The sequence below is a fragment of the Pantoea jilinensis genome (genome assembly GCF_019104105.1).
Lineage (GTDB): Bacteria > Pseudomonadota > Gammaproteobacteria > Enterobacterales > Enterobacteriaceae > Pantoea > Pantoea eucalypti.
In genome coordinates, this window is record NZ_CP077746.1 from 1,092,807 (window position 1) to 1,554,179 (window position 461,373).

At 54.7% G+C, this 461,373-nt stretch carries 386 protein-coding genes, 10 tRNA genes, 1 pseudogene, 2 riboswitches and 1 other annotated feature (2 of these 400 running past the window's edge); of the genes and pseudogenes, 234 read left to right on the plus strand and 163 right to left on the minus strand.

Annotated features, from left to right (window positions below; genetic code table 11):
• Together pstA and pstB are read left to right on the plus strand one after the other, a co-directional pair.
• Nucleotides 1-1,121 carry the 3' portion of an ABC transporter permease family protein gene (gene pstA / locus KTJ90_RS05160; protein ID WP_499025984.1) on the plus strand. 514 nt of this gene lie to the left of the window's left edge, so 1,121 of the gene's 1,635 nt are visible here — the last part of the coding sequence; the start codon falls outside the window, past its left edge; its stop codon occupies nt 1,119-1,121.
• A 12-nt stretch (nt 1,122-1,133) separates the two neighbouring features.
• A complete protein-coding gene (pstB, locus tag KTJ90_RS05165) occupies nt 1,134-1,901 on the plus strand; it encodes a phosphate ABC transporter ATP-binding protein PstB (protein WP_003848740.1) in 768 nt (255 codons plus the stop codon).
• A 280-nt stretch (nt 1,902-2,181) separates the two neighbouring features.
• Here the strand turns inward: pstB and purN are convergent, their stop codons facing one another.
• Both purN and purM read right to left on the minus strand, forming a co-directional pair.
• On the minus strand, nt 2,182-2,820 hold the full coding sequence (purN, locus tag KTJ90_RS05170; protein WP_140033153.1) for a phosphoribosylglycinamide formyltransferase: 639 nt from the start codon (nt 2,818-2,820) through the stop codon (nt 2,182-2,184).
• Entirely contained in the window at nt 2,817-3,857 is a 1,041-nt protein-coding gene (gene purM, locus KTJ90_RS05175) for a phosphoribosylformylglycinamidine cyclo-ligase (RefSeq protein ID WP_003848745.1), read from the minus strand. Before purM ends, purN begins: the two co-directional genes overlap by 4 nt.
• A gap of 228 nt (nt 3,858-4,085) precedes the next feature.
• On the opposite strand from purM, the gene upp reads away from it, so the two are divergent.
• The 3 genes from upp to hda all read left to right on the plus strand — a co-directional run bounded on the left by upp (nt 4,086) and on the right by hda (nt 6,943).
• Nucleotides 4,086-4,712, plus strand: coding sequence for a uracil phosphoribosyltransferase (upp, locus tag KTJ90_RS05180; RefSeq protein WP_003848753.1), 627 nt, complete (start codon nt 4,086-4,088; stop codon nt 4,710-4,712).
• A 137-nt stretch (nt 4,713-4,849) separates the two neighbouring features.
• Nucleotides 4,850-6,133, plus strand: coding sequence for a uracil permease (gene uraA / locus KTJ90_RS05185; protein WP_105098922.1), 1,284 nt, complete (start codon nt 4,850-4,852; stop codon nt 6,131-6,133).
• 102 nt (nt 6,134-6,235) lie between these two features.
• Nucleotides 6,236-6,943 carry a DnaA inactivator Hda gene (gene hda / locus KTJ90_RS05190; RefSeq protein ID WP_033743385.1) on the plus strand — a complete coding sequence of 236 codons (708 nt, stop codon included), beginning with the start codon at nt 6,236-6,238 and terminating at the stop codon, nt 6,941-6,943.
• Here the strand turns inward: hda and arsC are convergent.
• Together arsC and bepA are read right to left on the minus strand one after the other, a co-directional pair.
• On the minus strand, nt 6,940-7,281 hold the full coding sequence (gene arsC, locus KTJ90_RS05195; protein ID WP_499025986.1) for an arsenate reductase family protein: 342 nt from the start codon (nt 7,279-7,281) through the stop codon (nt 6,940-6,942). The two genes, hda and arsC, sit on opposite strands and share 4 nt — an antisense overlap.
• 50 nt (nt 7,282-7,331) lie before the next feature.
• Nucleotides 7,332-8,795, minus strand: a complete 1,464-nt coding sequence (gene bepA, locus KTJ90_RS05200; RefSeq protein ID WP_003848757.1) for a beta-barrel assembly-enhancing protease — start codon at nt 8,793-8,795, stop codon at nt 7,332-7,334.
• A gap of 753 nt (nt 8,796-9,548) precedes the next feature.
• On the opposite strand from bepA, the gene KTJ90_RS05205 reads away from it, so the two are divergent.
• From KTJ90_RS05205 to KTJ90_RS05245, 9 genes are all read left to right on the plus strand, one after another.
• Nucleotides 9,549-10,154: a DsrE family protein gene (locus KTJ90_RS05205; protein ID WP_187512845.1), complete on the plus strand. Its 606-nt coding sequence runs from the start codon at nt 9,549-9,551 to the stop codon at nt 10,152-10,154.
• Between the two features lie 30 nt (nt 10,155-10,184).
• Nucleotides 10,185-10,793 carry a DsrE family protein gene (locus KTJ90_RS05210; protein WP_003848763.1) on the plus strand — a complete coding sequence of 203 codons (609 nt, stop codon included), beginning with the start codon at nt 10,185-10,187 and terminating at the stop codon, nt 10,791-10,793.
• Between the two features lie 125 nt (nt 10,794-10,918).
• Nucleotides 10,919-11,941, plus strand: coding sequence for a LacI family DNA-binding transcriptional regulator (locus KTJ90_RS05215; protein WP_499025987.1), 1,023 nt, complete (start codon nt 10,919-10,921; stop codon nt 11,939-11,941).
• Complete coding sequence (locus tag KTJ90_RS05220; protein WP_039659559.1) at nt 11,925-12,947, plus strand: ABC transporter substrate-binding protein; 1,023 nt, start codon at nt 11,925-11,927, stop codon at nt 12,945-12,947. Before KTJ90_RS05215 ends, KTJ90_RS05220 begins: the two co-directional genes overlap by 17 nt.
• The gene (locus KTJ90_RS05225) at nt 12,947-13,822 is read left to right on the plus strand and encodes an ABC transporter permease (protein WP_154926889.1); all 876 of its coding nucleotides are present in this window, start codon (nt 12,947-12,949) and stop codon (nt 13,820-13,822) included. Before KTJ90_RS05220 ends, KTJ90_RS05225 begins: the two co-directional genes overlap by 1 nt.
• The gene (locus KTJ90_RS05230; protein ID WP_499025988.1) at nt 13,819-14,634 is read left to right on the plus strand and encodes an ABC transporter permease; all 816 of its coding nucleotides are present in this window, start codon (nt 13,819-13,821) and stop codon (nt 14,632-14,634) included. Before KTJ90_RS05225 ends, KTJ90_RS05230 begins: the two co-directional genes overlap by 4 nt.
• On the plus strand, nt 14,631-15,614 hold the full coding sequence (locus KTJ90_RS05235; RefSeq protein WP_485525634.1) for an ABC transporter ATP-binding protein: 984 nt from the start codon (nt 14,631-14,633) through the stop codon (nt 15,612-15,614). Before KTJ90_RS05230 ends, KTJ90_RS05235 begins: the two co-directional genes overlap by 4 nt.
• Before the next feature lie 10 nt (nt 15,615-15,624).
• Entirely contained in the window at nt 15,625-16,455 is an 831-nt protein-coding gene (locus KTJ90_RS05240) for a phosphodiesterase (protein WP_003848775.1), read from the plus strand.
• Nucleotides 16,456-16,615: 160 nt separating this feature from the next.
• Entirely contained in the window at nt 16,616-18,181 is a 1,566-nt protein-coding gene (locus tag KTJ90_RS05245) for a sensor domain-containing diguanylate cyclase (protein WP_008926546.1), read from the plus strand.
• A 93-nt stretch (nt 18,182-18,274) separates the two neighbouring features.
• On the opposite strand, the gene bcp is transcribed toward KTJ90_RS05245, so the two are convergent.
• Nucleotides 18,275-18,742 carry a thioredoxin-dependent thiol peroxidase gene (bcp, locus tag KTJ90_RS05250; RefSeq protein ID WP_003848783.1) on the minus strand — a complete coding sequence of 156 codons (468 nt, stop codon included), beginning with the start codon at nt 18,740-18,742 and terminating at the stop codon, nt 18,275-18,277.
• 155 nt (nt 18,743-18,897) lie between these two features.
• Nucleotides 18,898-19,479 carry a glycine cleavage system transcriptional repressor gene (locus KTJ90_RS05255; RefSeq protein WP_003848785.1) on the minus strand — a complete coding sequence of 194 codons (582 nt, stop codon included), beginning with the start codon at nt 19,477-19,479 and terminating at the stop codon, nt 18,898-18,900.
• A gap of 143 nt (nt 19,480-19,622) precedes the next feature.
• Between KTJ90_RS05255 and dapA the strand changes: the two genes are divergently transcribed.
• The 6 genes from dapA to ypfH all read left to right on the plus strand — a co-directional run bounded on the left by dapA (nt 19,623) and on the right by ypfH (nt 26,143).
• The gene (gene dapA / locus KTJ90_RS05260) at nt 19,623-20,501 is read left to right on the plus strand and encodes a 4-hydroxy-tetrahydrodipicolinate synthase (protein WP_003848787.1); all 879 of its coding nucleotides are present in this window, start codon (nt 19,623-19,625) and stop codon (nt 20,499-20,501) included.
• Nucleotides 20,502-20,515: 14 nt separating this feature from the next.
• Nucleotides 20,516-21,547, plus strand: coding sequence for an outer membrane protein assembly factor BamC (bamC, locus tag KTJ90_RS05265; RefSeq protein ID WP_003848789.1), 1,032 nt, complete (start codon nt 20,516-20,518; stop codon nt 21,545-21,547).
• A 145-nt stretch (nt 21,548-21,692) separates the two neighbouring features.
• Nucleotides 21,693-22,406, plus strand: a complete 714-nt coding sequence (gene purC / locus KTJ90_RS05270; protein ID WP_003848791.1) for a phosphoribosylaminoimidazolesuccinocarboxamide synthase — start codon at nt 21,693-21,695, stop codon at nt 22,404-22,406.
• Between the two features lie 140 nt (nt 22,407-22,546).
• Nucleotides 22,547-23,416, plus strand: a complete 870-nt coding sequence (gene ypfJ, locus KTJ90_RS05275) for a KPN_02809 family neutral zinc metallopeptidase (protein WP_110411154.1) — start codon at nt 22,547-22,549, stop codon at nt 23,414-23,416.
• Entirely contained in the window at nt 23,413-25,365 is a 1,953-nt protein-coding gene (locus KTJ90_RS05280; protein WP_499025989.1) for a tRNA(Met) cytidine acetyltransferase TmcA, read from the plus strand. The genes ypfJ and KTJ90_RS05280 overlap by 4 nt, the downstream gene beginning before the upstream one ends.
• A 97-nt stretch (nt 25,366-25,462) precedes the next feature.
• Nucleotides 25,463-26,143: an esterase gene (ypfH, locus tag KTJ90_RS05285; protein WP_003848796.1), complete on the plus strand. Its 681-nt coding sequence runs from the start codon at nt 25,463-25,465 to the stop codon at nt 26,141-26,143.
• A gap of 31 nt (nt 26,144-26,174) precedes the next feature.
• On the opposite strand, the gene KTJ90_RS05290 is transcribed toward ypfH, so the two are convergent.
• The 3 genes from KTJ90_RS05290 to KTJ90_RS05300 are packed head-to-tail and all read right to left on the minus strand — an operon-like array spanning nt 26,175 to nt 27,883.
• Complete coding sequence (locus tag KTJ90_RS05290) at nt 26,175-26,363, minus strand: YpfN family protein (RefSeq protein ID WP_003848800.1); 189 nt, start codon at nt 26,361-26,363, stop codon at nt 26,175-26,177.
• 22 nt (nt 26,364-26,385) lie between these two features.
• Nucleotides 26,386-27,513, minus strand: coding sequence for a succinyl-diaminopimelate desuccinylase (dapE, locus tag KTJ90_RS05295; protein WP_003848801.1), 1,128 nt, complete (start codon nt 27,511-27,513; stop codon nt 26,386-26,388).
• Between the two features lies 1 nt (nt 27,514).
• On the minus strand, nt 27,515-27,883 hold the full coding sequence (locus KTJ90_RS05300; RefSeq protein WP_008926544.1) for an ArsC family reductase: 369 nt from the start codon (nt 27,881-27,883) through the stop codon (nt 27,515-27,517).
• A gap of 428 nt (nt 27,884-28,311) precedes the next feature.
• On the opposite strand from KTJ90_RS05300, the gene KTJ90_RS05305 reads away from it, so the two are divergent.
• Nucleotides 28,312-28,359, plus strand: a complete 48-nt coding sequence (locus tag KTJ90_RS05305; protein ID WP_488262409.1) for a hypothetical protein — start codon at nt 28,312-28,314, stop codon at nt 28,357-28,359.
• 105 nt (nt 28,360-28,464) lie between these two features.
• Here the strand turns inward: KTJ90_RS05305 and acrD are convergent, their stop codons facing one another.
• The 3 genes from acrD to narQ form a co-directional block, all read right to left on the minus strand.
• The gene (acrD, locus tag KTJ90_RS05310) at nt 28,465-31,581 is read right to left on the minus strand and encodes a multidrug efflux RND transporter permease AcrD (RefSeq protein ID WP_008926543.1); all 3,117 of its coding nucleotides are present in this window, start codon (nt 31,579-31,581) and stop codon (nt 28,465-28,467) included.
• A gap of 166 nt (nt 31,582-31,747) precedes the next feature.
• Nucleotides 31,748-32,377: a response regulator gene (locus KTJ90_RS05315; RefSeq protein WP_008926542.1), complete on the minus strand. Its 630-nt coding sequence runs from the start codon at nt 32,375-32,377 to the stop codon at nt 31,748-31,750.
• Nucleotides 32,378-32,505: 128 nt separating this feature from the next.
• Nucleotides 32,506-34,194, minus strand: coding sequence for a nitrate/nitrite two-component system sensor histidine kinase NarQ (gene narQ, locus KTJ90_RS05320; protein ID WP_154926885.1), 1,689 nt, complete (start codon nt 34,192-34,194; stop codon nt 32,506-32,508).
• 257 nt (nt 34,195-34,451) lie between these two features.
• Here narQ and KTJ90_RS05325 point away from each other — a divergent pair, with 257 nt between their 5' ends.
• The 4 genes from KTJ90_RS05325 (at nt 34,452) to KTJ90_RS05340 (ending at nt 38,487) form a co-directional block, all read left to right on the plus strand.
• A complete protein-coding gene (locus KTJ90_RS05325; protein ID WP_008926540.1) occupies nt 34,452-34,724 on the plus strand; it encodes a YdgH/BhsA/McbA family protein in 273 nt (90 codons plus the stop codon).
• Nucleotides 34,725-35,004: 280 nt separating this feature from the next.
• Entirely contained in the window at nt 35,005-36,501 is a 1,497-nt protein-coding gene (gene ansP / locus KTJ90_RS05330; protein WP_008926539.1) for an L-asparagine permease, read from the plus strand.
• A 144-nt stretch (nt 36,502-36,645) separates the two neighbouring features.
• Nucleotides 36,646-37,224, plus strand: a complete 579-nt coding sequence (gene nudK, locus KTJ90_RS05335) for a GDP-mannose pyrophosphatase NudK (protein ID WP_003848817.1) — start codon at nt 36,646-36,648, stop codon at nt 37,222-37,224.
• A 189-nt stretch (nt 37,225-37,413) separates the two neighbouring features.
• Nucleotides 37,414-38,487 carry a DUF1176 domain-containing protein gene (locus KTJ90_RS05340; RefSeq protein WP_337026983.1) on the plus strand — a complete coding sequence of 358 codons (1,074 nt, stop codon included), beginning with the start codon at nt 37,414-37,416 and terminating at the stop codon, nt 38,485-38,487.
• Here KTJ90_RS05340 and ampH read toward each other — a convergent pair.
• From ampH to amiA, 5 genes are all read right to left on the minus strand, one after another.
• Nucleotides 38,484-39,647, minus strand: a complete 1,164-nt coding sequence (gene ampH / locus KTJ90_RS05345; protein ID WP_003848822.1) for a D-alanyl-D-alanine-carboxypeptidase/endopeptidase AmpH — start codon at nt 39,645-39,647, stop codon at nt 38,484-38,486. The genes KTJ90_RS05340 and ampH overlap by 4 nt on opposite strands.
• Nucleotides 39,648-39,906: 259 nt before the next feature.
• Nucleotides 39,907-41,907 carry a transketolase gene (gene tkt, locus KTJ90_RS05350; RefSeq protein WP_008926536.1) on the minus strand — a complete coding sequence of 667 codons (2,001 nt, stop codon included), beginning with the start codon at nt 41,905-41,907 and terminating at the stop codon, nt 39,907-39,909.
• A 57-nt stretch (nt 41,908-41,964) separates the two neighbouring features.
• Nucleotides 41,965-42,915, minus strand: coding sequence for a transaldolase (gene tal / locus KTJ90_RS05355; RefSeq protein WP_003848827.1), 951 nt, complete (start codon nt 42,913-42,915; stop codon nt 41,965-41,967).
• A gap of 346 nt (nt 42,916-43,261) precedes the next feature.
• Nucleotides 43,262-44,176: an oxygen-dependent coproporphyrinogen oxidase gene (gene hemF, locus KTJ90_RS05360; protein WP_312545759.1), complete on the minus strand. Its 915-nt coding sequence runs from the start codon at nt 44,174-44,176 to the stop codon at nt 43,262-43,264.
• 100 nt (nt 44,177-44,276) lie between these two features.
• Nucleotides 44,277-45,122 carry an N-acetylmuramoyl-L-alanine amidase AmiA gene (gene amiA, locus KTJ90_RS05365; protein ID WP_105098930.1) on the minus strand — a complete coding sequence of 282 codons (846 nt, stop codon included), beginning with the start codon at nt 45,120-45,122 and terminating at the stop codon, nt 44,277-44,279.
• A gap of 207 nt (nt 45,123-45,329) precedes the next feature.
• On the opposite strand from amiA, the gene KTJ90_RS05370 reads away from it, so the two are divergent.
• The 10 genes from KTJ90_RS05370 (at nt 45,330) to KTJ90_RS05415 (ending at nt 54,105) form a co-directional block, all read left to right on the plus strand.
• A complete protein-coding gene (locus tag KTJ90_RS05370; protein ID WP_003848834.1) occupies nt 45,330-45,755 on the plus strand; it encodes a GNAT family acetyltransferase in 426 nt (141 codons plus the stop codon).
• Complete coding sequence (locus KTJ90_RS05375; RefSeq protein WP_003848836.1) at nt 45,745-46,212, plus strand: DUF2919 family protein; 468 nt, start codon at nt 45,745-45,747, stop codon at nt 46,210-46,212. Before KTJ90_RS05370 ends, KTJ90_RS05375 begins: the two co-directional genes overlap by 11 nt.
• Nucleotides 46,213-46,277: 65 nt before the next feature.
• On the plus strand, nt 46,278-46,895 hold the full coding sequence (locus KTJ90_RS05380; protein ID WP_039659582.1) for an RpoE-regulated lipoprotein: 618 nt from the start codon (nt 46,278-46,280) through the stop codon (nt 46,893-46,895).
• 268 nt (nt 46,896-47,163) lie between these two features.
• Nucleotides 47,164-48,165: a sulfate ABC transporter substrate-binding protein gene (locus tag KTJ90_RS05385; RefSeq protein WP_499026459.1), complete on the plus strand. Its 1,002-nt coding sequence runs from the start codon at nt 47,164-47,166 to the stop codon at nt 48,163-48,165.
• The gene (gene cysT / locus KTJ90_RS05390; RefSeq protein WP_003848842.1) at nt 48,165-48,998 is read left to right on the plus strand and encodes a sulfate/thiosulfate ABC transporter permease CysT; all 834 of its coding nucleotides are present in this window, start codon (nt 48,165-48,167) and stop codon (nt 48,996-48,998) included. The genes KTJ90_RS05385 and cysT overlap by 1 nt, the downstream gene beginning before the upstream one ends.
• Complete coding sequence (gene cysW / locus KTJ90_RS05395; RefSeq protein WP_008926532.1) at nt 48,998-49,873, plus strand: sulfate/thiosulfate ABC transporter permease CysW; 876 nt, start codon at nt 48,998-49,000, stop codon at nt 49,871-49,873. Before cysT ends, cysW begins: the two co-directional genes overlap by 1 nt.
• Nucleotides 49,863-50,951: a sulfate/thiosulfate ABC transporter ATP-binding protein CysA gene (cysA, locus tag KTJ90_RS05400; RefSeq protein WP_003848847.1), complete on the plus strand. Its 1,089-nt coding sequence runs from the start codon at nt 49,863-49,865 to the stop codon at nt 50,949-50,951. Before cysW ends, cysA begins: the two co-directional genes overlap by 11 nt.
• 81 nt (nt 50,952-51,032) lie before the next feature.
• The gene (cysM, locus tag KTJ90_RS05405; protein ID WP_003848848.1) at nt 51,033-51,917 is read left to right on the plus strand and encodes a cysteine synthase CysM; all 885 of its coding nucleotides are present in this window, start codon (nt 51,033-51,035) and stop codon (nt 51,915-51,917) included.
• 170 nt (nt 51,918-52,087) lie between these two features.
• Nucleotides 52,088-52,768 carry a response regulator transcription factor gene (locus KTJ90_RS05410; protein ID WP_003848852.1) on the plus strand — a complete coding sequence of 227 codons (681 nt, stop codon included), beginning with the start codon at nt 52,088-52,090 and terminating at the stop codon, nt 52,766-52,768.
• Nucleotides 52,765-54,105: an ATP-binding protein gene (locus tag KTJ90_RS05415; RefSeq protein ID WP_003848854.1), complete on the plus strand. Its 1,341-nt coding sequence runs from the start codon at nt 52,765-52,767 to the stop codon at nt 54,103-54,105. The genes KTJ90_RS05410 and KTJ90_RS05415 overlap by 4 nt, the downstream gene beginning before the upstream one ends.
• Before the next feature lie 61 nt (nt 54,106-54,166).
• Here the strand turns inward: KTJ90_RS05415 and crr are convergent, their stop codons facing one another.
• The 3 genes from crr to ptsH form a co-directional block, all read right to left on the minus strand.
• Entirely contained in the window at nt 54,167-54,667 is a 501-nt protein-coding gene (crr, locus tag KTJ90_RS05420; RefSeq protein ID WP_008926530.1) for a PTS glucose transporter subunit IIA, read from the minus strand.
• A gap of 42 nt (nt 54,668-54,709) precedes the next feature.
• Nucleotides 54,710-56,437 carry a phosphoenolpyruvate-protein phosphotransferase PtsI gene (gene ptsI / locus KTJ90_RS05425; protein ID WP_003848857.1) on the minus strand — a complete coding sequence of 576 codons (1,728 nt, stop codon included), beginning with the start codon at nt 56,435-56,437 and terminating at the stop codon, nt 54,710-54,712.
• A gap of 161 nt (nt 56,438-56,598) precedes the next feature.
• Nucleotides 56,599-56,856: an HPr family phosphocarrier protein gene (ptsH, locus tag KTJ90_RS05430; RefSeq protein ID WP_499025990.1), complete on the minus strand. Its 258-nt coding sequence runs from the start codon at nt 56,854-56,856 to the stop codon at nt 56,599-56,601.
• A gap of 95 nt (nt 56,857-56,951) precedes the next feature.
• Here ptsH and KTJ90_RS05435 point away from each other — a divergent pair, with 95 nt between their 5' ends.
• Entirely contained in the window at nt 56,952-57,266 is a 315-nt protein-coding gene (locus KTJ90_RS05435) for a hypothetical protein (RefSeq protein WP_153574537.1), read from the plus strand.
• Here the strand turns inward: KTJ90_RS05435 and cysK are convergent.
• Both cysK and cysZ read right to left on the minus strand, forming a co-directional pair.
• Complete coding sequence (cysK, locus tag KTJ90_RS05440) at nt 57,244-58,212, minus strand: cysteine synthase A (protein WP_003848872.1); 969 nt, start codon at nt 58,210-58,212, stop codon at nt 57,244-57,246. The genes KTJ90_RS05435 and cysK overlap by 23 nt on opposite strands.
• A 141-nt stretch (nt 58,213-58,353) precedes the next feature.
• A complete protein-coding gene (gene cysZ / locus KTJ90_RS05445; RefSeq protein ID WP_039659590.1) occupies nt 58,354-59,121 on the minus strand; it encodes a sulfate transporter CysZ in 768 nt (255 codons plus the stop codon).
• Between the two features lie 218 nt (nt 59,122-59,339).
• On the opposite strand from cysZ, the gene zipA reads away from it, so the two are divergent.
• From zipA to KTJ90_RS05460, 3 genes are all read left to right on the plus strand, one after another.
• The gene (gene zipA, locus KTJ90_RS05450; protein ID WP_008926527.1) at nt 59,340-60,344 is read left to right on the plus strand and encodes a cell division protein ZipA; all 1,005 of its coding nucleotides are present in this window, start codon (nt 59,340-59,342) and stop codon (nt 60,342-60,344) included.
• 75 nt (nt 60,345-60,419) lie between these two features.
• Entirely contained in the window at nt 60,420-62,438 is a 2,019-nt protein-coding gene (gene ligA / locus KTJ90_RS05455) for an NAD-dependent DNA ligase LigA (RefSeq protein WP_003848876.1), read from the plus strand.
• A 1-nt stretch (nt 62,439) separates the two neighbouring features.
• On the plus strand, nt 62,440-62,658 hold the full coding sequence (locus KTJ90_RS05460) for a DUF3820 family protein (protein WP_003848878.1): 219 nt from the start codon (nt 62,440-62,442) through the stop codon (nt 62,656-62,658).
• 27 nt (nt 62,659-62,685) lie between these two features.
• Here KTJ90_RS05460 and KTJ90_RS05465 read toward each other — a convergent pair whose 3' ends face one another.
• The gene (locus tag KTJ90_RS05465) at nt 62,686-63,702 is read right to left on the minus strand and encodes a bile acid:sodium symporter family protein (RefSeq protein WP_003848880.1); all 1,017 of its coding nucleotides are present in this window, start codon (nt 63,700-63,702) and stop codon (nt 62,686-62,688) included.
• A gap of 95 nt (nt 63,703-63,797) precedes the next feature.
• Between KTJ90_RS05465 and KTJ90_RS05470 the strand changes: the two genes are divergently transcribed.
• The gene (locus tag KTJ90_RS05470; RefSeq protein ID WP_003848882.1) at nt 63,798-64,718 is read left to right on the plus strand and encodes a LysR family transcriptional regulator; all 921 of its coding nucleotides are present in this window, start codon (nt 63,798-63,800) and stop codon (nt 64,716-64,718) included.
• On the opposite strand, the gene KTJ90_RS05475 is transcribed toward KTJ90_RS05470, so the two are convergent.
• The 5 genes from KTJ90_RS05475 to KTJ90_RS05495 form a co-directional block, all read right to left on the minus strand.
• Nucleotides 64,715-65,053: a FlxA-like family protein gene (locus KTJ90_RS05475; protein ID WP_499026462.1), complete on the minus strand. Its 339-nt coding sequence runs from the start codon at nt 65,051-65,053 to the stop codon at nt 64,715-64,717. The two genes, KTJ90_RS05470 and KTJ90_RS05475, sit on opposite strands and share 4 nt — an antisense overlap.
• 543 nt (nt 65,054-65,596) lie before the next feature.
• Nucleotides 65,597-65,672 (minus strand) — tRNA-Lys (locus KTJ90_RS05480).
• A gap of 4 nt (nt 65,673-65,676) precedes the next feature.
• Nucleotides 65,677-65,752: transfer RNA gene (locus tag KTJ90_RS05485), tRNA-Val, on the minus strand.
• Nucleotides 65,753-65,788: 36 nt separating this feature from the next.
• Nucleotides 65,789-65,864, minus strand: a tRNA-Val gene (locus KTJ90_RS05490).
• 41 nt (nt 65,865-65,905) lie between these two features.
• Nucleotides 65,906-65,981: transfer RNA gene (locus KTJ90_RS05495), tRNA-Val, on the minus strand.
• A 271-nt stretch (nt 65,982-66,252) separates the two neighbouring features.
• On the opposite strand from KTJ90_RS05495, the gene gltX reads away from it, so the two are divergent.
• Complete coding sequence (gene gltX / locus KTJ90_RS05500; protein WP_039659597.1) at nt 66,253-67,668, plus strand: glutamate--tRNA ligase; 1,416 nt, start codon at nt 66,253-66,255, stop codon at nt 67,666-67,668.
• A 35-nt stretch (nt 67,669-67,703) separates the two neighbouring features.
• Here gltX and KTJ90_RS05505 read toward each other — a convergent pair whose 3' ends face one another.
• Nucleotides 67,704-68,057 (minus strand): YfeC-like transcriptional regulator, encoded by a 354-nt coding sequence (locus KTJ90_RS05505; RefSeq protein ID WP_003848889.1) that lies wholly within the window; start codon nt 68,055-68,057, stop codon nt 67,704-67,706.
• Nucleotides 68,058-68,168: 111 nt separating this feature from the next.
• Nucleotides 68,169-68,957: a formate/nitrite transporter family protein gene (locus KTJ90_RS05510; RefSeq protein WP_003848892.1), complete on the minus strand. Its 789-nt coding sequence runs from the start codon at nt 68,955-68,957 to the stop codon at nt 68,169-68,171.
• Between the two features lie 360 nt (nt 68,958-69,317).
• On the opposite strand from KTJ90_RS05510, the gene KTJ90_RS05515 reads away from it, so the two are divergent.
• Together KTJ90_RS05515 and KTJ90_RS05520 are read left to right on the plus strand one after the other, a co-directional pair.
• Nucleotides 69,318-69,393 (plus strand) — tRNA-Ala (locus KTJ90_RS05515).
• A gap of 44 nt (nt 69,394-69,437) precedes the next feature.
• Nucleotides 69,438-69,513: transfer RNA gene (locus KTJ90_RS05520), tRNA-Ala, on the plus strand.
• A gap of 314 nt (nt 69,514-69,827) precedes the next feature.
• On the opposite strand, the gene KTJ90_RS05525 is transcribed toward KTJ90_RS05520, so the two are convergent.
• Nucleotides 69,828-71,018, minus strand: a complete 1,191-nt coding sequence (locus tag KTJ90_RS05525; RefSeq protein ID WP_003848895.1) for a NupC/NupG family nucleoside CNT transporter — start codon at nt 71,016-71,018, stop codon at nt 69,828-69,830.
• Nucleotides 71,019-71,387: 369 nt separating this feature from the next.
• On the opposite strand from KTJ90_RS05525, the gene KTJ90_RS05530 reads away from it, so the two are divergent.
• Nucleotides 71,388-72,629 carry a divalent metal cation transporter gene (locus KTJ90_RS05530; RefSeq protein ID WP_499025993.1) on the plus strand — a complete coding sequence of 414 codons (1,242 nt, stop codon included), beginning with the start codon at nt 71,388-71,390 and terminating at the stop codon, nt 72,627-72,629.
• 46 nt (nt 72,630-72,675) lie between these two features.
• Here the strand turns inward: KTJ90_RS05530 and KTJ90_RS05535 are convergent, their stop codons facing one another.
• Nucleotides 72,676-73,095 (minus strand): DUF2502 domain-containing protein, encoded by a 420-nt coding sequence (locus tag KTJ90_RS05535; RefSeq protein WP_499025994.1) that lies wholly within the window; start codon nt 73,093-73,095, stop codon nt 72,676-72,678.
• Nucleotides 73,096-73,267: 172 nt separating this feature from the next.
• Nucleotides 73,268-74,257 (minus strand): L-glyceraldehyde 3-phosphate reductase, encoded by a 990-nt coding sequence (gene mgrA / locus KTJ90_RS05540; protein WP_078804642.1) that lies wholly within the window; start codon nt 74,255-74,257, stop codon nt 73,268-73,270.
• A 219-nt stretch (nt 74,258-74,476) separates the two neighbouring features.
• On the opposite strand from mgrA, the gene ipdC reads away from it, so the two are divergent.
• Both ipdC and glk read left to right on the plus strand, forming a co-directional pair.
• Nucleotides 74,477-76,129 (plus strand): indolepyruvate decarboxylase, encoded by a 1,653-nt coding sequence (ipdC, locus tag KTJ90_RS05545; protein ID WP_499025995.1) that lies wholly within the window; start codon nt 74,477-74,479, stop codon nt 76,127-76,129.
• A 160-nt stretch (nt 76,130-76,289) separates the two neighbouring features.
• Nucleotides 76,290-77,255, plus strand: coding sequence for a glucokinase (gene glk, locus KTJ90_RS05550; RefSeq protein WP_003848907.1), 966 nt, complete (start codon nt 76,290-76,292; stop codon nt 77,253-77,255).
• A 166-nt stretch (nt 77,256-77,421) separates the two neighbouring features.
• Here the strand turns inward: glk and KTJ90_RS05555 are convergent, their stop codons facing one another.
• Together KTJ90_RS05555 and KTJ90_RS05560 are read right to left on the minus strand one after the other, a co-directional pair.
• Nucleotides 77,422-78,150 carry a LytR/AlgR family response regulator transcription factor gene (locus KTJ90_RS05555; RefSeq protein WP_003848909.1) on the minus strand — a complete coding sequence of 243 codons (729 nt, stop codon included), beginning with the start codon at nt 78,148-78,150 and terminating at the stop codon, nt 77,422-77,424.
• The gene (locus KTJ90_RS05560; RefSeq protein WP_499026464.1) at nt 78,147-79,817 is read right to left on the minus strand and encodes a LytS/YhcK type 5TM receptor domain-containing protein; all 1,671 of its coding nucleotides are present in this window, start codon (nt 79,815-79,817) and stop codon (nt 78,147-78,149) included. Before KTJ90_RS05560 ends, KTJ90_RS05555 begins: the two co-directional genes overlap by 4 nt.
• 269 nt (nt 79,818-80,086) lie before the next feature.
• Here KTJ90_RS05560 and KTJ90_RS05565 point away from each other — a divergent pair, with 269 nt between their 5' ends.
• Together KTJ90_RS05565 and alaC are read left to right on the plus strand one after the other, a co-directional pair.
• Complete coding sequence (locus KTJ90_RS05565; RefSeq protein ID WP_003848913.1) at nt 80,087-80,611, plus strand: GNAT family N-acetyltransferase; 525 nt, start codon at nt 80,087-80,089, stop codon at nt 80,609-80,611.
• A 117-nt stretch (nt 80,612-80,728) separates the two neighbouring features.
• Nucleotides 80,729-81,961: an alanine transaminase gene (alaC, locus tag KTJ90_RS05570; RefSeq protein ID WP_078804639.1), complete on the plus strand. Its 1,233-nt coding sequence runs from the start codon at nt 80,729-80,731 to the stop codon at nt 81,959-81,961.
• 51 nt (nt 81,962-82,012) lie between these two features.
• On the opposite strand, the gene ypdK is transcribed toward alaC, so the two are convergent.
• From ypdK to KTJ90_RS05585, 3 genes are all read right to left on the minus strand, one after another.
• A complete protein-coding gene (gene ypdK, locus KTJ90_RS05575) occupies nt 82,013-82,087 on the minus strand; it encodes a membrane protein YpdK (protein ID WP_099257831.1) in 75 nt (24 codons plus the stop codon).
• A gap of 203 nt (nt 82,088-82,290) precedes the next feature.
• A complete protein-coding gene (locus tag KTJ90_RS05580) occupies nt 82,291-83,319 on the minus strand; it encodes an HlyD family secretion protein (RefSeq protein WP_499025996.1) in 1,029 nt (342 codons plus the stop codon).
• Nucleotides 83,320-83,321: 2 nt separating this feature from the next.
• Nucleotides 83,322-84,920, minus strand: a complete 1,599-nt coding sequence (locus KTJ90_RS05585) for an efflux MFS transporter permease (protein WP_499025997.1) — start codon at nt 84,918-84,920, stop codon at nt 83,322-83,324.
• A 149-nt stretch (nt 84,921-85,069) separates the two neighbouring features.
• Here KTJ90_RS05585 and KTJ90_RS05590 point away from each other — a divergent pair, with 149 nt between their 5' ends.
• The 4 genes from KTJ90_RS05590 (at nt 85,070) to KTJ90_RS05605 (ending at nt 87,687) form a co-directional block, all read left to right on the plus strand.
• Nucleotides 85,070-85,849 carry an IclR family transcriptional regulator gene (locus KTJ90_RS05590; RefSeq protein ID WP_003848922.1) on the plus strand — a complete coding sequence of 260 codons (780 nt, stop codon included), beginning with the start codon at nt 85,070-85,072 and terminating at the stop codon, nt 85,847-85,849.
• Between the two features lie 13 nt (nt 85,850-85,862).
• A complete protein-coding gene (locus KTJ90_RS05595; RefSeq protein WP_476158827.1) occupies nt 85,863-86,315 on the plus strand; it encodes a universal stress protein in 453 nt (150 codons plus the stop codon).
• A gap of 9 nt (nt 86,316-86,324) precedes the next feature.
• The gene (locus KTJ90_RS05600) at nt 86,325-87,131 is read left to right on the plus strand and encodes a hypothetical protein (RefSeq protein WP_003848926.1); all 807 of its coding nucleotides are present in this window, start codon (nt 86,325-86,327) and stop codon (nt 87,129-87,131) included.
• A 274-nt stretch (nt 87,132-87,405) separates the two neighbouring features.
• Nucleotides 87,406-87,687, plus strand: a complete 282-nt coding sequence (locus KTJ90_RS05605) for a lipoprotein (RefSeq protein ID WP_003848928.1) — start codon at nt 87,406-87,408, stop codon at nt 87,685-87,687.
• Nucleotides 87,688-87,762: 75 nt separating this feature from the next.
• Here KTJ90_RS05605 and KTJ90_RS05610 read toward each other — a convergent pair whose 3' ends face one another.
• Nucleotides 87,763-87,936: a hypothetical protein gene (locus KTJ90_RS05610; RefSeq protein WP_008926513.1), complete on the minus strand. Its 174-nt coding sequence runs from the start codon at nt 87,934-87,936 to the stop codon at nt 87,763-87,765.
• A 263-nt stretch (nt 87,937-88,199) separates the two neighbouring features.
• Between KTJ90_RS05610 and KTJ90_RS05615 the strand changes: the two genes are divergently transcribed.
• The gene (locus KTJ90_RS05615; RefSeq protein WP_499025999.1) at nt 88,200-89,075 is read left to right on the plus strand and encodes an SMP-30/gluconolactonase/LRE family protein; all 876 of its coding nucleotides are present in this window, start codon (nt 88,200-88,202) and stop codon (nt 89,073-89,075) included.
• Between the two features lie 48 nt (nt 89,076-89,123).
• On the opposite strand, the gene KTJ90_RS05620 is transcribed toward KTJ90_RS05615, so the two are convergent.
• Nucleotides 89,124-90,350, minus strand: coding sequence for an L-lactate MFS transporter (locus KTJ90_RS05620; protein WP_275768688.1), 1,227 nt, complete (start codon nt 90,348-90,350; stop codon nt 89,124-89,126).
• A gap of 291 nt (nt 90,351-90,641) precedes the next feature.
• Here KTJ90_RS05620 and KTJ90_RS05625 point away from each other — a divergent pair, with 291 nt between their 5' ends.
• A complete protein-coding gene (locus KTJ90_RS05625) occupies nt 90,642-90,875 on the plus strand; it encodes a hypothetical protein (RefSeq protein ID WP_003848934.1) in 234 nt (77 codons plus the stop codon).
• A gap of 36 nt (nt 90,876-90,911) precedes the next feature.
• Here the strand turns inward: KTJ90_RS05625 and KTJ90_RS05630 are convergent, their stop codons facing one another.
• Nucleotides 90,912-91,811, minus strand: a complete 900-nt coding sequence (locus tag KTJ90_RS05630; protein ID WP_499026000.1) for a DMT family transporter — start codon at nt 91,809-91,811, stop codon at nt 90,912-90,914.
• Between the two features lie 177 nt (nt 91,812-91,988).
• On the opposite strand from KTJ90_RS05630, the gene KTJ90_RS05635 reads away from it, so the two are divergent.
• Nucleotides 91,989-92,858, plus strand: coding sequence for a helix-turn-helix domain-containing protein (locus tag KTJ90_RS05635; RefSeq protein ID WP_499026001.1), 870 nt, complete (start codon nt 91,989-91,991; stop codon nt 92,856-92,858).
• A 304-nt stretch (nt 92,859-93,162) separates the two neighbouring features.
• On the opposite strand, the gene KTJ90_RS05640 is transcribed toward KTJ90_RS05635, so the two are convergent.
• Nucleotides 93,163-93,645, minus strand: a complete 483-nt coding sequence (locus KTJ90_RS05640) for an Hcp family type VI secretion system effector (protein WP_008926507.1) — start codon at nt 93,643-93,645, stop codon at nt 93,163-93,165.
• A gap of 82 nt (nt 93,646-93,727) precedes the next feature.
• Between KTJ90_RS05640 and KTJ90_RS05645 the strand changes: the two genes are divergently transcribed.
• Entirely contained in the window at nt 93,728-94,516 is a 789-nt protein-coding gene (locus KTJ90_RS05645) for a DUF4225 domain-containing protein (protein ID WP_499026002.1), read from the plus strand.
• A gap of 1 nt (nt 94,517) precedes the next feature.
• On the opposite strand, the gene KTJ90_RS05650 is transcribed toward KTJ90_RS05645, so the two are convergent.
• Entirely contained in the window at nt 94,518-94,865 is a 348-nt protein-coding gene (locus KTJ90_RS05650; protein WP_499026003.1) for a hypothetical protein, read from the minus strand.
• A 60-nt stretch (nt 94,866-94,925) separates the two neighbouring features.
• Here KTJ90_RS05650 and KTJ90_RS05655 point away from each other — a divergent pair, with 60 nt between their 5' ends.
• Nucleotides 94,926-95,741, plus strand: coding sequence for a serine protease (locus tag KTJ90_RS05655; RefSeq protein WP_499026004.1), 816 nt, complete (start codon nt 94,926-94,928; stop codon nt 95,739-95,741).
• A 748-nt stretch (nt 95,742-96,489) separates the two neighbouring features.
• On the opposite strand, the pseudogene KTJ90_RS05660 reads toward KTJ90_RS05655, so the two are convergent.
• From KTJ90_RS05660 to KTJ90_RS05670, 3 genes and pseudogenes are all read right to left on the minus strand, one after another.
• A pseudogene (locus KTJ90_RS05660) lies at nt 96,490-96,667 on the minus strand (Arm DNA-binding domain-containing protein); the annotation flags it as partial.
• Nucleotides 96,668-96,840: 173 nt separating this feature from the next.
• Nucleotides 96,841-96,912, minus strand: a tRNA-Arg gene (locus KTJ90_RS05665).
• Between the two features lie 239 nt (nt 96,913-97,151).
• On the minus strand, nt 97,152-98,087 hold the full coding sequence (locus tag KTJ90_RS05670) for a formate/nitrite transporter family protein (protein WP_039659709.1): 936 nt from the start codon (nt 98,085-98,087) through the stop codon (nt 97,152-97,154).
• Nucleotides 98,088-98,329: 242 nt separating this feature from the next.
• Between KTJ90_RS05670 and ccmA the strand changes: the two genes are divergently transcribed.
• The 10 genes from ccmA to mlaA all read left to right on the plus strand — a co-directional run bounded on the left by ccmA (nt 98,330) and on the right by mlaA (nt 106,210).
• A complete protein-coding gene (gene ccmA, locus KTJ90_RS05675; RefSeq protein ID WP_008926501.1) occupies nt 98,330-98,947 on the plus strand; it encodes a cytochrome c biogenesis heme-transporting ATPase CcmA in 618 nt (205 codons plus the stop codon).
• Entirely contained in the window at nt 98,947-99,606 is a 660-nt protein-coding gene (gene ccmB / locus KTJ90_RS05680) for a heme exporter protein CcmB (protein ID WP_003853097.1), read from the plus strand. The genes ccmA and ccmB overlap by 1 nt, the downstream gene beginning before the upstream one ends.
• A 67-nt stretch (nt 99,607-99,673) precedes the next feature.
• Complete coding sequence (locus tag KTJ90_RS05685; protein WP_008926499.1) at nt 99,674-100,414, plus strand: heme ABC transporter permease; 741 nt, start codon at nt 99,674-99,676, stop codon at nt 100,412-100,414.
• Nucleotides 100,411-100,644 carry a heme exporter protein CcmD gene (ccmD, locus tag KTJ90_RS05690; RefSeq protein WP_499026006.1) on the plus strand — a complete coding sequence of 78 codons (234 nt, stop codon included), beginning with the start codon at nt 100,411-100,413 and terminating at the stop codon, nt 100,642-100,644. Before KTJ90_RS05685 ends, ccmD begins: the two co-directional genes overlap by 4 nt.
• A complete protein-coding gene (gene ccmE / locus KTJ90_RS05695) occupies nt 100,641-101,126 on the plus strand; it encodes a cytochrome c maturation protein CcmE (RefSeq protein WP_008926498.1) in 486 nt (161 codons plus the stop codon). The genes ccmD and ccmE overlap by 4 nt, the downstream gene beginning before the upstream one ends.
• Nucleotides 101,123-103,081 carry a heme lyase CcmF/NrfE family subunit gene (locus tag KTJ90_RS05700; RefSeq protein ID WP_008926497.1) on the plus strand — a complete coding sequence of 653 codons (1,959 nt, stop codon included), beginning with the start codon at nt 101,123-101,125 and terminating at the stop codon, nt 103,079-103,081. The genes ccmE and KTJ90_RS05700 overlap by 4 nt, the downstream gene beginning before the upstream one ends.
• Nucleotides 103,078-103,635, plus strand: coding sequence for a DsbE family thiol:disulfide interchange protein (locus KTJ90_RS05705; RefSeq protein WP_003853089.1), 558 nt, complete (start codon nt 103,078-103,080; stop codon nt 103,633-103,635). Before KTJ90_RS05700 ends, KTJ90_RS05705 begins: the two co-directional genes overlap by 4 nt.
• Nucleotides 103,632-104,084, plus strand: coding sequence for a cytochrome c-type biogenesis protein (locus KTJ90_RS05710; RefSeq protein WP_003853088.1), 453 nt, complete (start codon nt 103,632-103,634; stop codon nt 104,082-104,084). Before KTJ90_RS05705 ends, KTJ90_RS05710 begins: the two co-directional genes overlap by 4 nt.
• Nucleotides 104,084-105,295 (plus strand): c-type cytochrome biogenesis protein CcmI, encoded by a 1,212-nt coding sequence (gene ccmI, locus KTJ90_RS05715; RefSeq protein ID WP_337026990.1) that lies wholly within the window; start codon nt 104,084-104,086, stop codon nt 105,293-105,295. The genes KTJ90_RS05710 and ccmI overlap by 1 nt, the downstream gene beginning before the upstream one ends.
• Nucleotides 105,296-105,445: 150 nt before the next feature.
• A complete protein-coding gene (mlaA, locus tag KTJ90_RS05720; RefSeq protein ID WP_003853085.1) occupies nt 105,446-106,210 on the plus strand; it encodes a phospholipid-binding lipoprotein MlaA in 765 nt (254 codons plus the stop codon).
• 317 nt (nt 106,211-106,527) lie between these two features.
• Here mlaA and fadL read toward each other — a convergent pair whose 3' ends face one another.
• Entirely contained in the window at nt 106,528-107,811 is a 1,284-nt protein-coding gene (gene fadL / locus KTJ90_RS05725) for a long-chain fatty acid transporter FadL (protein WP_008926495.1), read from the minus strand.
• A 358-nt stretch (nt 107,812-108,169) separates the two neighbouring features.
• Between fadL and KTJ90_RS05730 the strand changes: the two genes are divergently transcribed.
• The 4 genes from KTJ90_RS05730 to sixA all read left to right on the plus strand — a co-directional run bounded on the left by KTJ90_RS05730 (nt 108,170) and on the right by sixA (nt 112,738).
• Entirely contained in the window at nt 108,170-108,466 is a 297-nt protein-coding gene (locus KTJ90_RS05730; RefSeq protein WP_003854289.1) for a YfcZ/YiiS family protein, read from the plus strand.
• 158 nt (nt 108,467-108,624) lie between these two features.
• A complete protein-coding gene (gene fadI, locus KTJ90_RS05735; protein ID WP_499026009.1) occupies nt 108,625-109,935 on the plus strand; it encodes an acetyl-CoA C-acyltransferase FadI in 1,311 nt (436 codons plus the stop codon).
• Nucleotides 109,935-112,031, plus strand: a complete 2,097-nt coding sequence (gene fadJ, locus KTJ90_RS05740) for a fatty acid oxidation complex subunit alpha FadJ (protein WP_499026010.1) — start codon at nt 109,935-109,937, stop codon at nt 112,029-112,031. The genes fadI and fadJ overlap by 1 nt, the downstream gene beginning before the upstream one ends.
• A 224-nt stretch (nt 112,032-112,255) precedes the next feature.
• Entirely contained in the window at nt 112,256-112,738 is a 483-nt protein-coding gene (gene sixA / locus KTJ90_RS05745) for a phosphohistidine phosphatase SixA (protein WP_033763107.1), read from the plus strand.
• A gap of 29 nt (nt 112,739-112,767) precedes the next feature.
• On the opposite strand, the gene smrB is transcribed toward sixA, so the two are convergent.
• On the minus strand, nt 112,768-113,316 hold the full coding sequence (gene smrB, locus KTJ90_RS05750; protein ID WP_008926491.1) for an endonuclease SmrB: 549 nt from the start codon (nt 113,314-113,316) through the stop codon (nt 112,768-112,770).
• A gap of 159 nt (nt 113,317-113,475) precedes the next feature.
• Here smrB and prmB point away from each other — a divergent pair, with 159 nt between their 5' ends.
• Genes prmB through KTJ90_RS05780 form a run of 6 tightly spaced genes read left to right on the plus strand, consistent with a single transcriptional unit; the run spans nt 113,476 to nt 118,062 of the window.
• Complete coding sequence (prmB, locus tag KTJ90_RS05755) at nt 113,476-114,408, plus strand: 50S ribosomal protein L3 N(5)-glutamine methyltransferase (RefSeq protein WP_008926490.1); 933 nt, start codon at nt 113,476-113,478, stop codon at nt 114,406-114,408.
• 45 nt (nt 114,409-114,453) lie between these two features.
• The gene (gene aroC, locus KTJ90_RS05760) at nt 114,454-115,539 is read left to right on the plus strand and encodes a chorismate synthase (RefSeq protein WP_078804626.1); all 1,086 of its coding nucleotides are present in this window, start codon (nt 114,454-114,456) and stop codon (nt 115,537-115,539) included.
• Between the two features lie 4 nt (nt 115,540-115,543).
• Complete coding sequence (gene mepA / locus KTJ90_RS05765) at nt 115,544-116,368, plus strand: penicillin-insensitive murein endopeptidase (RefSeq protein WP_003854286.1); 825 nt, start codon at nt 115,544-115,546, stop codon at nt 116,366-116,368.
• A gap of 8 nt (nt 116,369-116,376) precedes the next feature.
• The gene (locus KTJ90_RS05770) at nt 116,377-117,180 is read left to right on the plus strand and encodes a sulfite exporter TauE/SafE family protein (RefSeq protein ID WP_003854285.1); all 804 of its coding nucleotides are present in this window, start codon (nt 116,377-116,379) and stop codon (nt 117,178-117,180) included.
• 19 nt (nt 117,181-117,199) lie between these two features.
• On the plus strand, nt 117,200-117,745 hold the full coding sequence (locus KTJ90_RS05775) for an elongation factor P hydroxylase (protein WP_003854284.1): 546 nt from the start codon (nt 117,200-117,202) through the stop codon (nt 117,743-117,745).
• Nucleotides 117,746-117,777: 32 nt separating this feature from the next.
• On the plus strand, nt 117,778-118,062 hold the full coding sequence (locus tag KTJ90_RS05780) for a YfcL family protein (RefSeq protein WP_003854283.1): 285 nt from the start codon (nt 117,778-117,780) through the stop codon (nt 118,060-118,062).
• A 36-nt stretch (nt 118,063-118,098) separates the two neighbouring features.
• Here the strand turns inward: KTJ90_RS05780 and mnmC are convergent, their stop codons facing one another.
• A complete protein-coding gene (mnmC, locus tag KTJ90_RS05785) occupies nt 118,099-120,105 on the minus strand; it encodes a bifunctional tRNA (5-methylaminomethyl-2-thiouridine)(34)-methyltransferase MnmD/FAD-dependent 5-carboxymethylaminomethyl-2-thiouridine(34) oxidoreductase MnmC (protein ID WP_499026011.1) in 2,007 nt (668 codons plus the stop codon).
• A 154-nt stretch (nt 120,106-120,259) separates the two neighbouring features.
• Between mnmC and fabB the strand changes: the two genes are divergently transcribed.
• On the plus strand, nt 120,260-121,480 hold the full coding sequence (fabB, locus tag KTJ90_RS05790; RefSeq protein WP_003854282.1) for a beta-ketoacyl-ACP synthase I: 1,221 nt from the start codon (nt 120,260-120,262) through the stop codon (nt 121,478-121,480).
• A 78-nt stretch (nt 121,481-121,558) separates the two neighbouring features.
• Here fabB and pdxR read toward each other — a convergent pair whose 3' ends face one another.
• Complete coding sequence (gene pdxR, locus KTJ90_RS05795) at nt 121,559-122,983, minus strand: aminotransferase-like domain-containing protein (RefSeq protein WP_499026012.1); 1,425 nt, start codon at nt 122,981-122,983, stop codon at nt 121,559-121,561.
• Nucleotides 122,984-123,070: 87 nt separating this feature from the next.
• Between pdxR and KTJ90_RS05800 the strand changes: the two genes are divergently transcribed.
• Nucleotides 123,071-123,514, plus strand: a complete 444-nt coding sequence (locus tag KTJ90_RS05800) for a rhodanese-like domain-containing protein (protein ID WP_003854280.1) — start codon at nt 123,071-123,073, stop codon at nt 123,512-123,514.
• 1 nt (nt 123,515) lies between these two features.
• Here KTJ90_RS05800 and flk read toward each other — a convergent pair whose 3' ends face one another.
• From flk to KTJ90_RS05820, 4 genes are all read right to left on the minus strand, one after another.
• Nucleotides 123,516-124,562, minus strand: a complete 1,047-nt coding sequence (gene flk, locus KTJ90_RS05805) for a flagella biosynthesis regulator Flk (RefSeq protein ID WP_003854279.1) — start codon at nt 124,560-124,562, stop codon at nt 123,516-123,518.
• 113 nt (nt 124,563-124,675) lie between these two features.
• A complete protein-coding gene (locus tag KTJ90_RS05810; RefSeq protein WP_003854278.1) occupies nt 124,676-126,181 on the minus strand; it encodes a tripartite tricarboxylate transporter permease in 1,506 nt (501 codons plus the stop codon).
• A 10-nt stretch (nt 126,182-126,191) separates the two neighbouring features.
• Nucleotides 126,192-126,623: a tripartite tricarboxylate transporter TctB family protein gene (locus KTJ90_RS05815; protein WP_003854277.1), complete on the minus strand. Its 432-nt coding sequence runs from the start codon at nt 126,621-126,623 to the stop codon at nt 126,192-126,194.
• A gap of 12 nt (nt 126,624-126,635) precedes the next feature.
• The gene (locus KTJ90_RS05820) at nt 126,636-127,616 is read right to left on the minus strand and encodes a tripartite tricarboxylate transporter substrate binding protein (RefSeq protein ID WP_008926486.1); all 981 of its coding nucleotides are present in this window, start codon (nt 127,614-127,616) and stop codon (nt 126,636-126,638) included.
• Between the two features lie 120 nt (nt 127,617-127,736).
• On the opposite strand from KTJ90_RS05820, the gene tctD reads away from it, so the two are divergent.
• Together tctD and KTJ90_RS05830 are read left to right on the plus strand one after the other, a co-directional pair.
• Entirely contained in the window at nt 127,737-128,408 is a 672-nt protein-coding gene (gene tctD / locus KTJ90_RS05825) for a transcriptional regulator TctD (protein ID WP_039659724.1), read from the plus strand.
• Nucleotides 128,399-129,787, plus strand: coding sequence for a sensor histidine kinase (locus KTJ90_RS05830; protein ID WP_283543961.1), 1,389 nt, complete (start codon nt 128,399-128,401; stop codon nt 129,785-129,787). Before tctD ends, KTJ90_RS05830 begins: the two co-directional genes overlap by 10 nt.
• Here the strand turns inward: KTJ90_RS05830 and KTJ90_RS05835 are convergent.
• On the minus strand, nt 129,768-130,667 hold the full coding sequence (locus KTJ90_RS05835) for a DMT family transporter (RefSeq protein WP_499026014.1): 900 nt from the start codon (nt 130,665-130,667) through the stop codon (nt 129,768-129,770). The genes KTJ90_RS05830 and KTJ90_RS05835 overlap by 20 nt on opposite strands.
• A 372-nt stretch (nt 130,668-131,039) precedes the next feature.
• On the opposite strand from KTJ90_RS05835, the gene pdxB reads away from it, so the two are divergent.
• From pdxB to hisP, 14 genes are all read left to right on the plus strand, one after another.
• Nucleotides 131,040-132,173: a 4-phosphoerythronate dehydrogenase PdxB gene (gene pdxB / locus KTJ90_RS05840; protein ID WP_003854271.1), complete on the plus strand. Its 1,134-nt coding sequence runs from the start codon at nt 131,040-131,042 to the stop codon at nt 132,171-132,173.
• Between the two features lie 303 nt (nt 132,174-132,476).
• On the plus strand, nt 132,477-133,484 hold the full coding sequence (locus tag KTJ90_RS05845; RefSeq protein WP_499026015.1) for an aspartate-semialdehyde dehydrogenase family protein: 1,008 nt from the start codon (nt 132,477-132,479) through the stop codon (nt 133,482-133,484).
• Nucleotides 133,485-133,486: 2 nt separating this feature from the next.
• Nucleotides 133,487-134,290 (plus strand): tRNA pseudouridine(38-40) synthase TruA, encoded by an 804-nt coding sequence (gene truA / locus KTJ90_RS05850; RefSeq protein ID WP_003854269.1) that lies wholly within the window; start codon nt 133,487-133,489, stop codon nt 134,288-134,290.
• Nucleotides 134,291-134,318: 28 nt separating this feature from the next.
• On the plus strand, nt 134,319-134,981 hold the full coding sequence (locus KTJ90_RS05855; RefSeq protein ID WP_008926480.1) for a DedA family protein: 663 nt from the start codon (nt 134,319-134,321) through the stop codon (nt 134,979-134,981).
• Nucleotides 134,982-135,125: 144 nt separating this feature from the next.
• Nucleotides 135,126-136,040, plus strand: coding sequence for an acetyl-CoA carboxylase, carboxyltransferase subunit beta (gene accD, locus KTJ90_RS05860; protein ID WP_008926479.1), 915 nt, complete (start codon nt 135,126-135,128; stop codon nt 136,038-136,040).
• Nucleotides 136,041-136,134: 94 nt separating this feature from the next.
• Nucleotides 136,135-137,403, plus strand: coding sequence for a bifunctional folylpolyglutamate synthase/dihydrofolate synthase (gene folC, locus KTJ90_RS05865; RefSeq protein ID WP_499026017.1), 1,269 nt, complete (start codon nt 136,135-136,137; stop codon nt 137,401-137,403).
• Nucleotides 137,393-138,175 carry a cell division protein DedD gene (gene dedD, locus KTJ90_RS05870; protein WP_283543963.1) on the plus strand — a complete coding sequence of 261 codons (783 nt, stop codon included), beginning with the start codon at nt 137,393-137,395 and terminating at the stop codon, nt 138,173-138,175. The genes folC and dedD overlap by 11 nt, the downstream gene beginning before the upstream one ends.
• A gap of 263 nt (nt 138,176-138,438) precedes the next feature.
• Nucleotides 138,439-138,924 (plus strand): colicin V production protein, encoded by a 486-nt coding sequence (gene cvpA, locus KTJ90_RS05875; protein WP_003854265.1) that lies wholly within the window; start codon nt 138,439-138,441, stop codon nt 138,922-138,924.
• A 37-nt stretch (nt 138,925-138,961) separates the two neighbouring features.
• Entirely contained in the window at nt 138,962-140,479 is a 1,518-nt protein-coding gene (purF, locus tag KTJ90_RS05880; RefSeq protein ID WP_499026018.1) for an amidophosphoribosyltransferase, read from the plus strand.
• A 112-nt stretch (nt 140,480-140,591) separates the two neighbouring features.
• Nucleotides 140,592-141,161, plus strand: a complete 570-nt coding sequence (locus tag KTJ90_RS05885; protein ID WP_008926477.1) for a UbiX family flavin prenyltransferase — start codon at nt 140,592-140,594, stop codon at nt 141,159-141,161.
• A 259-nt stretch (nt 141,162-141,420) separates the two neighbouring features.
• Nucleotides 141,421-142,203: a lysine/arginine/ornithine ABC transporter substrate-binding protein ArgT gene (gene argT / locus KTJ90_RS05890; RefSeq protein ID WP_003854262.1), complete on the plus strand. Its 783-nt coding sequence runs from the start codon at nt 141,421-141,423 to the stop codon at nt 142,201-142,203.
• Nucleotides 142,204-142,382: 179 nt separating this feature from the next.
• On the plus strand, nt 142,383-143,072 hold the full coding sequence (locus KTJ90_RS05895; protein ID WP_003854260.1) for a histidine ABC transporter permease HisQ: 690 nt from the start codon (nt 142,383-142,385) through the stop codon (nt 143,070-143,072).
• Entirely contained in the window at nt 143,065-143,781 is a 717-nt protein-coding gene (locus KTJ90_RS05900) for an ABC transporter permease (protein WP_003854259.1), read from the plus strand. Before KTJ90_RS05895 ends, KTJ90_RS05900 begins: the two co-directional genes overlap by 8 nt.
• 8 nt (nt 143,782-143,789) lie before the next feature.
• On the plus strand, nt 143,790-144,563 hold the full coding sequence (hisP, locus tag KTJ90_RS05905) for a histidine ABC transporter ATP-binding protein HisP (RefSeq protein ID WP_003854258.1): 774 nt from the start codon (nt 143,790-143,792) through the stop codon (nt 144,561-144,563).
• A gap of 36 nt (nt 144,564-144,599) precedes the next feature.
• On the opposite strand, the gene KTJ90_RS05910 is transcribed toward hisP, so the two are convergent.
• Both KTJ90_RS05910 and KTJ90_RS05915 read right to left on the minus strand, forming a co-directional pair.
• Nucleotides 144,600-145,499, minus strand: coding sequence for an epimerase (locus tag KTJ90_RS05910; RefSeq protein ID WP_499026019.1), 900 nt, complete (start codon nt 145,497-145,499; stop codon nt 144,600-144,602).
• Complete coding sequence (locus tag KTJ90_RS05915; RefSeq protein WP_499026020.1) at nt 145,466-145,648, minus strand: hypothetical protein; 183 nt, start codon at nt 145,646-145,648, stop codon at nt 145,466-145,468. The genes KTJ90_RS05910 and KTJ90_RS05915 overlap by 34 nt, the downstream gene beginning before the upstream one ends.
• A 32-nt stretch (nt 145,649-145,680) precedes the next feature.
• Between KTJ90_RS05915 and yfcF the strand changes: the two genes are divergently transcribed.
• Both yfcF and yfcD read left to right on the plus strand, forming a co-directional pair.
• Nucleotides 145,681-146,322 carry a glutathione transferase gene (gene yfcF, locus KTJ90_RS05920; RefSeq protein ID WP_003854256.1) on the plus strand — a complete coding sequence of 214 codons (642 nt, stop codon included), beginning with the start codon at nt 145,681-145,683 and terminating at the stop codon, nt 146,320-146,322.
• A gap of 108 nt (nt 146,323-146,430) precedes the next feature.
• The gene (gene yfcD, locus KTJ90_RS05925; RefSeq protein ID WP_003854255.1) at nt 146,431-146,955 is read left to right on the plus strand and encodes an NUDIX hydrolase YfcD; all 525 of its coding nucleotides are present in this window, start codon (nt 146,431-146,433) and stop codon (nt 146,953-146,955) included.
• 110 nt (nt 146,956-147,065) lie between these two features.
• On the opposite strand, the gene pta is transcribed toward yfcD, so the two are convergent.
• The gene (gene pta / locus KTJ90_RS05930; protein ID WP_033743374.1) at nt 147,066-149,195 is read right to left on the minus strand and encodes a phosphate acetyltransferase; all 2,130 of its coding nucleotides are present in this window, start codon (nt 149,193-149,195) and stop codon (nt 147,066-147,068) included.
• A gap of 86 nt (nt 149,196-149,281) precedes the next feature.
• The gene (gene ackA / locus KTJ90_RS05935; RefSeq protein WP_039659730.1) at nt 149,282-150,484 is read right to left on the minus strand and encodes an acetate kinase; all 1,203 of its coding nucleotides are present in this window, start codon (nt 150,482-150,484) and stop codon (nt 149,282-149,284) included.
• 337 nt (nt 150,485-150,821) lie between these two features.
• Between ackA and yfbV the strand changes: the two genes are divergently transcribed.
• From yfbV to KTJ90_RS05950, 3 genes are all read left to right on the plus strand, one after another.
• Nucleotides 150,822-151,274, plus strand: a complete 453-nt coding sequence (gene yfbV / locus KTJ90_RS05940; RefSeq protein WP_008926473.1) for a terminus macrodomain insulation protein YfbV — start codon at nt 150,822-150,824, stop codon at nt 151,272-151,274.
• Between the two features lie 145 nt (nt 151,275-151,419).
• A complete protein-coding gene (locus tag KTJ90_RS05945) occupies nt 151,420-151,914 on the plus strand; it encodes a YfbU family protein (protein ID WP_003854251.1) in 495 nt (164 codons plus the stop codon).
• A gap of 13 nt (nt 151,915-151,927) precedes the next feature.
• The gene (locus KTJ90_RS05950) at nt 151,928-152,587 is read left to right on the plus strand and encodes a sugar phosphatase (protein ID WP_003854250.1); all 660 of its coding nucleotides are present in this window, start codon (nt 151,928-151,930) and stop codon (nt 152,585-152,587) included.
• Between the two features lie 29 nt (nt 152,588-152,616).
• Here KTJ90_RS05950 and yfbR read toward each other — a convergent pair whose 3' ends face one another.
• Complete coding sequence (gene yfbR, locus KTJ90_RS05955; protein ID WP_039659732.1) at nt 152,617-153,216, minus strand: 5'-deoxynucleotidase; 600 nt, start codon at nt 153,214-153,216, stop codon at nt 152,617-152,619.
• Between the two features lie 69 nt (nt 153,217-153,285).
• Nucleotides 153,286-154,503: a pyridoxal phosphate-dependent aminotransferase gene (locus tag KTJ90_RS05960; RefSeq protein ID WP_003854248.1), complete on the minus strand. Its 1,218-nt coding sequence runs from the start codon at nt 154,501-154,503 to the stop codon at nt 153,286-153,288.
• A 963-nt stretch (nt 154,504-155,466) separates the two neighbouring features.
• Here KTJ90_RS05960 and lrhA point away from each other — a divergent pair.
• The 15 genes from lrhA (at nt 155,467) to KTJ90_RS06035 (ending at nt 172,773) form a co-directional block, all read left to right on the plus strand.
• On the plus strand, nt 155,467-156,390 hold the full coding sequence (gene lrhA, locus KTJ90_RS05965; protein ID WP_003854247.1) for a transcriptional regulator LrhA: 924 nt from the start codon (nt 155,467-155,469) through the stop codon (nt 156,388-156,390).
• A 638-nt stretch (nt 156,391-157,028) separates the two neighbouring features.
• Complete coding sequence (locus KTJ90_RS05970; RefSeq protein WP_003854246.1) at nt 157,029-157,472, plus strand: NADH-quinone oxidoreductase subunit A; 444 nt, start codon at nt 157,029-157,031, stop codon at nt 157,470-157,472.
• A 15-nt stretch (nt 157,473-157,487) separates the two neighbouring features.
• Nucleotides 157,488-158,165, plus strand: a complete 678-nt coding sequence (locus tag KTJ90_RS05975) for a NuoB/complex I 20 kDa subunit family protein (protein ID WP_003854245.1) — start codon at nt 157,488-157,490, stop codon at nt 158,163-158,165.
• A gap of 113 nt (nt 158,166-158,278) precedes the next feature.
• The gene (nuoC, locus tag KTJ90_RS05980; RefSeq protein ID WP_008926471.1) at nt 158,279-160,078 is read left to right on the plus strand and encodes an NADH-quinone oxidoreductase subunit C/D; all 1,800 of its coding nucleotides are present in this window, start codon (nt 158,279-158,281) and stop codon (nt 160,076-160,078) included.
• Nucleotides 160,079-160,080: 2 nt separating this feature from the next.
• A complete protein-coding gene (nuoE, locus tag KTJ90_RS05985; RefSeq protein ID WP_003854243.1) occupies nt 160,081-160,596 on the plus strand; it encodes an NADH-quinone oxidoreductase subunit NuoE in 516 nt (171 codons plus the stop codon).
• A 2-nt stretch (nt 160,597-160,598) separates the two neighbouring features.
• Complete coding sequence (gene nuoF / locus KTJ90_RS05990; protein WP_175501446.1) at nt 160,599-161,939, plus strand: NADH-quinone oxidoreductase subunit NuoF; 1,341 nt, start codon at nt 160,599-160,601, stop codon at nt 161,937-161,939.
• A 110-nt stretch (nt 161,940-162,049) separates the two neighbouring features.
• Nucleotides 162,050-164,773, plus strand: a complete 2,724-nt coding sequence (nuoG, locus tag KTJ90_RS05995) for an NADH-quinone oxidoreductase subunit NuoG (protein WP_105098955.1) — start codon at nt 162,050-162,052, stop codon at nt 164,771-164,773.
• Nucleotides 164,770-165,747: an NADH-quinone oxidoreductase subunit NuoH gene (gene nuoH, locus KTJ90_RS06000; RefSeq protein ID WP_003854240.1), complete on the plus strand. Its 978-nt coding sequence runs from the start codon at nt 164,770-164,772 to the stop codon at nt 165,745-165,747. The genes nuoG and nuoH overlap by 4 nt, the downstream gene beginning before the upstream one ends.
• An 11-nt stretch (nt 165,748-165,758) precedes the next feature.
• Nucleotides 165,759-166,301, plus strand: a complete 543-nt coding sequence (nuoI, locus tag KTJ90_RS06005; RefSeq protein ID WP_003854239.1) for an NADH-quinone oxidoreductase subunit NuoI — start codon at nt 165,759-165,761, stop codon at nt 166,299-166,301.
• 10 nt (nt 166,302-166,311) lie between these two features.
• Nucleotides 166,312-166,863 carry an NADH-quinone oxidoreductase subunit J gene (gene nuoJ / locus KTJ90_RS06010; protein ID WP_003854237.1) on the plus strand — a complete coding sequence of 184 codons (552 nt, stop codon included), beginning with the start codon at nt 166,312-166,314 and terminating at the stop codon, nt 166,861-166,863.
• Nucleotides 166,860-167,162 (plus strand): NADH-quinone oxidoreductase subunit NuoK, encoded by a 303-nt coding sequence (gene nuoK / locus KTJ90_RS06015; protein WP_003854236.1) that lies wholly within the window; start codon nt 166,860-166,862, stop codon nt 167,160-167,162. The genes nuoJ and nuoK overlap by 4 nt, the downstream gene beginning before the upstream one ends.
• A complete protein-coding gene (gene nuoL, locus KTJ90_RS06020; RefSeq protein WP_078804612.1) occupies nt 167,159-168,994 on the plus strand; it encodes an NADH-quinone oxidoreductase subunit L in 1,836 nt (611 codons plus the stop codon). Before nuoK ends, nuoL begins: the two co-directional genes overlap by 4 nt.
• A 210-nt stretch (nt 168,995-169,204) precedes the next feature.
• Entirely contained in the window at nt 169,205-170,725 is a 1,521-nt protein-coding gene (gene nuoM, locus KTJ90_RS06025) for an NADH-quinone oxidoreductase subunit M (protein WP_003854232.1), read from the plus strand.
• Nucleotides 170,726-170,731: 6 nt separating this feature from the next.
• Nucleotides 170,732-172,189 (plus strand): NADH-quinone oxidoreductase subunit N, encoded by a 1,458-nt coding sequence (gene nuoN / locus KTJ90_RS06030; RefSeq protein WP_499026021.1) that lies wholly within the window; start codon nt 170,732-170,734, stop codon nt 172,187-172,189.
• A gap of 125 nt (nt 172,190-172,314) precedes the next feature.
• On the plus strand, nt 172,315-172,773 hold the full coding sequence (locus tag KTJ90_RS06035) for a GNAT family N-acetyltransferase (RefSeq protein ID WP_182629569.1): 459 nt from the start codon (nt 172,315-172,317) through the stop codon (nt 172,771-172,773).
• 32 nt (nt 172,774-172,805) lie between these two features.
• On the opposite strand, the gene KTJ90_RS06040 is transcribed toward KTJ90_RS06035, so the two are convergent.
• The gene (locus KTJ90_RS06040) at nt 172,806-174,464 is read right to left on the minus strand and encodes a glucan biosynthesis protein D (RefSeq protein ID WP_182629568.1); all 1,659 of its coding nucleotides are present in this window, start codon (nt 174,462-174,464) and stop codon (nt 172,806-172,808) included.
• Between the two features lie 335 nt (nt 174,465-174,799).
• On the opposite strand from KTJ90_RS06040, the gene elaB reads away from it, so the two are divergent.
• Both elaB and KTJ90_RS06050 read left to right on the plus strand, forming a co-directional pair.
• Complete coding sequence (gene elaB / locus KTJ90_RS06045; RefSeq protein WP_003854223.1) at nt 174,800-175,111, plus strand: stress response protein ElaB; 312 nt, start codon at nt 174,800-174,802, stop codon at nt 175,109-175,111.
• 245 nt (nt 175,112-175,356) lie between these two features.
• Nucleotides 175,357-176,553 (plus strand): nicotinamide mononucleotide deamidase-related protein YfaY, encoded by a 1,197-nt coding sequence (locus KTJ90_RS06050; RefSeq protein WP_008926467.1) that lies wholly within the window; start codon nt 175,357-175,359, stop codon nt 176,551-176,553.
• A 139-nt stretch (nt 176,554-176,692) separates the two neighbouring features.
• Here the strand turns inward: KTJ90_RS06050 and yfaE are convergent, their stop codons facing one another.
• The 4 genes from yfaE to ubiG all read right to left on the minus strand — a co-directional run bounded on the left by yfaE (nt 176,693) and on the right by ubiG (nt 181,675).
• A complete protein-coding gene (gene yfaE, locus KTJ90_RS06055; RefSeq protein WP_003854219.1) occupies nt 176,693-176,953 on the minus strand; it encodes a class I ribonucleotide reductase maintenance protein YfaE in 261 nt (86 codons plus the stop codon).
• A 2-nt stretch (nt 176,954-176,955) separates the two neighbouring features.
• Nucleotides 176,956-178,086, minus strand: coding sequence for a class Ia ribonucleoside-diphosphate reductase subunit beta (gene nrdB, locus KTJ90_RS06060; protein ID WP_003854217.1), 1,131 nt, complete (start codon nt 178,084-178,086; stop codon nt 176,956-176,958).
• Nucleotides 178,087-178,158: 72 nt separating this feature from the next.
• Nucleotides 178,159-180,444, minus strand: coding sequence for a class 1a ribonucleoside-diphosphate reductase subunit alpha (gene nrdA / locus KTJ90_RS06065; RefSeq protein WP_003854215.1), 2,286 nt, complete (start codon nt 180,442-180,444; stop codon nt 178,159-178,161).
• A 505-nt stretch (nt 180,445-180,949) separates the two neighbouring features.
• The gene (gene ubiG / locus KTJ90_RS06070; protein ID WP_003854209.1) at nt 180,950-181,675 is read right to left on the minus strand and encodes a bifunctional 2-polyprenyl-6-hydroxyphenol methylase/3-demethylubiquinol 3-O-methyltransferase UbiG; all 726 of its coding nucleotides are present in this window, start codon (nt 181,673-181,675) and stop codon (nt 180,950-180,952) included.
• A 177-nt stretch (nt 181,676-181,852) separates the two neighbouring features.
• Between ubiG and gyrA the strand changes: the two genes are divergently transcribed.
• Both gyrA and rcsC read left to right on the plus strand, forming a co-directional pair.
• Nucleotides 181,853-184,525: a DNA topoisomerase (ATP-hydrolyzing) subunit A gene (gyrA, locus tag KTJ90_RS06075; RefSeq protein WP_003854208.1), complete on the plus strand. Its 2,673-nt coding sequence runs from the start codon at nt 181,853-181,855 to the stop codon at nt 184,523-184,525.
• An 842-nt stretch (nt 184,526-185,367) separates the two neighbouring features.
• Nucleotides 185,368-188,220, plus strand: coding sequence for a two-component system sensor histidine kinase RcsC (gene rcsC, locus KTJ90_RS06080; protein ID WP_008926132.1), 2,853 nt, complete (start codon nt 185,368-185,370; stop codon nt 188,218-188,220).
• 52 nt (nt 188,221-188,272) lie between these two features.
• Here rcsC and rcsB read toward each other — a convergent pair whose 3' ends face one another.
• The 3 genes from rcsB to KTJ90_RS06095 are packed head-to-tail and all read right to left on the minus strand — an operon-like array spanning nt 188,273 to nt 192,756.
• Nucleotides 188,273-188,923: a response regulator transcription factor RcsB gene (gene rcsB, locus KTJ90_RS06085; RefSeq protein ID WP_003854204.1), complete on the minus strand. Its 651-nt coding sequence runs from the start codon at nt 188,921-188,923 to the stop codon at nt 188,273-188,275.
• 1 nt (nt 188,924) lies between these two features.
• On the minus strand, nt 188,925-191,582 hold the full coding sequence (rcsD, locus tag KTJ90_RS06090) for a phosphotransferase RcsD (RefSeq protein WP_283544034.1): 2,658 nt from the start codon (nt 191,580-191,582) through the stop codon (nt 188,925-188,927).
• A gap of 19 nt (nt 191,583-191,601) precedes the next feature.
• A complete protein-coding gene (locus KTJ90_RS06095; protein ID WP_003854200.1) occupies nt 191,602-192,756 on the minus strand; it encodes an MFS transporter in 1,155 nt (384 codons plus the stop codon).
• Between the two features lie 749 nt (nt 192,757-193,505).
• Between KTJ90_RS06095 and KTJ90_RS06100 the strand changes: the two genes are divergently transcribed.
• The 6 genes from KTJ90_RS06100 (at nt 193,506) to ompC (ending at nt 220,173) form a co-directional block, all read left to right on the plus strand.
• Nucleotides 193,506-211,199, plus strand: coding sequence for an Ig-like domain-containing protein (locus tag KTJ90_RS06100; RefSeq protein ID WP_499026022.1), 17,694 nt, complete (start codon nt 193,506-193,508; stop codon nt 211,197-211,199).
• A 341-nt stretch (nt 211,200-211,540) separates the two neighbouring features.
• The gene (locus tag KTJ90_RS06105) at nt 211,541-213,475 is read left to right on the plus strand and encodes an Ig-like domain-containing protein (RefSeq protein WP_499026023.1); all 1,935 of its coding nucleotides are present in this window, start codon (nt 211,541-211,543) and stop codon (nt 213,473-213,475) included.
• A gap of 303 nt (nt 213,476-213,778) precedes the next feature.
• Nucleotides 213,779-215,134, plus strand: coding sequence for a TolC family outer membrane protein (locus tag KTJ90_RS06110; RefSeq protein ID WP_003854194.1), 1,356 nt, complete (start codon nt 213,779-213,781; stop codon nt 215,132-215,134).
• 16 nt (nt 215,135-215,150) lie between these two features.
• Nucleotides 215,151-217,295: a type I secretion system permease/ATPase gene (locus KTJ90_RS06115; protein WP_003854193.1), complete on the plus strand. Its 2,145-nt coding sequence runs from the start codon at nt 215,151-215,153 to the stop codon at nt 217,293-217,295.
• Entirely contained in the window at nt 217,292-218,461 is a 1,170-nt protein-coding gene (locus KTJ90_RS06120; RefSeq protein ID WP_003854190.1) for a beta-barrel domain-containing protein, read from the plus strand. Before KTJ90_RS06115 ends, KTJ90_RS06120 begins: the two co-directional genes overlap by 4 nt.
• A gap of 599 nt (nt 218,462-219,060) precedes the next feature.
• Entirely contained in the window at nt 219,061-220,173 is a 1,113-nt protein-coding gene (gene ompC / locus KTJ90_RS06125; RefSeq protein WP_003854188.1) for a porin OmpC, read from the plus strand.
• 361 nt (nt 220,174-220,534) lie between these two features.
• Here the strand turns inward: ompC and KTJ90_RS06130 are convergent, their stop codons facing one another.
• Nucleotides 220,535-220,645: a hypothetical protein gene (locus KTJ90_RS06130; protein ID WP_008926126.1), complete on the minus strand. Its 111-nt coding sequence runs from the start codon at nt 220,643-220,645 to the stop codon at nt 220,535-220,537.
• Nucleotides 220,646-220,813: 168 nt separating this feature from the next.
• Between KTJ90_RS06130 and apbE the strand changes: the two genes are divergently transcribed.
• The 3 genes from apbE to KTJ90_RS06145 all read left to right on the plus strand — a co-directional run bounded on the left by apbE (nt 220,814) and on the right by KTJ90_RS06145 (nt 224,253).
• Entirely contained in the window at nt 220,814-221,863 is a 1,050-nt protein-coding gene (gene apbE, locus KTJ90_RS06135) for an FAD:protein FMN transferase ApbE (protein WP_003854184.1), read from the plus strand.
• Nucleotides 221,863-222,504 carry a DNA oxidative demethylase AlkB gene (alkB, locus tag KTJ90_RS06140; RefSeq protein WP_003854182.1) on the plus strand — a complete coding sequence of 214 codons (642 nt, stop codon included), beginning with the start codon at nt 221,863-221,865 and terminating at the stop codon, nt 222,502-222,504. The genes apbE and alkB overlap by 1 nt, the downstream gene beginning before the upstream one ends.
• A 96-nt stretch (nt 222,505-222,600) precedes the next feature.
• On the plus strand, nt 222,601-224,253 hold the full coding sequence (locus KTJ90_RS06145) for a multidrug ABC transporter permease/ATP-binding protein (protein WP_499026024.1): 1,653 nt from the start codon (nt 222,601-222,603) through the stop codon (nt 224,251-224,253).
• A gap of 229 nt (nt 224,254-224,482) precedes the next feature.
• Here the strand turns inward: KTJ90_RS06145 and KTJ90_RS06150 are convergent, their stop codons facing one another.
• The 6 genes from KTJ90_RS06150 to KTJ90_RS06175 all read right to left on the minus strand — a co-directional run bounded on the left by KTJ90_RS06150 (nt 224,483) and on the right by KTJ90_RS06175 (nt 229,994).
• Nucleotides 224,483-226,147 carry a carboxylesterase family protein gene (locus tag KTJ90_RS06150; protein ID WP_154926636.1) on the minus strand — a complete coding sequence of 555 codons (1,665 nt, stop codon included), beginning with the start codon at nt 226,145-226,147 and terminating at the stop codon, nt 224,483-224,485.
• Nucleotides 226,148-226,401: 254 nt separating this feature from the next.
• Nucleotides 226,402-227,118, minus strand: coding sequence for a 4'-phosphopantetheinyl transferase family protein (locus KTJ90_RS06155; protein ID WP_286864145.1), 717 nt, complete (start codon nt 227,116-227,118; stop codon nt 226,402-226,404).
• Nucleotides 227,119-227,186: 68 nt separating this feature from the next.
• The gene (locus KTJ90_RS06160) at nt 227,187-227,390 is read right to left on the minus strand and encodes a hypothetical protein (RefSeq protein WP_003854174.1); all 204 of its coding nucleotides are present in this window, start codon (nt 227,388-227,390) and stop codon (nt 227,187-227,189) included.
• Nucleotides 227,391-227,839: 449 nt separating this feature from the next.
• Nucleotides 227,840-227,916, minus strand: a tRNA-Pro gene (locus KTJ90_RS06165).
• Nucleotides 227,917-227,989: 73 nt separating this feature from the next.
• Nucleotides 227,990-229,744, minus strand: a complete 1,755-nt coding sequence (gene yejM / locus KTJ90_RS06170; RefSeq protein ID WP_003854173.1) for an LPS biosynthesis-modulating metalloenzyme YejM — start codon at nt 229,742-229,744, stop codon at nt 227,990-227,992.
• Nucleotides 229,745-229,766: 22 nt separating this feature from the next.
• Nucleotides 229,767-229,994, minus strand: a complete 228-nt coding sequence (locus tag KTJ90_RS06175; protein WP_010248348.1) for a YejL family protein — start codon at nt 229,992-229,994, stop codon at nt 229,767-229,769.
• Nucleotides 229,995-230,152: 158 nt separating this feature from the next.
• Here KTJ90_RS06175 and yejK point away from each other — a divergent pair, with 158 nt between their 5' ends.
• Nucleotides 230,153-231,157 (plus strand): nucleoid-associated protein YejK, encoded by a 1,005-nt coding sequence (yejK, locus tag KTJ90_RS06180; RefSeq protein WP_033743236.1) that lies wholly within the window; start codon nt 230,153-230,155, stop codon nt 231,155-231,157.
• Between the two features lie 120 nt (nt 231,158-231,277).
• Here yejK and rplY read toward each other — a convergent pair whose 3' ends face one another.
• Together rplY and radD are read right to left on the minus strand one after the other, a co-directional pair.
• Nucleotides 231,278-231,562 carry a 50S ribosomal protein L25 gene (gene rplY, locus KTJ90_RS06185; RefSeq protein ID WP_003854168.1) on the minus strand — a complete coding sequence of 95 codons (285 nt, stop codon included), beginning with the start codon at nt 231,560-231,562 and terminating at the stop codon, nt 231,278-231,280.
• 176 nt (nt 231,563-231,738) lie between these two features.
• The gene (gene radD / locus KTJ90_RS06190; RefSeq protein WP_008926122.1) at nt 231,739-233,493 is read right to left on the minus strand and encodes a DNA repair helicase RadD; all 1,755 of its coding nucleotides are present in this window, start codon (nt 233,491-233,493) and stop codon (nt 231,739-231,741) included.
• A 155-nt stretch (nt 233,494-233,648) separates the two neighbouring features.
• On the opposite strand from radD, the gene rsuA reads away from it, so the two are divergent.
• The 3 genes from rsuA to KTJ90_RS06205 all read left to right on the plus strand — a co-directional run bounded on the left by rsuA (nt 233,649) and on the right by KTJ90_RS06205 (nt 236,222).
• Complete coding sequence (rsuA, locus tag KTJ90_RS06195) at nt 233,649-234,368, plus strand: 16S rRNA pseudouridine(516) synthase RsuA (protein ID WP_003854163.1); 720 nt, start codon at nt 233,649-233,651, stop codon at nt 234,366-234,368.
• A 49-nt stretch (nt 234,369-234,417) separates the two neighbouring features.
• Nucleotides 234,418-235,614 (plus strand): Bcr/CflA family multidrug efflux MFS transporter, encoded by a 1,197-nt coding sequence (locus KTJ90_RS06200; protein WP_008926121.1) that lies wholly within the window; start codon nt 234,418-234,420, stop codon nt 235,612-235,614.
• Nucleotides 235,615-235,901: 287 nt separating this feature from the next.
• Nucleotides 235,902-236,222 carry a YejG family protein gene (locus KTJ90_RS06205; protein WP_003854157.1) on the plus strand — a complete coding sequence of 107 codons (321 nt, stop codon included), beginning with the start codon at nt 235,902-235,904 and terminating at the stop codon, nt 236,220-236,222.
• Here KTJ90_RS06205 and yejF read toward each other — a convergent pair.
• The 9 genes from yejF to yeiP all read right to left on the minus strand — a co-directional run bounded on the left by yejF (nt 236,209) and on the right by yeiP (nt 247,024).
• Nucleotides 236,209-237,813 carry a microcin C ABC transporter ATP-binding protein YejF gene (gene yejF, locus KTJ90_RS06210; protein ID WP_314508946.1) on the minus strand — a complete coding sequence of 535 codons (1,605 nt, stop codon included), beginning with the start codon at nt 237,811-237,813 and terminating at the stop codon, nt 236,209-236,211. The genes KTJ90_RS06205 and yejF overlap by 14 nt on opposite strands.
• Nucleotides 237,814-238,836, minus strand: coding sequence for an ABC transporter permease (locus tag KTJ90_RS06215; RefSeq protein WP_003854154.1), 1,023 nt, complete (start codon nt 238,834-238,836; stop codon nt 237,814-237,816).
• Nucleotides 238,833-239,927 (minus strand): microcin C ABC transporter permease YejB, encoded by a 1,095-nt coding sequence (locus tag KTJ90_RS06220; protein ID WP_499026025.1) that lies wholly within the window; start codon nt 239,925-239,927, stop codon nt 238,833-238,835. The genes KTJ90_RS06215 and KTJ90_RS06220 overlap by 4 nt, the downstream gene beginning before the upstream one ends.
• Before the next feature lie 11 nt (nt 239,928-239,938).
• On the minus strand, nt 239,939-241,747 hold the full coding sequence (locus KTJ90_RS06225) for an extracellular solute-binding protein (RefSeq protein WP_499026026.1): 1,809 nt from the start codon (nt 241,745-241,747) through the stop codon (nt 239,939-239,941).
• A gap of 44 nt (nt 241,748-241,791) precedes the next feature.
• Complete coding sequence (gene pdeN / locus KTJ90_RS06230) at nt 241,792-243,354, minus strand: cyclic di-3',5'-guanosine monophosphate phosphodiesterase PdeN (protein WP_008926117.1); 1,563 nt, start codon at nt 243,352-243,354, stop codon at nt 241,792-241,794.
• A gap of 216 nt (nt 243,355-243,570) precedes the next feature.
• Nucleotides 243,571-244,146, minus strand: coding sequence for a bifunctional murein DD-endopeptidase/murein LD-carboxypeptidase (mepS, locus tag KTJ90_RS06235; protein WP_071591717.1), 576 nt, complete (start codon nt 244,144-244,146; stop codon nt 243,571-243,573).
• 512 nt (nt 244,147-244,658) lie between these two features.
• Nucleotides 244,659-245,366 (minus strand): phosphatase PAP2 family protein, encoded by a 708-nt coding sequence (locus KTJ90_RS06240; protein WP_003854148.1) that lies wholly within the window; start codon nt 245,364-245,366, stop codon nt 244,659-244,661.
• Nucleotides 245,367-245,408: 42 nt separating this feature from the next.
• Nucleotides 245,409-246,377: a CobW family GTP-binding protein gene (locus KTJ90_RS06245; RefSeq protein WP_140033200.1), complete on the minus strand. Its 969-nt coding sequence runs from the start codon at nt 246,375-246,377 to the stop codon at nt 245,409-245,411.
• Nucleotides 246,378-246,451: 74 nt separating this feature from the next.
• Nucleotides 246,452-247,024 (minus strand): elongation factor P-like protein YeiP, encoded by a 573-nt coding sequence (yeiP, locus tag KTJ90_RS06250; RefSeq protein ID WP_003854146.1) that lies wholly within the window; start codon nt 247,022-247,024, stop codon nt 246,452-246,454.
• Between the two features lie 163 nt (nt 247,025-247,187).
• On the opposite strand from yeiP, the gene KTJ90_RS06255 reads away from it, so the two are divergent.
• The 4 genes from KTJ90_RS06255 to fruA all read left to right on the plus strand — a co-directional run bounded on the left by KTJ90_RS06255 (nt 247,188) and on the right by fruA (nt 251,509).
• Nucleotides 247,188-247,442: a YkgJ family cysteine cluster protein gene (locus tag KTJ90_RS06255; protein ID WP_003854141.1), complete on the plus strand. Its 255-nt coding sequence runs from the start codon at nt 247,188-247,190 to the stop codon at nt 247,440-247,442.
• A 272-nt stretch (nt 247,443-247,714) separates the two neighbouring features.
• Nucleotides 247,715-248,845, plus strand: coding sequence for a fused PTS fructose transporter subunit IIA/HPr protein (gene fruB, locus KTJ90_RS06260; RefSeq protein ID WP_105098969.1), 1,131 nt, complete (start codon nt 247,715-247,717; stop codon nt 248,843-248,845).
• A complete protein-coding gene (gene fruK, locus KTJ90_RS06265; RefSeq protein ID WP_003854138.1) occupies nt 248,842-249,780 on the plus strand; it encodes a 1-phosphofructokinase in 939 nt (312 codons plus the stop codon). Before fruB ends, fruK begins: the two co-directional genes overlap by 4 nt.
• Before the next feature lie 16 nt (nt 249,781-249,796).
• Complete coding sequence (gene fruA, locus KTJ90_RS06270) at nt 249,797-251,509, plus strand: PTS fructose transporter subunit IIBC (protein WP_140033203.1); 1,713 nt, start codon at nt 249,797-249,799, stop codon at nt 251,507-251,509.
• A gap of 165 nt (nt 251,510-251,674) precedes the next feature.
• On the opposite strand, the gene nfo is transcribed toward fruA, so the two are convergent.
• Both nfo and KTJ90_RS06280 read right to left on the minus strand, forming a co-directional pair.
• Nucleotides 251,675-252,520 carry a deoxyribonuclease IV gene (gene nfo / locus KTJ90_RS06275; protein WP_105098970.1) on the minus strand — a complete coding sequence of 282 codons (846 nt, stop codon included), beginning with the start codon at nt 252,518-252,520 and terminating at the stop codon, nt 251,675-251,677.
• 51 nt (nt 252,521-252,571) lie between these two features.
• A complete protein-coding gene (locus KTJ90_RS06280) occupies nt 252,572-253,627 on the minus strand; it encodes a YeiH family putative sulfate export transporter (protein ID WP_003854135.1) in 1,056 nt (351 codons plus the stop codon).
• Between the two features lie 106 nt (nt 253,628-253,733).
• On the opposite strand from KTJ90_RS06280, the gene KTJ90_RS06285 reads away from it, so the two are divergent.
• The 5 genes from KTJ90_RS06285 to KTJ90_RS06305 all read left to right on the plus strand — a co-directional run bounded on the left by KTJ90_RS06285 (nt 253,734) and on the right by KTJ90_RS06305 (nt 258,652).
• Nucleotides 253,734-254,108, plus strand: coding sequence for a YkvA family protein (locus tag KTJ90_RS06285; RefSeq protein WP_499026027.1), 375 nt, complete (start codon nt 253,734-253,736; stop codon nt 254,106-254,108).
• A 9-nt stretch (nt 254,109-254,117) separates the two neighbouring features.
• Nucleotides 254,118-254,984: a DNA-binding transcriptional regulator YeiE gene (gene yieE, locus KTJ90_RS06290; RefSeq protein ID WP_003854133.1), complete on the plus strand. Its 867-nt coding sequence runs from the start codon at nt 254,118-254,120 to the stop codon at nt 254,982-254,984.
• A 117-nt stretch (nt 254,985-255,101) separates the two neighbouring features.
• Entirely contained in the window at nt 255,102-256,568 is a 1,467-nt protein-coding gene (locus tag KTJ90_RS06295; protein ID WP_003854132.1) for an amino acid permease, read from the plus strand.
• Nucleotides 256,569-256,787: 219 nt separating this feature from the next.
• Nucleotides 256,788-257,864, plus strand: coding sequence for a FecCD family ABC transporter permease (locus tag KTJ90_RS06300; protein ID WP_078804593.1), 1,077 nt, complete (start codon nt 256,788-256,790; stop codon nt 257,862-257,864).
• Nucleotides 257,864-258,652: an ABC transporter ATP-binding protein gene (locus KTJ90_RS06305; protein ID WP_003854130.1), complete on the plus strand. Its 789-nt coding sequence runs from the start codon at nt 257,864-257,866 to the stop codon at nt 258,650-258,652. The genes KTJ90_RS06300 and KTJ90_RS06305 overlap by 1 nt, the downstream gene beginning before the upstream one ends.
• 143 nt (nt 258,653-258,795) lie before the next feature.
• On the opposite strand, the gene fghA is transcribed toward KTJ90_RS06305, so the two are convergent.
• The 3 genes from fghA to ptrR form a co-directional block, all read right to left on the minus strand.
• Nucleotides 258,796-259,638, minus strand: coding sequence for an alpha/beta hydrolase family protein (gene fghA, locus KTJ90_RS06310; RefSeq protein ID WP_499026028.1), 843 nt, complete (start codon nt 259,636-259,638; stop codon nt 258,796-258,798).
• A gap of 12 nt (nt 259,639-259,650) precedes the next feature.
• Nucleotides 259,651-260,775, minus strand: coding sequence for an S-(hydroxymethyl)glutathione dehydrogenase/class III alcohol dehydrogenase (locus KTJ90_RS06315; protein WP_003854127.1), 1,125 nt, complete (start codon nt 260,773-260,775; stop codon nt 259,651-259,653).
• Nucleotides 260,776-260,848: 73 nt separating this feature from the next.
• Nucleotides 260,849-261,760 carry a putrescine utilization regulator PtrR gene (gene ptrR / locus KTJ90_RS06320; RefSeq protein WP_003854125.1) on the minus strand — a complete coding sequence of 304 codons (912 nt, stop codon included), beginning with the start codon at nt 261,758-261,760 and terminating at the stop codon, nt 260,849-260,851.
• Between the two features lie 117 nt (nt 261,761-261,877).
• Here ptrR and KTJ90_RS06325 point away from each other — a divergent pair, with 117 nt between their 5' ends.
• From KTJ90_RS06325 to mglC, 7 genes are all read left to right on the plus strand, one after another.
• Nucleotides 261,878-263,005, plus strand: coding sequence for a YbfB/YjiJ family MFS transporter (locus KTJ90_RS06325; protein ID WP_008926108.1), 1,128 nt, complete (start codon nt 261,878-261,880; stop codon nt 263,003-263,005).
• 124 nt (nt 263,006-263,129) lie between these two features.
• Nucleotides 263,130-263,795 (plus strand): GTP cyclohydrolase I FolE, encoded by a 666-nt coding sequence (gene folE / locus KTJ90_RS06330; RefSeq protein WP_008926107.1) that lies wholly within the window; start codon nt 263,130-263,132, stop codon nt 263,793-263,795.
• 48 nt (nt 263,796-263,843) lie between these two features.
• Nucleotides 263,844-265,004, plus strand: coding sequence for a DUF418 family protein (yeiB, locus tag KTJ90_RS06335; protein ID WP_499026029.1), 1,161 nt, complete (start codon nt 263,844-263,846; stop codon nt 265,002-265,004).
• A 146-nt stretch (nt 265,005-265,150) separates the two neighbouring features.
• Nucleotides 265,151-266,191 (plus strand): HTH-type transcriptional regulator GalS, encoded by a 1,041-nt coding sequence (gene galS / locus KTJ90_RS06340; protein WP_182629555.1) that lies wholly within the window; start codon nt 265,151-265,153, stop codon nt 266,189-266,191.
• Between the two features lie 309 nt (nt 266,192-266,500).
• The gene (mglB, locus tag KTJ90_RS06345) at nt 266,501-267,496 is read left to right on the plus strand and encodes a galactose/glucose ABC transporter substrate-binding protein MglB (protein WP_003854116.1); all 996 of its coding nucleotides are present in this window, start codon (nt 266,501-266,503) and stop codon (nt 267,494-267,496) included.
• Between the two features lie 68 nt (nt 267,497-267,564).
• Nucleotides 267,565-269,085, plus strand: coding sequence for a galactose/methyl galactoside ABC transporter ATP-binding protein MglA (mglA, locus tag KTJ90_RS06350; protein ID WP_499026030.1), 1,521 nt, complete (start codon nt 267,565-267,567; stop codon nt 269,083-269,085).
• Nucleotides 269,086-269,104: 19 nt separating this feature from the next.
• A complete protein-coding gene (gene mglC, locus KTJ90_RS06355; RefSeq protein WP_003854114.1) occupies nt 269,105-270,115 on the plus strand; it encodes a galactose/methyl galactoside ABC transporter permease MglC in 1,011 nt (336 codons plus the stop codon).
• A gap of 538 nt (nt 270,116-270,653) precedes the next feature.
• Here the strand turns inward: mglC and sanA are convergent.
• From sanA to metG, 6 genes are all read right to left on the minus strand, one after another.
• Nucleotides 270,654-271,373, minus strand: a complete 720-nt coding sequence (gene sanA / locus KTJ90_RS06360) for an outer membrane permeability protein SanA (RefSeq protein WP_004571246.1) — start codon at nt 271,371-271,373, stop codon at nt 270,654-270,656.
• 135 nt (nt 271,374-271,508) lie between these two features.
• Nucleotides 271,509-273,206 carry an NAD-dependent malic enzyme gene (locus tag KTJ90_RS06365; protein WP_004571247.1) on the minus strand — a complete coding sequence of 566 codons (1,698 nt, stop codon included), beginning with the start codon at nt 273,204-273,206 and terminating at the stop codon, nt 271,509-271,511.
• A 269-nt stretch (nt 273,207-273,475) separates the two neighbouring features.
• Nucleotides 273,476-274,366, minus strand: coding sequence for a cytidine deaminase (gene cdd, locus KTJ90_RS06370; RefSeq protein WP_499026031.1), 891 nt, complete (start codon nt 274,364-274,366; stop codon nt 273,476-273,478).
• A gap of 120 nt (nt 274,367-274,486) precedes the next feature.
• Nucleotides 274,487-275,179 (minus strand): CidB/LrgB family autolysis modulator, encoded by a 693-nt coding sequence (locus KTJ90_RS06375; RefSeq protein ID WP_004571249.1) that lies wholly within the window; start codon nt 275,177-275,179, stop codon nt 274,487-274,489.
• Nucleotides 275,172-275,564 carry a CidA/LrgA family protein gene (locus tag KTJ90_RS06380; RefSeq protein WP_004571250.1) on the minus strand — a complete coding sequence of 131 codons (393 nt, stop codon included), beginning with the start codon at nt 275,562-275,564 and terminating at the stop codon, nt 275,172-275,174. Before KTJ90_RS06380 ends, KTJ90_RS06375 begins: the two co-directional genes overlap by 8 nt.
• A 229-nt stretch (nt 275,565-275,793) precedes the next feature.
• Nucleotides 275,794-277,827 (minus strand): methionine--tRNA ligase, encoded by a 2,034-nt coding sequence (gene metG / locus KTJ90_RS06385; protein WP_008926104.1) that lies wholly within the window; start codon nt 277,825-277,827, stop codon nt 275,794-275,796.
• A 176-nt stretch (nt 277,828-278,003) separates the two neighbouring features.
• Between metG and apbC the strand changes: the two genes are divergently transcribed.
• On the plus strand, nt 278,004-279,116 hold the full coding sequence (apbC, locus tag KTJ90_RS06390; RefSeq protein ID WP_154926631.1) for an iron-sulfur cluster carrier protein ApbC: 1,113 nt from the start codon (nt 278,004-278,006) through the stop codon (nt 279,114-279,116).
• On the opposite strand, the gene KTJ90_RS06395 is transcribed toward apbC, so the two are convergent.
• Nucleotides 279,113-279,568 carry a GNAT family N-acetyltransferase gene (locus KTJ90_RS06395; protein ID WP_004571254.1) on the minus strand — a complete coding sequence of 152 codons (456 nt, stop codon included), beginning with the start codon at nt 279,566-279,568 and terminating at the stop codon, nt 279,113-279,115. The two genes, apbC and KTJ90_RS06395, sit on opposite strands and share 4 nt — an antisense overlap.
• Nucleotides 279,569-279,815: 247 nt before the next feature.
• On the opposite strand from KTJ90_RS06395, the gene ahpC reads away from it, so the two are divergent.
• Complete coding sequence (gene ahpC / locus KTJ90_RS06400; protein WP_004571255.1) at nt 279,816-280,379, plus strand: alkyl hydroperoxide reductase subunit C; 564 nt, start codon at nt 279,816-279,818, stop codon at nt 280,377-280,379.
• A gap of 71 nt (nt 280,380-280,450) precedes the next feature.
• A complete protein-coding gene (gene ahpF, locus KTJ90_RS06405; protein WP_004571256.1) occupies nt 280,451-282,016 on the plus strand; it encodes an alkyl hydroperoxide reductase subunit F in 1,566 nt (521 codons plus the stop codon).
• 64 nt (nt 282,017-282,080) lie between these two features.
• Here ahpF and KTJ90_RS06410 read toward each other — a convergent pair whose 3' ends face one another.
• A complete protein-coding gene (locus KTJ90_RS06410; protein WP_078804587.1) occupies nt 282,081-283,040 on the minus strand; it encodes an AEC family transporter in 960 nt (319 codons plus the stop codon).
• 98 nt (nt 283,041-283,138) lie between these two features.
• Nucleotides 283,139-283,336, minus strand: a complete 198-nt coding sequence (locus tag KTJ90_RS06415; protein ID WP_004571258.1) for a hypothetical protein — start codon at nt 283,334-283,336, stop codon at nt 283,139-283,141.
• Between the two features lie 307 nt (nt 283,337-283,643).
• Nucleotides 283,644-283,744, plus strand: a riboswitch (TPP riboswitch).
• Nucleotides 283,745-283,810: 66 nt separating this feature from the next.
• On the opposite strand from KTJ90_RS06415, the gene KTJ90_RS06420 reads away from it, so the two are divergent.
• Entirely contained in the window at nt 283,811-285,076 is a 1,266-nt protein-coding gene (locus KTJ90_RS06420; RefSeq protein WP_499026032.1) for a site-specific integrase, read from the plus strand.
• A gap of 44 nt (nt 285,077-285,120) precedes the next feature.
• Entirely contained in the window at nt 285,121-285,954 is an 834-nt protein-coding gene (locus tag KTJ90_RS06425) for an AbiJ-NTD4 domain-containing protein (RefSeq protein WP_499026033.1), read from the plus strand.
• 585 nt (nt 285,955-286,539) lie between these two features.
• Here the strand turns inward: KTJ90_RS06425 and KTJ90_RS06430 are convergent.
• The gene (locus KTJ90_RS06430; RefSeq protein ID WP_499026034.1) at nt 286,540-287,079 is read right to left on the minus strand and encodes a recombinase family protein; all 540 of its coding nucleotides are present in this window, start codon (nt 287,077-287,079) and stop codon (nt 286,540-286,542) included.
• Nucleotides 287,080-287,255: 176 nt separating this feature from the next.
• Nucleotides 287,256-287,356, plus strand: a riboswitch (TPP riboswitch).
• Between the two features lie 34 nt (nt 287,357-287,390).
• Here KTJ90_RS06430 and thiM point away from each other — a divergent pair.
• Both thiM and thiD read left to right on the plus strand, forming a co-directional pair.
• Entirely contained in the window at nt 287,391-288,188 is a 798-nt protein-coding gene (gene thiM / locus KTJ90_RS06435) for a hydroxyethylthiazole kinase (protein ID WP_008926103.1), read from the plus strand.
• Nucleotides 288,175-288,975, plus strand: coding sequence for a bifunctional hydroxymethylpyrimidine kinase/phosphomethylpyrimidine kinase (thiD, locus tag KTJ90_RS06440; RefSeq protein ID WP_078804585.1), 801 nt, complete (start codon nt 288,175-288,177; stop codon nt 288,973-288,975). The genes thiM and thiD overlap by 14 nt, the downstream gene beginning before the upstream one ends.
• Before the next feature lie 51 nt (nt 288,976-289,026).
• Here thiD and KTJ90_RS06445 read toward each other — a convergent pair whose 3' ends face one another.
• The 13 genes from KTJ90_RS06445 to KTJ90_RS06505 form a co-directional block, all read right to left on the minus strand.
• Nucleotides 289,027-289,713, minus strand: a complete 687-nt coding sequence (locus KTJ90_RS06445) for a GntR family transcriptional regulator (RefSeq protein WP_004571261.1) — start codon at nt 289,711-289,713, stop codon at nt 289,027-289,029.
• Nucleotides 289,714-289,800: 87 nt separating this feature from the next.
• The gene (locus KTJ90_RS06450; RefSeq protein WP_140916253.1) at nt 289,801-291,261 is read right to left on the minus strand and encodes a mannitol dehydrogenase family protein; all 1,461 of its coding nucleotides are present in this window, start codon (nt 291,259-291,261) and stop codon (nt 289,801-289,803) included.
• Between the two features lie 67 nt (nt 291,262-291,328).
• A complete protein-coding gene (locus KTJ90_RS06455; RefSeq protein ID WP_140033220.1) occupies nt 291,329-292,612 on the minus strand; it encodes an MFS transporter in 1,284 nt (427 codons plus the stop codon).
• An 80-nt stretch (nt 292,613-292,692) separates the two neighbouring features.
• Nucleotides 292,693-293,703 carry a Zn-dependent oxidoreductase gene (locus tag KTJ90_RS06460; protein ID WP_499026035.1) on the minus strand — a complete coding sequence of 337 codons (1,011 nt, stop codon included), beginning with the start codon at nt 293,701-293,703 and terminating at the stop codon, nt 292,693-292,695.
• Between the two features lie 10 nt (nt 293,704-293,713).
• Entirely contained in the window at nt 293,714-294,928 is a 1,215-nt protein-coding gene (gene manD / locus KTJ90_RS06465; protein WP_499026036.1) for a D-galactonate dehydratase family protein, read from the minus strand.
• Nucleotides 294,929-295,134: 206 nt separating this feature from the next.
• Nucleotides 295,135-296,034 (minus strand): lipid kinase YegS, encoded by a 900-nt coding sequence (gene yegS, locus KTJ90_RS06470; protein ID WP_004571266.1) that lies wholly within the window; start codon nt 296,032-296,034, stop codon nt 295,135-295,137.
• A 222-nt stretch (nt 296,035-296,256) separates the two neighbouring features.
• Nucleotides 296,257-297,639, minus strand: a complete 1,383-nt coding sequence (gene trhP, locus KTJ90_RS06475; RefSeq protein WP_192377812.1) for a prephenate-dependent tRNA uridine(34) hydroxylase TrhP — start codon at nt 297,637-297,639, stop codon at nt 296,257-296,259.
• 120 nt (nt 297,640-297,759) lie between these two features.
• Nucleotides 297,760-298,467, minus strand: a complete 708-nt coding sequence (baeR, locus tag KTJ90_RS06480) for an envelope stress response regulator BaeR (RefSeq protein WP_004571268.1) — start codon at nt 298,465-298,467, stop codon at nt 297,760-297,762.
• 6 nt (nt 298,468-298,473) lie between these two features.
• On the minus strand, nt 298,474-299,862 hold the full coding sequence (gene baeS / locus KTJ90_RS06485; RefSeq protein ID WP_004571269.1) for an envelope stress sensor histidine kinase BaeS: 1,389 nt from the start codon (nt 299,860-299,862) through the stop codon (nt 298,474-298,476).
• The gene (locus KTJ90_RS06490; RefSeq protein WP_499026037.1) at nt 299,859-301,265 is read right to left on the minus strand and encodes an MFS transporter; all 1,407 of its coding nucleotides are present in this window, start codon (nt 301,263-301,265) and stop codon (nt 299,859-299,861) included. Before KTJ90_RS06490 ends, baeS begins: the two co-directional genes overlap by 4 nt.
• Before the next feature lie 54 nt (nt 301,266-301,319).
• Nucleotides 301,320-304,391 (minus strand): multidrug efflux RND transporter permease subunit MdtC, encoded by a 3,072-nt coding sequence (gene mdtC / locus KTJ90_RS06495; protein WP_004571271.1) that lies wholly within the window; start codon nt 304,389-304,391, stop codon nt 301,320-301,322.
• The gene (locus KTJ90_RS06500) at nt 304,388-307,510 is read right to left on the minus strand and encodes an MdtB/MuxB family multidrug efflux RND transporter permease subunit (RefSeq protein ID WP_457172882.1); all 3,123 of its coding nucleotides are present in this window, start codon (nt 307,508-307,510) and stop codon (nt 304,388-304,390) included. Before KTJ90_RS06500 ends, mdtC begins: the two co-directional genes overlap by 4 nt.
• On the minus strand, nt 307,510-308,748 hold the full coding sequence (locus tag KTJ90_RS06505) for an MdtA/MuxA family multidrug efflux RND transporter periplasmic adaptor subunit (RefSeq protein ID WP_312041224.1): 1,239 nt from the start codon (nt 308,746-308,748) through the stop codon (nt 307,510-307,512). The genes KTJ90_RS06500 and KTJ90_RS06505 overlap by 1 nt, the downstream gene beginning before the upstream one ends.
• Nucleotides 308,749-308,988: 240 nt before the next feature.
• Between KTJ90_RS06505 and KTJ90_RS06510 the strand changes: the two genes are divergently transcribed.
• Together KTJ90_RS06510 and KTJ90_RS06515 are read left to right on the plus strand one after the other, a co-directional pair.
• Nucleotides 308,989-309,948, plus strand: coding sequence for an aldo/keto reductase (locus tag KTJ90_RS06510; protein ID WP_004571274.1), 960 nt, complete (start codon nt 308,989-308,991; stop codon nt 309,946-309,948).
• Between the two features lie 206 nt (nt 309,949-310,154).
• Complete coding sequence (locus KTJ90_RS06515) at nt 310,155-311,495, plus strand: carbohydrate porin (protein WP_004571275.1); 1,341 nt, start codon at nt 310,155-310,157, stop codon at nt 311,493-311,495.
• A 372-nt stretch (nt 311,496-311,867) separates the two neighbouring features.
• On the opposite strand, the gene yegD is transcribed toward KTJ90_RS06515, so the two are convergent.
• From yegD to KTJ90_RS06530, 3 genes are all read right to left on the minus strand, one after another.
• A complete protein-coding gene (gene yegD / locus KTJ90_RS06520) occupies nt 311,868-313,220 on the minus strand; it encodes a molecular chaperone (protein ID WP_008926093.1) in 1,353 nt (450 codons plus the stop codon).
• A 75-nt stretch (nt 313,221-313,295) separates the two neighbouring features.
• A complete protein-coding gene (locus KTJ90_RS06525; protein WP_039659793.1) occupies nt 313,296-316,637 on the minus strand; it encodes a diguanylate cyclase in 3,342 nt (1,113 codons plus the stop codon).
• 163 nt (nt 316,638-316,800) lie between these two features.
• Complete coding sequence (locus KTJ90_RS06530) at nt 316,801-317,415, minus strand: phosphatase PAP2 family protein (protein ID WP_004571278.1); 615 nt, start codon at nt 317,413-317,415, stop codon at nt 316,801-316,803.
• Between the two features lie 283 nt (nt 317,416-317,698).
• On the opposite strand from KTJ90_RS06530, the gene udk reads away from it, so the two are divergent.
• From udk to asmA, 3 genes are all read left to right on the plus strand, one after another.
• Nucleotides 317,699-318,340, plus strand: a complete 642-nt coding sequence (udk, locus tag KTJ90_RS06535; protein ID WP_004571279.1) for a uridine kinase — start codon at nt 317,699-317,701, stop codon at nt 318,338-318,340.
• An 83-nt stretch (nt 318,341-318,423) separates the two neighbouring features.
• Nucleotides 318,424-319,005, plus strand: a complete 582-nt coding sequence (dcd, locus tag KTJ90_RS06540; RefSeq protein ID WP_004571280.1) for a dCTP deaminase — start codon at nt 318,424-318,426, stop codon at nt 319,003-319,005.
• Nucleotides 319,006-319,017: 12 nt separating this feature from the next.
• On the plus strand, nt 319,018-320,841 hold the full coding sequence (asmA, locus tag KTJ90_RS06545) for an outer membrane assembly protein AsmA (RefSeq protein WP_314509039.1): 1,824 nt from the start codon (nt 319,018-319,020) through the stop codon (nt 320,839-320,841).
• A 30-nt stretch (nt 320,842-320,871) separates the two neighbouring features.
• On the opposite strand, the gene KTJ90_RS06550 is transcribed toward asmA, so the two are convergent.
• Complete coding sequence (locus KTJ90_RS06550; RefSeq protein WP_110411252.1) at nt 320,872-322,443, minus strand: TerC family protein; 1,572 nt, start codon at nt 322,441-322,443, stop codon at nt 320,872-320,874.
• A 794-nt stretch (nt 322,444-323,237) separates the two neighbouring features.
• Between KTJ90_RS06550 and wbaP the strand changes: the two genes are divergently transcribed.
• The 29 genes from wbaP (at nt 323,238) to KTJ90_RS06695 (ending at nt 362,183) form a co-directional block, all read left to right on the plus strand.
• Nucleotides 323,238-324,671 carry an undecaprenyl-phosphate galactose phosphotransferase WbaP gene (wbaP, locus tag KTJ90_RS06555; RefSeq protein WP_004571283.1) on the plus strand — a complete coding sequence of 478 codons (1,434 nt, stop codon included), beginning with the start codon at nt 323,238-323,240 and terminating at the stop codon, nt 324,669-324,671.
• A 294-nt stretch (nt 324,672-324,965) separates the two neighbouring features.
• On the plus strand, nt 324,966-326,105 hold the full coding sequence (locus KTJ90_RS06560) for a polysaccharide export protein (protein ID WP_033762024.1): 1,140 nt from the start codon (nt 324,966-324,968) through the stop codon (nt 326,103-326,105).
• 9 nt (nt 326,106-326,114) lie between these two features.
• Nucleotides 326,115-326,549, plus strand: a complete 435-nt coding sequence (locus tag KTJ90_RS06565) for an arsenate reductase/protein-tyrosine-phosphatase family protein (RefSeq protein WP_008926086.1) — start codon at nt 326,115-326,117, stop codon at nt 326,547-326,549.
• A gap of 12 nt (nt 326,550-326,561) precedes the next feature.
• Complete coding sequence (wzc, locus tag KTJ90_RS06570) at nt 326,562-328,739, plus strand: tyrosine-protein kinase Wzc (protein WP_004571284.1); 2,178 nt, start codon at nt 326,562-326,564, stop codon at nt 328,737-328,739.
• A gap of 277 nt (nt 328,740-329,016) precedes the next feature.
• Nucleotides 329,017-330,153, plus strand: a complete 1,137-nt coding sequence (locus KTJ90_RS06575; protein ID WP_004571285.1) for an EpsG family protein — start codon at nt 329,017-329,019, stop codon at nt 330,151-330,153.
• 129 nt (nt 330,154-330,282) lie between these two features.
• The gene (locus KTJ90_RS06580; RefSeq protein ID WP_004571286.1) at nt 330,283-331,200 is read left to right on the plus strand and encodes a glycosyltransferase family 2 protein; all 918 of its coding nucleotides are present in this window, start codon (nt 330,283-330,285) and stop codon (nt 331,198-331,200) included.
• Between the two features lie 70 nt (nt 331,201-331,270).
• Nucleotides 331,271-332,023 (plus strand): glycosyltransferase family 2 protein, encoded by a 753-nt coding sequence (locus tag KTJ90_RS06585; RefSeq protein WP_039659802.1) that lies wholly within the window; start codon nt 331,271-331,273, stop codon nt 332,021-332,023.
• A gap of 46 nt (nt 332,024-332,069) precedes the next feature.
• On the plus strand, nt 332,070-333,104 hold the full coding sequence (locus KTJ90_RS06590; RefSeq protein WP_004571288.1) for a glycosyltransferase: 1,035 nt from the start codon (nt 332,070-332,072) through the stop codon (nt 333,102-333,104).
• 82 nt (nt 333,105-333,186) lie between these two features.
• Nucleotides 333,187-335,403, plus strand: a complete 2,217-nt coding sequence (locus KTJ90_RS06595) for a phage tailspike protein (RefSeq protein ID WP_499026038.1) — start codon at nt 333,187-333,189, stop codon at nt 335,401-335,403.
• 161 nt (nt 335,404-335,564) lie between these two features.
• Nucleotides 335,565-336,827, plus strand: a complete 1,263-nt coding sequence (wcaK, locus tag KTJ90_RS06600; protein WP_008926077.1) for a colanic acid biosynthesis pyruvyl transferase WcaK — start codon at nt 335,565-335,567, stop codon at nt 336,825-336,827.
• Nucleotides 336,828-336,831: 4 nt separating this feature from the next.
• Nucleotides 336,832-338,055 (plus strand): glycosyltransferase, encoded by a 1,224-nt coding sequence (locus KTJ90_RS06605; protein WP_004571291.1) that lies wholly within the window; start codon nt 336,832-336,834, stop codon nt 338,053-338,055.
• Nucleotides 338,052-339,392 (plus strand): lipopolysaccharide biosynthesis protein, encoded by a 1,341-nt coding sequence (locus KTJ90_RS06610; RefSeq protein ID WP_004571292.1) that lies wholly within the window; start codon nt 338,052-338,054, stop codon nt 339,390-339,392. The genes KTJ90_RS06605 and KTJ90_RS06610 overlap by 4 nt, the downstream gene beginning before the upstream one ends.
• A gap of 278 nt (nt 339,393-339,670) precedes the next feature.
• Nucleotides 339,671-340,573: a UTP--glucose-1-phosphate uridylyltransferase GalF gene (galF, locus tag KTJ90_RS06615; protein ID WP_004571293.1), complete on the plus strand. Its 903-nt coding sequence runs from the start codon at nt 339,671-339,673 to the stop codon at nt 340,571-340,573.
• A gap of 42 nt (nt 340,574-340,615) precedes the next feature.
• Nucleotides 340,616-341,629, plus strand: a complete 1,014-nt coding sequence (gene galE, locus KTJ90_RS06620) for a UDP-glucose 4-epimerase GalE (protein WP_275768988.1) — start codon at nt 340,616-340,618, stop codon at nt 341,627-341,629.
• A 567-nt stretch (nt 341,630-342,196) separates the two neighbouring features.
• Entirely contained in the window at nt 342,197-343,612 is a 1,416-nt protein-coding gene (locus KTJ90_RS06625; protein WP_312544542.1) for a mannose-1-phosphate guanylyltransferase/mannose-6-phosphate isomerase, read from the plus strand.
• A 14-nt stretch (nt 343,613-343,626) separates the two neighbouring features.
• A complete protein-coding gene (gene cpsG / locus KTJ90_RS06630) occupies nt 343,627-345,006 on the plus strand; it encodes a phosphomannomutase CpsG (protein WP_312544543.1) in 1,380 nt (459 codons plus the stop codon).
• Nucleotides 345,007-345,801: an ABC transporter permease gene (locus tag KTJ90_RS06635; protein ID WP_419721744.1), complete on the plus strand. Its 795-nt coding sequence runs from the start codon at nt 345,007-345,009 to the stop codon at nt 345,799-345,801.
• Complete coding sequence (locus KTJ90_RS06640) at nt 345,798-347,087, plus strand: ABC transporter ATP-binding protein (protein WP_499026039.1); 1,290 nt, start codon at nt 345,798-345,800, stop codon at nt 347,085-347,087. The genes KTJ90_RS06635 and KTJ90_RS06640 overlap by 4 nt, the downstream gene beginning before the upstream one ends.
• Nucleotides 347,084-348,589 carry a methyltransferase domain-containing protein gene (locus tag KTJ90_RS06645; protein WP_312544364.1) on the plus strand — a complete coding sequence of 502 codons (1,506 nt, stop codon included), beginning with the start codon at nt 347,084-347,086 and terminating at the stop codon, nt 348,587-348,589. Before KTJ90_RS06640 ends, KTJ90_RS06645 begins: the two co-directional genes overlap by 4 nt.
• An 80-nt stretch (nt 348,590-348,669) precedes the next feature.
• Nucleotides 348,670-351,645: a glycosyltransferase family protein gene (locus KTJ90_RS06650; protein WP_499026040.1), complete on the plus strand. Its 2,976-nt coding sequence runs from the start codon at nt 348,670-348,672 to the stop codon at nt 351,643-351,645.
• 2 nt (nt 351,646-351,647) lie between these two features.
• Nucleotides 351,648-352,544 (plus strand): NAD-dependent epimerase/dehydratase family protein, encoded by an 897-nt coding sequence (locus tag KTJ90_RS06655; protein ID WP_312544368.1) that lies wholly within the window; start codon nt 351,648-351,650, stop codon nt 352,542-352,544.
• Between the two features lie 15 nt (nt 352,545-352,559).
• A complete protein-coding gene (locus tag KTJ90_RS06660; protein ID WP_312544370.1) occupies nt 352,560-353,732 on the plus strand; it encodes an acyltransferase family protein in 1,173 nt (390 codons plus the stop codon).
• Between the two features lie 48 nt (nt 353,733-353,780).
• Nucleotides 353,781-354,815 carry a GDP-mannose 4,6-dehydratase gene (gmd, locus tag KTJ90_RS06665; RefSeq protein ID WP_312544371.1) on the plus strand — a complete coding sequence of 345 codons (1,035 nt, stop codon included), beginning with the start codon at nt 353,781-353,783 and terminating at the stop codon, nt 354,813-354,815.
• A gap of 40 nt (nt 354,816-354,855) precedes the next feature.
• Nucleotides 354,856-356,004, plus strand: coding sequence for a glycosyltransferase family 4 protein (locus KTJ90_RS06670; protein WP_499026041.1), 1,149 nt, complete (start codon nt 354,856-354,858; stop codon nt 356,002-356,004).
• Nucleotides 356,001-357,113 carry a glycosyltransferase family 4 protein gene (locus tag KTJ90_RS06675; protein ID WP_337027018.1) on the plus strand — a complete coding sequence of 371 codons (1,113 nt, stop codon included), beginning with the start codon at nt 356,001-356,003 and terminating at the stop codon, nt 357,111-357,113. Before KTJ90_RS06670 ends, KTJ90_RS06675 begins: the two co-directional genes overlap by 4 nt.
• Before the next feature lie 134 nt (nt 357,114-357,247).
• Nucleotides 357,248-358,657 carry an NADP(+)-dependent, decarboxylating phosphogluconate dehydrogenase gene (gene gnd, locus KTJ90_RS06680; RefSeq protein ID WP_499026042.1) on the plus strand — a complete coding sequence of 470 codons (1,410 nt, stop codon included), beginning with the start codon at nt 357,248-357,250 and terminating at the stop codon, nt 358,655-358,657.
• Between the two features lie 113 nt (nt 358,658-358,770).
• A complete protein-coding gene (locus KTJ90_RS06685; protein ID WP_476159972.1) occupies nt 358,771-359,700 on the plus strand; it encodes a glycosyltransferase family 2 protein in 930 nt (309 codons plus the stop codon).
• A 90-nt stretch (nt 359,701-359,790) separates the two neighbouring features.
• Entirely contained in the window at nt 359,791-360,225 is a 435-nt protein-coding gene (locus tag KTJ90_RS06690; protein ID WP_312545284.1) for a GtrA family protein, read from the plus strand.
• Between the two features lie 17 nt (nt 360,226-360,242).
• Nucleotides 360,243-362,183 (plus strand): hypothetical protein, encoded by a 1,941-nt coding sequence (locus KTJ90_RS06695; protein WP_499026043.1) that lies wholly within the window; start codon nt 360,243-360,245, stop codon nt 362,181-362,183.
• Between the two features lie 43 nt (nt 362,184-362,226).
• Here the strand turns inward: KTJ90_RS06695 and KTJ90_RS06700 are convergent, their stop codons facing one another.
• The 12 genes from KTJ90_RS06700 to hisL all read right to left on the minus strand — a co-directional run bounded on the left by KTJ90_RS06700 (nt 362,227) and on the right by hisL (nt 372,304).
• Complete coding sequence (locus KTJ90_RS06700; RefSeq protein ID WP_499026044.1) at nt 362,227-363,525, minus strand: succinylglutamate desuccinylase/aspartoacylase family protein; 1,299 nt, start codon at nt 363,523-363,525, stop codon at nt 362,227-362,229.
• A gap of 106 nt (nt 363,526-363,631) precedes the next feature.
• Nucleotides 363,632-364,423, minus strand: a complete 792-nt coding sequence (locus KTJ90_RS06705) for an ABC transporter substrate-binding protein (protein ID WP_499026045.1) — start codon at nt 364,421-364,423, stop codon at nt 363,632-363,634.
• Between the two features lie 66 nt (nt 364,424-364,489).
• Nucleotides 364,490-364,966 carry a YbaK/prolyl-tRNA synthetase associated domain-containing protein gene (locus KTJ90_RS06710; protein ID WP_004571308.1) on the minus strand — a complete coding sequence of 159 codons (477 nt, stop codon included), beginning with the start codon at nt 364,964-364,966 and terminating at the stop codon, nt 364,490-364,492.
• A 114-nt stretch (nt 364,967-365,080) separates the two neighbouring features.
• On the minus strand, nt 365,081-365,692 hold the full coding sequence (gene hisIE, locus KTJ90_RS06715) for a bifunctional phosphoribosyl-AMP cyclohydrolase/phosphoribosyl-ATP diphosphatase HisIE (protein WP_004571309.1): 612 nt from the start codon (nt 365,690-365,692) through the stop codon (nt 365,081-365,083).
• Nucleotides 365,686-366,462 carry an imidazole glycerol phosphate synthase subunit HisF gene (hisF, locus tag KTJ90_RS06720; RefSeq protein WP_004571310.1) on the minus strand — a complete coding sequence of 259 codons (777 nt, stop codon included), beginning with the start codon at nt 366,460-366,462 and terminating at the stop codon, nt 365,686-365,688. Before hisF ends, hisIE begins: the two co-directional genes overlap by 7 nt.
• Nucleotides 366,444-367,181 carry a 1-(5-phosphoribosyl)-5-[(5-phosphoribosylamino)methylideneamino]imidazole-4-carboxamide isomerase gene (gene hisA, locus KTJ90_RS06725; RefSeq protein ID WP_476158714.1) on the minus strand — a complete coding sequence of 246 codons (738 nt, stop codon included), beginning with the start codon at nt 367,179-367,181 and terminating at the stop codon, nt 366,444-366,446. The genes hisF and hisA overlap by 19 nt, the downstream gene beginning before the upstream one ends.
• Nucleotides 367,181-367,771 carry an imidazole glycerol phosphate synthase subunit HisH gene (gene hisH / locus KTJ90_RS06730; RefSeq protein WP_004571312.1) on the minus strand — a complete coding sequence of 197 codons (591 nt, stop codon included), beginning with the start codon at nt 367,769-367,771 and terminating at the stop codon, nt 367,181-367,183. The genes hisA and hisH overlap by 1 nt, the downstream gene beginning before the upstream one ends.
• Nucleotides 367,771-368,838: a bifunctional histidinol-phosphatase/imidazoleglycerol-phosphate dehydratase HisB gene (gene hisB, locus KTJ90_RS06735; RefSeq protein WP_078804558.1), complete on the minus strand. Its 1,068-nt coding sequence runs from the start codon at nt 368,836-368,838 to the stop codon at nt 367,771-367,773. Before hisB ends, hisH begins: the two co-directional genes overlap by 1 nt.
• Nucleotides 368,835-369,911 carry a histidinol-phosphate transaminase gene (hisC, locus tag KTJ90_RS06740; RefSeq protein ID WP_078804557.1) on the minus strand — a complete coding sequence of 359 codons (1,077 nt, stop codon included), beginning with the start codon at nt 369,909-369,911 and terminating at the stop codon, nt 368,835-368,837. The genes hisB and hisC overlap by 4 nt, the downstream gene beginning before the upstream one ends.
• Nucleotides 369,908-371,212: a histidinol dehydrogenase gene (gene hisD / locus KTJ90_RS06745; protein ID WP_499026046.1), complete on the minus strand. Its 1,305-nt coding sequence runs from the start codon at nt 371,210-371,212 to the stop codon at nt 369,908-369,910. The genes hisC and hisD overlap by 4 nt, the downstream gene beginning before the upstream one ends.
• 3 nt (nt 371,213-371,215) lie before the next feature.
• Nucleotides 371,216-372,115 carry an ATP phosphoribosyltransferase gene (gene hisG, locus KTJ90_RS06750; protein ID WP_004571317.1) on the minus strand — a complete coding sequence of 300 codons (900 nt, stop codon included), beginning with the start codon at nt 372,113-372,115 and terminating at the stop codon, nt 371,216-371,218.
• Between the two features lie 45 nt (nt 372,116-372,160).
• Nucleotides 372,161-372,281, minus strand: a sequence feature (His leader region).
• Nucleotides 372,257-372,304: a his operon leader peptide gene (gene hisL / locus KTJ90_RS06755; RefSeq protein ID WP_100396937.1), complete on the minus strand. Its 48-nt coding sequence runs from the start codon at nt 372,302-372,304 to the stop codon at nt 372,257-372,259. (Overlaps the previous feature by 25 nt.)
• Before the next feature lie 179 nt (nt 372,305-372,483).
• Between hisL and KTJ90_RS06760 the strand changes: the two genes are divergently transcribed.
• On the plus strand, nt 372,484-373,311 hold the full coding sequence (locus tag KTJ90_RS06760) for an SDR family oxidoreductase (RefSeq protein ID WP_438476890.1): 828 nt from the start codon (nt 372,484-372,486) through the stop codon (nt 373,309-373,311).
• Nucleotides 373,312-373,474: 163 nt separating this feature from the next.
• Here KTJ90_RS06760 and KTJ90_RS06765 read toward each other — a convergent pair whose 3' ends face one another.
• Genes KTJ90_RS06765 through puuD form a run of 3 tightly spaced genes read right to left on the minus strand, consistent with a single transcriptional unit; the run spans nt 373,475 to nt 376,089 of the window.
• A complete protein-coding gene (locus tag KTJ90_RS06765) occupies nt 373,475-374,752 on the minus strand; it encodes an NAD(P)/FAD-dependent oxidoreductase (RefSeq protein ID WP_499026047.1) in 1,278 nt (425 codons plus the stop codon).
• Nucleotides 374,753-374,771: 19 nt separating this feature from the next.
• Nucleotides 374,772-375,329, minus strand: coding sequence for an HTH-type transcriptional regulator PuuR (gene puuR / locus KTJ90_RS06770; protein WP_008926054.1), 558 nt, complete (start codon nt 375,327-375,329; stop codon nt 374,772-374,774).
• Entirely contained in the window at nt 375,322-376,089 is a 768-nt protein-coding gene (gene puuD, locus KTJ90_RS06775; protein WP_004571328.1) for a gamma-glutamyl-gamma-aminobutyrate hydrolase, read from the minus strand. Before puuD ends, puuR begins: the two co-directional genes overlap by 8 nt.
• Before the next feature lie 204 nt (nt 376,090-376,293).
• Between puuD and KTJ90_RS06780 the strand changes: the two genes are divergently transcribed.
• Nucleotides 376,294-377,709, plus strand: coding sequence for a glutamine synthetase family protein (locus KTJ90_RS06780; RefSeq protein ID WP_004571329.1), 1,416 nt, complete (start codon nt 376,294-376,296; stop codon nt 377,707-377,709).
• Between the two features lie 404 nt (nt 377,710-378,113).
• Nucleotides 378,114-379,472 carry an APC family permease gene (locus KTJ90_RS06785; RefSeq protein WP_008926051.1) on the plus strand — a complete coding sequence of 453 codons (1,359 nt, stop codon included), beginning with the start codon at nt 378,114-378,116 and terminating at the stop codon, nt 379,470-379,472.
• A gap of 49 nt (nt 379,473-379,521) precedes the next feature.
• On the opposite strand, the gene ygbI is transcribed toward KTJ90_RS06785, so the two are convergent.
• Nucleotides 379,522-380,283, minus strand: a complete 762-nt coding sequence (ygbI, locus tag KTJ90_RS06790; RefSeq protein WP_033762050.1) for a DNA-binding transcriptional repressor YgbI — start codon at nt 380,281-380,283, stop codon at nt 379,522-379,524.
• Between the two features lie 266 nt (nt 380,284-380,549).
• Here ygbI and ltnD point away from each other — a divergent pair, with 266 nt between their 5' ends.
• From ltnD to KTJ90_RS06815, 5 genes are all read left to right on the plus strand, one after another.
• The gene (ltnD, locus tag KTJ90_RS06795) at nt 380,550-381,455 is read left to right on the plus strand and encodes an L-threonate dehydrogenase (protein ID WP_039659849.1); all 906 of its coding nucleotides are present in this window, start codon (nt 380,550-380,552) and stop codon (nt 381,453-381,455) included.
• Entirely contained in the window at nt 381,455-382,717 is a 1,263-nt protein-coding gene (otnK, locus tag KTJ90_RS06800; RefSeq protein ID WP_499026048.1) for a four-carbon acid sugar kinase family protein, read from the plus strand. Before ltnD ends, otnK begins: the two co-directional genes overlap by 1 nt.
• Entirely contained in the window at nt 382,710-383,354 is a 645-nt protein-coding gene (gene otnC / locus KTJ90_RS06805) for a 3-oxo-tetronate 4-phosphate decarboxylase (RefSeq protein WP_008926047.1), read from the plus strand. The genes otnK and otnC overlap by 8 nt, the downstream gene beginning before the upstream one ends.
• Nucleotides 383,354-384,139 carry an HPr family phosphocarrier protein gene (locus KTJ90_RS06810; RefSeq protein WP_078804550.1) on the plus strand — a complete coding sequence of 262 codons (786 nt, stop codon included), beginning with the start codon at nt 383,354-383,356 and terminating at the stop codon, nt 384,137-384,139. Before otnC ends, KTJ90_RS06810 begins: the two co-directional genes overlap by 1 nt.
• Nucleotides 384,140-384,263: 124 nt before the next feature.
• Nucleotides 384,264-385,619 (plus strand): GntP family transporter, encoded by a 1,356-nt coding sequence (locus KTJ90_RS06815; protein WP_004571336.1) that lies wholly within the window; start codon nt 384,264-384,266, stop codon nt 385,617-385,619.
• Between the two features lie 60 nt (nt 385,620-385,679).
• Here KTJ90_RS06815 and sbcB read toward each other — a convergent pair whose 3' ends face one another.
• A complete protein-coding gene (sbcB, locus tag KTJ90_RS06820; RefSeq protein ID WP_499026049.1) occupies nt 385,680-387,107 on the minus strand; it encodes an exodeoxyribonuclease I in 1,428 nt (475 codons plus the stop codon).
• Between the two features lie 577 nt (nt 387,108-387,684).
• Between sbcB and dacD the strand changes: the two genes are divergently transcribed.
• The 3 genes from dacD to tmaR all read left to right on the plus strand — a co-directional run bounded on the left by dacD (nt 387,685) and on the right by tmaR (nt 390,646).
• Nucleotides 387,685-388,848 (plus strand): serine-type D-Ala-D-Ala carboxypeptidase DacD, encoded by a 1,164-nt coding sequence (gene dacD / locus KTJ90_RS06825; protein WP_181162198.1) that lies wholly within the window; start codon nt 387,685-387,687, stop codon nt 388,846-388,848.
• Between the two features lie 252 nt (nt 388,849-389,100).
• The gene (locus KTJ90_RS06830; protein ID WP_004571339.1) at nt 389,101-390,159 is read left to right on the plus strand and encodes an FUSC family protein; all 1,059 of its coding nucleotides are present in this window, start codon (nt 389,101-389,103) and stop codon (nt 390,157-390,159) included.
• Between the two features lie 160 nt (nt 390,160-390,319).
• On the plus strand, nt 390,320-390,646 hold the full coding sequence (gene tmaR, locus KTJ90_RS06835; RefSeq protein WP_004571340.1) for a PTS system regulator TmaR: 327 nt from the start codon (nt 390,320-390,322) through the stop codon (nt 390,644-390,646).
• A gap of 95 nt (nt 390,647-390,741) precedes the next feature.
• On the opposite strand, the gene KTJ90_RS06840 is transcribed toward tmaR, so the two are convergent.
• From KTJ90_RS06840 to KTJ90_RS06850, 3 genes are all read right to left on the minus strand, one after another.
• Nucleotides 390,742-391,803, minus strand: a complete 1,062-nt coding sequence (locus KTJ90_RS06840) for a LacI family DNA-binding transcriptional regulator (protein ID WP_140916226.1) — start codon at nt 391,801-391,803, stop codon at nt 390,742-390,744.
• Between the two features lie 127 nt (nt 391,804-391,930).
• The gene (locus tag KTJ90_RS06845) at nt 391,931-392,845 is read right to left on the minus strand and encodes a ketopantoate reductase family protein (protein WP_499026050.1); all 915 of its coding nucleotides are present in this window, start codon (nt 392,843-392,845) and stop codon (nt 391,931-391,933) included.
• Nucleotides 392,846-393,022: 177 nt separating this feature from the next.
• On the minus strand, nt 393,023-393,796 hold the full coding sequence (locus KTJ90_RS06850; protein WP_499026051.1) for a phosphate/phosphite/phosphonate ABC transporter substrate-binding protein: 774 nt from the start codon (nt 393,794-393,796) through the stop codon (nt 393,023-393,025).
• Nucleotides 393,797-394,090: 294 nt separating this feature from the next.
• On the opposite strand from KTJ90_RS06850, the gene KTJ90_RS06855 reads away from it, so the two are divergent.
• The 4 genes from KTJ90_RS06855 (at nt 394,091) to katG (ending at nt 402,166) form a co-directional block, all read left to right on the plus strand.
• Nucleotides 394,091-395,113: an LLM class flavin-dependent oxidoreductase gene (locus KTJ90_RS06855; protein WP_004571347.1), complete on the plus strand. Its 1,023-nt coding sequence runs from the start codon at nt 394,091-394,093 to the stop codon at nt 395,111-395,113.
• 455 nt (nt 395,114-395,568) lie between these two features.
• Nucleotides 395,569-396,666 carry an efflux RND transporter periplasmic adaptor subunit gene (locus KTJ90_RS06860; protein WP_499026052.1) on the plus strand — a complete coding sequence of 366 codons (1,098 nt, stop codon included), beginning with the start codon at nt 395,569-395,571 and terminating at the stop codon, nt 396,664-396,666.
• Nucleotides 396,663-399,758 carry an efflux RND transporter permease subunit gene (locus KTJ90_RS06865; protein WP_499026053.1) on the plus strand — a complete coding sequence of 1,032 codons (3,096 nt, stop codon included), beginning with the start codon at nt 396,663-396,665 and terminating at the stop codon, nt 399,756-399,758. Before KTJ90_RS06860 ends, KTJ90_RS06865 begins: the two co-directional genes overlap by 4 nt.
• A gap of 188 nt (nt 399,759-399,946) precedes the next feature.
• Complete coding sequence (gene katG / locus KTJ90_RS06870; RefSeq protein WP_004571350.1) at nt 399,947-402,166, plus strand: catalase/peroxidase HPI; 2,220 nt, start codon at nt 399,947-399,949, stop codon at nt 402,164-402,166.
• Nucleotides 402,167-402,314: 148 nt separating this feature from the next.
• Here the strand turns inward: katG and KTJ90_RS06875 are convergent, their stop codons facing one another.
• The 4 genes from KTJ90_RS06875 to KTJ90_RS06890 are packed head-to-tail and all read right to left on the minus strand — an operon-like array spanning nt 402,315 to nt 406,253.
• Nucleotides 402,315-403,046 carry a proteasome-type protease gene (locus KTJ90_RS06875; protein ID WP_105099003.1) on the minus strand — a complete coding sequence of 244 codons (732 nt, stop codon included), beginning with the start codon at nt 403,044-403,046 and terminating at the stop codon, nt 402,315-402,317.
• A gap of 26 nt (nt 403,047-403,072) precedes the next feature.
• Nucleotides 403,073-403,867: a transglutaminase family protein gene (locus tag KTJ90_RS06880; protein ID WP_004571352.1), complete on the minus strand. Its 795-nt coding sequence runs from the start codon at nt 403,865-403,867 to the stop codon at nt 403,073-403,075.
• On the minus strand, nt 403,867-404,808 hold the full coding sequence (locus tag KTJ90_RS06885; protein ID WP_499026054.1) for an alpha-E domain-containing protein: 942 nt from the start codon (nt 404,806-404,808) through the stop codon (nt 403,867-403,869). The genes KTJ90_RS06880 and KTJ90_RS06885 overlap by 1 nt, the downstream gene beginning before the upstream one ends.
• Entirely contained in the window at nt 404,802-406,253 is a 1,452-nt protein-coding gene (locus tag KTJ90_RS06890; RefSeq protein ID WP_499026472.1) for a circularly permuted type 2 ATP-grasp protein, read from the minus strand. The genes KTJ90_RS06885 and KTJ90_RS06890 overlap by 7 nt, the downstream gene beginning before the upstream one ends.
• A gap of 472 nt (nt 406,254-406,725) precedes the next feature.
• Between KTJ90_RS06890 and KTJ90_RS06895 the strand changes: the two genes are divergently transcribed.
• Entirely contained in the window at nt 406,726-407,199 is a 474-nt protein-coding gene (locus KTJ90_RS06895) for an NUDIX hydrolase (protein WP_033762056.1), read from the plus strand.
• Nucleotides 407,200-407,428: 229 nt separating this feature from the next.
• Here KTJ90_RS06895 and KTJ90_RS06900 read toward each other — a convergent pair.
• Nucleotides 407,429-407,504: transfer RNA gene (locus KTJ90_RS06900), tRNA-Asn, on the minus strand.
• A 332-nt stretch (nt 407,505-407,836) separates the two neighbouring features.
• Here KTJ90_RS06900 and KTJ90_RS06905 point away from each other — a divergent pair.
• Entirely contained in the window at nt 407,837-408,958 is a 1,122-nt protein-coding gene (locus KTJ90_RS06905) for a Gfo/Idh/MocA family protein (RefSeq protein ID WP_476158696.1), read from the plus strand.
• Between the two features lie 88 nt (nt 408,959-409,046).
• Here KTJ90_RS06905 and KTJ90_RS06910 read toward each other — a convergent pair whose 3' ends face one another.
• The 3 genes from KTJ90_RS06910 to KTJ90_RS06920 all read right to left on the minus strand — a co-directional run bounded on the left by KTJ90_RS06910 (nt 409,047) and on the right by KTJ90_RS06920 (nt 411,988).
• On the minus strand, nt 409,047-409,877 hold the full coding sequence (locus KTJ90_RS06910; RefSeq protein ID WP_499026055.1) for a glycosyltransferase family 8 protein: 831 nt from the start codon (nt 409,875-409,877) through the stop codon (nt 409,047-409,049).
• A 12-nt stretch (nt 409,878-409,889) separates the two neighbouring features.
• On the minus strand, nt 409,890-411,272 hold the full coding sequence (locus KTJ90_RS06915; RefSeq protein ID WP_438476901.1) for a D-arabinono-1,4-lactone oxidase: 1,383 nt from the start codon (nt 411,270-411,272) through the stop codon (nt 409,890-409,892).
• Nucleotides 411,273-411,355: 83 nt separating this feature from the next.
• Complete coding sequence (locus KTJ90_RS06920; protein ID WP_008926027.1) at nt 411,356-411,988, minus strand: TetR/AcrR family transcriptional regulator; 633 nt, start codon at nt 411,986-411,988, stop codon at nt 411,356-411,358.
• A 162-nt stretch (nt 411,989-412,150) separates the two neighbouring features.
• On the opposite strand from KTJ90_RS06920, the gene KTJ90_RS06925 reads away from it, so the two are divergent.
• The gene (locus tag KTJ90_RS06925) at nt 412,151-412,690 is read left to right on the plus strand and encodes a DUF2058 domain-containing protein (protein WP_078804538.1); all 540 of its coding nucleotides are present in this window, start codon (nt 412,151-412,153) and stop codon (nt 412,688-412,690) included.
• A gap of 16 nt (nt 412,691-412,706) precedes the next feature.
• Here the strand turns inward: KTJ90_RS06925 and KTJ90_RS06930 are convergent, their stop codons facing one another.
• Entirely contained in the window at nt 412,707-413,405 is a 699-nt protein-coding gene (locus KTJ90_RS06930; protein WP_033762058.1) for an RluA family pseudouridine synthase, read from the minus strand.
• 80 nt (nt 413,406-413,485) lie between these two features.
• A complete protein-coding gene (locus KTJ90_RS06935) occupies nt 413,486-413,620 on the minus strand; it encodes a hypothetical protein (protein WP_255348850.1) in 135 nt (44 codons plus the stop codon).
• A 200-nt stretch (nt 413,621-413,820) separates the two neighbouring features.
• Here KTJ90_RS06935 and KTJ90_RS06940 point away from each other — a divergent pair, with 200 nt between their 5' ends.
• Nucleotides 413,821-414,081, plus strand: a complete 261-nt coding sequence (locus tag KTJ90_RS06940; RefSeq protein ID WP_004571361.1) for a hypothetical protein — start codon at nt 413,821-413,823, stop codon at nt 414,079-414,081.
• A gap of 434 nt (nt 414,082-414,515) precedes the next feature.
• Here the strand turns inward: KTJ90_RS06940 and KTJ90_RS06945 are convergent, their stop codons facing one another.
• Nucleotides 414,516-416,426: a methyl-accepting chemotaxis protein gene (locus KTJ90_RS06945; protein WP_499026056.1), complete on the minus strand. Its 1,911-nt coding sequence runs from the start codon at nt 416,424-416,426 to the stop codon at nt 414,516-414,518.
• 443 nt (nt 416,427-416,869) lie between these two features.
• On the opposite strand from KTJ90_RS06945, the gene KTJ90_RS06950 reads away from it, so the two are divergent.
• The 3 genes from KTJ90_RS06950 to KTJ90_RS06960 all read left to right on the plus strand — a co-directional run bounded on the left by KTJ90_RS06950 (nt 416,870) and on the right by KTJ90_RS06960 (nt 418,935).
• A complete protein-coding gene (locus KTJ90_RS06950; RefSeq protein WP_499026057.1) occupies nt 416,870-417,142 on the plus strand; it encodes a hypothetical protein in 273 nt (90 codons plus the stop codon).
• Nucleotides 417,143-417,830: 688 nt separating this feature from the next.
• Entirely contained in the window at nt 417,831-418,241 is a 411-nt protein-coding gene (locus KTJ90_RS06955) for a fimbrial protein (protein ID WP_499026058.1), read from the plus strand.
• Between the two features lie 160 nt (nt 418,242-418,401).
• Nucleotides 418,402-418,935, plus strand: coding sequence for a fimbria/pilus periplasmic chaperone (locus KTJ90_RS06960; protein ID WP_499026059.1), 534 nt, complete (start codon nt 418,402-418,404; stop codon nt 418,933-418,935).
• Between the two features lie 75 nt (nt 418,936-419,010).
• On the opposite strand, the gene KTJ90_RS06965 is transcribed toward KTJ90_RS06960, so the two are convergent.
• From KTJ90_RS06965 to KTJ90_RS07000, 8 genes are read right to left on the minus strand one after another with little or no spacing between them, the layout of a single operon-like run.
• Nucleotides 419,011-420,414 carry an FAD-binding oxidoreductase gene (locus KTJ90_RS06965; protein WP_182629515.1) on the minus strand — a complete coding sequence of 468 codons (1,404 nt, stop codon included), beginning with the start codon at nt 420,412-420,414 and terminating at the stop codon, nt 419,011-419,013.
• A gap of 27 nt (nt 420,415-420,441) precedes the next feature.
• The gene (locus KTJ90_RS06970) at nt 420,442-421,257 is read right to left on the minus strand and encodes an ABC transporter permease (protein ID WP_004571365.1); all 816 of its coding nucleotides are present in this window, start codon (nt 421,255-421,257) and stop codon (nt 420,442-420,444) included.
• Nucleotides 421,258-421,261: 4 nt separating this feature from the next.
• Nucleotides 421,262-422,089 carry an ABC transporter ATP-binding protein gene (locus KTJ90_RS06975; protein ID WP_004571366.1) on the minus strand — a complete coding sequence of 276 codons (828 nt, stop codon included), beginning with the start codon at nt 422,087-422,089 and terminating at the stop codon, nt 421,262-421,264.
• Nucleotides 422,086-423,069, minus strand: a complete 984-nt coding sequence (locus KTJ90_RS06980; RefSeq protein WP_140033262.1) for an ABC transporter substrate-binding protein — start codon at nt 423,067-423,069, stop codon at nt 422,086-422,088. Before KTJ90_RS06980 ends, KTJ90_RS06975 begins: the two co-directional genes overlap by 4 nt.
• Before the next feature lie 13 nt (nt 423,070-423,082).
• Nucleotides 423,083-423,964 carry a creatininase family protein gene (locus tag KTJ90_RS06985; protein WP_004571368.1) on the minus strand — a complete coding sequence of 294 codons (882 nt, stop codon included), beginning with the start codon at nt 423,962-423,964 and terminating at the stop codon, nt 423,083-423,085.
• Nucleotides 423,965-423,993: 29 nt separating this feature from the next.
• Complete coding sequence (locus KTJ90_RS06990) at nt 423,994-424,455, minus strand: RidA family protein (protein WP_008926002.1); 462 nt, start codon at nt 424,453-424,455, stop codon at nt 423,994-423,996.
• Nucleotides 424,445-425,725 (minus strand): amidohydrolase family protein, encoded by a 1,281-nt coding sequence (locus KTJ90_RS06995; RefSeq protein ID WP_140033263.1) that lies wholly within the window; start codon nt 425,723-425,725, stop codon nt 424,445-424,447. Before KTJ90_RS06995 ends, KTJ90_RS06990 begins: the two co-directional genes overlap by 11 nt.
• Before the next feature lie 20 nt (nt 425,726-425,745).
• The gene (locus KTJ90_RS07000; RefSeq protein ID WP_105099010.1) at nt 425,746-426,720 is read right to left on the minus strand and encodes a PDR/VanB family oxidoreductase; all 975 of its coding nucleotides are present in this window, start codon (nt 426,718-426,720) and stop codon (nt 425,746-425,748) included.
• A gap of 211 nt (nt 426,721-426,931) precedes the next feature.
• Between KTJ90_RS07000 and KTJ90_RS07005 the strand changes: the two genes are divergently transcribed.
• The 4 genes from KTJ90_RS07005 (at nt 426,932) to KTJ90_RS07020 (ending at nt 431,561) form a co-directional block, all read left to right on the plus strand.
• Nucleotides 426,932-427,855 (plus strand): LysR family transcriptional regulator, encoded by a 924-nt coding sequence (locus KTJ90_RS07005; RefSeq protein ID WP_140033265.1) that lies wholly within the window; start codon nt 426,932-426,934, stop codon nt 427,853-427,855.
• A 263-nt stretch (nt 427,856-428,118) separates the two neighbouring features.
• Nucleotides 428,119-429,108 carry an ABC transporter substrate-binding protein gene (locus KTJ90_RS07010; protein ID WP_039659888.1) on the plus strand — a complete coding sequence of 330 codons (990 nt, stop codon included), beginning with the start codon at nt 428,119-428,121 and terminating at the stop codon, nt 429,106-429,108.
• 11 nt (nt 429,109-429,119) lie between these two features.
• Entirely contained in the window at nt 429,120-430,547 is a 1,428-nt protein-coding gene (locus KTJ90_RS07015; protein ID WP_337027035.1) for an amidohydrolase family protein, read from the plus strand.
• 27 nt (nt 430,548-430,574) lie between these two features.
• Entirely contained in the window at nt 430,575-431,561 is a 987-nt protein-coding gene (locus KTJ90_RS07020; RefSeq protein WP_004571376.1) for an isopenicillin N synthase family dioxygenase, read from the plus strand.
• 462 nt (nt 431,562-432,023) lie between these two features.
• Here KTJ90_RS07020 and KTJ90_RS07025 read toward each other — a convergent pair whose 3' ends face one another.
• The 4 genes from KTJ90_RS07025 to KTJ90_RS07040 form a co-directional block, all read right to left on the minus strand.
• On the minus strand, nt 432,024-432,578 hold the full coding sequence (locus tag KTJ90_RS07025; RefSeq protein WP_499026063.1) for a hypothetical protein: 555 nt from the start codon (nt 432,576-432,578) through the stop codon (nt 432,024-432,026).
• A 170-nt stretch (nt 432,579-432,748) separates the two neighbouring features.
• Nucleotides 432,749-433,201 carry an AfaD family invasin gene (afaD, locus tag KTJ90_RS07030; RefSeq protein WP_008925995.1) on the minus strand — a complete coding sequence of 151 codons (453 nt, stop codon included), beginning with the start codon at nt 433,199-433,201 and terminating at the stop codon, nt 432,749-432,751.
• Between the two features lie 55 nt (nt 433,202-433,256).
• Nucleotides 433,257-435,713 (minus strand): fimbria/pilus outer membrane usher protein, encoded by a 2,457-nt coding sequence (locus tag KTJ90_RS07035; protein ID WP_499026474.1) that lies wholly within the window; start codon nt 435,711-435,713, stop codon nt 433,257-433,259.
• A gap of 72 nt (nt 435,714-435,785) precedes the next feature.
• Nucleotides 435,786-436,571: a fimbria/pilus periplasmic chaperone gene (locus KTJ90_RS07040; protein ID WP_499026066.1), complete on the minus strand. Its 786-nt coding sequence runs from the start codon at nt 436,569-436,571 to the stop codon at nt 435,786-435,788.
• Nucleotides 436,572-437,417: 846 nt separating this feature from the next.
• Between KTJ90_RS07040 and KTJ90_RS07045 the strand changes: the two genes are divergently transcribed.
• Entirely contained in the window at nt 437,418-438,200 is a 783-nt protein-coding gene (locus tag KTJ90_RS07045; protein ID WP_008925992.1) for a winged helix-turn-helix domain-containing protein, read from the plus strand.
• 1 nt (nt 438,201) lies between these two features.
• Nucleotides 438,202-438,696 (plus strand): FidL-like protein, encoded by a 495-nt coding sequence (locus KTJ90_RS07050; RefSeq protein ID WP_499026069.1) that lies wholly within the window; start codon nt 438,202-438,204, stop codon nt 438,694-438,696.
• Between the two features lie 298 nt (nt 438,697-438,994).
• Here the strand turns inward: KTJ90_RS07050 and KTJ90_RS07055 are convergent.
• Nucleotides 438,995-439,070: transfer RNA gene (locus KTJ90_RS07055), tRNA-Asn, on the minus strand.
• A gap of 506 nt (nt 439,071-439,576) precedes the next feature.
• On the opposite strand from KTJ90_RS07055, the gene KTJ90_RS07060 reads away from it, so the two are divergent.
• The 17 genes from KTJ90_RS07060 to KTJ90_RS07140 all read left to right on the plus strand — a co-directional run.
• The gene (locus KTJ90_RS07060) at nt 439,577-440,500 is read left to right on the plus strand and encodes a sugar ABC transporter substrate-binding protein (protein WP_003852592.1); all 924 of its coding nucleotides are present in this window, start codon (nt 439,577-439,579) and stop codon (nt 440,498-440,500) included.
• A 32-nt stretch (nt 440,501-440,532) separates the two neighbouring features.
• A complete protein-coding gene (locus KTJ90_RS07065) occupies nt 440,533-442,017 on the plus strand; it encodes a sugar ABC transporter ATP-binding protein (RefSeq protein WP_003852594.1) in 1,485 nt (494 codons plus the stop codon).
• Between the two features lie 23 nt (nt 442,018-442,040).
• The gene (locus KTJ90_RS07070) at nt 442,041-443,066 is read left to right on the plus strand and encodes an ABC transporter permease (protein WP_181162214.1); all 1,026 of its coding nucleotides are present in this window, start codon (nt 442,041-442,043) and stop codon (nt 443,064-443,066) included.
• Nucleotides 443,067-443,518: 452 nt separating this feature from the next.
• On the plus strand, nt 443,519-444,436 hold the full coding sequence (gene nac / locus KTJ90_RS07075; protein WP_003852599.1) for a nitrogen assimilation transcriptional regulator NAC: 918 nt from the start codon (nt 443,519-443,521) through the stop codon (nt 444,434-444,436).
• A 1,261-nt stretch (nt 444,437-445,697) separates the two neighbouring features.
• The gene (gene cbl / locus KTJ90_RS07080) at nt 445,698-446,657 is read left to right on the plus strand and encodes an HTH-type transcriptional regulator Cbl (RefSeq protein WP_003853203.1); all 960 of its coding nucleotides are present in this window, start codon (nt 445,698-445,700) and stop codon (nt 446,655-446,657) included.
• A gap of 158 nt (nt 446,658-446,815) precedes the next feature.
• A complete protein-coding gene (locus KTJ90_RS07085) occupies nt 446,816-448,273 on the plus strand; it encodes an NAD-dependent succinate-semialdehyde dehydrogenase (RefSeq protein WP_499026073.1) in 1,458 nt (485 codons plus the stop codon).
• Nucleotides 448,274-448,719: 446 nt separating this feature from the next.
• Nucleotides 448,720-450,189 carry an aldehyde dehydrogenase family protein gene (locus KTJ90_RS07090; RefSeq protein ID WP_499026075.1) on the plus strand — a complete coding sequence of 490 codons (1,470 nt, stop codon included), beginning with the start codon at nt 448,720-448,722 and terminating at the stop codon, nt 450,187-450,189.
• A gap of 28 nt (nt 450,190-450,217) precedes the next feature.
• Nucleotides 450,218-450,886, plus strand: a complete 669-nt coding sequence (locus tag KTJ90_RS07095) for a haloacid dehalogenase type II (protein WP_003852370.1) — start codon at nt 450,218-450,220, stop codon at nt 450,884-450,886.
• A gap of 10 nt (nt 450,887-450,896) precedes the next feature.
• Nucleotides 450,897-452,174 carry an NAD(P)/FAD-dependent oxidoreductase gene (locus KTJ90_RS07100; RefSeq protein ID WP_499026078.1) on the plus strand — a complete coding sequence of 426 codons (1,278 nt, stop codon included), beginning with the start codon at nt 450,897-450,899 and terminating at the stop codon, nt 452,172-452,174.
• A gap of 82 nt (nt 452,175-452,256) precedes the next feature.
• Nucleotides 452,257-453,864, plus strand: a complete 1,608-nt coding sequence (locus KTJ90_RS07105) for an ABC transporter substrate-binding protein (protein WP_003852374.1) — start codon at nt 452,257-452,259, stop codon at nt 453,862-453,864.
• A gap of 40 nt (nt 453,865-453,904) precedes the next feature.
• Entirely contained in the window at nt 453,905-454,861 is a 957-nt protein-coding gene (locus KTJ90_RS07110) for an ABC transporter permease (protein ID WP_499026080.1), read from the plus strand.
• On the plus strand, nt 454,858-455,709 hold the full coding sequence (locus KTJ90_RS07115; protein ID WP_419138549.1) for an ABC transporter permease: 852 nt from the start codon (nt 454,858-454,860) through the stop codon (nt 455,707-455,709). The genes KTJ90_RS07110 and KTJ90_RS07115 overlap by 4 nt, the downstream gene beginning before the upstream one ends.
• Complete coding sequence (locus tag KTJ90_RS07120; protein ID WP_039659902.1) at nt 455,706-457,370, plus strand: ABC transporter ATP-binding protein; 1,665 nt, start codon at nt 455,706-455,708, stop codon at nt 457,368-457,370. Before KTJ90_RS07115 ends, KTJ90_RS07120 begins: the two co-directional genes overlap by 4 nt.
• A gap of 122 nt (nt 457,371-457,492) precedes the next feature.
• Entirely contained in the window at nt 457,493-458,824 is a 1,332-nt protein-coding gene (locus KTJ90_RS07125; protein WP_003852381.1) for an NAD(P)/FAD-dependent oxidoreductase, read from the plus strand.
• Nucleotides 458,825-458,835: 11 nt separating this feature from the next.
• Nucleotides 458,836-459,678, plus strand: a complete 843-nt coding sequence (locus KTJ90_RS07130; protein WP_003852382.1) for a GNAT family N-acetyltransferase — start codon at nt 458,836-458,838, stop codon at nt 459,676-459,678.
• Nucleotides 459,678-460,604 (plus strand): 2-hydroxyacid dehydrogenase, encoded by a 927-nt coding sequence (locus tag KTJ90_RS07135; RefSeq protein ID WP_499026083.1) that lies wholly within the window; start codon nt 459,678-459,680, stop codon nt 460,602-460,604. Before KTJ90_RS07130 ends, KTJ90_RS07135 begins: the two co-directional genes overlap by 1 nt.
• A gap of 1 nt (nt 460,605) precedes the next feature.
• Nucleotides 460,606-461,373: the 5' portion of a M20 aminoacylase family protein gene (locus tag KTJ90_RS07140; protein WP_110411293.1), read on the plus strand. It continues 366 nt past the right edge of the window; 768 of the gene's 1,134 nt are visible here — the first part of the coding sequence; the start codon lies at nt 460,606-460,608; the stop codon falls past the right edge of the window.

A 461,373-nucleotide genomic window follows, 5' to 3' on the forward strand; every position in this document is an offset into this window, starting at 1 on the left:
GGGTCGGGATGGCGCGCATCAACAGCCAGCGTGAGGAGCTTGATGAGCAGGCGGCCACAAACCGTGCTGCCGGCCACTTTGATCTGCAGGCCGAATCGGAATATCAGGCCAATCAGGCTGCCTTACAGCGCCGCTTCAATCAACTGAGTGAGACACTGGCTTCTCTGCAACTGCAGAGTCAGCGCGATGTGTTAGTTCTGCGGAATGTGCAGGGTACCGAGCATGCGATCCCGCTGACCGAAATCGTCGACAGCTGGAAACCTAATGCGATGACGCTGACCGGCAAAACCGGACATTTTTTGCATCAGCTATGGCGTTTCGTCAGTGACACACCCGCCGAGGGTGAAAGTGAATCCGGGGCGTTTCCGGCGATATTTGGCACTGTGCTGATGGTGTTGCTGATGTCGGTGGTGGTGATGCCGCTGGGCGTCATCGCCGCCATCTGGCTGCACGAATATGCCGGACGCAATGCGCTGACCAGGCTGGTGCGTATCGCAGTGGTTAATCTGGCGGGCGTCCCTTCAATCGTTTATGGCGTATTTGGTCTGGGCTTCTTTGTCTGGCTGGTGGGCGGCACCCTTGACCAGCTCTTCTTCGCCAGCGCGCTGCCGAATCCCACTTTTGGCACGCCGGGTTTGCTGTGGGCCTCACTGACGCTCGCCTTGCTGACGCTGCCGGTGGTGATTGTGGCGACTGAAGAAGGCTTATCCCGTATTCCCAACAGCCTGCGTCAGGGTTCGCTGGCGCTGGGCGCGACCCAGGCGGAAACGCTGTGGAACGTAGTGTTACCGATGGCGGTGCCGGCCATGTTGACCGGCCTGATTCTGGCGGTAGCGCGTGCTGCTGGTGAAACCGCACCGCTGATGCTGGTGGGGGTAGTAAAAATGGTACCGGAACTGCCGGTCGACGCAGTGTTTCCTTATCTGCATCTGGATCGCAAGTTTATGCATCTGGGCTTCCAGATTTACGATCTGGCGTTTCAGAGTCCGAATATTGAAGCTGACCGGCCGCTGGTGTTTGCCACCGCGCTATTGCTGGTGCTGATTATTCTGTCGCTTAATCTGCTGGCGATGGGCCTGCGCCACCGTCTGCGTGAACGCTATCGTCTTATGACTCAATAACAGGCTATGACTATGACGTCCGACACGGATATCGCGCTGACCGTTAACCATCTGTCGCTGTGGTATGGCGAGCGCCAGGCGCTGCAGGATATTTCTCTGCAGGTGCCGAAAAACAGGATTACTGCGCTGATTGGCCCCTCAGGCTGTGGCAAGTCGACGCTGCTGCGCTGCTTTAATCGTATGAACGACGTGATTGATCACTGCCGGGTAGAGGGCGACGTGCTGCTGGATTCACTGCCGATCCTGCAACCCGGACAGGATCTCTCTGCGCTGCGCCGTCGGGTCGGTATGGTGTTTCAGCGGCCCAATCCTTTTCCAAAGTCGATCTATGAAAATGTGGTCTATGGGCTGCGTTTACAGGGTGTGCGCGATCGGCGGGTATTGAACGAAGCCTGTGAACGGGCACTGCGCGCGGCGGCGCTGTGGAGTGAGGTCAAAGATCAGCTGTCACAGAATGCGCTGACGCTTTCGACCGGACAGCAGCAGCGGCTGGTGATTGCCCGTGCCATTGCGATTGAGCCGGAAGTGCTGCTGCTGGATGAGCCGACCTCCGCGCTGGATCCGATCTCCACGCTGGTGATTGAAGAGTTGATGACCACACTGAAGCAGCATTTCACGCTGGTGCTGGTGACGCACAACATGCAGCAGGCGTCGCGGGTGTCAGATTACACTGCGTTTATGCATCAGGGCGCGTTAGTGGAGTTTGATGAGACCGACCGGATTTTCACCGCGCCGAAACAGCGACGGACTGAAGATTATATTACGGGGCGTTACGGCTGAGGGAGAGGAAAAATGGGTATTCTGACTGACAACTCCTGAATTCAAAGCGATGGGAGCTTATGCCTGTAGTAAAGCATCGCTGACCAGGGACAAAAACGCCGGGGGCGTTTTTGAACAACGCAAAGCGTTGGTCTGGCAACGGACGCACCTCAGGGATGAGGTGCGTAATCGTCCGCGCTGAGCTGCCATGGATAGCATTTTTTGCGTCTTTACGGAGGGCATAGGCTCCCTGAATCTTTACTCTGCCAGTACTTCATAAGAAGCCCTGGCTTCCCATGCATCAGTCGTTAGCATAGCCCTGCGGCGGCAGCGGTTCACCATCCAGCCAGGCTTTGCCGTCTCGCATTTCCAGCCGACCCTCAACAAACCAGCTGATCACCAGCGGATAGATAGCGTGTTCCTGGTGCTGCACCCGCTCCGTAATCTCCGCTTCACTGTCGCCAGGAAAGACCGGCACTTTGGCCTGCAGGATCACCGGTCCGCCATCCAGTTCGTCCGTCACGAAATGCACGGAAGTGCCATGTTCGCTGTCGCCATTTTCCAGCGCCTGACGATGCGTATGCAGACCCGGATATTTCGGCAGCAGGGAAGGGTGGATATTCAGCAGGCGATTATGAAAATGCGCCACAAAAGCGCTGCTGAGAATGCGCATATAACCGGCCAGCACAATCAGGTCTGGACGGTAGGCATCGATTTCAGCGATGAGCTGACGATCAAAAGCTTCGCGGTCAGCGAAGTCACTGGCGGCAAGCGCATGGGCGGGAATGCCCGCCTCCTGCGCCCGCGTCAGGCCATAAGCGGCGGCACGGTTGCTGAACACGGCAGCGACGCTGCCGTGAATCTGCCCGCTTTCACAGGCGTCAAGGATGGACTGAAGGTTACTTCCGTTGCCGGAAATCAGTACAACCAGCTTTTTCATCCGTTAATAACCACACGCTCTTCAGCATCCGACGCTTTAATCACGCCGAGCTTCCAGGCTTTCTCGCCTGCGGCCTGCATCAGCGCAATCGCCTTGTCCGCCTCTGCCGGGCTCAGGGCAATGATCATGCCGACGCCGCAGTTAAAGGTGCGGTACATCTCGAAACGGCTGACGTTGCCCGCCTGCTGTAACCAGCTGAATACCGCCGGCCATTCCCAGCTCTTCTCGTCGATCACGGCCTGAGTATTGTCAGGCAGTACGCGCGGAATATTCTCCCAGAAGCCGCCGCCGGTCAGGTGCGCAATAGCGTGCACATCGACCTGCTCAATCAGGCTCAGGATATTTTTCACGTAGATGCGGGTCGGTTCCAGCAGATGATCAGCCAGCGGTTTGCCTTCCAGCTGTTCAGCCAGTGGATCCGTGTTGCTGACTTCCAGAATTTTGCGCACCAGCGAATAGCCGTTGGAGTGCGGGCCGCTTGATCCGAGGGCGATCAGTACGTCACCATCCTGCACCTTGCTGCCATCAATGATTTCTGACTTTTCCACCACGCCGACACAAAAACCCGCCACGTCGTAATCTTCGCCGTGATACATGCCTGGCATCTCAGCGGTTTCACCGCCGACCAGCGCACAACCCGACTGCAGACACCCTTCGGCGATGCCGGTGATCACCGCAGAGGCGGTTTCCACATCCAGTTTGCCGGTGGCGTAGTAGTCGAGGAAGAAGAGCGGCTCAGCGCCCTGTACCACCAGGTCGTTAACGCACATCGCGACCAGGTCAACACCAATGGCATCGTGGCGTTTGAGATCCATCGCCAGGCGCAGCTTGGTGCCGACGCCATCGGTGCCGGAGACCAGCACCGGTTCACGGTATTTTTGCGGCAGCGCGCAAAGCGCACCAAAACCGCCCAGTCCACCCATCACTTCCGGGCGACGCGTCTTTTTCACTACGCCTTTAATACGGTCAACCAGAGCGTTACCAGCATCAATATCAACACCGGCGTCTTTGTAACTGAGAGAGGTTTTGTCGGTCACTGCGAGGTCCCCACGCGAATTGCGGTTGGTGGTTAAAATAAAGCGCGGCAATTCTATCAGTGCAGGCAAACGTTTGCGAGTCCGGGATTGCGCATCGGGCGATTTTCATTAATCCTCTATTTGTTCCGGTAAAAGCCGCGGCTTTGCGCAAGAGCAGGTGGCGCAGGGCGCAAAAGGCGGTATAATCCCGCGATTTTTTTTAGCTCAACACATTCCGGGAGAACACCAATGAAGATCGTGGAAGTCAGACACCCGCTGGTCAAACATAAACTGGGCCTGATGCGTGAGCATGATATCAGCACAAAGCGTTTTCGCGAGCTGGCCTCTGAAGTGGGCAGCCTGCTGACCTACGAAGCGACCGCCGATCTGGAAACAGAGCGCGTCACCATTGAGGGCTGGAATGGCCCGGTAGAGATCGACCAGATCAAAGGCAAAAAAATCACGGTGGTCCCGATTCTGCGTGCCGGCCTGGGCATGATGGAAGGGGTGCTGGAGCACGTTCCCAGCGCCCGTATCAGCGTGGTGGGTGTTTACCGTGATGAAGAAACCCTGGAGCCAGTTCCCTACTTCCAGAAGCTGGTCTCTAACATTGAAGAGCGCCTGGCGCTGGTGGTTGACCCGATGCTGGCGACCGGCGGTTCCATGATCGCCACCGTCGATCTGCTGAAGAAAGCGGGCTGCACCAGCATCAAAGTGCTGGTTCTGGTTGCTGCACCAGAAGGGATTGCCGCGCTGGAGAAAGCGCATCCTGACGTCGAGCTTTATACCGCGTCAGTGGACCAGGGACTGAATGAAAAGGGTTACATCATTCCCGGGCTCGGCGATGCCGGGGACAAAATTTTCGGAACCAAATAAAACGCACAGCCGACCAGAGAGTCGGCTTTTTTTTGGCAAAAAACACCCCACGGATTCGGCCTGCCGCAAGGCGCACCGGCGTGCCTGCTGCTGTGCCTGAGGCCCGAATCGTCGGGGAAAAAATAAGGGGATAAATGATGACTCGTCGCGCCATTGGCGTCAGTGAACGACCGCCGTTACTGCAAACCATTCCACTCAGCCTGCAACACCTGTTTGCCATGTTTGGTGCCACGGTACTGGTACCCATTCTGTTTCACATCAACCCGGCGACAGTGCTGTTGTTTAACGGGGTCGGCACACTGATTTATCTCTTTATCTGTAAAGGCAAAATTCCCGCCTATCTGGGTTCGAGCTTTGCTTTTATCTCGCCGGTGCTGCTGTTATTGCCGCTGGGTTATGAGGTCGCACTGGGCGGGTTTATTCTCTGCGGCGTGCTGTTTTGCATCGTGGCGCTGATTGTCAAACGCGCCGGAACCGGCTGGCTTGATGTGATGTTCCCTCCGGCGGCGATGGGTGCAATTGTCGCTGTCATCGGTCTGGAGCTGGCGGGTGTGGCCGCGAATATGGCGGGCCTGCTGCCAGCTGAAGGCAGTGCGCCCGACAGTAAAACTGTGCTGATCTCGCTGGTCACGCTGGCGGTAACCGTATTCGGTTCGGTGCTGTTCCGTGGCTTCCTGGCGATCATCCCGATTCTGGTCGGGGTCGTGGCGGGTTATCTGCTTTCCGCGTTTATGGGCATCGTTGACTGGAGCGGCGTGGTCAAAGCGCCCTGGTTTGCACTGCCGACCTTTTATACGCCGCGCTTTGAGTGGGTGGCGATGCTGACGATTCTGCCTGCGGCGCTGGTGGTCATTGCCGAGCATATCGGTCATCTGGTAGTCACCGCCAATATCGTGAAGAAAGATCTGATTCGCGACCCCGGCCTGCATCGTTCGATGTTCGCCAACGGTTTATCGACCGTCATCTCCGGCTTCTTTGGTTCCACACCCAACACCACCTACGGTGAAAACATCGGTGTGATGGCGATTACCCGCGTCTACAGCACGTGGGTGATTGGCGGCGCGGCGATTCTGGCGATTCTGCTCTCCTGCGTTGGCAAACTGGCGGCGGTGATCCAGGCGATCCCGGTTCCGGTTATGGGCGGTGTGTCGCTGCTGCTGTATGGGGTCATTGGCGCCTCCGGTATCCGGGTGTTGATCGAATCCAAAGTCGATTACAACAAAGCGCAGAACCTGATCCTCACCTCGGTGATCCTGATCATCGGGGTCAGCGGGGCGAAAGTGCATATCGGCGCAGCGGAGCTGAAAGGCATGGCGCTGGCGACGATCGTCGGTGTCGGACTGGCGTTGATCTTCCGGGTTATCTCGCTGCTCAGACCTGAAGAAGTGGTGCTGGAGGCTGAAGAAACGCGCGAGCAGTGATCGCCGCGAGCCTGACAGGATCCGGGGCAGGGACGCCCCATTCATCTCTTTCTGAAAACTGTGTTAGACTTCCCCCGATTTTTTGCTTGTTCTCTTGCTGAGGTGCTTCTGAACACGCCGGCACAATTGTCATTGCCACTCTATTTACCTGACGATGAAACCTTCTCCAGCTTCTGGCCGGGGGAAAACCCGTCGCTGATTGCCGCCCTGAAAGGCGCGCTCAACCAACAACATGGCAGCTATCTCTACTTCTGGTCACGCGAAGGCGGTGGGCGGAGCCATTTGCTGCACGCCGCGTGTGCCGAAATGTCCGCGCGCAGTGAAGCCGTGGGCTATGTTCCGCTGGATAAACGCACCTGGTTTGTTCCGGACGTTCTGGAAGGGATGGAGCAGCTGTCACTGGTTTGTATCGATAACATCGAGTGCATTGCAGGCGAGCCGGAATGGGAAATGGCGATCTTCGATCTCTATAACCGCATTCTGGAAACCGGTAACACGCGTCTGTTTATCACCGGCGATCGTCCGCCACGCCAGCTTAATCTTCAGCTGCCCGATCTCGCCTCGCGGCTCGACTGGGGGCAAATCTATCGCCTGCAGCCGCTTTCTGATGAAGATAAATTACAGGCGTTGCAGTTGCGTGCCGGGTTACGCGGATTTGAGCTGCCGGAAGATGTGGGTCGCTTCCTGCTGAAGCGACTCGATCGTGAAATGCGTACGCTGTTTGATACGCTGGATCGTCTTGATCGCGCCTCGATCAGCGCCCAGCGCAAACTCACCATTCCCTTTGTTAAAGAGACGCTCGGCCTTTAAAGAATGTCGAGCACCGCATCTGGCGGGCGGCCAATCCGCGCCTTATCGCCATTGATCACTATCGGCCTTTCAATCAGCTCCGGATTCTCTACCAACGCATCCAGCAGCGCACTTTCACCTTTGTCGTCAAGCGCCAGCTCGCTGTAGATCGCCTCTTTAGTTCGCATTAACTCGCGTGCGCTCTGCATACCCAGTTTCTGTAACAGGATTTGCAGCGTCTCGCGGTCGGGCGGCGTCTGCAGATAGAGCACCACATCTGGCTCAATTCCGCGGGCAGTCAGCAGCGCCAGTGTCTCACGGCTCTTGCTGCAGCGCGGGTTGTGATAAATCGTCACCATCTCAGACTATCCTTTCTTCTCTGTTCGCGGCGTGCTGGCGGTGTGAGTGCTTAGCCTTTCTGATACTGCTTAAAGCGCTGTTGTAACTGTCGCAGCTGATCGATACGGGCATCGTAACGCGCCTGTTTCAGGCTGCCGAGCGGCACCTGTGCGCTGGCACTGCTCAGGGTGGTGATCGCCTGATCAAGCTGGCCATTCAGGGCCAGACTCTCTGCCCGCGCCGATAACTCTTCATCATTTAGTCCCTGCTGCGCCGAGGCCTGCGCCAGTAAATCCCAGCCGTTGGGATCATCTTTATTGGCCCAGGTGTAGCGGTTCAGAATACGGCTGGCATTGGCATACTGTTTCGCTTCAACGTAGGCATTGGCCAGATTGAGCTGCACCACCGGACTGTTTTTGGCACCGGTTGCGGCGGTGAGCAGGGCGATGGCCTGCTGTGGCTGATTCAGCCCGATATCAATGTCCGACATGATATCCAGGAACCAGACATTATTAGGCTGCTTCGCCAGCAACGGGGTGATAATCCGTTTCGCATCGGCGTAACTCTTCGCCTGCAGAAACTGAATGGCTTTGCCATATTGTGACGCCATCTGCTCACGGGAATTGCCGCTGGCGTACTGACTCAGCAGTTCATCGGTCAGCTGATTACGTCCGGTAGAGTACATCCCCAGCGAACGCACCTTTGCCATATAGAAATCTTCCGTGGATTGCACCACCACCGGCCGCATCTGATTAGCACGGTTGCGGGCATCCGCCAGACGACTGTCGGGCAGGGGATGCGTCAGCAGAATTTCAGGTGGCTTCGAAGAGAAGCGGCTCTGATCGGCCAGTTTTTGCAGAAAGTTCGGCATTGCCTGGGGATCGAAGCCAGCGCGCTGCAGCACCTGAATCCCGATGCGGTCTGCTTCCTGCTCATTGCCCTGCGTAAAGCTGATAATTCCCTGCTGCGTTCCCGCCAGAGTACCCGTCAGCGCGGCCATGCCCGCCTGCGGACTGGCCATCGCCAGCAGAATAGAGCCAAGCGCACCGACCCAGGTCAGTGGCGCGTTGCGCTTCTGATCTTCCATGGCACGCGCCAGATGGCGCTGGGTGACGTGCGAGATTTCATGTGCCATTACCGATGCCAGCTGGCTTTCATTGTCGGTAAAGCGGAACAGCGCTGAGTGCAGCACCACGTTGCCACCGAAAAAGGCAAAGGCGTTAAGTTCATCGTTCTGAATCAGAAAGAAGTGGAACGGCGTTTTCACCGAGTCGGCGTGAGAAACGAGTCGTTGCCCCAGCTGATTAATGTACTGATTGAGCAGCGGATCGTTGATTAGCGGCGCACTGGCGCGCAGCTGGCGCACATAGAAGTCGCCCATCTGCAATTCCTGATTAATTGATAGCGTCGAACCCGCCGTAGTACCAATATCGGGAAGTGAGTCACTGACATCGGCGTTAGCGGGTGTCAGAGTGGAGAAAATGAGCGTCGGAAGGAGCGCGGCGATCAGCGTTTTCTTTAACGAGTTCAACATGCCTGAATCCTGTAGAGAGGCCCTGAGAATGGACAGGTGCGCAGCGGGAATGTTCCGTTTTTCGCAGATAACGACGGTTCGTGACTATCTTAACCAGGGCCTCAAAAGAAAGAAATGTTGTTTTCTGGCAAATCGCCCGCCTGATTTGAGCAAGATCGCCGATTATGAAGAAAAAAATTGAATATCCTGCCAGTTTAAACGGCAGTTAAACGAAAAAAAACTGGCGGGGTATTGCCGGGGTCGTCAGCGGTTATATTATGGCGTTGTTGTTTATTTACATTGCGCTTCGTTGAATCAGAGCAGAATCTGCTGCCATACAACCGAAGCCAGTAAGCTTATTTTTATAAAGTTATGTAAATTCACTCAAAAAAACTGAACATGGCATGTGTTTTTCCAGGTCTACTCTGAAAAAATAGCGCACTCTGCGCCGCTAAATGCCTTTCAACCATTGATAAATCAAATCGTCTCTCCCGCCTTATTCCACGTGTTCCAGATTAGCCTGGTTGTTATTTTTATATAATGAATAGCATCGAAAAGGAAAAAGGAGAAATAGTCAGGTCCACTCCTGATAAGACTTTTTATTTCTCATCATGAAACTTTTCGATTAATTCCGTCTGTGAATAATTCCAATAGTTATCAGCGCTGCGTTGACCTGAATTTACAGAGGCAAGCATTACACCTGCGCTGTGGTATAGATAGCCGACCTGATTAAATTCTGAATCTGCCAGACATAATATGCCGGAGAGAAGGGTTATGCGTTCAGTTGTTTCATACGCGTTAATCGCCATTATTGGCGGCGTCGTTGGCGCGGCTGTCACACAGAGTGGCGATATTTACGACAAAGTGACACGCCATTTTGCAACCGAGCCACCGGAAGCACCCGGATTCTGGAGCACGCCGGCGATTGAAGGTTACGGAAAAATTCATTACGAGCCTGACGCCGCGTTTAAACCGGTGCCGGGCCTGAGTAACAAAATTGTTTTCCAGATTACCCGAAGCGACGGGGCGATGACCGCGCCCAATCTGGGGCTGGAACGCGTAGCCAGGGTGGTCAATCTCTATATCGCCTCGGGTATTCCGGCTGACCAACTGAAGTTTGTGGTGTCAGTCACCGGAGATGCGACGCCCGCCATGCTGGACAATGCCCATTTCAAACAATTTTATGGCATCGAAAATCCAAACCTGAAGCTGATTAATGAGCTGAATCAGGCGGGAGTGAAAGTCTCGGTCTGCGATCAGTCCGTGGCATTCCATCACTATCCCAATAACTGGATTGATAAATCCGTGGTACATGCCCTTTCCAGTCCAACCACCGTATCAACCCTGCAAAATCAGGGATACGCGTGGCTGGCAATGTAATTCATATTTAAATAATTGGGAGAAACGTAAATGCGTCCAGCAGCTTTAGTGGTGATGGCAGCCGTTGCCGGATTTATTGGGGGCAATGTTTTACAGTTGCCGGAATTATACGATAAGGTCAGCGGGAAAATGGCAGATAATAAATCTGAGCCTGCTGATTTCTGGAGTACGCCAGCAATCGAGGGCTACGGCAAAATACATTATGTCGACACGCCCGCATTTAAACCCGGCACGACAGCGGGCCTGAGTAATAAAATTGTTTTCCAGATTAACCGGAATGAAGGCGATATTCGTAAGCCGAATCTGGGTCTGGAGCGCGTAGCACGCGTCACCAACCTCTATTATGCGGCGGGTGTACCACTCGACCAGCTGAAATTTGTGGTGTCGATTAATGGTGATGCAGTGTCATCAGCGCTGAATAATGATCAGTTCAGCAAAGCTTATGGCGTCGATAACCCGAACCTGAAGCTGATCAGCGAGCTGAAAAAAGCGGGCGTTCAGGTCACTATCTGTGATCAGTCTGTCGCGTTTCATCAGCTTGATCGCAACTGGATTGACCCGATGGTCACTCATACCATCTCCAGCGGCACCACCGTTGCCACCCTGGAAAACAGCGGTTACGCCTTCCTGATGCTTTAACTCTCCAGCAGCGGCGTCACTGCCGCTGTCATCTGTCAGTCAACTTCCTGAGATACGCCTGTCATATAACGCCACTAGTTTAAACCGCAATGAGATCGATCTCATTGACGATAAACGAGGCAGACATGACCGATTTAATCAGCGTAGCCAGACTGGCAGGGGTTTCCCGCGCAACCGCTGCGCGCGCCTTCTCTGATCCTCATCTGCTTAAACCGGGTACGCTGCAAAAGGTGCTTGCCGCCTCAGAACAGATAGGTTTTCGGCCGAATCACATTGCCCGTCAGCTCCGTACCCGCCACTCCACCACGCTCGGTGTACTGCTGCCTTCTCTGCTCAATCCGGTTTTTGCCATGCAATTGCAGGCGATGGAGCAGCAGGCGCAGCAGGCAGGCTATGCGTTGCTGGTGGCGACCAGTGATTATCAGGCTGAGCGGGAAGCAGCCATTGTCGAACATATGCTGCACCAGCGTGTTGCCGGTCTGGTACTGACGGTGGCAGACGCCGACCGCAGTGCGCTGCTGCCCACACTGGCGGCAGCGAAGATGCCATTTGTACTGACCCACAGCGTGCCGCAACAGCACGCATGGCCTGCTTTGCACGTCGACAACCGCAAAGCGATGGCCGAAGCGACCACCCATCTCATCTCTCTGGGTCACCGTCACATCGCGATGGCCGCAGGCCCAATGCAGCAATCCGATCGCGCACGTCTTCGCTTTCTTGGCTACTGCCAGGCCATGCAGCAGGCCGGTCTGACACCGCAGGCGATGGTTGAGATGCCGAGCCATATCCACTCCGATTTCAAGCCGCTGCTGCCGCTGATGAATGCACCTTCGCCGCTGACAGCGGTGATTTGCAGTAACGATCTGCTGGCTATCAGCCTGCTGGGGGCAGCTGCACGTGCAGGTGTCAGCGTGCCGCATCAATTGTCAGTGATCGGTTTCGACGGCATTGCGCTGGGCGAACAGCTTTCACCGTCACTGGCGAGCGTGGTTCAGCCGATTGCGCTGATGGGTACGCTCGCCATTGATCTGCTTCTGAATCCAGGCAGTGAAACCCACCTGCTGCCCCATCATTTACGGCTCGGGGAGAGTATCGCCCCGGCATTTCATGGCTCTTCTTCAGGGAAACATCATGTCACTCACGTTTAATCTCAGATATATCGCCAGCGCGGCGCTGCTGGCCGGCTGCACGCTGACCAGTTCATGGGTCCAGGCGGCGGAAAATGCTATCTGCTACAACTGCCCGCCTGAGTGGGCCGACTGGGCCACGCAGCTTCAGGCGATTGAAAAAGCGACCGGGATTCATGTGCCACAGGACAATAAAAACTCGGGTCAGGCGCTGGCGCAGCTGGTGGCAGAGAAAAATAATCCGGTTGCCGACGTGGTCTATTACGGCGTCAGCTTCGGCATTCAGGCTGTCAGTGCTGACGTGGTCAGCGCGTATAAGCCGGCTCACTGGGATGAAATCCCGGCCGGTATGAAAGATCCGGCGGGCAAATGGGTAGCGCTGCACTCCGGTACCATGGGCTTTATGGTGAATGTTGATGCGCTGGGTGGCGCGCCGGTGCCGCGATCCTGGGATGATCTTCTGAAGCCGGAATATAAAGGCATGGTGGGTTATCTTGATCCGGCCAGTGCCTTTGTAGGCTATGCGGCCGCAGTCGCGGTGAATCAGGCCAAAGGCGGCAGCCTGCATGACTTCACTCCCGCCATCAACTGGTTCAAAGCGCTGCAGCGCAACCAGCCCATTGTGCCTAAGCAGACCGCCTATGCGCGGCTGATTTCAGGCGAAATCCCGATTCTGATCGACTATGACTTCAACGCCTATCGCGCCCGCTACAAAGATCACGCCAATGTCGAGTTTGTTATCCCGAGTGAGGGAACGGTGACGGTGCCGTACGTTATCAGCCTCGTGAAGAACGCGCCGCATCCGGCCAACGGTAAGAAAGTGATCGATTTCGTGCTGTCCGATGCGGGTCAGGCAATCTGGGCCAATGCCTGGCTGCGTCCGGTACGGGCTGGCGCGATGTCACCTGAGGCGAAAAAATATTTTCTGCCTGACAGTGATTATGCGCGCGCCCACACGGTCGATTATCAGCAGATGGCCGATGCACAGAAGGGCTTCTCCGCCCGCTATCTGAGTGAGATTCGCTGATGTCACTTTCAGACATTAATTCCTTAACCACGGGCGGGCCGCTTCGCCATCGGCTCCGCCCGCTGGGGGCAAACTGGCCGTGGATGCTGTTGCCTGCGCTGCTCTTCTTTGCTGCCTTCTGGCTGCTGCCGTTTGCCCGCCTGTTACAGATCGGCATGACGGAGGATCGCACCACGCACCACAGTGGCTACTGGACGGTAATCAGTCAGCCACAATATCTGCAAAGCCTGCTGAATACCGTCCTGCTCTCGGCGGCGGTGACCCTGGTCACGCTGCTGATTGCGGCGGTGGTGGGCTGCTTTCTGGCGCGGCAGCGCTTTCCCGGGCGAGGAACGCTGCTGGCGCTGCTGACCTTTCCGCTGGCTTTTCCGGGCGTGGTGGTGGGATTTCTGATGGTTATGCTGGCGGGGCGTCAGGGTGTGCTGGCGCAACTCAGTCTCAGCCTGTTTCATGAACGCTGGGTCTTCGCCTATTCACTCAGCGGCTTATTTGTTGGCTATCTCTACTTTTCGCTGCCGCGCGCCATCGTAACGCTGGTGGCGGCCAGTGAGAAACTGGATAGATCGCTGGAAGAGGCGGCCCGTTCACTGGGTGCCAGCCAGTGGCGCATCATCATAGACGTCATCATACCCGGACTGAAACCGGCGCTACTCTCCTGTGGCGCACTCTGTTTCGCCACCAGTATGGGCGCGTTTGGCACCGCCTTTACGCTGGGTACCGAACTCGCTGTGCTGCCGCTGACCATTTACGGTGAGTTCACCAATTACGCTAACTTTGCCACTGCGGCGGCACTCTCAGTCGTGATGGGCGCCGTGGCCTGGCTGGCGCTGATGCTGGCTAATGGCCTTGCACGCCGGAAGGAGCATGAATCATGAAACGACGGGGTCTCTTCTGGCTGCAGGTGGCGATCACCAGCCTCACCGCACTGTTTATAATCGTGCCGGTCATGCTCTCGATGCTGGCGGGCGTTACACAGAACTACTTCGCGGGCCTGCGCAGTGGCCTGACACTGAAGTGGGTGGAGCAGGTGTGGCAGATGTATGCCGACACCTTCTGGCTGTCACTGCTGATTGCGCTGAGCTGTCTGGCGGTGACGGTCATTGCTGGCATACCCGCCGCCTGGGGCTTACTGAAGTCACCGTCACGCTGGGCCTCGCGTATTGAGGAGTGTCTGATGCTGCCGGTGGCGTTGCCGGGCCTCGCCACCGCGCTGGGCATCATTCTGCTTTACGGTCAGTTCAGTGCGTTGCGCGACAGCTGGCTCTTTATCCTGATCGGCCATGTGCTTTTTACACTGCCCTTCATGATTCGCCCGGTGCTGTCGGTGATGCAGGCGATTGATCTTCCGCGCCTGGAAGAGGCCGCCGCCAGCCTGGGGGCGAGTTTCTGGCGTCGCTTTTTTACTGTGGTCGTTCCGAACTGCCGTAACGGCATTCTGGCGGGTGCATTTATGGTCATTACCCTGTCGGTGGGGGAGTTCAACATTACCTGGATGCTCCACACACCGCTGACCAAAACGCTGCCGGTGGGGCTGGCCGACAGCTACACCTCCATGCGGCTGGAAGTCGGGTCTGCCTACACACTGATCTTTATCATGATGATTTTACCGCTGCTGCTGTTGCTTAACGCCTGTAATCACTGGCTGGAAAGGCAAACGTCGCGGCAGCAGAGAGAGGAAACTGTATGAATGAGGCCATCAATGTGACGCTGCGCCACTGCTCGCGTCGCTTCAATCAGCAGGTCGCGCTGCATCCGATCGATCTGCGCGTGCATGCCGGAGAAACGCTGGTTCTGCTGGGACCGTCGGGCTGCGGCAAAACCACGCTACTGCGCATTATCAGTGGCCTGGAAAGCAGCGATCCGCCGGGCGAGATCTGGTTTGATCAACGTAACGTTACCGCGCTGCCGATTGAGAAACGCAATGTCGGCATGGTGTTCCAGAACTACGCGCTGTTCCCGACACTTAACGTGGCGCAGAACGTCGCCTATGGCCTGAAGGTGCAGGGCGTGCCGCGTGCCGAGCGAGAGGCGCGGGTTGCAGAGATGCTGGCGCTGGTTGATCTGACGCCTCTGGCACATCGCGCGATTGATAAGTTGTCCGGCGGGCAGAAACAGCGTGTGGCGCTGGCACGTGCGCTGGCCGCCCGGCCTAAAGTGCTGCTGTTTGATGAGCCGCTGGCGGCGCTTGATGCCAGGCTGCGCGACCGACTGCGTCTGGAGATCGGTGCGCTGCTTAAGCGGCTGGCGATCACCGCCGTTTACGTCACGCATGATCAGCAGGAGGCGATGGCGCTGGGCGATCGCATCGCAGTGATGGAGCAGGGCCGTCTGGTGCAGCTTGATACCCCGCAGGGCATTTATCAGCGTCCTGCCTCCCGCTTTGTGGCCGATTTTGTGGGTGCGATTAACTGCGTAGCGCACGACCCGGAAGGCCATCCTGTGCGTTTTTGCCGCCCGGAAGATGTTCTGCTGGCCGATGATACGCGCTATGCCCAGCGCGGCGTGGTGGTGGGCAGTATGTTTCTCGGCGCTTCACAGCGCTTACTGATTGATATCGGACTGGATAATCCCATTCAGGTCGATCGTCATGCGCGCGAAATCTGGCAGGCGGGGCAGCGTATCAGCTGGTCGCTGACCAGCCACGCCGCGCTGGAATTCAGTTGCTAAGGAGTCTGTTGTGTCTCTTCAACCCACATTGATTGCTCAAATCAGCGATCTGCATATCAAGGCCCATGGCCGCCTCTCATACAAACAGGTCGATACCCATGCGGCGTTACTGCAGGTTATCGATACCCTCAACTCGCTGCAGCCGCGACCTGATGCAGTGGTAATTACCGGCGATCTGGTCGATTTTGGCAGGCCGGATGAGTATCAGACTTTGCGGGAAGCCCTGCAGCGCCTGCAACCGCCGTTTTATCTCATGGCGGGCAATCACGACGACCGCGAGGCGCTGCGGGCTGCCTTCCCTGATCACGGCTATCTGCAATCCGGACCCACACTGAACTGGCAGCTGAGTGTGGGCGGCGTCAGGTTGATTGCCCTGGATTCCAGCGTACCGCAACAGCCGTGGGGTGAGGTAGATGAGGAACAGTTAGAATGGCTGGACCAGGCGCTGGGCATGTCCGCGGATCAGCCCACCCTGGTCATGCTGCACCATCCGCCTTTTGCCTGCGGCATTGCGCATATGGATCGGCAACGGTTACGCCATCCGCAGGCTCTTGAGGCGATCATTGCCCGTCATCCGCAGGTAGAACGGGTCTTGTGTGGACATCTGCATCGCAGCCTGCAGACCCGCTTTGCTGGCACGCTCGCCTGTGTCGCGCCGGGCGTATCGCATCAGGTCGCGCTGGATCTGCATCCGGAGGGGCCCGCGCACTTTATCCTGGAGCCGCCCGGCTATTTACTGCATTGCTGGCAACCCGGAGAGGGAATGGTCACACATCAGTGCGCGATTGGCCATTTTTCAGGACCCTGGCCATTTTACGATAGTCAGGGATTAATCGATTAGTGCCAGCTAAATCTGTATTAAGCGGGGTAAAATTTGTCTTAGTGCTGCTCAAAAATGCCGACACAGTGTAGACTTAAGCCCGGATATCAGGGCCTCTGGCACACTTAAAAAAATAATCAGGCATTCACGACATGACACTCATCTTCGGCGCGGCGACGCCATGCTAAAGCACATCCGGCCCAAGGCCGATTTGCGCAATCTGATCGCCCTGCTGGTGATTGTCAGCATTGTTATCACACTCGCGAACGCGCTCTACGCTACCTGGCGGGTTCAGCGCCAGGTGCTTATTGACACCACGCTTGAGGCTAACCGGGCGTATGCCGCCAAGCTCGCCTCAACCAGTGAAATTTTCTTCCAGCTGGCGCAGTCTCAACTTCATTACAGCGCCAATCAGCTCAGCCGTGACTTTACTAATCAGGGGCTGCTGAACAATGAAGTCAATCGACTGCGTGAGCAGACCACCAGTTTCAACTCCGTCGCGATCGTGGATGCGCAGGGCGTGATCAAAGCAATTTCCCCCGAGTCACTGACGTTACAGGGTATGCACCTCACCAGTGACGCCTCGCGAGAGGCGCTGACCCTGCGACAGCCGATCATCAGTAAACCCTCCCTTTCTGCCGCCAATAATCTGCTGGTTTTTGTCTCATGGCCTGTCTGGAGTCCCGAGGGTGACTACCTGGGCTACATCGGCGGCACGATCTACCTGAAGAAGAAAAGCATACTCAATGCGCTGCTGGGTGAGCAGTTCTATCGCGATGGCACAACGGTTTATGTGCTCGATAGCAACAATGAGGTGTTGTATCACCAGAATCGTCAACTGATTGGCAAAACGCTGCCTGCCATCGTCAATCCGCGTGATGACCAGACCAATGGCTCGCTGATGCTTGCCGGTCCGGGTAATGCCACACAGCTGGCGGGCTTTGCCGTGGTGCCGACGACCGGCTGGACAGTGGTAGCGTTGAAGCCGATTAACGTCACACTGGATCCGCTGTCCGGTCTGTTGATGAAAGTGCTGAAAAATTCTGTGCCGTTCGCGCTGCTGACTCTGCTGGTGGCCTTAGTCATGGCACGTCTGATTGCCCGGCCACTCTTCCAGCTGGCGCGCAAAGCCAGCCGGATGGATGCGCAGGGCGTATCAAAAGAAATTGGCGGCATCACCGCCTGGTATTTTGAGGCGGCCCAGGTAAAGCGCGCGCTGCTCACCGGTATTGGGCTGGTGCAGGATAAAATTGGTCGCCTTAACTCAGAAGCGCAGACCGATCCGCTGACTCAGGTACTCAATCGCCGGGGTCTGAATGCGGTGCTGGAGTACTATCGGACCCTGCGCCAGCCTTTTTCGGTGCTGGCACTGGATATCGATCATTTCAAAAACGTTAATGACAGCTGGGGCCACGACGTGGGCGACCGGGTCATTCAGCAGGTGGCAAGTACGCTGCGTGCCAGCGCCCGTCAGTCTGATGTGGTCTGTCGCAATGGCGGAGAGGAGTTTCTGATGCTATTGCCAGGAACGGCCCTGGATGAGGCGCAGATCATCGCAGAACGCGTACGGGTGGGCATTGCTGAAGCCTGGCTGACTGACGTGGGGCGCATTACCTTGTCTATTGGCGTGGCGGCCTGGAATGGTTCGCAGGATGCGGGACTGGAAAACAGCCTGAAACAGGCGGATGCGGCGCTCTATGAGGCGAAGAGTGCCGGACGTAACTGTGTGATCGTTGCCGACTCCTAGTCGGGTGAAACCGGATGTTTCATTACGGCAGGGTAAACGTGCGGGAAAAAGAGAAGCAGGGGCGCGGCGGTCAGACTAACGCGCCCCTTAACATCAGGCTGATTTGACGTAATCCAGCACCATGTCGTGGTGATTCGACGTCTTAAAGTTATCAAACACTTTTTCGATCTTGCCCTCGGCATCAACCAAAAAGCTGATGCGATGAATACCGTCATAGGTTTTCCCCATAAACGTTTTTTCACCCCAGACGCCAAACGCCTGGCAGACTTCATGATTTTCATCTGACAGCAGCGTAAAGTTCAGCAGCTCTTTTTCGACAAACTTTGACAGTTTTTCCGGTTTGTCGGTGCTGATACCCAGCACTTCCACGCCCGCTTTTTTCAACTCATCCATGTTGTCACGCAGACCGCACGCCTGCACGGTGCAGCCTGGTGTCATCGCTTTCGGGTAGAAGTACACCAGAACGCGCTGTCCCTGGAAGTCGGTCAGATTCACGTGTTCGCCGTCCTGGTCAGGCAGGCTAAATGCGGGTGCAGTATCTCCGGCTTTCAGTGGATTCATCACATCTCTCCATTTTCTTATTCAGGCTGTGGGTAATACACCATCCGGCCAGAAACGGCCAGCAGCAACATTACCATCAGGGGGTATTTCACCACATAGCCGAGCATTCAGGCGTCAGTAATGTGGAGAAATAACTCCGGTTTAAGGACCAAAGCTTAGCGTATCGCGCTGACAGGTTCGCTGCTGTCGGCGTCTGAGACACTGTAGAGACGTAGCGTTCCCTGGGCATTCAGCTCCTGGCACAGGGTATTAAAAGCCTGCTCAAACGACGTGCCACGGGTTCGCGTTGGACTGTGGGCCGTCATTTGAATATAGAGTGTCGGTGGCAATTCGTGTTGCGCAGGTGTGATTCGCGACACCAGTTCGGCCACGTTCATCTGATGCTTATCAATAAGATCGGTGAAACGCTCAATAATATGCGGCGAATCGGCCACTTCAACCTGGATGAATGCGGTGTCGGGCATCGGCGGACGAAGCCGGGCATTGGTTCGCTTCATGACGATCAGCAGCTCCAGCTCTGCGCCTTTCAGCGGCAATGTCGATTCAATCAGTGTGATTGCGTTCCAGCTGCCCGACAGCAGCATAATAAACGTGAACTCATCCCCGAGCATGGCAAGACGGCTATCTTCAATATTACAACCGCAGCTGCTGACGTGTCGGGTAATGGTGTTGACGATACCCGGACGGTCAACACCAAGCGCGGTGATCACCAGATGATGGGGCTGAGATTGCGGCAAAATGGCTTTTCCTCTGCTTTCGCTAATAACCATAAGGTAAACATAAAAAAAACTGCTGACAAGCGCGGGAATGGCGTGGCTTGCTTGCTTTTCCCTAAGTGTAAAACGTACCATGAAGCACTTGTTTGTCGAGGGGATCGCCAATGTTTACGGGAAGTATTGTTGCACTCGTTACGCCAATGGATGACAACGGTAATGTCTGCCGGTCGAGTCTGAAAAAACTGATTGATTATCATGTCGCCAGCGGCACCGCGGCGATCGTTTCCGTCGGCACCACAGGCGAATCAGCAACCCTGAGCCATGAAGAACATGGTGATGTGGTGATGCTGACCCTGGAACTGGCTGATGGCCGTATCCCGGTGATAGCCGGAACCGGTGCAAACGCCACCGCTGAAGGCATCTCTCTGACGAAGCGTTTTGAAAATTCCGGCGTGGTGGGTTGCCTCACCGTGACGCCTTATTACAATCGTCCGACACAGGAAGGGCTGTTCCAGCACTTCAAAGCGATTGCGAATAGCACCAGCCTGCCACAGATGCTGTATAACGTTCCCTCGCGCACCGGTTGCGACATGCTGCCGGAAACCGTTGCCCGCCTGGCCGAAATCAAAAATATTATCGGAATCAAAGAGGCAACCGGGAACTTATCGCGTGTTAGTCAGATCCAAGAGCTGGTAAATGAAGATTTCATTCTGGTGAGTGGCGATGACGCGACTGCGCTGGACTTTATGCAACTGGGCGGTAAAGGCGTCATTTCGGTGACCGCAAACGTCGCTGCACGCGAAATGGTTCAACTGTGTCAACTTGCACAGCAGGGCAATTTCGTTGAAGCACGCCGCCTGAATCAGCGTCTGATGCACCTGCACCAGACGCTTTTCTGTGAACCCAATCCTATCCCGGTGAAATGGGCTGCGAAACAGCTAGGATTAATCGCTAACGACACGCTGCGTCTGCCAATGACGCCACTGACTGCAGCTGGCCAGCCGAAAGTGGAGCAGGCGCTGGTGAAAGCGGGTTTGCGATAATTTAGGGAGTTTGAATGAATTACTCAGTAAAGCGGTCAACAGTAGCCACAGTGGTGGGGCTTTCTACCCTGATGCTGTTGTCGGCCTGTTCAAGTGATCAGCGTTATAAGCGCCAGGTCAGTGGTGACGAATCTTATCTTGAAGCCAGTCAGTTAAGTGAACTGAAAGCGCCGGCCGGCATGATCCTGCCGGTACAGCGTGGTGATTACGATGTACCGCGCACCAGCAGTCAGGCACCCACCGGCAAGCAGCTCGACATTCGTCCACCTGCCCAGCCGCTGGCGCTGATGAACGGCACCCGTGCGCAGTTCAGCAACAACACGGGCGCACTGATGATTGATAGTAGCCGTGGTTCAGTCTGGCCCCGCGTCGTGAGCGTCGTGCAGTCAAACAATTTCGCGATTGCTTCACGTAATGACGCCGGCCAGCAGCTGACGACCGACTGGGTACAGTGGAACCGTGCTGATGAAGATCAGCAGTATCGTGGTCGCTACCAGATCAGTGTGCAGTCGCAGAGCTATCAGCAGCAGCTCACCGTACGTCTGCTGGAGCTGCAGCAGGCGGGCAAAACCGTTACCTCACCTGTGCAGATTCAGCGCTATACCGCGCAGATGCTGAATGAAATCAGCACCGGTCTGGACAAGATTGATACCGCCAGTGAAAACGCGGCGGCAGGTCGGGTGAGTGGGGCTATTGATGTGCAGAGCGGCGCAGATGATACCGGCCTGCCAATGCTGATCCTGCGCACGCCATATAATGTGGCGTGGCAGCGTCTGCCTGAAGCGATGAAACGCGTTGGGATGGAGGTGACGGATACCACTCGCTCAACGGGTAGCATGAAAGTGACCTACAAGTCACTGAGCAGCAGCGACTGGGATTCCATTGGCGCAAAAGACCCGGAATTACCTGACGGTGATTACAAAGTGCAGGTCGGTGATTTGGACAACCGCACCAGTCTGCAATTTATCGACCCGAAAGGGCATGTGCTGACCCAGTCGCAGAACGATGCGCTGGTGGCCGTGTTCCAGGCGGCGCTGAACAAATAAAGTTGTCTCAGGCCGGAGATTCTCCGGCCTTTTTATTTTGTTTTTGGCATAATAGCGCGCGGCGAAGTAAACGATTGCGTCAAGGCAATCGCCGCAGCGGCACTGGCCGCTGAACACCCGTTATTTCAAGTCTGGAGTGAATAAGATGCAAAAGCGAGCTGAGTTGTATCGCGGTAAAGCGAAAACCGTATACAGCACCGATAATCCGGATCTGCTGATACTCGAATTCCGCAACGATACGTCAGCAGGTGATGGCGCCCGAATTGAGCAATTTGATCGCAAAGGAATGGTTAACAACAAGTTTAACCACTTCATCATGACCAAATTGCAGGAAGCGGGTATTCCAACCCAGATGGAAGCGCTGCTGTCTGATACCGAAGCGCTGGTGAAGAAGCTGGAGATGGTGCCGGTAGAGTGCGTGGTCCGTAACCGCGCCGCAGGTTCGCTGGTAAAACGTCTGGGCGTGGAAGAGGGCATTGTGCTCAACCCGCCGCTGTTTGATCTTTTCCTCAAAGATGATGAAAAGCATGACCCGATGGTCAACGAATCCTACTGCGAAACTTTTGGCTGGGTCAGCAAGCAGAACCTGGCGCGGATGCAGGAACTGACCTTTAAAGCCAACGAAGTGCTGAGCAAGCTGTTCGACGATGCGGGTCTGATTCTGGTTGATTTCAAACTTGAGTTTGGTCTGTTTAACGGTGAAGTCACGCTGGGCGATGAGTTTTCGCCAGATGGTGCACGCCTGTGGGACAAAGAGACCCTGGATAAAATGGATAAAGACCGTTTTCGCCAGAGCCTGGGTGGCGTAGTCGAAGCTTATGAAGCAGTGGCACAGCGGCTGGGTGTAAAACTCGACTGAGTCAGCCTGCAGTGCAGTAAGTAAGCAGAATAAAACGGAGAGCCCAGGCTCTCCGTTTTCATTTCAGCCTAAAGCTGGTGATTGCCCGGTCACGCAACTAAAATCATGCCATCTGAAAAAAATGACTGAGGGAAGAGAGCATGCGCTGGCAAGGGCGTCGCGAAAGCGACAATGTAGAGGACCGTCGCGATCAATCGTCCGGTTTAGGTGGCGGAGGCCGTCAGATTCGTCTGCCGCGCGGCAAAGGCGGTATCATCCTGTTGGTGGTGGTGGCTATTGCAGGTTATTACGGTTATGACCTTACCGCGCTGCTGACGGGTGGGGACGTTGCACCAACCAGCCAGCAGCAACAGCGCAGCGTCAGCACCAATGATGACGAGGCTGCAAAATTCACTAAGGTGATTCTTGCAACCACGGAAGATACCTGGGGCAAGCTGTTCAAACAGATGAACAAACAGTATGTTGCACCGAAGCTGGTGATGTATCGCGGGGCAACCCGAACCGGCTGCGGTACAGGCCAATCCGTGATGGGACCCTTCTACTGTCCAGCCGATCAGACTGTCTACATCGATCTCTCTTTCTATGACGAGATGAAAAACAAACTCGGCGCTGACGGCGACTTCGCCCAGGGCTACGTTGTCGCGCATGAAGTGGGCCACCATGTTCAGAAACTGCTGGGTATTGAGCCTAAAGTACGTGAAATGCAGCAGGGCGCGAGCCAGACGCAGGTCAATCAGCTCTCTGTGAAAATGGAATTGCAGGCAGACTGTTTTGCCGGTGTCTGGGGACACTATATGCAGCAAGAGAACATCCTTGAAGCAGGGGATTTGCAGGAAGCGCTGAACGCCGCGGAGGCGATTGGCGATGACCGTCTGCAGCAGAAGGGTCAGGGCCGCGTAGTGCCGGACAGCTTTACCCATGGCACCTCTGAGCAACGCTACACCTGGTTTAAGCGCGGATTTGATGGTGGCAATCCAGGACAGTGCAACACCTTCGCCAGTAACGGATGATCGCAACACAGTCTATGCAGCAGGCCGGTGTGCGTCGCCTGGCCGTGATCAGCGGCGAACCGGACTGGTGCCTGGAGCGTGCTGCAGAGTGGCATGAAGCGTTGCCAGGCGACTGGCTGGTGCTAAGCCCGGAGCCGCTCCTTTCTGCTTCCTCTGGTGAGTCACTTATACACAAACAGCCAGGTGCGGTTCGCACGCTGCTTGGCCGTGAATTTCGTCATGGGATATTCGATGCCCGCCAGGGCTTTCATGCCGAGGCTTTCGCTGCGCTGGCTGGCACGCTCACCGCCGGTAGCTGGCTGTTACTGTTGGTCCCGCCCTGGGAACGGTGGTCGCAGCAGCCTGACACCGACAGCCTGCGCTGGGCCGATGTCGCTCAGCCCATTCCAACACCCCGTTTTGTTCACCATCTGCAACAGCTGATCCTGGCGGATGACCAGGTACTGCTGGAGCGGCAGCATCAGCCATGCCGTTTTCCGGTGCAGCCTGACTGGCCAGAATGGCACTGTCAGGCCCCGCAACAGCAGCAGGCGATACTCGATCAACTGATGAGACTGCCATCGGGGATCGCGGTGCTGACCGCCGCCCGTGGACGGGGTAAATCGGCGCTGGCGGGGATGCTGGCCCGCCAGAATCGCCATTGTCTGGTCACGGCACCCGCGAAAGCTTCAACGGAGGTGCTGGCCACCTTTGCCGCTGAGCATTTTCACTTTATGGCGCCGGATGCACTGCTGGCGCTGGAGCCGCCGCCCGAGGCGGATTGGCTGATTGTGGATGAAGCGGCGGCGATACCGGCCCCGCTACTGCAGGCGCTGGTCAGCCGTTATCCCCGCGTGTTGCTCACCACCACCGTGCAGGGCTACGAAGGCAGCGGGCGCGGCTTTATCCTTAAGTTCTGCGCCGGGCTTACCGGGGTGCACTACTACACGCTGGACGAGCCGTTACGCTGGTCGCGTTGTGATCCGCTGGAGCAGTGGCTGAATCAGGCGCTGCTGTTTGACGATGCCAGCGCGACGGCACCCGATTCTCCGGCCACACCGCATCCTGTTGAACGTCACGATTTCAGCACGCTGGAAGCCGCCTATCGCCTGCTCACCAGCGCGCACTATCGCACGTCGCCACTTGATCTGCGCCGCCTGCTGGATGCGCCGGGTATGACGTTGTGGCGGGCGGGCGAGACACCTGCATTACAGGGTGCACTCTGGCTGGTGGAGGAGGGCGGTCTTGAGCCAGCACTGGCGCAGGCGGTCTGGGCGGGCACCCGGCGACCACGCGGGAATCTGGTGGCGCAATCTCTGGCTGCCCACGCCGGTCTTGCCGAAGCGGCAATCCTGCGCTCGCAACGAATCAGCCGTGTTGCCGTGGCAACGGAGAGCCGTCGCCGCGGAATCGGTCAGCAGCTTGTGGCCGCCGCGGCCCGTGCGGCTGCCGAACACGACTACCTCTCTGTCAGCTTCGGCTACACTGAATCACTCTGGGCGTTCTGGCGCGCCTGTGGTTTTACTCTGGTGCGAATAGGCAGCCAGCGCGAAGCCAGCAGCGGCTGCTATGCGGCAATGGCTATTCTGCCCTGTTCTGCTGCGGGCAGGGCATTAGCGCGCCGGGCGGCAGAACAGCTGGCGCGTGACTGGCCACTGTTGCGACAACATATCGCGCTGGACCTGCAGTTTGATCAGATCCCAGATAATGGATTAACAGCCCAGGATATGCATCTGGCCATCGGTTTTGCCTGGGCGCAGCGGCCCCTGGAGGCGAGCCTGCCGGTATTGCAGCGTCTGGCAGAAGCCAGTGTCGCGCCCGCCCCGTTATTGGCCGCAGTCGTTGCCGCCCCCGATGCGCTAAGCGAGCTTGCCCGGCAGGCAGGCGTGAGTGGCCGTAAAGCGCTGGTCGCGGTGTTACGTCAGCAGGCAGCAACAGCGCTCCAGAGCCTGGGCGTGACTGCGGACTGACTGCACCGGCCGTTGAAATAATTCGACCAGCTGGTTCAAATTATCCCCATATCATTTTTTGCTACGCGGCGTAGAGTGAACACAGGAGGTCAACAACATGACACTGAAATATGTAATCGTTCAACAGCCTGCTACCACAGCACAGCTGTTTCTGCTCTACCATGGCGTTGGCGATAACCCGGATTCAATGGGTGAGATTGGTCACTGGTTTGCGAAAACCTTTCCCGACGCGCTGGTGGTGTCCGTTGGCTCGCCTGGCGCGGTTCGTCAGTGGTTTGGCGAAACTGACCTGCACGATCAGACTATCCAGCAGCGGGTTGATGCGGCGATGCCGCAGTTTGTCGAGTCGGTGCGTCACTGGCAAAAAAAGAGCGGCGTGCGGGCGGAAGCGACAGCCTTAGTCGGTTTTTCGCAGGGCGGCAGTATGGTGCTGGAAGGCGTCAAAGCGAATCCTGATCTGGCGGGCCGCGCGGTGGTGTTCAATGGCCGGTTTATCACGCTGCCGGAGAAAGCCAGTACCCGCACCACGATTCATCTGATCCACGGTGATTATGATGAGCAGATCCCGTTGCACCATGCACAGGAGGCGGAGCAGCGGCTGACCGCCCGCGGGGGCGACGTTACTCTGGACATCGTTGACGATCTGGCGCATGCCATCGATCATCGCAGTATGGAACTGGCGCTGAATCATCTGCGTTATACGGTGCCAAAACGCTACTTTGATGAGGCGTTAAGCGGCGCAAAACCCGGTGACGATGACGTTATCGCGTTGATGTAAAAATGCCCCTGCAGAGCAGGGGCATTTTCGTTTACTTCTTCTTCGGCCAGTTATCGTCGTCATCCCATTTATCGTTGAAATCACGATGCGGCGGCAGGTCTGGTTTGTTATCCATAAACTTCTTGTGATCGATGCGTTTCAGATCTTTATAAACGTTCATCAGCACGCCAACCATCAGCAGGATCACCAGGATCCACCAGTAATCTTTAATAAATTCCATTTGCTGCTCCTTAACATCGCCATCAGGCGATCAGTTGTTCCATGATGCGTTGGTACATCCGGCTCAGCATCTGCAGATCTGAAGCTTTCACACACTCATTGATTTTATGAATGGTGGCATTTACCGGTCCCAGTTCAACCACCTGCGCCCCCATCCGGGCAATAAACCGGCCATCAGAGGTTCCACCCGTAGTCAGCAGCTGCGGCTTAATTTCATTATAGTGCGCGACAGCTTTTACGACGGCATCAACCAGCTTACCGCGCGTGGTCAGGAAGGGTTGACCCGAAAGTTTCCACTCAATGGTGTAACGCAGCTGGTGACGATCCAGCAATGCTTCGACGCGCTGACGAATCAGCTCATCAGTGAGTTCAGTGCTGAAGCGGAAGTTAAACTGCACAAACAGCTCGCCAGGAATCACGTTGTTGCTGCCGGTGCCCGCCTGGACATTGGCAATCTGCATGCTGGTTGCCGGGAAGAACTCATTCCCCTGATCCCACTCCGTGGCGACCAGCTCATTCAGTGCTGGCATTGCCCGGTGGACCGGATTATCCGCAAGGTGCGGATAGGCGACGTGGCCCTGCACACCATGCACCGTCAGGTTGGCAGTGATTGATCCACGACGGCCATTTTTCACCACGTCACCGACCACTTCCGTACTGGACGGCTCACCGACCAGGCAATAGTCGAGCCGTTCCCGGCGCGCCATCAGCCGTTCAACCACTTTAACCGTGCCGTTGGTCCCGCTGGCCTCCTCATCAGAGGTAATCATAAAGGCGAGTCGCCCTCTGTGATGGGGACGTGCTGCAACAAAACGTTCGGCAGCTACCACCATGGCGGCCAGTGAACCTTTCATGTCGGCCGCACCACGACCAAACAGCATGCCATCGCGTATGGTGGGCTCAAAAGGTGGGTTGATCCAGCGACTGGCATCGCCAGGCGGCACCACATCGGTGTGACCGGCAAACGCCAGTGTTTCACCTTCGCCACGGGTGGCCCAGAAATTCAGGGTGTCGTCGATGTTCATCGTTTCAATCTTAAAACCAATAGCTTCAAGACGGGCGATCAGCAGAGCCTGACATCCGGCATCATCGGGGCTGAGGGAAGGGCGACGAATAAGCTGCTGCGTCAGCTCAATGACCGGGCAAAACATATTATGACCTCTCCTGGATAGCATTCTGATAGGTGGCTTCGCTGAAACCGGCGAGCAAACTGCCATCCGGGGTGCGTAACAGCGGGCGCTTAATCATGGCGGGATGCGCCAGCATCAGCGCTTTGGCGCTGCTGGCATCGGTAACCCCTTCACGGTCGGTCTCTGGCAGTTTACGCCAGGTGGTGCCGCGGGTATTAAGCAGGGCTTCGTAGCCCAGCGCATCGATAAATTCCTGCAGCAGGACATCGCTCAGGCCATCGGCACGGTAATCGTGAAAGTGATACTCAACGCCTGCGTCTGTTAAAAAGCGCCGGGCTTTTTTTATGGTGTCGCAATTTTTAATCCCGAACATCACCCACTGCGTGCTCATTGCCCGATCCTTATTGTCCTGTGAGAAGTAAAAGCTGAAAAAAGCAGCCAAAGCGCGAGTTTACCATAGTGTGATCCGTTGCGGCAGTTGCCGGGGCGCGGGAATCTGACCCGCGATCGTGTCGTGAAAGCCACCGTTTATCCTCGGGTAACCGCTATCAATTTCTCAGGTAATCATTACCCTGCTTACCATTATTTTATTCGGAATTTCGCCATGCAGATAAAATAGTCTACCGCTGGGCTTAAAATAAATTATTTTCAATCGGGTTAAGGAGTTGCTGAAATGTGCGTCAGCTTCCAGAACCGGCAGAATTCATGTTTTTATCAGGCTTGCCGATAAATAAAACAGGTGTAACCGTATTCACCTGATTAAAAAAAGAGCGTAACATCGCCAGCACAATAAGAGAGGGCATCATGATTGACACTGAAATGGGAACCTGGAAAGAATTTATCGAAGCAATGTTACGCAACAAGTAACAGGCTGAGGTAAAGGCGGGGTAAACCTGCTGACTGGAATTCTTACCACACACAGAAATAAGGCGGCCACTGACATCAGTGGCCGCTTTTTATTTGCCTCAGTGATCAGTCGAGTGGCTTCTCTTTCAGCGGGAAGCGACGGCGAACCAGCACAAAGAACAGCGGCACAAAAAAGATCGCCAGCAGCGTGGCGGAGATCATTCCACCCATCACACCGGTTCCTACCGCGTGCTGACTGCCGGAGCCTGCGCCGCTGCTGATTGCCATCGGCAGCACGCCAAAGATAAAGGCCAGCGAGGTCATCAGAATCGGTCGCAGACGCTGACGCGATGCCTCCAGCGTGGACTCCACCAGTTCGCGTCCTTTACTGTTAATCTCATTAGCAAATTCCACAATCAGGATGGCGTTTTTGGCGGATAACCCGACGACTGTCAGCAGGCCCACCTGGAAGTAGACATCATTCTCCAGTCCGCGCAGCCAGGTCGCAATCAACGCGCCGACGACACCCAGTGGGACCACCAGCATCACCGAGAACGGAATTGACCAGCTTTCATACAGTGCGGCCAGGCAGAGGAATACAACCAGCAACGATATCGCATACAGCGCCGGTGCCTGTGAGCCAGAGAGGCGCTCCTGATAAGAAGCACCTGTCCACTGGAACCCGACGCCCAGCGGCAGGGCATTCACCAGCTTTTCCATCTCGTCCATTGCCGTGCCGCTGCTGACGCCATTAGCCGCTTCCCCGACAATCTCCAGTGAAGAATAACCGTTATAGCGTTCAAGACGGGGTGAGCCGGTCTCCCAGCGGCTGGTGGCAAACGCGGAGAAGGGGACCATTTTGCCGCTGCTGTTGCGCACATACCACTTATTGACGTCGTCCGGCAGCATGCGGAATTCGGCGGCGGCCTGTACATAGACCTTTTTCACCCGGCCGCGATCAAGAAAGTCGTTCACATAGGTTGAGCCCCAGGCCGTGGTCATCGTGTCGTTGATGGTATCCAGCGACACGCCCAGCGCCTGCGCTTTACGGGCATCGACATCGATCTGCAGCTGCGGACTGTCATCCAGTCCATTGTGCCGTACCCGGGACAGCGACTTATCGTTGCCTGCCATCTCCAGCAGTTTGTCGCGCATCGCCATCAGTTGGGTATGGCCGATACCGGCGTGATCCTGCAGTTCCATGTCAAAACCAGAGCTGCTGCCCATGCCGGTGATAGCAGGTGGACTGCTGGCAATCACCCGGCCCTCTTTAATCTTCTGAAACGCTTTGGTCGCGCGATCGATAATCGCAAACGAAGTCCGATCGGCGCCGGGCCGCGCTTCCCAGTCTTTCAGACGGACAAACAGACGTGCGACGTTCTGTCCATTGCCGCCCGGCCCGGCACCGATAGTGGAGAAAACCGACAGTACGTTGGCCTTCTCCTTGGTGAGATAATAATTTTCGACTTTGGCAACGACGCTGGCCGTTTGCTCAAGCGTCGCACCTGCCGGAAGCTGAACCTGAGTCAGGAATACGCCGCGATCTTCCAGCGGCAGAAACGACGTCGGCAGACGCAGAAACAGAAACGCCATCAGGCCAATAATCGCGACATAGACCAGCAGCCAGCGACCACCTGTGCGCAGGATGCCCGCAACGCCGCGTTCATAGCGGTCAGCGTTACGATTAAAGTGGCGATTGAACCAGCCGAAGAAGCCGCGACGCTCGTGCACCTCGCCCTGCGCAGCGGGTTTGAGCAGTGTGGCACAGAGCGCTGGCGTCAGGATCATCGCCACCAGCACTGACAGCACCATCGCCGAGACAATGGTGATAGAGAACTGACGATAAATGGCGCCAACGGTACCGCCGAAAAACGCCATTGGCACAAACACCGCAGAGAGCACCAGCGCAATACCCACCAGTGCACCCTGAATCTGTCCCATCGATTTTCGTGTGGCAGCACGCGGCGAAAGTCCCTCTTCATGCATGATGCGTTCAACGTTTTCCACCACCACAATGGCATCATCCACCAGTAGTCCTATCGCCAGCACCATGGCAAACATGGTCAGGGTATTGATGCTGAATCCAAAGGCATAAAGGACGCTAAAGGTGCCAAACAGCACTACCGGCACCGCAATGGTGGGAATTAAGGTGGCGCGGAAGTTCTGCATAAACAGATACATCACGCCAAATACCAGCACGATTGCTTCAAGCAGCGTCTTCACCACATCGGTAATTGATGCTTTGACGAACGGCGAGGTTTCATAGGCAATTTTTGCTTCCAGGCCGTGGGGGAAATAGTGCGAGAGTTCCTCTATACGCGCCCGTACCAGCTTATCAGTGTTCATCTCATTGGCACCGGACGCGAGCTTCACGCCCAGGCCTGACGCAGGCTGGCCGTTATAGCGGCTCAGATAATCATACTTCTCTGCGCCCAGCGCCACGGTGGCGACATCGCCCAGCGTCACCACAGAACCGTCGGGATTGTTTTTCAGGGTAATGGCCCGGAACTGCTCGGGGGTCTGCAGCATCGACTGGGCGTTGACCGTGGCGTTAAGTGCCTGTTTCTCCACCGACGGCAGGCCACCGACCTGACCCACAGCCACCTGGGTATTCTGCGACTGGATTGCATTGACGACATCGTCGGTGGTGAGCGCGTAAGCGATCAGTTTGTTGGGATCGAGCCAGATGCGCATCGCATATTGCGAGCCGTAAGCATCAACCTGGCCGACGCCATCAATACGGCTCAGCGGGTCCTGAATATTACTGGCGACATAGTCTGAAATATCCTGCTTATCCATACTGCCGTCGGTCGAGACGAAGGCCACCATCAGAATATTGCTGTCACCGGTTTTGTTGACCGTCACGCCCTGCGACTGCACCGCCTGCGGCAATTTGCGCAGGGCGGACTGCAACTGGTTCTGAACCTGCTGGCGGGCTTCGTCGGGATTGGTCCCGGCAGTAAAGGTGAGGGTGATTTGCGCCTGACCGGTGTTGCTGCTGTTCGAGGACATGTACATCAGATTATCGATGCCGGTCATGTTCTGCTCGATCACCTGAGTCACGGTGTTTTCCAGCGTCTCGGCGGATGCGCCGGGATAGTTAGCGGTGATACGCACATTAGGTGGAGCCAGATCGGGATACTGCTCAACAGGCAGCGAAATAATCGAAAGGGTGCCACACAGGCACAGCAGAATCGCCAGCACCCAGGCAAAAATGGGGCGGTCGATAAAGAAATTCGACATTAAATCGACACTCCTCAGGACTTATTATTATCGGTCAGGCCCACCGGCAACGGGCCACAGGCAGAAAGGTCGCAGGGTCTTTACACGATTCTCCGCCGCCTTTCACTTTACGTGCGGCAGCGAGGGAAATCGTGGAGAAATTGAGGAGAAAATGTAAATTCGTTGGCTATTTGCGGCTTTCAAGCCACATCACCGTGGCGGCAACGCGTGAACGGACATCCAGCTTACGCAGAAGGTTACGGATATGCACTTTCACTGTCTCTTCAGAGATATGCAGAATGGCAGCGATCTCTTTGTTTGACAGGCCACGCGCCACCTCCTGGAGCACGTCGCACTCGCGGTCAGTGAGAAGACGCAGAGGGTCGGCGCTGTGCTGACGGTTATCCAGATAGCTGGCGACGCCCTCACTAAAGACTTTCTCGCCCCGCGATGCCTGCAGAATATGTCCCAGCAGAATCTCTGGCTCGCTGTCCTTGAGCAGATAGCCGTCGGCACCGGCATCCACCATGGCAAAAATATCACTGCGGGCATCGGAGACGGTCAGCACCAGGATGCGCGAGCTGATACCTTCGTGGCGCAGCGCCTTTAGGGTATCCAGCCCGGACATGCCTTTCATATTGAGGTCGAGCAGAATGATGTCAGGTTCCTGACGGCGGGCTTCCGCCAGCGCTTCGGTGCCATTGTTAGCCTCGGCGATCACGTCCAGCCGGGGATCCAGTGCCAGCAGCTGACGAACGCCGCGGCGCATCAGAGGGTGATCATCCACAATCATCAATGTTAATGCGGGCTGTTGCATAATTTCTCCGTTTTATCGTTTCAGACTGCGGCGGGGCAACACGTATCGCGCACCGGTATGCCTGTGTTCAGCCTTTAATAGCCGGCTATCTGTAGCCAGTAGCGTGTTTTAATTATTTGAAGGATAAATTACGTTAGCTGCCGTGCCGGTTGCGGTGGAAAGCGCAGTTCAACCCGTGTCCCTTGATCCTGTGCATGAAGGGTCAGATTACCATTAAGGCGCTGGGCACGTTCAGCCATAATCGTCAGACCGTAATGGCCTGGAGGTTCGTCAGTACTGCCGATGCCCACGCCGTCATCCGTTATCGTAAGTAAGTGCTCACCCTGATTGCTGTGCTGATAGTCCACGTTGATCACCTGCGCACTCGCATGATGGATCGCATTCAGCAACGCCTCCCGGGCGATCTGCAAGACATGCACCTGCTGCTGTGCCTCCAGACTCTGCAGGCCGGTCTGATAGTTGAAATGTATCTCTGCGCCGCTCTTTTCCTGCAACGAGGCGATCATTGCCCGCATCGCCGCCACCAGATCTGCCTGCTCAATGGTCAGGCGGAAGGTGGTCAGCAGTTCGCGCAACTGACGGTAGGCATCAGCCAGCGCCTGATCGAAGTCAGCGATAATCGCATGGGCGGCACTGTCATCCTTGTCCACGGTGCGGCGTAACAGGGTCAGCTGAATACGTAAAAAGGAGAGTGACTGCGCCAGTGAGTCATGTAATTCCCGGGCAATCGTCGTTCGCTCTTCAATCAGCAGCATTTGTTGATACTGCTGCTGTGCCTGCCAGATCCAGATTGCGCGTCCCAGCATCGCCGCAAGACTGCGCATCAGCTCATCCGGTGGGGAAGCGCCACATGTCTGCCAGCGCAATTCGCCAATCTGCTGCTCATCCTGCTGTAATGGCTGACGTTGCCACTCACCAGCCGCCTTTTCGTCACCGGCGCGGAACTGAAACTGGTCGCTCTCGAGCCAGATTGCCGTCAGTTTTTCACGCGTCAGCACCGTGGTCAGCACCGCTTCAAACAACGCCGGATGCAGTGGGCTGGCGGTCAGCATTTGTGAGCTGTCATAGAGTAGCGACAGCGTGCGATTCGCCTGAGTTAAGTCTTCCGTCTTTGCGCGAACCGTACTCTCCAGCAACTGGTAATGCGAATGCAGGCGTGCCGCCATACCGCTAAAGGCATGCGACAGAACCCGCAGCTCATTTTGTTGCTCAACGTGCAACGGAGGAAAAGCAAAGTTGCCATTCTCGACGTAGCGGCTGGCCTTGACCAGCGCATTCAGTGGCCGCACGACATGCAGTCGGGTAAAGCGAATCGTCATGAGCGCCAGCGCCACAATCGCAATAACACCGACCAGGCTGCTGGCGGCCACCAGATGCATTTTTAATTCGGTATAGCGTTGCAGACCCAGAACAAAGCGATCAATTTCCCCGACGTAAATGGGCACCTGCTGCTGCAAGGCCACGCTATCACCCCGTTGCAACGCCTGTTGCAGGAGAGGCCAGGCGGCGCGCAGTCGCTGGTAGCGAACGCCCACTTCGCGTGGTACCCAGGGCCGATCAAGATTGTGCAGCACTGGCGCATCCAGCGTTTGCTGATAGCGCGCGAAATGTTGCGGCAGGTTTTGCGGCTGACGGCTGGCATCCCAGGCCATGCGATAGCTCTGCATGCGCAGTGAACCCGCCAGATTAATCGCCTCGGCGTCGCGCTGACTGCTGAGTAGCGTGACTAAGGCCAGACTGGTGGTGAGCAGCGACAGCAGGACAATGGCGCTGAGGGCCCGAGCGATGCTTTGTGTAACTGAACGTTTAACGATCACATGAATGGCCCTCTTCTGAGTGGGGGAATTATATGAGCGAAGTCACGCAACGCAAATGATCCCTTCCCTGTTTATCGCACAGGACATTACAGGTCGCACATAAAATGACCTCGACTGACACTTCCCAGGATGCGTTACGATTTTACGGTTAAAAAGGGAACAGGTTTACATCGTGCCGATGTTGCTTTTCATTGCAGCGCTAATAATTCACTCAGTCATTAGCAACGCAATCCCGATCACAGATCAAGGAGCATCCAATGAAAAAACTGAGTGCTGTACTGGCGGGTGCTTTACTGGCTACCGCCTCATTTGCCACCTTCGCCGCCGCGCCAGTCGATCGGTCACAGGCGCTGGGTATGCAGAGCATCGGCAGTGTGTCTGTTTCCGGCGTACGCGGTTCACTGGATGATGCGAATCGCCAGTTATCGCAAAAAGCGCAAGAGATGGGCGCCAGCCATTACCGTGTTATCGGTGTCGATAATCCAGGCGATTCCAGCTTGTGGAGCGGCACCGCAGAGATTTATCGCTAACCCAACCCTCCTGTTTCCATCCCTGTAGCTTTTACCGGCCTGAAAATGGCCGGTTTTTTTGTTTTTGTGCATCATGATGGATTCTTACAAATCAGCCTGTGCATCTGCCCGGTATATTTTGCTTCGTTCTTGCAGAACGGGTAGGATTCATCGCCGTAAATTCCCGCGTTGCCCGGCACTCACTCACGGGCAAAGGCACAGAGGAAAATCCCCCATTTTGCAGGACGTTACGTCCGCATTGGGGAGACGACGACTGATAGTCCGGACAAACAGGAATGCTATGAAATCCAAAAAGAAAACCCCAGGTGAGATGCGCGCTGCGAAACGGCGCTGGCTGAATTCTCACGATGCTGGCTACCAGAAAGCGATGGGTAACCGTCACGTTCAGATGATTGCGATCGGCGGTGCTATCGGCACCGGTTTGTTCCTGGGTGCAGGTGGCCGCTTGCAGGCTGCAGGCCCCGCGTTAGCCCTCATCTATCTGGTGTGTGGCATCTTCTCCTTCTTCATTCTGCGTGCGCTGGGCGAACTGGTGTTACACCGCCCGAGCAGTGGCAGCTTTGTCTCTTATGCCCGTGAATTCCTGGGTGAGAAAGCCTCCTACGTTGCAGGCTGGATGTATTTCGTCAACTGGGCGATGACCGGTATCGTCGATATCACCGCCGTTGCGCTTTACATGCACTACTGGGGCGCGTTTGGTGATGTGCCACAATGGGTCTTTGCACTGGGCGCGCTGGCAATTGTCGGCACCATGAACATGATTGGCGTTAAGTGGTTTGCCGAGATGGAGTTCTGGTTTGCGCTGGTGAAAGTGCTGGCGATTGTGATTTTCCTGGTGGTGGGTGTGGTGTTTCTTGGCACCGGCAAGCCGCTGGATGGCAACAGCACCGGTTTCCATCTGATTACTGATAACGGCGGCCTGTTCCCGCACGGCCTGCTGCCCGCGCTGGTGCTGATTCAGGGCGTCGTATTCGCCTTTGCCTCAATTGAGCTGGTCGGTACGGCGGCCGGTGAATGTAAAGACCCGCAAACCATGCTGCCGAAAGCGATCAATAGTGTGATCTGGCGTATTGGTCTGTTCTATGTCGGTTCGGTTGTGTTGCTGGTGCTGCTGCTGCCATGGAATGCCTATCAGGCGGGCCAGAGTCCATTCGTGACATTCTTCTCGAAACTTGGCGTGCCTTACGTTGGCAGCATCATGAACATCGTGGTCCTGAGCGCAGCGCTCTCCAGCCTGAACTCCGGCCTCTATTCAACCGGGCGTATTCTGCGTTCCATGTCGATGGGTGGCTCTGCACCGAAATTCATGTCAAAGATGAACGGTCAGCAGGTCCCTTATGCCGGTATTCTCGTCACCATTGCCGTTTATGTCATTGGTGTAGTGCTTAACTACTATGTGCCTTCTCAGGTATTCGAGATCGTCCTGAACGTTGCCTCACTGGGCATTATCTCCTCCTGGGCCTTTATCGTGGTCTGCCAGCTGCGTCTGCGCAAAGCGATCAAAGAAGGCAAAGCAGATGATGTCAGCTTCAAGCTGCCAGGTGCGCCGTTCACCTCATGGCTGACGCTGCTGTTCCTGTTCAGCGTGCTGGTGCTGATGGCGTTTGACTACCCGAACGGGACGTACACCATTGCCTCTATTCCGCTGATTGCAGTGCTGCTGGTGCTGGGATGGTTTGGTGTGCGTAAGCGTGTTAACGCTATCGCGCAGACCGAACAGGATCATCATGAGGATGAGCCTCAGTCAACCCGACTGGCTGACGATACGTCACGCTGATCAGGTCTGCATCAATCAGGGCCAGCCTTCGGGCTGGCTTTTTTTTGGCCGCTAATCGCCTATCTGGCAATGCGAATTAGGATAGTTTTCCGGCAAGCCTGGCCCTATGATGAATAACTCCCTTTATGCGGTAGCGGAGTCTCCATGTCGTTTAAGATCAACATCATCAAAAATAAGCTCCTGTCTGAAAACTGGTTTGTGCTGCGCAACTACACCTATGACATCACCGATCGCCGTGGCGAGGTTATCCGTCATAAACGCGAAGTCTACGATCGCGGAAACGGGGCGACCATCCTGCTCTATAATCGCGAAAAGAATAGCGTCGTCCTGACGCGCCAGTTCCGCATCGCGACGTACGTCAACGGCAACGACGGCGGCATGTTAATTGAAGCCTGCGCGGGCTTGCTGGACGACGACTCCCCGGAAGATTGCATCCGCAAAGAGGCGATTGAAGAGACCGGATATGCAGTCGGTGAGGTGGAGAAAATTTTTACCTGCTATATGTCGCCGGGCGGCGTCACGGAATTGGTCCACTTTTTTGCGGCAGAATACAACGAATCACTGCGCGACAACCCAGGCGGTGGCGTTGAGGATGAGTCAATTGATGTGCTGGAACTGAGCTTCCCTGATGCGCTGGCGATGGTGGCCGATGGCCGTATTCGCGACGGTAAAACCATTATGCTGCTACAGCATGCGCAGATTGCGGGATGGCTGAGGCCTTAGGAAACCCATCTGTCATACCTGTTGCCGCGCAGCAGCGCTGAACGTGGAAGGATGCAGCTTTATCCACCTTATGTACGCTTTTTAAGCACTTAACTGCGCTTTTTGCACAGGTTCACAGAATGCGAACCCTGCCAGGCCCGTTGATGCGCTATCCTCTCCATTCTGGTTATTCGGGGATCGATTTTCTTAATGTCGTATTGGATGAAATCGCTGTGGCTGTTGCCGTCTTTGTGGGTTGCCTGTGTTCAGGCGGAACCGTTGCAAAAGTCATTCAACGACTGGCAAATTACCTGCAACAATGTCGCCTTTTGCGTGGCGCGCAATATTCCAGGCGACAAAGGGTTGGTGATGACGATTTCGCGTCATGCGGGCGTCAACGATCGCCCCTTGCTGCGCATTGACTATGGCAGCGCCTACAGTGGTGCGCTGCCTGGCGGTCCGCTTCAGGATAACCTGCTGCTCGATCAGCGCCGCCTTAAGCCCGACCTCAAACACTGGACGGTAGAACCTCATCATCTCGCCACCAGCAATACCATCGCGATAGATGAGTTCCTTGATCTGGTGATGGAGGCGAAAACCCTGCAGCTCACCTTTGATCCCAATGCGCTGATCTCGTTGCGCGGCATGAAAGCTGCACTGTTGCTGATGGATGACACCCAGGGTCGGGTAAACAGCCTGAGCGCGTGGATCAAACGTGGCGACCGTGCCAGCTGGGACGTTCCGCCGGCGCCTGCGCTGCCGCCATTGCCGCCTGCTGTCGAGCCGCCCGCAGCACTGACGCGCGATGAGACCAGCGGACTCATTGATTACGGCACCTGGCGGGTAAATACCGATTCCTGTTCACTCGATCCGCTACGCCGGGAAGTCAGCGTGGCTCCCCTTACTGACCAGCGCGCACTGCTGCTGGTGAGTTGTGAAATGGGGGCTTATAACGTGATCGATCTGGCGTTTGAAGTGACGCGCAGCCAGCCTTACGTGGCGCGGGGTATCACCTTAACGTTGCCGTTTACACCGCCGGGTGCCAGCGATCGTCAGCTGGAGCTGATTAACGCCGAGTATGATGCGGCCAGCGGCCAGCTCTACACCTTTGGTAAAGGACGGGGACTGGGCGATTGTGGCAGTGCGACACGCTGGCAGTTTGATGGCACGCGTTTTGTGTTAGCGGAGTATGCAGAAGAGTCGACCTGTGACGCCTGGCACAGCAGTGATGACTGGCCAACCCTGTGGGTCAGCCAGTCTGACGGTAGCGTACAGCAGCGTTAAGGAATGGCCTGCACCATCATCGGTGAGCCCAGTTGGTTACCCACCAGTTCGGCCAGCATATTGTTCACGCCGTCGCTCATTGGCGTAAAGCGGGTCAGCGGCGAGCGCGTCACCACGACAAACACCCCAACGTTATGCTGCGGCACCATCGCCATATAGGTGATGAAACCGCCACCGCCGCCGGTTTTCTGAATAATGCCCGGGCGACCATTTTTTGGCCCCATATAGACCCAGCCCATACCCAGTGCATCCGCTTTACCTGGCACATCCATGCCTTCAACTTTGTGCAGCTGATCGCGACGGTAAATCAGGGTTTGCAGTCGATCGATCTGCGGCGTGCGATGGTTTACCGAAGAGTTAAGGAACTGCTGCATCCAGCGGCCCATATCATCCGGCGTGGAATAGACGCCGCCGCTGCCGATCGCCGCCAGCGTGTTATTACACGGGCTGGCACCTTTCTCCGCCACCATCAGGCGTCCGCACTGCTCAGGCGACGGCGTAAAGGTGGTGTCTTTCATGCCGAGCGGGCGGGTTATCAGCTGCTGAAACAGCGCCGGATAAGGTGTCCCGGCGGCGCGTGACAGCGCATCGCTCAACAGATCGTAGCCCAGGTTGGAGTAGGCGGCACTGCTGCCGGGTGCCGCTTTAAGGCTGGCGCGCGCCAGCCATGTCCAGCGCTCGCTTTTCGTCGGCCAGACAAACACCGGACGCTGCGCTTTGCCGCCCGGCTGTTCGCGCGGCAGTCCGCTGGTGTGGGTTGAGAGATTAATCAGGCGAATAGGCTGGCCGTTATACGTGGGCACGCGTGCACCTGGAGGCGCATATTTACTCAGGGGATCGTCAAGGCGAATCTGTCCGCGTTCAGCCATCTTCACCATCACTTCACTGGTCATCAGCTTACTCAGCGAGGCGATGCGAATCAGTGAATCTTTCTGTGGACGCACATTGTTGCCGGGACGGGTGTCACCGAAGCTGGCGAACACCCGCTGATTGCCATCTATCGCCACCAGCGCCATGCCGGTTGCACCGCTGCCATAAAAAATATGTTCCGCATAGCGATCAACAATCTGAGAAGCCAGCAGCGGATCGGGCGCGACCTGCGCCATGCTTTTTAAAGGAAGCAGTGAAACCATCAGGGCCAGTAAATAGGGTGTACGCATGTTCAACGGAAGTGGCTTCGCTATAGATATCGGAGAAAATCTGCCTTCACTCATCAGGATGCAGCAGGTCAGACCCGTTTTTATCCCGGCAGGAACAACAGCAGGAAAAGAGGGCCAGCCAGCGTACAGGCAGCATTGAATAGGACGGCTCTATAGTAATCAGTTTGCGCGGGGCGTGAAGAGGGGAATAGAGGTTTTTTTCTGTTTCAGTTTTTAAGATGAAATGGCCCTTCCCGGTGAGCCGGGAAGGGCGCAGGCATTAAACAGGCTTGAGTAATGCTTCAGCATGGCTGACGATATTCTCAACCGTGAAGCCAAACTCTGCGAACAGCTGGCTGGCAGGGGCGGACTCACCAAAGGTGGTCATCCCGACAATTGCACCATCCAGACCGACATACTTGAACCAGTAGTCAGCAATACCTGCTTCGACTGCCACACGCGCTTTCACGCCGCTCGGCAGAACAGATTCGCGGTAAGCGGCATCCTGCGCATCAAACAGGTCAGTTGAAGGCAGTGAAACCACCCGCACCTTGTGACCGCCCGTGGTGAGTTTTTCTGCTGCACCCAGCGTGATTTCAATCTCAGAACCGGTGGCGATCAGAATCACGTCTGGCGTGCCGTCGCAATCCTTCAGCACGTAGCCGCCGCGTTTGATATTTTCGATCTGCTCCGGGGTACGTTCCGGCTGCAGCAGGTTCTGACGGGAGAGGATCAGCGCGGTTGGACCGTGATGGCGCTCAATAGCCGCTTTCCACGCCACCGCCGTTTCCACCTGGTCACAAGGACGCCATACGCTCATGTTTGGCGTCAGACGCAGGCTGGCGATCTGCTCAACCGGCTGGTGCGTCGGGCCATCTTCGCCCAGACCGATGGAGTCATGAGTGTAGACCAGAATCTGACGCGCCTTCATTAACGCCGCCATACGCGCGGCGTTTCGCGCATATTCAACAAACATCAGGAAGGTGGCAGTGTAAGGAACGAAACCGCCGTGGTGCGCGATCCCGTTACCAATCGCCGTCATGCCAAATTCACGCACGCCGTAGTGAATGTAGTTACCGGCCGGATCCTCTTTGATCGATTTGGAGCCTGACCAGATAGTGAGGTTACTCGGTGCCAAATCGGCCGAGCCGCCAAGGAATTCCGGCAGCATTTTACCGTACGCTTCCAGCGAATTTTGTGACGCTTTGCGGCTGGCGATTTTCTGCGGATTAGCCTGCAGTTCCTGAATGAAACGGGCTGCTTCAGTTTCCCAGTTGGCCGGCATTTCGCCATTCATGCGGCGTTCATACTCTTTCGCCAGCTCAGGATAGGCTGCTTTGTAAGCGGCAAATTTCGCATCCCAGGCTTTTTCACGTTCAGCACCCGCCGCTTTGGCATCCCACTGCTGGTAGATTTCAGCCGGGATTTCAAACGCCGGGTAGTTCCAGCCCAGCTGCTTACGGGTCAGAGCAACTTCAGCCTCACCCAGCGCTGCGCCGTGCGACTCCTCTTTACCGGCTTTGTTCGGTGATCCGAAACCGATAATGGTGCGGCAGATAATCAGTGAAGGCTTATCGGTAACGCTCTGTGCTTCTTTAATGGCGTCACGAATAGCATCAGCGTCATGTCCGTCGATGTCGCCAATCACATGCCAGTTGTAGGACTCAAAGCGTTTGTGGGTGTCGTCGGTAAACCAGCCTTCGGTCTCACCATCGATTGAAATACCGTTATGGTCGTAGAAGCCAATCAGTTTACCCAGGCCCAGGGTGCCCGCCAGTGAACAGACTTCGTGCGAGATCCCTTCCATCAGACAGCCATCGCCCATAAACACATAGGTGTGGTGATCGACGATGTCATGGTCCGGACGGTTAAACTGCGCGGCCAGCGTGCGTTCTGCAATCGCCAGACCCACGGCATTAGCCAGTCCCTGACCCAGCGGGCCGGTGGTGGTTTCAACGCCTGGGGTATAGCCAATTTCCGGGTGACCTGGCGTTTTAGAGTGCAGCTGGCGGAAATTTTTCAACTCTTCAATTGGCAGGTCATAGCCGCTGAGGTGAAGCAGGCTATAAAGCAGCATGGAGCCGTGGCCGTTGGAGAGGATAAAGCGGTCGCGATCAAGCCAGGCGGGATTGGTCGGATTATGCTGGAGGAAGTCGCGCCACAACACTTCGGCGATATCGGCCATACCCATCGGCGCACCGGGGTGGCCTGAATTTGCCTTCTGGACGGCATCCATGCTCAGTGCACGGATCGCGTTTGCCAACTCTCTGCGTGAGGACATACAGTTCTCCCTTGTTATGCATCAGGGCGGGAATGTCCCGCCCGATTAAAATGAGGACTACAGGCGTGCGGCGAGCACATCTTCCAGTTTCTGCTGGTCAACCGCGAACTGGCGGATGCCGTCAGAGAGTTTCTCAACGGCCATCGGGTCCTGGTTATGTTCCCAGCGGAACTCCGCTTCGGAGAGCGGCGATGGCTGATGGAAGCCTTCTGTGGAGGGCTCCAGTTTGCGCTCCAGCGGCGCATCACTGTTCTGCATCTCTTCCAGCAGGTTAGGGGAGATCGTCAGGCGATCGCAGCCCGCCAGCGCGATAATCTGCTCCACTTTACGGAAGCTGGCACCCATGATGATGGTGCTGTAACGGTGCTTTTTGTAGTAATCGTAAATGCGACGCACAGACTTCACGCCGGGATCTTCATCCGCCACATAGGGTTCCATCGGCTTGCGTGAGTTGTACCAGTCGTAGATGCGGCCAACAAACGGGGAGATCAGGAACACGCCCGCTTCGGCACAGGCACGCGCCTGGGCAAAGGAGAAGAGCAGTGTCAGGTTGCACTTAATGCCGTTTTTCTCCAGCTCTTCTGCTGCACGGATACCTTCCCAGGTCGACGCCAGCTTAATCAGTACGCGAGAGCGGTCGATACCGTGCTCTTCATACATCCGAATCAGTTTTTCTGCTTTGGTGACACACATGCCACGATCGAAGGAGAGGCGCGCATCCACTTCGGTCGAAACACGGCCCGGTATGCTCTTCAGGATTTCCATACCGAGGTTGATCGCCACTTTGTCGCTGGCATTAATAATCTGGGTCTCTTTGCTGCCACCCTGTTTTTTGGCGTACTCAATCGCGTCATCCATCAGGTGTTTATACCCTTCGAGACCGGACGCTTTCAGAATGAGTGAGGGGTTGGTGGTAGCGTCTTCCGGATGGTAATTACGAATCGATTCGATATCACCACTGTCCGCCACCACGGTGGTGAACTGTTTTAGGGCTTCTAACTGATTCATCTCTAAACTCCTTGAAAAGAAAAATGAAAGCGAACAGGGAGCACCTCAGGCCTCGCAGCCGGTCTGTGGCATGTTCTGCTACCGGTAACGCGAACCCATAACATTGCAACAGAGACTTTCTGATGGAAATGCGGTTTCTCTGATTGTTGCGCTGCGAGGCGGTGCGAAGGAGCCGTCATGCGGTTTTTACCGTGGGATGCGCCATATTCCATCTGTAAGCATAGCAGTCACGCGGAATGACGCAGGCTGCACTGTAGCAATCCGTGCCCTGTAAAAAAGAATAAACCGATCAGGAGAGAGGTAAGCGCAGCGCGGGGGCAGGCTCGCGCTGCAGCGGCAGAAGAAATCAGACGGGCAGGTTCAGCCAGTTTTTCACCGGCAGGAAATCGCGATAGAGAGCCGCTTCAGGAGAGCCGGCCTCGGGCTGGTAATCATATTCCCAGCGCACCAGCGGTGGCATCGACATCAGGATCGATTCTGTGCGGCCACCGGTCTGCAGGCCAAACAGCGTGCCACGGTCCCACACCAGATTAAACTCCACATAGCGACCACGGCGGTAGAGCTGGAACTGGCGCTCACGATCGCCCCAAGGATGATCTTTACGGCGCGCCACAATGGGCCGATAAGCATCGATAAAGCCGCGGCCTACCGACTGCATAAAGCTGAAGCTCTGCTCAAAGTCGGGCGTATTGAGATCGTCAAAAAAGAGACCGCCAATGCCGCGCTGCTCATCACGATGCTTCAGATAAAAATAGTCGTCGCACCATTTTTTGTAGCGAGGATAAACATCTTCACCAAAAGGCTGACAAATGTTTGCTGCAGTCTGATGCCAGTGCAGCGCATCTTCTTCGAAGCCATAAAAGGGGGTCAGGTCAAAGCCGCCGCCAAACCACCAGACTGGATCGGCACCCGGTTTCTCGGCGATAAAGAAGCGCACGTTGGCGTGACTGGTGGGCACATAGGGATTCTTCGGGTGGATCACCAGAGAGACCCCCATCGCTTCAAAGCTACGACCCGCCAGCTCTGGCCGGTGCGCGGTCGCTGATGCTGGCATCTGATCGCCATGCACATGCGAAAAGTTGACGCCTGCCTGCTCAAACACCGCGCCATTGCGCAGGACGCGGCTCTGACCGCCGCCGCCGCCAGGACGCTGCCAGCTATCCTCGGCAAACTGTGCGCCGCCATCTTCAGCTGCCAGCTGGTTACAAATCTCATCCTGCAGTGCGAGCAGGAATGCTTTTACGCGTGAAATATCAGCCATCTTTTCGCTTATCGTTTGTCAAAGTCTGACGCGATTATACGCAAAACCGCGCCGCTTGCATGAGTACGGCGAGTGCCCGGACCTAAACCGGCTATCTGCATCAGGCGTTGCGGCGGTCAAACTCATCAAAGTAATTGACGATGCCGCTGGCAATTGCAGAGGCAATTTTCTGGCGAAACGCCGTCGTGCCGAGTAATTGCTCTTCGTGCGGATTGGTAATAAAGGAAGTCTCAACCAGCACCGAGGGGATCGACGGTGACTTGAGTACCGCAAAGGCCGCCTGCTCGGTGTGCTGGCTATGAAGATGATGCACCGGTCGGATCTGGTCCAGCACGTGCTTGCCCAGTGTCAGGCTGTTCTTAATGGTGTCAGTCTGCACCAGGTCGAACAGGATCTGCTGCAGATAGTGATCCTGCTGCTGCGCTTTCACGCCGCCCAGTTTGTCTGCATCGTTCTCGCGCTGTGACAGGTAACGCGCCATGGAGCTGCTGGCCCCACGATTAGAGAGCGCAAATACGGAGGCGCCACTGGCGTCGGGGCTGGTAAAGCCGTCGGCATGAATCGACATAAAGAGATCGGCGCCGTGCTGATGCGCGATCTCGACGCGCTGATAGAGCGGGATAAAATGGTCGCTGTCGCGGGTCAGGCGCACTTCAATGCGCGGATGGCTCTGGAGCTGGCGCTGCACGTTGCCAGCGATCTCCAGCACGATGTGTTTCTCTTCTGAACCCTCTTCGCCAACAGCACCGGAGTCGATGCCACCGTGGCCAGGATCGATCATGACGATGCGTTTGCCGTTTTTCGCTGGTGGAGCCGGGCGCGTATGAGGATTTGCTCCGGTCAGGGTTTTTTCTTTAGCCTGAACCGCACGCGGCGTTAAAATGGCTAGCGCCAGCCCGGAAAGCAGTAACTGACGACGATGAATCAAACGTTTAAGCAGGTGCATGTGGGGGTCCGGTAACAGGAATCTTGCCGGTGTTATAGCCTAAGCCTCTGCTGCCTGCGATCACAGAACCATTTCAGGGCATTACTTTGTATTGCAGGTCGCGAACAGGAAATTTGCGCTTTTTTATTTGTCCCTCGCCATGGAGGGTTGCGTGCAGCAGAGAATGCGTGATAATCAGCAAATTGTGCTTATTTGCAGGTAAAGAAGATGGAAATCCGCGCCTTCCGCCAGGAAGATTTTGAAGAAGTGATCACCTTATGGGAACGTTGCGATTTGTTACGGCCATGGAACGATCCGGAGCTGGATATCGAACGCAAAATGAATCACGACCCCGATCTCTTTCTGGTCGCTGAAGTGGGCGGTGTCGTCGTTGGCACGCTGATGGGCGGTTACGATGGTCACCGTGGCGCGGCGTATTACCTGGCGGTGCATCCTGACTATCAGGGACGCGGCTTCGCGAATGCGCTGATGAACCGTCTGGAGAAAAAGCTGATCGCGCGAGGCTGTCCGAAACTGCATCTGATGATCCGTGAAGAGAACGATCAGGTGGTGGCGTTTTATGAGAAGCTCGATTATGAGCCGGTTGATGCGCTGCTGTTTGGTAAGCGTCTGATTGAAGATCGTGAATACTAATCCGTTACCTGGCTATCAGCCGGACGAATACGACGCGAAAGGGCAGCTACGGCTGCCGTTTCTTTTTTGGCTAATCCTGTTGCTTCAGGCCCGAACCTGGCTGCTGCTGGCGATGGCTGGCGCGTCACGGCAACAGGGCAACGATCTGCTGGCGCTGTTCTATCCGGATCGTCAGGCGTTCTGGATTGGACTGGCACTGGGTTTACCCGCGCTGGCGGGCCTGCTGCTGACTGGCTATCGCACGCGCCTGCCGCGACTCTGGCAGCACTGGCGCAGCGTACTGGCGCTGTCGCTGTTGGTGAATCTCCTCTGGCAGGGCTGGCAGTTTGTGCAGGGTGATCTGCTCAGCTCACCGCTGCCCTTGTTGCTGACGCTGTTCGACCTGCTGGCGCTGATCTGGCTGCAGTTTAATCGCCGCTGCCGCGACTGCTTTCTGCCCGAGCACCATCTCAACTAAACTTTTTGTCGCTTTGCGACTCCAATCATTTCCGCCTTTCCGGCATCGTATTTACAGGAGTTCTCATGAAAGCTGTTCGTTCCACGCTACTGATCGCCGCCGTTGCACTGAGCGGCTGTGCCAGTTCGGGTTCCGGCGCTGACAGCAGCCAGCAGGCAAGCTGGTGGAATCCGCTGACGTATCACTGGTCTTCTGCGCTGCCATGGAACTGGTTTGGTTCCACGCTGACCGCGACTGAACAGGGCGTGGGTGGGTTAACCGCCTCGACCGCCATGAAAGAGGACGCGATCAGTGCCGGACTGAACGGTGACTATTCGCTGCGACAGGGCATGCGCAGCGAGAATGGTCAGGTGATTTCATTCTGGCAGGCGCTGAATGATGGCAAAGTTAAGCTGGTAATTTATGGAGAGTCGCAGGTCGATCGTATCGAGGTCATGGATAGCGCGATCGCCAGCAGCGACGGCAGCAAAGTGGGTGATGCCTTCAGTAATAAGTTCAGCAAAGCCTTCGACAACTGCACCTTAGCCAGCGGCCCCGACGCGCGTGACGTGGCGTGCCGTGCGCCAGGCAGTCAGCATCTGACTTATGTCTATCATGGCGACTGGCACGGGCCGGAAGGATTGATGCCTTCTGACGATACCCTGAAAAACTGGAAAATCAGCAAGATTGTCTGGCAGCGTTAAGCCTGCCTTATCAGCGCGCCGCCCCCCTGGCGGCCGCTGAACAGCTCAGAACCCCTGCCAGCCCACGCTGCACGCGGTTCCCTCTCCCCATCGGCTTTTGCTGATTTGTGCATAAACTCTGCCGCCGTCTTATGCTTTTTTCGACTTTGAAATCATTAAACGATATATAAAACCGTTACTGGTTTTCACTGAGTTATAAATAAACTGATGCATCAGCGGGTGAGATCCGCATCAAACTTTTTCAGGGTGCCAAATGACATTACAAGCGATGAAAAAAATCGTGAGCGGTATCGCGTTGTCGCTGAGCCTTGCTGGCGCAGCCAACGCCACTGAACTTCTTAATAGCTCTTACGATGTGTCGCGGGAGCTGTTTGTTGCCCTGAATGCTCCGTTTGTTAAACAGTGGGATGCCACACATCCAGGCGATCCGCTCACTATCAAGATGTCACATGCCGGTTCATCAAAACAGGCGCTGGCTATCCTGCAGGGACTGCGCGCGGATGTGGTGACCTACAATCAGGTGACGGATGTGCAGGTGCTGCACGATAAAGGCAACCTGATTGCCGCAGACTGGAAAAGCCGTCTGCCGAACAACAGCTCACCTTTCTACTCCACCATGGCGTTTCTGGTGCGCAAAGGAAATCCAAAGCAGATTCACGACTGGTCAGATCTGACCCGCAGCGATGTGAAGCTGATTTTCCCGAATCCGAAAACGTCCGGTAATGGCCGCTACACCTATCTGGCCGCCTGGGGCGCAGCGGACAAAGCCGATGGCGGCGATCAGGCCAAAACGCAGGCCTTTATGACGCAGTTCCTTAAAAACGTGGAAGTGTTTGATACCGGTGGTCGTGGCGCGACGACGACTTTTGCTGAGCGCGGTCTGGGCGACGTCCTGATTAGCTTTGAGTCGGAAGTGAATAACATCCGTAACCAGTACGGCAAAGATGAATATGAAGTCGTGGTGCCGAAAACCAATATTCTGGCGGAGTTTCCGGTGGCGTGGGTGGATAAGAACGTCGCCACCAACAAAACCGCAGATGCGGCCAGCGCATACCTGAACTATCTCTACACCCCAGAAGCGCAGAATATTATTACGCACTACTACTATCGCGTGAATAATCCACAGCTGATGGCAGCGCAGAAAGATCGCTTTCCGCAGACCAGCCTGTTCCGGGTGGAAGATGCCTTTGGCGGCTGGGACAAGGTAATGAAAACGCACTTTGTCAGCGGCGGTGAGCTCGATAAATTGTTAGCGGCGGGGCGCGGATAATGTTTGCAGCCAGCCATAAACGCGTATTGCCCGGCTTTGGTCTCAGCCTTGGCACCAGCCTGCTCTTTACCTGCCTGATTCTGCTGCTGCCGATCAGCGCGGTGATCATGCAGCTGTCGCAGATGACGCTGCAGCAGTACTGGGATGTGGTGACTAATCCGCAGCTGATTGCCGCCTATAAAGTGACGCTGCTCTCTGCCGGTGTTGCGTCACTATTTAATGCCGTGTTCGGCATGCTAATGGCGTGGATTCTGACCCGTTATCGCTTCCCGGGCCGTGCGTTGCTGGACGGTCTGATGGATCTGCCCTTTGCACTGCCTACCGCCGTAGCAGGTCTCACCCTGGCCGGACTCTTTTCGGTCAACGGCTGGTACGGACAGTGGTTCGCCCATTTCGACATCAAAATTTCCTACACATGGATTGGTATCGCCATTGCCATGGCCTTTACCAGCATTCCGTTTGTGGTACGAACCGTACAGCCGGTGCTTGAAGAGTTAGGCCCGGAATATGAAGAGGCCGCCGAAACCCTGGGTGCTACGCCGTGGCAGAGCTTCCGCCGCGTGGTGCTGCCAGAGGTGGCCCCTGCGCTGCTGGCCGGTACGGCACTCTCCTTTACGCGCAGCCTGGGTGAGTTTGGTGCGGTGATTTTCATTGCCGGTAACATCGCCTGGAAAACCGAAGTGACCTCCCTGATGATTTTTGTCCGGCTGCAGGAGTTCGACTATCCGGCGGCCAGCGCCATCGCCTCGGTGATCCTGACGGCTTCGCTGATTCTGTTATTCGCGATTAACACATTACAGAGCCGCTTTGGCCGTCGTCTGGGAGGTCACTAATGGCTGAGGTTTCACAACTTAATCACGCGGCGCGTCAGCCGGTGAACTGGGGTAAGTGGCTGCTGATTGGTACTGGCGTACTGATTTCTGTTCTGCTGCTGGTGGTGCCGATGGCCTCCATCTTCTGGGAGGCGCTGAATCAGGGCCTGATCGTGGCGCTCAGCAATCTGGCCGACCCGGACATGCTGCACGCTATCTGGCTGACTGTCATGGTGGCACTGATTACCGTTCCGGTTAACCTGGTATTCGGCACGCTGCTTGCCTGGCTGGTCACGCGCTTTACCTTTCCGGGACGTCAGCTGCTGCTGACCCTGTTCGATATTCCTTTTGCCGTGTCGCCGGTTGTCGCCGGTCTGATGTACCTGCTGTTCTGGGGCGTGAATGGTCCGGCAGGCGGCTGGCTGGATGCGCATAACATCCAGATTATGTTTGCCTGGCCGGGTATGGTGCTGGCGACGGTGTTTGTGACCTGTCCGTTTGTGGTCCGCGAACTGGTTCCGGTGATGCTGAGTCAGGGCAGTCATGAAGATGAAGCGGCGGTGTTGTTAGGCGCCTCTGGCTGGCAGATGTTCCGTCGTGTGACGCTGCCGAACATACGCTGGGCGCTGCTGTACGGCATCGTGCTGACCAACGCCCGTGCGATTGGTGAATTTGGTGCGGTCTCGGTGGTCTCGGGATCGATTCGCGGTGAGACCTATACGTTACCGCTTCAGGTTGAATTATTGCATCAGGACTACAACACCGTTGGCGCGTTCACCGCAGCCGCACTGTTAACCCTGATGGCAATTGTGACGCTGTTTCTGAAAAGCATTGTGCAGTGGCGTTTAGAGCAACAGCACAAACGCCTGCAACAGGAGGGAAATCATGAGCATTGAGATTAACAAGATCAACAAGTCCTTTGGTCGCACCTCGGTGCTGAACGATATCTCTCTGGATATTGCCTCGGGTGAAATGGTGGCGCTGCTTGGCCCATCAGGCTCGGGTAAAACCACGCTGCTGCGTATTATCGCCGGGCTGGAGCATCAGAACAGCGGTCAGATCCGTTTTCATGGCAACGATGTCAGCCGCCTGCATGCGCGCGACCGTCAGGTCGGTTTTGTGTTTCAGCACTATGCGCTGTTCCGTCATATGACAGTGTTCGACAACATCGCCTTTGGCCTGACTGTCCTGCCGCGTCGTGAACGTCCTTCAACGGCGGAGATCAAACAACGTGTCACCCGTTTGCTGGAGATGGTGCAGCTGGCCCATCTGGCGAATCGCTTCCCGGCACAGCTGTCGGGCGGCCAGAAACAGCGTGTGGCCCTGGCGCGTGCATTAGCGGTTGAACCACAGATTCTGCTGCTGGATGAACCCTTTGGCGCGCTGGATGCTCAGGTACGTAAAGAACTGCGCCGCTGGCTGCGTCAGCTGCATGAAGAGATTAAATTCACCAGTGTGTTTGTGACCCATGACCAGGAAGAGGCGATGGAAGTCGCCGATCGCGTGGTGGTGATGAGCCAGGGCAACATCGAACAGGTCGGCACGCCAGATGATGTGTGGCGCGATCCGGCAACCCGCTTTGTGCTGGAGTTCCTGGGTGAAGTGAATCGCTTTGATGGCGAAATTCAGGGATCGCAGTTCCACGTGGGCGCGCATCACTGGCCGCTGGGCTATACCTCGGCACATCAGGGCGCCGTGGAGCTGTTCCTGCGTCCGTGGGAAATCGACGTGTCGCGCCGCAGCAGCCTGGAAACCCCGTTGCCGGTGCAGGTGCTGGAAGTGAGCCCGCGTGGCCACTTCTGGCAGCTGGTGGTGCAGCCTGCTGGCTGGCAGAGCGAGCCGTTCTCGCTGGTGTTTGAAGGTGATCAGACGGCCCCGATTCGTGGCGAGCGTCTCTTCGTAGGCCTGCAGCAGGCGCGCCTCTATAAAGGTGACACACCGTTGCGCCCGGTTGCCTTTGCACAAAGCGCCTGATATTTTCTCATCAACAACGGGCGGGAGTGTGACTCCCGCCTTTTTTTCGCCTCTCGTTTGTAACAGGCCAGGAAGCAGACCGTGACGACTCTTGAAAATACCATCGGCAATACCCCGCTGATTAAGTTGCAGCGCCTGACGCCTGCCAACGGCAGTGAGGTCTGGCTCAAACTGGAAGGTAATAATCCGGCGGGTTCGGTAAAAGATCGCGCAGCCTGGTCGATGATCAATCAGGCAGAGCTGCGCGGTGACATTTCACCCGGCGATCAGCTGATTGAAGCTACCAGCGGCAATACCGGTATTGCACTGGCGATGATCGCAGCGATGAAAGGCTATCGTCTTCGCCTGCTGATGCCAGACAACATGAGTCAGGAGCGGCAGGATGCGATGCGTGCCTACGGCGCGGAGCTGATTCTGGTGCCGCGAGAGCAGGGCATGGAAGGCGCACGCGATCTGGCGCAGGCAATGGCCGCGCGTGGTGAAGGGCGGGTGCTGGATCAGTTCAATAATCCTGATAACCCGCTGGGCCATTATCAGACGACCGGGCCAGAGTTGTGGCAGCAGTCGAATCAGCGCATGACCCATTTTGTCTCCAGCATGGGCACGACCGGCACCATCACCGGCGTAGGGCGTTACCTGAAAGAGAACAACACGGGCGTGAAGGTGATCGGTTTACAGCCGAGTGAAGGCAGCAGCATTCCGGGCATTCGCCGCTGGCCACTGGCCTATCTGCCGGGCATCTACCGTCCCGATCTGGTGGATGATGTGATGGATATGGCGCAGAAAGAAGCGGAAGAAACGATGCGGGCGCTGGCACGCCGTGAAGGTATTTTTTGTGGCGTCAGTTCAGGCGGCGCGGTTGCGGGGGCGCTGCGCATTGCGCAGGCTAATCCGGGCAGCGTGGTGGTGGCGATCGCCTGCGATCGCGGCGATCGCTATCTCTCTACCGGACTCTATCATCAGTAATCTTTGCTGATGCGGGAACCCAGCCTGTGCGCAGCGTTTGCTGCCCACAGGCTTTTTTTTTAACAGTATTTCACGCGCCAGATAGACTGAATCTGTAAGGATCGCGTAAATCAGGCTGCACGAACGCCCGGTACAGGACAAAATAGCGCCAATTCTGTCGAGAGATAAACATGAAAATTTTGCTTGTTGATGATGACGTTGAATTAGGCACGATGCTAAGCCAGTACCTGATCGCCGAGGGGTTCGATGCGCAGCTGGTTCTGACCGGCAGCGCCGGCATTCAGGGCGCGCTATCAGGTGAGTTCACCGCCATGATTCTGGACATTATGCTGCCCGACATGAGCGGTATTGATGTACTGCGGCAGGTACGCCAGAACAGCCGGATTCCGGTGATTATGCTGACCGCCAAAGGCGATAACATTGATCGGGTGATCGGTCTGGAGATGGGTGCAGATGACTATATGCCAAAGCCCTGCTATCCCCGGGAACTGGTGGCCCGCCTGCGCGCCGTATTGCGTCGTTTCGAAGAGCAGGTTCCGCAACCTGATGCCAGAGAGCCGCTGCGCTGGGGCGAGCTGACGCTGAATCCGGCTACCCGCATGAGTGAATGGCAGGGGCGAGCCTTCGATCTGACGGCATCGGAATTTAACCTGCTGGATTTACTGCTGCGCGCCCCGGATCGGGTGGTGTCGAAAGATGAGCTCTCTGAGAAGGGGCTGGGTCGTCCGCGTGAAGCCTATGACCGCAGTGTCGATGTGCATATCAGCAATATCCGTCAGAAGCTCAGTGCATTAACTGCTGACAGCATCAACATTGAAACCGTTCGCAGCATCGGTTACCGCATTCGATGAAACAGAGTTACCGTGGACGCATGTTCTGGAAGATTTTTATCGGCTTCTGGATTGTTTTTGTCATCATGAGTCAGCTTATCTGGCTGGGTTTTACGCTCTCCGGTAAACGTCACGAACCGCCTGAAATTGTGGCTATCCGGCGCATTGTCGATCTGCAGATGACTTCTGCTGCATCGGTGCTGGCGCGCAGCGGGCCCGACGCGCTGAATGCGATGCTGTCGGACTGGGATAACAGCGATCGACAGTTTTTCCATGTGACGCAGCAGGCAAAATCGCCACAATCACAAAACAGCGGCAATCTGGATTATGTGGGGCGTCTTCCTGAAGAGGTGGTGCGCTGGGTTCAGGGTGCTGATGGCAAAGAGTATCAGCTGCGTTACGACCTGGATGGCATGCGCAAAGACAGCATGCATAATCTGATGCCACGCAAATTTCTGAATATTCCTGAGCCGATTTTCATCTTTGCCGGTTCGGTGGGATTGCTGTTCAGCCTGTTGCTGGCCTGGAATCTGACGCGGCCTATGCGTCAGCTGTGTGAGGGATTTTCCCGCGTCGCCGAGGGTGATTTACGTGTGCGGCTATTCCCGATCATGCGAAAGCGCCACGACGAGATCTCAAACGTTGCAGAAGCCTTTGATGCCATGGTCGAGCGGCTGGACACCCTGGTGCGCGCCCGTGAAGAGCTACTGCACGATATCTCGCATGAGCTTCGTTCACCGCTGGCACGACTTCAGCTGGCTACCGGACTGGCCAGACAGACGCCAGAGAGCGTAAACAGTTCGCTTGATCGCATTGATGAAGAGGCGCGTCGGCTGGACAAGATGATTGGCGAACTGCTGACGCTGTCGCGGGCCGAGCATGAAAGCATTCCGGATGAGCAATATTTTGACCTGACTGGTTTACTGGAGGCAGTCCTTACTGATGTCCGTTATGAAGCGCAGATTCCCGGTGTGCAGGTTGAGCTGCATGTCGATGCCGAGGCTGATTACACCGTGCGAGGCAATGCCGAGCTGATACGGCGCGGCGTAGAGAACGTGTTACGTAACGCGCTGCGTTTCTCTCTGCCAGGACAGCGGATTGAGGTGCATTTGCGCGCAGAAGCGCAGTGGCTGGCGATTCAGGTGTGCGATCAGGGGCCGGGTGTCGACGAGGATAAACTCTCCAGCATCTTTGACCCGTTTGTGCGGGTAAATTCGCCGCTGATGGGTAAAGGGTATGGTCTGGGTCTGGCTATCGTGCGCAAGGTCGTACTGGCGCATCATGGTGAGGTTGATGCCCGGAACCGGCCAGAAGGTGGACTTGAACTGACGCTGCGTCTGCCACACTGGCAGCCCTGAACAGGTGTATTGCAGAAACGATAACGGCACCCGCAGGTGCCGTTATGATATCAACGCATACTTACTTTCTGATGCGAATCACCGGCGTTTCGCCGACGGTGACCTGGCCAGACAGCTTAATCAATTCCTTGATTTCATCCATGTTGGAGATAACAACCGGTGTCAGGGTTGATTTCGCTTTCTCTTCCAGCAACGGCAGATCGAACTCGATAACCACATCGCCTTTTTTGACCTTCTGGCCTTCTTCAGCGATGCGTTTGAAGCCTTCACCTTTCAGTTCTACCGTATCGATACCGAAGTGGACAAACAGCTCAATGCCGTTGTCTGATTCGATCGAAAAAGCGTGATTGGTTTCAAAAATCTTACCGATAGTGCCATCAACAGGCGCAACCATTTTGTTGCCGCTGGGTTTGATAGCAATACCGTCGCCCACGATTTTCTCTGCAAACACCACATCTGGTACGTCTTCAATATTCACGATTTCGCCTGACAGAGGCGCTACGATGTCAATTGTCCCAGCGCTATCCGTTTTTTCGCCAAAAAGTTTAGAAAACAAACCCATGATCTTCTCCTAAGCAGTAATTTGGGGCCAGCATCATGCAGATTAGCAGAGCGTTTTTTCCTTAATAAACTTGTTTACCAGGTTCATCAGGTCTTCCGCTGTCGGTTGAGCCAGTGCCTGCTCTGCCAATGCCTTCGCATCTTCAAAATTAGTATTACGAATGATTTTCTTGATGCCAGGGATAGAAATGGCACTCATGCTGAACTCGTCCAGCCCCATTCCCAGTAACAGTAGTGTAGCACGTTCATCACCTGCCAGCTCACCACACATGCCGGTCCATTTACCTTCAGCGTGAGATGCATCAATGACTTGCTTGATTAAGTTAAGCACAGACGGCGTCATTGGGTTGTACAGGTGCGAGATCAAATCATTACCACGATCGACCGCCAGAGTATACTGCGTCAGATCGTTTGTCCCAATACTGAAGAAGTCGACTTCTTTCGCCAGATGATGCGCAATCACGGCTGAAGCCGGGGTTTCCACCATGATGCCGACTTCGATGCTTTCATCAAAGGCTTTACCTTCTTCGCGCAACTGCGCTTTCAGCAGTTCCAGTTCCGCTTTCAGACTGCGAACTTCTTCAACCGAAATGATCATCGGGAACATGATGCGCAGTTTACCGAAGGAGGAGGCGCGCAGGATAGCACGCAGCTGCGCATGCAGAATCTCTTTGCGATCCATAGCGATGCGGATAGCACGCCAGCCGAGGAACGGGTTCTCCTCTTTCGGCAGGTTCATGTAAGGCAGATCTTTGTCACCGCCGATGTCCATGGTACGAACGATAACGGCTTGTGAACCCATCGCTTCAGCAACGGCTTTGTACGCCTGGAACTGCTCTTCTTCGCTTGGCAGAGAGTCACGGTCCATGAACAGGAATTCGGTACGATAAAGACCAACGCCTTCAGCGCCATTGCGCTCAGCACCGGCGATATCGCGCACGGTACCGATGTTGGCGCAGACTTCAACCTGGTGACCATCCAGCGTGACGGCTGGCAGATCTTTCAGCTTGGCTAATTCGTGTTTTTCCGACAGATACTGATTCTGTACGGCTTTCAGCTCTTCCTGAATCGCCTCAGAAGGATTGACGTGAATCGCATTGTTAACGCCATCCAGGATCAGGAAATCGCCGTTTTTAACCGTGACGGTCACATTGCCGGTGCCGACAATGGCTGGGATCTCCAGCGAGCGCGCCATGATTGAAGTGTGTGAGGTACGGCCACCCAGATCGGTGATAAAGCCCAGCACCTTTTTCAGGTTCAGCTGTGCGGTTTCTGACGGCGTTAAATCTTTTGCCACCAGAATGGATTCGTCCGGAATAGCGCTCAGGTCAACAATGTGCAGACCGAGGATGTTTTGCAGCAGACGTTTACCGATGTCACGTACGTCAGCCGCACGCTCTTTCAGGTATTCGTCATCTAACTCTTCCAGAGCTTTCGCCTGGCCATCAATAACAGAGTAGGCAGCAGCATCGGCAGAAGCGTGATCTTTTTTAATCAGATCGATGATTTCCTGCTCCAGCTCTTCATCTTCCAGCAACATGATGTGGCCTTCGAAGATGGCTGCTTTCTCTTCACCGAGGGTTTCACCCGCTTTGACGCGAATCGCTTCCAGTTGTAATGCCGCTTTGCTACGGCCATCAAGGAAGCGTTGTACTTCCTGCTCAACCTGATCATCAGAAATTTTCTTGCGGTTGATGACGATCTCGTCTTCTTTCAGCAGCAGTGCTTTGCCGAAAGCGATACCTGGTGATGCTAAAATGCCTGAAATCATAACGCTACCTTTTAATCACGATGGCTGATGGGACTCTATGCGGTGCCATTGTCGCGGGACACGTACTCTACGAAAGCAATAACGCGGACAGGTTGTCCGCGATCAAGATGTTTGCACTCAATGGCGCAGAGGAGTCGATTGGCTGGAGAGCTGAGCGGAGATTACTCCAGTTCAGCCATCAGTTTGACCAGATGCTCAACTGCTATCTGCTCATCTTCGCCTTCTGCAGAAAGCGTCACAACCGTTCCCTGGGTTAAACCCAATGTCTGCAGCTTGAACAGGCTTTTCGCGCTTGCTGATTTACCGTTAGAGGTCACGGTAATTTCTGACTGGAAAGCTTTGGCTTCTTTTACGAATTGCGCAGCTGGGCGAGTATGCAGACCGTTTGGTGCAGTAATGGTAACTTCTTGCTGGAACATTCTATTTCCCCAACGTTATCAGGATGAGTGTTATGGATCTAAAGTCTAGCCTGGAGCCTTCACTTTAGCCTGTGTAGGTGCGCGGGTATAGCATCATGCTGACCAAAGACGCGCAGGCGTCAAATCTACATTCCGTTGCTTCTCAAAACCGATTCTACACGTCACCGGTTAATTATGCCGTGATTCGCCGTTTCACTGAATCCGTAAATCGATTCAGCTTGATCCACTTCAAAGGCGGATTAATTTCAGGCATCGAAATAATTGGCAGTCTGAATACCAGATCGGCGTCACTGAAATCAATCTGCCGGGTTATGAAAGTGAGATCTGCACCACAAAAAAGCACCCAGGCGGGTGCTTTTTTCTCCATTTTCAGACTATCTGCCGCTGCTACTGCAGCTCTTTTTCTGTGAAGAGATCGGCAAACAAAGCCGTACTCAGATAGCGTTCGCCGGAGGAGGGGAGAATGACCACAATATTTTTATTCGCGAAGGTTTCGTCTTCCTGCAGCTTCAGCGCGGCGGCGACGGCAGCACCGGATGAGATACCGGCCAGAATACCTTCCTCTTCCATAAGCTTACGCGCTGTGCTGATCGCTTCATCATTGGTGATCGCCACTACGCGGTCCACCAGATTCAGCTCAAGGTTGCCCGGAATAAAGCCTGCGCCGATACCCTGAATTTTGTGTGGACCAGGCTTGATCTCTTCACCCGCCAGCGCCTGAGCAATTACCGGTGAATCCGTTGGCTCAACGGCGACGGTTATCAGGTCTTTCTTGCCTTTGGTGTTTTTGATATAGCGGCTCACCCCGGTCAGCGTACCGCCGGTGCCGACACCTGCGATAAAGACATCCACTTCGCCATCCGTGTCTTCCCAGATTTCCGGGCCGGTGGTCTTCTCATGGATTTCCGGGTTAGCCGGATTGCTGAACTGCTGCAGCAGGACATATCGGTCCGGATCGCTGGCGACAATCTCTTCCGCTTTGCTGATGGCGCCTTTCATGCCTTTAGCACCTTCGGTCAGCACCAGCTTAGCCCCCAGCGCTTTCAGCAATTTACGACGTTCCACTGACATGGTTTCTGGCATCGTCAGGGTTAATTTGTAGCCGCGCGCTGCGGCAACATAGGCCAGCGCAATACCGGTGTTACCGCTGGTCGGTTCAACCAGTTCAACACCGGGCTTCAGAATACCGCGTTTTTCTGCGTCCCAAATCATATTGGCACCGATACGGCATTTTACGCTGAAGCTCGGGTTACGGGATTCAACTTTCGCAAGGATGCGGCCGTTACCGATGCGGTTCAGTCGAACCAATGGCGTATGACCAATTGTCAAAGAGTTGTCTTCATAGATCTTACTCATAGCCTGTCCTTAACTGTATGAATTATTGGGAACGCTATGAGCATACCTGTTCTGCCTGGGGGCGGAAGGAAAGAAATCGTATATCTATATTTCGCCCGGCAATAAGCCCTGCTAAAAAGAGCATAAGGCGTGCGGGTGTGACTAGCGCACCTCACTGCGGGCCAGTTGCGGCCGGTAACGGTCAACCCACATGGCGGTGGCACCACAAACGGCAACCGGCATAATCACCAGATTAAGAATCGGAATCATGGTGAACAGGCTGGTTAGCGCGCCAAACTGCATGTTGGCCGTTTTGTGCCGGCGCAGGGCGTTTCGCATTTGCTGAAAAGGCACTTTGTGGTTGTCGAACGGGTAGTCGCAATACTGAATGGATAACATCCAGGCACTGAACAGGAACCACAGCACGGGCGCCACCGTCTGACCAAATCCCGGAATAAAGTAGAGCAGCAACAGTCCCAGCGCGCGGGGCAGGTAATAGCCCAGTTTTTGCATCTCGCGCTTCATAATGCGCGGCACATCTTTAATCATTCCCGCCCAGCCACTGTCGGGCAGAGGCTTACCGGTCAGGCGGCCTTCGAGCTGTTCGGCCAGCAGGCCGCAGAATGGAGCAGCAATCAGGTTTGCCAGCGTTGAGAAGAAATAGCTGAACACCAGTACAATCGCAATCACCGACAATGGCCACAACAGATAACTCAGCCACTGCAGCCAGTCGGGAATATGGGCCATCAGGCGTGGAATCCAGTCGCCGAGGCGATAGAACAGCCAGACGAATGCGCCGCCCAGCATAATGATGTTGATCAGCAGTGGCATCACCACAAAGCGGCGAATGCCAGGCAGACGGACCAGTTTCCAGCCCTGGCTAAAGTAGTGCATGCCGTTAAAATTTGAGACGGAATTCTCAAGGGCCATAAAGCCAATTCTCCTGAAGGTGTTAAGGCGCGCTCACTATAACCTGGCTTTTTCTCCAGGCCAGGTGCCGTTTGGGTAAAAAAACAGCGAAAAAGCGTGGGTTGCCTATCTTATTTGTCAGAAAATACTGCACAGACTTGCACTTGTGTAGCAGGGCAAATACAGTTAGAGGATAAAGTTTGCCGCGGTGGCAAGGTATTGGAACAACAGAGAATACAATGATGCAGGATTTGCGTCTGATATTAATCGTTGTTGGCGCGATCGCCATTATAGCGCTCCTTCTTCACGGGCTGTGGACCAGCCGTAAAGAGCGTTCGTCAGTGTTCCGCGATCGCCCGCACAAACGTCTAAAACAACGTGATGACCATGATGAGCAGGACCTGATTGACGACGAAGATGACGGCGTCGGCGAGGTTCGTGTTCGTTCTGAGCGCAACGTCCATCAGGAACCGCGTTTCGATGAGATCCGCGAACCACAGCCAGAAGCGCCGCGTAAGCAAGCGCCCGCTGAGCCTGTGCGTCAGCCTGCGCCACGACCCGCACCGCAACCCGAACCTGACAGCGATCCGCTATTCACTACGGCACCTAAGCCTGCTCCACAGCCGCGCCCTGAACCGGTGCGTCAGCAGCCAGCGCAGACTTTCGTCGCGCCGCCTGTTCAGGCCGACCCGTTGCTGGATCTGGATCCGCTGGAGTCTGTGCAGCCTGCGCCGCAGTACCAGGCTGAACCTGAGCCACAACCGCAGCCTGAGGTGTCAGCGCCTCCTGCGCCTGAACAACCCGCGGCTAAAGCGCCAGCAGAAAAACCGAAAGAAGCCGTACTGGTGCTGCATGTTGCTGCCCATTCGGGCGGCGAACTGAACGGTGAAGCGTTGCTGCAGGGTATTCTGCAGGCGGGCTTCCAGTTTGGTGAAATGAATATTTTCCATCGTCATCTTAGTCCGGCAGGCAGTGGTCCGGTGCTGTTCAGTCTGGCTAACATGGTTAAGCCAGGTTCGTTCAATCCTGACATGATGACCGATTTCAGCACGCCTGGTATCTCCATCTTTATGATGGTGCCCTCTTATGGCGATGCGAATCAGAACTTCAAGCTGATGCTGCAGTCTGCACAGCGTATCGCTGATGATGTTGGTGGCGTGGTGCTGGACGATGAGCGTCGCATGATGACGCCACAGAAGCTGGAAACTTACAAAGCGCGTATCCGCGATGTGGTTGGCGTCTGACACCTGCGCTAAACGCTATCTGAATTGTTAAAACAAACCCCCGCCTGTCGGGGGTTTTTTATCTGATGGGGCTTTATGAAATCCGTCCAGGATCACATCACCGAACTGCGCACCACGCTGCGCCATCACGAATATCTCTACCACGTCATGGATGCGCCGGAAGTGCCGGATGCTGAATACGATCGCCTGATGCGTGAACTGCGTCAGCTGGAAGAGGAACATCCCGATCTCATTACACCGGATTCGCCCACCCAGCGTGTGGGTGCTGCGCCGCTGACGGTATTTGAGCAGGTTCGCCATGAAGTGCCGATGCTGTCGCTGGACAACGCGTTTGATGAAGCCACATTTATGGCTTTCAACAAGCGGGTACAGGATCGGCTGAAAAACAGTGAGGACATTACTTACTGCTGTGAACTCAAGCTCGATGGCGCTGCGGTCAGCCTGATGTATGAAAATGGCCTGCTGGTTCAGGCCGCGACGCGCGGTGACGGCACGACCGGTGAGAACATTACCGCCAACGTCCGGACCATTCGCGCTATCCCGCTGCGGCTGAAGGGCGACAACATCCCGGCCCGGCTGGAAGTGCGCGGCGAGGTGTTTATGACGCAGCGCGGCTTCGAGAAGCTTAATGAAGAAGCGCGTCGGACAGACGGCAAAGTTTTTGCTAACCCGCGTAATGCAGCAGCAGGTTCCCTGCGTCAGCTTGATCCACGCATTACCGCCAAACGTCCGCTGACGTTTTTCTGCTACGGTTTTGGCCTGCTGGAAGGCGGTGAGATGCCACACAGCCACATGGCGCGCCTGCAACAGTTTAAAGCCTGGGGCCTGCCGGTCAGCGACCGCATTAAGCGGGTGCATAATGCGGAGGAAGCCCTGGCGTTCTATCGGGAAATTGAGCAACAACGTCCGAACCTGGGTTTTGATATCGATGGTGTCGTAATCAAAGTCGATTCACAGGCGCTGCAGGAGCAGTTGGGCTTTGTGGCGCGAGCGCCGCGCTGGGCGATTGCTTTTAAGTTCCCGGCACAGGAACAGCTGACCTGGGTGCGCGACGTCGAATTTCAGGTTGGCCGCACAGGCGCTATCACGCCAGTAGCTCGCCTGGAGCCGGTGCAGGTCGCAGGCGTTATCGTCAGCAATGCCACACTGCATAATGCAGACGAAATCGAACGGCTGGGTTTACGCATCGGTGATCGAGTTGTGATTCGCCGCGCCGGCGATGTGATTCCGCAGGTCGTCAACGTGGTTATCGCGGAGCGACCTGAAGAGACGCGAGAGGTGGTATTTCCTGCCCATTGTCCGGTCTGCGGTTCTGAGGTTGAACGGGTTGAAGGCGAATCAGTCACGCGCTGCACCGGCGGCTTGATCTGCGGCGCACAGCGCAAAGAGGCACTGAAGCATTTTGTCTCACGTCGGGCGCTGGATGTGGATGGCATGGGCGATAAGATTATCGACCAGCTGGTGGAGAAAGAGTACGTGAGTACGCCAGCCGATCTGTTCCGTCTCACGGCGGGCAAGCTGACCGGACTGGATCGCATGGGGCCGAAATCAGCGCAAAACGTTGTAGATGCGCTGGAGAAAGCGAAGTCGACCACGCTGGCACGCTTCCTCTATGCGCTGGGCATTCGTGAAGTGGGTGAAGCTACCGCCGCTAATCTGGCTAACCATTTTGGTGAGCTGCAGAAGGTGATGGATGCCGATCTTGAGGCGCTCATTGCGGTACCGGATGTGGGCAAAGTTGTTGCCACACACGTTCGCAACTTCATGGAAGAGGAGAGCAACCGTGAAGTTATCCGTCAGCTGACCGAAGAGATCGGCATTCACTGGCCGCAGGTGGTGGTAGTGAAAGCCGAAGAGATCGACAGTCCGTTCGCGGGGAAAACGGTGGTGCTGACCGGCTCGCTGTCGCAGATGAACCGTGATGATGCCAAAGCGCAGCTCGTCGCGCTCGGCGCAAAAGTCAGCGGCAGCGTATCGAAGAAAACCGATCTGCTGATTGCCGGAGAAGCTGCCGGTTCCAAACTGGCGAAAGCACAGGAACTGGGCATAGAGGTGATTGATGAAGCGGAAATGATTCGCCTGCTGGGGGCCTGAGATGGATGAACACCAGCTGGTGGCGATAGCCAATACGCCGATGCCGTTTGGGAAATATAAAGGGCGGATGCTGATCGATCTGCCTGAACCTTATCTGCTGTGGTTTGCCCGCAGTGGCGACTTCCCGTCGGGGCTGTTGGGGGATTTGATGCAGTTGACTCTGACAATAAAAATTGAAGGTCTGGAGGGATTAGTTAAACCGCTCCAGACCCGCAAGTAACTGTGCCCGCGCAGGCGGGCACCTGTTCTACTTCTGTGACTCCATCACCGAATCTTTAACCTTCAGCGTCTGCTGTTGCTGTTTCTCATTGGTCTTCTTGTAACGGCCGGCAATAAACGAGCAGACCATCAGCTGAACCTGATGGAAAATCATCAGCGGCAGCACGATAATCCCCACGGTGCTGGCCGGGAACAGAATATTCGCCATGGGCACCCCGTTCGCCAGACTCTTCTTCGAGCCACAAAACAGCACCACAATCTCGTCGGCACGTTTAAAGCGGAACAGGCGCGAGGCCAGCAGGTTGATAATCAGCACGGCGGTCAGCAGGATGATTGAACCTGCCACAATCCACAGCAGCGTAGTCAAGCCAACGCGATGCCAGATGCCATTCACCACGGCTTCACTGAAGGCGGAATAAACGACCAGCAAAATCGAGGTCTGGTCAGTTTTGCCAATCAGGCTGCGATGTTTCTCAACCCAGCCACCGATCCAGCGACGAGAGAGGTGGCCCAGAATGAATGGCACCATGAGTTGCAGCATAATTTTACCGATCTGCTCCAGACCGTCGCTGGGCGCGCTGCTGTGAATATCCATCACCAGGTTCACCAGCAACGGCGAAATAAATACACCCAGCAGGCTTGATGCCGAGGCGCTGCACACCGCTGCTGCAACGTTACCGCCTGCCATAGAGGTAAACGCGATAGCGGACTGAACGGTGGCTGGCAGGATACAGAGGTAGATAAAGCCGGTATAAATTTCCGGACCGACATCAACCGGATGCCACCAGACCAGCAGCAGACCCAGCGCGGGAAACAACACAAAGGTGCTGAACATAATCCACAGATGCAGCTGCCAGTGGCTGCTGCCTGCGATGATTTTTTCACGCGAAAGTTTGGCACCGTGCATAAAGAATAACAGTGCTATCGCTGCCGTCGCGAGGTAGCTGAAGACATCGACGTAGATCCCTTTCGCTGGCAGGAACGACGCCAGCAGCACGGTGATGATGAGTTTGACCATCATCGGATCGAGTTTTAAAAAGCCCATTGTTAAAATCCGGTAAATTTTTCAATAGCGCGATTGTGCGTGAATTGGTTTTAGAAATAAAATTGATTTATTGAATTAATCTATGAGCATAATCGATGAATTATACCCTGCGTCAGCTTCGGACTTTTATTGCAGTGGCACACTACGGTGGTTTCAGTCAGGCGGGGCAGGCGATAGGTCTGAGTCAGTCGGCAGTCAGCCACAGTATTAAAGAGCTGGAAGCGGAAACCGGCGTCCGGCTGCTGGATCGCACCACGCGTGAGGTGATGCTGACCGAGGCAGGCAAGCAGCTGGCGTCACGGATGGAGCGCCTGCTGGAGGAGATTCATACGACGCTGCTGGATATCCGCAGTTTTGGGGAGCAGCGCAGTGGCACCGTCAGAGTGGCAGCCAGCCAGACCATCTCTGCGCATCTTATGCCGCAATGTCTGGCTGCCAGTCAGCAGCACTTTCCCGATATCAAAGTGATACTGCACGATCGCGCTCAGCAGTGGGTGCTGCAAAGTGTGCGTAACGCCGAGGTCGACTTCGGGATTGTGATTGGGCCGCTCAGCGACAGTGATTTTGATAGCATCGCGATTCTGGATGAGCCTTTCCTGCTGTTGTGCCGCGATGATGATCCGCTGGCGCAGGTGGAAAGGGCTGAATGGTCGATGCTGGATGGTCGCACCATGGTGCTGCAGGATTACGCGTCCGGCAGTCGGGTACTGATTGATGCGGCGATGCAGCAGCAGAACATCAGGGCGCAAGTGGTGCAGGAGATAGGCCATCCCGCTACGCTGTTTCCGATGGTAGAAGTGGGGATCGGCATCAGTATTCTGCCCGCACTGGCCTTACCGTTACCGGCCGATCGTGACCTTAGGGTGCGTCGTCTTTATCCGGAAATTAATCGCAGCCTGACGCTGATCAAACGTAAAAACCGCTCGCTGACGCCTGCTGCCGAAGCGATCTGGCAGGAAGTGCGCCAGCAGGCAGCGCTGCTGGCGCAACAACGCGAAGCCAGCCCCGCGTTTTAGATATAGACGTCCACTTTATTGGCGTCGGTAGGGCGGTTAATGCCGTCTGCTTTGTTCTCACTGACAGGCGTGCTGTCACTTTTTGGCTGATCCTGCTCCGCCTGCTTCTGCTCCAGCTGCGCAATCTGTGCCTGCAGCATGGTGAGCTGTGACTGATACATCTGCTGCATTTCAGCTTTCTGTTCGTCAGTCAGCTCTTTGTTGTCGGCCAGCTCTTTGACCTGGGTTAAGACATTCTGAATCTGTTTATTCAGGGCTGCGACCTGAGAGGCAACACTGCCGCCGCTGTCACCGCTACTTACCGCACTGCTTAAAATTCCGAAAATTGAGGACATCATTTTCTCCCTGTAAGTCGTCACATACGTTATCGGCACGCTGTGAAACGACTTTAGCGCGGAGATTGTTAAGGTTTGGAAAAGAAGGGAGCTTATCTACAAGCCAATGTCTAAACAGCAGAAACGAAAAAAGCGCCTTACAGGCCTTCAGATTGTCGACAAAGTCTGGACTGATGGCAGTGAGAGCGAGCCAGCGCAGGAAACAGGGTCAGTTCGGAAAGACGCTAAAACCGCCATCCATGGCTAGCTCGGCCCGCGCGATTACTTACCTCATCCCTGAGGTGCGCCCGTTGCCGGGCCAACGCTCTGCGTTGTTCAAAAACGCTCCCGGCGTTTTTGTCCATGGCGCGGGACGCTTTCCTCCTCTGACCCTGTTCCCTGCTAGTTGAGCTATTCATCGCTGCAAGATGCGCCCTGATTTGAGTTTGTCCGTAATCTGAATCGCCAGCGATTCAGTCGAACCTGCAGCAGGTTCTCATCCCGCACGGTCACGTCCGTGCCCCGGAAACGAAAAAAGCGCCCAAAAGGCGCTTTATTCTGAATTGGTGGGTCGTGCAGGATTCGAACCTGCGACCAATTGATTAAAAGTCAACTGCTCTACCAACTGAGCTAACGACCCGAAGTGGTGGGTGATGACGGGTTCGAACCGCCGACCCCCTCCTTGTAAGGGAGATGCTCTACCAACTGAGCTAATCACCCACTTCGTACTTCAGTACTGCTTTAACAGGTCAGATATGGTGGGTGATGACGGGTTCGAACCGCCGACCCCCTCCTTGTAAGGGAGATGCTCTACCAACTGAGCTAATCACCCATATCTTCATACCTGTTCACTGCGGGCCACGCTGTTAAGAGTGGTGGGTGATGACGGGTTCGAACCGCCGACCCCCTCCTTGTAAGGGAGATGCTCTACCAACTGAGCTAATCACCCCCGCTGTGTGGAGTCGCATTATAGGGATAGTTGATTTTGAGTCAACGCTTTTTAAAACATAAATGTGCGTTCGGTTTATTTTTAAACATCCTGTTGCGCTTTTAGCCAATGTGCTGGTTTTACTGGCAGAAAAGTCCCTTTTCCCGGGACGCAACCGGCGGGCATGCATTGAGGATTCACCGTCAGATGCTAGAATATGCCCACTGTTTTTCGCGTCTAACCTGTTTTTTGTCATCCAGACAAAGAACCCGCGCATCTAAGGCAATACTCAATGAAAATCAAAACACGCTTCGCGCCAAGCCCAACCGGCTATCTGCATGTCGGTGGCGCACGTACCGCACTTTACTCCTGGCTCTTTGCCCGTCACAACCAGGGCGAGTTCGTGCTGCGCATTGAAGATACCGATCTGGAGCGATCCACGCCGGAAGCTATCGAAGCCATCATGGATGGTATGAACTGGCTGAGCCTCGACTGGAATGAAGGCCCTTACTACCAGACTAAACGTTTTGATCGCTATAACGCGGTCATTGATGACATGCTGGAAGCCGGAACCGCTTATAAATGCTACTGCTCTAAAGAACGCCTGGAAGCGCTGCGCGAAGAACAGATGGCGAACAACGAAAAGCCGCGTTATGACGGCCGCTGCCGTGACAGCCATGAACATCATGCTGATGATGAGCCATGCGTGGTGCGTTTCCGCAATCCACAGGAAGGTTCGGTCATCTTTGACGATCAGATTCGTGGACCGATCGAGTTCAGTAACCAGGAACTGGATGATCTGATCATCCGCCGCACCGATGGGTCGCCAACCTATAACTTCTGCGTTGTTGTTGATGACTGGGATATGGGTATCACCCATGTTATTCGTGGTGAAGACCACATCAACAACACACCACGTCAGATCAACATCCTCAAAGCGATTGGCGCGCAGGTTCCGGTCTACGCTCACGTTTCCATGATTCTGGGCGATGATGGCAAAAAACTCTCCAAGCGTCATGGCGCAGTAGGGGTGATGCAGTATCGTGATGACGGCTACCTGCCGGAAGCGCTGCTCAACTACCTGGTTCGTCTGGGCTGGTCACATGGCGATCAGGAAATTTTCAGCGTGGCTGAAATGGCTGAGCTGTTTACGCTGGATGCCGTCAGTAAGTCTGCCAGTGCGTTCAACACTGAGAAACTGCAGTGGCTGAACCACCACTATATCAATACGCTGCCGCCAGAATATGTGGCGACACATCTGCAGTGGCATATTGAAGAGCAGAAAATTGATACCCGCACCGGACCGGAACTGGCGAAGCTGGTGGGTCTGCTGGGCGAGCGTTGCAAAACGCTGAAGGAAATGGCTGCATCCTGCCGCTACTTTTACGAAGACTTCGCAGAGTTCGATGCCGATGCGGCGAAGAAACATCTTCGTCCGGTCGCGCGTCAGCCGCTGGAAGTGGTGCGTGACAAGCTGGCCGCCATCACTGAATGGACGGCGGAAAACGTGCATCAGGCGATTCAGAGCACCGCAGATGAGCTGGAAGTGGGTATGGGTAAAGTCGGCATGCCGCTGCGTGTGGCCGTGACCGGTGCCGGTCAGTCACCGGGTCTGGATGTCACCGTGGAGGCGATTGGCCGCAGCCGCAGCGTGGCCCGTATTGAGCAGGCCCTGGCCTTTATCAGTGAGCGCGAAGCGCAGGCGTAATGAACACAGCCGGAGGCGCTACGCTTCCGGTTTTCTTACTCTTCACCAATTCCCAGTCGCTCCAGCACGCCTTTAATCCCTTCACGTAAGATTAATGCAGTGAGTTGATCCTGTTCATCCTGGCTCATTTGCTGGATGGAACTTAACAATAACGCAGGTAATGAATTCGTTACTGCGCCATAGGTGGCTGTGGGTTCATTAAGGTTGCGGGTGGATTGAATAAAACTTTTTACGCGTTCATCAATATGAATAAGACGTGCCTTGCCGCCCTGAACTCCGGGCTTTGGCGTGGTTGTCCAGTTCTCCCGCTTGATCCACTTATTCACCGTTTGCCGACTGTAACCCGTTTCTGCAGCCAGCTCTTCGGGGGTAAGCCATTCCTTTTTCACGACACTGTCCCTGTTAAATACATTAGCGGTACATATTACAGCAAAAAGTAACGGTGAAAAGTAACGTAGGCTGAAATTGCCTTTTGTCTGATGACAAAAGGCAAAACAGAATTACTGAGGATTACTGGCAGGTTCGGCAGCAGGACGGAATGCCAGGAAATAGGCCAGACCAACGAAGACGGCACCTCCTACGGCATTGCCCAGGAAGACGGCGACAAAGTTAGGGAAGTACTCTGCCCAGCTCATCTGACCGGCAAAAATAGCGGCCGGAATAATAAACATGTTAGCGACAACGTGCTGGAAGCCAATGGCAACAAACGCCATCACCGGGAACCACATGCCGAAGATTTTGCCAACCATATCTTTACTCGCAAATGCCAGCCACACCGCCAGACACACCAGCCAGTTACAGCCAATGCCTGAAATAAAGGAATGCAGGAAATCGGCATGAACTTTGGCAGAGGCGATAGCCACGGTCTTTTTCAGGTAGTCACCTTCGGTCATGCCCAGCATATGGCCAAAGAACCATGCAACAGCCACGCTGCCGATAAAGTTCGCCAGGGTCACCCAGAACCAGTTACGCGCTACGCTCATAAAGCTGATGCGGCGGGCGAACCAGGCCACGGGTAACGTCATCATATTGCCGGTCAGCAGCTCGCCACCCGCCAGCACGGTCATAATGATACCTACAGGGAAGACTGCGGCACCTAACAGGCCACCGAAAGAGCCCCATTCAGCGGGCAGGGAGTTAATGACGTGAAGATCTAACAGGAAGCCGGTCGCAATAAATGCACCCGCCATAAAGCCAAGAATCAGAAGGATGCTGACAGGCGCACGACTTTTAGCCACGCCAGACTGGATCGCCAGTTGTGCGATTTCTTTAGGTGTATGCAGCGACATAGTATCTCAATAGTTTTTTTATGATTAATGGGGACGATAACGCCTGGTGGACGCGTGGCCCGCGGGAGAGGGTCCCGGTGGCCACTAAATTAGCGGGCTAAGTTTTGCATGCGAAAAAGACGAAGACAAGAAAATTCCTATAACATATTTAACCGTGAATTAACCTGATGGCAGCGGGTATAACAGTTAAAAAACGGTACTGCGTGACCAGACATGATTTTTATCTGCAGCATGCTGCTGAAACTTCGCAGGTTGCCGCCTTTTTCAGCGATCAAACAGAGAATGTCATTTTGCCGTTGACACCCTGGAGGCGGTTTCATATTATGCCGTCCGTCGCTTAACGCGACAGTTTTTCGGTTCGGGGCTATAGCTCAGCTGGGAGAGCGCCTGCATGGCATGCAGGAGGTCAGCGGTTCGATCCCGCTTAGCTCCACCAAACTTTTTCCCAAAAGTTTGGCACTGAAAAACGATTCCAGATGTGGGGGTATAGCTCAGCTGGGAGAGCGCTTGCATGGCATGCAAGAGGTCAGCGGTTCGATCCCGCTTATCTCCACCATTTTCTGACAACGTCGATGTCATTGTTGTCAAAATCCTTTCTGATTTATCTTTCATTCGCCTTTCTGCGAATCTAACGCTATTGCTTTGCAAATCAGCTGCTGCGCACGGTTAACGCGTACATACCCGGCAAGCGCCGCCGCGTTCTGCCCGGATAACGCTGTGCTGCGCCTCGTGCGCGCTTTACATGCAGAATCTGAGTGTATTGTATAAGGGCAGACGTCGCCTGAAGAGGTATTCAGCGGGAAGAAAAGCAGGGATGGCGAAAAACGAAAAGGGCGAGACAGGCTCGCCCTTTGATGTTCAGCACTGCACTCAGAACGCCAGAACCAGACCGGCGATAGCGGCGGAGAGCACGCTGACCAGCGTAGAGCCGTACAGCAGCTTCAGGCCAAAGCGGGAAACCACGTTGCCCTGTTCTTCGTTCAGGCCTTTAATCGCACCGGCCACGATGCCGATGGAAGAGAAGTTGGCGAACGACACCAGGAACACGGAAAGAATACCTTCTGAAGTGGGTGACAACTGGCCTGCAATTTTCTGCAGATCCATCATGGCAACAAATTCATTCGATACCAGCTTGGTCGCCATAATACTGCCGACCTGCAACGCCTCACCCGACGGCACACCCATCACCCAGGCAAACGGATAGAAGACATAGCCAAGCACGCCCTGGAAGCTGATGCCGAAGATCAGATCAAACAGCGCATTCAGACCTGAAATCAGCGCGATAAAACCAATCAGCATCGCGGCAACGATAATCGCGACCTTAAAACCGGCCAGGATATATTCGCCCAGCATCTCGAAGAAGCTTTGACCTTTATGCAGATCCTGCAACTGCAGATCGTCTTCGTTCTCAACGCGGTAAGGGTTGATCAATGACAGCACGATAAAGGTGCTGAACATGTTGAGCACGAGTGCGGCGACCACATACTTTGGCTGCAGCATGGTCATATAGGCACCGACAATAGACATCGAAACGGTCGACATCGCCGTCGCGGCCATGGTGTACATGCGGCGCTGTGACATCTTGCCCAGGATATCTTTATAGGCAATGAAGTTTTCTGACTGTCCCAGTATCAGAGAACTCACGGCGTTGAAAGATTCCAGTTTTCCCATGCCATTGACTTTCGACAGCACAGTACCGATACCGCGAATAACCCACGGCAGGATACGGAAATGCTGCAGAATACCGATCAGCGCAGAGATAAAGACGATTGGACACAATACGTTGAGGAAGAAGAACGCCAGGCCTTTGTCATTCATGTTACCGAAGACAAAGTTTGTTCCCTGGGCCGCATACTTCAGCAGATGATCAAAGAAGCCGGCGAAGCCTTTGACGAAACCCAGTCCCGCTTCTGAGTTCAGGAAGAACCAGGCGAGCACAATTTCAATCACCAGTAGCTGTATAATGTAGCGAATGCGAATGCTTTTACGATCGTGACTCACCAGCAAGGAGAGTATCCCGACCACCACCAGTGCTAAAAGAAATTGCAAAATATGGGACATAGTTGCTCCAAATTTGAGGAGGGTTGTATTTTGTTGCGTATTCTATGTAACGCGTTACTTAAAAACGAGATCTGAACCACATTATAAGTATTCGCTATCGCTATATTTTCCAGAAAAGTTCCAGAGATCACGCCCTGTTTAAAAATCGTTCAACCCAGATAACCACATAATTATTGTCTGAATTTTACACAGAGCGTAAAGTGACACCGTTGCTCACATTTTTAGCACTCACTTCCTTTACTGTAATGTATAGCAATGGCTATACTTTATAGCAGCATCTATTACACCGATAACAATAAACGAATTTCACTTGCACATGCTAACCCCTAAGCTGCCGGGGCAGGCAAATGTTCAGACAGGGTACCGGATATGCTTGAGAGTCGTACCGCCGAGCGCGCTGCTCGCGGAGTCAGAAAAGTCAAACTCGCACTGCTGGGGCCCGCCTTTATCGCCGCTATTGGCTATATCGATCCGGGCAACTTTGCGACCAACATTCAGGCAGGCGCTGCTTACGGCTACAAATTGCTGTGGGTGGTGGTGTGGGCCAATATCATGGCCATGCTGATTCAGCTCATGTCTGCCAAGCTGGGTATCGCCACCGGCAAAAATCTTGCCGAACACATCCGCGATCGCTTTCCCCGGCCTGCCGTCTGGTTTTACTGGGTGCAGGCGGAAATTATCGCGATGGCCACCGATCTGGCGGAGTTTATCGGTGCCGCACTGGGGTTCAAACTGCTGCTCGGCATTTCATTGATGCAGGGCGCGGTGCTGACGGGCATCGCCACCTTCCTGATACTGATGTTACAGAGTCGCGGACAGAAGCCGCTGGAGCTGGTGATTGGTGGACTGCTGTTATTTGTGGCGGCGGCCTATATTGTCGAACTTTTCTTCTCCCAGCCCAATATTAAAGAGCTGGTGGTCGGCATGGCGCTGCCCGCGTTACCGACGTCGGATGCCGTGTTCCTGGCAGCAGGTGTGCTTGGGGCGACCATCATGCCGCATGTGATTTATCTGCACTCTGCGCTGACGCAGGGCAAAAGTGAGGACAGCAAAGGTCAGCGTTACTCCTCAACTAAACTGGATGTGGCGATTGCCATGACCATCGCCGGATTTGTAAACCTGGCGATGATGGCAACTGCGGCAGCGGCGTTTCATTTTAGTGGTCACAGCAAAATTGCAGAGCTCGATCAGGCCTATCTGACGCTGCAACCGCTGTTAGGTCAGGCTGCCGCAACGGTATTTGGTCTGAGCCTGGTGGCCGCGGGACTCTCCTCAACAGTGGTCGGTACGCTGGCGGGGCAGGTGGTAATGCAGGGCTTTATCCGTTTCCACATTCCACTTTGGGTGCGTCGAACTGTCACCATGTTGCCCTCGTTTATTGTCATCTGGGCAGGCTGGGACCCAACAAAGGTGCTGGTGATGAGTCAGGTGCTGCTGAGTTTCGGTATCGCGCTGGCGCTGATTCCGCTGCTCTCCTTTACCGGCAACCGCGAGCTGATGGGCGATGATATGGTGAACTCGCGTCTGATGCAGAACACCGGGCGACTGATCGTGCTGCTGGTGATTGCGCTCAATCTTTACCTGCTGGTGGGTGAAGCGCTGGGACTGTAAGGGTTTCTGGAAACAAAAAACGCCCGGCTATGCCGGGCGTTTTTTGTTAGTGACGATCGTGGCCATGCGGACCGGGTCCACCGGGTCCGTGGGGCCCAAAACCATGCGGGCCAGGACCTGGACCACGGCGGTCATGATGATCCCAGTCGCGATCGCGGCGATACTGATGATCCCAGCGGCGCTCGCGGTCGCGCTCCTGCCAGCGGCGTTCACGCTCCCACTGCTGCTGACGACGCCACTCTTCGTGTCGCCACCAGCGGCGTTCGTTGTAGGTATAGCGGTCATTCCACCAGCGGGGTTCACGCCAGCGACCGCCATCCCAGTAATTACCACGATTATCGCGATCGCCCAGATTCAGGGTGACGCCAGGGGCCAGAGAAATAGAGGCACTGGACGCCTCGGCTGTGTGATAGGCCAGCGGCGAAAACAGCGCCAGCAGGGCAGCAAAAATTAGAGCTCTTTTCATTATATTCTCCTCATCAACAGGCTGATGCTGTTGCGGCGCAGTGATTATGCCTGCGTATTACTGTTGTTACCGCATCATTGTGTCGGAAAATTGTGAGGAAATTGGGGAGAGAAGGGGGATTGAGATTATTCTGGTGAAAAAAAACGCCCGACCTGCGCCGGGCGGTGAATGCTTACATCAGAGCCGCGTCAATGGCCGCTAATTCGGTGTCGCTGAACTGACGAAGGGCGAGCATGGCCACCGCGTCATCAATCTGCGCCGTTTTACTGGCCCCAATCAGCACTGACGTGACGCGATCATCGCGCAATACCCACGCCAGCGCCATCTGCGCCAGTTTCTGCTCACGTTGCTGTGCGATGACATTCAGCCTGCGGACTTTTTCCATCTTCTCTTCGGTCAGCTGGCTTTCGCTCAGGAATTTGCTGCCGCTGGCCGCACGCGAATCTTCCGGAATGCCCTGCAGATAGCGATCGGTGAGCACACCGCCTGCCAGGGGAGAGAAAGCGATACAGCCAACGCCCGCATCGCCCAGCGTCTGAATCAATCCCTGCTCAGGGGTACGTTCAAACATCGAATAACGCGGCTGGTGAATCAGGCAGGGGGTGCCGAGATCGCGCAGGATAGCAATCGCCTGGGCAGCCCGTTCAGCCGGATAGTTAGAAAGAGCTACGTAAAGCGCTTTGCCCTGGCGTACCACATGATCGAGCGCGCGCATCGTCTCTTCCAGCGGGGTTTCCGGATCGGGACGGTGGTGATAGAAAATATCGACATATTCCAGCCCCATGCGTTTAAGGCTTTGATCCAGACTGGCAATCAGATATTTACGCGACCCCCAGTCTCCATAAGGCCCCTGCCACATGGTATAGCCCGCTTTGGTGGAGATTATCAGCTCATCACGATGGGCACGAAAATCTTCCCGCAGAATACGACCAAAATTCTCTTCCGCCGAGCCCGGAGGCGGGCCGTAGTTATTCGCTAAGTCGAAGTGGGTGATGCCGAGGTCAAATGCATGACGTAGCAACTCACGGCTGTTATCGACCCGCGTGCTGTCACCAAAGTTGTGCCAAAGTCCCAGCGAAACTGCAGGCAGTCTGATGCCGCTGCGGCCGCTGCGGCGATATTCCATCTGTTGATAGCGATCGGGATGGGGGAAAGAGGACATTTAGCGCTCCTGAGCAAAAACGGGAATATGTGCCAAAAGTCTATCAGTGTATACGGTTACACTTAGTGACAGCGCGCAGCAGTTCGCGATTTTACAGAATATTCCGCCAGCGTAACGTCGTCTTGCCAGGCATTGCGGCTGGTTAAAATAGCTACTCTCCTCGCTAATTTTATCCTCTGTCAGATACTTAACCCGACTCTTCCCTGAAAGGAACGCGCAATGTCCACATTCACTGTCGGAGATTACCTGCTGACCCGTCTGCAGGAGATTGGTATCAAGCATCTGTTTGGTGTGCCGGGCGACTACAACCTGCAATTCCTGGACCGCGTTATCGCCCATCCTGAAATCAGCTGGGTGGGCTGCGCTAATGAACTCAACGCAGCCTATGCGGCGGACGGTTATGCGCGCTGCAACGGCGCGGGGGCACTGTTAACGACGTTTGGTGTTGGCGAGCTCAGCGCGATTAATGGCACTGCGGGCAGTTATGCTGAGTATCTGCCGGTGATTCATATTGTGGGTGCGCCAGCCACGCAGGCGCAGTTGCAGGGTGACTGCGTGCATCACTCGCTGGGCGATGGTGATTTCCAGCATTTTATTCGCATGGCTGCCGAGGTCAGTGTGGCAACCGCACTGCTGACTGCCGACAATGCCACGGCTGAGATTGATCGGGTGATTATCAGTGCGCTGCAGGCCCGTCGTCCCGGCTATCTGTCGCTGGCAGTGGACGTGGCAGCCATGGCTGTACAGCCACCTGCACAGCCGCTGAACACCCATCAGCCCGCATCGGCTGACGCGCGTCGCGCTTTCAGGGCCGCGGCAGAACGTTTACTGGCACCGGCACAGCGTGTTTCACTGCTGGCAGATTTTCTGGCGCTGCGCTGGCAGCAGCAATCTGCGCTGGCCGCGCTGCGCGAACAGAGCGCGATTCCCTGCGCCAGTCTGCTGATGGGCAAAGGCGTACTGGATGAGCAGCAGCCAGGTTATGTCGGTACCTATGCCGGCGCGGCCAGTGCAGGGCAGGTGTGTGAACAGATTGAACAGGTGGATGCAGCAATTTGCGTCGGTGTCCGTTTTACCGACACCATTACGGCAGGTTTTACACAGCAGTTTGCCACCGAGCGACTGATCGATCTGCAGCCCTTCAGTGCCAGCGTGGGTAATGAACGTTTTGCGCCGTTGTCGATGGCGGATGCACTCAGTGAACTGCAACCGCTGTTTGAACGTTATGGTCAGCAGTGGCAGCCTGCCGCTGCAATCCCCGCCGCGCAGCCAGCAGAACTCACGGCGGTGATCAGTCAGCACGCCTTCTGGCAGGCCATGCAGGGATTTCTGCAACCCGGCGACCTGATTCTGGCCGAGCAGGGGACGGCGGCCTTTGGTACCGCCGCATTGCGACTGCCCTCGCGGGCACAGCTGGTGGTTCAGCCATTATGGGGATCAATCGGCTATACTCTTCCGGCAGCGTTTGGCGCGCAGACCGCTAACCCTGATCGACGGGTTATCCTGATCATCGGAGACGGTTCGGCGCAACTGACCATTCAGGAACTGAGTTCAATGTTGCGCGATGGGCAGCGACTGATAATCTTTTTGCTGAATAATGACGGCTATACCGTCGAACGGGCGATTCATGGCGCAACACAACGTTACAATGATATCGCCCCGTGGAACTGGACGGCTCTGCCACACGCCCTTAGCCTTCAGGGCCAGGCGCAGAGCTGGCGCATCAGTGAAACCGTGCAGTTAGACGAGGTGATGACGCGACTGGCCGCGCCTCAATGGCTGTCGCTGGTTGAGGTGGTGATGCAGAAAGAAGATTTGCCGCCACTGCTAAGAAAAGTCACTGCCTGCCTGAATCAACGCAACGGCGGCTAAGATTCAGATAGTTGCCGCTGTGCAGGCTGGACTAACGCGGTTAGGCTGTAGCACAACTGAGTAAGACGCTCACCAATCGCACCGGTGAGCGTTGTTGTTTTATGGGCAGAATTTTATAGTGTCCTCCAACTCTTAAGACCCCAAGCGGAGCAACAGAAGAATGACAACCTATGCCTTGGTCGGCGATGTCGGCGGTACTAACGCGCGCCTCGCCCTGTGTGAGGTGGAAAGCGGCAGCATCACCCAGGCCAAAACATTCTCAACATCAGAATACGACAGCCTCGAAGCCGTCATCCGCCACTATCTTGATGAACAACAGCAGGACGTTAAAGATGGCTGTATTGCTATCGCCTGCCCGATTACCGATGACTGGGTTGAAATGACCAACCATGACTGGGCGTTTTCTACGCGCAAGCTCAAAGAGAACATCGGTTTTGAACACCTGGAAATCATTAACGATTTTACTGCGGTATCCATGGCTATTCCGATGCTGACCGCCGAAAACGTAATTCAGTTTGGCGGCTCAGAGCCGGTCAAAGATAAACCTATCGCCATTTATGGTGCCGGTACCGGCTTAGGCGTCAGCCATCTGGTGCATGTGGACAAGCGCTGGGTGAGCCTGCCAGGTGAGGGTGGTCATGTCGATTTTGCGGCCAACAGCGAAGAAGAAGATCAGATCCTGGAAGTGCTGCGTGAAGAACTGGGCCATGTCTCAGCTGAACGTGTGTTGTCGGGTGCCGGTCTGGTTAATCTCTACCGTGCCATTGTGAAAGTTGACAACCGCGTGCCGGAAAATCTGAAGCCGAAAGATGTCAGTGAACGTGCGCTGGATGACAGCTGTACCGACTGCCGTCGCGCGCTCTCCATGTTCTGCGTCATTATGGGCCGTTTTGGCGGCAATCTGGCGCTGAACCTGGGCACTTTTGGTGGCGTCTACATTGCGGGAGGCATTGTGCCTCGCTTCCTGGAATTCTTTAAGGCGTCCGGTTTCCGTGCGGCTTTTGAAGATAAAGGACGCTTCCGCGACTATGTTGCCAGCATCCCGGTTTACATGATTACGCACGATCAGCCTGGCCTGCTGGGTGCGGGCGCGCATCTGCGTCAGACACTGGGCCGCGAAATCTGATTCTGCTTTACTCCGCGCGCACAGCCTTTGTGCGCGCGATCGCTTTCCCGATCTGGAGGCTTCAGCCGTTCAGGCCCGGGAAATCACCGCCTGGCTTCTCCTGCCTTTTCCTGCTGTTGTCCTGAAAGCCACTTCCCTGCCTGAATCGTTCCCTCACTCTCCTGCATTACAGACGCATCAGCTGTCTGAACTGCTTAACCTTACTGCGGCTGACCGGCACCTGAAATTCCAGATCGCGCAGCTTAAGCAGATAGGTGTTGTTAAACCACGGCTCGATTTCGCGGATCTTGCTCAGGCTGACGCAGTAAGAGCGGTGACAGCGGAAGAACTGCTGCTCTGGCAGGCGTGAACAGAACTCGGTGATATTCATCGACATGACGTAGGACTCGCGCCGGGTATAGACAAACGTCAGCTTTTCATGCGCCTCAACGTAGTAAATGTCATTCACGTCAGTGACGATAATGCGTTCATCTTTAATCAGGTTGACGGTCTGCGGCGCAGGTGTGGCACTAAGATGACTCACAGCCTGCTGCGCCTGTGCGGTGGCTTCCAGCTTGTTCAGCATGGTGACAATCCGCGACTCCTGATAGGGCTTGAGAATGTAGTCAAATGCCTCAAGCTCGAATGCTTCTACCGCATGCTCTTTCCACGCGGTAATAAAGACGATCAGCGGCTTGTGGGCAAACTGATGGATATTCTGTGCCAGCAACATGCCATCCAGCGAGGGGATATTAATGTCGAGGAAAATCACATCGACCCGATGCTGTTGCAGATACTTCAGTACATCAAGACCATCATCAAAACAGGCTTCAATTTCGATTTTGCTGTGATGCTGAATCATCCAGCTCAGCTCCTGTTGGGCCAGAAATTCATCCTCCACAATAATGGCTTTCATAACAGATTCTCCGCCAGGCGCTGGCCATTTTTACTCAGCGTAAAAGCGATCTCGGTGCCCGGTTGATGCCGCACGATGTTCAGTCCCTGACCTGACAGGAGTTTGACGCGATGGTGCACATTGAGCAGACCGATTTTATTGCCGGGCATCTCGTTGCGTGCCACCCGTTCCACGACTTCGTCACTGATGCCCTGACCGGTATCCCGCACGGAGATCCGCACCCGATCGCCCAGATCCCGGACGCTCAGCGTGACCACGCCTTTGCCTTTACAGGGCTGAATACCATGCACAATGGCGTTTTCTACCAGTGGCTGAATCAGCAGACTTGGCAGCAGAAAATGCAGATCTTCATCGACGTCATAAATCATCGTCAGTTTATCGCCGAATCGCGCCTGCTCAATGGCGATATAATCTTTCACCTGCCACAGCTCTTTACGGATGTCGATCAGCTCATCATCGTTCAGTTCCAGGTTGTAGCGCAGATAGCGTGAAAGGCTAATGACCAGCTGGCGGGCAGTATCGGGATTGAGCCGGATAGAAGAGGAAATAGCATTCAGCGCATTGAACAGGAAATGGGGATTTATTTTACTTTGCAGCGCGCGCAGTTCCGCTTTATTGGCCATCTCACGCAGTTGCTCGGCGCGCGACACTTCAAGTTGGGTTGAGATAATTTGTGACAGGCCAATCGCCATTTCCTTCAGCGAGCCGGTAATACGGTGTGCGCGGCGATAATAGATTTTCAGCGTGCCGGTGACTTTGCCTTTTTCCCACAGCGGGATGACGATCATTGAGTGGATATCTTTAGTACGGTGCGCTTCATCATTGTTCTTAATAATAATTTTACCGCTGTTGATCGCCTGCGCCGTCGTCGGGCTGATGCCATCATCACCATGTTTATAATTATGTTCGCCATAGCCGACGTAGGCCAGAATCTGCTTTTTATCCGTCATCGCCACCGCATCGGCTTTGATCTCTCTTCGGATAATGTCACAGATATTGCGCAGCGAGTCGCTGTTCACCTGACGAAATAGCGGCAACGTTTTGTTGGCGATCTCCAGTGCCAGCTTGGCCTGGCGGGCAGCAATAGCCTCTTTCTCTCCCTCAACACTTTGCACCAGCAACACAATGATGCCGATGCTGGACGCGCCGAGGATCATCGGCAGGGCAATCTCCGACACAATCGCCAGCCCGAGTGAGGCAGGGCGCGCCCACAGGACGATCAGCAACATCGTCAGGGCTTCACACAGCATGCCGCCGACGATACCGGCGCGCCAGCGATGCTCTTTCAGCACCCGGCGATTAATCCCGCCTGCGACGACACCGGCAATGATGCTGGTAATCAGGCAGGGCACGGAAGTGACGCCATGAATATCGATCAGAAAACGGTGAAGGCCCGCAATCACACCGGTGGCGATGCCAACCCAGGGACCAAACAGAATCCCCCCCGCCATCACGGCAATGACCCGCACATTCAGCAGCGAACCGTCGACATTGACGCCCGACCAGGTACTGAACAGCGCAAACAGGGAAAAGATGGCAGTGACCGCCACTTTTTCCGCGCGGGTGTGCTCATCTTTTTGCAGCAGCTGACGAAAAGGCCGGGTGCGCGTCAGGAAGAACAGGCAGATCAACATCAGGGCGGCGCGGTCAAAAACTGCCAGTAACATCGTGAAGTGGGAGGACACAGGCGACTCGTGAGCGATGGAAAGTGCCTCTATGATAAAAAATGTGATCGCGAACCGCTAGCACCCCGATCAATCCCGCCACAAGTTAATGTTTCAGATCAATTTTTACGGCAATCCCGTAAAAAGAGGAAAAGTTGAGTGGAATAAAGGGGAACAGTTTTTCATGCTGGTCGCTGTGAAGCCGTTTTGCTATGTTGCGCGATGACGCGCGCCAGTAACCGCTGGAAAACCGCGCCCATCGGGAGCCACAGATGCAACTTGTCACCGACAGATTAACCCTGAGTAAATTACAACCCGAAGACTGGCAACTGTTTCGTGCCGTCCATGAAGATCCCGACACCATGAAATGGGTAAGCGAAATCCCGGATGAAGCGGATATTCGACAGCGTTTCACACAGCGTCTGGCACCCTGGCAGCCGGGCAGTTTTCATATGCTCTGCCTGGTGGCAAGACGCCAGGACAGCGGTGAGCCCATTGGCCTGTTTGGCTGCAGCCCGGAATGGGAACCGTATCGTCAGGCGGAGGTGGGCTATATGCTGCTGCATCGCCACTGTGGTCAGGGCTATGGCAGCGAAGCGCTGGCGGCGCTGTGTCAGTTTCTGCTTGAAGCCGATTTTCACAAACTCAAGGCGATGGTGATTGAAGGGAACTGGGCGTCACGCCGTATTCTGGAGAAAAACGGTTTTCAGCTGGAGGGCACGCTGCGGGATAATTATCTGCTGGATGGCCACTGGGTGAACGATTGGCTGCTGGGACGGCTGAATCCGCAAAAATAAAAAAATTTTCCGCCACCCTCGACAAAATGATCCTCGCCACGTTATGTTCGTAACGGGTCACCGCAGTGACCCACGTCGCTCGGACGGTCCGGGCGCTTACGTAATCCAGAGGACATCATGGCTGATAACAGCACACCCCGTCGTTTCTCGCGTATTGAACGTTTACCCCCTTACGTTTTCAACATCACCGCTGAACTGAAGATGGCTGCGCGTCGGCGCGGCGAAGATATCATCGACTTTTCAATGGGCAACCCGGATGGTCCGACTCCGCCTCACATTGTCGAAAAATTATGCCAGGTGGCGCAGCGTGACGATACCCACGGTTATTCCACCTCGCGCGGCATACCGCGTCTGCGCAGAGCGATTTCGCGCTGGTACGCTGAGCGCTATCAGGTGGAGATCGATCCCGAATCTGAGGCAATTGTCACCATCGGCTCCAAAGAGGGGCTGGCGCATCTGATGCTGGCGACGCTGGATCATGGTGATACCGTACTGGTGCCCAATCCCAGCTATCCGATTCATATCTACGGTGCAGTGATTGCCGGAGCGCAGGTGCGTTCGGTGCCGCTGGTGGCGGGTGTCGACTTCTTCAATGAGCTGGAACGCGCTATCCGTGAAAGCTACCCCAAGCCAAAAATGATGATCCTTGGATTCCCATCCAACCCGACCGCACAGTGTGTGGAACTCGACTTTTTCGAGCGGGTGATTGCGCTGGCGAAGCAGTACAACGTGCTGGTCATCCACGATCTGGCTTATGCTGACATCGTTTACGATGGCTGGAAAGCGCCGTCGATTATGGAGGTGCCGGGCGCGCGTGATGTCGCCGTTGAATTCTTTACCCTGTCAAAAAGCTACAACATGGCAGGCTGGCGTATCGGTTTCATGGTGGGTAATAAAGAGCTGGTCGCCGCGCTGGCGCGTATCAAGAGTTACCATGACTACGGCACCTTTACGCCGCTACAGGTGGCAGCCATTGCCGCGCTGGAAGGGGATCAGCAGTGCGTGCGTGACATTGCTGAGCAGTATAAACGCCGCCGTGATGTGCTGGTCAAAGGCTTGCATGAAGCGGGCTGGATGGTGGATAACCCCAAAGCCTCGATGTACGTCTGGGCAAAAATTCCCGACCATTATGCACATCTGGGTTCGCTGGAATTTGCTAAACATATGCTGCAGGAGGCGAAAGTCTGTGTTTCCCCTGGTATCGGTTTTGGTGACTATGGCGACACGCACGTGCGATTTGCGCTGATTGAAAACAGCGATCGTATTCGTCAGGCAGTGCGGGGAATTAAGGCGATGTTTCGTGCCGATGGCGTATTGCCGGGCAGCATGAAAACAGAAGAAGAGAGCTGACAGCCAGCAGGGGCGACACGATGGTCGCCCCATGGCGGCACTGTCACGCCATTACTTCAGCAGCAGAACAAAGGTTCCGAACCAAAGTAACGCGAAAAAAGATATTCCCATCAAGGCATATTTCACAAAGCAACTCCTCTGAGCGGTTACGATGATGGCGATCCCAAACCAGTGCAACGCGAACAGATGTGGAAAAGAGATCGCCATTTCAGTAATGGTCTGCTCTCTTCCGGGTCGATCTGAATAACTCTCAGAACAGGATCAGGCGCTAATTTACGCGTAATCCCACCCAAATGAAATAGGCCCGTTCTGAGATATTGCTCACAATATTAGGGCGCCTCGATTTCAGGGATCGCCGACATGCCGACACGTAACTGAACCAGATGCGGTTGGTCGCCATCCAGCACAATTTTCACCGGCAGACGTTGAACGACTTTAGTGTAGTTGCCTGTGGCGTTATCGGGAGCGATCGCTGAAAAAGTTGCACCAGTGGCCGGTGCGATGCTGTCCACATGACCGGTAAAGGTCTCGCCTGGCAGGGCATCAACCCGGATTCGGACCCGCTGTCCTGGGCGCACATCGCTTAACTGCGTCTCAAGGTAGTTAGCCGTAATGTAGGTTTGCTGCAGGGGGACCACGGCCAGCAGACGGGTTCCGGCTGAAACGTATGCGCCTGTCCGCACCGCACGCTGACCCACCATGCCGTCAACAGGAGCCGTAATGCGCGTGTAGGAGAGATTCAGCCTGGCCTGATCGACGCTGGCTTTGGCTGCGGCAACATCTGCTTCTGCTGAACGCACCGCCGCCTGTAATACGCCCACCTGTTTTATTGCCGATGCCAGTGCAGCCTGACTCTGATGGACAGCTGCCAGCGCCGAGCGCTGATTTGAGCTGGCCTTTTGCTGATCGTCAGCGGCGACGGTGCCGCTTTTATAGAGGCGGTTATAGCGATCGGCGCTTTGACCCGCATACTGCGCAGAAGCCTGACTTGCCGCGACGCTGGCTTTCTGCTGATCAATCATCGACTGCTGCTGTTCCAGTTGAGCCTGGCTGCTCAGCAGTTTCGCCTGACTCACCTGCAGGTCAGCTTCAGCACTCTCCAGCGCCACCCGATAGTCACGGTCATCCAGCGTTGCCAGCAACTGGCCCGCTTTGACCTGCTGATTATCCTGCACCTCAACATGGCTTATGTAGCCCGAGACTTTCGGTGCTACCAGGGTGTAATCCGCATTAACGTAAGCGTCGTTGGTGCGGTGATCGTTGCTGGTCATCATTGACCAGACGACAAAGGCAATGGCCAGTAACACCAGCAGCAGCAGACTCAGCAGCAGGGTTCTTCTCATTTCAAAAGTACGCATATTCAGTTATTCCGGGAGGGGTTTTGAATCAAAGTTTGAGGCGGCCAGACCCGTTTTGGCAGGATGGCGGTAAGCAATAACAGGCAGGCGGCAAAGCCGGTCAGCATCAGCCAGCTATCGCTCAGACTCAGCACCGTGGCCTGATGCCGGACCAGCGTGGCGAATCCGCTGAGATTATCGCTGGCGCTGATGCTGCCATCCGGCAATAGCGGCAAACTGCGGCTGGCCTGGTCGGCTGTTGGCGCGGTCATCAGCCAGCTGCGGCTGGCGGCCTGATTAATCAGGACACTGGAATGAAATTGTTCACGATGGGAGAGAAATACCTCAACCAGCGTGGAGGCAGCGATGCTGGAGAAGCCGCGCACTGTGTTAAACATCGCCGAGGCAAACGGGCCTTCAGGTGGGGCCACAACGCTGGTGGCACTCATCAAAATCGGCAAAATGATCATCGGTTGTCCGAACGCCTGCAGGATTTGCAGCAGCCAGAAATTCTGTCGCGCCCAGTCACTGGTGATCTGCGAGCCCAGCAGACAGGCAGTCACCAGCAGGCCGACGCCCGCTGTCAGCATCCAGCGGCAATCAATCCAGCGGATATTGAGCAGTGCCGCAATCAGTGGCGCGATGAGCAATTGTGGCAGGCCTACGGTCAGTGCCAGCGGGGCAAACTCAAGGGGGCGAAAGCCGCTCACCTGAGCAAAGTAGGCCGAAGGCAGCGCGGAACCTGAAAGCCCCAGGATGAGCACGCAGGCCAGCCCCAGCAGGCCGTGCGCCAGGTTGGGCCGTCTGAGCATCTGTAATTTAAACAGCGGCAGCGGGTGAAACCACTCATTGATCAGGAAAACCAGCAGCAGCGGCAGCGCGGCGAGCAGCATACCGGCGATCAGTGGCGAGTTCAGCCAGTCAAGACGCTCCCCCTGGGTCAGCACCAGCACCAGCAGCGCGACAGCACTGCAACCGGTCACCATGCCGAACAGATCGATCTGCTGAAAACGTTCCGGACGCAGCGGGTCCTGCGGTATCCCCCAGCTAATCAGCACCATCGCAATCAGCATGCCAGGCACCACCTGCCAGAACACCATCATCCAGCTGACATGGTCGGTCCATATTGAGGCCAGCGACGCTGCCATATTGGGGCCAAACGTCGCGGTCAGCGCATAGCCTGCCAGGCCGAACAGCTTAAAAGGCGGCGGCAGAAAGCGCAGAGCCACAGTCATCAGCATCGGCGGCAGTGCGCCGCCAAACAGCCCCTGCAGCACGCGCAGGCTGATAAACAGCGTTGGATCCGGCACCAGCGGCAGCAGAATGCCGGTCAGCATAAATCCCGCCGACACGCCGAGCGTAAAACGCCGCAGCGACAGGGTGACGGCAAACCAGGGGGCAATCATCATCGCCGCAACTTCTGCCGCCTGATAGCCGGAGATGATCCAGCTACCCTGATCGAAACCGATGCCGGTTGCGGCACGGATATCAGCCAGCGCGATATCACTGACGCGGTCGTTCAGCCCGGAGGTCAGCGCAGCAATAAGCACGCCGATCAGGCCCAAGGCTAGTCGCAGTGTAAAAGGATGAGGAGCCGGCGGCGTGGCGGGCTTAGTGTTCATTACTGGCAATCTCGTTATTATGATGCAGTGTACTGCAATGTGGTACAGGGCGTAATATTACATCCCGGTATGCTGTATTGCAATGTGGTACAAGCTGTAAAAAGTGCGGCATTCGCGCTACAGTAAGGCAGCTCAAACAGGACGACGCTATGGCACATCAACCCTCCAGCCGCGAGGATGAAAAAACGGGCGGTATCCAGGTCATCGCCCGTGCGGCAAAAATTCTTAATGCGCTGGGCGAACAGCCGGGCGGCATGAGCCTTGGCGAGATCGCTCAGGCGGTGGAACTGCCCCGTTCAACGGTGCAGCGCATTGTCGCTGCGCTCGACAGCGCAGAGCTTGTGCGCAGCAGTGGGGCGGGCGGATTGCGTCTGGGACCTGCCCTGTTAAAACTGATCTCCAGCGTGCATACCGACGTGGTTGATCTGGTCAGTCCGCTACTGGAAAAACTCTCTTCGGATACTAATGAAACGGTCTCGCTGGCGCGCGCCAGCGGCAGCCAGCTGGCGATTATTCACCATGTCGTGGCGTCACGTGAACTTCGGGTTGTCCCGCATATGGGACTGAATCTGCCGCTCTACAGTACCTCCGGCGGACGGGCGTTGCTGGCACTGGAGTGTGAAAAAGATGTCCGGACGATTGTTGGCGATGCCTGGCAGGAGCTGACCGATCAGACGGTGAAAACATTGCCACAATTGCTACAACTTATCAGGGAAGTCCGCGAAACCGGTATCGCCGTGGATCGCGGTGAAACCCTGGAAGGGATCTCTACCATGGCGTTTGCGCTGGATACGCTGTTTGGTCGCTTTTCTGTCTCTTTACTGGTGCCCTCTGCACGTTTTCTGCGACATGAAGCGCGTTTTCGTGACGAGATGCTGAAGTGTAAAGAGGCGCTGGTGCGTGAAATCGGCAAAGTTGCCGCGATTTAAGGATAAGCATCTGATGAAAACCCTGCTGATGGCCATAGACCACTCTCCGGTTGCCGGGAAAGTGGTTGCCTTAACGATTGAAGAAGCGCTGGCACATCGCGCCGAAGTGGTGGTGCTGTGCTGCGTCGATCCTGCCTACTCCTCCTGTAATCAGCCGATGGAAATCGATGCGGGTGAAGACCCGGCCGATTTTGTGGCAGCACAGGATGAGCAAAATACGGCGGAAATGGTGGTGCGTCATGCACTGGCACCGTTACTGCGCGCTGGCATTAATGCGCGTGGCATGATCCTGGCGGGTGAGGCGGCAGATACCATTGTTGCCCAGTCACAACAGCTTAAGGCAAGCATGATTATCATGGGACGTCGCCACCTCTCTTCGTTTAACAGATTATTAAAAGGCTCGGTCAGCGCAGCGGTGATTGAGCGTGCTCACTGTCCTGTGCTAATCGATGTGCGTAAGGATTAACCCCGCAGCATGAATTCTCTGCTTTTTATTACGCTGGCTGCGTTTTCATTGCTGGCGTTGATCGTTATTGTGCTGATCAAAACGACCCGACTGCGTTTGTGGCAGGGGCTGCTCATTTTTCTGCTGCCCCTGATCATGGCTAATCTGCTCTGGTTCAGCTGGGTCGCGCCGCATCAGTTGCAGGCAAGCCAGCATGAGCAGGCAGTAAATCAACTGGCAAAGATGCCAGGCTATCGCGTGCTGCAAACGCAGGAACCCGCGCTCTGGTTATTGCTGACCCAGGAGCTGACCCGTCGAATCCGTGCAGGCGAGCCCGCTCTGCAGGCAACAGGTGAACTGCGTGGCTGGCTGATTGAGGTGGTCAACCAACGGCTGATGCGCGCAACGGATGCAGCGGTGGTTAACTATATCGGCGTCTCAGTAGAAGAGATGCGGGCGCTGAATCAAATCGATCCGGGTCTCTGCTTCCGTTTTCTCTATCCGCAGGTGAGTGGAGGAATTAATTTACAGACTACGCTACCGTCTTCGCTGAATCGCAAAGAAGCGGATGCCATGGAGCAGTTGCTGCTTAACAGCCCTCCGCCCGAAAAGCCCCTCGATAAGACGCAGGCGCAGGATGATCTGCAAAAGATCGTCGGACGCCTCTTTCTGAAATGGGGCGACAAACTGCAGCAGCTAAATATGCCAGCTGACACGGCAGTGGATCGCTCATCGCTGTGTGGCATGTCCATTGATCTCTACAGTGCCATTCTGGCATTACCTGACAAACGCGCCGCTAACCTGTTACGTAGAATGGTGGCAATGACGGGTCAGTAAGCGACCGCGGAATAGCGGGCAAAAAAAAGCCCGCTAAGCGCGGGCAGGGAAGAGAGAGGAACAGCTTTTTTATTTTTGGCATTTCCTGGTGTGGTGCAGTCTTCGTTTCGTCTTGTCTGAGTACATCCTGTCATTTCTGACACGATAGCGATAGCCGTTTAATCGTATTACATTAATCGGCAAAAGCTTCTCAATTTTTAATTTTCGCGCATAAATCCTATGGATGATCGACATGCTGCGTCATACACTGCGCGGCAACGTGAGGACAACAACTATGAAAAAACTAATTACCGGCGCAGTAGCGCTGATTTTGCTGAGTGGATGTACTGCCAGCAAACCCGGGGCATTCGAACGTGTTGATGAAGATCCGGATTCAAATACCGTTCAGTACCGTTTTGACCCGGCAAAGGTCAATCGTGACGCAATGGATATTGATCTGGCGAATTACTGCAGCAGTAAAGGATTTGATAAGGTCGAAGCGCTGCCTGCCGAGGAGAGTCATATTCCGGGACTGAAGAAAGCGTGGTTCCAGTGTAATTACGCATTGAAAAGCTAAATAAAACGGGCGGGATAAATATCCCGCCCTTAAAATGTAATGCTTTTATTTTATGCTGTGTGACATCTTTGCCCGTCAGTGGCGATAGTAACCGCCATGATACCCTTCGTGATAACCTCCATAGTAGCCTCCATGATATCCGCCGCCACCACCGCGATGCCAGCCATTGTCGTGTCGTGGGCTGATGATACAACCACTTAATAACGTCATCAGTGCAACGACAGAAGCGACTTTAATTAATCTCTTCATCGGAAGCTTCTCCTCTTTTCCAATGACTACGACACTACGCCGGAAAAGTGGAGTGAAGATGCAGGCTTTGTAGAGTTATTTAAGAAGATATGACGGAATATTTCAAAATGCTGAATTATGCAGCAGAGGGAATTAAAAACATCGGAATGAACTGAATAATAAATACTATCAAAGAGAATAGTCTCAAAATCAAGCGAAAATAATTCTCATTTGAAAGTTTTTACCACTACATTATTAGCATGTCAGTTCAATGGGAGAGAAACATGCCGCATGACGTTAAAAATATTCTGGCTTTACAGGCAGAGCTGGGCGAATGCCCGCTCTGGTCAGTGGAGGAGCAGATGCTCTACTGTGTTGATATCCTGGCACCGGCCATTCACCGTTTTAATCCAGTCAGCGGCGAGCTGCAAACCTTCCCTCAGGCGGAAGAGGTGGGATGTATTGGGCTGCGTGAGCAGGGCGGGATAATAGCGGCACTGCGCGGCGGTGTCTGGCTGCTGGATGCGCAGGGCAAGCCGGAGAAAAAGGTCGCAGAGAATCCCGGTATCGCTGCGCAAAGTCGCTTTAATGATGGCCGCGTTGATCCCTGGGGTAACTTCTGGTGCGGCAGCCTGTGGGAACCGCAGGACAAAAACGGCGGCCTGCTGTGCCGTGTGACGCCTGACCTGAAGCTGGAGGTGAAGGCGCGCGACATTAAAATTTCCAACGGGCTGGCATTTTCTCCTGACCGACGCTGGATGTATCACAGCGACACGCCAAATGAGGCGCTCTATCGCTATCCGCTGAATGAGCAGGGCGAACCGGGTGAGCGCACGCTGTTTCGCCGTTTCGACGCGAAGGGCGGGCTACCGGATGGCGCTGCTGTGGACAGTGAAGGATTTTACTGGTCTGCACAGTTTGATGGCGGACGCGTGGTTCGTATCGATCCGCAGACCAGCGAAATCGTCGATGAGATCCTGCTGCCGGTGAAGTGGCCAACCATGGTGGCCTTTGGCGGTGCCGATCTTAAAACGCTGTTCATTACCAGTTCACGTGAAGATCGCACGGAAGAGGAGCTGGCACGCTATCCGCAGTCCGGCGATATCTTTGCAGTAGACCTGGCGGTGGCGGGAATGGCAGAGCCGCGATTCCGCGGTTAAACGACTACGGGCCGCTTAATCGCGGCCCGTAGTCATTGTCAGTAAGCGTTAATGGCGTTGCAACACCGGTTCTGCTGTGACGGAACTCTGAGGTAAGCGGATAGTGAGTGACAGGAACAGCGAGATGACCAGCAGCGTCATAATCAGGCTGAAGGTGACGGTGAAACCACCAAACAGTGAGGCGACCAGTGAACCCAGCACGCTACCGATACCAAAGCCGAGATAGAGCAGACCGTAATTTTTAGTCAGGTTGTTGAGCCCGAAGAAGTCACTCACCAGCGATGGGAACACTGTGATAGTGCCGCCAAAGCTGAAGGCGACACAGGCGAGTGACAGGAAGAAGGTCATCTCATTCATCCGGGTAAACAGCAGCACGCTCATTCCGATCAGCGACACAATTTGTGCCAGTGAAATGACTCTGATGCGCATCATTTTGTCAGAGAGCACACCCAGTACCAGACGACCGCTCAGGTTGGCAATCGCGATCACTGTTACTGCGCTGGCAGCCGTCTGCGTGGAAAGATGCACCAGGCCTTCGCCGATATCCTTGGCAACGCCTATCACATAGAGGCCGCTCATACAGGCGGTCAGGAACATCAGCGCCAGCATCCAGTACTGCGGCAGACGTACCGACTGTGCCAGCGTGTAATCCCGCGTATGTGGCTGACCTTTAGTTGAGGTTCCGCTCTGCTGCAGTGGTGCTTCACGCATCAGCAGCGCACCGAGAATAATCATCGACATCGCCAGCACACCCCAGATCATGAAGGTCTGTTCCAGACCCACCGTCGCCAGCAGCGCGCCGCAAATAAATTTAAATCCCAGGCTGCCCAGACCGTATGCCCCAATCGCACAGGCAGAGATCATTCCTTTGCGCTCAGGGAACCACTTCACGCAGTTAGACAACGTCATCAGGTAACCTGCGCCATCGGCCAGACCGACCAGCAAGCCGGCACTGAAATAGAGCATCATCAGGTTATTTGCGTGAGCGGTGAGCCAGAAACCCAGTGCCATCAGTACACCTGCACCGATAGTGACGCGGCGTACACCAAAACGTTCCTGTAATTTACCGGCCAGCGAAGAGGCGATAGCCAGACCTAAACTCAGCAGGCCGAAAGAAAAAGCGACCTGACTGACGGGGGCATCCAGCTTCTGTGACAGCTGGCCATTAAACAAACTCCATGTGTAGACTGACCCCAGCGCGAACTGAGTGATGACCGTGCCGAACAATGTAAGCCAGCGGGAACGCTGGTAAGAAGCCTGTTGAGTCTGGTTCATGATTTTTCTCTCCCGTCCGGGAATCTGGAAACTGCGGTCAGAATAAAGCCGTGCTTCGCGTGCGTGTGTAATAAAGGCATGAATAGAACGGATCAGGGAATGAAATGCTCTTCAGAGGGTATGAACGGCATCGTCACAGGTGCAGCGACGGGGCGTAACGGGAAAAGTAACCAATACGGCATCATGATGTGTAAGCGTAATTAGCCGTAAGATAATGTTTCATTTCGCTGTTTCTGTGAGCGGGTTTCCAGATTATTTGCCAGACTTACAACTCACTTAACAGGAGGAAATATGAAAGACCGGACATATGAATCCAACAGCAGTGAGGATGACGTTTGCTGCATCATCGGTCAGGCGGTGATTGAACTCAGTACAGAACAGCAGCCTGTGACTAAATCGACCCTGGCATTGAAACTGCTGTCCATGGCTGATCGTGATAGTGACGATGAGCGTGTTCTGCTTTACTGGATTGCGCGTAAAGCGATTAATCAACCACAGAAACTTCTTCAGCAGCAGTCGGCGTAACGCCCATCCGGACGCGGGCCTTAGCCCGCCTCGATGTCAGATAATGACCCGGCGACGGCTTGCCGGCCAGCGGGCAAACATCACGACATTGCCCAGCAAAATCATGACAAGGCCAGGGATGGCGCTGGCATGCCATTCGTACCCTTCATATCGGGTGGAAAGTGCCAGTGCAACCAGCGGAAACAGGACTGTTGTATACGCAGCCCGACTGGCTCCGATGCGACCGACCAGCGTAAAGTAGGCCCCAAACCCTATCACCGACCCTACCAGAGCCAGATAAGTTAAGGCTCCCACCCACTGGGTATTCCATGCTGGCTGCAGCGAAATCCCCTGTGCCAGCGAGACAAGGGCCATCGCAACCGCACCGTATAACATGCCGTAACTGTTGGTTGTCAGTACGTCGCGTTTCAGACGCTGATGTCGCTGACTGATCATATTGCCGAAAGAAAATCCCAGGGTGCCCAGTGCACTCAATCCAATGCCCCATAACAATTCAGCCGAGGCCTGCGTGCTGCGCAGATCGTGCCAGAACAGGGCAACAATGCCTGCCATCCCCAGCACTACCGCCGGAATCAGACGTGCAGAGGGGCGCTGACGGAAGAATACCCAGCTATTAATGGCGTTATACATCACAGCCATTGAGAAAATCACTGACTCCAGCCCGCTGCTGATATAGCCGGACGCGTAATAGAAACAGACAAAGTTGAAGCCAAAGACACAACAGCCCTGCAGCATACAAAAGAGATGATCCTGCAGTGTCAGTCTGTGCAGCCGTTTTATCAGCCTAAGCAGCAATAGCATGACCAGTGAAGCCAGCAAAAACCGCCAGAACACCGCGACGACCACTGCGTTATCGCCCGCAGACTGTTGCGCGTAAATCGCGATCCAGGTCGTGCCCCAGATAAGTACGACAGAAAGATACAAAAACAGGTTCATGCCAGATTCTCCGATCTAAAGCGTTGATTCTGCATCTGCACTGCGTTCTGGTCTTGCAGGGCATTGCGCCGGATTTGCAAAATCTTGCGCATTTTTATCCTCCGTCCCAATGTGACCTGTTCTCTGTCCCTTACAATCCGTAAACTGACCTTCTGTTTTATCTGAACTGATACTTTGATGCGTACCTACCAGACCTTTGAAATGCTGCAACGTCACAAAGCGCAACTGCGTGACCATGTGCATCTTAATAGCGGCATTCAGCTGGCAGCCTGGTTCAACAGCGGCGATCGTGTGACTAATCTCAGCGATCATCACACGCTGAGCCTTTACGTGGCGGGTGGCTACGACACCTGGCATAAAACCCCACACGGCTGGCGTAATGGTGGCGCACCGGATCGCTTCTGTCTGATGCCGGCAGGCACGGAATCAACCTGGGATCTGCGAGCCGATCTCGCCTTTGTGCATCTCTATTGCAGCGAAAACCAGCTGCGGCAGCTGGCCGAACGGGTCTGGGACCGCAGCCCGGCGCAGTTAAATCTGCATGAAAAAATCTTTTCCATTGATGATCGCATTACCCAGCTTTATCGGCACTTTCTTCTGAGCAGTGACTGGCAACAGCCCGCGAGTCAGTTGATGCTGAGCAGTGCATCCACACTGCTTCTGACGCATCTATTGCAGCACTACAGCGAAGTCAGGTGGCAACTGCCACAGGTGCGTGGCGGACTGGCGCCGGCGGTATTACGACGTGTTCTGGAATTTATTGAAACCCATCTCGACCAGCCTTTAACTCTGGGGGTGCTGGCGCAGGAAGCGGCACTGAGTGAGTTTCACTTTGCCCGTATGTTCCGTCACACCACGGGCGAAGCGCCGCATCAGTTTGTGATGCGCCGTCGTATGGAGCGTGCACGAACGTTGCTTGAGCGACCTGACCTGACGCTGACCGATATTGCTTTTCAGTGTGGTTTTCACTCTTCAGCACACTTCAGTCATCGTTTTCGTCAGGTTTATGGCATGACGCCTTCGGCGTGCCGGCGGGGGAGTTGTTAAAATTCCTGAACTTGCCGCTATAGATACTGATATTAAGCCACACTAAATAACCAGCCCTGGATTACCATTTAGCCAGTCGGCAATGATTCTTCAGAGCATTAAAACTTTTTTGAATTCTGGCTTAACATATGAGTCTTAATTTTCATTAATGCTTCATGAATGTGTCAAGACTGTCTCATCGGATTAAGAGTTATACTTTGAGAAACATTTTTATTAGCAGATAAAATATGAAGGTGCCAATCTTGATGGACACCTTAAATAAAAAGCTTCGGAACGTGTTAAACCATCCAATGTTCTTGAGACATTACAGTTCTTTATTACCTTTAATATCCCACCCTGACTGAGTTTCAGCGCCTTTGCCGCCACTCGCTGACTGTTCCCAGTACTGTGTTCTGACTTTTGATGCCTGGAACTGATATGAGACTCCGATAAGGTCGCGATTTGTAGTGCCATTGAAAACCACATTAGTGATAAGGACGTCTTCAAGCGTAATGCGACAGTACTCAATCTGGCTCCCTCCGGCTTTACATACCGAAAGCTCAACTTTGGCGACATGTTTGCCGTTGGATACGTAGCGCATTATCGCTGGCGTAGCTTTGTCAATAAGTGCCTGAACCGACAGGTCCCGGTACTGAACTTTTCCTGCGCCACCACCGCCTCCAGCAGACATATTCCCTGGTTGGTTTGCACCCCAGGTGAAAGATTCAATAGCAATCCAGCCTTTATGGTTACTATCCAGTGATTCGCCTGTGATGCCATCGATTTTTAAGAAGATGTCTGTACTCATAGCTGGTCCTTTTGCTTTCCCTGTGTAAGGGAATCTGATTAAATAAACTTAACGATACGTATAATGACATAAAGGCACAGTCATGGACTACTGGAAACCAGACCGATTCAAGGATTACTTTCTGAATATGGCTAATGCTGAAGCTAATCAGCTGCTTAGTACGACAAATCACTTATCTTTGATTCACCTGTCTGAGGGTTACAACAGGATTCAGTTTCAGGACGAAGTGAAGATTTTCGTTAATGCTCAGATGGATACGATTCGAACAGGTGCCAGCGATGATGAATGCCAGCAATGCATTCAAAACCTTAAAGAAGAACATCGTAATCTCATGAGACAAGATCAGCTTCTTCGTACTGGTCAGGCGGCATTGCATGCTTCAGTAAAATTCGTTCAGCAAGGTGATATCTGGGGATATATTATCGATGGTGTGGGGGTAGTACTGAGTGGATTACAGGTGGTGGCTGGGTTTGGAGTTATGGCCGCTTCAGCTGCAACCGGAAATATAATAGGGGTTGGTTTTGGTGCGATGCTCACGCTTCATGGCGTGAATGGCGTTCAGGAAGGTGTAATGAATGTTATTACAGGAAAAAATGACGCCCAGGGATTCTTGAAAGATGGTTACATTGGAGCAGCCAGGTTCTTGGGTTTTGATCAAAAAACAGGTGAAATTGCCTACAGCAGTATGGATCTTGCTCTTTCGGCCTATGGCATGTTCAGGCTGATAAGAAAACCTCAAACATTTCGACTTTTTTACTACGTAAACTCCGACTTCGTTAGGGGTATCAAAGATATGAGCCGCTTTGAATTAGGAGTGGAAATATATAATGACTATTCGGCTCTGAAATCAATTTACGATAATAAAAAATAAATCACTTTCTTCTCGTGTACCGGAATGATTTGTAGCCTAACTTCATGGGTGTGAAAATGTAAAAAATAGGAGCTATGATTAGCATTGTGATTGAGTATGAGGTAACAGCGAGGCTATCCTTGTACATAAGCGTGTATATCCAGACTATAGCAAGAATGGCTACAAGGACCATTGAAGCAATAAAACGTATGCTAAGCTCTTTAAGTAAAGCCGGGTAAGTCGTTCCACTTTTTTCAGCTTGCATTCTTAAAGCCGCAATATCTTTCGCATTGAAACCGTTTTCAGCAAGTTTTTCTTCAATTTCAAAAATGTTCATATCATCACCAAATTGTAGATTTATATTGATCATAACTCACATTGCTAATAATTTACCAGAAAAAATTATATTTTCATTCAAAAGGAAATGAAAGTGTTAGAGGACTCAAAATTAATTTATCCGCATTTTTCAATTATACACTATTCCCCAACGTGGATTGATGAGAGCAGGACTACTGAATTAGCTTTGGAATGGCAGAGTTCACTAGTGTCTTTTTTTATAACTCAACCTCACCGTAAACAAGAGGCCTTTTTGATCGGAAGCGGTTTTATATATCTATTAGGTGACAATATACCTTGTATTGTTACTGCTTCCCATGTAATTAAAGAGATGCAAAAAAGTGAATTGTCGTTCATATCGATTGACGGAAATAAATTTAAGTTCGAGCATCTGGAAGTATTTTTTAATGATGAACAAGATTACGCTATTATTCCTATGTCTGAAGAAATCATGAAGGCTATACCAAATAGCGTTCTTTTTGATACTAAAGTTAATAACGATTTTTTTGAGAAAACATCTTCATTTGTGATCATGGGATATCCATCAAAAGTTAATAAGTTACATAAAATGCACCCTGAGAAAGGCTTGTCGCCTTTTAATATTAATTTTCACAACTTTTTTTATGAAAGAAAAACCGAAGATATTTATTTCCATTTTATTGCTGGCGGAAAAGAAAAAAACATCTGTTTTGAGGGTGCCAGTACTAATAAAACCGTTACTTCGCTTGCAGGTATGAGTGGAAGCGTGATTGCTCAGTTGATAATTAATAAATTGGACGGCGGAGTTTCTTTAAAAGCTATTGGTATATTCAAAGAACATCGACCTAAAAGAGGTAATTTTCTGGTAGGTTCTACCTTGATTGATTTTGCTGATAATCTTAATTCATACTTAAATGATGATGATGCTTAGATAGGGTTTGGGCAAATATAATTCTTATACCTTCTCGCACAGTTAAGGAGAGTTGCAAAAGCTCACTCATTAATTTGTGTAAATTAATAGTGAGTGTTATTCACCCCTCAAGCAATCCTGATAATGGTGTGAATGATTTGTTTTTTTGATATATTTTCTGGCGCTGCAATTGAATAAAATAGCTTTCCTTCGGGATTTTTCTAAGAATTTCTATTGTAGATTGATGCGTTAGGTTACGGTGACACTTTCCAGTTACCATCGTTTTTAATGAATTAAAATTCAGCTACAGTTTGCTTCTCGCCCATCATGGGTAGTTTTATATCAGTATCCACTTTGCAAAGGTATTTCCCTTTTTCCTCTGACTCCTTACAGGAAACCTTATCAGCTTGGTTTAGAGTCGTGAGCATGTCTTTGCTATTCTCACCGAATCGCTGTCTGGTTTGTGCGCTCAATGTTGTCCTGCATAGCTTTCTGGATTTCGGAAGAGGAGGGTTTGCTGTCGCAGCCGGTAAGCAAAACTGCTAAAGACAGGGCTGCAACTGTTGAAAATCTATTCATTTTTAATTCCTTATATGATTTTGGTGCTCATTATTTTGCTATGGATTTGTTGAGGATCTGGTCGAAAATTTCACACCACTGCTTTAACTGCATTTCCTTATCGCGGATCCCGCGTTCATGGGGATGTCCTCATGTGGCTTATGAAGACATTACTAACATCGCGGCGTGTTAATCAACGGGGAGCAGGTCAAACCTCAGGATAAACACCGAGAGCAAGAATCTTTTGTTTGCTGCCAAAGCGATACTGAAAACGCCAGTATTTGGAACCGTGTGGGGGTAATAAAAAGATGCATACCATTACCGTCTGTCATTTTGACAGGCTTCGCAGCAGCCTTTGAATTCCTTACCTTTAACTCAGTGAGTGGCATAGTAAAAAATCTCCGGCTGATGGTATCTGCATTATCGAACCAAACATACTAACAATTATACCAACATAACACTGTGGATTTTGTGAGCCTGCTGGAGACGCAGGTAGACTATAGAATTGAATTAACTTACTGAATGGAATGGATAAAGTTGACGTTAAGAGACAGGCAAAAAGTGTCCCCTGCAGGAATCGAACCTGCAACTAGCCCTTAGGAGGGGCTCGTTATATCCATTTAACTAAGAGGACAGCAGCGTGCAGTATAGCGAAACAGTCCTGAAAATTCACCAGGTTGCCGCGCGTTTGCTCATTCCGCCAGCAATCCCGGTTTTCTGCACTGAACGCGGTTAAACATGACGCGCGCAGATCGTTCAAGCTGAGAAGATTCTCCGCTTCAGCCTGACGGTTTGATCTCAATATCAAAGGTTCAGCCAGCATGCCTGAAAGGCAGACAAAACCGGTAAATCAGCCTTGTCTGCCCCTGCCATTTATTCCGCGTTTTCCTTCTCTTCACGCTGACGGCGTTTTTCCTGCTTCCGCTTCTCAGCTTTTGCTTTGGCCACGGCGGCTTCACTCATGTCATTGCGAATCTGCGCGTGGCTGATCAACGCAAAAATCAGGGTGCCGCCGGTGATGTTGCCGAGCAGCGTCGGCAGGGCAAACGGCCACAGGAATTCATGCCAGCTAATGCTGCCGTTAAACACCAGATAGAGCACTTCTACTGAGCCCACGACAATGTGCGCCAGGTCGCCCAGCGCAACCAGCCAGGTCATCATCACAATCACCAGCAGTTTCGCGCCGCCCGCAGAGGGGAACATCCAGACCATGGTGGCGATAATCCAGCCAGAAATGACTGCATTGGCAAACATCTCGCCTGGGGTGTTTTCCATGACCTTCATGCTGATGTCGGTAAACGCCTGGCGGGTGGCCTCGTCAAAAATCGGCATCTCATTGAAGGCCAGCGCACCCAGTGCTGTACCAATCAGGTTACCCAGCAACACAATGCCCCATAACCGTAACAGCAGGCCCGTGTTACCCCAGGTAGGTTTGTGCATCACCGGTAATACGGCGGTAACGGTATTTTCGGTAAACAGCTGCTGGCGCGCCATAATAACAATAACAAAACCAAAGGTATAACCCAGATTTTCCAGCAGGAAAGCGCCCGGTACGCCATCCAGATGCACCTTAAATATCCCCTTGGCCATCAGTGACGCGCCCATGGACAAGCCCGCAGCGATAGCTGACCAGAGCAGCGCCATCCCGTCCCGCTCCAGCTCCTTTTCTCCATCCTGGCGAATCTCTTCATGAATCGCAGCCGCGCGGGAGGGTAAAGCCTCCTCATCAACTTCGATGTCAGTGCCCTTGTCCTTCTCTTCGCTCTCTACGTCGTTAGGACCCTGCTCATTACCTGATGAAGGCTTCATATTTTCTCCTGGTGATAGTGCTGTAACGTTATAAGCGTAGCCGTTTTTTATTTGCCGGAAATGTAACGTCCGATGCGAATAAGCGTAACAACGTTTTTCGGAACTGCATTTTTATTCAGACTGCTGATGAAAACGCACGAATAATCCCTTACCAGCGAAACTGAGCGCTGGCTCACACTTCGGCCCACAGCAACATTGTGGTAATATCCCGGCCACTTTTAGCTGGTGCGACTCCCCCTTCAATGCTGGAAATCATTACACTCACTTGTGCATACGACGAACGGTCGCTGTTCCGGCGGCTCTCATTTCGCGTATCCGCAGGTGACATTGTGCAGATTGAAGGCCCCAATGGTGCCGGTAAAACCTCGTTGCTGCGCCTGCTGGCCGGGCTGAGCCGTCCTGAAGAGGGTGAAATACGCTGGCAGCAGCAGTCGATCCTGCGTCAGCGTGAAAGCTGGCATCAGGCGATGCTCTATCTGGGTCATCAGCCCGGCGTCAAAGGCGTGCTCACGCCACTGGAAAATCTGCGCTTTTACCATCCCGATTGCAGTAATGCGCAGATTTTTGCTGCGCTGGAAAGTGTCGATCTCACGGGCGACGAAGAGGTGCCCGTCAGCCGGTTGTCGGCAGGGCAGCAGCGTCGGGTAGCGCTGGCACGTCTGTGGCTCAGTCAGGCTCGCCTATGGATTCTTGACGAGCCGCTGACCGCCATCGACAAAGCGGGTATTGAAAAATTAATGGCGCAGTTCGCCCGGCATGCCGATAACGGCGGTGCAGTGATCCTGACCACCCATCAGGATTTGCCTGCAGAGGCAGCGCGGGTGCGTAAAATTCGCCTCGGCGATGTGGAGGCAGAGTGATGCTGTTTCGCCTCATCCAGCGTGAATTACGCATCGCCTTTCGTGGCGGCGCGGATGTCGTCAATCCACTCTGGTTTTTCCTGATCGTCATTACCCTGTTTCCTTTAGGTATCGGACCGGACCCGCAACAGCTGGCTCGCATTGCACCGGGCGTTGCCTGGGTTGCTGCGCTGCTGGCGTCGCTGCTGGCGCTGGAGCGTCTGTTCCGTGATGACTTCAGCGATGGCTCGCTGGAGCAACTGGTGTTGCTGCCGACGCCGCTGCCGGTAACGGTTATCGGCAAAGTGGTGGCGCACTGGCTGGTCACTGGCGTGCCACTGATTATCCTGTCGCCGCTGGCCGCGCTGCTGCTGTCACTGGATTTTAATGGCTGGCGGGCAATGGCCCTGACGCTGTTGCTGGGTACGCCAACCCTGAGTTTTCTCGGTGCGATTGGCGTGGGTCTGACGGTGGGTTTACGGCGCGGCGGCGTGCTGCTGAGCCTGCTGGTATTACCGCTGGCTATTCCGGTTTTAATCTTCGCCAGTGCGGCGATGGAGGCGGCCAGTCAGGGGTTGCCGATTGGCGGCTATCTGGCGATTCTTGGCGCTATGTTGGTGGGCAGTGCGACGCTCGCGCCGTTTGCTACGGCGGCGGCGCTACGCATCACGTTGCAATAGCCACTTTGCAATAACCGCGCGTACAAGACGCGGCAACACTCTTTTATCGTTAATGTGAGCATTTGATATGTGGAAAGCGTTACATCAGCTGGCCAGACCCGAACGGCTTTATCAGTTTTCGGGGCGACTGGTTCCGTGGTTCGCCATCGCCGGGCTGGCGGCGTTGCTGCTGGGCTGGGTCTGGGGATTTGGATACGCACCCGCTGACTATCAGCAGGGCGACAGCTTTCGCATCATGTACATTCATGTGCCCGCTGCGATGTGGTCGATGGGTGTTTATGCTTCAATGGCCATCGCCGCCTTTATCGGCCTTGTGTGGCAGATGAAAATGGCCGATCTGGTTTCCGCCGCCATGGCTCCGGTGGGTGCGGTTTTTACCTTTATTGCGCTGGTCACCGGCTCGGCATGGGGCAAGCCGATGTGGGGCACCTGGTGGATCTGGGATGCCCGCCTTACATCAGAGCTGGTACTGCTGTTCCTCTATATGGGTGTGATTGCGCTGTATCACGCTTTTGATGACCGCCGCACCGCAGGCCGGGCAGCGGGTATTTTGATTCTGGTCGGCGTGGTCAATCTGCCAATCATTCACTTCTCAGTGCAGTGGTGGAATACCCTGCATCAGGGCTCGTCGGGCATTCTCCAGCAGGCGATTGCGCCGGTCATGCGCACGCCGCTGCGCTGGGCAATCCTCGGCTATCTGCTGGTCTTTATTACGCTGACGCTGATGCGACTGCGTAACCTGATTCTGTTAACCGAACGTCATCGTCCCTGGGCGATTGATGTGGCGAAGCGGGGGGAGCAGGCATGACTCCAGCCTTTTCCTCCTGGCACGCCTTCTTTGCGATGGGCGGTTACGCTTTCTATGTCTGGCTGGCGGTGGCCTGCACGTTGCTTTCACTGATCGGCCTGACGCTGCATACCCTGTTACTGCGCCGCGGTTTGCTGGCGGAGATTCGCCAGCGTGACGCACGTGAACGTCGCATCCGGGCAGCAAAATCGAAAAAAGCCGCGGCTGAAGCGGCAGGAGAGAAGTTGTGAATATCCGTCGACGCAACCGCCTTTATGCGGCCCTGGCGATCCTGCTCGGTCTTGGCCTGGCCACCGCGCTGGTGATGTATGCGCTGCGCTCAAACATCGATCTCTTCTATACCCCAGGCGAAATCCTCTACGGCAAAGGGGAGGCGCACGAGAAGCCCGAAGCGGGACAGCGGCTGCGCGTCGGTGGCATGGTGATGCCCGGCAGCGTCCGGCGCGATCCGAAAACGCTGGCTGTGTCGTTCAAACTTTATGATGCGCGTGGTGTGGTCAGCGTCAGTTTTGAAGGGATCCTGCCGGACCTGTTCCGTGAAGGGCAGGGCGTTGTCGCGCAGGGCGTGCTGGCGGCGGGCAACCAGGTGATCGCCAAAGAGGTTCTGGCAAAACATGATGAGAAATATACGCCGCCGGAGATTGAAAACGCGATGAAGAGTGATCAAACCGGCCCGCAGTCGCGCTATCAGGTGGGAAATAAATCATCATGATGCCCGAAATCGGAACCTTTCTGCTCTGCCTGGCGCTGGGCCTCTCCCTGTTGCTGAGCAGCTATCCACTGTGGGGCGCGGTGCGCCAGGATGCCCGCCTGATGGCGATGGCGCGTCCGCTGGCCTCGGGTCTGTTTGTCTGTATCGCGGCGGCGTTTGCACTGCTGGTCTGGGCCTTTATCAGCAACGACTTTACCGTTGCCTATGTCGTCACCAACTCTAATAGCCTGCTGCCGGTTTACTATCGCATCGCCGCCACCTGGGGCGCACATGAAGGATCGCTGCTGTTGTGGGTGTTGCTGCTGAGCACCTGGACACTGGCGGTGGCGATATTCAGTCGCGGTATGCCGCAGGATGCTCTGGCACGCGTGCTGGCAGTGATGGGGATGATCAATCTTGGCTTCCTGCTGTTTATCCTGCTGACGTCGAATCCGTTTGGCCGCACGCTGCCGGACTTCCCGATAGACGGCCATGACCTGAATCCCATGCTGCAGGATATCGGCCTGATCTTCCATCCGCCGCTGCTCTATATGGGCTATGTCGGCTTTTCGGTGGCCTTTGCGTTTGCCATCGCCTCACTGATGGCTGGCCGGCTGGATACCGCCTGGGCGCGCTGGTCACGCCCGTGGACGACCGCGGCCTGGGTCTTTCTGACCATTGGCATTGTGCTGGGATCGGCGTGGGCCTATTACGAACTGGGCTGGGGCGGCTGGTGGTTCTGGGATCCGGTTGAAAATGCGTCGTTTATGCCGTGGCTGGCGGGCACCGCTCTGATGCACTCGCTGGCGGTCACTGAAAAGCGTGGCACCTTCAAAGCGTGGACTGTGCTGCTGGCGATTACGGCGTTTTCGCTGAGCCTGCTGGGGACGTTCCTGGTGCGATCCGGGGTGCTGGTGTCGGTGCATTCCTTCGCCTCCGATCCGGCGCGCGGGATGTTTATCCTCGCGTTTCTGGTGATTGTCATCGGCAGCTCGCTGCTGCTTTACGCCATTAAAGGCGGGCAGGTGCGTGGCCGGGTACAGAATGAAACCTGGTCGCGCGAATCATTTTTGCTGGGCAATAATGTGCTGCTGATTGCCGCAATGCTGGTGGTCCTGCTCGGCACGCTGTTGCCACTGGTACATAAGCAACTGGGGCTGGGCAGCATTTCGGTCGGCGAGCCGTTCTTCAACACCATGTTCAGCTGGCTGATGGCGCCGTTTGCGCTACTGATGGGAATCGGACCGCTGGTGCGCTGGCGTCGCGATGAACCGCAAAAGCTGGCAAAACGGCTGGCACTGGCGCTGATCGTGACCCTGGCCTGTTCCATGATCATTCCCTGGTGGTTGCAGGATCGCATTGAGGCGATGACCGTGGTTGGCCTGCTGATGTCGCTCTGGATTATTGTACTGACACTGCTGGAGCTGCACGAACGCGCCACCCATCGTCACCCGTTCTTTGCCGGATTACGTCATCTGTCACGCAGTCACTGGGGCATGGTGCTGGGCCATCTGGGCGTAGGGGTCACGGTGATTGGCATTGCATTCAGCACGCAGTACAGCGTGGAGCGCGATGTGCGGATGAAAGCAGGCGATAGTGTCGATATTCATCACTATCACTTTGTCTTCCGTGGTGTGCAGAATCTGCAGGGGCCGAACTACAGCGGCGGCATGGGTATTATTGATGTCACCCGCAACGGCAAACATGAAGCAACACTGCAGGCGGAAAAACGCTTTTACACCGCTGCCCGCACCATGATGACTGAAGCGGCGATCGATGGCGGTTTCAGCCGCGATCTCTATGCGGCGCTGGGCGAAGAGCTGGATGATGACAGCTGGGCCGTGCGCATTTACTACAAACCCTTTGTTCGCTGGATCTGGTTCGGTGGCGCACTGATGGCGCTGGGTGGCCTATTCTGCCTGTTCGATCCCCGCTACCGTTCGCGCAAAAAAGCGGAAACGGAGGCGCGGACATGAATAAGAAAATCCTGTTTATTCCCCTGATGCTGTTTCTGCTGCTGGCGGCGGCGCTGCTGTGGCAGCTGACCCGCAATGCCGAGGGTGACGATCCGACCCGACTCGAATCTGCGCTGATTGGCAAACCGGTGCCGCTGTTCCGGCTGGAAGCACTGGATCAGCCGGGCAAAATCTACGATCAGCATGTGCTGACGGATGGCAAGCCGATGTTGCTGAATGTCTGGGCGACCTGGTGTCCGACCTGCCGCGCGGAGCATCAGTATCTGAATACGCTGGCGGAGCAGGGCATTCGCGTGGTCGGACTGAACTACAAAGACGATCGACGCAAGGCCGTTAACTGGCTGAACACACTGGGCAATCCCTATGCGCTGAGTCTTTATGATGGCAACGGTATGCTGGGACTCGATCTCGGTGTCTATGGCGCGCCGGAAACCTTCCTGATCGACGGTAAAGGAATCATTCGTTATCGCCATGCGGGCGATCTGAATGCGCGTGTCTGGGAGCAGGAAGTGAAACCGTTGTGGATGAAATACAGCGCGGAGGCGGGATCATGAGAACGCTGTTACTGCTCTGCGGCTTGCTGTTCAGCATCAATCTCTGGGCGACCATCGACACGCTGCAATTTGACTCGGTAGCCCAGGAAGAGCAATACCGTGACCTGACTGCGTCGTTGCGTTGTCCGAAATGTCAGAACAACAGCATCGCCGACTCGAATGCCATGATTGCCGCCGACATGCGATTAAAGGTCTACGAGCTGATGAAGCAGGGCCAGAGTCGCCAGCAGATCATCGACTATATGGTGGCGCGTTACGGCAATTTCGTCAGCTATTCGCCACCGGTCACGCCCTCCACCCTGATTCTCTGGGCGGGCCCGGCGCTGTTTGCGCTACTGGGCGGCGCGGTGATCATCCTGCGCAGCCGTCAGCGTAAAACCCGCAGCGAGCTGGATGAAGATGAGCAACAGCGTCTTAATGCGCTACTGAAGTCAGACAGGAAGCCGTAATGAGTGCATTTTGGATCACCCTTTTTCTGTTACTGCTGGCAGCCTGCACGCTGTTTATGGCGGCGGGCTGGCGGCAACGTCAGGCCAGCACAGGCGATCGCGATCGTCTTAATCAGCGCTTCTACCATCAGCGCATAAATGAGCTGGCGCAGGATGAAGCGCAGGGCGTGGTCGCTGAACGTCCGCTGATGGAGCGGGAATTACAGCAGACACTACTGGCGGATATTCCGCCGTCACAGGCAATGCAATCACACACCAGCAGCCGCTGGATTTTGCTGCCAGGCCTGATTGTACTGATTGCGGTCTCGCTGGGCACTTATCTGAAAACCGGCGGCCTGGCACAATTCACTGGCTGGATGCAGGTGCAGCAGGCGTATCCTGAGCTGCGTGCCCGTCTGATGGACCCTGGCGCTAAACCGCTGAGCATGGAAGAGCTGGCGCGTTTAGAGCTCGGATTGCGTACCGCGTTGCAAACAGAACCGGATAATCTGGCCGACTGGACGATGCTGGGGCGGCTCGGCATGGTGCTGAATAATACAGAGATCGCCAGTCAGGCCTTTGAGCATGCTTTACAGCTGGCCCCCAACGATCTGGCGCTCAAACAGGATTATGCAGAGGTTCTGACGCGATCTTCTGACCCGCAGGATAACCGGCAGGCGTCACTGCTGCTGCAATCATTGCTGAAAGCCGATCCGCACAACCTGCGGACGCTGAGCCTGCTGGCGTTTAATGCTTACGGACAGCAGCAATACGATCAGGCTATCGACGCATGGCAGACGCTTTTAGCTCTGTTGCCTGCCGATGACAAGCGGCACGCGATGATCGCCCGCAGCATTGAAAAGGCCAGAAGTGAGGCAGGGCAGCAGAGTCGTCAGCTGGCGCTGACCGTGACGCTGACACCTGAGGCAGAAAAAATGTTACCGCCAGACGGAGTGTTGTATATTTCGGTTTCTGACGGGGATTCACCCGTGCCGGTGGCGGTTAAGCGGATGCCGCTGAGTCATTTCCCGCTGACGCTGACGCTGGATGACAGTAACGCCATGATGCCAGATCGCCTGCTTTCGGCGCAGCATCAGGTCGCAGTAAGGGTGCGCGTTTCACGCGATGGCAGCGCCAATCCGCAGCCGGGTGACTGGCTGGGGCTGAGCGCCGTAACGCCCTGGGATGGGCATCAGTCCATCGCGGTAGAGATCAATAAGCAGCTTCCCTGAACGTAAAAATTGATAATGTTAACAATGATGCGTGCCATTGCCTGCTGCCTCTGGCACAAAGTCAGCTATGCTCATCGGGTAAGCCGATTCGACTCCGGGCTGTGACCTGAACGATGGGTAGACCTTTTTCATCCGCACAGGGAGATTGGAATGAATTATCGCCTGACCAGCCTGGCTGTGGCCAGCGTCCTTCTGGTGGGTTGTGCCAGTTCAAAGCCCGCGAATAGCGATCCTGCCGGGCGCAGCGATCCATTCGAAGGCTTTAACCGCACGATGTTTAACTTTAACTACAATGTGCTGGATCCGTATGTGTTACGTCCGGTCGCTGTCGCCTGGCGCGATTATGTGCCGGTTCCGGCACGTACCGGCCTGAGCAATTTCCTTGGCAACCTGGAAGAACCTGCCAGCATGGTCAACGCCATCCTGGTGGGTGACGGGCGCGATGCGGGTATTCACTTTACCCGTTTCTTCCTGAACAGCGTTCTGGGCCTGGGCGGTTTCATTGACGTTGCCGGTAAAGCGAACCCGGAACTGGCGCGTGAAGAGCCGCACCGTTTCGGTACTACGCTGGGTCATTACGGCGTTGGCTATGGTCCTTACGTTGAACTGCCTGCCTATGGCAGCTTTACGGTTCGTCAGGATGGCGGCGACTACGTTGATACCCTCTATCCGATTCTTGGCTGGCTGACCTGGCCGATGTCGATCGGTAAATGGACGCTTGAAGGGATCGAGACCCGTGCGCAGCTGCTGGATTCCGATGCGATCCTGAAACAGCAGAGCGATCCTTACGCCTTTATTCGTAACGCTTACTTCCAGCGTCACGACTTCCTGGCGCGCGGTGGCAAGCTCAAGCCGGAAGACAACCCTAACGCAGCCGCGATTCAGGATGACCTGAAGGATATCGACGCGCAGTAAGTGCAGGATCCCCTGCCTGCGTGTCGCTGTGTTTTTCTGCAGAGCGCACAGCAGCTGAAGTGATGGGAGCATACGCCCGGAACAAAGCATCGCGGGCCATGGATAAAAACGCCGGGAGCGTTTTTAAACAACGCAAAGCGTTGGCCCGGCAGCGGGCGCATCTCAGGGATGAGGTGCGTAATCGCCCACGCTGAGCAGTCAGGTATGGCGGGTTTTGCGTCTTTGCAAAGGGCGCATGCTCCCTGAGCCAGCCAGCGACCCGCCGCCACAAAAAAGGGCGACTCACCAGAGTCGCCCTTTTTGATCGTGCTATTTCATCAGAACTTGTAGTTAAAGTTCGCGCCGTAAAGCCAGGCCTTACCTTCAGAGGTAAAGGTATAAGGACCTTCTTTCACCGTCACTTTCTGTCCGTGCATATAAGAGATGCCTAAATCAACAGAGGCATTATCGTTAAAGGCATAAGAGGTACCGGCACTTAGCCACAAACGATCCTGGTCCGGAATAGAGATAGAACGCTTATCTGCTGGCACCGGGCTGTCATCAAACGCAATACCGGTACGGAAAGTCCAGTTCTTGTCGTAGGAATAGGTCGTGCCCAGCGCAATGCGGTACGCATCGTGGAAGCTTTCATCTTTATAGAACAGCGTCTGGCCGTTTGAACCGGTCGCTTTCAGCTCCTGGAACTGACTCCAGCTGGTGTACGCCAGGCTGTAGTGAACCGCCCACTGCGGTGCCACTTTATGCCAGCCCGACACTTCCCACATTTCCGGCAGATTCAGGGTTAATGCGCCCGGAACGGTCGTGCCGTTGGTGCCATCAGGAACACCGGTCACGGTCGGATCATTAAACGCATTCAGCCGTGATGAGAGGTTGCTCTTGTAATCGCCATCGAAATCAATTTTAACTTCTGAACGGTAGGTAAAGCCGAAGCGGTTATTTTCATCCACTTCATACAGGACACCGGCATTCCAGCCGTAGCCCCACTTATCGCCTTTCAGATGGGCCACCTGGGTATCAGCCGGAATACCCAGCCTCGCGCCTGATTCACCTGCATAGCGTTCAATTTTGGCTTTGGCGTAAACCGCATCAAAACCCACACCCACACTAAAATGATCATTCAGACGATAGGCGGTGCTGAGATTGAAATTGCCGGTCATCAGGTCGGTTTTACCCCCGTAACCGCCTGCGGTGTAGCCATTATTAAACTCTGTGGCTAAGCCATAATTTGACGTTGCAGATGCGCCAATCCACCACTGATCGTTAATAGGCTGAACGTAATGAATATTGGGGATCCACTGATTCGGGGCAATATTATTGGCATCCAGGCTGCGTCCGCTGGGACTGCGACCACTGATGTTGACATCTGGCGCAATATAAACCGCACCGAGTGAAAATTCAGGACGATCCATTAATGCCATCGTCGCCGGGTTACGGCTGGCTGACGCCGCCGTATCGCCCATTGCCCCTTCGCCTGAATATGCGCGACCTAAACCAATCGTAGAGAATTCATTTAACTGAAATCCAGCTGCGTAAACGTGTGAAGAGACAAGCGCCACTGCAGCCGCCACGGCTGACTTTGCAAACAGGTTTTTATGGTTCATGACCACAACCTCATGTGAATTATTATTTAACGCTATAACGTCGCGTAACAAAGGACGGCGGATTGTAGGGACTGATGTAAAGCGCACATATCAGACCAGTGCGGAGAGTATAGGTCCGACCTGTGTGCATGTTGCAATATTGTTTTTCAAATATTTCAGAATTGATCGCTTAAAATTCGATCTGCTTAACAAAACAGCCCCAATTCTGCACAGCATACCGATTCCAGTTTGTTCTGGATCAATTTTTATTGTGATATTCGTCACTTAGGGCCATACGCGTGGCGCATTTTTGGGCAAGCAGGTAAAATTTCGGTCATAAAATCGCGCAAACCGCCAGAATGCTGGTCAGGAGAATGAAATGACTGATGCCATTAAAAAATGCAGTGCGACCGAAACCGCAGCCTGTTGCTGTGTTGATGTGGGCACAGTGATGGATAACACCGATTGCACTGCAAGCTGGTCAGAATGGTTTGCTCAGCGTGCCGATGCGGAAGCGAAATTAGCGCAACTTACCCAGCGCGCGCGTGAGGTTGAATCAGAACCCTGTGTGATTGAATCGCGCTTCAGCGAAGTAAATCAGGGCGTACAGCTCGATGTCGATTTCACCTTCAGCTGCCAGGCTGAAACCCTGATTTTTCAGCTCGGTTTGCGTTAAATCTCTAAGCGCCGCGTACATGCGGCGTTTTTCATTTTCGTGTTTCCCTTCGCACTTTTTCCTTTCCGATATTGGCGGCTCACCCGCTTGTGGTTAACACTGATCAGGTCAGACCTCTTCAGGCAATGATGCCACAGTCCCAGCCACAGGTGAGAATAATGAGCAAAGCGCAGCCGCTGCTGACGCGTGATGGTGAACGCATCGCAATAACCCATGGGTTACGCACCCCTTTCCTGCGCCAGGCGACCGGCTTTCATGGCATTCCCGCCATTGAACTGGGACGTATGGTGGTCAGCGAATTAATGGCGCGCAGTGAACTTCCCGCTGAAGTGATAGAGCAACTGGTCTTTGGCCAGGTCGTGCAGATGCCGGAAGCGCCGAACATTGCGCGGGAAATTGTTTTAAGCAGCGGGCTGAATGTACATACCGACGCTTACAGTGTCAGCCGTGCCTGCGCCACCAGTTTTCAGGCGGTAGCGAATGTGGCAGAAAGTCTGATGGCGGGCACCATCTCTGCGGGCATCGCGGGTGGGGCTGACTCCTCTTCAGTGCTGCCAATCGGTGTCAGTAAAACGCTGGCGCGTGCGCTGGTGGATCTCAATAAAGCCCGCAGCGCCGGGCAGAAACTGCAGATCCTGCGACGTCTGCGCCCACGCGATCTGCTGCCGGTGCCACCCGCAGTGGCGGAGTATTCCACCGGCCTGCGCATGGGCGACACAGCCGAACAGATGGCGAAGAGTCACGGCATTACCCGTGAAGCACAGGATGCGCTGGCACTGCGATCCCATCAGCATGCCGCCCGAGCCTGGCAATCCGGGGTACTGAATCAGGAAGTGATGGCCGCTTTTGTGCCGCCGTGGAAAACCGCTATCGATCAGGACAATAACGTCCGTATGAATGCCAAAGCGGAGGATTACGCCCGACTGCGTCCGGCATTTGATCGCCAGCACGGTAGTGTTACTGCGGCCAACAGTACGCCACTCACCGACGGCGCGGCCGCGGTGATTCTGATGCGCGAGGGCCGCGCCCGCGAGCTGGGTATCAGACCGCTGGGTTATCTGCGCAGCTACGCTTTTTCCGCTATCGGGGTGCAGCAGGATATGCTGCTGGGTCCGGCGTACGCTTCACCACTGGCCCTGGATCGCGCTGGCGTGACCCTGGCCGATCTGACGCTGATCGATATGCATGAAGCGTTTGCCGCCCAGACGCTGAGCAACCTGCAGATGTTTCGCGATGAGCGCTTTGCCCGTGAGGTACTGAATCGTCCGCATGCGCTGGGCGAAGTGAATGAAGAGCGCTTTAACGTGCTGGGCGGTTCAATCGCCTATGGTCATCCTTTCGCCGCCACGGGCGCGCGCATGATTACCCAGACGCTGAACGAATTACGCCGCCGGGGTGGCGGGTTAGGACTGGTCACTGCCTGTGCAGCAGGTGGTCTGGGTGCGGCAATGGTTCTGGAGGCCGAATAATGGAGCAGAATGCGTTTCATCTGAAGATGCGACTGGATCACGTCGGCATCATCACGATTGATGTCCCTGATGAGAAAATGAACACCCTGAAAGCGGAATTTGCCGGGCAGATCACCGCGATTATTGCGGAGGCGCGGCGCGATCCAAAGCTGGCTGGCCTGGTGCTGATTTCCGGCAAGCCGGATAACTTCATTGCGGGTGCGGACATCAGCATGATCGACCGCTGCAAGAGCGAACAGGAAGCTGAAGCGCTGGCAAAACAGGGCCAGGAAGTGATGGCTGCGCTCGACGCGCTGCCGTTCCCGGTGGTTGCAGCCATCCACGGTGCCTGCCTCGGCGGCGGACTGGAGCTGGCGCTGGCCTGCGATGCACGTATCTGCTCGCTGGATGATAAAACCCGGCTCGGATTACCGGAGGTACAGCTCGGCTTGCTGCCAGGCTCTGGCGGCACTCAGCGGCTGCCACGCTTAATCGGCGTGCAGCAGGCGCTGCCGCTGATTCTGACTGGCAAAACGCTGCGGGCTAAACAGGCACGTAAGCTGGGTGTGGTTGATGACGCGGTGCCGCAGGCGATTCTGCTGGAGACCGCCATCGCCCGTGTGAAAAAGGGCAAGGTCAGCGGACGAACGCTGCCGCTGCGCGACCGTCTGCTGCATGGCCCGATTGGCCGTCAGGCACTGTTTGCCCTGGCGAGCCGTCAGACAGCTGCCAAGACCCAGGGCAATTATCCGGCGGCAAATCGCATTATTGAGGTGGTGCGCATCGGGCTGGAACAGGGCAGCCGGGCAGGACATGATGCTGAAGCGCGTGCCTTTGGTGAACTGGCGATGACGCCAGAATCCGTTGCGCTGCGCGGCATCTTCTTCGCAACAACGGCCATGAAGAAAGAGCGGGGCGGAGACGCGGAGCCTGCCGCGGTGAAAAGCGTCGCTATTCTCGGCGGTGGCCTGATGGGCGGCGGCATCGCCAGCGTCACCGCCATCAACGCGGGCTTGCCGGTGCGCATCAAAGATATCAGCCTGGAAGGGGTAAACCATGCGCTGAAAACCAGCTGGGAGCTGCTGAGTAAAAAGGTTAAACGACGCCAGCTGACGCCGGCACAGCGTCAACAGCAGATGGCTCGTATCACGGGCGGCACCGATTATCAGGGCTTTTCACAGCGTGATGTGGTGATCGAAGCCGTATTCGAAGATTTAGCGCTGAAGCAGCAGATGGTGAGCGAAGTGGAAGCACACTGCCAGCCGCACACGCTGTTTGCCTCAAACACCTCTTCGTTGCCGATCGAAGAGATCGCCGCCAAAGCGCAGCGTCCGGAAAACGTCATCGGGCTGCACTATTTCAGTCCGGTCGAAAAAATGCCGCTGGTGGAGGTGATTCCCCATCTGAACACCTCAACCGCAACGCTGGTGACGATTGTGGCACTGGCACGCAGCCAGGGCAAAACCCCGATTGTGGTGGCGGACAAGCCGGGTTTCTATGTTAACCGCATCCTGACGCCTTATATAAATGAAGCGATGCGCTGCCTGCTGGAGGGCGAACCCATCGACCATATTGATCGGGCGCTGGTGAAGTTTGGTTTTCCGGTCGGCCCGATTCAGCTGCTGGATGAGGTGGGTATCGACGTCGGCAGTAAAATCAGTCCCATCCTGCATCAGGCCTATGGCGAACGCTTTGCCGCGCCGGCCGCGTTTGATGCGGTGTTGAAAGATGGCCGCAAGGGACGTAAAAACAGCAAAGGCTTTTATCGCTATGACCAGGCGCGCTGGCAGCGTAAAAAACCTGACGCCTCACTTTATACTTTGCTGAAGGTCACACCGAAAGCCAGGCAGAGTGAGGCACAGATTGCTGAACGCTGTGTCATGATGATGCTCAATGAGGCGGCCCGCTGTCTTGACGAGCAGGTGATCCGCTGCGCGCGCGATGGCGATATCGGTGCCGTGTTTGGCATCGGCTTTCCGCCATTTTTGGGTGGTCCGTTCCACTACATGGACAAACTGGGCGCGGCGGAAATGGTCAACAGATTAACCCGGCTTACGCAGCAACATGGGGAACGTTTTACACCCTGTGACGCGCTGATTGAGGCGGCTAAAAAATAGACGAAATTTTACATTTCTGCTGAAAATGGAATAACCAATCCGATTCAGCGGCTTAGAAAAACGCCGCCAGAGTGTGCGGCGCAGCATGATTCTGAGAAGTGCTTATTTAATAAACAACCGGTTGACTATACTGAAGCCATTAGGGTAAAACACAGCGTTCATTCGCAGAGTGAAGAGTCAGGCGCTACGCGTCGGGCGATGTCGACAAACAACAGCGGTGCTTTATGCAAGTTTTTATCATGCGTCACGGCGATGCGGCTCTGGAAGCAGCCAGTGATTCAGTCAGGCCATTGACCTTATGTGGCTGCAACGAATCACGTCAAATGGCCAACTGGCTTAACAGCCAGACGCCGGACATTGAGCGAGTAATGGTGAGTCCCTATTTACGCGCGCAGCAAACGCTCGCGACGGTGCGTGAAGCCTTTCCCCTGCCGGAAGGCCAGGACGTTCTGCCGGAGTTAACGCCGGGTGGCGATCCTGAGATGGTAGGGTGCTATCTGCAGGCGCTGGCGAATGAAGGCGTGAAATCGGCGCTGGTGATCTCACATTTACCGTTGGTAGGGTATTTAGTCTCTGAACTGTGCCCACAGGAAGCACCGCCCATGTTTGCCACTTCCGCCATTGCCTGCGTGGAGTTCGATCCCGCGGCAAGCGCAGGTAAATTGCTGTGGCAGGTCAGTCCCAAAAAACTGGCGAAAGCGATCTGACGTCTCTGGGCCGATCCCGTCGGCCCCTTTTATGGCAACTCAGGCGGTTGCCACTCCTCAATCTCAATCAATACCAGCAGCGCGGCGTCACCGCCAAACATCTTCGGCGCCTGATGAAAAGCCATCACCCACGGATGCTGGGCCAGCCACAGCGGCGTCTGCTGCTTCAGAATATGCTTCCCATGACCGGTCATGACGCTGGCGCAGAACAGATGTTCACGGCGGCAGGCGGCGATGAGTGCCCCCAGCTCCTGCTTGGCCTGCTGCTGCGTTAATCCGTGCAGATCAAGGAAAATTTCCGGCGTATAGTCACCGCGACGCAATTTTTTCAGCTCAAAGTGACTGACATCGGCGCGAACGTAACGGGTTGCCCCTTCCGTAGAAAGCAGCGGCTGAAACTCATCCGAAAAGTAGTGACTGTTGTCCGCCTGCTCTGAAAGCAGACGCTTTACCGGAATCTGGCGGGTTTTCACCGGCGCTTTATGGACAAAGGTGTCCTGTTTTAACTGACGTGTTCCGGTCATTAACTGGCGAAACAGCGCTTCATCATCCGGGCTTAGTGGTGTTTTTTTACTCATGGCAGGTCAGTCATATCAGAAAAGGCTGTCACACAGCAGAGCCGCTACCTTACCGTTAAGTGTCATTAAATGTCAGCTTTTTCACCTCGCTGCGCTGAATTCTCCCCGGCTTCATGGCACACTACTGGCCGATTTAGCAAAAGGCCTGCGGAGGGCTACGTGGACAAAATTTTCGTCGATGAGGCAGTGAACGAACTGCACACCATTCAGGACATGCTGCGCTGGGCGGTCAGCCGCTTTTCCGCTGCCGGAATCTGGTACGGACATGGTACAGACAATCCCTGGGACGAAGCCGTTCAACTGGTCCTGCCGTCACTCTGGCTACCGCTGGATATTCCGGAAGATATGCGCAACGCGCGTCTGACCGCCAGCGAACGTCTGCTGATCGTTGAGCGCGTTATCCGTCGCGTCAACGAGCGCATTCCGGTCGCCTATCTGACCAATAAAGCCTGGTTCTGCGGTCACGAATTCTTTGTGGATGAGCGCGTGCTGGTTCCACGTTCACCCATTGGCGAACTGATTGAGAACCGCTTTGCCGGTCTGGTCAGCACGCCGCCGCGTCATATTCTGGATATGTGTACCGGCAGCGGCTGCATCGCGATTGCCTGCGCCTATGCCTTCCCGGAAGCGGAAGTGGACGCCGTGGATATCTCCACCGGTGCGCTGGCCGTCGCCGAGCAGAACATTGAAGAGCATGGACTAATTCATCAGGTGACGCCAATTCGTGCTGACCTGTTCCGCGAACTGCCACAGCTAAAATACGATCTGATCGTCACGAATCCGCCGTATGTGGATGCGGAAGACATGGATGATCTGCCAAACGAATATCGTCACGAACCTGAGCTGGGTCTGGCGGCAGGCAGCGATGGCCTGAAGCTGGTGCGCCGTATTCTGGCGTGTGCACCTGACTATCTCAGCGAGCAGGGCGTTCTGGTCTGCGAAGTGGGCAACAGCATGGTGCACATGATCGAGCAGTATCCCGATGTGCCCTTTACCTGGCTGGAATTCGACAACGGCGGTGACGGCGTCTTTACGCTGACGCGCCAGCAGATTGTCGACGCACAACACCATTTCTCTTTTTATAAAGACTAAAAGTGGGGCGAAGTATCGCCCGCCAAACCCTGAGAAGGAAACAGCATGGCCGGAAACAGCATCGGGCAATTTTTTCGAGTAACCACTTTCGGCGAGTCCCACGGTCTTGCGCTGGGCTGCATTGTTGACGGCGTGCCGCCAGGCATCCCGCTGACCGAAGCCGATATTCAGCACGATCTCGATCGCCGTCGTCCTGGCACATCGCGCTATACCACGCAGCGCCGCGAGCCGGATCAGGTGAAAATTTTGTCCGGTGTGTTTGAAGGCGTGACGACCGGCACCTCAATTGGTCTGCTGATTGAGAACACCGATCAGCGCTCGCAGGATTACGGCGCGATCAAAGATCTGTTCCGTCCGGGCCATGCGGATTACACCTACGAGCAGAAATATGGTCAGCGCGACTACCGTGGCGGCGGCCGCTCGTCGGCGCGCGAAACCGCGATGCGTGTGGCGGCGGGTGCCATCGCCAAGAAATACCTGCAGATGAAACACGGTGTGGTGGTGCGCGGCTATCTGTCACAGATTGGTGATATCGCCTGCGAGCTGAAAGACTGGAGCATCGTAGAAGAGAACCCGTTCTTCTGCCCGGATGCTGACAAGCTGGAAGCGCTGGACGAACTGATGCGCGGCCTGAAAAAAGAGGGCGACTCCATTGGCGCCAAAGTCACTGTCATGGCTGAGAACGTGCCACCAGGCCTGGGCGAGCCGGTCTTCGACCGACTGGACGCCGATCTGGCGCACGCGCTGATGAGTATCAATGCCGTCAAAGGCGTCGAAATTGGCGACGGCTTTGCGGTGGTAAACCAGCGCGGCAGTCAGCATCGCGACGAGATCCGTCACGATGGTTTCCAGAGCAATCACGCGGGCGGCATTCTGGGCGGCATCAGCAGCGGTCAGATCATCAGCGCCAATGTGGCGATGAAACCGACTTCCAGCATCACCGTGCCGGGTAAAACCATTACCCGTGATGGCGAAGAAGTGGAGATGATCACCAAAGGTCGTCACGATCCCTGCGTGGGGATCCGTGCCGTGCCGATCGCGGAAGCGATGATGGCGATCGTGCTGATGGATCATCTGCTGCGCCAGCGGGCGCAGAACGGTGATGTTAACAGCTCCGTGCCGCGCTGGTGATGGCATGAAAGCGCTCCTGCTTACCCTGAGTGCGCTGCTGATCAGCGCCTCAAGCCTGGCGGCGACGCCGTGGCAAAATATTCAGCATCCAATCAGCGGCGCACCGCAATCTATTGGCGGCTTTGCCAATGGCTGTATTGTTGGTGCGCAGTCGCTGCCGCTGAATTCACCCAACTATCAGGTGATGCGGCAGGATCAGCGGCGTTATTTTGGTCATCCCGATCTGATTCAGTTTATTCAGCGGCTCAGCACCCAGGTGCATAACCTGCAACTGGGTAACGTGCTGATTGGCGACATGGGCATGGCAGCAGGCGGGCGCTTCAGCAGCGGTCACGCCAGTCATCAGACCGGACTGGATGTAGATATCTGGCTGCAGCTACCAAAAAGCCGCTGGAGCGCGCAGCAACTGCTGAAGCCGCAGCCGCTGGATCTGGTTGGGCCAGGCGATAAAAATGTCATTGCGCGCCACTGGCAGCCGGAAATCGACAGCCTGATTAAACTGGCGGCCAAAGATGATGATGTCACACGCATCTTCGTCAATCCGGCGATTAAAAAGCAGCTTTGTGCTGATGCCGGTAACGATCGTGACTGGCTGCGTAAAGTGCGTCCGTGGTTTGCTCATCGTGCCCATATGCATGTGCGGCTGCGCTGCCCGGCAGGCAGTATTGGCTGTGAAGATCAGCCTGCACCGCCGCCAGGCGATGGCTGTGGCGCAGAACTGCAGAGCTGGTTCCTGCCTAAGCAACCGGGTTCTGGTGCACCGGTGAAACGTGAGCCACCGCCGCTGCCGCCTGCCTGTCAGGCCCTGCTGGATAAACATTTACTGTAAGGGATTCCATGGATTGGTTTGTGGTCAGCCCGCTGCTGGTCGGGCTGCTGTTTTTAATCGCCATGCTGGCCGGTTTTATTGATTCAATCGCGGGTGGCGGGGGATTACTTACGGTACCTTCGTTGCTGGCGGCGGGCCTCTCTCCTGCCCAGGCGCTGGCGACCAATAAACTGCAATCGGTCGGCGGATCGTTTTCCGCCAGCCTCTACTTTGTCCGGCGCGGTGCAGTGAAGCTGAATGAGCAGTGGCTGAATATCGCCATGACGCTGATGGGGTCCGTGCTGGGTGCGATACTGATTCAGCGTCTGCAGGCGGATTTTCTGCGTCAGATGCTGCCGCTGTTTTTAATCGCCATCGGCCTGTGGTTCCTGCTGATGCCGCGCCTGGGGGAAGTGGATCAGGCGCGCCGCCTGCATGGCCTGGCTTATGCGCTGGTGGGCGGCGGAGCAGTGGGATTCTACGACGGATTTTTCGGACCGGGCGCAGGCTCCTTTTATGCACTGGCTTTCGTCACGCTCTGCGGCTACAACCTGGCCAAAGCGACCGCACACGCCAAGGTCCTTAACTTCACTTCAAACCTGGGCAGCCTGCTGTTCTTTATGTTCGGTGGCAAAGTGGTGTGGGGAACCGGCCTGGTTATGATGCTCGGCGCGTTCTGCGGCGCGCGTCTGGGCGCGCGGCTGGTGCTGAGCCGCGGACAGAAACTGATCCGCCCGATGGTGGTCATTGTCTCTGCCGTCATGAGCATTAAATTACTGTGGGACAGCCACGGCAGCGACGTTCTGGCCTGGCTGGCCACGCTGCATTCGTAACTTTTTAAGTGATACCGTCATGAACCCGACTCATCATTATGAACAGCTGATCACGCTGTTTGATCGCTGTTTCAGCGATGAATTTCAGACCCGTCTAATTAAAGGCGACGATGAACCGATCTATCTTCCTGCGGATGCAGAGTCGCCGTGGAACCGCGTGGTCTTTGCCCACGGCTTCTACGCCAGCGCTCTGCACGAGATCTCACACTGGTGCATCGCCGGTGAAGCCCGCCGCAAACTGGTCGATTTTGGCTACTGGTACTGCCCGGATGGCCGCGACGCGCTGACCCAGAGTCAGTTTGAAGCCGTGGAAGTTAAGCCGCAGGCGCTGGAGTGGATGTTTTGTACGGCGGCAGGCTTTCCCTTCAACGTGAGTTGTGACAATCTCGATGGAGATTGTGAGCCGGATCGCATTGCGTTTCAGCGTAAAGTCCATGCTCAGGTCATGAGCTATCTGACGTCGGGCATTCCCGACCGTCCCGCGCGTTTTATTACCGCCCTGGCGGAATTTTATGGCAGGCCGTCATTAACAGCGTCGCAGTTTCCCTGGCCGGACGATCTGTGATGCAGAAAGGCATTATAAATAGAGGAATTGAGATGATCGCAGAATTTGAAGCGCGTATTCTGGCCCTGATTGACGACATGGTCGAGCATGCCAGTGACGATGAGCTGTTCGCCAGCGGTTATCTGCGCGGGCATCTGACACTGGCCGTGGCCGAGGTGGAGCAACTGGGCGAACATACGCCAGAAGCGCTGCAGATTCAGGTCTCCCGCAGCCTGCAAAATGCCATTGCGGCGGGCGAGCTCTCGCCGCGCGATCAGGCATTAGTGGTGGGGATGTGGGACAACCTGTTTGTCCAGGCTCGTCAGCTCTCCGCCTGACCGTGCAGGGCGGCATGCCGCCCTTATCATCGCCAGCTAAACCGCTTTTCCCTTCAGTAATTTCCTTACCCAGTAACGATTCGGATTGAGGGCTGCCAGCGTACTGGCATCCAGCGGCTGTGGCTCGCCGGTCAGCTGGGCTGCCAGCACTTCGGCTGCCAGCGGTGCACTGCACAGGCCGCGCGACCCCAGCGCCCCAAACAGGTATAAGCCCGTAAACTCAGGTGCGTCAGCGATGTCATGACCTGCTGCAAGCTGGGTCGGTAAATCAGCATACTGCTTAAGCGTCGCATCATAATCCGGTACGCCGCCCACCATCGGCAGGTGGTCCCGCGTGGCACAACGCACGCCCATTCTTGCTTCACCGCCACTGACATCCACGTTTGTTGCCCAGCGGCTGTCAGGCAGGCAATGCAACAGGCGGCTGCGGTTCTCCTGCTGATCCTCTTCCCGGTAATCTGTGGCGGTTTCGCCACGGTGATAGCTGGCACCGATGCAGTGAGTACCAAACTGTGGGCTGACGGGCGTCAGATAGCCGTCGTAACAGAGCACGGTGTGGAGTGCATTAAGCCCCGACGTGGAGGGAACATGGCTTACCTGACCGGCCACCGGATAGGCTGGCAGCGGGGCGCTCTGCGCAAAGTCGGCTATCGCATGACCGTTTGCCAGCACCACCGTGGCATGACGGACCGCCGGATGATCGCTGAACGTCAGCGTCCAGTGATCGCCCTCGCGTGAAAGTTCGCTGACGCGATGCAGCCAGTGAATGCGTAATCCCTGGGTTTCGCCATGCGCCAGCATCGCGCTGGTCAGCTCAGCCGGTGAAAGCCAGCCGCCCTGCGGGTAGAAAATACCGCCACAGCCGTGGTCGACATTCGCCAGCGTCTCTGCCTCATCCACATTAACGCCACGGGCGATGGATTCAGGCAGGCCCATCGCCAGCATCTGATCGATCTTCTTACGGCTTTTCTCATCCCAGCCCAGTTGCAGCACACCGCTCCAGTGATGTTCATAGACGACAGTTAACTGATCGTAGAGCCGCCGGGCAAAACTGAATGCTGCCGGGAAAAAGGTGGCAAGCGCCGGGTCGTGCTGATTGAGCAGCGGATAGAGTGCTCCCTGACGATTGCCGGACGCACCCAGCGCCGGCGCCTCATCGGCGCAGTAAAGCGTCACCCGCCAGCCGCGACGCAGCAGCGCCAGCGCCAGCGTGGCACTGGCAACGCCGCCGCCAATGAGCGCAACATCATGTTGCGCCGCTGATTGACGATGATACCAGGGCTGCCCGGCAGGCAGCGCAGGTGCATCCTGTAAAGGTCCGCATAGCATTTCGCGCTTGGGACCAAATCCTTTGCGGCGGATGACGTCAAAGCCGGCCTCCTGCAGACCGCGCCGGACAATGCCTGCGGCGGTAAAGGTCGCGAATGTCCCCTGCGGACGCGCCAGTTTTGCCATCATGCTGAACAGTGCTGGCGTCCACATATCCGGGTTCTTCGACGGCGCGAAACCATCCAGGAACCAGGCATCCACCTGACGATTCAGGCTCTCATCCAGCTCTCCCATCAGCTGGTTAATATCGCCCAGCCACAGGTCGAGCGTGATGCGTCCGCCGTCAAACAGCAGTCGCTGGCAGCCGGGCAGGGCGGCGGGCCATTGCGCCTGCAGCGCCGCCGCCCACGGGGCCAGTTCAGGCCAGTGCTGCTGCGCCACAGCCAGGTCATCACGGGTTAACGGAAATTTCTCAAAGCTGATGAAATGCAGACGTTTTAAAGTGGCATCAGGCTGATCACGCTGAAACGCATCGAACGCCTGCCACAACGTCAGAAAATTGAGGCCGGTGCCAAAACCGCTTTCCGCCACGATCAGCAGATCCCGTGGATGCTCAGCAAAACGCTGGGGAAAACCGTTGCCGCCAAGGAAGACATAGCGTGTCTCTTCCAGACCATTGTCATTAGAGAAATAGACGTCGCCAAACGCTCGGGAAACAGGTGTACCCTGTTCATTCCAGTTTAGCTGCGCATGTTCGACCGGGGTTAATTTCACGGTAAAGGCTCATTTTTCAGGCAGTGGCGCGATTTTAGCGACCCACGTGACATGACGCAAATTTACAAAAGGAAATAGCTGATCGGACTTGTTCGGCGTACAAGTGTACGCTAGAGTGCATGCCAATTAAGAAGAAGTGGATGAGGAAGATTGAATGAAACGTGCTGTGATTACTGGCTTAGGGATCGTTTCCAGTATTGGTAATAACCAGCAGGAGGTGCTGTCATCTCTGCGTGAAGGACGCTCTGGCATCACCTTTTCTGAAGAGATGAAAGATTCCGGCATGCGTAGTCACGTCTGGGGTAACGTTAAACTGGATACCACCGGCCTCATCGATCGCAAAGTTGTGCGTTTTATGAGTGATGCGTCAATCTATGCTTATCTTTCCATGGAAGAAGCGATTAAAGATTCCGGCCTCACCACTGAAATGTATCAGAGCAACCCACGTGTGGGTCTGATTGCAGGCTCAGGCGGCGGTTCTCCTCGTTTCCAGGTATTTGGTGCTGATGCGATGCGTAGCCCACGTGGCCTGAAAGCGGTTGGCCCTTACGTGGTGACCAAAGCGATGGCTTCTGGCGTCTCTGCCTGCCTGGCCACGCCGTTCAAGATTCATGGCGTAAACTACTCAATCAGCTCCGCCTGTGCCACCTCGGCGCACTGTATCGGTAATGCTGTTGAGCAGATTCAGCTCGGCAAGCAGGATATCGTTTTTGCTGGCGGCGGCGAAGAGCTGTGCTGGGAAATGGCCTGTGAATTCGACGCGATGGGCGCGCTCTCTACCCGTTACAACGACACCCCGGAAAAAGCGTCACGTACCTATGACAACGAGCGCGACGGTTTTGTTATTGCAGGTGGCGGCGGCATGGTCGTTGTTGAAGAGCTGGAGCATGCGCTGGCTCGTGGTGCGCACATCTATGCCGAAATCGTCGGTTACGGTGCGACGTCAGACGGTGCAGACATGGTTGCGCCATCCGGCGAAGGCGCAGTACGCTGCATGAAGATGGCGATGCACGGTGTCGATACACCCATCGACTATCTGAACAGCCACGGAACCTCTACCCCGGTAGGTGATGTGAAAGAGCTGGGTGCGATTCGTGAAGTGTTTGGCGATAACACGCCATACATCTCTGCGACCAAAGCAATGACCGGCCACTCACTGGGTGCCGCTGGCGTGCAGGAAGCGATCTACTCGCTGCTGATGCTGGAGCATGGTTTTATCGCGCCAAGCATCAACATCACCTCGCTGGACGCGGCAGCAACCGGCATGAACATTGTGACTGAGCCAGTGGAAAAAGAGCTGACCACCGTGATGTCTAACAGCTTTGGTTTTGGCGGCACCAACGCCACATTGACCATGCGTAAATATCAGGCGTAATCAGTACTTTGAAGGGCCGGCTTGCCGGCCCTTTTTGTTTTTAAAGCCCATCTCCGTTACCTCATTCACCCCTCGGTATTAACCCTCCCGCTGCAGTAGCCGCAGCAACTTATCGCATCCTGCCACAATCTCGTCAGGCGTCAGCGCGGCAAAACCGAGCATCCAGCCTTGTTGAGATGCGTGTCCGGCATAAAGCGGACTCAGTCGCGGTAGCAGCAATCCCTGTTGTGTTGCCAGCGCGGTTAAGCGTGCTTCATCCTTTTGTACTGTTACCGTCAGCTGTAATCCACCGCCGCTGGCTATTGGCGTGATCCACGGCGAGAGCCGCTGCTCAATCTGCTCAAGCAACCGATCGCGACGGCTGTGATAGAGCTGACGCATCAGGCGCAGATGGCTGGCGAAATGTCCCTGTTGCAGAAAGGCGGCGGTGACAGCCTGCGGCAGCAGGGCGCTGTGCCCATCCAGCACGCTCCGTGCACGGCCTATGGGCGTAACCAGCGCCGGCGGCACGACCATCCAGGCCAGCCGCAGGGAAGGAAACAGCGACTTCGAAAAGGTGCCCAGCGTAATGACCCGCTGATGCCGGTCCAGACCCTGCAATGCAGGAATCGGACGTTCGTTGTAGTGAAACTCGCTGTCGTAATCGTCTTCTATCAGCCAGCTCTGGTTGCGCTGTGCCCAGTCCAGCCATGCCAGACGTCGCGGCAGGCTGAGCGTGACGCTGGTGGGATAGTGATGCGAGGGCGTCAGGTACATGAGCGTTGCACTGCCACTGGTGGGCAGGGCGCCTTCGGCATCAACAACAATCCCACGCACCTGTGCGCCTGCAGCCAGGAAGGCATTGCGGGCACCGGGATAGCCCGGCTCCTCCATCCACACCTCATCACCAGGATCGACCAGCATCATGCTCAGTAACTGCAGCGCCTGTTGGGAACTGGTCAGAATGATGACCTGCTCCGGCTGGCACGCGACGCCCCGGGAGAGTGTCAGATAATCAGCAAGTGCACTGCGTAACGGCAGATAGCCAAAGGGATCGCCATATCCCATTGCGGTGCTGCCCAGAGAACGTTGTACGCTGCTGCTCAGGCGTCGCCAGGTGTCGTGAGGAAACGCACGTAACTCCGGTGAACCGGATGCGAACGCGTGAGGAAAAGGGGGATCCTGACAGCCACCGGTTGCCAGCACCTGCTGGCCGCGCGCCGAAAAACGGGCGGGCTGATGCCGTGTCGGCAAAGATGAGGGTGTGCCGGGGATGATGATGGCGACAAAAGTACCGCGACCGGTTTCACGTCGCAGATAGCCTTCACTCTCCAGTTGTCCGTAGGCCGCTTCCACCGTCACGCGTGAAAGGTGCAGATCCAGCGCCAGCTGTCTGCTGGAGGGTAACTGCTGACCCGCACGCAGATGGTGCCGGTTAATCGCCAGCCGAAGGGTCGCGCAGAGACGTTCACGCACGCCGCCACTGGTCTGATGCTGGAAAAGTTGTAACAGCGGTGAAGGCATATCGGTCTTATCCCTGATGAAGAATGGGTATCAGTAAGCAGTCCACTTTGCCGTAAACTGCGAATTCATCACAACAGGAGAATCGCTATGTCATCAGTTTTACGCATTCCGGCCGCCACGCCGCAGCAAAGCCTCGACTATCTGCAGTCAAAACTCGCGTATTACACCGACGCGTGGGATCTGGCGGAAGACCTGGAGCAGCAGCGTCAGGCTATCGTGGTGATTGATGCGCGTGCGCCGGAGGCTTATCGCGCCGGGCACATCTGCGGCGCCATCAACTTTCCGCATCGCGGGATGGATGCCAGCACGACGGCCCGGCTTGATCGCCGCAAAGTGTATGTCACTTATTGTGACGGCATTGGCTGTAACGGCTCGACGAAAGCGGCCCTGAAGCTGGCATCGCTGGGCTTTCAGGTAAAGGAGTTAATTGGCGGGCTGGATTTCTGGAAACGTGATGGTCATCCGCTGACCTGGGGTGATGCGGCGGGTGAATGGCCCGTTACCGCGACCAAAGCATCCTGTGGCTGTTAGCTCAGAGTACCAGCCAGAGTAAAAGGGTGATGACGACCAGTGCAATAAAGAAACCCAACAGCGGACGCCCTGCCAGTGACTGAATCGGCGGCGGCAGCGAGGCGACAAAGGGTGACCAGATCGGCTGCGGTTTAATCTCGCTGGCAGCCAGCGGCTGTTCGTGCAGTTTTTCTGCCCGGTCTGCGCGACGGCTGAACAGAAAATTCAGCAAATCCTGAGTCTGCGTCACCGTGAGCACTGTCTGTGGCGTGGCCTGAAAACGCTGCTGGCTGTAATCCTCCAGCTGCTGCCGCTCCTGCTGATCAAGCGGCTGTTTCAGGGAGGCTTCCAGCAAGTGCAGCGTGGGGGCGCTGTGCTGACTCAGCGTCTGGCGCACCTGGAGATATTGGGTCAGCAGCGGGAAGTGACGTGACGGGATCGGATCGCCGCTGGTCAGGTTCACCAGCTTCAGCGCAGCCGTCCACAGCTTACCGGTAGATTCGCCGGTGGCAGCGGCAAGGCGCACCACCTGCTGATTCAGCGTATGGTGCTCAGCAGGCAGCAGCGTACGGTCGCTGACGCGAATCTGCTGCGGCTGGGGAATCGTCATCTGCCCGTTCTGCAGCATCGTCAGCACCTGGCGCAACTGATCCTGGCTCAGCGCGCTAAGCACTGTCTGGCCAAATTGCTGACGGATAAAATCGCTGACAGCCTGGCGGTTATTGCCCTTGGGCAGCAAGTCGGTGAGCTGGGTCATCAGCAGGCGGGTGGCATGTCCATTTTGCGTCTGTGTTAGGCGGTTATTAAGATACTGCTCCGCTGCCGGAAAATGACGCGACTGCAACTCCGCTTCACTCTTGACGCCCACTTCATGACGGAGCCCCGCCCAGAGTTCAGGCGCTTTAAGATTGCTGAGCGAAGAGATACGCACGATCAGGCGTTCTAACGTCGTGCGCTGCGCAGGCGAAAGAGGCTGTTCACCGGCCACGGAACCGTGACGCGTTACGCCGGTTTGCGGATTGACAGATGAACGATCGACCGGCACACCGGGGCCGCTAAGAGGTTGCATGGCGGATTCCTTGGAAAAACAGAACAGCGTGGGGTGCGCCGGAAAAAGAATAGGCCATGATAGCAAAAGCCCCCGGGAAATCCCACGGGGGCATGCGCGTTTCGGCAGGAGAATTACGCTTCGGTGCGCTTCAGTTGGTGACGACGCCAGCGTTTCCAGATTGGCGGCACCAGCAGAACCGCAATTGCCAGAACCAGCAGGATTTTACAGATCAGACTTTCCCACAGAATGACCATGTTGCCGTTGCTGATCGACAGGGCGCGACGGAGGTTCTGCTCCAGCATCTCACCCAGCACAAATCCCAGAATCAACGGCGACATCGGAAAATCCATTTTACGCAGGATATAACCAAAGATACCCAATCCCACCATCAGCAACAGGTCAAAGGTGGTGCTGTGCACCGCGTAGACGCCCACGGCAGAAATAGCGGCAATGGCTGGCACCAGAAACCACAATGGAATGGTTAGCATGCGGGCGAAGACGTTGATCATCGGGATATTCATGATCAACAGCATTACGTTGCCAATCAACAGGGCAGCAATCAAGCCCCAGACAATATCTGGCTGCTCAACAAACATCGCCGGTCCTGGTGTGATGTTGTAGAGCGTTAATGCGCCGACCATCACCGCTGTTGTCCCTGAGCCGGGAATACCCAGTGTCAGCATCGGAATAAAGGATCCACAGGCAGAAGCATTGTTTGCCGCTTCCGGTGCTGCCACACCACGAATATCGCCTTTACCGAACTGATCGCTGCCGCTGATCTTTTTCTCAGTCATGTAGGCAATAGCACTGGCGATGGTGGCGCCTGCGCCAGGTAACACACCCACAAAGAAACCGATAAACGAGGAGCGCAGCGTTGCGCCGGTTGCCATAGAGGCTTCTTTCATGTTGAACATCATGCGACCGCTGGCACGAACCGCTTTCTGCCCGGTACTGGTGGACTCCAGCATCAGCAGAATTTCGCTGACTGAGAACAGACCAATCACCACCACCACAAACTGAATGCCATCGGAAAGGTGAACGCTGTCAAAGGTAAAGCGGTACACGCCGGTATTGGCATCCACGCCCACCGTAGCCATGCTGAGCCCTATTAATGCCGCAAGGAACGACTTCAGGGGATTGTGACTCATCATGCTGCCAAGGCAGGCGATAGCGAACACCATCAGCGCAAAATATTCCGCCGGGCCAAATGCCAGCGACCAGCTGGCCAGCAGGGGCGCGAACAGAATAATGCCGATAATCGCGATGGTTGAACCGATGAATGAACTCACGGCTGAGATGGACAGGGCAACGCCTGCTTTGCCCTGTTGCGCCATCGGATAACCATCCAGCGCGGTCATAATCGCGCCAGCATCACCGGGCACGTTAAGCAGGATGGAGGAGATGCGTCCGCCATATTCACAGCCGATATAGACCGTTGCCAGCAGGATCAGCGCCGATTCCGCCGGTAAGTGCAGGGCAAAGGCCAGCGGCATCAGGATCGCCACGCCGTTGATCGGCCCCAGACCCGGCAGCAGGCCGACGATGGTACCGATAAAACAGCCAATCAGGGCAATCAGCAGGTTCTCTGGCGTCATGGCGACGGCAAAGCCCTGCATTAAAAAGGACCAGGTATCCATGATACTCTCCTTAACTCAGCCAGCTGCCGACCGGAAGGGTCACTTCCAGCAGACGGTCAAAGGCATAAAAAAGTGTGGAGCCCATTACCACGCCGGACAGTGCGGCTGCCCACCAGCGCGCACCAAACAGCAAGCCGATGCCAAACGTCAGCAGCGTTGTGCTGATGGCAAAGCCCAGCGTTTCAAACAGCCAGCCATAGAGCATCATCATTGCCGCCAGCGCCACCAGACGTTTCAGTGTGCTGTGGGCTGGCCAGTGAATGGTGTCCGGTTTACGAAACAGCATCAGCACGGCACAGATTGCCATCAGGCCAAGGATCGCCATCGGGAACGGTCGTGGTCCCACCGGTTCGTAGCTGTATTCACTCTGAATTTGCCAGGCTATTACCATGCCGCCGAGGCACAGGGCCAGCCAGAGGCCCGCAAAAATACGATCGCTCATGATTCGCTCCGCTTATTTGGCCAGACCAAATGATTTCGCCTTTTCACGATAATCCGCCACCTGCGTTTTCACGTAGCTATCAAGTTCCTGCCCGAACATGTTGAATTCAAACAGGCCACGCATATCGCGTTGTTTTTTAAACTCCGGGGTATCCACCATCTTTTTAAATGCCTGCTCCCACCACTGATAATCAGCATCGCTGACTTTTGGGCCGAGGTAGTAGCCACGAATGACGGGCCAGACGATGTTAAAACCCTGTTCTTTGGCAGTAGGGACCTCAGCCAGCTGGCCAGGAAGACGTTGATCGGACATCACCGCCAGTACCCGCATTTTGCCGCCCTGCAGATGTGGCACCATCTCACTCATGTCGCCGGAAACCACCTGAATATGATTACCGAGCAGCGCCGTTACCGGCTCACCACCGCCTTCAAAGGCGACATAGCGCATTTTGCGGGGATCGATGCCCGCTTCGCGCGCCAGCAACGCCGTTTTCATCCAGTCCTGACTGCCGATTGATGCGCCGGCACCGACCACCACTTTGGTCGGGTCTTCTTTCATTGCCGCCATCAGTTCGCCCAGGGTTTTCCATGGCGCGTCTTCGCGGACGGCGACCATACCGTAGTCCGTTCCCACGGCGGCCAGCCACTTCACATCGTCAACCGAATAGCGACCAAATTTGCCCTGTGACAGGTTCAGCAGCGATCCGCCAGAAAAGGCGACCACCGTGCCCGCTTCAGCCGGACGCTGGGCAATAATGGCGTTATAGGCCACCGCACCCACGCCGCCAGGCATATAGGTCACGCGCATCGGGGTTTCAATCTGTTTGGTTTCCTGCAGCGAGACCTGCAACAGCTTGCAGGTAAGATCAAACCCGCCGCCCGGTTTGGCTGGTGCAATACATTCGGTACGGCCAGGGCCGTCAGCGGCATTCGCAGCCGGTACCAGCAGAGCCAGCAGGGCAGAGGTAAGGGCGGTATGGATTATTTTTTTCATCGTGCGCTCCATTCATTCTTCCAGAGTGTGATTACAGCCGTAATATTGGCGTTACTGAATTGTTAAAACAGTTACCTTTCATTTACCTTTCACTGCCCGGATTTAATGACAGGATGTGATATGCGTCTCTTACTGGTAGAAGATACCGTTGAACTGGCACGCTGGCTGCAGAAGGCGCTGACGCAAAAGGGCTTCGCCGTTGACTGGGTTGCAGATGGGGTTGCCGCCGATCACGCGTTGCAATGTGAAGCCTATGCGCTGGTCGTGCTGGATGTTTCCCTGCCGCGTATTGATGGTCTGGAGGTGCTGACGCGGTTACGGCGGCGTGGACAGGGTGTGCCGGTATTGCTGTTAACGGCGCGCAGTGCACTGGATGACCGGGTGCGCGGCCTGAATCTGGGGGCGGATGATTATCTGACCAAGCCGTTTGAACTGGATGAACTGGAAGCGCGATTGCGCGCGCTGTTGCGGCGCAGTCAAAGCCAGGCCGCGCAAAGTCAGTCACTGGGGCAACTGGTGCTGGATGGTGAAGGCTATTTTCTGCTGGCTGAAAAGCCGCTGGCATTAACGCCGCGCGAATCCAGTATTCTTACTACCCTGATGCAGCGCCATGGCCGGCCCGTTTCCCGTCAGCATCTCTATGAACAGACCTTTACTCTGGCTGATGAGGCCAGTCCGGAGAGCATTGAGCTGTATGTGCATCGGGTGCGTAAAAAACTGGCGGGCAGTGATGTAGCGATTGTGACGCTGCGCGGACTCGGCTACAGCCTGGAAACCTTGCCGTGCGGCTGATTCACTCTCTGCGCGGCGAGCTGCTGGCGTGGCTGGGCCTGCCACTGCTGTTGCTGTGGGCCCTGTCAGTCTATACCCATTATCAGAGTGGGCTGGCGGCAGCCAACCAGGCCTATGACCGCTCGCTGCTGGCTTCGGCCCGAACCGTGGCAGAACGTCTGGTGGTACGACAGCAGCATCTGGAAGTCGATGTTCCCTGGGTGGTGCTCGACAGTTTTGAACGCAATATGAATGATCAGCTGTTTTATCAGGTCATTTCCCCGCAGGGAAAAACCCTCTCCGGTTACGACGATCTGCCGCCGATTCCGCCAGCCAGTGAAATGTCGATCGCTTATCCGGCGCTGGTGCACTTCTATGATGGTCGCTATCACCAGCATCGCATTCGCGTTGCGGCACTCTGGCAACCGGTCAGTGAGGCGGGTGTTGAAGGCATGGCACTGGTCCTGGTGGCTGAAACCATTAATTCTCGTCAGGAGTTCGCCAGCCGGTTGATGCGCACTGCGCTGATCAGTCAGAGCGGGCTGGTTCTGATGACGCTACTGCTGGCCAGTCTGATGCTGCGTCGGGTGCTGCGACCGCTACGTCGACTGTCACGCATTGTCCTGCAGCGGGATGGGGGAGAGTTAACGCCATTGCCGTCATTACCCTGGTCAGAGCTTCAGCCGCTGATCATCGCGTTTAACCGTTACCTGGAGCGCCTGCGCGGGCTGCTGGCGCGTCAGGATCGCTTCAGCGCCGACGCGGCTCACCAGCTTCGCACCCCGCTGACCATCCTCAAAACTCAGGTCAGCGTGGCACTCAACAGCGATCGTCCTGAGCAGTGGCAGGAGAGCCTGCTTGGGATGCGCCACACGCTGGATGAGACCATTTTACTTACCGACCGGCTGCTACAGCTGGCCCGCATTAAAGCGCGGCATGGTGAAGATAAGCCAATGGCACGTGTCGATCTGGCCGCCATTGTGCGTGAAGCCTGTTTTAGCCGTTATCCGGCGGCGCGAACCCGACAGCTTGACCTCGGTTATGAGGGTGAAGAGTGTCATAAGGTGGTGGGGGATGGTGTTCTGCTGGGCGAGCTGTGCGCCAACCTGCTGGATAACGCCATTAAATACACCCCGCACAATGGCGTGGTGACGGCGCGCGTGACACCTGGAAAACTGGAAATTGAGGATAGTGGTCCGGGCATTGAGGATGCCAGTCAGGCCAAAGCACTGCAGCCTTTTCAGCGGCTGGATAATGTCGGCATGCAGCCCGGTGCGGGTATTGGTCTTGCGCTGGTCCAGGATATCTGTGCCTGGCATGGTGCCACAATGCAGCTGGACCGCAGCCCGCAGCTTGGCGGGCTGCGGGTAACCGTCTTGTTTACCTCGGTGGCAGGCTGACCGCTTTACGCCGGATTAACGGCGTACGCAGTCGCTGCGCCAGGATGACACCGCCCAGCGTCAGACCGCCGCCAATCCAGTGGTAACTGTGCAGCTGTTCATGCAGGAATATCACCGCAATCACCGCGGTAAATACCGGAATCAGATTCATAAAGATGCTGGTGGTGCTGGCCCCCAGACGCTGCACGCCATGGATCCACAGGAACGGCGCAATGATCGACGCAAACAGACCGGCAAATGCCACCAGCGGCAGATTATGCCGGTTAAGCGCCACCTCAGGTGCCAGCAGAAAACCAGGCAACAGCAGCACGACACCAAATAAAATCTGCACATACAGGCTTTGCCAGATAGGCAGCGGCAGCGCCCAGCGCCGTGTCAACACGCCATAGAGTGCATAGGCGGCGGAAGCGGCCAGCATCAGCAGTTCGCCTTTGCCCAGGCCATGATTCAGCAGTTGCATCACATTGCCTTCACTGACCAGCCATACCAGACCGATGAATGAGATGATACTGCCGAGCAGGATACCGTGCGTCGGCGCAATGCGGAGGATCACGACGCTCAGCAGCACGGTGAGCAGCGGAATGAGTGCGCCAATAATGCCCATAAAGAGTGCGCTGACACTGTGTGCCGCGTAATACGCGAGGCTCTGATAGAGCACCATCCCGAGCAGTCCAAGCATAGCCAGCCGCCAGAGATGCGGCTTGATAGCCACACGCGCCCGCCACACGCCCGGCAGCACAAAGGGCGTCAGCACCAGTAGCGCCAGCAGCCAGCGATAGAAAGAGATCGCCGCGGGATCGATCGCACTGGCTGAGAGCTTGCTGACAATGGAGTTGATTGACCAGATTATTACCGCAAAGAGCGGATAGAGGAAAAACATGCTGACTCTCTATATGTATAATTAATGAGGCGCATTGTACGCGTGTCCGGATTTATTCAGATCATTAATATCGGAAAAATAAGTGATTGATGGGACAGAGTGATCCTGATAGTGACCAGTCACTCCCCGCGTCATAGGACATCGGGCGGGTCACGACAGCGGCTGCGTTTTCTGCGCGCCATCGTGCTGCCGGCGCAGGGGAACGTGTGCAGCGTCTCGCCCTTGCGCTGGAATACCGTTCCGCCCCGGCGCTGATTGTCATTTTCAGGCAGCAGGCGGAAATCACGCCCGATCGCTATCGCGCACGGTTAGGCTAACGCGTCGCTTTGTGCCAGAATCACTCCCCTCTATGCAACTGACAGGAAAGCCGTAGTGAAAATTCTGGTCGATGAAAATATGCCCTACGCCCGTGAGTTATTCAGTCGTACCGGCGATGTTGTCGCGGTGCCGGGACGTCCGCTGCCGGTGGCAGAACTGGCCGATGCCGATGGTCTGATGGTGCGCTCAGTCACCCAGGTGAATGAGTCACTGCTGGCAGGAAAGCCGGTAAAGTTTGTCGGAACCGCCACGGCGGGCACCGATCATATCGACGAGAACTGGCTGCAGCAGGCGGGCATTGCGTTCTCTGCCGCTCCGGGTTGTAACGCCATTGCCGTGGTGGAATATGTTTTCTCTGCGCTGCTGCTGCTGGCGGAGCGTGACGGCTTTGAGCTGCGTGACCGCACGGTCGGCATCGTCGGTGTCGGTAACGTTGGCGGGCGTCTGCAAAAGCGTCTGGAGGCCTGGGGCATCAAAACCCTGCTGTGCGATCCACCACGCGCCGATCGGGGTGACGAGGGCGATTTCCTGTCGCTGGACGCCGTCACCGCACAGGCTGATATTCTGACTTTCCACACCCCGCTGTTTAAAGACGGTCCCTATAAAAGCTGGCATCTGGCGGATGCGGCGCTGCTGATGGCGCTGAAGCCCAACACCATTCTGATCAATGCCTGTCGTGGTCCGGTGGTGGATAACAGCGCACTGCTGGAAGTGCTGAAAATGCGGCCGGATCTCAGCGTTGTACTGGATGTCTGGGAGCCGGAGCCGGATCTCTCACTGGCGTTACTGGATAAAGTTGATATCGCCACGCCGCACATCGCGGGCTACACCCTGGAAGGTAAAGCACGCGGCACCACGCAGGTATTTGAAGCCTGGTGCGATTTTATTGGTCAGCCGCAGCAGGTGCCGCTCAGCACTTTACTGCCGGTGCCGGAGTTCAGTGAAATCACCCTGAATGGCCCGCTGGATCAGCCAACGCTGAAACGCCTGGCGCATCTGGTGTATGATGTGCGCCGCGATGATGCCCCCCTGCGTAAAGTGGCGGCCAAACCGGGCGAATTTGATCGCCTGCGCAAGCAGTATCTGGAGCGCCGCGAATGGTCGTCGCTGCAGGTGAACTGTGATGACGCCACAACGGCTGAGAAGCTAAACCAGCTGGGCTTTAACGCAATCATCTCCCCGAAATAACGGGCGCTGCAGGTCAGTCGCCCCGGCGCGGTTTCCGCACTGAATCAGTCAGTGTACGGAAACGATGCGTACTGCTGGCATGGCTGCATGACGGTGGTTTCCGGGGGAGATACCCCATGGATTTCGGGTTGCATTGCGGCGGCAAGAGCACGAGTCCCGATGAGCTTACTCAGGTAAGTGATTCGGTTGAGTGAACGCAGCCAGCAAAGATGCAACGTGAAAGACGATGGGGATAAATCTGAATCCCTGGGCGGTGAATATCACCGCCTTCTGTTTTTATGTCATTGTCTGGAGTAAACCAACATGTCTGACGGCTGGAATATTGCGCTACTTGGCGCGACAGGCGCAGTAGGGAACGCTGTACTGGAACTGCTGGCGGAACGCCAGTTCCCGGTTGGTGAATTATATTTGCTGGCCAGCGAAAACAGCGCAGGCGAAATCAAGCGTTACGAGGGCCGCTCGGTGCGGGTCGACAATGCAGAGACATTCGACTGGTCACAGGCGCAGCTGGCCTTTTTCGTGGCAGGACGTGACGCTTCGGCGCGCTTTGCCGATGAAGCGGCTAACGCCGGTTGTCTGGTGATCGACAGCAGCGAGCTGTTTGCGCTGGAACCTGATGTGCCGCTGGTGGTGCCGGATGTGAACCCGCAGGTGCTGGCTGATTATCGTAATCGCAACATCATCAGCGTGGCAGATAATCTGGTGAGCCAGCTGCTGACCGCAATTAAACCGCTGGTGGATGCAGCCGGACTGAGCCGTTTACAGGTGACGAACCTGATCTCGGTCTCCAGTTACGGCAAAGTGGCGGTGGATGCGCTGGCCGGGGAAAGTGCCCGCTTGCTGAATGGTATTCCAGCCGATGAACACCATTTTGGTCGTCAGCTGGCGTTTAACCTGATGCCTCAACAGGCCGATGCAGAAGGCAGCGTGGAAAGTGAACGTCGCCTGATTGATCAGGTACGTAAGGTATTACAGGACGAAGGCTTACCGATTGCGGTCAGCAGCGTACAGGCACCGGTGTTCTACGGTAATGCGCAGATTGTGCATATCGAAAACCTGCGCCTGCTCTCTGCGGAAGAAGCGCGTGCCGAGCTGGCGCTGGCGTCAGATATTCGTCTGAGCGAAGAGGATGAAGTGCCAACGCCGGTTACGGATGCCTCAGGCAACGGCGAACTGAGCATCGGCGCGGTACGCAACGACTACGGTATTCCGGAGTTGCTGCAGTTCTGGTCAGTGGCGGACAATATTCGTTTTGGCGGCGCGCTGATGGCGGTGAAAACTGCCGAGAAACTGGTTCAGGAGTATCTGTAACCATGTCCGATGGTCAGACACAAAAACTGGCGCTCGGCATCGAGTATGACGGCAGTCGTTATTACGGCTGGCAACGTCAGAATGAAGTCCGCAGCGTGCAGGAGAAGGTAGAGCGCGCGCTGTCGAAGGTCGCGGATCACCCGGTCAGCATTTTTTGCGCGGGCCGCACCGATGCCGGCGTTCACGGAACGGGGCAGGTGGTCCATTTCGAGACGACATCGCAACGACCTGATGGTGCCTGGACGCTGGGCGTCAACGCTAATCTGCCGCCGGATATTGCGGTGCGCTGGGTGAAAGCGGTGCCGGATGAGTTTCATGCCCGCTTCAGCGCTACGGCCCGACGCTATCGCTACCTGATCTACAATCAGCGTCTGCGTCCGGCGGTGCTGTCGCAGGGCGTCACGCACTTCTACCATCCTCTGGATGCGGAGAAGATGCAGCGCGCCGGGCAATGTTTGTTAGGCGAAAATGATTTCACCTCATTTCGTGCCGTGCAGTGCCAGTCGCGTACCCCGTGGCGCAACGTGATTCATCTTAACGTAACGCGCCAGGGCCCTTACGTGATTGTGGATATCAAAGCCAACGCTTTTGTCCATCACATGGTGCGCAATATCGTGGGCAGCCTGATGGAGATAGGCTGCGGCAATAAGCCTGAGTCATGGATGGCCACGCTGCTGGCAGCGAAAGATCGGACACTGGCGGCAGCCACAGCCCGGGCAGAGGGATTGTATCTGGTGGCGGTGGACTACCCATCCCACTTTGCGTTACCACAACCGTCGATGGGACCGTTGTTCCTCGCGGATTAATTTACTTTCAGGACTTAAAGGGCGCGCTATGGAGTTTATCCATTTTCTGGTCGATTTTATTCTGCACATCGATGTGCATCTTGCTGAACTGGTTGCACAGTACGGTATCTGGATTTACGCTATTTTGTTCCTGATTTTGTTCTGCGAAACCGGACTGGTGGTCACGCCATTCCTGCCGGGTGATTCGCTGCTGTTTGTGGCTGGCGCACTGGCCGCGCTGCCAGGTAACGATCTCAATGTGCACATTATGGTGGCATTGTTAGTGGTAGCGGCGGTTCTGGGCGATGCGGTGAACTACACCATTGGCCGCCTGTTTGGCGAACGGTTGTTCAGTAACCCGAACTCGAAGATTTTCCGTCGCAGCCATCTGGATAAAACCCATGCGTTTTATGCCCGTCATGGCGGAAAAACCATTATCCTTGCGCGCTTTGTGCCCATCGTCCGGACATTCGCGCCGTTTGTTGCGGGTATGGGCCATATGTCCTATCGCCACTTCGCACTGTTCAACGTGACGGGTGCGCTGCTATGGGTGCTGCTGTTCTCCTACGCCGGCTACCTGTTTGGCGATCTGCCGGTGGTGCAGGAAAACCTGAAGCTGCTGATTGTCGGCATTATCCTGGTGTCGATTCTGCCGGGTGTGATTGAAGTCTGGCGTCATCGCCGTCAGGCTAAGCAGCAGAAGCTGCCATAAGGCTTCGCTCAGGGGTAAGACCAGATTTTTATCCACAGTCTGAACAGGTTGTGGTTTAATGAGCGACATTTACCGTCTGCTGAAGCGGTTTTCAGCAGTATCAAGACGACTGGACCAGGTCAGTTTTAAACAGAAAGGTCATCAATGAGCTGGATTGAACGCATTCTTAATAAAAGCACCGGAACGCCTGTGCGCAAAGCCAGTATCCCGGAAGGGGTCTGGACCAAGTGTGACAGCTGTGGTCAGGTTCTCTACCGCGCCGAGCTGGAGCGTAATCTTGAGGTCTGCCCGAAGTGTGACCATCACATGCGTATGCATGCCCGTGAGCGCCTCGGCAGTGTCCTCGATCAGGGCACTATGGTTGAGCTGGGCAGTGAACTTGAACCTAAAGATCTGCTCAAGTTCCGTGACTCCAAAAAGTATAAAGACCGTCTGGTAGCGGCCCAGAAAGACACCGGCGAGAAAGATGCGCTGGTTGTCATGAAAGGTCAGCTGCACAGCATGCCGGTTGTTGCGGCAGCCTTTGAATTTGCCTTTATGGGCGGTTCAATGGGTTCTGTGGTTGGTGCGCGCTTTGTGCGTGCGGTTGAGCAGGCGTTAGAAGATAACTGTCCGCTGATCTGCTTCTCCGCCAGTGGTGGTGCCCGTATGCAGGAAGCGCTGCAGTCGCTGATGCAGATGGCGAAAACCAGTGCGGCACTGGCCAAAATGCGCGAGCGCGGTCTGCCATATATTTCTGTGCTGACTGACCCGACGATGGGTGGCGTTTCGGCCAGTTTTGCGATGCTGGGTGACCTCAATATCGCGGAACCTAAAGCGCTGATCGGCTTTGCCGGTCCACGCGTGATCGAACAGACCGTGCGCGAAAAACTGCCGCCAGGCTTCCAGCGCAGTGAGTTCCTGATTGAGAAGGGCGCGATCGATATGATCATTCGTCGTCCGGAAATGCGTTACAAACTGGCAAGCCTGCTGGCAAAAATGATGAACCTGCCGGCACCGCTGCATGACGGTGAACAGTCCGCTCCTGCGACGACTGAATCGGAAAGCAACGAGGCCTGACAGGAGATAGAGAGGTGCGTCCAAAGCACCTCTTACCAATGCACCGTATACCGCAGCACCAGTCTGCCAGGTATAAATAAGCAAAACGGGACATATGGACAATCTTCACCTTCCTCAAGCCACGTCGCCTTTGGCCACGTGGCTTTATTATCTTGAGCACCTGCATACTCAGGCCATCGAACTGGGTCTGGACCGTATTCGTCAGGTAGCACTTCGTCTCGACCTGCTGAAACCCGCTCCCTTTGTCTTTACCGTAGCCGGCACTAATGGCAAAGGCACGACCTGTCGGACCCTGGAAACGCTGCTGATTGCCGCGGGCTACCGCGTTGGCGTCTACAGCTCGCCACATCTGGTGCGCTACACCGAGCGTGTTCGGGTCCAGGGAAAGGAGCTGAGTGAAGCGCAGCACTGCGCCAGCTTTGCGGAGATTGAAGCCGGACGTGCGGATATCTCCCTGACCTATTTCGAATTTGGCACGCTCTCTGCGCTCAATCTGTTCCGCCAGGCGCAGCTGGATGTGGTGATTCTCGAAGTCGGCCTCGGCGGACGGCTGGATGCCACCAACATCGTGGATGCCGATGTCGCCGTAGTCACCAGCATTGCACTGGATCATACTGACTGGCTTGGGCCGGATCGCGAAAGCATCGGGCGTGAGAAAGCGGGTGTGTTCCGGGCGGGGAAACCGGCAGTCGTCGGTGAACCCGATATGCCACACAGCATCGCGGTGGTCGCGCAGGAAAAAGGCGCTGAGCTGTTACAGCGCAACCGTGACTGGTCATGGCATGCACAGGCCGAAAGCTGGTCGCTGCATGATGCGCTGGGGGAGCTGAACGATCTGCCACTGCCCCAGGTGCCGTTACCTAACGCGGCGACCGCGCTGGTGGCGCTGCGTGTATCTGGACTTCAGGTCAGTGAGGCGCAAATTCGCGCCAGCCTGCCGCTGGCGATGCTGCCAGGGCGTTTTCAGACGATTAGTGAATCACCGCGCGTGATTCTGGATGTCGCCCATAATCCGCATGCAGCGTCGTATCTGGCGTCACAGCTGGCGACGCTGCCGAAACGCGGCAAAGTGCATGCCGTCGTGGGCATGCTGCATGATAAAGATATTGCCGGTACGCTGACGGCGCTGGCACCCATGGTCGATGCCTGGTACTGCGCACCGCTTGACGGTCCGCGCGGCGCCAGTGCTGAGCAACTGCTGGATTGCCTCTCGCAGGGCGAAGCCTTTAGCTCGGTTGAGCTCGCCTGGCAGCAGGCACGCCAGCGGGCAGCGCCGCAGGACACTGTGCTGGTCTGTGGTTCATTCCACACCGTTGCGCAGGTCATGGAATCGATTGAAACGGAGAAAGGACGTGGCAAGTAAGTTTCAAAACCGTTTAGTCGGCACCGTTATTCTGGTCGCCGTTGGCGTGATTGTGCTGCCAGGGCTGCTGGATGGTCAGAAAAAGCATTACAAAGAGGAGTTTGCCGCCATTCCGCTGGTGCCGAAACCTGACGATCAGCAGGACAGTGAAATGGTGCCACCGGTTACCCAGTCGCTGCCATCCCAGCCACCTGAAGGCGCGGGCAATGCGGTCAACAGCAGTAATGGTAATAGCAAAAGCAGCGTCACGGCAGAGCAGGGGCGTGCCGAGCCGGATGATGATACCGAACCGACTGTGGTTTCGCCGCCGCCGGTTCATCAGTCTGTGCCTGCACAGACGGTGACCAAACCGAAAGTGGCAGAGCAGCAGAAAACTAAAGTCACTGAGCAGCCTAAGCAGAAACCGGTCGAACAGCAGAAGCCTAAAGCGGTGGAGCAGACGAAGCCGAAGCCGGAAGAACCGCCTAAAGTGGTCGAACAGCCGAAGCAGGAAGCGGCGCCAAAAGCAGCAGAGACGACCGCACCGGCAGGGCAGGCTTATGTGGTGCAGTTAGGTGCGCTGAAAAACGCCAGCAAAGTGAATGAGATTGTCGCGCAGTTGCGGCTGTCGGGCTATCGCGCCTTTACTGTGCCTTCAACGCCCGTTCAGGGTCAGATTACCCGCATTTACGTCGGGCCGGATGCCTCGAAAGCCAAAATGCAGAGTGCCGTTGGCGAGCTGAAAAGCATCTCAGGGTTGGGCGGTGTTGTGAAACCGTACAGCGCCCGCTAAACCGGCGATTGGCGCTGCCGATAGCAGTAACAGGCAGCGTCTTTTTCCCGGCGTACAGCGTGCTCAGGTCGCGGTACGCCTGAAATAGTGAATATTTTCAACGGCCTTTCCGGCTGAGAATCACCCAGGCGATTGCGTTTTTTTTCATCGCCTTTTTTATGGATGCAGAAAAAGAAAACCGCTACGCAAACGTTTTCTTTTTCTGTTAGAATGCGCCCCGAACTGGATGCAGGGGTGCAATTGCACTGGCGCTGGAAGAGTTCATGATCTGGATTGATTACGTCATTATTGCGGTAGTTGGTTTTTCGGCTCTGGTCAGCCTCGTCCGTGGGTTTGTCCGGGAAGCCTTATCTCTTGTTACCTGGGGATGCGCGTTTTTTGTCGCCAGTCATTACTACGCCTACCTTGCAGTCTGGTTTACAGGTTTTGACGACGAACTGGTTCGTAACGGTATCGCCATCGGTGTGCTGTTTGTGGCTACCCTGATTGTAGGGGCCATTGTGAACTACGTTATCGGCACGCTGGTGGAGAAAACCGGCCTGTCGGGAACCGACCGGGTGTTGGGCGTCTGTTTCGGGGCGTTGCGTGGTGTGCTGATCGTAGCCGCTTTGCTGTTCTTCCTTGATACATTCACTGGCTTTTCTAAAAGTCCAGACTGGCAACAGTCTCAACTCATTCCCGAGTTCAGTTATATCATCAGGTGGTTTTTTGATTACCTGAAAAGCACGTCGAGTTTTTTACCCCGGTGATGTGACCGGGAGTGCGGCTAAATGAGGAAATGACAACATGTGCGGTATTGTCGGTATCACCGGTTTCATGCCGGTCAACCAGTCGATCTATGACGCGTTAACGGTGCTCCAGCACCGCGGGCAGGATGCCGCAGGCATTTGTACGATTGATGCGCTGAAATGTTTTCGCCTGCGAAAGGCAAATGGCCTGGTCAGCGACGTTTTCGAAGCACGCCACATGCAGCGTCTGCAGGGCAATATGGGGATTGGCCACGCGCGTTATCCCACTGCGGGAAGCTCCAGTGCCTCTGAAGCGCAGCCATTCTATGTAAACTCCCCATACGGCATCACCCTGGCGCATAACGGTAACCTGACCAACGCCCATGTGCTGCGCAAGCACCTGTTTGAAAAGGGCCGCCGTCACGTTAATACCACCTCAGATTCTGAAATCCTGCTGAATATCTTTGCGCAGGAGTTAGATCGTTTTCAAAATGATCCGCTGGAAGCCGACAACATTTTTGCCGCGGTGGCTGCCGTACATCAGCAGGTGCGTGGCGCCTACGCGGTTGTCTCGATGATTATCGGCCACGGCATGGTTGCTTTCCGTGACCCTAATGGCATCCGTCCGCTGGTGCTGGGCAAGCGCGTTATCGCTGATGGTCGCACCGAATATATGGTCGCCTCCGAGAGCGTCGCGCTGGATACGCTGGGCTTTGAGTTCATCCGTGACGTCGCACCGGGTGAAGCCGTCTATGTCACTGAAGCGGGCCAGCTCTCTACCCGCCAGTGTGCTGAAAACCCGAAAAGCAATCCGTGCCTGTTCGAATATGTCTATTTTGCCCGTCCGGACTCTTTCCTGGATAAAATCTCCGTCTACAGCGCCCGTGTCCGCATGGGCACCAAGCTGGGCGAGAAAATTGCCCGCGAGTGGGAAGATCTGGATATCGACGTGGTGATTCCTATTCCGGAAACCTCTACCGATATCGCGCTGGAAATTGCCCGTATTCTCGACAAGCCTTATCGTCAGGGCTTCGTGAAAAACCGTTACGTTGGCCGTACTTTTATCATGCCAGGCCAGCAGTTACGTCGCAGCGCGGTTCGCCGCAAGCTCAACGCTAACCGTGCCGAATTCCATGATAAAAATGTCCTGCTGGTGGATGACTCTATCGTGCGCGGCACCACCTCAGAGCAGATCATTGAGATGGCGCGTGAAGCCGGCGCCAGACGCGTTTATCTGGCGTCTGCTGCACCGGAAATTCGTTTCCCGAACGTCTACGGCATTGATATGCCGAGCGCCACGGAACTGATTGCGCATGGCCGCGAAGTGGAAGAGATTCGCCAGCTGATTAAAGCCGATGCGCTGATTTTCCAGGACCTGGACGATTTGATTGAAGCGGTGCGTGAAGAGAACCCGGACATCGCCCAGTTTGAATGCTCGGTGTTCAACGGTATCTACGTGACGAAAGATGTCGATCAGCAGTATCTGGAGTATCTGGAATCGCTGCGCAACGATGACGCCAAAGCGCTTCAACGCCAGAACGAAGTCGAAAACCTCGAGCTGCACAACGAGGGCTGATATGCTCAGCGGGTGGTCAACATAAAGCAGGGCGGGAGCAATCCCGCCCTGTTTGTTTTCAGAAACCTGCTGGCCGCGTATGATGGTGCATTGGCTGACATAAGGTTGGAATATGAAACGACTCATCATTGGCATCTCCGGCGCAAGCGGGGTGATCTATGGCGTGCGCATGCTGCAGGTGTTGCAGCAGGTGGAAGAAGTAGAAACGCATCTGGTCATGAGCCAGGCGGCGCGTCAGACGCTGGGGCTGGAGAGCGACTATTCGCTGCGTGACGTGCAGGCGCTGGCCGATGTGGTGCATGACGTGCGCGATATTGCAGCAAATATCTCGTCGGGGTCGTTTAAAACCCTGGGCATGGCGATTTTACCCTGCTCAATGAAAACGCTTTCAGGCATCGTCCACAGTTACACTGACTCCCTGCTGACCCGTGCGGCTGACGTCATATTAAAAGAGCAGCGTAAGCTGGTATTGTGCGTACGTGAAACGCCATTGCACGTTGGACACCTGCGCATGATGACCACCGCCGCCGAGCTGGGCGCCATAATAATGCCACCAGTGCCGGCTTTTTATCATCGGCCTGAAACCATCGATCAGCTGATTGACCAGACCGTCAACCGGGTTATTGATCAATTCGATATCGAATTACCTGAAGATCTTTTCGCGCGCTGGCAGGGTGCATAAAGTTCCGCTGGCGCACTTATTTAGTGCATAAGCGCGCCTCGGATCACTCTTCGTGCATTTGATGCACCAAAAGTTAACAACGTCGCTTTTTCTCTTTTACTTCACTGCTATATTCCCCCTACAAACACAGCGTTTTCGCCTGTCTGACATCACGCTAACTGCGTGGAAAACTTGCAGAACTGGCATGAAACATGCAAATTAATTTGCGCAAACACATCACAAACCACATAACAAAAAGCACTTCACTTGAGGGTAATCTATGAAAAAGCGTGTTCTGGCTCTTTCCCTGATGCTGGGCTTATCCAGTGCTGCCAGCGTATTCGCGGCAGTGCCGGGTTCAATCCGTATCGGCACAGATCCAACTTACCCACCGTTTGAGTCGAAAGACGCGCAAGGCAAGTTAGTGGGCTTCGATATCGACCTCGCTAACGAAATCTGTAAACGTATTCATACCCAATGCACCTACGTTGAAAGCGACTTCGATGCGCTGATCCCGTCGCTGAAAGCGAAAAAAATTGATGCCATCATCTCCTCACTTTCCATCACAGCAAAACGTCAGGAAGAGATCGCCTTCTCGGATAAGCTTTACGCTGCTAATGCGCGTTTAGTCGCACCGAAAGGATCGAAAATTCAACCGACCATTGAGTCGCTGAAAGGCAAAAATATCGGTCTGCTGCAGGGCACAACCCAGGAAACCTATGCCAATCAGAACTGGCGGCCTAAAGGGGTTAACGTCACCCCTTATGCTAATCAGGATCTGGTTTATCAGGATCTGAATGCTGGTCGTATTGATGCGGCCTTCCAGGATGAAGTGCAGGCCAGCGAAGGTTTTCTGAAGCAGCCAGTCGGTAAAAACTACGCGTTTGCCGGTCCGGCCGTCAAAGATGACAAGATCTTTGGCGTCGGCACCGGTATGGGACTGCGTAAAGATGACAGCGAACTGAAAGCCGCCATCGACAAAGCCTTTGCTGACATGCGTAAAGATGGCACCTACGACAAGATTGCGAAGAAATACTTCGATTTCAATGTGTACGGCGACTAACCATCCTGTCGCTTTACCTTCTGTTTCCGTTCTGCCGGGACTGAGCCGGTTTTGCCCGATGCACAAATCGACTCAGACCCGCAGATAACGGAAAGCGTCTTCAACGGAGAGGTAAAGCTAAACTGCCCGTCTCGCTTGCGGGCAGCGTTTCGTTTACACCCCACGACAGGACCCTTTCGATGCTGTATGGCTATTCTGATGTAATTCTTCGGGGCACGCTGGTGACGCTGGAGCTGGCACTCACCTCTGTCGTACTGGCCGTGCTGCTGGGCCTGATTGGCGCAGGCGCGAAACTGTCGCGCAGCCGGCCGCTGGCGATGATTTTTGAAGGGTACACCACGCTGATTCGTGGCGTGCCTGACCTCGTACTGATGCTGCTGATCTTCTACGGTCTGCAGATTGTCCTCAACCAGGTAACCGATGCGCTGGGCATGGCGCAGTTTGATATCGACCCGATGGTGGCCGGTATCATCACGCTCGGCTTTATCTATGGTGCTTACTTCACCGAAACCTTCCGGGGTGCTTTTATGGCTGTGCCTCAGGGACAGATAGAGGCGGCTACTGCATTTGGTTTTACCAGCGCGCAGGTGTTCCGCCGCATTCTGTTTCCGGCCATGATGCGCTATGCGTTGCCGGGTATCGGCAACAACTGGCAGGTGATTCTGAAAGCCACCGCGCTGGTCTCGCTGCTGGGGCTGGAAGATGTCGTGAAGGCAACGCAACTGGCGGGGAAAAGTACCTGGCAGCCGTTCTACTTCGCTATTGTAGCGGGTGTGATTTATCTGGTGTTCACCACGCTGTCGAATGGCGTGCTGTGGTGGCTGAACCGTCGCTATACGGTCGGTGTGAAGAGGGCGAGTTATGATTGAGATTATTCAGGAATACTGGAAATCGCTGCTCTGGACCGACGGTTATCGTTTTACCGGTGTGGCTATCACCCTTTGGCTGCTGATCCTTTCGGTGACCGTTGGTGGCTGTCTGGCCATACTGCTGGCGATCGCGCGGGTTTCGCCTAACCGGTTTATCAGTTTTCCGGTCTGGCTCTTTACCTACGTGTTTCGCGGCACGCCGCTCTATGTACAGCTGCTGGTGTTCTACTCCGGCATGTACACGCTGGAGATTGTGAAAGGCACTGAACTGCTGAACGCATTTTTCCGCAGTGGCCTGAACTGTACGTTACTCGCCTTCACCCTGAATACCTGTGCTTACACCACAGAGATCTTTGCCGGTGCCATTCGCTCGGTGCCCCACGGCGAGATTGAGGCGGCGCGGGCGTATGGCTTCTCCACCTTTAAACTCTATCGCTGCATTATCCTGCCCTCGGCGCTGCGGACGGCACTGCCGGCCTACAGTAACGAAGTGATTCTGATGCTGCACTCCACGGCGCTGGCTTTCACCGCCACGGTGCCGGATCTGCTGAAAATCGCGCGGGATATTAACTCGGCGACCTATCAGCCGTTTACCGCCTTTGGCATTGCGGCTGTGTTATACCTGATTATCTCTTACGTGTTGATCAGCCTGTTCCGCCTGGCGGAACGCCGCTGGCTGGCCCACGTGAAACCCTCTTCATCGCATTGAGTAGAACTATGGCTGACAATAAATTAAGCGTCACCGAATTGCATAAGCGTTACGGTGAACATGAAGTGCTGAAAGGGGTCTCGTTAACTGCTAAAGCGGGCGATGTGATCAGTATCATTGGATCGTCCGGTTCAGGGAAAAGTACCTTTTTACGCTGCATCAACTTCCTCGAAAAACCGAGTGAAGGCAGCATCATGGTGAACAACCAGCAGATCACCTTAGTCCGGGATAAAGATGGTCAGCTTAAAGTGGCTGACAAAGAGCAACTGCGCGCGTTGCGCACCAGCCTCACCATGGTGTTCCAGCACTTTAATCTCTGGAGTCACATGACAGTGCTGGAAAACGTGATGGAAGCGCCGATTCAGGTGCTGGGGCTGAGTAAAGCGGAAGCGCGTGAGCGCGCCATCCGCTATCTCGATAAAGTCGGCATTGATGCGCGGGCGCAGGCGAAGTATCCGGTGCATCTCTCGGGTGGTCAGCAGCAGCGTGTGTCGATTGCGCGCGCGCTGGCGATGGAGCCGGAAGTGTTGCTGTTTGATGAGCCGACGTCGGCGCTGGATCCTGAACTGGTGGGCGAAGTGCTGCGCATTATGCAGAAGCTGGCGGAGGAGGGTAAAACCATGGTGGTCGTCACGCATGAGATGGAATTTGCCCGTCACGTCTCCAGCCATGTGATTTTCCTGCACCAGGGCAAAATTGAAGAGCAGGGGCCGCCTGCTGAGGTGTTTGGCAACCCGAAAAGTCCACGTTTACAGCAATTCCTCAAGGGATCGCTGAAGTAAGCCTGAGCCCGCGCCTGGCCGGGCGCGGGCTTCTGGTTAATGCTTCACCACATCCTGCAACGCCTCCTGCAGATCGTACCAGCGGAAGCCAAAACCTGATGCCTCCAGCCGCTTTGGCAGCACATGTTGTCCTCCCAGCACCAGAACCGACGATTCGCCCATCATCAGCTTAATGGCGCTGGCAGGCGTACGCATAAAGGCCGGACGATGCATAACCCGACCCAGCGTGGCGGCAAACTGCTCATTACGCACCGCATAAGGTGCGACCATGTTGAACGGCCCTCGCAGATCATCATGGTCCAGCAGCCAGATAATGGCGTTGAGCATGTCATCAATATGGATCCACGGCATGTACTGTTTACCACTGCCGATTGGCCCGCCGATGCCGAGCTTAAACGGCAACTTCATTTTGCTGAGTGCGCCGCCCTCGGGCGCCAGTACCACGCCAGTTCGCAGCAGACAAACGCGGGTGCGTTCGCTTTCCGCCGTGAGCGCCAGCTGCTCCCAGCGGGCGCAGAGCTGATGCGTGAACTCATCCTGCCCCTGATCCTCTTCGGTCAGCACCAGATCGCTGGTATTGCCATAAAAGCCGGTTGCCGAACCTGAGATCAATACGGCGGGTGGCGTAGTGCTGGCGTTGATCAGTGAGGCGATCTGCTCGGTTATCTGCCAGCGACTTTCACAGAGCTGCTGCTTGTGTGGCTCCGTCCAGCGTTTGTCAGCGATCGGTTCGCCCGCCAGGTTAATCACCGCATCGATGTCATCCAGTGTCGACTGTTGCGCCAGTCCTGACCAGAGTGCGACGTTCTCGCCCAGTTTTTCACGCGCGCTGACCACGTCGCGCGTTACCACGCTGATCTGATGGCCCAACTGCTGCAGACGTGGAATCAGGTGACGGCCAATCAGTCCCGTGCCACCGGTAATAAGAATGTGCATGTTGCGGCTCCCTTGATGTTTTTGTTATTTGCACCTTTCAGCATAGAAGAGTGGAGCCACTCTATAGTGAGTCGCGTCGCGGTTTCTTCTTCTGAAGGAAGAGATCGGATCAGCTCAGCGTTGCCTTCGCAAAAAAAATCGGTAAACATGATGCAATCCTGACAGCCAATTGAGGTAACCGATGAATTATCCGCCCATCATCCTGTGGTCAGATTCATCATTTTTTAGTCCTTACGCCATGTCGGCCTACGTTGCCCTTAACGAAAAAGGGATTCCGTTCCACCTGAAACGCGTCGATTTGTCGCAGAATCAGCAATACGCAGCGGCATACCGTGAGTTGTCGCTGACCTGCCGGGTTCCGACCCTGCAGATTGATGACTTTCTGTTAAGCGAATCCTCGGCGATAACCGAATATCTTGAAGAGCGTTTTCCGGCACCCGAGTTTGAACGTCTCTATCCTCGCGACCGCGAAAAGCGCGCTCGCGCGCGAGAGATTCAGGCCTGGCTGCGCAGTGACTTCCTGTGGATTCGTCAGGAGCGTCCGACAGAGGTGCTGTTTGCCGGTGAACGCTTTGCGCCGCTGACCGCGTCAGCGCAGCAGGCGGTGGATAAACTCGTTACGGCTGTCGAACGTCTGCTGCCAGACGGACAGCAGAACCTGTTTGGCGAGTGGTCAATTGCAGATACCGATCTGGCGGTGATGCTTAACCGGCTGGTACTGCATGGCGATCCTCTGCCTGCACGCTTACAGCAATATGCTGAGTTTCAGTGGCAACGCGCCTCGGTACAGCTGTGGTTAGCAGAAAGTGGTAAAAATCGGTAACAGCCGGGGCTTGCTCATGCTGGCGTAAGTGATTACCTTACGCCACATAAAAATAACGACGTGGCAAACTGCGTACGCAACTGTACGCCAAACAGGAAAGGGTTACGGATGGTGGATCAAACTGCGGGTGACGGCATTGAGTGGGTCGATATCGTAAACGAAGAGAATGAAGTCGTTGCTCAGGCGACACGCGCGCAGATGCGTGCTCAGTGCCTGCGTCACCGCGCCACCTATATCGTGGTTCATGACGGTATGGGTAAGATTCTGGTACAGCGTCGCACCGAGATAAAAGATTTTATGCCGGGCAAACTGGACGCAACCGCGGGCGGCGTGGTGCAGAGCGGTGAAGATATGCTGGAATCTGCGCGACGTGAAGCGGAAGAGGAGTTAGGGATTGCCGCCGTGCCGTTTGCTGAGCATGGCAAATTCTACTTCGAAGATCAGCATTGCCGTGTCTGGGGCGGTCTGTTCAGTTGTGTGTCACATGGCCCTTTCGCCATGCAGGAATCGGAAGTCGATGAGATTATCTGGATGACGCCCGATGAGATCACCGCACGCTGTGATGAATTTACCGACGATTCGCTGAAAGCGCTCTCTCTGTGGATGAGCCGCAACGGTGATAACCGGGCCTGAAAACGGGCGCATTCATACCAGTGACCGACGCGCATTAACGTGGACTGCCCGGTTACCGGCGAAAAAAAAGGCATGCCTCGTGGCATGCCTTTTTCGTTGTTACCAGACGCTTAACCTTCAGCCTGCTGTGACTGAATAGCCGTCAGGGCGATGGTATAGACGATGTCGTCAACCAGCGCACCGCGCGACAGATCGTTGACCGGCTTACGCATACCCTGCAGCATCGGTCCGATTGAGATCAGATCGGCTGAACGCTGTACCGCTTTGTAGGTGGTGTTACCGGTGTTGAGATCCGGGAAGATAAACACGGTAGCGCGACCTGCAACCTGTGAATTTGGCGCTTTCGATTTCGCCACATCTTCCATGATCGCGGCGTCATACTGCAGCGGACCATCGATGACCAGATCAGGACGTTTCTCCTGCGCAATGCGCGTTGCTTCACGCACTTTCTCAACATCGCTACCTGCACCTGACGTGCCGGTAGAGTAGGAGATCATCGCCACACGCGGATCGATACCAAAGGCGCTGGCAGAATCCGCTGACTGGATAGCAATCTCAGCCAGCTGCTCAGCGGTGGGATCCGGGTTAATGGCGCAGTCACCGTAGACCAGCACCTGCTCCGGCAGCAGCATAAAGAACACGGATGAAACCAGCGAGCTGTTCGGCGCGGTTTTGATCAACTGCAGTGGCGGACGAATGGTGTTGGCGGTGGTGTGAACCGCGCCTGAAACCAGACCATCCACTTCACCGCTCTCCAGCATCATGGTGCCGAGAACCACGTTATCTTCCAGCTGCTCCTGAGCGACCACTTCGGTCATGCCTTTGCTCTTACGCAGCTCAACCAGACGTGGCACGTAGTTTTCACGTACCTGCTCCGGGTCAACAATTTCGACACCTTTGCCCAGTACGACACCCTGAGCCGCAGCGACACGCTGAATCTCATCCGGATTGCCTAACAGGACGCAGGTGGCGATACCGCGCTCAGCACAGATAGAGGCCGCTTTAACCGTACGCGGCTCATCACCCTCTGGCAGCACGACACGTTTACCCGCTTTACGCGCGAGCTCAGTCAGCTGGTAGCGGAAGGCTGGAGGTGACAGGCGACGGCTGCGCTCAGAGGTGGCGGTCAGTGACTCAATCCACTCGGCATTAATGTAGCTGGCCACATATTCCTGCACTTTCTCAATGCGCTGGGTATCGTCAGCAGGCACTTCAAGATTAAAGCTCTGCAGGCTCAGGGAGGTCTGCCAGGTGTTGGTTTTCACCATAAACACCGGCAGGCCGGTCTGGAAAGCCCGGTCGCAGAGACGGGCGATGCGATCGTCAATCTCATAGTTACCGGTCAGCAGAATTGCACCAATCTCAATGCCGTTCATCGCGGCCAGACAGGCGGCGACCAGCACATCAGGGCGGTCTGCGGAAGTCACCAGCAGTGAGCCAGGACGGAAATGCTCCAGCATGTGCGGGATACTGCGCGCACAGAAGGTGACGGATTTGACCCGGCGGGTCTGAATTTCACCTTCATTGATGATACGCGCATCCAGGTGGCGGCACATATCGATCGCGCGGGTAGCAATCAGATCAAAGCTCCACGGCACGCAGCCCAGCACCGGCAGCGGGCTGTCTGAGAACAGCTGCTTTGGATCGATGTTGGCGATGCTCGCTTTTGAGGAGTCATCAAAGATCTCTGACAGGTCAGGACGGGTACGCCCCTGATCATCCACCGGCGCGTTGAGTTTGTTGATAATTACGCCCGTGATATTTTTGTTCTTCTGACCGCCGAAGCTGCTTTGAGTCAGTTCAATGCGCTCTTTCAACTGTGCCGGCGAGTCATTGCCCAGCGCCATCACGAAGACGATTTCTGCGTTCAGGGTTTTGGCGATTTCGTAGTTCAGTGCGTTGGCAAACTGATGCTTACGGGTCGGCACAAGCCCTTCAACCAGAACCACTTCCGCATCCTGCGTGTTGGCATGGTAACGGGAGATGATCTCTTCCATCAGCACATCCTGCTGGTTCGATCCCAGCAGAGATTCCACACGTGACATCTGCAGCGGTTCAGCGGCAGGAATCGAGGAGTTCTTACGGATAATCGTGGTGGTTTGATCCGGCGTATCGCCGCCGCTACGCGGCTGAGCAATTGGCTTGAAGACGCTGAGACGGACGCCTTTGCGCTCCATGGCGCGAATAACGCCGAGGCTGACGCTGGTCAGGCCGACGCTGGTGCCGGTCGGAATGAGCATAATTGTACGTGACACGTTTGAACCTCTCAGTAATGGCAGGGTGTCAAAAACAACTCCGTCAGCCTGAGCTGACGGAGAGAAGTGTTTTACGCAGTCAGCCGCGCGGCGTCCTGGGCGATGACCAGTTCTTCGTTGGTCGGAATCACCAGCGCCGGGCGAGTGCCTTCTTTATTGATGTAACCAGATTTGCCGAAACGGGCGGCCAGGTTGCGATCGTGGTCAACTTCAAAGCCCAGCAGCGCCAGTTTTTTCAGTGAGAGTTCACGCACCATCGCGGCGTTTTCGCCGATCCCGCCGGTAAACACGACGGCGTCAAGACGGCCATCCATCAGCGCGGTGTAACTGCCGATATATTTCGCCAGACGATGACAGAAGACATCCATTGCACGCTTCGCATCTTCTTTGGTGCTGTAGTTATCTTCAACGTAGCGGCAGTCGCTGGTGACTTCGGTCAGACCTAACAGGCCAGACTCTTTAGTCAGCAGTTTATTGATGGCATCAACGCTCATACCCAGCGTATCGTGGAGGAAGAAGACTATCGCCGGGTCGATGTCGCCACTGCGCGTACCCATCACCAGGCCTTCCAGCGGGGTCAGACCCATTGAGGTGTCCACGCACTCGCCGTTGCGAATCGCAGAGACCGAACCGCCGTTGCCGAGGTGACAGGTGATGATGTTCAGTGACGCCAGTGGCTTGTTAAGCATTTTGGCCGCTTCGTGAGTCACGTAAAAGTGGCTGGTACCATGTGCGCCATAGCGACGAACGCCATGCTCTTTGTACAATTTGTACGGCAGCGCATAGAGATAGGACTCTTCCGGCATTGTCTGATGGAAAGCGGTGTCAAATACCGCGACATTCTTGTCTGACAGGTGAGGGAAATTTTTCATCGCTTCATCAATACCGATCAGATGAGCCGGATTGTGCAGCGGTGCGAAAGAGGAGGCGTCTTTGATGCCCTGGACGACTTCTTCAGTAATGATGACTGACTGCGTCAGTTTTTCGCCGCCATGAACGATACGATGGCCGATTGCAGCAATTTGTGCCGAAAGCTCAGGTTTTTGTGCCAGAATGGATTTAACGATAAAGTTCAGCGCTTCGCTGTGCGCTGCGCCAGCACCCAGAGGCGCTTCCTGTTTTTCGCCTTCCAGCTTCCATTTGATACGGGCTTCAGGAAGATGGAAACATTCCGCCAGGCCTGACAGGAACTCTTCACCGCTGGCAGGGTTAAGAATGGCAAACTTAAGGGAAGAGCTGCCACAGTTCAGAACCAGAACTAACTTACTCGACATGGAAGTACCTATTTTTTGAGAGTGGCTAAATTAAACGCAATCAGACTATCAGCGTAGCCCATGAAAGCTGGTAGATTAATGACAAACATCATGCGGTAGACAGAAATCTGCGATTCCGCAAAAAATTTCGGTAATCTTACGCGAAAATTTTAAGATTGCCTTGTCGAAACTTGGCTCAGGCCTCTTCCCAAAGGCGCATTCCGCTTCCGGAGAGGTGTTAAAACGGCGTCAGAATAGCTGGAGTCATCTTTAAAGACAAAAATAATTGAAGGTTGTTACGTAAAGTTGTGTCTTTATAACTATTTTTTAATCTTTGCAGTATTAGTTGAGGTGAGCCATGGCGAATGAATCTGGCAGTACCAATTGGTTTCGGATGTTTCAGCGCGGCCAACACTATATGAAGACCTGGCCTGCTGATAAGCGCCTGGCCCCCGTGTTCCCGGAAAACCGGGTTTCATCGGCAACGCGTTTTGCCATTCGTTTTATGCCACCTCTGGCGATTTTTACGCTGACCTGGCAGATTGCGATGGGCGGTCAGTTAGGCCCGGCCGTGGCGACTGCGCTGTTTGCCTGCAGCCTGCCGATGCAGGGACTGTGGTGGCTGGGCAAGCGTTCAGTGACGCCACTGCCGCCAACGCTGCTTAACTGGTTTCATGAGGTGCGTACCCGACTGGAAGAAGCCGGGCAGGCGATAGCACCGGTTGAAGGCAAGCCGACTTATCAGGCACTGGCCGATCTGCTTAAGCGGGCGTTTAAACAGCTCGACCGCACCTTCCTCGACGATCTCTAGGCAAACCCAGGCTGGCGGTAAAATAATTACCGCTAACCTGCGGCCAAATCAAAGAAAGGCGAGACGGCGGTTTCCGTGTCGTTAACGCTGTGCAATCATTTCTCCATTGTCGATTAACTGAGCGGTCTCAGACCGGGAGTCAATGATGGAAATGACCCATGCACAGCGTTTGATTCTCACTAACCAGTATAAAATCATGGCGATGCTTGAGCCTGAAAATGCTGAACGCTTCCGCCGTTACCAGACCATCATCGAACGCGGCTATGCGCTGCAGATGCGTGAGCTGGACAAAGAGTTTGGCGAACTCAGCGAAGCGATCTGCCGGACGGTGATCGATATTATGGAGATGCATCATGCCCTCCATGTTTCCTGGTCGAACCTCAAAGATAAAGGTCAGCTTGAAGCGCGCCGTCTCGCCTTTTTGGGCTTTGATGCGGCAACTGAAGCGCGGCTGCTGGGCTACGTCCGTTTTATGGTGAATACAGAAGGGCGGTATACCCACTTCGATTCCGGTACTCACGGTTTCAATGCCCAGACCCCAATGTGGGAAAAGTATCAACGCATGTTAGCTTTGTGGCAGACTTGTCCGCGCCAGTACCATCTAAGTGCAAATGAAATTGCACAAGTGATCAATGCCTGAAGAGGAGGAGCGCGTGACCTACAGAGGTTTTCTATTTGATTTAGACGGCACGCTGGTGGATTCGCTGCCAGCGGTTGAACGAGCCTGGAGCCAGTGGGGTGCCCGTCATGGTATCGCCGCTGATGAGATCCTGGATTTTATCCATGGCAAACAGGCGATCACCTCTTTGCGTCATTTTATGGCAGGTCAGTCGGAAGAGGCTATACAGGCGGAGTTTACCGCGCTGGAGCAGGCTGAAGCGGCGGACACCGACGGTGTGCAGGCGCTGCCCGGTGCCGTCGCGTTGCTGAACCGGCTGAACGAACTGAATATTCCCTGGGCAATTGTCACCTCAGGCTCGGTGCCGGTCGCTCATGCCCGTCACAAAGCCGCGGGGTTACCAAAGCCTGCTGTGTTCATTACGGCTGAGCAGGTGGCGAAAGGTAAACCTGAACCCGATCCTTACCTGCTGGGTGCGGAGAAACTGGGGTTAGCGGCGACAGCGTGCGTAGTGGCAGAAGATGCTCCCGCCGGAATTTTATCCGGCCTGAATGCGGGCTGCACGGTGATTGCTATTAATCCTGCGGCGGAGACACCCCGGCTGGATGACGTGGCGCTTAAGCTCGAATCGCTGGCATCGCTGGTAGTTTCCCGCGAGTCTGATGGCAGTTTTACCTTTAGTCAGCAGGCTTAAGGGTTCGCCCGGCGGCCAGTTCGCCGGGCTTAAAGAGGCGTATCCTGCGAGATTTCATCCAGTGACAGGCTGAAGCTCGGAATGAACACGTCAACGAAGTAATCCATCTCCGGCGAACGACGCTGCGCCAGGGTCTTTTCCAGCCGCGCTTTCGCCAGTAAAAATTCATTATTCCCGGCAGACAACTCTTCAAGACACTTAACATAGGCACAGAGCGCATCCGCCTGTTTCACAACGGCCTGCTCCTCTTCGCTATGCAGATGCTCATCGATCAGCGGGCGATAGATTTCCTGAAACTCTTCCGGCAGCATCTCAATCAGCTTTTGCTGAGCAATCTTTTCGATTTTCTTATATTCGTGGGCGATCTGCGCGTTGTAATACTTCACCGGTGTCGGTAAATCGCCGGTAAGCACTTCACTGGCATCGTGATAAAGCGCCAGCATGGCAATACGATCGGCATTAAGCGACCCGCTGAACTTGAGATTTTTGATCACCGCCAGGGCGTGCGCCACCATAGCGACCTGCAGACTGTGTTCCGAGACATTTTCGGTGCGCACATTGCGCATCAGCGGCCAGCGATTAATCAGCTTAAGACGGGAGAGGTGAGCAAAGAAGTGGCTTTGTGTCATGCGCGTTCCTGTTGGCAGGCAGGGGAGAGACCGGCTCTCCCCAAATAACGTCAGTATACGCGGGCGTGATTACTGACGATAGCCTTGCAGGAAACGCCCAAATTTATTAATCGCCATCTCCAGATCATCGACGCGTGGCAGCGTAACGATGCGAAGATGATCGGGCCACGGCCAGTTGAACGCACTGCCCTGAACCAGCAACACTTTTTCCTGTAACAGAAAATCCAGCACCATCTTCTGATCGTCGAAGATATTGAATTTTTTGGCATCGATTTTCGGGAACATGTAGAGCGCGCCCTGCGGCTTCACACAGCTGACGCCAGGAATATCATTGATCAACTCCCATGCACGCTGGCGCTGCTCGTAGAGACGACCACCAGGCATGATAAATTCGCTGATGCTCTGATAGCCGCCCAGTGCCGTCTGAATCGCATGCTGCGCCGGTACGTTGGCACACAGACGCATTGAGGCGAGCATTTCCAGCCCTTCAATATAGCCTTTCGCATGTTTCTTCGGCCCGTTCAGTACCATCCAGCCCTGACGGAAACCGGCCACGCGATAGGTTTTGGAGAGGCCATTGAACGTCACGGTCAGCAGATCGGGCGCCAGGGCCGCAATGCAGTGATGCTGGGCGTCGTCGTAAAGGATCTTGTCGTAGATTTCGTCGGCGAAAATGATCAGATTATGCTGACGCGCAATTTCAACCACCTCTAACAGCAGTTCTTTACTGTAGACCGCGCCGGTAGGGTTATTCGGGTTGATGATCACGATGCCACGGGTACGAGGCGTTATCTTGCTACGGATATCATCCAGATCAGGGAACCAGCCGGCAGACTCATCACACAGATAGTGCACCGCTTTACCGCTGGAGAGAGAAACCGCGGCTGTCCATAAGGGATAGTCGGGCGCGGGCACCAGCATTTCGTCGCCGCTATTCAGTAACGCCTGCATCGCCTGCACGATGAGTTCTGATACCCCGTTACCGATATAAATATCTTCTACCGTGACATCGCGCATGTCGCGTGCCTGATAGTGCTGCATGATTGCTTTACGGGCGGAGTAGAGGCCCTTGGAGTCGCAATAACCCTGAGCGCTGGGAAGGTTACGAATGACATCAACCAGGATCTCATCCGGTGCTTCGAAACCAAACGGCGCCGGATTGCCAATGTTCAGCTTGAGAACTTTATTACCTTCTTCTTCAAGGCGCTTAGCCTCTTTCAGTACCGGTCCACGGATGTCATAGCAGACGTTATCGAGTTTTCCGGATTTATCAATTTGAAAAGTCATTGTTACCGCCTTGATGGGCAGAATCCTTGTGGCTGCCACAGAAATCGAACCAGCACAATGTACTCTCCTCACGGTCACAAAAGAAGGGTGCCGCCCCGTTTTGGCGGGTTCAACAACTTTTTGCAGAATGCGTAGCGTAAAAAGTAACAGCTCTCGCTGAGGGTGGTTAATAAAACTCTGTATAAAGAAATTTTTAGAATTTTAATCCACCCAAAACCGTAGCGAGCCAACATCTGCCTCTGGAATTTAAAAAGATTTGTGGACTCAATACGGAGAGATATTTTCTTTACCGCTGAAATATACACTTTGAGGAATAGTTAAAATTTATTTTATTAATGTTCGTTTTATGGCCAGTTTTATAACATGAGAACTATTTACGCCTTAACACTGCTTAAGAGTGTGCTGTTTAAGGCCTTGTGATCGCCGGAAAAGTACCAAAAAAGGCGTTTCATTCGGCACCTTAAATACAGGATAGTGAGCACTACTTAACACTTCCTCACTAACTTTCAGAACGTTGAAGGCTTAAAAAGTGATCAATAATGTGGCATAAGGGTCACGAAATGCCTTTGTCACAAAATTTACAGCGCTTTTCACAAAATCATTTCCATTTTGAAGTCAAAAATGATTAAGTATAATTTATTATTTAGTGCACTTAGCCGCTTCGCCTTGATAGCCCGCTAAGTGTAGTTTTTATCCCGCCCGATTCATTCCGGTGGGAATAAGACAACTAAACAGCTTCCTGCATTTGCGCACCCCAGCGCCATCGGTACAGAAGAAGTTGTCTCTGTCTTAAAGCATCGTGCTCCCTTCGGGTGAGTCAACGGTGCAGGTTCCACATAAAATTTTTTTATGTCAGTCTTCACACAGGACTGTCATTAAGCACCATTACCGCTTATCACTTTGATAAGCTTGTAATAACACCAGGGTAGTAGTTCGTAAAAATCTTATAAGTGAAGAAAAAACATGACTAATGCAAATCGTCCGATACTGAATCTCGACCTCGATCTGCTGAGAACTTTCGTTGCCGTTGCGGATTTGAATACCTTTGCAGCCGCCGCTGCAGCGGTCTGCAGAACCCAGTCAGCAGTCAGTCAGCAGATGCAGCGTCTGGAGCAATTGGTAGGTAAAGAGCTGTTTGCCAGACATGGACGTAATAAGCTTTTAACAGAGCATGGGATCCAGCTTTTAGGCTATGCCAGAAAAATTCTTCGTTTTAACGACGAAGCCTGCACATCTCTGATGTACAGCAACATTCAGGGCGTACTGACTATTGGTGCCTCTGATGACACCTCTGACACTATTCTGCCGTTCCTGTTAAACCGGGTGACCTCGGTTTATCCGAAACTGGCCATTGATGTGCGGGTTAAACGTAATCCATTCATGATGGAAATGCTCAATCAGGGTGAAGTTGACCTGGTGGTGACAACGTCCAGCCCGGGCAACTTTACCTATCAGGTACTGCGTACTTCACCCACCTTGTGGTACTGCGCAGCGGACTATATCTTCCAGCGCGGCGAAGCGATTCCATTGGTGCTGCTGGATGAGCCAAGTCCTTACCGTGATATGGCCATTGATCATCTCAATGAAGCCGGTATCCCATGGCGTATCTCTTACGTCGCTTCTACTCTGGCTGCCGTACGAGCTGCAGTGAAAGCGGGTCTTGGCGTAACAGCGCGCCCGGTCGAGATGATGAGCCCGGAACTGCGTGTTATGGGTGCGGCTGAAGGTCTGCCGGTTCTCCCGGATACGCAGTATCTGCTGTGCCGTAATCCTGACAGTGATAATGAGCTGGCGCTGGCTATCTTTAATGCCATGCAGTCTACTAATGATCCGTACAATCTGAGCAACAATCCAGATGGTGCGTTGCTGTTGGATGACGAAGAGTAATAGCGCTAACGTGTTGTACTCAACATCAGCGCCATTGCCTTAACAAACGCTTATAAATAAGCCTCTCATTCTTTGAACAGAACGAGGGGCTTTTTTACTATCTGACCCTTGTCAGACTCGCCCCGACGACAACCTCCCTGATGTAAACCCCTCACTGTATTTCACTCCATTACAAACTGAAATCTGCAATCCATAAAAACGAACCTTTTGTTCCGTATCAAGGCTTCAGGTGGAGGAAATTAACGCAAAAAGGGCAAAAGTGTGTTCTGGATCAAGAAAATACCCCTGCTAAGGGGAAGGAAAAAAGAGTCATACCTGTCAAAATATGTTTGTTAAACGCACGATCCATGCGTGTGATTACCCGCTACACTAAAATTAACCCCACAGACTGAAGCGATTTAGCTGGAAAGCGGGGCATCATTTGTTAATAATATGATGCAGGTGTGAAATAATGTTTGGATACTTTTGTCAAAGTTGACAAAAGGTTATAGAAAGGAGTAAAAAACCCCATTAAATTGCTGTTTATTCCGTAATAACAGTGACATTTAAAAGGTTTTTACCCTTCCCTTGAATCGATGTGGTCAGTTTGCTGCGGGAAACGCGTGCAGGATGCCAGCGCCACTTTTGATGAGTAAGCAATGAGTATGTCAACTACCACCGAAATCATCGCTCAGCACTGGGCGTTTATCGTATTTATCGTTATTGCCTTTGGCTTGTGTGCTTTCATGCTGACCGGAGGATGGTTGCTTGGCGGCAGAGCGCGCGCCCGCTATAAAGACACGCCATTCGAATCGGGCATTGAATCCGTTGGTGACACCCATATCCGCCTGTCGGCGAAATTTTATCTGGTTGCGATGTTTTTCGTCATTTTTGACGTCGAAGCCCTCTTTTTATACGCATGGGCGACTTCAATCCGCGAAAGCGGTTGGGTCGGCTTTGTGGAAGCCGCAATTTTCATTTTGGTGCTCCTTGCGGGTCTGGTCTATCTGGTACGCATTGGCGCACTGGACTGGGCTCCAGCTCGCCGTCGCGTAGTGGTGAAAACTACTACGGTCAGCCACACCAATCCTCATAAGCAGTAAAAGAGAGGCAATAAGATGGACTATACGCTCACCCGCATAGACCCGAACGGTGGTGAGAACGACCGTTATCCTCTGCAAAAGCAGGAAATCGTCAGCGATCCGCTGGAGCAGCACGTTCATCGCAGCGTTTATATGGGCAAACTCGAAAATGCCCTGCATGACATGGTGAACTGGGGACGTAAAAACTCACTCTGGCCTTATAACTTTGGCCTGTCCTGTTGTTACGTTGAGATGACCACATCGTTTACCGCGGTCCATGACGTGGCACGTTTTGGTGCTGAAGTTATGCGCGCCTCGCCACGCCAGGCGGATTTCATGGTTATTGCCGGCACGCCGTTTACCAAAATGGCTCCGGTTATTCAGCGTTTATACGATCAGATGCTGGAGCCAAAATGGGTGATCTCAATGGGTGCCTGCGCAAATTCGGGCGGCATGTATGACATCTATTCGGTGGTGCAGGGCGTCGATAAATTCCTGCCAGTAGATGTCTATATTCCTGGCTGCCCGCCACGTCCTGAAGCCTACATGCAGGCACTGCTGCTGTTGCAGGAGTCGATCGGCAAAGAGCGCCGTCCGCTTTCATGGGTTGTCGGCGACCAGGGCGTTTACCGCGCTAACATGCCTTCAGAGCGTGAAAGAAAACGCGGCGAGCGCATCGCAGTCACAAACCTGCGCAGCCCGGACGAAGTTTAAAACCGTATGGATGGAAAAGAGCGCCTGCAGCAGAACATCACAATTTAATGCATGGCCCCATCCTGACGCCTTCATTTGAGTGCCTGAGACCAGGCCGGAATGGTGAGTAACGTATGACAGATTTGACCACGCAAGATCTCGCTCAGCCTTCATGGCAAACCCGTGATCACCTTGATGACCCGGTGATCGGCGAGTTGCGTAACCGTTTTGGGCCGGATGCCTTCACTGTACAGCCAACCCGCACCGGCATTCCGGTGGTCTGGGTTAAGCGTGAACAGATACTGGAAATTACCGAGTTCCTGCGTAAATTACCGAAGCCTTACGTCATGCTGTATGACCTGCATGGCGTGGATGAGCGTTTACGTACCCACCGTGCAGGCCTGCCTGCGGCGGATTTTTCCGTTTTCTACCACCTGCTGTCGATTGAACGCAACCGCGACATCATGCTCAAGGTGGCACTCTCTGAAAACGACATGCATCTGCCGACCATCACCCGTCTTTTCCCGAATGCCAACTGGTATGAGCGTGAAACCTGGGAGATGTTTGGTATTACCTTTGATGGTCACCCGCACCTGACGCGCATCATGATGCCGTCGACCTGGGAAGGCCATCCGCTGCGTAAAGATTACCCGGCGCGCGCCACCGAATTCGATCCTTTCACGCTGACTAAGCAGAAAGAAGATTTAGAGATGGAGGCGCTGACTTTTAAGCCTGAAGACTGGGGCATGAAGCGCAGCACCACCAACGAAGACTTCATGTTCCTGAACCTCGGGCCTAACCACCCGTCGGCGCACGGTGCGTTCCGCATCATCCTGCAGCTGGACGGTGAAGAGATTGTCGACTGCGTACCTGACATCGGTTATCACCATCGTGGTGCCGAAAAGATGGGTGAGCGTCAGTCCTGGCACAGCTACATTCCTTACACTGACCGTATCGAGTACCTCGGCGGCTGCGTAAACGAAATGCCTTACGTGCTGGCGGTAGAAAAACTGGCCGGTATCGTGGTGCCCGATCGCGTAAACGTGATCCGCGTGATGCTCTCTGAGCTGTTCCGCATTAACAGCCATCTGCTTTATATCTCGACCTTTATTCAGGACGTCGGCGCGATGACGCCGGTGTTCTTTGCCTTTACCGATCGCCAGAAAATCTATGACGTGGTTGAAGCCATTACCGGTTTCCGTATGCACCCGGCCTGGTTCCGTATCGGTGGTGTAGCACACGACCTGCCGCGAGGCTGGGAACGTCTGCTGCGTGACTTCCTGGACTGGATGCCGAAGCGTCTGAAGGAATATGACAAAGCGGCACTGCGTAACACCGTGCTGATTGGTCGTTCAAAAGGCGTTGCTGCTTACAATATGGAAGAGGCGCTGGCGTGGGGCACGACCGGTGCCGGCCTGCGTGCCACGGGTCTCGACTTTGACGTGCGCAAATGGCGTCCATACTCAGGCTACGAAAACTTCGATTTCGAAATCCCGGTCGGCGACGGCGTCAGCGATGCTTACAGCCGTGTTCAGCTGAAGATGGAAGAGATGTGGCAGTCCCTGCGTATCCTTGAGCAGTGTCTCAACAATATGCCAGAGGGGCCGTTTAAAGCGGATCATCCGCTGACCACGCCACCACCGAAAGAGCGTACGCTGCAGCACATCGAAACGCTGATCACCCACTTCCTGCAGGTTTCGTGGGGACCGGTGATGCCAGCCAATGAATCGTTCCAGATGATTGAAGCGACGAAAGGGATCAACAGCTACTACCTGACCAGCGATGGCAGCACCATGAGCTACCGCACCCGCGTGCGTACGCCGAGCTTCCCGCATCTGCAGCAGATTCCTTCAGTAATCCGTGGCAGCCTGGTATCCGACCTGATCGTATATCTGGGTAGTATCGATTTTGTTATGTCAGACGTGGACCGCTAATTATGCACGATCAACACATTGCCATTAAAACGATCGACCCTAACGAGGTCTTCGTGCTGAGCGCGGAAGAGCATCACGCTATTGAGCACGAAAAACACCACTACGAAGATGCGCGTGCAGCCTCCATTGAAGCGCTGAAGATCGTGCAGAAACAGCGCGGCTGGGTGCCGGACGGCGCAATCAACGCGATTGCCGACGTACTGGGTATCCCGGCGAGTGATGTTGAAGGGGTGGCGACGTTTTATAGCCAGATCTTCCGTCAGCCGGTTGGCCGTCATGTGATCCGTTATTGTGACAGCGTGGTCTGTCACATCACCGGTTATCAGGGCATCCAGTCCGCACTGGAGCAGCAGCTGAATATCAAACCGGGTCAAACCACTGCTGATGGCCGCTTTACGCTGCTGCCAACCTGCTGCCTGGGTAACTGTGACAAGGGCCCAACGATGATGGTGGATGAAGACACGCATGTTCATCTGACGCCAGAAGGCATTCCCTCTTTGCTGGAGCAGTATCAATGACAATCAAACAGATCATTCGTACTGCTGAAACCCATCCGCTCACCTGGCGGATGCGTGACGACAAGCAACCTGTCTGGCTAGATGAATATCGCAGCAAGAACGGCTATGCCGGTGCGGAAAAAGCGCTGAAAAGCATGTCACAGGATGAAATTGTCGCGGCAGTCAAAGACTCCGGCCTGAAAGGGCGCGGCGGTGCAGGCTTCTCTACCGGTCTGAAGTGGAGCCTGATGCCGAAAGATGAGTCGATGAACATCCGTTACCTGCTGTGTAACGCCGATGAAATGGAGCCAGGCACCTATAAAGACCGCCTGCTGATGGAGCAGATGCCTCACCAGCTGGTGGAAGGAATGCTGATCAGCGCCTTTGCGCTAAAGGCCTACCGTGGCTACATCTTCTTACGTGGCGAATACATTGAAGCGGCGGTGCATCTGCGTCGTGCGATTGCTGAAGCAACGGAAGCGGGCTACCTCGGTAAAAATATTCTCGGTACCGGCTTCGACTTTGAGCTGATCGTCCATACCGGCGCAGGGCGTTATATCTGCGGCGAAGAGACGGCACTGATTAACTCACTGGAAGGCCGTCGTGCTAACCCGCGTTCCAAGCCGCCATTCCCGGCGAGTGCGGGCGCGTGGGGCAAACCAACCTGCGTGAACAACGTAGAGACCCTCTCGAACGTGCCGGCGATTCTGGCCAACGGTGTGGAGTGGTACAAAAACATCTCTAAAAGTGAAGATGCCGGTACCAAAATGATGGGCTTCTCCGGACGGGTTAAAAATCCCGGCGTCTGGGAGCTGCCATTCGGTATCACCGCTCGTGAGATCCTGGAAGATTATGCGGGCGGCATGCGTGACGGACTGAAGTTCAAGGCCTGGCAGCCCGGCGGCGCTGGGACTGACTTCCTGACCGACCAGCACCTGGATCTGCCGATGGAATTTGCCAGCATTGGCAAAGCGGGCAGTCGTCTGGGTACGGCGCTGGCGATGGCCGTCGATCACGAGATCAACATGGTTTCCCTGGTGCGTAACCTGGAAGAGTTCTTTGCCCGTGAGTCGTGCGGCTGGTGTACTCCGTGTCGTGACGGTCTGCCGTGGAGCGTGAAAATTCTGCGTGCGCTGGAGCAGAAGCAGGGCCAGCCAGGCGATATTGAAACCTTACTGCAACTCTGCCGTCAGCTTGGCCCGGGTAAAACCTTCTGTGCGCATGCGCCGGGTGCGGTTGAGCCGCTGCAGAGTGCGATTAAATATTTCCGTGAAGAGTTTGAAGCCGGTATGGCGCCGCAGGTGTTTGGTAATACCCGAGCCATTGGCGGGATCCAGCCAAACCTGCTGAAAGCGCGCTGGTAATTCACCAAAAAACGGAACAGGCCTGGTGCCGCCGCCCCGACAATGTCGTGCGTCGGGGCAAGAATATGATTAACGCTCGTCTCTGACGAGCCTTACGGAAGCATGTCACTATGGCTACAATTCATGTAGACGGTAAAGAGTATGATGTGAACGGAGCGGACAACCTGCTACAGGCATGTCTCTCTCTGGGCCTTGATATTCCTTACTTTTGCTGGCATCCGGCGCTGGGAAGCGTTGGGGCCTGCCGCCAGTGTGCGGTAAAGCAATTCCAGAATGCCGAAGATACCCGCGGCCGTCTTGTCATGTCCTGCATGACACCGGCCTCTGACGGCACATTCATCTCCATCGATGATGGCGAAGCGAAAGAGTTCCGCGAAAGCGTGGTGGAGTGGCTGATGACCAACCACCCGCACGACTGTCCGGTGTGCGAAGAGGGCGGTAACTGTCACCTGCAGGATATGACAGTAATGACCGGCCACAGCTTCCGCCGCTATCGCTTCACCAAACGTACTCACCGTAATCAGGATCTCGGTCCGTTCATCTCCCACGAGATGAACCGCTGTATCGCCTGTTACCGCTGTGTGCGTTACTACAAAGATTATGCCGATGGCAAAGATCTGGGTGTCTACGGCGCGCATGACAACGTCTACTTTGGTCGCCCGGAAGATGGCACGCTGGAAAGCGAGTTCTCTGGCAACCTGGTTGAAATCTGCCCGACCGGCGTCTTCACGGATAAAACCCACTCAGAACGCTATAACCGTAAATGGGATATGCAGTTTGCGCCGAGCATCTGCCAGCAGTGCAGTGTCGGCTGTAACACCAGCCCGGGTGAGCGTTATGGTGAGTTGCGTCGTATCGAAAACCGCTATAACGGCACCGTAAACCATTACTTCCTTTGTGACCGTGGCCGCTTTGGCTATGGCTACGTGAACCGCAAAGATCGTCCGCGTCAGCCGATGCTGCTGCGCGGCAATGACTGGGTCACGCTGAACGCAGAGCAGGCGGTCAATGCTGGTGCAGATTTGCTGCGTCAGGCGAAGAAAGTGATCGGTATCGGCTCGCCGCGCGCCAGCGTTGAAAGTAACTTCGCCCTGCGTGAACTGGTGGGCGCAGAGAACTTCTCAACCGGTATGCCAGCGGACGAGCAGGCCCGTCTTGAACTGATGCTCAAAGTCCTGCGCGAAAGCGGTGTCTATACGCCATCGCTGCGTGAAATTGAAAGCTACGATGCGGTGCTGGTGCTGGGTGAAGACCTTACACAGGTTGGCGCGCGCGTGGCACTCTCTGTCCGTCAGGCGGTGAAAGGCAAAGCGCGTGATATGGCCGCTGCGCAGAAAGTCGCAGACTGGCAGATCGCCGCCATTATGAACATCGGTCAGAACGCGAAACATCCGCTGTTTGTTACCCATGTTGATGAAACCCGTCTGGATGATATCGCGGCATGGAGCTATCGTGCGCCGGTTGAAGATCAGGCGCGCCTTGGCTTCGCTATCGCCAGTGCACTGGATGAATCTGCTCCGGCAGTGACCGATTTCGACAGCAAGCTCAACGGGAAAATGGACGTTGTCGTTCAGGCGCTGGCCGGCGCGAAAAAGCCATTAATCATTTCCGGTACTCACTCAGGCAGCAGCGCAGTCATTGAAGCCGCAGCTAACGTGGCGAAAGCCCTGAAGGCACGCGGCGCAGATGTCGGCATTACTCTGTTGGCAGGTCACGCCAACAGCATCGGTCTGGGCATGATCGGCGGTAATCCACTGGAGCATGCGCTGGAGCAACTGAGCAACGGTGAAGCCGATGCGCTGGTGGTGCTGGAAAATGACCTCTATCGTCACGCACCAAAAGCCGTGGTGGATGCAGCCCTGGCGCAGACCACGAACGTGATTGTTGTTGATCATCAGCGTACAGCCACGCTGGAGAAAGCGGGTCTGGTGTTATCCACCGCCAGCTTCGCTGAAAGTGATGGTACCTCGATTAACCATGAAGGCCGCGCACAGCGTTTCTTCCAGGTTTACGATCCTGCCTATTACGACAGCAACGTTGTGATGCTGGAAAGCTGGCGCTGGCTGCACTCGCTGCACAGCACGCTGGAAAGCCGTCACGTGGACTGGACGCAGCTCGATCACGTGATCGATGCCGTGGTGACCCGTCTGCCACAGCTCGCGGGTATTAAAGAAGCGGCACCTGACGCCAGCTTCCGCATCCGTGGTCAGAAACTGGCGCGTTCTCCAATACGTAACAGTGGACGTACTGCGATGCGCGCGAATATCAGCGTTCATGAACCGCGTCAGCCGCAGGACCAGGACACCATGTTCGCCTTCTCTATGGAAGGGAACAACCAGCCATCAGCTCCGCGTTCGCAGATTCCGTTTGCCTGGGCTCCAGGCTGGAACTCACCGCAGGCGTGGAACAAGTTCCAGGCTGAAGTGGGCGGCAAACTGCGTCATGGCGATCCGGGCGTACGCCTGTTTGAAGCCAGCAACAGTGAGCTGCCATGGTTCACAACCGTTCCTGCCGCGTTTGTCAGTGATGCGAAGTGGCGTGTGGCGCCTCTCCACCGGTTGTTCGGTAGCGAAGAGATGTCACAGCGTTCACCGGTCTTCCAGCAGCGCATGACAGAGCCTGCATTGGTGATTAACCCGGAGGATGCAGCGAAGCTGGGCGTCAACAATGGCGCGGCGGTTGAATTCAGCTGTGCCGGCGAGACAGTGCGTCTGCCGGTCCGTTTCTCGGCGTCACTGCAGGCGGGTCAGATTGGTCTGCCGCTGGGTATGCCGGGCGTTCCGCCATTCCTGGCGAACGGTAAAATCGACACTCTGCAGGAGGCGGCGCAATGAGCTGGTTAACACCGGACGTTATCGACATTCTGCTGGCCATTGTTAAAGCCATTGTGATTCTGCTGGTGGTTGTGGCCTGCGGCGCGTTCATGAGCTTCGCCGAGCGTCGTCTGCTCGGCCTGTTCCAGAACCGTTACGGACCTAACCGCGTCGGCTGGGGCGGCTCGCTCCAGCTGGTTGCGGACATGATCAAAATGTTCTTTAAAGAGGACTGGGTTCCGCCATTTACCGACCGCTTTATCTTTACCCTTGCGCCGGTTATTGCCTTTGTTTCTCTGCTGCTGGCCTTTGCTATCGTGCCAGTGTCGCCAACCTGGATGGTGACAGACCTGAATATCGGTCTGCTGTTCTTCCTGATGATGGCGGGCCTTGCGGTCTACGCCGTGCTGTTTGCTGGCTGGTCGAGTAACAACAAATACTCGCTGCTGGGTGCGATGCGCGCCTCGGCGCAGACGCTGAGCTACGAAGTGTTCCTGGGTCTGTCGCTGATGGGTGTGGTGGCGCAGGCGGGCTCGTTCAACATGAACGATATCGTCAACAGCCAGACGCACCTGTGGAACATCATTCCGCAGTTCTTTGGTTTCGTAACCTTCTGTATTGCTGGCGTGGCGGTGTGTCACCGTCATCCCTTTGACCAGCCAGAAGCGGAGCAGGAACTGGCAGATGGTTATCACATTGAATATGCCGGCATGAAGTTTGGCCTGTTCTTTGTCGGCGAATATGTGGCGATTACCACCGTTTCAGCGCTGATCGTAACGCTGTTCTTTGGTGGCTGGCACGGACCTTTCCTGCCGCCGTTCATCTGGTTCGCCCTGAAAACGGCGTTCTTTATGATGATGTTCATCCTGATTCGTGCTGCGCTTCCGCGTCCACGCTACGACCAGGTGCTGTCATTCGGCTGGAAAGTGTGTCTGCCGTTGACGCTGTTGAACCTGCTGGCGACTGCCGCAGTGATTCTCTACACAGCGCCGTAAGGGGTTAACAAATGACTTTGAAAGATATTGTCGTAGGCTTTGGCACGACAGTTCGCAGTATCTGGCTGATAGGGCTGCACGCCTTTGCCAAACGTGAAACGCAGATGTACCCGGAAGAGCCGGTTTATCTGCCGCCACGCTATCGTGGCCGTATCGTGTTAACCCGCGATCCGGATGGTCAGGAGCGTTGCGTCGCCTGTAACCTGTGTGCGGTTGCCTGTCCGGTTGGCTGTATTTCACTACAGAAAGCCGAGACCAAAGATGGCCGCTGGTACCCGGAGTTCTTCCGCATCAACTTCTCACGCTGTATTTTCTGCGGCATGTGTGAAGAAGCCTGTCCGACCACCGCGATTCAGCTTACCCCGGATTTCGAACTGGGTGAGTTTAAGCGTCAGGATCTGGTGTATGAAAAGGACGATCTGCTGATTTCGGGCCCGGGTAAATATCCGGAGTACAACTTCTACCGCATGGCAGGTATGGCGATTGACGGTAAAGATAAGGGCGAAGCGGAAAACGAAGCCAAGCCTATCGACGTCAAAGGCTTATTACCTTAAGGAGCAAGGCATGGAATTTGCGTTTTATCTTTGCGGACTGGTGGCGGTGCTGACGACGTTGCGCGTCATCACCCACACTAATCCGGTACATGCGTTGCTGTACCTGATCGTTTCGCTGTTATCGATCGCGGGCGTTTTCTTCTCTATGGGTGCCTATTTTGCGGGTGCGCTGGAGATCATCGTCTACGCTGGCGCCATCATGGTGCTGTTCGTCTTCGTCGTTATGATGCTGAACCTGGGCAAGCAGACGGAGAAGCAGGAGCGTGAGTGGCTTAGCCCGTCATTGTGGATTGGTCCCGGCATCGTCTCGTTGCTGCTGCTGGTGGTGATGATTTACGCCATCCTGACGGCGAATGACCAGGGCATTGATGGCACCATCATCGACGCCAAAGCGGTCGGCATCAGCCTGTTTGGTCCTTATGTACTGGCGGTTGAACTGGCTTCTATGCTCCTGCTGGCAGGTCTGGTCGTGGCGTTCCATATCGGTCGTGAAGAGCGTCAGGGCGAAGTCCTGAGTAACCGTAATGCTGACGCCGCTCAGGTGAAAAAGGAGAACGCATGATCCCGTTACAACATGGATTGATTCTTGCTGCCGTGCTGTTTGTCCTTGGACTGACGTCGCTGGTGATACGCCGCAATCTGCTGTTTATGCTGATCGGCCTTGAAATCATGATCAACGCCGCCGCCTTAGCTCTGGTGGTTGCCGGGAGCTACTGGGGTCAGGCCGATGGACAGGTGATGTATATCCTGGCGATCAGCCTGGCGGCAGCGGAAGCCAGTATTGGTCTGGCGCTGCTGCTTCAGCTCTATCGTCGTCGTCAGACGCTGAACATTGATACTGTGAGCGAGATGCGCGGATGAATCTTCTCTATTTAACTGTCTTGTTTCCGCTGATCGGCTTTCTGCTGTTAGCGTTTTCCCGCGGTCGCTGGTCTGAGAACCTGTCGGCCACGGTAGGTATGGGATCGGTGGGTCTGGCAGCATTGACTACAGTGATGCTCGGATTCGAGTTCTTCGCCAGTGGTCAGCAAGCCTATACCCAGTCACTCTGGACCTGGATGCATGTCGGCAACTTCGACATGAAAGTGAACCTGACGCTGGATGGCCTGTCTCTGACCATGCTGTCAGTCGTCACCGGTGTTGGCTTCTTCATTCATATGTTCGCCTCCTGGTACATGCGTGGAGAAGAGGGTTACTCCCGCTTCTTCGCCTATACCAACCTGTTTATCGCCAGCATGGTTGTTCTGGTGCTGGCCGATAACCTGATGCTGATGTATCTGGGCTGGGAAGGGGTAGGGCTCTGCTCTTATCTGCTGATCGGCTTCTACTACAGCAATCCGGAAAACGGCAAAGCGGCGATGAAAGCCTTTATCATCACCCGCGTGGGCGACGTCTTCCTGGCATTCGGCCTGTTCATTCTCTACAACGAGCTGGGCACGTTGAACTTCCGCGAGATGATGGAACTGGCGCCGGCGCACTTTGCCGCAGACAACCATATGCTGCAGTGGGCAACGCTGATGCTGCTGGGTGGCGCGGTCGGTAAATCGGCACAGTTGCCGTTGCAGACCTGGCTGGCTGATGCGATGGCCGGTCCGACACCGGTTTCAGCACTGATCCACGCCGCGACCATGGTGACAGCGGGTGTTTACCTGATTGCCCGCAGCCACGGTCTCTTCCTGCTGACGCCGGAAGTGCTGCATCTGGTCGGCATCGTCGGGGCAATTACCCTGGTGCTGGCGGGCTTTGCCGCGCTGGTACAGACCGACATCAAACGTGTTCTCGCTTACTCCACCATGAGCCAGATTGGTTACATGTTCCTGGCGTTGGGTGTTCAGGCGTGGGATGCGGCGATTTTCCATCTGATGACGCACGCCTTCTTTAAAGCGTTACTGTTCCTCTCTTCGGGTTCAGTGATTCTGGCCTGCCATCACGAACAGAACATCTTCAAAATGGGTGGCCTGCGTAAGAGCATTCCGCTGGTCTACACCTGCTTCCTGGTTGGCGGCGCGGCGCTGGCGGCACTGCCGCTGATTACGGCGGGCTTCTACAGTAAAGATGAGATTCTGTTCGGCGCACTGGCTAACGGTCACATCAACCTGATGGTTGCGGGTCTGGTAGGGGCGTTCCTGACCTCTATCTACACCTTCCGCATGATCTTCATCGTGTTCCACGGCGAAGAGAAAATTCATGCGCACGCCGGTAAAGGCATTACCCATCATCTGCCGCTGATTGTACTACTGCTGCTCTCTACGTTCATTGGTGCGCTGATTACGCCACCGCTGGCGGGTGTATTGCCAGCCAATGAGTTTGGTGAAGCGGGCAAAGTGGGACTGGAAATCACCTCAGGCATCGTAGCGATTGTCGGCATTCTGATCGCTGCTGCGCTGTGGCTGGGCAAACGTGAGCTGGTTACCCGTATCGCAAACAGTGCGCCAGGCCGCTTCTTCGGCACCTGGTGGTTTGCGGCCTGGGGCTTCGACTGGCTCTACGATAAAGTGTTCGTTAAACCCTACCTGGGCATTGCGTGGCTGCTGAAGCGCGACCCACTGAATGGTCTGATGAACCTGCCTGCGCTGCTGTCACGCATTGCCAACAAAGGCCTGGTTGTCAGTGAGAACGGCTACCTGCGCTGGTACGTTGCGTCAATGAGCCTGGGTGCCGTACTGGTGCTGGCTCTGCTGCTGGTGATTTAAAGATTGATGAGCGGGGCAGGTTAGTTAATCTGCCCATTGAGAATGTCAAAAATTGTCCTGAGCAAGGGCGTTATCGTCGCAGCCAGTCTGGTTACCGCCAGCGCGCAGCAACCGGAGCATACCGAGGTATGTGAGGATTGCGAGCACTGCCGGGAATCAAACTGGCAAGTAAGATAGCCCGAACTAAGACAAAGAAAAGGGAAGTGTGCCGTGTTATTACCTTGGCTAATTATCATACCCTTCGTCGGCGGTCTGATCTGCTGGCTCACTGAGCGCCTTGGCGCGAAGGTGCCACGCTGGATCGCGTTGATCACCATGGGGCTGACGTTGGCGCTTTCGCTGCAACTCTGGTTGCAGGGAGGCTATTCACTGACGCAGGCAGCGGGCATTCCGCAGTGGCAGTCAAGTTTCTCCGTTCCGTGGATCCCACGCTTCGGCATCAGCTTCCATCTAGCCATTGATGGCCTTTCGCTGCTGATGGTGGTGCTGACCGGCCTGCTCGGTCTGATGGCGGTGCTCTGTTCATGGAATGAGATTTCAAAGTATCAGGGCTTCTTCCATCTGAACCTGATGTGGATCCTGGGCGGCGTGATCGGTGTGTTCCTCTCCATCGACATGTTCCTGTTCTTCTTCTTCTGGGAAATGATGCTGGTGCCGATGTACTTCCTCATCGCGCTCTGGGGTCATAAAGCGTCTGACGGCAAAACCCGCATCTCCGCTGCGACTAAGTTCTTCATCTACACCCAGGCTTCCGGTCTGGTGATGCTGATTGCGATTCTGGGTCTGGTGTTTGTCCACTACAACGCGACCGGTGTCTGGACGTTTAACTACGAGCAGCTTCTGAAGACGCCAATGTCGAGCGGTGTTGAATATCTGCTGATGCTGGGCTTCTTTATCGCCTTTGCGGTGAAGATGCCGGTCGTACCGTTGCATGGCTGGCTGCCGGATGCGCACAGTCAGGCGCCGACTGCGGGTTCTGTTGACCTGGCAGGTATCCTGCTGAAAACCGCGGCTTATGGCTTACTGCGTTTCAGTCTGCCGCTGTTCCCGAACGCGTCAGCGGAGTTTGCGCCAATCGCTATGTGGTTAGGCATCATTGGTATCTTCTACGGTGCCTGGATGGCCTTCTCGCAGACCGATATCAAACGTCTGATCGCGTATACCTCGATTTCGCACATGGGCTTTGTGCTGATTGCTATCTACACCGGCAGCCAGCTGGCGCTGCAGGGTGCGGTGATTCAGATGATTGCACACGGTCTGTCCGCAGCGGCACTCTTCATTCTGTGTGGTCAGCTGTATGAGCGTCTGCATACCCGTGATATGCGTCAGATGGGTGGTCTGTGGTCGCGCATCAAATGGATTCCGGGTCTGTCGCTCTTCTTTGCTGTCGCCAACCTTGGTATGCCGGGTACTGGTAACTTCGTCGGCGAATTTATGATTCTGACCGGCAGCTTCCAGGTAGTGCCGATGATTATCATCATCGCGACCTTTGGTCTGGTGTTCGCCTCGATTTACTCGCTGGTGATGATGCAGCGCGCTTACTATGGCGAAGCGAAATCGAAAGATCCGCTGCCAGGTATGTCGCCGCGTGAGTTTATGACCATCGGTGTTCTGGTGGTGCTGCTGGTGCTGCTGGGCGTCTATCCACAGCCGATTCTGGATACTTCGCACGCTGCCATGAGCAATATTCAGCAGTGGTTTACCGCTTCAATTTCAACTACAAGGCCGTAATTCGCCATGACAATAACTCCTCACCAATTGATTGCGTTACTACCGCTGTTAATCGTCGGATTGACGGTGGTGGTTGTGATGCTGTCCATTGCCTGGCGACGCAACCACTTCGTTAACGCCACGCTAACGGTAGTTGGCCTGAACCTGGCGCTGTTCTCGCTCTACTTTGTCGGTCAGGTCGGGGCGATGGATGTCACGCCGCTGCTGCGCGTCGATGGCTATTCGATGTTCTATACCGCGCTGGTGATGCTGGCGAGTCTGGCGACCTGTACCTTTGCCTATCCATGGCTGGCGGGTTACCCGGACAACAAAGATGAGTTCTATCTGCTGGTGCTGATTGCGGCCCTCGGTGGCATCGTGCTGGCCAGTGCTAACCATCTGGCCTCGCTGTTCATCGGCATTGAGCTGTTGTCGCTGCCGCTGTTTGGTCTGATTGGCTACGCTTTCCGCCAGAAACGTTCGCTGGAAGCCGCACTGAAATACACCATTCTGTCTGCGGCGGCCTCATCGTTCCTGCTGTTTGGTATTGCGCTGATCTACGCCGATTCCGGTAACCTGAGCTTTGTTGCGCTGGGTCAGAGCCTGACTGACAGCATGATCCATGAGCCACTGCTGCTGGTGGGGCTGGGCATGATGATCATCGGCCTGGGCTTCAAACTTTCACTGGTTCCGTTCCATCTCTGGACGCCCGATGTGTATCAGGGTGCGCCTGCGCCGGTTTCAACCTTCCTGGCGACGGCCAGCAAGATTGCGATCTTCGGTGTCATCATGCGTCTGTTTATGTACGCGCCGGTGACCGACAGCGAAGCGGTGCGCACCGTGCTGGCCATGATCGCCTTTGTGTCGATTCTGTTCGGTAACCTGATGGCGATTTCGCAGAGCAACATCAAGCGTCTGCTGGGTTACTCCTCTATCGCCCACCTCGGTTATCTGCTGGTCGCGCTGATTGCAGTGAAAGATCATCAGCTGTCGCTGGAAACTTCCGGTGTTTACCTGGCCGGTTATCTGTTCAGCAGCCTGGGTGCCTTTGGTGTGGTGAGTCTGATGTCCAGCCCGTATCGTGGCCCGGATGCAGATTCACTCTACTCTTATCGCGGTCTGTTCTGGCATCGTCCTATCCTGTCAGCGGTCATGACAGTGATGATGCTGTCACTGGCCGGTATCCCGATGACGCTGGGCTTTATCGGTAAATTCTACGTGATTGCTTCAGGCGTCAGTGCGCATCTCTGGTGGCTGACCGGTGCGGTGGTAGCGGGCAGTGCGATTGGCCTTTACTACTATCTGCGCGTAACGGTAAGTCTCTACCTCAGCCCGCCGGAACTGCACACCCGTGATACCCCGGCTAACTGGGCATTCACCGCCGGTGGTGTCGTGGTCCTGATATCTGCCATTCTGGTACTGCTGTTAGGGGTTTACCCGCAGCCGCTCATCAGACTGGTGCAGATGGCTCAGCCACTGATGTAAGCTGATAACTGCGAATAATGAATCAGGCCTCCGGGCCTGATTTTTTTTGTCTGTCAGATGAGGTGACCAGCTGGTGCTGACGACCTCGCGCTGATGTAGAGTGTCTGGTTTAGTAAGGAGAGACCATGAACATTGACTGGCAGGATAAACACCATAGCGAACTTACCGCCCCGGAACTCTATGCGCTGCTGGCGTTGCGCAGTGCGGTGTTTGTGGTGGAGCAACAGTGTGCTTACCTTGATGTGGATGGCAAAGATTTACAGGCCAAAAACAGGCATCTGCTGGGCACGGTGGATGATCAGCTGGTGGCTTATGCGCGACTTCTTTCCCCGGAAGATGAAACCAGCCCGGTGAAAATTGGACGGGTCATTGTTTCAGATCGGGTGCGCGGTGCGCGTCTGGGCAATCGTCTGATGGAACAGGCGATCAGCAGTTGTCAGCAGCACTGGCCAGGCCGTGACATATTTCTCTCTGCGCAGGCGCATCTTGAAAACTTCTATGGGCAGCACGGCTTTGTGGCGGTGGGGGAGAACTATCTGGAAGATGGCATTCCGCACGTCGATATGCTGAAGAATGCGCCATAAAAAAAGCGAGGCCTGAGCCTCGCTTTATTCCATCAACCCACCGTCATCTGACGGTCATCGACATATTTGCGCTGATCCGGCGCAGGCGGGAAATACTGATAAAGCCAGGTTTCACTCAGCGTCTCATCCTTGCTGCGCAGGAACAGACGCATCTCCACTGGCTCGGTGGAATCGCTGTTCGGATACCAGTCAAACAGGATGCGGTATCCTTTGAGCGGATCGACATACAGAATTTCAACCTGCTTCACGCTGCCGGATGAAACGGTAATCACCGGCTCAATGCCTTTCGGCGCAGCAGCCTGCAGATCACCACCAATAAAATCGATGGCGAAGCGGCGGCACCAGGTTTCCGGGAAGTGTTCGCCAGGCGCCCAGCCTTCCGGGAAACCACCGATACCGGTACGGGTCGCATCCACACGTGCCAGACCGCTTCGCACTGGCGGCAGACCACTCCAGTAGAGCTTGTAAGAGAAGTTCAGCTCGCTGCCCGCTTTGACCGGCTCAGCCGGTTGCCAGAAGCAGACTACGTTATCCAGCGTTTCACCGGTGGTCGGGATCTCCATCAGGTTAATTGCGCCTTTGCCCCAGTTGCCGACCGGCTCCACCCACAGGCTCGGACGTTTGTCATACCAGCCAATCACATCCTGATAATCTTTGAAGTCGTGATTTAACTGCAGCAGGCCAAAGCCTCGCGGATTCTCATCTTCATAGGCATTGAACTGCAGACGCTGCGGATTATTCAGTGGGCGGGCGATCCATTCGCCTTTACCGGTCCACATCGCCAGACGATCGGAGTCGTGGATCTGCGGATGGTAGGTGTTGCACATGCGGCGCTCGTTGGTGCCGCAGCTGAACATACTGGTCATTGGCGAGATGCCAATCTGACGGATCTCTTTACGGGCGAACAGGTGGTTTTCCACCTCCATCACCACGCGTTTCTCTTCGCAGTGGATGATGAACTTATAGGCACCGGTGACACTCGCGCCATCCAGCAGGGCATAGCAGGTAAAGGTGGTATCTTCCGCTTTCGGCGTTTCAAACCAGAAGGCGGTGAAATCGGGGAACTCTTCCTGGCCATTGCTGAAGGTGTTGATCGCGACACCACGGGCCGAGAGGCCGTACTGGTAAGTATCGTCTACCGCACGGAAGTAACTTGCGCCAAGGAAGGATACGATGTCGCGACGGGCCAGTTCCGGTTTTTTAAATGCGCGGAAACCGGCGAAGCCGAGGTCAGTTTTGCCCTCCAGTTGCTTAGTATCAACCTTCGCGTCGTTATAGTTGAACAGCTCAGGGCGAAAGTGAATTTCGCGTGCCTGACGGCTCTCGCCGTCAACAGAGAACATGCGGATGCGCCGCTTGAAGCCCATGCCGACGTGGAAGAACTGCACGTCCAGCTGACGATCGGGCAGGTTATTCCAGAGTGAGTGGTTGGCGTCATACTGAATTTCGTTGTACGCCTGTGGGGTCAGTGTGGCCAGCGTCTCCGGCAGTGCACCTGGTGCACCGCCCCAGGGTTTCTTCGCCAGCGCAGCCGCGTTTTTCTTCAATACGTCGAAATCGAAGCGTACGGCGGTTCCGTCAGCAATGCCATCTTCTGCCCATGCGGATTGCGCAAACAGCGTTGACAGGCCGGTCATGCCGCTGACGGCAGAGAAGGCCATTGACGCTTTCATAAACATTCTTCGATTCATGCCAGAGATCATTCCTTAGCTGTTCGAGGGTGTCGTGACTGTTGTGCAACATGCACTTTCATGGCCCGATAATCACAGGCAACAGAGGGGTACGACAGTAGGGTTACTGGAAAATTCAGTCACGACAAAATTTATCAGATTAATCAAAGAAGCGAAGCGAAATTCGGCGGTTGCCGCTGCGTCTTACACTTCTTTGCGCAGCGAAGCGGCGCACCGCCTGCACTGAGTAAGATTAACAGATGAAAAATCAGGTGATTCCTGGAGCAGGAAATCAGCAGAGCGCCAGATTATGGCTATAGTTAATGAACTGCTTTGCAATTCACACGGAGGAAATGATGGTAAATCAGACAAATCAATTCGAATCGGGCCTCGATGACGATATTGCGTTACTGACCGAAACCCTGGAAGAAGTGCTTAAGGCATCAGGCGATCCGGCCGATCAGAAATACATTGAGCTTAAAAGCAAAGCTGAACAGGCGCTGAACGATGTTAAATCCCGTGTCAGCCAGGCGTCCGACAGTTACTACTATCGCGCTAAACAAGCGGCATACCGTGCAGACGATTACGTGCACGAAAAACCGTGGCAGGGCGTAGGTATTGGTGCAACCGCGGGCCTGGTTCTCGGCCTGCTGCTGGCGCGTCGCTAATCGCGATTCGCTGATGTAGCGCGGTAACAGACGACAGCAGTAAACCTGCGGCGGGGAAATCCCGCCGTTTTTTATTCTTTTCTCAACCCCTCATTGATTCACTTCTGTTGAGCCTGCTTCGCCCTCATTCATTTTTATGCGCAACGTGCTGCTTTAGATAAACCAGTAACAAACACGGGTCACACAGATTGTGTTTCGCAGGTGGACTTCATACAGTTAAATAAACGTGAAAAGGAGAACCGGACGTGATTAGAATTGAGATGCTGTCTACCGGGGATGAGGTGCTGCATGGCCAAATCGTCGATACCAATGCCGCCTGGCTGGCTGATATTTTATTCCAGCAAGGTTTGCCCATGACCAGCCGAACCACGGTTGGGGATTCACTGGAATCGCTCATCGACACCCTGCAGACACGAAGCCATGAGGCCGACGTGTTGATTGTGAATGGCGGCCTGGGTCCCACCAGTGACGATCTCAGCGCGCTGGCAGCCGCTCGCGCCTGTGGGGTTGAACTGGAGATGCAGCAGGACTGGCTGGCACAAATGGAAGCCTGGTTCGCCAGCCGTGGCCGGGTGATGGCCGCCAGCAATCGCAAGCAGGCTGAAATTCCGGCCAATGCGGAGCTGATTGATAATCCGGTTGGAACCGCCTGTGGCTTTGCCCTGCAACTCAACCGCTGCTGGATATTCTTCACGCCTGGCGTGCCATCTGAATTTAAGGTGATGGTGGAGCAGCAGATCATTCCCCGTCTGAAAGCAAAATTCTCGCCGCCCGAACCGCCGATTTGTCTGCGACTGACCACCTTTGGTCGCGGTGAAAGTGATATTGCCGCTGAGCTGGAGCCGCTGGCGCTGCCGGAAGGTGTGGTGATGGGCTATCGCTCGTCGATGCCGATCATTGAGATCAAACTGACCGGCCCGGCCAGTCAGCGTGTCGCGATGGAGCAGGTGTGGCAGCAGGTGCGTCTGTTACTGGCGGAGTGCACTATCTTTGAAGGCACGGAAGGGTTACCGGCGCTGCTGGCACGCGAGCTGACGCAGCGTGGCGAGCAGCTGGCGGTCAGTGAGCAATACACCGCCGGGCTGCTTTACTGGCAGCTGGCTGCCGCCAGCGTGCCGTTGCGGGGCGCTGACATTCTGCCATCAACGCAGGAGACGCTGGAGCAGCAGGTGACGCGCACCCGCGAACTTGCCGCACAGCAGCAGGCAGCGCTGGCGCTTTCTGTTGGCAGCCTGGAACAGGAAACGATTTCGGTAGCGTTACATACGCCGGATGGCGGCTTTGGTCAGCGCGTGAAGTTCAGCACCGGTCGTCATAACCTGGAGACGCGCCAGAAGGTGGTAGCGATGATGGCGATGAATATGCTGCGCCGCTGGTTACACGGCAGCGAAGTGAGCACCGGTCACGGCTGGATTGATGTGGTTGAAACTGTCAGACAGTAATTTCAGTGAAAACAAAACGGGCGCCAGAGGCGCCCGTTTTGTATGTGACTGTGAATGACCCTTTGCGGGGGCATTCTCACAGCAATAAATAAGCTGACTCGATCCAACCGCAAATCAAGCCAGACTTGTTCAGCCTCAGCTACAACTCAAGCTCAATCTCGCCTTTAGCTTTGCAGCAGCAGGGCAGGATCTCATCCTGCTGCACAAACGCCAGCGGCCGCTGTGGGTAATGCACTTCGCCTTTCAGCAGCCGCATCCGGCAGGAGCCGCAGTAACCTTCGCGGCACTGAAACTCCACGCAGAGATTATTGGCTTCCAGCAGGGAGAGCAGATTGGGGTGATCTTCTGCGCATTCCAGCCGGGCGCCGGAACTGCGCAGAATAACAACGTCGCGGCTCATGATTAAAGCTGGAAGTCGTCGAAGTCGTTAGCGCCCACTTCAGAATCGATCTGACCCACCAGATAGGAGCTCACTTCCACTTCCTGTGGCGCAACCTGCACGTTGTCAGACACCAGCCAGGAGTTGATCCATGGGATCGGGTTAGAGCGCGTCTGGAAGGGCAGATCAAGGCCAACTGCCTGCATACGGATATTGGTGATGTACTCAATGTACTGGCAGAGAATGTCTTTGTTCAGGCCGATCATTGAACCGCCGCTGAACAGATATTCCGCCCACTCTTTCTCCTGCAGCGCTGCCTTCTTAAACAGCTCGAAGCACTCTTCACGACACTCTGCCGCAATCTCTTTCATTTCCGGATCGTCTTCGCCGCTGCGCAGCAGGTTCAGCATATGCTGGGTGCCGGTCAGGTGCAGCGCTTCATCGCGGGCGATCAGTTTGATGATTTTGGCATTGCCTTCCATCAGTTCACGCTCGGCGAACGCGAATGAACAGGCGAAGCTGACATAGAAACGGATCGCTTCCAGCGCATTGACGCTCATCAGGCAGATATAGAGCTGCTTCTTCAGGGCACGCAGGCTGACCACAACCTGTTTGTCGTTGACCTTATGCGTGCCTTCGCCCAGCTGATGCCAGTAGTTAGTCATCTCAATCAGATCGTCGTAATAGCGTGAGATATCCTGGGCACGCGCCAGAATCTGCTCATTGGTGACGATATCGTCGAATACCACCGCCGGATCGTTAACGATATTACGGATGATATGGGTGTAAGAACGGGAGTGGATCGTCTCGGAGAAAGCCCAGGTTTCAATCCAGGTTTCCAGCTCAGGAATCGAGATCAGCGGAAGCAGGGCGACGTTCGGGCTGCGACCCTGAATGGAATCCAGCAGTGTCTGATACTTCAGGTTGCTGATAAAGATATGCTTCTCGTGGTCCGGCAGCGCCTGGTAGTCAATTCGGTCGCGTGAGACATCAACCTCTTCCGGACGCCAGAAGAAGGAGAGCTGCTTTTCGATCAGCTTTTCAAAGATGTCATATTTTTGCTGATCGAAGCGCGCCACGTTTACGGACTGACCGAAAAACATCGGCTCTTTCAGCTGATCATTTTTGTTCTGTGAGAAAGTGGAGTAAGCCATAAAAGTTGTCCAAAAGTAGACGAAGCCAGGCCTCGTGAAATGAATGAGGCGGGAGAATCTCCCGCCTGACCATTAGATTTTACAGGCGCCGCTCTCGCAGCCATCATCCTGGATAGAAGGTGCCAGGTCATCCTGCGCATCTTCCGCACCGTCACGGGTGTTCTGATAGTAGAGCGTTTTCACGCCAAACTTGTACGCGGTCAGCAGATCTTTCAGCAGCTGTTTCATCGGCACTTTACCGTTAGTAAAGCGTGATGGATCGTAGTTGGTGTTAGACGAAATCGCCTGGTCGATGAATTTCTGCATCAGACCCACCAGTTGCAGGTAACCGTCATTGTTCGGCATTTCCCACAGCAGTTCGTACTGATCTTTCAGACGCTCATACTCCGGCACCACCTGACGCAGGATGCCATCTTTCGATGCTTTGATGCTGATGTGACCGCGTGGTGGCTCGATGCCGTTGGTGGCATTGGAGATCTGCGACGAAGTCTCAGACGGCATCAGCGCAGACAGGGTCGAGTTACGCAGGCCGTGCGTTTTGATCTCTTCACGCAGGCTTTCCCAGTCGAGATGCAGCGGTTCGTTGCTGATCGCGTCCAGATCTTTCTTGTAGGTGTCGATCGGCATGATGCCCTGCGCATAGGTGGTTTCATTGAACCACGGGCAGGCACCTTGCTCTTTCGCCAGCTCATTGGACGCTTTCAGCAGGTAATACTGAATGGCTTCAAAGGTTTTGTGCGTCAGGCCATTGGCGCTGCCATCGGAGTAGCGCACACCGTGCTTCGCCAGATAGTAAGCGTAGTTGATCACGCCAATACCCAGGGTACGACGACCCATTGCGCCACGCTGGGCAGCCGGAATCGGGTAATCCTGATAATCGAGCAGCGCATCGAGCGCACGAACGGCGAGGGTAGCCAGCTCTTCCAGATCGTCGAGGCTTTCGATGGCGCCAAGGTTGAACGCAGAAAGCGTACACAGTGCAATCTCACCGTTTTCGTCGTTAACATCTTCCAGCGGTTTGGTCGGCAGGGCGATTTCCAGGCAGAGGTTAGACTGGCGAACCGGGGCGATGCGCGGATCAAACGGGCTGTGAGTGTTGCAGTGATCGACGTTCTGAATGTAGATACGGCCGGTTGAAGCACGTTCCTGCATCATCAGCGAGAAGAGATCGACCGCTTTAACACGCTGCTTACGGATGCTCTGATCCTGCTCATATTTGGTGTAGAGACGTTCGAACTCATCCTGATCGGCGAAGAACGCATCATACAGGCCTGGCACGTCAGACGGGCTGAACAGGGTGATATCTTCGCCTTTCAGCAGGCGCTGATACATCAGCTTGTTGAGCTGTACACCGTAGTCCATGTGACGCACGCGGTTGCCTTCAACACCACGGTTGTTTTTCAGCACCAGCAGGCTTTCGATTTCCAGATGCCACATCGGGTAGAACAGCGTCGCTGCACCGCCACGCACGCCGCCCTGAGAACAGGACTTCACCGCAGTCTGGAAATGCTTGTAGAACGGGATACAGCCGGTGTGGAACGCTTCACCGCCGCGAATCGGGCTGCCCAGCGCACGGATACGACCGGCGTTGATGCCGATACCAGCACGCTGAGAAACATATTTCACAATCGCGCTTGAGGTGGCGTTGATGGAGTCCAGGCTGTCGCCGCACTCGATCAGCACACAGGAGCTGAACTGACGCGTCGGGGTTCGCACACCTGACATGATTGGCGTCGGCAGCGAGATTTTAAACGTTGAGATCGCATCATAGAAACGCTTGATGTAATCCATACGCGTATCGCGCGGGTAGCCAGAGAAGAGGCAGGCCGCGACCAGAATGTAGAGGAACTGCGCACTCTCGTAGATTTCACCCGAGACGCGGTTCTGCACCAGATATTTGCCTTCCAGCTGCTTCACGGCGGCATAGGAGAAGTTCATGTCTCGCCAGTGGTCGAGGAACTCGTCCATCTGCGCGAATTCTTCCTGGCTGTAATCTTCCAGCAGGTGGCGATCATATTTGCCCATGTCGACCATCTTAACGACCTGATCATAAAGCTTCGGCGGCTCAAACTGACCATACGCTTTTTTGCGCAGGTGGAAGATCGCCAGGCGGGCAGCCAGGTACTGATAGTCAGGGGCATCGCGAGAGATGAGGTCTGCTGCGGCCTTGATGATAGTCTCATGAATGTCAGACGTTCTGATTCCATCATAGAACTGAATGTGAGAGCGCAGTTCCACCTGTGACACTGAGACGTTGTTCAGCCCTTCAGCTGCCCAGTCCAGCACACGGTGAATTTTATCGAGATCAATGCGCTCCTGGCGGCCATCGCGTTTAGTAACGAGCAGACTCTGGTTCATGTCGCGTATTTACCTTTGCGTGAGTATCCAAAAATTAAAAGAAATCCCGGTTTATACACAGCCTATTCATTGTGAATAATGTGTGGATAAACACTACATCTAGGGGGTGAAGAGAAAAGTCATAACTACATGGGGGCATATTTTAGTATTTTACGGCCGCTTAACAAGAGCAAAAAATGATGGCTGGAGGGGTTGTAATTCTTGCGAAATTTCTTAGCCCACGCCTTGTAAGGCCTGGCAACATGTCAACCGGATCACACTTTTTTTTCTTATTATGATCGGGCGCGTGTTTCTTATTCAATCCTCAGGATTCAGCCAGAAAAGGGATGAAAAATGGATAAAAGCCGCTAGCAGGGGGGCGCGACGTTGAGCGGATGCGGGCATGGCTGACGTAACCTATTGGCAGCCATCGGAATGCCTGCCACCAGGCGAGGGCAGTGACCGCTCTGACAGGAAGAGCAGGCAGAGGAAAAAGTGCCCGCCCGGATTCAGGCGGGCAGATGACTTAACCCGCGTGGTGAGTGTGCACCATATAATTCACATCAGTGCCGGGCGCCAGTTTGAAGCGGTTGGTCACCGGGTTGTAATGCAGGCCAATAATGTGGCGTTCACGCAGGGGCGTTTCATCGACCCAGCCCAGCAGTTCGGATGGGCGGATGAATTTCTTCACATCATGGGTGCCGCGCGGCAACATGCGCAGCACATATTCCGCGCCGAAAATCGCCAGCAGCCAGGCCTTTGGATTGCGGTTCAGCGTTGAGAAAAAGACTTCGCCGCCGGGCTTGACCAGCTTCGCACAGGCGTGAATCACCGAGCGCGGATCCGGCACGTGCTCCAGCATCTCCATACATGTCACCACATCATACTTTCCGGCGTTCTGATCGGCATGCTCTTCAACGGTCTGTTGCACATAGTCCAGCGTCACGCCGCTCTCCAGAGCATGCAGGCGCGCCACGGCCAGCGGTTCCGCACCCATATCCAGACCGGTCACGACGGCGCCTTCACGCGCCATGCTTTCGGATAAAATGCCGCCGCCGCATCCGACGTCGAGCACGGTTTTACCGAACAGACCGTTGCTGTGCTGCGCGATGTAGCCCAGGCGCAGCGGGTTGATACGGTGCAACGGTTTAAATTCACCCTCCAGATCCCACCAGCGCGAGGCAACGGCCTCAAACTTGGCAATTTCCTGCGCATCGACGTTATGCTGATGATTCTGCGGTTGTGCATTCATTGAATCGTAACTCCTGACAAAATGTGCCCACAGTATAAACGCTTAACCGCAGTTGGCACACCTTTCAGGGACAATGAAAAGCGGGGGAAATCGGTGGTTAACGTTCACCAGAGCATTGCAGTGTGATATACTTTCGCACCTTTAAAATCCGGGATTAAGTAGAGGGATAGCGGCTCCATGAGCGACCTTGCGAGAGAAATTACACCGGTCAATATCGAAGAAGAATTAAAAAATTCTTACCTCGGTTACGCCATGTCGGTCATCGTTGGCCGAGCTTTACCCGATGTGCGTGATGGCCTGAAGCCGGTTCACCGTCGCGTTCTTTTTGCGATGAGTGTACTGGGTAACGACTGGAACAAACCCTATAAAAAATCTGCCCGCGTCGTCGGTGACGTTATCGGTAAATATCACCCGCATGGTGATTCCGCCGTTTACGACACCATTGTACGTATGGCCCAGCCTTTCTCCCTGCGTTACATGCTGGTGGACGGACAAGGCAACTTCGGTTCCATCGACGGCGACTCCGCCGCGGCGATGCGTTATACCGAAATTCGCATGTCGAAAATTGCCCACGACCTGTTAGCTGACCTGGAAAAAGAGACCGTCGATTTCGTCCCGAACTATGACGGCACTGAGCAGATCCCTGAAGTTCTGCCAACCAAAATCCCTAACCTGCTGGTGAACGGTTCTTCCGGTATCGCCGTGGGTATGGCAACCAACATTCCACCGCATAACCTGCGTGAAGTGATTAACGGCTGCCTGGCATATATTGAAAATGAAGACATCAGCATCGAAGAGCTGATGGAGCACATTCCGGGGCCAGATTTCCCGACAGCCGCCATCATCAATGGTCGCCGTGGTATTGAAGAAGCGTACCGCACCGGTCGCGGTAAAATTTATATCCGTGCGCGTGGCGAAGTGGAAGCCGATGCGAAAACAGGCCGCGAGACCATCATCATTCATGAGCTTCCGTATCAGGTTAACAAAGCACGCCTGATTGAGAAGATTGCGGAGCTGGTGAAAGAGAAGCGCGTTGAAGGCATCAGCGCACTGCGCGATGAGTCTGATAAAGACGGCATGCGTATCGTGATTGAGATCAAGCGCGATGCCGTCGGCGAAGTGGTTCTGAATAATCTCTATTCACTGACCCAGCTGCAGACCTCTTTTGGTATCAATATGGTGGCGCTGCATCAGGGCCAGCCAAAGATTATGGCACTGAAGGAGATTCTGGACGCCTTCGTTCGCCATCGTCGTGAAGTCGTGACGCGTCGTACTATTTTCGAACTGCGTAAAGCCCGTGACCGTGCGCATATTCTGGAAGGTCTGGCGATTGCGCTGGCGAATATCGATCCGATTATTGAGCTGATTCGTCGTGCACCTAACCCGGCAGAAGCGAAAGCGGGTCTGATTGCGCAGGCGTGGGATCTGGGTAATGTGTCAGCGATGCTGGAACGTGCGGGCGACGATGCCGCTCGTCCGGAGTGGCTGGATCCGCAGTACGGCATCCGTGACGGTCAGTACTATCTGACCGAGCAGCAGGCTCAGGCGATTCTGGATCTGCGTCTGCAGAAACTGACCGGTCTTGAGCACGAGAAGCTGCTGGATGAGTATAAAGGTCTGCTGGAGCAGATCGCAGAGCTGTTGCGCATTCTGTCTGACGCCGATCGTCTGATGGAAGTGATTCGCGAAGAGCTGGAGCTGATGCGTGATCAGTTCGGCGATGAGCGTCGCACAGAGATTACTGCCAATACCGCTGATATTAATATCGAAGACCTGATCAATCAGGAAGATGTTGTGGTGACATTGTCGCATCAGGGCTACGTGAAGTATCAGCCGCTGACCGACTATGAAGCGCAGCGTCGTGGTGGTAAAGGCAAGTCAGCCGCACGTATTAAAGAAGAGGACTTCATTGATCGTCTGCTGGTGGCCAATACCCATGACACGATTCTCTGCTTCTCAAGCCGTGGTCGTCTCTACTGGATGAAGGTTTATCAGTTGCCGGAAGCGAGTCGTGGTGCGCGGGGACGTCCGATCGTGAACCTGCTGCCGCTGGAAGCCAACGAGCGTATTACAGCGATTCTGCCGGTACGTGAGTATACCGAAGGCTTCAATATCTTTATGGCGACCGCGCTGGGAACCGTGAAGAAGACCGCGCTGAAAGAGTTCAGCCGTCCGCGCAGCGCCGGTATTATTGCCGTGAACCTGCGTGACGATGATGAGCTGATCGGTGTGGCGCTGACCAATGGTAATGACGAAGCGATGCTGTTCTCCGCAGCCGGTAAAGTGGTGCGCTTTGCAGAAACCGCAGTCCGTGCGATGGGTCGTACCGCCTCTGGCGTTCGCGGCATCAGGCTGGCTGAAGGCGATCGTGTGGTCTCGCTGATTGTACCGCGTGAAGAGGGTGCAATTATGACCGTGACCCAGAATGGTTACGGTAAGCGTACTGCCAACAGCGAATACCCGACCAAGTCGCGTGCGACGCAGGGTGTTATTTCCATCAAAGTGACCGAGCGCAATGGTCCGGTGATTGGCGCGGTTCAGGTTGTCGATGGCGATCAGATTATGATGATCACCGATGCTGGTACGCTGGTGCGTACCCGCGTGTCAGAAGTGAGCGTCGTGGGTCGTAATACCCAGGGTGTGATTCTGATTCGTACCGCAGAGGATGAGAACGTGGTCGGTCTGCAGCGTGTTGCCGAGCCGGTTGAAGAAGAAGAGCTGGATTCAATCGACGGTAGCGTAGCGGAAGGCGAGGATGATATCGCGCCAGAAGCAGAGATCGACGATGAAGAGATTGCACCGGAAGCGGATGCAGAAGACGAAGACGACGCGGCTGAAGACGAAGAATAATTTGTCTGATGTGAGCTGAGGTTCGTTGCAGAAACGGCAGGTCAGGGGAAACCCGGCCTGCCGTTTTTTTTGATGTGATGGGGAGGATTGCAGGGAGCAGGGAGCTTATGGCTGCGAAATCGGAGCCGTCGAAAGACCCGCACTGCCCGATCGCAAAGGAATCCCGCATCCCTGCGGATCGGCCACGCCATCCCTGGCGTGGACGCTTTGCTCTTCGGGAAGTGCAGGTCTTTCTTGTTCAGGCAGCGGCGTCGCGTTAAGTGGGTTGCAGGACAGAGGTGGCAGAGGGGCGGGAGCTGGTGGCTGTGAGAGGGGAGCCGTCGAAAGGCCCGCACTGCCCGATCGCAAAGGATTCCCGCATCCCTGCGGATCGGCCACGCCATCCCTGGCGTGGACGCTTTGCTCTTCGGGCAGTGCGGGTCTTTCTTGTTTGGGCGGCGGCGTCGTTTTGTGTGGATTGCAGGACAGAGGTGACTGGGTGGGGGAGACGGTGGCTGTCAGTCGGGTGTAGCCGAAAGGCCTGCACTGCCCGATCGCAAAGGATTCCCGCATTCCTGCGGATCGACCACGCCATCCCTGGCGTGGACGCTTTGCTCTTCGGGCAGTGCGGGCCTTTCTTGTTTAGTCAGCGGCGTCGCTTTTCAATGTTGTGAGCGTGTGTTTGTTTGAGTGCGCAGAAGCGGCCACTGGATGCTGGAGTTAACGTGTCGCTTTCACTGTCTTAAAAGATTCCCAAACTTTCCGCTAAACCTGCGGCTGGCTGGCTTTTTTCGCCCGATAAAGCTAGTGTATGGGCATTAAAAATCGATGATGCGACTAACCTTGCCAACTGCGAGTCACCTTTGAAATATCCTGTCTCTTTCCGCACTACGCTTCGCATCTCGCGCTACCTTTTCCGCGCGCTGGCGCTGCTAATCTGGACGCTGGGCGCCGTTCTGACAGCGTTTTATATTATCAGCGTACTGCATAATAAAGAGACGCAGGTTCGGCAGGAGTTTGCCAGCAACTACGGCACGATTCAGTGGTATGTGCGCCATTCGGCGGACATGGTGCGTGAACTGAAATATATCACCGAGAACCGCTTAACCAATGCCAGCAGTGGCCTGGATGTACTGACCGGCATGATGCCAGGCAAAACAACCCAGCCGCAGTTTACGCCACTCTTTTCGGATGGCGACTGTACCTCAATGAGCAATACCTGGCGCAACTCGCTCGATTCTCTCAGCTACTACATCAATTACTGGAAAAGTAACTTCGCCTCGTCGTATGAACTGAATCGGGTGTTCTTTATCGGTGGAGAAAGTCAGTGTCTGGCCGACTTTACGATTGGCAGCAGCAACGCTGATCGGGAACGCAGCCTGAAATCGCTGCGTGAGAATGTGCTGCGTTATCGCAACAGCAGTGAAGAAGAGCGCCGAAATCCGATGTACTGGATCAACAGCAGTGCTCAGCCTGGCGTCGGCACTTTCTATATGGTGGTGCCGGTTTACGTCGCGAACAAGTTACAGGCACTGCTGGGTGTTGAGCAAAATATCCGACTGGATGAGTTTATTCAGCCGGGCAGCCTGCCGATCATTGCGTCGATTACCGATGAGAACTATCGTCCACTGCTTAACTCGCGGCGCGGCGGCCTGGGCTTCTCGCTCGACAATCTGCCTGATGATAAAACCTGGTTCGGTTACCTGAATGGGTATCGTCAGCTGGTGCTGAAAAAGCCACTTCCGCCCTCCGATCTGAATGTGGTGTGGTCAGTACCTACCGATGTCATGGTGGATCAGCTAAAGCTGATGATCATCAATGCGCTGCTGCTCAATATTTTCAGTGCCGTTATCCTGTTTACTCTCGCCTGGGTATTCGAGCGCCGGATGTTCCTGCCGGCAGAGGAGAATGCACATCGTCTGGAAGAGCATGAGCAGTTTAACCGTAAGATTGTCGCCTCGGCGCCGGTGGGGATCTGTATCTTACGCACCAGCGACGGCACCAATATTCTGAGTAATGAGCTGGCACATAATTATCTGACGTTGCTGACGCAGGAGGACCGCCTTCGGCTGAATGAAATCATTGGCGGGCAGCAGGTTAACTTTGTTGATGTGCTGACCGGCAGCAATACCAACCTGCAAATCAGCTTTGTGCATTCGCGCTATCGTAATGAGAACGTCGCGATTTGTGTGCTGGTTGATGTCTCGGCGCGCGTAAGGATGGAGCAGTCTCTGCAGGAGATGGCCCACGCGGCAGAGCAGGCGAGCCAGTCAAAATCGATGTTCCTTGCCACCGTCAGTCATGAACTGCGCACGCCGCTCTATGGCATTATCGGTAACCTCGATCTGTTGCAGACCAAAGAGCTACCCAGCGGTATCGACTCGCTGGTGACGGCCATGAACAACTCCTCCAGCCTGCTGCTGAAGATCATCAGTGATATTCTCGACTTCTCGAAAATCGAGTCAGAGCAGTTGAAAATTGAGCCACGTCCGTTTGCCCCTCGCGAAATTGTCACGCACATTGTGGGCAACTATCTGTCGCTGGTGGTGAAGAAGCGGCTGACGCTTTACTGCTTTATCGAACATGACGTTCCGCAGGTGCTGGACGGCGATCCGTTGCGCCTGCAGCAGGTGATCTCGAACCTGCTTAACAATGCGATTAAGTTTACCCATACCGGCTGTATTATTCTGCACGCCTACGTTGCACAGGGCTATCTGGCTTTCCGCGTTCGTGACACCGGTGTCGGCATTCCGGCGAAAGAGCTTCCGCGCCTGTTTGATCCTTTTTTCCAGGTGGGAAATGGCGTGCAGCGCAATTTCCAGGGGACCGGGCTGGGACTGGCGATCTGTGAAAAGCTGATCAATATGATGGATGGCGACATTGAGGTCGACTCAGAGCCAGGCATGGGCAGCCAGTTTATTGTGCGTATTCCGATCTACCAGGGACAGAAGCCATCACTGATGCTGCTGGAGGACTTACAGGATAAGAAAATCTGGCTGGCGATGCGCAATGAGTATCTTGCGGCGTTTATCACGCGTCAGATTCAGCAGCAGGGTATTCAGGTTGCGGAGTATAACGGTAAGCCAGGCCCGGATGATGTGGTCATGACGGATTACGAACTGGAGACTGATGCACCGCTTCGCGCACTGGTCACGTTTGACGGATCCCATGTCGATATGCCGCGTGAACGTCAGCCGGGACGCTGGATCCACTCCACCGCCACACTGCACGAGGTGCCGGCGCTGCTGGCACGCATCTACCGGATTGCACTGGGCAATGACGCCGCCGATGCGCTGCTACTGGCCACCCCGGTAGAAGAGAAAGTTCATAACGATGACATCATGGTGCTGATCGTCGATGACCATCCTATTAACCGCATGCTGCTGTCTGAACAGCTTGGCACGCTGGGCTATCAGGTGAAAACGGCCCAGGATGGCGTTGATGCCCTGAATGTCCTGAGTCGTAATGAGATTGATATCGTGCTCACCGACGTGAATATGCCGAACATGGATGGTTATCGCCTGACGCAGCGATTACGTCAGCTGGGCCATCTGTTCCCGGTTGTGGGCGTAACGGCGAATGCGCTGGCAGAAGAGAAACAGCGTTGTATGGATGCAGGTATGGATAACTGTCTGTCGAAGCCGGTGACGTTAGACGTGCTGAAAGTGACGCTGGCAATCTATGCTGAACGGGTTCGTAAAACGCGGCGGGGATAGGGCAGGAAAGGGCAGAGGCGAAGCGGTGCAGCTGCACCGCTTCAGGAGGAACTTAGTCTCTTTCGACCTGACTCTGGCTGACAGAGGACAGGTAGTTCAGCAGTGCGATATCGTTATCCACGCCCAGTTTCATCATCGCTGATTTCTTCTGGCTACTGATAGTTTTGATACTGCGGTTCAGTTTCTTGGCGATTTCGGTTACCAGGAAACCTTCTGCAAACAGACGCAGCACTTCACTCTCTTTCGGTGACAGGCGCTTGTCGCCATAACCACCCGCGCTGATCTTCTCCAGCAGTTTCGCAACGCTTTCTGGCGTGTATTTCTTGCCTTTCTGCAGTGCAGCCAATGCTTTTGGTAAATCGGTAGGCGCGCCCTGTTTCAGGACAATCCCTTCGATATCGAGATCAAGGACTGAACTCAGAATCGCCGGGTTATTGTTCATGGTCAGAACAATAATCGAGAGATCCGGGTAGTGGCGTTTAATATATTTAATCAGCGTAATACCATCGCCATACTTCTCACCTGGCATAGAGAGGTCGGTGATCAGGACGTTGGCATCAAGCTTGGACAGATTATTGATCAGTGCTGTTGAGTCTTCGAACTCACCTACAACGTTGACCCATTCAATTTGTTCCAGAGACTTTCGGATACCGAAAAGGACAATTGGATGGTCATCGGCAATAATTACGTTTAAGTTATTCATCTTATTGGTTACCTTGCTGCAGCAGTTGATTGACGTAAGCGTCAATATCACTGGTGGTATTTGTAATGTTTGAATCGTCACACGCTTTAATGTGGTGTTCTAACTCTTCACAAAGCTGTTTGCCGGGAGTCAGATTGAGCATGGCAAACACGCCCTTTAGGCGATGCGCTGTCTGAGCAAGCGAGGCGTAGTCCTTTTCCGCCGACTCAGTATACAGTCTCTTCACATCAACCGGTACTGTCTCCGTAAACAGCTTGAAATAGCCGCCGCTCATTAATGGCGTGGCCGCGTCGTCTTCCATGTCGTTATCCATCACATCATGCGACAGTTGTTTCTCAATCAGGGCCAGCAATGCATCCAGCATCGCATTACTGAGATTGAAATTGACCCGATACTGCTGGTCGTTCAGTGCATGATGACCCAATTCATCTTCCGCCAGCAGCAGTGCCCAGCCGCTAAGCTTCGAGGGATCGTCGGTCACCATGACATCGTGATCCTGACCGGAAATGCGCTCATCAGGTGTCAGACAACGCGCTCCCCAGTTCTCCAGATGGCGGCAGACGATTTTATGTACGTCCTCCACGGTGATCTCCACCAGCGCGGTCACGCCATCCAGAATTTTTTCCTCTTCTTCCTCACGCTTCTCTTCCAGCACCAGCGGCAGTTGCATGTTATAGCGCGTGCCGATATCCGCTTTTGCCACGATATCGAGACTGCCACCCATCTGCTTGCAGAGCTGCTTACACAGGAAGAACGCCATGCCGGAGGCCTGTCCGTAACGATCCTGGCTGGTATCCCCCAGGAACGGGAAGTCGACATTCGCCAGTTCATCCACCGTCAGGCCCGCACCGGTATCCACCAGTTCGATGATCACTCTGTCGGCCTGCTTCTCCGCAGCCTTAACTTCCAGGGTAATTTTCCCCCAGCGGGTCGTGGTCAGGGCGTAGTGCATCAACGTGGTCAGGACTTTGCGCAGGGCGCGACGGTCGCCAAAGCGCGTCTCGTCATTCGCCAGATGATTATTCACCACCAGCGACAGCCCTTTGCGGCGCATCAACGGCAGGCTTTCCAGCGCAATCTCATCCAGCAGTTCCTGCAGGTTGAAGACGGTCGCATCCGGTGACCAGTCGTGTGCTTCAAGCCGGTTCAGCAGCACGATATCATCTACCAGTCGCGCCAGGCCCTGGCTCTCGTCGAGCAGGTCCAGTACGGTTTCATCGGCATCACGCTGGCTGAGCTGCACCAGCTGCGCCACCATTTTTTCCAGTGGCTGATTCAGCGCATGGCCCAGATTATGCAGCAGCTGCTGGCGCATCTGATGATTGCGATCCAGCACCTGCTGCGCTTTCTGCAATTTCTTGTTAACCAGCAGTTCGCGATCCTGATCACGCATCATAAACAGCTGCGTATGCGGCGACAGCACGCTGCGGGCGTGTCGGATCTCATACACTTCATTGTTGATGGTGGCCTGCAGCACGCCCTGATGCTGGTCGGACATATTAATGATCTTCTGCAGATTGAGGTGAGGCAAAAGATGTTCAGCAATCTTATTGCTCAGCAGAGTACGGTTGCTGGCAAAGTCATACACCAGCAGACCGACCGGAAGGCTGGCCACAATCTCTTCATTCAGCACCCGCAGTGAATCGAGTTCAGCGCTCTGGTTTTCGCTGGGACGCAGTGACTGCTGACGCAGCAGCACGATCCCCGCCAGCGAGAGCAGGAACAGCAGCAGGTTGATCAGGAGCGGCCAGAGCAGATTATGCAGGCTGTCGATAATCAGGCGAGTAATCGGCACCTGATAAACCAGCTGCAACGGCGTACTTGGCAGGGTGGCCGCAATCTCAATATTGGGATTAACCAGTGAGACACGGGTATTTTCCACATCCTGCTGTTCACTGCTGCTGGCAGGCATTGAGGTGTCCTGACGCAGCTGGAAGTTTTCCAGCGGCATGTTCTGCGGAACAATATCGTTAACCGGCAGATCAAAGGCGACAACAGTGGCCAGATGGCCCGGCTGGTTAAAGGTGGTGCGCAGCGTGAAATAGTGATCGTTCTGGAAGGCGAGGTGGCGCAGTGGCGAGAAGCTCTCGCGTTCATCCAGCGCATTGGCCTGCTGCAGCATCTCAGCGCGACGGCTATCCACCATTGAACTGATGGCGCTCTCTTTATAGCGCGTTGCCATATCTTTCAGTGGCAGGGTCGAAATCATAATCAGGCTGTTGTCCTGACCATTTAAAAAGTACATCGACCACGTGGGATTTTCCGCGCCCCACAGCGTGTCGAGATAGTTCGACATCCGCATGGTCATATCCAGCGTACTGCTGTCATGTGAGCCGAAAATCAGTGCTTCCGTTTTACGCCGGGTTTTTTCCAGATAATAGACATCAGGACGCAGCCGCGTCTCCTGCAGGTTACTGCCAGGTGGCGCACCGGCTGCGCTGGTTGAGAGGTTTTCATATATCTGCCAGGTGGCAAAGCGATAGGCATCAATACGTTTCTGTACGTCACGCGCCAGATCGTCCATGGCATAGCGTTTCCCGGTCAGCCAGGCATTGACCGAGTTATGCACCATAAAGCCCAGCGCCAGCAGGAGCACCAGATTGAAAACCACAAAAAAGCGGGTGACATTGCCGGAGGTCAGTGGAAACTTATACAACATAGCGTGTCAGGTACCTGAATTATCGCGCAACTTTTCGCGCACTGGCGGCTACCGCTAACAGCAACAGGGCGATCAGTAAAAATGCGCCGCTGAGGCTGATCCATTGCGAAATGAATCCGATTAAAGCCGGACCTGAGAGAATACCCGCATATCCCAGCGTTGTCATGGCAGAAATCGCCAGGTTCGCAGGCATATCCTGTTGATTCCCGGCAGCATTGAACAACATCGGCACCGTATTGGATAAACCAAAGCCGACCAGCAGGAAAGCCAGCAGAGCGATCTCCGGCCACGGCAGCCAGACGGCCAGACACATACCCGCTGCGGCGGTCAGGGCGCCGGAGAGCATCACAGGATAGCGGCCAAAACGCTGGATGATCTTGTCGCCACTAAAACGGCCCAGCGTCATCGCGACGGAAAAGACGGCATAGCCGAGTCCGGCATAGGCGGGTGACATCGCCGGGTTCTGCAGCAGCAGCAGCGCGCCCCAGTCCAGTACGGCCCCTTCCGCCAGGAAAAGGATAAAGCAGAGCAGGCCAAGGAACGCAACCCAGCCACGTGGGATCACCAGCCAGGGCTGATCGGGCTGATGCAGTCGCGCATTCATCAGGACCGGCAATCGCCACAGCAGCAGCAAGAGCATTATTGCCATTACCACCAGCGTAGCGGTCAGTGGAGTGAAATCCCGGCTCAGCAACAGGCTGACGGTTCCTGCGCCCAGAATACCACCAAGACTGAAGAAACCATGAAAGCCCGACATCATCGGTTTATCTGCAGCCTGCTCAACCTGAACCGCCTGATAATTCATCGCCACATCCAGCATGCCCAGCCCGGCACCAAAAAGCATTAGCGCAGCCGCCATCACCAGATGAGAGTCTGCTGTCGCCAGCAGCGGCATCATCATCAGTACTAACAGGGTGGAGACGCACATCACGCGACGGCAGCCAAAACGCGCCACCAGCGTGCCGGTCACCGGCATCGCCGCCAGCGAACCAATACCCAGACAGAGCAGCAAGGCGCCCAGGGACGCGCCACTGAGCTGCAGACGATCCCGGGCAAACGGCACCAGCGGAGCCCAGGCTGACATCCCTAAGCCATTAATTAAAAAGATAGTGCGTGTACCCCAGTTAAGGCGGCTTTGATGTTTATGTTGTTGTGAAGCGTCCAGTGCGGTCATAGGTCGGATTCATCAATGTTAAAGCGGAAAAGTGTAGCACTGGCCGCGAGTCAGTGGCCGTTGCGCCTCTTGTCAAAAGTGGTGCAGTCACATCGCATAAATGGCAAAACCGGCAGTTTACCGACTTTTGTTGCATCGCAAATTTTTTCCAGAACTTTCCTGGTATGACCACCGCTCATCCGGGAGTACTTAACTCAAATTTCCCTGCCTTTTTTCAAGGGCTTGCTGTTAAAAACGCAGAACAGCACCACCTGTAAATGCTGACTGAATCACACAATTAAAAAAATTCCTGTCATGGCCCTCACGTTAATGACGCAGTGGTTTTAAGCCTCAGCGCATCATTTATGGAAACAGTCAGCAATAAATTGACATGAAAAAACAAAGACAAAGCGCATTACCTGACAACAAGTGTTCGATTATTTCTAATGTAATAACGATTTAATCATAACCAAATCTGTACATTGAAATTGATTTTTAACATGATTACGCTAAAAGTTAATCAGTCACAACCTTTACCTTGTGTGAAAGTCTGTACAGCTAAAAACACTCAAAAACTAATAATAATACCGCTGCGCGTCTATTTTATGTGCGTTAGTGACGCGGCTTAGTTTCGCCATTTTTACCTGCACCAGGTTAAGACACCTTCTTCATCTCAGGAGGTGAAATGATGCGTGAAGACTTTAAGCATAAAATAAATTTATGTTTAAGGATTCAGTATATTAGCTAATCTGGTGTAACAGAGGTTATAAATGGCAGAACTCACACAGAGCCGTGTAGATATCATCTCGCGCGAAAACGGTACACTCCTCTCACAGACCACTGGCGGTTCATCACAGTCCATTAACCTCACCGAACCCAGCGTTGTACGTATAAGCGGCACGCGAGACATGGTGACGCAGTTTGAGCGCCAGGGTAACGATCTGGTGCTGAAAATGCGTGACGGCAGCACAGTACGCTACCAAAAATTCTTTCTTGATGACGCCGATGGTCAGCACAGCGAACTGGTGTTCGATGATGGCGTCAATCCACCGGAACATGCACTTTTCCCGCAGACCGCAGAAGGGGCTGAACTCGCTTCCCGTTCGATCACACCGACCTATGAATCACTCGACAGCGTAGAGCCGCTGCTGCTGGCGGATAACGCCAACACGTCAATGGGCGTCATCACCGCAGGCGGTCTGGGTGTGCTCGGTTTAGCCGGACTGGCAGTGGGCATCGGCGGCGGAGGGGGTGGAGGTAACGGCGGCGGCAACGCCGGTGGCACCGATCCGGGAACACCGGTCACACCCGGGACACCTGCCATTACCCTGAATGCCTTCGCTGGCGACAATGTGCTGGATAATGCGGAAAAAACGACCGATCAGGTGCTGAGCGGCACGACCAGCAATGTCGAAGCCGGTCAGATTGTTACGGTTACGCTGGGCGGACAGACCTACAACACTACAGTCGGCACGGATGGCAGCTGGAGCGTTACGATCCCCGCTGCCGCGCTGGCGGGACTTCCCGCAGGCACCACCACCATCGACGTCAGCGTCAGTAACGCGGTGGGCACAGGCGCTACGGGCAGCCTGCCGGTTATCGTCGCTGCCGCCGATCCCGGTACACCCGCGACACCGGTTATCAGTCTGAATCCCTTTGCCGGCGACAACCTGCTGGATAACAGCGAAAAAACAACGCCACAAACGCTCTCCGGCAGCACCAGTAACGTTGAAGCCGGGCAGGTGGTCACCGTGACACTGGGCGGCCAGAGCTACAGCAGTAGCGTAGCCGCGGACGGAAGCTGGAGTATTACTGTGCCTGTGGATGCGCTGAGCGCGCTGGCCACCGGCAACGCCACCCTCACAGCAACCGTCACTAACCAGGCAGGCACCGCCGCCAGTGGCAGCCTGACCTTTAACGTCGAGCCGCCCCTGGCCGAGCCGGGAACGCCGGTTATCACCATCAATCAGTTTGCCGGTGATGATGTCCTCAGCAACAGCGAGAAAGCCACCGATCAGCTGCTGAGCGGCTCCACCAGCAATGTGGAAGCGGGTCAGGTTGTCACCATCACGCTGGGCAATCAGACCTTCAGCGCAGTCGTGGATGCGCAGGGCAACTGGAGCGTCACGCTCTCACCTGCGGCGCTGAATGCGCTCAATGCCGGTTCACTTGCGATTTCTGCGGTCGTCACTAATCAGGCTGGCATTGAAGCCAGTGAAAACCGCGCGATCAGCGTCGATACGCCTGTCGTTACGGGTCCGCCTGCGGTCACGGTGGATGAATTTACCGGTGACAACCAGCTGAGCAACGCAGAGAAAACCACCGATCAGACGGTGACCGGCAGCACCAGCAATATCGAACCGGGTCAGGTTGTGACGGTCACGCTGGGCGGTCAGACGTACAGCGGCAGCGTAGATGCGCAGGGCAACTGGAGCATCACGCTACCCTCAGCGGCCCTGAGCGCACTGGCGGCAGGTGAAACGACACTGACGGTTTCGGTCAGCAATGCGGCCGGTAACACCGTGACCAGCAGCCTGCCCATCAGCGTGGAAGCGCCGGTGACGCAACCGGGCGAACCGACCGTTACCATCAATGAATTTGCCGGGGATGACATCCTCAGCAACGACGAAAAAGGGACCGCCCAGACGCTTTCTGGCACCACCACCAACGTCGAAGCGGGCCAGACGGTCACGATCACCTTTGGTGGCCAGACTTACGCTGGCATCGTGGATGGCAGTGGTAACTGGAGCGTGACTGTTCCGGCTGGTGCGCTGGGCAACCTGCCTGCGGGATCCAATGTCATCAGCGCCACCGTCAGCAACGTCGATGGTGTGAGCGCAGGCGAAACCCGCGATATCTCGGTTGAGGCACCTGTGACTGAGCCTGGCGTGCCGGCGCTGACCCTGAATGAATTTGCCGGCGATAACGACCTGAGCAACGCCGAGAAAGCGTCCGATCAGCCTGTCAGCGGCACGGTCACCAACGTTGAAGCCGGACAGATCGTCACCGTGACCCTCGGTGGTCAGACCTACAGCGCCAGCGTGCAGGGTGACGGCAGCTGGAGCGTCACCGTGCCATCCGCCGCGCTGAACGCACTGGCAGCAGGCACCACTACCCTGACCGCCTCGGTCAGCAATGCGGCGGGCGACACCGCGACAACTTCGGAGTCGATCACCGTCGAAGCCCCGGCGACGCAGCCGGGTGAAGCCACCGTAACCATCAACGCCTTTGCCGGTGACGATATCCTCAGCAACAGCGAGAAAGCCACCGATCAGCTGCTGAGCGGCACCACCACCAATATTGCTGAGGGCCAGCAGGTCACTATCACCCTGAATGGTGAGACCTTTACCGCCACGGTTGGCGCGGATGGCAACTGGAGCGTCTCGATCCCAGCCAGTTCGCTGGCGGCGCTGGCCGCCGGTAGCACGACCCTGAACGCTACAGTCACCGATACGCTCGGCGCAGCCGTCAGTGAAACCCGTGACTTCCTGGTGGCGTCAGCGGGCACTTCACCGAATGCCCCAACGTTAACCGTCAATGCCTTCGCTGAAGACAACATCCTGAGCAACGATGAGAAGCTGGAGGCTCAGGCGGTCTCAGGCAGCACCACCAACATCGAAGCGGGCCAGATTGTGACCGTAACCCTGGGCGGAGAGCGCTACAGCGGCACGGTCAATCCTGACGGCAGCTGGAATATCGCGATTCCAGCCGATGCACTCGGTGCGCTGGCCGCAGGATCTGCCTCGCTGGTGGTGACGGTCAGCAACGCAGCGGGCACCAGCGTTAGCGACACGCTGCCGATCACCGTCGAGCCACCGGTGACTGAGCCGGGCCAGCCCACCCTCATCATCAATCAGTTCGCCGGTGATGACGTCCTGAGCAACGACGAGAAAACCAGCGACCAGTTGCTGAGCGGCAGCAGTACCAATGTCGATCCGGGTCAGATCGTCACAGTCACGCTGGGCGACCAGACTTACAGCGCCACGGTCGGCGCGGATGGCAGCTGGAGCCTGAATGTCCCAGCCAGCGCACTGGCAGCACTGGCGGCGGGCAGTGCAACTATCACGGCCACGGTTTCCAGTCAGGCGGGCATAATCGCCAGCGAAGATCGGGCGATTGTGGTGGATACCCCAGCTGAACCCGGCGCACCGACAGTGGCTATTGCCCTGTTTGCCGGTGACGATCTGGTGGATAACAGCGAAAAAGCCCTGGATCAGACGCTCTCCGGCACCACCAGCAATGTGGAGGCGGGCCAGACAGTCACCATCACCCTGGGCGGTCAGAACTACAGTGCCACGGTCAATCCTGATGGCAGCTGGAGTACACAGATCCCGTCTGCAGCGCTCAGCGCACTGGCAGCGGGCAGCACCGCCATCGCGGTTAGCGTCACGACGGTAGCCGGTACTGTGGCTACTGACACCCGTGACATTAACGTCGCGCCAGCAGCAGGCGAACCTGGCATCATCTCAATCAATGAACCGGTCAGCGCGGATGGCTTCCTCAATTTGCAGGAGCTGAGCAGCGATCTGATCATCAGCGGTTCGGCGGTGGGTGTTAATCCAGGCCAGACGGTGCAGCTTAATTTTAACGGCGGTAATTACAGCGCAGTGGTGAGCAGCAATGGCGTCTGGAGCGTCACCGTTCCGGCAAGTGCACTCACCGATATCACCGACGGTGTGAAACAGATTTCAGTGACGACCGTCGATGCCAGCAATACGCTGCTGACCGCCTCCGCTCCGCTGAATGTGGTCGCCTCTGCGCTGCCGCAAATCACGCTGAACGAGAGTGCGATCACCGATGGTATTCTCAACCGGACGGAAGCGGGTAGCGATCTGCTGATCGGCGGCAGCACCGGCAAGGCCGTCGCGGGCCAGCAGGTGGAAGTGGAACTTAACGGCAAAACTTACAGTACCACTGTCAATGCCGACGGCAGCTGGAGCCTGCCAGTGCCTGCCAGCGATCTCGCTTTACTGGCGCAGGGCGCTAACAGCCTGATCATTACCGCCATTGACGAGGCGGGCAACCGCGCGGACCAGACGGTGAATTTCAGCGTCGACACGCTGCCACCGGCGCTGATTGTGGCTGAGGTCGCAGGTGGCGATGGCATTCTCAACAGCAGTGAAGTGACGGCGGGTGTGCCGGTCAGTGGTTCAGGTGCACTGCCGGGCGAGCGGGTTTCTGTTTCGCTGAACAACCAGAGTTACAGCGCCACAGTCGATGAGCAGGGCAACTGGACGGTTGATTTGCCGCCAGCAGCATTGCAGGCATTGTCTGATGGCAGCAGCTATACGCTGACCGTCACGCTGACCGACGCCAGCGGGAACATCGCCACCCAGACGCAACCGCTGTTAGTCAACACACAACTTCCGGTTGCGGCCGTGACCGCACCGGGCGGTGATGGGGTTCTGACCAGCAACGAACTGACTCAGCCGCTGCTGATCAGCGGCACCGGCACCACGGGCGACACCGTGACGGTGGCGTTAAACGGCAAGACCTATAACGCCGTCGTTGATGAAAACGGAACCTGGAGTGCTTCCGTTCCGGTTGCCGATCTGGACTCGCTGACCAATCAGACCTATCCGGTAACGGTTACGGTGACCGATCCGGCCGGTAACAGCAGCTCGCAGGATACGTCTTTGCGGGTCGCCACGTCCGTACCGGCTCTGACGATCAACGATCTCACTAATGATGGCGCGATCAACAACAGCGATGCGCAGCAGCCATTGATCGTCAGCGGCACTGGCGACGAAGGCGACATCATTCGCGTCACGCTGAATAACGTGACTTACAGCGCCGTGGTGGCGCAGGGTGGCAACTGGAGCGTCAATATTCCTGCCTCTGATCTGGCGAATGTGCCGAATGGCACCCAGACCGTAACGGTGGTGGCAACGGACGCCGATGGCAACACCACACAAACCGGCAGTCCCTTGATTTTCGCCACCACGCCGCCGCTGCTGGAAGTCTCCACGCCGGGCAGCGATGGTTATATCAATATCGCTGAGCACACCCAGGATCTCACTCTCGACGGGCGCGGCGGTGCGCAGGGCGATACGGTCACGGTAACGTTCAATAATGAAACCTACACCACCACCGTGGATACCAACGGCGCGTGGAGCGTGACGGTTCCCGCCGCGATTGTCAGCCAGCTGGGCGATGAGATCTATCCGATCAACGTTGCCATCAGCGATGCGTATGGCAACACCACCACGCAGTTGACCAGCGTTACCGTGCTGGCGGCCACGTTACCCGCACTGACCATTGATCCCGTGACCAGCGACAACCAGGTCGATAGCGCGGAACAGCTCAGCGACATTCTGGTCACCGGCAATGTCACCGGCGTACCGGCCGGTTCGCCGGTATTATTGACCATTAACGGGCAGTCTTACGACGGTGAGGTACTGGCGAACGGTAGCTGGAGTGTGACGCTGCCCGCCGGATCGCTGGGCGGTTTGGGCGAAAAAACCTTTACCGTAGCGATTACTGATCAGGCCGGTAACCCGGCGCTGCCTGCTGAAGGGCAATTCAGCGTGGTTATCTTACCCGAACCGTCGCTGTCGGTGACCCCGATCAGTGGTGACAATGCGCTGAATGGGCTGGAAGCACAGAGTGATCTCACTGTAAGTGGCGGCTCGGCAAACCTGCCGGCTAACAGTCCGATCAGCGTGACGCTGGAACCCAACGGCACGGTTTACACCACCACAACCGATATAAACGGCAGCTGGACCCTGACGGTGCCCGCTGCTGACCTGGCAAATCTGCCGCAGGGTAACACCACGGTTACCGTCTCTTCGGGTGATGTGCAGATCAATCAGCCGCTGCTGGTGGCGACTACGCCGCTGGCAGACCCGGAAATCAATACGCCTTTCACTGACGGCATTCTCAACACGGATGAAGCCAGCGTGGCGCAGACGCTGACCGGCTCAGTCCAGCCAGGCCAGGCCGTCAGCGTGACCCTGGGCGGCATAAGTTATCCGGCAACGGTCGCAGCAAATGGTGAATGGCGCGTCACGCTGCCGCCAGATGCGCTACAGGCACTGCCGCAGGGCAGCAATCCGGTTACCGTGACGGTAAGCGATGTGGCAGGTAACAGCACCAGCATCAGTGAACCGCTGATTGTTGATACCGGCTTACCCGCGCTGACCGTTAATCCGATTGCCATCGATGGCATTATCAATGCGACTGAAACGACCACGGATTTGAACCTGAGCGGCACCGTTGCGCCCGGCGGCAGCGTCAGCCTTGTACTGAATAACCAGACCTATGAGGCAGTAGTTGCCGCCGACGGCAGCTGGACGGCTAACGTGCCTGCTGCCAGTCTGCAACTGCTGCCAGAGGGGCGTTACGATCTTAACGTGACTGTCACGACTCTGAGCGGCAACGTCGCCACCACGCCATTCCCGGTTACCGTGGATACCACGCCACCCGACTTCAGCTTTGATACGCCTGCTGGCGATGGCGTGCTGAACATTGCAGAACAGGCCAACGGCTTCAGTTTCAGCGGTGCAGGCACTGAAGGCGACAGCGTGAGTGTCACGCTGAATGGCGTCACCTACACAGGCACCGTTGAGGCGGGCGGAAACTGGACGCTGGCTGTGCCGCCAGCGGCACTGGCCGGTCTGACTAACGGCATCAGCTATCCCGTGGTGATCACCGTCACCGACGAGGCGGGGAACAGCAACAGCCAGAACAGTGCGCTGACAGTTGCCACAACGCCGCCTCCGCTGGTGGTCGCACCGATCAGCGGGGACAATGCGCTGAACACAGGTGAACTGGCGGAGCCGCTGGTCGTCAGTGGCAGCGGTCAGAATGGCGATATTGTCACGGTCCAGCTTAATGACCAGATTTACAGCACCACGGTTGGCGTAAATGGACAGTGGACGCTGCAGATCGCCTCTGAAGCGCTAGCAGCACTGCCGTCAGGCAGTAATCTGGTAACGGTGACGGAAACCAGTGCGAACGGTAATCAGAGCAGCCAGGTGATTGATCTGAATGTGGCTACCTCGCCGGAGATACAGCCTGCGCTGACCATAGATAGCAGCACCTTTGCCGGTGATGGCATCGTGACGGCGGCAGAGCAGCTACAGCCGATTACGGTCCGCGGCAGCAGCAGCAATGTTGAAGCGGGCCAGCAGGTCATCATCTCTCTGAATGGCACCGAATACAGTGGCGTGGTCGCGGCCAGTGGCAACTGGAGTATCATTCTGCCTGCAGGTGCACTGGCTGAATTGGGGGAGGGTAATCAGACACTGAACGTCAGTGTGATTAACGTCGTGGGTAATACGGCCAGCAGCCCGCTTAACTTCAGCGTGGACAACACCCTGCCGTCGATTGCGCTGGCACCGATTAGCGACGACAACTACCTCAATGCACAGGAAGTGAATGGCGCCATCGTCGTGAGCGGCAGCACCAGTGGTCTGCCGGACGGCAGCATTGTCACCGTCGTGGCTAATGGGACACCGGTCAGTGTCACCGTGGCGGCAGAGGGAAGCTGGAGCCTCACCTTACCGGCTGGCACCTTTACCGGCACTGCAGATGGCCCGCAAATCATCACGGTCACCGCCAGCGACGCTAACGGAACAGAGCTTGCGACCAGTGACGCCACGCTGACGGTTGTCGCCAGCGCATTGCCAGTGGCCACTCCCGGTGTGGCATTTAATGATGGCATTCTCAACGGTGAGGAAGCCTCGGCAGGTGGCGTGATCACCGGCAGCACCGGCGTAACCGGTGACGGCCAGACGGTCGTTGTGACGCTGGGCGGCAGTAACTACAGCGGTACGGTGGATGCCACGGGCAACTGGCAGGTCGCGGTTCCGGCCGATATTCTGGCTGCGCTGCCACAGGGCAATGCGCCTTACACCGTGGTTGTCAGTGATGTAGCAGGCAACACCAGCCAGGCGAATGGCAACATTGTGGTGGATACCGTGCCTCCGGTGCTGAACTTCATCACGCCATCCGATGGCATTATCAATGCTGCCGAAAGTCAGCAGCCGCTCACGCTGACCGGCAGCAGCGAAGCAAACGCGCTGATTGTGGCCAGCTTCAACGGCACCACGCTGAGCACCACCGCTGACGTTAATGGCAGCTGGTCGCTGGCATTGCCTGCCACGGTTTACACCGGGCTGGGCAACGGTAGCTATCCACTGACCGTGACCGCCAGCGATGCGGCAGGCAATGCCACCACCACCAGCCGTGACCTGGCGCTGAAAGTGGAACCCGGCACACTGCCAACCCTGACGCTGGATGCGTTTGCCGGTAACAACGTGGTTGATGGCGCGGAACGCCTCACCGATCAGCGTCTCTCGGGCACCACCACCAATGTTGAAGCAGGCCAGCTGGTCACTGTGAACATTGAGGGGACGGTTTACAGCGCCACCGTGCAGGCGAGCGGCGCGTGGAGCCTGACCGTGCCAGCCGGTGCGCTGGCGGCCATTAATGACGGTAGCGCCAGTTTCACTGTGGCGGTCAGCGATGTGGCAGGCAACACCACTAGCCGTGATCTCAACTTTGACGTGAACAGCAACGCCTCTGGCCTGGCGATGGACGCCATCAGCCAGGACAACTACCTGAATGCACAGGAGCTGGGTCAGTCGCTGATCGTGACCGGCACCTCGGTGAATGTGCCTGAGGGCAGTACGGTGACGCTGCTGTTTAACAACATCAGCTATACCGCGCAGGTCTCGGCCACTGGCCGCTGGAGTGCGATCGTGCCGGCTGAGGCACTCACGGCGCTCGCCGATGGGCCTTACACCGTGACCGTCACCGCGACAGACAGCGGCGGGTCGACCCTGAGCAGTGAGGCGACGCTTAACGTACTGGCGACCACTCTGCCGGCACCACAAATCCTCTCTGCCTTTGGCGATGGAGTGCTCAACAGCAGCGAGATCGCCACAGCACAAACCCTGAGCGGCACCACAGGTGTAACAGGTGACGGACAGCGCGTCAGCGTGCAGCTGAATGGCGTCACGTATAACGGTACGGTCGACAGCAACGGCAACTGGCAGATCAACGTGCCTGCTACGGCGCTGGCTGACCTGCCAGAAGATGTTATTAGCTATACCGTCACGGTGCAGGATGCGGCGGGTAACACCGGCAGCACACCGGGCAGCGTAACGGTGGATCTGACGCCACCGACGCTGACCCTGAACGCCGTTGCGGGCGATAACAGCGTTAATATCGCCGAAAGCCTCGCTCCGATTGTCCTCAGCGGCAGCAGCAATGCTGAAGCCGGGCAGCAGGTCACGATTACCCTGAACAATCAGCTCTGGACGACTACCGTTACCCAGGAGGGCGACTGGAGCCTGACACTGCCTGCCGGTTCGCTGGCCGGTATTCAGGCCGGCGCTTACATCCTGACTGTGACAGTCAGTGATGCGGCGGGTAACCCGGTCACGGAAACGCGTGAAATCACCGTGGCAACCGGGGCATTGTCGGTCAGCATAAACACCCCGTTTGGTGATGGTTATCTGAATCTGGCTGAGCAGGGTGTCGGCCAGACACTGACCGGCAGCACCGGTGTGCCGGGCGACGGCCAGACCGTCACCGTGACGCTAGGCGGGAATGATTACCCGGCCACGGTGGATGCGCAGGGCAACTGGACGCTGAATTTAACACCTGCGCAGGTGCAGACGCTGGACGAGGGGATCAATACCCTGGTGGTCAATGCCAGCGATGCGGCCGGTAACAGCGGTCTGCTGACCAGCGCCGTCACCGTTGATCTCACACCGCCGGTATTAAGCGTCAACCCCATCGGCGGCGATAACATCATCAATTCCCTGGAGGTACTGGAAGCGGTCGCCATCAGTGGGTCGGCAACGGTGGCGGATGCCGGGCAGACAGTGACGGTCAGTTTCCAGAATGTCGATTACACCACTCTGGTGCTCTCTGACGGCACCTGGCAGGTGACGCTGCCTGCCAGCGTTGTGCAGGGGCTGGCGGACAACACCTACCCGGTTGTTGTCTCAATGACCGATGCAGCGGGCAACCCGGCAGCGCTTGTTGAGACCACACTGACGCGCAATGCTGACAGTCAGAATCTGCCAACACTGACCCTCGGGACGCTCAGTGAGGATAACTTCCTTAACCAGGCCGAGTCGCAGCAGGATCTGAGCATCGGCGGCACCAGCACCAATCTGGCTGAGGGCCAGCTGGTGGCGGTGACGCTGAACGGCCTGCAGTACAGCGGCACGGTGACCGCGAATGGCAGCTGGACGGTAACCGTTCCGGCCGCCGAGCTGGGTAATCTGCCGGATGGCGATCAACTGGTGCAGGTGGTGGCAACCGATGCCTCTGGTAACCCGGCCAGTGCCAGTGGCAGTCTGGTTGTGCTGGCCAGCGCGCAGGTTCAGCCGACGCTGACCATGAACGTGGTCGCCGGTGACGATGTGATCAATGCCACCGAGTCCACTGCAGAGGTTGCGGTCAGCGGCAGCAGCACGCTGCTGGCAGCGGGTACTGTCGTAACGGTGTCATTGAGCGGCACGGATTACACGACGACCACCACTCTCGATGCGAACGGCATCTGGACGGTGAATGTACCGTCCGCGGCCTTTGCCGATGTGGCGCCAGGCAGCAGCCAGACCTTTACCGTCAGCGCAACGGATGTCGCGGGTAATCCGGCGACCGCCACGAAGGAGGTTGATTTTATTACCACACGTCCTGTGCTGACGGATATTACGGTCAGTGCGGGCGACACCCTTAACCTGTCGGAGTCGCTGCAGGATCTCACCATTAGCGGCACCACCACGGGCGCAATACCTGTGACGGTAACGCTGAATAATGTCAGCTACACCGCCACGGCAGATGCCGACGGAAACTGGACAATTACTGTTCCGACGGCCGACGTGCAACAACTGGCGGATGGCCCCAATGCGATCATCGTTTCTGTCACTGACGCGGCGGGCAATATCACCACGGACACCACCACCTCACTGGATGTGGCGTTTAACACCCTGCCAGCGCTGACCCTGAACAGACCGTTTGGCGATTCGCTGCTCAGTCTGGCAGAAACCGAAGGCCCGATAACGCTGAGTGGTGACAGTACTAACCTGCCGGAAGGCAGTGTAGTAAACATCGCTCTTGGCGGGCTGACGTTCAGCACCACCACGGATGTCAGCGGCAGCTGGACGCTGAACCTGGCATCGGGTGCGCTCACAGGCCTTGACGATGGACTGACACAGGTGGTGGTCACTGCTGTTGATGCTGCCGGAAATCCGGCGCAGGCCACTGCAGGCGTTGAGATCCTGCAAACCCCACCGGTTTCCGCTGACTTTGCCGTTACGCAGTTCGGCGACAACGTCATTAATATCAGTGAAGCCGCCTCGGTGCAGCAGGTTACCGGCACCTCCACCGTCGTGGCGGGTCAGACGCTGAGCGTCACGGCAGGTGATGACGCTATCCCGTTATCCGTCACGGTCGATGCCAGTGGCAACTGGACGGCCAGCCTGACGCCAGAGGTGATCGCCAGCCTGGGGAGCGGGGAACATACCCTGACCCTCACAACCACGGATCGGGCAGGAAACACGACCGAGGCGACCAAAACATTTATCTCTGCGATTACACCGATTGCTGACCCCTCGCTGGATACACCCTTTATTGATGGGCGGATTAACGCCGCAGAGGCGGCCGCAGGGGGATCGCTTACCGGTGCGGTGAATGTTGATAACGCAGCGGGGGTCACCGTCACGCTCAATGGGACTGTTTATTCCGCAACGCTCAGTCAGGATGGTTCCCGCTGGTCACTGGACCTGCCACCTGCTGTATTGCAGTCACTGCCGGATGGCAACTGGCCGGTGACGGTGACCGTCACCGATGTGAACGGCAACACCGGAAGCTTCGGCGGTACGGTGCTGGTGGCGATTAACTCGCTGCCGGATGTCAGCCTGAATCTGCCGTTTGGTGACGGTGCGCTGAACGCTGCCGAGGCGGGAACGGAACAGATCCTGACGGGTACCACCGGCATTAGCGGTGCCGGTCAGACTGTATCGGTCCTGATCTCCGGCTTCAATAATGATCAGCCGCTGGCTGCAACGGTGCAGACCGACGGCAGCTGGTCTCTGGCCCTGTCGCCAGCGCAGCTGGCCACGTTCACCAGCGGCACTCACACTATTACCGTGACCGCAACCGACATCGCGGGTAACAGCGATAACACGGCGCTGAATGTGGTCACCGAAGTGGCCGTGCCGGTACCCGGCTTTAACCCTGGTGCATTTGGCGGAGATAATCTGCTGAACATCAGTGAAGCGGCGGCAGGCGTGACCCTGACCGGCACCACCGGCAGTGTGGGGGCGAATCAGGCGGTCAGCATCACCGTCGATGTTAACGGCAGTCGCTATTCTGGCTCAGTGGATGGCGACGGTAACTGGACCGTGGATATTCCGCCGGATGCCCTGAGTTCACTGGGTAGCGGGCCGCAGACGCTGACGGTCAACGTGGTGGATGCAGCGGGCAATAGCGCATCAGCGCAACTGCCATTCACCGCTGATCTCACCGCGCCACAGCCTGCAGTCAATCCGGAATTCCTCGGCAGCTATGTAAACAGTAGCGATGTTGCCGCGGGCATTACCCTGAGCGGCACCACCGGTGAGGTGGGCGCGAATCAGACGGTGGGGCTCACGCTTGACGGCACGACCTATACCGCAACAGTGGATGCGAATGGCAACTGGACGGTGCCCCTGACTCAGGCGCAGCTTTCAGCACTGCCGGATGCCACCTATCCGGTCAGCGTGACAGCAACCGATGCAGCGGGCAACAGCACCACCATTACCAGTTCGCTGGTGCTCGACAAAACCCCGCCGGTGCTTAGCTTTACCGACTTCACTGGCGACAACGTCGTTAACTACGCCGAGAGCATTCAGCCGCAGATACTCAGCGGCACCACGACCGGCGCAGAAACCGGTGCTGTCGTCACGGTTTCGCTGAATACCACCATCCTTGGCACCGCAATTGTTGACGGTAACGGCAACTGGAGCGTGACGCTGACGTCAGAGCAGATGGCCACCTTTACGCCATCGACCACGCTGACGCTGGCAGTGACCGATCTGGCTGGCAATACCGCAACCGTGCCTGTCTCGCTGACCGTCGATCTGACGCCACCACCAGGCCCGCTGGTAACGCTGGACACAGTCTCGGGCGACAACATTATCAGCACCCAGGATGTGGCGGGTGGGGTAGCGGTAAGTGGTACTTCGGCTAACCTCGGCGCGAACGGGTCAGTGGAGGTGGTGATCAATGGTGTTCCCTACACCACCACGCTGGATGCGTCGGGCAACTGGTCGACCGGGGCCTTGCCCGTCACCGCCTTTGGCAATGCGGACGGCAGCGTCGGCATCACCGTGACGGCCACAGATGGCACAACACCGGTGACGACCAGCGGTAACGTGCTGATCGATCTGACTGCACCAACCCTGTCGATCAATACCTTTGCGGGTGATAACCAGGTTAATGGCAATGAAAGCACCCTAAGCCAGGCGATTACCGGCACCGCCGATATCGCTGAGGCTGGCCGCACGGTCGTTGTGACCTTCAATGGCCAGACCTACAACGCGGTGGTGCAGAGTAACGGCACCTGGTCCACTACCGTTCCTGCCAGCGCAATGCAGGCACTTACCGATGGCACCACGCCAATCACCGCGCAGCTGACGGATGCCGCCGGTAATGTGGGGACGGCTACCCAGACAGTGACGGTCGATACCGCCGCGCCACTGGTACTGGTGGACGCATTCCTCGGCGACAACGTGGTCAACGCCGCAGACCTGGTGCTCGGTCAGGTGCTGACCGGTAGCGCGCAGGGAGCCGAAGGCCAGACCATCAGCCTCTATCTGGGCGATGCCGCCCCGATCGCCACCACGACGGTGGGGGCTGACGGACGCTGGAGCATCGATCTTGCGCCGAACGTCCTGTCGAGCCTCAATGACGGCGCGCTGGTGTTTGGCGTGCGGGTCAATGACCTCGCAGGCAACCAGACCGACGCCACGCTAACGGTCAATAAAGTGGTCAACAGTGCGCTGACGCTGGTGGTTGATTCGGTGTTCGGCGACGGCACGCTCAGTGCGCTGGATACCACCGTCGCGCAGACGATCTCCGGGACCGCACTCTCCGCGGGCGTCGGTGCCACAGTTTCCGTGGTGCTGGGCGGGACCACGCTCTCTGCCTCAGTGGGTCAGGATGGTAAATGGGCTATCGTGGTGCCACCGTCGGTACTGGGTCTGCTCACCGATGGTCAGCTGGATATTGACGTCACCCTGACGGATGCCGCAGGCAACACCCGCACGGTGGGTGAAACCGCTACGGCGATTGTCGATGCGGTGCCGGTCGTTGGTCCGCTCACCGGCTTGTTTGGCGGCGATAACCTGCTGAACATTGCAGAAGCCGCAGCCGGACAGCTGGTCGGTGGCGTCATCAGCAACGCAGCTGCAGGTTCACAGGTGACTGTGACCTTTGGCAGCAAGACGTACAGTACAACGGTGCAGGCGGGCGGAAGGTGGAGCGTTAACCTGCCGGGCAGCGATCTGACCTCACTGCTGGATGGCAATCTGACGCTGGGCGTCAGTGTCAGGGATGCCGTGGGTAACGTTGCCTCTAACAGCGCCTCAATTGGTATCTTTACCCAGACACCGTCCATTTCGCTGACGTCACTGTTTGGTGATGGGGTACTTAATCTGGCCGATATCGCCACCGGACAGGTGATCAGCGGCGTGGTAAATAACGTTGCGCAGGGCAGTGTGGTCACACTCTCGGTGGGCAACAGCCAGCTCAGCGCTACCGTGGGTGCGGGCGGCGCCTTCAGCACCACGGTAACGCCGGATATTCTGGGCACGCTGGCACAGGGCAACGTGACGGTAGGGGCTTCGGTCACGGATGCAGCGGGCAATACCGCCAGCACCAGCGCCGGTGTCCGCGTCGATACGCTGCTGCCGACCATCACGGTGAATCCGCTGTTCGGCGACGGTCTGCTGAACGTGGCAGATGCGCTGTCGACGCAGATCATCAGCGGCGTCGTGGGCGGTGCGGAAACGGGTTCGCGTGTGGTGGTGTCGGTGGGCGCACAGCAGTTTGTGACGGCAACGGATGCGAATGGCAACTTTACCGTCTCGCTGACGCCTGCGCTGCTGCAGGGGATTGCCGATGGTAACCTGACGGTCGGATTCAGTGTCACCGACAGCGCCGGTAACACCACCAGCACCACTGCCGGGGCGCTGGTGGGCATTCACAATCTGCCGAAGGTCACGCTCAATCCGCTGTTTGGTGACGGCGTGCTTAACCTGGCGGAATCGCTGGTCACGCAGACTATCAGCGGCACCGTCTCCGGGCTGGCAGCGGGCAGCAGCGTCAGGCTGGCGATTGGTAATACCAACGCCACCGCGCAGGTCAACGCCGACGGCACGTTCTCTACAGCCGTCTCGCCAGCGGTGCTCTCGACGCTGCTTAACGGTAACTTTACCGTCAGTGCGTCTGTCACCGACACGGTCGGCAACGTCAGCAGCACCAGCGCGGGCGTCTCCCTGGGACTGGTCCAGCCAACCCTGACAGTGAATACGGTGTTTGGCGACGGTGTGCTGAGCGCCCTGGATCTGGCTTCCAGCCAGACCCTGAGCGGGACCTCCAGCCTTTCAGCGGGTTCTGTCGTCAGCGCCACACTGAATGGCCAGACCTATACCACCAAAGTAGTGAGTGGCGGCAACTGGAGCATCAGCGTGCCAAAAGCGGACCTTGCCTTGATCACTGACGGCATTAAAACCGTGACGGTCACTGGCACCGATGCCTACGGAAATGTGGTGAACAGCAGTGGAACGCTGAACGCCATCAGCCAGTCGACGCCAGTGGTCGCCATTACCTCACTGTTTGGAGACGGTGCGTTGAGCGCGGTGGATGTAAAAACCGCACAGACTATCTCAGGTACCGCCAGCAATGCTGAGGGATCGGTGGTGCGGGTGACGCTGGGTGGGCAGACATACAGCACTACCGTGAGCAGCAATGGCAACTGGAGTCTCTCTGTTCCGGCGGCTAACCTCGCCGCCATTGCAGATGGACTACAGACTGTCACCGCCAGCGTCATCAACGGTGCAGGTACCAGTGGTTCCACTTCGGCGTCGCTGGGCGTAGTGAGTCACACCACGCCGACGGTCAGCGTGAACAGCTTCTTTGGTGGCGATGGCTACCTCAACATCTCAGAGGCTAATGCCCCTGAGACCATCAGAGGAACCAGCACTAACGCGGCGGGTGGCACGGTAACGGTGAACGTGGCGGGCAACATCCTCACCACCACCATCGGTGCGAACGGCGCATGGAGCATCAGCGTGCCATCAGCGACGCTGAAAGGCATTCCGGACGGCAGCCATCCGCTGACCGTGACGGTGGCGGATATTGGTGGCAACACCGCGACCAGTACCAGCAGCTTTACCGCGTTGTCGCATAATCAGCCGCTGGTGGGTGTTGATCCTGTACTCAGCATTGTGGGTTCTCTGCTCAGCGGTCTGGTGGTGCAGGGCGGATCGCTGAATGCCGCGCAGGGCTCAAAAGTCAGCGTAACGTTGCTTCTGGCCAACGGCAACAACGGTCCGACGCTGAACACCACAACCGATGCGCTGGGGCGTTACGCGGTTAACTTCTCACCGTCACTGCTGTCGGTGGGTGGCCTGCTGCTGTCGCTGAGTACGCTGGCAAAAGTTTCGATTACCGACGCAGCCGGTAACAGTTACACCACCACAAACACGCTGTTGCTGGGTGCTGTGCTGCCGGTCACGCTGGCGGCATCCGAGTCGCTTGCGCTGTTCTCAATAGCGGATGACAGCGCCACGGTCGCCAGTGCCAGCACGGAAACGCAGCACAATACGAGCACCAGCAGCGACGATAACAGCGCCCATGTCGCAGTGACCTCGACGCTGATTACCGAAGCGGATACCGTAACGCCGGTCAGCAGTGAAACCGCCACAGCGAGTGACACCGCGGTGGCAGCGGCACCGGCAGAGGAGGCGGGCTATACCATCGGCGGCGTAGTGATTACGCTGGCTGATGGCACGACGGCAGAAGGGGCGTCGGTTACCGGCAGCAGCGGCGCGGATACCGTGACGGTCAGTGACCTTAACTTTACCCATATTGATGGCGGCGCAGGCACGGATACACTTGTGCTTAACGGTGAGTACCTCAGTCTGGACCTCACCGCGCTGGGCCTGAAAGTTGAACACATTGAAGTGCTCGATTTGGGTAAAACCGGCACCAACTCCGTGAAACTCGATCTCAATGAGGCACTCAATATTACGGACAAACAGAGTGACGATTTGATGATCAAAGGCGCGGATGGCAGTCAGGTCACCCTGGCGAACAGCAACGGCGGTATCTGGGAAGTGACTGGCGAGCGCACGGTAGAGGGCAGAGTCTTTGAGATCTACCACAACTCGGCGCTGACCAGTGAGAACACCCTGGGTGATGTGCTGGTGCAGCAGAATCTGCAGGTTCATGTGGTGTAGCAATAATAACGTCGGTCAGGCTGATCGGAGAAGCGGGTGCGAAAGCACCCGCTTTTTTATTTAGTCACGTGATAATTTATTTTCCAGATAATCGCCAATATTCATTAGCAGAATGAAAGATTAGGGTAGGGGTAAGAAACGGCGTCACGCCGTGAATCATTATTCTGGCTCCCTTTGTCGCTTTATCAGCGTCCTCTTTCTTCATCCCTGTTGCCTGCGGGTAATCAGTTCCGACCAGCGGAAACGGGCAGCATCAGCTGACCCACCACCTGTCGACAGCCTTAACGTCCGGTTTATCCGGGCGTTTTAGTCTGCGTTTCTGTTCTGAACTGAGGTTACCTATGTCAACACGTGATACGTTTCGTTCTGTCCGGCTTGAATCCATTTTCCAGACGGCAGTCAGCGACTTTGCCGTTACCGACAGCACGCTGCCAGCCATCGTGCCACTTCCCCTGCAAAGCCTGAGCCTTCCGGTGGCTACGCAAAGCCTGAACCTGCCAATCAGCACTTTCTCCACGGAATCGCTGCATAGCAGCCCGGTTAATGACAATACGCTGTCCACGGTGAAGAGTTCATCTCCCCCGGCACTACGGCCTTACGAACCCATCGCCATGGACGGCGTTATCGCCAGCTGGGAAGCGCATAAGCCAGTACATCTGCGGGGGCGTGCTGAAGGTGAAGCGGGTTCAACAGTGACACTGACTTTTAACGACCAGAGCTGGCACAGTACGGTCAATAAGTGGGGCTACTGGAACGCCTCTATGCCCGCTGAGGCGCTAAAAGGGGTGCCGGATGGCAATCACAGCCTGCAACTGATCCTCATTAATAAAGCGGGCCACAGTACCACTACCGACGTCGATTTTGGTCTCTATGCTGATCGCACCATCAAACCGACACTGACTGTGGATACGGTCAGTGGTGACAACGCGGTGAGTATTGCCGAGAGCATTTATGGTGTTGAGATTAGCGGCAGCGCAACACACCTGCCGGTGGGGTCAGTGCTGAAACTAACGCTGGGCACGCAAACCACCACCGCGCACATGGAAAGTGACGGCAAATGGTACGGTTCTTTTGCTGAAAGTGATTTAACCGCGCTGCCGGATGGCGTTTACAGCCTCAACGTCACGGCGACCGATCCCAACGGAAAAACGGCAACTGACTCTCACGATTTGACACTGATCACTCATCAGAGCAGCCTGCCACAGATAACCTTCGATAAGATTACTGCGGACGATGTGATTAACCTTGCGGAAAGCCAGCAGGATCTGCTGCTGAGCGGCATGCTGACCACCGTCATGCCGGGCCATCAGCTGGTTATCAGCGGCGCCAACGGAAAAGATTATAACGCCACCCTGGGCCAGGAAGGGCACTGGCAGGTGATCATCCCGGCAGCGGAGGTGAACGCCTTTATCAGCGCCGGGGAAATCCGTGCCTGGTCCATTGATGGGGCAAAAAACTACACCGACGTCACCCATGAACTGAATATCCACACGGATTTACAGCAGGTCTACACCGAAATGGATATCGGTGGTGACATGATCCTCAACTATCAGGAAGCGCAGCACGATCTGAGCTTCTATATTGAGGGCTGCAGAACACTGGAAATCAATGGGATAACCTACCAGCCTGACGCAAAAGGCATGGTCACGATGACCTCCAGCGAGCTTATGGCGCTGCCGGATGGTCCGGTCACCGCCACTTTCCATCGCCAGGATGACTATGGCAACAGCGATACCCAAAGCTGGGACACGCTATTTACCGTTGCCGTACATCAGCGGCCAACCCTGACGCTGGACATCGCCTTTGACGACAACAAAATCGATGCTGCCGATGTGAACAGCTGGCATCTGATTCAGGGCAGCTCCAGCAATCTGCAACCGGGAAGCCAGGTGGAATTAACGCTGGGCGATCAGCATTACAGCGCCAGTGTCAAAGCGGATGGTGGCTGGTCCCTGACCATTCTGGCCGGACAACTGGCTCCACTGGATGAGGGGGAATATCCGATGACGGTCAGCGCCAAAGACAGCGCCGGTAATATCGCGACGGCCAGCCAGACGGTGCAGGTGGCATCGCATACCGAAACGGCGAGCCTGACAGAGGGGCAGACGCTGGATCACCTGCTGGAAACCGTTAGTCAGACTCAGCAGGCAGAGACCGGGCATGTGGCACAGGCATCTGTTGCTGTCCTCCCTCAGGAGAGCCATCTCTTCTCAGATGTGCCTTATACGCTTGCCGATCACCTGTTGCAGCATCCGGCAGCACAGCCGATAGTGTGACGCTAAATCATTAGTAAAAGTACTGACTTCCGGGCAGGTCTGTTAAGCCTGTCTGGAGTGCTCAGGCGTGGCTGGGTGGTTAATTTTCATTCATTCAGGCGGAATATTAAAGATTTCATCACTATTTAACAGGAATAAGTACAGAATATGATCTAATAATGTTAATAGTTATTTAGTGTCTCTGATGTTAATCATAAATAAAATAATGCAATAACTCTGTCAGGATCTGATCGTCATCCCTTTTGCTCGCTTTGTTCACCAGGAAAAACATCATGATGATAAAACCCCCTGTTGGTATGGATAATGAACAAAGCGCAGTTAACTTTTTTATTGTGCGCCCTGAGCGGCGTGTCAGTGAATGCGGTCTTTTCCGCACCCTTACCCAAAGCAGAATTTAACTGGCGCGCAGCGCCGACCGAAGAACAGATTGCCAGCTTAACGCTGCGCGACGCCATTCTCCGGGCCTTCGCCCGTAATCCGAAAATCTCGGAAGCGGCGGCACAGATCCACGTTGGCGAGGGCGATCTTGATGCCGCCCGCAGCGCCTGGTATCCGCAGATTTCACTACAGGGTGCGGCGGGCCGCTCCCATCAGACTGACTCCGCCGGGAGCCTCAACAACAATGGCTCCGGCGGTATCACGCTTAGCCAGCTGCTCTACGACTTTGGGCGTACCGGCAGCGCCATCGATGAACAGCATGCACTGTCAGAGGCTTATCGCTTCGGCCTGTTCGACTCCATGACCACCGTGGCGGAAGATACGCTGCAGGCCTACCTCGAAGTCAAACGCTACCAGGCGCTGGCAGACATCGCGCACACTAATATCGCTTCACTGCAGCGGGTGCGGGATATCGCGAAACTGCGCGCCGATGCGGGGCTCAACTCACAGTCAGACGTGCTGCAGGCGGAAACCCGCATCGCCGCAATGCAAGCCACGCTTGAGCAGTATCGCGCCCAGCTGCGCTCCGCTACCGCCCAACTCACTGTACTGACCGGCGTGGTGCCCGCCACACTGCCAGAACTGCCCCAGGCACTCCTGAAACAGCAGATCACCCTCGACAAAATTGCCTATGAAAGCAGCGCGGCGGTGCGCAGCGCACAGTCTAAACAGGAGGCCGCCCGTGAACGGGTACGCCAGGCACAGTCCGGTCACTGGCCAACCATCAAAGTGCAGGCGGGCCGGACCCGCTATGAAAACGATCGCCAGTCTTACTGGGATGATGAAGTGCAGCTGCAGGTGGAAGCGCCGCTCTATCAGGGTGGCATGGTCAATGCCAAAACTGAATCAGCGGAGGGCGACCGTGAGGCAGCGCAGGCTGCAGTGCAGCAAGCCAAACTTGCCATTAATCAGAACGCCTCAACCGCCTATGCCGACATGATTGGCGCGCAGCAACGGCAGGCTGCCGGGGAAGTGCAGCTGGCCAGCGCCGACCATACCCGCAATGTCTATGCCGATGAATATCGTCTGAGCAAGCGCAGCCTGAACGATCTGCTGAGTGTAGAACAGGATGTGTTTCAGGCTGACAGCTCACGTATCACCGCGCTCTACGATGGCTGGGACGCCACCGTACGCTATGCCGCCGCAGTAGACAATCTGCTCGATATCATGGGTATCGATCGCCAGCAAAGCAGCGGCGATCTCCTTCCTTCGCTGCAATAGCGATAAGGCAAAAATCATGAGTACGTTAACCCTGAATACCGATAACTGGATTGCCGCCATGCTGCGCGTCGCCGCGCGATTCGGTAAGCCTGCCGATGGCAAAACCCTGCGTCAGCAGATGCGCTGGTTTGAACATCTGCCGGTGTCACAGCAGCTGGAGCGGCTCTCCGGCCTGCTGGGACTGCATCTGACCATGGTGCCGCAGAACAAACTGCGCTGGCGTCAGGAGATCACGCCGGTGGTGCTGGTGCTGGAAAATGCCAGCGTAGCGGTGCTGGAGAATATCGATGCGGACGGCAGCGCGCGTTACTGGCTCAGTGAAGGCGGCGATGTGGTGCGTGAAAGCGCCTTATCGGAGCTGCTGACACGTGCTCAGGGCGATGTTGGCGTGATTGGGGTGGCGGCGCGTGGCCGTGATGCGCGCATCGACGAATTCATTCAGCCTTATGAGCCACACTGGTTCTGGAAAAACTTTCGCGGCATGGGGCGTCGTATCACCGAGATCTCACTGGCGTCGGTGATCGGTAATGTGCTGGCACTGGCCGGAATTCTCTTTTCGATGCAGGTCTACGATCGGGTGATTCCGGCGCAGTCACAGTCCACGCTGTGGGTGCTGTTTGTCGGGGTACTGATCGCTGCGGCGATTGAATATCTTATCCGGCTGATGCGAACCCAGGTCTCAGATTTAATGGGTAAACGCATCGACCTGAAAGTTTCCGCCATGCTGTTTGCCCGGGCGATGAGCATCCGTAATGAGGCGCGGCCGAAATCCACCGGCTCATTTATCTCGCAGCTGCGTGAGATCGACCAGGTGCGCGAGTTGCTGACCTCGACCACGGTTGGTGCCGCGGCCGATCTGCCGTTTGTTATCCTGTTCCTGTTCATCATGTCGTTTATAGGCGGCTGGCTGGTGCTGATTCCGCTGGCGGCGATCCCGCTGATCGTCATTCCGGGTCTGCTGGTTCAGATTCCCATGGCGCGGCTGGCTAAAGAGGGGCTGCGTGAGGGCGCGCTGCGTAATGCCGTGCTGGTGGAGACCATTGAAGGCATTGAGGATATCAAGGCGCTTCAGGCCGAACCCTATTTCCAGCGTCAGTGGGAGCAGACGCATGAAGTCAGCGCCGCGATCAGCAATCAGCAGCGATTGTGGGGCGCGCGCCTTACCGGCTGGGCATCGACGGTGCAGCAGCTCACCTATGCAGGGATGCTGGTGTTTGGGGTTTACCTGGTGCTCGATTCACACATCACCACCGGTACGCTGGTCGCCTGTAGCCTGCTCTCATCCCGCACTATCGCTCCACTGATGCAGCTGACCATGGTCTTCTCACGCTGGCAGCACGCCAAAATGGCGATGAAAGGGCTGGATGAGTTGCTGAAAAAGCCGCTCGATCAACCTGAAGCCGCCACGCTGGCGCACTGTCCGACGCTCACCGGCCAGTACGATCTGCGCAATGTGCATTACAGCTATGACGAAGATAATGAAAAAAATGTGCTCAACGTGCAGCAGCTGCAGATCAAGCCCGGCGAGAAGATTGCCATTCTGGGTAAGGTCGGGGCAGGGAAGTCGACCTTGCTGAAGATTCTTGCCGGTCAGGCACAGGCCAGTCAGGGCAAGGTGATTGTTGATGGTGTCGATATTGAGCGTATCGATCCCACTGATTTACGCCGTCAGCTCGGGTGGCTGTCGCATGACTCTCGCCTCTTCTTTGGCACGCTGCGGCAGAACCTGATGCTGGGCAATCCCCATGCCAGCGAACAGGAGATGCTGCAGGCACTGCGTATCAGCGGCGCACTGTCGCTGATCCAGCAGGACGCCGCCAGCCTGGATCGTATTATCAATGAAGGCGGTCGCGGGCTCTCTGGCGGGCAACGTCAGATGGTGATGCTGAGCCGATTGATCCTGCGTCAGCCGCAGGTGGTGCTGCTGGATGAACCCACTGCGGCAATGGATGAACAGCTGGAGGAGCATGTGATTCGTCAGCTGCAGGGCTGGATCAGCGGCCGGACGCTGGTGCTGGTGACGCACCGTCCGGCACTGCTGAAAATGGTCGATCGTATTGTGGTGATGGATAACGGGCGCATTGTCGCTGATGGTCCGCGCGACGAGATCCTGCGCCGCGCGACTGCACCTGCTACGGCAGGTAAAGGAGATGTGGCATGAGTCTGGTGATTGTTGATAAAGATCTTGCCCGTCATGAGCGCCGGACATCAGCGATTATCTGGCTCTGCACCGCCGCGCTGGCGATATTTCTGATCTGGGCGCACTTTGCCATTCTGGATGAGGTCACAGTGGGCATCGGTAAAGTGACGCCCTCCAGCCGCGCGCAGGTGATCGACAGCCTGGATGGCGGCATCGTCAAACAGCTTAATGTGCATGAAGGTGACATTGTTGAGAAAGGGCAGGTGCTGGCGACCCTCGATCCAACGCGCTTTCAGTCAAATTTCGGTGAAGCGCAGGCTAAAGTGCGCACGCTGCGTGCCTCGTCCGAGCGGCTGGAAGCGGAGCTGTCGGGCACGCCGCTGAAGTTCAGTGCCGAAACGCTGAAGGAGCCGAATCTGGTTACGCGCGAGCGGCAGCTCTATGAGTCGCGACGTCGTAATCTCACTGAAACCATCAGTAACCTGCAGCAGTCGCTGAAACTGGTGCAGGATGAGCTGCGGCTCACCGAACCGCTGGTGGCGAAAGGCGCGGCAGGGCAGGTTGAGGTGATCCGTCTGCGTCGTCAGGTCAGCGATCTACGTGGCAAAATCGACGAAGCGCGCAATGACTATCTGGTGCGCGCTCACGAAGAGCAGGTGAAAAACAATGCGGAACTGGATGCGCAGTTGCAGGTTGCCGCAGGCAAAGAGGATCAGCTGACGCGCGCGACGCTCTACTCGCCGGTGCGCGGCATCGTCAAAGATATTCAGGTCACCACGGTGGGTGGTGTACTGGAACCGGGCGGTAAACTGATGGAAATTGTGCCGCTGGAGGATCAACTGCTGATTGAGACGCGTATCAATCCACGCGATATCGCCTGGATTCGGCCCGGACTGGCCGCCACCGTGAAAGTCACCGCCTATGACTCCTCTATTTATGGCGATCTGCACGGCGAAGTGGAAACGGTGTCGCCAGACACGCTGCAGGATGAGGTGAAACGTGATCAATATTATTATCGTGTCTACGTTCGTACCCAGAAAGCCGAGCTGACCAACCGCGCTGGCCGAAAATTCCCGATTGTGCCCGGAATGGTGGCCAATGTGGAGATTAAAACCGGTCAGAAATCCGTCATGGATTACCTGATTAAACCACTGAATAAAGTCAAAGAATCGCTGCGCGAGCGCTGAAAATGCGGTCCAGCTGAGAGGCTTATTTGCTTAATTACGGTGATAAATTAACATGGCGGATATTCAGACTATCCGGGCACAAAGTGTGCGCAATTTAACAAACTGTGCGGAAGCAGAGTGAAGTTAATTTAACCACGTTAAAAATGTTTACGAAGATATAGTGCGACGGCGAATGACAGGCAAAAAAAATGCCGGACAGATTGTCCGGCGGGAAATAATAAGTTGTACATCTCATTCGGGGAGAATGAAGGTAATAATGGAATAAATGATGATAGCGGGGTCTATTCTATTACCAGATGTCGTATAAGTTTTATCATTCAGTGCTTCAGAATGCTCTGATGTAAACTGTTGATAACAAAGATATCGGAAGGGGTGTATCAATTTGTGCGGTTTTTTTTACCGATCTGTGCTGGTTATTAGTTCCCCGCTATTTACATTATGAAATAACTGTTTCGATGGATGAAACAGTTTTGGAAATTTAGTAGCATTTTCCTGGTGGATTATTACCCGCTATAAAACAACAATGACCTGCCGGCTGAATTTTTAATCATTCAGTTAGCAGTGGCAAATTATAAAGGCATATAACAGAGGGTAATAAAATGAAACGTCGCGTTCTCTCCCTGATGATTCCTGCACTGCTGGTTGCAGCAGGATCAGCAAACGCAGCTGAAATCTATAATAAAGACGGCAACAAATTAGATCTCTTCGGTAAAGTTGACGGCCTGCACTACTTCTCTGACAACAGCAGTTCCGACGGCGACCAGTCATACGTTCGCTTCGGCTTCAAAGGCGAAACAGAAATCAGCAATCAGCTGACCGGTTACGGCCAGTGGGAATACCAGGCAGCACTAAACAACTCTGAAGACCAGGGGACAGCAGACAGCTTTACCCGTGTTGGGTTCGCCGGTGTGAAATTTGGTGATGCGGGATCCTTCGACTATGGTCGTAACTACGGCGTAGCCTATGACATCGGCGCATGGACTGACGTGCTGCCTGAGTTCGGCGGCGATACCTATGGCGCGGATAACTTCATGTATCAGCGCGGTAACGGCATGGCGACCTACCGTAACAACAATTTCTTCGGTCTGGTGGATGGCTGGAACTTCGCAGTCCAGTATCAGGGCAAGAATGGCAACAGCAGCGAGTCACCGAATGGCCGTGACGTGCTGGGCCAGAACGGCGACGGCTGGGGTCTGAGCACGACCTATGATCTGGGTTCAGGCTTCGGCATTGGTGCGGCAACCTTCCAGTCTGACCGTACCAACGACCAGAACAGCGAAACATCAGGTATCCTCGGCCATGGCGATAAAGCGGCAGTGTATACTGGCGGTCTGAAATATGACGCGAACAACGTCTATCTGGCAGCGATGTACTCACGCTCGTTCAACGCAACCCGCTTCGGCAGCACCGACTCTTCAGCGTTTGGTTATGCGGATAAAGCGGATAACTGGGAACTGGTTGCGCAGTATCAATTCGACTTTGGTCTGCGTCCATCTCTGGCGTACGTGACCTCACGCGGCACCGATGTTCAGAACTGGGGCACACAGAATCTGAAAAAATATATCGATGTTGGCGCGACGTATTACTTCAACAAAAACATGTCTACCTATGTTGATTACCAGATCAACCTGCTGGACGACAACGCCTTCACCGACGCGGCCGGTATCAATACCGACGACGTGGTGGGTGTAGGCCTGGTTTACCAGTTCTAAGTGATATGGGAGCGCAGTTACGGCTGCGCTCCTGCGTTATCTTCCGGGCTAAACGCGTCAGCCTTTGGCCACTTCGTTGCTTCCGGCGCCGTTGTTTCTGATGACATAACGCTGCCAAACCGCGCGCCTTCAAATGCCACGCCTGCCAGAGTGAAAGCAGAAAAGCTCAACCAGTGATGCCATGCTGACTGCCACTTCTGTGAATTTTTCATTCTGCACCTCTCAGAGATAAACACTGTTTCAACAGTGCAGAATTCATGCCAGCTTTACCGCTCTCACAGCCACAGGCGTTACGCCCGTTTTGATACACTTGCCGCGCACGTCAGGGAGCGATTGCCCCAATCAGGTGCAGTTAAGCCCGTTACTGGCGCGGCCGGGAAGGGGTCATGTGACGATGACGACGCTGTTCGACAACTTTATAACTGCCGTAAACAAACAGACCCAGGGCAACGACCAGAATCGCATAGATCATCTGTAGCTCCTTACTTTGATTAATGTTAATCCCCTGTCGCGAGGCGGGATCAGGATAGATGACCGGGGAATGCTCTCGTGATTCAGTGAAATATTCAACTCTATTTAAGCGAATTTACCCAAACTTTATGCTTTGTAGTGGCTATTCATAAAGTGTTACAGGCGAGGAATGATGAGTTATAAGATTAATCTGCTGTTTATGTCGATTTTAATTCTGACGGCGGCGGGCTGTGATCAATCAGCACCGACAACAGCGATGGTGCTGGAAGGAAAAACCATGGGCACCGTCTGGCGGGTGAGCCTGGCGGGTGTTGAGAGTAAGCGTAAAGCGGCCTTACAGCAGCGGATTCAGCAGCAGCTGGACGCGGATGATGCTGAGCTCTCCACCTGGAAGCCGGACTCTGCGTTATCGCGCTTTAACCAGAGCCGTGACCTGTCACCGCAGCCGGTGAGTGAAAACATGGCGGACATTGTCACGACCTCGCTGCGGATTGGCCGTAAAACCGGCGGGGCGATGGACATTACCGTCGGTCCACTGGTTAATTTATGGGGCTTTGGCCCGACGAAACAGCCCATCCATACACCGGATGTAGCCCAAATTGCCGCCGCCCGTGCGCAGACCGGATTGCAGCATCTGAGAGTGCTGCAGGGTGCGGATGGACAATGGTTGCAGAAAGATTTGCCAGAGCTCTATGTCGATCTCTCGACGGTGGGTGAGGGCTTTGCCACCGATCATCTGGCACGGCTGATGGAGCAGCTCGGTATCAACAACTATCTGGTGTCAGTCGGCGGTGCCGTGCTGAGCCGGGGTCTTAATGCGCAACAGCAGCCGTGGCGGGTGGCGATCCAGAAACCCACCGATCAGGAGAATGCGGTTCAGGCACGCGTGAGTCTGCAGGGACACGGTATCAGTACATCCGGCAGTTATCGCAACTATTATGAACTGGACGGCAAGCGCATTTCTCATGTGATCGATCCCGTTACCGGACGACCCATTGAGCATAAACTGGTTTCTGCCACGGTGATTGCCACCACGGCGCTGGAAGCCGATGGCTGGGACACCGGACTGATGGTGCTCGGCACCGAGAAAGCCAAAGCGCTGGCAATTGAACAGCATCTGGCGGTCTATCTGATCAGCAAGCAGGGCGATAAATTTGTCAGCTGGATGTCGCCGCAGTTTGCTGCTTTTCTGATTCCCGCTGAATCCGGAGAACCCTGATGTTAGATCTTTTTAGTGAAGAGCAACCCTGGCAGGAGCCGCTGGCGGAGGGGGCCGTGATCCTGCGGCGCCGCGCACGTGATGACGCAGAGGCGCTGTATCAGCAGATACTGGCGATTGCGGATCAGAACCCCTTTGCCCATCGCATTACGCCGGGTGGCCATCGCATGTCGGTGGCGATGACCAACTGCGGCGATTTTGGCTGGTCGGTGGATTCACGCGGCTACAATTATCAGCAGCAGGATAACCTCAATGGCCGCAAATGGCCGCCCATGCCACCGCTGTTTCGCGAGCTGGCGCAGCAGGCCGCGGCGGAGGCGGGCTTTCCTGGCTTTAATCCGGATGCCTGTCTGCTTAATCGCTATGAACCGGGTGCGAAGCTGACGCTGCATCAGGATAAAGATGAGAAAGACCTGCACCAGCCCATCGTTTCGGTGTCGCTGGGTCTGCCGGCCGTGTTTCAGTTCGGTGGCTTCGAACGGGGCGACAGCACCCAGCGTGTGCTGCTTGAGCATGGTGATATTGTGGTGTGGGGCGGGCCGTCGCGCCTGCGTTACCACGGCATTTTGCCGCTTAAGCCAGGCGTGCATCCGCTGGCCGGCGCCTGGCGTTATAACCTGACATTTCGTCGCGCCTTTTAACCCACTACGGCAGTCACGGCGTGGTGAGAATAACTATTGCTATCATTTGGCATCCCATTAAACTGCAGGCTGTTTTTTAGCTGATGGATTGCCTGCATGACGTTGTTAAGCGTTGTTTTTCGCCAGTTTCGCTGGCCTTTTATCGGGGTCATTGCCCTGACGTTGTTAAGCGCCGTGCTGGGTATCGGCATGATCGCCTTTATCAACCGCGAAATGATTGTCGCCATCAACACCTCATTCGCGGTGCTGCCGCAGTTCCTGTTGCAGCTGGTGGTGCTGATGGCGGTGACGCTGGCTTCGCAGCTGGCACTGACGATGCTCGGGCATCAGTTTGTCTGGCGACTGCGTGGCGAGTTCATCAAGCGAATCCTTGATAGCCGGGTTGAACGCATCGAGCAACTCGGCAGTGCACAACTGCTGGCGGGACTGACCAGCGACGTGCGAGCAATTACGCTGGCTTTTGTGCGTCTGCCGGAGCTGTTTCAGGGCGTAATCATTACCCTCGGCTCAGCCATCTATCTCGCGTGGCTGTCACCAAAAATGCTGCTGGTGACCAGTCTCTGGCTGGGTGTGACGCTGGTGGGCGGCTGGATGCTGGTCTCGCGGGTTTACCAGCACATGGCAAAGTTGCGCGAAATCGAAGACAACCTCTATCGTGATTACCAGACGGTGATTGAGGGGCGTAAAGAGTTACAGCTTAACCGCTCACGTGCGCAACAGGTCTATGACACGGTTTATCAGGATGATGCCCGCGCCTGGCGTCACCATATTGTGCGTGCCGATACTTATCATCTGAGTGCGGTCAACTGGTCAAATATCATGACCCTGGGCGCTATCGGCATGGTCTTTTTCATGGCTAACAGCCTGGGCTGGGCCAATACTGCTGTGGCCGCGACTTTCTCCCTGACGCTGCTGTTCTTACGCACGCCGCTGCTTTCTGCAGTGGGCGCGTTACCCACGTTGCTCAGCGCCCAGGTCGCATTCCGTAAGCTCAACGCCTTTGACCTCGCGCCTTATCAGGCAGGGTTTCACGCGCCATCGGCGTCGTCAGACTGGCAAACTCTGGAGCTGCGCGACGTCTCTTTTCACTATGGTGACAACGGCTTCCAGGTCGGGCCGATTAACCTGACGCTGCGCCGGGGCGAACTGGTGTTTCTGATTGGTGGCAACGGCAGCGGAAAATCGACGCTGGCGATGCTGCTGACCGGGCTGTATCAACCGCAGTCCGGCACGCTGCTGCTGGATGGTAAAGCGATCACGGCAGACGAGCTGGATGTCTGGCGCAGTCAGTTCTCCGCGGTCTTTACCGACCTGCATCTGTTTGACCGGTTAATCGGGCGGGAAGGCGTTACCGCCAATCCGGCGCTGGTGCAGCAGTGGCTGGAAAGGCTGAAGATGCAGGACAAGCTGAAGATTGAAGGCAATAAAGTGCTCAATCTGCGGCTCTCAAAAGGACAGAGTAAGCGACTGGCGTTGTTGCTGGCGGTGGCAGAAGAACGCGATGTGCTGCTACTGGATGAGTGGGCGGCAGATCAGGACCCACATTTCCGACGCATCTTCTATCGTGAGCTGCTGCCGTGGTTGCAGCAGGCGGGTAAAACGGTGTTTGCTATCAGCCATGACGATCACTACTTCATTCATGCCGACCGGCTGCTGGAGATGCGCGAAGGCCAGTTGACGGAGCTGACCGGTAATGAACGCGACCTCGCCACGCTCGACTCGGTTAAACGCACCGATACCGGGCTTTGACGGCAGATGGCACACTCAGCAGTTAGCGCGTTAAGTTCCGTGCAGGTCGCTGAACACGGTGTTAACACTTCTGTAAGCGTCAGCAGCAGGCAGCCGTGCTGACTGAACAATCCGTTGGCAGGTGTGCCTCATACGCAGTAAATCACAGATAACAGCCCTGTACGGCAGGTCATCTGCAGTGAAGTCGATCCGTTAAAGTTTGCCTCCTGCCAGCGCAGGAGGCCGCGGATTAGTGGGCGAAATGTTGATCAAGCGGTGCGCTGAACCAGCGATTGTTCAGCACGTTTTTGATAACACTCTTTTTGTCTGCCGCTGACAGGGCGTTGTCCTGTTCAATGCGGGTGAGAATATCGTTATAGCTATAAGTCTTATTGCTCATGTAGATAATGGCTTTCTGCTTGTTAGCATCCATCACCAGCAGCGATTCCCCCGCTGCGGCATTTTCCGGTGTCCATTTCTTCCATTCCGGCAGGGTCTGATCGTTGGGTGACCCTGTTGCCAGGAAGTTTTTAATGTAGGAATTAAAAGATTCACCTAATGCCTGAGAGCCTTTTAGCTTCAGCGCATCCTGCGTAAATTCAGCATACTTATTTTTATCCCAAAAAGGCATAAACACGCCGTGGAAAGAACCGATGGCCGATAGTTTATCACCTGTGACAAACGCATCCGTGCCATAACGGAACTCCATCCCATACAGCGGCGCGTTATAATTTTTATACATGCGCTCAGCAGACTGGTTAACATTAAACAGGCTATATAGCAGCCCGCCATAATAATTTGCAAAGGTGTATTTATTCAGCAGCGCGGTATCATTTTTAAGCGAACCGTCTTTCACCTGTGTTGCAAACAGTGGGTCGTTACGGGCGAAGAAAGAAAACTCCTGTTGTCCTGTGGCCATGATGGCGGGGACGGCATTATAATTTTTGGTCTCAAATCCATCCTTCGGGATCACCACACCATCGCGGTAGAGATGCGGGAATTGATTCATGCGAATTCCCGCATCGCCAAAAAGCATTGCCAGATCTGCTGCCGGAAGCTGATAGAGAAAATGACGAACCTCTGGTGAGCCCGACAGGAGCCAGCTTTTCGCTGCGCTGGCATCCGGTTTAATGCCCTGTTTAACGACCAGAGGCGCTATTCTTTGCGCGAAGATGCTTTCCGCTTCATGTTTGTCAGAGGTGGTCATGCCACCACTGAAAACAATGGCTTTGTTGAACGTATTTTTAAAAAGGGGCGATATAAGCATCGCCATCACGTCTCTGCCACCCGCTGAAAATCCGGAAACGGTAATATTATTTCTGTCACCACCAAAAGCCGAAATATTGTCTTTGATCCACGCCAGCGATTGTTTGATGTCGAGTAAGCTGTAATTCCCGGAGTCATCCAGCGGGTTGCCATCGTTCAGCGCTTTCAATGGATTAAAGCCGAGTGCGCCAAGACGGTAGTTTACGGTGACAATCACGGCATTGTATTTTTCAGCGATAAACGCCGGCGCGAACTCAGTGGAACTGCCCAGCTGATTATTGCCACCATGAATATAGACCAGCACCGGAAGCGGTGTGCTGCTCTCTGTCGGGCGATAGATATTGAGATTCAGGCAATCCTCATCACCTTTGGCTCCGTCCGGGGAAACCTGGATACAGTCTGTCGCGGGCCGGGTCGCATCGAAAACGGTTTGCCATGCGTCAGGGGAAATCGGTTTTTTCCAGCGCAGTTCCCCGACCGGTGCTTTTGCATAAGGAATACCGGTCCAGGACAGCGTGTTTTGATGCTCTGCGCCTTTGACTTTGCCTGACTGCGTCGTAATTTCAGGGGAGATCGTTTGTGCAGTGGCTGATGAGGCAAGCAAAAAGAGTAAAAAGGTCGGGGACAATCTGAACAGAGAATTTTTCATGCGTACCTTGTTCCAGGGAAATATTTCTTATACCTGAAGTTCCGTAATACCCACTCATGTCTGGTTCACAAAACAGCACAAATCCAGCCATTATCGCGTGTTACTCTTTTTTGGTGGTGAAATATGCCTGTGGCTGGCGGAACGCATCGCCCCTGTTGTGCCTCTGCTTATTGTGAATTCTGATTTAGTGGTTGTCGCAAATCACAAGGTGACAGGCCAGGAAAAAACATACTGGCGTTCTGTTTAGAACGCTTTTAAAGCCGATGCATAATCAGCGTGATCACCTGATTATCGCGCCACATAAACTCCGCCTCCAGTAACGTCCCCATCGCAAAACAGCCACCGAAGTCCTGAGCCAGTTGCAGCGTCGCGCGCTGCTGCGCGAAATCTACCGACACCAGTGCAGCATCCAGAAAATCCATCGGCTGATGCAGTTGTGGCCACAGCGCTTTATAAAGGCTCTCTTTGAGAGAGAAGAGCAGCGTCGCGGCAGTGCTGAAGGAGACGGGCAGCGTCTGCAACAGTTGCTGTTCCTGCGCATTCATCAACAACTCTGCCGTTTCCTGCGCCGTCGTCTCTGACATCAACTGCTCAACATCGACGCCAACCGCACAGCGTTGCCGGGTTGCCGCTACCACGACGACACCGGCACTGTGCGACAGCGACGCCTGAACGCCAGCGGGCCAGCAGGGGGAGCGATCGGATGCGTTGGTCAGGATGAAATCAGCAATGCCCAGCTCTGTCATTACCGACCGGACCAGTAAACGGCTGGCGAGGTATTCAGCACGCCGTTTAGTGACAGCCTGCTGCAGTCGGGCGGGTAAGGGAATACCCCATTCGACAGCCAGCACGTCATGATACTTTTGCGGTTCAAAGCGACTCACCGCCAGCAAATAATCGCTGTGGTTCAGGTGGCTGGAAAGAATAAAGCCGCCTGGAACAGGCGGCAGCGGCAGGTCGGGATAGCGCATGCGAAACCATTTAAGCCAAAAAGGCATTAAATCAGGCACGATGCATCAGGGCAAGCAGCCCGCCGTAATCAGTCGTTGGGAGGAATGGCAAAACTCTTCAGAGAAACAACAAAATGGTGGTGACCCCTGCTGATGCGTGCACCCCGGTCGCACCAGTGGCTCGCCAGACGAAAGAAGTCGTCGCTACCAATGTCATACGCCAGTTCCACTTTGCTAATGCCTGAATGCAGTAAAGCTTCCGCATCTTTCAGGCTTTTCGCTTTGATCGCCATAAAAATTATCCGTCAATTTCTGGGGAGTTTAGAGTAGGCAATTTTTGTGACATTTTTGTTTCAGTTTGATGAAAAGACGCGACTGATGGCCGATTTTGTGAGGCAGATCAGTTTTGGGCGCCCGCGTTAACCTGCTGATTGTAAGAGAAATGTTAACTGCTTCAGCGGACAATTCTGAATGTTAAGCCGGAGAGTGGGCAGAGATAACAGAAACAGAAAGGCCGCGTCATACGCGGCCCTGTGGGTTACTTCTGGTCTGGCGGGGAAGGTTGCTTATCGCCGGACTCGGGTGCTTCGGATGGATCATCTTTTTCGATTAATGTCATGAACTCTCCTCTTGTTACCCACACGCTATTAAGTATAGAACGCTTTGCAGGAGATGTGATGAAAGTTATGTTTTGATGACAGAAACGAAAAAAGCAGCCTTTTGGGCTGCTTTTCAGGGAATTTGGTCGGCACGAGAGGATTTGAACCTCCGACCCCGGACACCCCATGACCGTGCGCTACCAGGCTGCGCTACGTGCCGAACACTGGAGGATTAGTCTACTGGTTATCGTCATGAATGCAAGATACCTGCCGACTATTTGCCTGATAATTAATCAGTTAGCGATAAACCGCTTCTCCTCGGTCAGGACCTGCAACAGCAACGCCAGCTCTGGCTTGTGATCTTTCAGCGCGTTGCCCTGTGCATCATAAGCGCGATAGCTGCCGTTGTTGTTGAGCACCAGCGTCACCTGCGGCGTGGTAATCACCAGCTTATTCTCTTCACTGCTCGCCACCCAGTCATGACGGCGACGTGCAGCAAACAAATCTTCACCCTGTGAATAGTTCACCGGATTGGTCCGCACATGCAGCAGTCGCTGCATCAGCGTTGCCATTACATCCTGATGATCAGAGAGGCGATCAACAGTTTGCGCCGGTGTATCAGGCCAGTGAATCACCAGTGGCACCTGCAGCGTCTGACGGTTTCCGGCGCTGTCAGGATCGCCATCCAGTGCCAGACCACGCTGCGCCGTAATCACTACGACGGTGTTCTTCAGCAAATCACGCGCCTGCAGGCTGCTTAGCACGGCGCTAATCTGTTCATCAACAGCAGGTGCCTGACGGAGATAACTGCGCTGACGCGCTTTGCTGTTGTCGCCGGTGACATCAGGCCCGTTCAGAGCAATCCATGAGAACCACGGCGCCTGCGAAGCTTTCTGTTTCTCCAGCCAGTTCTGCCATTGCGCCACGGTGCTGGCGTTGGGCTGGCTGGTTGTCGCAGGCAGTGAATAGTCGGTCAGCAGCGCCTGACGGTAGAGCGGCGGATTAAAGCCTTCCGAGGAGAACAGGCCAAACTGATAACCCTGAGTACTCAGTGCCCCCAGCAGTGCCGACGGTGTTCGTGATGCCAGAATACCGTTCATGTAACTGGAGGAGATGCCATAGAACAGGCCAAACAACCCTTTCTCAGGTGTATCACCGGCGCTGTAGTGCTGGGTAAAACGCACGTTTTCGCTGGCGAACTGATTAAGCTGCGGCAGCGCTTTGGCAAGCGTAGCATTGTTCAGACCATCAACAGTCAGCACCAGCAGGTTGTTACGGGTGCCAGCATCGCGGAAGGTGATATCGCTCAGCGGATACTCTACCGCCACCGCTTCCGGATCGCCCTGCTGAATCAACCGGCGCTGATACTCCTGCGCATCCAGCAGACCGTGACGTTCAAGGAAGCGACGGGCCGTCATCGGATAGGAGAGCGGCAGATTGGCGCGCTGCATGGTAATCGGGCGATAGAAGTTGGCATCGGCCCAGATATACATCAGGTGGCTGGCAAAGAAGGCGCTGATAAACAGAGCGGCGACAGGTTTACCAAACGAGCGGCGATTCAGGCTACGCAGCTTCTGCCAGCTCCAGGTCGCAAACAGCATCTCGACCAGGAATATCAGCGGCACGCTGATAAACATCAGTTGCCAGTCGCGCGCCATCTCGCTCTGGTCGGGGTTAATGACCAGCTCCCACACCACAGGATTAAGGTGCAGGTGGAAACGGCTGAACACTGCACTGTCGACCATTATCAGCGTCAGTCCGGCAGTGGCGACCACCGCGGATAACACCCGCATCAGCCGTTGCGACATCACCACAAAGGTCAGCGGGAAGATAATCAGCAGATAGGCAGCGAAAACGACAAAACTAAAGTGGCCAACCCAGCTGGTATAGGCGTAGATGCGCCCCGCCAGCGAAGAAGGCCAGTCGGCGACCAACAGGTAGCGACTGCCTAAAATCAGCGCGAATAAGATGTTAAACAGAGCAAACCAGTGCCCCCAACTGATCATCTGGGAGACTTTTTCGCGGTAGCGCTGCCGGTTGGTTACCATATTATGAAATCAAATCAGCCAATTAATGGGCGTTATCGTCACGCACTGATGCCTGAAGGGCATCGGCGAAAGAACGTGCCAGTGAACGACGTTGCGCCGGAGCGACATCGCTGTTAATTAAGTTGGTCACCATATTTCCCAGAACCATCAGGGAGAGATCGGTGGGGGCCTTGTCCTTGTGCAGGATTTGGGCCATTTCCGCGAGGAGTTGTTCCACGCGTTCGTCACTGTAACGGGATGATTGTGCCATATCGTCGTCTAAGCTCATTTCAAAAGGCGATATATTACCGGAATAGCGCACTTTTTACCGCAATTTTATCGAAAGTAGTACGTTCGCTTCACGCATAGAGTTGAAAGCCGATGCTGGCGGTGTTTGAATACGCGCCTGTGCTAAAAGGAGAGTCTACCATGAGTCTGGATATCGACCAGATTGCCCTGCATCAGTTAATCAAACGCGATGAAAACCAGCTTGAACTGGCGCTGCGCGATTCACTGCTGCCTGCCACCAACACGGTTAACGCGATGGTGGAGGAGTTACACCGGGTTTACAGCGCAAAAAGCAAAGCCTATGGCCTGTTCAATGCAGAAAGTGAACTGGCAGAAGCGCTGCGTAATTGTCGTAAGGGCAACGATGATTTTCTCGCTTTTAGCCGCGCTGCAACAGGTCGTCTGCGCGACGAGCTGGCCAAATATCCGTTCGCTGAAGGCGGCGTGGTGCTGTTTATTCACTATCGCTATCTGGCGGTGGAATATCTGCTGATTGCGGTGCTGAACAGCCAGTCCAGTATGCGCGTCAATGAGCAGATGGATATCAGCAGCACCCACTATCTCGACATCAATCATGCGGATATCGTGGCGCGAATTGATTTAACCGAATGGGAAACCAACCCGGAATCGACCCGTTACCTGACCTTCCTGCGCGGCCGCGTCGGACGTAAAGTGGCTGACTTCTTTATGGACTTCCTGGGTGCCGAAGTGGGATTAGACACGAAGGCGCAGAACCGCGGTCTGTTGCAGGCCGTTGATGATTACTGCAACGAATCAGAACTGGATAAGCAGGAACGGCAGAACTATCGCCAGCAGGTTTACAGCTACTGCAACGAACAGTTGCAGGCGGGCGAGGAAATTGCACTGGAAGATCTGTCGAGCGAGCTGCCACCACTGGGCGAAAAAACCTTCCAGGCCTTTACCCAGGAGCAGGGCTACGAGCTGGAAGAGAGCTTCCCGGCGGATCGCAGTACGCTGCGTCAGCTGACGAAGTTTGCCGGCAGCGGCGGGGGACTGACCCTGAATTTTGATGCGATGTTACTGGGCGAGCGCATTTTCTGGGATCCGGCCACGGACACCCTGACGATTAAGGGCACACCACCCAATCTGCGGGACCAGCTTCAGCGCCGTACCAGCAGCAAATAAAAAAAGCCGGGCTTAGCCCGGCTTCTGTTCTCTGACACGTCGATTATCTCGGTGTATCAGGGACAAAATAAAAGGGCCGGTTTCTCAACCGGCCCTTTTACATTTCAACGTAATTCGCGATTAAGCGCGAACGAAGTCGATGTGGAACAGTTTTGGCTTGAACGGGTGACGCTGAACAGCCTGAACTTTCACTTTAGTTTCTTTGCCGTCAACTGACAGGGTCAGAACTTCGTCGTAGAAACCTGGCTTAGATTGCAGGTTCATTACTGAGTCGTGATCCAGATCGATGGCAACAGCCGCTTCAGAACCACCGTAGATGATGGCCGGGAAACGGTTTGCTGTACGCAGGCGGCGGCTCGCACCCTTACCCTGCTCTTTACGTTCTACTGCATTGATAGTGAGCATTAATATATCTCTTTATTTAAATCCTGCTACAGGCGACCCAGTAACAGGCAGGTTATTCAATACCGCTGATGCACATGCAAAAGCGGGCGGCAGTATAGCCGTTATGCCGGGTGGTAGCAAACGATATACCCGCTCGCCGGGTTCAGCATCCGGTCAGCCCTCGCTGGCATCACCTGTTAACGCAGCTCATTGGCGCGGCGATAGCGGCCCTGATAATCGAACATTTTCTCGCGGATCTGCCAGAACTGGCCTTTGGCCCGTGCGACGACAAAATCGGGATGACGTAGCAGCGGCTGGAGTGCCAGGACGTCAGCGGCGGTCTGCCAGCCCAGCGGCACGCCGGGGGCGCGCTGATGGGGACGCATAAAGAGCTGTTCAAACGCCTTACGCTGGGCCGGCGTCTGCAGACGAAAGCGTTCGCTGACGCTGGTGCCTTCCTCATCAAAATAGGTCGCTTTCAGCCATTCCCCTTTGGCGTCATGGCCCTGTTCCAGCGTCATGCCGCCACAGCGCAGCACCAGTGCGTCTTTCAGTTTCAGCGCCGCTTTCAGCATATCGTCCGGATCGACCAGAATTTTGTCGCACTGGTGACAACGTCGGGCGGCAATATCATTCTCTGCGCCGCAGTCGGGACAACTTTTAAACCGGAAGCGGAAATCACACTGTTCGCGCTCACCTTCGTCATCTTCCAGTACGCCCTGACAGCGTCGGCCAAAATGCTCGATCACCATGCCATCTTCGGTCGCCTTGCCCCAGAAGGTGTTGGCGAAACCGCAGGCGGGACAGAAAACCTGAACCGGCTGATTGTCGCTGGCCCCTTTGGGGGCGCCAACTTCGGGCGTAAAGAGATCGTGCGGATTACCCGCGTAATCAAGGATCAGGCAGTCGGTTTTACCCGGTGAGAGCCGCAGGCCGCGTCCGACGATCTGCTGATAGAGGCTGACCGACTCGGTCGGACGCAGGATTGCGATCAGGTCAACGTGCGGCGCATCAAACCCGGTGGTCAGCACCGCCACATTCACCAGGAATTTCAGTTGCTGCGCCTTAAACGCCAGAATCAGGGCATCGCGCTCTCTGGCAGGCGTTTCGGCCGAGACCAGCGCGCTGTTTTCTGGCAGCAGTCGCAGGATTTCACGCGCATGCTCCACCGTCGAGGCGAAAATCATCACGCCCAGCCGATCTTCAGCGAACTCCACGATCTGGCGAATGATATGGGGCGTCACGCGCTGCTGCTGCTTCAGTTCACGGTTCAGATCGGCTTCGCTGAACAGGCCGTTGGACTGTGCCGTGAGACGGCTGAAGTCATACTGCACCACCGGCATATCCAGTCGTTCCGGCGGCACCAGAAACTGATGCTTGATCATGTAGCGCAGGGGCAGTTCATAGATACAGTCGCGAAACAGCGATTTTTCATCGCCACGCACCATGCCGTGATAATGGAACTGATAAATCCAGCCTTTACCCAGACGGAACGGCGTAGCGGTCAGTCCCAGTAAACGCAACTGAGGATTGTGCTGACGCAGATGATTAAAGATCTGCTGATACTGACTCTCTTTATCATCGCCAATGCGGTGACACTCATCGACAATCACCAGCGAGAAGGCGCTGTCGAACTGGTCGAGGTTACGCGCCACTGACTGCACGCTGCCAAACACCACTTTGCGCTGACTCTCTTTGCGCTGAAGTCCGGCAGCAAAGATATCCGCCTCCAGCCCGTAGGCCTGATATTTACTGTGGTTCTGCGCCACCAGCTCTTTGACGTGCGCCAGCACCAGCACCCGGCCACGGGCCAGCCGGGCCAGCTCGGCAATCACCAGGCTCTTTCCGGCACCGGTTGGCAGCACAATGACGGCAGGTTCCTGATGGCGACGGAAATGCGCCACGGTGGCATTCACCGCATCCTGTTGATAGGGGCGTAAGGTAAAAGACATGTTGCTCACTTTTGTATAACTGGCGGCAATTATGCCATGAAAGTGCGGTAAACGCGCTGTCAGGCTGGCGCGGATCACGTTATACTTCCCGCACATTTTCAACGGTTAACCAGGCCGTTTCAGATTCCCTCCGCAGTAACAGGCAAAACGAATTCATGCGACTCGACAAATTCATCTCTCAGCAACTGGAAATCAGCCGCGCCATCGCTCATCGCGAGATCCGTGGCCAGCGTGTCACCGTTAACGGGGAAGTTGTCCGCGATACCGCGTTCAAACTGCTGCCCGACCACGAAGTCGTCTATGACGGCAACGTACTGCAGATGCAGACCGGTCCCCGCTACTTTATGCTGAACAAACCGCAGGGTTACGTCTGCTCAACCGACGATCCCGATCATCCCACCATCATCTATTTCATCGAAGAGCCGATGTCATTCAAACTGCATGCGGCAGGGCGTCTGGATATCGACACCACCGGACTGGTTCTGCTGACAGATGATGGCCAGTGGTCACACCGCATTACCTCGCCACGTCATCACTGCGAGAAAACCTATCGGGTGACACTGGAATCGCCGATCAGTGACGATACGGCCGCACAGTTTACAGCGGGCGTGCAGCTGCACAATGAGAAGAGCCTGACGAAACCGGCACAGCTGGAGGTGATTACCCCCACAGATGTGCGGCTGACACTGAGCGAAGGTCGTTACCACCAGGTGAAACGGATGTTTGCAGCCGTCGGCAATCGGGTCATTGAGCTGCATCGTGAACGCATCGGTGACATCGTGCTGGACGAGGATCTGGAACCGGGCGAATACCGTGCGCTGACAGAAGACGAGATCGCCAGTATTGGTCTGCCGAAAGAGCTGCAGACAAAATAACCGGGCGGACCAGGCGGCCCGACCCAGACTCATTTGTGCAGGAGAAGGTGTGCGTAAGGAAAAGAACTCGCCAACAGGACTGGTCGTCATCCTCGGTCTGTTAGCCATGCTGATGCCGTTGTCGATTGACATGTATCTGCCTGCCATGCCGCAGATTGCGCGTGAGTTCGGGGTGTCAGCCGGTAGCGTGCAGATGTCGCTTAACCTCTACATCCTTGGCTTCGCGATTGGCCAGCTTATCTATGGGCCGCTGGCAGACAGCTATGGGCGTAAGCCGGTAATTGCACTCGGCACGCTGATCTTTGCCTGCGCCGCTGCGGCCTGTGCACTGTCACAGACCATCGATCAGCTGATTCTGATGCGCTTCCTGCACGGACTTTCTGCCGCCGCAGCCAGTGTGGTGATCAACGCGCTGATGCGTGACAGTTACTCGAAAGAGGACTTCTCGCGCATGATGTCCTTTGTGATGCTGATTACCACCATCGCGCCGCTGCTGGCGCCGATCATCGGTGGCTGGCTGCTGGTGCTCTGGAGCTGGCACGCAATTTTCTGGGCGCTCGCGGGTGCGGCATTAGTGACCACTGTGCTGGTAACCACACAAATCCGCGAAACCCTGAAGCCGGAGCAGCGACAGCGTTTTCATCTGCGCACCACGCTCGGCAACTTCGTGACGCTGTTTCGCCACAAACGGGCGTTCAGTTACATGCTGTCGAGCGGCTTCTCCTTTGCCGGGCTCTTTACTTTTCTCAATGCCGGCCCCTTTGTTTACATTGAGCTGAATCACGTCTCACCGCAAAACTTTGGCTACTACTTTGGTCTCAACGTGGTGTTTCTGTTTGTCCTGACGCTGATTAACAGCCGTGCCGTGCGCCGCTTTGGCCCGGTGGCGATGTTCCGGCTGGGGCTGCTGATACAGTTCTGCATGGGCATCTGGTTGCTGGTTGTCAGCGCCTTCAGCCTCGGCTTTTTGCCGCTGGTGATGGGAATCGCGATGTTTATCGGCTGCGTGTCGATGGTCTCATCGAATGCGATGGCGGTGATCCTGGATGAGTTTCCGCATATGGCCGGAACGGCATCCTCTCTGGCGGGCACGCTGCGTTTTGGCGTGGGTGCTTTTGTCGGTGCACTGCTGTCGCTGGTGAGTTTCAACAGCGCCTGGCCGATGGTCGGCACAATTGCCCTGTGCGCGACAATTTCTCTGCTGCTCTTCTTCTACGCTTCACGTCCCCGCACTGCGACCCGTTAACCGGGCGCAGTGGTTTCTTCCCCGATTGTCCGCAGTGATGCACATCCCGACGGTTTTGTTTCTTTATTGTGAAAATTTTTAGTTAAAAAAGTAATCATAATGCGTCTAAAATGATTGTTAACGGTGAGTGAACGCGGTACATATAGGCTGAAGTGCGATGTAAGTCGCAAAAATGCGCTTCTGCAATCCGCACGGATGGGCCTCCCTGTCCGGACTCTGCGGTGAATGACCCGCTGGCTGCGGGCAGGTCGGTGTTGCGACATAAACTCATCCGGGGAAAGTAAACTATGCTGCAACTTTCAATTGTGCATCGTCTGCCACAGCATTTTCGCTGGGCCAGCGATCACCACAGCGCCATTGATTCTGATGATGCAACGCTGGATGAGCAGGATTTCGTGGCGCTGCGATTGATCAGCCATGACGGCATTCCGGCGTGGGAGATTCTGCAGCAGTTAAAAGAGGTTCTGGCGGATATTCAGGTTGATTGCAAAGTTGCTGAGTGCGAAGGGCAGCCCTGCCTGTTCATTCAGCGTCGTGACGAAAGTGCCACTAACTGCTGTTTGAAAAATCAGGGCGTGGCGATAGCAGAAACCTTTATTGGAGGTTAAGCTGCGCCGACTGCAGTAGCTCGCGGGTATAATTTGCCACGGGTGAAGCAAACAGCCTTTCACACTCGCCCTGTTCCACGACCTCTCCCTGGCACAGCACGATAAGCTGGTGGCACAGCGCGCGAACCACATCCAGGTCGTGACTGATAAACAGATAACTGAGCTGCCGCTGCTGCTGCAAACGGCGTAACAGCGTCAGAATTTGCTTCTGCACCGTGCGATCCAGCGATGAAGTCGGTTCATCCAGCACCAGCAACTCCGGCTCCAGAATCAATGCCCGCGCAATAGCAATACGCTGTCGCTGACCGCCAGAAAATTCGGCCGGATAACGATGGCGACTTTCCGCTTCAAGCCCCACTTCCTCCATGACGGCGATAACCCGCTGCGTCTGCTGCACACTGTCGAGTTCAGGCTGATGTACCGCCAGACCCTCAGCAATAATCTGCTGCACCGTCATGCGCGGATTGAGTGAGGAGTTAGGGTCCTGAAACACCACCTGAATACGCTGACGCAGCGGCAACAGTTGCTGACGCGACAGTTGATGCAGCGGCTGACCGTCAAACCAGATCTCGCCGCGTGAGGCAATCAGCCGCAGCAGTGCCAGCCCGGTGGTGCTTTTACCCGAGCCGGACTCACCCACCAGGCCCAGACTTTCGCCACGCCGCAGGCTAAAACTCAATCCGGAAAGCACCCGCTTTTCACTGTTCTGGCGACGGAACAGCCCGCGCCGCTGTGTAAAGCTCACCTGAAGCTGCTCGACACGAAGAAGAATGGGCGACGCTGCGGGCAGCGGAACGGCTTTTCCCTCCGGTTCCGCAGCCAGCAACTGCTGGCTGTAAGGATGCTGCGGCTGGTTCATCAGGGTCTGGCAGCGATTCTGCTCCACGATGTGACCGTTGCGCATCACGCTGACATTATCTGCCAGCTGACGCACAATATTCAGGTTATGCGTGATGAACAGCATGCCCATGTTCAGCTCACGTTGCAGTTCGCGCAGCAGCGTCAGGATCTGGGCCTGAACCGTCACATCCAGTGCCGTGGTCGGCTCATCGGCAATCAGCAGCTGCGGCTCGGTCAGCAGCGCCATGGCAATCATCACCCGCTGGCGTTCACCGCCGGAAAGCTGGTGGGGAAAATCATTGAGCCGGGTGGCGGGCTGCCGGATACCGACCCGATCGAGCACGCTGAGAATCTCCCCGCGTGCGGCCGGACGACGCATCCCGCGATGCAGTGACAGCACTTCATACAGCTGCTTCTCCACGGTGTGCAGCGGATTCAGTGACACCATGGGCTCCTGAAAAATCATCGCGATCTGGTTGCCGCGAATACCCCGCAGACGCTGCTCGCGGGCGCGCAGCAGATCTTCACCGTTAAACAGAATCTCGCCGCTGGGATAAATCACTGAAGCCTCATGCAGCAGTCGCATTACCGACAGCGCGGTGACGCTCTTGCCGGAACCAGACTCACCCACCAGCGCCAGCGTTTCACCTGCGTCAATGCGCAGCGACACGTCATTCACGACCTGTCGAAGCTGCTTGCCCTGACGAAAGGCGACTGAGAGATGATTGATAGCAAGCAATGGCGTCGTCATTCAGGCTCCTTTGCCCGGATCAAAGGCGTCGCGCACCGCTTCGCCGATAAAAATCAGCAGCGAAAGCAGGATCGCCAGCGTGAAAAAGCCTGCCAGACCCAACCAGGGAGCCTGCAGGTTGTTTTTGCCCTGCAGCAGTAACTCGCCCAGCGAGGGCGAACCCAGCGGCAGGCCGAAGCCCAGAAAGTCGAGTGAGGTCAGCGTGGTAATCGATCCGCACAAAATAAACGGCAGAAAGGTCAGTGTGGCTACCATCGCGTTAGGCAGCATATGGCGCAACATAATCCGGCCATCGCTGACGCCCAGCGCCTGCGCGGCACGAATGTAATCAAAATTTCGGGTACGGAGAAACTCTGCCCTGACAACACTTACCAGACTCATCCAGCCAAACGCCACGGTGACCAGCAACAGCCACCAGAAGCCAGGCTGAATCACGCTGGAGAGAAGAATCAGCAGAAACAGCGCGGGCATGCCAGACCAGACTTCAATCATCCGCTGCCCAATCAGGTCAATTCTGCCGCCGAAATAGCCCTGCACCGCGCCGACCACAATCCCGATTACGCTGGAGAGAAGCGTCAGCAGCAGACCGAACAGCAGAGAGATACGTGTGCCATAGAGCAGCCGAGCCAGTACGTCGCCGCCGTTGGCGTCCGTGCCGAGCCAGTTCTGCGCAGAAGGCGGAGAAGGGAAGGGCACCTGAGTAGCAAAATTAATGGTTCCGTCGCTGAAACGAATCGGTGCCCACAGCGCCCAGCCATTCTGCCTGATGCGCTGCCGCAGCCAGGGATCCTGATAATCCGCCGCTGTCGCCAGTACACCGCCATAGTCGGTTTCGCTGTAGTCAAACAGCAGCGGCACCGTCCAGCGTTGGTGGTAATGCACCAGCAACGGCTTGTCATTCGCGATCAGTTCAGCACCCAGCGACAGCAGAAAAATGATCAGAAAGATCCAGAGCGACCAGTAGCCGCGTCGGTTGTGACGAAAGCGCTGCCAGCGCTGCTGATTCAGCGGTGAGAGCGTCATGAGCGGCTCCCGAAGTCGATGCGGGGATCGACCAGCGTATAAGTCAGATCGCTGAGGATATTCATCAGCAGACCGATCAGCGTGAAAATATAGAGCGTGCCAAACATCACCGGGTAGTCGCGTTGCAATGTCGCGTCATAGCCGAGCAGCCCAAGCCCGTTGAGCGAGAACATCACTTCGATGAGTACCGAACTGGTAAAGAACATGCTGATAAACGTGGCCGGGAAGCTGGCGATCACCAGCAGCATCGCATTGCGAAACACATGATGATAGAGAATGCGTCGCTCTGGCACCCCTTTGGCGCGCGCGGTCATCACATAGAGTTTGCGGATCTCGTCCAGAAAGGCGTTTTTGGTCAGCATGGTCAGCGTGGCGAAGCCGCCGATCACTGTCGCCAGCACCGGCAGAGCGATATGCCAGAAGTAGTCCAGCACTTTGCCATACCAGGGCAGTGTATCGTGCTGCGCAGAGGTGAGCCCACGCAGCGGAAACCAGTCGAGATAGCTGCCACCGGCAAACAGCACAATCAGCATGATGCCGAACAGAAAGGCCGGAATGGAGTAGCCGATGATAATAAAGGCGCTGCTCCAGACATCAAAGGCGCTGCCATTGCGCACCGCTTTGCGGATCCCCAGTGGAATCGACACCAGATAAATAATCAGGGTGCTCCAGAGTCCCAGGCTGATCGAGACTGGCAGGCTCTCTTTGATCAGCCCGATCACCGAGGCGCTGCGAAACAGGCTGTCGCCAAAATCCAGACGCAGGTAATTCCACAGCATCTCGCCGTAGCGCTGCCAGAGAGGTTTATCGAAGCCGTAACGCTTTTTAATCTCAGCAATCACTTCAGGATCCAGCCCGCGTGCGCCACGATACTGATTATCGCCAGGATTAATGTGACTGAAGCTGGCGCGTGAACTGGCGCTCTCCGCCCCGCTGCCGGGCAGGCCCGTTGTCTGACCAAACTCAATATTTGCCAGCGCCTGATCGACCGGGCCGCCGGGCGCGATTTGCACGATAAAAAAATTAAGCGTGATGATCGCCCACAAGGTCGGGATAATCAGCAGCAGTCTGCGCAGAAAGTAAGCGGCCAACGGTGATCTCCTTAGCGTTTACTGGCCGGCAGGCGTCCGGCTTTGTTTGTGTCGTACCACCAGTTTTCCAGCCCTGTACTGTAGGCGGGCTTGCGTGCAGGGTGAGAAAACTTATCCCAGTATGCCAGCCGCTGTTCAGCGTTGTACCACATTGGGATCATATAGGCATTCCACAGCAGCACCCGATCCAGCGCCTGAGCCATCGGGCGAAGTTCAGCAGGATCGTCCTGATGCGCCACAATCTGTTTCACAAAGTGATCCACTATCGGATCTTTAACCCGCGCACTGTTCCACGACGAGTTGATGTAGTCGGAGTGCCAGAGGATCTGCAGGCTGGACGTCGGGATGGGCATCGCTGAATAGGCGGTGGCAATCATATCGTAGTCACCTTCCCGTTTGCGCCGCAGATACTGCGAGCTGTCGATCTGCCGCAGATTCAGCGTAATGCCAAGCCGCGAAAGATTGTGCTGCAGCGGGAGTGCCCAGTCGATGTCAGAACCGCTGCGTAACAGCAACTCGGCGGTGAACGGCTGACCGGTTTTATCATTGACCAGGCGGCGATTTTTAATCTGCCAGCCCGCCTGTTTTAACAGGTCAAATGCGGTTAACAGACTGGCGCGGTCATAGCCGCTGCCATCCGTTTTGTGTGGCTGATAGGGCTGGCTGAACAGCTCTGGCGGCAGTTGTGCGCGCCAGGGTTCAAGCAGCGCCCGTTGCTGTGCATCCGGCACACCACTGGCAGCATACTCCGTGTTCTGGAAATAGCTGCTGGCGCGATGCCAGGCTCCGTAGTAAAGCGCTTTGTTCATCCACTCGAAATCGAACATCAGTGAGAAAGCCTGACGCACGCGTCGATCATGAAACAGCGGTTTTTCATTGTTAAATGCCAGCCAGCGGGTATCAATAGCAGCGTCGTTTGGCGTGGTCTCTTTGACGATGCTGCCATCGTCGAAATGGCGGCCGCGATACTGGGTGGCCCATTTCTTCGCCGAAGTCTCTTCACGCCAGTCGAAAGCGCCAGCCTTAAAGGCCTCAAACGCCACATTGTCATCCAGATAGTAGTCATAGCGCATGCGATCAAAATTAAAACGTCCGCGGTTTACCGGCAGATCGGCGGCCCAGTAATCTTTTACCCGGCTGAACTCAATAAACTGGCCCAGCTTCCAGCGGGTAATGCGATAGGGTCCGCTCGACAACGGCGGTGCGCTTAACGGCTCGTTAAACTTTTTATCGTGCCAGAACGACTCGGCGATCACCGGCAGCGTCAGTAATCCAAGCAGCAGATCTTTATCCGGCTTCTGTGCTTCTATAAGCACTGTGAGGTCGTTCAGCGCTTTTACGCTAACGCCACGGTAGGCGACGCGGAACTGGGGCACGCCCTCAGTCATGAATTTTTCAAAGGTGAACGCCACGTCGCGGGCGGTGATCGGTGTGCCATCCTGGAAGCGGGCGTGGGGATTCATCTGGATCTCGATCCACGAAAAATCGCTGGCGTAGCGCGCCGACTCGGCAATCAGCGGATAATAGCTGCCGGGTTCATCGTCTGAACTGGTGTAAAGCCCGTCATAAAGCGTGCCGGTGTTAATGCCTGGATTGCCGCGTGAGGCATAGCGATTGAAGTTGTCATAGGTACCGATCACCGCCAGGGTGATGCTGCCTCCTTTGGGCGCGCTGGGGTTGGCATAGTCGTAATGGCTGAAACCGGGCGGATATTTTGCTTCACCAGCCTGGGTGAATGCATAGCTTTGCTGGACAGAGGCAGCCAGCAGCGGGGCGCTGAGCAGGCCACACAGCAGTATGAGTCCAAAGCGAAACAGCATGATTCCTCCAGTCAGATGTCCGGGGCGTTTCAGGCCAGGTCATGTCAGGCCTTATGACGACGGAAATAGTCTATCAGCGTTTCTGGCCGTAACGGACGGCTAAAGATATAACCCTGCAAATGCGTTACACCACGATTAATTAACCAGGTGGCCTGCTCACCGGTCTCAACGCCTTCGGCCACACTCTTTAAGTTGAGTTTCTTCGCCAGTTGCAACACGGAATCCAGAACCGGTGAGGTCAGGGTGTCTGTACCGATGCTCTGAACAAAACCGCGATCGATTTTGAGGTAATCAAAGTCATAACGTTCCAGATAGATTAACGCGCTATGCCCGGTACCAAAATCATCAATAGCAATATGAATCTGCTGCTGATGCAGCCAGTCAAACAGTTCTCCGACGTTTTCATCCCGCACCATGGCTCGCTCAGTAATCTCAAACACATAGTTAAAGTGTCCCGCAGGCATGGTATCAAGCCAGTGCAGCACATCCTGACGGAAACCACTGTCAGCCAGATGCAGGGGCGAAATGTTGAGACTCAGGCTGGCATGACGGGGAATGGTATGACACAGCAGATGTGCATCACGGGAAACCAGCTGAAACAGATGCCGCGTCAGCGGAATAATCAGATTCTGTGATTCTGCAAAATGAATAAAGACATCGGGCGGAACCGGGCCTTTCGTCGGGTGAGTCCAGCGTAATAATGCTTCCATACCATAAGGCTGGCCATCATGAGACGTCACCAGCGGCTGATACTCAACGTGAAACTCGCCGCGTTTCATGGCCCGAATCAGCTCTCTGCCGGGACGCTGATACACCGACAACAGTAGCCACCATCCCCCTGCAAACAGCAGCGACAGCAACAGGCCACTTAGCAGGATAGTTTGATAGTCGCTGACTGCCAGAGTGGAGCCGTACACGACAAACTGGAGCGGATATCCTGTCAGCGCCTGCTGGTGCAGGGGCGTCGGCAGGTTTTTATTCTCAATGAGGCCGGGCTGCCAGCTGGTTAAGGCGCTGCGCTGTGCCACGAGTGCCATGCCGGTGATTTCCGGTCGCCGGGACGCCAGCAGCTGATAAGGCGCGAGAGTGATATTGAGCGTCGCGAAAACGCCTGACTGCAGGCTGCCTGGATTTTTGATCCACAAGGCCAGCACCGGTTTATTCGGCTGCAACGGCGTGCCTGGCATCAGTTGCAGGTCGGTATCGCGAGAAATGTCACTGTGCGGCGCAATCACATTAAGTGGCAGACTAAAACTGCCGGTCGCTGACGAGCAAAAGGCTGTACCGTTATCAACCAGCAGAATGGCGCGAAGGTTTCCGGCAAAGGCGGCGCGTGAGGTCAGTTCACGATCTATGTTATGGCAGGCAGTGTGGGTAAACGGAAGCAGGGGAGTGAGAGTGCTGTTAATCAACGTGGAGAGCGTTTGCTGCAATGCCGTGCGACTGTTCTCCAGCAGTTGCTGATGCTGCCGTTCGCGCTTCTGCCAGGTCTGGTGAAAAGAGAGTACGGCGAACAAAAGAAAGAATAAGCCGCCAGCCATCGCGCTACTGCATGCGATACGGCGAGGAGTAGTGTCACGGCGCCGTAGTGCCCCCGACAATGGCATGAGGTGCTCCTGATAAATTATTATTATGTTATTGCGCACGACTGCTTCGGTTTAAGCGACCGAGAATATAACGAGAGAGTCTGAAATGTCTCGTTATTTATCTGAAATACAATGCTTTTATCTGATAAAAATCTGCCTGCCATCTTCAGGCACGAAAAAAAACGCTGCACAGGCAGCGTTTCTTGTTCTCTGGCGAGAGAAAATCGAAGGTGATAATCAGGTCGGGTTACGACTTAATACACGACGCCCTTCACGGTAACGCTTTTTCCAGTAGTCATCATTGAGACTGGAGATCATCACGCCACTGCTGGTAGATGCATGAACAAAGTTATCGTTACCCAGGTAAATGCCCACGTGGCGGCCCGTTGAACCGGCACGGAACATCACCAGATCGCCAGGGCGTAATTTACTGCGGGTGATCTCTTTGCCTGTGTCTTGTTGCTCAGAGGTAGAACGAGGTAATTCTAAGCCAAACTGATCGCGGAAGGTGCGTTGTACAAAGGCGGAACAATCGATCCCGCGTTTGGTATCGCCACCGAGGCGATAGCGCACGCCTTTCCAGACGGCGTATTGTTCCATGATGCGCGACTTAACATCGACGTTACGCACCATTTCTTCAAACTCATCCTGAGACGCCTGAAGTAAAAAACCATTGTGGTTGTTAACTTCATGATTCTCGTTATTCGCGTTTTGACTGCTATGGGTACTGCTACAAGCTGAGAGGAGTGTGGCTAGCGCCAATGCGGGCACGATCCGCATTATATATCTCAGTATTGGTTGAGACTTGACCATTATTCGGGTTTTCCTTCGATTTCCTTACGACAAAATTGTCGCCAGCCAGATGACAAAACAGGGAGATTAATAAGCGAAACAGGCTAAGACAAATCCTTAATTACTAAAATGTGTTAATGGACACACTTTAACGGTAAAAAATCTGAATTTTCTGCCGCTGTAGTCTCACTGCGACTGAGGTTAACTGATTACAGACGCCGTGGCGAGTGCTTTTAATCAATTTCATATAGGTTTTTTTGATGAGAATCAAACCGTAACACACTGACTATTTTAGAGACAATTGTGGGGAAATAATGGTGAGAACAGGGGATGAAAGGGAGGTCAATTCGGGGCATAGCCTGCTGTTTCAGTGTTTTCTTAATTGACAGCCTGGTGTGAAGACCCGTTAACGCGTAAGCCGGGTCATAACCTTTTCTTTTCGTGAATTTAATTAGCAGCCTAATAGTGAGGAGCTGTTTTTTATAAGCGCGGGCGGTTATGAACCTGGCGGGTAAACCGACCGCGCTTAACATTTACATCACGGGCTTATATTTACCCGGTAATTTGCGATAAAACCAGTTAACCAATACGTCACTCGCTGGTGTTAATAGCCACCAGCTCAGTCCGACTAAAACGACCGACAGTGAACCGACGGCAATATCGGTAAACCAGTGCGCGCCCGCCATGACGCGCGGCAGTGAAAATATCACCACAATAGCGGCGGCAACGATAAAACGGCTGAAACCAAAATAACGCCAGATAAAGCAGGCGAAGATGATCAGCATCATACCGTGGTCCCCAGGGAAACTGTCTTTTGAGGCATCTTTAGCGGGAATACCGGTTAATTCACTGACGCGATAAACGTGATCAAAGAATCGCGTCGGACTCGAGTGTTTCACGGGCAATAAATGGCCCAACTGATTAAGCACCACGGCGGTTAACAACATGGTGATACCAATGGCCAGCATCCGACGCCTGGCCTCTGGCGTTTCCTGCCGCCAGATCGACAGATAAAGCAGACCCATCGCCAGCAGGGATACCGCATCAAAACCACGAAAATTGGTGATAGCGACGATCAGCGCGAAGAGCGGATGAGTGCCCATCTGATTATTGAAGCCAAAGAAAACAGATTTATCGATGCCAAACCAGAAACCGTGTTCAGGCGGCAAATACCAGGAAAGAAACAGCACTATGCCCAGTGCATTGAGCAGCAGGATAGTAATAAGGCGGGTTACGCGCATAATTAAAACTCATTAAAAAAATAACCGCCGACAATACCTGTCTTAGCGTAAACGGCACTTCAACAATGCCGATTGTAGCTGATTCCAGTCGACCTGCTGAGAATGGATGATCTCAATACGGCTATCGGGCGGCAGTGAGGTGAATGTCTCACTTTGCAACTCTTTTGCCTGGCAGTTAATACGCATTGTGCCTTCTGGCGTGCGCGTTACCCCTTTAATGCGATCGACCGCTGCCAGCCGGACCCACTCCAGCAGCGCATCGCGGCTAAACAGCGTGTCAGCATCAAACAGCCAGCCGCAGGCGCTATAGCCCTGGCCGTGGTTCAGCGCCCGACGCCATCGCGCCTCGCCATCCAGTCGTAATGCCGCCAGACCGCTGGTCGGGGGCGACGAATGATGGTGATGCGGCGCAGGGAGGTCGCGCGGCAGATAAGGGGCATCAAGCAGGGAAAGGGGGATTTGACCGAATTCGGTCTGTATCAGAGGACGAGCAGGCTGCATCTGCTGCTGCCAGTCAGCCAGGCGCTGACGGTCCTCTTCGCTCCAGCAGTCGCGCTTATTAGCAATAATAATGTCGGCGGCAGCGAGTTGATCGCGAAAGTTTTCATTGGCAACAATACGCGGCTCAGCCAGTTGACGAGCATCCAGCAGCGTCAGAGTGGCGTTCAGTTGCAGCCACGCCTGATACACCGGCGCACTTAACATCTGCAACACCTGACGCGGATGGCCCAGACCCGTTGGCTCAATCAGCAGTCGGTCGGGCTTGCTCTTCAGCAGCATATTCAGCCCAACCTGCATCGGCAGACCGTTAACGCAGCACAGGCAGCCGCCGGGAATCTCCTTCAGCGTGGCACCGCGATCGGCCAGCAGGGCACCGTCGATCCCAATCTCGCCAAATTCATTGACCAGCACCGCCCACTTTTCTCCTGCGGGCCGCGCTGCCAGCAGATGGCAGAGCAGCGTGGTTTTGCCGCTGCCCAAAAAACCGGTAATCAGATTAACGCGTGTCATGGGACGCCCCCGCCAGAAAATAACGCAATAGTGTAATACTATAACATTATCGCGATCAGCAGCAGGCTGGCGGTTTAGTCAGCGCGGCCCATGTAACGGCGTTCAGCGATATGGATGCGGATGCGGTCACCGTTGCTCAAATATTCCGGAACCTGAATAGAGAGGCCTGTGCTCATTCCGGCTGGTTTGGTACGGGCGCTGGCGGAAGCCCCTTTAATGCCTGGTGAAGTATCCACGATCTCCATATCCACAGTTTGTGGCAGTTCCAGCGCCAGTACCTGACCTTCCATCGTCAGCACGTGAATGCCAGGGATGCCGCCTTCAGGGATAAACAGCAGCTCTTCTTCGATCTGCTCCTGCTTAAAGGAGTAAGGAGTGTAATCCTCGTCATCCATGAAAATATATTCATCACCATCTATATAAGAGAAGGTGACGCTGCGACGGCTGAGCGAAATCGCATCAATAATCTCGTCGCCTTTGAACCGCTCTTCAACTTTTAAACCGGTGCGGACATCGGTAAAGCGCATTTTATACAGGGTGGCAGCACCGCGTGCGCTGGGGCTCTGGACATCAATGTCTTTAACCAGCAGCAGTTTACCGTTGTGCGTGACGGCCATCCCTTTTTTGATTTCATTGGCTTTTGGCATTGCTGTTCTCGCTATCTTGAGAGTGAAGTGCGCGCAACGTTACGCGTGCCGGTGAAAACTGGCAATATGGTGGTGGCGAAATTTTATGTCAGGCCGCGGCTTTCATGGCAATTTCTGCCCCGGACTGCTATTGTCGCCGCGACTTTCTCTGCCGGAGCACAGCATGCAATGCCGTAGCCAGTGCGGTGCCTGTTGTACAGCGCCCTCGATCTCTTCACCCATTCCTGGCATGCCTGACGGCAAGCCCGCGAACACGCCCTGCGTTCAGCTCGATGACTTACTGCGCTGCAAACTGTTTGGTTCGCCATTGCGTCCTGCCGTCTGCGCAGGCCTGCAGCCTGCATACAGCATGTGTGGCAACTCACGCCAGGAGGCGATGACATACTTACTTCAGCTCGAAGCCGATACTGCCCCCTGAAGCGCTGACGCTGCTGACATTTTCGGTCCACAGATCTCTGCATTACAGCAACCGCGTCAGCCTGTTCACTTTTTATTCCCCATAATCCCCCTGAAATGTGCGTAACGTCAAAAATCTGTTACGCCGTTTGCGCATTCTCTTGCCTCCGTAAAATTGCTGTACCACAATCCCTGAAACGTTTCAGCGGTGACTGCGCCACCTGTTTTCAACAGCATGGCGTAAAAAAATCCCCACTGGCTGAAACGATTCAATCTCAGCAAGCGAGGAGAATTATGTTCCAGCTCGAATTGCAGGCCATCCATACCGGAGCCAGCGCCCAGAATAAAGAAGAGGCCATTCGTCAGGTTGCTGCCGCGTTAACCGCTGCGGGTAATGTGACGGAAGGCTACGTCAATGGCATGCTGGCCCGCGAACAGCAAACCTCAACGTTCCTCGGCAACGGCATCGCAATTCCCCATGGCACCACCGATACCCGCGACATGGTCCTGAAAACCGGTGTTCAGGTGTTTCAGTTCCCGCAGGGCATTGCCTGGGGTGACGATCAGACTGCTTATGTCGCCATCGGGATTGCCGCTAAGTCGGATGAGCATCTGGCGCTGCTGCGTCAGCTGACCCATGTTCTGAGCGATGACACCATTGCTGAACAGCTTAAAACTGCCTCTGCTGAAGATCTCCGTGCGTTGCTGATGGGCGAAAAACAGGCCGCCGAGTTCAGCTTCGACACCTCATTAATTACGCTCAACGTCGCTGCCAGCGATCTGATCACTCTGCAGGCAATGAATGCTGGCCGGCTGCAGTCCGCGGGTGTGGTGGATGCGAGCTACGTCGCAGACGTGGTCTCGACGGCTCCGCTGAATCTGGGTCAGGGCATCTGGCTCAGCGACAGCAGCCTCGGCAACCTGCGCAGCGGTGTTGCCATCAGCCGCGCTGAACATGCATTCGACCATCAGGGCGAATCCGCGGCGATGTTAATCAGCGTTTCAGCGACCGATGAACGTCCACTGGAAGTGCTGGGTTACCTCAGCGCATTACTGCAGCAGAACAAAGCAGATCGCCTGCTTAAAGCGGATGCAGCAGGCGTTTACGCACTGCTGACCAGCGAAGTTGATGAGCAGGCTGAGGTGCTGACCGCAGAATTCACTATTCGCAACGAGCATGGTCTCCATGCCCGTCCAGGCACCGCGCTGGTTAGCGTAATCAAGCAGTTCAACAGCGACATCACTGTGACCAATCTCGACGGCAGCGGTAAACCTGCTAACGGCCGTAGCCTGATGAAAGTGGTTGCGCTGGGCGTGAAGAAAGGCCATCGCCTGCGCTTCACCGCCAGCGGTGACGATGCACAGCAGGCGCTGACCGCCATTGAAGAGGCGATCAACAGCGGTCTGGGCGAGGGGGCAGCATGAGCAGACGCGTCGCCACCATCACGCTGAATCCGGCGTATGACCTGGTGGGATATACCCCTGAAATTGAACGCGGCGAAGTCAACCTGGTGAAAACCACCGGGCTGCACGCGGCGGGCAAGGGCATCAACGTTGCTAAAGTCCTGAAAGACCTGGGTATCGATGTCACCGTGGGTGGATTCCTGGGTAAAGAGAATCAGGACGGCTTCCAGCAGCTGTTCAGCGAGCTGGGCATTGCCAACCGTTTCCAGGTGGTGCCGGGCCGTACCCGTATTAACGTTAAACTCACTGAACAGACCGGCGACGTTACCGATCTGAACTTCTCCGGTTTCCAGGTCACGGGTCAGGACTGGGATCGTTTTACGGCTGATTCTCTGACCTGGCTGGGCCAGTTCGACATGGTCTGCGTCAGCGGCAGCCTGCCAGAAGGCGTTGATCACGATGCCTTTACCCGCTGGATGACCGAACTGCGTACTCACTGCCCCTGCATTATCTTCGACAGCAGCCGCGAGGCGCTGGTGGCAGGACTGAAAGCCGCACCATGGCTGGTGAAACCTAACCGCCGTGAGCTGGAGATCTGGGCCGGTCGCAAACTGCCTGGTCTGCAGGATGTGATTGGCGCTGCGCACGAACTGCGCGAGCAGGGCATCGCCCATGTGGTGATTTCATTGGGCGCGGAAGGCGCACTGTGGGTCAACGCGTCAGGCGAATGGATTGCTAAACCGCCGGTGTGTGAAGTCGTCAGCACCGTGGGTGCCGGTGATTCGATGGTGGGCGGCCTGATTTATGGCCTGCTGATGCGTGAATCCAGCGAACACACGCTGCGTCTTGCGACTGCCGTGGCGGCGATGGCCGTCAGCCAGAGCAACGTTGGCGTTTCCGATCGTACGCAGTTGGCCGCAATGATGGCGCGTGTCGACTTACAACCCGTTAACTGACAGCAGGAGAGCGATAATGAAAACGCTGCTGATTAAAGACCCTACACTGGGACTGGCTTCCGCATATATGGCGCAACAACGTCTGGCTGCCGCCGCAGCTGCTGCGGGCCTGACCCTGACTGAGAACCCTGCCGACGCTGAACTGGCGATTGTGCTGGGTAAAAACGTGCCGGATGATGCGGCGCTGAATGGCAAAGCGGTCTGGCTGGGTGATATCCAGCTGGCGGTCCGCGAGCCGGAAACCTTCCTTAACCGCGCCAAAGCTGAAGCTAAAACCTGGCAGGCTCCTGCGGCGGTGGCAACACCTGCAAGTGCATCAGCTGCAGCACCGGCTCAGGCTGGCGCGCAGAAACGCGTTGTGGCCGTTACCGCCTGTCCGACCGGCGTGGCACACACCTTTATGGCTGCCGAAGCTATTCAGGCTGAAGCGACCCGTCGCGGCTGGTGGGTGAAAGTTGAAACTCGCGGTTCAGTAGGTGCGGGTAACGCCATCACCCCGGAAGAAGTTGCTGCCGCTGATCTGGTGATCGTCGCAGCTGATATCGAAGTGGATCTGGCGAAATTTGCCGGGAAGCCGATGTACCGCACCTCAACCGGTCTGGCGCTGAAGAAAACCGCGCAGGAACTGGATAAAGCGGTTGCAGAAGCGAAGCCATATAAAGAGGTGGCTGGCGGACAGAGCAATAGCAGTGAAGAAGAGAAAAAAGGCGGGGCAGGGGCTTATCGTCACCTGCTGACCGGTGTTTCTTACATGCTGCCGATGGTGGTCGCGGGTGGTCTGAGCATCGCCCTGTCGTTTGCTTTTGGTATCACAGCGTTTAAAGAACAGGGCACTCTGGCCGCTGCGCTGATGCAAATCGGTGGGGGCAGCGCTTTTGCTCTGATGGTACCAGTGCTGGCGGGCTTTATCGCCTTCTCCATCGCTGACCGTCCGGGTCTGACGCCAGGTCTGATTGGCGGTATGATCGCCACCAGCATCAATGCAGGCTTCTTAGGCGGTATTATCGCGGGCTTTATTGCCGGTTATGCAGCGAAGCTGATCAGCGGCAAAGTCAAACTGCCGCAGAGTATGGAAGCGCTGAAACCGATATTGATTATCCCGCTGTTCGCGAGTCTGATCACCGGCCTGCTGATGATCTACGTGGTGGGCAAACCGGTTGCGGGCATCATGAGTGGCCTGACACACTGGCTGGCTAACATGGGCACGGCGAATGCGGTCCTTCTGGGCGCAATCCTGGGCGGCATGATGTGTACCGATATGGGCGGTCCGGTGAACAAAGTGGCTTACGCATTTGGCGTCGGCTTACTGAGTTCGCAGACGTATGCACCGATGGCCGCCATCATGGCAGCCGGTATGGTGCCACCGCTGGCGATGGGTCTGGCTACGCTGGTTGCCCGTCGTAAATTCAACAAAGGTCAGCAGGAAGGTGGTAAAGCGGCACTGGTTCTGGGTCTCTGCTTTATCTCTGAAGGTGCGATTCCATTCGCAGCCCGTGACCCGATGCGTGTTCTGCCTTGCTGTATCGTGGGCGGCGCAATCACCGGCGCGATCTCCATGGCGATTGGCGCGAAACTGATGGCACCGCACGGTGGACTGTTTGTACTGCTGATCCCTGGCGCCATTACCCCGGTTGTCGGTTATCTGATGTCGATTGTCATCGGTACTGCGGTTGCGGGTCTGGGCTATGCGATACTGAAACGTCCGGAAGAGCAGCTGGCGAAAGCCTGATGTGCAGAAATGCATAATCTGCTGAAGTGATAATAACAGGGAGCCGGTGGCTCCCTGTTTGCTTTTACATCTTTCCGATCTGACCTTGTTCCCTGTGCAGGCTCAGTCTTACAGCAACCAGGCCTGACTTTGTCAAAAATCTCGGAGCCAGCTGGCTCTCTTTTTCTATCCCTGCTGTTCGGCTTTCAGCCAGGCAATCTCATCTTTCCAGATGTCGGGATTAATAGTCTCAAGAATTAACGGAATACCATCAAACCGCGGATCTTTCATCAGCCAGCTAAACGCCGTTTTGCCGATATTCCCTTCACCCAGGCTGTGATGGCGGTCAACGCGACTGTCGAAGGCGCTTTTGGCATCGTTAAGGTGCATACCGTGCAGATAATCAAAGCCGACAATGCGCTCAAACTCAGCAAAGGTTGCCTCGCAGTCCGCTTCGGTACGCAGATCATACCCGCCAGCAAACGCATGACAGGTATCAATGCAGACGCCGACGCGCGACTTATCTTCGACATGTTCAATAATGGTGGCGAGGTGCTCGAAGCGGAATCCGAGGTTACTGCCCTGACCGGCGGTATTCTCAATGACGGCGGTCACATTCTGGCTCTGGTCGAGGGCGATGTTGATCGACTCCGCAATCCGCTTCAGGCAGGCCTCTTCTTCAATCTGATGCAGATGGCTGCCGGGATGGAAGTTCAGCAGCGTCAGGCCGAGCTGGTCACAACGTTTTAATTCATCAATAAAGGCCGCGCGGGATTTCTCCAGCGCCTCTTCAACCGGATGACCGAGGTTAATCAGAAAACTGTCGTGCGGCAGAATTTGCTGCGGACTGAATTTGTACGTCTCGCAGGCGGCGCGAAAAGCATCAATCACCTCAGTGGAGAGCGGGGCGGCCTTCCACTGACGCTGATTTTTAGTAAAGAGGGCAAAGGCGGTGGCTTCTATTTCATGGGCGCGAATCACTGCCTGATCCACACCACCTGCCGCACTCACGTGTGCGCCGATATATTTCATGCCTTTCTCCTGGGGCTATGCACGGATGAAACGGCATGATACCCGATGCTGTTAGCCCATGAAATGTTGCACCAGCAGATTGATGGTGCCGCCACCCGCGATTAACCAGCCAAATACCAGTGCGCCCAGCAGCAGCGGTTTAACGCCCGCCTCACGTAATGCGCTAAAACGGGTGGTTAATCCCAGAGCCGCCATCGCCATCGCCAGCAGCAGACCCGCCAGCTCGTTCAGCGTGGCCACTACCGTGGCAGGCAGCAGCTGCAGCGAGTTAAACAGCGCGACTGCGATAAACAGCAGGGCGAACCAGGGAAACGTCACCGGCTGACGCGCGTTGCTCGCTTTGCGTTTGCCGCGTAGCACTGCACTCAGGCAGAGCAGGAACGGGGCCAGCATCATCACCCGCAGCATTTTGGCAATCACCGCGCTGTTCTCGGCATCGGGGCTGATGCTGTGTCCGGCAGCCACGACCTGTGCTACTTCATGGATGGTCGAACCGGTAAATACCCCAAACTGCGATGCACTCAGGCCTGGAAAAAGATGGTGCGCCAGCGGCCACAGCATTGGATAGATAAAGATTGCCAGCGTGCCGAACAGCACCACGGTTGCAATAGCCACCGCCACTTTCGAGGAGGCGGCTTTTACCACTGGCTCGGTCGCCAGTACGGCCGCTGCCCCACAGATGCTGCTGCCCGCGCCAATCAGCCAGACGGTATCGCGATCCAGTTTCAGCAGCCGGATGCCCAGCAGGCAGGTAATAAAGAAGGTGCTGCTCAGCGTCAGCGCATCAATCAGGATGCCGCTAAAACCAACGTCGGCAATCTGTTGTAAGGTGATGCGAAATCCAAACAGGATGATCCCCAGCCGCAGCAGCTTCTGCTTAGCCAGTATCACGCCGCTGTCGCAGCGCGACGCCAGAGGCGTATAGACGCTATTGCCGACCAGGATGCCCAGCATGATTGCCAGGGTCAGTGAACCCAGCCCCGCTGCTGCCACCACCGGTTGCTGTGCGAGCCAGCTGGCAGCAGCGGCAATCGCGGCAGTCAGCAGCAGACCGGGGAACCAGAGCGTAACAGGATGATGGGGTTTAGCGATGCTCAGTTCGGTCATGGTGGTCACTCCTCATGGTTGAGTCATGATCATGACGGCGACTGGCTTAAAAGTGAAATTGATAATATATTTATAATTTACCAGAATAAACGATAAGGCCGCAATCATGATAGTTTCGCGTCTGCACCGCTGGGCGACGCTGATCAAAAGAGATGCCCGGGTGCTGTGGTTTGCCTTTCGCGATCCGCGCACGCCCTGGTGGAACAAAGTGGCGATGCTGGGGCTGGTCGCGTATGGCGTCAGCCCGATCGATCTCATCCCGGATGTGATCCCGTTTGTTGGTCTGCTGGATGACGCGGTGATTATCCCGACGGGCGTCATGGTGCTGATGCGGTTGCTGCCGAAAGACGTGCGTATCAGCAGCATCGCGAAAGCGCAGTCTCAGCGTGCGCGCGGTAAAAAAATGGCAGGCTGGCTGGGCATCGCCGGGCTGCTCTGGCTGGCATTAATGATTTATCTTGTCAGGCATTCATTGAGTTAAGAGGCAACAATGCACATTACGCTGCGGCAAATCGAAGTGTTCACCGAAGTGCTCAAAAGCGGTTCAACGACGCAGGCTTCGCAGTTGCTGGCGCTGTCGCAGTCCGCAGTCAGCGCGGCGCTGGCCGATCTGGAGAGTCAGCTCGGGGTGCAGCTGTTTGATCGGGTCGGCAAACGGCTGGTGCTAAATGAGCACGGGCGGCTGCTCTATCCGCGTGCGGTAGGACTGCTGGAGCAGGCAGGTGAAATTGAGCAATTGTTCAAAGAGGATAACGGCGCAATCCGCATCTTCGCCAGCAGCACCATCGGTAACTATCTGCTGCCGGGCATGATGGCCGCGTATCGCCGTGATTTTCCGGGGTTGCCGCTGGAGCTGAGCGTCGGAAACAGTCAGGATGTGATTCAGGCGGTTTCCGATTTTCGCGTAGACGTCGGGTTGATTGAAGGGCCGTGTCACATGACCGAGCTGGTCAGTGAACCCTGGCTGGAAGATGAACTGGTGGTGTTTGCTGCGCCTGACGCCGCGATTCTTCAACAGCCGGTGACGCTGAAAACGCTGGCCGAAGCGCCCTGGATCCTGCGTGAGCGCGGCTCGGGCACCCGTGAAATCGTCGACTATCTGCTGTTGTCACACCTGCCAAGTTTTCAGCTGGGCATGGAGCTGGGCAACTCCGAAGCGATCAAGCATGCAGTGCGGCATGGCATGGGTATCAGCTGTCTTTCGCGCCGGGTGATTGCCGATCTGCTGGAGGCGGGCACGCTGACAGAACTCACGATTCCGTTGCCGCGTCTGACCCGAACGCTCTACCGCATTCATCACCGGCAGAAGCATATTTCAAAAGCCCTGACGCGCTTTTTGTCCTATTGCCGTGAGTGACCGCTAATAATTCGGGCGCGATCATGAACATAACTTATAACAGCATGGCATCAGCTATACAGAGGCGGTCTGGCTGCTACAATCGCGCCTCATTTTTACCCAGCGTAGCGTTAACACATGCATAATGACCCAAATACAACACAACAACCTGCATTACGACGTGCGTTAAAAGCCCGTCATCTGACGATGATCGCCATCGGCGGTTCAATCGGTACCGGCCTGTTTGTCGCCTCTGGCGCAACTATCGCACAGGCTGGCCCCGGCGGAGCACTTCTCTCCTATATGCTCATCGGCCTGATGGTCTACTTCCTGATGACCAGTCTCGGTGAGCTGGCCGCCTTTATGCCCGTCTCGGGTTCTTTCGCCACCTACGGCGCGAAATATGTCGAAGAGGGTTTTGGCTTCGCCCTCGGCTGGAACTACTGGTACAACTGGGCGGTGACCATCGCAGTTGACCTGGTGGCGTCCCAGCTGGTGATGACCTACTGGTTCCCTGACACGCCAGGCTGGATCTGGAGCGCGTTGTTCCTGGGTCTGATATTCCTGCTTAACTACATCTCGGTGAAAGGCTTTGGCGAGGCGGAATACTGGTTCTCGCTGATTAAAGTGGCCACCGTGATTATCTTTATCATTGTTGGCGTGCTGATGATTACCGGCATTATGCGCGGTGCGGAGCATGCGGGCTGGCATAACTGGCAGGTTGGCGATGCGCCGTTTGCGGGTGGCTTTGCGGCAATGATTGGCGTGGCGATGATTGTGGGATTCTCCTTCCAGGGCACCGAGCTGATCGGTATCGCGGCGGGCGAATCTGAAGATCCGGCGAAAAATATCCCGCGCGCGGTGCGGCAGATTTTCTGGCGTATCCTGCTGTTCTATGTGTTCGCCATCCTGATTATCAGTCTGATCCTGCCGTACACCGATCCGCAGTTGCTGCATAACGACATTGACGATATCAGCGTCAGCCCGTTCACCCTGGTGTTCCAGAACGCCGGTCTGCTCTCTGCGGCAGCGGTGATGAATGCGGTGATCCTGACGGCGGTGCTGTCAGCCGGTAACTCCGGTATGTACGCCTCAACGCGTATGCTTTACAACCTGGCGAGTGAAGGCAAAGCGCCGCGCATTTTCGCGAAACTCTCTAAAGGCGGCGTTCCGCGCAATGCCTTATGGGCGACGACCGTCGTGGCCGGGCTGTGCTTCCTGACCTCTAAGTTTGGCAATCAGGAAGTCTATCTGTGGCTGCTGAATACCTCAGGCATGACCGGTTTTATCGCCTGGCTGGGTATTGCCATCAGTCACTATCGCTTCCGCCGCGGCTATGTTGCCCAGGGTCATGATCTTAACGATCTGCCTTACCGTTCCGGCTTCTTCCCGCTGGGGCCGATCTTCGCCTTTGTGCTTTGCCTGATCATTACGCTGGGTCAGAACTATCAGGCATTCCTTAACGACAGCATTGACTGGTACAGCGTAGCGGCCACCTACATTGGCCTTCCGCTGTTCCTGATTATCTGGTTCGGCTACAGGCTGACGCGCGGCAGCCGTTTCGTGAAGTACAGCGAGATGGAGTTCCCGGTTCATAAAGATTAGAACTGTGCGCTGGCGCTGTTAAGTCAGGTACCTGACACAGCGCCCTGAGCTCTTCCCCATCTTTAACGTCAATGCGCTATAACTGCCATTATCGTTCCCCTAACAACACCATTTTTTACGGTTTTTTCTCGCCTCGCTTATGCGAACGAATTGATAATTATTATCACCTGCACTATTGTGACTGCGTTTTCTGACGTGATAGCCACACAGGGTTCAAAAATGACTACCGAAACTTCGCTGCTGGCGGGGGAAGAGACGCTTCACCACACCATGCAAAACTATCATCAGGTGCTGCGCCGCCGCCTGATCTGGATTGGCGTATTACTGGTGGCAATTATTGCCTCATTAATCCTCGACTTTACGCTCGGTCCGGCCGGGCTCTCACTGGACACGCTGTGGAATACGCTGCTCAGCCCCGACAGTGTCGATGCCGGTACCCGTGTTATCGTCTGGGATATTCGTCTGCCTTATGCACTGATGGCGCTGGTGGTCGGGCTGTCGCTGGGCCTGGCCGGCGCAGAAATGCAGACTATCCTGAATAACCCGCTGGCCAGCCCGTTTACGCTCGGTGTCTCATCGGCAGCGGCGTTTGGTGCCGCACTTGCGATCATTCTCGGCGTTGGTATTCCTGGCATTCCTGATCAGTGGTTAATCTCAGCCAACGCCTTTATCTTTGCACTGTTTGCCGCGCTGATGCTGGATGCCGTGACCCGCTGGACCCAGGTCTCCTCTGCGGGCGTCGTGCTGTTCGGTATTGCACTGGTCTTTACCTTTAACGCACTGGTCTCGATGATGCAGTTCATTGCCAGCGAAGATACGCTGCAGGGTCTGGTGTTCTGGACCATGGGCAGCCTGGCGCGCGCCTCCTGGGAGAAGCTGGGCGTGCTGACCGTGGCGCTGGCCATCCTGGTGCCGTTCTCAATGATGAGCAGCTGGAAGCTGACGGCGCTGCGTCTGGGTGAAGACCGCGCCGTGAGCTTTGGTATCGACGTGCGTCGGCTGCGCCTGACCACCTTGCTGCGCATCAGTATCCTTTCGGCGCTTGCGGTGGCGTTTGTGGGACCCATTGGCTTCATCGGCCTGGTTGCACCCCACATTGCCCGCATGATGTTTGGTGAAGATCACCGTTTTTATCTGCCTGCCAGTGCGCTGGTTGGCGCGCTGGTGCTCTCCCTGGCGTCAGTCGCGTCGAAAAACCTGCTGCCGGGTGTCATTATTCCCGTGGGTATTGTGACGTCACTGATTGGTGTGCCGTTCTTCCTGAGTATTATTCTGCGCCATCGGGGGACGGTATAATGGAAACGGGTCTGACATTACGCGGCTTCAGTGCCGGTTATCCCAAACATAAAGTGATTGAAAACCTCAACGTGGCTCCGTTGCCACGCGGTGAGATTACCGTTCTGCTGGGACCGAATGGTTGCGGTAAATCGACGCTGTTGCGTGCGCTGGCTGGTCTGAATAAAGGTCAGGGCGAGATGTGGCTTAACGGTGAAGATCTCATGACTCAGCCGTTTGCCCGCCGTGCGAAAAACGTAGTCTATCTGCCACAGTCGCTGCCTGCGGGCGTGCATCTGCATGTGCTGGAATCGATTATCGTGGCACAGCGTGCCTCCGGTGGCCTGCACAGTGCCAGCAGTGAAGCGGAAATCATGCATCTGCTGGAACAACTGGGCATTGCCCATCTGGCGATGCGCTACCTTGATCAGCTTTCGGGCGGACAGAAGCAGCTGGTCGGGCTGGCGCAATCTTTAATCCGTCGCCCTAAACTGCTGCTGCTGGATGAACCGCTGAGCGCGCTGGATCTCAATTACCAGTTCCACGTCATGGACCTGGTGCGCCGCGAAACGGCCCAGCGCAACATCGTGACGGTGGTGGTGGTGCATGACATCAACATCGCGCTGCGTCATGCGCAACATGCCCTGATGCTTAAGCAGGGCGCGCTGGTCGCAGAAGGGCAGCCGGATAAGGTGATTACGCCGGCTACGCTGGCAAAAGTGTATGGCGTCAACGGGCGTATCGAACACTGCTCACGCGGCATTCCGCAGGTGATGATCGATGGGCTGACCGGTCCGGCCTTAGTCTGATCGTCAGGTTAAGGTTGCGGCGGCTGAAGTATCCGCCTCTTTCGGAAAGGAGAGTGCAGGGCTGGCAGGGCGCTGACGTTGCAACCATGTTCCCGCCTCTACAGCATGCAAAAAAAGAGGGCCGCAATAGCGGCCCTGATTATTTACGCCAGCAGATGCTGGGCATGGAAGCGAAGATGATCTTCCACAAAACTGGCAATAAAGAAGTAGCTATGGTCATAACCCGGCTGAATACGCAGCGTCAGCGGGAAACCCACCTCGCGGGCGATCTCCTCTAACCGCTCTGGCTGCAGCTGATCGGCCAGGAACTGATCGCTGTCACCCTGATCGATCAGCATTGGCAACCGATGGGAGACTTCCGCCATCAGCTGGCAGCTGTCATATTCCCGCCACGCCGCACGATCGTCGCCCAGATAGGCCTGAAACGCTTTCTGGCCCCAAGGCACCTGCATTGGATTCACAATCGGTGCAAAGGCTGAAGCCGAGGCAAAGCGGTTACCCAGACGCAGCGCCAGCATCAGCGCGCCGTGTCCGCCCATAGAATGACCCATGATTGACTGGCGTTCACTGACCTTGAAGTTATCCGCAATCAGGGCAGGTAACTCGCTGCTCAGATAGTCGAACATGCGGAAATGACTCGCCCAGGGTTGCTGGGTGGCATTGAGATAAAATCCCGCACCCTGACCCAGATCGTATCCCTCATCGTTCGCCACGCCGTCACCGCGCGGGCTGGTGTCCGGCATAATCAGCACCAGACCCAGTTCCGCCGCAACGCGCTGCGCGCCCGCTTTGATGGTGAAATTCTCGTCGTTACAGGTCAGGCCGGCTAAAAACCAGACCACCGGCGGCGGTGCATCACCGTGCGGGGTGGGCAGATAGATGCTAAAGGTCATCGGGCAGTTCAGCACGGCTGACTGATGACGCCAGCGCTGCTGCCAGCCGCCAAAAATACGGTGTTCTTCCAGTAGCTCCAGAGTGGATGCCATAACGCCTCCTGATTACTTGTTAAAGTGCACGACCGAGCGAATCGATTTTCCTTCGTGCATCAAATCAAAGGCGTCGTTGATCTCTTCCAGCGGCATGGTGTGAGTGATGAAGTCGTTAAGGGCAAATTTACCGTCGAGGTAATCCTGCACAATGCCTGGCAGCTGTGAACGGCCTTTTACGCCACCAAACGCGGAACCGCGCCAGACGCGACCGGTTACCAGCTGGAACGGACGGGTAGAGATCTCTTCACCGGCACCGGCAACACCGATAATCACAGACTCGCCCCAGCCTTTGTGGCAGCACTCCAGTGCGGAACGCATTACGTTGACGTTACCGATACACTCAAACGAGAAGTCCACGCCGCCGTCGGTCAGCTCGACAATCACATCCTGAATCGGTTTGTCGTAATCTTTCGGGTTAATCAGATCGGTGGCACCCAGTTTACGTGCCAGATCGAATTTGCTGGTGTTGAGGTCGATGGCAATGATACGGCCTGCTTTCGCCATTTTCGCGCCAATCACCGCAGAAAGACCGATGCCGCCGAGACCGAAGATCGCCACGGTGTCGCCTTCTTTCACTTTGGCGGTGTTCATTACCGCGCCCATGCCGGTCGTGACGCCACAGCCCAGCAGACAAACCTCTTCCAGCGGTGCTTCTTTACTGATTTTTGCCAGTGAGATCTCCGGGATGACGGTGTATTCAGAGAAGGTCGAGGTGCCCATGTAATGGAAAATCGGTTTGCCATCTTTGAAGAAGCGGGTGGTGCCGTCCGGCATCAGGCCCTTACCCTGGGTGGCGCGAATCGCCTGGCAGAGGTTAGTTTTGCCCGACAGACAGTACTTACATTTGCCGCACTCCGGGGTGTAAAGCGGGATGACATGGTCTCCCACTTCCACGCTGGTTACGCCTTCGCCCACCGCTTCCACGATGCCGCCGCCTTCATGGCCAAGGATCGCCGGGAAAACACCTTCCGGGTCAGTGCCGGAAAGGGTGTAGGCGTCGGTATGACAGACACCGGTCGCGACAATACGCACCAGCACTTCACCTTTTTGCGGTGGCATTAAATCCACTTCTTCGATTTTCAGTGGTTCGCCAGCAGCCCAGGCAACCGCGGCACGGGTTTTGATCATGTTCATGCAATCCCTCTTCCAGTCAGATTGTGACGCGTAATAGCGCCTTTTTTCGTGAGTTAAACATAGCGTGGAACGCTTATTCCGTCGCCTGCAATGGGTGGATCAGCTCATCGTTGAGCGGACGATCGTCAAACTGTTCAATAATCAGGTATTTCAGCGCTTCTACATTCGGGGTAAAGGCGTCACGCCGCCACATCAGCCAGGTGGCGGTGTCGCGATAAGCTGCGGGCAGGGTATGCGCCTGCACCCGCGACCGATCCGCCATCTGCTTCAGCACCGAAGCCGGAATCATCGCGACCCCTGCACCGCCCGCTACGCAGGCCAGCATGGCGTGATAGGACTGAATCTCCATCACACTGTTGGGTGCGGTCTGGCTGTCGCGATACCAGCTCTCCAGCTTCACCCGGTAAGAGCAGCTGTTGCGGAACGCAAACAGAGTATCGTCCTGCACGTCGCGCGCCGTGGTGATTGGCCCATGATCCAGCCCGGTGATCAGCACCATCTCCTCGCGAAAAGCGATGCAGCCATTCAGGTCATCATGAGAAACCGGGCCATCCACCAGCGCAGCGGCCAGGGTGCCTTCACGGACCCGATCGATAATTTCGCCTGAGGTGCCGGTAATCAGCGACAGCGCCACTTTAGGAAAGCGCTGATGATAGGCGGCGAGCAGGCCAGGCAGGCGGGTCGCTGCGGTGCTCTCCATGGAGCCCAGTGCAAAGTTTCCCGCCGGTTCGCCGGTTCGGGTCATGCTCATCGCTTCTTCACTTAACGCCAGAATGCGTTGCGCATAATTCAGGAAATTATGGCCCATCGGCGACAGGCGAATGCGCTGCTTCTCACGAATAAAGAGATCAACACCTAATTCCTCTTCCAGCTGACGCAGCCGCGTGGTGAGATTAGAGGGGACGCGATGCAGATGTTCTGCTGCGCGCGCCAGTGAACCCGTTTCGGCGACGGAACAGAACATACGCAGCTGAACTAAATCCATATCTTCTCTTCCTGTAAACAAGTTGGTTAATATTATTCACTTTCCGTGAGTTTAGTCATCCTGCATGCTATTAGCAAGTCAGAAGAGATCTCAGGGCAGAACAACAGGAGTTCAGCAATGGCGTTACGCGTCGCGCTCAGTGCATTTTTAACTTTATTTGTGGCGATGGGCATAGGGCGATTTGCCTTTACGCCGCAGGTGCCACTGATGATTCAGGCTCACCAGCTGACGCTTACCAGTGCCAGCCTGGTCGCAGCCCTCAACTATTTAGGCTACCTGTGTGGCTCCTTTGATGCGATGCGGGCGCATCAAAGGGTCGAACTGCGGCTGCAGGCGGGTGTATGGGGCGCGGTAATCCTGACGCTGCTCTCGGCACTGGCAACCGGCCCGTGGCTGCATGGCGCTATTCGTTTTCTGATTGGCTGGGCCAGCGGCTGGGCGATGGTGCTGGTGGCGGCCTGGAGCAACGAACAGCTGCATCGGCATGGGCGGGCAGGGTTGTCGGCGGCCGTGTTTGCCGGACCGGGTTGCGGCATTTTTGTCAGTGGTTTGCTGGGGGTAGCGCTGCACACATTCCAGGTCTCCGCCGGTCTTGCCTGGGCTGCTTACGGGGCGCTGGCGCTGCTGCTGATTGCGTTAATCACCCGTAATTTACCGCGTCGCGGCGAACTGCATCGTCCGGATCAGGCACCCGAGCCGCTGGTGCTGAACCGCAATCTTAAAAGGCTGGTGCTGAGTTACAGTCTGGCAGGGTTTGGCTACATCCTGCCCGCGACTTTTCTGTCGCAGATGGCCGCCACACGTTTTCCTGACGGCATCTTCGCGCAGTTTGTCTGGCCGATATTTGGCGGGGCGGCAATGATCGGCATCCTGCTGGGTATTCTGACGCGGCGCTGGGGGCACAGCCATGTCCGCCTGGCGCTGGTGCTCTGGGCACAGGCGCTGGGTGTGTTTGCTGCGGCGCTGCTGCCCGGCTTTAGTGGCCTGCTGGCCGGTGCGTTGCTGGTCGGAGGCGGCTTCCTGAGTGTGGTGCAGTTGTCTATGCTCTGCGCCCGCGAACTGGCGCCCAACCATCTGCGATTCATGGCTGGCCTGCTGACGACCGGCTATGCGATTGGACAACTTGTCGGCCCGCTGCTCTCTTTTCTCTCAACGGCCTTGTTACATCGGCTTGAGCCTGCGCTCTGGGTGGCAGGGGTGAGTCTGGTCTGGGCAGGCCTGCTGGTCTGGCGAAGAATTGAGTGAAAAGCTTTCATCACCAATCTGATTGATTGCTGGATTCCCCGCAAAGAAAGTTTCACAATACGCGCCTGATTACAGGGCCCGCAAGCAAAAGCTTGCGGGCGCAACACCAGCCGGAGAAGAGTAGATGAGCACCTTAAGTCAGGAAGCTGCCCTGGTTCACGAAGCGCTGCTGGCGCGTGGACTGGAAACGCCGTTACGTGCACCGACGCGCGACATTGATGACGAAACGCGTAAAAGCCTGATTGCCGGGCACATGACCGAGATTATGCAGCTGCTGAATCTGGATCTTGAAGATGACAGCCTGATGGAAACGCCACATCGCATCGCCAAAATGTATGTGGATGAAATCTTTTCCGGTCTCGACTACGCAAACTTCCCGAAAATCACCGTCATTGAGAACAAAATGAAGGTCGATGAGATGGTGACCGTGCGTGATATCACCCTGACCAGCACCTGTGAACACCACTTTGTGATCATCGATGGCAAGGCTACCGTCGCCTATATTCCTAAAGAAAAGGTGATTGGCCTGTCGAAAATCAACCGCATCGTGCAGTTCTTTGCTCAGCGTCCGCAGGTGCAGGAGCGGCTGACGCAGCAGGTTCTGGTTGCATTGCAGACGCTGCTGGGCACTAACAATGTGGCTGTTTCCATTGATGCGGTGCACTACTGTGTCAAAGCGCGTGGCGTAAAAGATGCCACCAGCGCCACCACCACGACGTCGCTGGGTGGCCTGTTCAAGTCCAGTCAGAACACCCGTCAGGAATTTTTGCGCGCGGTGCGCCATAGTTGAGTTTATGGCGGGCGCATAACGTTGCCCGCCTCAATGTGCAGGTGCCGCATGCAACGCTATCACGCGCTGGATTTCATTCGTGGATGTGCCATTCTCGGCATTCTGCTGCTCAATATTGTCGGCTTCGGTCTGCCTTCAGCCGCCTACCTTAATCCAGCCTGGCAGGGTAGCGTCACGCTTTCCGATGCCTGGACATGGGCACTCTCTGACGTTTTTGCTCAGCTCAAATTCCTCACGCTGTTTGCGCTGCTGTTTGGCGCGGGTCTGCAAATGCAGCTGCCGCGCGGCAGTCGCTGGCTCACAGCCCGGCTTTCCCTTCTGGTCCTGATCGGTTTTGTTCACGGGGTTTTTCTCTGGGAAGGGGACATCCTGCTGGACTACGGCATTATCGGGCTGGTGGTGTGGCGGGTACTGCGTGATGTTCCCTCCACCCGCAGCCTGATGAATACCGGCATTCTGCTCTACCTGGTCGGCTGCGGGGTGCTGCTGGTGTTTGGGTCGATCTCCTCTCCTGAGCCGACTAATTCCTGGCTGCCGGGTGCAGCAGAACTGCAATATGAACAGTTCTGGAAACTTGCTGGCGGCTGGGACGCGATACAGAACCGGCTGGACCATCTTTCGTCAGGGCTGATGGCGCTTGCAGCGCAGTATGGCTGGCAGCTGGCAGGTCTGATGATGATCGGTGGCGCACTGCTGCGCAGCGGCTGGCTGATTGGCGAATTCCCTGCACGGCATTATCGTCAGGCGGCGGCGCTGCTGTTAATCATTGGGTTCTCCATTGCGGTGGCCGGTGTGGCAGCGCAATGGCTGTTACATTGGGAGTTTCGCTGGACCGCATTTTACCTGCAAGCGCCGCGCGACCTTGCCAGCCCGCTAATTAGTCTGGGCTACACCGCACTCTGCCTGGCTTACTGGCCGCAGATCGCGCGCTGGCGCATCAGCTATGCCATCCAGTGCGTGGGCCGGATGGCGCTGACCAACTACCTGCTTCAGACCGTGATCTGCACTACGTTGTTCTATCGCTTTGGCTTCTATATGCACTTTACCCGGCTGGAACTGCTGCTGATAGTGCCTGCGGTATGGCTCTTCAATATCCTGTTTTCACTCATCTGGTTACATTTCTTTGCACAGGGTCCGCTGGAATGGCTTTGGCGGCGGCTAACACTGCTCTCAACTGGCAGATCCCGTATCACTGACAACGCAGGATAATGACCGCCATCACAAAGGTTACAGAATTGTATGTAACCGTTTTCATTGATGTGACGCAATTCACGCTGTACGCCTCCTGCCCCTGACAAAATAGCGCCGGTGTTCAACCCGGCGTGATGCCTAATTTTCCTTTCTGGAACTGCTGCATGATAACTATTCGTGATGTTGCCCGTCAGGCTGGCGTGTCAGTGGCGACCGTGTCGCGCGTCCTTAATCAGAGCAACGCCGTGACCTCAGATACCCGTGATACCGTGTTACAGGCGGTTGAAGCGCTGGGCTATCGCCCTAACGCCAACGCCCAGGCGCTGGCGACGCAGGTCAGCGACACGATTGGGGTGGTGGTGATGGATGTCTCCGATCCCTTCTTCGGGGCGCTGGTTAAAGCAGTCGATACCGTAGCGCAGCGCGTGCACAAACATGTGTTAATCAGCAACTCCTGGCATCAGGAAGAGAAAGAGCGTCATGCCATTGAAGTGCTGATCCGTCAACGCTGTAGCGCGCTGGTGGTGCACGCAAAAACACTGCCGGACGCGGAACTGGCGGACTTTATGCAGCACGTACCCGGCATGGTAGTCATTAACCGTATCGTTCCCGGTTTTGAACACCGCAGCGTCAGTCTGGATAACGTCACTGGCGCATTGATGGCTTCAAGAACCCTTTTACAACAGGGACATAGCCGCATCGGCTATCTTTGCTCCAGTCATCCGATCGAAGATGTGGCCCAGCGTCGTGAAGGATGGATGCAGGCAATGGCAGAGCAGGGCGTTCGGCCCCAGGAGAGCTGGATAGCCAGTGCAGAGCCCGACATGCAGGGCGGTGAAGCAGCGATGGTGGAGTTGCTGGGGCGCAATCTCAACCTTACGGCGGTGTTTGCCTATAACGACGGCATGGCTGCTGGCGCGCTCACTGCGCTGAAAGACAACGGCATTCAGGTTCCACAGCATTTTTCTGTCATTGGCTTCGATGATATTCCCATTTCCCGTTACACCGACCCACAGTTAACGACTGTTCGCTATCCCATTGTATCTATGGCAAAAATCGCCACTGAACTGGCACTGCAGGGCGCAGCAGGCCTGCTTGATGACACCGCAACACATATCTTTATGCCGACGCTGGTGCGGCGTCATTCGGTGGCGCAGCGGCAAAATGTGGAGTCCGTCACTAATTCAGGTGATTCAGGCATGTAACCGTTTTCAATCTGTGATTACATTCACAGTTAATTAACATTGCTCTCACTATGATGGCAGCGTCTTACCGGACTGAAACATTATGTAACGCCAGTGTAACGGCATCAGTTGTGGTCTCAGTAGCCGGTTATAGGGTTCACCCCCTCTTCATGGAAGCATTCAGGCACAAGGATGTCAGGTTTTAGACGGTGTTCAACGGCTCAACATCCCCATTACGTTAGCCGACGTGCCGATCTGTTTTACCGATTGCTCTCCCGCATGTTACGCGGTAGCGCTAAAAAGACCCTGCATAATAAAACCGGAGATACCATGAATAAGAAGGTTTTCACGCTTACAGCACTGGTTGCCAGCATGATGTTTGGTGCAACCGCTCACGCAGCTGACACCCGTATCGGCGTGACCATTTACAAATACGATGACAACTTCATGTCAATGGTGCGTAAAGACATCGAGAAAGAAGCGAAAGCGATCGGTGGCGTACAGTTGCTGATGAATGACTCACAAAACGACCAGTCCAAACAGAACGATCAGGTTGACGTGCTGATGGCAAAAGGCGTGAAAGCGCTGGCGATTAACCTGGTTGACCCGGCTGCCGCTGCGGTGATCGTAGACAAAGCGCGTGCTAACGATGTGCCGGTTGTCTTCTTCAACAAAGAACCGAACGCCAAAGTGCTGGCGGGTTATGACAAAGCCTACTACGTCGGTACCGACTCTAAAGAGTCCGGCATCATTCAGGGTCAGCTGATCGAGAAACACTGGAAAGCGACGCCAGCCTGGGATTTGAACAAAGATGGCACCATTCAGTTCGTGCTGCTGAAAGGCGAGCCGGGTCATCCTGATGCAGAAGCCCGTACCAAATATGTGATCGACACCCTGAACAAAGATGGTCTGAAAACCCAGCAGTTAGCAATGGATACGGCCATGTGGGATACCGCTCAGGCTAAAGATAAGATGGATGCATGGTTGTCAGGCCCGAACGCCAAAAAAATCGAAGTGGTGATTGCCAACAACGATGCGATGGCAATGGGTGCGGTTGAAGCGCTGAAAGCGCACAACATGACGTCAATCCCTGTGTTCGGCGTCGATGCCCTGCCAGAAGCGCTGGCGCTGGTTAAATCCGGTGCGCTGGCCGGTACCGTGCTGAACGATGCGGAAAACCAGGCGAAAGCGACGCTGGATATTGCCAATAACCTGGCGAACGGCAAAGCGGCAACTGACGGCACTAACTTCAAGATGGTTGATAAGATCGTCCGCGTTCCTTACGTGCCGGTTGATAAAGAAAATCTGTCTCAGTTCGTGAAATAAGATCGATTACGGGCGCGACCGCGGTCGCGCCTTTTTTATGTCACCACCGTTTTTTAGCCAGGTAAAATATGGCCAGTGATAACACGACCGCGCAGCGAGAATATTTGCTGGAAATGACGAATGTTTCAAAATCATTTCCCGGCGTTAAAGCGTTAGATAATGTTAATTTGAAAGTGCGGCCTCACTCTGTTCATGCATTAATGGGCGAGAACGGTGCCGGGAAATCCACATTATTAAAATGCCTGTTTGGTATCTATAAAAAAGATACCGGCAGTATCCTGTTTCAGGGTAACGAGATCGATTATAAAAGCTCCAAAGAGGCGCTGGAAAATGGCGTGTCGATGGTGCATCAGGAATTAAACCTGGTACTGCAACGTACCGTGATGGACAACATGTGGCTTGGGCGCTATCCGCGCAAAGGCTTTTTTGTCGATCAGGATAAAATGTATCAGGATACACAAGCGATTTTTGACGAGCTGGATATCGATATCGATCCGCGCGACAAAGTTGCCAATCTTTCTGTATCTCAGATGCAGATGATTGAAATTGCCAAAGCGTTCTCTTACGACGCGAAAATTGTGATTATGGATGAACCGACTTCCTCGCTGACTGAGAAAGAGGTTAATCACCTGTTCACGATTATTCGCAAACTGAAAGATCGCGGCTGCGGCATTGTTTATATTTCGCACAAGATGGAAGAGATTTTCCAGCTGTGCGATGAGATCACCATTCTGCGTGATGGTCAGTGGATTACCTCTCAGCCGCTGGAAGGGCTGGATATGGATAAGATCATCGCTATGATGGTCGGCCGTTCACTGAACCAGCGTTTCCCTGACCGTACCAACGTGCCAGGCGAGACCATTCTTGAGGTGCGCAATCTGACGTCGCTGCGTCAGCCGTCGATTCGTGACATCTCATTTGATCTGCGTAAAGGGGAGATACTCGGCATTGCCGGGCTGGTGGGCGCCAAACGTACCGATATCGTCGAAACGCTGTTTGGCATTCGCGAAAAATCGGGCGGCACCATTAAACTGCATGGTAAACCGATTAATAATCACAGCGCCAACGAAGCCATTAACCACGGTTTCGCGCTGGTGACGGAAGAGCGTCGCTCAACCGGTATTTATGCTTATCTGGATATTGGTTTTAACTCGCTTATTTCAAATATTAAAAAATATAAAAACAGTATGGGGCTGCTGGATAATAAACGCATGAAGAGTGATACCCAGTGGGTGATCGATTCTATGCGCGTTAAGACACCAGGCCACCATACTCAAATTGGTTCGCTTTCGGGCGGTAACCAGCAAAAAGTGATTATTGGCCGCTGGTTATTGACCCAGCCTGAAATCCTGATGCTTGATGAACCAACTCGCGGTATTGATGTTGGTGCAAAATTCGAAATTTACCAGTTGATTGCTGAGCTGGCGAAGAAAGAAAAGGGCATCATTATTATCTCTTCTGAAATGCCGGAGCTGTTAGGCATTACCGATCGTATTCTGGTAATGAGTAATGGACTGGTAGCAGGCATAGTTGATACCAAAACGACCACGCAGAACGAAATATTGCGTTTAGCGTCATTACACCTTTAATGAAGCAAGGGCTGTTAACATGAAAGCGACCACAAAAAAGAATGCGCTAACCTGGTTAAAAGAGGGCGGCATTTACGTCGTTCTGCTGGTATTGCTGGCTATTATTATCTTCCAGGATCCATCGTTCTTAAGTTTAATGAACCTGAGTAATATTCTGACCCAATCTTCAGTGCGCATTATTATTGCACTGGGTGTGGCGGGTCTGATTGTGACCCAGGGTACTGACCTGTCAGCCGGACGTCAGGTTGGTCTGGCTGCGGTTGTCGCCGCGACGTTGCTGCAGGCGATGGATAACGCGAACAAAGTCTTCCCGACGCTGGATACCGTGCCGATTCCACTGGTTATTCTGACCGTGTGCATCATCGGCGGTGTGATTGGTCTGGTCAACGGTGTGATTATTGCTTACCTGAAGGTAACGCCATTTATCACCACGCTGGGCACCATGATTATCGTTTACGGTATCAACTCACTCTATTATGACTTTGTTGGCGCATCACCGATTGCCGGTTTTGACGCAGGCTTCTCGAAATTCACCCAGGGCTTCTTGCGCTTTGGTGATTTCAAACTGTCGTTCATCACGTTCTACGCTGTGATTGCCATTATTTTCGTCTGGGTGCTGTGGAACAAAACCCGCTTCGGCAAAAACATTTTTGCTATCGGCGGTAACCCGGAAGCGGCGAAAGTGTCAGGCGTGAACGTCCCGATGAACCTGATCATGATCTATGCCCTGTCAGGTGTATTCTACGCCTTCGGCGGGATGCTGGAAGCGGGTCGTATCGGTTCTGCCACCAACAACCTCGGCTTTATGTATGAGCTGGATGCGATTGCGGCCTGTGTGGTCGGCGGCGTCTCCTTCGCCGGTGGTGTGGGTAGCGTAGCGGGCGTCGTGACCGGTGTACTGATCTTCACCGTTATCAACTACGGTCTGACCTATATCGGCGTCAACCCTTACTGGCAGTACATCATTAAAGGCGGCATCATTATCTTCGCCGTTGCGCTGGATTCACTGAAATACTCTCGTAAGAAGTAAGTCTGATTCAACGCTAAGAAAGCGGCCTTCGGGTCGCTTTTTTTATGGGCAGATGTTGTGAGGAATTGCTGTGAGATCGAGTCAGCGAAGGGAACAGGGTCAGATCGGAAAGACGCAAAACCTGTCATCCATGACACGCTCGGCTCGTGTTATTCCTCTGCAGAACGCTTTTTATGAGGGAGAGTGTTGGAGGCATTGCTGTGAGATCGAGTCTGCGAAGGGAACAGCGTCAGATCGGAAAGTCGCTAAGGCCAGTCCATGACATGCCCGGTTTCTTAAAGGCTGGGGTCGTTGCTGTGAGATCGAGGCTGCCAACGGAACACGGTCAGATCGGAAAGACGCAAAACCTGTCATCCATGACACGCTCGGCCCGCGTCGTCCCTGACGCGGGACGCTTTCCTCTTCTGACCCTGTTCCCTGCGCGTTGAGCTTAGTCGTTGCTGTCAGAATTCCCTGAACCTTGTACCTTGCTGCCAGACCGCAGCAAAGTGCTAACAATGCGATTTCAGCAAAGCTAAAAGAAGCCGCTGAGCGCCAGCTATTTCCGCAGTTTTTGTTCCAGCTCCAGCAGCTGCTCCGGCGTCACCGCAGGGTAACTCTGCGCATCTTCAGGGACATCACGTACGGCGGGAATAGGTACCAGCGGACCTAAGAAGCGAGGTTCACGCTTGAGCAGAAAGAGGTCCGCCAGCGCGCCCAGTCGGGCACCGACTTCACGGAAGCGCACGCTGAGCATGTTTTTAGGTGAGGGCACCGCATAGCACTGCGCCTGAATACCCAGCTGTAAGGCGATAAACAGCGCACGCTCACAGTGAAAACGCTGCGTGATAATAATGAAATCGTTGGTATCAAACACTTTACGTGTGCGAACGATGGAGTCCAGCGTACGGAACCCGGCATAATCGAGCACGATATCAGCCGGATCGACACCAGCTTTGATGAGGTCGCGTCGCATGGTCATCGGCTCGTTATAACTTTGCAGCGCGTTATCACCACTCAGCAGCAGGTAATTGACCTTGCCGCTGTTGTAGGCGTTCAGCGCGCCCTGAATGCGATAGAGGTAATACTGATTGATGACGCCGGTACGATAATATTTAGCCGTACCCAGCACCACGCCAACCTGACGATGGGGTAAAGAGGCGACATTTTCGTAGATAAAAGGCGCAGTTTTCCAGCTGATCCAACGATCAAGGCCGAGCGCCGTTGCCATCATCAGTAAGATGATGAAAAGCAGACCAATGGAAACGCGTTTCAGCATGCGCCTGGAGACTCGATGTCAGAATGTTGAGATGGGACAAGGCTACTTGAGCTGTCGCAGTGAAGCAAGTTACTGCCGGCTGGCTGTGCTATTTTTGAACACTGCCGGATCGCCTGCGATCCGGCAGTCTGAAGGTTAAATCGAGGTACGACGATAATGACGATACTGCGGCAGCCAGAAGTTGTTGGCGATAGCCTGTGACAACACATCCTCTGAGGTCACTACGGCGACACCCGCCAGCTGAGCCGCTTTACCCACTTCCATCGCAATGATTTTCGACACACCCTGAATATCTTTAATCTCAGGCAGCACCGGGCCTTCGCCTTCATTCACCAGCGGTGAACAGTCGGCGAGCGCACGGCTGGCGGTCATCAGCATGGTATCGGTAACGCGGCTGGCGCCTGACGCAATCACACCCAGCCCAATACCCGGGAAGATATAGGAGTTGTTGCACTGCGCAATCGGATAGGTTTTACCATTCCAGCTCACCGGTGAGAACGGGCTGCCCGTGGCGACCAGCGCGGCACCGTCAGTCCAGGCAATGATATCCGCAGGTGTGGCTTCCACGCGTGATGTCGGGTTCGACAACGGCATCACGATAGGGCGCTTACAGTGCTTGTGCATCTCGCGAATGATCTCTTCGGTGAACAGACCCGGCTGGCCGGAGACACCAATCAGAATATCGGGTTTCGCATTGCGTACGACATCCAGCAGCGAAATGGAATCATTGGTGATATCCCAGGTCTGCAGGTTTTCGCTTTTCTGCACCAGCTTGCTCTGGAAGTCGAGCAGGTTGGGGAGCTTATCAGTCAACAGACCAAAGCGATCCACCATCATTACCCGGCCACGCGCTTCATCATCACTCAGACCTTCTGATTTCATCTGCGCAATGATCTGTTCAGCGATTCCGCAACCCGCAGAACCGGCACCCAGGAACACCACTTTCTGCTCGCACAGGCGGCTACCGGCTGCGCGGCTGGCCGCAATCAGCGTGCCAACGGTCACGGCGGCGGTGCCCTGAATATCGTCGTTAAAGCAGCAGACTTCATCGCGATAGCGGTTCAGCAGCGGCATAGCATTCTTCTGGGCGAAATCTTCAAACTGCAACAGCACTTTCGGCCAGCGGCGCTTAACGGCCTGAATAAACTCATTCACGAACGTATCATACTCTTCGCCAGTGATACGCGGATGACGCCAGCCCATGTAGAGCGGATCGTTCAGCAACTGCTGATTGTTGGTGCCGACATCCAGCACAACCGGCAGCGTGTACGCCGGGCTGATGCCGCCACAGGCGGTATAGAGCGAAAGCTTACCAATCGGGATACCCATGCCACCGATGCCCTGATCGCCGAGGCCCAGAATACGTTCGCCATCAGTCACCACAATCACCTTCACATTCTGCTTGGTGGCGTTTTGCAGCATATCTTCGATGCGATCGCGGTTTGGGTAGGAGATGAACACGCCACGCGCACGGCGGTAGATTTCAGAGAAGTGTTCACACGCTGCGCCAACGGTCGGGGTGTAGATAATCGGCATCATCTCTTCGAGATGGTTATCCAGCAGGCGGTAAAACAGCGTTTCGTTGGTGTCCTGGATGTTGCGCAGGTAGACATGCTTATCGTTATTGTTTTTGAAGTCCTGGAACTGACGCCAGGCACGCTGCGCCTGCTCTTCAATCGATTCTACGGCTTCTGGCAGCAGACCATTGAGGTTGAATTCGTTACGTTCTTCGATACTGAAGGCGCTGCCTTTGTTTAACAGGGGAAATTCCAGCAAAATCGGGCCAGCATAAGGGATATACAGCGGGCGTTTACTTTCGTAGTCGAGTTCCATGCAGTGATGCTCCGGTTGCAGTGTTGTCTGGCGTCACGCCGGAAAGGTAGCGCCAGTTTTCTTACCCGTTATAGCTCAGACTGCAGGCCCGGCAGCGGCAGGGTAACCGCTCCAGAAAGATTCACGACCGCGGTGCCATCCTGCAACCTGAATTATTCAGAGTAATTTGTGATCACGTGAATTCTGGCGCCAGATCCTATGAAATTTCCCGCAGAAGTACAGCGTTTGTTCATAAAAGCTCACAAAACTGTGGCCTCTCTGACAGCGGGTTATGCTTTGTACAGCGTCACCTGCAGCAGCTCACCGCAACCAAATGTCTCAAGTGTTGCCTGTGTGGCGGCGAACTGGCTTAACGTGGCATTTTCTACTTCGGCTAAAACCGCTTTTTTTATCTGATGAACATCGCCGCCCTGCATGTTCAGCAAGACCAGCGCCGCCTGAAGTGGCGGGAAGCTTGGGTTGAACGCGGCATTTTCCGCATAGCGACCCGCGACAATCGCGCCATCCTGGGTCAGCAGGGCAACACCAGCGTGTGACTGACTGTAAGGCGCATGGCTGGCATTGGCGGCGGCCACGGCGGCCTGTACCAGTTCATCGCCCTCGGCCACGTAACCATGATCAACCTCGTCCATCAGGAAGGTTGTGATGTCGAGATCGCGTGGGCCAAAGGCATAGGGCAGATAGTCGGCCAGGGTGCTGATCGCGCGCTTTGGCAGGCTGATACGAATGCTGGTGCCGCTGTTCAGCTCGTTCATAAACTGACGGCAGTGCCCGCACGGCGTGTAGTTAACGGTTATCGTCTCAAGCTGGCGCTCGCCACGCAGCCACGCATGGGTAATGGCGCTCTGCTCGGCGTGAACCGTCTGCTGCATCGCCGTGCCGATAAATTCCATGTTGGCCCCAAAGTACCAGTTGCCGCTGACGCCACGGGCAATCGCCCCGACGTTAAAATGCGACACGGTAGCCACGGCGCAGGACGCCGCCAGAGGCAGCAGCGCCAGCGCCAGTGCATCGGCATCCATCTGGGTCTGTTGTTGCAGCGAGGCGACCTGGTCGGCGCTGAGCACGGCGTTGAAGTCAGCCTCGTTCAGCAGGGGAGCCAGTGCAGTTTGCAGCGTTGACGGCAATGCCTCAAAAGCGGAGAGGAAACGGGATTGCATGTGAGCCTCATTAAATTCAGCAGGGCGATGTGCCAGTCACCGGTTTATATGTGATCCACATCGCTCTGACAATGTAACCTGTGTTGCATGTTTCAACTTTGCGAGATCTATCGCAAAGTTTCAGCCAAACCAGTGCAGCAGGAGCGGAAAAATAAAGGGCGCCAGCAGTGAGGTGATGATGCCGCAGATCACCAGCGCCAGTGAACTGAAGGCGCCCTCCTGATAGTCGAGCTCGGCCGCGCGTGCTGTGCCCAGGGCATGTGACGCATTGCCAATTGCCAGTCCGCGCGCGGCTTTAGACTTCACGCCCAGCAGATTCAGTACCGTGTGCCCGAACACCGCACCCAGCACCCCGGCAATAAGTACACAAATAGCGCTGATAGCGGGGATACCATGCAGCGAGCCGGAGACAGCCATCGCGATGGGTGTGGTCACGGATTTGGGCATGATCGTGGCGGCAATTTCGGGCGTGGCACCCATCCACAGAGCAATAGCAGTACCTGAACTCATGGCGGTCACACTGCCAATAAAGCAGACGCCGATAATGGACTTCCAGCGGGCACGAATCTGGTGCATCTGCTCATACAGCGGCAATGCCAGCGCAACCACGGCCGGTTGCAACAGCTGATTGAGAATCTCACTGCCTGCGAAATAGCGCGAGTAGGGCAGCTGTAACAGCAGCAGTATCGGGATAATGATCGCCATCGCCACCAGCAGCGGATTGAGCAGCGAGATCTTCAGTTTTATCGCCAGCTTGCGTGCCAGAAAAAAGGCAGCCAGCGTCAATGGCAGCGACCACCATATCTCACTCATCAGCAGACTCCCCGGCCGGACGGCGGCTGTGAAGCTTGTGGGCACTTACGCCAACAATGGAGAGGACCAGCAGGGTGCTGACGACGCAGGAGACAACGATAGGGCCGAACTGCGCGGTAAGAATATCGGTGTAGCTCATTACCCCGACGCTAATCGGCACAAACAGCAGCGCCATATAGCGAATCAGCAGATGGCATCCCGGCTTCACCCAGCTCACTGGCAGAATCTGTGACGCAAGCAGGGCAAACAGAATTAACATCCCCAGAATGCTGCCGGGCATTTTGATAGGCAGCAGCGAGGCGATACCGATACCGGCGTATAAGCAGAGATAAATGATGATAAAAGCGCGAAGATAACGTCCGCAGACAGACAGCACGGTGAGCATGGCAGGCTCCTGTTTTCACTGAGCTTCATCATACGCATTAACCGCTTAGCGTGCTAGCGATCACACTTATGGGTACAGGGCAGTGCCGGGTGAAGCGTGCCGGGAAAGAAAAGGAGAGGTTGGGTAGTCGTGGGAACAGAGAAGAGAAAACCCTTCGCGCCAGAGCTAAGGCACGAAGGGTTTCAGAACGGCAGTGTGCTTTGCAGCTTAAACCGCAGAGGGCAGACCTTTACTTAACCGGCATGCCCGGTACAGCACCGCTATCAACGGACAACACGAACAGATCTTTCCCGCCCGGACCCGCTGACAGCACCATACCTTCGGAGATGCCGAAGCGCATTTTACGCGGCGCCAGGTTGGCCACGATGATGGTCATTTTACCGACCAGCACAGAGGGATCAGGATAAGCGGCGCGGATGCCCGAGAAAATCTGACGCTTTTCACCGCCCAGGTCGAGTTGCAGACGCAGCAGCTTGTCTGAACCTTCAACCCGTTCCGCCTGCTCGATTAGCGCAACGCGCATATCCACTTTGGCGAAATCGTCGATGGTGATGGTGTCACCAATCGGCGCATCTGCCAGCGGACCGGTTGCGGCTGGTGCACTTGCTGCGGCAGCATCCTCTTTGGAGGCGTCAATCAGTCCCTCAACCTTCGCCATTTCAATGCGGCTGTAGAGTGCTTTGAATGGCGCAACCTGATGATCCAGCAGCGGCTGCGCAATGGCATCCCAGCTCAATTCACAGTTCAGGAAGCCCTCTGCACGGGCGCTCAGTGACGGCAGCACCGGCTTCAGCCAGGTCATCAGAATGCGGAACAGGTTAATGCCCATTGAGCAGATGGCCTGCAGATCGGCATCACGGCCTTCCTGCTTCGCGACCACCCACGGAGCCTGCTCATCGACATAACGGTTCGCCAGGTCGGCCAGCGCCATAATTTCACGGATAGCACGGCTGTATTCGCGCGCAGCCCAGGCATCACCAATCTTCTCTGACGCATCAACGAAGGTCTGATAGAGCGCCGGATCGGCCAGTTCTGCCGCCAGTTTGCCGTCAAAGCGTTTGGTAATGAAGCCTGCGTTACGTGACGCCAGGTTAACCACTTTGTTGACGATGTCGGCATTTACGCGCTGGACGAAATCTTCCAGATTCAGGTCGATGTCGTCGATACGTGAAGAGAGTTTCGCCGCGTAGTAGTAACGCAGGCTGTCGGCATCCAGATGTTGCAGCCAGGTGCTGGCTTTGATAAAGGTGCCGCGCGACTTCGACATCTTGGCACCGTTAACGGTGACATAGCCGTGTACAAACAGATTGTTCGGCTTGCGGAAGTTGCTGCCTTCCAGCATCGCTGGCCAGAACAGGCTATGGAAATAGACGATATCTTTACCGATGAAATGATACAGCTCGGTGGTGGAGTCTTTACGCCAGAATTCGTCGAAGTCGATGTCGCCGCGCTTGTCGCACAGGTTCTTGAACGAGCCCATGTAGCCGATAGGCGCATCCAGCCAGACGTAGAAGTATTTGCCTGGCGCATCCGGAATTTCAAAGCCGAAGTAAGGCGCATCGCGTGAGATATCCCACTGCTGCAGGCCTGACTCAAACCACTCCTGCATTTTGTTCGCCACCTGATCCTGCAGCGCACCGGAGCGGGTCCACGCCTGCAGCATGGCGCTGAAGGACGGCAGATCAAAGAAGAAGTGCTCAGAGTCGCGCAGAACTGGCGTCGCACCAGAAACCACAGACTTAGGATCGATCAGCTCGGTCGGGCTGTAGGTCGCGCTGCAGACTTCACAGTTGTCGCCGTATTGATCAGGTGACTTACATTTCGGGCAGGTGCCTTTCACAAAACGGTCCGGCAGGAACATCCCTTTTTCCGGATCGTAAAGCTGGGAAATGGTGCGGTTTTTAATAAAACCGTTCTCTTTCAGGCGGCCGTAAATCAGCGCAGACAGCTCGCGGTTTTCATCGCCGTGAGTGGAGTGATAATTGTCATAGCTGACGTTGAAACCGGCAAAGTCGGCTTCATGCTCGCTTTTCATTTCTGCAATCATCTGCTCCGGCGCAATGCCCAGCTGCTGAGCTTTCAGCATGATAGGCGTGCCGTGCGCATCATCGGCGCAAATGAAATAAACCTGATTGCCACGCATTCGTTGGTAACGCACCCAAATATCTGCCTGGATATGCTCGAGCATGTGGCCGAGATGGATTGATCCGTTCGCGTAAGGCAGTGCGCACGTTACCAGAATTTTTTTAGCGACTTGAGTCATAGTTTGCGTAGCTTTCTGTTGATTGAAAAAACGGGCTTAGATGGTAACTGATGGCTTCTCCTGCGTAAACATAAGGGATTCACCCCGCCAGTCGCCGCAGATCCACGAGCATCTGATATCATTGACAATACATCGCTGAAACACAGCGTAAGCACAGCAGAAATAAGGAGCAGGGGATGACAGTACAATCCCGGGAACCGCATACGCCAGAGGGCCTGCGCGCCATCGTAGCGGGCGTATTGAGAAGCTTTGAGCATCCGACCCTTAAACAGAATCTCACCTCGCTGAAAGCGCTGCACCACGTGGCGCAGCTGGATGGAACGCTGCATGTTGAACTGCTGATGCCGTTTGCGTGGGCCAGCGGGTTCGACGACCTGAAAGAGCAGGTCAGCGCCGACCTGCTGCGTCAGACCGGCGCACGCGCAATCGACTGGCGGCTCAGCCACGATATCGCCACCCTGAAGCGGGTGAAAAACCAGCCGGGCGTTAACGGGGTTAAAAACATTATTGCGGTCAGCTCCGGCAAAGGCGGCGTGGGTAAATCCAGCACCGCCGTAAATATGGCACTGGCGCTGGCAGCTGAGGGCGCGCGCGTCGGCATTCTTGACGCGGATATTTACGGCCCGTCTGTGCCGAACATGCTTGGGACTCAGGACCAGCGGCCAACCTCGCCGGATGGGACCCATATGGCGCCGATCATGGCACATGGGCTGGCCACCAACTCCATTGGTTATCTGGTCACGGATGACAATGCGATGGTGTGGCGCGGACCCATGGCCAGTAAAGCGCTTATGCAGTTGCTGAATGAGACTCTGTGGCCTGAGCTGGATTATCTGGTGCTGGATATGCCGCCCGGCACGGGCGACATTCAGCTGACGCTGGCGCAGAACGTGCCGGTAACCGGTGCGCTGGTGGTCACGACGCCGCAGGATATCGCCCTGATTGATGCCCGCAAAGGACTGGTCATGTTTGAAAAGGTCAATGTGCCGGTGCTGGGCGTGGTAGAGAATATGAGCCTGCATGTCTGCAGCCAGTGTGGCTTCCACGAGCCGATTTTCGGCACCGGCGGCGCGCAGAAACTGGTGGAGGATTACCAGACGCAACTGCTGGCCCAGTTGCCACTGCACATTGACCTGCGCGAAGATCTTGATGAAGGTGAACCGACAGTGATTCGCCGGCCCGATAGCGAGTTTACCACGCTGTATCGCCAGTTGGCCGGACGCGTCGCGGCCCAGCTTTACTGGCAGGGCGAGGTCATCCCTGGCGATATCGCATTCCGCGCGCTTTAAGCCCGACCCGACCCGCTGGCGTATTGTGAGGCCAGCGGGTAGTGCATCAGCACATAACCGCCGTGCTCGCCTTCGCCCTGTGAAATCATCTTCCAGCCATGCTTCAGATAAAATGCCTGCGCCGCTTTGTTCTTCTGCAGGCACTTAAGCGCGCCGGTTGAGGTAAAACGCGCCTCTACCGCCTCCAGCAACGCGCTGCCCACGCCGCGCCCCTGCCAGTCAGGATCGACATAGAGACTGTGCAGGAAGTTGTCGTTCTCCAGCAGACCTGCAAAGCCGACCCGATGGCCATCAGCCTCCGCAACCAGGACGGTCTCCCCCAGAATAACGCCATCAAAATCTTCCAGTTGCCACTCGCTGCCCTCCAGCCAGCGCCAGTTATGTCGTCGCGCTGCCAGAAACAGCGTACGCAGGAAAGGACGGTCGGCTTCAGTAAACGGACGAATCTCCACGGGTCAGCTCCTTATCATCTGGTCTTACAAAACTAGCAGTGATTAGCGGAGACGTGCCTAAAAGATCACGTAAAAGATAAAGCGGGTTAAATGTCACGTAAATCGCTGTACACTGCCTGCCGGGCCAGAGAGCATCAGGCTCTCAGCGTTTGATAGCTTTCGTTTATCAGATTGATAACGTCCGCATATTAGATGTTGGCCCGAAAATTATGTAACCTGCATCACATATTTTAACGGAGGCCACCAGATGTCTATTATCAATACCAAAATTAAGCCGTTCAAAAACGCAGCATTCAAAAACGGCGAATTCATCGACGTAACCGAGAAAGACGTTGAAGGTAAATGGAGTGTGTTCTTCTTCTATCCAGCTGACTTCACCTTCGTCTGCCCGACCGAACTGGGCGACGTAGCTGACCATTACGAAGAGTTCCAGAAACTGGGCGTAGACATCTACTCCGTTTCTACCGACACCCACTTTACCCACAAAGCCTGGCACGGTTCTTCAGACACCATCGCGAAGATCAAATACACAATGATCGGTGACCCGACTGGCGCGCTGACCCGTAACTTCGAAATCATGCGTGAAGATGAAGGTCTGGCTGACCGTGGTACGTTCATCGTTGACCCGCAAGGCGTAATCCAGGCAATCGAAATCACCGCTGAAGGCATTGGCCGTGACGCCTCTGACCTGCTGCGTAAAGTGAAAGCGGCTCAGTACGTGGCTTCTCACCCAGGTGAAGTGTGCCCGGCTAAATGGAAAGAAGGTGATGCAACACTGGCTCCGTCTCTGGACCTGGTTGGCAAAATCTAATCCCGCTTTGCTCTTTCGATCATTCTCCAATCGGGTGCTGCGGCACCCGATTTTTTGACCAGGATATCACTATGCTCGACACAAATTTGAAAACCCAGCTCAAGGCCTACCTTGAGAAATTAACCAGACCTGTTGAGTTGATTGCCACCCTGGATGAGGGTGCAAAATCAACCGAGATCCGTGAACTGTTGGTTGATATCGCCGGCTTGTCTGACAAAGTCAGCTTCCGCGAAGAGAACGATCGTCAGGTGCGTAAGCCCTCATTTCTGATCACCAACCCAGGTTCGAACAGCGGCCCGCGTTTTGCCGGTTCACCTCTGGGTCACGAATTTACCTCACTGGTGCTGGCACTGTTACAGACCGGTGGGCATCCGTCTAAAGAAGCACAGAGCCTGCTGGACCAGATCGCCGCGCTGGACAGCGACTTCCATTTCGAAACCTATTATTCACTCTCATGCCATAACTGCCCGGACGTCGTCCAGGCGCTGAACCTGATGGCGGTGATTAACCCGCGCATCAGCCACACCGCTATCGACGGTGGCCTGTTCCAGAACGAGATTCAGGAACGCAACGTGATGGGCGTGCCAGCGGTTTACCTGAATGGTAAGGAGTTTGGTCAGGGCCGCATGAGCCTGGCGGAAATCGTCAGCAAAGTAGATACCAACGCGGATAAACGTGCAGCGGAAGAGCTGAACAAGCGTGACGCCTATGAAGTCCTGATTATCGGCAGTGGCCCGGCGGGTGCAGCGGCAGCCATCTACTCAGCGCGTAAGGGTATCCGTACTGGCCTGATGGGCGAACGTTTTGGCGGCCAGGTACTGGATACGGTGGATATCGAAAACTATATTTCCGTACCGAAAACCGAAGGCGCGAAACTGGCAGGTTCACTGCGCGCACACGTTGATGATTACAATGTGGATGTCATTGAAAGCCAGAGCGCCATCAAATTGATCCCGGCGGCGAAAGAGGGCGGACTGCATGCAATCGAAACCGCCTCCGGCGCAGTATTGAAGTCTCGCAGTATCATTCTGGCGACCGGCGCACGCTGGCGCAACATGGGTGTGCCGGGTGAGGAAGAGTATCGCACCAAAGGCGTCACCTACTGCCCACACTGCGATGGCCCGCTGTTTAAAGGCAAGCGTACGGCAGTGATCGGCGGCGGTAACTCCGGCGTTGAAGCAGCCATTGACCTGGCGGGTATCGTTGAACATGTTACGCTGCTGGAGTTTGCCGGTGAGATGCGTGCCGACCAGGTATTGCAGGATAAGCTGCGTAGCCTGAAGAACGTTGATGTCATCCTGAACGCGCAGACCACCGAAGTGAAAGGCGACGGCACTAAAGTGACCGGCCTGCACTATCTTGACCGTACGACGCAGACCACCCATGAGCTGCCGCTCTCTGGTATCTTCGTTCAGATCGGTCTGCTGCCAAATACCCCGTGGCTGGAAGGCGCGGTTGAGCGCAATAAAATGGGTGAGATCATCATCGATGGTAAATGCGAAACCAGCCTGAAAGGCGTGTTCGCGGCGGGCGACTGCACCACCGTGCCGTACAAGCAGATTATTATTGCCAGCGGCGAAGGCGCAAAAGCTTCACTGAGCGCTTTTGACTATCTGATTCGCACTAAATCGGCTTAATAACGTTTAGTCAGGCAGACAATAGCCCTTCAGCATTCGTGCTGAAGGGCTTTTTTTTAGTCTGTTAATAGCCCGCCAGCGTCATCAGCATCATCCATATCGGCGTCGTCACCGCTGCAAACACCGTAGAAAAGAGCATACTGGCCGCCGCCGGACCCGTAATGACATTAAACTTCTGCGACATCAGATAAACGTTTACTCCCACCGCCATTGATCCCAGCAGGACTACCACTTTACTCTCCAGCGGCGGCAGACCGGTCAGCCACGCGATAGCCCATACCGTCATCGGTTGCAGCACCAGCTTCAGCAGGCAAATGGTGTAGCTCTCTTTTAAGCCGTCCCGCACCCGATAGTGCGCCAGGCTCATGCCCAGCGTGACCAGCGACAGCGGCGCGGCCAGCGAGGCCAGCATCTTTAATGGTTCAGCGGCCAACTGCGGCAACGGGCGTTGCAGAAAACTCCAGGCTGTGCCGCTGAGAATGCCAATGATGAGCGGATTCTTCAGCACACCGATCAATGTGCGCCAAAGGCCATTCAGCGAGAAGCTGCCCTGTTTCGCCCACTCGACTGAGACGGTCAGTAAAGTCCACAGGATCAGGCTGTTAAACACCAATACCAGTGCCACCGGTGGCAGCGCTTCTGGCCCGAGTAACACGGTGGCCACCGGGATCCCCAGCATCACGTTATTAGAGAAGATACCGCCCAGGGCAAAGACTGAAGCCGCCACGCCATCCAGATCGAACAGCCTTGTTGCCAGCAGTCGCCCCACGATAAACACCAGCAGGCAACTGCCGAAGAAGGCCAGTAACAGGCGCGCATCCACCGGCGGGCTTTGTGAGAAGGTACTCATTACCCGAAACAGCATGCAGGGCAGTGCAACGTTAAACACAAAGCGGTTCATCCCTTCGCTGATGCTGGCAGGCCATTTTCCGAGGCGTGTCAGGCAGTATCCCAGTAAGATCAGGATAAATAGCGGGGCAGAAAGATAAATTTGATGGCTTAAGCTTTCAAACAGCAGTGGCATAGAGGGCGTCTGATCAGGCGATGATTAGTTACCAGACTAACAAATTGCTAACTAACTGTTAACTGGAACGGTGTCTGAACCCTCCGCCGTGAGGGCGACTAATCTAACCAGCGACGCGCCTGTTCATCGGTGATATCACGATAATAGACGCGATGGATTATTTCGTTACAGCCTGAGCAGCGTGCGGAAATATAGGTTGAAAAATAATATCTGCCACTGGGTGCGACGGCACCCTGACGTTCAATAATAATATCCTGCCATCGATGACGGTGTGGAATAAGCGCTAAAAATCGCATCATACATCCTGCATAGTATGAAGTTCCGCTTCAGGAGGTAACTAACCTCATGAAATAAAATATTTTTTACGATGATGCTGCAAGCAGGTTAATTATTATTATGCAGTCAGAGACACTGCAGGAAATATTTCCTGTCAGGGGGATAAATAAAGCTAACTATAAAGAGGTGTTTCGTTAACCCGCAGCATTAAGCCTTTTTTTGTGACCTCAGGCGTTGATCGGGATCATATGAATTGTTTCAGCACGGATTATTTCCCCGACAGGTGTCGCTTGCTTTCACCGTATAGCTCTCCTATGCTGCAAGCCGTAACACGACTCGGGGTGCCGCTTTCCACACGGAAAGGGCTGAGAAAAACCCGCTGACCTGAACTGGATAATGCCAGCGTAGGGGCTTTGACATTGTTATATTTCATATAGATAGAGCCTTTTTCATCTTGTGTTTATTAACTACTGGCACAAGATGAGGAACACCAATTGCTGTCTAAACGCATTCGCTACACGTTCAAACGCCATTCAATTTATTACGTTCAATTCTCCCTCCCTGCTGGGAAGATGTATAGACGCTCTCTGGAAACTGATAGCTTCAGAGAAGCCAATACATTGATGATAGCTTTAATGCCTCAGCTCTTGATGGTAAGAGAGGGCTTATGCTCTCCTGAAGGATTCACTAGCTCTCTAGCCTCGTTAGTTCACAGTCGTATGGTTAAGAGGGCGGCGAATGTGCTTCCAATTGCTCTGCCTATTCCCCCTGCTATAGAACCTCCCCCGGCTATGACGCTTGCTAAAGCATGGGAGAGATACAAAGCAGAACGCGGGATGAAATGGACTATAGCTATAGCCTCAGCTAATGAGCGTTACATTGAGCCGTTGATAGCCCTAATCGGGCCTAAGAGCGACGTAGAGAAGATAACATCACGTGACATACGTCAGGTTATGGAGGCTGTAGAAAACCTCCCTAAGCGCGTTATACAGCCCTATAGATCTATGACTATTCACCAACTATTAGCCTGTGATGATGTGCCAGAGAAAGATGTAATAGGCACTGAAGCTATACATAAACACCTGAAGATTTATAAATCCCTGTTCAAAACTTTCCTGACAGATGAGAAGGGGATATTAACTAAATCTCCTACAGACGGAATAACGGCCCCTCCATCAGTAACACGCTTCGGGGCCTATACGCCTAATGAAATGCGCTCATTCGTTTCCTATGCCATCAATGAGGCTGAGGGCTGGCTGAAATGGGTTGTCTTACTGCTTGCTTATACAGGAGCCAGACGCAGTGAGATAGCAACGCTCACTAAAGGGCAGGTGTGTTTTGATGATGATAGCATTCGACACTACTTGCTAATCAGGGATGGCAAGACAGACAACGCTACAAGGCAGATTCCCATCCATCAGCATCTGATTGATTTGGGATTTCTTCAGTTTGTTGAAGCAAGTAATGACGCGCTATTCCCTGAAGTATCAGGAACCAACATGGCTAAGATTGGCAAGGAGCTAACCGCCATCAGGGAGAAGCTAGCTATCCCATATCTGGACATACACAATCAACGCCGTATTGTGCATAGCTTCAGGCATAGCGTGGTAACTGCTGCCTCTGGATGGATGAATAACGTTGCTCATTTACAGCAAGTAGTGGGACATGAGAAAACAGGAACGGGAATCACAAGAAGATACATGCATGACTTTCCGTTATCAGTTGTTTGTCATATTATCGATAATCTTAACTGGCGCTAAGCCATTACAAGGCACACACTCAGCATAAAAGTTAGAGGTTATAGATGGCTAAGCCCTTTTCTCAAAGATACGGTTATGTAAAAGTTGAAGATCTAATTCAAGTTGAAAGTCTTAATAGTGAGTCTAGAACAGCTATATGGAATGTAATTCATAAAATTTTAGATTTAGGATCTAATTCCCCACCCAATGATGCATATAGCTTCCTGAGAGCAATTTGGACAGACTACATGAATAACTCGGTCGACACCACGCCTTATTTGTGGAATAGCAGTAGTCGTTCAATTTCTATGGAAAGGATATTAAGAAATTCAATATTTAACAACGATTGGTTTAGCGTCTTTGATTTGATTGAGTTTTTAATCGAAAATGTCAGTATCATGAGAAAGCAATCACTGACAGAGGCGTTTAATAAATCATTTAGAAAGCATGGGGTTGCTTATACTATCATCAACTATCTCGTTACTCCTATATCTAGTGAGGTTGAAGTACAAAGCATACAAGAGGCCATTGCTAATAGTCCCGAATCTTCAAGTCTACACTTTGAAAGGGCGCTTGAATTGATGGCTGATAGAGAGCAACCTGATTATCGAAACTCTATTAAAGAATCTATATCAGCTATTGAATCACTATGTAGAAGGATTGTTGAAGATGATAAAGGTACGCTTGGTGAATGTCTGAAGATTGTGGAAAACCAAAGCCACATTCACCCAGCAATGAAAAGAGCCTTCATGCAACTCTATGGTTATACAAGTGATCAAGGAGGCATACGCCATGCATTAAGTGAGGATAGCGTTACTCCAACATTAGAAGATGCAAGGTTTATGCTTATTACTTGTAGCGCGTTCAATAACTATCTACTTGCTAAGATAGGTTCCTAACAATACATGTTGACGCTAGGCAATATCTCGCTTCAGCGTCAACAGTAGATTTTTCACCGTCAGGTGGAACGGAGGACAGGGCAGAAGAATCTATATATCGATACCCGCTTCGCTCCTGTGTATCGTGGGGTGTCATATCAACCCCAATCATATAACGCAGCAAAGCTGCGAGAATAGTCACTGTGTTCATTCTCCATTCCCTCATTCACCAGCTATTCGCTGGCTCATTCAGGGTGACATACGTCACGGAGAATACGCCTTAATACAACCTGTCTCGCCGTAGGCGTTATAGAATGACAAACAATAGGATATACAGGGGGAATGATTTTCAGGAGGGAGGAATAACATATATGGAATGTATATGAAAGGAGAGGGGAGAGTAGGGACAATGGCTTATTTTACTCTGACTAACAAATGCTATCATAGAGAACGCAGCAGAGCTGCAAAGGTCAACAGAAACGCACCAATCCCCCTCACAGCTGGGGCTGTTCGTTAGCTTGTACATTCCAGAGGGTAGTTGTTATTCACTGTTCCTGACTAACGTTCTGTTTCCCCCTGAGATCTCTTTAAATACTACCGCCGAAATTAATTTAATACTTTGTGCACGGTAGTGCGTGAGATAGAAAGCTCCTTACTAATAGCTAGATTATTCATTCCCCCTTCATATAGCTCACGTATACGTGTATGAAGAGCTTCATCAGGCTTAGGGCCAAACACTACGCCTCTCTCCTTAGCAGCCTTCTTGCCCTCATTGGTACGCTCTAATATACGCTTACGCTCAAACTCTCCTACAGCTGCAATCACTGTATATATAACACGTCCAATGTCAGAGTTAATATCTGTCTGCCCTAAGTCCATACACACTAAGCCCACGCCTTTTGCCTTCAGCTCATCAGCAATAGACAGAGCATCACGTGTATTACGTGCTAAGCGGTCTAGCTTCATCACAACAACAGTATCGCCTTCTTGCACATCAGCAAGCAGACGTACTAGCTCAGGCCTCTGTGCATTCTTACCAGAGATGTTTTCCTGATACACACGCTCACAGCCCAGCTCAGTGAGAGCAGCTACCTGTATCCCTGTGTTCTGCTCCTGTGTACTAACACGTGCATATCCGTATTTCATTTCACTCACTCCAGCCTGTTATCAAGATGTACATAGTGATTGAGTGTCCATAGTTTTACAAAACTGTGACATTCCCTTTCAGCGTAATCAATGCGGTCAGGCATCAGGACTCAGGCTTGTGCAAACAAGCCCCTTCCCGTAAGCTACTGATATACACAAGATGAAGTAAATAACATCTATACGACTCGGGGTGCCGCTTTCCACACGGAAAGGGCTGAGAAAAACCCGCTGACCTGAACTGGATAATGCCAGCGTAGGGAAGTCTGATGCCTGACCGCATTCGCCTTCTTGTTCGCCGGTTGGGAGCTACGATGACACATCAATCTCAACACCTTTCTGCCGCGCACTTCGCGCCCATCCTGCACACTTTCCGCCGTCAGTCACCGCTGGTGCACTGCATGACCAATGACGTGGTTCAGAACTTCACCGCCAATGTACTGCTGGCACTTAATGCCTCACCGGCGATGGTGATCGATCCGGAAGAAGCCGCAGAGTTCAGTGAATTGGCCGATGCGCTGCTGATTAATGTGGGCACGTTAACCCGCGAACGGCAGCAGGCGATGCAGGCTGCCATCACTGCCGCTAATCTGGCGGGCACACCCTGGACACTCGATCCGGTTGCGGTCGGCGCGCTGACGCTGCGCAGTGACTTCTGTCAGCAGTTATTGAGTCAGCAACCGGCGGTGATCCGCGGCAATGCATCAGAGATTCTGGCGCTGGCACAGCAGGCCAGTGGCGGGCGGGGCGTTGATACACTGCATCAGGCGGATGCGGCAATTGATGCAGCACAGCAACTCGCTGAGACCTGGAAAACGCTGGTGATCGTCACCGGTGAAGTGGACTACGCCACGGATGGTCAGCGGATCCTCGCCATAAGCGGTGGCAGCCCGTTAATGACACGGGTGGTGGGCACCGGCTGTGCACTCTCCGCCGTGGTAGCGGGCTTCAGCAGTCTGCCTGGTGATCGTCTAATGAATGTCGCTGCCGCCTGTCAGTTCATGGCTCTGGCGGGGGAAAAGGCAGCGGCGCAGGCTGCCGGGCCGGGCAGTTTTGCCACCGCGTTTATTGATGCCCTCTGGACGCTGGAGGTGGGCAATGAAGCGCATTAATGCCCTGACGATTGCCGGTACCGATCCCAGCGGCGGGGCAGGCATTCAGGCCGATCTGAAAACCTTCTCGGCTCTGGGCGCCTATGGCACCAGCGTCATAACCGCGCTGGTGGCACAAAACACGCAAGGCGTGCAGTCTGTTTACCGGATTGCACCTGAGTTTGTTGCCGCCCAGCTCGATTCGGTGCTGAGTGATGTGCGCATCGACAGCGCAAAAATTGGCATGCTGTCAGAAACGGCTATCGTAGAGCAGGTTGCTGCCCGGCTGAGAAAGGCAGATATCCCGTTTGTGGTACTGGATACCGTGATGGTCGCAAAAAGTGGCGATGCGCTGCTCTCGCCAGACGCCGTGGCCAGCGTACGTGAGCTGTTATTGCCGCAGGTCTCGTTGATCACACCGAATCTGCCGGAAGCGGCGGCGTTGCTCAACTGTGCTGTCGCCAGCGATGAGGCGGAGATGCGCGAGCAAGGACGGGCATTGCTGGCGCTGGGCTGTCAGGCTGTGCTGATGAAAGGCGGACATCTTACGGCGGCAGAGAGCCCGGACTGGCTGATCACGCATTCCACTGAGCAGCGATTCAGCACGTCTCGCGTCAACACCCGTCACACCCATGGCACCGGCTGCACGCTGTCGGCCGCCTTAGCCGCGTTGCGTCCGCGTCATGCTGACTGGGCAGAGACGATTGGGGAAGCCAAAAACTGGTTACAACAGGCGTTGTTAATGGCAGATACGCTGGAGGTCGGGAAGGGCATCGGGCCGGTTCACCATTTTCATCAATGGTGGTGACGGCGAAGACCCGCACCGGCCTGAAATTCAGGCGGTGCGGGTGATGAGCGATTAGGGTGCTTCAAACCAGGCGCTGTTACGCTCGGCAATGGGAGTGATTGAGAAGATCATCTCCTGCAGGTGGCGACGCATCGCCGCTTCGGCGGCATTGTCGTCATGGCCCTTGAGCGCGGCAAAAATCTCTTCATGCTGCTCAATCAGCTTTTCTGGCGGCGAGACTTCACTCAGCGTCAGAAAGCGCACGCGGTCCATTGCCGCTTTGATGTTCTCCACCGTCTCCCAGGCCAGCTTGCAGTCGATACTTTCAGCGATCAGGCGATGAAACTCATCGTCCAGCGTAAGAAAAGCCTGGCTGTCATGGCGCTCAGCAGCCATGCGCTGCAGCTGCAGGTTATGTTCCAGCGCCATCAGCGACGAATCGTCTATCTCCAGCGCCGCGCGACGAACCACCGAGACTTCCACCGCCTCACGGATAAAGCGACCATCTGCTACCCGCTTAGCGGAGATTTTGCGCACAAAAGTACCGCGCTGCGGCAATACCTGTACCAGTCCGGCTTCAGCCAGCTTGATGAACGCTTCGCGCACCGGCTGGCGTGAGACGTTGAAGCGCGCAGACACTTCCTTTTCAGAAAGTAGCGAGCCTGGCTGAATTGCGCAGGTGACAATATCTTTGCGCAGATACCGGTAAATCTGCTGATTTACCGGTTCGCTGGTCGTAATGGTATAGGCGATCGACATGCAGCAATATCCATATTACGGCTGGCAAAAGCCAGCGCGATGGGAAAGTGCCAGTCTAATCAGCGCGCTGCGTCTGCGCCAGCCCTTTTAGCTGCGGTTGAGAGACTGATGCACCGTCGCGCGCGCGCCCTGAGCGGCCAGTTTGTTATACCAGGCGGTCAGTCGGCCGACCACATCGGCATTCTGCGCCAGATCGTCGCCAAACACTTCGCGCATGGAGAGTAACGCCCGTACACGCGCTTCACCCTCTTCGCTGCTGGCGACGCATTCTGCCAGTTGCGCTTTCATCGGATCACGAATCTCAATCGGCTGACCCTTCTCATCAATGCCGCCGACATAGCGCATCCAGCCCGCCACGCCCAGCAACAGCAGGTCGCAGTCGCTGCCGCGCTGCAGGTGCCAGCGCAGGCTATCAAGCATGCGTTGTGGCAGCTTCTGGGTGCCGTCAGTGGCAATCTGTCCGGTGCGATGTTTAATCGCGCGGTTTTCATAACGGGCAATCAGCGAATCGGCGTATGCATTGAGATCCACGCCCTGAGTGCGCAGCGTCGGGGCTTGCTCATCCACCATCAGTGAACGGGCGGCGGCGCGGAAATGAGGATCGGCCATGCAGTCGCTGATGTACTCATAACCGGCCAGGAAGCCAAGATAGGCCAGGAAAGAGTGGCTGCCATTCAACATCCGCAGTTTCATCTCTTCATAGGGCAGGACATCGCTGACCAGCTCTGCGCCTGCTTTTTCCCACGCCGGACGACCATTAACGAAGTTATCTTCGATCACCCACTGGAAGAAGGGTTCCGCTTCAACCGCAACGGGATCGCTGCAACCCAGGCGCGCGTTCAGCGCGGCAAATGCCGCATCGGTCATGGCCGGAACAATGCGATCCACCATGGTGGAGGGGAAGGTGATGTGCTGCTGAATGTAGTCTGCCAGCGCCGGATCCTGATACTGTGCCAGCTGCACAATCACATTACGGATGACGTGACCATTTTCCGGCATGTTGTCGCAGGACATTACGCTGAACGCAGGCAGATCCTGCTTCCGCCGGCGGCGAATCGCGGCCAGAATCAGACCCGGCAGCGAGCGAGGCGAGTCTGGATTCTGCAGATCGTGCACGATGTCAGGATGATCGGGGTTTAAATTTCCACTGGCGGGCTGATGGCAATAGCCTTTCTCGGTGACGGTCATAGAGACAATGGCCACCTCTGGCTGACTCATTGCGTTGATCACCGCCTCAATCCCATCACTTTTGCCGTGCAGCGCCTGAGTAATCACGCCAATGACCCGGGTTTGCAGTGAGTCATCGGCCATCTCTGTCAGGGTATAGAGCAGATTTTGCTCACGCAGAGCCTGAATCAGATCGCCGCTGTTGAGGTTAACTTCGCAGTAGCCCCAGTCACTGCCCTGTTCAGCCAGCTTATCGCTGCAGAGTGCCTGATGCGCGCGGTGAAACGCACCAAAACCAATATGTACCATGCGAGTCTTTAAATTGCTGCGGTCGTAAGTGGGGCGCTGGACCTCAGCGGGCAGGCGATCAATCTGTAACATACTCCGTCCTTATGGCAAACGGGGCGCATGGCGCCCCGAAATCATCGTTCTGTTAGCGGAACAACACTCAGACCGAAACCGGTTTATCCTGGGATTTCGGACTGCGAATCACGAACAGCACCAGGAAAGCCCCCAGCGCGGCGACACAACCCGCCAGTACAAAGGCGCTATCGAATTTACCGGTGTGCTGGACAATAAAGCCGGTGACGATCGGCCCGATGATGCCGGAGAGGCTACCCACCAGATGGATAAAGCCGCTGATGCTGCCGATACGACTCTTGTGTACCACATCCTGAATAATCGCCCAGTAGATCGCGCCGGTGATATAGAGAAAGAAAATCGACACCGACATCATCATAACGGCGGGAACCACTTCTTTTATCGTACCCGCCAGTGCCACACAAATTGCGGCTGCCAGCAGTGAGACCACCAGCACAATTTTACGGGACAACAACAGTTTGCCTGTGATATTGAAGATTTTATCGGAGATCCAGCCACCCAGCGCCAGACCAACGAATCCGACTATCCACGGGATCATGGTGGTGATGCTCATGGATTTGATATCCAGGCCGTGCGCCTGCACCAGATAGGCCGGGAACCAGCTCAGGAAGAAGAACAGGATGTAGTTGTAGCAGAAGAAGGCAAACGCCGTGACCAGGATAATCGGCTGGCGCAGGTAGTAGCCAAACGGATGCGCCGTTTCAGCCAGGTCAACCTCATCATTCGGATTGGTGGCTTTCAGGCGATCAATCAGCAGACGCTCTTTTTCGGTGACAATTTTGCTTTTTGCCGGGTTATCAGCGGCAAAGAAGAGCCAGAACGCCATCCAGACCAGACCGATACAGCAGACGATCACAAACGCCGGACGCCATCCATAGGCCAGAGCAAGATAGCCAATGATCGGGCCGGCGACGGCGCCACCCAAAGGTGAGCCGGCACTCAGTAAGCCCATCGCTGTTGCGGCCTGTTTTTTCGGGAACCAGCCGTTAATGGCTTTGTTGGCTGAGGAGCAGATTGGGCCTTCCGCCATGCCGAATAGCACACGCAGAATCAGCAGCGACCAGAAGCCGGTCGCCAGTGCGGTCATGCCGCAGAAAATGGACCAGGCACCCACCGCCACGGCCAGCACGATTTTCGGGCCAAAGCGGTCAGTGGCGAGGCCGCCGACAAAGTTAAACAGGGCATAGCCGAAAAAGAAGCTGCCGAATATCATGCCGAACTGCTCAGCATTGATCGCCAGATCTTTCTCCACCAGCGGCACCGTCAGTGAGAGGGCAACACGATCGAGGTAGTTGATCATGTAAACCAGGAAGAGCAGCAAAACGAGGGTCCAGCGCAGATTCTTGAACATACAAACTCCGTGATCTGTTTTCTTTTTTAATCAGGCCGGCGGGTACGCACCGGCGAAGGAGACCTGGTGTTCAGCGGGAATTAACCCATTTGCAGGATCACTTTGCAGCAGGTGCGCGGATCTTTTTCGAACAGGGTCATCGCGCGTTCAATCTCCTGCAGCGGGAAGTAGTGCGTCACGAGTTTCTCTGGCTGGATCAAGCCTTTTTCCATCCACGCGATCACCTGTGGAAAGCGGTTGCTGTTGAGACGCGAGGTAAACAGCGACAGCTCTTTGCTGGTCAGGCTCTGCTGAGTAATGCTGCACGGTTCGCCGGAGAAGCCCAGCAGACCGATACGCGCGGCCGGTGAGGCGAGCGCGGCGGCTTCTGCCAGAATAGCGGGATGGCAGGCGGCGTCGATAATCAGCGTGGGCTGGACGCCCTCAAGCTGTGCTGCCAGTGGGATTTCGCTGTTATCGAACAGCTGATCGGCACCACTCTCTTCAGCCAGCGCCAGGCGTTCCGGCAGACGATCCACTACCATCACTTTTTTCACTTTATAGACGTTTTTCAGCACCTGAATCGCGGTAAGCCCCATTGGTCCGGCGCCATAAATCAGGGCGACATCGTCTGGCTGCGGCTTAAGAAACGCCGTGATGTTGGCTGCGATGGTAAAGGGCTCAACCAGGCTGGCAAGCTTGTCGGGGATGGCGTCCGGCAACTCCCAGGCATTTTTTGCCGGGGCCAGCGCATAGTCGCTGAAGCCGCCGTCGCGATGCACGCCAATCACCTGCAGTGTGGTACAGACATTGGGGCGGCCTACCGAGCAGGGATAGCAGCTGCCGCAGCTCACCACCGGATCGACCGCCACGCGCTGACCCAGTCGGGCCGCATCGACTCCCGCACCTACCGCATCAATCACACCAAAAAATTCATGGCCAATCACGCGCGGATATTTCGCGAACGGGTTATGGCCGTGCCAGATATGCACATCCGAACCGCAGATACTGGCATAGGCCACTTTGACCCGGACTTCACCTGCCGCCGGTTGTGGCAGTGGACGTTCAGCTATCACCAGTTCGCCTGGCTGTTCAATAACAACACTTTTCATGAGCTTCTCCTTACCAGTTCCACAGGGTGCCATCTTCAAGACGGGCGACCGGCAGATAGGCAGGTTCATAGGGATATTTCGCAGCCAGTTTCTCGTTGAACTCTATGCCAAGGCCCGGTTTGTCGCCGGGATGCATATAGCCCTGATCAAAGGTCCAGTTTGCGTCAAATAGCTCCATCATCTGTTCAGAGAAGCCCATGTACTCCTGCACGCCGAAGTTCGGCACCCAGAGGTCAAAGTGCAGTGCCGCCGCCATGCAAATCGGGGAGAGATCTGAAGGACCGTGGGAGCCGGTGCGCACCTGATAGAGCGAGGCAAAATCAGCGATACGTCGCATACCGGTAATGCCGCCCGCATGTGTGATGGTGGTGCGGATGTAGTCGATCAGCTGCTCTTCAATCAGCTGCTTACAATCCCAGATGCTGTTAAACACTTCGCCCACCGCAACCGGCGTGACGGTGTGCTGGCGGATCAGACGGAAGCATTCCTGGTTTTCGGCGGGTGTCGGATCTTCCATCCAGAACAGGCGATAATCTTCCACACTTTTACCAAAACGCGCGGCTTCAATTGGCGTCAGGCGATGGTGCATGTCATGCAGCAGATGCTCATCGAAACCAAATTTGTCGCGGATAGCCGCAAAGAGTTTCGGTGTGAAATCGAGGTATTTCTCGGTTGACCAGAACTGCTCTTCCGGCCAGTGACCTTTGGTTGCTGGCTCGTAAGCCAGGCCTTTGCCTTTTGCCATCCCGTAAGTGGTTTTCATGCCCGGCACGCCGCACTGGGCGCGAATCGCTTTGAAGCCCAGCTCTTTGTGTTTCGCGTAGTCATCCATCACTTCATCAATGGAATGGCCGGTGGTGTGGCAATAGACCATAACGCCAGTGCGTGAGGCACCACCCAGCAACTGGTAAAGCGGCATATTGGCAGCTTTACCTTTGATATCCCACAGTGCCATATCGACCGCAGAGATAGCGGACATGGTCACCGGACCGCGACGCCAGTAAGCGCCTTTGTAGAAGTATTGCCAGATATCTTCGATCTGATGGGCATCGCGGCCTATCAGCTGCGGACAGATGTGATCTTTCAGGTAGGAGGCGACCGGTAATTCACGGCCATTCAGCGTGGCGTCGCCAATGCCGGTCAGCCCCTGATCCGTGGTGATTTTTAGAGTGACAAAGTTTCTGCCTGCGCAGGTTACAAATACTTCCGCCTTAACAATTTTCATCCTGGTGCCTTTCAGTCAGCGTTCAATGATGAAAAAGTACGCACTTTAATACTACCATACAAGTTGGTCTGACAGAGTTGTGAACCCAGTCACAGAGTGTTTTCAGGGGTACCCAGGCGCGGCAAACAGGGGAATGAAAGAGGCGTTTTTTACAAACAGAGATTCAGACCGGCATTAAAAGGGGGCTTTCGCCCCCTGAATCAGGCTCAGGAAAGGAGTTCACACTGTGGTGGCAGGCGACAGCTTAATGCGCCCGCCATCACCTCAATCACGAATTCCCGTCCTGAAAGCGGCTCGCCATCAAGGTTAAAGGTCATTTCATGCGGAGAACGGATGGTCAGTGACTCCAGCTGTGCGGTGACGATGCCCGGATTGTCGTCGTCGCCCGTCAGCGAGTGCAACAGGGTCGGCAGCAGCTCCTGTGCGGTGACAATGCTGACGTCCAGCCGGCCATCGTTAATCAGGGCCGAAGGGCAGAGTCGCTGACCACCGCCCGCCTGACGTCCATTACCAATGCCAATGACCAGCGCATCACCCTGCCAGTTGAAATCGGGACCGCTGATCTCGCAGGTGTCAGGTTTCAGCGTATCCATGCGCATCAGGCCGTGAATAAAATAGGAAACACCGCCCAGTGCCGACTTCAGCTTTTCCGGGGTTTCCGTGGTGATACGGGTGCCAAATCCACCCGTCGCCATGTTAATGAAGTAGTGATCCTGGTTCACTCTGGCCAGGTCGATGGTGCTGGCTTTGCCCTGGATCGCCAGGCGCAATGCCGGTTCCATCTCTTCCGGGATGCCCACGCTGGTGGCAAAATCATTGGCCGTTCCCAGCGGCAGGATGCCCAGCACCGGGCGATGATCGGCATTCGATGCCGCCAGCGCCGTCGCGATTTCGTTGATGGTGCCATCGCCACCACCTGCGACCACCGTCTCCGCCTGCAGCGCAATCGCCTCTTTGACGTACCTGTCGCCATCACCTTTTTCAAAAGTGACACGCACCGCAATATCGAAGCCTTCTTCACGAAGGGCAGTAATGGCTTCGCGCAGATCATCATTGCCCGCGCCTTTCCCATTCAGAATGAGTAGCGTTAGCGGTTTATTATCCATTTTGCGTTCCTTGGAGATCTACAGAGTAAGAAGGGGAATTTATAACATAGCTGCCAGCAGTAAATAATTGGCGAAAGAGAGAAAAAAGAAAACCCGCACGGGGGAGCCGGGCGGGTAAATGAGGTGGTTCCAGGTAAATCTGCCGTTTGTTGTTACTCATTAGCAGCAGGCAGGACTATAAAGCAGCGCTGAACAGGGGTCTGTGATCCTGTTCTGATTTCCTCAAAATGTTTCCGTTGGTAAACGATTATGTGGATCCCGGGTATCTTCACCATGATCGAAGTTGCGCAGCAGCAGTGCAAAACGCAGATCGACTTCCTGCGGCACCCGCAACCAGACACGATGGCCATCGCCCGGCGCAACCTCTGTGGGTTCGCCGCGCGCGTTCTGCAGCGCATCAAGCTGACAATTCAGGTTTCCTTCGGGCGTCATGATCTCCACGCTGTCGTGCAGCATAAACTTGTTCTTCACCGCCACTTCAGCCCACTCATTCCGACGCTCGCCGGTAAATTCGCCGACAAATTGCTGGCGATCGGACACGGAAAAACCCTGCTGATAATTCTGATAACTGTCATGAGTGTGGCGGCGCAGGAAGCCTTCGGTATAGCCGCGATGGGCCAGGCCTTCCAGCGTTAACAGCAGTGACGGATCAAACGGCTTCCCGGCAGCGGCATCATCAATCGCCCGGCGATACACCTGGGCGGTGCGGGCGCAGTAGTAATAGGACTTGGTACGCCCCTCGATTTTCAGCGAATGAACGCCCATCTCGCTGAGCCGTTCAACATGCGCGACCGCGCGCAGATCCCGCGAGTTCATGATATAGGTGCCATGCTCATCTTCGAATGCGCTCATCACTTCGCCAGGTTTCATCTTCTCTTCCAGCAGAAACACCTTGTCGGTAGGCTGACCGATGCCCAGCACCGGCGTGACATCCTGCACTGCGACAGGCGTGTGAATACCGACGATATTCCCCACCTCATCCTGCTGACCTTCCTGCACTTTATATTCCCAGCGGCAGGCATTGGTGCAGGTGCCCTGATTCGGGTCGCGCTTGTTCATATAGCCTGACAGCAGGCAGCGACCGGAATAGGCCATACAGAGCGCGCCATGAACGAAGACTTCCAGCTCCATCTCCGGCACCTGCTGGCGGATCTCGCCAATCTCCTCCAGCGATAACTCGCGTGACAGGATTACCCGGCTCAGCCCCATCTGCTGCCAGAATTTTACCGTGGCCCAGTTGACCGCATTGGCCTGCACCGACAGGTGAATAGGCATCGTCGGAAAAGCCTCGCGCACCAGCATGATAAGACCGGGATCGGACATGATCAGCGCGTCAGGCTGCATCTCCACCACCGGCGTCAGGTCGCGAATAAAGGTTTTCAGCTTGGCGTTATGCGGTGCAATGTTCACCACCACATAGAATTTTTTGCCCAGCGCGTGCGCTTCATTGATGCCCAGCGCAAGATTTTCGTGGGTAAATTCGTTATTGCGCACCCGCAGGCTATAGCGCGGCTGGCCGGCATAGACGGCATCGGCCCCATAAGCAAAGGCGTAACGCATGTTTTTTAGCGTGCCAGCAGGGGAAAGCAGTTCGGGTTTCATGATCTTCTCACTGATGTCAGGTCAGTATGTCGCTTCAGGCGACAGGTGCAGGACCATTAAGCCCTGCAAAGGGTGCGGAATTGTAGGCAGTGAGAAAAGGGAAGTAAATTGATCGGGATCAAACTAGATCAAATGACAGGCATCGGCTTCCCAGCGATAGCCCATCCCGTAAACGGCGCGGATAAAAGGTTGCTCACTGTCGAGGTTCTCCAGCTTCCGCCGCAGATTCTTGATATGGCTGTCGATGGTGCGATCCGTGACCACGCGGTAGTCATCATAAAGATGGTTGAGCAGCTGTTCACGTGAAAAGACCTTGCCCGGTTCCAGCGACAACGTTTTCAGCAGACGGAATTCCGCCGGAGTAAGATCCAGTGGCTTTTCGCGCCAGCTGGCGAAGAAGCGGCTTTCGTCGACCCGCAGCAACGAGGCGCTTTGCGGCTCTTCCGCTGAACGCCTGACCCGGCGCAGAATCGTTTTGACCCGTGCCACCACTTCACGCGGACTGAAGGGTTTGCAGATGTAGTCATCCGCGCCCAGCTCTAATCCCAGCAGCCGATCGATCTCCTCGGTACGCGCGGTGACCATAATAATCGGCAGCTCGGAATGACGACGGATTTCACGGCAAAGCGTTAAGCCATCGGTGCCGGGCAGCATTAAATCCAGCAGCATCAGGTCGGGTGGCGTCTGACGCACATACTCCAGCACCGCGTTGCCGTCGGCGATGTGATGGGTACGGTAGTTTGAGGCGTGCAGATAATCGATCATCAGCTGCGCCAGTTTCGGCTCATCTTCGACCACCAGAATCAGCGGGTCGTGGTTTTCCTGGCTCATAAGCGTTTACACAAGGGGAACATAGCGCAAGTGTAGCGCGATTTTCAGTCCACCTAAATCAGAGTGCGACGCATGAATATCGCCACCATGTGCATCAGCGATATTTTTACAGATGGCCAGTCCCAGACCCGAGCCGCCGCTGGCGCGGTTGCGCGAGCCTTCGGTGCGGAAGAAACGCTCAAAAATCTGCACCTGATGTTCTTTATCCACGCCAGGTGCGCTGTCATCAAAATCGATGCACCAGTGGGGCGCTTCATACTTCAGCGTCACTTCTACGCGGCCACCGCTGTCGGTGTAGCGCAGGCTGTTCTCAAGAAGGTTGGTGAATAACTGCATCAGCCGGTCGGGATCGCCAAAGAACGGGGCGTTTTCGGGCAGATTCAGTTTCAGCGTCAGGCCGTGTGCGCGATAGCGCTCGGCAAAGCTGCCCGCCGTCACCTCCAGCAACTGAACCAGATCGGTGGCCTGTTTGCGGTAGGCAAGGGCACCCTCATCCGACAGCGACAGCTGGTGCAGATCGTCCACCAGCTTGGTTAGCACCACCACCTCGCTCTGCAGCGAGGCGATCGCTTCCGGCGTCAGTTTGCGCACCCCATCCTGCATCGCTTCCAGTTCACCACGCAGGATCGCCAGCGGCGTGCGCAGCTCATGGGAGATGTCGGCCATAAAAGCGCGCCGCATGCTCTCGTTTTTCTCCAGCGAGCTGGCAAGCAGGTTAAAGTCACCGGCCAGCTGGCCCAGCTCATCCCGGCTGCTGACCTCCACGCGGGTAGCAAAATTACCGGCCGCCAGATGATGGGTGCCGTCGACCAGTCGCTTGACCGGCGCCAGCAGACCGCGCGCCATCAGCCAGGTCGCCAGTGCCGCCAGCAGCGTTGAAAGCCCCACGATAATCCAGCTGGTGCGCCGCTGCTGTTGATCAAAGTTAATGTCCGTGCTGCGCGTCAGCCGCTCCGGCGGCGAGCCGATCACCCAGCCGACCACTTTATTGTTGCTGGTGGTGATGTTGCGTCGTGTGCCTTCGGGTGGCACCGGCGATTTTGGTCCGGCCAGCACTTTATACTGCTGGTCAAGAATCCAGAACTGGGTCCGCCAGCCGTGCGGCGGTAGCTGGCTGTTGCTGTCGGGATTCTGCTCCAGCGAGCGCAGCATGGTAAAGACCAGCCGATCATTATGGCGCAAAAAATCCCAGTTGCCGTGCTGCTCATACTGATCGGCGAGGGCATCGCTGAGCAGGTTTAACCGCTGCTCGTTGCCGCGTTTAATGTAATCGACAAAGCCGTGCTCGAAACTCATCCGAACGCCCCAGTGCATGGTGATCAGGACCAGCATGCAGGTAGCGAAAATCGCCATAAACAGTTTGGCACCGATGCCCAGTCGCAGGTTAACTCTCATTTTTCTCTCCGGCGTCGCAAATCAACGTTGGCATTCGTCTGTGGCGGAACGCGCCAGAACACCAGCGCGGGCAGAAGAATAATCAGCGACATGCAAAGGTAGGTATAAATAAACATTGAGTGATTCGCGGTGCTGTTCGCCATGTTTTCATGAGCAAATGCGCCCAGCAACAGCCCGGCGACGGTGACGCCAATACTCATCGACAGCTGCATAATCATCGACAACAGGCTGTTGCCGCTGGATGCCAGCTCATCGGGCAGCTCCTTCAGCGTCAGGGTATTCATTGAAGAGAAGCGAATGGCATTGACCATGCCCTGCAGAAACAGCACCAGCGGCAGTAGCCAGACCCAACCCATGAGCGCCACCAGGGGGAACAGCAGGACCACCAGCGCCAGCGCCACCGTCGACATCACCAGCACGTTGCGGTAGCCGTAAAGATTGACGATGCGCACCACTATGCGCTTCATCCCCATATTCCCCAGCACCATTGAAATCATTATCAGACCGGCGTGAAACGGGCTGTAGCCCATGCCAATCTGCAGAAAAATAGGGGTCATAAAGGGCAGCATGCCGCTGCCGATGCGGCCGGTAAAACTGCCCAGCAGACCAATGGCATAAACGCGGTTATCAAACAGTTTCAGGCTGAACAGCGCATTATCATTGCCGCGTGCATGTATCAGGTAGAAGAGCAGAGAGAACAGGCCAACGAGAATCATGGCACCCAGTAACAGCGGTGAGCCACCACTGCTGCGCTGGCCATCCAGTGCCAGTGTCAGGGTTGCCATGCCAGCGGCCAGCAGGATAAACCCGGCGAAATCAAAGCGCCGCGTCTGCATGCTGTAGTTGGGCATCAGCATCAGAGTGGCGATAGCGCCGGCGATGCCGACCGGAATATTGATGAGAAAGATCCAGTGCCAGCTGGCGTACTCTACTAACACACCGCCCAGTGCCGGACCCAGCAGCGGGCCAATCTGGCCGGGCAGGGTGACAAAGGTCATGGCGGACATATATTGCTCACGCGGCACGATTTTCATCACCGTCAGGCGACCCACGGGGACCATCATGGCGCCGCCAATCCCCTGAACCACGCGCGACAGCACCAGCTGATCCAGCGTGCCGGACATGGCGCACAGCAGCGAGCCGATACTGAACAGCAGAATCGCGCAGAAGAAAACGTTGCGCACGCCAAAACGATCCGCCAGCCAGCCACTGACCGGCAGCATCACCGCCACCGTCAGCACGTAATAGACGATCACCGAGTGCATGTGCAGCGGACTGACTCCCAGATCGTGCGCCATCGATGGGATCGCGGTATTGACGATGGTGGTATCCAGCGTCTGCATAAAGAAGCCGATGGCAACGATCCACAGTTGCCAGCGGACGTTAGTGCTTTGCTTAGTCATCGATCCCCCCGATAAAAGCATCACGCGCCGTGCCTGCCGACACACTCATTACGGCTATTGCGCGGCGGCGGTCAGCGGACGCTTTTTGCGCCGCAATTTATCCATCATCAGATAGACCACCGGCGTGGTGTAGAGTGTCAGCAACTGGCTCATCACCAGCCCGCCTGCAATGGTAATTCCCAGCGGTTGACGTAGTTCGGCACCGTCGCCGCTGCTCAGCACCAGTGGCAGCGCGCCAAACAATGCCGCCAGCGTGGTCATCATAATTGGCCGGAAGCGCAGCAGGCACGCCTGGAAAATCGCCTCTCGCGCACTCAGCTGGCCGTTACGCTCGGCCTCCAGCGCAAAATCGACCATCATGATGGCGTTCTTTTTCACGATGCCAATCAGCAGCAGAATACCGATCAGCGCAATCAGGCTAAAGGGCGTATCGAACAGTTCCAGCGCCAGCAACGCCCCGACACCCGCCGAGGGCAGGGTAGAGAGAATCGTCAGCGGATGCACATAGCTTTCGTAGAGGATGCCCAGCACGATATAGACCGCCGCAATGGCTGCCAGCATCAGCCAGAGCTGGCTGCTTTGCGACTGCTGAAACACCTGCGCCGTACCGGCAAAACTGCCGCGCACGCTGGAGGGCACACCAATCGCGGTCATGGTCCGTTCAATTGCTTCCGATGCCTGTGACAGCGACACACCCTCTGGCAGGTTAAAAGAGATCGTCGAGGCGGCTGACAGCCCTTCATGGTTCACCGACAGCGGCGCATTCGCCGGCTGCCAGTGGGCGAACCACGACAGCGGGATGGCTTTACCGTCGCTATTTATCACAAACATCTGTGAAAGGGCGCTGATATCCTGGGTGTAGCGCGGATCGACCTCCATCACCACTTTGTACTGATTAAGCGGCTGATAGATAGTGGAAATCTGACGCTGACCAAAAGCGTTATTCAGCAGGGCATTGGCCTGAGAGACATCAATGCCAAGCCGGGCCATGCTTTCACGATCGTAGGTCAGCGCCATTTCGCTGCCTTTATCCTGCTGATCGGAGTTCACGTCCGCCAGCTGCGGCAGCGCGGAGAACGCCTCGCGGATTTTCGGCTCCCACGTCCGCAGTGCGCCGAGATCGTCCGACAGCAATGAATATTGATAAGCAGCATTCGATTCCCGCCCCCCTGCGCGCAGATCCTGCACCGCATTCAGATAGAGATTGGCCCCCGGCTCTTTCGCCAGCTTAGTGCGCAGCCGGGCGATTATTTCAAGGGCACTCTCTTTACGCTCCGACAGCGGCTTCAGCGAGATAAACATCGAGCCGCTGTTGGTCCGCATCCCACCGGTAAAGCCCACCACGCTGTCCACCGCCGGATCGGCCCCGACAATCTCCATAAAATCCTGCAGCTTGCTGCGCATCGCCTGAAAGGAAATGCTCTGGTCGGCAGAGATAAAGCCGGAGAGTCGCCCGGTATCCTGTTCCGGCATAAAGGTTTTCGGGATATGAACGAATAGCCAGCCTGTCAGGGCGATGGTGGCGAAAAACAGCAGCAGCACCCAGCGTGCATGGTTCAGCACCACGTTAAGCGACCGACCGTAGCCTTGCTGAATCGCCATCAGTAGCCGGCCCACCCCGCGCTGACGTGGCTGGCTGCGCGGCGCGTGCGGCTTCAGCAGATAAGCGCACATCACCGGCGTCAGCGTGACCGAGATAAACAGCGAGATAAGAATCGACACCGACAGCGTAATGGAAAACTCAGAGAAGAAGCGGCCAATCAGCCCGCCAATCATCAGGAGCGGCAGGAACACCGCAATCAGCGACAGGCTCATCGACAGCACGGTAAAGCCGACTTCCCGCACCCCTTTTAGCGCGGCAGCCAGCGGCTTCATGCCGGCTTCCACGTGACGGGCAATGTTCTCCAGCACCACAATCGCATCGTCCACCACAAAACCGGTAGCAATGGTCAGCGCCATCAGTGACAGATTATTCAGGCTGAAGCCGCACAGGTACATCGCGGCAAACGTGCCGATTAGCGAAACCGGCACGGCAACGGCCGGGATCAGCGTGGCGCGGCCCGAGCGCAGGAAAACAAACACCACCAGAATCACCAGCGCCACGGCGATAATCAGCGACTGCTCCACTTCATGCAGCGAGGCGCGAATAGTGGGCGAGCGATCCTGCGCAATCTCGAGATCGATGGCAGCAGGGATCACCTCATGCAGCAGCGGCATTTCAGCGCGAATCCGATCGACCGTATCAATGACGTTCGCTTCAGGCGTTTTGCGGATCAGCAGCAGAACCGCAGGTTTACCCCGTGACATTCCGGCGTTGCGCACGTCCTGAACCGAATCCTCTACCGTCGCCACATCCGACAGCCTGACCGCCGCGCCGTTGTTGTAATGCACCACCAGCGGCTGATACTCCCGGGCAGTCTGCAGCGCGTCATTGGTTCGCAGTTGCCAGCGCTGCTGACCGTCATCCAGTGCGCCCTGCGGTCGTCGCTGATTGGCATTGGAGATAGCGGTGCGCACCGCATCCAGCGATACGCCCTGGTTAAACAGTGCCTGGGGATTCAGCGCCACGCGCACCGCAGGCAGCGAACTGCCGCCCACGGTGACATCGCCCACGCCTTCAATCTGTGACAGCTTCTGCGCCAGCTGGGTAGAGGCGTAGTCATAAAGCTGACCCGGATTGTAGGTATCTGAGGTCAGCGTCATGATCATGATCGGCGCATCAGAAGGGTTAACTTTCCGGTAGGTTGGACGCGACGGCATGCCGGTGGGCAGCAGGCTTTGCGCGGCGTTAATGGCGGCCTGCACGTCGCGCGCCGCGCCGTTAATGTCGCGATCAAAATCAAACACCAGAATGATGCGGGTGCTACCCAGCGAACTGGTGGAGGTCATTTCACTGACCCCCGCGATGCGTCCCAGCGAGCGTTCCAGCGGTGTAGCCACCGACGATGCCATGATTTCCGGTGAGGCGCCCGGCAGCGAGGCCGAGATGACGATGACCGGAAAATCGACCTGCGGCAGCGGTGCCACCGGTAGCAGACGGAAGCCCAGCATCCCGGCCAGGGCGATGGCCAGTGTCAGCAGGGTCGTGGCGACGGGCCGATGGATGAAGAGGGCAAAAAACTTCACTCTGCGGCCTCCGTACGGCCAAAGCGTCGGCGGGTAGCATGCGCCAGGCGGTCAAACAGCAGATAGATCACCGGTGTGGTGAACAGCGTCAGTACCTGACTCAGAATCAGGCCACCGACCATGGCGATTCCCAGCGGATGACGCAATTCGGCACCGACGCCGGTGCTGAGCATCAGCGGCAGCGCACCGAGAAGGGCTGCCAGTGTGGTCATCAGAATCGGACGGAAGCGCAACAGACAGGCCTGATAGATGGCATCTACCGGCTTCATGCCCTGTTCACGTTCGGCTGCCAGCGCAAAGTCGATCATCATGATGGCGTTCTTTTTCACGATGCCGATCAACAGGATGATGCCGATAATTGCCACGATATCCAGCTCATTGCCGCTGAGCATCAGCGCCAGCAGCGCGCCGACACCGGCAGTGGGCAGTGTTGAGAGAATCGTAATCGGGTGAATAAAGCTTTCATAGAGCACGCCCAGCACGATGTACATCGCCACGATGGCTGCCACAATCAGCCAGACGGTGCTGCTGAGCGCCGCCTCAAACGCCAGCGTACTGCCCTGGAACTGGGTCATCAGCTCCGCGGGCATGCCCAGCTGCGCTTCCGCCTGCGACACCGCCTTCACCGCATCTTCCAGCGAATAGCCATCAGCCACGTTGAAGGAGAAGGTCGCCGACGGGAACTGGTCCAGATGGTTAATGCTGAGCGGCGTGTGACGCTGTTCAATACGGGCGATGGCGCTCAGCGGAACGCTGCCGTCATCACTGCTGTTAAGGCGAATCGCCTCCAGGCTCTCCAGCCCCGGTGTGGCGTTATTATCCTGCTCCAGCACCACACGATACTGATTTGCCTGGGTATAGATGGTGGAGATGAGTCGCTGCCCAAACGCGTTGTACAGCGCGTTATCGACATCGGCCATGCTGATACCGAGGCGGCTGGCGCTGTCGCGGTCAACGTTGACATAAGCTTCCAGCCCCTGATCCTGCCAGTCACTGCTGACGTCACGCAGCTGTGGCAGGGTACTGAGCCGGGTCAGCAGGGCCGGCACCCAGGTGCTGAGCGACGACAGGGAGCCGGACTGCAGCGTGAACTGGTACGGCGTGCGGCTCGCCTGGGTATCGATGGTGAGATCCTGCACCGCCTGCAGCCAGAGCTGCACGCCCGGCAGCTGACTGACCTGTTGTTGCAGGCGTTGCTGAATAGCCGGAATGCGGTCGTCGCGTTGATCCAGAGGTTTAAGGTTAATCTGCAGTCGCGCGCTGTTCAGTGAGGCATTGGTGCCATCGACGCCGACGAACGAGGTCATGCTCTCAACCGCCGGATCTTTCATGATGATGGAGGCAACGTCGCGGGTGCGCTCTGCCATGCTGGCGTAGGAGACCGACTGCGGTGCCTGCAGCGTACCCTGAATAATGCTGTTGTCCTGCTGCGGGAAAAAGCCTTTCGGGATCACCATCCACAGCAGCAGCGTCAGCACAAGGGTGCCAAGCGCGACCGACAATGTCAGCCAGGGGTGATTCAGCACCCGTTTCAGGCCACGGCCATAGGCGGCCACGATACGATCAAACATCGCCTCGCTGGCCCGTGAAAAGCGGTTCTGTTTACGCAGCGACTCTGCGCTCAGCATCCGGGCGCACATCATCGGCGTCAGGGTGAGTGACACTACTGCGGAAATCAGAATCGCTACGGCCAGTGTTACGGCAAATTCGCGGAACAGACGGCCAATTACGTCGCCCATAAACAGCAGTGGAATCAGTACCGCAATCAGCGAGAAGGTCAGGGAGATAATGGTAAAGCCGATCTCACCGGCACCTTTCAGCGCGGCGGTAAGCGGCTTTTCCCCTTTTTCGATATAGCGCGAGATGTTCTCAATCACCACAATGGCATCATCGACCACAAAACCCGTGGCAATGGTCAGCGCCATCAGCGTCAGGTTATTAATGGAAAAACCGAGGAAGTACATCGCCGCAAAGGTGCCGATCAGCGACAGCGGCACCGCCACCGCCGGAATCAGCGTGGCGGGCACGTTACGCAGGAACAGATAGATAATCATCACCACCAGCGCCATCGCCAGTATCAGCTCAAACTGCGTGTCGTTGACCGACGCGCGAATATTGGTGGTGCGGTCGGTGAGCAGTTTCACCTCTACCGATTTGGGCAGCGTTTCCGTCAGGGCGGGCAACATGGCACGGATATTATCTGCAGTGGCGATAATATTAGCGCCAGGCTGACGCTGAACATTAAGCACAATCGCCGCATCGCGATTGGCCCAGGCGCCAAGCCAGCTGTTTTCTGCTCCCTGTTCAATGGTCGCCACGTCACCAAGACGCACCGGCGCGCCATTTTTGTAGCTGATAATCAGCTGGCGATAATCTTCCGCGGATTTCATCTGGTCATTGGCTGACAGGGTAATAGAACGCGTCGGACCATCCAGACTGCCTTTGGCGGAGTTAACGTTGGCATTGCTGATGGCGGTTCGCACCGTTTCACTGGTCAGACCCAGCGCCGCCAGCGCCTGCGCATTCATTTTTACCCGCACTGCCGGGCGCTGACCGCCTGACAACGTCACCAGGCCGACACCGCTGACCTGCGAAATTTTCTGCGCGACCCGCGTTTCCACCATGTCCTGCACCTGCGTCAGCGGCATGCTGCGCGTCGTGACGGCCAGCGTCATGATGGGCGGATCGGCAGGGTTTACTTTGCTGTAGACCGGTGGATTGGGCAGGTCGTTGGGCAACAGATTAGTGGCGGAGTTAATGGCCGCCTGCACCTCCTGCTCGGCCACATCCAGCGGCAGCGTCAGCTGAAACTGCAGTGTTACCACCGAGGCACCGCCGGAGCTTTGCGATGCCATCTGTTTCAGCCCCGACATCTGACCAAACTGACGCTCTAGTGGGGCGGTAATGGAGGAGGTGACCACATCCGGGCTGGCACCAGGATAAAGCGTAACCACCTGGATGGTCGGATAATCGACTTCCGGCAGTGCCGAGACCGGCAGGAACCGGTAGCCCAGCACTCCGGCCAGCAAAATCGCAATCATCAACAGCGTGGTGGCGACCGGACGCAGAATAAACTGGCGTGACGGCCCGCCACTGTGATCGGGAGGCATGACCTGCATTACTCACGCTCTCCTTTTGACGGCAGGGCGGCGCGGGTGGCGCGCGGTGCGTTGCTCTGCGGCGCGACCACCTCGACTTTCGCGCCTTCGGTCAGACGATCCAGACCATCGGTCACGACCCGTTCACCGGCTTCCAGACCGGCGCTGACCACCACTTTCTGGCTATCCTGCAGGCCGGCAATCACGCTTTTCTTGCTCACCTTGTTGTCACTGTTGACCACCCAGACAAAGTGGCCTTCGTTGCCCATCTGTAATGCGGCAGGCGGAATCACAACGGCATTCTGCAAGGTGTTGACCTTGAGCCGAACATTGACGAACTGATTAGGGAAGAGGGCGTCGTCCTGATTATCAAACCGCGCTTTGATTTTTATGGTGCCGGTCGTCACATCAATCTGGTTATCGAGGCTCAGCAGTTTGCCGCTGGCGATTAAATTCTCATTACTGCGATCCCAGGCCTCCACCAGCAGCGGCTGGCCGCTTTTCTGTGCCTTGAGAATGGAACTGATGCTGTTCTCCGCCAGGGTAAAGACCACATCAATCGGGTGCGTCTGGGTGATCACGACGATACCGGTGGTGTCGCCACTGGTGACGTAGTTGCCGACATCCACCTGTTTCAGGCCGACACGGCCGGCAATCGGTGCAGTGATTTTGCTGTAGGTCAGATTGAGCTGCGCACTGGCGACGCTTCCCTCATCCGCTTTCAGGGTGCCCAACGTTTCATTCACCAGTGAGCGCTGGGTATCCAGCTCCTGCTGCGATACCAGCGACGTTTTTGCCAGCTTCTCGAAGCGCGCCAGGTCGCGACGGGCATTGGCCAGCGTCGCCTGATCTTTCGCCAGCTGGCCCTGAGCCTGGGTTAACGCCACCTGGTAAGGACGTGGGTCGACTTCTGCCAGCAGATCGCCCGCGTTGACCTGCTGGCCTTCGGTAAAGTGGATCGCCAGCAGATCGCCATTGACCCGGCTGCGCACCGTGGCCGTGTTAGCCGCCGTGACGGTACCCAATCCGCTAAGGTATTGCGGCACGCTCTGGCTGGTAGCCGTCGCTGCCTGAACCGGGGCGAGTGGCCGACGAGCGCCGTCACCGCTGCCCTTGCCACCTCGAGGCCCGGGCGAGTCCGTCTGGCTGCTGCTCTGTGGCTGGGCAGTGCGCTGCCAGGCATAGTAGCCGCCAGCGGCCACAGCAATCAGGGCCAGTGCGATCAGTGTTTTCTTCATAACAGGGTGTCGGGTGCTCATGATTGTTGATGCTCTCCAGCAGTGACGTAGTCCCAGGCGCAGGCATCAAATGGGTAGCCTGCAAACGACAGAGTGTAGTCGCCTCTGACAGGCAAAATTTGAAGGAAATAAGGATATCTGTCAGGGCCGGGTAATTATGCCTGTTATTACATTAATCGCAGCACAATCGTCATAAAGGCGTTAAAACACTTTGCTATGCTGAGAAACAGGCAGTTTGTCAGGCAAATTAAGGAGCAGATAATGAGTCAGAATCAAACCCGGCAGTTGGGTGACAGTGGGATTACGGTGCCGTTACTGACGTTTGGCGGCAATGTGTTTGGCTGGACGGTGGATCAACCCACCTCGTTTTCTCTGCTGGATGGGCTGGTTGAACGAGGGCTGTGGTTCATCGATACCGCCGATGTCTACTCCCGCTGGGCGCCAGGCAATAAAGGCGGTGAATCCGAAACCATTATTGGAGAGTGGCTGAAGAAAAGCGGAAAACGTGACCAGATCGTGCTGGCAACCAAAGTTGGCATGGAAATGTCGCCTGAGAAGACCGGGCTGAAGCCGCAATATATCCGTCAGGCAGTCGAAGATTCACTTCGCCGCTTACAGACTGACTATATCGATCTCTATCAGGCACACCGCGACGATCAGGATACGCCGCTGACGGAAACGCTGAGCACCTTTGACAGCCTGATCCGTGAAGGTAAAGTGCGCGCCATTGGTGCCTCCAATTACAGCGCAGCGCGTCTGCAGGAGGCGTTGAAGGTGAGTGAATCGCAGGGGCTGGCGCGTTATGAAACGCTGCAACCGCAATATAACCTGTTTGACCGCCAGCCTTATGAGTCGGAACTGGAGCCCGTTGTCATGGCGCAGGGTTTAGGCGTGATCAACTACTACTCGCTGGCCAGCGGTTTTCTCAGTGGCAAATATCGTGATGCAGCAGATGCCGGTAAAAGCGCACGCGGGCAGGGCGTGGTGGAGAAATACCTTAACCCGCGCGGTCTGCGGATCCTGGATGCGCTGGATGCCATCAGTGAAGCCCATCAGGCGACGCCAGCTCAGGTGGCACTGGCATGGCTGATTGCCCGTCCTGGCATCACCGCCCCGATTGTCAGTGCGACGTCGATTAAACAACTCGACGATCTGGCTGGTGCGATGCAACTGACGCTGACCCCCGCGCAGATCGCGCAACTGAACCAGGCGAGCCGTTAACTTCAGGGGCGCCAGCGCCCCTTTTTACGGTATGGCTGTGCAGGAAGTAAGCCCGACCAAAGAATAATCAATCAGAGATCCCGATCACACTTGCATTAATAAACGGATGTTACGGGAAATTATGCGCACGTATTTATAAAAAACAGCGTTTACCCAGCACTATCCTCTGCGCGTCACTTCCCGTAACTCACATAAGAATAAACAAGATGAAAAACAGAAAAGCACCCACCTTTTCCGCTGCCAGTATGGCAACGGGCACCCTGATCCTGGCCATTTTTTCTTCACAAGCCATGGCTGCTGACGCGCTGAGTCCGGACTCCGAATGGATGTTTGGTGACTGGGGCGGCTACCGAACGCAATTGCAGGATGACGGCATCAAGTTTGACGTCAACTACACCATGGAGAGCGCCGCAAATTTAGGGGGTGGCGCAAATACCAACACCACCATGCGCTACAGCGACCAGTGGACGTTCGGCACCAATTTCGACCTGCAAAAGCTGCTGGACTGGCAGGATGCCGAATTTCAGATGACCGTGACGAATCGTAACGGTCAGAATGTTTCTGAGCAGGTCGCGGATCAACGCACCGGGATGCTCTCCTCCGTGCAGGAGGTGTATGGTCGCGGCCAGACCTGGCGTCTGACACAGTTCTGGTTACGCAAAGGATTGTTTAACGATGTGGTCGATCTGAAAGCCGGACGCGTGACGGTGGGTGAAGACTTCGATAATTTCGATGGCAACCTGTTCCAGAACCTGGCACTGGGCAGCGGACAGGCAGGTAACTGGCGCGGCGACCGCTGGTTCAACTGGCCGGTATCGCAGTGGGGCGGTCGGATTAAGTTCAATATCACCCCGGAGGTCTTCTTCCAGGTTGGTTTCTACAATCAGAACCGAGCTAACTATGATCGCGGAGATGGCTTCCGTCTGGATACCAGCAATTCCGAGGGCAATCTGGTGCCGGTGGAACTGGGCTGGAAACCGACGTTCGGGCCGGAGAAATTACCGGGTAACTACCGCATCGGTTATTACTATTCGTCGGTGGATGGCGATGTTTATGGCAGCTGGCGCAATGGCGGCTATCAGGATCAGGCGCATGCCTATGGCGGCTATCTGCTGTTACAGCAACAGCTGACCGCGCAGGATGGCGATGTGAATCGTGGTCTGGGCGTGCGGGTTCAGGCGGTGATGAACGATCACAAGACCTCGAAGACGGATAACTACCAGTCTATCGCGTTTACCTGGACAGGACCGTTTGATGCCCGTCCTCAGGATGAGATCGGCGTGGGCGCGTCGCGTATTCATGTGAACAGCGACTACACCCGCGCTCTGCGTCAGCAGAATCAGGCGAATGGCGAGAGCCGCTTTGACAGCCCGACTTATCTGCCGATTCAGGAAGGTTCAGAGTACAACTATGAGGTTTATTACAACGCCAAAGTGACGAACTGGATGTCACTGCGACCAAACCTGCAGTATGTGGTGGCGCCAGGCGCGGTAAGCGAAGTGAAGGATGCGTTTATCGGCGGTATCAGCGCCAATATTGCCTTCTGATTTACAGCCCAAAAGGGCTCAGATGTATCAGGCAGACTGCTCCCAAACGTAAAGCGATGGGAGCGTGCTCATCGTTGTCTGCAAACAAAAACGATAAGCAGTTGCCGTTTGAGATTGATGACGAAGTTTGGCTCGGTTAGCTGTGAGATCGAGCCAGTGCAGTAAACACGGTCAGATCGGAAAGTCGCTTACACCAATCCCTGGCACGCTCGGCCCCCGCCGTCCATGGCGCGGGACGCTTTCCTCCTCTGACTGTGTTCCCTGCTTGTTGAGTTATTCCGTCGCTGCCAGTTGCACCCTGATTTGAATTTGTCAGCAGTCTGAAAGGGCACTTAAAGGTGCCATTTTTTTACATAGCAGGGCTGCCAAAGATTAACGGAACATCACTTCTGCCCAGCGGGCCAGCCCTGCGGTGACGGAGGCGAAATCATCGCCGCCCGCAATCGGCGTATCCGGCAGCGTCTGCTGCAGTGCCGCGCGCAGTAACGGTGAACGCGCACTGCCGCCGGTCAGGTAGATGACATCCGGTTTAATCTGGCTGGTGGCTAAGGCCAGCTGCACCTGCTCCAGAATTTTCTCCAGCGGCTGACTGATGGCGTCCTGCAACTGCTCCACACCAATTTCTGTCTCTAATGCCGCGGCAATAAAGTCGAGCGAGGCGGTATGTGCCGGATTAGCTGACAGCGCAATCTTGCTCTCTTCCGCCGCACGCACCAGGCGATAACTGAGTTTTTGCTGCCACACTTTCAGCAGGCGAGCCACCACATCACCCTGTTCAGCATCCCGCACTAAATCCCGCAGCCACTTTCCGCAGGCCGGGCTGTAGAAGTCGCTCTGTGCCGGCACATCATTTATCGCGATGGCGTTCCACCACGGCAGGGCTGGCAAGGCGGTGCCTTTCTGGGTATTACCACCCAGGCCAAGTAGCGGCATCAGGGTCTTAAACGTCAGCATGATATCCAGGTCGTTACCGCCAACGCGGCAACCGCTATGGCCCAACAGGCTTTCGCGGCGGTCGGCCTTATCACGCCACTTTGGCCCCATCAGCAACATCGAGCAGTCGGTGGTTCCGCCGCCGATATCCACAACCAGCACGGTTGTTTCCTGTTTGAGTGTGGCTTCGAAATCGAGTCCGGCTGCCACCGGTTCAAACTGAAATTCCACGTCGCGGAAACCGGCACGGTGTGCTGCGCGAAGCAGAATGCCTTCAGCCTGCTGGTTAGACTCTTCACTGCCCAGTCCCTGGAAGTTGACCGGTCGCCCGATCACAGCCTGATCGATAGCGTGATCAAGCTGGCTTTCGCCCTTTTGGCGGATGTGCAGCATCATGGCGCAGACCAGATCTTCAAACAGAGCAATCTGCTGCGGCTTCAGGCCAGTGGCACCGAGAAAGGATTTGGGGGATTTAACGAACCAGACATCTTCGGGATCGACCATATAGTGCTGCAGCGCGGTAAGGCCAAACTGCACACTGTTGGGCTGAACCTCAATATCTTCTTCGCGGTTATAACGCAGGGCGCGCTGCAACAACGCGGTGGTTTCGCTATCAGGTGTTGCCACCTGATGATGGCGATAGAGCCATTCGCTGATCGACTCGCGGGTAGGCGCACAGATCATCGACGGCAGCAGGCGCTGATCATTTTCCAGCGTTAACAGACGTGGCGTGCCATTTTCGCTGACTGCAATTGAGCAGTTAGCCGTACCGTAATCGAATCCTATGAACATTTTCGCCCCCATGCCGGAAAAAAGGGGGCGACTTTAGCGCAGCTTCATCAGTGTAGCAAGCAGGTCGCGCTGGAATTAACGGATAGCGAAGATTCGATCTTCGGCCAGTGCGCGTAATGGCTGCCGCTCGGCCACGGCACTGCCCCAGACGCCATCCACATCAAGGGTAGCCAGCGTGCTGAGCACAGCAGGGACCGAAACCGGACCGGCCAGCACCGCGATGTTACGCTGCGTTGCCTGGCCCTGAATAATGGTCAGCAGCATCTCATCCATCAGATTATTGTGAACGTTAGCAACCAGTTCAGGTGCCAGTACCAGGTAATCAACTACCTCGTTACTCAGCAGAGTAAACGCGTCCAGATTTCGGCCAAAATGTTGCAATACGATACGGCAGCCACACTGCCGCAGTTGCAGCAGTGCGGAATAGAGCTGATCGCCTTTGCTCAACACGCTGGCCGCAGGGAAAGCGAAACCACAGTGGCTTTCAGAGAGACCGGCCGCGACAAAGCGCTGACAGAGTTGCTCCACAAAGGCGGCATCACTGAGTATCCCGGCATCAAGCGGCAAAATCACCGGAATGCCTTTCTGATTGAGCTTTTCCACGTCGTGGCGGAAAAAAACCGCAAGAATATTGTTATCGAGACGACGTCGCAGCGTCTCATCGTGCAGGTTATTGCGCAGCAACGTCTCATCCAGCAGTAATCCATCTGCGGTTAACAGCTGTACATCAAGCAGCCAGATAAAGGCGGCCTGCGGGGTTTTGGGTGGCGCAACAGGCCAGGCGGGCAGTTCAATCTGCAGCGCATCAATCATCGCGGCATCCATTCCCTGATGGTTACCCGGCAGCGGTAAGCTATGCTGCTCATAAATCATCAGTCGTCCACGCCCACTGCGTTTGGCGTTGTAACAGGCGATATCCGCCTGAGAAAGGACGTCGCTGCTCTGACAGTTTTCTGCTGAAATTTGTGTCACTCCCGCACTGGCGCCCACATGATAGAGGCGACCCAGCCACTGGAAGCGGTAATCGTTGACTGCAGCGACGATGCGCTGCACCACGTCATGTGCCTGACCCACATCGCAATCAGGCATCAGAAGCGCAAACTCATCGCCGCCCAGTCGGGCCAGGAAGTCGCTGCTGCGCAGATGGTGCTGCATCAGATCGGAGAGCTCGCGCAGCAATGCATCGCCTGCAGCATGCCCTGCGGTGTCATTGACCGCTTTAAACTTATCCAGGTCGATAAACACCAGCACATGCTGATGCTGATGTTCAGCGGCATCAAACAGCAGACGTTTAAGCTGAAGCTCAAAGCTGGCGCGGTTAGGCAGGCGGGTCAGGGTGTCGTGGAGGGCGCTGTAACTCAGGCGCTTCATCAGTTTACGTGATTCACTCACATCCTGAATAACCATGACGGCACCCTGTTCCACGCCCGCTTCTGAACGCAGTGGCGTGATGCTGTAATGAATATCGATGTGGCCGCCATCCGGGGTGTGGAGCACCAGATCTTCAGCCAGACTGGGGGTGATTTTTTCCGGTGGCAACTGGCACAACAGCAGATTCTCCACTTTCGGGCCGTTACGTCCCTGAGTTATGTGCAGCAGCTCACTGAGCGGCTGCCCGGCAGCCTGCTCCTGTGACAAGCCACTCATCTTCTCCGCCACCGGATTCATAAAGGCGACACGCATCTCTTTGTCCGTGCTGATAACCGCTTCGCCAATTGAGTCCAGGGTTATCGCCATGCGCTCTTTCTCCTGAAACAGCGCTTCGTTCAGATTACGAAGCGGGGTGATGTCCTGGCAGATCCCCAGCATGCGCTCAATGCGGCCCTCTTTACTCAGTAAACGGTTTGCCTGGGTGCGCACCCAGCGCTGGCCCTCGGCATTAACCACGCGATACTCCATGTGAAAAGCACTGCGCAGCTCAATCGCCTGTTGCACCGTCAGCGCAGCATACTCCCGATCTGCGGTATGCAGCAGATGGATCCAGAGGTCATAGCTGGGCGACTCATGAGAGGCGAGACCAAACAGGGCATACATGCGCTTGTCCCATAACATTTCACCGGTCAGCAGGTTCCACTCCCACACGCCAATGCCACCGGCTTCGTTGGCCAGCGTGATGCGCTCCATCAGCCGGCGATTCACCTGCTCACTCTGCTTCAGCTCAGAGATATCAATAATTTGCGCGATAAAATAGAGCGGTTCCTGGCTGCCATCGCGCACCAGCGATACCGTGAGGCGTGCCCAGACAATCTCACCATCTTTACGAAAATAGCGCTTCTCAAACGTGTACGTATCAATCTCACCTTCCAGCAATCGGCTGGCATGTTGCAGATCAAGGCTCAGATCATCGGGATGCGTAATTTGTTGGAATGTCAGGCGTTTGAGCTCTTCGGCCGGATAGCCAAGGATATCGCACAGCGAGCGGTTAACCTGCAGCCATTTACCCTGAGGCGCCACCAGCGCCATACCGATTGCAGAGTATTCCATGGCGTGACGGAAGCGGGTTTCGCTGTCGGTGATGTGGAGTTTTTCACGCCGGAACGCATCCATCACCAGCGACATAATGTGGCTGGGGATCAACACCAGAAGGAAAGGTAACCAGCTGGAGACCGGGCCCAGCGCGCTGTTGTTGTTTACTACGCTGACCGCATCCAAAGCCAGCAGCATCGAGATAAAACTGGCGTTGATGAAGAACAGCACAAACGCCTGCAGCTTGGGCAGGCGCACCGCGCACCAGAACAGGATTACGACAATAAAGGTAAAGGGCCAGGGCAGAAAACGCAGCGACAGATAACTGGCACCCAGGGTCAGGAGCAGCGTCATCAACGTTTCTGGCAACTGCCTGCCCAGCTCGCTGAACTGGGCCCGTCGCAGCGGCCAGGGCAGCAGCAGCAGCATCGGGCCTAACACCAGCATGCCGATGATTTCTGAGATCACCCATGTATAAAAGAAGGGAAACGAAGCGTGGCCGCTGACCTGCAGCGTCCAGAGCGCCAGCAGGCCGCCCAGAACCGGTGTCACGATACCCACCGATAACACCATCCGGGCCCAGTCATGCAGAGAGTTCAGTGGCGCGCGCCGATCCAGCAGCGCGCGCAGCAGCATGCCACCCACACTGGCCTGAATAAGGTTTAACAGCGCGAATTTAATGTTTGAAAAGGCAGGTCCGATGATGATGGCGTTGGCTGCGGCGGTGCCCAGCACACAGGCAGTCAGCAGCAGGGGTAGCTGTCGTGACGGACAGCGGAAAACCACCACAGTCATTAATGTCGTCGGGAACCAGAGCGGGGAGATTTTCCCGCTGACCACGATCAGTTCAAGACAGAACAGTGTCAGGACAAACACTATACAGCCAAGGAACAGCGCCGAAAGCCAGCAGTTTGGCGTGCTCTTTTGCGGGGACAGGATCTCTATCGTCATGCGGACTTCCGTCAGGGTGCAACACTCCGCTACGGCGAATCAGGCACCAGTCATTCTCTGACTGCATGCTAGCACATTCGGCAAAGAAAAAAGGGGTGAAATCAATATTGCCCGTTATTCGGTGAATTGACGGGCACAGAGAAATTGATGACCAGCGTATTGATTACTGGCGGAAAAGATCGGCGCGGGTATAGGGCTTCTCCAGCCCCGCGAGGCTGGCAGAGAAGCGTTCCAGAAACTGTTGCGTCGTGGCGACACGGCCATGACCCATTAATAGAAACGGCACTAACAGTGCAGCACCGATCTGTGGCCAGCTAAAGCCTTTGAGCGCGGTGCGGCGCTGAGAGATCAGAAACGCGGTACTCAACGTGAAGCCCAGCAGCAGACCAGTGGCAACCTCACTTTTCGAGTGGGCGTGGATGACCAGACGCGAGAACCCAACCATCAGAGGAATCAGATAACCCACGCCAATCGCGGCAATGCGCCATTTTGCTGACCAGCGTCCTGAAATCAGCCACAGCATCACCGGCCACAGGGTAGCGGACATCGCGCTGTGACCGCTGAAGCCGGTAAAATTAAAGCGGGCACTGCCGATGCCAAACCCGAGAAACAGAATCTTTGAGATGCTGACTGTCAGGCCAGCCAGGCCAAAGGCCACAATCCAGTAAAAGACCGTAAGGCGGTTATCACTTTTCCACGGCAAAATCAGCGCAATAATCACCGCTGTCGGAATCAACAGCATGCTGTCGCCAAAATAGGTCAAAGTCTTCCAGTGCATACCACTCCTGATGCATCATTTGGTCGTCATGTTAACGACACGCGTTCAGACAACCGCGTGCCGCACAGGCCATTTTTTTATAATATGGTGTGCTGCTAGTTTATCGGTGAAATGAGTGGCGTCCAAAGGAGAAAGTCTGAAAAGACGCCGGTGCCATTTTTCTGGCATCAAAAGGCCGAAATCCCTATACTTAGCGCGAACACACCCTCTCCATTTCGGCCCGTCCGCTGCCCGCGTAATGTGTGACCAGTGGCAGGCTCCAGTTATCAGGTCTTAAAAAAGTATGACTGACAAGTCTCATCAGTGCGTGATTGTAGGCATTGCCGGCGCTTCCGCATCCGGTAAAAGTTTAATTGCCAGCACGCTCTATCGTGAAATCCGTGATCAGGTAGGTGACGAGCATATCGGGGTTATCCCGGAAGATGCTTATTACAAAGATCAAAGTCACCTCACCATGGAAGAGAGGGTTAAAACCAATTATGACCATCCGAGTGCGATGGATCATGATTTGCTGTTGCAGCATCTGCAGGCGGTAAAAGCCGGGCAGGACATTGAGCTGCCGGTCTACAGCTACGTTGAGCACACCCGCACTCAGCAAACGCAGCACCTGAAAGCGAAAAAGGTCATTATTCTTGAAGGCATTCTGCTGTTAACCGATGCCCGTCTGCGCCAGGAACTTAACTTTTCTATCTTCGTCGACACGCCGCTTGATATCTGTCTGATGCGCCGTATGAAACGTGACGTCAATGAGCGCGGCCGCTCAATGGATTCGGTAATGAGTCAGTATCAGAAGACCGTGCGTCCGATGTTTCTGCAGTTTATCGAGCCATCAAAACAGTACGCCGATATCATTGTGCCGCGCGGCGGAAAAAACCGTATCGCCATTGATATCCTGAAGGCGAAAATTAACCAGTTTTTTGAATAACCCACGTCCATCCGGACGGGGTGCAGACCGGTGGCAGGCACGCTGTCACCGGTTCGCTACACTTATGCCATGGAGTTACCGCAATGAGATTATGCGATCGCGATATTGAAGCCTGGCTGGACAATGGCAAACTGGCCATTGAGCCACGCCCGCCTGTCGAGCGCATTAATGGGGCAACCGTCGATGTGCGCCTGGGGAATCAGTTCCGCACCTTCAGCGGCCATACCGCGGCCTTTATCGACCTGAGTGGCCCGAAACAGGAAGTAAGCGCGGCACTGGATCGGGTCATGAGCGATGAGATCGTGTTGCCTGATGGTGAAGCCTTTTTCCTCCATCCGGGTGAGCTGGCGCTGGCGGTAACGCTGGAGTCCGTGACGCTGCCTGACGACCTGGTCGGCTGGCTGGATGGCCGTTCATCGCTGGCGCGCCTCGGGCTGATGGTGCATGTGACAGCGCACCGCATTGATCCAGGCTGGCAGGGTCGTATCGTGCTGGAATTCTACAATTCAGGTAAACTGCCGCTGGCTCTGCGTCCGGGTATGTTAATCGGCGCGCTGAGTTTTGAACCGCTTTCAGGCCCGGCTGCGCGTCCTTATAACCGACGTGAAGATGCTAAATATCGGGGTCAGCAGGGCGCTGATGCCAGCCGTATCGATAAAGACTGATCTGAGGATGTAATGAAAAGAGTGATAACCACGCTGGCCATCCTGTTAGTGGTGGTCGTAACGGGATTGAGCGCGCTGGTGCTGCTGGTCAATCCCAACGACTTCCGTACCTATATGGTGAAACAGGTTGAACAACGCAGTGGTTATCGCCTTGAGGTCAGTAACGATTTGCGCTGGCACGTCTGGCCTCAGCTCAGCATCCTGGCTGGGCGGATGAGCCTCACCGCGCCGGGGGCGACTCAGCCGCTGGTCTCAGCGGAGAACATGCGTCTCGATGTTGATCTCTGGCCTCTTTTATCCCATCAGCTCAGCGTCAGTCAGGTGTTGCTGAAAAATGCGATAGTGCGGGTAACGCCCGACAGTAGCGCGCAGCCTGCCAGAAATGCCCCTCAGGGTCCCCGTGATGCGGAGCCTGCCTCGCCATCCACCGGCTGGTCATTTGATATCGCTAAACTGCGGGTAGCCGACAGTCTGCTGATCTGGCAACAGCCAGGCGGCGACGAATATAATTTCCGCGACCTCAACATTACGATGGATCAGGACGCGAACAAGCTGGCGACACTCTCTCTGAGCACGACGCTGATGCGCAACCAGCGCAACGCCGCGCTGAATCTCAAAGGCCAGCTGGATGCTGCGCAATATCCGCACCGTCTTACCGGCCAGCTGCAGCAGCTCGATTACACCTTATCGGGCGCCGACATTCCGTCTCAGGGGATTAAAGGGTCGTTAAGCCTGCAGGGCGAATGGAATGGTGACCGGCAGCAGTTCTCCTTTAGTGGTCTGCAGCTCACCGCAAATGACAGTACCCTGACCGGGCAGGGCAGTGGTCATGTGGTGCCGCCACAGCAGCTGGCGCTGGATCTGAAAGCCAGCAACCTGAATCTCGATAATTTACTCACCAGTGCGCCCGTTTCTGAAGCGCCTGGCGCGCAGCACGCCACCGTGGCCCGTTCGCCGGTGATTGCTGCGCCGCGTGAACGCACCAATGCGGACTCTCCTCTCAACGACATGGATCTGGCGCTAAAACTTCAGGCGAATAATGCGGTATGGCGCGGCCTCTCGCTGACTGATTTTACGTTAAATGCCCGCAATCAGCAGGGACTCATGACGCTGAACACCCTCAGCGGCAAGCTGGGTAATGGCAGCTTCTCGATTCCCGGCAGCATCGACATTCGTCATCCAGAGACACGGGTCAGCCTGAAACCGCAACTCCGGTTTATTCAAATCCAGCCGTTGCTGAAAGCGTTTGCACTACCGGAAAGTCTGCAGGGCAACCTGAGTCTTGACGGGGAGCTGTCCGGCGATACGCTGACAGTCGAGGCGGCAAAGCGCAGCTGGCAGGGCAGGGCGACGATCAGTGCCAGCAACCTGAAGCTGGCACAGCTTAATCTCCAGCAAATGGTGCAGCGTGCTGTGGCTCGGGTCAGCGATAAGGTCAGTAGCCAGGATGCCGTAGAAGAGGGTATTGAGTCGATCAGCGGGCAGGTGGCGCTGAATAAAGGTGTACTCAGCTTCAGTGATCTCAATGGCAACGGTCAGAATCTGGGATTACAGGGCGCGGGCAAAGTCGACATGGTGCAGCAACAGCTGGATGTGACGCTGGGCCTGAAAATCAGCGGCTGGCGTGGCGATGATGCGCTGGTAAAGGCACTTTCCAGTCAGCCTATCCCACTGCGTATGTATGGCGGCTGGAACAGCCTGCAATATTCCCTGCCAGTGGATGACGTTCTTCGTAACCGTCTGCAGAGTGAGGCAAGGTCACGTCTGAATCAGTGGATTGATCGCCAGAAAGAGGGCGAGAACAAAGAGAATCTGAAGAAAATCATGCGCCCCTAGCGGGCGCATTCCCTGCGCCCCTGGCAGTGGCTATACCTCGTAATCTGCGTCAGGCTGCCGCAGGATTTCTACCTTCTGAATCCGATGATTTTCAACCTGCAGCGTTCGCAGCAGATAGTCACCCAGTTGCAACACTTCGCCTTCCTGAGGAATGTGTTGCAGCTTATCCATCAGTAAGCCTGCCAGCGTATGGTAGTCACGCTGTTCATCCAGCGGCAATTTCACATAGAGCGCCAGATCGTCCAGTGGCATATGGCCGTTGGCAATCCAGTGACCTTCACCCTGAATCTGTATATCGTAACGGGCGTCAATTTCACCCGCCTCATTCGGCAGATTGCCGGCGATGGTCTCCATCACATCGCTCAGCGTCACCACGCCTTCCATTGAACCGAACTCATCCACCACAAAGGCAAAATGTGTATGAGCCTGACGAAACTGTTCCAGCGCCTGCAGCAGGGTCAGTCGCTCAGGAAATACCAGCGGTTGTCGGATAAGGGCGCGTAAATCGAGTGAATTGTTGTGCAGCGACTGGTGCAGCAGATCGATAACATGCACCACACCCAGTGGTTCACTGGAGTGCTCGGTTATCAGAATGCGCGTGTGCTGATTGCGGTCAAGGCGCGACATGATCTCAGCCGGATCATCACTGAGATCAATATGGTCGACGTCGTGGCGCGAGGTCATAATGCTGTTAACGTGACGCTGACCCATGCCCAGCACGCGGGCAATCATTGCGCGTTCCTGGCGGTTAAAGAGCATACTCTCATCGCTGTCAGCAATCAGCGATGAGGTTTTGGCATCCAGCTCCGCCGGTTCTGCCGCACCGCGCAACAGCCTTAATACCGCTTCCGCCGTGCGCTGGCGCAGTGGGCGACCAGCCGACAGCACGCGGCGGCGATTAAAGTGTGCCAGCTGGTTAAGCGCTTCGATGACAACTGAGAAGCCGATGGCCGCGTAGAGATACCCTTTAGGAATGACAAAGCCAAAGCCTTCCGCCACCAGGCTGAAACCGATCATCAGCAAAAAGCTTAAGCAGAGGATGACAATTGTCGGATGGTTGTTCACAAAGCGGGTTAACGGCTTGCTGGCGAGCAGCATCAGCAAAATGGCAATGGTGACAGCAACCATCATGACGGGCAGATCATTCACCATGCCCACGGCGGTAATGACCGCATCCAGTGAGAATATGGCATCCAGCACCACGATTTGCGCCACCACCGGCCAGAATTTAGCGCCGCCTTTTTGTTGACCGGACGCCTCATCGTGTCCTTCCAGACGCGCATTCAACTCTGTAGTGGCTTTAAATAGCAGGAAAATCCCGCCTGACAGCAGCAATAGATCGCGCGCACTAAAGGGGTGTCCGCCCAGCGTTATCCAGGGTTCTTTCAGGGTAACCAGCCAGGAAAGCGATGCCAGTAACAATAATCGGCATAATAACGCCAGCAGCAGTCCTATCACGCGTGCGCGGTCGCGAAGCGGTCCAGGCAGCTTCTCAACCAGGATGGCAATAAAGATAAGATTGTCGATGCCTAAAACCAGTTCCAGAACGATTAGCGTTACTAATCCCGCCCATAGCGAGGGATCTGCAATTACCTCCAGCATGTCATGTTCACCTGAATATTTTAAATTGAGTTTTCTCTGATGATAGAGGAGTGCGAAGCCACGTACAAATGGCAGGGCAGGGGGGCGATGACCCAATCAAGGCGATATATCGTGCAAAATATGAACATATGAGTGTGACGTTTTGATTAAATTCATAGTATGCAGCAGAGAGTATTCTGACTCCTTTTTAACCCTGGATGAGATATTCACCTGTCGGGCTTATGCGATTTATCTCATCACGAGTATGGCATTAATCCTAATTTTGAAGAAAGCATTGCACTGCCTGTCAGGCCTCAATACTAATCGCTGGTAGTCTTTTTCCTAAAATAGTCCAGGGATAGCGGGACCTGCTTGTAAACAAGCCAGTAATAACTAGTATAGCAACAAGTTTGCAAACTCTGCCCCAGAGTCGTAATTCGCGAGCCTATTCGACATTAATCGCAATGTGACGAATGAGTCATTCGCCGGTGAACGTCTGCACGATGCAATGCGGTAACGTTACTGCATTACGGGGATCAATATGAATGACGACAGCGATATTGGCAGCGACAGCCAAGGGCGGTAGCGTGCCCGAATCGTGTTTTTGTTGATAAAGTGAGCAGCGCTGGCGGTGGTTAAGTCAGAGTAATCTGTTGGTATTCATCACAATATTACTGGTTTATGGTTAAGATCATTGGCGTAAACGCCGCAGGAGCTCCCCTTAGAAACGGCTCAGTCTGGAGAGGTTTCGTCGCTTAATGATTTAACAGGCGATAGCCGTTGCGGGTTTAAGGAAATAAAATAAAGAGTTAAATATGCGCGATACAGAATTTACGTTTAAAAGTCTTATTACCAAATTAATGCTGGCATGTTCAGACTTAATTTGTTTCAACGCAGCATTATTTGTGGCGATGATGCTAATTAATCTTCACTCAGGTTCGCCGCTGGCAGATATTTCTGAAAAAGAAATGAATTTAAAAATTGCCACACACATTTGTCTGTCGGTAATTTGTATTGGCTGGTTCTGGGTAAGGCTTCGGCACTATACCTACCGGAAACCTTTCTGGTTCGAATTAAAAGAAGTTTTTCGTACCATTCTTATATTTTCTGTCATCGATCTGTCGATCACCGCACTGTCGCAGTGGCAGATGTCGCGTTTCGTCTGGTTACTGACCTGGGTTCTGGCGCTGATTTTAATTCCAACCTGTCGTGCGCTCTCAAAACGTCTGCTGAATAAAAAAGGCTTGTGGAAGAAACAAACCATTATTATCGGCAGCAGCAAAAATGCGCACGAAGCCTGGCAGGCACTGCAAAGCGAAGAGGTCATGGGTTTTGACGTTATCGCTTTCTACGACGTTGATGGAACCTGTCCGCAGGAGATCATGAATGGCGTGCCAGTGCTGCGTGATGAGCAGGAGCTCTGGAGCCTGACTAACAGCGAAACCCAGTTTATCGTGGCAGTCGAGTATGAGCAGAGTCAGTATCGTGATATCTGGCTAAAATCGCTGGCGATGCATAACTGCCGTTCAGTTTCAGTGATTCCGACCCTGCGTGGTGTTCCGCTTTACGGTACAGACATGGCTTATATCTTTAGCCATGAGGTGATGATTCTGCGTGTTCAGAATAACCTGGCTAAACGCACCTCGCGTTTCCTGAAGCGGGCATTCGATATCGTGGGTGCACTCTCAATTATCCTGATGCTGATGCCAGCGCTGCTGGTGCTGGGCTTCCTGGTGGGCCGTGATGGTGGACCGCCGATTTATGGTCACGAACGTGTGGGAATGAATGGCCGTAAATTCAAATGCCTGAAATTCCGTTCAATGGTCATCAATTCCAAAGAAGTGCTGGAAGAGGTATTACGCACCGATCCGATTGCGCGTGCGGAATGGGATAAAGATTTCAAACTCAAAAATGATCCACGTATTACTAAAGTGGGCCACTTCATCCGTAAAACAAGCCTCGATGAGCTGCCTCAGCTCTGGAACGTGGTGCGCGGTGATATGAGTCTGGTTGGACCTCGTCCGGTCATTGAAGATGAACTCTGTCGTTATGCTGGTGATGTTGATTATTACCTGATGGCTAAGCCGGGCATGACGGGATTGTGGCAGGTCAGCGGTCGTAATGACGTTGACTATGAAACCCGCGTCTATTTCGATTCGTGGTACGTAAAAAACTGGTCACTGTGGAATGACATTGCCATTCTGTTCAAAACAGTGGGTGTGGTGTTAAAACGCGACGGTGCCTATTAACCGTGAGTCGAAATGAGCGTGCTAACGCGCGCTCAGAGGTGTTGTGCCGTTGTCAGGCGTGTCGTTAATAGCGGCCATCACCAGGGATATCGCAGTGCATCCATAGTCCGCTATGATGCAAGGCGTTTCAGGTACACCCTGGTTGATGGCCACTACTTATAACAAGTGGAGCAAGGATAATGAACGACAGGTTCAGTGCTTAAGGCTTTAGTCAGCCAGGATTTACTTTTTGTTGGACGCTTACACAGCGGCGGTTTCGCCTCTATCAATAAATAACTGATAGCGAAGATCTAAATGATTACAATCAAAATGAAATTGATACCCTTGCTGGTATCCGCCACATTCCTTGTCGGGTGTACAATCGAACCCGGTTCTCGTCTTACTACATCAGGAAAAGATGTTATCGAGCAGCAGGATAGCAACTTTGACATCGATAAATACGTCAACGTCTTTCCGTTAACGCCTTCACTGGTTGAAAAGATGCGTCCTAAGCCTCTGGTGGCTCAGACGAACCCGGCACTGCAGAACGAAATTCAGAACTATGAATACCGTATCGGCGTGGGCGATGTCCTGACCGTGACAGTCTGGGATCACCCGGAACTGACCACGCCAGCGGGTCAATACCGTAGCGCTAGCGACACCGGTAACTGGGTGCATTCTGACGGCACCATCTTCTATCCTTACATTGGTCGCGTCCGTGTCGCGGGCCGTACCGTCGGCGAAGTGCGTGACGAAGTTTCGCGTCGTCTGGCTCAGTATATTGAAAGTCCACAGGTTGATGTCAGCATCGCCTCGTTCAAATCGCAGAAAACCTATGTTACGGGTTCTGTGACCACCTCAGGTCAGCAGGCGATCACCAACGTACCGTTGACGGTTCTGGATGCGATCAACGCCGCTGGCGGCCTGGCACCTGATGCTGACTGGCGTAACGTCGTGCTGACGCACAACGGTCGTGAACAGCGCGTCTCTCTGCAGGCACTGATGCAGAACGGCGACCTGAGCCAGAACCACCTGCTCTATCCAGGCGATATTCTTTACGTTCCGCGTAACGATGATCTGAAAATCTTCGTGATGGGTGAAGTGAAGCAGCAAACCACGCTGAAAATGGACCGTAGCGGCATGACGCTGGCGGAAGCGCTGGGCAATGCGGCGGGGATGGATCAAACCACCTCTGACGCTACTGGTGTCTTCGTTATCCGTCCACTGCACGGCACCGATCGCAGCAAGATTGCCAACATCTATCAGTTGAACACCAAAGATGCGGCATCCATGGTGATGGGAACCGATTTCCAGCTCCAGCCTTATGACATCGTCTATGTCACCTCTACACCGCTGACGCGCTGGAACCGTGTGATTTCGCAACTGATACCAACCATTGCTGGTATCAACGATGCGACTCAGGCCGCACAGCGTATCCGCAACTGGTCGAACTAAGGTCTGACCATGATTACGTCCGTGTTAGTCGTTTGCATTGGCAACATCTGCCGCTCTCCTACCGGAGAGCGCCTGTTTAAACGTGCATTGCCCGATTTGGATGTTCGCTCTGCTGGCCTGGGAGCGCTGGTAGGCCATGCGGCCGACAGAATGGCATCCGAGGTCGCGGCAGCGCAGGGCCTGTCGCTGGAAGGACATCAGGCACAGCAACTGACGGCCGAAATGTGCCGCCAGGCTGATCTGATTCTGGTCATGGAAAAGCGACATATTGAACAGGTCAATCGCATCGACCCGGCTGCACGTGGCAAAACCATGTTGCTTGGGCACTGGCTCAATCAGAAAGAAATTGCGGATCCGTACAGAAAAAGCCGTGAGGCCTTTGAAGAGATTTACGGGTTACTGGAAAACGCTACCCAGAAATGGGTCAACGTATTAAGCCGATAGTTGGGATTATCCATGAATATAAAAAATAAGGTCAGAACTGCGCCGGGAGAGGATTCGAATGGATGGGATCTGGCGCATCTTGTGGGACAGCTAATTGATCATCGCTGGATCATTGTTGCCGTTACCGCATTTTTCATGCTGGCGGGAACACTCTACACACTGTTTGCAACACCGATTTACAGCGCAGATGCGTTAGTTCAGGTTGAGCAGAAGAATGCCAGTACCGTCCTGAACGAAATTGACAGCATTCTGCCACAAACGCCAGCCTCCGATACGGAGATCGAGATTCTGGAATCCCGTATGGTCATCGGCAAAACCGTTGACGATCTGGGTCTGGATACTGTGGTTGAGCAGAACTACTTCCCGGTTATCGGCAAGGGCCTGTCGCGCCTGATGGGCAACAAACCTGCTGATATCGCGATTTCGCGTCTGGAAATCCCACGCACTGTCGAAAAACGTAATGTCGAGCTGGAAGTTACCGGTCCGGATAGCTACACCGTCTCTAAAGATGGCGATGAGTTGTTTAAAGGTAAAGTCGGCCAGCTGGAGTCGCACGGCGACATCAGCATGCTGGTGAGCGAGATTCATGCCGATGAAGGCACCAGCTTCACCGTGACTAAGCTGAATGACCTGCAGGCGATCCGTTCCGTACTGGCTAACCTGACCGTTGCAGACAAAGGTAAAGATACCGGCGTACTGGGTCTGGAGTATCTGGGTGAAGATCCCGAGCAGATCAGCAAAGTCCTGAACCAGATTGTGAACAACTATCTGTTACAGAACGTTGAGCGCAAGTCAGAGCAGGCAGAGAAAAGCCTGGATTTCTTACGCACTCAGTTGCCTGCCGTTCGCGCCAAGCTGGATGAAGCAGAAAACAAACTGAATACGTTCCGTCGTCAGAACGAATCGGTTGACCTGTCACTGGAAGCGAAATCCGCCCTGGACTCTTCTGTCAGCGTGCAGAGCCAGTTGAACGAACTGACCTTCCGTGAAGCTGAAGTGTCTCAGCTGTTTACCAAAGATCACCCAACGTATCGCGCGCTGCTTGAAAAACGCAAAACGCTGGAAGGTGAACAGGCTCAGCTGAACAAGAAAATTTCTGGCATGCCACAGACTCAGCAGGAAATCCTGCGTCTGACCCGTGACGTTCAGTCAGGTCAGGAGATCTACATGCAGTTGCTGAACCGTCAGCAGGAGCTGAGCATCAGCAAAGCCAGCACCGTGGGTGATGTCCGCATCATCGACAATGCGCAGACGGCTAATTCACCGGTTGCACCGAAGAAGCTGCTGATTATCGCTGCAAGCCTGATTCTGGGCCTGTTTGTGTCAGTGGGTCTGGTTCTGCTGAAAGCCCTGCTGCATCACGGTATCGAGAACCCTGAACAGCTGGAAGAGCTGGGCATGAATGTCTACGCCAGCGTTCCACTCTCTGAGTGGCAGCGTAAGAAAGATACCGAAGCGCTGGCGCGTCGTGGCAGCAAGGTGAAAACCGACCCGCACGAAACACTGCTGGCGCTGGGTAATCCGACTGACCTCTCCATCGAAGCGATTCGTAGCCTGCGCACCAGCCTGCACTTCGCCATGATGGAAGCGAAAAACAACATCCTGATGATCACCGGCGCCAGCCCGGGTATTGGTAAAACCTTTATCTGTGCCAACCTGGCGACACTGGTCGCGAAAGCGGGTCAGCGTGTTCTGTTTATCGATGGCGACATGCGTCGTGGTTACACCCACGAGCTGCTGGGCGCGGATAACAAATCAGGCCTGTCAAACGTGCTCTCCGGTAAAACGGAATTCAGCCCGGCGCTGATTCAGCAGGGCGTCTACGGTTTCGACTTCCTGCCACGTGGTCAGGTTCCACCGAACCCGTCTGAGCTGCTGATGCATCGTCGTATGGGTGAGCTGCTGGATTGGGCGAGCAAGAACTACGACCTGGTGTTAATCGATACGCCGCCAATCCTGGCCGTCACCGATGCGTCAATTATCGGTAAAATGGCCGGTACTTCACTGATGGTGGCGCGTTTCGAAGCCAATACCACCAAAGAAGTGGACGTCAGCTTCAAACGCTTTGCCCAGAACGGTATTGAGATTAAAGGTGTGATCCTCAACGCCGTGGTGCGTAAAGCCGCCAATGCTTACGGACATGGTTATGACTACTACGCCTATGACTACAGCAAGCCCAGCAAAAGCTGATCATTGAGTAATAACCAGGGGGCGGTCTGACCGCCCCTTTTTATCGTCCTTTTGAATGACGACACGCATCAATTTACACAGGTTATTCTGTCCAAACCCACAAAAGCGATACCTCTATAAATCGCATGGCGAGCGTCAATCAACAGAATTCATCACCAGCATGGCATTGCCTGCACGCAATGTGTGACCGTACTGTCAGGTTTACTGAAAAGCCCGTCGGGAAGGCGAAGCGTGATTATTGCTGGCATGAGAACTTGTGGAATTAAGGAATCACACCATGGCTCCATATTGGTATGTATCAGGATTTTTACTGCTGATTTCGCTGTTTGAATTAGCCCTGAAAAAAGACGAACGCACAAATCATATTCTGACCTGGCTGCTCTGTTTTGCTGCCATTCTATTGATTGTTTTTGGGGGAATACGCGGCCTTGGCACCGGCATGGATGACTTCCAGTACCGGAGCTTCTTTGAGGACTTTGTTCGACGTATAGAGATTAACGGCTTCTTTAAAACCGTTGCTTTTTTCCGTTACGAACCGCTGATTTTTGCCACGGCCTGGATCACCAGTCTGTTTTCGCATAATGCCAGCATCTTTCTGTTTGTTTTCTGCGCCCTTGCTGTTTCCATCAATGCTTACTTTTTCAGAAAGATGTCACCGTATCCGGTGCTGGCGCTGGTGCTCTATTCAGCGCACATCTTTATTAACAAAGATATAAACCAGATTCGCTTTGGCCTGAGTTCTGCGCTGTTCCTTGGTGTCCTGTGGTCAATCTATCTCAAGCGTTACTGGTGGGCTTTTGCCTTCTTTATTCTGTCGTTTACAAGCCATAACACTGCCGTAATGGTGGTAACACTTGTGCCGTTCCTGTTTATTCGCGACTGGCGCTGGTGGCCTGTGGTCATTATCGTTGCCAGTCTGCCGCTGTCCGTAGTGGGCGGATCCAGCTTTGTTGCCCTGATTGCGGGTCATCTTGGATCGCTGGGGGAAAGGGCATCGGGCTATAACAATGACCCATCCTACGCAATGGGTGGCAGCATCCTGGCCGTATCGAACCTGAAAAACATCATGCTGGTGTTTGTCTTCTTCTATTTCATGCTTACTGACCAGTTGAAGCGCGAAAATTATGCTCAGTATCGTCTTAACTATCTGCTGATCATGAGTTTTGCTATTGGCGGTGCTGTCAGGATCTTCCTGTACAACTTCCCTTCAGGTTCGCGCCTGTCCAACTATTTGCAACAGGTCGAGCCGATCATCCTGACCTCACTGATTTATCAGGCAAGGCGATCGTGGAAGCCAGCGCTGTACGCCATGCTGGTGTTCTTCCTGCTCTATTACCTCTACTACAACACCATTTCAACCAAGCAGGCCGTTACTGGCTATGAAGTGGCGCGGGAGTTTTGGCTGGTCCACTGATTGACCCGTCGGGCGCCCCTTCGTGATAAGTGTCACGCGGGGGCGCTCGCGTGTGAGAATTCAGATTTTTAATCGACCGTTGTCGACTGAACTGTTTATTTTTTTGAACTTTTTAATGAGGTGCTGGCAATGAAGGACATTCGTTTCTCCATCGTAATTCCGGCTTATAACGCGTCAGAATCGATTGTCACGACGCTGGATTGCGTTAAAGCACAAACGTATCGTAATTTCGAAGTCATCATCGTGGATGATAAGTCTGCAGATGCCGCCGCGCTAGCGGAGGTCGTTCGCAGCGAACGCTATCAGGATCTCGACATCAATCTGGTGCTTTCTGAGGTCAAACTCAACGGGGCCGGTGCACGTAACAAAGGCATTGAGCTGGCGACCGGTGATTATGTCAGTTTTCTTGACGCCGATGATGAGTGGGCGGCGGACAAACTGCAGCAGGTAACTGAAAAAATTGCTCAACTGGACGCACAGGGCAAAAAGAATGTCGTTATTTTCAGCCAGGTAAATATCTATCAGGACGGCACATTCCTGAAAGTGATGCCAATGCAGCCACCAGGCAAAAATGAAACCGTCGCTGAGTATCTGTTCGGCTGTTATGGCTTTATCCAGACCAGCACGATTGTGCTGAAACGGGAAGATGCGGCGAAAATTCAGTTCGATACCCGCTACATCCGTCATCAGGATTATGATTTCTGCATTCGTGCCGACCGCATGGGCTATGACTTTGTGATGATTGCCGCACCGCTGGCGAACTACCACCTGGTCACAAAATTTGGCTCAAAACATAAAGGCGAATCGGTGAATTACTCGATGTTCTGGCTTGATAGCATGAAGCCGCATCTTACCCCGCGTGATATCCACACCTACAAAGCTTTTAAGCTGCCGCTGCGCTACAAAATGGACGGTAAGTCGCTGATGGCGAGCCTGAGCTTTGCTCGCTACTTCTTCCTCACCAATAAAGACAACCGTGCTTATTTTATGAACCGGGTTAAAGACAAGGTCAAAGCACGTTTTGGCGGTGAGAAAGCGATCTCCTGACGCGCACTGCGCCTCGCTCTGCTCCTGATACCAGGAGCACCTCTCTTTTCGTTTACATTCAGGGTTGAAGATGAATACTTCTGTTGGAACCGTTGGCATTGTTATGCCTATGTACAATGCCCGTCAGACCGTGTTACGCGCTGTGCAATCGGTTATCAATCAGCACTATACCGACTGGCACCTCTATCTGGTCAACGATAAATCCACTGATGACTCGCTGGCATTTGTGCGGGAGCATTGTCAGGATCCGCGCATTACCATTCTGGATAACGCGGTCAACATGGGCGCAGCAGAGACCCGCAACGTCGGACTGCGCGCGGCCACTGAAGAGATTATTGCCTTTCTTGACAGCGATGATGAGTGGCATGCGGATAAGCTGACCCAGCAGGTAGCTGCTATCGCCGCCGGTGATGATTTTGTGATTACCGAATATCACTATAAAACCCGCAAGGCTGAGCACGACATTACCTACGGAAAGCCTTACCTGCAGCAGGACAACTTTGTGAAAAAGCAGTATCGCGTCTGCTTCTCCTCTGTCTGTTTCCGTCGTCCGCCACAGGGACTTTTCTTCCAGCGCAAAGGTCATGAAGATTTCCTGTTTTTGTATGAATTATTCACCCGCTATAAGCAGGCACGGGTAATTCAGACGATTCTTGTCAACTATTACGAATTAGGCGATTCCCTTTCTCGCAATAAGAACAAAGCAGCCCAGTGGCACCTTGAATTATTAAGAATTATCTATAAAAACAATCCGTTAAAAATCTATTACTATTACGCCTGGTATATGGTGAATGGTGTGCTGTTTACCCTTAAGCATCGTTGAGCCTGTCGGCAGGATTGTCTTTATTATTTGAGGTGGATAGCGTTTCATGAAAAAAATTGTCCTAGTGATCAAAGATGCTTATTCGTATGCGGGCACCGAGAACATCTGTAACTTCATGTCAGAGTGTCTTGGCGAAACACATGACGTCACCATCTACTCGCTGGAAGGCAGTGGTAAGACTTTTTATCCGTTTGAACATGTCAGACAGATTGTCAGCTTCGAAGGGCAGAGCAACCCCATTAAAAGCGCGGTAGCCCGGATCCACGAAGAGGGTTTCGATACCGTCTTCCTGATCAGCATGGGGCGTCTGAGCGTCATGTTTGCCTTCTGGAATCTGCTGGCAATGAAGAAGAAACGGGGCAAAGCCTACGCCTGCGAGCACATTGCCATTAACTCCTTCAGCAAGCCGATCAAGTTCCTCAAGTTTCTGCTGCTGCGCTACTACGACCGCGTGATTGTTCTGACCGACAAAGATCATCAGGTGTTCAGCCGCTGGCACATTCCCAGCAAGCAAATTCCTAACCCCGTCGTCTACAAAGGTTTTCAGCGTCAGACTCGTCATCGTCAGGCGCTGGCGGTGGGCCGTCTGGATAACCAGAAGGGGTTTGATCTGATGCTGGATATCTGGCGCGACTTTGCACGCAGCCATCCGGACTGGACGCTGGTGATTGCCGGTGATGGTGAACTGCGTCAGCAGCTGCACGATCAGGCCGCCGTACTGGGCATCACTGACAGCGTGAAGTTTGTCGGTAAGGTCAGCAATATCAATGACTACTACCGTGACAGCGATATGGCGCTGATGACCTCGCGTTATGAAGGATTACCACTGGTGCTGCTGGAAGCAAAATCCTGGTCACTGCCCGTTGTAGCGTATGACTGTCCGACCGGACCGCAGGAGATCATCAATCACGGTGAAGACGGTTTCCTGGTTCCGATGAATGATAAAGCCACGTTTCTGGCACGAATGGAGCAGCTCGCCACCGATGACGCGCTGTTCTATGCCATGAGCGAAAAAACCAAACAAACCGCGCTGAAATTCGACGGTAACCAGATTAAGCAAAGCTGGCTGTCATTGGTTTAACCGGAGCTGGAAACGCTCACTTGCGACGTGCCTCAGGGACACCGCCATGGCCAATGGCCTTATTGACTACGGGAATTGATGCATGAAAAGAAGAGAAGTTTTACAGACCGCCGCCTCCGCTCTGGTGGGGGCTCTCTCCGTGAGCACCTTTTCCAGCTACGCTGCAAAAAGTAACGGTATTTCCCTGAAGCCGGTTGATGCCACTAATATCCCGAAAGGCGACGTGCCGATCCTGACGCCAGAAAATGTCTACGCGATGCCACCGCAATTCTGGCAGAGCTTTGAAGGAAAACTCTGGATTGGTAAAGCGGGTGCGGATGCCAGTAAGCCTGGCAACCAGATACCGGTCTTCCTGCGTGACGCCAGTGGTAAAGTGTCTGAGATTGCGCAGCCCATCGCGCTGAATAAAGGCAATTTTACCCAGTTTATTCAGGACAATGCCGCATTGATTGCCGATCCTTCGCATTCGATGACAGTGGAAGACAGCAACGGTCAGACGCTGTTCAACATTGCGGATGTCAGTCGTCCGGGCGCTGCAGATTTCAGTCAGCGTCTGGCGCAGCCAGCGGGTTATCAGCTGATTGGTGAGATTGCGTCTGTGGCGGAGTTACGTAAAACCCGTCCACTGTTTGAAGGGGCCAAGGTTAAGCTGAAAAGCTGGCATGAAGGACGGGAAGTTGGCGGCGGCGAGTTTGTCGGGAGCTTCCAGCCTGCCCAGAATGATGGCGGCGTAAACTTTGCCGGTGAGGGGTTCTCCTGGCGTCGTGTGGTAGACGATTTTAACCGCCTGACGCTGTTTGATTTCGGTGCGATTGCCGATGGCAAAACCGATACGGCACCCGCCATTATGGCGATGTTCCAGTGGTCGCAGCAGGCTAACCAGCAGATCTGCGTCCAGTTCCCGGCCGGTACCTTTATGGTCTCAGCCTGTAACCTTGGCGATAAGTATCTCAACTTCTTCCGCATGTCCGGTGCGATGGTGAACTTCGGCTATTTTCCAGCGACCACAATTGTCTCGGATGGTAAGTCAGCGTTCGTCTTTGAGATGAATGCCCGTCGCGTTGAACTTTCTAACCTGATTTTTAATGGCAACAGCGATAAGAGTGCGAATCAGCAGGGCTTTTTCCATAACAACTGTCCTGGCGGACAATATTTCCGGGGTGCCTGCCTGCGCTTTAACGCCGTTGGCGGCACGGCCATCAGCCTGCAGGATACCCTCGATTGTAAAATTGACCAGTGGTACGCCTCTCGTTGCAGCGGCGACGTAATTAAATCGGGCTGGTCAGGGCAGAAGCAGGGCAAATGGGACCACAGCACCGCAATTGAGCTGTCAAACTTCAATGCGCAGCACTGTCGTGGCGGTAAAGTCCTTAACCTGCCGCGCTGCGGTCAGTCAATTATCCATAACGGCTGGATTGAGCACTGCGATAACCCAGGCGATCTCTCCAACGGCCAGTGGATCGTTGATGCACTGAGCATTGAAGATTGTAAGAATCCGCTTATCGCCCATAACACTCGCCTGAATATGCGTCAGACCAGTCTCCAGTCGGGCAGCTGGATTGATAACTCCATGCAGGGCGATCGTCTGCTCAGCATCTGGGAGATGGGGTCGACCCGCGTCGAGTCCTATGGCGTCGCACTGGATGGCAGCCTGAAGTACAACTACATCACCTCGCGCTGGCGCTTAGAGAACAACACGAATCAGGAAACCTGGTTTGATCTCGGTAGCCTCTACTCACCGACGGTGGGGGATTCATGGGAGATCGAGATTTTCGGTCAGTCGCAATTCAGTAACGGCAGTGGTGATAAGCCGCTGATGAACCTGATCGGCGACAAGACCACCGGCGGCCGCGCGGTAATCCACGTGCAGCGTAAGAAAGACCGCTCGGAAGCGAGCTGGTCAGCCGAAGGCAGCTGCCCGATTGTGGATGTGCGCTATGTGGCTGAGCATGACACCGATGTGCATCTCTACGTCAAACTGGCGGGCTGGACGCCGTCGGCTGCCGTGCTGGTGAAAACCACCGGTAAAGATCGCTTTGTGACCGGGCGCTGTGCGCGGGTCAATGCGGTAATGGAGAAGGGCAATCCACCGTCAGGTGACGCGACGAAACGCGCGCCACAGCGCTTCAGCCTGCACAACGGCAAAGCGGGTATCGGTGCCAACGAGCAGGGCGATCTGTTAATGGCTTCCCGTCCGATCTCAGCCGATCAGGTTGATACCAGTAAGCCAGAAGGGTTTGTTTCCGTGGTAATCAACGGGAAACAGGTTGCACTGCCTTACTTCGCGATTAAGTCGTAACAGCGTCTATAACGGCCGCCAGAATGGAGGCGGCCGGTTTCAACAGGAGCACTACCTTTGGGTGCGTTATCCCGTAAAGCATTACTTTTAATCAGAGTTCATTTTGCCCATTGCGGATCTGGGCGGCTTTCAGAATTAAAAAAAATTCATTCGGAGTTTTTATGAAAATTTTATTGGTGGGTAACCACACGTGTGGGAACCGCGGGGATGGCGCGATTCTTCGTGGACTGATTGATTCAATGCGGTCTGCACGGAGTGATTTAGAGATTGACGTTATAAGCCGTTATCCAACCAGCTCCGGTTATCTGCTCCAGCAGGATATACAGCAGGATGCGCTGTATCTGCACAACAGCAAGTCTGGTAAAGGTCTGGTCGGTTCGTTTAAACGTAAAGTCGCGAACCGCCTGATGCCCGATATCATGATGGCGCATCTGGGCAAGGGCGGTATCTTTAAGTCCTTCTCAGTACCACCACACCTGAAAGCATTTACGGAAAGTCTGGAAAAATATGATGCGATTATTCAGGTGGGCGGATCGTTCTTCGTTGACCTCTATGGCGTAACCCAGTTCGACCATGCGCTCTGTGCACTGATGGCCAAAAAGCCGATCTACCTGATTGGTCACTCGGTGGGGCCTTTCCAGAACCCGCGCGTTAATGCGCTGGCGAATTTTGTCTTTGATCGGGTCGACAGCCTGGTGCTGCGCGAATCGGTCAGCCTTGATCTGATGAAGCGCGATGGTGTGACCAGCTCTAAAGTGGCGTCTGGTGTGGATACCGCTTTCCTGGTACGTGCGCGTGAAGTCGAAAACCCAAGCCATAACCTGCTCTACTGGCAGGGCATTATCGATGGTCGTAAAACCATCGCGATCACCGTGCGTGAACTGGCGCCGTTTGATAAACGTCTGGGTGTCACACAGAAAGAGTATGAAGCAGCATTTGGCCGGGTCATCAACGCCATGATTGCGGAAGGCTATCAGGTTGTGGCGTTCTCAACCTGTACCGGCATCGACAGCTATGCCAAAGATGATCGCATGGTCGCACTGACACTGCGTGACCACGTGACGCAGCCTGAACATTACCATGTCATCATGGATGAGTTTAATGACCTGGAGCTGGGCATCCTGCTGAGTCATTGTCATCTGACCATTGGTACCCGCCTGCACTCGGCGATTATCTCCATGAACTTTGGCACCCCGGCTGTGGCAATCAACTACGAGCACAAGTCGATGGGTGTGATGAACCAGCTTGGTCTGCCGCAGATGGCAACCGACGTAAAAAGCCTGATGGATGGCTCGCTGATCGATAAGGTAAAAACGGTCCTTGCCGATTACGACAACATCAAGCTGAAGGTCAACACGGCCGTTGCGAATGAAAGGGAAATTGGCAACCGGATCACTGAAGAGATTCTCAAAGTATTAGGGTAATGTGATGAAACTGACTTTTTTCACCATGCGTTTCCCGGTTGCCTCTGAGACATTCGTACTAAATCAGGTAACCCATTTTATTGATGCCGGTTACGAGGTGGAGATCATTTCAGTCTTTCCCGGCGATTTAGTGAACCGGCATGCCGCGTTTGATGAGTATGGTCTGGCGGCGAAGACGCACTATCTGCTGCCGGAAGAGAAAATCTCAATTGTCGATAAGCTGAACCAGCGTATCAAACTGGTGCTGCCAAAAGTGACCAAACCGTCGCTGCTGCGTTCGCTGAATGTACGCCGTTATGGCGCGCAGTCCAGTAAACTGCTGCTGCCGTCGATTGTGGCGAATGCAAAGCAGACCTTCACTGCAGATGTGTTCCTGGTGCATTTCGGCTATGCCGGTGCGCTGGCGAACAAGCTGCGTGAACTGGGCGTGCTCAAGGGTAAACAGGCGACCGTGTTTCATGGCGCCGATATTTCCCGTCGTCACATTCTGGAAGAGCACAAACTCGATTACGTCAATCTGTTCCGCCAGAGTGAGCTGATGCTGCCTATCAGCCATCTGTGGGAGAACAAGCTGATCGAGATGGGCTGTCCGCCGGAAAAAATTCACGTGACGCGTATGGGCATTGAACCGGAGAAATTTAACTTCCAGCCGCGGCAGGCGTTCCAGACGCCGCTGCGTATCGTTTCGGTGGCGCGTCTGACCGAGAAGAAAGGGCTGGATGTGGCGGTCAAAGCCAGCGCCATCCTGAAGCAGCGTGGCGGTCAGTTTCAGTACACCATCATCGGCAATGGCGATCAGGATGAGATGATGCGTGATTTCATCGCCCGCGAGGGGATGGAGGATTGCGTCAGCATGCCGGGCTTCAAACCGCAGGAGGAGATTCGTCGTGCGCTGAGCGAAGCCGATATCTTCCTGCTGCCGTCTAAAACCGCCGCAGATGGTGACATGGAAGGTATTCCGGTTGCACTGATGGAGGCGATGGCGGTGGGCCTGCCGGTGGTCTCAACCTTCCACAGTGGTATTCCGGAACTGATTGAGAACAACGTGTCTGGCTGGCTGGTGGAAGAGGATGATCCTGAGGCGCTGGCGGAAACGCTGCTGAAGCTCTCTCAGGGCGAAGTGGATGTGGCGCCAGTCGTCGCAGCTGCACGTCACAAAGTTGAGACTGAATTTAATCAGCATATCGCCTATGGCGAACTGGCACAGATTCTGGAGCGACTGGTGTGAGTGGATTTAAGTCACAGGCGATTTGGCTGTTCGGCAGCACCTGCTTTTCCGCAGTGTTGCAGGTTGCACAGCTGAGCTTTCTCGCCCGCAAACTGGAAACCCACGAGCTGGGCCTGTTAGCCATCATCAACGCCATCCTGGCGGTGGCGGGTGTACTGCAGGATATGGGGATGAGCAGTTATCTGGTGCATCGCCAGAATATTACTCGTCGTGAGCAGAGCACTATCTACTGGGTGAACGTCTCACTCAGCTTGTGCACCGGTCTGATCATGTTACTGATCGCCTTCCCGGTTTCCTGGTTCTATCATCTGCCAGAGCTGACCGGGCTGATCATGCTGACCAGCCTGAACTTCCTGGTGCTGGGGCATCTGTCCCAATATCAGGCGCACTACATCAAAACCAAGCGGATGGTCTCGCTGGCGAAGATTGAGATGGGCACCAAGCTGTTTGCCTTCCTCTGTGTCGTGGCGATGCTGGAGTTCACCTCGCTCACGGTGGCAGCCGCGATTCTGGGTCTGTTTATCAACGCCTTTACCCGCATCCTTTGCATGATTGCGCTGGGCGAAAAGTCATGGCGTCCGACGTGGGAGTTCGACAAAGCGACCTTTATCGGCGCCATTCGCTACGGCAGCTATCAGCTCGGCTCGCAGACTATTAATCAGCTGCGTACCCAGGCGGATGCGCTGGTGGTGGGTAAAGTGATGGGTGCCGAGATGCTGGGTGTCTACTCGCTGGCGAAAGAGCTGGTACTGCAACCGCTGAAGCTGGTCACGCCGGTGATCAACCGTCTGGCACTGCCACGTTTTGCTGAAAAGCAGCACGATGCCGAGCAGCTGAAAAAGCTGTTCCTGAAGGGCACGCTGGGGATCATGTTGTTCAGCAGCGCGATGTACCTGGTGATTGGTATCTTCTCGCCGGTCATCGTCCGTGTACTTTATGGTGCGTCGCATGAGCAGGTTTATCATCTGATTCCACTAATGCTGCTGTTTGGCATGCTGCGACCGATGGGCGGCCTGACCGGGGCGATTTCACAGGCCAACGGGCGGACCAACGTAGAGTTTTACTGGAACATTGTGGCGAGTATTGTGGTGCTGGCCGTACTGGCGACCACCTTTATCTGGCCTAACGTGCTCTACGTGGCGCTGACGCTCTCTATCTCGCAGATCCTGATCTCCGCACTGGCGCATCCGTTCTTTATCAAGCCGGTGATTGGCATTCGGTTTATTCCTTATGCCCGTCAGTGGGTGGCGGTGTCGGTGGTATTTGTCGGTGTGATGTTGCTGGTAAATCACTTTAATCTGTTTGTGATGCCAGAGTGGTTTGAAGGCTGGCTCTGATTACTGCACAGATATATCAACGGGCGACCTTAGGGTCGCCCGTTTTCATTTATGGCTGGTCTCAGGCATCCAACGGATAGTGCTGCAGATCACAGTCGTCATATTTGATTACTGATTGTCTTTATTCAGTTTATGCCGTATCTGGCAATGGGCAAAATGCCGAATTTCCAAGATATGACAGAGAGTTACTGTCCGCTTTTCAGATAAAGATTATACTTGGACTTCCGGCCGATCCTGCATAATCGACCCACATCTTCATTTTATTAAACGGAATAAATATGACCAAGCTTAAAGCAGTAATCCCCGTTGCGGGCCTCGGTATGCATATGCTCCCTGCGACTAAAGCCATTCCGAAAGAGATGCTGCCTGTCGTCGACAAACCGATGATCCAGTACATCATTGACGAGTGCGTTGCCGCGGGTATTAAAGAGATTGTGCTGGTCACGCATGCATCTAAAAATGCAGTAGAAAACCACTTCGACACCACTTACGAGCTGGAAGCACTGCTCGAAGCACGCGTTAAGCGTCAGCTACTGAGCGAAGTGCAGTCTATCTGCCCGCCAGGCGTAACGATCATGAACGTGCGTCAGGCACAGCCACTGGGCCTGGGTCACTCCATTCTCTGTGCCCGTCCAATGATCGGTGATAACCCGTTCGTGGTGGTGCTGCCAGACGTCCTGCTGGATGATTCTACCGCGGACCACATGCGTTATAACCTGGCTGCAATGGTTGCCCGTTTCGAAGAGACCGGCCACAGCCAGGTTCTGGCACAGCATATGCCAGCGTCCGATCTGACTGAGTACTCAGTGATCACCACTGCAGAGCCGATTGAACACCCAGGTGACATCAGCACCATCACCGATTTCGTTGAGAAGCCAGAAGATACTGCAGGACTGAGCTCTGACCTGGCAGCGGTAGGTCGCTATGTTCTTTCTGCTGATATCTGGGCGGAACTGGAGCGCACTGAGCCAGGCGCATGGGGTCGTATTCAGCTGACCGATGCGATTGCCAGCCTGAGCAAAAACAAAACCGTTGATGTTTCGCTGCTGACCGGTCACAGTTTCGACTGCGGTCGTAAACTTGGATACATGCAGGCGTTTGTCTCTTACGGACTGCGCAGTAACACGCAGGGTCGTGAGTTCCGCGAAGCTATCCAGACCATCCTCGCAAAACAAAAGTAATAAATTCGCCGCGTTCTGCGCGGCAGATTGAAAGGAGCTCACATGGCAATTTTAGTAACGGGCGGAGCAGGGTATATCGGCTCCCATACCGTACTGGCGCTGTTGCAGCGCGGTGATGATGTTGTGGTTCTGGATAACCTCTGCAATGCCTCTCGCGAAGCGATTAATCGCGTTGAGAAACTGGCGGGTAAAAAAGCGACCTTCGTTGAAGGCGATATCCGTGACCGTGCATGCCTGCGTGATTTATTCGCGTCAAATAGCATTTCAGCCGTCATCCACTTCGCAGCCCTGAAAGCAGTGGGTGAATCAACCCGCATGCCGCTGGAATACTACGAGAACAACGTAGCAGGCACCGTGGTACTGCTGGAAGAGATGCGCAACGCCGGCGTCTGGAACTTCATCTTCAGCTCATCAGCGACCGTTTACGGCGCAGATGCACCGGTTCCATACGTTGAGACCACCCCGATTGGCGGCACCACCAGTCCTTACGGCACCTCTAAACTGATGACCGAGTTCGTGATGCGCGACTTCGCTAAAGCAGAGCCGAAGTTCAAGGCCATTGCCCTGCGTTACTTCAACCCAGTTGGCGCGCATGAGTCTGGCGAAATTGGTGAAGACCCGACGGGTATCCCGAACAACCTGCTGCCATACATCGCGCAGGTTGCGATTGGGCGTCTGGAGAAGCTGGGCGTGTTTGGCGGTGATTACGATACGCCAGACGGTACCTGCCTGCGTGACTATATCCACGTGGTAGACCTGGCGGAAGGGCACCTGAAAGCACTGGACCACCTCAATAAAGTTGAGGGCTACACGGCCTTTAACCTGGGCGGCGGCAAAGGCTTCTCTGTACTGGAGATGATCAAGGCGTTTGAGAAGGCGTCTGGTAAAGCGATTCCGTTTGAAATTAAGCCACGCCGTGATGGCGATTTGCCTGCATTCTGGGCCGATGCGTCACTGGCAAACAGTGAGCTCGACTGGCGCGTGACACGCGGCATTGATGAGATGATGCGCGATACGTGGAACTGGCAGAGTAAGAACCCGGATGGGTTTAAGTAGTTGAAAAAGTCTGCAAACACCCGGCTTTGGCCGGGTTTTTTTTTGTCTGCCTTAAGAGGAATTGTATATTCCTGCTCTCCGCTCTCTCCTCAAAGCCCCATTCTGACTGTTTAATCACTGAATACGGAATTATCCTGGTCTGACTGAAGTAACGATTGATCACAATAGCAGTAGCGATTGGTCACAATAAGAAGTAATCCGGCTCTGTGAAGAGGCGCAAAGTGTAGATCTTCACAGACTACTATGCTGTTTTACCTTTTGTTGAATTAACTAATGCGGTATGCGATGAATGTTTATTCATCCTTAAGTTTTGTCACGGGTAATGTAAGAATAGGCATATTATTTTTGCCGCACTAAATGTACTATTTGCAGTTATCCCGGAACCCGTATGCGATTGAATAAAATGTAATCAGCGCATCGACAAGCTAACCTGTGAGGGGAGGATTCCCGTCACACAGCGCATTGGTTGCTGCAAGCCAGGGGCGGTAGCGTGGCTGTTTATTCTTAATGGATAAAGATTGACCCGCTTATATGCATAGCATGTTTAAATTTGTTAGAGGATGTGGAATGTTGCTTCCAGTAATTATGGCCGGAGGAACCGGCAGCCGCTTATGGCCCCTGTCCCGCGAACTTTACCCAAAACAGTTTATCTGTCTGCATGGTGCACACTCTATGCTGCAGGAGACGGTTAATCGTCTGAGCGGTGTCGAAGCACGCGCACCGATGGTAATCTGCAACGAGGAGCATCGTTTCCTGGTTGCAGAACAGTTGCGACAAATTAACAAGCTATCACATAACATCATTCTTGAACCGGTAGGCCGTAACACCGCACCAGCGATTGCTCTGGCTGCGCTCAACGCGGTAGAGCAGGGTGATGATCCGGTTCTGCTGGTGCTGGCCGCCGATCACGTAATTGAAGATCGCGCTGCATTTCATCAGGCTATCAAAGTCGCAACCGCCTATGCCAAACAGGGCAAGCTGGTGACTTTTGGCATCGTGCCAACGGGTCCGGAAACCGGCTATGGCTACATTCAGCGCGGCGAAACGCTGCCTGGCGCAGAGAATGGTCCTTATCAGGTTCAGCGCTTTGTCGAAAAACCCAATCAGAGCACTGCTGAGCAGTATCTGGAATCCGGTGAGTACTACTGGAATAGCGGCATGTTCATGTTCCGGGCTAAACGCTATCTTCAGGAACTTGAGAAATTCCGTCCGGATATTCTGGAAGCCTGCCGCCGCGCAATGGCTAACGTCAAGGAAGGCAATGACTTCATCAGTATCGATAAAGATGATTTTATCGCCTGTCCTGATGAGTCAGTAGACTACGCAGTCATGGAACAGACCGATGCTGCGGTTGTTGTACCGCTGGCGGCTGGCTGGAGTGATGTGGGCTCCTGGTCTGCACTGTGGGAAGTGAATGATAAAGATGCTCACGGCAACTCGCTGAAGGGCGATACCTTCCTGCACAACACCAAAAACTGCTATATCAATAGTGAAGATCAACTGGTTGCTGCTATTGGTGTGGAAAATCTGGTGATTGTGAACACCAAGGATGCAGTGCTGGTCGCGCGTAAAGATCAGGTTCAGGATGTTAAACGTGTGGTCGAGTTCCTGAAAAGCGAATGTCGTAGTGAATATCGCCGCCATCGTGAAACCTACTGGCCGTGGGGTCGTTGTGATCTGGTCGTTAACACCGGTCGTTTCAACGTTAACCGCATTACCGTGAAGCCTGGCGAAGCCTTCGAGTTACAGATGCACTATCACCGCACTGAACACTGGGTGATCCTCTCAGGCACAGCGAAAGTCACTATTCAGGATAAAACCCTGTTACTGACAGAAAACCAGTCAACCTTTATTCCAATCGGTCACCCACACACCTTAGAAAACCCGGGCAAGATTCCACTGGAACTGCTGGAGATTCAGTCAGGCTCTTACCTTGGTGACGACGACCTCATTTTGATTAAACAACAGTTTGCAAGTAAGTAAGGACTGACAAGATCATGGCAGCACTGACCTGTTTTAAAGCTTATGATATCCGCGGTGAGTTAGGCACTGAACTGAATGAAGACATTGCCTACCGTATTGGCCGTGCCTATGGCGAATTTATCCGCCCGAAAACGATCGCAGTGGGTGGTGATGTACGACTGACCAGCGAGTCGTTAAAGCTGGCACTGGCCAATGGATTGCGGGATGCAGGCACCGATGTGCTCGACATTGGTATGAGTGGAACAGAAGAGATCTACTTCGCTACCTTTCATTTAGGCATTGATGGCGGCATTGAAGTCACTGCCAGCCATAACCCGATGAACTACAACGGCATGAAACTGGTGCGGGAAGGTGCTCGCCCGGTCAGCGGCGACACCGGTCTGCGTGACGTACAGCGACTGGCTGAAGCGAATGACTTTGCTCCGGTTGATGAGAGCAAGCGCGGCACGTATAAACAGATTTCGGTGATGGATGCGTACATCGATCACCTGATGGGCTACATCGACCTGAATAACTTCACTAAGCCGATGAAGCTGGTAATTAATTCAGGTAACGGTGCTGCTGGACACGTTATTGATGAGATTGAAAAACGTTTTCAGAAGGCAAATGCGCCAGTAACGTTTATCAAAGTGCATCATGAAGCTGACGGTAACTTCCCGAATGGTATTCCGAACCCGCTGCTGCCTGAGTGTCGCAAAGATACCTCGGACGCGGTGCGTGAACATCAGGCGGATATGGGCATCGCCTTCGACGGTGATTTTGACCGCTGCTTCCTGTTTGATGAGAAAGCCGACTTTATCGAAGGCTATTACATTGTCGGACTATTAGCCGAAGCGTTCCTGAAGAAAGAGTCTGGCGCTAAGATCATTCACGATCCGCGACTGACCTGGAATACTGTTGATGTCGTGACTAAAGCGGGCGGTAAGCCGGTGATGTCTAAAACCGGTCACGCTTTCATCAAAGAGCGGATGCGTGAAGAAGATGCCGTCTATGGTGGCGAGATGAGTGCTCACCACTATTTCCGTGACTTCGCCTACTGCGACAGCGGTATGATTCCGTGGCTGCTGGTGGCAGAACTGCTGGCGGTGAAAGGGGAGACGTTGTCCGGACTGGTTTCGGAAAGAATGCAGGCGTTCCCGTGCAGTGGTGAAATAAACTCAAAGATCAAAAATGCGGCCAGCAGGATTGAAAAAATCAAAGGCATCTATCAAACCCAGCATGCCACGACCGATATGACTGACGGCATCAGCTTTGAGTTTGACCAGTGGCGATTTAACCTTCGCAGTTCAAATACTGAACCTCTGGTACGCCTGAATGTTGAAGGCCGTAATGACACTGACTTAGTTATCGCTAAAACTGAAGAAATCCTGAAAATTCTTCGTGCGGAGGATTAAGTGCTTTCTTTATTAATGGCAATAATACGTTATCGTGGGTTTATCAGCGGTGCGGTGAAGAGAGACTTTCAGGCACGTTATCGTACCAGCATGTTAGGTGCGGTCTGGCTGGTCATTCAGCCACTCGCCATGATTACCGTCTATACGCTGATCTTTGCTGAAGTGATGAAATCAAAACTGCCCGGCGTTGCCGGGCAGTTTTCATATAGCATCTATATCTGTTCAGGCCTGCTGTTATGGGGATTTTTCGGCGAAATATGCGGCAAGGGCACATCGCTGTTTATCGATAATGCTAACCTTCTGAAAAAGGTCAGTTTTCCCAGAATAACGTTACCGGTCATTCTGGTTTTAACCTCGCTGATTAATTTCGCCATCATATTCGGCCTGTTTTTAATCTTTTTAGTCTTGATCGGTGACTTCAGAGTTATGCAGCTGGTACTGATGGTGCCGGTCGTTCTCACCACTCTGGCCTTAGCTGCCGGATTAACCATGGTGCTGGCTGTCCTGAACGTCTTTTTTCGCGACGTCGGACAGCTTTTTACCATTGTGCTGCAATTCTGGTTCTGGTTTACCCCCATCGTCTATCCCTTACAGATCATTCCTGAGTGGGCAAGGGGCGTGGTTGAAATGAACCCGATGGCCGTCACGGTCGGTGGCATGCATGATATTTTCGTAAATAATCAGGCGCCACAGTGGATCCCACTGCTGAATGTGGCACTGCTTGGTTGTGCATTAATGATACTGGGTTTATATCTTTTCAGGCGTCATTCAGGAGATATGGTAGACGAATTATGAGTGAGATATTAACGCTACGAAATCTCGGTAAATCATATAAACAGTATCCCTCAAAATTTTCGCGACTCATCGAATGGGTACTGCCTTTTTGCGGCATCCGGCATACCAAAAAATGGGTAATAAGAGATATCTCGTTTGATATCAAAAAGGGTGAAACGATAGGGATTATCGGAGTAAATGGCGCCGGTAAAAGTACTTTGCTGAAAATCATCACAGGCACTACTCAGCCTAGCGAAGGTGAAGTTATCTGCAATGGGCGCATTGCGGCCCTGCTGGAGCTGGGAATGGGTTTCCACCCGGACTTTACCGGCAGGCAAAATGTCTATATGGCCGGGCAGCTGCTGGGTCTGAACACCGACACTATCTCTGAATTGATGGGTGAAATCCTCGACTTTGCCGATATCGGCGAATATGTGGATATGCCAACCCGCGTCTATTCCAGCGGGATGCAGGTGCGTCTGGCTTTCAGCATAGCCACCGCAGTACGTCCGGACATCCTGATTGTTGATGAAGCATTATCGGTAGGCGATGTGGCTTTTCAGGCAAAATGCTTTCGACGCATTAATGACTTTAAAGAGCAGGGCACCACCATTCTGTTTGTGACGCATGCCCTTGATGACATTGTAAAGCACTGCCACCGTGCCATCCTGCTGGACTCAGGAAGTATCGCACTAAGTGGCGAACCGCGAGCAGTAGTTAATGAATTTCGGGATCGACTGTTTGGCAAATCGAAAAAGCGTGCCGCCAGTAAAGTTGACAGTGTCAAAGATGATGAGTCCTGTCAGTTATCGCGAGACGATGTTTTTCATACTAAGCCTCTTTACCAGAAGATTGAACATCGCTGGGGAACGCGTGCCGCAGAAATCACCGATTTCCTCATTAAAAGCAAAGAAGATTATTATCCCTCTACGCTAAATGGCAGTGAAGAGATTGAAATAAAATTCCGCTGTGTATTTCATGAGGCGATTAAATCGCCAATTTTTGGACTGCTGTTAAAGACGCCGGACGGAATAAGCCTCTATGGGGCGAGCTCCAGGGAATTAATGCCCGATGCAATTGGCAGCGTTGATGCGGGTTCCGTGATTGATTTTACTTTTAAACTTAAAATGCATTTCAATACTGGGCCAGTTCTGGTTTCAGTAGGGCTGACCCACATTGATGAATCAGGAAATGATGAGCCTCTGGATCGACGTTACGATGCCATTATGATCAATATTGACAACAAGAAGAAGTTTATTGGTCTGGTAGATGCTGAAACCGAATGTGTAATAGAGGTAGACAAATGAATTCCGATATTCAAGAATTAGTGCAGGCATTGCCAGAATGTTATCAGCCAATTTATGGTCATCCCGAACTGGTTGTGAGTTCATCGCGTAATTGTGATGATCGCTTAAGTAAAATTGAAAATATCTTTGTTCTTCTTAAAGAGAAGCTGGGCCGTCCGCTGCGGTTGCTTGACCTGGGCTGTGCACAGGGATTCTTCTCATTTAACCTCGCTAAACACTGTAGCAAAGTTACAGGCATCGACTTTCTTGATAAAAATATAGCACTCTGCAATGCGCTTCGTGACGAGCAAGGGTCAGAACACGTTACATTTAAAGAAGACAAAATCCAGAATGTCATCGATGCTCTGCAGCATGATGATTACGATATTGTTCTTGGGTTTAGTGTTTTCCACCATATCTGTGATGCAGATGGATATTACCCGACAAAAGAAAAGATTAATAAATTAGCAAATATTGCACAAATCGTTCTGTTAGAGCTGGCAGTGAAAGAGGAAGGATTATACTGGGGCCGTAACCTGCCGGATAAACCTTTAGAGATTGTTGATGATATTGGCTACTTCGAAATTCTGGGCGAATATTCAACCCATCTTTCAGAAGTAAATCGTCCTCTTCTCTTCACCAGCAGTAAATACTGGTATCTGAATAACGAACTTGAAGCCGTTGTTTCCTGGATGAAACAATCACATGAGTATGCCAGTGATGTTCATCAGGGATCGCGTCGATACTATTTTTCAGATACAAAATTTCTCAAACGTTATGCACTTAACGGAGCGCTCTCGCAGCTGAACCGGAATGATTATAAAAGTGAAATCTCATCGATTAACACGCTCAGCACGTTAAAGATATCTCACCTGGTTGTACCTGAACTTCTTCATCACGAAAGTAATGCTGAGCGAGCCATTGTTGTCACTTCTAAAATCGATGGAGCACGACTCAGCGCATGCCTGGAACAGCGTGAAGCTATCGATGAATTCGATGTGGTAAAACAGTTAGTGATGGCTTTGGCAGAGCTGGAGTCACATCAGCTTTATCATAACGATGTGCGCATCTGGAATATTCTGAAGAGCGATGACCAGTATAATCTGATTGATTTTGGCGCGATTAGTGCGAAAAAAACAGACGTATTGTGGCCTTATAATAACTTCCTTAGTTTTATTATCTTTATCAATGAACTGAATATTGGTAATAACTATCAGCTGGTACCTTCGCGTACACCGATGTTTTCTCCTTTCTGGGCGAAAACGCCTAAGCTAGCCAGTTTTCTCTCTTTGATATGGTCAACAGGGCACAAGGCGTGGAGCTTTAAACTTTTTGTAGAGTTATTGAACCTCAGCGACGTTGAGGAAGCCATGGAATTTAACGTTAATATTCCTGCTGAAAACGTGGCGTTATGGATGTTCACCACTGAGACTCTGATTAATGAATCAAGAGCGCGTGAGTTTTCAAATATTCTTGAAAAACAAAATGAGATTTTGAATAAAGTTAATCGCTTAGCTGATTGAGCAAAATAAAAATACGGCTGATTCTCTGTTTTTTAGCCTGGATGCTGAATAGAAAATGAATAATTTTGTAGGGTTGCAAAATGAAAAATAACTTTTGGTTTGATTTAACTACTTCAATGCAGTGGACTGGAGGAGTAGTGGGGATTGTTCGTGCTGAACTTGAAATTGGTGCAGCACTGGCAAGATTGTATCCGAATATCAAATTCAGTATGTTCAGCCAGGGAAGATTTGTAGAGCTCGCTCGTCATGATATTCCATGGATTTACACGGATTCTAACGTTGCTGATATCTACCTTGCAAACAGAAAGTATCAGCCGGAAAGTGCTAAAACAGCTAATCAGCCAGCTGAGTCAGAAAAAAAAGTTGACCTGTTCCTTAAATCGCTCGAACAGGAATTGCCGAGTCGGGGACGTCGTTTCCAGCACTCATTAGCCTTAGCGGTTGATCATTCGCCACAGAAACTTAAGATGCCCATGCGTATTATTTCATGGCTTCCGGTAAAAGTTGTGGGTGGGTTAGTTCAATATAATATTCTGCGGAATCGTAATAAAATTTCCAGCATCCCTTCAAATGCCGATATTACGGTGCAGAAAGACAGTGGCTTTACGCATCCCTATGGTGATGATGATGTCATTTTAAGTGTAGGCTGGTCTGACAGCGGTAAAGAGCAATTCTTCACCAAACTCAAAAGCCAGAAGCCGAAAATTAAAGTTGGCTATATGGTTTATGACACCATTCTGGTCGGCGAAACCACACATCATCTTTATCGTCAGGATCTGGAAGATAATTTCAGAAAATATTTCCATTGGATCTCTGAGAACTGCGATTTCATCGTTTACGGTGGAAACAGTCCGCAAAAGGATGGCATTGCCTACCAGAAGAAAAACGGCTGGAATTCACCGCCAAGTATTTCTGTACCTTACGGCGGAACAGATCCCGTACGTATCAAAGACAGCTCCCGTGATGCAGAAATCCTCGCTCGTCTTGGTGTAGAGCGTGATTTTCTTATTACCGTTGGCACAATTGAAGTGCGTAAAAATCATGACGTACTCTATAAGGCCATGGCGAAACTTTCTGAGTCAGTCTTTGAGCCTTTACCTCAGATAATTTTTGTTGGTCGTCCGGGCTGGCGTACTGAAGATCTTATCGACTCGATCAAGCGTGATCCTCGCATCGGTAATAATATTGTTATTACAGCGCCAAGCGATGAAGAATTAGATGTTTTATATCGCAACTGTAAATTCACCTTATTACCTTCACTCTATGAAGGCTGGGCTTTACCTATGCCTGAGAGTTTCAGCTATGGTAAACCTTGTATTGCTTCTGATATTGAGCCGTTACACGAAATTGGCAAAGACTTTCCAAAATTTGTTAAGCCTTTTGACGTGAATGCGTGGGTTGAGGGCATCAAAGAATATATTTCTCATCCTACAGCATTATCTGAAGCTGAAGAGCGCATTCGTCAGGAATGGCATTCAACCACCTGGACAGAGTGTGGTCAGAATGTTTTAGCTGCGGTTGAAAACCTGAATCAGCAAATCGGTGATAAATCAGAACAGCAAAATATCTGGTACGATCTGACATTATCCTATGGTATGTGGAGAGGCGGTGTTACAGGCATTATTCGTACCGAGCTGATCCTCGCTCATCACCTCTCCAAAATATTCCATGATTTACGCTTTTATGCTTTCCACGAAGATGCGTTTTTTGAAGTGCCAAAAGAGAAATTATTGTGGCTCTTCGATTCTGCTGACGTAACATCTCAGTATGCTGGATTCCAGAAATTCTGGGCTGAAGCAGAGCAGGAGGGGCGTGGACATCGCCTGCCTTTCGATGAAATGGTTCGAAATCCGCTGGTGAAAGCAGAAGTTACTGCACCGGAGGTTAAACCCGCGCCGTCGCCTTCTTTACTGAGTCATTACTCCAAAGCAGGGGCTTATTTTATCAGCGCGCTTCCCAACTCTTTACGGAAAAAAGCGATCTCTTTCGCAGATAAAAAAGGGCTAATCCCTGCCACCGCTTCGCCGACTATGATTGCGACCCAGGCTGAACTTTCAGTTGATGAAAAAAATGAAGCCATGATGAAAGCGGTGGCGCAGAAAATCAAAGGACAGGCGCTTGATTTGCCTTTCCGCAAAGATGACATCGTTTTCTCAGCGGGTATCAACTGGGACGAGCGCCCGTTAATTGAAATCATCAAAGCTAAGCAACAGATCGGTTTTATCTACTCGCAGATTATCTATGATATGACGCCACTCATTACGCCACAACTTCATGCCCGTGAAGCCTTTGACTGGTATAACCGATTTTATTATCTCGCCACGCTGGCGAGCAACACGATCATGTACGGTGGTGAAACGGCGAAACGTGACGGTCAGGTCTGGCAACGTCGATTTGGCTGGCCTGTTACCAACGGGATTGCTATTAAGTTTGGTTCTGACATCGTGCCGGCACAAGACCCTTCGCAGGATGAAGATATCCTCAAGCGTTTAGGCATTACCGGTGATTATATGCTCTCCGTGGGCACACTGGAGATACGTAAAAACCATGAAGCCATTTATAAGGCCTATCTGGAATTATTAAAAAATCCAGAATGTGAGCTGCCACAAATGGTCTTCGTCGGCGGGCCAGGCTGGAAGGCAAAAGACCTGTTCGAGATTATTCAGCGGGACAGTCGCGTCAGGGGTAAAATTCTGATGCTCAGAACCTCGGATCAGGAACTGGATGTTCTTTATCGTAACTGTCTGTTCACCTTACTTCCCAGCCTGTATGAAGGATGGAGTCTGACCCTGCCTGAGAGTCTTGGTTACGGTAAGTTCTGCCTTACTTCAGCCGTAGATCCCCTGATTGAGACCGGCAGAGATCTGGTTGATTACGTGGAACCGTGGGATGTCGCGGGCTGGGCAGAAAAAATGCAGCACTATATTCAGCACCCTGCAGAGGTGAAGAATTATGAAAAACGTATTAAGGAAGAGTGGGACACGATAACCTGGCAAAACTGTGCCAGTAACGTGTATCAAAACCTTCTCAGTTTTAAAGCGGCTAAAGGAGAATAACAATGGATAAGCAACGCGTATTGGTGACAGGTGGGTCGGGTTTTATCGGCCGCTATCTTATGAGCGAACTGAAAGGTCGCGGTGCTGCTGTGCTGGGCACCTGTGTGGGCCCGGCCCCGAGCGACGACTTTGTATCAGTTACGCTATTCGACCGAAAAAAACTGACTGAAATTATCGAAGAGTTTCAGCCGACCTGGATTGTTCATCTGGCCGCCATTGCCCTTGTTACCCATGGCAATGTTGAACAAATTTACGCCGTTAACGTGCTGGGATCTGAAAATCTTATCAATGCAGTGGTAGATGCGCAGATCAAGCCGCCGACAATGTTATTAGCCAGTACGGCAGGTGTTTATGGTAATCAGAAAGATGAGTATCTCTCTGAGTCATTACCTTATAACCCAAGTAATCATTATTCTTACAGTAAAATGATTATGGAAATGCTGACCCGTAGCTACAATGACAAACTGAAAATTCATATCGTTCGTCCTTTCAATGTTATCGGCACGGGTCAGGCTGAATCTTTCCTGGTACCTAAAATCGTTAAACATTTCCGCGAGAAGAAAGAACTTTTACAGCTGGGCAATATTGATTCTGTCCGCGATTACGTAGAGGCAAAAGGCTGTGCCACCATGATTTCACAGCTTATCTCACAGGAGCATCGTGATCCTTTTACGCTGAATCTTTGCACCGGTCGCGGCTGGAGCGGCCACGACGTGCTGGATACACTGGCTGAAATCAGTGGTTTCCGCCCGCGCGTAGAGATAGTTAATAACTATGTCCGCAGTAACGAGGTCTGGCGCCTTGTGGGTAATCCAGAAGAGCTCCATAAATATCTGGGCCACACGCCGAATCTTCTTAATCTGAAGCAGATATTAACTTCTATGTATAACGCGAATTAAGTTGGGTGTGACAGGATGCGGCAGGAACTTTTTTATGTCTTTTTGATTTTCATTTTGTATATCATCGGCTGCTTCTATGTCTCTTTTCTGGGACGCCGGGTGGGTGTTGAAACAAAAGAGAGTCCCGGATTTTCATATTCATTAGAAGTATTAAGGGGCATTGCCGCATTTCTGGTTTTTGGCGCTCACTCAACCATGTATTTTGGCTATGCTAAAGCCCAGGTCATTGCTGCTGCAATGGGAGAGGTCGGTGTACTGCTCTTTTTTATGCTCACAGGGCATCTTTTTTGGGGGCAGATAAGAGCGGGTGCATTCAGAGCGGACACCTTTTTCTACAAGCGCGCGTGCCGTCTGGTTCCCGCCATGTTTGTGATGATTACCGGTGTCATGTTTCTCGACTGGGCCACGGCAGGTTTTGTCATACCAAATAAAGATCAGTTGCTGGCGTTAATTCGAAACTATGGATTTGGTTTTGGTACCGTCATCAATAGCATCGGTAATGTTAATGATGTGTTCGGCAAAGACATGTATCTGCGCATCAATAACATCTGGACGTTACGCTGGGAGTGGCTCTTCTATTTTGTATTGCCGCTGATTGCAACGCTTAACCGTTTTGTCTGGGTAACGCTACTTTCTGTCTTTATTATTGTGCTGTTCATGCATCCTTTCCAGATAATGACCGGGACGACAGATATCGTCTTTATCCTGGCCTTCTGGCTGGGGGCGTTGTGTGTAGAGCTGGAAAGTCTGCGGACAGGCGCGCTGAGAGTATTCTTTACCCGTCCGGCAGGTTATCTGATTTTGCTGGCAGGGTTAGTGATGACGTTTGCCTATTTATTGCAGATGCCGTTGACTCAGAAAAATGTACGGGTTCCGGTAATGATACTGACGGTTTTCCCGGTGTTTCTTTTCTTTGTTATCAATAAAATTCATCCGAATAAACTTATTAGCTGGAGTCCGGCTCAGTTGATGGGTAAAATTAGTTATTCATTTTATTTATGGCATCTGAGCGTTAATTTCTATGTGATCACGTTAGTCAATAGAATCATCAAAGACCCACAGGCGCTTTTGAGTTTTGGCCTGACCTGTGCGGTGATGATGTTTATTGGATTGACCATATCCGTATTTTCTTACAAATATGTCGAAGAGTACTTCCTGAAGAAGTCTCACCGAAAAGTCGTCCAGTAGGGACGATTAATTATAAGCACTTAGCTTAGCAATTGTTGAGGTCATAGTATGAAGATTGCAGTAGTAACTGGTATTACAGGTCAGGACGGTGCTTACTTAGCTGAGCTGTTACTTGAAAAAGGTTACAAAGTATACGGTACCTACCGTCGTACCAGTTCTGTAAATTTTTGGCGTATTGAAGAGTTAGGCATCGCTAAACATGAAAATTTACACCTGGTTGAATATGATCTTACCGATCTGGCAGCAAGCATTCGCCTGCTGAAAGACACTGACGCAACAGAGGTCTATAACCTTGCAGCGCAGAGCTTCGTAGGCGTTTCCTTTGACCAGCCGGTGACAACGGCAGAAATTACCGGCATTGGCCCGTTGAATCTGCTGGAAGCCATTCGCATTGTAAATCCTAAAATCCGCTTTTATCAGGCTTCTACTTCAGAAATGTTTGGTAAAGTGCAGGCAATCCCTCAGATCGAGAGCACGCCTTTCTATCCGCGTAGCCCGTATGGTGTCGCTAAACTTTATGCGCACTGGATTACCGTTAACTATCGCGAAAGCTACGACATTTTTGCGTCCAGCGGCATCCTGTTTAACCATGAATCTCCGCTGCGTGGTCGCGAATTCGTTACGCGTAAAATCACCGATACCGTTGCGAAAATTAAGTTAGGCTTAACGGATGTTTTAGAGTTAGGTAATCTTGATGCGAAACGCGACTGGGGTTTTGCTAAAGAGTACGTTGAAGGTATGTGGCGCATGCTGCAGGCTGATAAACCTGAAACCTATGTTCTGGCGACCAACCGCACTGAAACAGTCCGTGACTTTGTCACCATGGCGTTTAAAGCCGCGGGTATCAATATTGAATTTTCCGGCAAAGATGAAGCAGAAATTGGTAAGGATGCTGAGTCTGGTAAAGAACTGGTTAAGATCAATCCAAAATTCTATCGTCCGGCTGAAGTGGAATTACTGATCGGTAATCCAGAAAAAGCCCACGCAGAGCTAGGCTGGAAGCCAGAAACATCGCTTGAGAAATTGTGTGAAATGATGGTGGAGGCAGATTTACGCCGCAATAAAGCAGGGTTCTCTTTCTGATATAAAATTTAGCCCCGAAAGGGGCTATTTGGATTCTGGCGTGAAAATAATTGTATCTACCGACTCGATAAAATTCCCTGTTACGGGTATTGGACGTTATGCTCTTGAACTTATTAATAACCTCAGAACAAGTTCAGAAATAGAGTCAATCAAATATTTGTCTGGCCTTAACGTGGTTAATGGCCCGCCAGCTTTGGTTAATTCACCCTCGGCGTCCACCAGTAAATTTAAGAAGCAGCTCAGAAATAGCCGGCTTGTTTCTGATGTTTACCGAATGACCGTTCCTTATCTAAAAAGCTATGCGCTAAAATCTTACTCCGATTATATCTTTCATAGCCCCAATTATTATATTCCGCCCGGACATAAAAAATCCTGCACGACTTTCCACGATTTATCTATTTTTCATTTTCCAGAATATCACCCTAAGGGGCGCGTGCATTTGATGAAAAAGGAGCTTCACAGCTCTGTCAGCCGTGCAAAAGTACTAATCACAGATTCCAGGTTTACCAGAAACGAAGTTTCAGAATTTTTTAACTTCGACCCTGGCCGCATTGTTGTTGCACCTCTTGCCAGTAGCGGGGGCTTTATACCCCGTAAAGAAGCAGAATGCCGCGAGGTGCTTGAAATTTTTGGTTTGTCCTATAAACAATTTACATTTTTTGCCGGCACAATCGAGCCGCGCAAGAATATAAAAAACCTGCTGTTAGCCTATCAAAAATTACCACTGGAGATGAGCCTGCGTTTTCCACTGGTTATTTCAGGTTATCAGGGGTGGGAAAGTGAAGAGCTTCATCGCCTGTTTGATATTGGCTCTCAGCGAGGCTGGATTAAATATCTGGGTTATACCGATCAACAAAGTCTGTCGGTTCTTTTTTCTGCCTGCCGTGCGTTCCTGTTCCCTTCACGGTATGAGGGTTTTGGCTTACCTGTGCTCGAAGCGATGGCCGCAGGCACGCCGGTTATTACCTCCAACGTCTCATCGCTGCCAGAAGTCGCAGGAGACGCTGGATTAATGGTCGATCCTGATGATGTCGATCAACTGACTCACTATATTAGTGACATCATTCTGAACGATTCACTTTGTGCCGAACTTATTAAACGTGGTTTTCTGCAAAATGCAAAATTCTCCTGGGCCAACTGTGCTGGTGAGACTATCAAAGCATATAAATTGGTTGATTCACAAGAATGATAAAAGTCCTGCATTGTTATAAGACATATTATCCCGACACATTTGGTGGCATTGAACAGGTTATCTATCAGCTTGCTGAAGGAGGTGTTAAAGAAGATATTGCCTCTACGGTTTATACCCATAGTCCTGAGAATGCGGGTGAGTTTAATCTGGATCACCATAAATGTGTCAGGAGTAAAACGTTTTTTGAAATTGCTTCGACTCCGTTTTCCTTGGCATCATTCCGTCGTTTTAAACAACTAGCTGAAGATGCCGATATCATTCATTACCATTTTCCTTACCCCTTCATGGACATGCTGCATTTCTCACTGACCAGGAATAAACCGTCAGTGGTGAGCTATCATTCAGACATCGTTAAACAGAAGTCGTTACTGAAACTCTATACGCCGCTGATGAATCGCTTTCTCTCCAGCGTAGATAGAATTGTTGCCGCGTCGCCAAATTATGTTGAAAGCAGTCCGGTACTTCAGCACTTTAAAGACAAAGTTGAAGTCATTCCCTATGGTCTTGATAAAAAGTTTTATCAAAATGATGATCCTGCCGTCCTGCAAAAGTGGCAGACAAGATTTCCGGATGGCTTCTTTCTGTTTATCGGGACGTTTCGTTACTATAAAGGGCTGCATATCTTAATCGAGGCGGCTAAAAACAGCAGCTACCCGATTGTTGTCGTTGGTGCTGGCCCTATCGAGGCTGAGCTGAAATCGCAGGCGCAGCGGCTGGGTGTGGAAAATATTCATTTTCCCGGGGCTTTAGAGGATAGTGATAAGTCAGCCTTATTGCAGCTGTGCACCTGTCTGGTTTTTCCTTCACATCTACGTTCAGAAGCTTTTGGTATCTCTCTGCTGGAAGGTGCCCTCTATTCGAAACCGTTGATCTCAAGCGAAATTGGAACCGGAACCACTTTTATTAACATTGATCGGGTGACAGGTCTGGTCGTGCCTCCATCCGATCCTGTTGCATTACGCACGGCAATGGATGAAATCTGGCATAACCCCGACCTGGCAATGCGATATGGGACGGCTGCATCGGCTCGCTTCGAATCCCTGTTCACAGCCGCTAAAATGATTGAAAGTTACACAAAACTCTATAAATCCTTGTTAAATGTGTGATTTTTTTTCAGATATTTTCATTTCATTATCGCACCATTCATTACCTTTATTCCGCTATCCTGAGTTAACATACTGATCACTTACTAAGTGGTGTTACGGGTAACACCATGCGAGACCACAGACAGGAGTATGTAATGTCCAAGCAACAGATCGGCGTTGTAGGTATGGCAGTGATGGGCCGCAACCTGGCTCTTAACATTGAGAGCCGCGGTTACACTGTGTCTATCTTTAACCGTTCACGCGAAAAGACTGATGAAGTCATCGCAGAGAACGCGGGCAAGAAACTTGCTCCTTTTTATACCGTTGAAGAGTTTGTTAAATCGCTGGAAAAACCACGTCGTATCCTGCTGATGGTTCAGGCCGGTGAAGCAACCGATAAGACTATCGCTTCGCTGACCCCGCATCTCGATAAAGGCGACATCCTGATCGATGGCGGTAACACCTTCTACAAAGACACCATCCGTCGTAACAAAGAGCTCTCTGACCAGGGCTTCAATTTCATCGGTACCGGTGTATCCGGTGGTGAAGAGGGAGCACTGAAAGGCCCATCAATCATGCCAGGCGGTCAGAAAGAAGCCTATGAGCTGGTTGCGCCGATTCTGGATAAAATCGCAGCACGTGCTGAAGATGGTGAAGCCTGTGTGGCTTACATCGGCCCGAACGGTGCAGGCCACTATGTGAAGATGGTTCACAACGGCATTGAGTATGGTGACATGCAGCTGATCGCTGAAGCCTATGCACTGCTGAAAGGCGCGCTGGGGCTAAACAACGAAGAACTGGCTGAGACCTTTACCGACTGGAATAACGGCGAGCTGAGCAGCTACCTGATCGACATCACCAAAGATATCTTCACTAAGAAAGACGAAGAGGGTAAATATCTGGTTGATGTGATTCTGGATGAAGCCGCTAACAAAGGCACCGGCAAATGGACGAGCCAGAGTTCACTGGATCTTGGCGAGCCACTGTCGCTGATCACTGAGTCTGTCTTTGCCCGTTACCTCTCTTCACTGAAAACCCAGCGTGTGGCGGCCTCTAAGGTTCTGAGCGGCCCACAGGCGGATGCCTTTACCGGCGACAAAGCAGAGTTCATTGAGAAAGTTCGTCGTGCTCTCTACCTGGGTAAAATCGTCTCTTATGCGCAGGGCTTTTCACAGCTGCGTGCGGCGTCAGAAGAGAACAACTGGGATCTGCACTACGGTGAAATCGCGAAGATCTTCCGTGCTGGCTGCATCATTCGTGCCCAGTTCCTGCAGAAAATCACCGATGCCTATGCTGAAGATGCCGGCATTGCTAACCTGTTGCTGGCGCCATACTTCAAAGATATCGCGGATCAGTATCAGCAGGCGCTGCGTGATGTTGTATCCTATGCGATTCAGAACGGTATCCCGACGCCAACCTTCTCTGCGGCCATTGCTTACTACGATAGCTACCGCTCAGAAGTGCTGCCTGCCAACCTGATTCAGGCGCAGCGTGACTATTTCGGTGCGCATACTTACAAACGCATTGATAAAGACGGGGTTTTCCATACTGAGTGGCTTGATTGAGCATAATAAAAAGCCCGGCTTTTGCCGGGCTTTGCTAAAGTAGCATATCAAAAATAAATCCTTTCGACTTGTAATCTTTAATAAATCAAAAGAGAGTTTTTCTTCAAATGGAAATGGAAAATAAGAAAAGCATTGCGGTTGTTATTCCTTGTTTTAATGAGGGCATTTCAATCTCAAAAGTTATTTCTGATTTTAATAAATACCTCCCTGAGGCCAGTATTTATGTTTTTGATAACAATTCAACTGATGATACCGTGGAAAGAGCTAAAGGAAGCGGTGCTACTGTTATAAGCGTTTCCAATAAAGGAAAAGGAAATGTTGTAAGGCGTATGTTTGCAGATGTTGAAGCTGATTTATATATTATGGTGGATGGTGATGCAACATATGATGTCTCTAATTGTAAAGACCTAATTAATGAGCTTTATGATAATGGATTAGATATGGTCGTAGGTGCGCGTATTCATACGGATAAACAAGCCTATCGAGCAGGACATACACTAGGTAATAAAGTGCTTACTGGATGTGTGAAAAGTATATTTGGTGGTTCGTTTACAGATATGCTCTCAGGCTACAGGGTATTCTCAAAAAGATATGCGAAATCCTTTCCGGCAATGGCTAAGGGTTTTGAAACTGAAACAGAACTTACTGTTCATGCTCTTGAACTTAGAATGCCATACTCTGAAGTTGAAATTTCCTATTTATCACGTATGGAAGGTTCAACCAGTAAACTTAGTACTTATAAAGATGGTTTGAGAATTTTAAAGACAATTATTAAGTTATACTCCTCTGAACGCCCTCTTTTTTTCTATGGAATGTTAAGTTTGCTTTTCAGCGTTATAAGTGTTTTGTTAGCTATTCCCCTGGCCGAAACATACGTAAATACTGGATTAGTTCCTCGTCTACCGACAGCATTATTATCCACCGGAATATTCCTTTTGGCTGGTATATCGCTCACTGCGGGATTAATACTTGAAAGTGTAACAATTGGTCGAAGAGAAATGAAAAGGTTGGCTTATCTCTCCATTCAAAAGTCGACTCGATAAATTATAAAAATTTAAAAAAATAAGCCTTTCCTGATCATCAGAGGATTGGCTAGTTTAAAATTTTTTAATTATGATTGTCACCAGGATATAATGAGCTATGAGGTAGTTAATGTTGATATGCAAAAAAAATACATATTAAATGATCAGTTTTACGGCTTCATAAAGTTTGGTATTGTTGGTTCTTTCGGTTTTTTAGTGGATTTAAGCTTTTTTTATCTATTCAAGGGGTTTATAGGAATTTATTTCGCTAAGATTCTTTCTTTTATTTTTGCAGTTATGTTTACATGGGTCGTTAACCGTAATTTCACATTTAAAAATAAAGAAAAAAAATTCACTTTACATGTTGAATTTATGAAGTATTCAGCGGTTGCAGTTTTGGGTGGTATTATAAATTATCTGGCCTTTTATCTGGTTTTTAATATGTCTTCATTCATAGAAGGCCACCCTTTCATAGCGGTTGCAGTAGGAAGTGTCTCAGGAATGTTTTTTAATTTTATAAATTCGAAAATTTTGATATATAAATAATTAATTAGGGTAAGGTGATGAGATCAAGCTGTGTTTTTTTTATAAAAATAACTTTGGTTATTGGCATTATTGTTGGCGCTTTTTTTACAAATCAAACCCAAAGAGATGTTGTAGCATTTGGCTGTGATAACTATGGGTATTTGCGGCAGGCTCAACTTTTTCGTGAAAAAGGATTTATAGCTGGCTTTGACTCTGCAGTCAAACAGGAGCAAATCAAATTTCTGATTGATGTGGCCAAAAAATCAGATATGGATTCAAGTGAGTGGGGTGACTCGATTGCACCTGACTGCCATCATTATATCTCTAGTTCTGATAACGTTATAAACCAGTATCCAGCTGGGACTGGTATGATTATGTCTCTCTTTCCTGAAAGCAAAGCACAGCCATTTATTTTAATCATTGGTACCTTTTTCGTTTGCATGGTGTTATTGATTGCTATAAAAAATATGGATGTTAGTTTATTTAATATTTTATTATTGGTAATTTCTTCCTTTGCTTTCTTTTTTTATATAAATAACGCTAGAAGTTATGCTAGCCAGTCTGTTGTATTCACCATTCTATTAATTCCACTTTTATGTTTCATAAACAATAGATTGATTGCCAGAACTTCTTATAAGTGGGTGTTAATAGTTTTATCTTCTTTAGTCTGTGGTTTGTTATTTAATGTCAGGGTGCCGAATATATTTATAGGGGTTATGACATTTTTTATGGTTTTTTCTGAACACCTTATAAAATTGAACGTAAAGAAGTTTATTTTTGAGGGAGGAGTATGGTCTTTAGGCTTTTTTGTCGCAGGGGTGATGCCTTATTCTTTTTATTCATGGACTAATACTGGAGGATTACTTACCTCAACGTACGACTCTCATGATTTAAAAATAAGCTTTGATAAAATCCCTGAAGCGATTGGTTTTTACCTATCCGACCCTTACAGCTCTGTAGCCTTACTTTTGAGCCTGGTGGTTATTGTTTGCAGTTTTTATATATCTCGTAGTAAATCCGATAAGCCACTCTTTATCCTAACTATTATTTCTTTCGCAATGTTTTTGGTAAATATTGCGTTTTTCTCGGTACATGCAATTCATAATAACTATTACCCTGTTCCTGTATCATTTATGATAGTAGTTACACTTGCTGTTCAGGTAATGTGTAGAGGTGCACTCAAGGCATTTATCACTCCCATGCTCATAATGGCTGCTCTAACAGGATATCTGCTATTTCAGGTGAAGCCTTTTGCTCCTTTCACTTTTTTACCAAAATGGATTGATAAAAAAGTAATTGTCTGGACCTACTTTTCAAATGGGACATTAGACTATTATCAAGGACGTGCAGGTTCTAAGTTATTACATTCCTCACCAGACGTTCAGGATAAATTGGTTAAGCTTGTAAAAATGAATGGTCGTGATCAGGTTTTTATTGACGATTTTGATTTTTTCAGAAAGTCTTGTGACCGAATCGCTCAAACTTACGGTATCTATCCCGCTGGCTATGCTAATTTAATGGGTGAAAGGGAAATTTGGTTGTTAAAAGCAAAGGATAATAGTAAGGAAAAGGGGGTTACAAGTTGTAATCCTGATATTCATTATTTCCCTATAGAGCAAATGAAAAATGTCAGTTTAAAAATAAACTCTATGGATTCAAGTAATGGAGTGGCAACGTTGAATTTAACATTAACTAATAATTCTTCATGGCCTCTTTTCACGGGTTCCCCAGCTCATCCGTTGCGTCTTTCATGGCAATACTCAATGCCTACTGCGTTGGATAATGCCAAACAGTGGACAACTCGTGTCGAGTTACCACCTGAAACTTTTTTAATGGACGGTATGAGTTCCAGCTTTAAAATTGAAATACCTTATCGAGATAGTAATGCAGCAGTTCTCAGCTTGTCTCTCGTTGAAGAAAACTATGCTTGGTTTCACGATTTTGGCTTTACACCAGCGGTCTATAATATAAAAAAATGAGGGTCATCATGCCTGTTGCAGATATGCAACAGGCATATATTCATTACCCCACCAGCAAATTCCCGCTCCGAATCTCCTTCTCACCCGCCAGCCGCACCACCAGCATGCCTGCCGTCGCAAACCTCACCCAGTGCCTTGCATAAAGGATACCGCCATGCTCTGCCACCAGTGGCGTGATATGGTCAGTAATCGGATCGACAATCTCAGCGACCACTTCTCCTGGCCGAATCTGTGCGCCCAGCGGTTTACGATGCAGAATCAGACCTGACACCGGCGAATGAATATATTCGCAACCTGCTAACGGCGTAGGGGGATTTTTCAGGGCAGGTGAGGCCGCCGCTGATCCCTCGCTGTGACGCTCTTTAATCACACCTGTCTCTCCCGGCGCTTCAGCAACGTCAGGTACGTTTAAACCAATCGGTCCGTCATTGATTGCCACGATATCGTCACCGCCCGCGCTTGCCGGAACCAGTTCATCGCCACCGATTACAGGTGCAGCCACTTCCACGGAAATTGAGGGCTCGCTGTAGCCGATATAACCGCCTTCCTGCAGTGCCGAAATAATCGCATCCGCATCTTTCTCCGCCTGTTCAGGCGACACATCACGCACGCCTCGTAACTCCAGCGTCACCGGCAGCAATCCCCGTGGCATGGGATAATCTTTGCCAAAGCGTTCTGCCAGCGTCAGCCAGGGTTCGCAGCAGGCTTCATCAAACGGTTCACCGCCAGAGATCTGCGCCAGCAGCTGCACTTCACTGCCTAACCATCGCGCCAGCGGCTCAATGTCCGGCCAGGCATGCGGCGTGGTGTAGAGATGCGGCACGGCTTCCCAGTCACAGTGCAGGTCAATCATTAGATCCGCCTGGCTGGCCATTCGCATCAGCGTATAACGCTGCGCATCCAGCTCCGTTTTTGGCACGGTATCGCGATAGTGACGATCGATCGCGTCGCGAATCAGGCTTCGGTTCTGCGATTCACTCTGCGTCAGGCTATCCGCCAGTCCGGCCGCCAGCGTGGTACCCAGTGACGGAAAACGGCGATTAAAGTCCTGACCAGAGAGCGTATGGAAACGACCCAGATGGGTGCCGTGCCAGTGCTGTCCCAGCGCCAGGGGATTAGCAACCGGCACCAGGGTAAACGCGGCTTTGAGCTGTCCGGCGGACTCCAGCGACTGCAGTCTTTGTTTCAGAAACCATGCCACCGCCATACCGGGCAGTTCATCGCCATGCAGCGCAGCCTGGATATAGACCTGACGCTCGTGGTCCGGAGCAAAATGAAAACTGATGATTTCACGCTGGGTGCCTAAAGAGGCGCTTAACAGTGGATGATGTTGTTGATGCATACCGTGTTAATGTCCTTTAATCGGCAAAGGACGACAGCGCGCCGTCCTGAAAAAGTTAAAGTATAGTGCCGGATCGCGGTGAGGACGAAAAAGGGCGACCGCGAGGTTACTGCTGGATAGAGATATCCGTAGCGAAATAGCGCTTCTGAATCTGGTCAAACGTGCCGTTCTTTTTGATTTCGGCAAAGGCATTATCCAGCGCCGTTTTCAGCTCCGCATCGCCTTTGCGCAGGCCGATTGCCGTGCCGGGGCCGATAATCGGATCCTGAATAATCGGGCCAGCCAGCTCAAAGTCTTTACCCTGCGGATGCTTAAGGAAGCCAATGGCCGCCTGTGCCGCATCAGTAAATACCGCATCCAGCCGGCCTGATACCAGATCGCTTTCAACCTGGGCCTGATCGCCATAAGGCACTAAGGTCACACCATGCGGCTGCCATTTCGCCAGCGCATAGCGCTCCTGTACCGTTCCCTGTTCCACGCCGACTGTTTTCCCTTTCAGGGATTCAACCGTTGGCAGTATGCCAGAACCCTTACGGGCGATTAGCTGGGTGTGGGTGTCATAGAGCGGCACGGTGAAATCGATCTGTTTAAGGCGCTCTTCGGTAATGCCCATGTCAGAGAGAATGGCATCGAATTTACGCGCTTTCAGCGCCGGGATCATGCCGTCAAACTGGCTTTCAACCCAGACGCATTTCGCCTGCATCTGGGTACAGAGCGCATTGCCCAGATCAATATCAAAGCCGACCAGCTTGCCCTGTGGTGTTTTCGATTCAAACGGTGGATAGGTCGGGTCGACCGCGAAACGCACCTGTTCGATTTTCGCCTGCGCGCCAAACGCACAACCAGCCATAACCGCCACTGCCAGCGTCTGACGCAGGCGTTGAGTGAAAATGTTCATGATTTTGCTCTTATTCTGTCGTGATGAATGTTTATGCAGAGTATCGCCGGGCTGCCGGGATGGCAATTACTGCGTTATCTTCACCACGTCAGCCGCGCACAGCGACCGGTAATCTTCGGTGTTCAGGATCACTGAGCGCTCCAGCAGACCGGCGTTAAACGCGATCTCCGGATAACGTTCAAACAGCGTGGGGTCAACGACCAGTCTGAGGTCAGGATGAAAGCTGAACGGCGGGATAGCCCCGAATACACAACCGGTCAGCAGTTCGGTCTCTGTCGGGCTGGCGAGTGAGGCGCGCCGTCCACCGACCGCCGCTGCGACTTTACTCAGGTCGGCCTGCTGATCAGCCGGTAACACCGCCAGCACGTGCTGTTTCACGCCATTGCCTTTCACATGACAGACCAGCGCTTTCGCGCCCTGGCCGATTTCGGTGCCGCGTATCGCCGCAACGGCTTCACATTTGCCTGTTGCTTCATGTTCCATCAGACGATAGCGAGCCTGATGCTGGTCGAGCAGGGCGATTAATTTTTCATGGGTCGTCACGGCTCTCTCCCCGAGGTTTGAGTCGCCATTATTGTGCGGGATGGGGGTGAGGATTGAGAAGGATTCTGCTCAGAATCCCCATAAAAGCAAAATTCTGAGCAGGATATTGCACAATTATTTATGGCGGGCGCGCAGGTTGTTGATCACGGCGCTGAAGTCCAGATCCTGATCCTGTAACAACACCATCAGGTGATAGACCAGGTCAGACGCTTCATTGGTCAGCTCATCCCGATCGTTGACGGTGGCCGCCAGCGCGGTCTCAACCCCTTCTTCGCCCACTTTCTGCGCAATGCGCTTGGTGCCGCTGGCGTAAAGCCGGGCAGTGTAGGAGCTTTCAGGATCGGCCGTTTTGCGAGACGCCAGCAGTTCTTCCAGCTGATAGAGAAAAGTCCACTCAGGCACAGCCGGCGAGAAGCAGCTGGTGGTGCCCAGATGGCAGGTCGGGCCAATCGGGTTCGCCAGCACCAGCAGCGTGTCGTTGTCGCAGTCAGGTGTAATGCTTACGACCTGCAGAAAATGGCCGGAGGTTTCGCCTTTGGTCCACAACCGGTTTTTGGTGCGGGAGAAAAAGGTGACATTGCCTTCTGCCAGCGTTTTTTCCAGCGCCTCTGGGTTCATGTAGCCGTGCATCAGCACTTCGCCTGAGACGTTATGCTGAACGATGACCGGCATCATGCCCTGCGTTTTGTCCCAGTCGAGCTGGGACAGTTGTTGTTCGGTTAGCACGCGCGAATCTCCACTCCGTTGTCGATCAGGAAGCTTTTCAGCTCACCAATATTAATAATCTGCTTATGGAATACCGAGGCCGCTAAAGCACCATCCACATTCGCCTCAGTAAACGCGTCGAGGAAGTGCTGCATCGTGCCTGCACCGCCAGAGGCAATCAGGGGCACGTTGCAGACTTCACGCATTTTCTTAAGCTGCACCAGGTCATAGCCGTTACGCACGCCATCCTGGTTCATCATGTTCAGCACGATTTCGCCTGCCCCCAGTTTCTGGACTTCCTGCACCCACTCCAGTGTTTCCCACTGTGTCACGCGGGTACGCGCCTCGTCACCGGTGTACTGATTCACCTGATACTTACCGCTGGCTTCATCAAACCAGGTATCAATGCCGACCACAATACACTGAACACCGAAACGGTCAGCGAGGCGGGTGATCAGCGAAGGATCAGCCAGCGCTGGTGAGTTAATCGAAATCTTATCCGCACCAAACTCCAGAATGCGCGCCGCGTCTTCCGGGGTTTTAATCCCGCCTGCTACGCAGAACGGAATATCAATCACCTCAGCCACGCGCGACACCCAGCTTTTGTCGACGACGCGGCCATCAGATGAGGCGGTGATGTCATAGAACACCAGTTCATCGGCACCTTCAGCGGCGTAGCGCTGCGCCAGCGGCACGATGTCACCGATGATCTCGTGATTGCGAAACTGTACGCCTTTGACCACCTGGCCGTCACGTACGTCCAGGCAGGGAATTATCCGTTTTGCCAGCATGCAATCGCCTCCGAAACAGTGAATTTATCTTCCAGCAGCGCACGTCCGACAATTACGCCCTGAACACCGCTACCGCGCAGGGCGGCGATATCATTGAGGTCGCCAATGCCACCCGAAGACTGGAAAGCAATCGTCGGGAAGCGCGCTGTGACTTCCTGATAGAGCGCAACGTTGGAGCCGCTCAGGGTACCGTCGCGGGAGATATCGGTGCACAGCACGTGCTTCAGACCCACCTGCTGAAAATCGGTAATGACCTCCTCCAGCGTCACGCCTGCCGCTTCCTGCCAGCCACTGATTGCGACTTCTTTGCGGTTACTGGCATCAATGCGCACGTCTAACGCGAGCACAATCGCCTCTGCGCCAAACTCCGCAAACCAGCGCTTTACCTCTTCAGGCTGTTTCACCGCGGTGGAACCGACCACCACACGACTGGCTCCGGCTTCCAGCAGCGCGTGAACATCGTCCCGGCAGCGAATGCCGCCACCGACCTGCACCGTGACATCAACACCGTTGAGCAGAGTTTTCAGCAGCGCAATCTGGCGTTTCGCCGGATCTTTCGCGCCGGTTAAATCCACCAGATGCAGCACGGTCGCGCCCTGGCTTACGTAATCCTGCAGACGGGGCAGCGGATCGCTGCCGTAATCGCGCTGCTGACCATAATCGCCCTGATGCAGACGAACCACTTTTCCGTCAATTAAATCTAACGCGGGGATAATCATTACATCTCCAGGAAGTTTTTCAGCAGCTGCGCGCCCGCTTTGCCCGAGCGTTCCGGATGGAACTGGACGCCGAAGAAGTTATCTTTCTGCACCGCGGCAGTGAAGGCTTCACCGTAGTGACACTGGGCGATGGTGCTGGCGTTAACGGGCATGGCGTAGCTGTGGACGAAGTAGAAGTAGCATCCTTCGTCGATGCCACGGAACAGATGATTGCCCGCCTGCGCGGTAATCTGGTTCCAGCCCATGTGCGGTAACGGCAGGCCGTGGGTGTCCATCAGGGACACTGGCTCATCAATAATACCCAGGGTCGGCACGCCGCCATTTTCATCGCTGCCGCGTCCCAGCAGCTGCATACCCAGACAGATCCCCAGCACCGGCTGGGTACAGGCTTTCACCAGATCGATCAGGTCACGCTCCTGCAGCTGATTCATTGCAGCCTGTGCGGTGCCGACGCCGGGCAGAAAGAGTTTGTCGGCGCGCAGCACCACATCGGGATCGCGGCTGACGTCCGGGGTGTAACCCAGACGTTCAATCGCCCACTTTACCGACGAGAGGTTGGCGCAACCGGTATCCATGATCACCACGTTCATCACAGCACTCCCTTCGAGCTTGGCAGCGTATTGCCCTCAACGCGGATCGCCTGGCGCAACGTACGACCAAAGGCTTTAAACAGGCTCTCGACCCGGTGATGGTCGTTCTTGCCTTTGGTTTTCAGATGCAGCGTGCTCATCATGGCGTAGGAGAGCGAGCTGAAGAAATGCTCGACCATCTCGGTGCTGAGATCGCCCACGCGCTGATAGTTGAACTCTGCTTTGAACTCGATGTGCGGTCGGCCGGAGATATCCAGCGCACAGCGCGCCAGACATTCATCCATCGGCAGCACAAAGCCAAAACGGCCAATGCCGCGTTTATCGCCCAGCGCTTTCAGCAGCGCTTCGCCGAGTGCCAGACCGGTATCTTCCACTGTGTGGTGATCGTCGATGTAGAGATCGCCTTTCACTTCAATATGCATGCGGAATCCGCCGTGCACCGCAATCTGATCCAGCATGTGGTCAAAGAAACCCACGCCAGTATTAATTTTGCTGCCGCCTTCGCGGTCCAGCCACAGTTCAACCCGCACCTGCGTCTCTTTGGTGTTGCGCTGCACCAGCGCATGGCGATCTCGCTGGGTCAGACGCTGCTGGATGGTCTGCCAGTTCTCGCCGTCAGCGCCGTAACGGATAGGCTGAATACCCATGTTCTCCGCCAGCTGAACATCGGTCAGGCGATCGCCAATCACGTAACTGTTGGCTGTATCCAGCGCGCCCTCTGTCAGCCAGGCTTCCACCATTTTGGTTTTAGGCTTGCGGCAGTCGCAGTGGTCGTCCGGCATGTGTGGACAGATCAGTACATCGTCAAACGCAATGCCCTGCGACGTGAGAACCTGCATCATCAGATTGTGCGGACCGTCGAAATCGGCCTGCGGAAAACGGGCGGTGCCAAGACCATCCTGGTTGGTGATCATCACCAGGCGATAACCGGCGGCCTGCAGCGCCAGCAGCGCCGGGATAACGTCTGGCTCAAACGCCAGCTTATCCAGTCGGTCCACCTGATAATCTTCAGGCGGCTCAGAGATTAATGTACCGTCGCGGTCAATAAAAAGGGTCTTCTGGCTCATGCTTGCTCCACAGAAAAGGCTTGCAGCGCGGCGATCACTCGTGCGCACTCTTCACGCGTGCCGATGGAGATGCGCAGACATCCCGACAGGCCCGGATTTTTGTTCTGATCACGCAGGATAATGCCCTGATCCCATAAGGTTTTGAAGACTTTTGGTGAATCGGTAAAGCGCGCCAGAACATAGTTAGTCTCGCTGGGGAAAACCTGCTCAACGCAGGCCAGCTGAGGCAGTTCGGCCAGAAGCCAGCTGCGGTTTGCATTCAGCTCCGCAACATGTTCACGCATCAGCGCAATACCCTGTTCACTCAATGCCTGACCGGCCACATCGGCCACAGGGGTCGCCAGCGGGTAGGGCGCAATCACTTTCATCAGCAGGTCGATAACGGGCTTATTGGCCAGCGCAAAGCCGCAACGCAGGCCAGCCAGCGCAAAGGCTTTCGAGAGGGTACGCAGGATCACCAGATGCGGATAATCTTTCAGCCAGCCAGTCAGCGTCGCCTGAGGACAAAATTCAATATAGGCTTCATCGGCCACCACCAGCGCTTTACCGGCGGTCATCGTCAGCAATTGACGGATATCCTCCTGATTAATCAGGTTGCCGGTCGGGTTGTTCGGGCTGCAAAGATAAACGACTTTCACGCCGTCCAGCTGTTCCGCGATAGCAGGCAGATTCAGCTGCCAGTCGCTGAGCGCCGGCGCAGTACGATATTCAATGCCGATGGTTTCGGCGCTGACGCTGTACATGCCATAAGTCGGTGGACAGAACAGAATCGCATCCTGCCCCGGCTCACAAAAAGCGCGCATGATCAGTTCAATCGCTTCATCCGCCCCACGGCTCACCAGCACCTGCTCCGGCGTTAAACCTGCGTAAGCCGCATAGCGCTCAATCACGATTTTCGGCTGACACTCGGGATAGCGGTTCAGTGTCTGCTGTGACAGTTCAAACGGCACCGGCAACGGAAACTCGTTGGCGTTAAGCCAGACATCGCCATTGCCACCCAGACGACGCGCCGACATATAAGGCGTGAGAGCGCGTACATTGGCGCGCGCCAGCTGCTCAATATCCTGACTCATGCTTGCTCCTTTAGTGCGGCAACGCGCAGGGTGACGGCATTTTTGTGGGCATCCAGCTGCTCTGCGGCGGCCAGGGTTTCAATGGTCGCGGCCAGATTCAGGAAGCCCTGTGGCGTCAGCTCCTGCACCGTCATGCGTTTCTGAAAATCAGCCAGGCCCAGGCTGGAACAGGTCGAAGTATAACCGTAGGTCGGTAACACGTGATTGGTGCCTGAGGCGTAATCGCCTGCGGACTCCGGTGACCAGTCGCCTAAAAATACCGAACCGGCGCTGGTGATGGACTCCACCAGATCGCGCGGCTGGCGGGTCTGCAGAATCAGGTGCTCCGGGCCGTAAAGATTGGAAATCTCAACGCATTGCTCAAGGTCGCGCGCCACGATCAGGCGGCTGCTTTCCAGCGCCTGACGCGCCGTGGCCGCACGCGGCAACTGCGCCAGCTGCTGCTCAACGGCGACCGCGACCGCTTCGGCCAGCTTAAGTGACGGCGTCAGCAGAATCACCTGCGAGTCAGGACCATGTTCGGCCTGTGAGAGCAGATCAGACGCAACAAACGCGGGGGTGGCACCTTCATCAGCAATCACCAGCACTTCTGAAGGCCCGGCTGGCATATCAATCGCTGCGCCATCAAGACGCTGACTCACCTGACGTTTTGCTTCTGTCACCCAGGCATTACCTGGGCCAAAAATCTTGTCGACGCGTGGCACGGTTTCCGTACCGAAGGCCAGCGCGGCGATAGCCTGCGCGCCACCCACCTGGAACACCTCTTCTACGCCACACAACTGCGCGGCATAAAGAATCTCATCGGCAATCGGCGGCGGCGAACAGAGCACTACGCGGCCACAACCGGCGATACGGGCAGGTGTCGCCAGCATCAGCACGGTAGAGAAGAGCGGGGCGGAACCACCAGGAATATAGAGCCCGACCGATTTCACCGGCCGGGTGATCTGCTGGCAGCGTACGCCAGGCTGTGTTTCAACATCCACCGGCGGCAGAATCTGCGCGTTGTGGAAGGTTTCGATATTCCCCACCGCGACGGCCATCGCCTGCTTCAGTTCGTCACTTAAACGGGCGCTGGCTTCTGCTATCTGCTGCGGCGTCACGCGCAGGTTTTCCACCTGCGCTTTATCAAAGCGGGCGCTGAACTCACGCAGAGCGTCATCACCGTTCAGCTTTACATGCTCCAGCACGTTGCGCACCGTCAGCGTGACGTTTTCAGAGGCGGCGATGGCGGGACGTAACAGCAGCGCCTGCTGCTGTTCGGGGGTGCACTGCTGCCACTCAATCGGGGTAGAAAAGGCCATGGCTTACTCCATCATCTTCTCAATAGGCAGCACCAGAATGGAACTGGCACCCAGTGCTTTCAGTTTTTCCATCGTTTCCCAGAACAGGGTTTCGCTGCTGACCATGTGCATCGCTACGCGGCTGACATCACCTGCCAGTGGCAGAACGGTCGGACGCTCTGCGCCAGGCAGCAGGCTAATCACTTCTTCCAGACGCTCACTCGGCGCGTGCAGCATGATGTACTTCGATTCACGCGCTTTAATCACGCCCTGAATACGGGTCATCATTTTGTCGATCAACTCCTGCTTGGCGGCAGGCATCTCGCCGTCACGCTGAATTAATACGGCTTTGGAACGATAGATGACTTCAACTTCGCGCAGGCCGTTGGCTTCCAGGGTTGCACCGGTGGAGACCAGATCGCAGATGGCATCCGCCAGACCCGCACGGGTCGCCACTTCCACGGAACCGTTCAGTAAACAGGTTTTGAAGCTGACGCCTTTTTTGTCGAGGTATTGTTTGAGCAGGTGAGGATAAGAGGTGGCGATACGGGACTTATCAAGGCATTCCGGACCGGTGTACTCGGCGTCAGTCGCCATCGCCAGTGACAGGCGGCAGCCGCCGAAATCCAGGCGGCGCAGCGTGAAATAGCGCGGATCTTCACCCTGAGCACGACGTGAGAGCAGTTCTTCTTCCAGGACGTTCTCACCGATGATGCCTAAATCGACCACGCCATCCATCACCAGGCCAGGGATATCGTCATCGCGCACACGCAGGATGTCGATTGGCATGTTCTCCGCAAACGCAATCAGGCGCTGTTGCTGAAGGTTGATTTTAACGCCGCAGCGCGCCAGCAGTTCGCGTGAATCATCACTTAAACGGCCAGATTTCTGCATAGCTATGCGTAAACGGGTGTTATCTAACATGGTTCCTGTCCTTTTCCTGTCCTGAATGTGTGGTTACGTCAGCCCATAAAAAAACCCCCGGAAGACGATCTTCCGGGGGTTCTCTTGCGTTCACACCACTGGAAGATCTTGAAAGTCTTCCAGCACCAATCGCCTGAAAGACTAGTCAGGATGATGGTGATGATGATGGTTGAACTGAACGCGTGTCATAATAATCTCGTCGATGAATGAGTATTCATTTGTGGGGTTTAACCTAACGAAGATGGCTGCGCTTGGCAACACTTTTTTAAACAGGCGATTCGGAAAGCACTGAAACAGGTTGTTCTGGTTTGCAATCCGGGGGCAAACTACGGTGAAGTCGGGGTTGATGTTTCACGTCAGGAGTCAAAATGAAGAAGGTCGCGATTGTGGGACTGGGCTGGTTGGGCATGCCGCTGGCCACGGCGTTAACCGCGCGAGGCTGGCAGGTTACCGGCAGCAAAACCACGCCAGACGGTGTTGAAGCCGCACGTCGCTGCGGCATTGAGGCGTTCCAGCTGGAACTGACGCCGGAACTGCTCTGTGATGCCGCCGATATCGAGCCGCTGTTCAACGTTGATGCAGTGATCGTTACGCTGCCCGCCAGCCGCACCGCAGAAGGTGGCGAGGCCTATCTGCAGGCGGTGCAGAATGTGGTCGATACCGCGCTGGTTTACAAAGTGCCGCGCATCATCTTTACCAGCTCAACGTCAGTTTATGGCGGCAGCTCAGGTGTTAAGCGGGAAAACAGTCCGCTGGCTGCAGAAACGGTAGCCGGAAAGACGCTGGTGAAACTGGAAAGCTGGCTGCACGATCTGCCTGGGACCAGCGTGGATATTCTGCGCCTTTCCGGTCTGGTCGGGCCAAAACGCCATCCAGGTCGCTTCCTGGCGGGTAAGCAGGATGTGGCGAATGGTTCGCAGGGCGTGAATCTGGTGCATCTGGATGATGTGGTCGAGGCGATTACGCTGCTGCTGCAGTCACCGAAAGGGGGCCGGGTTTATAACCTTAGTGCGCCGAAACACCCGACGCGTGACACCTTCTATCCTGCGGTTACGCGTCAGCTGGGTCTGCAGCCGCCGCAGTTCGCGCCAGAAGCCGTCAAAGACAGTGGCAAGCTGATTGATGGTTCGCGAATCTGTAGCGAACTCGGTTTTGAGTACCGCTATGACGATCCTGTGAAGATGCCACTGGAGTGATACGTTGATGACGATATTGTGGGGGCAGGATGCCCCCGCTGAATGGCATGAGTGCCCGTGCTATATAGTTACAACATACTTAAGGGGTTCAAGAACAGGGCAGATTGTGCTCGCAAGCAGGCCGGTAATAAGCAGGCCAGACAGCAAAGTCTGGCCCTTAACCTCATACTCCCAGCCGGTCCCTCAGCGCGTACCACACTGCGCCCATCGCCGTCAGCGGCACTTTAAACCGCCGTCCGCCGGGGAAGGGCAGGTGAGGCAGACGGGCAAAAGCATCGAACCGTTCGGCGTCGCCGCGTAACACTTCGCTGATTAGCTTGCCGGAGAGATGCGTGCTGGTCACACCATGACCGCTGTCACCCTGCATGAAATAGACATTGTTCTCCAGCCGGCCAAACTGCGGCATGCGCGACAGCGTCAGCAGGAAATTGCCGCTCCAGCTGAAGTCCAGCTTCACATTCTGCAACTGCGGGAACGTGCGTGCCAGTTTGGGTCGTATTAACGCTTCGATATCCGCCGGTTCACGTGCGCCATAAACCACACCGCCGCCATAAAGCAGCCGGTTATCTGCGGTCAGTCGGAAGTAATCCAGCAGGTAGTTACAATCTTCCACACAGTAGTTGTTCGGCATCAGCGATAACGCCTGGTCGGGTGTCAGCGGCTCGGTCGCGACAATCTGCGATCCACACGGCATGCTTTTCCTGCTCAGGCGCGGCTCCAGTTGCGGTGACAGATAGGCGTTACCGGCGAAGATCACAAACGTTGCGCTCACCTCGCCCTGAGCCGTTTTCACCCGATTAGGTGTGCCGTAAACCACATTGGTTGCCGCGGACTGTTCATAGATGCGCCCGCCATGTCGCCGGATGGCTTCTGCTTCACCCAGTGCCAGGTTCAGCGGATGCAGATGACCGCCACGCCGATCCAGCAGTCCGCCGACGTAGCGTTCGGTGGCGACTTCGCGGCGAATGGCGCGTTCGTCCAGCAGCTCCAGATCGTAATTGCCATACTGCTGCCATAACGCTTTCTGTTTCTGCAGATGCGCCATCTGGCGCGCATTCAGGGCCGCAAAGATGCCGCCAGGACGGTAGTCACACTCAATTGCATACCGCTTAATGCGGTCGCGGATAATCTCAGCGCCTTCAAACATCATGCCGCCCAGCATGCGGGCGCTCTCTTTGCCGTAGCGCTGTTCAATCACATCCACGTCGCGGCTGTAGGAGTTCACCACCTGACCGCCGTTACGACCGCTGGCACCAAAGCCGACCCGTGCTGCTTCCAGCACGACCACGTCGTAACCCACCTCGCTCAGATGCAGCGCCGCCGAAAGACCCGTGAAACCACCGCCAATAATGCAGACGTCACACTGAATGCTCTCCTGCAGCGTCGGCCAGGGCGCATGCGTATTGGCGGTCGCAGCGTAATAACTCTCCACATAATTCATAACAACCTCCGGAATGCGCCTAGAAATTTGCTGGCGTGTGGGCACTGACAATGCGGCATGGGAAGTCTGCACTGTTGGTAAAGCTGTGCGGTAAGCCGGTATCAATCACGTAGCTCTCTCCGGCGGAGAGATGAAACGCTTGTCCGTTAATCACCAGCGTAATTTCGCCTTCCAGCAGCGTGCCGGTTTCCTCGCCCGGATGACGCAGCTTCTCGCCGGTACTGGCGCCGGGTTGATACGTTTCCAGCAGCATGCCCAGCGAGCGCTGCGCACCACCGTTGTCGATCAGCTTCAGCGAAACACCCTGGCTGCCAATCTCCACCAGGTCGCCGGGACGGACAATCACTTTGGGTTCTGCGTCCGGTTTGGGTTCCGAAAAGAATTCTGACAGCGATAGCCCATAAACCTTCAGCAGCTTCTGCAGCGTGCTGACTGCCGGGCTGACTTTATCCTGCTCAATGGTACTGATGGCGCTGTGAGTCAGCCCGGCCTGTTCGGCAACCCGGCGTTGCGACAGCCCCAGCGTCTGGCGAATCTGCGCCAGCCGTCGTCCTGGTGCCAGCGTGGCATCACTCATCTGCTTTTCCCCTGTGATAGCGAATGGCGGCCTGAATAAAGCCGCTGAACAGCGCCTGCGATCCCGCCGTGCTTTCTGGCTGCCACTCGGGATGCCACTGTACCGCCAGGGCGAAGGGATGATGACGCAGACTGACGGCCTCAATCAGGCCATCCGGCGCGCGCGCTTCAACGCGCAGTTGCGGGCCCGGTTCGCGTACGCCCTGATGATGCAGTGAATTGACCCTCAGTGGGCTATCACTGTCGAGTAATGTTGCCAGCACGCCATCCGGTTCGATAGTGACCTGATGCGCCGGTGCATACTGTTGATCCAGTGGCAGCGTCTCATCTTCATGATGACGCTGAAACGGCGGCTGCCCGCTCACTTCTCTCCACAGCGCGCCGCCATTCGCCACCACCAGCTCCTGCATGCCACGGCAGATGCCGAATATCGGCATTTTATGGCTGGTGGCCCAGGTGATCAGCTGAAAGGCAAGATGGTCCCGCCCCGGATCGGCATGGGGCTCTTCGCCCGGCTCGCCATAATGCCAGGGCTCGATATTACTTGGGCTGCCGGTTAGCAGCAGGCCATCCAGAACAGCCATAGCGTTTTCTAATAGATGAGGGGCATTCATCAGACTGTGGGGAAGTGCCAGCGGCACACCGCCCGCAAGAACAATCGCGTCGATATATTTGTTGTGAACCGTCTGGGTCAGATGGCCGCCCAAATCTTTCTGACACATCACTACGCCAATCAACGGCTTGTCAAAAATAATGCCCATCTCCCGTCCTCGCATCGCTGTTCGAAATATCTACCGAAAAGGCACGTCTGGTGACTAAGTGTGCAATATTTTTTCAATCTAACAACCTGCTGTTTGTTCTTCAAACAGAATTGTTACATTTGCACACTTTTTATGTTGGCGCTATGTTAGTGGTGTGGCTGTTATTTTGAGCATTACGCAAACCTAATAGGGGCGGGTGAGATCATGACTAACCTGGTAGAAGTGGAAGACTTCATGCTTCACAGTGAAGAGAAACGAACCAGCGCGTTCCAGCTTGAGGTGAAAACCTGGCTGGAGCGCCATCCTGAAACGCAGTATGTCGACATCCTGTTAAATGATCTAAATGGTGTGTTCCGCGGCAAGCGCATTCCGGTCTCTGCGCTGTCTAAACTGGAAAAAGGGTGTTATTTCCCCGCCTCGGTGTTTGCCATGGATATCCTCGGCAACACGGTGGAAGAAGCGGGACTCGGCCAGTCACTGGGCGAACCTGATAACCTCTGTCTGCCCGTCACCGGTACGTTAGTTCCCTCCGCGTCTGACCCTCAACACATTGCGCAGCTGTTGTTAACCATGTGCAACCAAGATGGCACTCCCTTTGACGTTGAACCCCGAAATGTCCTTAACCGGCTGTGGCAACAGCTGCGTAACCGAGGGCTGTTTCCGGTGGTAGCGGTAGAGCTGGAGTTCTATCTGGTGGACAAAAAGCGTGATGCAGAAGGCTTTATCCAGCCGCCGTGTTCGCCTGGTAGTGATGAACGCAATATGCAGAGCCAGGTCTACTCGGTAGATAACCTCGATCACTTCGCCGATGTGCTTCGAGACATTGACGATCTGGCGCGTCAGCAGGGTATACCGGCCGACGGCGCACTGGCGGAGGCCTCGCCCGGACAGTTTGAAATTAACCTTCACCACACGCGCGACGTGCTGCGCGCCTGCGACCATGCGGTGCAGCTCAAGCGTCTGATTCGTCAGGTGGCGGAAAATCACGGTATGACCGCAACATTTATGGCCAAGCCGTATGAGGAATATGCGGGCAGCGGCATGCATGTGCATATCAGCATGCTGGATGCGGCCGATCACAATGCTTTCGCCTGCGATGACGGCAGTGATTCGCCACTGATGAAACGCGCGCTGGCCGGCATGATCGACCTGATGCCCGCGTCAATGGCGCTGCTGGCACCTAACGTGAATGCCTATCGCCGCTTTGTTCCGGATGCCTATGTGCCGTTACAGGCCTCATGGGGCCATAACAACCGGACGGTTGCGCTGCGCGTTCCCTGTGGCGATATTGATAACCATCGTATCGAGTATCGCGTGGCCGGTGCCGATGCTAACCCTTATCTGGTGGTGTCGGCTATCCTGGCCGGGATGCTCCATGGACTCGATACTCAGTTGCCGTTGCCGCATCCGGTCACTGGCAACGGTCATCATGCCGAGGGGCTGGCACTGCCGATTCGTCAGAGCGATGCACTGTATGAATTTGACAACAGTTATCCGTTGCAGAAGTTACTGGGCGAACGTTTTGCCAGTGTCTGGCACAGCTGCAAAAATTATGAACTGATGCAGTTTGAACGGCTGATTACCTCTACGGAAATTGACTGGATGCTGAAAAACGCCTGAAACGCCGGTTTACCAGCAATTCCGTGCGTTATTTTTGCATATGATGCCCCGATGGCTTGTATTTCTGCCACGGGTTGGGGCAGAATACGCGGCCTGCAAAATCAGATGATAACCGACGCTTCACGCGCCGGTTATTTTTTTTGCATCAGGTTTTAATAGAGCGTTTTTGCTGACTTAACCGAGGCCGGGCACGCACCCGGATAGATAAACACTGAAAACACGCGTAAGCGTGAGATTGAGGATTACAAAGATGGGGATGTTTTACACTCTGCCAGCTAACGCTGGTACGCGTTTTCGTGATGACTACGGCGCCGCGTCAACCGCTAACCTTTCTCCCTGTCGCTTAATGCGCAGTTGCCCTGTGACCCAGCCCAGCCAGGTTGTTGCACATGGGGGACTGAAGCATGTCGCTTAATACCTCCGCCGCACCGCAGCGTGCGCAACTCAAAAAAACACTCACGTTACTTCCGGTCGTCATGATGGGCTTAGCCTACATGCAGCCTATGACCCTGTTCGATACCTTTGGCATCGTTTCCGGGCTGACCGACGGTCACGTCGCCACCGCTTATGCTTTTGCGCTGGTTGCGATTCTGTTTACTGCTGTAAGTTACGGTAAGCTGGTACGCCGCTTCCCCTCTGCGGGCTCCGCTTATACCTACGCTCAGAAGGCAATCAGTCCGCACGTCGGCTTTATGGTCGGCTGGTCATCTCTGCTGGACTACCTGTTCATGCCGATGATCAACATCCTGCTGGCTAAAAACTATTTCGAATCGCTGGTGCCGGGCATTCCGTCGTGGATTTTTGTTGTGCTGCTGGTTGGGTTTATGACGCTCTCTAACCTCAAGGGCATCAAAACTGTTGCGAACTTCAACAGCGTGATTGTGGTGCTGCAGGTGGTTGTCATGGTCGGGATCACTGCGATGGTGATCTACGGTGTGGCCAGCGGCGTCGGTTCCGGTACGCTGGTAAGCAGCCGTCCGTTCTGGTCTGAGAATGCCCATGTGGTGCCGATGATTACCGGTGCGACCATACTCTGCTTCTCGTTCCTCGGCTTTGATGGCATCAGTTCGCTGTCGGAAGAGACCAAAGATGCAGAACGCACGATTCCTCGCGCTATTTTCCTGACTGCGCTGATTGGTGGTGTGATCTTTATCGCTGCGTCTTACTTCCTGCAGCTTTACTTCCCGGACATCACCCGCTTCCAGCACCCGGACTCCTCACAGCCTGAAATCATGCTGTTTGTCGCCGGTAAAGCGTTGCAGGTTGGCATCCTGATCTTCTCGGTGGTCACGGTGCTGGCATCCGGTATGGCAGCGCACGCTGGCGTATCGCGTCTGATGTATGTAATGGGCCGTGATGGCGTGTTCCCGGAGCGTTTCTTCGGTTACATCCATCCAAAATGGCGTACCCCGTCGCTCAACGTGCTGCTGGTCGGTGCGATTGCGCTGATGGCGATTAACTTTGATCTGGTTACGGCTACCGCGCTGATTAACTTTGGTGCGCTGGTGGCGTTTACCTTCGTTAACCTGTCGGTGATCGCGCAGTTCTGGGTCCGTGAGAAGCGTAACCGCACGCTGAAAGATCACGTTCAGTATCTGCTGCTGCCGCTGCTGGGTGCACTGACGGTGGGTGCGCTGTGGGTAAACCTGGAAGAGAGTTCTATGGAGCTGGGCCTGATCTGGGCCGCCATCGGGATTATCTACCTGGCCTTTGTGACCCGCAGCTTCCGTAATCCGGTGCCGCAGTTCAGCGAAGAAGTCTAATCGCGCTAACGTTGCCGCCTTTCCGATCTTGCGGGAAGGCGGCAACGGTTTAACTGGCCAGCACCAGCTCCCAGTTACCCGTATTTAACAACTCCCGCCCTGCATCGCTCAGTTTTTTATCGGTTATAACGACATCAAACTTCTCCAGCGGTAATGCCAGAAACGTCGCAATCCTGTTGTACTTTGAACTGTCACTCAGCAGCACCCGCTTACTGCTCACATCACTGACCGCCTGTTTCACCATCACTTTATCTTCATCCGGCGTAAACAAGCCGCGCGGCCCCCAGCAGGAGGCGGAAATAAAGGCAATATCGATAGCCAGATGACGCAGGCTTCGTGCCGCCGACTCGCCGACACAGGAGCGGTTCTCCCGGCATACGGTGCCGCCGGTATGAATAACCCGGCACTGACTCGCTTCCATCAGCAGATTCGCCACCATAAAATCATTGGTCACCACCAGCACATCATCCCGATCCACCAGCTCTCGTGCCAGCGCTAGTGTCGTGGTGCCGGCATCCAGATAGATGCAGCTGTTACGCGGAATGTGCCGGGCCGCGGTGCGGCCGATAGCGCACTTTTCATCGTTGTAGAGGGCGCTTTTCGTCAGATGTGAGGGTTCAGCCGCCAGCCGATCGGCCGATCGCACGCCGCCAGAAACGGACAGCACCGCACCTTGTTCCTCCAGTTTCTGCACATCACGACGTATGGTCATGTGTGACACACCCAGCCGCTCAGTGAGTTCTGCAATACTGACCACGCCACGATCGGCGACCAGCGCCAGAATCTGTTGATGACGTTCAACCGGAATCATATCTGCTCCCTGATAATTATCATTTTTTCACACTATAAAGTATCTGCCGCTTATCCAGAACAAAAAATAACAGCATGCACCCCATGATACCGTGCTTAAACGCCGTTTAATGGCCTGATTGCGGACAAGTATGCCATGTTAAAAATTGTTCCTGTTCACAAGTGTGATGTTTTTTTGTGAGGGGCGACACATTTTTACCGGGAGTAAGCTGGCAGGATTAACAGTAACAAACAAATAATCACTTAATTTAACAGTGGAGGCGTAACGTGCCAGCTGAAAACATCTGTGTTATCGGGTTAGGTTCTATGGGCATGGGTGCCGCGAAATCCTGTCTGCGTGCCGGTTTAAACACCTGGGGTGTCGATTTAAACCCCGCTGCGCTGGAGAGCTTACGTCAGGCCGGCGCACGTGATGCGCAGCCATCCGCCTCTGCCTTTGCAGACCAACTTGATGCCGTATTGCTGCTGGTGGTGAACGCGCAGCAGGTAAACGCCATTCTGTTCGGTGAAGCGGGCCTGGCTGCAAAACTGCGTCCCGGCACCGCAGTCATGGTTTCATCCACGCTCTCCGCGCACGATGCGCAGCAGATTGAACAGCGGCTGGCCGAACACCAGTTGCTGATGCTGGATGCCCCGGTTTCCGGCGGTGCCGCCAAAGCGGCCAGCGGTGAAATGACCGTAATGGCCTCAGGCAGCGACGCAGCCTTTGCGTACCTGCAGCCGGTGCTGGATGCGGTCGCGGCCAAAGTGTACCGCGTGGGCAGTGAAATCGGCCTTGGGTCTACCGTCAAAATTATCCATCAGCTGCTGGCGGGTGTTCATATCGCCGTGGGTGCAGAAGCGATGGCGCTGGCGGCGCGGGCCGGTATCCCGCTGGACACCATGTATGAAGTCGTCACCAATGCGGCGGGCAATTCGTGGATGTTCGAGAACCGTATGAAGCATGTAGTAGACGGGGATTACAGCCCGAAATCAGCCGTCGATATCTTTGTGAAAGATCTTAACCTGGTCGCCGATACTGCCAAATCGCTGCACTTCCCGCTGCCGCTGGCCTCAACCGCCCTCAACATGTTCACCGAAGCCAGCAACGCGGGATATGGCCGCGAAGATGACAGCGCGGTAATTAAAATCTTCAGCGGCATCACGCTGCCACAGGCCGGGGAGAAAAACTGATGCGTCTTGGGGTCATAGCGGACGATTTCACCGGTGCAACGGACATCGCCAGTTTTCTGGTGCAGAACGGCCTGAGCACTATTCAGTTCAACGGCATTCCCGCCAGCGAAGAAATCACCGGGGCGCAGGCGATAGTGGTCAGCCTGAAAAGCCGCTCTTGTCCGGCAGAGCAGGCGGTTGCCCAGTCGCTGGCGGCGCTGGCCTGGCTGCAGCAACAAGGCTGCGAGCGCTTCTACTTCAAATATTGCTCTACTTTCGACAGCACAGCGCAGGGCAATATCGGTCCGGTGACCGATGCGCTGCTGAACGCACTGGGTGAAACGCAGACGGTCATCTGTCCGGCGCTGCCTGTCAATGGCCGTACCGTCTACCAGGGCTATCTGTTTGTCGGTGATCAGCTGCTGTCAGATTCCGGCATGCGTCATCATCCGGTCACACCGATGCACGACAGCAACCTGCTGCGTCTGATTACGTCGCAGGCGTCGGGAAAAGCCGGGCTGATCGCAGCGGCGCAGGTCGAACAGGGCGCAGAGTCAGTGCGTCAGGCGCTGGGCCAGCTGGCGGCACAGGGGATCAACTACGTCGTGACCGATGCTCTGCATCAGGATCATCTGGTGACGCTGGGCGCAGCGCTAAGCGATATGCGGCTGGTCACCGGCGGTTCGGGGCTGGCTATCGGTCTGGCACGGCAGTGGGCGACGGCTGAGACCGACGCTGAGGCGGAGCAGGCAGGTCGTCCGCAGGGCGATCGCGCCGTGGTGCTTTCCGGCTCCTGCTCGCAGATGACCAACCGGCAGGTTGCCGCGTATCGCCAGCTGGCACCGGCCTGCGAAGTTGAGATTGAACACTGCCTGGAAGATGCCGAAGGGTATGCCCGACAGCTGTGCGACTGGGTAGAAGCACATCGCCATCAGGCGCTGGCACCGCTGCTGTTTGCCACTGCGGACGCGCAACAGTTGCAGGTCATTCAGCAGCGCTATGGTGCGCAGCGCAGCAGTGAAGCCGTTGAGCAGCTGTTCGCCGCCGTCACCCGTGAGCTGAAGCAGCGCGGCTGGCAGCGCTTTATCGTAGCGGGCGGTGAAACCTCCGGTGTGGTTGCGCAGAGCCTGGGCGTAACGGCCTTTCACATCGGCCCGACCATTTCACCTGGCGTACCCTGGGTTCGCGATATCCATCAGCCGCTCTCACTGGCCCTGAAATCAGGCAATTTTGGCGATGAAGACTTTTTCGGCCGTGCGCAAACGGAGTTTACTTATGTCTGAATCTTTCTCTTTCGCGGAGCAGCAGGCGCGTGACGAAATGGTGCGTCTTGGCGCGTCGTTCTTTCAGCGTGGCTATGCCACCGGCTCGGCGGGTAACCTCTCCATGTTGCTGGCCGATGGCAATCTGCTGGCGACACCCACCGGTTCCTGCCTCGGGGAATTACAGGGTGATCGGCTGTCAAAAGTCACGCCTGAGGGGGAATGGCTCTCCGGTGATAAACCCTCCAAGGAAATCGCGTTTCATCGCGCGCTCTACCTGAATAATCCCGACTGCAGGGCAGTGGTGCATCTGCATAGCCACTACCTCACAGCGCTGTCGTGTTTACAGGGTCTGGACAAGAAAAACTGCATTCGCCCGTTTACGCCTTATGTCGTGATGCGCGTGGGTGATGTGCCGGTCGTGCCTTACTACAAGCCGGGCGATGAACGACTGGCCGAGGATCTGGCAACGCTGGCTCCGCGCTACCGTGCCTTTCTGCTGGCGAATCACGGTCCGGTGGTGGTGGGCAAGTCACTACAGGAAGCGGCAGACAACACCGAAGAGCTGGAAGAGACTGCCCGGCTGATCTTTACCCTGGGCGACCGCCCGATTCGTTATCTCAATGATGCCGAAGTGGCGGAGTTAAGGAGCCGATAATGCCGAAGTTTGCTGCTAACCTCTCGACGCAGTTTACAGAATACCCCTTTGCTGAACGCTTTGCGGCAGCAGCTGAAGCCGGTTTTACTGCGGTGGAATTTCTGTTTCCTTATGACTATCCCGCCACGCAGATAAAACAGTGGCTTGATGATAATCATCTGGAGCTGGTGCTGTTCAATACAGCTCCCGGCAACATTGCGGCGGGTGAGTGGGGCGTCTCTGCCATTCCCGGACGGGAAGCGGAAGCTAAGGCGGATATCGATCGCGCCCTGAGTTATGCGATTGCGCTGAACTGCCCGCAGGTTCATATCATGGCCGCGACGGTGCCGCCTGGTGCCGACCGACAGCGCTACGTCGAGACCTTTATCAGTAACATGCGTTATGCGGCTGAGTGCTTTGCGCCGCACGGCATCACCCTGCTGATAGAAGCACTCAACCCGACAACCAAACCCAACTATCTCTACGCCAGCCAGTATCAGACGCTGGAGATGGCTGAACAGATCGACCGGCCGAATGTGTTTACTCAGCTCGACCTGTTCCATGCGCAGCGCGTTGACGGCAACCTCAGCCATCTGATTCGCCACTATGCCGGACGCTATCGTCACGTACAGATTGCGTCGGCACCGGATCGCCATGAGCCGGATGAGGGTGAAATTAATTATCCGTACCTCTTCGCGCTGCTGGATGAGGTTGGCTATGCCGGCTGGATCGGCTGCGAGTACATCCCGCGCGGAAAAACGACCGAGGGGCTTGGCTGGTTTAAAACCTGGAAGATAAGAACCTGATTTAACGTGCTTTAAAACCGGTGTTTCGGCACCGGTAGGGAGAGGCTTGCCTTTTTTCTGGCCCTGCACCTGCTATTTCTGTACGCCGATAACCCAAAAAATATAACAATTTCTGAGGTTTACTATGTCCACCGCACTGCTGTTAGCCATAGCGACCGCCAGCATCGTGATCCTGCTGCTGCTGGTCATCAAAGCCAAAGTTCATCCGTTTGTCGCCCTGTTAATTGTCAGTCTGCTGGTGGCTATCGCGACCGGCATTCCGGCTGAAAAAATCATGGAGACGATTATCACCGGGATGGGTGGACTGCTCGGTCATATCACCATCATTATCGTTTTGGGTGCCATGCTTGGGGCGATTATTGAAGCCTCGGGCGGTGCTGAATCGCTGGCGCAACGCTTCAGTAAAACGCTGGGGCTAAAGCGAACCGTCGCGGCCCTGACCATGGCGGCCTTTATCCTGGGCATTCCGGTGTTTTTCGAAGTGGGCTTTATTATCGTCATCCCGCTGATTTATGGCTTCACTAAGGTGGCACGCGTCTCACCTTTGAAATTTGGTCTGCCGATGGCGGGTGTGATGCTGACAGTGCACGTGGCGCTGCCGACCCATCCGGGAGCAGCCGCTGCGGCGGGCATCCTGCACACCGATATGGGTTGGCTGATGATGCTGGGTATTGCGATTTCAGTGCCGGTCGGCATCATCGGCTACTACGTGGCGAAGGTCATGAACCGTCGCCATTACCATCTGTCGGTGGAGGTGCTGGAACAGTTGCAGATGGCGAAGCCGGAGGGACAGGAAAAGAAAAATGAGCCAGCTCCACCCGGCGCGCTGACCATCAGCGGTCTGATTGTGGTTCCGATTGTGTTAATTGTGCTGGGAACGCTGTCCCACACACTCCTGACAGAAGGGAGCCTGCTGCGAAATGTGATGACCGTGATTGGCACGCCGCCGATTGCCCTGCTGATTGCTTTAGGTCTGGCGGCGTGGCTGCTGGGCGTGCGACGGGGCTGGAGCAAAGACAAGCTGGAAGATCTGACCGGTCGCGCCATTCCTACCTCAGCCAGCGTGATTCTGGTGGCCGGTGCGGGTGGGGCATTCGGTAAAGTGCTGGTGGAGTCGGGCGTGGGTAAAGCGCTGGCGGTCACGCTTGAAACGCTGCATCTGCCGCTGGTGCCGGCTGCGTTTATCCTGTCGCTGGCACTGCGTGCATCACAGGGTTCAGCGACAGTTGCCATCCTGACCACCAGTGGTTTGCTGACGCAGGCGGTAACTGGCGTGACGGATATGCAGCGGGTATTGGTCACCCTCGCAGCCTGTTTTGGCGGCCTGGGACTGTCGCATGTCAACGATGCGGGATTCTGGGTGGTGACACGTTATCTTGGATTATCCGTCGCCGATGGTTTACGCACCTGGACCGTGCTGACGACAATAATGGGATTAAGCGGTTTTGCACTGACCTGGCTGGCGTGGACCGTACTCTGATTCAGCAATATCAGACACTCAGACCCGGCAGGTGATGCCGGGTCTGAGTGTCTCAGTACGTCAGGAAACCAGCTCCTGCGCATAGAGATAGAGCGCTTTCAGCTGCCCAACCTTTTCTGCATCCGCTCCATGCAGATTGGCCAGTCCCTCCAGCTCCTGCATAAACGCCGACACGCGCTCAGCATTCAGCACTTCACGGCGATGCTGCAACCAGCGTTGCTGCTCGGCATCATCCAGCGTGCCGGGGAAGTTACGCGCCCGGTAGCGGAACAGCAGTTTTGCCACCCGTGCACTTTCAAAGCTCAGGTCGAGCGCGGGCAGATTCGCGGGCGCGGTCTGACGAATGATATTCATCCCGGCGCGGTCGGCATCACTGAAGAAGCCATCATAAAGTTGCGTGTCTACATCGTCTGAAGGCGTAAACGGCTCCGCTTCCGCAAACAGCGTGACCAGCTTTTCCCGCACGTCGGGCTGCTGACGCAGCAGTGCCAGATTCGCCAGACAGTGCTGACGGTCAATGCCCAGACGGGCCGCATCTTCCGGACGCAGCGTACTGGCAGGGGCCAGCACCGGACATTTGTTAATATGCACCAGTTTTACCGGCACCGGCGGCAGATCGCCAAGGTCGTTTTTCGGCGTAAAAAGACGCTCACGAAGCGTGTCAACATCCAGTTGCAACAACGGCGACATGTCACCCGCCAGATCCACGACGATCAGCGCATTGCGGTTATCGGGATGCCAGGCCAGCGGCACGATCCAGCTGGTGTTACCGCGCGCGGCGCCAAACATGCCGGAGACATGGACCAGCGGCTTCATCTGCGGGATGTCGATCAGGTTCATCAGCTTGTTTTTGTTTCGATGAGTAAACAAAAACTCAAACAGTTTTGGCTGCTTCTCTTTTACCAGCTTCGCCATCGCCAGCGTGGCGTACACATCAGACATCGCATCATGGGCATTTTCATGGGCCACGCCATTGGCTTTGGTCAGATGCTCCAGCCGGAAGCTGGGGAAGCCTTCTTCATTCTCCGGCCAGATGATCCCGTCAGGGCGCAATGCGTAACAGGCACGCATCACGTCCAGGAGGTCCCAGCGTGAGTTGCCATTTTGCCAGGCCCAGCCATAAGGGTCATAGAAGTTGCGATAGAAGATATTGCGTGTCACTTCATCATCGAAACGCACATTGTTGTAGCCCACCACACAGGTTTGTTCGGTGGTGAACAGCGTATGAATGCGTTCGGCAAACTCTGCTTCGATCATGCCCCGACTCATCGCTATCTGCGGGGTAATGCCGGTAATCATCACGGCTTCAGGCTGTGGCAGGTAGTCGTCAGGCGGACGGCAGTAGAACACGTCGGGCTCGCCAACCGGATTAAACTCGCTGTCGGTGCGCAGGCCGGCAAACTGGGCGGGCCGGTCGCGAGAGGGGCTGGTGCCGAAGGTTTCATAATCGTGGAAGAGGAAAGTAGGCTGTACGCGGTCGTTATTCAAATTTCATATCCGTTCATTGCGTTCACTGACTTTATAAACAGAAAGCGAGAAAACGGCTCTCTGTTCGCTCTGAATTTGTCTGCGCACAGCAGGCTGAATGATGTTCGTTGTGTCTGATGTGCGCTGATTGTGGTTCAGCCGTGTCGTGCCATTATAGTGGCCCAATACAGCCGATGGGGCTTTACCTGTATGGTAAACCATAATCCGGCACGCCAGAAGTTAAGGGTTTAACCCGCTACATTGCTTTTTAGCTGCACCGCAGCAAGAACCGCAGCATCAGACGAATAAGACCCTGTTGGTGTCGTTGGTCACGCTCCCAGACCGGACGCTGTTTCGTCTGTTCTCACTGCGTCATGCCCGGCGCTTGCGGTGCAGGTCGCCCTATGAAATCTGCTCTTTACCTGTGGGATGACGCGGATCACTGGCGTTAACCCGGCACCTGGCAGGTCAAACCCCGTCATCAGTTCATACTTTTTTTCAATTTATTCAAACCTTCACAACGCTTTTGCCGTAAAACGTGCGGCTGTTTCCGTTTCGTTTTAGAAATTTTCTCTCCCGTGTAATTAAGGATGAAGTGTTGAAAAGGCGTCTGCTGTTCACCGTTACCGCTACTCTATTTTGGGCCTCGCTGGCACAGGCTGATGCGATCCCCTTTCCTGTGACGCCTCCGGCGATTGATGCCGCTTCCTGGGTGCTGATGGATGCCACCACCGGGCAGGTCCTGACGGCGGGTAATCCCGATGAACGCCGCAACCCCGCCAGCCTGACTAAGCTGATGACCGGTTACGTGGTGGATCGCGCTATCGACCAGAAAAAAATCAGCCGCGACGATATGGTCACGGTCGGAAAAGATGCCTGGGGAGCGGGTAATCCGGTGTTTAAAGGCTCATCGCTGATGTTCCTGAAGCCAGGCGATAAACTGAGCGTCCGGGACTTAAGCCGTGGCGTCATCATCGATTCCGGTAACGACGCCTGCGTTGCGCTGGCGGATTACGTGGCGGGCAGCGAAGCAAACTTTGTCGGCATGATGAACCACTATGTCGAAAAACTGGGTCTGCAGAATACCCATTTTGAAACAGTGCATGGACTGGATGCACCCGGTCAGTTCTCCAGTGCGCTTGATATGGCAAAACTGTCACGCGCTATTATTGATGGTGAGCCGGACTTTTATGCCATGTACAGTGAGAAAACCCTGACCTGGAACGGCATTACTCAGAACAACCGTAACGGCCTGCTGTGGGACAATAATCTTCACGTTGATGGACTGAAAACGGGTCACACTGAGACGGCAGGCTTTAACATTATTGCCTCGAATGTGGTGGGCAAGCATCGTCTCATCGCCGTTGTGATGGGGGGTAAAAGTTCAAAAGGCCGTGAAGAGCAGGCGCGTAAACTGCTGGTCTGGGGCCAGAACACCTTTGATACTGTTCAGCTGTTCCATGCCGGTAAGAAGATTGGCACTGAAAATGTCTGGTACGGTAATCCTCATCAGGTCGATGTCGGAACCGCAGATGATGTTTATCTGTCGCTGCCGCGCAGTGAAGTGCAGAACGTGAAGGCGAAGTACGTCATTAATCGCAAAGATCTGGAAGCCCCGCTGAAAGCCAATGAAGTGGTGGGTGAAATTCAGGTGATCGATAAAGATCAGCAGATTGCTCACTATCCGCTGGTGGCGCTCAGTGCGGTTGAACCGGCCGGTGTCATTACCCGCGTGACGGATTATCTGAAGCAGAAGTTCTGATTAGCCGATTGTCAGCACTCAAACGGGTAGCCTGCGGGCTGCCCGTTTTCACATTGATGCCCTGTGACTGTGTGTCGATAAAAGTTACAGAGCCGTAGCCAGTTGTTTTTAACTTCCGGGCAGGTATGTGAGACGGATGTTGATAATTGTAAGCGAACGTCAAAACTGTTTGAAATATCCCGCCTGCGCTAAGCCTGAGCCGCGTTCAGGGTTAAGATAGCCACATTATGTTCCCGCAACCGGAAAGCCACCTTGCGTCCTGATAAGCCCATATCAAAACTGGAGTTCTGGTTTTATCGCCATTACCGCTCCGTTCACGGCGTGCGCATTGCCATCGCCTTTTTGCTCTGCTTCATCTTTGTCCGGGCAACCGGGATACCTGAAGGCACCTGGCCGCTGATTACGCTGGTGGTGGTGATGGGACCGATCTCCACCTGGGGAAATGTCTTTCCGCGCGCGCTGCAGCGTATCAGCGGCACGGTGGCGGGCTCCATCTCCGGTCTGATTGCTCTGAAGCTGGAACTGATCTCGATGCCGGTGATGCTGGCCTGGTGCGGTGTCATCATGGTGATCAGCGGCTATCTGACGCTGGGCAAACATCCCTACATGGCGCTGTTGATCGGAATTACGCTGAGTGTGGTGGTGGGTGCGCCAACCGGCGATTTCACCATGGCATTGTGGCGGGGCGGTGATGTGATTCTGGGATCGCTGATGGCGCTGCTGTTTACCGCGATCTGGGCGCAGCGGGCCTACATCCACTGGCGTATTCAGCTCTCTGACGCGCTGGCGGAAATGGCGAAGATCTATCACGCCGGTTTTTCGCCCAACCTGGTTGAAAAGCCGCGTCTCAACAAGCCGCTGAGCAAATTGCTGAGCAGCGTCATTAAGATGCGAGCGCTGCTGGAGCCGTCGAGCAAAGAGACGCGCATCCCGAAGTCGGTGCTTGAAGCCATTCAGACCATTAACCGTAATATGGTTAACACCATTGAGATGCAGATTAATGCCTGGTGGGCATCGCGTGAAAGCCATCTGATTATGCTTAACGCACCCGCACTTCGCCGCACCCAGCAGATGACCGAGAACACGCTGCGGGCGCTGTCGGTGATGGCGATTGAGGGGGAAACGGAAGAGGTGATTGCCAACAGCCATGAGCTGACTGAAATCAGCGGCGAACTGCGACGGCTGATCGCCGACGCGGGCAGCGATGGTCTGGAAGAGACGCCCATCTACGGCTACGTCTGGCTGACGCTGGAACTGGCGAAACAGCTGGAGCGGATGACCGATCTGATGCGAATGGCGCTGCGCAAATAATCACCTCAGACAATGACTTAATGTGAAACCGGGTTTCTTTGCGCTAAGATAAGAGCCAGTCTGAATTTAGCTGTGAAAATTGCTTACCTGGCGGGCTAGCCGCTAAGCTGATCGTTTTGACTCTCTCCCTGCGTCAGCAGGCTCAAAGAAAGGTGCCATCATGGAAAATGCCAAGCAGTCATTTCAGGACGTACTGGAGTTCGTGCGTATGTTCCGCCGCAAAAACAAACTGCAGCGTGAAATCGTCGACAACGAGAAGAAAATTCGCGACAACCAGAAGCGCGTTCTGCTGCTCGACAACCTGAGCGAATATATCAAACCGGGCATGAGCGTTGAGGCTATTCAGGAAATCATCGCCAGCATGCGTGTGGATTACGAAGATCGCGTCGATGAGTACATCATCAAAAACGCCGACCTGTCGAAAGAGCGTCGCGAGCTGTCTAAAAAGATCAAAGCGATGGGCGTGGGCGAACACCCAAAAGCGTAAGGGCCTATAGCTGAGCGCTAATGCGACTGAGCTCCTATGCGAACCCGCTTCCACTCTGGTGGAGCGGGTTTTTTATTGCCCGCATAACCGCAGATTTATTTACCCGCCAGCCTTCGCGCAATCCCCTGTAGCTGCTGTGACAGCGCCACTAAATCGACCTGCTTATCTGCGGGCGGGGCGGTGGTCTCGCGGATCACCAGCGTGGTTTCCAGCGCGATGTGTGAAGCTTCTTCACCCTGAAGCCGCGCCAGCATCCGCTCGACGCTCTGTGCGCCAAGAAAGTGTAAATCCTGCCGCACCGTGGTCAGCGGCGGCTGATACCACGCGCTCTCGGCGGTATCATCATAACCAATCACCGATATCTCACCGGGAATCGCCACGCCATACTGATGCAGCGCCCGCATCGCACCCAGCGCCATCTGATCGTTTGCGACCAGCAGCGCCTGTGGCAGATCGTCGGGCAACTGCGCCAGCAGCGCCTGGTAGCCAGATTGCGCGCTCCAGTCGCCCCGCAGTGAACAGTGCGGCGTTAACTGATGATCGGCCAGCGCTTGACGCCATGCGTTTTCACGCTGACGGGCGGACACCGAGCGCAGCGGTCCGTTTAGCAGGCCAATCTGACGGTGACCCAGCGACACCAGATGTTCAACGGCAGCGCGCGCGCCAGACTCATTCGGGTACTGACACTGCGCCACCGCGGCCCTGGGTTCAACATCCAGAAACAGCACCGGTTTACTGCCACACAGCAACTGGATCTGCTGCGCCTCGTCCGCCTCCAGCGGCAGATTGATCAGCAGCCCATCGACCCGCTGTGCCAGCAGTTCATTCACGGTGGCGGCCGCATCGTTACCGCTGTCCATCGCGATCACCAGATGATATCCCGCCCTCGCAGCACGCTGCTGAATCGCCGAGGCGATCTGCGCCGGTGCCATCAGCGCCAGATCGCTGGTAGCCAGACCGAGCGTGCGCGTCGCTTTGCCCGCCAGCTGCTGCGCCACGCGATTAGGCACATAATTGAGCTGCTGCATTGCCGCCTCAACCCTTTGCCGCGTGCGGGCTGACACCTGTTCAGAACGATTTAAAACACGTGAAACGGTTTGATATGAGACGCCAGCCAGTTGAGCGACATCATCGAGGGTCACGGAGCGGGAAGTCATTGAACTCTCCAAAATATGAAGCGATGAGTGTAGCAAATTTTCCTGCTGCGCTGCTGCTGCCGACCACACTTTCACCGCCACACTGCCGGGGGCCATTGCTGCACCCGGTCAGCGCAGTTGGCCCTGGTTAACACTGTTGCAGATAGACCTGCAGATTCACATCCACTGCGTTCAACAGCGGCGTCGCGAGGCCATTTCGTTTCGCCCGCAGCAGCAGATCGCCTATCACCTGATCCGCTTCGATATCAGAGCCCTGGGTGAGATCGCGATACATAGAGGAGGTCATGGGCGTCGCCGGATTGTTCAGCAGCTCAAAAATGCGGGCGGTGACCGCCGGGCGCGGCTGATAGCCTTCGGCAGTGATGACGGACAGAATCTCAGTGAAAACCCCCTGTAACAGCGCTTCACCGCCGCGCGAGGTGAGAATTTGCTGAGTATTGCCGCGTGCCAGGCAGCAGACCGCGCCCAGCGTGCTCAGCAGCAGCCACTTTTCCCACAGTTCATGCATGATGTTGTCACTGAACAGGGTATCAACCTGACAGTCGCGCAGTGCGGCATCAACCCGCTGCAGCCGCGCGTCGTTGTTACCGTCCAGCGCACCGTATAAGAGCTGATGCAGCGGCGTCATCTGGATCACTTCACCCTGGTCACCCAGCGTAGCATTGATTTTACACAGGCCGCCAATCACCTTATCTTCGCCGAAACACTGTTGTAGTGTTGCGATGTGCCGCATTCCGTTGAGAATCGGCATGATCAGGGTTGCCGGGCCGACCGCAGGCGCAATGTCATCCATGACCTGATCAAGGGCAAAGCTCTTCACCGTCACGATAATCAGGTCATAGTGGCTTTTCAGCGTGCTGGCCTGGATTAGCTGCGGCTGAAACTTTTCAGTGCCCTGCGGCGTCTGTAATACCAGACCGTGGGTCTGAAGCTGCTGATAACGCCGTTCACGTACCAGAAACGTGACATCCTGACCTGCCTGAATCAGTCGTGCGCCAAAATACCCACCGGTCGCCCCGGCACCTGCCATCAGAATACGCATCCCACTCTCCCTTTCTGAAAACCTCTACCTTAGAACGCCGCAGCCGGGCTTACCAGTCTTAGCAAGGTCAGAGCGCATTGAGGAGCATAAAATGCCAGGTCGGGAAAGCGTCGGCAGGGAGGCGGCAACGCAGAGTCTCCCTCTGTTCCGGTTAAACGATTAAGCCAGCATGGTGCGTTACAGCCGGGTGACGCCCAGCGCGGCGGCCTGCTGCTCCCATGCCAGCACAACCTGATAATTATCTCTATGCACCGGGCTGAATCCGCCGATCAGATTATCGTCGCAGATGGCGCGAAACGCAGGGTCGCTCACCAGCTGAAGCAGTATTGTGCGTAACGTCTCCAGCCGGGCCGCTGACGTTGAGGCTGCCGTGATCAGCGGTAATCCGGGTGCGGCTGGTGACTCTCCGATGATATGCAGGCCGCGCAGTTCCTCAGGCGCATGGCGCGCCAGCAGCGCCCAGCTGACGCAGTCGATCGCCGTGATATCCGCCTGTGAATCCCGCAGTGCCGCCAGCGACTGACGGTGCCCGCCGCTCAGCAACAGCTGCGAAAACGTTATGCCCTGAAGCGCAGCGACAAACCGCAGCGTGTTATAGCCAGAGTGCGAGTCCAGGCTGTTTGCCACGGCCCGCTGACCATTAAAATCGGCGAGCGTTGCCTTTTTATCCCGCGCCACCAGCCAGCTGCGATATGCGTAACCGTTGCAGCCCGGTGCCCGATAGTGAAATGCACCGACCAGTTGCACTGCAGGCAATTGACAGACCAGCGGATAGCCGCAGGTCTGGCTCAGCAGCAACCGATCATTCTGCCAGTGTGTCAGCAAATCCTCAGGCCAGACCGGTTGCGCGGCCATACCCTGCTGTGCCAGCAGGGTAACCATCGCCTGCATCAGCGCCTGCGTAGCGGGTGGATGAATCGCATACATCGGCAAAGCGAGCAGGGTATTCATGTGTGTTTTCCGGTGGCGCGTAATGCTCTCAAGGGTAGTTCAGATTCAGCAGCAACCTGCGCCCCGGCAATCTATTGGGCGTACCCGTGTCTGACAGCTGAAACCCGCAGAAACCCGAAGAGTGAAAGCCAGGTTGGTCAAAAGTAACGTGGATACGCTGCAGGCTATGTCGAAAATCCTGAATATAGCGCTGAAAGATATTGACTATCAGTGGCGGCGCGGAGGGCGTAACCTTTCCCTATCGAATATCGCCTTATGCTCACAGGCGTTTAACGCCTGTCAGGAGAACTACAGATGAAAAATATTGGCTTCTTATCTTTTGGTCACTGGACGCCTTCGTCTCAGTCTGCCACCCGTACCGCGCAGGATGTCTTATTGCAGTCGATCGACCTGGCGGTCGCCGCCGAAGAACTGGGCGCAGATGGCGCTTACTTCCGCGTCCACCATTTTGCCCGCCAGCTGAGCTCGCCATTTCCGCTGCTGGCTGCCGTGGCCGCGCGCACCAAAAAGATTGAGATTGGCACCGGCGTCATCGACATGCGCTATGAAAACCCACTCTACATGGTGGAAGACGCCAGTTCAGCAGACCTGATCTCCAATGGTCGTCTGCAACTGGGTCTGAGCCGCGGTTCACCGGAGCAGGTGATTGATGGCTGGCGCTACTTTGGCTTTGAACCCAAAGCGGGTGAAAGCGATGCGGATATGGGACGTCGTCACACCGAAGAGTTCCTGGAGGTGCTGCGCGGCGAAGGCTTTGCGAAGCCGAATCCGCAGCCGATGTTCCCGAATCCGCCTGGCCTGCTGCGCCCTGAGCCGCTTTCTGAAGGGCTGCGCGACCGCATCTGGTGGGGCTCCGGATCCAATGCCACCGCAGAGTGGGCAGCAAAAATGGGCATGAACCTGCAAAGCTCAACCCTGAAAGATGATGAAACGGGTGAGCCGTTCCACATTCAGCAGGCGAAACAGATTCGCGCCTATCGTGAGGCCTGGAAAGCAGCCGGGCATCAGCATGCGCCACGCGTCTCTGTCAGCCGCAGTATCTTTGCGCTGGTGAATGATATGGACCGCGCCTATTTTGGCCGCAGCGGTAACGACCAGGATTCGGTCGGTTTTCTGGATGAGAAAACCCGAGCCATCTTTGGCCGCAGCTACGCCGCAGAGCCTGAAGTGCTCATTAAGCAGCTGGCACAGGATGAAGCCATTGCCGAAGCGGATACGCTGCTGCTCACCGTGCCTAACCAGCTCGGTGTCGCCTATAACGCCCATGTTATTGAGGCGATCCTGAAGTATGTCGCCCCGGAACTCGGCTGGCGTTAAGTGACCCAGCGCCCTGGATAAGCAGGGCGCTATCTGGTTTACCTTGTCCGCAAATGATGCGCGTTCGTTGTAATGTCTCTGCAGCCTGTGCGTATCATCACCTTCTGATTCTTTAGCTTTTCCCCTCTGTGTTTATCGCTGGCAGATCATTCCCGACCTGACAGGGTATTTCTCACTCACTCACTCACTCACTCACTCACTCACTCTTTCTTAGTTAAAACCTGCGATTTCTGGAGTGGTGACTTTCCTCTATTTTAGTCACGCCTGCGCCCGGAAGGGAGTCACATCCACTTAGTCAGCATTTCAGTAAATTCTCTGCTTAAGCCGGTTCTTCTCGTTGTTCTTTGAAGATTGATTCAACGGATAATGCCTTTCCGTAATTAGTGACCATTGACAATATTGGTCACACGATAACAAAATGGCGGCACTCTCCTGCTTACTGTTGAAGGTCATCTATGCTCAGGTTCATTCCCGCCACCCTGGTTGTTTGTCTGCTGCCACTGGCGCTGGTGGGCTGCCGGGACAACGCGTCCAAAGCGGATCCGCGCACCCAGCCGCCGCTGGTCAGGGTCACGAAAGTTCTCAGCGCTGCGGATGACAGTCGCGCATTCAGCGGCATCGTGGTTGCCCGGGTTCAGAGCGACCTCGGCTTTCGGATATCGGGCAAAATCCTCGAAAGGCTGGTGGACAGCGGCCAGCGTGTGAAGCGTGGTCAGCCGCTGATGCGGCTTGATCCGGTCGATCTGCGACTGCAGGCCCAGGCCGCACAGCAGAGTGTTGCCGCTGCGCAGGCACGCGTCAGACAGACCCGTGCCGATGAAGCGCGTTACCGCACACTGGTGGCAACCGGCGCGGTTTCCGTGTCGGCCTATGACCAGATTCGGGCCGCTGCGGCCACCGCGCTGGCCGATCTGAAAGCCGCGCAGGCGCAGGCCAGCGTGGCGACTAATGCCAGTGGATATGCGCTGTTACTGGCGGATGACGACGGTGTGGTGATGGCAACACTGGCGGAGCCGGGCCAGGTGGTGAGCGCCGGTGAGGCGGTTGTCAGACTGGCCAGAGCCGGGCAGCGTGAGGCGAGCGTTCAGTTGCCGGAGACGCTTCGTCCCGCAGTGGGCAGCGAGGCGCAGGCAACGCTCTATGGTGCGGGTAGTGCGCCCGTGTCAGCCCGGCTTCGGCAACTGGCGGATGCAGCCGATCCGATGACGCGCACCTATGAGGCGAGATATGTGCTGGAGGGCGCACTGGCCAGCGCGCCACTGGGTGCTACCGTCACAATTTCGTTAATCAATAAACCCGTGCAACCGCAGCTGAAGGTGCCGCTGGCTGCGATCTATGATGCCGGTAAAGGGCCAGGCGTCTGGGATATTACGGGGCTGCCTGCCACTGTTGCCTGGCGGCCGGTAACAGTGATCGCGATCGGTGACGAGGCGGCGACCGTGACGGGGCAGCTGAATGCAGGCGATCGGATCGTGGCTCTCGGGGCACATCTGTTGCAGCAGGGCGAGCGCGTGCGACCCGATGACGCTGCGGTTGCAGGGAGCCAGCCATGAGCCACGGACGCTTTAATCTGTCAGCACTGGCCGTGCGCGAACGCGCCATCACGCTGTTTCTGATCATCCTGATTACGGTGGCGGGCATCCTGTCCTTTTTCGAACTGGGCCGGGCAGAAGATCCGCCGTTCACCGTAAAACAGATGACGATTATCTCCGCGTGGCCAGGTGCGACGGCGCAGGAGATGCAGGATCAGGTGGCCGAACCGCTGGAGAAGCGGCTGCAGGAGCTGCGGTGGTATGACCGCAGCGAAACCTATACGCGGCCTGGCCTGGCATTCACCATGCTCTCCCTGCAGGACAAAACGCCGCCCTCCCAGGTTCAGGAGGAGTTTTACCAGGCTCGTAAGAAGCTGGGCGATGAGAGCAGAAATCTGCCCGCCGGGGTCATCGGGCCGATGATCAACGACGAGTTCTCTGACGTGACCTTTGCGCTGCTGGCGCTGAAGGCAAAAGGGGAACCGCAGCGCCTGCTGGTGCGTGAGGCGGAATCACTGCGTCAGCAACTGCTGCATCTGCCGGGTGTGAAAAAGGTCAATATCATCGGCGAGCAGAGTGAGCGCATCTATGTTTCGTTTTCACACGATCGGCTGGCGACGCTCGGTATTACCCCACAGGAAATTTTTGCGGCACTGAACGACCAGAATGTCCTGACGCCTGCGGGCTCGATCGATACTCAGGGACCGCAGGTGTTTATCCGGCTGGAGGGCGCTTTTGATAAGCTGGAAAAAATTCGAGAGACACCGATTGTGGCGCAGGGGAGAAGCCTCAAGCTGGCAGACGTGGCTACCGTGACGCGGGGATATGAAGATCCCGCCACGTTTAAGGTTCGTCATCAGGGTGAACCCGCATTGCTGCTCGGTATTGTGATGCGTGATGGCTGGAACGGTCTGGCGTTGGGCAAGGCTCTGGCTGCTGAAACCGTCAGCATTAATCAGGCGATGCCGTTAGGGATGTCACTGACTCAGGTCACCGATCAGTCCGTGAATATCCGCTCAGCGGTCGATGAATTTATGATTAAGTTCGTCGTGGCATTACTGGTGGTGATGGTGGTCTGCTTCGTCAGCATGGGCTGGCGTGTCGGAGTAGTGGTGGTGGCGGCCGTTCCGCTCACCCTGGCGGTAGTATTTGTGGTGATGGAAGCCTCCGGCAAAAACTTTGACCGCATCACGCTGGGATCGTTGATTCTCGCGCTGGGCCTGCTGGTGGATGATGCCATTATCGCCATCGAGATGATGGTCGTGAAGATGGAGGAGGGCTACGACCGCATCAAGGCGTCTGCCTATGCCTGGAGTCATACGGCGGCACCGATGCTGGCCGGAACCCTGGTCACCGCCGTGGGCTTTATGCCCAATGGTTTTGCGCAGTCCACGGCGGGTGAATACACCAGCAATATGTTCTGGATAGTCGGTATCGCCCTGATTGCCTCCTGGATTGTGGCCGTGGTATTTACCCCTTACCTCGGGGTGAAGCTGCTGCCTGACATCAAAACGGTGGAAGGCGGTCATGCAGCCATCTACAACACACACAACTACAATCGCTTTCGCCAGCTACTGACCGGCGTGATTGCGCGTAAAGGCTGGGTAGCAGGCGTGGTCATTGCCCTGTTTATTATCGCTGTGCTCGGGATGACGCTAGTAAAAAAGCAGTTTTTCCCGACCTCAGACCGGCCTGAAGTGCTGGTTGAAGTTCAGCTTCCCTACGGCAGCGCCATTGAACAGACAGCGGCTGCGGCTGAAAAGATTGAGACCTGGCTTAAACAGCAGCGTGAGGCAAAAATCGTCACCACCTACATTGGTCAGGGACCGCCGCGTTTTTACCTGGCGATGGCACCCGAACTGCCCGATCCCGCCTTTGCCAAGCTGGTCATACTGACCGACAGTCAGGATGCACGCGAGGCGTTAAAAGCGCAGCTTCGAACCGCAATCGCCCGCGGCCTGGTGCCTGAAGCGCAGGTTCGCGTGACGCAACTGGTATTTGGCCCTTATTCACCTTATCCGGTGGCGTGGCGCGTGATGGGGCCGGACCCGGTACGCCTGCATGTTATCGCTAATCAGGTGGAAGCCGTACTGCGTGCCAGCCCGATGATGAGGACGGTGAACACCGACTGGGGCGCACCCGTGCCGACACTGCATTTCTCGCTGGATCAAAACCGACTGCAGGCTGTGGGCCTGACCTCCAGTGAAGTCGCCCGGCAGTTGCAGTTTCTGTTGACGGGCGTGCCGGTCACCACCGTGCGGGAAGATATCCGCGCGGTCCAGGTCGTGGGCCGTGCCGCCGGAGATATCCGGCTCGATCCGGCTAAGATTGCTGACTTCACGCTGGCAGGTGCGGCGGGGCAACGTATCCCCTTGTCGCAGATTGGTGAGGTGCAGGTGAAAATGGAAGATCCCCTGCTGAGGCGGCGCGACCGTACACCGACCATTACTGTTCGCGGAGATATTGCTGACTCCCTGCAGCCGCCGGATGTCTCCACGGCGCTGAATAAAACTCTGCAACCGATCATCGCAACGCTGCCTGCGGGCTATCGCATTGAACTGGCCGGTGCAATAGAGGAGTCCGGTAAAGCGACACAGGCGATGGCGCCGCTGTTCCCAATCATGATTGCGATCACACTTTTAATCATCATTTTGCAGGTGCGTTCTCTGTCGGCGATGGTGATGGTATTTCTCACCGCACCTCTCGGGCTGATAGGTGTTGTGCCGACGCTGCTGCTGTTCGGTCAGCCGTTTGGTATCAATGCGCTGGTCGGGCTGATTGCCCTGTCGGGTATCCTGATGCGTAACACGCTGATCCTGATAGGGCAGATCCACCATAACGAACAGCAGGGGCTGGCACCTTTTGCTGCGGTGGTAGAAGCGACCGTACAGCGTGCGCGTCCTGTGTTACTGACGGCGATGGCGGCGGTGCTGGCGTTTATTCCACTCACCCACTCGGTGTTCTGGGGAACGCTGGCCTACACGCTGATTGGCGGCACGCTGGGCGGTACCCTAATCACGCTGGTTTTCCTGCCCGCGATGTATGCGATCTGGTTCCGTATTCGTCTGCCAGAGAGTAAAACGGCAGTTGTGAAACCGGCGCTGTCGGAATAGTCTCAGGGTGGCGGTTGCCGCTTCGCTGCTTTTTTTAAGCACAGCGGCGGCCGTCGGTTCATTGTCTTAAGCTTTTGAAGAAGGTGCATAAAAAGGTAAAAGCTATCAAACATATAGGATGAGACAGGTGTGCGATCCTGAAAATCCTCTATAGAGTAGCGATGAAAATACAAAAAAGAGGTGTGACCATGAGCAATTCCGTTGATGAAGATGCAAAAGATGCAAAGCCTATTGTCGAAGCCGATCGCGAAGCGCCTGAGGGCAAATGTCCTTTTCATGCGGGCAAACCACCTCAGTCAAATCAGGCGCCGGGTGGCGGAACAACTAACCGTGACTGGTGGCCGAATCAACTCCGGGTTGACCTGCTGAACCAGCACTCATCCCGTTCGAACCCGCTTGATGAATCCTTCGATTACCGTAAAGAATTTGCCAAATTAGATTACTCTGCACTGAAAGCTGACATCAAAGGGTTGCTCACCGAATCACAATCCTGGTGGCCCGCTGACTGGGGCAGCTATATCGGTCTGTTTATTCGCATGGCCTGGCACAGCGCCGGAACCTATCGCTCCGTGGACGGACGCGGTGGTTCGGGCCGTGGTCAGCAACGTTTCGCCCCGTTAAACTCCTGGCCTGATAACGTCAGCCTGGATAAAGCGCGCCGTTTACTGTGGCCAATCAAACAGAAATATGGTCAGAAAATCTCCTGGGCCGACCTCTATATTCTGGCGGGTAACGTTGCGCTGGAAAACTCCGGGTTCCGCACCTTTGGCTTTGGTGCCGGCCGTGACGATGTCTGGGAACCGGATATGGATGTGAACTGGGGCGAAGAAGCGGCCTGGCTGGAACACCGTCATCCGGAATCTCTGGCGCAGTCACCACTGGGCGCCACTGAAATGGGTCTGATCTACGTGAACCCGGAAGGTCCGGAACACAGCGGCGATCCTGCTTCTGCGGCCCCGGCTATTCGTGCCACCTTCGGCAACATGGGCATGAACGACGAAGAGATCGTCGCGCTGATTGCAGGTGGTCATACGCTGGGTAAAACCCACGGTGCCGCACCCGCCAGCCACGTCGGTGTCGATCCCGAAACCGCGCCCATTGAAGCGCAGGGCCTGGGCTGGGTTAACAGCCACGGCACGGGTGTCGGTGCAGATGCTATTACCTCTGGCCTGGAAGTCATCTGGTCTCAGACGCCTACCCAGTGGAGCAACTACTTCTTCGAGAACCTGTTCAAATATGAGTGGGTCCAGACGCGCAGTCCGGCGGGCGCTATTCAGTTTGAAGCGGCTGATGCACCGGAAATCATCCCGGATGCGTTTGATTCCACGAAGAAACACAAACCGACCATGCTGGTCACTGACCTGACGCTGCGTTTTGACCCGGAATTTGAAAAAATTTCGCGTCGATTCCACAACGATCCGCAGGCGTTCAACGAAGCCTTTGCCCGTGCCTGGTTTAAGCTGACGCACCGTGATATGGGGCCAAAAGCGCGTTACATCGGTCCGGAAGTGCCGCAGGAAGATCTGATCTGGCAGGATCCGCTGCCTGCACCGGTTTATCATCCAACCGTGGCAGATATCGCCCAGCTGAAAGAGAAGATTGCAGCATCCGGTCTCAGCGTCAGCGAGCTGGTGTCAGTTGCGTGGGCCTCAGCATCCACCTTCCGTGGTGGCGACAAGCGTGGTGGTGCCAACGGTGCCCGACTGGCGCTGCTGCCGCAACGTGAATGGCAGGTCAATGCCATCGCGGCACGCGTGTTGCCGACGCTGGAAGCGATCCAGCGCGAAGCACACAAGGCTTCACTGGCGGATGTGATCGTGCTGGCGGGTGTTGTGGGCGTTGAGCAGGCGGCGAAAGCGGCTGGCGTCGCGATTGAGGTTCCGTTCACGCCGGGCCGCGTTGATGCGCGTCAGGATCAGACCGACATCGAGTCGTTCGATCTGCTGAAACCGCGTGCTGATGGTTTCCGCAACTACGGCACTGGCTTTGGCAAAACCACCACTGAAAGTCTGCTGATCGATAAAGCGCAACAGCTGACGCTGACTGTACCGGAGTTAACGGTGCTGGTGGGCGGGATGCGTGCACTGGGTGCTAACTTTGATGGCAGCCAGCACGGTATCTTCACGCACCATGTGGGATCGCTGAACACAGATTTCTTCGTCAATCTGCTGGATATGCGTACCGAATGGAAAGCGACTGATAGCAGCAACGAGCACTTTACCGGACGTGATCGTGTTAATGGGGAAACCCGTTTCACCGCCACCCGCGCCGACCTGGTATTCGGTTCTAACGCGGTGTTACGTGCCTCGGCGGAAGTCTATGCCAGCAGTGATGCCCGTGAAAAATTCGTCAAAGACTTTGTGGCCGCCTGGACCAAAGTAATGAATCTGGATCGGTTTGATATCTGACTGGTGTTAACGCGGTAAAACGCTGACAAGTGACTGCACCCCAAAAGTTGGTAATCCAACCGAGTAGGGTGCAGTTTTTTTTGCGCGCTATGCTTCTGATGGCAGGTCTGAGGCGATCCTTTTTACTCAGAGCTGGTGTGGCAGATAATTACTCGTCCAGTTTCAGCGGCGGCAACTGCGCAAAAATGCTCAGCAGCCCTTCGCCCCAGCCTTTGCGGATCATGTCGAAATAGGGGTGCGTTTCGGTAATCCGGTGCTGCTGCGCGGCACTAAAGCTGTCTTTGGGGTAGGTCATCACATCCAGCGGCAGGCCCACAGAAAGATTACTGCGCAGTGTGGAGTCCATCGAAATCAGCGCACATTGCATCGCCTGATCCAGGGCGGTGTCGTAGTTCAGTACGCGATCGATAATCGGCTTACCATACTTACTCTCACCTACCTGGAAATAGGGCGTGTCGTGTGTGGCTTCGATGAAGTTTCCCTGCGGATAGATGTGGAACAGCCGCAGACCTTCCCCTTTAATCTGTCCACCGAGCAGCAGGTTGCAGCTGAAATCTGTATTGCCACCCTGATTTGCGCCGCTGTCCCGGGCGATCACTTCACGCACCGTTTCACCCAGCAAACTGGCGGCATCATACAGGGACGTTACGTTCAGCAGGTTTTCCCGCTCATCGTCTGCGCAGCGACGATGCAGCAGACTGATAATGCTCTGTGTGGTCGCCAGATTTCCGGCACTCTGAATCACCAGCACCCGTTCATCGCTTTGATGAAACACATGCAGTTTACGGAAGGTGGAAATATGGTCCACTCCGGCATTGGTGCGTGAATCTGAAACAAACACCAGGCCAGAGGACAAGCGCATGGCCACACAGTAAGTCATAAAATGGCTTCCTCAGGTATTCAGGATCATTGCGGAACGTCGAGCATGGCAACGGCGGCAACAGTGCGCATGTCTTCGCTTCCTCCACCTAACCGGATACCGCGGACCGGGCATGCATCAAGATAATCTATGCCGATAGCCAGTTTCAAATGCTGATTCGGTTGGCAGGTGTTATTGGTGACATCAAAGCTCTGCCACCGGTCATCCAGCCAGGCTTCCGCCCACGCATGCATGGCCACATGTGCGGAGTCTTCCGAGTATAGATAGCCGCTGACGTAACGCGCCGGGATACCCAGGCTGCGGCAGCAGGCCAGGAAAACATGCGTGTGGTCCTGACATACGCCGGTTTGTGCGGAAAAGGCCTGGGAAGCGCTGTCTTTTACCGTGGTGCTGCCGGGGTTATAGGGCATTTTCAGCAGCAGTTCGCCCATCAGATTGCACAGACTCTCATGCTGTGCCTGCGGCCGGTAGTAACGACTGGCGAAATCACGGATCGCGCCATCGGCCAGCGTCAGCGGGCTGGTGCGCAGAAACACCAGTGGTGAGAGATGCCCGCAATTATCATCTTCCGTATTATCTTCAATCTCCACCACGCCGTTGGCGACAATGGTAATGGCCTGATGGGGCTGGTCGAGTGTCAGAACATGCAGGATATTGCCGTAAGCATCCAGCGTGCGGGTGGCGTATTCCGGCAAGGTCAGATCCCACGACAATATCTTCTGATGACTGGAATCCTGCGGCGTAAGGCGAAGATATTGCGTGCTGTGTTTAACCTGTTGCGCATAGCTGTAATGCGTCTGATGCGTGACATTCAGTTTCATTATTGAGCCTCCAGATAGGTTTGATGAATGCACTCAGCGATGGCATTGGTCTGATCCAGAAACTGCATCAGCCAGGGACTGAGACCCATCTCAACAATTTCGTCCATTTCGGTGAAGCGCAGCTGAGCATAAAGGGTATGAACGCGACGACGGGGCTGATTACCCGCGCTGCCACCGATCTCATCCAGCTCCTGGGCCATAAGTTCGATGCAGGAAAGCAGAGAACGCGGTAGCTCGCGGCGCAGTATCAACAGCTCGGCAATACCTCTTTGGCTGATTTGCTGCTTATAAAGCGTGTGGAACGCTTCACGGGCGCTGACTGCACGCAATAGCGTGTCCATCCGGTAGTATTCACGCACCGGATCCTCATCGGCGTTCAACAGCTGATTTTTAGCATCCAGCAGGCGCGCGGTGCTGTCTGCGCGTTCCAGCAGGGTACCGAGGCGGATGAAGTTTTGTGCATCACTGCGCAGCAAGGTGCCAAACATCGCCCCACGGAACAGATGTGAACGTTCTTTGACCCAGTCAAAGAACGCGTCTGCACCGGCAGAACCGACGCCCTGACGGCGGATCAGCTTCATCTCTATCCACGTGGCATTGATGCTTTCCCAGACTTCAGAGGAAAGGCTGCCGCGCACCGCATGCGCATTGTTCCAGGCCATTTGCAGACAACTGAAAATGCTGCTGTGGTTGAAACTGTCCAGTGCGAAGAAATTAAGCAGATTCCCCATCGACGCCTGCGGATAGTGCTCGTCGAACAGATCCCGCGTGCCGGTCATGGTCAGCGGGACCAGTAAATCATTGTTTTCATCGCGTGCGTGGAAATCACGGATCGACATCATCGACAGCTTATTGGTCACGTCCAGCAGGCGTGCAATTGTCTCGGCGCGTTCCAGATAACGTGCCATCCAGTACAGTTCGCTGGCTGTTCTGCTTAGCATGCATCATCCTCCGTCGCATTTTCTTCCAGTACCCAGGTATCTTTGGTTCCGCCGCCCTGAGAGGAATTCACCACCAGTGAGCCATCTTCCAGTGCTACGCGGGTTAATCCACCTGGTACCAGACGAATTTCGGCGCCGGTCAGCGCAAAGGGCCGCAGGTCGATGTGACGCGGTGCGAGCCCGTTATCGACAAAGGTCGGGCAGGTGGAAAGCGCCAGTGTTTCCTGCGCGATGTAATTTTCCGGTCGAGCGCGCAGCAATTCACGGAAACGTTCAATTTCCGCCTTGCTGGCCTTGGGTCCAATCAGCATGCCGTAACCGCCTGCACCATGAACCTCTTTCACCACCATTTTTTCCAGGTTTGCCAGTACGAAAGAGAGATCGCTCTCTTTGCGGCATTGCCACGTCGGCACGTTGTTGAGAATGGGATCCTCAGCAAGGTAGTAGCGGATCATCTCCGGGACGTACGGATAGATCGATTTATCATCTGCCACGCCGGTGCCTATCGCATTCGCCAGCACCACACCACCGGATCGGTAGACCGACAGCAGGCCGGGAACGCCGAGCATGGAATCGGCGCGAAACGCCAGCGGGTCGAGGAAGGCGTCGTCGATACGTCGATAGATCACATCAATCCTGCAGGGACCTGCGGTAGTGCGCATAAACACCGCGCCGTCTTTCACGAACAGATCGACACTTTCAACCAGTTCAACGCCCATTTGTTGAGCGAGGAAGCTGTGCTCGAAATAGGCGCTGTTAAAGCGGCCAGGTGTCAGTACCACAACGGTCGGATCGTTGACGGTCGTGCTTTCGCGCAGGGTTTGCAGTAAGTGAGAAGGGTAGCGGGAAACCGGCGCGATACGCTGCCCGGCAAACAGTTCGGGATATAACCGCATCATCATTTTGCGGTTTTCCAGCATGTAAGAGACACCAGAGGGCGTACGGAGGTTATCTTCCAGGACGTAATATTCGCCATCGCCTCCCCGCACCATGTCGGTTCCGGCAATGTGGGCGTAAGTATCACGGTGAAGGTCGATACCCTGCATGCACGGCTGATACTGCTCGTTGGCCAGCACCTGTTCAGCGGGGACGATCCCTGCCTTGAGGATCTTCTGGTCATGATAAATATCATGCAGAAACGCATTGAGTGCCTGAACCCGCTGACGAATCCCGCGATCCAGCATCTGCCATTCGCTGGGCGGAATAATACGTGGCACGCTGTCGAACGGGATCAGCCGTTCCGCGCCATCGTCTTCACCATAAACATTAAAGGTAATCCCCACCCGGTGAAACAACAGCGCAGCTTCCTCTTTTTTGCGCTGGACGGCCTGCTGATCGGCTTTCTGCAACCACTGCCAGTAGTCCTGATAATGGCTGCGGTGTTTACCTTCAGCCATCAACATTTCATCAAAAAAGGGTGAATCGGAAAGGTCAATCTTGATCATCATCACCTCACAAACAGGACAGGCTGCAATTGAATCGTTCAATAACACTGACGATCAGGCATAAAGTGTGCCAGGGTGCAAAATGGGCTGAAAATCAGGGAAAAAGGGGCGGTTCTGCCCTGTTCGGGTGCGGCTCGCTTTCAGGTTGTGTGAAAAGAGGGCAAAAACAAGGTGCTTACTTTAAATATGGTCGCTGATGAGGCAATTGCCAGTAATGCCAGGAAACGACGCACTTACCGCAGAGTCCGCTTATCGGCTCCATGTGGATCAATTCAAGCTGCCTTAAGCAACATCTGCTCATGGAGCGCAGCAGAAAAACTCCAGGAATGAGAGATCTGTTGAGCGCGAGCAGCGGACAGTGAGTGAGACTGAAGCGGTAAGATAATTCAGACATTCAGGGCGATTCAGGCTGCAATTTATGTTTATATAAATTTTGAGAATCAGTAACTAAGAATTTTTAAGAGGGTGGAATGTGCGTATTCGACCATCATCACGGCTGATCATTCTTTCGCCTGAAAATCATGTCCTGCTCTTCAGGTTCTGTCATGAAGACGATGCTCTGAGGGGAAAAACATACTGGGCAACGCCGGGAGGAGGGCTTGAAAATAATGAATCTTTCGAGCAGGCCGCTCTACGCGAATTATTTGAAGAGACGGGTTTGACAGGAACATTAACTGGACCAGAAATAGCGTCCCGAACTTTCACAATGATGTTACCCAGTGGAGAGACAGTACTTGCTGATGAGCGGTTCTTTATGGTTAATGCAAATACAGTCGATCTCGATCGCTCAGGATGGAGTAGCAATGAAAAGGAAGTCATTCGCGATTATCATTGGTGGACAATAGAAGAGCTGATACACACCAATGAGACAATTTTTCCACGCGACTTAATCATTAACATACTTCAAAGCAAGCCGGACGGATCGTCGACGTTAACGGCGTCATGATATTCTGAACCTCTTCACTGACGCAAAACTGTCCACGGTTGTAACCCGTCTTTCTTCAATGTCATGACTTTGCTGCTATCAGCCCGTCACATAACAGCAACTGCCGCTCTCAAATATTTATTAGGGTGAAAATCCTTAAGAACCACGGTTGCCTGAAGAGAAGGGTTATTCACACAAAACGCCAAAAAGCAAAAAGCCCGCTTAGTTTCCTAAGCAGGCTTTTCTAATTTGGCTCCTCTGACTGGACTCGAACCAGTGACATACGGATTAACAGTCCGCCGTTCTACCGACTGAACTACAGAGGAATCGTTTGAACGGGGCGCATAGTAACGGCCACGCCGGAGCATGTCAAAGCTCTTTTTCATAAATTCGCGCGACTGCTGAAATAGTCGCCACTATCGCGTGTTATGCCGTGACAGAACGCGCTGCAAGGAGCATTCATGCGGAAAAAGAGGCACGCAAAACTGAGGTGTTTATGAGGTGTTCCGATGGTGCAAAGCGCTTGTCAGACTGCTGTGCGCATGATTTAAGCGGATAGTTTTTTACGGCCGTCACAAAGTCTCTATTCTCGCTTTGTCAGCAACAGAAACGAAACGTAGATTTCATTTCAATCCTGAACAGAATATACGGAGTTGACATGAACAAAGTCAGAATCGGCATGATCGGCAGCGGCTATATCGGGCGCTGCCACGCCATTGCCTACGCCCAGGCACCCACCGTCTTCGCGCTGAAAGGCGAAATCGTGCGGGAGATGCTGGCCGAAGTGAATCCTGAGCTGGCGGCCCGACAGGCAGCAACCTTTGGTTTTGCGCGTTCAACCGGCGACTGGCGCGCGCTGGTCAGCGATCCGGCGATTGATGTGGTGGATATCTGCGCGCCTAACTTCCTGCACAAAGAGATGGCACTGGAGGCGATTCGCCACGGCAAACATGTCTATTCAGAAAAGCCGCTGTCGCTGAGCGTGGCGGACGCGCAGGAGATGGTCGCAGCGGCTGAAGCCGCAGGGGTAAAAACGCTGGTCGGCTTTAACTATATGAAAAACCCCACCAGCCAGCTGGCAAAAGAGATCATTGCCAATGGCGAAATTGGGGATGTGGTCCATTTCTACGGCACTCACAACGAAGATTACCTCGCCAGACCGGAAACCCCGCTCGACTGGCACTGTCAGAAAGCGCTGGCCGGTCTGGGTGCACTGGGCGATCTGGCGGCGCACATCGTCAATATGGCGCACTACCTGGTCGGTGACATTGCAGAGGTCAGCGGTGACATGATGACGGTAATCACCTCACGGCCCGACCCGAAAGCACCTGAACGGCAGTTACCGGTTGAAAACGAAGATCAGGCCAGCGCGCTGCTGCGCTTCACGAATGGCGCACATGGCGTGATTGAAACCTCACGCATCGCCTGTGGCGCAAAAATGGGGCTGACGTACGTCGTCACCGGCACCAAAGGCACACTGCGGTATACCCAGGAGCGTATGGCGGAGCTTGAGCTTTATCTGCATGACGATCCCGCCGGGCGTCAGGGATTTAAAACCATCCTCACCGGGCCGGCACATCCGGACTACGCGAACTTCTGTGTTTCAGCCGGGCACGGCATCGGATTTAACGATCAAAAAACGGTGGAAATCCGCGATCTGATCAACGGTATCGCGGCAGGTGATCGCATGTGGCCCGATTTCGCAGAGGGATTGCAGGTGCAGAAAGTCCTGGAAGCGATTGCGCACTCCGCAGAGCAGCGCCGCTGGATCGCGGTGTAATGCAGCGTCACAGGTGAGAGGAAATTGCCGCTGCGGTAATGAATGCCGTCGGGCAGGGCGGGAACCTGAAGTTCCCGCCCTGACGTAATCAGATCAAGCCGCTTTTGTCCCACCACAGCTTGTCCAGCGCATAGAACCGATCACGCTGGCTCTCCGGCTGATTGAGATCGCGTTTCCACGGCTTCGCCAGAATATAGTGCAGGTTCTTCACCTCATCATCCTGCCAGAGGCCACGGTGCTGGAAGGGCAGCGTTTTTAACGCATTGTAGATATATGAGAGCGGTTTCCAGCGTTCCGCGAACACTTCATTCAGCAGATCCTGCTCGGAGAACGGATAAGCGCTGAGATCATCAATGGCGGCAATACGTTTTTCCAGTGCGTCGAACATTGCGTTGTCAGGCTTCAGCACCAGAAAACCGCCGTTGAGGTAATAGTCGACGCTCTCCGGCGCCTGCTCACCGCGTGCCTGCCAGGTGTAATGACACTGCTCTGGCTGCCATTCTGGCGGATAAGAGGCAATCTGGTTGGGATTACAGCGGCAGGCGTGACAGGCAGCCAGCGGGTTTTCACCCAGATCCAGCGTAAACAGCTCATCCATGTTTTTAAGCACCAGCATATCCGCATCCAGGAACACCACGCGCTGATAATCAGTGAGCTGCCATGCGCGCAGCTTGGTCCAGACCTCACCAAACTGCGCCGAGGCGTAATGCTGGTCAAGATCGTCACGCGGATAGAGCGGATCGACCGGTTTAATCACACAGCCTTCATTTTGCAGAATCTGACAGTCAGCGTCTGAAATCGCCGATGTCGTCATCACCACCAGCGGCCACTGGCTCTGGCTCTCTTTCAGCGAACGGTGCAGCGCTTTCACGCCCACCAGATAATCGGGTTGTGTTAACAGCGTTACCCAGGCAAACATAGCTTTCCTCAATCAGTCAAAAAGTGGCGTGATGTAGTCGTTACCCAGTCGGCCCTGCGGGTCGAGCTGGCTGCGCAGGGCGCGGAAGGCGTCCCACTTCGGATAGATCTCACGCCAGTTGTAGCGTTCTTCGTCGTAATACTTGCCCCAGTGCGGGCGTCCACCCTCCTCGGCGAGCAATTTTTCCACTTCAGTCAGGAAGTGCAGCCCTTCCTGAGATAGCGAGCCATCATCGGCGTAATAGACGACAAAGCCGAAAAAGCAGGTGGGTTGGTCAGTTGCCGGGCTGAGCCAGGCTGATGATGCGCCAGTGCAGCGCAGGATAATCGGGTAGTGCATATGCGGACGGTTTTCGGCATACCATTGCTTGATCCGGCGAATAATGGCCGGCGTTTTTGCCAGCGGTACGCCGATTTCCACATTGATCTGGGGAACTGCAATGCCACGGCAGAAGAGCTGGTAGATGTCACCGGTAACATCGGTGAAATCACGAAAACGGGTAACGGTGCGGAACTGTTTTCCCCCTTTGCCCTCAATCTGAGTATCGCGATGCATATGCGCCAGCGTCTGGTCGATAGTGTCGTTAAGACTCTCATCAACCTCACCCTCATGTTCCACCACCTGACGACCCTGTGCTTCATAGCGATCACGCTCTTCGGCACTCGCTTCATGGGCGTTCCAGACGTGCATCAGGTTGTCGTCAACAAACCACCACGCTTTGCTCAGCGGATAGTCGTTGTTCCAGCGCAACAGGTCCTCTTCAAGCGTATCGGCGGACACGGCATTCTTGTGGCAGGTGAAAATGCGAAACGGCTGCGTACGAAGTTTTACTGCAGTAACAATGCCCAGCGCCCCGAGAGAGACCTGCGCGGCCGGGAAGTCAGCTTCACCACGAACAAATTCGCGCACGCTGCCATCGGCCAGCACCATCCGGATTGCCAGCGCCTCATCGGCAATCGAACTCTGCTGCAAACCCTGGCCGTGCGTGCCGGTCGCCATCGCACCGGCCAGCGTCTGAATCGCTATCACACCTGGCGAAGATGCCAGCATGCGGTTCATTTCGGTCAGGCTGCGATAAACCTGCTCAAGCGGGGTCGCGCCACCAAAGGTCACGCTCTCTTCATCGCTGGCGAGCTGGCCACTCAGTGCGCTGAGATCAAGCAGCACATCATCATCAGCGACGTGCAGCATGCGGCCTGGCGACAGCTTGCTGCCAATCACCCGAATCTGACCGCGTGACTCCCGAAGAAGTGTCTGTAATTCCGCTTCACTGGCGGGACGATGAACCTGCTGACGACGGCCGATCTGCGCGTTCTGCGCCCAGTTCCACAGTGCATCATCATCGGGTTTAATATGGGTCTGACGAAGCGGATAGAGGCGTGCGTCTCTGGTCACAACAGCATTCCTTATTATTGCATTTAAAAGACAAGTATCACTAAGCGTAGACTATTGCCAAATGCAGTCAGGAATGCCGGTAATTATTTACGGATGTAACGTAACGTTGCGGTGACAGCCAGCTGACGATTACGGCGAATACTCTCCGCTTCGCTATTATCAGGGCTAAACAGGGCGTTGAAAGTATAACGGTTCGAAACGTGGTGAACGCAGATGCTACTGATCAGGCGATGAACATCAATGGTCTGCACGCCGGATGTAAACACGCCCTGTTGCTGACCCCGTGCCAGGATATCATCCAGCAGATCCAGCGCACTGCGGTTCAGTGCTTTTATCTGCGCCGACTGGGAAATATAGCGACCGCGCAGCAGGTTCTCACTGCAGACCAGCCGGATAAAATCGGGATGCTCGACATGGTAATCAAAACTGGCTTCCACCAGCCGTGTCATAGCCAGCTCTGGCTCCATCGCCGCAAGGTTAAGGCCCGTTTCATGCTGACGTATCTGCTGATAAACCTGTTCCAGCACGTCGATATAAAGCTGTTCTTTACTGCCAAAGTGATAGACCACCATGCGTTTCGTGGTCTGCGCATGCTCAGCAATCTGCTCCAGCCGCGCACCCTGCATACCAAATTCTGCAAACGTCTTAAGTGCGCCGGCAATGATGCGTTTTTTCAGCCCTTCAGGGTCATTTTTACGTTTTGTTAGTTCTGACATGGTGCTCAATAAAGTGATTCTGACCGGGGAATGTTAGCACAGTGTTGAGTGGCTGCCTGCAACCGCAGGCGCAGCAGATGCGGCAACCTGGCACACGCCGGACGATTGCAGGTATAATCCCGGATAGAATTTCACAGCTTCAGAGACGACTTAGAGACCACAATGACAAAACTCACCTTGCAAGAGCAGATGCTGAAAGCGGGATTGGTATCCAGCAAAAAAATGGACAAGGTTCAGCGCACAGCCAAAAAATCCCGGGTTCAGGCGCGCGAAGCCAGAGCCGCGGTGGAAGACAACAAAAAGGCGCAGCTTGAGCGGGATAAGCAGCTGAACGAACAGCAGAAGCTGGCTGTGCTGTCGAAAGAGTACAAAGCCCAGGTCAAGCAGTTGATTGAGATGAACAAAATTGATGTGGCAAAAGGCAACATCACCTTCAACTTTACCGACAATAACCTGATTAAAAAGATCATGGTGGATAAGCCTACGCAGACGCAGCTGATTAATGGTCGTCTCGCCATTGCCCGCCTGGCTGCCGACGCCAGTGGTGAGAGCCAGTACGCTATCATCCCGGCCAGCGTAGCGGATAAAATTGCGCAGCGTGATGCCAGCGCCATCGTGTTAAACAGCGCATTAAGCGAAGAAGCACAGGACGAAGATGATCCTTATGCTGATTTCAAAGTCCCTGATGATTTGATGTGGTAATTGTATTCTGACCCATTCAGAACGGGCTGGCGGCAGAGAGTTGCATTACCTCGCCGCTGACAGGATGAACAAACGTCAGCCCACTGGCGTGCAGCATCAGCCTTTCTGCCTGTTGGGCGCCCGGCATCAACAGCCCACCGTAAAGATCACAGCCCAGAATCGGGTGCCCCCGCTGCTGACAGTGAATACGAAGCTGGTGGGTGCGTCCGGTTTCGGGCGTCAGCTCAACCCGCGTGACCGGCAACGCGTCTCCCTCACTTCCCTGATAATAACCGCGTTCAGTGACCCGGTAGCGTGACCGCGCGGGTTTGCCCCTGATGGCGCATATCGTCATCCGGGGAAACAACGCCGGATCTTTCGCGATGGCAGCATCAATGACTCCCTCATCATCGGACAGATGGCCGCACAGCAGGGCCTGGTAGGTTTTGCTCACGCTACGCTGGCTGAACTGCTGGCAGAGGGCGGCGTTAATCGCCTTGTTTCGTGCAACAACCATCAGGCCGGATGTGCCGAAGTCGAGCCGATGCACCAGCGTGCAGCCAGGGAAAAGGCTGACCAGCCGGTGATGCACCGAATCAAGATTTTGCGGATTTTTACCTGACAGGCTCAGCAATCCGCCAGGTTTGTTGATCACCAGCAGATGTGCATCCTGAAAGAGAAATGTGATCTCATCAAAGCAGGGTGGGGCGATAAACGTATCGATAATGGCAGACATGGTGCAACCGGCAGACAAAGGGCCGGAGATCATAACCTATTGCCCGGTCACTGACGACGACGGCAGACTTCACCGGGTCTTTATTCTCCCGTAATGGTTTCACCGCTTTGTGTGGCGAGCGACTGGCTGGCCTGATGCGTTCCGAACCCCGCCTGAGCAACAAATACTGAGCATACCGTCGCGGCTAACAACGTGAGAAGAACAGAAAGTTTCATGGCTGCATCCAGTGCTGATAAGGGCAGTCAGTCTGGCAGGAACGGTGACAGAGACAAACAGAACAATCCGGAAAAAAACTTTTAGTACATTTGAACAGCAACTTGCACGATTTTTAGTGATTTATTCGGGCAAGTCTCGCTTTAACGACTACAGTCTCTGGTGAGGTTGTCATCAATTCGTACCAAATGGAGGATTTTCTGTGTTAATTCAAAACGACGAGAAAGGCCACGTCATTATTGGCGAAGCGGCACTAAGCCTTGCCCTGGGTGAGAAAGAAATCAGTATCGCATCACTTTTTACTCAGCTGGGTTTGATGGCGAAATCTGAAAGCAACGCTGATCGACTGGAGAAAATCGACAAAGCCAGAAACTGGCTGAGTAGTTTTACGTCACCAGCGGTTGCCCAGCAGCAGGTGCCGTACCTGCGAACGCTTGCAGGCCTGAACGAAGAGCTGAACTAGCCCCGATAGAACTGACGCCAGTGGACGTAGTCCGGCTCCGGCCGGAAAACGACGAAGCGGACGACCTCAACGGTTGCGCGAGAGCGTATACCGGCCGGAGATAATGTCAGGGACGACACTTCTCCTGCCCTCAAAAACTGCACCTGTGATCGCGACGTTATCCCTTTCTACTACAATCTGCCAGATCCCTTTCTGCCTGCAAACCGCCAGCCTGATACAAATCAGGCGAGAGACACATCGCACCCGCCGTCCAGCCAGATTGTATCGCTGCCATCATATTCAACATCTTCACGTCGTGCCTGCGGCGGCCGTTGCTGTAGGCTTTCTGTTTATCGACTGTCTTGTTGTCTGAAGATAATGACTATTTCAGCCAGCCTCGTTGTGACAAGGCTGGCTGAATTAACGTGCAGGACAGATTGACGCGTTGCTACGGGTTAAAAACTCTCCCAGCTGGCGTCTGCGGATGCCGCCACAGGCACAGCAGGCACTAAACGTGGCGTCAGGACCGGAGTCCGGGTTTGCACGGCAGAGAGACGGAACACAGCCACTGTTTTTTCCAGTTCATCTGCCTGCGACTCCAGAGAGCTGGCTGCAGCGGAAGACTCTTCAACCAGCGCGGCGTTCTGTTGCGTGGTGGTATCCATTTCGGCCATGGCCGTGGCAATCTGAGAAATGCCGCGGTTTTGCTCGTCAGATGCGGCAGCAATCTCACCCATAATGTCTTTAACCTGACTGACTGAGCGAACGATGTCATTCATCGTGGTGCCGGCGCGTTCAACAAACGCAGAGCCATCCTGCACCCGGTCAAGTGACTCGCGAATCAGCGTTTCAATCTCTTTAGCGGCCAGCGAGCTGCGCTGGGCCAGATTTCTCACTTCACCCGCAACCACCGCAAACCCGCGCCCCTGTTCACCGGCGCGTGCCGCTTCCACGGCAGCGTTGAGTGCCAGGATGTTAGTCTGGAAAGAGATGCTGTTGATGACGTGAATGATTTCGCCAATTTTCCCTGAACTCTGGCTGATGCTGTCCATGGTGACGATAACATCACGGATAATCTCACCACCGCGTCCGGCATTCACCGACGCATCGGTCGCCAGCTGACTTGCATGGTGGGCATTCTCCGCATTCTGTTTCACCGTCGAGGAGAGCTCTTCCATACTGGCAGCCGTCTGAACCACGGCGGCAGACTGCTGTTCAGTGCGCGATGACAGGTCGGTGTTGCCTGCGGCAATTTCTGCCGAAGCGCGCGCCACGCTGCTGACGCCATCGCGCACGTTGGTGATGATGTTCTGCAGGCTGATGTTCATTGCATCTACCGCCTGCATCAACTGACCCAACTCATCGCCACGCGTGGTTTTCAGCGAGGTTGTTAAATCACCGCTGGCGATACGCTGCGCGGCATTCAGTGTCTCTTTCAGGGGCTGCGTAATGCTGCGGGTGATCCGCCAGGCAATCAGCAGGCTCAGAATGGCACAAATCAGCGCGGCAAACGCAATACGCCACTCCGCCTGTTTAATGAACTCTGCAGAAAGCTGAGACTGGAACGCAAAGGTATCAGAGACTGCCGCATTGAGCCGTTCAGCAGCAGCAGTCAGGCTCGCAGATTCGCCTTTTTCTTTCTCTGAAGCATCGATATAGCGCGTTAAAGCCTGGCGCTGCTGCGCAAGCGTGTTAAGTAAGTTTCGCGTGCCATTACTAATGGTGGGCTGAGCAAAAATGTCCAGCTGCTCACTCAGCGTATTAATCGCAGTGTATTCTTCCAGGACCGCATCTCTGCTGGTCTCTGTGGGTTTATCCAGAAACGCTTTTTCAACATTGGCGGCATCAAACAGTGCGGCAGCCAGATGCATGACGGGAAGGGCCGCATCCGGTGACTGAGCCATATCGAGCGATTCAAACTGATGTGCAAAACCGATCAGGGCACCGGGTTTAATCGCATTGAGAGCGGCGGAGGTCGTTTCCGCGGATGCCACGAATTTCTCACGCTGGTTCTTATAGTCGTTGAGCAGCTGTCCCATCAGGGTGACTTTCTGCTGACCAATCTCATCCCATTTGAATCCATCCAGCCGTTTATAAAGCGCTTCTAGATCCTTCAGGGCCTGAACGTTCTGTGACGCAAATTTGGGATCTTTGGTGTACTGGTAGAGGGTACGGTTAAGACGTGCTTTGCCTAAGGTGTTAACCATTTCCACGGTAATTGAGCGCCGGGCAGAGTTGTCTTTGATACTGCGAAAACAGTCAAAAGCCATAAAGGTAATGGCAAGGGAGGCAGCGATAAGGACGATAAAGCCGGCACCCAGTTTTTTTCCGATTTTAATATCAGAGATACGTTGAGAAAGACCCATGAGGTTCACCTTTAATGAGGTTCAGAAGCAGAAGAAAAGGAAAAAAAGTTAAATAATGCCAAAGATTATCTTTATATCGTCAGGGTGAAAATAACCTTTAATTTTATTTATAATTGCATGAGGGGCTAATGAGTTGGCTTTTTATTGTTAATGTTGAAATTATTTGCCTTCTAATAATTTCAGGCATGATTGCAAGCTTCTGATTAATAAAATAAAAATTTATAATTATATGGATTTGAATTGTATTTATTTGATCCTGATCAAAATTATTTTATGAAAGTATGGATCAAAAGCGATAACGGTTTACAAAGGGAAAATGCAGGATTTTGCTAATGTTTTGATTAAGCAGTCAGATATAAACAGCTTTATTCATGAGCAATGCTATTTGCCACGCGCACTATCCTATAAAGTAGAAATCCGGTTCTGAATAGTGAGCACAAAATATGCCAGATTACTGTTTCTACACGCAGGGAAAACAGACCATTGCTCTGGCAAGGTCAAATATGAACCGCGCCAGCGAGTTGCTTGTCCGGGGGTTTATAAAAGAGGCTGAAGAAGTGCGTGCTCCTGATGAAAAGCAGGCCGCTGCGCGCTTTGCAGATATCAGAAAAGAGAATGCCATTGATCGGCATAAATTTCTGGCCGGCGCGGGAACAATGCCGTTGATTGGCGTGCTCACAGCACTGGCTGCCTTTCTTTTCTGGCGTAAAAAATAATCCTGATTCTCCGCAGTTCTTCAAAAAACAGTCGGCCGACGCCCTGACGCTATCGGGCACAGCATTATCACAGGAAGCTGTGCCAGGCGTTAACCCGCCAGCGTCTCTTAATATGGTGGGGTTGTCTCGCTGGAACAAAGAATGAACACCCACGTCCGTCGAGAATCTTCATTATCTGTCAGGCGATCATCTTCATCCTGAATGACTCCGTATTTACGCAGATTCCCCTTTCCAAACCACTCTGCTAAACATTCTTACAGATATTATTCATGCCTTCAGATTGATGTGACAGTGATTAGTTTGTTTAAAATTTAAATCACATTAAGGTTAGTCAGGTGTCACCGAAAAATTACGCTGATTTTTATCTCAGACCGTATTCAGTTATCGACTAATAAAATTAGTGATCTCACTAAAAATTCAGTATGGTCTGAACGTTATCCTACATTCCCCCTCCATTCTTTAGTTCCATCCCTAATCGGCTCAGGCATACAGAAATAAAATTTTCAGTATTTTGTACGTTAGTTATTCCATGGAATAAAAGTCTATAAACGCAATTTTTATAGCTGAATATTGCGAGTCGCCGCCTGTCTGATAATAATTGCCGTCATTGAGGTACGGCACAAATCAATCTGATTGTTAGCGCAAAGCGCGCTATTCAGTTCTCTCAACGAATGGTCAGAATGTTCCGTTGGGACAGATTGCGACGAAGCAGTTACCCAAAAAAGGATCAACCGGTTCTGCCGTGCCTTTCAGCATCAAGCTGATTGGCTGTGATTTATCCCCTCAGGCAGGCGCACCTGCGGAGAAGAAAAACTACACCAAAGCATCCATCACCTTCACGGGTCCAACAGTAGACGCCACCACGCTGCAGGTGACAGCAAATGATGCGGGTCAGCAGCCAGCCAAAAACGTCGGTATTCAGATTATGCAGGCGAATAAGGCTGTGCATGTTAATGGTACTGCCAGCACTGAAGCCAGCAACATCCTTGTGGGTGAAAACGAAATTCCATTCACGGCAACGTATGTGGCAACCGCTGAAACGGGTGTCACTGCGGGTGCGGCAAACAGTTCTGTCAACTTCACGGTGAACTATCAGTAACCGTAACGTCACAGTGTCCGCGACACCCTTATCGCGGACACACGCCTTACTGTTATCAGAGGAACGAACGATGCCGGGCCATATGTTACGAAACACCTTATTTACCCTCTTTATCTCCACTGCGTGTCTGCTGCCTTCTCTGACAAGTGCAGGCGGAATAATGCTGGGAGGCACCCGCATTATTTATCCGGCAGACCAGAAGCAGGTCAGTATGTCTGTGCGCAATACATCTGAAGACAGCAGTTTTCTGGTGCAGTCCTGGGTTGAACAGTCGGATGACCAAAAAAGTCAGGATTTTGTTGTTACCCCGCCGCTGTATGTCAGTGGGCCGTGTAATGAGAACACCCTTCGTCTGATGTATGTTGGCGCGCCAGCTGCGCCCGACCGTGAAACACTTTATTACTTCAATACCAAAGCCATTCCTTCCGTGGATAAAAAGAAAATGGAAGGGAAAAACATGCTCATGCTGGCAGTCGTCACACGGATCAAATTATTTCTCCGCCCGGCAGGACTCACACCCGCGATCGAGAAAGCACCTGCTGAGTTGAAATTTCATCGCGCTGGTGGACAGGTGCGAATTGAAAATCCGACACCAATAGCGCTCAACTTCAGCGTAACGCTGAATAGGTTATTTCTCATTAGTGCCATCCTGTCAAAAAGTAATAGAGCTGCCCGGCAGAAAAACTGCCGGTAACTTTTATTTAAGGGCACACACAGGCAATCGCCGCCCCGCCTCTGTTTCTGTCACCTGAAGTGGGGAGGCTTATTATTATTTAATGATTAATAACAGAGGGTCTTTATCTAATACGAGGTTGTCGCGTTCCGCCCAGCCTCTGAGCTTGCCGGGGTTAAGTAATCCTTCAGGATCAAGACACTTCTTAACAGAAACGACGTCAGGTTTAATTTCTCCCTGTTTACCATCCTCAATATGATAAACATGTGGGTTATTTATTTTTACGTCATTGTCACGGAAGGTTGTCATTATTTCATTCAGTCTTTCTTCGGTTGAATAACGCACAAGTTGCAAACCGCTTGCGGTAATATTGCCATCATTGTCACGCAGGAATTCAATATGCGAAATAACCTCATCACCGAACAACGCTGCCATATCGATAATCTGCTGACGATAACAGGTGTGATTAAACGCTGTCTGTAAATATGTCAGAGAGCTGTCAACTTTAAGTGCGTGCAGCGTGGTGTGGTTCCAGCAATACTCCATCAGCGACGCGTTAGCCTCACGCGCTTCGTCGGCCGGCTGGCGCAGGGCGCTCTGACCGCGGTATTTTTCCAGCAGATGCGCGCAAAATCCTTCGCTTTCCTGCGCGATCACACTGATTACCGCATGCTGGCTGGCCTGATAGCGTCCGTTCAGGTGACTGAAATAAGAGGGGATTGGCGCGGCGAACAGCGCGAGCTGGCGTTTTGCCAGCCCCGGCGAACGGGCAAAGGCATTGGCATAATCCAGCGCATCGGTGAAATCATCAAACACGTCCAGCCTCTCAATCCACTGATGGACCGGTGCCAGTGCCAGCGCCACCTCAAGCACAATACCGTTGCTGCCATAGGCATGATGCAGCAGCAATGCCTGTGGCGCGGGCACCTGCAGAATGCGTGGTTCGGCTTCCATCGTCATGACTTTTACGCTGAGCACATTGCCGGGCGCGCCGAGTGGGCCGTAGTTAATGGAGCCGATACCGCCAAATCCGCCGCCGTAAAGGCCGCCCAGACTGGCGAGCCGGTAGGTGGAAGGCATGCAGCGCAGTTCCCATCCTGTTGGCCGGGTCAGGGTTTCAATCTCCGCCAGTCGGATCCCAGCCTGCGCCCGTACCACGCCGTTGCCCAGTTCACATACCTGATTGAATCCGGTCATATCGACCAGAATGCCGCCCTCCAGTGGCACCAGCTGGCCGTAGTTGCCGGTCGCGCCGCCGCGCAGGATCAGCGGCAACTGATGCTGAACACAGGCTTTCACCAGTAATCTCAGCTCTTCTTCGCTGCGCGGCCTGACCACGGCATCGGCCTGTTTGTCTTCCAGTTGCCGCTTAAGCACCGGGCTGAACCAGTGAAAATCACGGGAAAGGCGTTTGACCTTCGGCGCCTGTAAAGTCCAGTCCAGATCAGGCAGCGCCTGCAGAATCAGGGCGAGCGCCTGTTGACGTTGTTCACTGTCCATAATCTTCCTGCCTAAAGATGAATGAGGTTAATGAGATTGCACGGCTTCGCTTTCATGCCAGGCACTCAGCACGCGTCGGGAAATCCAGGACATCGCGCCAAAGAGTGCAATGCCGGTGAGTGAAATAAGCAGCAGAGCGGCAAACATCAGCGGGATGTCCAACTGATAGCCAGCCTGCAATATCTGGTAGGCCAGGCCGGTATTATTGCCGCCGGTGCCGGCCACAAACTCAGCCACCACCGCACCAATCAGTGACAGACCGCTGGAAATGCGCAGTGCGCCGAAGAAATAGGGCAGAGCGGAGGGAATGCGCAGGCGAATGAGGATTTGCAGACGGCTGGCGTGATTCAGCTGAAAATAGCTCAGCAGCCCCGGCGATACGCTGCGAAGCCCCTGTGTGGTATTGGAAATAATCGGGAACACCGCCATCAGCGTTGAACACACCACCAGCGACAATGTGGTGTCTTTGACCCAGATGATGATCAACGGCGCGATGGCGACGATCGGCGTCACCTGCAGGAACACGATGTAGGGAAACAGCGCGGTTTCAATAAAGCGGTTCTGTACCAGTACGAACGCCACGACTGCACCGATGACAATCGACAGTAAAAATGAAATCAGGGTGATTTTCAGGGTGAACAGCAGCGACGTCATCAGCGAACCGCAATGTGTCCACAGGCTTTGCAGCATCACCACCGGTGACGGCACCAGAAACTGAGGGATGTTGAAATAGCTCACCCAGCCTTGCCATAGCAAAATGACCACCACGGCGACTACCGCCGGATAGAGCACTTTGCGAAACGTGGGGTTGTTGATCCACGGAGAAGCATTTTGCGTTTTCATACCGTTACTCCATACCCGATTGGCTGGCTTGCAGCAGGCTGTCCTGCAACTGCTTCGCATAGCGTGAAAATGCCGGACTGACGCGGAAATCTTCGCTGCGCGGAAAAGGTTCGTTGATGGCGATATCTTCCACCACGCGCCCCGGACGCGCGGCCATCATGATCACCCGCTGCGACAGGAACACCGCTTCGTGGATCGAGTGAGTGACGAACACGACCGTCAGTCCCTGTTCCCGCCACAGGCGCAGAAGGTCGCTGTCGAGTTTGTTGCGGGTGATTTCGTCGAGCGCGCCGAACGGTTCATCCATCAGCAGCAGCTTCGGGCGCGTGACCAGGCCGCGGGCAATCGACACGCGCATCTGCATGCCGCCTGACAGTTCGCGAGGCAGGACGTTGGCAAATTTGCCAAGCCCCACCAGTTCCAGCGCTTCACTGACGCGGGTATTGGCTTCAGCGCGGGGTACGCCTGCCAGATCCAGCGGCAAACGCACGTTGTTCTGCACATTACTCCACGGCATCAGCGTGGCTTCCTGAAACACGAAAGAGAGCGGAACCTGCGCTTTTTCACGACTTTCGCGGCGCCACAGCATCAGCTTGCCGTCGCTGGGTTCCACCAGACCGGCAACCATTTTTAACAGCGTACTTTTGCCGCAGCCCGACGGGCCGAGCAGCGTGACAAATTCGCCCTGATTAATGGTCAGATTGACCGGCAGAAGCGCGCGGGTGCCGTTGCTGTAAATTTTCTCCGCCGACAACACCTCGATAGCCGGAACGGTTGGAGAAATAACTGAGCGGACATCGCTCATCACGGTGAGTTTCGGGGCTGAATTCATGGCATAACCTTCGCGTCTTTAATCATGTCGAGGGTATAGGTCTGCGCAAACGGCACTTTATCCGCGTCGATGAGTTTATTTTTGACCAGCATCTCCCAGGTCTTTTTCAGACGAGGTTCAGTGATGATGCCGATACCGCCGGTTTGCGCGTCGCCACCTGTCACCAGCGCATACTTCTTCATCTGCGCAATGCCAAAGGCAATCTGGTCGGCGCCCATACGCGGGTTAGCCTGGGTAATGAGCGCGTTGCCCGCGGCGGGGTCCTGCAGATATTCCTTCCAGCCCTGCATGGAGGCTTTCACGAACGCCGCCACGGCTGCCGGGCGTTTTTTGACAGTGTCGGCCATGCAGATAATGGAGTTGCCGTAAGGCGGATATCCCCAGTCGCTAAGCATGTAGACATAGAACGGTTTGCCACCTTTCTCGATTGAGAACGGCTCGGAAGTCACATAACCCTGCTGTACCAGATTATTGTCCGCAAGAAACGGCTGCACGCTGAAGGTGTAGGGCCGGACTTTGGCGTTACCCAGCCCCAGTTCACTTTTCGCCCAGGGCCAGAAAGAGGTATACGCCTCGGTCGCCAGCAAAAAGGTTTTGTCTTTCAGTTGCTCGCCGGCCCCGACTTTATCGTGGCTGATAAACACCGTCGGCGAATGCTGGAACACCGTCGCCACGGTCACCGCATGCACGCCAGCCTGCCAGGTTTCCAGCGCCTGGCCATTGTCGCCGAGCGTACAGTCCGCCTGACCAGCGGCCATCAGTTGCATCACGTTAACCTGCGGGCCGCCCATTTTAATGCTGACATCCAGACCGGCGGTTTTGTACAACCCTTTAGCCTGCGCCTCGTAAAATCCGCCATGCTCCGCCTGCGCGTACCAGTTGGTCAGGAACGTGAATTTCTCTTCCGCCATTGAACTGGCCGAAACGCCGCTCAGCAGCAGAGCCAGCAGGGTGTAAGTGGGTGAACGCCGTAGTTTCATCTTGAGAATTCCTTTATTCAGAGGCCAGAGAAGACGAAGGAGGAGTGAAGCGGGTTTGCACAAAGCCGTTCCAGTGGTGTTTACCCCAGGTGGGTTCGCTGCGGACTGTCCATTCCATCAGGTGGATCTCCGTGATCGCCTGCGCCCAGCTTGCCGCCAGCGAATCGAGGATCGCGTGCCCCTGTTCGGCGGTTGCGCCAATCGGATCGCCGATTACGCCGCTCGGACCAAAATCATAAGAAGCCCAGGCGGCGACAGGGCGGCCAGATGACAGCGTCGGACAGGGAAACGCCGGCGGATAATTGGCGACTGCGTGCTCCATGTGAACGCATTCCGGTGCCAGAGCCAGCATTACTGCCGTTTCGCTGTGACCGGCATGCATCGCCATTTTCTGCTCCTGCGCACTCAGGAACTGATTTTCCACGTTAGGCACGCGGAACACGTCGTGCGGGATCATGATCATGTCCCCGTGACGCAGGCGCATTTCCCGCGAGGCCATTTGCAGCACCTGCGGCTGTCCGCCGTGCCCATTGATCATCAGCAGTTTGCGGAACCCGGCGCGGTAGAGCGATTCGGCAATTTCCAGCACCGTCTGCAACAGCGTGTCGCCGGTCAGGGTCAGCGTGCCGGGGAAGTTCAGATGCTCGTCCGACTTGCCGTAAGTAATGGGCGGAATCGCGAAGGCCGGAATCTCTTCCGGAAGCCGCGCCAGTGCGTGACCCGCGACGCCGGAGGAAATCACGCTGTCCACCGAACACGGCAGATGCGGGCCATGCTGTTCGATGGCGCCGGTCGGTAAGACAATCACGGTGTTAGCCTTGTCGGGCAGAGCAGCGATAGCTGTCCAGCTCAGAAAAGGGAGAAAACGTTCTGCGGGAATATAGCCGTTAATCATGCTCTGCCTCGTGTTCGGACTTGTCAGGGTTAGCGGGACTGGGGTAACCAGGCGGTGGCTTCCACTTCAATCAGCACGTCGGCGCAGGGCAGCATTTCGCTGACCTGAACCACGGTAGAAACCGGCGGTTGACCGGGATAAAAAAGCTTTCTGACCCGGCTGTAATAGGGGAAATGATCAAGATTGCGAAAGTACTGCACCAGCTTGATCACATCACTCATCTGCCCGCCGGCGTCTTCAATGATGTGGCGGATACTTTCGAGCACATACCAGCTCTGGGCGAGGATCGGCCCCTGTTTGATATCAGTCGAGAATTCGCCGGTTTCACCCAACAGCAGGCGTGCTTCGGCGGGGATATCCTGAAAGCCGCGCACGATGGTCCCGCTCTGCGGATTAACCGGAATCACGCCCGAGAGAAAAACAAAATCGCCCGCGCGGCGCCACGCGGCATAGTTGGCGAGCGGTTTACCCGCACCCGCTTCAAGACTCATGGGATAACTCCGGATTCCAGGTACGTTGGTGGGCAAGCCTGCCATGGTGGAAAACCAGCCGGGCTGCGCTGTTTAAAGGCCAGGTCAGGCTGTCGCTGCCTGGAAAGAGAATCAGCGTGGCATCGCTGCCAGGTGCGAGTGGCAGGCCGGGCGGTGCATCACCGCTCAGCGCGGTGACATCGCAGATCAGTCGCGACTGCCAGTCAAAAACGTTATCCAGCTGCAGTGCGAACAGGGCACAGGCCAGCGTATCCAGCGGGTCGTAGCTGCCGGCCGGACAAAAAGCGTCCTGCACGTTATCGCAACCGAGCAGCACCGGAACGCCTGCCGCCTGCGCCTCTTTCAGCAGCGTTATGCCGCGCTGTCGTGGCGTGCGGCCGGTGACGGCATCCTGCAACAGCAGGTTGGTCATCGGCAGTGCAATCAGCGTGACGCGCTGCTCCGCCAGCAAACGCAGGACCTCCACTGCCTGATGTTCACTGCCGGAGGCCAGCGCGCAGCCGTGGCTGCAACAGATATGGCCGCTGAATCTATTTTCTGACAGGTAATGCGCCAGCCAGCTCAGGCCGTGTGCCACCGGCGAGAGCTCTTCATCGATATGCAAATCCAGATTCAGTTGCCAGCGCGAGGCACTGCGCATCAGGTTGGTCATGGCGGCCGGATCCCAGTTGGATGAGTGGATAAATCCACCCAGCAGGCAGTGGTTCCCGCTTTGCGCCACCGCAGCGGCGATGCGGTCAGCGGCCTCGCTGTCGGCAAAAAGAGTCAGCGGGACCAGCGCCACCCGTTCCAGCATGACGCCGGGTTGTGTGATAGTGGCCAGTGCCGTCCAGGCCAGCGGCGGCGTGGCATCGAACCAGTCAATATGGGTGCGCAGGCGGGTTACGCCGTTGGCGGCGGCCCATGCCATTCCCTGTCGGGCACGCTGATGAAGATCTGCCGTGGTCCAGTGCCGGCGATCCTCATGCAGGGTTTCAATCGCGGCCAGCAGACCGGGTTTTAGGGGACGGCTGCGACCAATGGTGAAGGTTTTATCAAGATGCGCATGAGGTTCGAGCAGACCTGGCAGCGCCAGCATGCCCTGTGCGTCCCACAAATCATTCTGGTCGGGCTGAAAAGGCGTCATGGAAGTTATTTTGCCTGCCTCAACGCGCAGATCTGCCGTCACCGGTTCACCTGCCTCCTCAGGCCACCCGGCAGGAAGCAGCCAGGCGGGAAGGCGAACGTTGGCAATGCCGTTTAACGGTGAGGCAAAAGAAGGAAAGTTCATATTGAGGCTCCGCGTTGGCATTACAGGTCCAGGACCAGAACAGGACTCTTAGCGCGCGAACAGCACAGCGTAATCTGAGTGTTCTCCGCTTTCTCTTCTTCTGTCAGCACGCAGTCGCGGTGATCGGGAATACCGTCGATGACATCCGTAATGCATGAGCCGCAAATACCCTGTTCGCACGACAGCATAATATCGACTCTGGCACTCAATAAGACTTCTGCAATGCTTTGGTCTGAACCAACTAAATAACGTTTTCCGCTGGATTTCAGCTCAATGTGAAATTCAGAGTTGGCGTTATTTTTGTTTATAGTGTTATTGCTGAATCGCTCAAAAGATAATTGATTCTTATGCCAGTGATGCGTGTACATAATCTCTTCAAGGCGCTTAATAAACCCATCCGGGCCACAGGCCATCACCTGCGTATTGGCATCCGGCTGACACAGGCTCAGCGGCGTCGTGTGCCGCAGGGAATCGTTTGCGCTGCTGTCATGTAAAAAGAGATTTTTTGCCAGTGAAGGTGCTGTGAGACGCGGTATATACGCCGCTTTATCCAGGCCCGAAATGTAGTAGTGCAGTTCAAATTCAATGCCTTGCCGAGAAATCTGTTCCGCCATCGCCAGCAGTGGCGTAATGCCAATTCCTCCGGCAAATAACAGATAGCGCCCGGCGGCTGGCAGAGGGAAATGGTTACGTGGCATCGAGATATTGAGTGTGTCGTTAGCACTGAAATGATGATGAATAAAGTGCGACCCGCCGGTCGCGTTGTCTGCCAGTTTTACGCAGATTTCATAATATTCCCCGCTGTGATTTTCGTTGCAGAGAGAATACTGGCGCGGGCCAATTTCAGGAATGAAAAGGTCAATGTGCGCACCGGGTAACCAGGGCGGTAATAATCCACCGTCCTGCGCAATAAGTTGCAGTGAAATATTTCCTTTACCATTTTCGCCGATCGCCTTGATCGTGACAGGAATTAATCCGGCATCATTCATCGTCATTTACCGTATTCATTTTGATGAGTCATTCATAAACCAGGGTAACCTGTTCACCGCATAACCTGCTGCCATCCGCCTGGAATAGCCCGCGGCGGGATGTAATGTCGATGAAACGATTGTTCCCATTGCAATGAAAGCTACGTTATTGTTGTAAAGCTGTTGCGTCCAGCGCTTTGATTCGCACATCCCGTTGCAAAAAAGAGAGCACTCAATCATGTTCGCATTCTCACGGTTTCTGCTGTACTTCACTGAGGTTGCCCGCCAGGGCTCGTTTCGTAAGGCGTCAGAAACCTTACATGTCGCCGCATCGTCGATTGACCGGCAGATCCTGCGGGTGGAAAAAGAACTGGCAATGCCGCTGTTTGAACGGCACCCGACCGGATTGCGGCTAACGGCAGCCGGCGAGCTGCTATTGCACGCCGCCAACAACTGGAAAAAGGACTTCACCCGCGTCTGCGAGCAACTCGATGACCTGCGCGGTCTGCGGCGCGGACACGTGCGAATTGCCACCATTGACGCCATCAACCGGCAGTTTTTCTCGGCGATGCTCAGGAAGGTGCATGCTGATTATCCGAATATCTCTTTCACGCTGACCACCATGAACAATGTGGACATTCAGCAGGCGCTGATATCTGGCGATGCTGACTTTGGTCTGATGCTTAATCCGCAAAGTTCACGAGAGTTGCAGGTACGCGCTTTTGCAGAAATCGAGCTGGGGATTGTGGTGCCGAAAGGGCACCCGCTCGGCGACAGAAGCCACGTGCGTTTTAGCCAGTGCATGGAATATCCGTTTATCCTGCCGGCTGCGCCGCTGATGCTGGCCGAACCCGTCCAGGCGCTGATGAATATCAACGGCGACATGATTAACGAAGTCGCGGTATCCAATAACATCCACATGATCCGCTCGCTGATTAAAGAGAAAATGGGCATTGGTATTCTCTGCTGGCTCGACATCATTGATGAGGTGGAAAGCGATGAACTGCAATTTATTCCGCTGACCGATCCGCAATTAAAAACGTTCACCCTTTCGTTGTGCGTCGCCCCGACAAGACAGCTTTCGCTGGCCGCCTCGATGATGCTCAAACAGCTGGAGATGTTGTTCAGCGAGATCCAGATGCCGCGAGGTGATCGGGATTGATTTGCACTGTTCTGGTGCTGGCTGCTTTGTAATGAATCAAAGGTTGCAGAGCCAGCGCCGATCAATCCCCTGTTAAAGCGCAGAGAAAGCGCATTCGTGGAGTTGGCACCTTTCTTGTATAACCCACAGTGAGTAGAAGCGGTCAGTGCGGGCAACTGCGCGGGACATTGCTCAGCAACCATTTCGCGGTTCATTTAGAGCCGGTCAGGGGAGCTGAGCCGCATTCGCTCAATGCCCCTCCGGTGATGATTAGGAGAGGAGCAATGAAGTCAGTTTCCCGCATTCCCCTGTCTTGCTGCGTGCTGAGCGCGCTGATCCCTGCCGCATTTTCACTGTCGGCACACGCCGATGAGAAAATAGCGCTACTGACATCCTGGTACGCGCAGGCGGAGCAGGGCGGCTATTATCAGGCGCAGGCCACAGGCATTTACAAGCGTTACGGGCTGGATGTCAGCATTCAGTCCGGCGGCCCGCAGGTCAACGGCATGCAGTTGCTGCTGGCAAAGCGCGCGGACGTGATCATCGGTTATGATCTCCAGCTACTCGAATCCGTACAGCGCGGTTTTCAGGCCAAAGCCATCGCCGCCCCTTTCCAGTTTGATCCTCAGGGGCTGCTGACACATGCTTCAGTCACTTCCCTGGACGGTCTGAAAGACAAAACCATTTTAGTCTCCAGCTCCGGGCAATCGACCTGGTGGCCATGGCTGAAAGCACGCTATCAGCTTAGCGATTCACAGGTTCGTCCTTACACCTTCAATATCCAGCCCTTTGTGGCTGACGAAAATGTCGCGCAGCAAGCCTATGTCAGTTCTGAAGTTTTTCAGGCACAAAAGGCGGGTGTGAAATCAAATTTCTTCCTCTTCTCGGAGCACGGCTATCCCCCTTACGGCGGCATTCTGATCACCCGTCCTGAACTGATCAGCAGCCGGAAAGAGGCGATGGCTAAGTTTGTAAAGGCGTCGATGGAAGGATGGGTAAGCTATCTGCAAAATCCGGCGGCGGGCAACGCGCTGATCAAAAAGGATAACCCGAAGATGACGGACGACCTGCTGGCCTGGGGCGTTCAGCAAATCAAAGCGCACCATCTGATTGACGGCGGTGATGCGGCAACAAAGGGGTGGGGCACCATGACGGAAGCCCGCTGGCAGAAAACCCGTGATTTCATGGTGAACGCCAGACTGCTGAATGCGAATACCGACTGGAAGCAGGCGTATACCACTGAAATTGTCGACCAGATGCAGGTTAAGCCCTGAGGAGTGTTGCAATGTCATCTGACGTTTTACTGATTAAAAATGCGCACGCAATCCTCACCGGCTTGCCGGGAGAGGCAGCGCGTCACGCCGGGCCGGATATTCGCGTGCGTCATGGGGTGATCGAGGCGATAGGTTCCCTGACGGCAATGCCCGACGAGCAGCTGATCGACGCCCGCGATTGCGTGGTTTATCCCGCCTGGGTGAATACGCACCATCACCTGTTTCAGTCATTGTTAAAAGGGGAACCGCAGGGGCTGAACCAAAGCCTGACCGCATGGCTGAGTGCCACGCCTTATCGTTTTCGTGCCACCTTCGATGAATCCACCTTTCGTCTTGCGGTGCGTATCGGCCTGACTGAACTGCTGCGTTCCGGCTGCGCGACGGTGGCGGACCATAACTACCTTTACTGGCCAGATATGCCGTTCGATACCTCGGAAATCCTGTTCAGTGAAGGTGAGGCGCTGGGAATGCGCATTGTGCTATGTCGGGGTGGCGCAACGCAGGGGCGCGCGATCGAGAAAGATTTGCCGCAGGCGCTGCGCCCGGAAAACTTCGGGGATTACATGGCGGATATTGAACGGCTGGTGGGTCGTTATCACGATCCGAAACCAACGTCACTGCGCCGTGTGGTGATGGCACCTACAACCTTGCTGCATTCTGCACCCGGTGCGGAGTTGCGCGAAATGGCGAAACTGGCCCGCAGTCTGGGGATTCGGCTGCACAGCCACTTGTCGGAAACCGTGGATTATCTTGATGCGGCGCGTGCCAGATTCGACATGACGCCGGTGCAGTTTTGTGCGGAACACGACTGGCTGGGTGAGGACGTCTGGTTTGCGCACCTGGTAAAACTGCTGCCGCAGGAAATCACGATGCTGGGTCAGACCCGCTCTGGCATTGCACACTGCCCGCAAAGCAACGGGCGTCTGGGCAGCGGCATCGCTGATTTGCTGGCGCTGGAACAGGCCGGTGTGCCTGTTTCATTAGGCGTAGACGGTGCGGCATCGAACGAAGCCGCCGATATGCAAAGTGAAGCGCATGCGGCCTGGCTTTTGCAGCGCGCCCGAAAAGGCATGCTGGCGACACCGCGTTATGACGGCGGCACGTTTGAAGGCGGCGGCGACGCAGCATCTGTTGAAGACGTGGTGCGGTGGGGCAGCGCAGGCGGGGCGCAGATCCTTGGCCTGCAACAAAGCGGCACCGTGCAGGTGGGCAGGCTGGCGGATATCGCCATTTATCGGCTGGATGACCCGCGCTACTTCGGCCTGCACGACATGGCCATTGGTCCGGTGGCCTGTGGCGGACGCGCTTCGCTTAAGGCACTGATGATAAATGGCCGGGTGATCGTCGAAAACGATGTCATCCCCGGACTCGATTTGGAGGCCATGCGCCATGAGGCAATGTCTGCCGTCCGTACTTTACAACAGCGCGCTGCGCGCTAACCCTATTGATTAAGAAGGATAAGAACAATGACGCAATCAAATCAAACAGCATATGCATTACAGGAACTGGAAAAAGAAGCAGGAATGGGCGCGATGGGTGAAGAAACTTTTGCCCGTGAAGTGCGTTGTATCGATTTATCAGATTTCGAAAACCGTAAAAGTGAGATCGCCGACGAACTCTGGAGCGCAGCCGTAGAAATTGGCTTCTTCCAGGTCAGCAATCACGGCATTGCACTCGGCGATATCCGTCAGGCGTTCAGCATGACAGAGGATTTCTTCTTACTGCCCGAAGAGATAAAAGCGCAATATCCGCTGGCGCGTAACGCAGGCTGGGAGAATAAATCTCAGGTGCGACCATCAACCCGAACGCCAGACCAGAAAGAGTCTTACCAGATCACCCGTCCGTTGATGGCACCGCTATGGCCGACTGAACAGGAACTGCCGGCTTTCAAAGAGACCATGCTGAATTTTGAATCGCAATGCTGGCAACTGGGCATGAAACTGCTTTCCTGTTTTGCCCTCAAACTGGGCTTTCCTGAGCACTTTTTCGAGCAGGCACATAATCCGGACCTGCAAACTTACCAGAGTACGCTGCGCATGCTGCACTACTATGCCACTGAGCAGTCAGAGCAGGGGATGTGGCGCGCGGGTGCGCATACAGATTTTGACTGTCTGACGCTGCTGTTCCAGCGTCCCGGTCAGGGCGGGTTGCAGGTATGTCCTGGCAAAGACCGCGAAAGTCAGCAGTGGACCAGCATCGAGCCGCGCGAAGAGGTGATCACCTGCAACATCGGCGACATGCTGATGCGCTGGAGCGACGATCAGCTGCCGTCAAATTTCCACCGTGTGAGAAGCCCACTGCCCGGCGAATACCAGGGTGCGCGCTACAGCCTGGCCTTTTTCTGTCAGGCTAATAAAGATGTGGAGATTCTGGGGCCGCAGGCGAAATATCCGGCCATCACCGCCGAAGATTATCTGCAACAGCGCATTCAGGCGAACTTTGCGAAAGGATAATTTGCCAGAAAGATAAAGAGAGCTGAAAAGCAAAAAGCCCGCTCAGGGAAAACTGAGCGGGCTTTTTTAATTCTGGCTTTTCTGGCTGAGATCGCCTTTGTCAGTAACTCGCTAATATAGCCTTCGCCTTCATGTACTTACGGGCATAAAAAATACAACCCTCGCATAGAAGGAATTTAATGCGATCTCATTATTTGATTTGAACATGATAAATTCTTTGTTGCGTAAATCTCTGTTACTGCCGAACAGGCAGAACAATGTAACCAGAAGGATTTGTGTCGATTACTGTTAATGAATGTTGAAATATGAAGCTATTCTCTGAACTGGCTTACCTGAGATTGAAAATTTGAAGCTGTAAGCATAGGCGGGATTTCCCGCCTATGCTTCTGATTAACGTCAATGCGACAGAGTCAGTCAAATCCCTGAACATTACAGGGTGTTCGCCTGATGTTTTTATTTCTGTCAGTCTCCATAAGCGTAAGCGGTGGTCTGGACGGTATAGGTATCAGCTTTCACGTTCTGCGTCCCGTTTATTGTAACATTGTAAGTTGATACGCCGTTGGTGGCAGTGCTGTATAAAATGTAATCGGTGCTACATGTCAAATCTAACTCTGAGCAACGAGTAGCGCCAGCAACGGCAGGATTACTAGAAGACCTGAGTATTGTTACAAGAATGGTGTTATTGCTGTCGTTTTTGCCTTTAATACTTAATGGGGCCTGAGTTGTGCCGTTATCAGACCCTGTTAATGACCCGGGCATACCCAAAGCTATGTAATGACGAGAGGCGCCGCCTGTCGAAGTGATGGTACCATTTGCCAGCACTTTATAATTAGAACTAGCCCCGTCCGACAGACCCGACACCGGCGTCAAAACGTTAGAAACAGTGAGCGGAGTAGTAAAAGTAATGTCGGCCGACGCAGTACTGGCTTCGGACAGCGCTGCGATTGCTGCGTGGGATGAAATACCCGCGATGATTATCGCTGCTGCCGCTGAGGTTTTGATGTTTAAAAATTTCATATCTCTATCCTTTGTTGTGTTGAATTAACGACTGCAGTCGTCCCTAAAAGTCGTAGACAGTGCGTCTACCCGACCATCGAGGCATATGTGCCACCGATGGCTCCCCGTCACCAAAAATGTCAGTGACGTGGTATTCGTGAAATCTCTATATAGCGCCCGGCTGTTGCACGTTACTGAGTGACCACCTGACCAGCGATGTTTAAAGAGTAGGTATCCGCTTTCACCCTCTGGTCGCCATCCGCCAGAATGTCAAAAACCATTCTGTCTTCGCCGGTATGCACGGTTATCACCTGCATGTCCGCCATTTCCGTTACCACCTGTTGCTGTGGCACCAGACGCACCCGCAACTGATGCGCCGGATTCTGCTGGCCTGTCAGCACATAACGTCCTCCCTGCTGGCCGGATACAGCCTGCTCGCTCCGGAGCTGAAAGCCCGTATGGATGTCGTAGCTGACCAGCGTGCCCCTGCCGAGCTTTGTGCCGTCTCTGACAGCACCCGCCTGCAGGCCATGGTTCATCTGCAACACCAGTTGCGGGCTACCCGTCGCGACAGCCGGAGCGCTGCTGGCCATGACTGTCAAAAGCGCTGCCGCTATCAGATACAATCTTTTTCTGTTCATCATTCCCCTTCTCCGGGTGATGTTTCTGTTCAGTTTTTTCGGGAGCCGGTAACTGCTTTCAGCGACAAACTGCCTCTGACAGATACAGCCCTGCTGGCCCTGGTTTTTCCGGCAGACGGTAATCAGCCCGGCACTGTTGCTTCTCTCCCCATCTCGCCATCAGGGCACCTTTTCCGTTCAGTCCGGACAGATACACCTGCCCGGCTTCACCGGTAATGCCACTGCCTGATGACGCCTGGTTTTCCGGGGTAACCAGTGCCCCAAAAGGAACCGGTTTACCGTCCGGACGTATCAGTGTCACCAGCGCCCGCCGGCCAATATGCGTGATAAAGGTGGCCGGGATAACCGCGCCCTGCGTCGGCACTACCGTCACGTCCGTCTGTTTTATTTCTGCATCAGCCGAAAGACGAGCAGGGTCCAGGCTGACAATATTCTTCCGGTAAGGCTGCAGGCCTGACTGTGTGGTGTAGCCACGAAAATCGGTTTTCACTCCCGGCCAGCCGCCAACAGCCACTCCGGAGGCACCCGGCGCTTCCACCAGTGCCACGGTATCGTTCAGCGTCTGCCCTGCGGTGACATTACTGCGGGTAATCACGATGCCGCCTGACGCATCCAGTCCTGTCTGCCGGTAAGACGGACTGTAGCCGTAACGGCCATTCAGCTGGCCGTAGCCCCCGCTCCAGCCAAGGTTCAGGTCGCTGTCGTTGCGGTCTCCGCTCACCGCCCCCGAACGTTGACGCTGGTTCACATTCCACTGCAACTGGCGGTCATACGCCTGACCACTGAGCCCCACCTGCTGTGTATTGCCGCCGGATGAAGGCGACGTCATCTGATAGGTCGCCTGGGTTGCCCCACCAGGCCAGCGGTCCAGTGGAATACTGACCATCATGTTAATCAGCCGGTTATCCTGCCATTTACTGCCGCTGTTCCGGTTACGGTTCTGCGTCGCATTCAGCGACAGGGAAACGCCGCGTATACTGACGCCATAGCCGGCACTGAACGACTCTGTACTCCCTTGCCCGTTGCCGTAACTGTTGCGAGAACCGCTCAGGCTGAGACTCCCCAATCCGCCCAATGACTGACTGAGCGTCAGGGTTGTCTCAGACCGGCGTTGTGCGTCACTGCCGGCTGGGTTTTCCTGCCGATAGCTGTCCATTACCTCAGACAGCGTGCTGAAACCGGATGCGTCATAGCGGGTATGGGACAGATCAAGCGAGGTGTTGGTTACCTCAACGCGCTTGCTGTAGCGCAGCCGTCCGTATCCCCCCGTTTCACTTTCACGCTCTTTCTTCTGCCCACGGCCGTGAGTCCCATCCAGAGATACCGCGCCCCACGACCCGAGCAACATACCCAGCCCCGCAGTCGTCGCCTGATAGCGCTCCGCGCCCTGCAAACCGCCGTATAGGGTCAGGCTCCACGGCAGGCCATACATAACAGTGGCCTGTGCAACCAGAGGCGAATCAACCGTGTTATCTGATGCCCGATACTGCCCGGCCATCAGGTTGTACACGCTGTGGCCTTCCTGCAGCGCAATCGCCGGCGTCTGATAAGGGACGCTGAATTCCTGAGTAGTGCCGTCGGCTTCCCATACGGTAACCTGCAAATCCCCACCCGAGCCGCCAGCGGCAAAGTCACTCAGGGCAAACGGGCCGGGCGCTACCGTGGCGTTGTAAACCGTGTAGCCATTCTGCTTCACTTCTACCCTGGCCTGAGTGCGGGCAATACCGCGCACCACGGGTGAAAAAGTCCGCTGCGAAGAGGGCAGCATATTTTCATCCGAACCCAGCATCACGCCGCGAAAAGGTACGCTGTCAAAAATTTCCGACGGCGTGAAACGCTCTCCCAGCGTCAGCCTGCTTTGCATGTCATACAGGCCCCGATCAAGATAGGTATAAGGAGTCTGCCAGCGGCCGGTCTGTCCGCGGCTCTTCTGCCACGTCGTCGAATTACGTAATCGCCATGGTCCCCAGTTAGCGCCGGGCTCCAGCTGCAGGTACTGCGATTCATTGACATTTCTACTCCCGACCCGGGATTCCACATGGCTGGTACCGGTCCGGTAATTCATCAGGATCGCCGGGACTCCCTCATCCCACAGCTCTCGGGGAGAAATGCCCTTTACTTCAGGACGCAATGCTATCTGCGGAACGCTCAGCACCAGCTGCTGTGCCCCGAAATTAAAATCAGCTCTGGCATGCGGAATAACGCGGATGTCAGCACAATCTTTGTTTGCGTCCAGGCCTTTGCCGGACAATGCCGGATAGTCTTCCGTCTTTATGCCGTAACGTAAAAGCTGCTTCCTGCTCAGGCAGGGCTGCAAAACAGGCATGCCCCGGGAATCTTCCTGCTGAACAAAAACCACTTCACGGGAATCCACCTGCTCACCATTGAGCAACACGTCAACCAGATAGGTTCCTGGAAGCTGCCCGCCCTGGTTAAATAGAGCGATATCCGCATCACTGACACCACCACCCAACTGTGAAGCATCAAATTCCCAGGTCCGGGCCATCACCGGCATTGAAAACAGCCCGGCAGATACCACGATGGCCACCACAGAAAACCGAAAATATTTCATTATCCAGGCGCCTTATTAGTGCAACGGCGACTGAAACGTGCGGCTCTCTCCACCTTCATCAGTGATAACCGTCCACTTCACCTGACCGGCAGCGCCTTTTGGCAGGATAAAGCTGCGGGAAGAGTGCGGAGCGACATATTCCCTATCCTGAATATTCATCTCCCCCACGCTGAGTGAGGACAAATTCATATAAAATGCGGAAGGGTTAGTTACCGTCAGCTTATCGCCCTGGCGTTGCCACTTAAGCGCGGATACGGCATCCATCATCGTTCCTCTCACGCCGGACGGGCGCACCAGCAGCTTAATACAGCTGTTTGCGCTGACTTCCAGGTTCAGCGTGACTGCTGTGGGCTTTAACGGTGTCCCTTTCGCATCCTGAGCCCAGACATCACTATCTTTAGGCGGAATACCGGTCACGCAAAGCCAGTGCAGCGTTTCACGGTCACCGGCCATTTGACCGCCGGTACGAATAATTCGCAGGCGGTTCTGCTGCTGTGCATCCAGACGGAAAACTGGCGGGGTGACAATAAAAGGCGCAGGTGTTTTTTTATCTTCCGCAAGCACCTTTCCCTGCACCAGTATGGGGTAAGCCTGCGCATTGGTGATGGATAAAGACGCTCCGCTGGAGTCCGGGTTATATATCACTCGTGAGGCACCCAGTTTGACCTCGAATACTTTGGTATTGGTGACCGTCTTCAGTTCCTGCGCAAAAGACGGAGTAGCGCCATTACTGATTAATATCGCGGCGGCCAGTACAGCCCCGGCTGCCCTATAAGTTTTTTTATTACAAAGTAAATACATAACACATCCCTATCAGAGAATAATTATTCCTGACTAAACGTAATCGTAAAATACCCTTGTTAATTTTTAGGTAAACGTAAAATTAACAAAGAAATTCATTTTAAAAATACACGGCCAGATTTTTAAGAAGAGAAAAGCTTCAGATAAAAAGCGGCACAGGTAGTTAGCGAGCCCGATGAGCCACAGGTGGAAAGGGCAGTCGTGCAATAATGTTTAAATTTAAGTTTCATATTCAGTAATCCTCTGGTGTGTTTTCGGGTTATTTATAATGCCCATAAAGCATGTTGAAGAAATTACCAGGTCATTGCTTTTCACATTCATATAGATGGCGCGGATTCAGGTACATCTATAATCACCGAGCTGAAGCAAGATGCGTACCCACCTTAACCCCCACACTGGCCGGGGCTTGCCACCTCAGGATGGAAACAGTGTTATACAGGAAAACCAATAACGGAATGTAATTCGAATTTATCTGTATTTTTAGTTTAATGATCTATTTTTGTTATTTTTTTAGCTTAAACAGTCGCCGATTGTTGCAGGCTGCCCACTAACTGACATCCGGAGGAGAGTTTAAAAGAGCATCTCCTGCCGTGAATCTGGTTGAATCGTCGTAATTCCCTTCTGACAGCGGAAGGTTCAGCTGTGCGAATATACTCATACTTTCGTTAGCAACGGCGTTCCGACATCAGGACAATGATTTCCCTGAAACAGAGTCAGTGGGTATCAACGCGTTCCCGTGCTTTTTATTCGCTTGGTTTAAAAATGCTACGTGCAAAAAGGGTTTAACTGTATTATGTTGTGAGATAAATCTGAGATTGAATTTATTTAATCGGGGGGGATGTGAAGGTGTTGTATACCATTAATGGTTCAATAGTGTTTAATACGGATGACAGTACTCTCCGACATATACCGACGAAAGATACCGTTCAGATTAACCTGCCTTCGGCGCGATTACTGGCACTCATTCTTGATTCCAATGGCGATATTCTGACAAGAGAATATTTGATTGTTGAAGTCTGGGATAAACATAACCTCAGAGGGTCAAATGCAAATTTAACGCAATACCTGAGTATAATGAGACGTGCATTATCCGCATTTGGATGTGATGAAATTGTCATTACCATTCCTAAAATTGGTATTAAGTTAAATACTAATCATTCTGTCGTTAAATCCCCCTCCTTTGACGGAATAGAGTCATCCCCACCGGCTCATTTACCTAAGGCATTATTAAATAAACCTGGATCTTTTCTTTCATGGAAAGTCATTGTTCTTTGCCTGTATATCATTTCACCCGTTTTTATTGCAACTGCGGTGTTAGTCTTTAAAAACAATACGTCTTCATTGGATAATATCAACATTTATCTGAAATCAGATTTTCTTGCAGAGGGGTGCGAGGTGGTTTTTGTTAAGGATCTCAATGAAAATAAGATGAAAGAAGTAAAAAGTAAAATAACTGCTCTTTTAGCAGAAAATAATTTAGTCTGTGATAAAAATAAAAAAATCTATTTTGATAACTATACGTCTTTTTCGCCAAAAGATGATGGCCGAACATTAATTTCGTATTGCAAGCTTGGAAAAGAGAGGAATGTAACCAGTTGCAATAATTTCTTCCATATTAACGAGAATTAATATGATGTTTCCAAACGTGGGAGTTCTGATAGCTATTTCAACTGTCTGTACGGCAATTCTTCTGGGTTTTATATTTTTGGGGTCTGAAAATAATTTAATATTGCCACTGAGATGTTACTCTTTTACCCAATACGATCTGGGTGGTGAGGGACAGACGCTTAAATTTAATGTCGCCCAGGATCTCAGACTATACAAGGACGGAACCGGATATTTTTTACTGAATGGACGGGTGTTAATCAATAATGAGGAAAAAAATTTAGGAAGAACCCTCATACTGAATAGGGGGGAAGTAAGGGGCAGTAATACAGCGCATTACTCTATAAGCCGCATCATTATCTCTCCCACTGACAATACAGATAATCCAACCTTTGAGAAGCTGTTAGCTGAATTTACCGGCGACCCGGAAACCTTACAACTTGATGTGATTAATGTCGGACATCATACTTTTATGATGGGAAGCCCACTTTCGTTTGTCTTTACCTGCGTGGCTTTTTAACTGATTGCATGAAAGCTCGCAGAACCTTTGCACTAAAGAAAGAACCAGGCACTGGCGCCATTTTCTCTGGCAGGCAGCAAAGGAAAAGGATGGCGGAAAGGCACAGCACAAATGCTAAACCGCTTCCTGGCTAACATCAGTGGGGGTCGATAGACACGCTATCTACAGGGCCGCCTGAGTAGCGCCCACAGCACATCGTTATTTGATGGTTCACATCTGAACCTGTCAGTGATTCGCCGACCTGTAACACAAAAGCAAAAAGCCCGCTCAGGTTTCCCTGAGCGGGCTTTTCTAATTCTGGCTCCTCTGACTGGACTCGAACCAGTGACATACGGATTAACAGTCCGCCGTTCTACCGACTGAACTACAGAGGAATCGCTTGAACGGGGCGAATATTAGCGGCGTAGATCCTGCTTGTCAAAGCCCTGTTTACTGATTTGCGTTCAGATGCTCGTAAAAGCAGCGGATTGGCGGTTTTTAGTCACTTCTGATGGATTTTCAAACTGCCAACAGGATCTCACTTTGCTGGCATTTCTCATTAGATGTTAGATGCATGTCAAAGTTTTGTTATTTGCCGATGTTAAAACAAGCGTTTCAGTGCTTTTATGATAAAAATTTCAAAACGAGATCATATGGAACAAATGAACTGCTTATCATCACGGTCGTCATCATCGGCCAGAAGTGAAACGGCATTTTGAAACTAACTGTTTGCAGATCAAGTGATTGTGAAAAGGAGTGGTCGATCACAAAAATAGCCAGAACCTGAAGTCTTACCTCAAATTTTCCGAAACAGACGCCAGACAGGCTGGGTGAATGTAAAAGATATTTTTCATTCGTGGTCCGCAGCCACTGAGCAAGTTAACAAATAAGAAGGGTCCCTATGAACATTAAAAAAACGATTGTCGCCTCACTGTTAGCCTGCATGTTACCTGCCGCAGTTATGGCAAAAGATATTTCAGTGGGCGTCTCTATGGCGCTGTTTGATGACAACTTCCTGACCATTCTGCGTACCTCAATGCAGAAAGAGATGCAGAAAGATGGCGTCAAAGGGCAGGTTGAGGATGCAAAAGGCGACGTTTCACAGCAGCTGCAGCAGGTACAAAACTTTATCGGACAGGGTGTTGATGCGCTGATCGTTAACCCGGTCGATACCAATGCGGTGAAACCGATTATGGATCAGGCGAGCAAAGCGGGTATTCCGCTGATCTTCGTAAACCGCCGCCCTGGGGCTGAACTGACCGGAAAAATGGCTTATGTCGGATCCGACTCAGAACTGGCCGGACGCTTACAGATGGAAGCGCTGGCGAAGGCGATGAACGGCAAAGGCAACGTTGCCATCCTGATGGGTGACCTGGCAAACGAAGCGACCCGCGACCGTACTAAAGGCGTGGAAGAAGTCGCAGCTAAATTCCCTGGCATCAAAATCGTTCAGAAACAGACCGCCAAATTTACCCGTAACGATGCGGTGGATGTGGTCAGTAACTGGATGACTGCCGGTGATCAGATCAATGCCATCGCCTCGAACAACGATGAAATGGCGATTGGTGCGCTGCAGGCGCTGGGTAAAAACCCGGACAAAATCCTGATCGCGGGTGTCGATGGCACACCGGATGCGCTGCAGATGCTGAAGCAGGGCAAGATGGTCGCCACAGTATTCCAGGATGCGCAGGGCCAGGGTGAAGGTGCGGTGCAGACGGCAATCAAACTGGTGAAAGGTGAGAAAGTCCAGAAAATCATCAACATTCCTTACCAGCTGATTACCAAAGAAAACATGGAACAGTTTACCAACCGTAACCTGAAATAATCGTTCCCGACCCAGCTGTACGGAGGTGATGTATGAACGCGTTTGCGCTTGAAGCCGAAGGCATCAGCAAGTTCTTCCCCGGCGTTAAAGCCCTCGACAACGTCTCGTTGCGGGTGCGTCCGGGAACGGTACATGCCTTGATGGGCGAAAATGGCGCGGGCAAATCCACTTTAATGAAGTGCCTTATCGGGATGTACCGTCCCGATAAGGGCACCATCAAAATTAAAGGGGAGCCGGTGCAGTTTCAGGACACCATGGACGCGTTGCGTTCCGGCATTTCGATGATTCACCAGGAACTCAATCTGGTGCCCTACATGACCGTCGCTGAGAATATCTGGCTGGGTCGTGAGCCAATGAAGTTTGGTTTTGTTGATCACGCCCGGCTGAATCAGAAGACGCAGGAGCTGCTCAACCGGCTGAATATCCGCCTGAAAGCGGAGAGCATGGTGGGCGAGCTGAGCATTGCGTCACAGCAGATGGTCGAGATTGCCAAAGCGGTCTCCTGGGATTCAGATATCGTCATCATGGATGAGCCCACCTCCGCGCTCACCGAAACTGAAGTGGCGCACCTGTTTACCATCATTCGTGATCTGCGGGAGCAAGGCAAAGCAATCATCTACATCAGTCACAAGATGGATGAAATTTTTAACATCACTGATGAAGTCAGTATTTTCCGCGACGGCGCCTGGATTGCCAGTGATGAGACGGCGAAATATACCCGTCAGTCGCTGATTACGCAGATGGTGGGACGTGAACTGACCCAGCTGTTCCCGAAATTCAACAGCGCCATCGGAGAAGATGTCCTGACGGTTCGCAATCTCACCTGCAAAGATCGTTTTACTGATGTCAGTTTCAACGTCCGCAGGGGTGAAATTCTCGGCGTCGCCGGACTGGTGGGTGCCGGTCGCAGCGAAGTGATGGAGAGCCTGTTCGGCATGGAGAGCTTCGACAGCGGCGAGATCTTAATTGATGGCGTGCCGGTGACGATCGACTCACCTTCCACGGCGATTGAAAAGGGCATGGCGTTTCTGACCGAAGATCGCAAAAAGTCCGGGCTGTTTCTGGTGCTGTCGGTGATGGAGAACATGAGCATCGTCAACATGCCGGAGTACAGCGGTAAAAGCGGGTTTGTCAGCCATGTGAAGATGGCGCAGGACTGCATGGACCAGATCCGTCGCCTGAATATCAAAACACCGACCATGGATCAGATCATCAACAACCTCAGCGGCGGTAATCAGCAGAAAGTCCTGATTGCCCGCTGGCTGCTGGCGCAACCGAAGATTCTGATTCTGGACGAACCGACGCGCGGCATTGATGTCGGCGCTAAAGCGGAGATTTACCGCTTAATCAGTGAACTTGCCAACCGTGGCGTGGCTATCATCATGGTCTCCTCTGAACTGCCGGAAATCCTTGGCATGAGCGACCGGGTGATGGTGATGCACGGCGGGCGTATAACCGGCATCCTCGATAAAGAAGAAGCCGATCAGGAAACCATTCTGTCGTTGGCATCCGAGTGAGGCGCGAGACCACTATGAGCAATATGAAAGCTACTGCTACCCCGGCAGCCCCGCAGCAACCCTCTTTTTTCGCCAGCCTGCGTCATAAATTGCCGAAAGATACCGGCATTTTCGTGGTGATGGTGGGGATTGCGTTAATTTTTGAAATGTTTGGCTGGTACGTGCGTGACCAGTCTTTCCTGCTCAACACCAACCGTCTGATCCTGATTGTCCTGCAGGTGGCGATTATCGGGATTATCGCCGTTGGCGTGACCCAGGTCATCATTACCACCGGTATCGATCTCTCCTCCGGGTCGGTGATTGCCCTGGCGGCGGTGGTTGCCGCGAGCCTGGCGCAGACGTCTGACAGTCTGTCACCGATGTATCCCTCGCTGGTGAATATGCCTGCGGTGATCCCTATCGCGGCCGGTATTGGCGTCGGTTTACTGGCGGGCGTCGTCAACGGCGTACTGATTACCCGCACCGGGATTCCACCGTTCATTGCCACACTGGGCATGATGGTATCGGCACGCGGTCTGGCGCAGTATTACACCCAGGGTAACCCAATCAGCTTCCTGTCCGACGGTTTTACCTCAATCGGGCAGGGTGCAATGCCGGTGGTGATTTTCCTGGTGGTGGCGCTGCTGTTCCACATCGCCCTGAAACATACCCGCTACGGTAAATATGTTTACGCCATCGGCGGCAACATGACCTCGGCGAAAGTCTCCGGTATTAACGTTAATAAGTATCTGATCATCGTCTACACCATTGCTGGTGCACTCTCTGGCCTGGCGGGTGTGGTCCTGGCGGCGCGTGTCAGCAGCGGTCAGTCAAGCATGGGGATGTCATACGAGCTGGATGCGATTGCCGCAGCTGTGATCGGCGGCAGCAGCCTGATGGGCGGCGTGGGCCGTATCACCGGCACGTTAATCGGCGCGGTCATTCTCGGCCTGATTAAAAGTGGATTCACTTTCGTTGGTGTCGATGCCTACATTCAGGACATCATCAAAGGGATCATCATCGTGGCGGCGGTCTCAATCGATATGCACCGTAACCGCAAAAAACGTTAATCAGCAGGCGTTGCCCTCTTCTGCATGCGGGAGAGGGCACTGTTTACTTTCCTCCCTCCCTTCGTCAGCGATAAGAAATCCTGCTGATAACGTTTACATTTTTATCCTGCGCTTTACCGCTACGCTTCAGGCCCTGCAAGCCTTCATCAGGTGCAATACGTTTCCACTGCACTAAAAATGTACAGTCTGTCATCACTTTTATGCACGTCTGACTCGCAGCGTCTGCACTGTCACAGTGCGCCCGGGATCCTTACTCACACTGATTACGCATTCCCGATCCTTATTAACCCTTAAGAGGTAATCAGAAACGCTTATTTTCCGGGCCGTTAGGAAAAATCTGGCTGGACACTGACTGCTGCTCTTTAAACCTGGCCTGCATCTTGCAAAATCTCTGTTATCAGGGCGATTGGATCAGACCCATTTCGCTATTCGGGGTGAGTGACGGAGGCAAGATGAATTTAAGACGACTAAAGTACTTTGTTAAAATCGTCGATATCGGCAGTCTGACGCAGGCAGCAGAAGTGCTGCACATCGCACAGCCTGCACTCAGTCAGCAGGTCGCGACACTGGAGAATGAACTGGATCAGCAATTACTGATTCGCACCAAGCGCGGCGTTACGCCAACGGAAGCCGGTAAGATTCTCTATGGCCATGCGCGTACTATTCTGCGCCAGTGCGAGCAGGCCCAGACCGCGGTCATCAACGCCGGTCAGGTGCTGAGCGGTCAGGTGTCGATTGGACTGGCACCCGGCACGGCGGCATCCTCGCTGACCATGCCGCTGCTGCAAACCGTACGCGATCAGTTTCCGGAAGTGCTGGTCTACCTGCATGAAAACAGTGGCAGCGTGCTGAACGAGAAGGTGATGAGCGGTCAGCTGGATATGGCGGTGCTGTACGATCGCGCACCCACTGCCGGAATTAACAGTATGCCGCTGATGAAAGAGGATCTCTTCCTGGTAGGCGCCACTGATTATCCCGGTGTCAGCGTCGATCTGGCCGATGTGGCACAGATGAGCCTGTTTTTACCACGCGACTACAGCGCCGTGCGCAAGCGGGTTGATGAGGCATTTTCACTGCGTCGCCTGAGCGCGCGCATCATCGGAGAGATCGAATCAATTTCTACTCTGACCGCAGCGATTTCCAGTGGGATGGGTGTGACGGTATTACCTGAATCCGCTGCCCGTGCGCTGGTGGGATCAACGGATGCCTGGATGTCGCGCATTAACAGTCCATCGTTGAGCCTGCCGCTGTCGCTGAACATTTCCGCCCGTTTGCCGCTGTCGCCTTCCGCACAGGCGGTGAAGAATATCCTGCTGTCGCTGCTGAACAAGCCGCTGACTGAGGAGCGGGAGTTGATGTTAGTGGGGTAGGGGCGCTTGCAGCGGGCGGATTCGGAATCGATCTCGCTTAGCAGCGGGCCAGGTATTGAGCTGATTACGCTTAGCAGCGGGGGCGGGTCTCGCTTTGCTGCACCTTCACACTGAGAAGATTACGTTGCGCGGTGCCTGCCCACTGAGCGGGTAACGCCCGCCAGGCGGTGGCGAATTTCAGGTCTCCCGTGCAGGCGGACGCATTAAGGGGCGTACGCCCGCCCCTTAACAATCCCGGCGTCCGGCAGCCTGCGCGCCCCGCTGTGCGGGGTGCCTTCGTCACGCCCTGCGGCTCGCGGACCGTCCGGACGCGCCATCCCTGGCGCGAGCCGTCCTTTCGCCGGCGTCCTGTCGGCTCATCCTTGCCTGCGGTTGTTCCTCAGCGCTTCGGATGCCTCTGGTAAACCCCTGCCTTTAATATCCTGGTTTTTATCGGACATGGCGTTGTCTGGTGGTTTGAAAGCCAAAGCTAATTTTGAAAACTATCAGCGGCAATGCACCAGCATTAAAAAGAAGAGGCAACATTTGATAGGGTGAAGAGCCATTCTTCCTGCCAGGCAGAGAGCCGCAGATAATCCTTCAGACTTACAGCGATGACGTACCCGACACAAAAATAAGAGATATCAGCGAGGGTAGAAGGCCATTCTTCCTGCCAGGCGGAGAGCCGCAGATAATCCTTCAGACTTACAGCGATGACGTAACCAACACAAACAGAAGAGATAAAAGCGGGGAAGGGAGGCCGTCAGAACCGCTGAGCGGATGAGGGATTTCAGGACGAGCGGCAGGGATGCCGCGAAGAGGCGGGTTCGCGCCAGGGATGGCGCGTCCCGCCGGTCCGTAAGAAATCCGGAAGAAGCGAAGGGACCGCGAAGCGGCGGTGAAGCAGGCCGGAGCCCGGGGTCAAGGGGGCGCGGCGACTGGCGCCCCCTTGTTGGTCGCCTGCAGAGGCGTAACTGAAACTCCCCAACCCGCCAGGCTAACGAAACCTTCTCAGCGCCGGTTCGCGCAGCGAACACCCCCCAGCACCCAGGTGCACCCCAGCCCGTTCGCGCAGCGAACACCCCCAGGCACCCAGGTGCACCCCAGCCCGTTCGCGCAGCGAACACCCCCCAGCACCTGCGTGCACCTCAGCCCATTCGCGCAGCGAACACTCCCACCCTTTATTCCCTAAAGTCATAAAGCCAAATTTTTAAGTATTTCCAGTTATCAATAATTGTTCTTACCATCAACGAATCAGATTATGTAAAGGGAGGTAAATATCGTGAATTTCCAGCAGCTTAAAATCATCCGCGAGGCGGCCCGCTGTGAGTTTAATTTGACGGAAGTCGCTAATACGCTGTTTACCTCCCAGTCGGGTGTGAGCCGCCATATTCGCGATCTGGAAGACGAGCTGGGCGTGGAGATCTTTATCCGTCGCGGTAAGCGCCTGCTGGGCATGACCGAACCGGGCAAAGCACTGCTGACAATTGCCGAACGCATTCTGGATGAAGCAGGAAAGGTAAGAAGACTGGCTGATGTCTTTACCAATGAAACCAGCGGCATCCTGACTATCGCCACCACCCATACTCAGGCGCGCTACAGCCTGCCGAAAGTGATTAAAGCGTTCCGTCAGCTTTATCCCAACGTCCGTCTTGAGTTGAATCAGGGATCGCCACAGGAAATCGTCACCATGCTGCTGGCGGGTGAAGCAGATATCGGTATCGCCAGTGAAATGCTGGTGAATAACAGCAGTCTGGCGGCATTCCCCTGGTTCAGCTGGCATCACGCTTTGCTGGTGCCGAAAGGACATGAGCTGGTACAGAACCAGCCGGTCTCACTGAGTACGCTCAGCCGCTATCCTCTCATCACGTATCGACAGGGCATTACCGGACGTTCACGGGTTGACCGCGCTTTCCAGGCGGCGGGCCTGAAACCGGATATCGTGCTCAGCGCCCAGGACTCAGACGTAGTCAAAACCTACGTAAAACTCGGTCTGGGTGTCGGGATCCTGGCCGACCAGGCGTGTGAAACCGAAGAGAATGAAGAGCTGGAACGCCTGGATGCCACGCATCTGTTCGATGCCAGCACCGTATGGCTCGGCCTCAAACGCGGTCAGCTGCAGCGTAACTACGTCTGGCAGTTCCTGGAACTCTGCAACGCCAACCTGTCACTGGAAGAGATCAAACGTCAGGCGCTCTCCTACAGCAACGACGATGAACCGGTTATCGACTTCCAGATTTAAAGTGCGCGCATCCAGCCGGATGCGCAGCTGTTTAGGCACGGCATAAAATTTCAAAACAGCGCGAAAAACTATTTCACTCACCTTTCTCACCCCGCACAACAACATCCTGCGCTGACCCGGCACGATAAAGTGGAATTAACTGACCACGAGGGGATGTTATGTCGCGATTAAAACTTACCGATAGCGATCTGCTGCGCCAGCAGGCGCTGTTTGCCGGATGCTGGCAGGATGCGCATCAGGGCGCCACGCTGCCAGTTACCGATCCCGCTACGGGCGAAACGCTGGCCACCATTCCGGCGCTGGGCCGCACGGAGACGGAGCAGGCGATAGCCTATGCAGAAACGGTGCGCATCAGCTGGGGCAAAACCACCAACGCCAGCCGTGCCGCACTGCTGGAAAAATGGCATCAACTGATTGTTGAACATGCGGATGACCTGGCGATCATCATGACCGCCGAGCAGGGCAAGCCGCTGGCGGAAGCCCGGGGCGAGGTGCTCTACGGCGCCAGCTTTGTGAAATGGTTCGCAGAAGAGGCGCGTCGAGTCTACGGCGACACCATTCCTGCACCCAGCGAGGACCGCCGCATCCTGGTGCTGAAACAGCCTGTCGGGGTGGCTGCGGCTATAACGCCGTGGAACTTCCCGATTGCGATGATCACCCGCAAGGTTGCTCCTGCGTTAGCGGCCGGCTGCCCGATTATCGTTAAACCTTCGGAGCTGACACCGCTCTCGGCGCTGGCCCTGGCCGTGCTGGCAGAGCGCGCCGGATTCCCGTCGGGCGTGTTGCAGGTACTGACCGGGCTGCCCACGGAGATTGGTGCGGCGCTGACTGAAAGTCGCACGGTGCGCAAAATTTCGTTTACCGGCTCCACCCGAATCGGCCAGTTGCTGATGCAGCAGAGCGCCAACAGCATAAAACGCCTGAGTCTGGAGCTGGGCGGCAACGCGCCGCTCATCGTGTTTGATGATGCAGATATTGAAATTGCGGTTGCCGGCGTCATGCTCAGTAAGTTCCGCAACGCCGGGCAGACCTGCGTTTGTGCTAACCGTATTCTGGTGCAGCGAAGTATCTATCCGCGCTTTTCCGCACGACTGCTGGAGGCCGTTGCCACCCTGAAAGTGGGCGATGGCTTTGCGCCAGACAGCACCATAGGCCCGCTAATCAACAGCCGCGCCGTCGAGAAAGTGAACGGCCATATCGACGATGCGCTCAGTCACGGGGCAACGCTGCTGACCGGCGGCATCAGCCAGGGCAACGGCACGTTTGTGCAACCCACGGTGCTCGGTGAGGTCACGTCCAGTATGCGTATCGCCCATGAAGAGACGTTCGGCCCGGTCGCGCCGTTGTTTATCTTTGATGATGAAGAGGAGGCGATTGCGATGGCGAATGACACGCCTTACGGCCTGGGCGCCTATTTCTTTACCGAGAATATCCGGCGAGCCTGGCGGGTGGCGGAAGCGCTGGAGTTTGGCATGGTCGGCTTTAATACCGGCGCTATTTCCCTGGAGGTCGCGCCATTTGGCGGCGTCAAACTCTCCGGTATAGGGCGTGAAGGGTCCCGCTACGGAATTGATGAATATCTGGAACAGAAAACATTTCACATTGGCAGTTTGTAATTAAATATTAAGAGAACGCCAGCCGGATCATCCGGCTGGCGTTTTTTTTTGCCTGATGCGCAACCTGAATTCTTCGGCGTCAAATAATACTCTTTAAAAATTTAAAGAATTTATCCGGGATGTGAGGCACGTCGGTAAACGGTGAGTCAGGAATCGAAGAATGAGCGGCCTGGTCACTAATATCCGCTTTGGTGCAATTTCCGTGCAGGTTGCACCAGCAGGGCGCATAAATTTTGTGAAGTAAATCATCTGTTTAATTGTTCGGCAATTCCGCAAAAAATCCCCCGGCAATACGGCAGAAAATTTTTTTGCGCTGTTTTAAACGCATTTTTATTTTTTGCCCGGCTGGCATACTTTCTGCATTAGCTTATTAACGCCACAGAAATCGGCCAGTGAAAACGCTAATAAACCAGCAACTGATGGGTGTAACAAATAAGGATTTTTCCATGTTAAGTTTCGACCCTGAAAAAGTTTCTCTTCCGGCTGGCCATTATATTGGCGGCCAGCACTGCCAGAGCCAGGGCGCATCATTTGAGGTAAAGCGTCCCTCGGATGGCAGGGTCTATGCCACGCTGCAGGACGCGACGCCGCATGATGTTGATCGCGCTGTCACTGTTGCGCATCAGGCGCTGAAAACCAGCGGCTGGTCCGGCTGTCCGCCGCGCGAACGCGGTCGCGTGTTACGCCGCTGGGCCGATCTGATTGAGCAGGACACTCTGCTGGCTCAGCTGGAAGCACTGGGTTCGACCCGTCCAATCAGCGACGTTGTGCTGCATGAAATTCCGTTCACCGCCGAAGCGATTCGCTTCTATGCCGAATGCGCCGACAAATACAGCGGTGACCTCTTTCCAACCCGTGACAGCAGTCTCGGCATGCTGATTGCTGAACCTTATGGTGTCATCGCCGCGATTACCCCGTGGAATTTTCCGCTGTCGATGGCGTCGTGGAAATGCGGACCGGCGCTGGCGGCGGGTAACGCCGTGGTGCTCAAACCCTCTGAACTGACCCCGTTTTCAACCGTGCGTATGGCTGAACTGGCGATCCAGGCGGGCTTACCGGCGGGCGTACTGAATATTGTTCAGGGCAGTGGCGCGGTGACCGGCAGCGCGCTGGTGACCCATCCGCTGGTGCGCAAAGTCTCCTTTACCGGCTCGACCGTGACCGGAAAACGCATCATGAGCGATGCCGCGCAGCACGGTATGAAACCCGTGACACTGGAGCTGGGCGGTAAGAGTCCACAACTGGTATTCGATGACGCGGGTGACCTTGAGGTGCTGGCTCAGCGCATTTTGCGCGGCTTTACCGCCAACGGCGGGCAGGCTTGCGTGGCGGGCACCCGTCTTATCGTACAACGCAATATCGCCGATCCGCTGGTTGAGCGGCTGGCCCAGCTCTGCCGCGAACTTAAACCGGGTGTCACGTGGCAGGAAGAGAGCCGTTATGCGCCGCTGATCGACGAACGCCAGGGCAACAAAGTCTGCTCGGTCATTGAGGCAGCAAAAGCACAGGGCGCAGAAGTGCTGGTGGGCGGAGAGCGTTTTGCCGACACCGACAACGGCTGGTTCTGGCAGCCCACACTGCTGAGCCACGTGGCGCAGGATAACCCGGCGGTGCAGCAGGAGATTTTTGGTCCGGTGCTGACAGTACAGACGTTTGACGACGAAGAGCAGGGGCTGGCGATGGCCGCCCATGACACCTATGGCCTTTGTGCCGGCGTGCACACGCTGAGCCTGCCTCGTGCCATGCGGGCGATGCGTGCCATAGAGGCGGGCACCGTCTGGATTAACCGCTATGGACGCTCCGGCGACTTCATTATTCCAACCGGTGGCTTCCTGGGTTCTGGCATTGGTAAAGATTTAGGGCGTCAGGCGTTTCAGGCCTGCCAGCGCCAGAAAAGTGTACTCATCGATTTCTAAGCGCAACTGACAATGACGAGGGTGTTACATGGCACTGTTTAAACCGAAATTCATCACGTTTGACTGTTACGGCACACTGATTCGCTTCGATATGGCTGGCGCGGCGGAGCGTTGTTTCAGCGACCGCGTCGACCCGGATGCAATGCATGCCTTTACCACCGACTTTTCCAGCTACCGGCTGGATGAGGTGCTCGGCGCATGGAAACCCTATTACGACGTGGTCAGTAATGCGATTCAGCGCACCTGCAAAAAGTGGGGCGTGACATGGAGCAAAGCCGACAGCGACTTTATTTACACTGACTGCGCCAGCTGGGGACCGCATCCTGATGTGCCCGCCGGGCTGGCAAAAGTGGCTAAGGAGTTTCCGCTGGTGCTGCTGACCAATTCGATGAAAGACCTGATCCCACACCATGAACCGCGTCTGGGTGCACCCATCTACCTGACCATCACCGCTGAAGAAGCGGGCGCATATAAACCCCAGATGAAAGGTTTCGAATACATGCTGGATAAGCTCGGCTGCGGCCCGGAGGAGATCCTCCATGTCTCCTCCAGCTTCCGCTATGACCTGATGACCGCCTACGATCTCGGCATCAAAAACAAGGTCTGGGTCAATCGCGGCCATGAACCGGCGAATCCCTACTACCAGTACACCGAAATCAAAGATATCGGCGGCCTGCCTGGCGTCGTCGGACTCTGAGGAACACCCCATGAAACTGGAATCGTTCTGGCAGGCCACCGGTCCCGCCTTTACCGGCGCCGCCCGCGAACCGCTGCCCGTACAGGCGGACGTAGTGGTGATTGGTGGCGGCTTCACCGGCGTCTCGGCGGCGCTTAACCTGGCGCGCCGCGGCATCAGTGTGGTGCTGCTGGAGAGTGGTGACGTGATGAGCCAGGCTTCGGCGCGCAACGGCGGCCACTGCAACACCGGTGTAGCGCAGAACTTCGCCTCGCTGGTGGCAAGTCAGGGTCTGGAACAGGCCAGCCGCTTCTATCGGGCGTTTGACGATGCGGTGAGCTATGTCCAGCAACTGATCCAGAATGAAGCCATCGACTGTGACTTCCGGCTGTGCGGCAAGCTTAAGCTCGCCAGCAAAGCGTCGCACGTGGCCGGACTGCGGGAGGCGTATGAACTGATGCGTCGCACTGTGGACCCGGAGATCGAACTGCTCGACAAAACGGCGGTGCGCGACGAGATCGCCAGCGACGATTTCCACGGCGGCCTGCTGCAGAAACGGGGCGGTCAAATGCACATGGGTAAGTTTGGCGTCGGGCTGGCTGAAGCCGCTGCACGAAGCGGGGCGAAGATTTTTCCGCATCACGCGGTAACGAAGTTAGAGCGACTTAAAGGCTATCAGCACCGGATACACACGGCGCAGGGCACCATTGTGGCGGATAAAGTCCTGATGGCGACCGGCTGCTCCAACGTCGGTCCTTTCCCCTGGTTTCAGCGCCGCATTGTGCCGGTCGGCAGCTTTATTGTGGTGACCGAAGCGCTGGACCCGACTCTGCTGCGCCAGGTGCTGCCCAACAATCGGACTTACGTCACCTCGCTGAATATCGGCAACTACTTTCGCACGACTGCTGACAGCCGTCTGGTGTTTGGCGGCCGTGCCCGTTTTGCCGTCAGCAACCCGACATCCGATTCGCGCAGCGGCGAGATCCTGCGCCGCGCCATGACGCAGATGCTGCCGCAGTTGGGACAGGCAGCGGTGGAGTACTGCTGGGGCGGCATGGTCGACATGACCGCCGACCGTCTGCCGCACGCGGGTGAACAGGATGGTCTGTTCTATTCGCTGGGCTACAGCGGTCACGGCACGCAGATGTCGGTGTGGATGGGGCGGGTGATGGCCGATCTGCTGACCGAAAAGCGCACTGAAAATCCCTGGCAGCGCGACACATGGCCCGCGCTACCCGGTTATCACGGCAAGCCATGGTTTTTACCGCTCGCAGGACTCTATTACAAAGCAAAGGATCGCCTTTCATAACGTCCCGTCGGGTGCTGGCCGCCAGGTCACCAGCACCGCCAGAACATCATTCCCGGTTCGCCTGACTATTGAGGGTAGAGAGATGAGTAAATTTGATAATAACGATGCTGATGCGGTAAATCCGGCACTGACGCGCATGATCACTGAAGGCTCACTGTCACGTCGCAGCCTGATGAAAATCCTCTCCGCGGGAGCGGCGATGAGCAGCGGCCTGATCGGTTTTTCAGGGAAAGCACTGGCGGATGACAAGCCGGTTAAAGGCGGAAAACTGCGGGCAGCGATGTCGAATGCGTCAGCCACCGACACGCTCGATCCTGCCAAAAGTAACAACAGTGCGGATTACACCCGTCAGTTTATGTTCTACAGCGGCCTGACCGAACTGGATAAAAACCTGATGGCGAAACCGGCGCTGGCCGAATCGATTGAATCCAGCGACGGCATCACCTGGCATATCAAACTGCGTAAAGGGGTGACCTTTCACGATGGCAAACCGCTGACCGCGAAAGATGTGATCTTCTCGCTCAGCCGCCACAAAGATCCTGCCATCGCCTCTATCGCTTTTAAGCTGGCCGATCAGTTTAAATCGTTCAGTGCGGTGAATGACAATGAGGTGCAGCTGGAGCTCAACAGTGCCAACTTCGATGTCCCTTACATGCTGGCAACGCCACCGTTTTTAATTGTGAAGGATGGCACCACCGATTTCAGCAAAGGCATCGGCACCGGTCCCTTTGTCTGCAAAACGTTTATGCCAGGTACGCGCACCATCGGCACGAAAAATCCCAACTACTACAAGCCCGGACTGCCCCATCTGGATGAGGTGGAATTGATTGGTGTCACCGACGGTGCGGCACGCGTCAATGCCCTGATGTCGGGCGATCTGCAGATAGTGTCGACACTGACCGCCGCTGACTGCAAGCGCCTTAAAGGCAGCAATGAATTTGGTGTGCTGGAGAGTAAATCGGGCATGTATACCAACCTGATCATCCGCACCGATGTTAAGCCAGGTAACAACGAAGATTTCGTGCTGGCAATGAAATACCTGCAGCCGCGCGAAATGCTGGTGAAAACGGTACTGCAGGGATACGGCGACGTCAGTAATGACACCCCGGTTCCGCCGTGGCATCCGCTTTACAACGCCGACCTCAAGCCGCGCCCGCTCGACGTTGAAAAAGCGAAATTTCATATCAAAAAGGCAGGCATGACAGGCTCCACAGTAGAGATCATCACTACGCCGAATATCGAAGGCGCGAACGAAGGCGGACAGCTGATTCAGCAGATGGCGCGTGGGGCGGGTCTCAACGTGAAAGTACGCCGCGTGCCCTATGACGGTTACTGGTCTTCGCACTGGATGAAAGATCCGATCGGATATGGCTCGATAAACCCGCGTCCAACGCTCGATATGCTCTTTTCTCAGTTCTACCTCTCTACGGCTCCGAACAACGAATCGGGCTGGAAAAATCCCCAGTTTGATCAGCTGGTGGTCGCCGCACGCGGTGAGCGCGATCAGGCAAAACGCAAGCAGATGTATGGCGACATGCAGGCTCTGATCTATGACCACTGCGGCACGATTATCCCCACCTTTATCAGCTCCACCGATGGTTATAACAGGAAGGTCAAAGGGGTAGAGGCCTGGCCGTCGGGCATGATGATGGGTTATCGCTTCCATGAGTTTGCGTGGCTGTCAGCCTGATCCCCGCCTGGCCCAACAGGCTCTTTTAAGGAGTACGCCGATGAACCGATACATGATGTTCCTGATTGCCCGGCGGATTGGCGCCGGCATCCTGACTTTGCTTATCGTCTCGGCGGTGGTGTTTTTCATCACCAGCCTGCTGCCGGGTGACGCGGCACAGATGATCCTCGGCCAGAACGCCACGTCGGAAACGGTGGCGGCGTTACGGCAGCAGCTGGGTCTCGATCAGCCTTTGCTGATGCGCTATATCCACTGGCTGACCGGCATGGTGCAGGGCGATTTCGGCACCTCGTTTGCCAGCCATCTGCCGGTCTCACAGCTGGTGGCGCAGCGTATCCCCGCCACCTTTGAACTGGCGGGTATCACCACGCTGATCTGTGTGCCGATGGCGCTGATCATCGGCATCATCGCGGCGATGAATCGCGGTTCCCGGCTCGATCGGGCACTGGTTATCGGCACGATGGCGACGGTTGCGGTACCGGAATTTCTGGTGGCCACCGTGGCGGTGCTGATTTTCGCCGTCAAACTGCACTGGGTGTCGGCGATGTCGTTCGGCAGCCCGGACAGCGACCTGCTGAGCTACCTCAAAGCATACGCGCTGCCGGTGCTGACACTCTGCTGCGTGCTGGTGGCGCAGATGGCGCGCATGACGCGGGCCGCCATTATCAATCAGCTCGACAGCCCCTATCTGGAGATGGCGCTGCTGAAAGGGGTGTCGCCGCTCCGCGCCGTGCTGCGCCACGCGCTGCCCAATGCGGTCGGCCCTATCGCCAACGCGATTTCACTCAGTCTCTCCTATCTGTTTGGCGGAGTGATCATCATCGAAACCATCTTCAGCTATCCCGGTCTGGCCAGTCAGCTGGTGGATGCGGTCAGTAACCGCGACCTGCCGGTGGTGCAGCTCTGCGTGATGCTGTTCGCCGCCTGCTATCTGGTGCTGCTGCTGGCGGCCGACATTCTGACTATCGCCTTTAACCCGAAATGGAGAAGCGCATGAATACTCTCTTGTTGCCCTGGCGTTTCTTTCAGTCTCTTTCCTGGTCAGGTCGGCTGGGTCTGATGATGTCGCTGTTCTGGCTTCTGATGGCGGTATTCGGCACCCCGCTGGCGCCACACAGTATTGATGACATCGGCGGCGGGCCGCTGATGGGTGGCCTGACGGCGGATAACCTGCTGGGCACCGACTATCTGGGACGCGACATGCTGAGCCGTATTCTCTACGGCGCGAAATTCTCTATCGGCCTGGCACTGAGTGCGGCGCTGCTGGCCAGTCTGATCGGCACGCTGCTGGCTCTGCTGGCCGCGGTCACGGGACGCTGGCTGGAGGAGTTACTGGGCCGTGTCAATGACGCGCTGCTGGTGCTGCCAGGCAAAGTGCTGTCGCTGATGATCGTCGCGGTGTTTGGCTCCTCGCTGCCGATGCTGATCCTCACAGCGGTATTCACCTACTGGCCGGGCGCATTTCGTATCGCTTTTGCCATGGCCAGCTCGCTGCGTAGCATGGATTACGTCCGGGCTTCACGGCTGCGGGGCGAAAGCCGCTGGTATATCGCCATTCACGACATCCTGCCTAACATGGTGCACCCGATGCTGACGGACTTTGGCCTGCGCTTTGTCTATATCGTACTGCTGCTGAGCGGGCTGAGTTTCCTCGGTCTGGGCGTTCAGCCGCCGTATGCCGACTGGGGCACGCTGGTGCGTGAAAATATGCAGGGGCTATTTGACGGTTCGCCTGCCGTCCTGATGCCCGCGCTGGCGATTGCCAGCCTGACCATTGGCGCCAACCTGTTTATTGACAGCCTTCAGGCGATGCGTCCGATGACGCTGGCGAAGGAGGGAGCATGAACGTGACACCACATACCGCCATGCCAGTGATATCGGTGGATAAACTGCGCGTCACCGCGCAGACCGATCGCGGCGAAGAGATTGACCTGGTTTCCGACATTCATTTTACCGTGCAGAAGGGTGAGGTGCTGGCGCTGATAGGCGAATCCGGCTCAGGTAAAACCACCATCGCCATGGCGCTGATGGGCTATGCCCGCAGCGGTTGCCGCATTGCCGACGGTAACATTCACGTTGCTGGCACCGATGTTAACAGCCTGACGCCAGGCCAGTTACGCGCCTTTCGCGGCAACAACGTCGCCTATATCGCCCAGAGCGCGGCGGCATCGTTTAATCCGGGCATGAAGATTCTCGATCAGGTCATTGAGCCGGTGGTTATTCACGGCACCCTGACGCGCAAGGCGGCGAAAGAGAAGGCCATAGGCCTGTTTCGCGAACTGGCGCTGCCAAATCCTGAGACGATTGGCGACCGTTTCCCGCACCAGGTATCGGGCGGACAGCTACAGCGTCTGATGACGGCGATGGCGCTGATTGGCGATCCGGATGTGGTGATCCTCGATGAACCGACCACCGCACTGGATGTGACCACCCAGGTGGAAGTGCTGAAAGCGTTTCGCCGCGTGGTGGTGCAGCGTGGCGTCACCGCGATTTACGTCAGTCACGATCTGGCCGTGGTGGCACAGATGGCTGACCGGATTCTGGTGCTGCTGCGCGGCAAAATGGCGGAGTATGGCAGCACGGCGCATCTGATTGGCGCGCCTAAGGCAGAGTACACCCGCTTACTGATGGACGCCGCGCGGCAGAAAGAGCGGCCCAGCAACTGGTGCCCGGCCGCTGCCGATATTCAGCCGCTGCTGGAGGTGCGCGACCTCAACGCAGGTTATGGCCCGCGCGGCAGCGACGGCCATTCGAAAGTGCGCATTCTTGAGGAGATCAACCTCAAACTGTGGAAAGGACAGGCGATTGGCATTATCGGTGAATCAGGCTCGGGCAAAACCACCCTGGCGCACGCCATTGCCGGACTTAATGCCCCCAGTCACGGCCACATCCTGTTTAACGGCCACTACATTGCGGGCGATATGCAAAAACGTCCTGACAACGAGCTGCGGCGCATTCAGTATGTGTTCCAGATGGCGGATACCGCACTGAATCCGGCCCACAGCGTTGAACGTATCCTGTCGCGACCGCTGACGCTGTTTCATGGCCTGAGCGGTTCGGCCCGCCAGCAGCGACTTTATCAGCTACTGGATCTGGTACAGCTGCCACGCAGCGTGTTGTGGCGGCGTCCCTGGGCACTTTCTGGCGGGCAAAAGCAGCGCGTCAATCTTGCGCGTGCCCTGGCGGCTGAACCGGACCTGATTCTGTGTGATGAAGTGACCTCGGCGCTCGATACCGTGGTTGCCGCCGCCGTACTCGACTTAATCAGCGAGCTGCGCCGTGAGCTGGGCCTCTCAGTAATCTTTATCAGCCACGACATGCATGCCGTTCGCGCGGTGTGCGACGAAATTGTGGTAATGAAGAGCGGTCGGATCGTCACTCAGCTGGCGCGCAACGACTACGACAAGCCGACCAGTGAACTCTATTTCGAGCGCCTGAAGCGCGCGGTGCCGGAACTGCGTCAGGGCTGGCTGGATGAGCATGAAGAGATTTTAAAAGCAGAGTGAGTTAGCGTGCTCTGATTTACCTGCCTGCAGAGCAGTGATGCATTGCGCAGGCGACGTACTTACGCACAGCGGCGATGTTGCCCTGCGCCAGACCCGATACTGACAACAGAGGTTATTGTGTTATGCCTGCACCGATTCGTTATGTACAGGACAGTGCGAATTTCCCTGATTCCGCCGATGTGGTGGTGATTGGCGCCGGTATTGCCGGTGCCGCAGCCACCTGGGAGCTGGCAAAGCAGGGAGTGAAGGTTGTGCTGATTGAGAAAGGCCTGGTAGGGGCAGAGCAGTCAAGCCGCAACTGGGGCTGGTGTCGACAGCAGAACCGCGATGAGCGCGAACTGCCGCTGATTATTTATGCGCTGCAACGCTGGGGTGAGCTAAATGATGAAACTGGCGAAGAGCTTGGGTTCCGGCGCAGTGGTCTGGTCTACGCCACGCAGGAAGAGTCGGACATTGCGGCCTGGGACAAGTGGATCCAGATGGCAAAGGGCTATGGCGTAAACAGTTCGATTCTCACGGCGGAGCAGGCCAAAGCAATGACGCCGGGCAGCACCACTCCGTGGCGGGGCGGTCTCTCAGCGCCGACCGACGGTCACGCCGAACCGCGCCTCGCTGCGCCTGGGCTGGTGGCGGGCGCGCTGAAAAAAGGCGCAATGCTGTTTCAGCAGTGTGCGGTGCGCGGGCTGGATATCGCTGGCGGCCGTGTCAGCGGCGTCTGGACCGAACGCGGTCTGATCAAAACCAGCCGGGTTATCTGTGCCGGCGGAGCGTGGACCTCGATGTTCTGCCGTCGTCATGGCATTGATCTGCCGCTGGGCAACGTTATTGGCACCGCTTTCCGTACTCAGCCTATCGAGCAGGCGATCGCCATGCCGCTCTACACGCCGGGCTTTGCCTGCCGGCCGCAGATGGATGGCAGTTACACCGTCTCCGTCTCGGGTCGCGGGCGTCTGGAGCCAGGCGCACAGGGGCTGCGTTACGCTCGTCAGTTCTATCCCACATTCAAAAGTCGCCGCAAGAATCTCACCCTCAACCTTGGGCTGTCGCCGTTCTTCAACGGCCCGGAGGCGATGGGTGGCTGGGCATTTGACCGCGAGTCACCGTTTGAGCGCATGCGCATTCTCGATCCGGCCGCCGATGCAAAAATCGTGGAAGAGGGGCTGGCGGCGATGCGGCGTGAATACCCGGCGCTGGCGAACCTCCGGCTGGCGCAGTCGTGGGGCGGCATGATCGACAGTACCCCGGACGCAATTCCGGTGATCTCTACCGTGGCGAAACTGCCGGGGCTGGTGCTGTCTGCAGGGTACAGCGCCCACGGCTTCGGTATCGGACCGGGAGCCGGTCGACTGGCGGCGGATCTTGCCACCGAAGCCACCCCTATCGTTGATCCAACGCCGTACCGCTACAGCCGTCTGGTGGACGGCAGCGGACTTGAAACACCAGGCATGATGTAAGGAGAGCTTTAATGAGCCTGACAATACGCGCAATGACGCCAGACGATCTTGACCCGTGCTTCAGCATGACGCAGGCACTGAAATGGCCCCACCGACGCGAAGACTGGGCGCTGGCGCTGCAGCTGGGCGAGGGCACAGTGATTGAAGAGCAGGGCAGGCTGATCGGCAGTGCCGTGCTCTGGCGCTGGGGCGACAGTGCCGCCACGCTGGGTCTGGTGATTGTCGATAACCAGCAGCAGGGGCGTGGCCTCGGCAAACAGCTGATGCTGGCGCAACTGGAAAAAGTACCGGATTACAACGTGCGTCTGCACGCCACTGAAATGGGCAAAGGCTTGTATGAAAAGCTCGGGTTTGTCAGCTGTGGTGAGATTCGTCAGCACCAGACCCGTGAAGTCACCACGCTGCCAGACGTTGTGATCCCGGCGGGATGCCAGCTGCGCCCGGCGACACTGGCCGATCACAGCACGCTGGTGACGCTGGATCAGCAGGCACACGGTATGCATCGCCCGGCGCTTATTGCGCATTTACTGCGCGACTGTCAGACGGTGATTTTAGAGGACGCATCACAGCAGATTCAGGGCTTCGCCAGCCTGCGCCGCTTTGGGCATGGTTGGGCAATTGGCCCGGTAATCGCCGCTGACTTTGCGATCGCGCAGGCGCTGGTCGCCTCGCTGATGCAGTCGTTACAGGGTGAATTCCTGCGAATCGACACCGACGCCGCGCTGCCGATGGCTGCCTGGCTAACCTCTCTCGGTATTCCTCAGGTCGATGCGCCCACCACAATGGTGCGCGGCACGCCCTGGACACCGCAGGGTATGCAGGCGTTTGGATTGATGACGCAGGCGATGGCCTGATGCATATCGTCTATAAATCGGAGCCTGAACGTGGGCGGATCTGGCAGCGCTGGCTGGCAGAACATGCACCTGACATTCACCTGCATATCTGGCCAGAGACCGGTGATCCAGACCAGGTTGAGGCGCTGGTTGCCTGGCAGCCTCCGGCAGACATTCCGGCGCGGTTTCCACACCTGAAACTGCTCTTCTCGGTGGGTGCCGGCGCCGATCAGTTTGACTTCAGTGCGCTGCCGCCCGACCTGCCAGTAATCAGGATGATCGAACCGGGTCTGACGCAGGGCATGGTGGAATATGTCACCTTTGCGGTGCTCGGGCTGCATCGTGATATGCCGCGCTATTTTCATCAGCAGCGCCAGCAGCAGTGGCTGGCGCACGTGGCATTACCCGCCTCACAGCGGCGGGTCGGCGTGATGGGGCTGGGCGAACTGGGTCAGGCCGCGTTAGCACAACTGGTGACGCTGGGTTTTGACTGCGCAGGCTGGAGCCGCACACCACGCCACTTTCCTGGCGTACGCTGCTGGCACGGCGCTGCTCAGCTCGCTGATTTCCTGGCGCACAGCGAGATTCTGATCTGCCTGCTGCCGCTGACCGACACGACGCGGGGTTTGCTGAACCACACCCTGTTTAATCAGTTACCCCAGGGCGCGGCGCTGGTGCAGGCCGGTCGCGGCCCGCAACTGAACCATGACGATCTGCTCGACGCGCTGGAGAGCGGTCAGCTCCGTGCTGCCGTGATTGATGTCACCGATCCGGAGCCGTTACCTCAGGGCCATCCGTTCTGGCACCATCCCGCCATCTGGCTCACCCCACACATCGCCAGCCAGACGCAGAATGAGAGCGCCATTGCGGCACTGCTGGAAAACCTGCGGCGCTACCAGCGTGGCGAACCGCTGCACGGTGAGATTGACCGTTCGCGAGGATATTAAGATGGAACATTTAGTGGCACTGCGCCGCGATCTGCATGCGCACCCGGAGCTGGGCTTTCAGGAGCAGCGCACCAGCGAGATGGTGGCGAATTTCCTGCAACAGCTGGGCATGGAGGTGCATCGCGGCATCGGTAAAACCGGCGTGGTCGGGATACTGAAAAAGGGCAGCAGTGACCGCATGATCGGCCTGCGCGCCGATATGGATGCGTTGCCGATGCAGGATCAGAGCGGCACAGAGTGGCAAAGCCAGGCAGAGCAGGTGAGTCACGCCTGCGGCCATGACGGTCATACTGTGATGCTGCTGGGGGCCGCCGAAAAACTGGCGCGCGACGTCAGCTTTGACGGCAGCGTCTGCTTTATCTTTCAGCCTGCCGAAGAGGGGCAGGCGGGCGCAAAGGCGATGATCGAGGATGGCCTTTTCAGCCGCTTTCCCTGTGAGGCGGTCTACGCCATTCATAACTGGCCTGAACTGCCCCTCGGTCAGGTGCAGACCCGGCCCGGCGCCATCATGGCGGCAGCCGACCGCTTTGATATTCGGGTGCTGGGTGGCGGCGGTCACGCTGCGCAGCCTCATCTCACATGCGATACGCTTCTTGCGACCAGTGAGCTGGTGGTGCAGCTGAATACCCTGGTTTCACGCGCACTCGACCCATGCGAAACCGCGCTGCTCACCGTTACCCGAATGCAGGGTGGCTTTTCACACAACATGATCCCGGCAGAGGCGAACATCACCGGCACGGTGCGCACCTTCAGCCCGACTGCACAGGAT

What these genes read in the sequence shown, in the direction of transcription:
- KTJ90_RS06035 (WP_182629569.1), top strand. Translation starts at nt 172,315, where the DNA reads ATGAACATTGACTGGCAGGATAAACACCATAGCGAACTTACCGCCCCG.
- KTJ90_RS06685 (WP_476159972.1), top strand. Translation starts at nt 358,771, where the DNA reads ATGGAAAATAAGAAAAGCATTGCGGTTGTTATTCCTTGTTTTAATGAG.
- fabB (WP_003854282.1), top strand. Translation starts at nt 120,260, where the DNA reads ATGAAACGTGCTGTGATTACTGGCTTAGGGATCGTTTCCAGTATTGGT.
- ypfJ (WP_110411154.1), top strand. Translation starts at nt 22,547, where the DNA reads ATGCGCTGGCAAGGGCGTCGCGAAAGCGACAATGTAGAGGACCGTCGC.
- KTJ90_RS06205 (WP_003854157.1), top strand. Translation starts at nt 235,902, where the DNA reads ATGCTGCAACTTTCAATTGTGCATCGTCTGCCACAGCATTTTCGCTGG.
- KTJ90_RS06040 (WP_182629568.1), bottom strand. Translation starts at nt 174,464, where the DNA reads ATGAATCGAAGAATGTTTATGAAAGCGTCAATGGCCTTCTCTGCCGTC.
- KTJ90_RS05630 (WP_499026000.1), bottom strand. Translation starts at nt 91,811, where the DNA reads ATGAACCTGTTTTTGTATCTTTCTGTCGTACTTATCTGGGGCACGACC.
- KTJ90_RS05210 (WP_003848763.1), top strand. Translation starts at nt 10,185, where the DNA reads ATGCGTCCAGCAGCTTTAGTGGTGATGGCAGCCGTTGCCGGATTTATT.
- KTJ90_RS06100 (WP_499026022.1), top strand. Translation starts at nt 193,506, where the DNA reads ATGGCAGAACTCACACAGAGCCGTGTAGATATCATCTCGCGCGAAAAC.
- mgrA (WP_078804642.1), bottom strand. Translation starts at nt 74,257, where the DNA reads ATGTCCTCTTTCCCCCATCCCGATCGCTATCAACAGATGGAATATCGC.
- afaD (WP_008925995.1), bottom strand. Translation starts at nt 433,201, where the DNA reads ATGATGAACAGAAAAAGATTGTATCTGATAGCGGCAGCGCTTTTGACA.
- tctD (WP_039659724.1), top strand. Translation starts at nt 127,737, where the DNA reads ATGCGTCTCTTACTGGTAGAAGATACCGTTGAACTGGCACGCTGGCTG.
- KTJ90_RS05900 (WP_003854259.1), top strand. Translation starts at nt 143,065, where the DNA reads ATGATTGAGATTATTCAGGAATACTGGAAATCGCTGCTCTGGACCGAC.
- KTJ90_RS05685 (WP_008926499.1), top strand. Translation starts at nt 99,674, where the DNA reads ATGTGGAAAGCGTTACATCAGCTGGCCAGACCCGAACGGCTTTATCAG.
- KTJ90_RS06410 (WP_078804587.1), bottom strand. Translation starts at nt 283,040, where the DNA reads ATGCCACTGCTGTTTGAAAGCTTAAGCCATCAAATTTATCTTTCTGCC.
- KTJ90_RS05845 (WP_499026015.1), top strand. Translation starts at nt 132,477, where the DNA reads ATGTCTGACGGCTGGAATATTGCGCTACTTGGCGCGACAGGCGCAGTA.
- KTJ90_RS06450 (WP_140916253.1), bottom strand. Translation starts at nt 291,261, where the DNA reads ATGTTACAGATTGATCGCCTGCCCGCTGAGGTCCAGCGCCCCACTTAC.
- yfcF (WP_003854256.1), top strand. Translation starts at nt 145,681, where the DNA reads ATGAATTATCCGCCCATCATCCTGTGGTCAGATTCATCATTTTTTAGT.
- KTJ90_RS05470 (WP_003848882.1), top strand. Translation starts at nt 63,798, where the DNA reads ATGAATTATACCCTGCGTCAGCTTCGGACTTTTATTGCAGTGGCACAC.
- ompC (WP_003854188.1), top strand. Translation starts at nt 219,061, where the DNA reads ATGAAACGTCGCGTTCTCTCCCTGATGATTCCTGCACTGCTGGTTGCA.
- KTJ90_RS06640 (WP_499026039.1), top strand. Translation starts at nt 345,798, where the DNA reads ATGAGTGAGATATTAACGCTACGAAATCTCGGTAAATCATATAAACAG.
- KTJ90_RS06690 (WP_312545284.1), top strand. Translation starts at nt 359,791, where the DNA reads ATGAGCTATGAGGTAGTTAATGTTGATATGCAAAAAAAATACATATTA.
- KTJ90_RS06490 (WP_499026037.1), bottom strand. Translation starts at nt 301,265, where the DNA reads ATGACTAAGCAAAGCACTAACGTCCGCTGGCAACTGTGGATCGTTGCC.
- pta (WP_033743374.1), bottom strand. Translation starts at nt 149,195, where the DNA reads ATGCTCATTCCGACCGGCACCAGCGTCGGCCTGACCAGCGTCAGCCTC.
- baeR (WP_004571268.1), bottom strand. Translation starts at nt 298,467, where the DNA reads ATGAGCCAGGAAAACCACGACCCGCTGATTCTGGTGGTCGAAGATGAG.
- KTJ90_RS06155 (WP_286864145.1), bottom strand. Translation starts at nt 227,118, where the DNA reads ATGCGCTATCCCGACCTGCCGCTGCCGCCTGTTCCAGGCGGCTTTATT.
- hisH (WP_004571312.1), bottom strand. Translation starts at nt 367,771, where the DNA reads ATGAACGTGGTGATCATGGATACCGGTTGCGCCAACCTCTCGTCGGTA.
- yejM (WP_003854173.1), bottom strand. Translation starts at nt 229,744, where the DNA reads ATGGTAACCAACCGGCAGCGCTACCGCGAAAAAGTCTCCCAGATGATC.
- otnK (WP_499026048.1), top strand. Translation starts at nt 381,455, where the DNA reads ATGCGTCTTGGGGTCATAGCGGACGATTTCACCGGTGCAACGGACATC.
- KTJ90_RS06960 (WP_499026059.1), top strand. Translation starts at nt 418,402, where the DNA reads ATGCTGGGAGGCACCCGCATTATTTATCCGGCAGACCAGAAGCAGGTC.
- KTJ90_RS05810 (WP_003854278.1), bottom strand. Translation starts at nt 126,181, where the DNA reads ATGGATACCTGGTCCTTTTTAATGCAGGGCTTTGCCGTCGCCATGACG.
- cvpA (WP_003854265.1), top strand. Translation starts at nt 138,439, where the DNA reads ATGATCTGGATTGATTACGTCATTATTGCGGTAGTTGGTTTTTCGGCT.
- KTJ90_RS05895 (WP_003854260.1), top strand. Translation starts at nt 142,383, where the DNA reads ATGCTGTATGGCTATTCTGATGTAATTCTTCGGGGCACGCTGGTGACG.
- folC (WP_499026017.1), top strand. Translation starts at nt 136,135, where the DNA reads ATGGACAATCTTCACCTTCCTCAAGCCACGTCGCCTTTGGCCACGTGG.
- KTJ90_RS06380 (WP_004571250.1), bottom strand. Translation starts at nt 275,564, where the DNA reads ATGCTCACCGTGCTGTCTGTCTGCGGACGTTATCTTCGCGCTTTTATC.
- KTJ90_RS05705 (WP_003853089.1), top strand. Translation starts at nt 103,078, where the DNA reads ATGAATAAGAAAATCCTGTTTATTCCCCTGATGCTGTTTCTGCTGCTG.
- wzc (WP_004571284.1), top strand. Translation starts at nt 326,562, where the DNA reads ATGAATATAAAAAATAAGGTCAGAACTGCGCCGGGAGAGGATTCGAAT.
- KTJ90_RS06325 (WP_008926108.1), top strand. Translation starts at nt 261,878, where the DNA reads ATGGCGTTACGCGTCGCGCTCAGTGCATTTTTAACTTTATTTGTGGCG.
- KTJ90_RS05205 (WP_187512845.1), top strand. Translation starts at nt 9,549, where the DNA reads ATGCGTTCAGTTGTTTCATACGCGTTAATCGCCATTATTGGCGGCGTC.
- KTJ90_RS07100 (WP_499026078.1), top strand. Translation starts at nt 450,897, where the DNA reads ATGAAACTGGAATCGTTCTGGCAGGCCACCGGTCCCGCCTTTACCGGC.
- KTJ90_RS05595 (WP_476158827.1), top strand. Translation starts at nt 85,863, where the DNA reads ATGAAAACCCTGCTGATGGCCATAGACCACTCTCCGGTTGCCGGGAAA.
- yfcD (WP_003854255.1), top strand. Translation starts at nt 146,431, where the DNA reads ATGGTGGATCAAACTGCGGGTGACGGCATTGAGTGGGTCGATATCGTA.
- KTJ90_RS06865 (WP_499026053.1), top strand. Translation starts at nt 396,663, where the DNA reads ATGAGCCACGGACGCTTTAATCTGTCAGCACTGGCCGTGCGCGAACGC.
- KTJ90_RS05650 (WP_499026003.1), bottom strand. Translation starts at nt 94,865, where the DNA reads ATGATCAATATAAATCTACAATTTGGTGATGATATGAACATTTTTGAA.
- KTJ90_RS05640 (WP_008926507.1), bottom strand. Translation starts at nt 93,645, where the DNA reads ATGAGTACAGACATCTTCTTAAAAATCGATGGCATCACAGGCGAATCA.
- folE (WP_008926107.1), top strand. Translation starts at nt 263,130, where the DNA reads ATGAGCACCTTAAGTCAGGAAGCTGCCCTGGTTCACGAAGCGCTGCTG.
- cysT (WP_003848842.1), top strand. Translation starts at nt 48,165, where the DNA reads ATGTTTGCAGCCAGCCATAAACGCGTATTGCCCGGCTTTGGTCTCAGC.
- mglA (WP_499026030.1), top strand. Translation starts at nt 267,565, where the DNA reads ATGGCCAGTGATAACACGACCGCGCAGCGAGAATATTTGCTGGAAATG.
- KTJ90_RS06105 (WP_499026023.1), top strand. Translation starts at nt 211,541, where the DNA reads ATGTCAACACGTGATACGTTTCGTTCTGTCCGGCTTGAATCCATTTTC.
- KTJ90_RS06655 (WP_312544368.1), top strand. Translation starts at nt 351,648, where the DNA reads ATGGATAAGCAACGCGTATTGGTGACAGGTGGGTCGGGTTTTATCGGC.
- acrD (WP_008926543.1), bottom strand. Translation starts at nt 31,581, where the DNA reads ATGTCGAATTTCTTTATCGACCGCCCCATTTTTGCCTGGGTGCTGGCG.
- KTJ90_RS06095 (WP_003854200.1), bottom strand. Translation starts at nt 192,756, where the DNA reads ATGACCGCACTGGACGCTTCACAACAACATAAACATCAAAGCCGCCTT.
- KTJ90_RS07125 (WP_003852381.1), top strand. Translation starts at nt 457,493, where the DNA reads ATGCCTGCACCGATTCGTTATGTACAGGACAGTGCGAATTTCCCTGAT.
- nuoK (WP_003854236.1), top strand. Translation starts at nt 166,860, where the DNA reads ATGATCCCGTTACAACATGGATTGATTCTTGCTGCCGTGCTGTTTGTC.
- yejF (WP_314508946.1), bottom strand. Translation starts at nt 237,813, where the DNA reads ATGACGACGCCATTGCTTGCTATCAATCATCTCTCAGTCGCCTTTCGT.
- hisP (WP_003854258.1), top strand. Translation starts at nt 143,790, where the DNA reads ATGGCTGACAATAAATTAAGCGTCACCGAATTGCATAAGCGTTACGGT.
- yejK (WP_033743236.1), top strand. Translation starts at nt 230,153, where the DNA reads ATGAGTCTGGATATCGACCAGATTGCCCTGCATCAGTTAATCAAACGC.
- pdeN (WP_008926117.1), bottom strand. Translation starts at nt 243,354, where the DNA reads ATGCCATTGTCGGGGGCACTACGGCGCCGTGACACTACTCCTCGCCGT.
- KTJ90_RS05580 (WP_499025996.1), bottom strand. Translation starts at nt 83,319, where the DNA reads ATGCGTACTTTTGAAATGAGAAGAACCCTGCTGCTGAGTCTGCTGCTG.
- KTJ90_RS05510 (WP_003848892.1), bottom strand. Translation starts at nt 68,957, where the DNA reads ATGTCGCTGCATACACCTAAAGAAATCGCACAACTGGCGATCCAGTCT.
- KTJ90_RS06625 (WP_312544542.1), top strand. Translation starts at nt 342,197, where the DNA reads ATGTTGCTTCCAGTAATTATGGCCGGAGGAACCGGCAGCCGCTTATGG.
- KTJ90_RS06560 (WP_033762024.1), top strand. Translation starts at nt 324,966, where the DNA reads ATGATTACAATCAAAATGAAATTGATACCCTTGCTGGTATCCGCCACA.
- KTJ90_RS06215 (WP_003854154.1), bottom strand. Translation starts at nt 238,836, where the DNA reads ATGACGCTCTCACCGCTGAATCAGCAGCGCTGGCAGCGCTTTCGTCAC.
- KTJ90_RS06530 (WP_004571278.1), bottom strand. Translation starts at nt 317,415, where the DNA reads ATGCACTGGAAGACTTTGACCTATTTTGGCGACAGCATGCTGTTGATT.
- KTJ90_RS05800 (WP_003854280.1), top strand. Translation starts at nt 123,071, where the DNA reads ATGTCATCAGTTTTACGCATTCCGGCCGCCACGCCGCAGCAAAGCCTC.
- KTJ90_RS05245 (WP_008926546.1), top strand. Translation starts at nt 16,616, where the DNA reads ATGCTAAAGCACATCCGGCCCAAGGCCGATTTGCGCAATCTGATCGCC.
- KTJ90_RS06160 (WP_003854174.1), bottom strand. Translation starts at nt 227,390, where the DNA reads ATGGCGATCAAAGCGAAAAGCCTGAAAGATGCGGAAGCTTTACTGCAT.
- KTJ90_RS06295 (WP_003854132.1), top strand. Translation starts at nt 255,102, where the DNA reads ATGCATAATGACCCAAATACAACACAACAACCTGCATTACGACGTGCG.
- KTJ90_RS05915 (WP_499026020.1), bottom strand. Translation starts at nt 145,648, where the DNA reads ATGTTTACCGATTTTTTTTGCGAAGGCAACGCTGAGCTGATCCGATCT.
- tkt (WP_008926536.1), bottom strand. Translation starts at nt 41,907, where the DNA reads ATGTCCTCACGCAGAGAGTTGGCAAACGCGATCCGTGCACTGAGCATG.
- KTJ90_RS06945 (WP_499026056.1), bottom strand. Translation starts at nt 416,426, where the DNA reads ATGGGTCTTTCTCAACGTATCTCTGATATTAAAATCGGAAAAAAACTG.
- thiD (WP_078804585.1), top strand. Translation starts at nt 288,175, where the DNA reads ATGAAGCGCATTAATGCCCTGACGATTGCCGGTACCGATCCCAGCGGC.
- KTJ90_RS05325 (WP_008926540.1), top strand. Translation starts at nt 34,452, where the DNA reads ATGAAAAAACTGAGTGCTGTACTGGCGGGTGCTTTACTGGCTACCGCC.
- KTJ90_RS07070 (WP_181162214.1), top strand. Translation starts at nt 442,041, where the DNA reads ATGAAAGCTACTGCTACCCCGGCAGCCCCGCAGCAACCCTCTTTTTTC.
- otnC (WP_008926047.1), top strand. Translation starts at nt 382,710, where the DNA reads ATGTCTGAATCTTTCTCTTTCGCGGAGCAGCAGGCGCGTGACGAAATG.
- asmA (WP_314509039.1), top strand. Translation starts at nt 319,018, where the DNA reads ATGAAAAGAGTGATAACCACGCTGGCCATCCTGTTAGTGGTGGTCGTA.
- yegD (WP_008926093.1), bottom strand. Translation starts at nt 313,220, where the DNA reads ATGTTCATAGGATTCGATTACGGTACGGCTAACTGCTCAATTGCAGTC.
- KTJ90_RS07085 (WP_499026073.1), top strand. Translation starts at nt 446,816, where the DNA reads ATGTCGCGATTAAAACTTACCGATAGCGATCTGCTGCGCCAGCAGGCG.
- KTJ90_RS06445 (WP_004571261.1), bottom strand. Translation starts at nt 289,713, where the DNA reads ATGTCGATCGCCTATACCATTACGACCAGCGAACCGGTAAATCAGCAG.
- fghA (WP_499026028.1), bottom strand. Translation starts at nt 259,638, where the DNA reads ATGGCATCCACTCTGGAGCTACTGGAAGAACACCGTATTTTTGGCGGC.
- fruB (WP_105098969.1), top strand. Translation starts at nt 247,715, where the DNA reads ATGTTCCAGCTCGAATTGCAGGCCATCCATACCGGAGCCAGCGCCCAG.
- KTJ90_RS06130 (WP_008926126.1), bottom strand. Translation starts at nt 220,645, where the DNA reads ATGATCTATGCGATTCTGGTCGTTGCCCTGGGTCTGTTTGTTTACGGC.
- KTJ90_RS07000 (WP_105099010.1), bottom strand. Translation starts at nt 426,720, where the DNA reads ATGACGATGAATGATGCCGGATTAATTCCTGTCACGATCAAGGCGATC.
- KTJ90_RS06585 (WP_039659802.1), top strand. Translation starts at nt 331,271, where the DNA reads ATGAATACTTCTGTTGGAACCGTTGGCATTGTTATGCCTATGTACAAT.
- gyrA (WP_003854208.1), top strand. Translation starts at nt 181,853, where the DNA reads ATGAGCGACCTTGCGAGAGAAATTACACCGGTCAATATCGAAGAAGAA.
- tmaR (WP_004571340.1), top strand. Translation starts at nt 390,320, where the DNA reads ATGGAAAATGCCAAGCAGTCATTTCAGGACGTACTGGAGTTCGTGCGT.
- KTJ90_RS06985 (WP_004571368.1), bottom strand. Translation starts at nt 423,964, where the DNA reads ATGATTAACGGCTATATTCCCGCAGAACGTTTTCTCCCTTTTCTGAGC.
- KTJ90_RS05280 (WP_499025989.1), top strand. Translation starts at nt 23,413, where the DNA reads ATGATCGCAACACAGTCTATGCAGCAGGCCGGTGTGCGTCGCCTGGCC.
- nuoH (WP_003854240.1), top strand. Translation starts at nt 164,770, where the DNA reads ATGAGCTGGTTAACACCGGACGTTATCGACATTCTGCTGGCCATTGTT.
- KTJ90_RS06650 (WP_499026040.1), top strand. Translation starts at nt 348,670, where the DNA reads ATGAAAAATAACTTTTGGTTTGATTTAACTACTTCAATGCAGTGGACT.
- KTJ90_RS06765 (WP_499026047.1), bottom strand. Translation starts at nt 374,752, where the DNA reads ATGAATTATGTGGAGAGTTATTACGCTGCGACCGCCAATACGCATGCG.
- KTJ90_RS06145 (WP_499026024.1), top strand. Translation starts at nt 222,601, where the DNA reads ATGACGTTGTTAAGCGTTGTTTTTCGCCAGTTTCGCTGGCCTTTTATC.
- bamC (WP_003848789.1), top strand. Translation starts at nt 20,516, where the DNA reads ATGAATTACTCAGTAAAGCGGTCAACAGTAGCCACAGTGGTGGGGCTT.
- KTJ90_RS06970 (WP_004571365.1), bottom strand. Translation starts at nt 421,257, where the DNA reads ATGAAAACGCAAAATGCTTCTCCGTGGATCAACAACCCCACGTTTCGC.
- manD (WP_499026036.1), bottom strand. Translation starts at nt 294,928, where the DNA reads ATGAAAATTGTTAAGGCGGAAGTATTTGTAACCTGCGCAGGCAGAAAC.
- yfbV (WP_008926473.1), top strand. Translation starts at nt 150,822, where the DNA reads ATGGCGAATGAATCTGGCAGTACCAATTGGTTTCGGATGTTTCAGCGC.
- KTJ90_RS07040 (WP_499026066.1), bottom strand. Translation starts at nt 436,571, where the DNA reads ATGTATTTACTTTGTAATAAAAAAACTTATAGGGCAGCCGGGGCTGTA.
- yfaE (WP_003854219.1), bottom strand. Translation starts at nt 176,953, where the DNA reads ATGAGCCGCGACGTTGTTATTCTGCGCAGTTCCGGCGCCCGGCTGGAA.
- metG (WP_008926104.1), bottom strand. Translation starts at nt 277,827, where the DNA reads ATGACTCAAGTCGCTAAAAAAATTCTGGTAACGTGCGCACTGCCTTAC.
- KTJ90_RS06760 (WP_438476890.1), top strand. Translation starts at nt 372,484, where the DNA reads ATGAAGAAGGTCGCGATTGTGGGACTGGGCTGGTTGGGCATGCCGCTG.
- KTJ90_RS06885 (WP_499026054.1), bottom strand. Translation starts at nt 404,808, where the DNA reads ATGCTAAGCAGAACAGCCAGCGAACTGTACTGGATGGCACGTTATCTG.
- KTJ90_RS05700 (WP_008926497.1), top strand. Translation starts at nt 101,123, where the DNA reads ATGATGCCCGAAATCGGAACCTTTCTGCTCTGCCTGGCGCTGGGCCTC.
- hisG (WP_004571317.1), bottom strand. Translation starts at nt 372,115, where the DNA reads ATGTTAGATAACACCCGTTTACGCATAGCTATGCAGAAATCTGGCCGT.
- KTJ90_RS06175 (WP_010248348.1), bottom strand. Translation starts at nt 229,994, where the DNA reads ATGGCACAATCATCCCGTTACAGTGACGAACGCGTGGAACAACTCCTC.
- nuoI (WP_003854239.1), top strand. Translation starts at nt 165,759, where the DNA reads ATGACTTTGAAAGATATTGTCGTAGGCTTTGGCACGACAGTTCGCAGT.
- KTJ90_RS05605 (WP_003848928.1), top strand. Translation starts at nt 87,406, where the DNA reads ATGAAAAAACTAATTACCGGCGCAGTAGCGCTGATTTTGCTGAGTGGA.
- baeS (WP_004571269.1), bottom strand. Translation starts at nt 299,862, where the DNA reads ATGAGAGTTAACCTGCGACTGGGCATCGGTGCCAAACTGTTTATGGCG.
- KTJ90_RS05465 (WP_003848880.1), bottom strand. Translation starts at nt 63,702, where the DNA reads ATGGGCTTTTTAAAACTCGATCCGATGATGGTCAAACTCATCATCACC.
- KTJ90_RS06850 (WP_499026051.1), bottom strand. Translation starts at nt 393,796, where the DNA reads ATGAATACCCTGCTCGCTTTGCCGATGTATGCGATTCATCCACCCGCT.
- KTJ90_RS06425 (WP_499026033.1), top strand. Translation starts at nt 285,121, where the DNA reads ATGGCTAAGCCCTTTTCTCAAAGATACGGTTATGTAAAAGTTGAAGAT.
- KTJ90_RS06965 (WP_182629515.1), bottom strand. Translation starts at nt 420,414, where the DNA reads ATGGACAGTGAACAACGTCAACAGGCGCTCGCCCTGATTCTGCAGGCG.
- nuoC (WP_008926471.1), top strand. Translation starts at nt 158,279, where the DNA reads ATGACAGATTTGACCACGCAAGATCTCGCTCAGCCTTCATGGCAAACC.
- arsC (WP_499025986.1), bottom strand. Translation starts at nt 7,281, where the DNA reads ATGGTGACGATTTATCACAACCCGCGCTGCAGCAAGAGCCGTGAGACA.
- pstB (WP_003848740.1), top strand. Translation starts at nt 1,134, where the DNA reads ATGACGTCCGACACGGATATCGCGCTGACCGTTAACCATCTGTCGCTG.
- ubiG (WP_003854209.1), bottom strand. Translation starts at nt 181,675, where the DNA reads ATGAATGCACAACCGCAGAATCATCAGCATAACGTCGATGCGCAGGAA.
- nuoE (WP_003854243.1), top strand. Translation starts at nt 160,081, where the DNA reads ATGCACGATCAACACATTGCCATTAAAACGATCGACCCTAACGAGGTC.
- KTJ90_RS05410 (WP_003848852.1), top strand. Translation starts at nt 52,088, where the DNA reads ATGAAAATTTTGCTTGTTGATGATGACGTTGAATTAGGCACGATGCTA.
- ptsH (WP_499025990.1), bottom strand. Translation starts at nt 56,856, where the DNA reads ATGTTCCAGCAAGAAGTTACCATTACTGCACCAAACGGTCTGCATACT.
- ccmA (WP_008926501.1), top strand. Translation starts at nt 98,330, where the DNA reads ATGCTGGAAATCATTACACTCACTTGTGCATACGACGAACGGTCGCTG.
- KTJ90_RS06950 (WP_499026057.1), top strand. Translation starts at nt 416,870, where the DNA reads ATGCCAGATTACTGTTTCTACACGCAGGGAAAACAGACCATTGCTCTG.
- puuD (WP_004571328.1), bottom strand. Translation starts at nt 376,089, where the DNA reads ATGGGCATTATTTTTGACAAGCCGTTGATTGGCGTAGTGATGTGTCAG.
- KTJ90_RS07110 (WP_499026080.1), top strand. Translation starts at nt 453,905, where the DNA reads ATGAACCGATACATGATGTTCCTGATTGCCCGGCGGATTGGCGCCGGC.
- KTJ90_RS05975 (WP_003854245.1), top strand. Translation starts at nt 157,488, where the DNA reads ATGGACTATACGCTCACCCGCATAGACCCGAACGGTGGTGAGAACGAC.
- KTJ90_RS05235 (WP_485525634.1), top strand. Translation starts at nt 14,631, where the DNA reads ATGAATGAGGCCATCAATGTGACGCTGCGCCACTGCTCGCGTCGCTTC.
- KTJ90_RS05220 (WP_039659559.1), top strand. Translation starts at nt 11,925, where the DNA reads ATGTCACTCACGTTTAATCTCAGATATATCGCCAGCGCGGCGCTGCTG.
- KTJ90_RS05855 (WP_008926480.1), top strand. Translation starts at nt 134,319, where the DNA reads ATGGAGTTTATCCATTTTCTGGTCGATTTTATTCTGCACATCGATGTG.
- KTJ90_RS05340 (WP_337026983.1), top strand. Translation starts at nt 37,414, where the DNA reads ATGTCGTATTGGATGAAATCGCTGTGGCTGTTGCCGTCTTTGTGGGTT.
- KTJ90_RS05230 (WP_499025988.1), top strand. Translation starts at nt 13,819, where the DNA reads ATGAAACGACGGGGTCTCTTCTGGCTGCAGGTGGCGATCACCAGCCTC.
- KTJ90_RS06880 (WP_004571352.1), bottom strand. Translation starts at nt 403,867, where the DNA reads ATGAAACTGAATGTCACGCATCAGACGCATTACAGCTATGCGCAACAG.
- argT (WP_003854262.1), top strand. Translation starts at nt 141,421, where the DNA reads ATGAAAAAGCGTGTTCTGGCTCTTTCCCTGATGCTGGGCTTATCCAGT.
- KTJ90_RS05670 (WP_039659709.1), bottom strand. Translation starts at nt 98,087, where the DNA reads ATGAAGCCTTCATCAGGTAATGAGCAGGGTCCTAACGACGTAGAGAGC.
- KTJ90_RS06460 (WP_499026035.1), bottom strand. Translation starts at nt 293,703, where the DNA reads ATGAAAAGTGTTGTTATTGAACAGCCAGGCGAACTGGTGATAGCTGAA.
- gnd (WP_499026042.1), top strand. Translation starts at nt 357,248, where the DNA reads ATGTCCAAGCAACAGATCGGCGTTGTAGGTATGGCAGTGATGGGCCGC.
- KTJ90_RS05300 (WP_008926544.1), bottom strand. Translation starts at nt 27,883, where the DNA reads ATGAGCACGCAGTGGGTGATGTTCGGGATTAAAAATTGCGACACCATA.
- KTJ90_RS05945 (WP_003854251.1), top strand. Translation starts at nt 151,420, where the DNA reads ATGGAAATGACCCATGCACAGCGTTTGATTCTCACTAACCAGTATAAA.
- KTJ90_RS06860 (WP_499026052.1), top strand. Translation starts at nt 395,569, where the DNA reads ATGCTCAGGTTCATTCCCGCCACCCTGGTTGTTTGTCTGCTGCCACTG.
- mepS (WP_071591717.1), bottom strand. Translation starts at nt 244,146, where the DNA reads ATGGTCAAGTCTCAACCAATACTGAGATATATAATGCGGATCGTGCCC.
- KTJ90_RS07135 (WP_499026083.1), top strand. Translation starts at nt 459,678, where the DNA reads ATGCATATCGTCTATAAATCGGAGCCTGAACGTGGGCGGATCTGGCAG.
- KTJ90_RS05535 (WP_499025994.1), bottom strand. Translation starts at nt 73,095, where the DNA reads ATGAAAAGAGCTCTAATTTTTGCTGCCCTGCTGGCGCTGTTTTCGCCG.
- sixA (WP_033763107.1), top strand. Translation starts at nt 112,256, where the DNA reads ATGCAAGTTTTTATCATGCGTCACGGCGATGCGGCTCTGGAAGCAGCC.
- mlaA (WP_003853085.1), top strand. Translation starts at nt 105,446, where the DNA reads ATGAATTATCGCCTGACCAGCCTGGCTGTGGCCAGCGTCCTTCTGGTG.
- KTJ90_RS05780 (WP_003854283.1), top strand. Translation starts at nt 117,778, where the DNA reads ATGATCGCAGAATTTGAAGCGCGTATTCTGGCCCTGATTGACGACATG.
- alkB (WP_003854182.1), top strand. Translation starts at nt 221,863, where the DNA reads ATGTTAGATCTTTTTAGTGAAGAGCAACCCTGGCAGGAGCCGCTGGCG.
- KTJ90_RS06150 (WP_154926636.1), bottom strand. Translation starts at nt 226,147, where the DNA reads ATGAAAAATTCTCTGTTCAGATTGTCCCCGACCTTTTTACTCTTTTTG.
- KTJ90_RS06305 (WP_003854130.1), top strand. Translation starts at nt 257,864, where the DNA reads ATGGAAACGGGTCTGACATTACGCGGCTTCAGTGCCGGTTATCCCAAA.
- ygbI (WP_033762050.1), bottom strand. Translation starts at nt 380,283, where the DNA reads ATGATTCCGGTTGAACGTCATCAACAGATTCTGGCGCTGGTCGCCGAT.
- KTJ90_RS07005 (WP_140033265.1), top strand. Translation starts at nt 426,932, where the DNA reads ATGTTCGCATTCTCACGGTTTCTGCTGTACTTCACTGAGGTTGCCCGC.
- fruA (WP_140033203.1), top strand. Translation starts at nt 249,797, where the DNA reads ATGAAAACGCTGCTGATTAAAGACCCTACACTGGGACTGGCTTCCGCA.
- alaC (WP_078804639.1), top strand. Translation starts at nt 80,729, where the DNA reads ATGGCTGATAACAGCACACCCCGTCGTTTCTCGCGTATTGAACGTTTA.
- KTJ90_RS07090 (WP_499026075.1), top strand. Translation starts at nt 448,720, where the DNA reads ATGTTAAGTTTCGACCCTGAAAAAGTTTCTCTTCCGGCTGGCCATTAT.
- ccmB (WP_003853097.1), top strand. Translation starts at nt 98,947, where the DNA reads ATGCTGTTTCGCCTCATCCAGCGTGAATTACGCATCGCCTTTCGTGGC.
- KTJ90_RS06455 (WP_140033220.1), bottom strand. Translation starts at nt 292,612, where the DNA reads ATGTTCAAGAATCTGCGCTGGACCCTCGTTTTGCTGCTCTTCCTGGTT.
- KTJ90_RS05315 (WP_008926542.1), bottom strand. Translation starts at nt 32,377, where the DNA reads ATGCAACAGCCCGCATTAACATTGATGATTGTGGATGATCACCCTCTG.
- KTJ90_RS06935 (WP_255348850.1), bottom strand. Translation starts at nt 413,620, where the DNA reads ATGAAACTTTCTGTTCTTCTCACGTTGTTAGCCGCGACGGTATGCTCA.
- KTJ90_RS06780 (WP_004571329.1), top strand. Translation starts at nt 376,294, where the DNA reads ATGACTAACCTGGTAGAAGTGGAAGACTTCATGCTTCACAGTGAAGAG.
- uraA (WP_105098922.1), top strand. Translation starts at nt 4,850, where the DNA reads ATGACTCGTCGCGCCATTGGCGTCAGTGAACGACCGCCGTTACTGCAA.
- KTJ90_RS06815 (WP_004571336.1), top strand. Translation starts at nt 384,264, where the DNA reads ATGTCCACCGCACTGCTGTTAGCCATAGCGACCGCCAGCATCGTGATC.
- nuoN (WP_499026021.1), top strand. Translation starts at nt 170,732, where the DNA reads ATGACAATAACTCCTCACCAATTGATTGCGTTACTACCGCTGTTAATC.
- KTJ90_RS06930 (WP_033762058.1), bottom strand. Translation starts at nt 413,405, where the DNA reads ATGTCTGCCATTATCGATACGTTTATCGCCCCACCCTGCTTTGATGAG.
- KTJ90_RS06920 (WP_008926027.1), bottom strand. Translation starts at nt 411,988, where the DNA reads ATGTCAGAACTAACAAAACGTAAAAATGACCCTGAAGGGCTGAAAAAA.
- galF (WP_004571293.1), top strand. Translation starts at nt 339,671, where the DNA reads ATGACCAAGCTTAAAGCAGTAATCCCCGTTGCGGGCCTCGGTATGCAT.
- cdd (WP_499026031.1), bottom strand. Translation starts at nt 274,366, where the DNA reads ATGCAATCCCGTTTCCTCTCCGCTTTTGAGGCATTGCCGTCAACGCTG.
- smrB (WP_008926491.1), bottom strand. Translation starts at nt 113,316, where the DNA reads ATGAGTAAAAAAACACCACTAAGCCCGGATGATGAAGCGCTGTTTCGC.
- KTJ90_RS07010 (WP_039659888.1), top strand. Translation starts at nt 428,119, where the DNA reads ATGAAGTCAGTTTCCCGCATTCCCCTGTCTTGCTGCGTGCTGAGCGCG.
- KTJ90_RS05910 (WP_499026019.1), bottom strand. Translation starts at nt 145,499, where the DNA reads ATGCACATTCTTATTACCGGTGGCACGGGACTGATTGGCCGTCACCTG.
- nfo (WP_105098970.1), bottom strand. Translation starts at nt 252,520, where the DNA reads ATGAAATATATCGGCGCACACGTGAGTGCGGCAGGTGGTGTGGATCAG.
- KTJ90_RS05730 (WP_003854289.1), top strand. Translation starts at nt 108,170, where the DNA reads ATGACTGATGCCATTAAAAAATGCAGTGCGACCGAAACCGCAGCCTGT.
- wbaP (WP_004571283.1), top strand. Translation starts at nt 323,238, where the DNA reads ATGCGCGATACAGAATTTACGTTTAAAAGTCTTATTACCAAATTAATG.
- KTJ90_RS05225 (WP_154926889.1), top strand. Translation starts at nt 12,947, where the DNA reads ATGTCACTTTCAGACATTAATTCCTTAACCACGGGCGGGCCGCTTCGC.
- udk (WP_004571279.1), top strand. Translation starts at nt 317,699, where the DNA reads ATGACTGACAAGTCTCATCAGTGCGTGATTGTAGGCATTGCCGGCGCT.
- KTJ90_RS07105 (WP_003852374.1), top strand. Translation starts at nt 452,257, where the DNA reads ATGAGTAAATTTGATAATAACGATGCTGATGCGGTAAATCCGGCACTG.
- glk (WP_003848907.1), top strand. Translation starts at nt 76,290, where the DNA reads ATGACAACCTATGCCTTGGTCGGCGATGTCGGCGGTACTAACGCGCGC.
- purN (WP_140033153.1), bottom strand. Translation starts at nt 2,820, where the DNA reads ATGAAAAAGCTGGTTGTACTGATTTCCGGCAACGGAAGTAACCTTCAG.
- rcsB (WP_003854204.1), bottom strand. Translation starts at nt 188,923, where the DNA reads ATGAATAACTTAAACGTAATTATTGCCGATGACCATCCAATTGTCCTT.
- KTJ90_RS06855 (WP_004571347.1), top strand. Translation starts at nt 394,091, where the DNA reads ATGAAAAATATTGGCTTCTTATCTTTTGGTCACTGGACGCCTTCGTCT.
- bcp (WP_003848783.1), bottom strand. Translation starts at nt 18,742, where the DNA reads ATGAATCCACTGAAAGCCGGAGATACTGCACCCGCATTTAGCCTGCCT.
- hisF (WP_004571310.1), bottom strand. Translation starts at nt 366,462, where the DNA reads ATGCTGGCAAAACGGATAATTCCCTGCCTGGACGTACGTGACGGCCAG.
- bepA (WP_003848757.1), bottom strand. Translation starts at nt 8,795, where the DNA reads ATGTTGAACTCGTTAAAGAAAACGCTGATCGCCGCGCTCCTTCCGACG.
- KTJ90_RS06890 (WP_499026472.1), bottom strand. Translation starts at nt 406,253, where the DNA reads ATGATCAAGATTGACCTTTCCGATTCACCCTTTTTTGATGAAATGTTG.
- KTJ90_RS06845 (WP_499026050.1), bottom strand. Translation starts at nt 392,845, where the DNA reads ATGCGTATTCTGATGGCAGGTGCCGGGGCGACCGGTGGGTATTTTGGC.
- cysA (WP_003848847.1), top strand. Translation starts at nt 49,863, where the DNA reads ATGAGCATTGAGATTAACAAGATCAACAAGTCCTTTGGTCGCACCTCG.
- cysK (WP_003848872.1), bottom strand. Translation starts at nt 58,212, where the DNA reads ATGAGTAAGATCTATGAAGACAACTCTTTGACAATTGGTCATACGCCA.
- KTJ90_RS07060 (WP_003852592.1), top strand. Translation starts at nt 439,577, where the DNA reads ATGAACATTAAAAAAACGATTGTCGCCTCACTGTTAGCCTGCATGTTA.
- ackA (WP_039659730.1), bottom strand. Translation starts at nt 150,484, where the DNA reads ATGTCGAGTAAGTTAGTTCTGGTTCTGAACTGTGGCAGCTCTTCCCTT.
- KTJ90_RS06660 (WP_312544370.1), top strand. Translation starts at nt 352,560, where the DNA reads ATGCGGCAGGAACTTTTTTATGTCTTTTTGATTTTCATTTTGTATATC.
- KTJ90_RS05215 (WP_499025987.1), top strand. Translation starts at nt 10,919, where the DNA reads ATGACCGATTTAATCAGCGTAGCCAGACTGGCAGGGGTTTCCCGCGCA.
- KTJ90_RS05560 (WP_499026464.1), bottom strand. Translation starts at nt 79,817, where the DNA reads ATGTTACTGGCAGTTTTTGACCGCGCCGCCCTGATGTTGATCTGCCTG.
- galE (WP_275768988.1), top strand. Translation starts at nt 340,616, where the DNA reads ATGGCAATTTTAGTAACGGGCGGAGCAGGGTATATCGGCTCCCATACC.
- KTJ90_RS05625 (WP_003848934.1), top strand. Translation starts at nt 90,642, where the DNA reads ATGAAAGACCGGACATATGAATCCAACAGCAGTGAGGATGACGTTTGC.
- KTJ90_RS06590 (WP_004571288.1), top strand. Translation starts at nt 332,070, where the DNA reads ATGAAAAAAATTGTCCTAGTGATCAAAGATGCTTATTCGTATGCGGGC.
- KTJ90_RS06365 (WP_004571247.1), bottom strand. Translation starts at nt 273,206, where the DNA reads ATGGAACTCGACTACGAAAGTAAACGCCCGCTGTATATCCCTTATGCT.
- KTJ90_RS06120 (WP_003854190.1), top strand. Translation starts at nt 217,292, where the DNA reads ATGAGTCTGGTGATTGTTGATAAAGATCTTGCCCGTCATGAGCGCCGG.
- KTJ90_RS07115 (WP_419138549.1), top strand. Translation starts at nt 454,858, where the DNA reads ATGAATACTCTCTTGTTGCCCTGGCGTTTCTTTCAGTCTCTTTCCTGG.
- KTJ90_RS06500 (WP_457172882.1), bottom strand. Translation starts at nt 307,510, where the DNA reads ATGCAGGTCATGCCTCCCGATCACAGTGGCGGGCCGTCACGCCAGTTT.
- KTJ90_RS07095 (WP_003852370.1), top strand. Translation starts at nt 450,218, where the DNA reads ATGGCACTGTTTAAACCGAAATTCATCACGTTTGACTGTTACGGCACA.
- ligA (WP_003848876.1), top strand. Translation starts at nt 60,420, where the DNA reads ATGAAATCCGTCCAGGATCACATCACCGAACTGCGCACCACGCTGCGC.
- KTJ90_RS05415 (WP_003848854.1), top strand. Translation starts at nt 52,765, where the DNA reads ATGAAACAGAGTTACCGTGGACGCATGTTCTGGAAGATTTTTATCGGC.
- KTJ90_RS06285 (WP_499026027.1), top strand. Translation starts at nt 253,734, where the DNA reads ATGATAGTTTCGCGTCTGCACCGCTGGGCGACGCTGATCAAAAGAGAT.
- amiA (WP_105098930.1), bottom strand. Translation starts at nt 45,122, where the DNA reads ATGCACCTGCTTAAACGTTTGATTCATCGTCGTCAGTTACTGCTTTCC.
- KTJ90_RS06375 (WP_004571249.1), bottom strand. Translation starts at nt 275,179, where the DNA reads ATGAGTGAGATATGGTGGTCGCTGCCATTGACGCTGGCTGCCTTTTTT.
- sanA (WP_004571246.1), bottom strand. Translation starts at nt 271,373, where the DNA reads ATGCTGAAACGCGTTTCCATTGGTCTGCTTTTCATCATCTTACTGATG.
- KTJ90_RS06980 (WP_140033262.1), bottom strand. Translation starts at nt 423,069, where the DNA reads ATGAAACTACGGCGTTCACCCACTTACACCCTGCTGGCTCTGCTGCTG.
- yfbR (WP_039659732.1), bottom strand. Translation starts at nt 153,216, where the DNA reads ATGACACAAAGCCACTTCTTTGCTCACCTCTCCCGTCTTAAGCTGATT.
- nudK (WP_003848817.1), top strand. Translation starts at nt 36,646, where the DNA reads ATGTCGTTTAAGATCAACATCATCAAAAATAAGCTCCTGTCTGAAAAC.
- KTJ90_RS07020 (WP_004571376.1), top strand. Translation starts at nt 430,575, where the DNA reads ATGACGCAATCAAATCAAACAGCATATGCATTACAGGAACTGGAAAAA.
- hemF (WP_312545759.1), bottom strand. Translation starts at nt 44,176, where the DNA reads ATGGCTGATATTTCACGCGTAAAAGCATTCCTGCTCGCACTGCAGGAT.
- flk (WP_003854279.1), bottom strand. Translation starts at nt 124,562, where the DNA reads ATGCAACCTCTTAGCGGCCCCGGTGTGCCGGTCGATCGTTCATCTGTC.
- KTJ90_RS05600 (WP_003848926.1), top strand. Translation starts at nt 86,325, where the DNA reads ATGAATTCTCTGCTTTTTATTACGCTGGCTGCGTTTTCATTGCTGGCG.
- KTJ90_RS06840 (WP_140916226.1), bottom strand. Translation starts at nt 391,803, where the DNA reads ATGACTTCCCGCTCCGTGACCCTCGATGATGTCGCTCAACTGGCTGGC.
- KTJ90_RS05555 (WP_003848909.1), bottom strand. Translation starts at nt 78,150, where the DNA reads ATGAAAGCCATTATTGTGGAGGATGAATTTCTGGCCCAACAGGAGCTG.
- cysZ (WP_039659590.1), bottom strand. Translation starts at nt 59,121, where the DNA reads ATGGCCCTTGAGAATTCCGTCTCAAATTTTAACGGCATGCACTACTTT.
- KTJ90_RS06995 (WP_140033263.1), bottom strand. Translation starts at nt 425,725, where the DNA reads ATGAACTTTCCTTCTTTTGCCTCACCGTTAAACGGCATTGCCAACGTT.
- KTJ90_RS05290 (WP_003848800.1), bottom strand. Translation starts at nt 26,363, where the DNA reads ATGGAATTTATTAAAGATTACTGGTGGATCCTGGTGATCCTGCTGATG.
- mglB (WP_003854116.1), top strand. Translation starts at nt 266,501, where the DNA reads ATGAATAAGAAGGTTTTCACGCTTACAGCACTGGTTGCCAGCATGATG.
- yeiP (WP_003854146.1), bottom strand. Translation starts at nt 247,024, where the DNA reads ATGCCAAAAGCCAATGAAATCAAAAAAGGGATGGCCGTCACGCACAAC.
- gmd (WP_312544371.1), top strand. Translation starts at nt 353,781, where the DNA reads ATGAAGATTGCAGTAGTAACTGGTATTACAGGTCAGGACGGTGCTTAC.
- ccmI (WP_337026990.1), top strand. Translation starts at nt 104,084, where the DNA reads ATGAGTGCATTTTGGATCACCCTTTTTCTGTTACTGCTGGCAGCCTGC.
- dapE (WP_003848801.1), bottom strand. Translation starts at nt 27,513, where the DNA reads ATGTTTTGCCCGGTCATTGAGCTGACGCAGCAGCTTATTCGTCGCCCT.
- KTJ90_RS06415 (WP_004571258.1), bottom strand. Translation starts at nt 283,336, where the DNA reads ATGCGATTTTTAGCGCTTATTCCACACCGTCATCGATGGCAGGATATT.
- rcsD (WP_283544034.1), bottom strand. Translation starts at nt 191,582, where the DNA reads ATGTTGTATAAGTTTCCACTGACCTCCGGCAATGTCACCCGCTTTTTT.
- KTJ90_RS05815 (WP_003854277.1), bottom strand. Translation starts at nt 126,623, where the DNA reads ATGAGCGATCGTATTTTTGCGGGCCTCTGGCTGGCCCTGTGCCTCGGC.
- KTJ90_RS06550 (WP_110411252.1), bottom strand. Translation starts at nt 322,443, where the DNA reads ATGCTGGAGGTAATTGCAGATCCCTCGCTATGGGCGGGATTAGTAACG.
- nuoL (WP_078804612.1), top strand. Translation starts at nt 167,159, where the DNA reads ATGAATCTTCTCTATTTAACTGTCTTGTTTCCGCTGATCGGCTTTCTG.
- aroC (WP_078804626.1), top strand. Translation starts at nt 114,454, where the DNA reads ATGGCCGGAAACAGCATCGGGCAATTTTTTCGAGTAACCACTTTCGGC.
- KTJ90_RS05530 (WP_499025993.1), top strand. Translation starts at nt 71,388, where the DNA reads ATGCTTGAGAGTCGTACCGCCGAGCGCGCTGCTCGCGGAGTCAGAAAA.
- KTJ90_RS05385 (WP_499026459.1), top strand. Translation starts at nt 47,164, where the DNA reads ATGAAAAAAATCGTGAGCGGTATCGCGTTGTCGCTGAGCCTTGCTGGC.
- KTJ90_RS05475 (WP_499026462.1), bottom strand. Translation starts at nt 65,053, where the DNA reads ATGTCCTCAATTTTCGGAATTTTAAGCAGTGCGGTAAGTAGCGGTGAC.
- KTJ90_RS06280 (WP_003854135.1), bottom strand. Translation starts at nt 253,627, where the DNA reads ATGACCGAACTGAGCATCGCTAAACCCCATCATCCTGTTACGCTCTGG.
- KTJ90_RS06675 (WP_337027018.1), top strand. Translation starts at nt 356,001, where the DNA reads ATGATAAAAGTCCTGCATTGTTATAAGACATATTATCCCGACACATTT.
- purF (WP_499026018.1), top strand. Translation starts at nt 138,962, where the DNA reads ATGTGCGGTATTGTCGGTATCACCGGTTTCATGCCGGTCAACCAGTCG.
- tal (WP_003848827.1), bottom strand. Translation starts at nt 42,915, where the DNA reads ATGAATCAGTTAGAAGCCCTAAAACAGTTCACCACCGTGGTGGCGGAC.
- KTJ90_RS06905 (WP_476158696.1), top strand. Translation starts at nt 407,837, where the DNA reads ATGAACAAAGTCAGAATCGGCATGATCGGCAGCGGCTATATCGGGCGC.
- lrhA (WP_003854247.1), top strand. Translation starts at nt 155,467, where the DNA reads ATGACTAATGCAAATCGTCCGATACTGAATCTCGACCTCGATCTGCTG.
- KTJ90_RS06975 (WP_004571366.1), bottom strand. Translation starts at nt 422,089, where the DNA reads ATGAATTCAGCCCCGAAACTCACCGTGATGAGCGATGTCCGCTCAGTT.
- KTJ90_RS06785 (WP_008926051.1), top strand. Translation starts at nt 378,114, where the DNA reads ATGTCGCTTAATACCTCCGCCGCACCGCAGCGTGCGCAACTCAAAAAA.
- hisA (WP_476158714.1), bottom strand. Translation starts at nt 367,181, where the DNA reads ATGATTATCCCCGCGTTAGATTTAATTGACGGAAAAGTGGTTCGTCTG.
- apbC (WP_154926631.1), top strand. Translation starts at nt 278,004, where the DNA reads ATGACAGTACAATCCCGGGAACCGCATACGCCAGAGGGCCTGCGCGCC.
- KTJ90_RS07065 (WP_003852594.1), top strand. Translation starts at nt 440,533, where the DNA reads ATGAACGCGTTTGCGCTTGAAGCCGAAGGCATCAGCAAGTTCTTCCCC.
- nac (WP_003852599.1), top strand. Translation starts at nt 443,519, where the DNA reads ATGAATTTAAGACGACTAAAGTACTTTGTTAAAATCGTCGATATCGGC.
- KTJ90_RS05710 (WP_003853088.1), top strand. Translation starts at nt 103,632, where the DNA reads ATGAGAACGCTGTTACTGCTCTGCGGCTTGCTGTTCAGCATCAATCTC.
- KTJ90_RS05585 (WP_499025997.1), bottom strand. Translation starts at nt 84,920, where the DNA reads ATGAACACTAAGCCCGCCACGCCGCCGGCTCCTCATCCTTTTACACTG.
- yegS (WP_004571266.1), bottom strand. Translation starts at nt 296,034, where the DNA reads ATGGATAATAAACCGCTAACGCTACTCATTCTGAATGGGAAAGGCGCG.
- KTJ90_RS05885 (WP_008926477.1), top strand. Translation starts at nt 140,592, where the DNA reads ATGAAACGACTCATCATTGGCATCTCCGGCGCAAGCGGGGTGATCTAT.
- KTJ90_RS05635 (WP_499026001.1), top strand. Translation starts at nt 91,989, where the DNA reads ATGCGTACCTACCAGACCTTTGAAATGCTGCAACGTCACAAAGCGCAA.
- KTJ90_RS06925 (WP_078804538.1), top strand. Translation starts at nt 412,151, where the DNA reads ATGACAAAACTCACCTTGCAAGAGCAGATGCTGAAAGCGGGATTGGTA.
- KTJ90_RS06645 (WP_312544364.1), top strand. Translation starts at nt 347,084, where the DNA reads ATGAATTCCGATATTCAAGAATTAGTGCAGGCATTGCCAGAATGTTAT.
- ptsI (WP_003848857.1), bottom strand. Translation starts at nt 56,437, where the DNA reads ATGATTTCAGGCATTTTAGCATCACCAGGTATCGCTTTCGGCAAAGCA.
- ypfH (WP_003848796.1), top strand. Translation starts at nt 25,463, where the DNA reads ATGACACTGAAATATGTAATCGTTCAACAGCCTGCTACCACAGCACAG.
- KTJ90_RS05835 (WP_499026014.1), bottom strand. Translation starts at nt 130,667, where the DNA reads ATGTTTTTCCTCTATCCGCTCTTTGCGGTAATAATCTGGTCAATCAAC.
- KTJ90_RS06575 (WP_004571285.1), top strand. Translation starts at nt 329,017, where the DNA reads ATGGCTCCATATTGGTATGTATCAGGATTTTTACTGCTGATTTCGCTG.
- KTJ90_RS05615 (WP_499025999.1), top strand. Translation starts at nt 88,200, where the DNA reads ATGCCGCATGACGTTAAAAATATTCTGGCTTTACAGGCAGAGCTGGGC.
- ipdC (WP_499025995.1), top strand. Translation starts at nt 74,477, where the DNA reads ATGTCCACATTCACTGTCGGAGATTACCTGCTGACCCGTCTGCAGGAG.
- cpsG (WP_312544543.1), top strand. Translation starts at nt 343,627, where the DNA reads ATGGCAGCACTGACCTGTTTTAAAGCTTATGATATCCGCGGTGAGTTA.
- purC (WP_003848791.1), top strand. Translation starts at nt 21,693, where the DNA reads ATGCAAAAGCGAGCTGAGTTGTATCGCGGTAAAGCGAAAACCGTATAC.
- KTJ90_RS06240 (WP_003854148.1), bottom strand. Translation starts at nt 245,366, where the DNA reads ATGCGCGTAACCCGCCTTATTACTATCCTGCTGCTCAATGCACTGGGC.
- fadL (WP_008926495.1), bottom strand. Translation starts at nt 107,811, where the DNA reads ATGAACCATAAAAACCTGTTTGCAAAGTCAGCCGTGGCGGCTGCAGTG.
- ptrR (WP_003854125.1), bottom strand. Translation starts at nt 261,760, where the DNA reads ATGGATTTAGTTCAGCTGCGTATGTTCTGTTCCGTCGCCGAAACGGGT.
- nrdB (WP_003854217.1), bottom strand. Translation starts at nt 178,086, where the DNA reads ATGGCTTACTCCACTTTCTCACAGAACAAAAATGATCAGCTGAAAGAG.
- KTJ90_RS05525 (WP_003848895.1), bottom strand. Translation starts at nt 71,018, where the DNA reads ATGTCCCATATTTTGCAATTTCTTTTAGCACTGGTGGTGGTCGGGATA.
- cysW (WP_008926532.1), top strand. Translation starts at nt 48,998, where the DNA reads ATGGCTGAGGTTTCACAACTTAATCACGCGGCGCGTCAGCCGGTGAAC.
- KTJ90_RS06700 (WP_499026044.1), bottom strand. Translation starts at nt 363,525, where the DNA reads ATGCATCAACAACATCATCCACTGTTAAGCGCCTCTTTAGGCACCCAG.
- KTJ90_RS07025 (WP_499026063.1), bottom strand. Translation starts at nt 432,578, where the DNA reads ATGAAATTTTTAAACATCAAAACCTCAGCGGCAGCAGCGATAATCATC.
- wcaK (WP_008926077.1), top strand. Translation starts at nt 335,565, where the DNA reads ATGAAAATTTTATTGGTGGGTAACCACACGTGTGGGAACCGCGGGGAT.
- KTJ90_RS07015 (WP_337027035.1), top strand. Translation starts at nt 429,120, where the DNA reads ATGTCATCTGACGTTTTACTGATTAAAAATGCGCACGCAATCCTCACC.
- mepA (WP_003854286.1), top strand. Translation starts at nt 115,544, where the DNA reads ATGAAAGCGCTCCTGCTTACCCTGAGTGCGCTGCTGATCAGCGCCTCA.
- accD (WP_008926479.1), top strand. Translation starts at nt 135,126, where the DNA reads ATGAGCTGGATTGAACGCATTCTTAATAAAAGCACCGGAACGCCTGTG.
- KTJ90_RS05380 (WP_039659582.1), top strand. Translation starts at nt 46,278, where the DNA reads ATGAAAGCTGTTCGTTCCACGCTACTGATCGCCGCCGTTGCACTGAGC.
- KTJ90_RS06595 (WP_499026038.1), top strand. Translation starts at nt 333,187, where the DNA reads ATGAAAAGAAGAGAAGTTTTACAGACCGCCGCCTCCGCTCTGGTGGGG.
- KTJ90_RS06225 (WP_499026026.1), bottom strand. Translation starts at nt 241,747, where the DNA reads ATGCTGTTTCGCTTTGGACTCATACTGCTGTGTGGCCTGCTCAGCGCC.
- KTJ90_RS06430 (WP_499026034.1), bottom strand. Translation starts at nt 287,079, where the DNA reads ATGAAATACGGATATGCACGTGTTAGTACACAGGAGCAGAACACAGGG.
- KTJ90_RS05645 (WP_499026002.1), top strand. Translation starts at nt 93,728, where the DNA reads ATGGACTACTGGAAACCAGACCGATTCAAGGATTACTTTCTGAATATG.
- truA (WP_003854269.1), top strand. Translation starts at nt 133,487, where the DNA reads ATGTCCGATGGTCAGACACAAAAACTGGCGCTCGGCATCGAGTATGAC.
- KTJ90_RS07120 (WP_039659902.1), top strand. Translation starts at nt 455,706, where the DNA reads ATGAACGTGACACCACATACCGCCATGCCAGTGATATCGGTGGATAAA.
- nuoJ (WP_003854237.1), top strand. Translation starts at nt 166,312, where the DNA reads ATGGAATTTGCGTTTTATCTTTGCGGACTGGTGGCGGTGCTGACGACG.
- KTJ90_RS05565 (WP_003848913.1), top strand. Translation starts at nt 80,087, where the DNA reads ATGCAACTTGTCACCGACAGATTAACCCTGAGTAAATTACAACCCGAA.
- KTJ90_RS05370 (WP_003848834.1), top strand. Translation starts at nt 45,330, where the DNA reads ATGGAAATCCGCGCCTTCCGCCAGGAAGATTTTGAAGAAGTGATCACC.
- katG (WP_004571350.1), top strand. Translation starts at nt 399,947, where the DNA reads ATGAGCAATTCCGTTGATGAAGATGCAAAAGATGCAAAGCCTATTGTC.
- dapA (WP_003848787.1), top strand. Translation starts at nt 19,623, where the DNA reads ATGTTTACGGGAAGTATTGTTGCACTCGTTACGCCAATGGATGACAAC.
- KTJ90_RS06810 (WP_078804550.1), top strand. Translation starts at nt 383,354, where the DNA reads ATGCCGAAGTTTGCTGCTAACCTCTCGACGCAGTTTACAGAATACCCC.
- KTJ90_RS06300 (WP_078804593.1), top strand. Translation starts at nt 256,788, where the DNA reads ATGACTACCGAAACTTCGCTGCTGGCGGGGGAAGAGACGCTTCACCAC.
- rplY (WP_003854168.1), bottom strand. Translation starts at nt 231,562, where the DNA reads ATGCTCACTATCAATGCAGTAGAACGTAAAGAGCAGGGTAAGGGTGCG.
- ansP (WP_008926539.1), top strand. Translation starts at nt 35,005, where the DNA reads ATGAAATCCAAAAAGAAAACCCCAGGTGAGATGCGCGCTGCGAAACGG.
- KTJ90_RS05770 (WP_003854285.1), top strand. Translation starts at nt 116,377, where the DNA reads ATGGATTGGTTTGTGGTCAGCCCGCTGCTGGTCGGGCTGCTGTTTTTA.
- ampH (WP_003848822.1), bottom strand. Translation starts at nt 39,647, where the DNA reads ATGCGTACACCCTATTTACTGGCCCTGATGGTTTCACTGCTTCCTTTA.
- nuoG (WP_105098955.1), top strand. Translation starts at nt 162,050, where the DNA reads ATGGCTACAATTCATGTAGACGGTAAAGAGTATGATGTGAACGGAGCG.
- hisD (WP_499026046.1), bottom strand. Translation starts at nt 371,212, where the DNA reads ATGGCCTTTTCTACCCCGATTGAGTGGCAGCAGTGCACCCCCGAACAG.
- KTJ90_RS05970 (WP_003854246.1), top strand. Translation starts at nt 157,029, where the DNA reads ATGAGTATGTCAACTACCACCGAAATCATCGCTCAGCACTGGGCGTTT.
- zipA (WP_008926527.1), top strand. Translation starts at nt 59,340, where the DNA reads ATGATGCAGGATTTGCGTCTGATATTAATCGTTGTTGGCGCGATCGCC.
- KTJ90_RS05775 (WP_003854284.1), top strand. Translation starts at nt 117,200, where the DNA reads ATGAACCCGACTCATCATTATGAACAGCTGATCACGCTGTTTGATCGC.
- KTJ90_RS07130 (WP_003852382.1), top strand. Translation starts at nt 458,836, where the DNA reads ATGAGCCTGACAATACGCGCAATGACGCCAGACGATCTTGACCCGTGC.
- KTJ90_RS06705 (WP_499026045.1), bottom strand. Translation starts at nt 364,423, where the DNA reads ATGAACATTTTCACTCAACGCCTGCGTCAGACGCTGGCAGTGGCGGTT.
- upp (WP_003848753.1), top strand. Translation starts at nt 4,086, where the DNA reads ATGAAGATCGTGGAAGTCAGACACCCGCTGGTCAAACATAAACTGGGC.
- KTJ90_RS05590 (WP_003848922.1), top strand. Translation starts at nt 85,070, where the DNA reads ATGGCACATCAACCCTCCAGCCGCGAGGATGAAAAAACGGGCGGTATC.
- KTJ90_RS06510 (WP_004571274.1), top strand. Translation starts at nt 308,989, where the DNA reads ATGAGTCAGAATCAAACCCGGCAGTTGGGTGACAGTGGGATTACGGTG.
- KTJ90_RS06115 (WP_003854193.1), top strand. Translation starts at nt 215,151, where the DNA reads ATGAGTACGTTAACCCTGAATACCGATAACTGGATTGCCGCCATGCTG.
- KTJ90_RS06605 (WP_004571291.1), top strand. Translation starts at nt 336,832, where the DNA reads ATGAAACTGACTTTTTTCACCATGCGTTTCCCGGTTGCCTCTGAGACA.
- KTJ90_RS06515 (WP_004571275.1), top strand. Translation starts at nt 310,155, where the DNA reads ATGAAAAACAGAAAAGCACCCACCTTTTCCGCTGCCAGTATGGCAACG.
- hisC (WP_078804557.1), bottom strand. Translation starts at nt 369,911, where the DNA reads ATGAGTCAGGATATTGAGCAGCTGGCGCGCGCCAATGTACGCGCTCTC.
- dcd (WP_004571280.1), top strand. Translation starts at nt 318,424, where the DNA reads ATGAGATTATGCGATCGCGATATTGAAGCCTGGCTGGACAATGGCAAA.
- KTJ90_RS06875 (WP_105099003.1), bottom strand. Translation starts at nt 403,046, where the DNA reads ATGACTTACTGTGTGGCCATGCGCTTGTCCTCTGGCCTGGTGTTTGTT.
- crr (WP_008926530.1), bottom strand. Translation starts at nt 54,667, where the DNA reads ATGGGTTTGTTTTCTAAACTTTTTGGCGAAAAAACGGATAGCGCTGGG.
- ahpF (WP_004571256.1), top strand. Translation starts at nt 280,451, where the DNA reads ATGCTCGACACAAATTTGAAAACCCAGCTCAAGGCCTACCTTGAGAAA.
- KTJ90_RS06910 (WP_499026055.1), bottom strand. Translation starts at nt 409,877, where the DNA reads ATGTTTGCCTGGGTAACGCTGTTAACACAACCCGATTATCTGGTGGGC.
- pdxR (WP_499026012.1), bottom strand. Translation starts at nt 122,983, where the DNA reads ATGCCTTCACCGCTGTTACAACTTTTCCAGCATCAGACCAGTGGCGGC.
- ahpC (WP_004571255.1), top strand. Translation starts at nt 279,816, where the DNA reads ATGTCTATTATCAATACCAAAATTAAGCCGTTCAAAAACGCAGCATTC.
- KTJ90_RS07035 (WP_499026474.1), bottom strand. Translation starts at nt 435,713, where the DNA reads ATGCCGGTGATGGCCCGGACCTGGGAATTTGATGCTTCACAGTTGGGT.
- KTJ90_RS07050 (WP_499026069.1), top strand. Translation starts at nt 438,202, where the DNA reads ATGATGTTTCCAAACGTGGGAGTTCTGATAGCTATTTCAACTGTCTGT.
- KTJ90_RS06255 (WP_003854141.1), top strand. Translation starts at nt 247,188, where the DNA reads ATGCAATGCCGTAGCCAGTGCGGTGCCTGTTGTACAGCGCCCTCGATC.
- rsuA (WP_003854163.1), top strand. Translation starts at nt 233,649, where the DNA reads ATGCGACTCGACAAATTCATCTCTCAGCAACTGGAAATCAGCCGCGCC.
- yieE (WP_003854133.1), top strand. Translation starts at nt 254,118, where the DNA reads ATGCACATTACGCTGCGGCAAATCGAAGTGTTCACCGAAGTGCTCAAA.
- KTJ90_RS06245 (WP_140033200.1), bottom strand. Translation starts at nt 246,377, where the DNA reads ATGACACGCGTTAATCTGATTACCGGTTTTTTGGGCAGCGGCAAAACC.
- KTJ90_RS06110 (WP_003854194.1), top strand. Translation starts at nt 213,779, where the DNA reads ATGAACAAAGCGCAGTTAACTTTTTTATTGTGCGCCCTGAGCGGCGTG.
- KTJ90_RS06990 (WP_008926002.1), bottom strand. Translation starts at nt 424,455, where the DNA reads ATGAGTCTTGAAGCGGGTGCGGGTAAACCGCTCGCCAACTATGCCGCG.
- fadI (WP_499026009.1), top strand. Translation starts at nt 108,625, where the DNA reads ATGAGCAAAGCGCAGCCGCTGCTGACGCGTGATGGTGAACGCATCGCA.
- fadJ (WP_499026010.1), top strand. Translation starts at nt 109,935, where the DNA reads ATGGAGCAGAATGCGTTTCATCTGAAGATGCGACTGGATCACGTCGGC.
- yeiB (WP_499026029.1), top strand. Translation starts at nt 263,844, where the DNA reads ATGCAACGCTATCACGCGCTGGATTTCATTCGTGGATGTGCCATTCTC.
- fruK (WP_003854138.1), top strand. Translation starts at nt 248,842, where the DNA reads ATGAGCAGACGCGTCGCCACCATCACGCTGAATCCGGCGTATGACCTG.
- KTJ90_RS05960 (WP_003854248.1), bottom strand. Translation starts at nt 154,503, where the DNA reads ATGACTTTTCAAATTGATAAATCCGGAAAACTCGATAACGTCTGCTAT.
- puuR (WP_008926054.1), bottom strand. Translation starts at nt 375,329, where the DNA reads ATGAGTGATGCCACGCTGGCACCAGGACGACGGCTGGCGCAGATTCGC.
- radD (WP_008926122.1), bottom strand. Translation starts at nt 233,493, where the DNA reads ATGTCTTTTACCTTACGCCCCTATCAACAGGATGCGGTGAATGCCACC.
- galS (WP_182629555.1), top strand. Translation starts at nt 265,151, where the DNA reads ATGATAACTATTCGTGATGTTGCCCGTCAGGCTGGCGTGTCAGTGGCG.
- KTJ90_RS06580 (WP_004571286.1), top strand. Translation starts at nt 330,283, where the DNA reads ATGAAGGACATTCGTTTCTCCATCGTAATTCCGGCTTATAACGCGTCA.
- mglC (WP_003854114.1), top strand. Translation starts at nt 269,105, where the DNA reads ATGAAAGCGACCACAAAAAAGAATGCGCTAACCTGGTTAAAAGAGGGC.
- KTJ90_RS06315 (WP_003854127.1), bottom strand. Translation starts at nt 260,775, where the DNA reads ATGAACATGATCAAAACCCGTGCCGCGGTTGCCTGGGCTGCTGGCGAA.
- KTJ90_RS05435 (WP_153574537.1), top strand. Translation starts at nt 56,952, where the DNA reads ATGCTGACCAAAGACGCGCAGGCGTCAAATCTACATTCCGTTGCTTCT.
- KTJ90_RS05460 (WP_003848878.1), top strand. Translation starts at nt 62,440, where the DNA reads ATGGATGAACACCAGCTGGTGGCGATAGCCAATACGCCGATGCCGTTT.
- hisB (WP_078804558.1), bottom strand. Translation starts at nt 368,838, where the DNA reads ATGAGCCAGAAGACCCTTTTTATTGACCGCGACGGTACATTAATCTCT.
- KTJ90_RS05820 (WP_008926486.1), bottom strand. Translation starts at nt 127,616, where the DNA reads ATGAAAAAAATAATCCATACCGCCCTTACCTCTGCCCTGCTGGCTCTG.
- KTJ90_RS05620 (WP_275768688.1), bottom strand. Translation starts at nt 90,350, where the DNA reads ATGAACCAGACTCAACAGGCTTCTTACCAGCGTTCCCGCTGGCTTACA.
- KTJ90_RS06505 (WP_312041224.1), bottom strand. Translation starts at nt 308,748, where the DNA reads ATGAGCACCCGACACCCTGTTATGAAGAAAACACTGATCGCACTGGCC.
- elaB (WP_003854223.1), top strand. Translation starts at nt 174,800, where the DNA reads ATGGTAAATCAGACAAATCAATTCGAATCGGGCCTCGATGACGATATT.
- KTJ90_RS06565 (WP_008926086.1), top strand. Translation starts at nt 326,115, where the DNA reads ATGATTACGTCCGTGTTAGTCGTTTGCATTGGCAACATCTGCCGCTCT.
- thiM (WP_008926103.1), top strand. Translation starts at nt 287,391, where the DNA reads ATGACACATCAATCTCAACACCTTTCTGCCGCGCACTTCGCGCCCATC.
- nrdA (WP_003854215.1), bottom strand. Translation starts at nt 180,444, where the DNA reads ATGAACCAGAGTCTGCTCGTTACTAAACGCGATGGCCGCCAGGAGCGC.
- KTJ90_RS06695 (WP_499026043.1), top strand. Translation starts at nt 360,243, where the DNA reads ATGAGATCAAGCTGTGTTTTTTTTATAAAAATAACTTTGGTTATTGGC.
- apbE (WP_003854184.1), top strand. Translation starts at nt 220,814, where the DNA reads ATGATGAGTTATAAGATTAATCTGCTGTTTATGTCGATTTTAATTCTG.
- KTJ90_RS06525 (WP_039659793.1), bottom strand. Translation starts at nt 316,637, where the DNA reads ATGACGATAGAGATCCTGTCCCCGCAAAAGAGCACGCCAAACTGCTGG.
- gltX (WP_039659597.1), top strand. Translation starts at nt 66,253, where the DNA reads ATGAAAATCAAAACACGCTTCGCGCCAAGCCCAACCGGCTATCTGCAT.
- ccmD (WP_499026006.1), top strand. Translation starts at nt 100,411, where the DNA reads ATGACTCCAGCCTTTTCCTCCTGGCACGCCTTCTTTGCGATGGGCGGT.
- KTJ90_RS05610 (WP_008926513.1), bottom strand. Translation starts at nt 87,936, where the DNA reads ATGAAGAGATTAATTAAAGTCGCTTCTGTCGTTGCACTGATGACGTTA.